The sequence below is a fragment of the Paenibacillus sp. 32352 genome (genome assembly GCF_002042965.1).
Lineage (GTDB): Bacteria > Bacillota > Bacilli > Paenibacillales > NBRC-103111 > Paenibacillus_S > Paenibacillus_S vulneris.
The window spans coordinates 1-461,373 of the sequence record NZ_MZNT01000005.1 but is presented as its reverse complement, the minus strand read 5'-3'; the positions used below and the strand labels follow the sequence as shown (position 1 = coordinate 461,373).

Here is a 461,373-nt window from a genome sequence, read left to right as displayed (position 1 = left end):
GAATGTGAGGATTTGATACGTTCTGCTCTTCAGGAGGTGCGCCTAGCCGTCCGGATGGTTAGGGACGAGCCGGTCCAACCGATGTTTTTGCATGAAGGCCTGAACAAGCTATCGGAGGAATTCACGAAAATTGCGCAGGTTGCGACCCGCTTTGAGGTCGAAGGTAGCGCTGTGCTGCTGCCGGGTGAGCTTCAGCTTACCGCATACCGCATCGTACAGGAATCGCTCACGAATGCCAAGAAGCACGCCGATGCAGAGCATGCCCTTATCCGGATTATCTATTCGGAGGGAGGCTTCTCGCTTTGCATTAGCAATGACGGTGATGTGCCAGACGAAGTCAAGCCGGGCTTCGGATTATTGAATTTGCAAGAGAGAGTAAAGGAATGGAATGGCCGGGTATCCTTTGGGAGAGTTGACCCTATGCAGTTTGTGGTACAAGCGAACATTCCTTATCCTAAAACAGAAACGGGGGTGCCACTCCTTGAGACTCCTGGTAGTTGACGATCAGCGGCTCATGCGGGAGGGTCTGGCGACCATCCTCAATTTGGAGCCAGGTATGGAAGTGGTTGGAACAGCCATCGACGGACGGGATGCGTATGCCAAAGTAACAGAACTGCGGCCCGAAGTCGTTTTAATGGATATTCGTATGCCGGGCATGGACGGCGTAGAAGGTGCTGAGCTAATTCTCAGGCACTTCCCGAAAACGAAAGTATTGATTTTGACCACATTTGATGACGCAGAGCTGATTCTGCAGGCACTGGAGAAGGGTGTGCATGGCTATTTGCTGAAGGACATGCCCTCCGAGGCTATCGTCAGCGCCATTCAAACGGTATACAATGGAGGAACGGTCCTTCAGCCTGATATTACGGCCATGCTGCTGAAGGAATTAAAGAAAATGCAGGCTGTCCCGTCCGTGCAGCCCCCACTGCTGAATGCGAATGACGATGGACTGCTGGGAAGTCTGACTGATCGGGAGAAGGAAATTCTGGCTTTATTGGGTCAGGGCCTGAATAATAAAGAAATGGCCAACCAGCTGTTTATTTCGGAAGGGACGGTCAAGAACCACGTATCTAGCCTGATGGCCAAGCTCGGGCTGCGCGACCGAACGCAGGCGGCGGTATTTTCTGTTCGTCACTTTAAGTAACCGGATAGCATGACTTTTGGCAGGGGCATGAAAATCCTCCTGTCAGATCGCTAAGAAAACGATTTTGAATGCTTAAAATTCATGACAACCCGCACATTTGCTGCGGGTTTTTTCTTGTTAAAATTCAGATTAAGAAATGCGAGGGAAGACGACCCCTGATCCAAAACAGAGTAGAGCTGCACCAGAAACGATTCAAAGCGGTTCTTGTATCAAACCCCTAAACCATAAGGAGGTGGATGGAAATGAAGTTCAAAAAACCTCGATATTTCGTATTGCCCGTTGCTTTTACCGTCGTCATGGCCTATTCCTTCTACAATGCGCCTATCAAATCCACAACGATGATGGAGGGACATAAACCCGTGAATATTGCTCACGCTGGTTCCGCAGCGAAATATGAAACTGCTGTTTTCGCAGGAGGATGCTTCTGGCAATTCGAGCCGTACTTTGAGAATCTCAAAGGCGTCCTGAGCGTGTCGGCAGGTTATACCGGAGGTCATACCCAGAATCCGACCTATAACGAAGTATCCTCAGGAGGCACCGGGCATCTCGAATCTGTGGAAATCCATTATAATCCGAGCCAGATTTCGTATGACGAGCTGCTCCAGGTATTCTGGCGCAGCATTGACCCTACAAATGCAGACGGCCAGTTTGACAACCTCGGCCCACAGTATCACACGGCTGTGTTCTACAACAGCAAAGAGCAAGAAGCCGACGCTAAAGCTTCCAGAGATGCACTTGCTGCCTCCGGAAAATTCGACAAGCCGATTGTAACCGAGATTGCAGCTGCAACTAAATTCTACATGGCAGAGGAAGAGCATCAGGACTACTACAAAAAAAATCCGATCCGCTATAAGCTTACCCAGTTTGTTTCGGGGCGGGACGCCTTTTTGAACCGTACCTGGGGAACAGACCATACAGTAGCGGTTGCTGCTCAAGCGGGTGACAAGAAGAATTTCAACAAAGCGGAAAGGCTAGCAGCATTGACTCCGATTCAATACGCTGTGACTCAGAATGACGTAGATGAGCTGCCGTTCGAGAATGAATATTGGGATAACCGGCAGGAAGGCATATACGTGGATATTGTTTCGGGTGAGCCGCTATTCAGCTCTAAAGACAAATTCGATGCCGGAACAGGCTGGCCCAGCTTTACACAGCCGTTAGACAAGGAACATGTTGTGCTGAAAGAAAAAGGCGGCTTGTTCTCGACGGTTACCCAGGTCAGAAGCCGGGATGCCGATTCCTTCCTTGGCGATCTATTTAAGGATGGTCCTGAGCCAACAGGGCTTAGATATTGCATCAACTCGTCAGCCTTGATGTTCATTCCGAAGGATGAGCTTGCGGCCAAAGGCTACGGCATTTATACCGCACAATTCGAAGAGCAGTAATGCTTGGCAGATGTGGATGACCACATCTCAGGTTAACCATTATGAGGAGGTATGGAGCATGAGAATAGATTTTATTTTCGACATTTTGAAGAATCGTCACCATCAATTGGTAGAGCTGGCTGCCCAATGTCCGGAGGACAAACGTAATCATGTACCGGAAGGCTTCAAGAACAGCATTCATTGGCATATAGGTCATGTGCTTACTGTGACAGAGTTCCATGTATTCGGCCTTTCGGAATTCGCACTGAATAAGAAGCTTCCTGCAAATTACCAGGATTTTTTCGCCTACGGAACGAAGCCCGCAGACTGGCAGAGCGAACCGCCTGCATGGGATGTGCTGATTGACCAATTGAGGAAGCAGCCGGATGAAATTCGGGAGTTGCTGGAGAGCAAGCTGGACATGCCGGTAAAAGAAAACTTTTTGAAGGCCGAGACGTTTGGCGAACTGATTGTCTCCACGGTACTGCATGTAACCGATCATATCGGCTTTGTTTCAGCTATACTGAAGACGTTGAAATAATCTTCCGATTCGGCTCCATGACAGCAGTTCAAAGGGAACTTTGGACTGCTGTTTTTGATCATCCGATTTCATCTGGAACACGATATTCTGCATTTGGGGCAGGTTTTATAACGAGCTATACAGGGGGATAATCATGAAAACAAAAACAAAGATAAAACCAAATACAAGACAATGGCGGTTCACCATCCGGAATAAATTGCTGGTCATCTCATTCGCAATCCTGATCATTCCGGCATTGCTAATAGGAAGCATCAGCATCTGGGTTTCAGCCCGTGAAAGCGACCTACAGATGGAGACCAATCTTCGAAACACGGTTCATATGGCTGCAGAGCTTATCGTTTCGTTCGAGGATGCTACCAAGAAAGGCGCATTAAGCAAGGAAGAGGCGCAGGAGAAGATGAAGCAGCTGCTTCTCGGGCCAAAGCAGCCGGACGGTACACGAACAATCAATACAAATATAGATATTGGCGAGCATGGGTATTTTTTTGTTCTGAACGACCAGGGTGATCTGGTTGCCCACCCTACACAAGAAGGGGAGAGCTTTTGGGACAAGCAGACAAGTGACGGCTTTTATCATATCCGGGATATGCTCCAGAAGGGGCAGCAGTCGGGCGGCGGAGTTACCGTATACAGATGGCCGCTGCCAGACTCGGAAACAGACGCTATGAAAATTGCCTATTCGTTAAGAGAACCAAACTGGGGATGGACGATCGTTGCCGGCTCCTATATCAAGGATTACAACGCAGGGCAGCAACATATTGTGCAGGGCACAGTGTATTCGCTGCTGGGCTGTGTTGCTGTCGGCGGGTTTATCGTTGTCCTGCTTGCAATTCGTCTTACCAGGCCGCTTGTTCAGTTGACGCAGCAGGCTAAACTGGTCGCTGCAGGCGACTTATCACAAGAAGCGATTGCCATACATAGCCGGGATGAAATTGGTGACTTGTATGCCTCCTTTCAGACCATGCACAGCCGACTTAGGGAGATGACGCAGGGTCTGCTATCTCATGCTGATGCCCTCTCATCAACCTCCCGCAACTTGTCCGCCATTTTTGGGGAGACGGTATCGGCTACAGACCAAATCTCCATATCCGCACAAGAAGTGGCCTTGAGCAATGAAACGCAAAAAGGAAGCCTGCAGGAGAGCACCTACGCCATGGAGGAGCTATCAGCCAGCGCACAGCGAATCGCATCCACCTCATCGACAGCCTTTGAGGCTTCGCAGGTTACCTTGAATCATGCCGAACATGGAAACAGGCTGATCACACAGTCTGTGGAGCAAATGCTTGCCGTATCCACAACTGTTGGTGACCTCTCACTGATCGTCAAACAGCTGAGTAAGCGGTCGCATCAGATCGGTGAGATCATTAATGCAATGACGACCATTTCGTCGCAAACCAATCTGCTCGCGTTGAATGCAGCGATCGAGGCTGCACGGGCTGGAGAGGAGGGCAAAGGATTTACCGTTGTTGCGAATGAGATCAGAAAGCTGGCGGAGCGCTCCAGAACGTCCGCAATGGAGGTCACTGAGCTAATTCAAGCAATTCTCACAGATATTAATAAAGCCGCCACTGCAATGGACCAAGGCGAGCAGGAGGTGCAGGCTGGCGTTGATTCCATTCGGCTTTCGGGGGAGGCATTCCAAAGAATTCTGGTGGCAACACGCAGCGCCGTGTACCACGTACAGGAAACTTCTACTGCGGCCGAGCAAATATCCGCAAGCTCCCAGGAGTTCAATGCTTCCCTGCAGGAGATCGATCACATGGCCGTTCGGTCCAACGATCTGGCACAGACAATTTCTACCGCCACGGCCGGACAGCTCGCAGCCATGGAAGAAATCTATGCATCGGCGGACTCGATGAGCCGCATATCCGAAGAAATGCTTCTGCACGTAAAGCAGTTCAAGCTTTAGGAACGGCAACTGTGAGGAAACCGACAGAGATCTCTAGCGCCTCTTGCTCCATCCCATCGTCCGGTGGGAAATAAGCGGACGAACAAAGACAAGCCATACTCCCGTATTGATTACGGTGCATGGCTTGTATCTCATTCCCGATGGGGTAGGGAAAAACATTCCTTCATTACGAGTACATTTCCGTTATCATTGTGACTGCTTCTTTAGAGATTATGAATTGATCGCAATTCAGAACATTGTATACATTTATGGAATCAGCTACAGCGGTTTCTACACCAGGTATATTACTAGCGCTTTTAAAAACAAAGTTATCTAACGATGGTGTAACAATCAGCACCTTTCTAGCTGCCCCAAAAGCTTTAAGCATAGCTACTATACTCTTAGTCCTGTAATTTTCTAACTTGATCTCGTCGATGACAATGAATTCTTTGTTCTGTACTTTGCTAGACAATGCAGATTTTATAGCAAGCCGCTTAACCTTTTTATTGAGTTTGTAGCTGTAGTCACGAGGTTTAGGAGCAAACACAACTCCTCCGCCACGCCAATGTGGCATGCGAATCGAACCCGCTCTAGATTTATCAATTTTATTCTGCTTATATGGTTTTCTCCCGCCGCCTCTAACTTCCCCGCGTGTTAAAGCAGACTGTGTTCCACTGCGTTTATTTGCCAGATAGTTTATAACTGCATCATGCATAACCGATTCGTTGGGAATAATACCGAAAATGGATTCTTCAAGCTCCATTTCGCCAACAGCAATACCTTCCATATTAAAAATGGTGACATTCAACAATACTCTCTCCTCCAGATCCTAAACTTCCATGATATAGGTACCTACATCACAGTAAAACTTCATTTTATTAGAAGCTTGTTGGATTGGTGTTCTTAGTATATTTACAATAGCATCCATTACTGAAACCTCCGTTTGTCCTATGTTTTACAACCTTATAGAAGAACCCTTAGTTATAAAGGTAGCAGATAGGAATCACTTAAACTATATACAAAATGGTTCTGTGTTGTTTGGTATCACTTGTCAGATTAGAAGCATTTTCGTCCATTATCAGAGTCTAAGGGGGTGGATATTCGTTGATAAAGCAAAAAAAGCCACCGCAGCCCTATGGTATGGGCATGTCGATGGCAAGAGCCTGCATATACAATTAACAGAAAGGATGGCCTGCGTAAGGTTATTGGTTATAAATTATTTTTCTGATAGCATAAACAGAAAGGCAGTAAGATTCTGCAAGTTCTTGAATCGAAGTGCCTGATGCATATTCTAGTATTATTTCACTATTTCGCCTATCAATCTCATCTCGATAACCGGATAATTCTCCCCAATTTTTATGCTGATCTTTTATTGCTGGAATGTAGATGTACTCACCTTGTACAAAATTTTGCAACTGTTCAACTAATTCTTTCGGGAGAATAACATTAGCGTTGATATATTTCATGAAGACTCACTCCTTGATTAAATATAGTGTCTCAAGTAGCAAAGCCAGCATGATTGGTGATGATGTTATTCCATGCAAATATCACCAAATAACTGTCTTTGCATGGAATGGAACATGGGTTATTGTAAAGTTATTATGAGACATTATTCACTCTCCTATATACATATGTCTATCGATAGAAGGATATTGCTTCGGCATCCGCTTAGTTTGATCGTGAACCGAACCCACGGACAATGAACGGTTCACATGAATATTTACAACTTCAAACATCTATCTCAACCTCCTAAGCTAAAAAAGCATCGAGTTACATTACCGTTTCACGAAATGGATGGTGACATCTATAATCCTCCAAAAAACAAAGAGCCACAAGAAAGTTACCTTTCTTGTAGCTCAAATAAACAAATGCTAGAATCTAGCCCCTTAATGGAATAGATATCATTATTTGAGTTGAAGAGAATAAGTAATTAACTTTCTTGCTTAACAAAGAATAAAACAGCTATTGTTTTATCAATCGTAAAATCAGCAAGAAATATTACATTATTCTAGTCAGCTCCCCTCGTATATTAGGTATCATTCTAGCATACCAAATTTTACATTTCAACTTTGCATTAGAACAAGGTGCTGCAAGCGGGCGGCAGGCTGATTCGATCGGAGCGGGATCGTGGTTCTCTCGTGCTTGTGCTTACTGAGGAGCGGCGAGATTTATTGAAAGAATCGGGATATGGTATGCCCCGATTCGTTGAATAGACGGAGTAGAATAGCAATGATCAAAGTTGATTAGGGAAGTAAATTTTGTCAAATTAGTGACATTTATATAAAATTCAGTTCGTTTTTTTACAGAAGAGTGTAACAGGGGATTTTGGGTGCGGGATAGAACTATTAAACTATTATTACCATGTCAAAAAATACCGAAAATAAAGATATGGCTTCTCCTTTGCTGTCATCCGGAAAGGCAGATACGTTACGGCTAATAGCAAAAGAAGATCGAAATTGAGAGAGGGAACAAGGATATGAATCCGGCGAGTAGAGTATGGAAGTTATTTTTAGGTTTAGTCATCCTAGGGGGGATACCTTTGTTCCTGATCGACAAAGCGTTTGCCGCCCCTCTAACAGCCAACATTACAGTGATTAACAATGATCTGGGTATCGGTGATACCTCGCCGGTGACGATCACCTTCTCAGAAGCGGTGACCGGTTTTACTCTATCTGACATGATAGTGGAGAACGGCACGCTAACCAGCCTCGCGACTGCTAACAACATCGCCTATACCGCAACCTTGATACCTTTCGTAGACGTTGAAGACGACAGCAATATTATCACGCTCAACAATGCGCTAGTGACTAATAGCAGTGGCAACGCGGGGACCGGGTACACCCAATCAAACATTTATTCCGTCGACACGGTGAGGCCAACGGTAACTTCAGTCAGCGTACCATCGAACGGGACTTACAAAACGGGAGACAACCTCGACTTCACGGTGAACTTCGGCGAAAACGTGACGGTAGATACGGCAGGAGGCACACCGCAGCTGCCGCTGAGGATCGGATCAACGGATGTGAATGCCCATTACGTATCCGGTTCGGGGACGAGTGCGCTGCTGTTCCGCTACACAGTGCAAAGCGGGGATCAGGATTTTAATGGAATCGCCGTAGGCACCTCAATGAATGCAAACGGCGGCACACTACAGGACAGCACGGGCAACGATGCGGACCTGGCTCTGAACAATATAGGCATCACGACGGCGGTATTAGTCGAAGCCATTCCACCGGTTGTTACGAACGTAGGAGTGCCTGCGGGCGGAACGTACAAAGCAGGGGAGACACTGGGTTTCATAGTGAACTTCAGCGAAAACGTAATAGTAAATACGACGGGAGGTACGCCGTATTTGCCGCTGACGATCGGATCGACGGCAGTGAAAGCCCTGTACGTCTCCGGCTCAGGAACAAACGCATTGGCGTTCCATTACACGGTGCAGAGCGGTGACAACGATGCGAACGGGATCGCCGTAGGCACCGATCTGAATGCAAACGGCGGCGTGCTGCGGGACGGCGTGGGCAACGACGCTATCCTGACGTTGAACGGCATAGACAGCACGGCGGCAGTATTAGTGGACGCCGCGGCTCCAACGATCGGGAGCGTGAACGTACCGGCGAACGGGACGTACAAAGCGGGAGACAACCTCGACTTCACCGTGAACTTCGACGATAACGTGACGGTGGATACGGCAGGAGGCACGCCGCAGCTGCCGCTGACGATCGGATCGACGGGGGTAAACGCTCCTTACGTATCCGGTTCGGGGACGAGCGCGCTGGTGTTCCGCTACACAGTGCAGAACGGAGACAACGACGCAGATGGGATCTCCGTAGGTGCTGCCCTGAACGCAAACGGAAGTACGCTGCGGGACGGCGTGGGCAACAACGCGAGCCTGACTTTGAACGGCGTGGGCAGCACGGCGGCAGTGCTGGTGGATACGGCGGCCCCGGCAGTAACCTCGGTCAGCGTACCGGCGAACGGAGCATACAAAGCGGGGGACAACCTCGACTTCACCGTGAACTTCGGCGAAAACGTGACAGTAGACACAACAGGAGGCACGCCGCAGCTGCCGCTGACGGTCGGATCGGCGGGAGTAAATGCCTCATACGTGTCCGGTTCGGGGACGAGCGCGCTGGTGTTCCGCTATACGGTGCAGAACGGAGACAACGACGCAGATGGGATCTCTGTAGGCGCCGCGCTGAGTGTAAATGGCGGCACACTGCGGGATAGCGCAAGCAACAACGCGAGCCTGACTTTGAACGGCGTGGGCAGCACGACGGCAGTGCTGGTGGATACGGTGACTCCGGTAGTAACCTCGGTCAGCGTACCGGCGAACGGGACGTACAAAGCGGGAATGTACCTCACCTTTATTGTGAAGATGAGCGAGCCGGTTGTCGTGAATATGGCGTCGGGTACAGCTCCGACTATTGGGCTCAAGGTGGGCGACACGAACGTCAAAGCCGTTTACGAAAGTTCGCTTGATTCGAAGGAGCTGCTGTTCCGTTATCAAGTAAGGGTTCAGGATCAAGACAATGATGGTATACAGCTGGTATCTACAGCCATTGACGTATCCGGTGCGACCATTAACGATACGGCGGGCAATCCGGCGGATCTGACGCTGAACCATATCGGAGCTACGCAGGGGATCCTTATCAGCAACCATCTGACGGTGACGGTAAGCCATACAGGCTGGACGAATCAAAGCGTAACGGCAACGGTGTACAGCGACTCCGGCAGCCGGGTGCAGTACAAGATCGGAGAGTCCGGGGAATGGACGGATTACACCGCACCGGTCGTCGTCGAACAAGAAGGGATAACGACTGTGTATGCCAGAGCCGCAGGCTCGGACAGTGTCAGCGAACCGATTTCCGCCGAAATCAAGATCGATAAAACGGCGCCGGTTTTGACCTTGGTCGGGGATGAAACGATTACTTTGTACTTGGGCGATGATTATGTTGAAAAGGGAGTTCTGGCATCGGATTCGCTTTCCGGCATTTCTCCGTTAACCGTTACCGGTTCGGTGGATACCGGCAAAGCCGGAACGTATCCAATACACTACAGCGTAACCGATCTGGCCGGAAACCGGGCCCAAGAGAAAGTGCGGACGGTGACGGTAATTCCGAAGCCGACAGGACTGCGTTTTAATTCCGCGACCTATTCGTTAGTCGAAGGGAACGAGGCGGCATTCCAGCTTATTATCGGATATTCGGACCATCAAGAAATCGATGTTACGAAACAAGGGACCATTCAAATTGCAGATCCGGAAATTGTCGGATTATCGTCTACCGGTAAATGGAAGGCTCTGAAATACGGTCAAACGGTTGTGACGGCAGTCTATGACAATAACAAGGCCAACGCGACGGTAACGGTAGACCCTGCGCTCAAAGGCATTTCTTTTGCAGAACCGGCTTACTGGGTTGAAATCAACATGGATCAGCAAACGGCGGTGAACGCTGCCTTCTCTGACGGTTCGACTTCCGAGATTACCTTGCTCTCCGAATTCTCGCTTTCGAACGAAATCGCCACCATATCGGAAACCGGCAAAATGACAGGAAGAGCCGTCGGAACCGGTGTGTTGGAAGCAACCTATGGGGGATTGAAAGCCCAAACGCAAGTCACCGTTTACAGCAAGAGCAACAGATCAACCGGTACGGGGACTAAGGCCGACACCCGGCATGCGAAGGTTGAAGTGGGAACCTCACCAATCATTGAGCGGTTTGAAATAACAAGAATCTGGATCGGACAGCAAAAAGCCGACCAAGTGATTATGAACGACAAAGAGATGGAAGAAGTCGTAGCAAGCATGCAATCCGGACAAAATACGATGCGGGTCGTCATTGATGGCTTGCCGGAAGATCCGGCGGATACGGTGAATATTGTATTGCCGGCCCGTTCCATATCTATTTTGGCAGAACGGTCGTTAACTCTGGAAATGAAAACGGAAAATGCAACGGTCACCATTCCGAACGATGCGATCAAAGGCCTCCCCGGAAATCAGGACTACTACCTTCGTGTAGCCCCGATCAAAAGAGACGATGAACGCCAGGCTGTGAAAGAAAGAATCGCAAATGCGGATGAAATCCGCAGTGTGGCCAAAGAGCGAGACATTGAGGTGCTTGGTACGCCGGTGACCATTGAAACGAATTTGCCTAAAGCTCCGGTGAAGGTCGCTTTTCCGATTGACCGAGCTGCCATTCCGGCCGTTCCGGTTCAAAGAGAGCCATTCTTGCAAACCTTGAGCGTCTATGTCGAACACACGGACGGCAAGAAGGAGTTGCAGCGGGGAGAGATCGTTTTCGATAAGAACGGCGATCCCTCAGGCATACAAATTCAAATCAACCAATTCAGTACATTTACAATCGTTTCGATAAAAAAGGAGCCGCTGCAACACGATCCTTATATACTCGGCTATCCTGACGGCACATTCAGACCGAATGAACCGGTGACCAGAGCGGAAATGAGCGTTATGTTAACCCGCTTGCTGCAGAAGTCGGTAGAGAAGAAGCAGGCAGCGTCAGATTTTACCGATATCGATCCGAACTACTGGGCCGCTGATTCCATTCGATGGGGCCAGGTAGCGGGCTTATTGTCAGGTTATCCCGACCATACGTTCAGACCGAACGCCCCGATCACTCGCGCTGAAATGACATCGATTATAGGGAAATGGCTGAAATTGGACAATAACCCGTCGAAGCCTTCCTTTAAGGATACGGCGGGACACTGGGCCAGCGGGCAAATTGAGGCAGTGTATAAGAAAGGGATTATGTCCGGTTACGAAGACGGTTCATTTGCCCCAGATCGGTCTTTAAGCCGGGCGGAGGCCGTTGTGATCATCAACCGTATTTTGCATAGAATACCGCAGTCAAATGTTTCCGTTCCAACATGGTCGGACGTGCTCCCCGATTTTTGGGCCTTCCCTGATATCGAAGAAGCATCATAATCAGCCAAATTGTGAAGATCCGTTCTTTCGAGACAAAGAGCGGATCTCATTTTTTTTGACTGGTCTGGTCCTAACTCAGATTTCACTTGGAAAATAAAAAAGCTGCCGATGGCAGCCCTTATTCTACTTAAAAATATCGAACCTATTGTCTTTTAATCCAGTGGTCAGACCCAATTTACTATTAAAATTCCAAGTCATTGGATAGTATGTTACATCATTATAAACTAAAAATGGATATTCTTCATTCGCATTATCCACCCATTCATCGTTGACAAAAATATTGAATGTCGGAAGGTGTGCATACATGTTTGCAGGCCGAGCAGAGGATGGCTTACTACGTTGGAAACGTACGCCCTCCCCAATCTCTGTGTCCGTTTTTCTTAATGATAAACCCACTTCATTTGACCAAGTGCTTTCAATCGTAAGAGTTGAACACATATCATAATTCAACGGTGCGTAGATGATATCATTATACAAAAAAAATGGGTATTCTAAAGTAGCGTTTTGAGCGTCCGAGGCTCCCGTTTTATAGTTAATATAAACCTTAAATGTCGGAAGAGTAACTTTAACATGCCCATAAGGAATAGTTTCTTCAACATCAGATGTGGAGGGTGCAGGTTCATCCGGTGGGATATCTGCGCCTATGAAAAAGCCACCACCCTTATGATAGTGATACTCGCCATCCTTTAAGCCCCATTTTGCACAATTAGTCCAGCAAGTATGACCCCCTTTAGAATCAGTCCTTCCCGGATGAGCACTTGATATGGATGCAAAAGATAGGCTAAGTAGTGCAATAGTAAGAATTGTCTTTTTGAGAACCATGGTAACCTCCTAGTATGCTTCAAAATACCTAGTAGATATTACCATGGGAATTAAATTACAGCAATTATTTTTTCGACTTTATCATCATTTGATGACAAGTATGACTATATCGAACAACATTTACGGCGGCGAATCATTGTATTTGAGGATATAATACTAGGGCTTCATCCCACTTCTTAAAAAAGCGCACTTATTTGTTAAAAAACCGCATAGTTCCGAAGCCATGCTTCTGTTACATTGGGGAGAGACGTATTTGCGCCTCGGCCAGACGTCTCTTTTCTGCATGACAAGTTGTAAGGGGGGGATCATCATAGGAAGCGTTCGGGCTTTTGTGAAAAATAAAAGTATGCTGATCCGAATGATTTTATCTTATGTGCTGGTCGGTCTGCTCGTCATGGCCGGGCTTACCTTTATTATTTCCGCCAAGGTATCCTCCGATCTGTCACAGGAAATCAATCACTCTACGGACCGGGCTATCGAGCAGTCGTTCAACACGGCCAATATTTTGCTAAGCTCGACCTTCGAAAATTACGGAACCGCTTTCAACAATGCAGAGGTTCAGAGAGGATTTTATAACCAGGAGTTCGATACACCTACCTTGGGTCAAATAGGGAACAAGCTGTATGAGCTTAGCAGCACCAACCCGCTGATCCAATCCATTTATTTGTTGAATCATTCGCGTAAGCTGGCCTTCTCTTCCTTGACGACAATGAAGTCGTACGGCGAATTCTACGATCCCGATGCCCTCGGACTGCTGGATGAAGTTCAGCCCTTCAGGTCCGGTGTATTTTATCCCCGTCATATTCATTATTCCATTTATGGCAAGAGCTACGACCTTAACGTGATCTCCCTGATCTATGTAAGCTCGATTGGACATGTCAATAACGGCGCCATGATTATTAACCTGGATCAGAAGATGCTCCAAAGCATGGTGATGAATGGGGCGGGGAGCAGCTCATTTCAATCGATGATCATTAACAAACACGGCATCGTGATCTCTCATACGAATGACCAGATGATCAACGCCAACCTGTCACAGGAAAATTTCGTGCAAAAGATCAATGGGTCAGGCTCAACAAAAGGTACGCTTGAAATGGATTCGAATGGCCGGAAATATCACATTTCCTACATCAAGTCAGACAGCCTCGGGTGGACCTTCATCGGCTTGGTCGATTACGAACAGCTGCTGGGCAAGGTCAATGAAGTAAAAAGGTTCCTCTTGACCGTTACCGTTTGCATGCTGCTGCTTGTCCAGCTGCTTGGGGGTTTCTTCACCAGACTGATCTACGGACCGATTCACCGGCTAATCCAGAGCATCCGCAACTCACCGGTCGGTGCCCGGGAGCAGCAGCCTGCGTCCGAGCTCGACTTGCTGGGGGGAGCCTTCTCCTATCTGGAGCATCGGATTCAGGATTTGCAGCTCAGTATCGCCGATTACCAGTCCGCCAAGCGGGCGGAAGTACTGCGGCTGCTCACCACAGGCGGTTGGACCAACGATGCAGAGGTAAGAAGAAAGCTGGCTCATGTAGGCATCAGGTTCGACCATCCCGGCTTTCTCGTCTGCGCCATTCGGCTGGACGGCTACCGGGAGCTTAGAGCGAGATACCATCCGGCGGATATTGCTCTGTTCAAATATGCTGTGGCGAATATCGCTTTCGAGGTCGGAGGGGCGCATCACTTACATCTCGTATGCTTCGATAATGGAGACGACGGTGTGGCCATGATGATCAACGTGCCGGAGAATATGGCCGAGCTGGAGCAAGCCGTCATCCAGGCGCTGCGGGAAATTCAGCAGAACGTAAGTCTATTCCTGAAGCTGTCCATCAGTGCGGCGATCGGGCCTGAAATCCCCGGTATGACTGGAATCAAAACCTCCTGGGAAATCGCTTATAATGCCTCCCGGTACAAGCTAGTCCTCGGTAGAGGCGCTCTGATCGGAGCAGATGTGGAAGCTTCCAGGGAGCCGCTGCCGGACAGCCAGGTGGCGGTGCTGGAGAAGCAGATGACCGATAAGCTCAAGCTCGGGGATCGAGGGAAGATTGCCGCCGCGGCTCATGAATTTATGGCCTCCGTAAGCAAAGCCCCCTATGACGAGATGATGCTTGCGCTCACGCAGCTGCTCATTGCTACCGCCAGAACGGTGAAGACCATGGGAGGCTCGTCTCCGGACGATGCGCGGATGGACATCGGCGAGCTCAGCAGCCAGCTTGGGCACATGGAGACAATGGATGAAATCGAGCGATGGTACCTGAGTCTATGCGAGAGAGCGGTTCGCGTGCGCGACCGTGAAGCAGCACAGAAAAACAAGTGGATGGTGGACCGGGTCATTCAGCATATTCAGGAGCATTACGCCGATCCGAATCTGACGGTCGAGTCGCTGGCGGAGGTCGGAGGGCTGTCTATGAACTACATGCGCAAAGTATTTAAGGAAATGGTCGGCAAGTCGATTACCGTCTATTTAAGTGAGTACCGCTTCTCCAAAGCCATGGAGCTGCTGGTGGATACGGATTTGCCCGCCAATAAAATCGGGGAGATGGTCGGGTTCGAGAACACCAATTACTTCTACGTCTCCTTCAAAAAGCATTGCGGCAAGACGCCGGATCATTACCGTAAACAGCATAAGTTCGGTCATAAGGAAGAACCATCCTCTATCCCCGTTATTAATCAAACATAGTGTGAAAATGTATAGAGCCGCATCGGTATAAATCGTTGAAATCGGCAAATCCTCAAGTAACAAAGCCTGAGAACTTAAGCTACACTGGGTTCTCGGGCTCATTTTGTATTAGAGAGGAAGTTGGAGATGCGACAATTCATCAACGAGGTAACCCTGCTCGAGCAAGGAGCGGAACGGGTATGGGATCTGGGGCACCCCTCCGATTGGAGGGCTTTTGAAGCCGTTGGGCTGGAGATTTGGGTGCCGGAGGGATCGGTCATGGAGCTTACGCTCCGCGTCTATCCACAAAGGATCGGACGGCCTGAATATATTCCCGTCGCGGCGGCGACGGTGCATCTTACGGGGAACGGCTGGACGGAAGTAGAGACGGCCTTCAGCCAATTTGACTATAAGCAGGCGGCGCCAGCGTTCTGGCGCATGATCCGCAAGCTTGGAATCGAAGCTAGAACGGTGAACGGCAGCGGGCAAGCAGAAGCAGGCATCCGTATCCGATCGATTCGGCTTAAATCATTGGGCGTTATCGCCTTGTCAGCCGAACGGTTATCCCGTTCAGCCCAGCCGGGCGAAACGGTTCAATATGAACTAAACGTATGCAATGAGTCGAATACGCAGCAGGCGGTTACATTGGCTCTGGAGCTCTATGGCTACGAGTCCATGCGAACGCAGCTGGAGCCGGAGAGCCTTGTTCTTGAACCCGGGCAAACCGGCCGGGTCACGCTGCAAGTTACCCTTCACGACGGTATCGCTCCCGGGGGCTATGAGAGGTTGACGGTCGTCGCCATTCCTGGAGGAAAGGCGGTCTGGGCCAAGCGGCTGACCCTATACACCGTCAGAGCACTGGCACACCCCTACATTATGCACACGGAAGCCGGCTGGGAGCAGGTGCGGCGCAACGCAGCAGCCTTTCCATGGGCCCAGAAGGAGCTGGATGACTATATTCGGATCGCGGAGGATTGGGTCGTCCCCGAAGCCCAAGGGCCTGGGCAGCCGTTTGCCTTCGAGCTTGGGCAGCGATTCAAGCTGCACGCCGCAGGCATAGCTTGGAAGCTAACAGGGCGAACGGATTTTCTCGAGAAGGCCGTTCTTTTTCTGCGGCGGTTGGCGGATCCGATCACCGGATATCCGGCGACCGATGCGCCGATGCTGCACATCTATTCGACCCGGGAGGAGCTAGTACTTCCTTCGCCGAGGGGAGTAAAGGTCAGCACAGGGGGGCTCATTCATGAAGGCGAGCTGATGCTGGATATCGTGTCTGTATATGATCTTCTGTATAACGAATCCTGCTGGACCGGCGAGGACCGGAGCCGATTGGAGCATGTTTTCCGCTTGTTCATTGAGAAGGTGGATTGGATGATCACGGATGGCGATACCAACAATATTCCGTCAGGAGGCATGGCGGCAGCTCTTCTGTGCAGCCTGCTCCTTCAGGACATGCATTGGATCCGGCGCTTCATCCACGGTCCCGGCGGTTTTATCGATATGGTCGCAACGGGCGTCATGGACGACGGCTGGTACTTTGAGGGAGCCTCCAATTATGTCGTGCTGTTCGCCGATATGATGACTCGAGTTGTCCAGGCCTGCGAGCCGTGGGGGCTCGGGCTCAAGGATAGGAAGATACCGCCATCCTATCATTCCAATGCGATGCTGTCACCCTGGTCGATGCCGGGCGAGAAGCCGTTCCTCGGCATGTCCTTTGCCAAGTATGAGCCGGCCAATCGTAATTACAGAACCATAAAAGACGTGTGGGATGCCATGCTTCCTTTTATCGACGACCGCGGCGTCCTGTTCGGCGCCAACGATTCAACCGCAAAGCAAATGGGGAAATGGTACGATCTCGCTTATTACGTATGGAGGGACCCGAGGTATGCGTCTGTCATCCGATCAGCTAAGGGAAGAGATTTGGTGTACGGGGCAGGAGAACTCCCGGAAGGGGAGGACCGACACGACGAACGTTCCGTTATCGCTGATAACGTCGGGCTTGCCCTGCTGCGGTCTGGCGGACAAGGCTCGGCCTCTTCACGGATTCAGGCGGTGCTGAAATACGGCTCTCACGGCGGATACCACGGTCACTTCGACCGCACCGGACTTCTCGGGCTGATCCGGTATGGGAAGAACGCCTATAGTCCGCTTGCTTCCTGGTACGGCTATCATTCGTTCATGTTCAAAATGTGGGTGCAAGCCTCCATGTCGCACAACATGGTCGTCGTGGACCAGCGGATGCAGGAGCCTGCTCCTTCCAAGCGGCTGGTGTTTCATAGCGGAACCCTGCTGAACGTATGCGCGGTAGAGACAGTCGCGAGATGGTGCGACCCTCCTTACGGCGGCCAGACGCCATATCCTGAAGCGTTCCCGCAGGAACGCGGTCTGATCGAAGGCCGGGAGGTGCCAATCCCTCCTCAGCCGCGCCCGCAGGGAGATACCGGCACCTATTCGGAGCCGGTCGTTCAAAGACGGCTTGTTGCCGTCACAGAAGATTATGTCGTCATCGCGGATTACCTCAAGGGGGAAGAGTCCCATACCTTCGATTGCCTGCACCATTATCAAGGCTTTCAAGGAATCGATGGGGAACGGAAACGGCTTCTCCGCCACACGGCCCAGATGAGTGAGGATCCTTACGGCTCCGCACAGTTTATCACAGATTGCAGCTGGTACGAGTGCGATGCCCCCGCCCGGATCCGGTTCAGCCATAGCTACAACGCTGTCAGGGACGATAGTGAGGGGCGCCATAACATGCACAACGAAGAGGGGCTTATGAATTTACATCTTCATACGTTGTGGCCCCCCCAGCAGGAGCTCATGACAGGCTGGTACGCGGAGGCGGCGCCTGTGAACAAAGTGTTGAGCTACGAGATAGCGGGGGATGGGGTTCAGCTGGCAGAAGGACAGTTTGGAGCATGGATCCTCGGTAAGCGCAGCCTGGATATCCCGTTGCAGGGGATCCGGGAGCTGAAGCTGCAGGTTCGCGTAGATCGCTCGAGCCGTAAAACGGTCTTCTGGGGCAATCCTTGCGTGCTGCTTCAGGATGGACGAAGGCTGCCGCTGACTGACCTGCCGATCCGATACGAGAATGTAGACCCTGGACACGGGGTCGGTTCGGATTATTACGGCGGCCAAGTACATCTGGCCGGTGAGCTGTATAGGGAGGCGCTGCCCTTCGAGCCGCTCGACCCGAGCCTGCCGGCCGTTGCCGTGATAGACCTTAGCGGATTAGAGGCAATGGCCTTCCAGGGAACTCTGGGTGGAGACTACCCGCTTGGTGACGATCCGGCCCGCCGCAAGACGATCAGCATCCGTACAAGCGGCAGGGAAGCTTACTTCATAACCTTGCTTGAGTCGCATGAGGGGGACTCGGTTATCGCGGCTGCCAACGCAATCTCACCCGAGCTGATTAGAGTCCAGTTAACGGACGGGAGGACGCAGGTTATTGACGTTCATGGTCTTAAGGGAGACGGACGGCAGTTACATGTACGTCTTCGGGAGCTCGGAGAAGCGGGTCTTCTGCGTGAAGAATGCACCAATTAATGAAAGTGGTACAATTTCAAACACTCTAATCAGCGGAAAACATAGCGTTGTGGTAAAATCCAAACTTTTTCGCTAACGCCCTGAGGACATAAGATAAAGTCATTACATCTCGATTGGAAAGAAAGGAGTACCTATGAATCATTCCGCAATATCGGAGCAATCTCAGCTTGGCAGCGGCATCTCCAGGAAACAGCGGGGAGCTGTTGCCTCATTCTTCTTCGAATTAAGAACAAATAAATTCATGTATTTATTAGCGCTTCCCGGCATGATCTGGTTTTTCATCTTCGCCTATCTCCCGATGGGGGGCATCGTGATCGCCTTTCAGGATTTTAAAGCCGTGAAGGGCATTACAGGCAGCAAGTTCGTCGGCCTCAAAAACTTTGAATTCTTCTTCCACTCCAACGATTGGGTCAAGATCGTGACCAATACCATCTTCCTGAACGTGCTGTTCATTGTATTCGGAACACTTGCGGCGGTAGCCATAGCCATTATGGTGACGGAGCTTGGCGGTAAATGGTTTAAGAAAGCGGCGCAATCCGTCATGATCTTCCCGCATTTCCTGTCGTGGACGGTTGTCGCCATGTTCATCACAGCATTCGTGGCTACGGACGGAGGATTTATTAACAAGGCGCTGGCTTTATTCGGAGCGGAGCCGATCCAGTTCCTGTCGTCACCCTCCTATTGGCCCGCGATCTTCGTCCTGCTGAAGATTTGGCATGGGGCGGGCTTCAGCTCCATCGTGTATATGGCGACCATTGCCGGGATTAATCCGGAGGTGTACGAATCCGCTTCCATGGATGGCGCGAGCCGCTGGCAAAAAATTATGTACATTACGCTGCCTTTGTTAAAAACGACGGTTATCCTGCTTACCATCTTGGCAGTGGGCGGCATATTTAACGGTGACTTCGGCATGATCTTCGCCATCATCGGCCGGAATCCGCTGCTCTATCCGACGACTGACGTCATTGATACCTATGTCTTCCGGTCCTTGATGGACCTTGGAGATATGGGGATGTCTGCGGCGGTTGGCCTTCTGCAATCGGTGGTAGGGTTCCTTCTGGTCATTACCGTAAACTATATTGCCAAGAAGACGGCACCGGAATCGGCCATATTCTAAATGAAAGGAGAGGCGCATCATGATCAGAGAAAGCTTATCGGATAAGCTGCTGAAAGCATTATTCTACGTCATCATCACCTTGTTCTCCATCTACTGCCTGGTTCCTTTCCTGGCGGTCCTGGCCAGCTCGTTCACCAAGGAATCGGAGATTCTGAAGTACGGCTATACGCTGTGGCCTAAAGAGTTCAGTCTTGAGGCTTACAAGCTTATTTTTCAAGACGATACGATTTACCGGGCCTACGGGGTAACGACATTCGTGACGCTGGTCGGCACCTTGCTCTCGATGCTGTTTACCAGCGCACTCGCCTATGCCATCTCCGTCAAATCGGTGAAATACCGGAACGGAATCGCCTTCTTCGTATACTTTACAATGTTGTTCCACGGCGGGCTTGTCGCTTCCTATCTGCTGATCTCCAAGTACCTGCATTTGAAGGACACGATCTGGGTGCTCATCATCCCCAGCATGATAAGCGCCTGGAATATGTTCCTGCTGCGCAACTTCTTCGCTACCATTGACGACTCGCTTGCTGAATCGGCGAAAATTGACGGCGCTAACGATGCCCATATCCTGTTTCGCATCATCCTGCCGGTTTCCTTGCCTGCGCTGGCGACGATTGGCCTGTTCTATGCGCTGGGCTACTGGAACAGCTGGTTTAACGCCTTGCTCTATATCAACGACCCGCATAAATTTCCACTGCAATATTTGATTCAGCGCATCATGAACAATCTGGACTTTGTCAGCCAGCTGTCGGCCGACGTGAACATTCCGAATTTTATTCCACCGACACTGACCGTACGGCTTGCCACTACGATCGTGACGATCGGTCCGATTGTCTTGCTGTACCCGTTTCTTCAGAAATATTTTGTCAAAGGCTTGATGGTGGGTGCCGTGAAAGGCTAAGTCCGCAGCTCGTAGCGGTTTAGTATAGAGATTGTCCAACGAAAAGGGAGGAAACAAAACATGAATATCAAACGGATTTCGGCAGTCCTGCTGGCTGTTGCCATGGCGGGCGCGACGGCTGCCTGCAGCGATGGCAAGGATTCGGGGGCAGATAAGTCCCCGGCAGGAGGTGATTCGGCTACGCTTGCACCTATAACACTTAAAGGGATGCTGTTCGGCGATCAGCCGAAGGACATGCAGGTCGTTTTTGATGAATTCGAGAAGCGCACGAAGGATACGCTGAACACGAAGCTGAACATTCAGTGGAATCCGATGAACGATCATAAGCAGAAGGTCAAGCTGATGATGGCGGCCGGTGAAGATGTAGATTTTGTGTTCGATGCGGATTTTATGAACCTGAGAGATTTAGTCCCGCAGGGCGCTTATGCGCAGCTGGACAAATATTTTAACAACGATGCCTATCCGGGCCTGAAGAAAGCCTTCTCCAAGGAATATGTAGAAGCCAACAAACGGTTCGACGGCCATCTCTACACAATTCCGTTTACCCAGTACTTCTACGACCTTCCGATCATCTACATCCGCAAGGATCTGCGGGAGAAATACGGGATGCAGCCAATCAAGAACTATGACGAGCTGGAGAGCTTTTACAAGAAGGTACAGGAGTCGGACAAGGATCTGACGCCTCTAGCCGTCAAAGGCAACGGAGGCTTTCAGGAAATCTGGTCAGGTGAGGGGGGCACTGTAAAAATCCCTACCATCGGCTCCGTAGGCTTCTCGGGACTTTCCTTCTTCGTCCAGCTGACGGATGATCTCAAGCAGGTGAAGAATATTGTAGCCTTCGGCGATCCGGCTTCCGAATGGGCGAAGCTGCCTGCGCCGTATAATACGGAGAAGACGGCGTATCCTCAATATGATAAGTGGGCGGAATGGAGCAAATATTTGGAGAAGGACGTCATCAGCCAAAAGGATCAGAAGGCTTACTTCATGTCAGGCAAAGCCGCCTCTTACTATGGAACGATATCCAGCTATGCCGCGGACAAGAAGAAGCTGAAGGATACGCTTGCAGGCGCAGATCTGGAGTTCTTCGTGCTGAAGGAGGACATACGCAATATGAAGCCGCAAGCGATCAGCACGAACTACAAAGCGAACAATTCCATTGCTATCCCTGCAACCTCCAAGAACATTGACCGGACGATGAAGTTCTTCGACTGGCTGTACAGCAGCCAGGACAACCATGACCTGTTCGAGCTGGGGATTCCGGGTAAGCACTGGGAAGCGGCCGGGACGAACCAGTACAAGCTGCTCGACGATTCGAAGAACTATACCTTCCCGGGCTATGAATTAACCTGGAACCCGTCGATGATTCGACTCAGCTCCGATCTGGATGATACTGCAAAAAAATACTACGAGTATTCCGCGAAGGCCGATACCTATTACTCGGCGCCGCTCGCGATGTTCGCCTTCGATACGACAAATGTCAAGGCCGAGCTGGCCAATATCAGCTCCAAGACCGATCCGTTTGTTCAGCTGCTCAAGGCGGGACAGATGAAGGATTGGGAAGCTCAGGCCGCTAAATTGAATAATGAGCTGCGAGCGCTTGGATTGGAAAAGGTACGTGCCGAGCTGCAGAAGCAGCTTCAAGCTTATCTGGATAAGGGCGGCAAGTAAGCGCCAACCAATAATATTACATGACAAAGGAGGGCAAATGTATGCCTTCCCTTGTCATGTATATTATGCTCCATTATCAGCAGATACCGTATCACCAAAAGACCTGCATCGGCGTGCTCTAGATATGCATAAGGCCAGCGGGTGAGGCAATGATTTTCATAGCAAAGCCGAAGCAGCCTCAGCTGATCGACTTTGCTTTTTTTCTATTGAAGCGGGGATTGATAGTATTGGCCGCAAATTTCACCAATAGCCATCTGCAATGAAGGTGATAATGGGAAGGTCAGCGAACGCGACTCTAATGCAGTAGAAACCAGCCCATTCCTAAAAGCAGCAGTGCAAAAGCATCATACGAAATGTCGTATAAATATCGCCGTCACCAGCATATGAAAGCGTCCATAACTAACAATGACTAAACGGAATAAAACACTGTTGACACGACACTGTTTGGTGTCATATAATCAAAACGACACCGAATGGTGTCTTAATGGAAATCTGATACTGAATTGGATTCGTCTTTTGGAGAAAGACCAAGGAGACGCCGCTTTATGATTTAACGACGCAGGTTTATATAGGTCAAACAGCGGTTCCACCCAAGCGAGCCTGTTGCCGCAAAAAAATGAAATAAGAGGAGAAATGCAAAATGTCCAATATCGTTGATTTCAAAACTGTGTCCGCGGTTGGTTTAGAATCTTCACCTGTTGCAGAAGCGCTTTCCGGTTTACGTGCTAATGAAGCCCGTTACTATATGAACAAATATAAGCATGAATTTACGGTTGTACCAGCTAGCGAAAGTCAGGAGACCCTGGATTATGTGAACCGGATTTTGAAGGAAGAACGAGATATTGAGTTTTCAGCCAAGCCTTTAGAGACATCACGCTTTCAAGTGGAAAATATCAAAATGGCCTACGTTTTTTATGAGGATGGTCTTGCGGTCAATGTCATGTATACGGTCGATGACCCTAAGAAGCGGGCCGTTGGTTTTAAGCTTTCTGAGGGGATGGAGGTACCCAAGGAGCTGGAAGGGAAGTTTAAGTTTGCCAGGCAGAAGTCTAAGCTGGCTGGAACTATCCGGGGCTCATTTTTTATCATTAAAGGAGAATATTAAAAGTAAGCTAAAAACAGTCCCCTCGCCTTATGCGGGCAGGAGACTGTTTTATTTTTACGATGCTCTTTGAATCGAAGGTCCTTGGTAATGGATGAGTGTCATGACCATGCGCGCTTCATATACGACGTTCCCTTTGCTGTCGGTTTCGATATAGGAGACATTGACGATTTTTTTGAGATATTGCTGATAAAAATTCACGGTTTCTCGGGGATACAGATAATAGGAAGTGGTGATCCATACCGGAGGCTGATATCGGAATCCGTTGTAGCCTACCAATGTACTGATATTTTTGTCGTTCCACATATCGGGCATTGGGGCTCCGCTGTATTGATCGAAGCCCACTTCATTCCCTGCATACCATCCACTCGCATAAACATCATACTTATACGGAGTTGTGTTGGTGGTCGAGCCTATGATGTCTTTCAGCGCCTGACTACTCGTCGTATTAAATACAATGCGGGCAGAACCCGTGCTGTTCGGGGACATGTGATAGTTATCCGTCCAATACCAATCCGATAGACTGTTTGCCGATGCGGTTCCCGCACCGATTCCGAAGGGCAGCAGGCCAAACGACAGAACAAGCAGTAAAGCAAACCATTTCATCGTTTTCATAAAATCATACCTCCAGTATAAAGAGTCGATTGCCGGTTGCGGCCGAATGGATTTGATCTGAGGATCATTTGCTTATCTTACAGGCCCACGATGGCCTCCTCCCGTACTCCGCAGCTTCAACCTGACAGGTAAATCATACCACTCCCGATTTCCCACCGTCATGGGGAGCGTCATCCCAAGGACTGGGAAGTTTTCTCGAAGGATATTCCCAGTCATTTTCCCAGGCCAATTCCCTTGTTGACCAATTGTTTCTTGAATATGCGAAATAAATCGGTTGAAGGTGGCTCCCTTCGAACTCATGCATGTCATTTAGCGAGTTGATGATTTAGAGCAAGAGGCATTTCATAGTTACGGTGGATGACCTGCGGGTCTCGTTACGACTATGTCTTTTCCTATATATCTTTTCCTATAGGCAGAAAAACAGTAAAGATTGTACCTTCATCCGGCTTGCTCGCAACGCGGATGAATCCGTCGTGGGCCTTTACATAATGATGGGCGATAGCTAATCCGAGCCCCGTACCGCCTGTATACCGTGAGCGCGCTTCATCTACCCGGTAAAAGCGATCGAATAGGTGGGACAGTTCTTCTGCAGGGATTCCGATACCGGTATCGATCACCGAGACGCATGCAAAGTGCGTATTCTGATCAACGACCCGGTCTGCGATTTCAACTGTAATCTTCCCTCCCCGTGGAGTATAACGAATCGCATTGGTTAGCAAATTAAAGAAAACCTGCGTGATCCGTCTCGCATCGACCATCACAATTACAGGCCTCGAATTTGTAAGAAGGTGAATGTCCAAGCCGTTTTCTTCCGCTTCGTATTTCACATCATCTACGATTCGATTTAGATGTACCGTCAGGTCGAGCGGCTTGCGATCGAGCGACAACCTCCCCGCTTCGGCGAGCGACAATTCATGAAGATCGTCGACAAGCTGGCTGAGCCGGATGACCTCGTCGTGAAGCCGCAGCAGCTTTTCTGGCGGGACATGATGACCGGCCTGCTGGTAATTTTCCAGTTTAAGCTGCATTACAGACAGCGGTGTGCGAAGCTCGTGAGCAACATCGGCTACCAGTCGTCTGCGGGCTTCCTCTGCTTCACGCAGGCGAAACGTCATATCGTTGAACGTTTGGGCAACTTTCCCATACTCATCTTTTGTATCTAGAGGTACTTTAACGTTCAGATCGCCCTGTGCCACGCGTTCTATGGCTGCTATGAGCTTTTTGAGCGGGAGGGTCAGTACCCCCGATATCCAAAAACTGAAGAACAATCCAATCGTAATAAAAAAGAACAAACGTACACCGTGCGTGACTGTAATTAGTTCGTTCAGGCTCATATTGTCAAGGATATAAGATTTAAAGATTTCGATTTGCTCTTCGGGCGTGGCATTCAAATAATGAGCATCCAGTTGCTCTCTTTGGAATTGATCGATCAAGCTGCCTGTGTAAACCCGCGTTGTAAGGGAGAAAGTGATGCTTACAATGAACACCAACAGTCCCATGCAGGCAAATATTTTCATGCGGACCGTCATCTTCATGAACGTTCACCGAACCGGTATCCGAAACCATATACCGTTTGAATATAACGAGGATCGGAGGGGTCGTCTCCCAATTTACGGCGAAGATTCCGTATATGGGAATCCATCGTTCTTTCGTACCCCATGTACTCATCCTCCAAAGCAGTCTTTAACAGTTGCAACCGACTAAAGACGATGCCAGGACGACCCGCAAGTGTGAACAAAATTTTGAACTCGGTCGGTGTCAATTGGATTTCCTGACCGTCCTTGAATACCTGACATTTGGCCTCGGAAATGAGCAAATTGTCTCTTTCCAAAACCATCAACCTGTCATCATGTCCCCGCAAACGGCGAAGTAAAGCTCGAATGCGAGAAGCAAGCTCACGCAAGCTGAAAGGCTTCGTCAAATAATCATCTGCGCCGATTTCCAGACCGACGATTTTATCCGATTCTTCTGAGCGGGCCGTGACCATAATAATGCCGCAATGTGAAGTATTCCTTAGCTCGCGGCATACTTCGATACCGCTTTTCCCGGGAAGCATCCAATCAAGCACGACGAGATCTGGCCGTTCTGACCGGGCAATCATGAGCGCTTCGTTGCCGGTGCAGGCGGTCAATACTCGGAACCCTTCGCGCTGCAAATAGGTCTCCATCTCCTCCAGCATGCCCGGTTCGTCCTCCACAAGCAGCAATTTCGGTTCCATTCCCATCGCCTCTTTCCCATTTAGTCTGCTTCCATTGATTTAAGTTATTTCGTTTACCGAAATTATACCGTGATATTGCAGGTTCTTAAAGAACTCCACGCAAAGAGAGGAGGATCTGCATAAGTTCTCGACATTTGTAGTGTAAACTGGCTGTGAAAGGCGGGAAATACTCCCAAAGAACAGGAAGAACAATGAATCTGGAAGTAGAAGGAAAACTAAAAAAGGAGAAGTTAACAAATGAAAATGAAGCTCTGTTCCATTGTAATGCTTTGTTGTTTTCTACTTGTGCCAACTATTGCCTCTGCTGAAGCGACCAACGGTAATGTTGTTTACGGATTTACCACTGGGCGATTATGGGCCGCAATGGACGCGTTGGTGGGGCTGATCAGCGCCATCATCGGCGGGCTGTCCTTGGCTCGCTCTGCTGGTCGTATCGGCAATGGTTCCGGTCGACGCGGGGCCATAGTGGCCATCGTAATGGCGGTAGTCGTCATAGTCTACGCCGGGCTGCATCTAACTAACTTCACAGGTGATTTCGGCACTGGCAGCGGGAAGGCCGGGGCTATCGTGGCTATCGTGATGGGACTGACCGGTGTAGTCCTCGCGGGGCTAACACTGGCCCGCACCCGTCGCACCAGCTGACCCGACTTTGTACTCCTAGTTAATTCGAATAGCGATGCGTTACGTCCACCCCATAATCAAGAGAAGAAACGGCTATGTTGAGTAGTCGTTTTTTTTCGTGATACGGTTATTTTTGTTAAAAAATTGGTTGGATCGACAATAATAGTCACCGTTTGCATCACGTTTCTGAGACAATCGACATTCCAAATCTAGTATGATCATTAATAATGGAAGAAACATATAACTAGGGTAAAGGACGGAGCAATGAAATGCCGATAAAAGGGAGTATTTTAAAGCATAAGATTGATTTTGATAACGCCCGATATTTTCGATTTCATGTAGCTGTCTTGCAAAATGGCAGAATCATTGACTACGGAGGTGTTATTGAATCTCATTCAGACGAATCCGTTATCATAAACGGCGGTAAATACTTAAAAGCCAATTGTGAATTCAAGGTTCGGCGTTAAGATGAACAAAGCATTTCCCTAGTATCAAGACGACAAGAACCTAATTTCTAGTAGGACGGACGATCTTATCTACTCCATATGGAATGAGGAGCTGAATAAGTATGAATATCATCCAATTCCAACCAATGGATATTATGCAGCTTTAAGTGTAAACCATTTTAGCATCCAACAAAAAAATGGAATAGGTATGTATCAACCTTGCAGTGTAAGTCTAAACAACTTTCCTCAGAAGCTAAATGCCAAGTCAACTGCCACTGCACGATTCGATCCCAATATCGAGGGCGGCGGGAGTTGGGACGGGGAGGATCATCGGACTTATCCGTGCATTAGGACCGAAACTGCCCCGACCGGAGCCACGATCTGCATCCGTGAAGCCAAATCCTTTGCATCGTTGCAAGATCAAGAGTACGTGACCGCTTCACTTTTCCCAAAAAATGCATTGGGTGACAAGGTTACAGTCAGCTTCGTTCCGTCTATTACATTGGGTAAAATGCAATCCGTTTCATATACTTCGCAAGTGAATCTGCAGCTTTTGTCCAAGGAATAATAGTGCGCTCTCCCAAGCTGGGAGAGCTTTTTTAATAACTAGGCTATGTTAAATTATGTTGTTGATATTTGATATCTACGAACATTCGTTCTATAATTAGGGTAACGTCCTTGGTTCGGAGATGATTTATCCATGGATTTAAAGGATCTGAAAAGGCTCGCCGAAGAATTGGATGATAGCGGTAAGCGAGAGCTTATCTACTTTTTGCAGTCCCGAACCAAGGGAATGGTGTCTCCAATACGAGCAATAGATGAAATACAAGAGCAGAAGCATAAGGATGGGCTTGTTTGTCCGCATTGTAAAAATCACTCGGTCGTGCGGTTTGGAAAGTACGTTGTAAAAACACGTACTGGGGAGGTAAAACGTCAACGTTACCGTTGTAAGTTCTGTCGTCAAACGTTTAACGACCTTACGAACACGCCTCTCCAACGCACACGCAGACCTCATCTTTGGGTACGATTCATTGAATGCATGATTGAAGGCTTTTCCCTTTGTAAGTGTGCTGAAATACTGCACGAAGAAGTTACGCATGTGACCTTGTTCTACTGGCGGCATAAAATCCTCGCCGCTTTGAAGCAAATTCCAACCGAAGCTTTCCAGGGTATCGTCGAAATGGACGAGACTTATTTCTTGTTCTCTGAAAAAGGTAAACGGAACATTGCCGATCGCAAGCCACGTAAACGTGGCGGCGAAGCCAAATATCGTGGCATCAGTAACGACCAAGTGTGTGTACTGGTTGCCCGTGATCGTCAAAAATGACTTACTCTGGTGTTCTTGGACGTGGGCGTATTCGGACAAAGAAATTGGATGAGGCGATTGGTGGTCATTTATCTGACTCTAACGTGCTTTGCACCGATTCGTGGAGGGCATTCAGTTCATATGCGAATGCGAGAGGCTTAGCTCATTACCGTTTTAAGTCAGATGAAAAACAGCGAGTAAAAGGCGTGTACCATATCCAAAACGTCAACAGCTACCATAGCCGTTTGAAAAAATGGATAGATCGCTTCAATGGTGTTACAACGAAATATTTACAGCATTATCTGGCTTGGTTCCGTTATATAGATAGCAAAGAATATGAGAATACAGCGTCGAATAAGAAAAATATGTTGGTCGTCTCCTGCCTGTTTAATGTGAATGAAACAAACACCAAACTCCGAACGATAACAACTCCTCACTGAAATAACGAGAAGGAGCGAGTAAACAGGCGAAAACATAACTTTATTGTGGGAGTGTAAAATATGAAAAAAATATTATTGGTTTGTATTATGATAATGTTGATGCTAGCAACGGCTTGTGGAAATGTTGAAATGACATCAAATCCAAATACTTCTAGTGAGCCTAAACCTGCAACGGATGAGTCTATTATTCCAAAAAACACATCCGAATCTTGTCTTGTAAATCGTATAAATTTGGATAGTGAAACTGAAAAATATTTCTATGGAACTTGGAATGTTGAGAAGCTTTTAGGATTTGCAAATTCATATAATGATGCTTCTGAATATCCAACAGGGCAAAAATTTATTGGAGATGAAATTATAATCAAAAAAGACTTTTTTTCATCAAAAGGACTTAAAAACTATAGTGATTATCAATATGAACTAAAAAATCCATTATATGAGATCACAGCGACATGCTATAACTCTGACTCTTTTTATAGATTATATAAAATAGATATCCCAGACTTAAATATAAATGATGTAGTAAAAGCAATAGGTATAAGTGACCCTTCTACAAAACTTAGTATACCTGTAAGTGTAAGTTATTTTGTTGTTAATAACGATAGGCTTATCTTGTTATCAGAGGCAACTATTTTTGAGCTTAAAAAAATTACTGATTAAATTGCTTCTCAAAACACCTGACCAGCAGTCCGAGTCTGAAGATAGAGATCCTCAAACCGTTTGGGACGCCGAGAATGGAAAGATGTTATCTGCCCCCGCATCTACACGTGAAGAAGCCCTGGCATTATCCAATAAGTTAATGCGTGAATTTTTGAAACCATATGGGAATCAGTTACAATAACTTGTCCATTATATGATTGTGGACAGGTACGATAGTTAAATAAACCGCCTTTTTTACAAGGCGGTTTTCAATTGGTCATATATCAACATTAGAATTTAACATAGCCAATAACTAAAGAGCGCTGATGGTCGATGCTAACCGTCTAGTCCGTCACATCCATCCAGCTTTCAGCGTAGCAAGGTGCGGCACCGCCACACTCCACATGGAGATAGAAGCCGCCGGTTGTTGTATGGAACTCCCCTCCAAATCCCGATTCGCCGGACTGGATATCGTTAATGCAGTCATAATAGAGGATTAAGGTTGCAAAATGGGAATGCAAAGTCATGGTAGCATAGGAATATATGGTAAAATATAGGTGGTTCAAATTTTTTCCTGGCGGGATCTCCCTAATTCGATTTCATTATCTTGAACGGCATGCTTTACTCCGCCAGCAAGAATACAGGGGAGTTTTCTGCATAATCATTTTAATTGATTGTAGCTTGCATCCGATTATCAATGATAAGATGGCTCTAAAAGCAATTTATTAGATATCGACGTGTCAGGGCGTAATGGTTGCCCGCAGCAGCACACGGGTAATTAACCGGATTATTGAAAGGGGTTTCAATCAAGAGGAGTTCCGTGCTCTAAGAATCAAGGCCCCGATAGAGGCTTTCATCTGATGGAATGGGGGAGAAGGATGCTAAGAAAATGGCGGTCACCTTTTGCATTTACATCCGGACCGGTTCGCAGAAAAGTGCTCATTATCGCTTCTCTGCTTGCAACAATACCGGTATTGATTATGGGAGCCACGGCTTATTATATCGCCAGCGGAAAATTCATTGAAGAGCTCCGTGTTGCCAGTAAACAGACCATGCTGCAAATTCAGCAGCGAATCGACGAGAAGCTGATTACGTTGGAGAAAATTACGCTTCAGAATGCGGTCAATCCAACGCTGTCGCGATTTCTTTCGCTGTCCAATCCCGAAGAGGATATCGAGAATTTGGGAATGACCATGACGATTCTAAACTCCATGCAGGTATTGATTGAGGACGTGGATGCCGTATATTTGTACCGTCCCGACAAGCAGCTTGTCGTGTCTCCGAACCTGGGCAGGGTGGGGGAAGAGGTGCTGCCGGAATATGTAAGGGAAGCCATAAGCCACAATCCCCCTAAAATATGGCTTGACCATAAGCTCGAGTCCAGTCTGGTCCGCGACGGCTTCCATCAGGTCACCTTTGTCCGAAGAATCAATGCCACGGACCCTATGCAGCCTGGCTATTTGATCATCAATTTGAACGATACCACGTTCTTCCGCGTATTCAGCAATATGCGGCTCGGCTCCAGGGAGCTGATTATTGTCACGCCGAGCGGTAACATCTTTTCGGACGGAACGAAAAGCCATATCCAGAACCGGTTCGAGCATTATGGCTTTTTCCGAGAGATGATGGCATCGGATGCCAGCGAAATGCTCATGACCGAGCAAGTCGACGGACGCAGCATGTCGATCAATTATTTGAAATCGAACTACAACGGATGGAAATATGTTACCATTGTGCCTTACAGCGATCTGACGCGGCATCTGCAGAAGATCAAGCAAATGACCTTTATGATCTGTCTACTGCTTGTACTGGTCAGTACAGCTGCGACGGGGCTGCTATCCAAACGATGGTATCGCGCCCTGCAATCTTTGATTGATCTGATCAAGAATAAGGGAGGCCTTGCGGAGGCCCAGAAAAACCAGAATGAGTTTGCCCTCATCCGGAATTATTTTGAATCGTTAAATAAGAACAATGAGCTTCTGGGTAAACAGATTGAAGAGTCGATGCCTCTATTAAGAGTAAATTTTATTCAGAAAATGCTGACCGAGCCGTTCCATAGCAGCATGCGAGAACGCGCGGTATATTACAACATTCCTGTGATGCATGCCTTCTACACGGCGATCTGTATAGAGTTGGATAACATGAGAGGTCATACGGAGCAGGATGCTAATCTCTTTCATTATGCCGTCATCAACATTGCAAAGGAAATAGTCAGCCGTCATTCGGAGGGTTTGGTTGTCCAGATGCACAGCGGCCACATCGCCGTCTTGATCAATCATGACGCGGAGGAGCTGTCGCTCACGGATCTGAAAGCAAAGTCATTCTCTATTTCCGAGGAAATACGCAATGTATCCGAAAGCCTGCTTCATATAACCGTGACCATTGGAATCGGGCATAGCTATGAAGGTCTTGAGCATGCGAGAAGCTCCTATCGGGAAGCACTGGAGGCATTGGAATATCAGCTGGTTGAAGGAAGCGGCCGAGTCCTGTTTATCGGACAAATCAAACCGGGACCATCCTCCTTCTCCTATCCTTATGAGATCGAGCAGCAGATCGTGACGCATCTTAAGCTGGCTAATTTACCGGCCATTCACAACCTGCTGGATGATTTCGCTCAAGCGTTAAGAACAGAATTATTCAATCATGAGCATGTTCGGCAGTCCTTTACCCAGCTTATTGCGGCTTCCTTACGGGCATTATTTGAAATGGACCCCAACAGCACTCATCTTCATGCCTACAATCTCTACCAGCGTCTGAATGAGCTCAATACCTCGCACAAAATTGTGAAATGGCTCAAAACGGACGTTTATCCTCCTATGGTCGATCACATTAGTATCCGAACAGTTCAGCGCAAGCATATGACAATTCAAAAGGTACTGGATCACATTCATCAGCATTATGATACGGATTTGTCCTTGCCCCTGCTCGCGGGTCTAGTATCTATGCCGGTCTCCCAGTTCAGCCATATGTTCAAGACGGAGGCCGGAATGACCTTCTCCGAATATTTAATTGCCTTCCGAATGGAGAAGGCGAGACATCTGCTGGAGACGACGGACGCCAAAATATCCGATATTGCGGAAAAGCTTCGGTACAATAATTCGCAGAACTTTATTCGCGTGTTCAAAAAGATCAACGGAATCACTCCCGGAGAATATAGGCTGCGCAGCTCAACTGCTCAGCATGGGGTCCAACAGGGCCCCTTGATCCACGACTGATCACAAGCAAAGAGGCTTTCTTACGGTCACTAGAGCCGATAAGCAAGCCTCTTGTTCATTTACCTAAATAATCATAAGATGTGATTATTTTCTAGAGGAGGATTACATGCTAATCTGAGAACCAGCTGCGAATTATACTTTCAAAGTGGGAGGCTTAAACCGTGGAATTAAAGCATGAACTGGCTGGGAAGGGTGTTGCGGTCCCGAGAAGCAAAATTGCCTTCTTGAAAAGAGAACTTGTAAGGAACAAGTATGTGTATTTGATGCTTGTACCCGTTCTTGCCTACTATTTGATTTTCCATTACGGACCGATGTATGGTCTTTTGATGGCATTTCAGAAAAGCTATAGTCCGGTAAAAGGAATTTTTGCAGGGACATGGATCGGGTTAGACAACTTCATAACGTTCTTCAAAAGCTTCTATTTCTGGAGACTGCTTCGGAATACGGTGGTATTAAGTTTCTACAGCATTGTCTTCGGTTTTCCGGCGCCTATCGTGCTGGCCTTACTGCTGCATGAAGTGAGGAGCAAGGTGTTTAAACGGACGGTGCAAACCGTAAGCTACCTGCCGCACTTTATTTCTGTCGTTGTTGTGGTAGGAATGCTGAAGGCATTTTCCTCTTTGGATGGCGGGCTGTTTAACGTCATTCGCGCACTCTTCAGTTTGGGTCCGGTGATGTTCTTTACGGAATCGGATATGTTCCGGCCGATGTACATCCTGTCTAACATTTGGCAGGGGGCGGGATGGGCTTCCATCATCTTTTTGGCAGCGCTTTCGAATATTGACTCCCAATTGTACGAGGCAGCCAAGGTCGATGGGGCCGGAAGATGGAAGCAGCTGCTTCACATCACGATTCCCGGGATCATGCCTACGATGATCATTATGCTGATTTTGCGCCTGGGAGCTATCATGAATGCGGACTTCCAAAAAATTTTGCTGATGCAAACCGCATCCACATATGAAGTATCCGATGTTATTTCTACCTTCGTCTACCGGTCCGGCGTACTGGAAGCGAATTACACGTATTCGACCGCTATCGGCTTGTTTAACGGTGTGATCAACTTTTCGTTCCTCGTCATTGCGAACACCTTGAGCCGAAAAGCGAATTCAACGAGTCTATGGTAGCAGGGGTGAAACCATGAAACAATCGGTAGGCGAACGAATATTTGACGGATTTAACTATTTGCTGCTATCTCTTGTGATTGTACTGTCGGTATACCCGATGCTCTATATTTTCAATTCCTCCGTCAGCGATCCGGATGCGCTTCTGCGGAGCAGGTCGTTCATGCTATTACCCGCAGGGTTCCAGCTAGAGGCGTACAAGCAAGTGTTTCACAATCCCAAGATTTATACCGGGTATATGAACACATTGTTTTATGTAATCGTCGGAACGGCGGTCAATCTGCTGATGACGTCACTCGCGGCCTATGCGCTGTCCAGAACCGATCTGTACGGACGAAAGCTCATCATGAAGCTGATAACCTTTACGATGTTTTTCAGCGGCGGTATGATTCCGACCTTTTTGCTCGTGCAAAACCTCGGGCTGGTCAATAGCCGGCTGGCCATCATCATTCCTGCGGCCATAAGCACCTTCTACTTCATAATTATGAAGACCAATTTCGAGAGCATACCGAACGAAATGCTGGAATCCGCCAAATTGGACGGCGCTAATGACTTCACCATTTTGTTCCGGATTGTGCTGCCGGTCTCCAAAGCAATCCTTGCAGTAATGACATTGTATTACGCAGTAGATCATTGGAACGATTTCATGGCGCCTCTCCTGTATTTGCGCAAGCAGGAATTATACCCGATACAAATTGTGCTTAGGGACATTTTGCTCAGCAATAGCACGGAGGCCATGGGTGCAGGAGCGGATACCGGCTATGCAATCGGCGAGAACATCAAGTATGCGACGATTATTATTTCCACGCTGCCGATTATGATGGTTTATCCGTTTATCCAAAAGTATTTTGTCCAAGGTGCTTTAATCGGCGCCGTTAAACAATAAATAAACATAAATGGGGATGATTGTGTCAATGAAGAAAAAGCTATTGCCTGTTGCCTGCTGTACGCTTATGACGGCCAGCCTCTTCGCCGGATGCTCCGATAAAGGAGGGGAATCTGCCCCAGGTGCAAGCACGTCGCCCGGGACGAAGGAGGAAGCGTTGACCTCGATTCCGCTGCCTATCACGAAGGAGCCGATTACCATCAGCTATTGGCGCGCGAATGACCCCAAGCTGACCGCCTCACTGCAAAATTTCGGTGAAATGGCCGCTTACAAAAAGAAGGAGGAGCTGACCGGAATTAAGGTCAATTGGACCCATCCGCCGTTAGGGCAGCAGAAAGACCAGTTTAACCTGCTGGTTGCCACGAACGATATGCCGGATGTCATCTACTACAATTGGGCCGACGCTGTGGGCGGGCCGGAGAAGATGCTCGCGGACGGGCGGATCATCAAACTGAATGAATACATCGATAAATATGCGCCGAACCTGAAGAAGCTGATTGAGTCCGATCCGGAAATCAAAAAACAGATTTCGCTGGATGACGGCACGATCTACATGTTCCCCTACATTCGAAGCGATGCCAAGAAACTGAATGCTACCGCCGGGTTGATCATTCGAAAAGACTGGCTGGATAAGCTGAATTTAAAAATGCCGACGACCATTGACGAGTGGTATACCGTCCTGAAAGCTTTCCGGGAAAATGATCCTAACGGTAACGGGAAGAAGGATGAGCTTCCATTTACAGGAAACAACGGGGCGGGCAACATGACCCGGCTTCATGATTTCGCTCCCGCCTTCGGCGTGCTCGGCGGCATGCAGTTCAAGGACGGCAAAATCGTCTACGGCCCGCTCCAGCCGGAATACAAGAAATTTATCGAGACGATGGCGAAATGGTATGCGGAAGGGCTAATCGATCCGGAAATCATGACGAACGATTCCAAAGCCTTCGATTACAAAGTGACCAATAACCTGGCCGGGGCATACCAAGGCGGGGTATTCAGCGGCATGGGGAAATACTTTAACCTGATGAAGGAGTCAAATCCGCAGTTTGACCTGGCCGGCACGCCGTGGCCGACGGGGTCTGCCGGGAAGCCGTACTCCACCTTTACGCTTAACACGAAAGTACTAACCTATGGAGAAGCGATCACCTCCTCGGCGGATAAGAACAAGATCAAGTATATTGTGCAATGGATGGACTTTAACTACAGTCCTCAAGGCCATGATCTGTTTAATTTTGGCATAGAGGGTGACAGTTATACGAAAGAGGGCAGCACGATCAAATTTACGGATAAGATTTTGAAAAATCCGAAATTGACGTATGACCAAGCGCTTGCTTCCTATGCTCTCTCCATTATGGACGGTCCCATGAATCAGGACAGCCGATATCTCGATTCCTTGCTGACCTTCCAAGGGCAGAAGGAGGCGAACATCGTATGGATGAAAGCTGACGACTCGCTCCCGCTTCCAACCTTGCGTTTCACGGAGGATGAGTCGAGGCTGAATGCTTCCGTCATGAATCCTATCACGACGTACTTGAACGAGATGATGACCAAATTTATTACAGGCAAGACACCGCTCTCCGAATACGACAAGTTTACAAAAACGATTCAAACGATGGGAATCGATCAAATTGTTAAGATGTATGAGGAAGCTTCCAAGCGTTATCAAAAACGCTAATCAGGGATTGGAAAAGAATCGCCGGGCAAACCATATCGGGGTATCCGGCGATTCTGCAATATTTTTACAAATGCGAGCACTAATGGATCTCTTGCAGGATCATGAATCCGGAGAGGAGATGATCGCCATGTAACCTTGAGAAGCTTGCCGGGCAAACCATTCAGAAAGCGGGGACAGCAGAAATAGCACACGTTATCTTTTTTGATGAAAATGACAAAGAAAGCGGGGAATATCGTATATGAAGAGGATGGTAAGCAGATTCACAGCCTCTCTCTTATGTTGTCTTTTGATTTTCACAACTTTACTCTCGATCTTACCTTACAGTGAACCCATCGCCCATGCAGATGAGTTATTCGTGAAGAAATTCGACTTCGGCACGGTGAACAGTCCGGTCATGGAAGGCTATGCTCAAGTTCATGACCAGATGATCTATACGCCGGAGCGGGGATACGGACTTGTGTCAGCCCAGGCATCCAGGAACCGGTCGGGCGGCAATGCGATGACTAACGATTTTGTCCTGGGCTCGGCCTTCACGTTCCTGGCGGACATCCCGAACGGCAGCTATAACATAACGGTGTATTCGGGCGACCTGCTCGCAGGCACCTCTCAGACGAAGACCAAAGTGGCTCTGGAGGGGGTAACGAAAGGAACGATAACTACCAAGACGGCGATCGCACAGGCAACCTACAACACCAGGGTTACTGACGGGCAGCTGACCGTGGATATCTCTACAGGCGCCACCGGAGGCTACGGTTATTTGAACGGTCTTGTCATTGAACAAGTGCCCGAGACGCCACCGTCCGCACCCCAAGCTTTAACCGTAACCAACATCAATGCAACACCCGGAGCAGCTTCCGTATCCCTAAGCTGGAGCAGCGTAACCGATTCCGTCTACTACCACGTGTACCGGGCGGTGAACAGTGACACGAATTATGATTTTATCAAGCAAGTAGCGGTGAATTCGTACACGGATACGGCCGTTTCTATCGGAAATGCCTATTCGTATCAAGTTACGGCTCTGAATGCAGTCGGACTTGAGTCTGCGGCCAGCAGTCCGGTAACGGCGCAAGTAGGGCAAAAAGCTGCGATTCCTGCACCCCCGGCGAATGTAATTGTAAGCGGTGTCAATGCGAACAGCGTGGTTGTACAATGGTCGCCATCGGATGGTGCAGCCAGCTACACGGTATTCCGTTCGGAAGCGGCAGCTGGACCCTTCACCGAGCTAGGCAAGGTAACTGCGGCTGCATTTACAGATTCTGCTGTCGATACCTCCATAGTTCATTACTACCAGGTTAAGGCCTCGAATACAGCAGGAGTTTCCGAGGCTTCCGGAGTGGCTGCAAGCACCGTATACATTGCTCCCGCCGAGCTTCCACAAGGCTTTCCGCTGAAAATCGACTTCGGACCCGGCCCTGTAGCTGACGGCTATTTCGGTATCGCGGCTCCCGTGGCATATACGCCTCAGCTGAAATACGGCTTTGCCGATCCTGCTCTTGTCGGTTCCGGCAGCAGCAGCACGACAGATCCGTTGAAATCCGATTATTTGTCGCCTGCCGGCACGACCTTTAATGTCGATCTGCCGAACGGGGACTACGCCGTAACGGTCATCGCAGGGGATGCCAATGCCGCAACGGAAGTGGCTGTGTCCGTTGAAGGCATGACAGCGAATAAAATTGCCCTCACTCCGAAGGCTGCAGGCGAATATTTGGAGCAGACATTCGAAGTCGCGCTTGTTGACGGACAGCTGAATATCCTCTTTTCGGGATCTGCGCCCAAAATTAACGGTCTGGTCATTTCCAAACTAGCGGAGAGGGCAGCAGGCGAAACACCTACCGTGTATATCGCAGGGGATTCTACCGTACAAACCTACGATCCCTATTGGAAGCCTCAAGCGGGCTGGGGGCAGATGATCTCCCGTTACTTCACTCCCGACATTACCTTCAGCAACCAGTCCATTGGAGGCCGCAGCAGCAAAAGCTTCCTTCTGGAAGGGCGCCTGGATAACATTCTGCGGGCGTTGAAGCCCAACGATTACTTCCTGATCCAGTTCGGACATAATGATGCGACCGTGTCCATCCCGGAACGCTATGCTTCCCCCGAGGACTATAAAAATTACTTAAAAACATATATTACTGGCGCCAGGCAGCGCGGTGCCGTACCGATTCTGGTAACCCCTGTCGGACGGAGGGATTATAACTCGACAACGGGCAGCTTTAACGTCAGCTTTCCGGCGTACGTGAATGCGATGAAAGAGCTGGCTCAAGAAATGGACGTCCCGCTCGTCGATCTCAGCACATTAAGCCGGGCTTACTATGACACGATCGGTCCCATAGGCACGCTGGCCGTGTTCCTTCATGTTCCTGCCGGAGTCTATACAGCCTTCCCGAACGGAAGCTCGGACAATACGCACTTCCAGGAATACGGAGCCATCCAGATCGCACGTCTCCTATCAGGGGGAATAAAAGGTTTGAACATCCCGTTATCCGCCTACGTCACGGATGTTGAACCGCCTGCGGAGCTTCCGGTGAAGCCGACGGGAGTTATGGCAAGCAGTATCAGCAATGCAGGCGCTGTACTGACGTGGAATGCAGTAGAAGGTGCAGATATTTATAAAATTTATAGAAAGCTGGCCTCCGACAACGACTACGTCTTGGTAGGCTCATCAACCGTTCCGACTCTAACGCTTCAAGGGATGAGTGAAGGGCTAACCTATCACGTTGTCGTGACAGCTGTGAATGGCAGAGGCGAATCCGAGAAATCGGACGCTGTTGTTATCGTCACGAAGCACGCCACGCTCTTGTTCGATTTCGGTTTGGCCGCTTCACCCGTTCAAGACGGTTATACGGGGGTAAATCTTTCTACTGTATACACGGCCGAAAGAGGCTACGGGATTAAGGACCCGACAGGAATGATCGGCCGCGACCGCGCTACCGGCACCGACCTTCTCCGCGACTGGCTTGGGTATTTCAATGTCGGCTGGGAATTCATGGTCGACCTGCCGAACGGTCTTTATTCCGCGAAGCTGTATGTCGGCGACTATTTGGGAAGCGCCAGAACGAGCGTCGCCGTCGAAGGGAAAGATTACGGAACCGTGTCGGCAGGCAATAAATCCGTTACCGAAAAGATCATTTCCCAGATCTCCGTTAATGACGGCCAAATGAACTTCAAATTCGGGGGTGCAACGGCGATAGTTAACGGTCTGGAGATTACTCCGATTCTGATGGCGCCGACTAATCTGAAGATCGATGCGAAGAACACAGATCCAGAGCAGCCTTCCGCTTCATTATCGTGGACGGGGGTTGAGGATGCGGCCCAATATAACGTTTACCGCAGAATTGCCGGATCGCTCAAGTTTCAGCTGCTGGGCAGCGCTTCGACAATTGCTTATGTTGATAGCACGGTTGATGTAGGGCTGGAGTACGAATATCAAGTGACGACGGTAGATGCGGCTTCCACGGAAACCGGTCCATCCGCTTCGCTCATCGTATCCATGATTGATCCGAATGTTCCAATACCGGCCGTACCAGGAAACCTTCAGACGGTGAACGTCAATAAGAACGACCTGACCTTTAGCTGGGACGCCGCGGCAGGTGCCCAAACCTATAACATTTACCGCGCGAAGTCGAGCGACAGCACCTTCGAGCTGATTGGGAAAGCCCATCAGCCTAGCTACACCGATAAGACCGTGCTAACGACGATTCCCTACTATTACAAAGTAGCGGCTGTCAGTGCAGGCGGCATCTCCGGTCCATCCGAGGTGCTGGCAACACCGGCCGTTACCGTGCTGTACCGGCAAGCCGAATATCTCGATCGGGCGCTGGTAGCGGTTCAACAAGATCATGGAGTGTATGTAGGCTGGAAAATGCTCGGAACGGACCCCTCCGACATTGCTTTCAATCTGTACCGCGACGGGGTCAAGGTTAATGCAGAACCACTGACAGGAGCTACCAATCTGCTCGATGAAGCCGGCACGGATTCGTCTGTGTATCAGTTAAGGACGATGATCGGCGGTAAAGAGAAGGCTGCTTCCAAAGATGTGACCGTATGGCAGCACAATTATTTGTCCGTTCCTATCCAGAAGCCTGATGGAGGAGTGACGAAATCCGGAGAAGCCTATACTTATCGCGCAAACGACACCAGCGTCGGCGATCTGGATGGAGACGGGACCTATGAATTGATCGTAAAGTGGGATCCTACCAACTCCAAGGATAACTCGCAATCCGGATATACCGGCAATGTATATATGGATGCTTACAAGCTGGACGGCACGAGGCTATGGCGCATAGACCTCGGTCCTAACATCCGTGCGGGAGCTCACTATACCCAATTCCAGGTGTATGACCTGGATGGCGACGGCAAGGCGGAGGTCGCTTTCAAAACGGCCGACGGTACAATCGACGGCACAGGTGCCGTTATAGGGGATCCTGCAGCAGATCACCGGAACAGCAGCGGCTATGTGCTCCAAGGACCGGAGTACTTAACGGTATTTGACGGCATGACAGGCAAAGCTGTCACAACAACGAGCTACGACCCGCCTCGCGGAGTCGTCGGCGACTGGGGGGATACGTACGGCAACCGGGTGGACCGTTTCCTGGCTGCAGTCGCTTACCTGGACGGCGAGCATCCGAGCTTAGTTGTCAGCAGGGGCTATTATACCAGAACCGTGATCGTCGCCTATGATTTCAAGAACGGTACGTTGAAGAAAAGATGGCGCTTCGACACCAATGATGAAGGAATCGGTGAAGCTTATACCGGGCAGGGCGATCACAACCTGTCGATCGGGGACGTGGACGTCGACGGCAAGGATGAGATCACTTTCGGAGCTATGGCTATCGACGATGACGGAACGCCGCTTTATAACACGGGACTTGGTCACGGGGACGCCCAGCATCTGGGAGATCTGGACCCATCGAGACCGGGCCTGGAGTTCTTTAATGTGCATGAACACACCAATTCCCCTTACGGCATGGAATTAAGAGACGCTCGAACGGGTGAAATCCTATGGGGCGTATGGACGGGAATCGATACCGGACGCGGCATGTCGGCAGATATCGACCCGAATTATTTGGGGGAAGAAATGTGGTCGGCAACGATTACCGATGCCCAGCATATCCCGCTTACAGGTCTATATAGTGCAAAAGGAGAGCTGATCAGCACAACGATTCCAAGCTCCACGAACTTCGGGATCTGGTGGGACGGCGACTTGAGCCGTGAGCTCTTGGACGATAACCACATTGACAAATGGGACTATGTCAACCATAAGACGAACCGTTTGTTTACGGCCGAAGGCGCTTTATCCAATAACAGCACCAAGGCTACGCCCAACCTGCAGGCGGACCTGTTTGGCGATTGGCGGGAAGAGGTGATCTGGAGAAATACGGACAGCACGGAGCTCCGCATCTATACGACAACCTCGGTGACCGATACGCGGCTTCGTACGCTCATGCATGATCCGATCTATCGCCTGGGAGTCGCATGGCAAAATACAGGGTATAACCAGCCGCCCCATACAAGCTTCTACCTGGGAACCGACATGGAGGAGCCTCCTGCACCTCGTCTTGCCGTAGTGAATGAGCCAGTTTCTTCCGTTCCGCCGACAACCACTGACAATGCTCCCGCAGGCTGGATCAATCATGACGTTACCGTAACCTTAACGGCTCAAGACAACGGCTCCGGCGTGGGCGGTACCTATTACACGGTGAATGGCGGCGCAGAGCAAAAGGGTACATCCGTTACCTTATCTAATGAAGGAACGCATACGCTAACCTACTGGAGCGCAGACAACCAAGGCGGCGCTGAAGCACCTCATACCGTACTCGTTAGAATTGACAAAACGGCACCGACCTTAAACCTTGTTTTGGATAAAACCGAGTTATGGCCGGCCAATCACAAAATGATCCCTGTGAAAGCATCGGTCAGTGCCGACGATAGCCTTTCGGGCGTTTCGACGGTCGTTCTAACCTCTATCACCATCAGCGAGCCTGATAATGGATTAGGCGATGGGGATACGGCAGATGACATTCAAGGTGCGCAGCCCGGCACATTGGACACGGAGTTCATGCTTCGTGCCGAGCGATCCGGCAAAGGAAACGGGCGTGTATATACCATCACTTATACGGCTGCTGACGCCGCCGGGAATACAGCTGTACAATCAGCGACAGTCACGGTACCTCACAACAAATAAAGGCCATCGGCATACCGAAGACGCTATACTTAGTCTCGATTCGAACCCGATGGATAAACGTCGCCGGCATAGGCTTAAGAAACCAGTGAACCTTAAGGTTTGCTGGTTTTTTTATATAGAAGAATGCTTTTCGTGAAAAAAGCCATTATGCTCTTCCGGATGCCACTCGAGAACAAAATCACAACTTAAGCACTAGCCTTCAAGTGAAAAATGGTTCTGGATAGTTCCATATACATACAAAAAAGGGTCCTGCGTCATATTTCGACATTCATACTTCGTAAATTATCTTGATTATGAATGATTTTCCAACGTGTACCATATACATGTTCTGTGCTGCGGTAAAGGGCAAAAATGAAGGTAAATCAGGAATAGTGTGGAAATAAATCAGAGAACAATCCATTTACGCGAGGGAAATTATGGTGCAGTTAACGGAAGCTTACGTAGATAGTTTGGCGCTGAACAGCGCTGCCATTAAGAATGGGAAAGACTTAGTGAAAAAGAACAGCTTTCCATTATTGTGCAAATCAGAGGATCATAGCGTCCTATTCGGAGAATGCAAGGGAAGCGGGAAAGAGCCTTACCGCTGTTCTGTCGATTGGGCTAATGAGGGCAGTCCTGTATTCCGCTGCTCTTGTCCCAGCCGTCAATTTCCCTGCAAGCATAATCTGGGACTAATGTATGCTTACACAGCCGGCAAAGCGTTCGAGATCGCTCCGATCCCCGCAGACCTTGCCGAGAAGCGGGAAAAGGCCGAAAAGCGGGAGGAGAAGAAGAGGGAAGCCGCCGCTTCGGGGACTCCCCCCGCAAAGAAGAAGACGAATAAGGCGGCGCTTGTCAAAAAAATCGCGGCTCAATTGGAAGGCATTGCTATTGGGGAAAAGCTGGTGCTTCAGCTCGCACAGCAGGGGCTGGGCAGCTTGGACAAAAAAGCGCTCCAAACCGCGGATGAGCAGGCGAAGGAGCTGGGCAATTATTATATTCCGGGCATCCAGACCGCTATTCGCCAATTAACGGAGCAGCTCCGGTCGGCCAAAGAGAGTGAATCCGCCTATCCGCAAGCCATTGAACAGCTGACCATGCTGCATTCGCTGCTTCATAAAAGCAAGGCCTACCTAAATGGCAGACTCGAAAACCCGGATCTGCCGGCGGATTCCGGTACGATACTGGAGGAACGGATCGGCCACGCTTGGCAAATGGCTGAGCTCAGGGAGCAGGGGCGCGTCCGCGCCGATGTAGAGCTGCTACAGCTTGCGTTTCGTTCCTATTCGGAGCCTTCACGCGGTGAATATGTGGACGAGGGGTATTGGTTCGACCTGCATTCAGGCCAAATCCATATCACAAGAACGTATCGCCCTTTCCGGGCGACGAAGTATATCCGTGAAGAGGATTCGACTTTCCAAGTGGTAAGGGCCAAGGAATTGGCTGAGTACCCTGGGGAGCTTAACCAACGGGTCCGCTGGGAGGAAGCCGTTTTTCGCGAGGTCCAGCCACAAGATTATAGCCGTGTTGTGGAGTCCGCCGAGTCATCCTTCAAGGATTTGGCGAAGCGAATAAAAAATCAGATCAAAAATCCCTTGTCTGATAAAAACCCGGTGGCCCTCCTGCGTTTTAAGGAGCTGCTTAAGACAGATACATCTTATGTTCTTACCGATTCCCAGGGCTCGCAGCTTCCTTTGGCCGACATCCCATATGTGAATGAGCCGACGACTCCTATGCTGCCGATTATTAACAGATCTTATGTTCGTAATCAGACGATGCTGGTCATGTTCGGGCATAACATGGAGCGGAACAGGCTGGAGGCGCAGCCTCTTAGTATTGTCACAGCGGACAATATCATCCGCTTGCTGTATTGATGAAATCATTAGGAGACGAATTATGAGTCTACATGTATTGTTTGAGCTGCAGAACGAAGTGCGGCGTTTGTTTATAGCGGGCAGCACCGTAGCGGCAGGAGACATGCGATTGCAGAAGCTGGCTTCCCAGCTGCAGCTGCAGGCCGAATCGGTTCCGGTTTTTGGGCGCTTGGCTCAGTCGGTCGATCAGGTGGTTACAGCCGATTCCGGTGAGGCCGCCCGAAAGCTGCTTGAGCTGGGAACGCTTCTCAGTGCCATCCTGCATACGCTCGGCAGAACAGAGTCTAAAGAGCCTTTAGCTCCTGTCACTGGTACCGACGCCAGTCTGCCGACCGCACTGCCTTATCGAAAGCTCTCTCCATTGATTCAAGCCTTGACGTCCAAAGGACAGGGGCGGCTGGAGCTATTGAAACAGGGCTGGGAGGAAGGGCTGTTTCAAGACCTGCGTTCCATAGCGCCTGCAGTCAGCGCGCTTGACGACAGCTACAGCGAAATTCCGGACTTTATTCAGCGCGTTGTCATTCCCGCTTACGGGCAAGAAGCGCTGCCTGTGCTGCTCCAGCAGTTCAAGCTGGACGGAGGCCGTGGCGATGCCCGCCGCCTGGAGCTAATTCATGAGCTGCTGCCCGGCGAGGACTTGGCTTTCTTAAGGCAGGCGGCTCACGAAGGATCGACGGAAGTACGTGCGGCTGCTATCGGGCTGTTAGGGGATTATCCGGAACAAATCGACTACATTCTGGCGCAGGCCGATGATAAGAAGAAGGAAATCCGGAGCGCAGCATTGTTCGCTCTGGCGCGGCTGGGTTCGGAACCGGCGGCAGAACGGCTCTACCATGCGCTCGTATCGAAGGATCACGAGCTGGCGATCGAGCCGATCCGAAGGTGTCAATCCCATAGCTTGACACTTAAATTTATCGCTCACGCGGAGCATGCACTAGAGCGTATCATCCAGCAGAGCAACGTGGAGGAAGCGGCTCAACAGCTGCTTGCCGATATCCGGAGTCTGGAAGGAAAGCAAACGACGGAAGTCGTACTTCTGCTGCAAAAGCTGCTGTCTGCGCCGGAGTTCATAAAGACAGAAACCGAAGCGGCCCAGGAGGCGGCAGCGGAGCTGCTGCTGGATATCGATCTGCCGGAAGCCTATCAGTTTGCGGTGAGCTTGCATAAAGCATTCCACGGGAAATTCATCGCTTACAGCTTTAAGGCAGCCTTGCGCATCCTTTCACCGGAAGACGTATATGAACAATTTCACAACGATCTTCGTAACAAAAAGCAATCCGCAGCCAAGACGCTGCTGCGTGCTTTCCAGGAAGAAACGCGCTGGTACCCGGGACGATTGGAGTACGAACCTTTTCAAGCAGAGGAAAGTATCGTCTGGGATCCTCGCTGGGTTCAGCTGTTCGTTGAGCTGGACGAAGCCGATCTGGTTTGCCGGTTGGTTCAGGAGCCCGATACGAACGTCATCAAGTACCTGACAGCCAAATGCGAGAAGCAGCCGCAATTTAACCGGGGGCAGACGTCCAACATGCTGTTGGTGCTGTTCGGCATGCAGGAGCCGCGGGCGCCGCAGCTGCTTATGGATATTTTGGAAAAGGGCGGCAACAAACAGTACTACTATTTGGACCGCGTGCAGTTGACCCTGCTCTCCCTGCTGCCAAGAGAATATGCCGATCGCCTTAGACGGCACGCGGAGCAGCTGACTTATCCAAGCCTGAAGGAACAAATATTGGAAATAGCCGAGATCATAGCGGCAAAGCCGGATACAAACCAAATGCAGGATAACCAAGAGAAGGGACAGGGATTATGGGAATGGATCAGAAGCAAGATGTTGTAAGATTACCTTCCGAGCGATTGTATGCGGAGGAGTTGGAGGTATTAAAGGATTTCGATCAGGATGTGAGACCTGCAGGCTGGCAGCTTTCTCCGAAAGCGGTGCTCACCTTTCTGACGGGCGGCGAAGTGAAGGGTGTTCCTATCACGCCAAAATACATTGGGAATAAGCGTTTGGTCGAAATGGCCATCGCCACGCTGCTAACGGACCGTGCCCTGCTGCTGATAGGGGAACCGGGTACAGCGAAATCATGGTTATCGGAGAATTTGACTGCCGCGATCCATGGGGATTCCGGCAAAGTGATACAAGGAACGGCCGGCACCAGCGAGGAGCACATCCGCTATTCGTGGAATTACGCGATGCTGTTAGCCCAAGGCCCCTCCGAGCAGGCGATTATTAAAAGCCCCATTTTCCGGGCGATGGAGACAGGCGGCATTGCACGGTTCGAAGAGATATCCCGTTGTGCATCGGAGGTCCAGGACGCTCTGATCTCGATTCTATCCGAGAAGACGATCTCCATTCCCGAGCTGGGACGCGAGGTGTCGGCAGCAAGAGGCTTCTCCGTCATTGCGACTGCCAATACGCGGGACCGGGGCGTGAACGAGATGTCGGCGGCACTGAAACGCCGCTTCAATATTATTGTGCTGCCCGCTCCGTCAGACATCGAGACGGAAGTGGAGATTGTGCGCAAGCGGGTAGGTGAAATCTCCGCAAGCTACGAGCTGCGCGCCTCGCTTCCGGAAGAAGAAGCGGTACGCAAGGTTGTGACGATATTCCGCGAGCTGCGCAGCGGCATGACGCTGGACGGCAAGGAGAAAGTCAAGGGGCCGAGCGGCGTCATATCGACGGCGGAAGCCATCTCCCTGCTAACGGGCAGCATGGCTCTTGCCGGCAGCTTCGGGAACGGGCACATCAGCGAAGAGGATATTGCAGCAGGCTTGCAGGGCGCTATTGTTAAAGATGAAGAAAAAGATCGTCTGGTATGGAAAGAGTATTTGGAAAATGTGATGAAAAAGCGGGGAGCGACATGGCGAAATCTGTACTACGCGTGCTCGGAGATGAACAACTAAGCCGCGATCAAGGGTTTCATGTATTCGGCATCAGACATTTATCTCCGGCCGGCGCCTATCACTTGCTTGCCTTTCTTGACGAAATCCAACCGACGGCCGTATTGATAGAGGGACCGGGGGATGCGACGGAGTTCATTGCCGAAATCACTTCGCAGGGCGTCGTTCCTCCTGTAGCGATTCTCGCCTATACGGACCAGCTTCCGGTACGGACCTTGCTGTACCCCTATGCGGAATACTCTCCCGAATACCAGGCTTTTCAATGGGCTAATCGTAACGGTGCCTTGGCGTCGTTCATCGATCTGCCGACAGCACAAAGTCTGGCATTGCACGAGACGAAGCGAAACGGGGGACTCTCGGATCAAGAAGGCGCTGGTGACGAGGAGCATAACCAAAGAGACCGCTATCCGGAAGGCTCCGATGCCCTACAGACTTATTGGCAGCAGCAGCGAACGCTTTATCAGCGTGTCACCGAGTTATCCGGAGAACCGGATTACGAGGCTTATTGGGAGCGTCATTTTGAGCATAGCTTGACGAAGGGTGCCTATCGTTCGGGAATACATCGGTTTTCCGAACAAATGAGGGAGCTGACGGAACAGCAGGAATGGCAGCTGGCTCCACAGGAAGCAGCCTACAATGAGATCCGTGAATCGTACATGCGGAGGAACATTCAGAAGGCTATTCTGGCAGGTCACGATCCGGAGCGGATCGTCGTCGTAACCGGTGCTCACCATGCTTCGGCTATGGATTTGCGCCTGCCTCTGATGACCGATGCGGAGCTCAAGGCGCTGCCCAAAGCAAAGACAAAGCTTACCTTAATGCCCTATTCCTATTACAAGCTGTCCACACATTCCGGATACGGTGCGGGCAATCAAGCCCCGGCCTATTTCGAGCTGTTCTGGAGATGCCTGCAGGCGGAGGATCTAGGCCGGCTGCCGTCGCTGTATTTCTCCGAGGTTGCCGCTCACTTGCGGGCTCACGGCACCTATCGCTCCACAGCCTCTCTTATTGAGGCTGTGCGGCTGGCAGAGGCGCTTGCAGCGCTTCATGACGGCAATCATCCTACATGGAGGGATCTGCAGGATGCGGCCGTCGTCTGCTTGGGCTATGGGGAGCTGTCTACCATCTCGGAGGCTCTGGCAAGAACGAATGTAGGAACGGCCATCGGGCAGCTGCCGGAGGGCGTCAGCCAGACTCCGGTTCAGGATGATTTAAACCGAGAGCTGAAGCGGCTCAAGCTGGAGAAGTACAGGACAACGGTTGCCGCTACGCTGGAGCTGGATCTGCGGGAAAATCGCAGAGTAAAGTCGGAGGAGGCCGCCTTCCTGGATCTGAACCGTTCCGTGCTGCTGCATCGGCTGCAGCTCCTTGGCATAGATTTTGCCAAGAAGCAGCGTGTTCAGCAGAACTCTGCAACGTGGGCGGAGAATTGGACGCTGCAATGGACTCCGGAGGCGGAGATTCAAGCGGTCGAGTCCACATTAAAGGGAGAGACGATCGAGCTGGCTGCGGCTTATGTGCTCAAAGAGCGGCTTGACGCGTGTACGGACATCGCCGAAGCCTCCAGGATCATCCGGGCGGCGTGTGAATGCGCCCTTATGCCGCTGATGGAGCAGGCAAAAGCTGCGCTGCAAGGTTTGGCAGTAGAAGCGGGAAGCTTCGAGCAGATTGCAGCTTCCGCCTACGAGCTGTCTGTGCTGATCGGCTACGGTTCCATCCGCCGGATCGAGACGTCAGCCCTCGTACCGCTGCTTGGACAGCTGTTCCTGCGCGGAACGCTTCTTTTGCTGAGCGCTGCTTCCTGCAATGATGATGCTGCCCGAGGTGTGGCGGAAGCGATTCAGCTGATGCACGGCATAGCACAGGAGCATTACAACGATGTGGACGATGCGTTATGGCAGACCAAGCTTCAGGAGCTGGCTTCGCGTGATGACCGGAATGCGAAGCTGTCGGGATTTGCCTTTGCCATCCTGCTGGAGCAAAGCAAGCTTCAAGAGGAGCAAGTGGCCCAGGAAGTGTCGCGCCGTCTATCGCCGGGCATTCCTGTAGATCTCGGAGCCGGCTGGTTTGAGGGACTGTCCATGCGCAACCGATATGCGCTCCTTTCCCGGGCGGTCTTGTGGAAGCAGCTTGACTTATACATCAAGCAGCTGGACCAGCAAGCCTTCAAACGTTCCCTTGTGTTCCTCCGAAGGGCGTTCGGGGCCTTCGAGCCAAGGGAAAAAGCCGCCGTCGCAGAGATGATGGGCGATCTGTGGGGGTTGGATGCCAACGCAGTAGGCGCAACCTTGCAGAAGCCATTGAGCGAGGAAGAAAGGGAGATGCTGCATGAGCTTAATGATTATGATTTTGGAGATCTATAGCCTATGACAAACATGGAGACAATCGATCATGAGCAGCTAAAACGATGGCGTCTCATCCTGGGCGCCGAATCCGAAGAAAAGCTTCAGTCCTTCGGTTCGGGCAGCCGTCTGCTGGATGAGGAAACGGCGCTGATGGATGAAGCTCTCGCAGCCATATACGATGATACCTACAGCAATGAGAACGGAAACGGCGCAGGAAATCCGCGCAAGCAGGCAGGGCTTGGTCCCTCCGCCCCCAAGCTGGCCAAATGGCTGGGGGATATCCGCACCTTTTTCCCGCCGGATATCGTTTCGGTCATTCAGGCGGATGCGATTGAACGTAAAGGCTTGAAGCAGCTGCTGTTCGAGCCTGAACTGCTGGCGCAAGTAAAACCGGACATTCAGATGGTCGCGACATTAATGGCACTCAAAGGAAAAATACCGGAGAGAACCAAGGAAACGGCAAGGCAGCTGGTCAAAGCCGTCGTGGAGGAAATTGTCCGCCGGCTTTCCGAAGATTTGCGCAGAGCCGTTACCGGGGCACTGAACCGGAGGCGGCATTCCCCTCTGCCTTCCGCCACCGGTCTGGATTGGAATACGACGATCCGTAAAAATTTGCGGCATTACGATCAGGAGCGCAAGCTGCTTATTCCGGAGAAGGTCTATTTCTTTGATCGTGCGCGGCGCAGCAAGGAATGGACCGTTATTCTGGATATTGATCAGAGCGGCTCCATGGCCAGGTCGGTCATTTACGCCTCGATAATCGGCTCCATCTTTGCAAGCATGCCTGCATTGGACACCCGCGTGGTTGCTTTTGATACGGAGGTCGTCGATTTAAGCGAGCAATGTGCGAATGACCCGGTCGATATGCTGTTCGGTATCCAGCTCGGGGGAGGCACGGACATCAACAAGTCTATTGCCTATTGTGAAGCCTTCATCACAGAGCCGAAAAAAACGATGTTCATTCTCGTCTCCGATCTTTATGAAGGCGGCAACCGGTCCGAAATGATTCGCAGACTCGTCGATATGCACCAGGCTGGGGTTAAGACCCTATGCTTGCTGGCCTTGTCAGACGAAGGGGCTCCCTCTTATGACGATGCAGTGGCGAAGAAGCTGGCCCAATACGGTATTCCTTGCTTCGGCTGCTCGCCGGAGAAGCTGCCTGAGCTAATTGAAGGGGCTCTGAAAGGACTCGATCTTACAGCCATTGCGGATCGCGTTAAGCAAGGATAAGATTCATGATAAACACCTCGGGATGACCGGGGTGTTTTTGACATCTTCCATACCCGCAGGAACACTTATAAAACCTGAGCATAGGACCAAATTATATGAGTTTTAACTATATTTTCCCGTTTCCCTTTGTGATACATTGAGTCCGACGGAGGTGATGAAGCGAAACATATGAACCTGTTTTAGAATTGATATGAACAAAGGACGGTGAGTTTATGAAGCTTGCAAACAAAAGATGGGCTGCCATGTTCCTGATTATGGGTCTCCTTATAACTATGCTCCCTGTGACGGGGATGGCGGCGGACGCCAAATTCAACATCCCCGCTTCGGCAGTAAGCGCTAGCGCAGATGACGGCAATGTCCCGGGGAATACGGTTGACGGGGATTTGAACACACGCTGGTCGGCAAGCGGGGATGGCCAATGGATTCAATTTGACTTGGGCTCCAACAAAAAAGCAGCTTATATCAAAATTGCATTTTTGAATGGCAGCACGCGGACTTCCACGTTTGATATCCAAACGTCTACAAACAATTCAAGCTTTACAACAATTAAAGCCAATGTTACGAGTGCATTGGCCGACGGCTTGCAGACGTTTGATTTCCCCGATGTTGATCCGGTCCGTTATGTGCGCATCATCGGTCACGGGAACTCCGTGAATGCCTGGAACAGCTACACGGAGGTAGAGATTTACGGGGATTCCTCTTCCGCAGGCAGCGGGACTGTAGTGAATGTTACGAATGCAGCTGAACTGAACGCGGCCATTACCGCTGCAAAAGCAGGGACCACGATTGTACTGGCCAACGGAACTTACACGGGTCCTTTTTCAATCAGCAGTAAGAATGGGACTGCATCAAGCCCTATTGTAATCAAAGCAGCGAACCAAGGGCAGGCCGTTATCGCTGGCACTGGAGGCTTCAAGCTAAGCGGTTCGTCCTACATGACGATAGAAGGAATGAAATTTACCAATTCGGGAACCGCCATTTCGTTGTCCGCTTCCAGCAATGTCCGTATCACGCGCAATAAGCTGGCTCTTGCCGACAATACCTCGGCAACCAAGTGGATCGTGCTGAACGGTGCGGGCAGCAATAATAACCGTATCGATCATAATGAATTCGGTCCAAGACATGATCTCGGCCAAATGATTTCAATCGACGGAGTGAACGGTCAGGTAGCCCAATACAACACGATTGAGTACAATTACTTCCATGATGCGGACCCGCAGACGGAGAATGGCGGCGAAACGATCCGCGTAGGCTTATCCGGCTTGTCCATGTCGGACGGGTTCAATACGATTCAATACAATTTATTCGTCAGCCTGGACAGCGATCCGGAAGTCATCTCGGTGAAGAGCAAAAACAACACGGTACGCTACAATACATTCCGTAATAACAAAGCTCAGGTTACCGCAAGGCATGGGCATAATGACAGCTTCTACGGGAACTTTTTCTTCGGCGATGGGGCTAAGGCGGGAGTAGGCGGTTTTCGAATATATGGCAATGATCACAAGATCTACAACAACTATTTCGAGAAGCTGACTCAAGCAGCCATCAATATCGACGGCGGAGATTTCGATGCGGGACCGAACGGCGACAATTATACGAGCACGGATTTAACCAAGCACTGGAGAGCGTATCGCGTCCAAGTAACCAATAACACTGTCGTGGATAGCAAAGCCAGCAGCATTGCCGTCGGTTTAAGCTATACGTACGCCCCTGTGGACAGCCGAATTGCCAACAATATAGCTAAGGGTTCGGCAGGCCCGCTTTATAATGAAGCCAAAACCTCGAATACGGTATTCGAAGGCAATATCGGTTATGGCGCTTCGTTGGATAATGTGTCCAGAACGTCATCCGAAATCAAAAATATCGATCCTCTGTTCGCCGTATCAGGAGGTCTGCAAAAGCTGACATCCGCAAGTCCCGCCATCAATGCAGCCGTCGGCTCCTATCCTTACGTTACCGACGATATGGATGGGCAGACGCGGTCGGTCAACGATATCGGGGCGGACGAATATTCGACCTCGAGCGTTGTAAGAAAGCCATTAACCACGGCAGACGTAGGGCCTGCAGCACCTTAATAAGAATGAAGTAAATAGGTAAAGCTGTCTCATTGTTCATCAGTTGATGGATGAGGCAGCTTTATTATTTTTTTACGGCTTTGCCAATTCATTTGGTGACAAATAGACCTTTACCGCCCCCTTTTCACAAAATCGTCTTGACAACGAGGGCCTCTTGCATCATATATATTGTTATATACTGGGAATCGCTTCCTCCGATACATCAGGCATTTACACAAGGAACAGGGCTTGCAATGCGATAATGTAAAGATTAGCGTAATTTATCTGATAAGGGAGAATGCATGATGAGCTTAAGCCGTTTTATCGGGGTGATTACCCCTTATTTGGATGGAAGCTTATACGGAGGATTTTTATACGAACTAAATCGGATCGTCATCGAGCGCGGGTATAGACTTCTCGTAATGAAAACTCCAAAAACGAATAGTGATTACTCCATCCCGTTGGCTACTGTACATGCGGCCGCATGGATTGTTTTCGATTACAGCTTGAACGAAAACATTGTCAATGAGCTTAAACGGCTGAACCGGCCGATTGTAGGAATTAACCACCATTCCGTGCATTATCCCAGCATCCATTTTGCCAATGAGGAAGGGATGGAGCTTGCCATAGAGCATCTGTTTCAGCATGGGCATCGTCGGATCGCTTTTGTCGGCAATATGATGAACCTGTCCACAAAAAAACGATACTCCGGCTATGTAAACGCTTCCGAACGGCTTGGAATTCCGTTGGATCCCAACTTGCTGGTCGTCATTGGAAACGATGCTCAATCGGGAGGGTACCATGTGGCCGATATGATTGTGAATGGGGAGCTTGATTGTACGGCTGTCGTTTCCAATAATGATATAACGGCTATAGCTCTAATCGATAGGCTCAAAAAGGAAGGCTACCGAATTCCCGAGGATATTGCGGTAATGGGTTATGACTATAATCCCTTGGCAGAGCATACGGAGCCTGCCGTTTCTACCGTCAAGCCGCCGTTGGCGGATACGGCGAAACGTTCTATGGATCTGCTGGAAGAGGGGATGGCAACGGGATTGATGCAGACAGAGCATATCCGTATGCAGATGACCCTTCTCCCGAGAGGATCGTGCGGCTGCAGTCATGAGAATGCGAACGGGTCCGGAGATCAAGGAAAGCTGTTTCACTCCTATCAGCTATTGAACCAAAGCATGTCCGCCAACCGGACTATCCATTACTTATCTTATCGGGATGCTACGAAGCTGAACAACTTGTCATGGATGCACTCTTTACAATGTATATGGGGATGCTACGGCCAGTGGTTCAATGAGCCCTCAGAGCGCGGAAGAATGTATGTCAAGCACTATTATACGAAGGACGATATAGCTGTTCCGACAGATGAAATTGTGTGCTCTCCAATGGAATTTCCTCCGCTTCATTGCATACCTAAGGAATTGCTCGATGATCCCGGTAATATCATATCGATCCATCCGGTAATTCCTAATGAACGGGATTGGGGAGTTATGGCTATGCTCCATCCGATTGATGAAAGCTGGTCTTATTTCAAAAGCGATACGATCACCTATTCGATGCACCGACTGGCAACCGCATGGGAAAAAGAAGACCTTCTCGCTCAGCTTCGCAAAACGAACCATATGCTGGAGGCCGTCTCCAAGGCAGCCATGGACGCTATCTTCGAATGGTCCGTAGAGGAAAAGCGGTTCTTATGGTCCGAACGCGTAAATGAATTTTTTCAACGTCCGCCGGTGACCGATGCGGATTTACTGTCCCTCGTTCACCCGGAGGATAGAGCGGCTGTACAAGCCGCATTGTTCGACCAAGCTCAGATGGAACAGCCGATTCGGTTGGAGTACCGGATAAAGCAGCCCGACGGCAATTACTTATGGGTGGAGTGCAACGGGCAAATCATCCGGGAATTGGAGGAGCAGAGAGTTCGTCTGATAGGCTCCATAAGGGATATCAGCGAAAGAAAGGGCGCGGAGGAGCTGTTGAGGAGATCCGAGAAGCTGTCCGTGATCGGTCAGCTTGCAGCCGGCGTCGCTCATGAAATCAGAAATCCCCTGACTTGCTTGAAGGGCTTCACGCAGCTGTTGAAGACAAGGTATCAGGAGAAAAACATTCCTTATATTGACATTATGGAAAGTGAATTGGACCGGATTAACTTTATCGTTACCGAGTTTATGTCGCTTGCCAAACCACACCTAAGCCATTTCAGTCTCAAAGATATTGCGCACATTATCACCAGCGTTGTATCTATTCTGGAGACTCAGGCGATTCTTACAGGAGTGCAGATCATAACCCGATTCGAGTCGGAACTTCCTCCCATCTTATGCGAGGAAAATCAGTTAAAGCAGCTTTTTGTAAATCTGCTGAAAAATGCGATTGAGGCTATGCCTAAGGGCGGTAATGTGTACGTAGACGTTGCCTTGGGCAATGCAAATGCACTGCGTGTGCAGGTCAAGGATGAAGGTCACGGTATCTCGTCCGAGATTATACAAAAGGTAGGCGAGCCGTTTTTTACGACCAAGGAAAAGGGTACGGGACTGGGACTAATGATCTCCCACCGAATCGTAGAAGCCCACGGGGGTACGATGAATATAGGAAGCAGCAGTGAGGGGACGGTTGTAGAAATCATGCTGCCGCTCTATATGTCTTCGCCAAATGCTGAAGCTTCATCTTCGGGGTTCGTATATCAATAGCATGGGATCTTTCGAGACAGCGGAAAAACTTTTAAGGTTCATGTAAGCATTAGATTAACATGGTGAAAGGTTGGGCGGATATACTACTCAGGAGATTGAAATAAGGGAGTAGTTACCTGTGAACACTGTGAATCCATCCGTCACTGAACAAGAAAGAATCGCCGCCTTAGATATGATCCGAGGTCTGGCTTTGTTTGGCATTTTGTTTATCAACGCCGGGGCATATAATGTTATAGTTGAAGGGACCCCAATGCCTGATTATACCGGTCTTAATGGTATAATTAGTTCCCTGATTGATATTTTTGTAGAAAAAAAGTTTTTTTCCATGTTTTCTTTTTTATTCGGCGCAGGCTTTTATATTTTCGCTTCCCGTGCCGAAAGCCGCGGGGATAAGCCTCGTTTGCGTTTTGCCAGACGTCTGCTGGCACTATTTCTTCTTGGCATCATCCACTTTTTGTTTTTTTGGGGCTCTATCCTTGCTGTTTATGCCGTTATCGGCTTTCTTCTGATCCCGTTTTATCGGGTCAAAGCTTCAACTACAGCCAAATCGCTTGGTGCGTTAATCTTTATTCATATCATTTCCCTCTTGCTAGACATTTTTTCGCCCGAAATAAGGGGATTCTCGCAAGTGACTGCATTTGCCGGGAATGATGCCGCAGCCATTTTCATAATGTTTCTATCAGGCTTTCTGGCAGCAAAAGCAGGGTGGATCAGCCGTCCGAATGATTTCTCAAAGCAAATGCGAACCGTCCGGCTGGTCTCACTGCCATGCTTTATCGGAATCTCCATCTGGACATGGTACGCGTCACAAGGGCATGATCCGCATATGGACAATATCATAGCTTTAGGCGCCATACCGGCAGCGTACTTTTACTTAGCGAGCTTATTTCAGCTGTTACAGCATGATAGGATCGCGAAATATTTTCGGCCTATTGCCCGTGTGGGTCAAATGGCATTGACGAATTATTGGGCTCAAAGCTTTATAGGATTAGCGATCATCTCTCTCATGAATCTAGAGACGGTATCTCCCGTTCATATTGTTATCATTTCGGTACTAACGTTTACGATTCAAATCTTGTATAGCGTGGTTTGGTTTCAATTTTTTCCGATGGGACCGTTAGAGAAAGTATGGCGGTTTATGACCTATGGCAGGAAGCCGCTTCATAGAGGACATCATAACGAAGCGGTATCATAGCAGAAGAACCCCTTTATAAGGTATCCTTCATCAATTTTTATATATTTACTGGCTTGACGATGAAAGGACATATCCTCTCCGGTAAAAAGACGGCAGCATATCATTCCTGCTGCATCTTAGGCCGTACTCGAGCTGTAATACCGCGTCAACCTAAATGGGCTTCGCCATAACACGGCGAAGCCCGTTTTACTTCCTGACTATGCAGTTCAATAAAATAAATCCGCATTTTGCTGCCGGTATTTCAGCGGCGTCGTTTTCGTGAGCAGCTTGAATTTGCGAATAAAATTGTTGACGTTATTAAACCCGACCTGCTCGGATATTTCATGAACAGGGTCATCCGTCTGCACAAGCAGCATGCGTGCCTTAGCAATCCTCAATTTCAGCAAATATTCATACGGAGTGAGTCCCGTCTGGCGCTTGAAGGTCCGGATGAAGGCGTAGGTGGTCAAATGATTCCTTGCGGCCATGTCATGAACCGATACATCCTCGTTATAATGAAGGTCCATATACGTTATCGTTTCGGCGATCGCTTTGGCCGAAGTGCTGGACAGCTTCAGGGTATCGTGAGTATATTTCTCCTCGCTCAGAGCGGTCAGCGCTCCGCACAGCGCTTCGGCCATCTTAAGGTCAGCCGTAGGCGCATTGCGGTTGACCTGCTTCAGCACCGTATCCATATGGGCCTCAACGGAACCGGGCTTTTGTAATGCAATCGTCTGAAACTTGCCCTCATTGATGAGCGCTTCGTAGTGAATTCCTGCCGATTCCTCAAACCGGACCCATTTGATCTCCCAGCTATCCCCGACACATTCATAAATATGAGGCTCATTGCAATCGAGCAAAAAAGCATGACCTTCCGTCACCTGGAACTTTTGTCCGCGGAACGTCACTGTACCTCGGCCTGCCAGCGTTAAAATCAGAATCCGGTAGTTGAGCCCCTGCCTTTGGACCCTGTACCCCGGCAGGCAATGATAATGCCCGCAAGCGACGATGCGAAAAGGAAGCCGCTGGCTCTGAGGATCCGGCAGATGAAGGAGATGGACAGAGCTCGGGCTGATAATGTCATTGATAATATTGTTCGTGGAGCTCATAAAAAAGACCTCAATTTTTATATATTTTCAGTTAATTATTGGCGATGTAATCCCATCGTACCACCCATATAATAAAAATAAAAGCACCACTATGAATCTCTGCGGAGGATCTTGCAAATGAGCATAGCGAAGAACGACCTGGAATTATTCAAATTGATGAAACGGGAGCTGTATACACCGGTTATCGGAGATATTTTGGATGATTTAGGCAAATATCATCAAATTCTTGCTCCGGCGATTCAGCCGATGAAAGAGCATATGGTGTTGGCGGGACGCGCCATGCCGGCCGTCATGATTGACGTGTACGGCAGGCAGGAGAAGCCCTTCGGGTTATTGACCGAAGCGCTGGATCAGCTGGAGCCGGGAGATGTGTACATTGCAAGCGGCGGGGACATGCGCTGCGCGTATTGGGGAGAGATACTGACCGCGACGGCCAAGACCCGCGGTGCGGCGGGAGCCATCGTGAACGGCTATCACCGGGACACGCCGAAGGTGCTGGAACAGAACTGGCCCGTATTCTCGCGGGGACGATTCGCTCAGGATTCCTCGGTACGCACCAAGGTTGTCGATTACCGCTGCCCTATCGAAATCAGCGGGGTCTGGATCCAGCCCGGTGATCTGATCTTTGCCGATCTCGATGGCGTCGTCGTCATTCCGGCGGAGCTGGAGGCCGAGGTAATCGAACGGTCTCTTGAGAAGGCGAGAGGAGAGAAGCTGGTGCGCAAGGAAATCGAAGCGGGATTGTCTAGTACAGCAGCATTTGCCAAATACGGGATTTTATAATCCGGGAAGCGAGGGATAGCAGGATGAGCGACAAGTTCCGTCAAGCCAGCTTTCATATCCATCCGGACGATAACGTAAGCGTCGCTTTATCCGATCTGGAGCCGGGGGAGATAGCCGTTTACGGACCCGGGGGAACCGCCATCGGATTCGCCGGGGAGCCGGTCAAGCAAGGACATAAGCTGGCGCAGCGCCATATTGGCGAAGGCGAAGCGGTCATAAAATATGGGGTTGCCATTGGGCTCGCCACTCGCGATATTCAGGCCGGAGAATGGGTGCATCTGCATAATTGCAAAAGCTTCCACGATACGCGCTCCTCTACTCTTGATATCGAGTCAGGAGCACCTACGGATATGGAGTATCGCTAGGCAATTCTTATCCCGTGTGTTAAATGTTATGGAATGAGGTGGTCACGGTGGCAGAAGATTCGTTTCCTTCCTGGAAGGGCTATCTTCGCAAAAACGGCTCCAAAGGGATTCGAAATAAAGTGCTGGTGATGTACACGGTGGAATGCTCTTCCTTCGTCGCCAAGGAGATCGGCAGCCACTTCAAACATTCCGACATCGACGTCGATGTCGTAGGCTTCGCCGGCTGTACGGACAACGAGTACGCGCTAAGGATGATGATTGCGCTGATTCGGCATCCGAACGTAGGCGCAGTGTTGACCGTCGGACTTGGCTGCGAATATTTGCAGGCTAAGAGCTTGGCCGAGATCGCGCTGAAGGAAGGCAAGCCGGCTGCATGGATGCTGATCCAGGAGCACGGCGGCACGATGAAGACGATCGAGGACGGCAAGAACGCGGTTAAACAGCTGCATACGCAGCTGGAGCGGGAAACGGTAATCGTCGAGATGAACCTGAGCGATCTGGTCATTGGCGCAGAATGCGGCGGCTCGGACTATACGTCCGGTCTTGCAGGCAATGTGGTTGTAGGCCGCTTGTTCGACCTGCTCGTCACTTCAGGAGGGACTGCCATCTTCGAGGAAATCGTTGAAGCGATTGGATTGAAGTCTATTTTGCTCGCCCGGGCAGCGAACGAGGAGGTTAGAAGCGCACTGGAGGCGACTTACGACAAGATGCTCGATTACTGCAAAAGCGTTCGGCAGTATTCGGTGTCGCCGGGCAATTTTGCCGGAGGGCTGACGACCATTGAAGAGAAAAGCATGGGCGCCTTCGTCAAAAGCGGCTCCAAGCCGATCGAAGGCGTGCTCCGCGTATCGCAAACTCCGCCGCATCCCGGACTATGGCTGCTGGATAGTACGCCGGACCCGCATTTCATGGGCTTCGGCTACACGAATCCGAATGATAATGAAGGGCTGATGGACCTCATCTGCAGCGGCTCCCACCTCGTCTTTCTCGTCACAGGCAGAGGCACCGTCGTCGGCAGCGCCGTCGCTCCGGTACTTAAAATTACGGGCAATGAGAAGACCTACCGCAAAATGTCCGATGATCTGGATTTCTGCTCCGGTGCGGCATTAACCGGCGAGAAGACGATGGACACGCTTGCTTCAGAGCTGCTCGAGCTTGTCGTTCAGACCTGCGCAGGGCGATTGACCCAAGCGGAGAAGCTTCATCATAAGGAATATTACATCCCGTACAAATATCAAGGCACAGGGACGAATTGTGAGGGATAACGATATGAAAACCGTGAATGAAATATTTAGTCTTGCGGGCGAACGCGCGCTTATTACCGGGGGAGCAACCGGACTCGGCCTGGCCATGAGCCAATGCTTTCAAGCCGCCGGGGCGGAGGTCATCATGGTCGGCTCAGGCTGCGGGGAGGAACGGACAAAGCTCGCTGAAGCCATGGGCGAAGGGGTGTATTACCGCTCGTTCGATGTAGCGGATACGAAGCGGACCGAACTGTTCATACAAGAAGTTGAGGAGACTATCGGGCCTGTTTCGATCCTGGTCAACAATGCAGGCAACCATTGCAAGAAGCCGATCGAGGAGACGACGGACGAGGACTTTCAGGCTGTGATGGACGTCCACCTGCTCGGAGCCTTCTCTCTCTGTCGCGCCTTAGTTCCCCGCATGAGGCAGAGAAACAAAGGAAATATTATCTTCCAGGCCTCCATGACCTCGTTCATAGGACAACCCCATGTGATAGCCTATGCGAGTGCCAAATCCGCTTATCTCGGTATGGTGCGGACACTGGCCTCCGAGACGTCCGCATACGGCATCCGGGTGAACGGCATCGCCCCCGGCTGGATCGAATCGGCGATGCTTCGCAAGGCTTTAGACGGAGACGAGCCGCGAACGCAAAGAATACTCGGCCGCACGCCTATGAAAACATTCGGCGAGCCTCATGATATTGGCTGGGCCGCCGTCTATTTGGCCTCGCCGGCAGCCTCATTCGTCAATGGCGCCGTGCTGCCAGTGGACGGAGGCGCCCTCATAGGATTTTAGACTCGAGCAACGGATGTCGCAGCTATAGCAAACCGTCCAGGCCAAGGCCCGGACGGTATTTTTTTATCGTAGCTCACTTCTTCACTTCTGAAGAACCAGCCTCCCGGGCGATTTTGGGACGATAGTGCAGCGGAGAAACGCCGGTCCAGCGCTTGAACTGCCGGCTGAAGTGGCTTTGTGAGGCAAACCCGAGCTGCTCCGAGATCATCTGGATTTTCAAATCGGTGTGAATCAATAAATATTTCGCCTGCTGCAATTTTTTGTTCGTCATATATTGCCTGGGAGAAACCTTGTACACTTTTGTAAACAGCTTGTGACACTGCACCCGGCTTAAGCAAAGCTGTCTGGCAATCTTGGCAATAGAAATATCGGGTAAATGAAAATGCTCCGATATATATTTCTCGATCCGATGAGCGGTTTCTACTTCATAGATGGAGTTTTCTTGTTGTGCCGTCCGCGACGGCCCGGATTCAAGAAGCTGCAGCTCAATAATTTCACATAGGATCATCAGGATAACGGCCTGCATGCGAAGCCTTTCTTTCACGAGAACGGTGCTCTCCAATTCCTTCGAGCAGCCGGCATCCGACGACTCGGCCAGAAGGTTATTCATAATCAATTCATCTATATTATCGAGCTGCCGGGCCAGCCCTGACCGCGGAATTTGACGGTTATTCCATTTTTGGATAGGCTGAGCATGAAACCATTGCCGAAGATCCAGATCATCTATGTCAAAATGAAAGGAAAGATAGATATAGTTATCCGGGCCGTTATTCACCACATGATGCCGCATTCCGGGCGGAATGATGAGCCAGTCGCCGCTGCCGAACGGGATGGCGTTCCCTTCGACATATTGAACGGCGCTGCCGTCATAGCAGTACAAGATCTCAAACATTTTATGATAATGATCACGATAGCTCCAGCCGGGTTCCGCCACTCGAAAATGGAAGCCTACTAGCTGCAATGTGCTGGAAACGTTGGGAAAACTGACCTTGTATGCCAAAGAAATATCCTCCCTCAAGTAAGTAATTGCAACTATACCATATTTGTATTATAGCAAGAGAGTCTACCCAATTCATAAATGAGTTACAATTGGTCAAAAAAAGGAATGAAAACGTCATATCAAATCATCGAAAGAGACCGCATAATAGAAGAAGCAGTAGAACGACAACAAAAGAAAGCTTTGTGTATAGTTTGTTCATTTATTAAACAAAGGTAATTAGCTTGAAGTGAGAATTATCAATAGAATAAAGGGGAGATTCTTATGAAAAAAGCTCTGAAAAGCGGAATTAGCGTAGCGGTCTGTGCTTTTGTTGCAGCCGGCTGCAGCGGTGGGGTTAAGGATAGCGGCAAAGAGAACGTAACGGCGGATACGGTCGATCTGAATGCGCCGATTGAAATTACAATGACTTCAAGTGCAGGAACCGCCTCAGACAGCTTTAATGCAAGTGTGACCAGCTACCTTCAGAAAAAATTTCCGAACTGGAAATTCAATTATATTCAAAAAGGGCCCGGTTCCTCGATCCAGGAGCTTGTAACTGCCGGAACCGCGGTAGACCTCATTTTCGAGGCGCAGACAGGCGTGATTGACGGATTAATAGCCCCGGGGCTGCAGACTGATATTACCGATTTGGTCAAAAAAAATAATATTGATTTGAGCCGGTTCGAGCCTGTTTCCATCGATGCCATGAAATCGCTTGCGAACGGGGGGTTATACGGGCTTCCGATCAGCATGATGGGGATTGTCACCTTCTATAATAAGGACATATTCGATAAATTCGGCATCCCTTATCCGAAGGACGGCTTGACCTGGGATGAAACTATCGACCTCGGCAGGAAGCTGACGCGGATGGAGGATGGCGTATCCTATATTGGCCTGGCGGCTTCTACTGGCCATGTCTTAAAGCTGAACCCGTTCTCGATTCCCTACGTGGATGCCGACTCCAGCAAATCGACCTACGGTAATGACAAATGGAAAATCGTGATGGATACGATATTTAAAGGCGAGTCGACGGACCCTCTGTTCATCGATTATATGAAGGGCAATAACAACAAGGTTCCTGCAAAGGACGAATTTTTGAAAAAGAAAAATTTGGCCATGTACGTTTATTTTTCCGACCTGGTTGCGGACGGCCTGGCTCCATCCGTTAACTTCGACATGGTATCCGCACCGACCTTCAAGGAGCTTCCGGGAGTAGGCTTCCAGCCGTACCCGACTTACGTGAACTTGTCGTCCGCTTCGAAGAACAAAGAGGCGGCAATGGAAGTCATCAAATATTTGGTGTCTGACGAATATCAGGCGGCACGTGCCAAATTGGGCTACATTACACCGCTTAAGGATGATGCTATCCGCAAATCAATGGGCAGCGAATACCCGAAAAAGCTGAACTGGAATGCGGTATTTTACAATAAATATCCCGAAGTTCCGAAGAAAGGCAAGTTCGATTCCATTGGCGAGAAACCGCTGACCGACAATATTCCGGGTTATATCATGGGGGGCTTGGATACAAATACAGTGCTTCGCCAGGCGGAAGAAACAGCGAACAAGGCGATCGAGGCGGAGCAAAAGAAATAATAGACATGCCGGTGAGCTACACCGTTGAAATGACGAAAATGCAAAGGGGCAGCAGCCTGTGACAACCAAGACAGAACCATTAGCGAAGAAGTTTTATTTCGGAAAGTCGAATAAAGCCGGATACATTAGAGTTAACTGTAACGAAAACAACGGCGTACCTCTGTACAGTAAGGAAACGTCCTTCGGCTTTCTTCATCAAACCTGTGCCTTTCCCCCGAGGGAGGTGCATACAAGCTCTATCATTTCTACGGAAGAGGGCTTTATCCTGACGGAAACGGACTTCTACTATGAGCCGGGCCATGAGAACGACAACTTCAACCATTACGGCATGGCCTTCCGAATCGATGTTCCAGCCGGGGCCTACGAGATTTATGTTAAGACCGCGTCCGAGCTTGCGGATACGATGGTCTCTGTTTCCGGGCTGCAAGCCAGCCGTATCCTGGATAGCGGTTATTGGGACGCAGCCAGACTTATACCGGTCAATACCTATGCCCGGACCGGTCCAAGGGAGTGGAGCTTCCGATTCGTAACCGGCCTGCCCTACCTCGATATTGAAATTGAACCGAAATACTCCGGTATTCCCGTTGGCGTTGAGGAGATTATCATCAGCCCGATTGCTCCTCAGCCGAGAGAGGAAGGCAGCCTTCCTGCCCTTTTCCTGTTAGGGGATTCCACCGTTAAGTCCTATACATTCGAAGAAGCTCCGATGTGCGGCTGGGGGCAAGTGATAGGCAGGCTGTTTGACCGGGACCAAGTTAGCGTAATCAACTATTCCATGGGCGGACGGTCGTTCAAAAATGCCTATGCCGAAGGCCGGCTCAACGATCTCTTGATGACAGGGCATCAGGGAGACCATGTGCTGATACAGTTCGGCCATAACGATGAGAGGAAGGACGAATATCGCCGCTATGGCAGAGGCTCCACAGAGTCTACGTACAGGACCTACATCGAGCATGTGTATGTCCCGGCTATTCGTGCCAGAGGGATGATCCCCGTATTGGTTACGCCTCCTTCCAGAGTTCTTGGCACCGCAGCGGCAGGGCACAGGTACACGAACTCCTTTCGAGCGCGAAAATTTCCTGAGCTGATGAAGGCATTGGGTCAAGAGCTGGGAATCACCGTTATCGACCTGAACTCCGAAAGTATTCAGTATTACAACCAGATCGGAGTCGAAGCACCGACAGCCCTATTTATGTCCATAGAGGCAGGGGAAACACCCGGTAAGACCAATGACGGCAGCTATGCCAATGGACATCCGGCCAATAAGATAGACGGAACGCATTATAAGGAAGCGTTGGCCAAGCCGTTCGCGCAAATCATTGCCACTCAAATGGTAAAATTGGGTGAAGCGGGGGATCCAACGGCTTTGGAGCTTGCCTCCTATTTGAGGAAGGACGTTGCCGCCGCTGCCGCTTCCGAGGATTGGGAGACCATTTTTCCTGAAACGGCAAAGGACATCAGGGTTGGAGAAGCAGCCTATTACCGAAATCAGATTGAGAAAATGCTGCAGCTCGGCGTCATGAATAAAGATCATAACGGTCATTTCCATCCTCATAGGATGATGTCTACAGAGGAATTTATTACGGCCCTTTCGCGAATCATGAATATCCAGCCAGCAGCAGTGCAGGGATATCCTTGCGGGGATTTGACCCGTGAAGTGATGGCCGCTATATTATTTGATGCGTACCATGCGAAGTTCACCGAGAAGCCGAAATATATGACGGATTACAACGGCAAACCCTCCGGACCTGCAGACCGTCATCATGACCCTAATCTCGATTCGGGTAATATTGACGTCACGTACGATCCCATGATCAGCTATGAACAGCTGACGGATACCGGTGGCATTGCTCCGAATATTGCGGACAAAGTGAAGAAGGCTTATGAGCTGGGTCTCATCCGATCGGAGAAGGGAATAACCCGAGGAAAGGTCAGCTGCGGCACGGAGCTCGAACCGAAGCAAAGCGTTACCCGCGAAAAAGCAGCCAAGGTCTTGTATTTTATGTGGGTTCTCGTGAATCCTGTGCATCGTGAAAATCATCAAATCTAACGAAGCCGCGTGTATAGCGCGGCTTTTTTGATCCCTACAAAGCACCTGAATCCGCTTCTAAGCCGTAGCCCCGCTTTGCGGGGTCAGGCTGTTGAAAAACCTAGTTTTACGTGAACTAGCTAAATACGGAGGTGGGGTATGCCTCGGAGGAGTTTACGTCCGCCTTTGAAACCCACGAAAGTACCGCTAAATATAATCCAATTCGCGGGTTTCAATAGCGGCTGGAGGGGTATACCCCACCGTAGTATATCAGCAATAGTTCTAGCTTCACAGGTTTTTCCACAGTCTCGCCCCGCTTTGCGGGGTTATTTTGCATGAAGCGGATCATTTTGACCCGATTCACCTGCAGGTTTTATGGTAAAATTAGGCTTGGGCAAGAGATTCATAGGTCACACCCAATCTATTGAAAAGCAGGTGAACCGTAATGAAAATCAGAACGCTGGAATTGTTCAAGGTTCCGCCACGTTGGCTTTTTCTGAAAATAACAACCGATGACGGATTGGTCGGTTGGGGAGAGCCGGTCGTCGAAGGACGAGCGGATACCGTAAAAACGGCCGTGGAAGAGTTGAGCACGTATCTCATAGGGCAAAATCCGCTGCGGATCGAGGATCTTTGGCAGGTGATGTACCGGGGAGGATTTTACCGCGGAGGTCCGATTCTTACAAGTGCCCTGTCAGGCATAGAGCAGGCCTTATGGGATATTAAGGGAAAATATTATAACGCCCCGGTATATGAGCTGTTGGGAGGAGCATGCCGCGACCGGATTCGCGTCTATAATTGGATCGGCGGCGACCGCCCTAGCGATGTGAAGGAAGCTGCCCTCAAGCAGATCGAAGCCGGGTTTACGGCGGTAAAAATGAATGCTACGGAGGAGCTGCACTTCATTGATTCATTTGATAAAGTGCAGGAGGTGCTGGACCGGTTCGCTGCGGTTCGAGAGGCCGGAGGCGCTCGGTTCGGCATCGGCATTGATTTTCACGGACGGGTACATAAAGCAATGGCCAAGATTTTGGCCAAGGAGCTTGAGCCCTACCGGCCCATGTTTATAGAAGAGCCTGTCCTCCCTGAGAATAATGAGGCGCTTAAGGAAATCGCCAAATATACGTCGGCGCCTATTGCTACAGGAGAGCGCATGTATACGCGCTGGGGCTTCAAGGATTTGCTGCAGCAGGGTATCGTCGATATCATCCAGCCGGATGTGTCCCATGCCGGGGGAATTCTGGAGACGCGTAAAATCGCGGCCATGGCTGAAGCTTACGATATTGCGCTGGCGCCGCACTGCCCGCTCGGGCCGATTGCATTGGCGGCTTGCCTGCAGGTAGATGCCTGCTCTCCTAACGCTTTCATTCAGGAACAAAGTCTCGGCATTCATTACAATCAGGGCAGCGATTTGCTGGATTATCTCCTAGACCCCAAAACCTTCGATTACAAGGACGGCTTCGTATCGATTCCTCAAGGCCCGGGACTCGGGGTGGAGGTGAACGAAGAGAAGGTCCGCGAAATGGCCCGAATCGGTCACGATTGGAAAAATCCGGTCTGGCGACATGAGGATGGTACGGTTGCTGAATGGTAGACTGGTAAGCGATTACAGATAATGTCATCGATTCAACTTCATCCATAAGGAGTGAGCTTGGAGTGAAAACGTACGAGATTGCTGTGATTCCCGGTGACGGTATTGGGAAAGAGGTTGTGCCCGCTGCAACGGAAGTGCTGGACGCCGTGGCAGAAGTACATGGAGGGATCTCATTCAAGTACTCCCACTTTCCATGGAGCTGTGATTATTACGAGCAGCATGGCCAAATGATGCCGGATGACGGACTGGACATCCTGCAAAATTATGAAGCGATATTTCTTGGCGCCGTAGGAGATCCCGGACGCGTACCGGATCATGTATCGTTATGGGGGCTGTTGATCAAAATTCGGCGGGAGTTCGAGCAGGTGATTAACATTCGGCCGGCGAAATATTTTCGCGGTCTCGCTTCACCGCTTCTTAATCCGAACGATTTTGACCTCTTGGTCGTCAGAGAAAATAGCGAGGGCGAGTACAGCGAGATCGGTGGACGTATCCACAAGGGAGATGACGAAATCGCGATTCAGAACGCGGTGTTCACGCGAAAAGGAACCGAACGCGCCATCCGGTATGCGTTCGAATTGGCGCAGAAACGAAGGGGCCACGTAACCAGCGCCACCAAGTCCAACGGAATTGTATACTCCATGCCGTTTTGGGACCAGGTGTTTCAAGAGGTCAGCCAATCGTATCCGCATGTACAGACAGCATCCGTTCATATTGATGCGCTGTCCGCCTTCTTCGTTACGAAGCCGCATACATTTGATGTCATTGCAGCCAGCAATCTGTTCGGAGACATTCTTACGGATATCGGGGCCGCGATTATGGGCAGTATCGGTATTGCTCCCGCCGCCAATATCAATCTGAACGGCAAGTATCCGTCCATGTTCGAGCCGGTTCATGGCTCGGCTCCGGACATCGCGGGGCAAGGCATCGCCAACCCGATCGGCCAAATCTGGACGGCGAAGATGATGCTGGATCACCTGGGGCATCAAGAAATGGGCCAGCATCTATTGAAGGTCGTGGAGGATGTGACACAGTCCGGAGTGAAGACCAAGGATATTGGCGGCAGCTCCACAACGAAGCAAGTCACACACGAAATCATTAACAGATTGAAGCGTTGAGTTGGGTGCGGGTGTCCGCATGAACCCGAACGACGCTAAAGCAGGAGGAAGCTGATGTCGGAACACTTCATGTATGTATTTCCCTGCGATCCGCTCTTGCCGAAGCCGGATTTGCAGGAGCTGCAGCGGGAGCTGCTGCGTTACGGCTTCTGGAAGGAGCCGAAGGGCAATTGCATTGCCGAGACGACGCTTTGGGAGCTCTGGCAAAGCATCGTGGTGCAGGAGCATGGGCTGACTTCCTATGCTGCAGGCATTCCTTTTCCGGATCCGCTGGATCTGCGTACCTTCATCGACGGCCTCAAGCAGGCAGGGATTGTGCCGCATTCCTACTATTTCGCTCATGACCGCAGAAGGGGGCGTACTCCGGCGGGCTATTACGATGGCGATGCGCTCAGCGTACCGGTTCTGATCCAGGAGCTGCGTGACAATGGATGGGTTTCGGAGCGTTTTACGTTTGATTCCCCAACCCGCTTCGTCCCCGGTCCTCTATATTATTCCTTTTGCTTCGGCGAGCAGCTTGAGCCCGTCGGCTTTTATGACGAGCATCATACATTGATCCGGTACGGGGAATGCAAGGGGCTTTGGTTTGAAGATTACGGGGATACCCTTACCGTCCATGCAGGGGAAAACTTCTGCGAGCCTGTCACCAGGGACGGCGGGAAAGAGGTGGCCGATTGGTCCTCATTTATTGAAGCGTGGGTGGATAATCCTTCGGCAACCTGGCAGGACCCCGATACAGGCAAGTCCTACGGGTTGTGGGATCTGGACTTTCAACATACGCTCGGAGCGGGCGATTGCGCGCTTGTCATCGACCAGCCGGGCCTGCTGAGCGGGGAGAGAACGGCTGAGCTGCTGAGCCGCTTGAGCGGACAGCGCTTCGGTTACTCTCTATGTCATTTATAGCTGTACTAGATGACAAGCTTTTCCGTCGAACCGGAAGAGCTTGTTCTGTTATAATGCTAGCGTAACCCAGTAGAATGAGCTAGAAAAAATAGCAGACAAGCCTCGCGCGATTCTGGTAAATTCCATTGTTTATTTGCGCTGGAAATTATAAAATAGCTGTAGCCAAAATGATCGGGGGAGGAGAGATTCCGTGAGCGTGAAAATACAAGAAATTCCTCGATTCATATTTGATGAACTGCTAGTTCTTATTGGGGAGAAAACAAGGGAACGGCTTCTTAAGCTGATCCACAAGGACGAAGAAGATAGTGATGCCGCTCTATCGATTGAAAACTACATCCGCAACATTATGAATAATATTTTCTTTAATGACGATGATGTAGTCGATTTGCTGGAGATCAAGTCTACCTATCACAGACGGCGCCAGCTGACGAAAAAAAACTGGTATAAGCAGCTGAAAAAAGAGGTAGAGAGCAAAAACAATACCAGTATTCACGAGGAACGGGAAGTGCTGCTGCAATTCCTCGACAGCAAAAGCGCCGATGCGGGCTTTAAAGAAATGCTCAAAAATATTAAAGATGAATCCAGCTTCGTACAAAACCGGCTGGCAGAGATCGAAGCCTGGGCCAATGATACCGAGACCCGCCTTACGGATTACCCTTATCTGGAATCCAAGCAGCAATACCAGATTGAGAAAGCATTTGAGAACGATCTTGTGTATATCATCGCTGATTTTTTGAAGAATGCGCCCCGCAACTGGATTACCCACCGCTTTAAGGATTTAATTGATAATCCGATTTTTGCCGACGGGAAAGCCAAATTAAAAGGAAACGTGCTGTTCGATTCCGAGCAAAAGGCAACCATCATTTATGATGACTATAAAATGAGCGACAACCGGGTGCTCCGCTCCTTCATCTCCATCGAAGAGAACGAGGAAGTGCAGCTGGATAAAATGTTCTTGCTCGACGAAACGGATTCAGAGATCCTGGAGCATATCATCGAGCACCGGTCGGAACGGTTTTACACGGACAAAACCATCGCATTCGATATCCGTCCGCTGCTGACGCGAATCTACGGGAATACCAGTCAGAAGGCCTACGATTTAATTACAAAGCGATTGCAAAAAATCGGCCGCTTCAGTCTGGAAGGAAGAACGACAGGACCTAATAAAGAGACCAAAACGACCTTCCTGTACAACTTATTTGAATATGTCATCGTTTCGAAGGAAGATGCGACAGGCCGGCGGTATGCCGAGATCAAGTTCTCGGACACGCTCCACCAGCAGTTCATTACGAAGCAAACGGTACAAATCTACAGTCACTTTATTCACCGTCTGGAGAACCGGCTGTCCAAGATTTTAATCTATGCTTTTCAGAAGGAGCGTCTCGATGCTTATCTGCAAGGACGCAAAATGAAGCAAAATTTTGAGTACAGCTTCTTCTCCGACCGGATTCGCTTCCGTTCCAAACGCATTGACAGCAACCTGAAGCAAATTGATGCTTCCCTCCAGGAATTTAAAGAAGCCAACATCTTAATAAATGATTATAAGAGGGTAGGGAACGGGTTTGAAATCATCCTGACCCCTGTAACGGAATCGGAAAAAGCCGACTTTTTTACAGCGGGGTCTACTCCGTCACTCATTCAATAGCATTTTACTTTTTACAATATTGACGTACTTTATCAATGTAAAAAGTGAGGGGATGCCCCAGGGCATGCCCTCTTTTTTTATCTTTTTACGATTTTTGCGTCCAGTTTTTAAGAAAGTAGCGTACCTAGCTTTTGCTTTTTACCAAAATCACGTACCGAAAATATGCTTTTTACCATATTAGCGTACCGTTTCATGAGCTTTTTACTAAATAAGCGTACCCTTTAAAACGCTTTCCTCCCGCTGTTTAGGCACCGAATAGAGAAAACGGGGCCCCAAAAGCTATATTTTTTACGAAAATCGCGTACCTTATTATCATTTTTACCGAAAACACGTACTTCAACTTTGGTTTTTACAAGAATCACGTACCATACTTCGCTATATTTTTTTATCAAATGGCTATAAAGAAATAGATTCCGCGCTATATAAGGTGCGATTCGGTTTTTACCAAATACGCGTACTCGGCTTCCGCCTTGAAATCATACGTTTTTTACAATATACGCGTACTCTATGAACCCTTACATGATATTACCAAGGTTGCTATAATGGATCTTGTCGAATACTGTGTTATCCACATGTGGATAAATATTATTTTTATGATACCAACATAAAAATACCAGCATAAAAGAAAAAAAGCCTCCACATACCATGGAAGCTTTACAAAATGGAATGCTACCAACATTCCATTTCACACCGAGCACTACCAATGCTCAGGTTTCAAAGAAAGACAAGCCGGAATCGATCCCTGCCGCTACCAACGATAAAGATCGAATCCACATGCATTCAGCTTCTATAGCTTTCTGAAAAAATCAGAAGGTATAGAGGCCTATTTAACTATTGCCTTTTCTACTATTCTACCAAAACTCTTCATAAAAATCTATGAGGCAGGGAAGGCAATTTGTGAACGACGGACAAAGGAGGTTTTCCCTGCTTGAAACAGCTTGCATTCTTAAATAATCCAAAGGGCAGGGTCCACCTCCAGCCAACCCATCCTGTAGCAGTCAGTTACCGGTTCTTCCATGCCTTCAAACGAATTGAGGAACAGTACGACTATAACCGGGATCAATTTCAAATCCGAAGAGACGGCCGTGGCAGGCTGCTTCATCATATAACCAAATCCGATATTCAGCTCTTTATTACCGTCCAGACGGTTTTCAATACGAAGGGGAAGCTGGACTTTTGCAACCGCAACCGGATTTATCAAAAGCAGGCGGAATTATTTGAAGAGCCGGTTACGAACGATCAGTTCTATGTTTCTTTTCAAAAATTCGTAGAGCACGGCTTGCTTCAGCTTGTGAAGGATGAAATCACGGGGACCTATCATTACACGCTAAACGAATATCTTCAAGACGATACGGAAACGATCGGCTATTATTTCCTGCTGCCTCCTGCGGTGTTTACCCAAGCTTTTTACAAGCTTCCTTTGGCTGCCCAAAAATGGTATTTGGAAGGTGCCGCGCAGCAAAACGACAACCCCTCCAAGGTGCTGGAAAAAAATTTGCGCGCCGACGGAAAAGACGGAGGGCTTTACAGCTATTTGCATAAAACGAATCTCAATCAGATCCAGCAATTGTTGGATGTATTAACCCGTACGCCGGTATGGGACGGGCAGCCTTTGTTCGCGCCGAACTCCATAATCAAGCCCAATTCTACCGGCTATTACAAAGCCTCTTATGCCATCAATCCCTATTTTATTATCCCGAAGCAAAAGGGTACTCTCTATCATGAAGTGATTAAGCCGAAGAAGACTTACCGACGGGTGGCCTCGTTCATTAAAGCTCAGCTAAGCAGGCTGGGGATCGGCGAGCTCGAGGAGCATAATGAGGGTCAAACGATCATCCAGCTCGTCAATATTTTGAAGAAAAAGAGCCATTCCTTCATACGCTATGTACTGCTCAAAATAAAAGAGCTGCACAGCAAGCATCTGGTTTTTCCTGTGGACTTTATCCGCTTTATAAAGGAAGAGGTTCACAATAAAGGCATGGCCATTTATTTGGATATCGCCAAGAAAACAGGGATTTATTCGTTCATTGCTCCAAAAAGCCTGGACGACTGGAATCGGCGCTCCACCGAGTTTACGGCGGCGATGAGCCGGTTCGATCTCAACACCTTCCGCAAGCTCTGCCAGGCGGCCAAGCCTATTCTTGTCCGGCAATACAGCCGTATGCCCGTACTGAGTCCGGTCGGTTATAAACGGGGGAATGAACAGCTGGAGCGATGGATGGGAAGAGCAGCGGCGGAAGACATTCATACCTATGCTTATCAGCTGCAGGTAGACCTCCGGGAGTACCGAATGTTAGAAGAGAGAGCTCTCCAGAAGCTGCATCGAGAAGCTCCTCATGAAGTAAAGCAATGGATGCTGGACGAAATCCGGCAATTGCCGAAATGGGAGCCTATCCCCGATGTTCCTCACGGCTTCAAAGTGGAGGAGCTCTTAGCACAACTTTATAGTCCGAGTCACTAGCTCTCTTTTTTTCAAAATCATGAAGAAAGAGGGCTGTTCGTGCTTCACTTGCTGTCTGGACAACTTAGGGTCCGGACTTTTTTTATTTCCAGGCCCATCTAATATTTATTCACTTCGGCTTACTTAAGCATTCGAACCGTAGGAAAAGAGGGCATCATCAATCCCTTTGAATATAAAAACAGATAAACGGATGAGGATATCCTGCGTCATAGGAGTATCTAAAATAACCAGAGCTCCATGGATGAGGGACCTGCAATATAAAAACAGAATATCTTCTTGGGAGAAGTTGTACACAGGGGATAACCATCGGAAATCATAGGTAATCCATCGCGATTCGGTGGATAAATTGTCTATTCGTTTTGTTGTATAATAATTCATCTGTTTTCTTCTCGCCATTAGATAAAAGGTTCTGTTTTCGTCTAGTTATCCACGATTTCTTCTGTATTTGCCTGCAAAAATCGCTTCCATCGCTTGGTGTAAAGGGGTTTCTGGACTCCATAAGAGATTTTATTATTTAAGAGATGGTTATTAGTAAGAGTATAAGAAGACCGGATTCATACGAATTTGGATTTCTTACAGGTTGAAATGATCCGGAGTGCTGTGATACAATGCATGTAAATTAATGACAGGAGTTGAAACGGATGATTAAGTAATTTTCTTGCTGCTAAGTATACTAATGCCACCGTACGAGCGATGGTTTATTAGTTATTGGCGAGAAAGTTACTTATCCTTTCAACTCAATCGATATCTCCTTATCTAGCCCTGCGATCGGGTTGGATTTGTTGTATGCATTTGAGCTGCGGGAAGGGTAACTTTCTTGCAGCTTTTTATTTTGGGCATACAGGAGGATGATCCATTTATGTCATTAATCCAAATTAGTCATCTGACGTTTGCGTATGAGGGTACCTACGATAACATATTTGAGAATGTAAGCTTACAAATAGACACGAACTGGAAATTGGGGTTTACAGGAAGAAACGGCAGGGGCAAGACGACGTTTTTAAACCTGTTACTGGGCAAATACGAATACACCGGACGTATCTCGGCTAATGTAAGCTTTGACTATTTCCCGTTTCATGTGGGGGATAAGGAGCAGAACACCCTCGATATCGTCAGTGACATCTATCCCGACTATCAGCATTGGGAGCTGGTACGTGAGCTTTCCCTGTTGAAGGTTTCGGAGGATGTGTTATATCGTTCCTTTGCCTCCTTGTCGAACGGCGAGCAGACGAAGGTTTTGCTGGCGGCCTTGTTTCTTAAGGAGAATAGCTTCCTGCTCATTGACGAACCGACTAACCATCTGGATATGCACGCCAGAAAGCTTGTCAGCGATTATCTTCAAACCAAAAGCGGGTTTATTCTCGTATCGCATGACAGATCGTTTCTGGATAACTGCGTCGATCATATTCTTTCCATCAACAAAACCAGCATAGAGATTCAAAAAGGGAATTTCACCGATTGGTGGGAAAACAAGCAGAGGCAGGACCAATACGAGCTTGCGGAGAACGAGAAGTTAAGAAAAGACATCAAACGGTTGTCCGACGCGGCAAGACGCACCAGCCACTGGTCGGATGAGGTGGAGAAGACGAAAAACGGCACCCGTAATTCCGGCTCCAAGGTAGATAAAGGCTATGTCGGCCACAAAGCTGCCAAAATGATGAAACGCTCCAAGTCCATCGAGCAGAGACAGCAAGCGGCCATAGAGGAAAGATCCCAGCTGCTGAAAAATATCGAAAGCTCCGACAGCTTAAAGCTCTCTCAGCTTGCCTATCACAAAAACCAGCTCGTCGAACTGGAGCATGTATCGATTTATTACGGGGAGAGCGTGGCTTGCCAGGATATCAGCTTCACGATCGAGCAAGGAGAACGAATTGCTCTTTCCGGTCCGAACGGCTCCGGTAAATCAAGCATTATCAAGCTGATCTGCGGCGAACCTATGGATTATTCCGGCACCTTCCGTAAGGGAAGCCAGCTTGCCATATCTTATGTTTCTCAGGATACTTCCCACTTAAAGGGCAATTTGTCGGACTACGCCAGAACCCACGGGATTGACGAGAGTCTGTTTAAATCGATCTTGAGGAAGCTGGATTTCTCCAGAATCCAATTCGAAAAGGATATGTCGGCCTTTAGCGGGGGCCAGAAGAAGAAGGTGCTGATAGCCAAAAGTCTGTGTGAGAAGGTTCATTTGCACATCTGGGACGAACCGCTTAATTTCATTGATGTCATCTCACGCATGCAAATCGAAGAGCTGCTGCTGGAGCACGCGCCTACCATTCTATTCGTAGAGCATGACAGGGAATTTTGCAGCCATATCGCCACCAAGACTATAGAGCTCTAAATGGAAGGAGTCCGTCAGGAATGACGGGCTCCTTTGCAGTAAGGCTTCCTCATGCCTGGAAGACGTGAGTCCAAGCTTTTAACAGCAAAGTTGTTAGTAATGTACAAAAACATCTTTAGATAGGACATTCCCATCTAATGGGATTGTACTACAATAGGAATGGTGGAAAGCGCATACAATAGCGGCTATCATTTTGTACAGGAGGAGTGTGTTCTAAAATGACAAGGAAGGTCGACGCAGCAGCTATACCTTATCGCGAGCTTGTCTGCCGTGCAGACTTGCATTATGAGCATACCGTAAAGCGAAGTGAAGGCGGACTGCCATTAGGCAACGGCAGAATGGGAAGCCTTCTGTGGACATCACCGTCTGCATTGAAATTCCAGGTCAACCGGGCGGATGTATACGCTAATGATTGTCATACGAGCAGCTTTAATCAAAGGCACATGGATTATGCCTATGGATGCGCCTTTGTGGATATTGATTTTGTCGATTATGGGGATGACGTATTTAAGGATGGGAGTATTAGGCAGCATCTGAGCGTATATGAGGGTACCGCAACGATTCAGGGAAAGGGGGTCAAGGCAGAAGCATTTGCCTCTGCTCACCAGGATGCCTTCGGTATCCGAGTGGTTGACGAGAGGGTGGACCCCCAGGGGATCAACATTAAGCTGAAAATGCTGCGTCCTGCGGAGGTCGTCACCAAGAATCATTCGGCTGTATCGACCCTGAGCATGGCGGGTGACCTGATCGTACTCAAGCAGGTGTTTCGGGAAGGAGGCTATCACTGCAGCTCTGCCGTTGTGATCGGGATTCATGGGCGGGAAGCCAGAGCGCGGATGAACGACGAATTGGGAGGACGGGAGCCGGTCCAGCAATACCGGAAGAGTCAGGTTATCGGCCAGCCTAATGAGACTGAGATGCGCCTATGTGTGAAGCCCGGTCGGGGAGCATTCGAAATATTCATCGGCAGCGCTGCCAGCTTTGACGAAGCGGAGGATGTCATTGCTGCGGCTGCAGGACAAGTACAGCAGGCAATGCAAACAGGATACGACCGTTTGCTGCAGGAGCATAAAGTCTGGTGGAACCGGTTTTGGGAAACCTCCTATATCCGCTTAAGCAGCGAAGACGGTGCAGCAGAACGGATAGAACTTCACTACACCTATTATTTGTACTTGATGGCGTCCAACTCCAGGGGATCGAAGTACCCGCCGAATTTTGGAGGGATGCTGCTCAGTCCCCGCGGAGATCTTAGGCATTGGGGTGCCATGCACTGGTGGAACAATATGAATCTGTATTATAACGCCGTGCTTCCGTCTGGGCACTATGAACTGTTTCAGCCATATTTCCATATGTATTCGGGGATGTATGATTCATGTGCCAAAGCGGCGGAGCAGCAGTGGGGAAGCCAGGGCATCTATATTCCTGAAGTGGTCACCTTTAACGGAATGGAGGAGCTGCCCGAGGATATCGCGGAGGAGATGAGGGAGCTTTACCTGCTCCGGAAGCCATGGGATCAAATGTCCGACCGATTCCGGGCATTCGCCGACACCAAGCGGCCTCACGAAAGCCGCTGGAACTGGAGATATCTCGAGAAGTATGTGAACGGCCAATTTGAGTATGTAGAGCGCGGCTTCGGCCCTTACGGCTTTACGACCCATATGTTCGGCACCCAAGCCGGGATTGCCTATCATTACTGGCTGTACTACGAATATACCCAAGATGAAGCCTGGCTGCGGGAGCGGGCTTATCCTATCATCAAAGGGACCGCCGAGTTTTTCCGCCATTTTCCTCATTTGCAGAAGGATGAGGACGGAACCTATCACATGTATCATACGACTAGTGATGAAAAATATTATGACGGTACCGATACGATGGATTCCATGGCGGCGATGCATACGATCTTTCCGATTTTGCTGAAGGCCGCGGAGCTATTGAACGTGGATGAGGAACTGAGACCGGTTTGGCAGGAGCTGTATGACAACCTTGCTCCTCTGCCGCGAAGCGACCATCCCGATGCCGTGTTAAGAACCGGGGAGGGTGAGCCGGCTGTTTGGGTCGGAGCCATCGGGCCGGTGCTGGATAACAAGAGCCATATCGATTTGAAGCCGGGACGTTTTGGCGATCTATCCTCGCTTGAGACCGCGCATGAAGATCCGGACATGTTTGAAACCACTATGGCTACGATCAAGTACTACGAGAATACTATCGGCCAGGATTGGAGCCGGGCGGCACATGAAATGTCAGGGACTGGACGGGTGCTTGCACACTTGGGTCTGGCGGAGCCCTTTAAGCAGGTGACATTGGCACAATTGGACTGCGTCAACGCGGAGCGGGATTATTGCTATTTTGCAGATACAGGCAGGGTGAAGCACTTTGAGAATCGGCTAACCGTTCGTGAGGGAGTTAATTGCATTAGCATCCAACGGTTAGGGAATGCCGCGGCGGCCTTACAAGCGGCGCTTTGCCAAAGTCTGCCGGCCGGACCGGGCAAGGACCCTGTGATTCGTCTCTTCCCCGCATGCCCCGCGGATTGGGAAGCGGATTTCTCCTTATGGTGCCGCGGAGGCTTTAATGTAACCTCCTCCATACGCCGCGGAAACGTAGCGTTTGTGCATCTTCGATCGACGCTCGGAGGAACCTGCCGTATTAGAAATCCTTGGGGTGAAGCTGCGGTCACCTTAGCTTATAAGGGGGGGCAGACGGTGACGCTGGAAGGCTCGCTCTTGATTTTCGAAACCAGGCAGGGCGATGAAGTCGAATTGCTTCCGACATAAGTTTAGCTGCCAAGAAGCGCGCGCGATTTTATCATATCAACATAAAATTTATAAGATTATAACACTAGGCTGCCTGTAGAATCGGGCGGCTTTTTTTCTGTCCTCCGACAAGTTTGGTTTGGAGCATAATGGGAGCTAATCATGGAAAAATAACTGCATTGGGTTCGACTCAGGATTTCTCATCAGTTTTTCATATTAGTGATCTATACTGGATGGACAGAGGAAGGAGGAACGCACAATGAGGGAGTTCCTGTTGGCATTCATTCAGCATTATGGCTATGCAGCCGTTCTGCTGTCCATGGCTTTAGGTATTATAGGCTTGCCGATCCCTATTGAATTTCTGCTCTTGTTCGCCGGGTCGATAACAGCCCAGACTCATCTGTCGATGGAGGGCATTATCGCCTTTGCCTGGATAGGTACTGTATTGGGTATGCTCACGAATTATACGCTAGGACGCTATGTTGGCCTCCTTAGAATAAGCCGGGTCACACGATGGATTCATCTTACAGAGGACAAATGGAACCGATGGTCGGCGAAATACGAAACGCTGGGGCCGATTTTCATCGTCAGCGGCTTTTTTGTAGTTGGTTTGCGTCATCTTGCTCCTTTTATTGCCGGAGCGGGACGAATGCGGCTTGCTTCGTTCCTTGGTGCGACCCTTCTCGGCAGCCTTGGCTTCGTCGGCATGTTTACTTTTGCAGGCCAGAGACTGGGGCAGTATTGGCATTCTTTGCTCAAGCTCGCCCATCATCCCCTTCCGGTAGCACTGTTCCTGCTGCTTCTTGGCGCTGCCGTAATCTGTTACAAAACCTCCGTCTTTAAGGTAAAGCCGGTCAAGAATAAAAGAGCTTAAGGCATTTGGATGCCGATGGCCACATCGAATGAAGATGCAAAGGAAGAGCTGAAGGATGAAGAAAGTGCTGCTTATTGAAGATGAGAAAAATCTGGCGATGTTTATCGAGCTGGAGCTTCAGCACGAAGCTTTTTCCGTTACGGTTGCTAACGACGGGCGGGAGGGAGTAGAGCTGGCGCTGGGTCAGGAATGGGACATGATCCTCCTTGATATTATGCTGCCTGGCTTGGATGGTCTGGAAGTATGCCGCCGGGTCCGCTCCGTCAAAAATACGCCGATTATTATGTTAACCGCTAGAGATAGCGTTGTTGACCGGGTATCGGGGCTGGATAGCGGTGCCGATGATTATATTCCGAAGCCTTTTGCGATCGAGGAATTGCTGGCCCGGATGCGTTCATTGCTTCGCAGAGTAGATATGGCGGATGAGCCTGAAGCCCGGCAGCTGATTTCCTTCGACGATATCGTGGTCGATTTGGAAGCGCGGCGAGTAATGAGAGGAGACGAACCGATCGAGCTGACGAAGCGGGAGTTCGATCTGCTCGCTATTTTCGTTCAAAACCCGAACATTGTGATGAGCCGCGACGTGCTGTTAGAGAAGGTATGGGGGTTTGATTCTGAAGTGGAGACGAACGTGGTGGATGTATATGTCCGTTATTTGAGAAATAAGCTGGACCCGAACGGGAGGAACCGTTTTATCGAAACTGTACGGGGAATCGGATATGTGATGAGATGATGAGAACGATTCGGCAATGGATTTCCGGGCTGACTATCAGGTGGAAAATGGTGCTATGGTCTTCGTTTATGCTTATCGTCTTATTCACGGCGTACAATTTTGCCCAGTATGCGGCCGTTCATCAATGGATGGTCAAGCAGGAGAAAGCCTCCATTCAAAAAACGATGGCCCAGCTGGTGGACTATTTTCAGGAAAAAGGTCCGCTCAATGAAAATAAAATCAGCAACAGCATCTACTTTTTGGAAAAGCTGAATGAGAAGAATCAATTGATCCGAATTCTCAATCGGCAAGGAGATCCCATCGTAACCGTGACTGACCAGCTGCCCGAATCCTATGTGACTCCTGAAACGACGGATCGGGACATCCTTCTTAGCGCCTGGCATTTTGAGGATCACCTTCTGGTTATGCGAAGTCCGCTGATTTCCGGTGATTTTCGCGGTACGATTGAAATCGTAAACAATTTGGAGACGTTTGATCAATTTTCGGCCATGATTTTTTGGGTGATGATCTTGGCGGGCTGCAGCTCCGTTCTGTTAAGTGCGCTTGGCGGCTATCTATTGGTTAACCAATTTCTCAAACCGGTGCAGTCATTGGCTGACGCCATACGAAATGTGAAACAAAAAGGACTTCACGAGCGGGTTGAGCAGCATCAAGCAAAGGACGAGCTGAGCCGGCTTGCCGCATTATTCAATGATCTGATGAGTGAATTGGAAACCTCCTTCAAGCAGCAAAAACAGTTCGTCGAGGATGCTTCCCACGAGCTGCGCACTCCGATCGCTATTATGAAGGGTCATCTCTCTCTGCTCGACCGCTGGGGAAAAAACGACCCCGAGATTCTCGACAAATCGTTAATGGCTTCGCTGCAAGAACTGCATAGGCTGGAAGGGATCGTACAAGAGCTGCTTACCCTTACCCGTTCGGAAAACGAGCTTCCTTCGGAGGAGATAGCATGGCTGAAGCCGGTACGCTTGCTGGAGCGGACAGTCAAGCGATTTGCGGTACTCCATCCCGAAAAGCAGTTTGTAATCGAGCTTGGTTCGATAAGCGATGAGATCATGATCAAGGTAGTGCCGCAGCATTTGGAGCAAGTGCTGCTTATTCTGCTAGACAATGCTGTGAAATATTCCGCCTATGGCACGACGATCACCTTACATGGCAGGATACAAGACGACAGCATGCTCGTGGAAGTCCGCGATCAGGGAATGGGGATTCCTTCGGAGGAATTGCCTCACGTGTTCGACCGGTTTTATCGGGTGGACAAGGCAAGAAGCCGGGAGCAGGGCGGGACAGGCTTAGGCCTGGCGATTGCCAAGCGCCTGGTGGAGCGTAACGGCGGTGGGATTACGATAGACAGCCGGGAGAAGGAAGGAACCGCGGTCACCCTGTCGTTTCCGTTAGTTGTTCCTATAAGTGAAGGATAACGGGGGGAATGAAGATTGCTGATCGGGAAACCATAAAGGCAATGATTGCCTGAATGAGGTGAACCTGTCTATGAAACAGCAGCCGTCAACCCGTACGCGGCTTATTAGTGTGATTAGTATCGTGCTTATCCTTGCAGTTATCGCCTTTTATTTATATTTGCTGCATATTGGGGCAGCGCAGCGCATGCTTAGATCGATCCGCCAAATGGGGGTGCCAGGAATTCTCATTGGCGTCGTTATTCAAACGATAGTCAATATTTTGCCGGTCCCCGGAGAGTTCACCTCGATCGTCCTGATGGAAATTTACGGCCCGGTATGGGGCGGTGTCTATTCCTGGGTCGGCGGGCTTTTGGGGGCTATTGGCGCTATGTATTTGGCGAAGTGGATCACCAGACCCTTCTTTGGGCAGCTGGCGCGTCCCTTCCTGGATAAAGTGAAGGAGCTGTTACATAAGCAGGAAACCTTCGGACTGCTGCTCCTCAGGTTTGTTCCGCTGGTACCGTATCATCTGGTGAATTATACTGCGGGGCTATTACAGGTGAAGCTATGGGTTTTTATATGGACAACGGCCGTAGGCATCCTACCCTATACCATTGCCGTGAGCAGCCTTTACGCCGGCGTCAGGCAGGGCTCGTTAAAATGGGGGATTATCGGAGGCGTTGTATTTGTTGCACTCTATGCCATCGGTCTCTATGTCAAAAAAAGAAAGGAAACCGTATGATTCCTTCCATTATCGAATCGGCCCCCTCCAAGCTATGGCACACATTACCATCCTGCGGGTCCCAAGTTTCTCATTAAAATCTCATTTTACTAAACTATACTTAACGAGCGGAAGGAGGGAGATACATAAGAGAGGTTATCTGCCGGTACTGACTCGGTACAATATCATGCGGCAGTTGGGAAGACGCGATCGCAGGATGATGGAAGAGAATGTACATTCTCCGCTCTGCTCTACTGAAAACCATGATATCTAGTGAGGAGATGAATGAATGAAGAAAATCATGTCGCTTATGGTGGCCGCCGCTTTGATGTTTAGTTCTCTGGGAACGGTTTCAGCAACAGCAGCAACAGCTACCTCGCAGCAATCCGTAACTGCACAGCAGAAGAAGCTCATTGAAGTAGGGAAAACGCAGCTGGGAGTCCCTTGGAAATATGGAACGATGAAGCCGGGCGTTGGTTTCGATTGCTCGAATTTTACCGCTTGGGTATACAACAAAGCGCTTGGCATTAAGTTCAGCAGCTCATCCAGACAGCAGCGTTACACGACCTCGTTAGGTACTCCGGTTCCCATCGATAAACATAATAAATTCAAAAATCTGAAGGTCGGCGACCTGCTGTTCTTCGCTAATTCGGAGGATGCAGGCGGCGGCGCTCATGTAGGTCTGTACGCGGGAGAAATTAACGGCAAGCACTATGTCCTTCAGGAAGGCGGAGGACGAGGCAAAGTCACCTTTGAGCCGATGGAAGGAACATGGTTTGCCAACAAGCTGGTGTACGCCAAAAGAATTCTTCATAGCTAAAAATTGCCGACAATCTCATTTGCAAGAAGTTAACAATCAAATAGGATCAATGAAGACGAGGTTGCCGGTCAGGATCGGCAGCCTTGTCGGCGTTTCTGTGAATAATAAGAGAGCGAACAGGTACTGGTACGTACCTCATGTTCGCTCTTCTTTTTGCGATTGGCTTGCCGGCTACATGCCGGCAAGTGCGTAGCGAATGACAAGCCACAGCCCTATGCCGACCAGCACCAAACGAAACACATCCTCCGCGCGGGACCCTGTGTCAATAGCCAGAAACTTGGGCAGCAGCCGGATTTTTTTGCGGATGGGCCATAGCAGCGCGACTCCTTGCTCGTTAAATAAATCGATGAATGGATGGGAGGCATAAGCTAATAAGAATGTCCAATAATACAACGGGTTCGTAGGCTCTGCCGCAAGCGCTAGCAATGCCATGAACAGAATGGAATGTGTCAAGGTACGGTGATGAATATGCAAGGCTTTTAACAAGGCGGATAGCGGAAAAAATAATTTGGCCATAACCGATCCCGGCTTGTCGATATCGGCAAGGGGACCTGCAAAGCAGCCCAGAAGGACGGCTCCGGCCGTCTCCCATGACCATAGCGGAATATGGAAGTACTGCAGCACGCATTCCGCGGCTACGACTCCCGCTACTCCATGTGTTCGTTGAAGCATGATGATTAACCCTCCGATTCAGTTCTAAGATGTCAGACTGGCGTACATACGTTCGTATAACCAACCCAGAATATCATAAAACAGCGGAGGGCGCATCGTTCTCTAGACTTAGTTTTTCTAAAGATAACTTGATCTGAGGATTATCCGTTGATTTGGCTGACCGATAGATACTTGCTCCATTCCGTCCCGTTCATCTGGTACAGCTGATTCAATAGTTCCGTTTGGAACGTCCCGGGCTTGTCAGCTGCGGAGGCTTGAACCGCGGCATCTGCTGCCGCGCTGTAGAAGGATAATGCGGAGACCGCAGCGAGCATATAATCAGGTTCCACAGCTGCGAATGCACCGATGATGGAAGTCAGCAGGCAGCCTGTTCCCGTAACCCGAGTCAGCAGCGGTGTCCCCCCGCTGATCTTATAGGTGGCACTGCCGTTGCTGACATAATCATCTGCGCCCGTAACGACAACGATACAACCGAAAGCTTGCGCAGCACGCATCGCGAGCGAGCCGATATCCTCGGTCGTTTCTCCCGCAGCGTCAACGCCCTTGATATTCCACGCTTCGCCGATGACGTTGGCGATCTCTGCGGCATTCCCGCGCAGGATGGATACCTTGAGCTCCTTCATGATCCGGCGGGATGTTTCCGTCCGGTAAGGAGTGGCTCCGGCGCCAACGGGGTCAAAAATAACCGGAACCTGATGCTCGTTCGCGGAACGTCCCGCTATGAGCATAGCTTCCACCACCGTCTCGTCCAAGGTTCCGATGTTCAGCACCAATGCCCCGGCTATGCGGGCCATATCTGCGACTTCTTCTTTGGCGTAAGCCATAACAGGGGAAGCCCCCAAGGCCAGCAGGCCGTTTGCCGTAAACTGGGTTACGACCACATTCGTAATATTGTGTACCAAAGGACTGGAGGCTCTCACCTTGTCCAAGGTATGGATTATGTTCTGCTTGTCCATTGATTTGATCTCCTTATCTTTCCCAATCCCGATGAGGTACATCGGATCGCGGGATTTTGCATGGGGGTGTTGGAACTCTTTATCTATTTTAACATTAACGAATACCGATGTGCGAAGAACTTGAAAGGGGCCGAGCGGAGCGGCATTAAGGGTTTTATAGTTGGATAGAGCCTGATTTCTATGCTCTCAACATTTGCTTGACCAGCACGGCCAACCGATAGATGCCTGTCTCCAAATCATGCAAGGATGCATAGGCGTAAGAAATACGCAGATGCCCGCTAGGGTCCCCTTCATATAAATGGCCGGGATTAAGTAAAATTCCTTCTTTCAAAGCTGCCGCAAACAAGGATTTTAAAGGCACCGGTGGGGTAAGGTGAAGCCAAATGTAAAACCCTCCGGCGGGGACTTCCCACTGCGCCAAGTCCCCGAAATGCTTCTCGAGCGCAGAGACGGCAATGCTCCTGCGGTATTGCAGCTGCTGTCTTAACGCATGGATATGCTCTTGGTACAAACCGCTTGCCAGCCACTGGGCGGCGGCAGCTTGGGAGAGAGAGCTTGCTCCGTAATCCGTTTGCATTTTAATGTCTGCCAACCGATCGATAACGGGCTCAGGTCCAATGATCCAGCCGATTCGGAGTCCCGGGCTTACAGATTTTGAAAAGCTGCCCAGATACAAAACATGACCGCCGGCATCCGCGGCCTTCAAGGGCATAGGGGGCGGGGCATCCATCCATAGCTCCCGGTATACATCGTCCTCGATCAGCGGAAGCCCCTCCTTAATGCAAGCCTGCAGAAGCTTTTCTCTCCGATCGCGGGACATAACAGTCCCTGTAGGGTTATGAAAGGTGGGTATGGTGTACAACATGGCACCGTTATGCTGTTTTTTGATCATCGGAATCAGGTCTGCCCGTATCCCCTCACGATCCATCGGAACGCCGGCCAGCTTCATTCCCGCTGATTGGAAAATAGGGACGGAGTACAGATACGACGGCCTTTCAAGCAGGACCGTCGATCCCCTGTGCAGTAGACTGATAGATAGGAGATGCAGCGCCTGCAGGGCGCCGGAAACGATCAATATCGAAGAAGGGGAGGCATCAATGCCGTACTCTTCTACATGCTGCGAGATCAGCTGTCTAAGTCCCGCATTTCCTTTAGGCTCCTCGTAGCCGAGCGGCATTGATTCCTTGGTTAATGCTTGCAGTACGGCTCTCATTTCCTTATAAGGCAGCAAGTCGGGAGCCAGCTCTCCCGTTCCGAGGCGTATCACGTCTTTACGGAACTCGGCTTGATTGATTTCCTGGATGATCGGGATATTAGAGGATTGAATTCCCGAGCTTACATAAGAGAGCCAATCCGGAGGGGGTGTGGAATCCGGTTCCTCTTCACGGGAATGCGCCACGACGGTTCCGCCTCCGCGATTCCCCCTTAAGAAGCCGTCTGCTGCCAGCTCGTCAAGCGCCATGACTATGGTGCTCCGATTCACGCCGTATTCGGCGGCAAGCCGTCTCTGCGACGGAATTTTCGTTCCGACAGGCCATTCTCCGCGTATGATTTTGTTTTTGATATGCATAAGGATCTGATAATGCAGGGGCAGGTCGGATTTGCGGTCCGGTTGCCATTCGACTTGCAGGGTCACAACGATTCCTCCGGTCACTTGGGGCTTTAGCTTATTATACGACTTGGTTGGTCTCTTATCCATCCAAATGGATGGAGCCAAGAGCCGCCTCTTGTCCTACAATAGACCGGGTAACACAGCTGCATCATGTTGAACTGGAGGAATACCATGCTAGAAGCGATGATCCATGGGTTGATCCTGGCGGGCGGATTGATTCTGCCGCTCGGGGTACAAAATTTGTATATTTTCAATCAAGGAGCCAATCAACCGCGTCTGATTCGGGCTATGCCGTCCGTACTAACGGCCGCTATATGCGACAATCTGCTCGTTATTATCGCCGTACTGGGAGTCTCGGCCGCCGTTTTGGCATTCGAATGGCTTGAAATCATTATGCTAAGCGCAGGCATCCTATTCCTTCTCTATATGGGATGGCAGACATGGAAAAGCGACCAAACCCGGACCCAGGCACCGGATATAAGCTATGATGGAGTACGGAAGCAGGTGCTGTTCGCAGCCTCCGTATCGTTATTGAACCCGCATGCCATAATGGATACGATTGTCGTAATCGGAATGAATTCGCTGCAGTATGCAGGAGCAGAGAGAGCCATATTTACTTTAGCCGTGCTTTTGGTGTCCTGGCTGTGGTTCATCGGATTATGCACAGCAGGAAGCTTGATGAGAAGAGCGGACAAGTCCGGCGGCAGGATGAGACTATTGAATAAGGCTTCCGCGGTGATGATCTGGGGGACCGCCATCTATATGATGCTGCGACTTATTCCATGAGCGCCGATGACGTAAAGACATGGACAAGCAGCCAAAGGAACAACAGGACAGCCGAACGGTTCCATCGGCTGTCCTTCCTTTTACAGCAGGGCTTGTCCAACCTCAATGTAGGGCAAAAAAAGTTTACTGCGCATACCGTTGACAGGGGGATTGCTATCCTATACCATTTTAATATTAACGTTAATACTATTTCCGAGAGGAGCATGGACATGAGCAGCCTTCAGCATAATCCAAAAGCGTCTTCACCGGTTTACGAGCAAATCCCGACCAGCCGTTATTTGGCGGACCTTCCGAAGGGGGTGTATTACCAAGGCGACTATAAGCTTGGGCTTAATTTCTACAGCTTCAGCCATAATCTGAACTCCTGGATCAACGGGACTACGGATGGAGCGCCTCCTATCGATACGATGCAGGTGATCCGGTTTGCGAAAGAAGCGGGCTTTGACGCAGTCGATGTTACTGCTTACTACATTCCCGGTTATGACAATTCGACGATGCCTACCCGACCGGACGAAGAAATTTTCGGCTATGCAGCTCGGATCAAACTGCTGTGTGCCGAGCTTGGAATCGCTATCAGCGGGACAGGAGTAAAGAATGATTTTGCCGACCCGAATGAAGAAAGACGGCTGCTCGATATTCAAAGGACGAAATATTGGATCGATGTGGCTGCAGAGATGGGGGCCCCTGTTATGCGGGTATTCAACGGCGCGGTCCCGAAGGATATACACCAATTCGGCTGGGAAGCGATAGCCAGGGAAAGAATCGTTCCGGCCCTGAAGGAATGTGCCGAGTATGGGGCGGGTAAAGGGGTCGTTGTCGGGATGCAGAATCATGGGGACATGGTATGCACGGCAGATCAAGTCATTCGCATTCTTCAGTGGGCGGATCATCCGAATCTAGGCTTAATCAATGATACCGGCTTCTTCAGAAGCTTTATGCAGCCTACCGGGTTGAATTACGATTGGTATGACGACATCGAAGCCGTACTGCCTTATACGGTGAACTTCCAGGTGAAGCGCAAGCCGGCCGGATCGAATACGGACCCATTCATTGACCTGGAGGAGCTGTTTCGGCGTATACGCAGAAGTAATTATCGGGGATACATCCCAATCGAAACCTTATGGGTCAACGGAGACGAGAACCATCCGCAGCGGCTGCCGGAGCCTCCGTATGAGCAGGTGAAGCAATTCCTTGCCCAGCTGCGTGAAGCTTCGGAAAAAACGAAATCATATTCATGATCCCTGCGCAGGAAGGAAACGGGGGGCTCTATGCAGAATGATATAACCTACGGAAAATAATGTTGAACTAAGCAGCGGAAACATTCAGAGGTGAAAGAAAATGACCAGGCGAGCGCGCCAGGAGGATATCGCCAGAGAGCTTGGATTATCCATCAACACCGTATCTTTGGCACTCAAAAACAGCAAACGGATCAATGAAGAAACAAGGCAAAAGGTGCATCAGGTGGCCAAAGCCTTGAACTATATCCCGAATACCATAGCGCGATCTCTCGTTGAGAAAAAGACCAACATCATCGGATTTATCGTACCGAATATTATGAATCCCGTTCAAATCGAAACCGCACAGACGATTGAGCGGAAATTGATTAAAAAAGGCTACAATATGATGCTGATGACGACGGACAGCGACAAAAATTATGAGTCCTACGCGCTGGACATTCTGGTGTCCCGTCAAGTGGACGGCATCTTCCTGTTTCCGACCAACAAACAAAACCAGGACAAAATCAAGACGGTTCGGGATGTGAATATTCCGATCGTGCTGTTGTCCGGCGGAAGCTATGAACCAGCAAGCGATTCCGTCTATATGAACCAGTTTAAGGGCGCATATATTGCAGCGTCCCACCTGGCGCAATTAGGTCACCGCCGCATCGGTTTCATTCATGGCGGATCAGGCAATATGGAGAAGTTTATGGGATACCAGCAGGCGTTAAAGGATCACGGACTGGAATTTGACCCTGAGCTGGTGGTTACTGTCGACAGCTATACCTACGAGCAGGGGTATTTGTCGGCGGCTGCTCTATTGCCTGCCCATAAAGTGACGGCACTGCTGGCCTCAAGCGATTATTTGGCGCTCGGAGCGCTTCGCTGGTGCCGCGAGCGCGGAATGCTCGTGCCCGAAGACATGGCGATTGTCGGGTTTGACAACCTGGAGGCGGCCCGATATGCCGAAATACCGCTCACTAGCGTTGCCTTCAAAGTCGAGCAGCTAACGACATCTGCTATGGATCTCATGTTCGAGCTGCTTGCCGAACAGGATAAGCTATCTTCGAGGAAGCCGGAACGTATCGTAATCGAACCGTCTCTGGAAATTAGGAACACCTGCGGAGCCCGCTGATGTATTATTCTATTTATTGAGCTGGAGCAGGGGGATGACGATCGTCAAGAGAGGGCTCCCCTTGTTCCGTTCCAAACAAAGGCACCCAGTCCCCCATGTTGTTGTGCTAACAGCCCAGCATCCCCCGAAGTAATCCCTCTTTAGCGTACCACCTGGATTCCGCTATGCTCACATAACACAGCAGCTTGTCTGCAAGAAACTTGAAGCTAGCTCGGGCTCTGTTCATAAAGTCTGCTGCATGGTGTGTGCATCGGCTAAGCTGGGCTCCAAGCTCCTTCCGTTCCGCTCATGCTGAAGCAGCCTTTCCTTCATGGCGATGCCTCCGCGATAACCGGTTAAGGCGCCATTCTTGCCTATGACCCGGTGACAAGGTATGGCGATCAACAAAGGGTTAGCGCCAATGGCTGCACCGACCGCGCGAACAGCCGCGGGCTTTTGAATCTGATCTGCAATATCCGAGTAAGTACGGGTATGGCCATAGGGGATACGGAGAAGAGCGTCCCACACGGCGAGCTGAAACGGGGTTCCATCATAATCGAAGGGAAGCGAAAACTGGGTCAGCTTTCCTTGCAAATAAAGGATCAGCTCCTCTCGATAAAGCTCCAATCCCGAGTCGTTCCGAACCCACTCCGCTCCCGGAACACGGTTTTTTGCCCACGTCTCCATTTCCGTGAGCGGCTGATTTTGTGAGCCGATAAAGCACAAGCCTTTCGATGTTGCCGCGATGTGTATCTTCCAATCGCCGTATGCCAATAAAGTCCAGTACAGGACATTTTCGTTTGAGTTCATGAAAATCCTCACCTCCACGAACAGTATAACCCCTAGGACATGCCGTTGTACGTTTTTTTGAATGGAAAAGCAAGATATCGAAAGCCGGTCTATCAGCTGGAAGAACGATTCCTTTTTCTGGTACAAAGTTCCTATATTGCCTAGTTCCCAAGTTGCCGATATAGTAAAAATAGACTTGCCTAAATGAATCATCAACCAACCTTATACTAAAGAGAAAGTAGTTGAATAGCATCGTGATCAATCTTGGAGCAGAACGGAGAAAACAAATCCAGTATATCGGTATTACCGAAGAGGACCTGAAGCTGTTGAAAAGCAAGGAGAACGAATTCAGCACTATCGTGGATGACCTGGTCGACGAGTTGTATCAACAAATCACAAGGGAGCCCGAAATTCTTCGGCTCATCCAACAACACAGCACGTTAGAGCGGTTGAAAGAAACCCAGCGTCAATACTTTTTATCCATGACCTCCGGAGTGCTGGATGAAGCATTTATCACCGGCAGGCTGTACATCGGAAAAGTACATTCACGGATCGGATTAACCACCAATTGGTACTTGGGCACCTATGTGCTCTATTTGGATATTGCGGTAGCAAAATTGGAAAAGGTGATCCCGAACGAGTGGAGGCAGGTCATTCATGCCTTGAGTAAGATGTTTAATCTGGATTCCCAATTGGTGCTGGAAGCATACGAAACGGATGAAAAGGCCAAGATCGAACGCTTGGTAGAGCAGCAAAACCAGCTGCTGACCGGAGTAAGCGCTGCCGTTCAGGAATTGGCAAGCTTGATGGTACAGCTGAGTGAAAGCAGCGATTCGGTTGCGGCCTCCGCAAGCAAAACCGCAGAGTTCCAGGATCAGACGCATCAGAATCTGTCCTATTTGGCCAAAGAGGTGGAATCCGTCCACCAAGTCGGAACGATTATCAGAGAAGTTGCGGATCAGACGCATCTGTTAGGATTGAACGCCGCCATCGAAGCAGCGAGGGCAGGAGAGCAGGGCAGAGGCTTTGAGGTAGTAGCCAATGAAGTGCGCAAGCTAGCTTACAGCACTAAAGAATCGCTGGGAACGATAGAAGATAAATTGCAAAATATCCATAAAACGCTGGCTCGCGTCCAGCAGGACTCCGGTCAAACCTCCGTCTATTCCAAGCATCAGGTCGACAATTCGAAGGAGCTTGCTTCCTTCGTTAAGCTGATCGAGAAGGTGACCGTGGAGCTGGAACGGCTGGAAGGCGCCAGTGAAGTGAATTAATGATACACAACATAACCCCACAAAGAAGCTGATTTAGTTCCTTTAAAGGGGGCCCTGAGATTTACAGCCCTATGATGTTGAAAAAGACCGTTCGGTGATGTCGCCGTTCGGTCTTTTTGCGTTAGGTCTGTGGTATCGTGCTTGACCCGCTAGGGGATCTTTCCATCAGCCTGCAGGAAAAGAGATTTTGTATATTTTTTTCGGGCGGCCGCGCAGCTTCTCCTGCTTCTTGTATGCAATATGTGCGATGCCCTTCTCCTCCAGCTGATTCAGTATCCGGTTGGCGCTGCGAATAGTGATGCCCAGATGATAAGCGATTTCCTCCGACGTCAGCTCATTGCTCTCCGTCTTCGTAATAACCCCCATAATCTTTTGAATCTGCAGCGTCGAAATATCGAGCATCTCGCTTAGCCGCTGAATTTGCGGACTCACCTCGTTCAAGTAGGTCAGATTCGTCTCTTCACCCAACGGACCGATGACCTGCCCGTTCATTTGAATGACGAATGTGCCGCGCACCGGGCTCGACGCCGACTGCTGGTTGGCAAGCTGTGCGTTCATGCGGGCCTTGTACATCGTATCGCCTGTGCCCCAGCCCAAATTTACCTCGAAGGGAACATGCTGGCTCAAGAACGCCGTCAGCTTGCAGCGGGTATAGCTGTCGGTGATGACCTTCAAATCCTTGGCCGAGCTGATCATCTCGAAGCTGACATTCGTTTTTTGAATGATCAAGGGGATTTTCTCCACCATCGTAAACTCAAGCAAGCTTTTGTGCAGGAGCATGGTTTTGAGCTCCAGATCGTTCGTCGCGGAAGGCAGCTCATTCAGCTTATGAATGGACAAGCAGCCGATGGCAATCTGATTATCCGCAAGCTTGATCATCTCGATCTCCGTAATAATATGCTCGAACTGCTGAACGATCGATTTGTGGGACGGAACCAAATAAATATGCGGCACGCCGTGCTGCTCGAGCTTGGGCACAATATTGCCGACGCGGGTAATCGAGAAATCGATTTTGTTATCCTTCCAGAGCCCGATATGATAGTCCGACAGCTCCTGATAGATTTGATCCGTGATAACGGTATAAGGAAACGTTTGCGGAAAATGATCGTGGTCCAATATCGGCTTCAGCCCCATGTAATCGTTATGACTCATTATAAAATCAATACAGACGCGGGAGAAATCAATATCCTTGCGCTCCACGCTAAGCTGAAACAGACATTTATAGAAATCTTCCTCGCTAATTCTGTATATATAGGTCGGCACGGCAAAGGAGCCATGAAATCGTTCTTCCAAGTAAAGATATCCCAATTCGGTGATAATAATGCCGTCCACATGAGCGTAATGCCGTTTGTAATGCTCGCAGGTGTCACTCAATTGCGAATAAGTCAATATCGTCAATTCACATCGTTCTTGTAACGATTGTTGCACTGCTTGCATTCGCGGCAAAAACTGGTGTGCAATGATGACCGCTAATCGAATCAAATGGGCGAGCCCCCCTTACTTTATGAAATAGTATGATCGTTGCGGCAGATTCGCAGCTTTATCGAATGTTCGACACCGTTATATTACTTTACTCCTCATTATAGCGAAAAACCTCCCATATGGAAAACGCTGCACTCTATCCAAAATGTTGTGTAATAAAAGGTTACATCCTTATTGCATTATTGAAAAATGTAGTTTATTATTTATTTTAAGAAATGTCCAAAATATGACCAAAAATAAAAAATCGGCCATGAAAGGCTTGAGGGAGGATGATTTGCGTAACTGCTTCACACTTCAAAGAAAACGCTATCAAGGAGGCGCGCTATGGAAAACCATTCGGCTGTCGGCAACCATAAGTATGTAATTCTCGGACTTTTATGCTTTACGTGGATCATCAATTATTTTGACAAAATAGCCATTAATGTGGCTGCGATTCCTATTTCCAAGCAGTTTGGGCTGAATGAAGCCCAGGTCGGCCTGATCCTCAGCAGCTTTTTTCTAAGCTATGCGATGATTCAGCCTATCGGAGGATGGTTGTCCGATAAGTTCGGGTCGAGGAAGGTCATTCTTGCCTCAGCACTGTTGTGGTCGCTGTTCACTATTATGACAGGCTGGGCCTGGTCGTTCACGGCGCTGCTCGTCATCCGGTTTTTATTCGGTATAGGGGAAGGGAGCTATCCCTCGGCGAGTACGGTTGCGGTAGCAGAGTCTTTCCCGTATAAACAGCGGGCGAGAGCCAAATCGGTATTGACCTCCGCAACGACGATCGGCGGTATGCTCGGCTCGCTTGTATCCGCTTTTCTGATCACGAAGCTGGGCTGGGAGAATATGTTTCTGGTGCTCGGGGTTGTAGGACTCCTGACATGCGTGATCTTGTTCTTCTTCTTGAAGCCGCCGGTTCAGGAAAAACCATTGTCCGCATCGACGGCTAAAGTGAAGGTGCCTTTCAACAAGCTGTTGGCTAAGCCTTTGATCTGGCAATTGATGCTGATGTATTTCGGCTCCAGTATCGTCACTTGGGGAATGAATTCATGGATGCCTACTTACCTTGTGAAGGTTCGCAATCTCAGCATGGTTTCCATGGGCGCTCTGTCGTCGATCCCTGCCATTGTGGCATTTGTAGGTGTATTGCTGCTCGGATGGCTGCTGGATAAGAAGTTTTTGGCCGGCCGTGAAAAGTATGTGATTATGCTGGGCGCTGTGATCTCCTGTCTATGCATTTACTTGATGTTCCAAGCGCCGTCGGTCGCATTCGTCGTGTTCTATCAAAGCTTGGCCGCATTCGGTACTCTGTGCGTCATTACCCCGACCTTAACGATGCCGTTGAAGTATTTATCCAAAGAAATCGTAGGCTCCGCTACCGGTATCGTATATTTTGGCGGTCAGGTTGCCGGTATTATTGCGCCTTCTCTCATGGGGTACATGATCCAGGTCAATCACGGCTCCTTCACAGCGGCGTTCTGGGTGATGATTGTCGCCATGGTCGTTCCTCTAATCGTAGGGCTGACGCTGAAGACATCGGGCCTGCCTACGGATTCGAATGACCGCAAGGACGCGATCGCCAAAGAAGAAGGAGCGCCGGAGCTCGTAGGATAATTCTCGGCCTGTAAAGGTCAGATCCAAGGAAGCAGAAAGAAACAGCCTAGACAAACGGCAGGAGGGATAAGAATGAGAGGAAATGAAAGACTAGCTGAAATAATTGAAAAGAAACGTGACTTTTTCATTCAAATCAGCGATAAAATATGGGAGTTTGCGGAGACGCGCTTCGAAGAAAGGCAATCCGCGGAGCTCTTGTGCCAGGCATTGGAGAAGGAGGGCTTCACCGTAGAACGGGGAGCCGCTGGCATTGAAACGGCCTTTATAGGCAGCTTCGGAAGCGGGAAGCCGGTGGTTGCGATTTTGGGCGAGTTTGACGCCTTATCCGGCTTGAGCCAGAACAGAGGTGTCGCTTCACATGATCCTATTCAGGAAGGCGGCAACGGTCACGGATGCGGACATAATTTGCTGGGAACAGGCTCGCTGGCTGCCGCTGTAAGCCTGAAGCAGTATATGGAGGAGAATCAGCTTCCAGGCACCGTGCGCTATTATGGCTGTCCGGGGGAAGAGGGCGGTTCTGGCAAAACGTTCATGGCAAGAGAAGGCGTCTTCGATGACGCCGACTTTGCGCTCTGCTGGCACCCGGCTCCTCTTAACGGCATCATGCCGGGCCAATCGCTTGCGAATTATCAGGTCTATTACAAGTTCAAAGGCCGCAGCTCCCATGCCGCAGCAAGCCCGCATCTGGGCCGAAGCGCCCTGGATGCCGTTGAGCTGATGAACGTCGGGGTCAATTACTTAAGAGAGCATATTATTCAGGAAGCCCGAATTCACTATGCGATTACGAATACGGGCGGGACGTCGCCTAATGTGGTTCAGTCTCAGGCGGAAGTGCTGTATCTCATTCGTGCGCCTAAGACACCTCAAGTGGAGGAAATCTACCAGCGGGTTTGCAATATTGCCCGCGGAGCGGCCTTGATGACCGGGACAGAGGTCGAAATCGTCTTTGACAAAGCCTGCTCGAACCTGATCGGCAACTCGGTGCTGGAGGAAGCCATGCATAAGCAATTCTCGGAGCTCGGCGTACCTGTGTTCGATGAAACCGAGAAGGAGCTTGCTAGGGCGATCCGAACCACATTGACAGAGGAAGATACCAAGATGTTCAAGCGGATTAAGGGGCTGGACAATAAGGAGCTGTCGGATTTTCTGTTGCCTTACACCAAGACGGGTTTATCCTTTGGTACCGGCTCCACCGACGTCGGCGATGTCAGCTGGATTGTGCCGACGGCACAATGCGTGACCACTTGTATGGCGATCGGAACACCGTTCCACACTTGGCAGCTGGTGGCTCAGGGAGGCACCTCCATAGGGCATAAAGGGATGCTTCATGCCGGGAAAGTGATGGCAGCTACCGCGCTCGAAGTGATGCAGAATCCGGAGCTGCTTGAGGCGGCCAAGGCGGAGCTGAACCGGCACCTTGAAGATGAGCCTTATGTATGCCCGATTCCGGCTGATGTGAAGCCGTCGGCTATCAAATAAATTAAGCACTTATACTGTTATAGATTGTCCAGGTAACGAACACCATGCGAAGGAAGAGGCTGACGCATGGTGTTTCTTTTTATCCCGATTCCGACTCTACGCCGATCGTACGATATGATATGATGGTACCAACAGGGCATGTAATAAGCAGGAGGTGCAGAGATGCAAGCGGGACTGAACCAAACTCAGGAGCAGACGATGAGATTGCTAATCACGCCGGATATGAAGCAATCCCTCCATATGCTGCAATGCTCATCAGGAGAATTGGCGGAGCACATGAGCCGTGAGATCCTCTCTAATCCTTTTTTAGTACCAGCCGATACCGGCTGGCTTCCGTCAACAGGACCATCAGGCTCCAGATTCCGTACTTCTGCTTACGATCCGATGGACCGGATTCCTGATTCTTCACAGCAAACCTTGGAGAGCTTCCTGCTGGAGCAGCTTGCTTTTCTTCCTCATATACCACGACCAACTCTCCATGCAGCCAAATTTATTATCGGCAATCTCGATTCCAAAGGCTACTTGGATATGAGAACAGAACATATCGCGCAGATCCTTCATATGGATTCAGGTCAGATCGAACACGCCTTGGAGCTGGTTCAATCCTTGGATCCACCCGGAATTGCGGCGAGAAGCCTGCAGGAATGCCTGATGCTCCAGCTGGAGCGGCAAGGTCATAAGGATTCGCTGGCGTATCAAATTGTAAACGGTTACTTGACCCATCTGGCTGAAAAACAATTCGATAAGCTGGCACAGCTTCTAAAGGCCGAACCCGATCAGATTCAGCAGGCAGCAGCCGCGATCCGGGCGTTGAATCCAAGACCAGGGGCAGCTTTCACCCCTATACAGCGGGAAGTGATTTATCCCGATGTCATCGTCAGAAGGGAACATAATGAATATATCGTTGAAGTTAATGAATCGCTCTATCCGAAGCTGTCGATACATCCCGGCTGCCGTGCTATCAGACGTAAGGACCGGGAGGCGGACAATGATATGCAAAAACAGCTGCACGAAGCCAGAAGGTTTATCGGATTCATAGAGCAAAGAAACGTTACGCTCTATCGCGTTATGCAGGCCATCGTTCAGAAGCAGAGGCCGTTCTTTGATTATGGACCTGCCAGTCTTAAGCCTATGACGCTTAAAGACATCGCTTATGCTCTGGGAGTCCATGAATCGACGGTAAGCCGCGCAGCAGCGAACAAATATGTTCAAACTCCGCGGGGGATGTACGAGATGAAGTCCTTTTTCACCTCGTCGGTGGGAGGGACAGACGGTGAGGCTGTTTCATCGGAGGCTGCGAAGCAGAGGATCAAGCAGGTGATTCAAAGCGAGGACAAGCGGAAGCCGCTATCCGATCTCCGCATTGCGGAGCTAATGGAGCAGGAGGGGGTACGTGTATCCCGGCGTACAGTGACCAAGTACAGAGAGTCCTTAGGGATACCGGCTTCCCATCTGCGGAAGCGATTATAGCGTGGAAGCTCATCAGGAATCTTAGAAGCGGCCGCGACCGTCAGGAAATCCTGCTGTCGGCAGCCGCTTTTACATAGGTTAAAGCCAAGGCTTCCCTTTACTTCTTCTCGACAAATTTCTGATTGATTTTCTCGTCCGCCTGCCGCAAAGCGGTATTGACGTCGATATTGTTCAGGAGCATGTCCGTGAAGGCATCATTCACAATGTTAATGGCATCCTGACGAATGGCATTATTCAGACCGGAAGCTCTGGCCGGTTCTATGGGGGCGTACGTGTTATAGTAAGCCGCCTCCAGATTTTTTCCCTTGAGCTCCGGTGCATCCGTACCGAATGCTTTGCGGATTTCCGGCTTGTTGACAGGGGTGAGCAAGCCTTTCTTGGAATTGTCCATCATTCGCTCATCGTTCATCAAATACATAATCACTTCGAACGCGTCTTCTTTATGCTTGCTGGTCGGCGTGATCCCCCAGAAGGTAGGGCTGCTCTGCTGGCCGACCTTCGGCTTGTCTTTGAAGGTGGGCATCGAGACGACATTCCAATTCAAGTTCGGAGGGAAGTTCACCTGCCGTCCATAGCCGCTAATGAGCATTGCGACATTCAATTGCTTTTCGAATTGCTCAACCTCCGGTGTAATGGATCGGGTGTTCGTCGGCCTGTTGTTGCCGGGAATTTTATAAATTTTGTCCAGAGTGAGCAGCAGCTGCTTCCATTGATCATTATTCACGTTAGCCTTATCCTCGGTCGGGCTCAATGGGGAAATGGACAGCTGATTTTCTCGAAGGATCGTGCTATAGAAGGTGCTCATTCCGCGGTAGGCCGTTCCGTCCACCGTTCTGGTCATCGTGCGGGCTAATTCATAAGCTTCGTCCCAGGTCATTCCATCCTTCGGATAGGGGACCCCGAATTTATCGAAAATGTCCTTATTGTAGTACAAGACGGATTGGCTGATTTCTTTGGGGATGCCATAAATGCCTTTTCCGCCGGTGTAGTACTTCAACGTTTCCAAGGCCTGCGGATAGTAGCGGTTCATATCGTAGTTGTATTTTTTGATAAGATCGGTCAAATCATAGTCGAGCCCAAGCTGCTGGATCGTGTTGACGAAGGAGGAGTGTACAAACCACGTAATATCGGGAGCTGTACCGGCGGAGACCAGATCGTTCAGGTTGGTTCCGTTCCCTCTCTCAATATATTTGGGGGTGATATACGGAAACTTCTGACGTATTGGATCGCCGATTTCCTTGTTGAACGTTTCCTGACTCATTCCCAGATGAGTGGCAAAAACAAGCTCTATAGGCTCTTTCTTCGTATCTCCCGGCGACTTGGGAGAAGTCTCGGTGGTGGTGCAAGCGGTTAGTGCTATGATGGCAGCCAAAGAAACAAGTGGAGCAATGCGGGCTTTGCGCATAACTTAACCTCACTTTCGTATGATGGGGATGGAATGAATGAACAAATGACAGCGTTTTCAGAAAAAGGCCCTTCGTTTACCGTGTATTCTTTCAAGACTTAGATATGATTTATTTTATGTTTCCGGAAACTTTCCAATCCAGATTATACCACTTGGCAGCCTTTTGTAAATCATTTTTTGCAAAATTTCCTGTTGTTGACAACAAAACCCCCATTCGCTACGATGGGGTAAATATCAGAAACGTCGCAGATCGTTTCCTAAGGGGATTTTACAAGCATGGCTAACTTACAAGACATTGCAACCAAAGCAGGGGTGTCCAAGGTTACGGTTTCGAAGGTCATTAACAATTACGAGTCCGTAGCGCCGGCGACACGGGAGAAAGTGCACAAAGCGCTGAGGGAGATGAACCTGCAAGCCAGTGATTTGAAGCGTTCCAAGGACAGCTCCATGATGATCGGGATGCTGATGCCGCTAGGCGATATGACCGGGAACCGGTTCAGCATGGGAATCTTGGCAGGAGCGGAAGAGAAGGCGCTGGAGAAGGACTATTTTATAGTCATAGGCAATACGGTCAGCATGGAGAGGGAGGCGAAGGTTGTTGCCAAAATGCTTCAGCGGGATGTGGACGGCCTTATCCTGTTAAGCGTCAATGCAGAGCTCGACGGCAAGCATCTGGATGATCTGATACAGAATAAGGTACCTGTGGTGCTGGTGGATCAGAGGTTAAAGGATTTTCCGGCGCATGTCGTTCGTGGGGATAATTTTGCCGCTGCGATCAAGCTTATCGACCATCTGGTGGAGCTCGGCCATCAGCGGATTGCCTGCATCACTTTGAATCCGGCCCGATCCACTCATGCGGACAGGGTGAAAGGATACCGAACAGGGCTGATGAATGCCGGGCTGAAGGAGTCCAAGGAGTATTATAAAATTGTCGGCAACGGCGTTACTTCCTACGAGGCAACAAGGAGCCTGCTGGTGCAGGAGAATCGTCCGACCGCCTTGTTTGTAGCCCAGCCGTCTATGCTGATGAATGTGCTTAGAGCCGTTCAGGAGTATGGGCTGCGCGTTCCCGAGGATATCAGTATCGTCGGATTTGACGACCAATACGCGGTTTTGCCTGAGGAATACCGGAGCTTCTTCACCTCCATTAATCAATCCGCAAGGCTGATCGGGAGCATCGCTATAGAGATATTGTGTCAGCAGATGAACGATGCTTCGTTGGAATATCAGGAAATTATTTTGCCTGGGGCGCTGACAGTCCGTAAATCGACGGCACCGGCTCCTGCGATCTAAACCAATGAAACCGCGCTAGCGCGGTTTTTTGTTTTGCAGAAAGGGGGCAGAAACTTTCCGGAAATGATTCATTGCGAGGAAATTTATGGTATAGTAGAAATGGAAAGGAGGGGCGTTGATAAGAATCTATTTTTACTGTTTTGGTACCGCTTACATTAAGGCCTGAACATGACAACAAGAAGCGCAGCAGCACTCGCTTTTATCGGCGATCAGGAAAGAAGGAGAGCTCCTTCCTTCCATTAGTCGAGGAGAACCCCATTAGTCTATTCAGGAAAGGTGATGATTTCGTGTCTGTCCGTAAGCCGTTTCTTATCGGTCTTATTATCGTGCTAGTCTTTACGCTCCTTCTTCCAACCCACGGGCTTGTTTCGCGAGCGGCGGCTAGTGAAGTGAATTACGCATTAAATAAGCCTGTGCCAAGCAAAAGCTCGGATACGTCTGCGGGCAGGGCAACCGCTGCCGTTGACGGGAATGCAAGCACCTATTGGCAGCCGCTATCCAGCGACCGCGGGGACGATCTTAATGTATGGATGACGGTGGATCTGACCGTACCGCAAACGGTTCAGAGAACGGTGTTGGATTTTACAGGGACGCAAGGAATTGTAAGCGGTTACTCCATCTTGTACTCCAATAACAACAGCAGCTGGACGCAGGCTTATGCCCGGGACAGGTCAACAGGGGCGATTCAAGCCAAAGAAACGGCGATTTTTGCCCCGGTATCCGCCCGATATGTCAAAGTATCGGTCAATTTGACACAGAATTCATTGTTTAAGCTTGCCGAATTTGAAGTGTATGGGGAAGGCGGCACCGGCTCACAGCCCGCATTGAACAGAATCTATATTTCCGATGCGGCAGGCCGGGAGTATGCGGAAGATACGACTTTGAAGCTTAATGTCAATGAAACGACTTCATTACAGCTTCACGGGGTTCTCGTTACTGGAGAAGAGGCGGATTTGTCCGAACCGGACATCCTTGCTTCCCTGCAGGCTTCCAAACCGGATGTTGCTGTGTTGGATTCGTCCGGCAAGGTAACGGCATTGAAGTCCGGGGTAAGCAAGGTAACGGGAACCATTGTACAAGGACCTATCACGTTGACCACCACTATCTGGATTGATGTTGCGGACCCGGTCCAGCTCATCGCCGATCTGCAGATAACCCACCCGAGCATGACGATTCAGACAGGGCAGCCTGCGCTCGTGAAGCCCGGCGATCCGTACCCGTCCATTCAGGTTACGCCATTCGTAGAGGGCATCCTGAATGGTGAGCTGATAGACAGCTCACAAAATAAGCTGTATCAGCTGCCGGAAACCCGGCTCGTTCCAGGCGAGGCGTTGGAGCTTCCGGTTCCGGGAGCGGTCGCTTCTACCGGAGAGCATCAGCTGCGGCTGTCGGTAACTCCAACGGGCAAGACGACAGTGTATGATACGTTCTATTTCTTCTCGGCGGATGCGAGCACCATACCGGCGGGCCAAAGTCAGCTGGCCTTTATCGGGAAAGACGGCAAATTAGTCTACGTGCCGGATTACAAAGGGAACAAGCTGCTCGATTACTCCAATGCGGGTTATATGGGCGGCGGAGTCCAGCTGCCTGACGTGCCTGTAAGAGTGACTCTAACCCCGCAAGCGGAAGGGGATGATACGGCACGGATTCAAGCGGCCATTGACGAAGTATCCCTGTTGGCTCCTTCACCGGAAGGCTTCCGCGGAGCGGTGCTTCTCTCCAAGGGTACATATCGGGTAGGCAGCAAGCTGTATATCCGTGCGGGAGGCGTAGTTCTGCGCGGCGAGGGCCAGGGTACGGATGGAACGATCCTCTATGCTACGGGCACGGAACAGCGCGATATCCTGGAAATTGGCGGCACAAGTGGTCCAGTCGTCAGCTCGACGATAAAGACGGGCATCACCGATTTATATGTTCCGGTAGGAGCACGAAGCTTCCGGGTCGCTGATCCCGGTCTGTTCAAGGCCGGAGACACGGTGATGGTGCGCAGGAAAGGAAATGACCGGTGGATTCATGAGCTCTTGATGGATCAAATAACAGACCGGCCCGGGACTACCGGAAGTACGCAGCAATGGGGTCCCTTTGATCTTAACTTCGACAGAGTCATTACCCAAGTGGACGGCAATGTCATAACGGTAGATGCGCCGCTCGCCAATTCCATCGAGCTTAGGTGGGGAGGCGGGGAGCTATTGGCCTATAACGATTCGGCCCGGATACAGCAGGTCGGCGTCGAAAATATGCGTGTCGATGTCAACTTCGATCCGTCCGTCATCAAGTCGAATGGAGGCGTCAATTATTATGCGGATGATAACCATCCGGAAACGTTCATTGCGTTCAAGAGCGTCAAAAATGCATGGGTTCGCGACATCACGGCGCTGCATCTGGGATATGCCATGGTCTACACCGGGCGAGATACCAAGTGGACGACGACCCAGGACAGCACGGTTCTGGAAATGGCAAGCACATTGGATGGAGGGCGCCGTTATCCGCTGCTGTATGAAGGCCAACTGGGGCTCACTCAAAGGGTTAACGTCGATACCGCACGCCACTCCTATATCGTAGGCAGCCGCGTACCCGGTCCTAACGTGTTCCTGGACGGCGTTGCAACAACGCAATTCGCAACGAGCGAGCCGCACCATCGCTGGTCGGTAGGGGGCTTGTTCGATAACATCGATGCGAATATCGCTATTCAAGACCGCGGCTGGCTCGGAAGCGGACACGGATGGGCAGGAGCGAATTGGGTCGCATGGAATACCAAAGGGGGACTTGCGCTCCAAAATCCGCCTACCGCGCAAAACTACGCCATCGGTTTTACCGGCAAAGTAAATAAGCCTTACCTGCCGAATAAGGACGACCTTCGACCTCGGGAAGGCGGATACTGGGAAAGTCTCGGTACCAATGTCTATCCGCGCAGCTTGTATTTGCAGCAGCTGGAGGACCGCAGCGGCAGCGAAGCCGTCCGCAATATTCAAACAAGCAGCTACGGACAGCCGAAACTGGCCGGTCTGAGCCTGAGCGATGGGGTTCTAAGCCCGTCGTTTGCCCCCGACCAGGCTCATTACGATGCCAGTGTGACCTACAACGTCTACAAGCTTACGGTCACTTCGGAAGGCGTCGATACGGGAGCGCAGATTAGGGTAAATGGAACCGATGTCGCGAGCGGCCAGCCGAGCCCCGATATCCAGCTGGGCTATGGCGCCAATACGGTTCAGATTGCCGTATATTCTCCGAGTCTTAATACTTCCAGAATGTACACGGTCAATGTGACCCGCGAGCAGCCGCAGCTTCAGTCCGTTGCCTTAAAGCCCAAGTATATGTTCATTCGCTCAGGTGAATCCGAATCTCTGGAGCTGCAAGGGACTTATGAGGACGGAAGCACCAAACCGCTGACAGAAGGAATCGCGTTCCAATCATCCAAGCCTTCTGTAGCGCAGGTAAGTTCCAGCGGTGTTGTATCGGCAGTCAGCCCGGGGGTAGCGACGGTAACCGCTCAATATGCAGGGCAAAGCGCCGATGCCAAGGTGATCGTATATGGCAAGCCTGTGCAGCTGATTGGGATTGACCTGGATTCGGAGCGGTACAGCCTAAAGGCTGGAGACACGCACCAGACCGTCGTGCAGGCGGTATACTCGGACCGGAGCCAGCGGCAGGTAACCGACGGGGTTGCTTACCGCTCCTCTAATCCTGATATAGCCCAAGTGGATAAGAACGGCCTGGTTAAGGCGATCAAGGCGGGAAAAGCGGATATCGTCGTAACTTACGGGGGCGAGCAGGAGAAAGCTAAAGTGACCGTGCTCGGCAAGGATGACGGGAAGCCGGTGAAGGTGACCCGCCTCGAGCTCGATGACCAGGCTTATTCCTTGAAAGTCGGTCAAACGCACGCTACCGTCGTTTATGCTTATTATACGGATCACAGCAAAAAGAAGGTGACGGATGCCGTGACGTATCGTTCGTCGAACCCGGCTGTCGTACAGGTGGATGCGAATGGAGGGGTAAAGGCAATAAAGTCGGGTAAAGCCGATATCATTGTCGAGCATGACGGAAAACAAGTCAAAGCCAAAATTACGGTAACCGCCGGAGGGCATTGACTAGGTAAATTAGGTCTTGATGGTTGTTAGAGAGTCGATAGGCTGGTTATCTCCTTGCTTACGAAGATGGTTTCCATTGGGAAATGCATAACCTTTCGGAAGCTAATAAAGGGGGTATCCCGCTGTGCCACCGAAGCAGCTTACGCTCCTCAACAAAAGAAGAATGGCGAGTCCGCCATTCTTCTTTTGTTTATTTGGCGTTAGCCAGGGATCTATTAACAAAAAATGTTCAAATTCTCACCCTTTCCTTGTGATTTTTATCACATGTAGGCTGCCTGCTTCGATCTATACTAGCATCGTACAGAAGGGAGGAATTGATTTTGGATACGTTGGATTTAAGTAGATGGCAGTTCGGAATTACGACGGTGTATCACTTCTTGCTCGTGCCGTTATCAATCGGGCTTGCTTACCTGATTGCGGTGATGCAGACGATGTACGTGGTGAAGAAGGATGATTCGTACAAAATCATGGCCAAATTTTGGGGGAAATTGTTTCTGTTGAATTTTGCCGTAGGGGTCGTTACGGGGATTATGCAGGAATTCCAGTTTGGTATGAACTGGTCGGATTATTCGAGATTTGTCGGGGCTGTTTTTGGAGGGCCGCTAGCGATTGAAGCGCTGGTATCCTTTTTCCTGGAATCGACGTTTCTCGGCATATGGATTTTCGGTTGGGACCGCCTGCCAAAGAAGGTGCATCTGGCCTCGATTTGGCTGGTAGCCGTCGGAACGACGTTGTCGGCCCTATGGATATTAAGTGCGAACTCGTTTATGCAGGAGCCGGTCGGTTACGCGATTCAGAATGGACGCGCCGAGATGACCAGTATTTTTGCCATACTGGGGAACAAGCAGCTATGGGTAGAGTTCCCGCATGTCATTTACGGAGCGCTATCGACAGGTGCATTGTTCGTAGCGGGGATCAGCGCCTATAAAATCCTGCGCAAGCAGCAGCCGGAGCTGTTCAAAGCATCGTTTACGATCGGGATTACGATCGCGCTGGCAGCAAGCTTCATGACGGCGGTAGCCGGTCACGAGCAGGCGCAGCATTTGATGAAGTCGCAGCCGATGAAAATGGCGGCGTCCGAGGCGCTGTGGAACACGACGGGCGATAGCGCCCCTTGGACGGTATTTGCCTTGATTGACGTGGAAAAGCAGCAAAACCGCGCGCAATTGGAAATCCCTTATGCGCTAAGCATTCTTTCCTATAACAAGCTGCACGGAAGCGTGCCCGGCATGAATGAGCTTCAATCTGAGTACGAGGCGAAATATGGCCCCGGCAACTATATTCCTCCGGTCAAAACGACGTTCTGGAGCTTCCGCATCATGGTGCTGGCCGGAGTCCTCATGATCTTGCTCAGCCTGTTTGGCACCTACGCCGTATGGCGTAATAAGCTGGAACAATTTCCGCGGTATTTGAAATGGATGGTGCCGGCCATCAGCTTGCCCTATATTGCCAATTCGGCGGGGTGGATTATGACGGAGGTCGGCCGGCAGCCTTGGCTTGTGTTCGGATTGCAAAAAACGGAGGCGGGCGTTTCCCCTACGGTCACTCCTGCTATGGTGGTGACTTCGCTCATCGGCTTTACTGTGATCTACGGGCTTGTGGCTGTGGCGTTAGTTTATCTGATCGTCGTGTTCGTGAAAAAAGGGGCCGTTGATGAGGAACACGAGGCTCATGAAGCGGAAACGAAGCATCCGGGCACAGTAACTCCTCTGTGAGAAGATCAGGCTATGAAATAGAAAGCGAGGCGAGGGAATATGCTGGAAACCTTATGGTTTATTCTTATCACGGTGCTGTTCGTCGGATTCTTCTTTCTTGAAGGTTTCGACTTCGGTGTAGGCATGCTGACTCCGTTCCTTGGCAGGACGGATACGGAGCGCCGTGTGATCATCAATACGATAGGGCCGGTCTGGGACGGTAACGAGGTATGGCTTATTACGGCGGGGGGAGCGATGTTCGCGGCATTTCCGGAATGGTATGCCACGCTGTTCAGCGGCTTTTACATGGCGTTGTTCCTTATGCTGCTGGCGCTCATTGGCCGCGGCGTGTCGTTCGAATTTCGCAGCAAGCTGCCGAATCCGAAATGGCGCAAGCTGTGGGACGGCGTGATCTTTGGGGGCAGCCTGCTGCCGCCGCTCTTGTGGGGTGTAGCGCTGGCCAACCTGATGAAGGGCGTACCGATTGACGCAAATAAAAACTATGTCGGATCGTTCTGGGATTTAATCTCCTTGTACTCGGTAACGGCGGGAATCAGTATTGTCCTATTATTTTTGCTTCATGGGGCGCTGTATCTCTCGCTGAAAACCGAAGGGGAGCTTAGGGAGCGGGCCAGAAAAGCGGCAAACCGCTTCGGTGCATGGGCAAGCGCCATGCTGTTGTTTTTCGTCTTCCTCAGTTATTTTCAAACGGATATGTTTACCCGTGACGGGATCATTCCGGGAATGGTTCCTCTGACGGCCGGCTTTACGCTGTTGTCCGTGCATTTCTTTCTTAAAGCGGGACGTGACGGCTGGGCGTTCATTATGACCGGCTTAACGATTGTGCTGTCGACGATAACGGTCTTCATGTCCTTGTTCCCGCGGGTGATGATCTCCTCGCTGAACCCGGATTGGTCGCTGACCATCTTTAATTCGGCTTCGAACGAATATACGCTGAAGGTAATGACCGTGATTGCTCTCACGACCGTACCCATTGTCATCGCTTATCAGGCGTGGACTTACTGGGTATTCCGCAAACGGGTGAGCATCAAGGATCATCTGGACTACTGATATGATGAAACGACTGCTTGGCCGCGTCCCTGGAACGTACCGTCTGCTGCTAGCCGGGATAGGATTCAGCGTTGTCGGCGGTATGCTGATGATTCTGGAATCCGCCAGCCTGGCTCGGCTTGTGCATGATGCTTTTCTGGAAGGGCTCGGTATCTCAACTCTTCTTCCTGTATTTGGCATGCTGCTTGGCTGGATCGCTCTTAGAGCGGTTGTCCAGATGATGAGCGAATATGCTTCATCGCAAATGGCGATGCGCATCAAGAGCGACCTCCGCCAGCAATTGTTAAGCAAGCTGGTCCAGCTTGGACCCGGCTATGCCAAAGGAGAACGGAGCGGGGAGCTGCTTGGAACGATCTACGAGGGCGTAGAACAATTGGAGGCTTATTTGGCCCGGTACTTGCCCCAAATGGCCTTGTCCATGCTCATTCCCGCCGCCATCTTCTGCATCGCCGCCAACCTGGACTGGATCTCGGCCATGGTGCTGGCAATAACGCTGCCCCTGCTCATCCTGTTTATGATTCTGGTAGGTCTGGCCGCCAAGTCCAAGGCGCAGCGGCAGTTCGAGCGTCTCGGTCAGCTGGGGAGCCATTTCATGGACGTTCTGCGCGGGCTTCCGACCTTGCAGATATTTGGGCGAAGCCGTGCACAGCTGGAGATCATCTCCCAAATCAGCGTGGAATATCGAAAGACAACGATGGGAACCCTCAGGCTCGCTTTCTTGTCCTCGTTCGTGATGGAGCTGTTCGCGACGTTAAGCACCGCCATCGTAGCGGTATTCCTGGGGCTGCGGCTTATTAACGGGGAGATCGGCTTCGAGCATGCATTCCTCATTCTGCTGCTTACACCCGAGTTCTACGCTCCGGTAAGAGCACTGGGTACGCAGTTTCATGCGAGCACGAACGGGATGGCTGCGGCTGCCCGGATCATCAGCCTCCTGGAGGCGCAGGCGTCCGGAGCAGCTGAGACGGAGGAGGGCGTGGAGCTTGAGGCTCGGCCAAGCGGTTACCGCATCGAATTTCGGGATGTCAGCCTGACTTATCCCGGTCATTCATCCCCGGCGTTGGACGGCGTTTCATTTACGCTGGAGCCGGGGGAGCGCATCGCGGTCATTGGCCCGACGGGCTCGGGAAAGAGTTCGCTGCTTGATGTGCTGCAGGGATTCGCTGCTCCTACAAGCGGCAGCGTGTGGATTGACGGCATCAACCTGGAAGAGATAACAAAGGAATCATGGCGGAAGCAGTTGTCGAGTGTCAATCAAAACCCTAAGCTATACTACGGTACGCTGCGGGACAATTTGACCCTCGGCTGCGAGGGGCCGGTGGAAGATAGCTGCATTGAGGCTGCATTAACGGCCGCAGGAGTGGATTTCTTGGACCAGCTCCCCGACGGTCTGGATACGATATTGGGTGAAGCCGTTCCATTGTCCGGGGGACAAATTCAACGGATCGCCATTGCCAGGGCGCTGTTGAAGGATGCGCCGCTGCTGCTGCTGGATGAACCGACGTCGGGATTGGACTTGTTTCATGAGTCTATGGTTCGGCAAGGCTTGGCCTGGCAGCTTCCAGGCCGGATGTCAGTGACGGTTGCCCACCGGCTGGAGACCGTGCAGCAAGCGGACCGCATCATCGTGATGAATCACGGCCGCATTGCCGAGATGGGAACGCCTGCCGAGCTGCTGGCGGCAAGGGGAATGTACGCCCGAATGATGCTGGCGCTTGAGCGGGAGAGTGACGCCCGGAAACTGTCCGAGTCGTTACCGGAATCGTGGAGTGAGGCCCCTGGCGCTGGGTTGGATCGGGGGAGCGGCGATGCTTTGGGTACGCCTGATACAGCATCTATCCGTCTTCTGGCCCAGCAGGGCTTCCTGCGGCGTGTTCTCACTTTCTTGCGGCCGTACCGGGGTAGAATGCTGATAGCGGTGCTGCTCGGATGCTTGACCATTGCCGCGAGCATCGGCTTGATGGGCACCTCGGGCTATTTGATCGCAAGCGCAGCTTTACGCCCGGAATCGGTGCTGCTGCTGTGGGTTCCGATTGTAGGCGTCCGGTTCTTCGGCTTATCCCGCGGTGTGTTCCGTTATTTGGAGCGGCTGGTGTCACATGACCTGACCTTCCGAATTCTGCACCGCGTACGTGTTTGGCTGTACGAAAGCCTGGAGCCGATGGGCGTCAGGCTGCTGGAGCGGCGGCGCAGCGGCGAGCTGCTGCAATCGCTCATCAGCGATGTAGAGCAGCTGCAGCATATGTACCTGCGCGTTCTGGCGCCTCCGCTCATCGCCTTGGTGACCGGAGCGCTGGGCTGCTTCTTGCTGGCCGCTCATGCGTGGCAGCTGGGAGGCATATTGCTGGCTATGTTAGCGCTGTCCGGCATCGGCCTTCCACTGCTCAGCGCTAAGCTGTGCCAAAAGCCCGGCCGGGAAATCGCCGGCTGGCAGAAGCAAATGTATGCCCAAACGAGCGACTTGCTCCTGGGCATGAAGGATCTTCTCGTATTTGGCCGCGATCAGGAGCGTCTGCACTCGATTATGATGCAGCAATCCGAGGTGAATGCGAACCAGACCCGTATCAACCGGGCAGGGGCGGCAGTGAGTGGCGCGATGCTAGGTGCAGCGCATCTGAGCATGTGGCTGGTGCTGCTGGCCTCCGTCTATTTCGTACAGACTGGCCGTTTGGAGCCGGTACTGCTTCCGGCTCTTATTCTGATGACGCTGGCATGTTACGAAGCCGTTACGCCGCTTCCTGCGGCTTTCCAGCAGTTAGGCCATACGGTCTCCTCCGCTTCGCGGCTGTTTCAGCTGGTCGATGAGAATAATGCTCTGAAGGTGGTTGAAGCGAAGCAGCGGCCGATGATATCGGCTCCGCCGGTTCAAGCTTCACTGCAATGGAAAGTGGAGGTTCGCAATGTATCCTATCGCTATGAAAGCGGAACGGATTACGCGGTTCGCCGCTTGAATCTAACCTTGGAACCGGGACGGCGCATTGCCGTCGTAGGAGAAAGCGGAGCGGGCAAAAGCACGCTGATCCAGCTGCTGCTCGGACTCCGGGACTGTACGGAAGGCTCCATTCGTCTGAACGGACAGGAGCTGCGGGAGCTTCCTGCGGCTTTCATCCGTTCCCAGTATGCAGTCGTGTCCCAGGAGGTGCAGCTGTTCAATGCAACGGTTGCCGCTAATCTCAGGCTGGGGAGACCGGAGGCAACGGACGACGAGCTTCGTGAAGCAGCGCGGCTGGCGCTGATCGACGAGACGATCATGAGCCTGCCTCAGGGCTACGATACGGTGATCGGGGAGCGGGGAGGCAAGCTGTCCGGAGGCGAGCGGCAGCGCCTGGCACTTGCCCGGGCATTGCTGCGCCACACCCCCGCGCTCTTGCTGGATGAGCCTGTCACCGGATTGGATATCTTGACCGAGCAGGCGTTCATGAATAACCTTGAGCTTTTCTGGAAGGAAAAGGCCGTCGTCTGGATTACGCACAAGCTGTCCGGACTCGATCAGATGGATGAAATTGTCGTCATGCATCACGGTGCTGCCGTAGAGCGCGGGACGCATGAGGAGCTGCTTCGCCAAAAAGGCTACTATTACCGCCTATGGCAGCTGGAAAAGGAGAAGGAGTGTCTGCTGGCTGGCCTCCATGAGGATGCGGGGCCGTATGACGAGGCACCGCTTCATGGCTAGCATGATGAGTGAATGGTACACGCACGTCAACGCGAATATAGAGGGTTGCCTGACCGGAGGAATGACAACGGTCAGGCTTTTTTGTCGCTATATGATTCCGGGAGTCTCGCGCAAAGTGCCTGAATAAGCTTCCAAGCCACGCCTCACTTTAAGGGGTTCTTTCAAGCCATCTTACGGGGATAAGGTCTTCCTATCATTGCTGGCCCATATATTGAATGACATACTGCTTCGGTGTCGTTCCAAACATTTTCTTGAACACCTTGATGAAATAGCTGGTCTCCATTCCGACTTGTCCGGCTACCTCGTCAACGGCTATCCCGGGATGCTGCTGGAATAGCTGCAAGGCTTTGCGCAGGCGGACCATTTGGAGGTACCGGTTCGGCGTCAAGCCATAGACGCTCAGGAAGAGCCTGTGAAAATGCTGCGCGGAATAACCGACCGCACGGGCCACGTTCGACAAATGAAGGTGCTCGTTATAATGCTCCTCCAGAAAATGAACCGCGTTCTTTAAAGCCTGGTTCGACTGCTCCCGGGAGCGCGGCTCCTCCTGCCAGCCTTCCCCCTGTCTATGCTTTTGCAGGCTAAGCAAGAATCCGTATAAACGGTGCGAGGCTTCCCAGACCGTATCCGGCTTGCCGTCATTGATCCTGTGCCACAGCCGGATCAGCTCCGACCATATGAACTCAAACTCTTCACTGGGCAGCCTTTGCCAGTGGCCTGACCCCGCAGCCTCGGCGGCTATGCGGGAGGCTTCTCCCTGAAAGCCGATAAACCCGAGCTCCCAGCCCTCGTCCTTATTCTCGGGGAAATATTCATGAGGGACGCCTTCGCCTAACAAGAACACGGTCCCTTCCGTTAAGCGGAGGTCTTGCTGTCCATGAATTCGAAAGATGCCGCTTCCTTTGCGGGTAATAAACAGCTGATACACGGGAAAACCCGTGGGCCGGAAGGTCGGCTTCTGCTCATGATAGCCTATGCAGTAAATATACAGCGGAGGGAGCTGCTGTTGAGGATGGGCATTGGCCAGAATAAAGGGCAGCATGATGATCCCCTTTCATGTTAAGAATGAACGATTTCATCGCATGTATGGTGCAGGGTACAGCGGATGTACTGCTTATCTTTAAGTATACGGCAATGGCTAGAAGGTGTATAGGATCAAGCGGTTGCACCTTAGGGCAGCAGAGAAGGGAGGGAGCGGGGGTTTTGGGAAGAGAACAAACATGTTAGGATTCAACGATTTTATCCTATTTTTGTACTACAGGATCACAGCCTGAATTCCATATAATGGGTTTACTTATGTAAGCGCTGTCTTTCTGGACTTCGATGGCGATACTTGAAAAAAGATATTGTGGGAGGAAAGGTAAGGATGAGAAGAGAGACAATACTGCGGTGGCTGGTTCCACCCCTCTTGGTGGTCACTGTCACGGCGTGCAGCGGCGGGAACCAATCTGCTGCCCCCAGTCCAACTGCTCCGGCAGCGTTCAAAATGGGCACCGAGCCCGTAGAGCTCTTTGTTGTATCGGCAAGCGGTGATTCAGTTGAAAGCTTCAACGAACGGTTCCAGGATTTGATTGCCGCTAAATACCCGAACGTCAAGCTGACCTATCTGCCTTGGAAGAAGGAAGGCCCGTCCATTCAAGAAATGATAACTGCAGGCCAGCAGATCGATCTCTACTTTGATTCCATCGGGATCTTCAGCACCGTACAAAATTACCAGCTGCAAATGGATATGACCGACTTGATCAAAAAGCATAACCTGGATTTGGGAAGCCTGGAGCCGGTAACCGTCGATGCCGCCAAAATGGCTTCGGGCGGGAAGGGAATGTGGGGTGTCCCCGTATTCAACAATAACCTGATCCTGTATTATAACAAGGATTTGTTCGATAAATTCGGCGTCAGCTACCCCAAAGAGCAGATGACCTGGGATGAGTTGAATGAACTGGCCAAAAAGCTGGGCAGATCCGATGACAGCAATGTGTATGTGGGCTATACGACCTCTGCTAACCATGCGCTTCGCATGAATCAATTGTCACAGCCCTACCTGAAGCAGGATGCATTGAAATCAGCCATATCGGGCGAGCAGTGGAAAAAGTACTATGAAACGGCTTTTCTCAACTCCTATAAAGCCGCAGGGCTTGATGCGTTTACCGCCAAAAATAACCGTATGCCGAACTTTCTGACGCAGGAGGCGGCTATGTTCATGTATTTGTCCTCAGCCATGTTCATCAATAAGGAGTATGATACGCTGAACTGGGATATGGTGCCGATCCCTACGTTCAAGGATATGCCGGGTGTGGGCTCCCAGCCGTACCCTACCTTTTTTAGCGTAACCTCGACGAGCAAGCACAAGGATGAAGCCATGGAAATCATCAAATATCTGGTATCGGAAGAAGTGCAGATGAAGCTGTCCAAAAAAGGCATTATGCCGGTGTTAAACAACGAGGCTGTGAAAAACGCGTTTGGTCAGGACAGCAAGTTCAAATCCAAAAACCTGAAGGCGGTATTTACCAATAAATTTGCCCCTGTGCCTTACAAAACCAAGTATGATTCCTTAGTGGAAAAAACCTACAACGAAGCCGTCGGCGTTGCTTTGAATCAAGATATCAATACGGCGCTGCGGTCAGCTGAAGAAAAAGCCAATCAAATCCTGGCTTCGGAAGCGAACAAATAGACAGAACTCTATCAAGACATGAGATTGATGCCAATGAACAATAAAGACGCTCCTGTGACTCGTGAGAGCCGCAGGAGCGTTTTGAAATTTAATAGATTAGCTTCTTCCTATCCTGGCATGAGGGAGGGCTTCGAATGCCTCAATGGCGGCGTTGGCCACGATAACATCGTTCGCGCTCGTGCTTCCGCTGACACCGATGCCTCCTATGAATTTCCCGTTCCAGGTAATCGGCACGCCGCCGCCCAGAATAACGACCCTGCCGTGGTTTGTCGTGTTAATGCCGAACGATTCTCCGTCGGGACGCGCGGCTTTGGCCAAATTGGCCGTAGGCACTCTCAATGCCAACGCGGTCCAGGCTTTGTCCTGGGCAATACTGATGCTTCCCAGCTTGGCATCATCCATTCGCTGGAATGCTAACAGATCGCCTCCTTCGTCGACGATGGCGATGACTTCGGCAATGCCGAGCTCCTTCGCTTTTTGCTCGGCTACCCTCATTAAATACTTGGCGATTTCCAATGACAAAACAGACATTTGCCTCGCTCCTTCAGTTACGGTCACTTGCCTATGGCATAGCGTATGCAGGGGCCGGGAGGAGGGTTCGGGTCTATTTTTCGGTCATAGATAGCCGGGTCTGCCTGCATTACCATTAGATGCAGCTGGATAAATAGATGGAATTGTGCCATGATTGGATTATAATAGAGTAGATAACAATAGAGTAGAATCTAATCATAGAAGGATACAACGATGAGAAAATTCAAAAAGTTTTATGTTGAAATAACGAGTGTGTGCAATTTGGCGTGCTCCTTCTGCCCTCCTACCAAGCGGGAAGCGACTTTTATCAAGCTGGATGCGTTCACCCATATTCTTGATGAGGTAAGGCCCTTTACCGATTATATTTATTTTCATGTCAAAGGGGAGCCGCTGCTTCATCCGAAGATTGACCAGCTGCTGGATTTAAGCCATGAGCGCGGCTTCAAAGTGAATTTGACGACGAACGGAACGTTAATCCCCAAGGTGAAGCACAAGATACTAATGAAACCGGCTTTGCGTCAGGTAAATATCTCGCTCCACAGCTTCGACGGGCATGAAGGCTCAACAGATAAGGAAGGCTATATTGCCAATGTGCTCTCCTTTGCCAGGGAAGCATCCGAGAAGAACAACGTCACCATTTCGTTAAGGTTATGGAACCTTACTGAGGATAATGCAACGAATGCAGAGCGCCAACGGAATCGGGAAATTCTCGATATGATAGAGAAGGAATTCCAGCTGGATTATAACATCGAAGAGAAGGTGGTTCGCGGCAGCGGAACGAAAATTGCGGACCGCATTTATATTAACCAGGATCACGAATTCCAATGGCCTGATCTGAAAGAGGATGAGGACGACGGCAGGGGCTTCTGCCACGGTCTTCGCAACCAGGCCGCTATATTGTCCAATGGCACGGTGGTCCCTTGCTGTCTGGATGGGGAAGGAGTGATCAATTTGGGGAATGTCCATGAGAAGCCGTTCGCCGAAATTATTCAAGGCGAGAGAGCGACAAGGCTCTACGACGGCTTTTCGCGGAGAGAGATTGTGGAGGAGCTTTGCAGAAAGTGCGGGTACCGCAGAAGGTTTAATGCATAATGATGCCTATACAGCATGTCCATTTGTGGGCGTGCTGTATTTTTTTACCATAAAATTCATAAGACTCCGAGGTCATCGGATGTGAACATTCTATTTGGCGATAAAACCTGCCTCTAAACGCGGTTGAAGGGCCTCGATAGAGGTTTTCTCATATTTCGGGGCTCCCGCCAAAGCGCCTGAATCAGCTATGAAGCCAAGGCACCCCATGGTTGGGTCATGTTCTGTTCCAAATATGATAATGGAGCAAAAAGAGATGAAGACTGGACATTTTCTCATCTGCCTGTTCGGTATATGCTTCTGTATGAATGCCGGAATCTTTTAGAAAACAATATGGAGGTACATCATGCAGAATGATGTGACAGTATGGCAGGAAGAAGCTTCGGTGGAGCTGATACATGAAAGCATGGACATTCGAATAGGTTATCCGTCGATATTGGCACCGGGAGACCGTTACCCTGAGGTGGCGATTACGGCGGCTGAGCAAGGCAATGTTAGGGTCACCATAACACATCTGCAGTCCGGCGAGCTTGTGTTATCCGCCGAGGTGCGGGATGTCACGGCAAAGGTCCGAACGATGGTTGGTTTTCAGGAAGTCTGCGGACGGCAGGGAGGCTACAAAATCGATGTGGAGCTATCCCTGGCAGGAGGGGCGAGCCGCACCGATGCTTTTTATTTTACCGTCGTTGAGAAGCTTCCCGCACGCAGCAGCAGGGCCGCTTATATCGATGAGGCAGGGGCTATGATCTATTTGCCCGATTATCGCGGCAACCGGCTTCCGGATTTCTCGGGAGTCGGATACCGCGGCAGCGGGAAGGCCATACCCGAAGTGCCTGTACAGGTGACGTTATCTCCGGTACCGGGAGATAATACGAGCCATATTCAGGAGGCGATAGACCGGGTATCCCGATTGCCATTGGATGCTAATGGGCATCGCGGTGCAATCCTGCTGACAAAAGGGATCTATGAGATCGCCTCCTCCCTCGAAATCAGAGCTAGCGGCGTTGTGCTGAGAGGAGAAGGGCAGGGAGATTTCCGCAAGCTGTGGCACGATCCGGACCAATGCTCGAGTCTTGAGCAGCTAAAGGAACGTTTGGAAGGGCAAGACGCCACGATCCTTATCGCAATCGGGAGCGAGCGGCGCAGAATCATTAAAATTTATGGTTCGGAAGAGGCATTTCGGGAACGAATAGGCGACAGCAGTGAGATCACGGACAGCTATGTGCCAGTGGGAGCCAATACCTTTAGGGTGGAGGATGCCAACGGCTTTAGTGTTGGGGACGCTGTTATCGTGCAACGAAGCGGCAATTCGGCCTGGATACATGAAATCGGCATGGATCGTATTCCGCCGCGCTCCGACGGCTCCAAGATCACACAATGGTCGCCGTTCGAGCTGGAATTCGAGCATGTGATTACGGCGATTCAAGGCAATCAGATCACGGTGGATTCCTCCTTGATGAATGCGATTGAAGACCGCTGGGGGGGAGGCCGGATTTATAAATTCAATGATCAGGCCCGGATTAGTGAGGTCGGCGTAGAGAACTTAAGAGGGATAGCATTCTGGCTTCCGAACGCCGACGGGGTGGACGATACGCGGCATGCCAACGAATTCATCGATCTGGATTTTTGCAGGAACGGCTGGGTCCGCAATGTAACGGCAGAGCATTTTAACAGTACGAATGGCGCCTTCCGAACAGGTCGAGGGTCCAAGTGGATTACGATTCAGGACAGCTCGTCCCTGATTGCAGACAAAAAATTTTATAGCGGCAAAGGCTACGATCCTACCGGCCGCACCTTCTATGAGACGAATATTTATGTCGGCCGTTACGGCTTCTATTTGATCGGACAATCCGGACTGGTGCTGCGCTGCTTTGCGTTGAACAACCGCCACGGGTTTACGCTTGGCTCCAGAGTAACCGGTCCCAATGTGTTTCTGGACTGCGAAGGCGAGCAGCCGTTGACCTGGAGTGAACCGCATCATCGGTGGTCGGTCGGAGGCTTGTACGACAACGTGCATGATATGATCTCCTTGATGAACCGTCTGAATATGGGCTCGGGTCACGGCTGGGCGGGAGCCAATTATGTGGCGTGGAATACGGAAGGGACGCTGGTTACGCATCAGCCGCCTACGGCACAGAACTGGGCTATCGGTCATATCGGGAAAAAAGATCCGGGCGGCAACAGAGGTCCCGACGGCTTCTGGGATTCCCATGGAGAGCATGTGGAGCCGCGGAGCTTATATTTGCAGCAGTTGAAGGATCGGATGGGTGCATCTGCGCTGCAGCATATCGGGTATCGTACGCAAGATTGAGAGGGTAAGGCTTTGCTGTCGGCAAAGCCTTATTTTGCATTCCAGAAGCTTTTCATTTGTGCTCCTTGAAGGATCGTTAGAATACTAGGTTTAAACGTAGCCGCTTCGGGTATCAAAAAGGCTCGGGTCCAACGCGGAGCGGGGAGGAAAGGTTGTCGTCAAAGAGTATCGTTGACCGGATTCCGCTGATTGATAAGCCCCGAACAGGATCTCATGAACATGCAGCTGCTGCCTGCACGATTGGGCCGGCTGCTTGCCGCTTCTAAGACAGTGAACGAAATGAGCGATCACGCTTTCCTTTTTTTGCTTGTGGATGCTCTCCAAGGGGGTGTAGCAAGACTCCAGCCCGCGCCAAGTTACTTGCTCTGCTCCGGGAACAGGTTCTCCTGTCGTATGGATCACCAACGGGAATCCGCTGTCATTCAGGGCCAAGGTTCCTTTGCGGCCATAGATGATGGTGTTGTTCTGCTTGTACGATAGTCCCCACAAGGAACGGATAACGGCATGCTGTCCACCCGCAAATTGGACGATGAGTGTCACATTGTCGTCCACATTGCTGCGCACTTTTTTGCCATCCCCGACAATCCGGTAAGGAATCAGCGTATTGACTTCGGCCATGACGCTGACCGCCGGTCCCAACAGCCCGACAAGACGGCTGACCGGATATACCAGGCAATCCAGAACGGCGCCTCCATGGGCAATCGATTTATTGTAATACCAATTGTCGCGCCAAGGCCCCGGAAGGGAAAGCTGCGCTTCAGCCCCTGTAATCTTCCCGATATACCGCTCGTCAATATATTCACAGGCCGCCAGAAAAACGGGGTTCCAATCGAACGGCAGGCTCATGAAGATAGCATTCTTCTCTTCGGCTAGGGCCGTCATCCGTTGACAGTCCTCAAAGGAGGTGGCCATAGGCTTCTCATTAAGTACGTTCAATCCCCTTTCGAGCGCGGCAAGCACCGGCTCTGCATGCATGGAATGGGGAGTCGTGACGACTACGCCATCAAGCTCTTCCGTATCCATCATCACCCGGTAATCGTCATACCAGCTTGGGATGCCGTAAGAAGCAGCCTTTTTTGCCGCGTTGTCCTTATGCTTGGCACAGGTTGCAACAAAACGAACCCCTTCCATCTGGGCAGCCTGCTCGAAGTAACGGTTGCTTACATGGCCGCTGCCAATCATGCCTAGCTTTATCGTTTTCATTGGATTCTCCTTTTTTCGGGATAGCAGATATAGATAGAACAAAAAATATAACATTTTGAACAAAAAAATGAAATGTTTTCCTGCCTAACTTCCATACAATAAGAATGTAAAAAGTAAGCGCTGTCATAACGAAAAGAATGCTCCTTGGTAACATGCCCTTACTGTTTTACCAGAATAGGAGGTTATCGCATGCCGAATAAGAAACGATTGCCTATGTTGGGAGCATTCCTTGCCTTAGCCGTTATGGCTGCCTGTTCGAGTCAACCCAAGGATGACCCTTCGACGACCCCGCCGAGTTCACCGGCTGTTTCCAAGGAGCCTGCAGCAGACAAGAGCACGGAGAAGGCCGAGCTTGTGATATACGGTGCGGCAGGCAACACGGAGGAGGAGTTCAATAACCGCTGGGGGAATGCATTAAGAGCCAAATTTCCTAACTACACGCTCCATTATATTGTAAATCAAAAAGGAAGCACACTGCCAGAGCTCATCACTGCCGGTCAACCTATAGACATCATTTTCGATTCGATCGGCGGCGCTGCCGGCAGCCTGATTCAGAATGGGTTTCAATACGATATTTCGGAGCTTGCCAAAAAGCATAATGTAGATTTAAGCCGATTCGAACCTACCTTTCTTGATGCGACGAAACAGCTGGGAGGTTTATACGGGCTTCCCGTTAACGGAGGCGGGCTCGTTTTATACTACAACAAAGATATCTTCGACAAGTTCGGTGTACCTTATCCGGTAGACGGCATGACCTGGGACGATCTGCTGGCTTTATCCAAGAAAGTGACGAAGAATGAGGGAGGGAAGCAGTATGCCGGTTTTGCCACCTCCGTTACCCACCCGATGAGGATGAATCCGATGTCGCTGGATATGGTAGATAAAACGACGCTCAAGGCTGCAATCGATAATGACAAATGGAAGCAGTTTCTCCAAACTGTGATTGTAAGCCCTGTCGTTCAGGATGCAGGGTACAAGGCTTTTATCCAGGAAAAGAAAGGCTTGCTGTTCACGAACGATTTTGCCAAGGAGCAGAATTTGGCCATGTTTGTGATGAATTTCGGCCTGCAGTATGCGGTTAAGGAATTTGAAACGATGAATTGGGATATGGTCTCGCTTCCTACTGTGAAAGAGGCGCCGGGGATCGGCACCCAGCCGTACCCTAACTTTTTCTTCGTTACCGCGTCGAGCAAATATAAAGATGCCGCGATGGAGGTGCTGAAATACGTGACCTCTGATGAGCATGAAATGATCGAGTCCAAGAAGGGAAATATACCGGTGCTCAAAAACGAAGAGATCAAGAAGGTATTCGGTCAGGAGACCGCGTTTAAAAATAAAAATATGAAAAATGCGGTGTTTTACAACCGTTTCGCCTCCCCGCATGCCAGAACGATTTACGATGATAAAGTCATTGGCGCGATGGATTCGAACCTAAAAAAGGTCATTTACGGTGAAGCGGACCTGAACACGGCCTTCCGAATGGCGGAGGAGGAAGCCAACAAGGCGATTGAGGAAATGAAGCTGAAGAAGTAATTCGATCCGAGATCCCCCGGCAGGAAATGCCGGTTTTCCTATCATAACAGAAACTTCGGGGCTCGCCGCAAAGCATCTCCATCTGTTTGGCTGCGAAGCCCCCGCTTTGGCGGGTTTTAGTAAGACAAGATGACTGAAAATTTTCGCAATTTAGGGTTGACAAATGGGCGGAAAGGTCGTTAAATTAAATACAACTAAACACATAGGAATTATATAGTATCGACCGGTTCAACTGGAGATACATCCTCTTCCCCCGGGAAGCTGGATGTGTCTCTTTTTGTTTCTATGGACTTGCAGATAAAAGGAAATAGGGGGAAGCACTATGGAGGCTGCGTATGAACATTGAGAATATCGAGGCATTTGTGTATGTCATTCATTTTAACAGCTTTAACAAGGCGGCGGATGCGTTGTTCCTGTCTCAGCCCTCCATCTCGGCGCGAATACAGACATTGGAGCGGGAGCTGGACGTGAAGCTGTTCGAACGGGAGGGAAGGCATTTTACATTAACCGAGAAGGGAAAGCAGTTTCTCCCCTATGCCCAGCAGATTCTGCAATCGATGAAAAAAGGCAAGCAGCAGCTGCAGCAAATGAAAGCTACGCCCCATGAGGTGACCATCGGATGTACTGTATCGGTATCGAACTACATTCTCCCCGAGCTCGTGCCGGTTATGAAGACAAGGTTCCCGGAGCTTCAGGTAAAGCTTCTCACAGCTTCAAGCGAGGCCATAATGGAGAAAGTCATGAGCAAGGAAATTGATCTGGGCTTGGTACGCAATATGACGCATCCACATATAGACTCCGTGAAGTTTTACGAGGACCCTATCAGGTTATTTGTGCATGAAGGGCATCCCTTCTTAAGAATGAACCATGTAGCTCTTGAGGACGTAGGCCGTCAGCCGTTAATCTTCTTCGAGTGCGGTTCGCTGGATTGGATGAAGCTGCATCATTGGTTCGAAACGTTGGATCATCCCCCAAACATAGCTTTTCATATGGATAATTTGGAAACGGCGAAAAAGCTGATCATCAAGCAGATGGGAATCGGCTTCCTGCCTTCGTTATCCGTAACGGAGGAGATTAAGACACACAGGCTGTTTCCCGTCGATGTACCGTCGCTCGCGAGTCTATCCTTAAGAACGAACCTGATCGTACGCAAAGGGGAATATGCGGAGTTCTATAAGCCGTTTTTGGAAATGAGCCGGGAGGTATTGCAGCAGACGATGCTTGCATAGAATGTTTCGATTTTATAATAGAAAAAGCCTATTAGCTGGCCCGTTGACGCTCCATTAGGGCGGTGATAAGCTTTATCCATGCAAATAAAACCGACAAAACCAATAGGAAATATGGTTAATGTGATCGAGAGGAGGAGAGGAACGTGGGGCTTAAATTAAGCATTTTAGACCAGAGTCCAATAGATGAAGGAGAGACAGCCGAAGAAGCGTTCCGTCATACGGTAGAGCTTGCCCGAAAAGCGGAGGAGCTCGGCTATTACCGTTTTTGGGTATCTGAGCATCATGACTCGGAAAAATTGATGGGGTCCTCCCCTGAAGTATTAATTTCCTACTTGCTCGCCCATACGAAGCGAATCCGGATCGGTTCAGGCGGGGTCATGCTGCAGCATTACAGCCCCTACAAGGTAGCGGAAAATTTCAACGTGCTTGCTTCACTAGCCCCAGGCCGGATAGATCTCGGAATAGGCAGAGCCCCGGGAGGGCTCCCAAGGTCGACGAAGGCGCTGCAGCAGGAGAGCTATAGAGGGGCGAAGCCGCTGGAGGAAAAGCTCGTAGAGCTGGAGCAGTATCTCAACGGCACGCTGCCCGAGAGCCATCCGCTGTACGGAGTTAAGGCAGTGCCGGCTCCACAAACGCCGCCGGAGCTATTCTTGCTTGGCACCAGCGCATCCAGCGCAGCATTAGCCGCACAAACCGGAATTCCTTATGTTTTTGCAAAGTTTATTAACGGCGACGAGGCTGTAATAGAGCAGGCCCTTCACACGTACCGGTCCAAGTTTGTGTCTACACTAGGGTCGAAGCCGCAAGCGATATTAGGAGTGTCCGTAATCGTCACGGATACCGATGAAGAGGCCAAAGCATTGGCTGTAGATTCCAAGCATGTGAAGATCCAGCTGGAAAGCGGAAAAACGATCAACGTGAAAAGCCTGGAGGCGGCGGAGGAATATGGCCGGCAGTCCGATGAGAAATTTACGGTCGAGGTCAAGGATGCCCCTATCCTTCACGGGTCGAAGCATACGGTGCGCGAGCAGCTGCTCGAGCTTCAACGGCGCTATGATGTGGAGGAGCTGATCCTTATTGTCGCGATGAAAAGCTTTTCCGAGAGGCTTCATGCTTATGAGCTGCTGCAGGAGGCCTTCTCGGAATTGACCGTGTAGCTGTCAAAGCAAGACCACTTATCGAAGAAAATGACGAAACCAAACCAATCCAGGGAGGAATTCCAATGAGTAAAGATAGAAAAATCAAATTCGGTGCGATCATTCATGGGGTAGGAGGCAATATGGCGGCATGGAGGCATCCGAAAGCCATTGCCGATGCAAGCGTCAATTTCGATTTTTACAAGCAGCAGGCGCAAAAAGCCGAGGAAGGCAAATTCGATCTGGTGTTCATTGCGGACGGTCTGTACATTAATGAGAAGTCGATACCGCATTTTCTCAACCGGTTTGAGCCGATCACCATTTTGTCGGCGCTGGCCGCAGTGACCTCCCGTATCGGGCTGGTAGGGACGCTGTCTACGTCCTACAGCGAACCGTTCACCGTAGCGAGACAATTCGCTTCGCTGGATCACATCAGTCACGGGCGTGCCGGCTGGAACGTCGTCACCTCTCCGTTAGAAGGCTCCGCCCTCAATTTCAGCAAGACGATTGAAGAGCATCCCGACCATCCGAAGAGATACCGGATTGCGACCGAATACCTTCAAGTGACGAAAGGATTATGGGATTCCTGGGAGGACGACGCATTTGTCCGTGACAAAGAAACCGGCGTCTTCTTCGATCTGAAGAAGCTGCACCGATTGGATCATAAAGGGGAATTTTTTTCGGTTCAAGGACCGCTCAATATTGGCCGATCCAAGCAGGGACAGCCGGTTATCTTCCAGGCAGGCTCCTCGGATGACGGCAAAAACCTGGCCGCCAAGGAAGCCGATGCCATATTCACCGGACACCCGACCCTAGCCGATGCGCAGCAATTTTATCAGGATGTGAAGAGAAGAGCCGTATCGTTCGGACGTTCTCCAGAAGATATCGTGATCTTACCGGGCATCGGCCCGATTATCGGGCAGACTCACGAGGAAGCGGAGCGCAAATATCAGGAAATCGTAGACTTGATGAGCATCGACAAGGCGTTGGATTACCTCGGAAGATTTTACGATCATCATGATTTTACGCAATATCCGCTCGATGAACCGTTCCCGGATTTGGGCGACCTCGGCAAGAACAGCTTCCGCAGCACCACGGACCGCATTAAGAAGGAAGCGCAGGAGGAGGGCTTAACGCTGCGCCAAGTAGCTCTCAGAGCAGCTACCCCCAAAACGCAGTTCATCGGGACGCCGGAGCATGTGGCTGATCTTATACAGGAATGGTTCGAGCAAAAAGGAGCCGATGGATTCATCATTTCATCTGCGGTGCCGAACGGACTGAATGATTTTGTCGATCATGTCGTGCCGATCCTTCAGGAACGGGGAGTTTACCGGGAAGAATACGAGGCGGATACGCTGCGCGGTAATCTCGGCTTAAAATTCCCTGTAAACCGATATGCAAAACAGGAAATACGCAGTTAGTCTAGAGTGGAGTGGTTAACATGAGGAAGAAATCGATACATTGGATGAAATATATCGCGTTGGCCTCCGTCCTGCTGCTTGTTCTTTCGGGCTGCGCCAAGGATGCCGGGAATGCAGCGACGACGGGCTCAACGTCTAATGCCAACGGACAGCCGGGGGCACCGGGAGAGGATCTGACCTTCGCGCTGGCGACCTCGCCGGATACGCTCGACCCGCATCGGAGCGGTCTTGCCGTAGCCGTCCGGGTCATACGGACCATCTATGACAGCCTGGTCGTCCAGTTGCCCGACAACTCAATCAAGCCTTGGCTTGCAACCGAATGGTCCATATCGCCGGACGGCAAGAGCTACACCTTCAAGCTACGCAAGGATGTCGTGTTTCAGGACGGGACTCCTTTCAATGCCGAAGCGGTGAAATTCAACTATGACCGGATCATTAACCCGGAGACGAAGGCTGGGAATGCATTGGCGCTGCTGCGGCCTTATAAGTCATCGGAAGTTCTCGATGAATACACAATCAGGCTGAATCTGGAGACGCCGTCGACGGCATTTCTCGGCAACTTGAGCCAGGCGCTGCTCGGTATCGTGTCCCCAACGGCGGCCAAGAAGTACGGAGACGACTTCGGCAAGCATCCTGTAGGAACCGGACCGTTTACGTTCGTCAAGTGGAACGAAAATGCGGACATTCAGGTCGCGAAAAGCTCCAATTATCGTTGGGCGCCTGAGCTTGTGGACAATAAGGGGCAAGCGTATCTGGACACCATAACGTTCAAAATTGCTCCGGAGGAAGCGACGCGGATAGGCAGCGTTCAGAGCGGTCAAGTGCTGGCAGCGGAGACCGTACCGCCGCAAAATGTGCTGTCTCTCAAAAATGACCCGAAAACCCAGCTTCTTCAGGTGAATACGGTCGGCCTGCCGTACACGCTATTCTTCAATCAGCGCAGAGCTCCCTGGAATGAGGTGAAGGCAAGACAGGCGGTGCAGTACGGGCTGGATGTGGATGCCATCGTCAAGACGTTATATTTGGGTACTTACCCTAGAGCTTGGTCTGCTCTGACTCCGGGCATATTCGGATACGACGCCTCCTTGGAAAACGGCATCAAGCAGGATATCCCCAAAGCCAATAAGCTGCTTGATGAGCTGGGATGGGTGAAGGGAGCCGACGGTATTCGCGAGAAAGACGGCAAAAAGCTCACGCTGCATTATGTGGACGGCTCTCCGAACCGTGAGAAGCGCAACGATATCGCTGTGATGGTTCAGCAGCAGCTGAAGCAGATCGGCGTGGCGGTAGAGGTGGAGATAACGAAGGATACCGCTACGGTCGTCTACAAGAACGGGGCTCATGATCTATACGGGAACAGTCAGGTCAACTCCGATCCTGACGCGCTGCGAAACTTCTATCATACGCAGGACCCGAATGCAACGAAGCTGACTATAGCGGGGGCAGCCGACCCCGAGCTGGATAAGCTGCTGGAGCAGGGAACGGTAGAGCAGGACCCGGTCAAACGCGCGGATATTTATAAAAAGGTCCAGCGCAATCTAAGCGATAATGCCGTCATCATCCCGATCTATGTATTTCCGTACACGATAGCGGCCTCCAAAACGGTTAAAGGTCTGAAGTTCGATTCGTTGGGTTATCCGTTATTCAATGATGTCACCATTCAAAAATAAAGGAGTTCATGGATATGATCAAGACACTGATTGAACGTCTGCTGTCCTCCATTCTAGTCATCCTGGGATCGCTGGTGCTCGTATTTGCCATCATCTATGTACTGCCCGGCGATCCGGTTCTCTCGATGCTTGATCCTTCCACGGCAACTCCGGAAATGATAGCCAACCTGCGTCATCAGCTGGGACTCGATCAGCCGTTCCACGTGCAATTCGGACGTTATTTCGCCGGGATATTGCGGGGGGACTTCGGCAAGTCGATGATCAACAGCGAGCCCGTGCTGCCGAAGATCATGAATCATTTTCCGGCAACGTTAACGCTGACCTTGGCAAGCACGCTGCTCTCCGTTGTGTTCGGGGTCCTGCTCGGCGTATTGTCTGCGGTGTACCGCAACCGGTGGATTGACGTAGTGGCACGGCTGGTTGGATTATTCGGGATCTCCATGCCGACCTTCTGGTCGGGGATCCTGCTCATTCTCCTGTTCTCGGTCCAGCTGGGCTGGTTTCCGGCTATGGGCTCTGACGGGTTGGCCACTCTAGTCCTGCCGGCGGCAGCCTTGGGGATAGTAGGAGCCGGTTTTATCGTCCGCATGGTGCGCAACAGTATGGTGGAAGTGTTGAACGAGCCGTTCATCGTAACGCTTCGAGCCAAGGGATTGGCGGAGAAAAAGGTCATGTACCTTCATGCGCTGCGCAATGCACTGATCCCTGCTATTACCGTCATAGGAATTCACATAGGCGATCTGATGGCGGGAACGGTCGTGGTCGAGACGGTATTCTCGAGACAAGGAATCGGGAGAATCATCGCTGATGCCATTATGGCGAGGGATTTGCCGGTCGTTCAGGGGGTTGTGTTTTTCTCGGCTATTGTCTATGTGGGCGTCAATTTTCTCGTGGACCTTTCTTACAACTACATTGACCCTCGGGTCCGCAGGTCCAATGCAAGCTAAATCAACAGGCTATGGATTTGGCCATCATTCAGTACAGCTTGGGAGGGAAACGGTTATGAAGGAAGTGATATCATCCGCAAAAACCGTCTGGAAGGAAAGGAGTGAGAGCGCGCCTCGAAGGAAACAGGGTAGATCGCTAACGGCAGCTGAGCTGTTTGTCTGCGCTGCGTCTCTTATTGTGCTGTTCATCATCGTCTGCGCCGTCATTCCAGGGGCTGTCGCCCCGTATGCACCGACTCAGATGTTTACGGATCATATATTGCAGCCGCCCGGCACGGCACATTGGCTTGGAACCGACTATTTCGGAAGGGATATATTCAGTCTTGTCGTCTATGGAGCCCGCGATTCCCTGTTTATCGGCGTTGCCTCAGTGCTCGCTGGCGGGATTCTAGGAGGGACGATCGGAGCGCTATCCGGTTATGTCGGAGGCGTGCTCGATCAGGTTCTGATGCGATTCATCGATGTGCTGATGACCATTCCCGGCATTTTGCTCGCCCTGGCTATTGCGGCCGCCTTAGGCCCTCATTTATTCAATATTGTATTCGCTGTAGCCGTGTCCGCAGTACCCGGCTACGCAAGAGTGATGCGGGGACAAATTATGAGCATCAAGAACCGGTCCTTCGTAACAGCTTCCCGTTCCATAGGGGCTTCGGCCTTACGGAGATTCTGGTGGCATGTGCTGCCGAATGCTTGGTCCCCGCTATTGGTTATGGCCACTATCGGGCTCGGTTCGTCCATATTGATTGGCTCGGGCTTAAGCTTTCTTGGGCTGGGCGTCATTAAGGAAATTCCGGATTGGGGCACCTTGCTGTCCCAAGGCCGAGGCTACTTGACGGTAGCCTGGTGGATTGCGACGTTCCCCGGCTTGGCGATTACGTTATTCGTCCTATCGGTCAATTTGATCGGGGACTATATCCGTGACCAGCTCGATCCGAAGAAAAGCAGGACATAGGACAGGGAGGCGGCATCAATGAAACCATTGCTTGATATTCAGCATTTGTCCATCGACTTTGCCACTAAGGAAGGGCCTCTTAGAGCGATTGCGGATGTAAGCCTGCACATTCAGCCCGGTGAAACCGTCTGCCTGGTCGGCGAGTCGGGAAGCGGCAAAACGATAACCTCCAAATCTATCATGAGGTTATTGGATTATGAGAACGGCCGGATCGCCGAAGGGACCATTACGTTTAACGGGGTAGATGTAACGGTGCTGCCCGAGAAAGAGCTTCGTTCCTTGCGGGGAAAAAAGATAGCGATGATCTTCCAGGAGCCCATGTCGGCATTTGATCCTGTATTTACGATAGGAAGCCAAATAACGGAGGTCATTCTGACCCATAAGCAGGGCAGTAAGGAGCAGGCGTGGGAGCGTGCCGTTCATTTGCTGCAAAGGGTCGGCATTCCCGAGCCGGAGCTGCGAATGAAGCAGTATCCGAATGAGCTGTCAGGAGGCATGCTGCAGCGTGCGATGATTGCGATGGCGCTGGCCTGCGGTCCGGAGCTGTTGATCGCCGACGAACCGACTACCGCGTTGGATGTGACCATTCAAGCGCAAATTCTTCATTTGCTGCAGGAGCTGAAGACGGAGTTTCGGATGTCCATTCTGCTAATCACCCATGATATGGGGATCGCCGCCGAAATGGCGGATCGAATCCTTGTCATGTATGCGGGCAAGGTGGTGGAGCAGGCCACCGTGCAGCAGCTGTTCGAGCTGCCCCATCATCCTTATACCAGAGGGTTGCTGCAATCCATTACAACGCTGGACAGCGAGCATGGAGCGAAGCTGTTCTCCATAGAGGGCTCGATCCCGAGCCTGGCGGAGCTTCCTCCGGGCTGCCGGTTTCATCCCAGATGCCCATACGCTGCTGAACGCTGCGTGAAGGATAGCCCTCCTCTGTTTCATGTGAACGGCAGGCAATCCGCCTGCTGGTATGCAGAGGAGCTCGTTCAAGAGGAGGATTGGATGGCTTCTGTGCCTGCCGCCTCCATCTCAGCGAATCCAGAAGTAACGGTCCATTCTGCTCTATCGGACACCGAAGTCCCAGAGCCCTCAACGGCTCCGGTCCATTTGATCGAGGTGGAACGGCTCAGCAAATATTATCCGATTAAAAAAAGCGGGCTGCGACGCCCTTCGTCCTTTATTCATGCGGTCGATGAGGTGAGCTTTACGATTCGGAAAGGGGAAACGTTCGGCCTGGTCGGAGAGTCTGGGAGCGGCAAATCGACGCTCGGGCGATTAATCCTTCAGCTGGAAAAGGCAACATCAGGCAAGGTTCGCTTTCTGGGCGAGGAGATCACAAATTCCCAATCGCTTGACATGCTGAGAGCCCGGCGCAACATGCAGATGATTTTTCAGGATCCGTACGGCTCCGTCAATCCCCGGTGGAAGATCGGTGAGATTATCGCCGAACCGTTAAAGGTGCATCGGACGGTCAGTGCCGGCGAAAAGCGCAGCCGGGTAGAGGAGCTGCTGCAGGCCGTCGGATTGAATCCGGCTTGGTATGACCGATACCCGCATGAATTCTCGGGCGGACAAAGGCAGCGTATCGGGATCGCCCGGGCCCTCGCGTTGAACCCGCAGTTTATTCTCGCCGACGAGGCGGTCTCCGCATTGGACGTATCCGTTCAAGCGCAAATCATCAATTTGCTCCAGGAGCTCCAGCGGGAGCGCGGATTGACGTATTTGTTTATCGCTCACGGCTTGAATATCGTCCGCCATATATCAGACCGGATCGGGGTTATGTACCTCGGCAAGCTGGTGGAGGTGGCTCCCGGCAAAGAGCTTTTCAAGCATCCGGTTCACCCCTATACCAAAGGGCTTATTGCGTCCATTCCGACAGCCGATCCGACCCGCAGAAAACCGTTCGTATCGATTCAAGGGGAAATTCCTTCCCCCTCCAATCCTCCGGCGGGCTGCCGTTTCCATACGAGATGCCCGGCTGCAACGGCCCTATGTCGGAGTGTAGAGCCGGAATTAACGCAGGTCGCAGAAGGACGCTGGGCTGCATGTCATTATCCGTTATAGCGAACCATTAGGCTATCCCCCCGTTATGACGATGAAACCAAAGGAGATGATCTATTTTGATGAAGAAAACCATCGCAGCATCCGTACTCGCACTTGTCCTGCTTGCATCGGGATGCGGTACAGCGCCGGCATCCAAGGATGCCGCTTCCGATAAAACGGCCGCCGCAGGCGCCGTGAAGCCCAAGAAAATCATCGTCGGTACGGGGACACAGTTCGCAAACATTTGCTTTATCGACGACAAGGGCAATTTGACAGGCTACGATGTGGAGCTCGTCAAGGAAATTGATAAGAGGCTGCTTGAATACGAATTCGAGTTCAAAACGATGGACTTCGCTAACCTGCTGCTCAGCCTTGAAACGAAGAAAATCGATTTTATCGCCCATCAGATGGAAGTAAACAAGGAACGCCAGGAGAAATTTTTGTTCAATGATGAAGCCTATAACATTTTCCCTAATAAGGTTGTCGTCCATAAGGACCGGAACGATATTAACTCTATAGACGATTTGAAGGGGAAAAAAGTCATCGTGGGCGCGACAAGCAACGCATCGGTTCTGCTGCAGGATTACAACAAAACTCATAACGATGCCATTAATATCGTCTATTCGGGAAGCGGCGGAACGAACGATGTCATTGCCCAGCTGAAGGCCGGGCGTGTCGATGCGACGATCAGCACGCAGTTCGCTGTAGACCAGCGCAATGAGAGTGCCGATGCCCAGCAGAAAACCGTCGGACCTGCTATCTCCAACTCCAAGGTGTACTTTATTCTCCGTAAAGATGAGGAAGAGCTGAAGGCCAAAATCGACGAAGCGATTAAATCCATCAAGAAAGACGGAACGTTATCCAAGCTGAGCACCAAATGGCTCGGGGCTGACTATACCGTCTCGGAATAACAAGGACGCTGCGGTCAGAAAGGAACACGATGTACGATGGGCAAATCGTTTGATATTCAGCTGGTAGCGGTGTTTCTGCCTAAATTATTGTCTTACCTGCACATTACGCTGTTCATCCTGGCTGCCTCTCTGCTGCTCGGGATACTGATCGGATTTATGATTGTCCTGCCGAGATTGTACCAGGTTCCCGTGCTGAATCGGCTGGTCATCATCTATGTTTCGTTCATCCGGGGCACGCCTATCATTATTCAGCTGTTCCTGGTCTACTACGGGCTGCCGGAAGTGCTGCATCTGCTCCATATCGATGTAACGAGCGTGGAAGCCATCATATTCGTTATCATCACGTATGGGCTGCACATAGGGGCTTACGTGTGCGAAATCGTCCGCTCGGCGGTGAACAGTGTGGAGCGGGGGCAGCTGGAAGCAGCCTATTCGACCGGGATGACAGGGAAAGACGCCTTCTTGCGTATCGTGCTGCCTCAAGCCATGGCTATTGCGCTTCCGAACTTCGGCAATCTGGTCATTTCCAGCATGAAGGATACGTCGTTAGCCTTTTCCATCGGGGTCATGGATATGGTAGGGCGAGCGGAGACACTGCTGACGACAAACCATTTTTTGGAAATTTATATTGCGCTGGCCATCATCTACTATGCTCTTTGCATTGTGCTGGAACGATTGTTTGCCGTATCGGAGAGAAGGCTTTTGCGGCATGAACGTAAGCTGGGAGCCGGTCAGACAGGAGGGCTGCATTATGGCGCTTGATATTGCTTTTATCGGCAAAGCGTTTGTCGAGATCATTAAGGCACTTCCTCTGACGCTGGCGGTTTCCCTGGTTCCTCTGCTGTTCGGCTTCGTTCTCGGCACCGGCATAGCGCTCGTTCGAATTTACCGAATCCGGTTCATTCACTGGCTAGCCGGCTTCTATGTCTCTTTCGTCCGCGGAACGCCGCTGCTGCTGCATATTATGCTCATTTACTTCGGTCTGCCGATGCTATTCGATTATTTGTCCGACCTGTACGGTTGGGGAATCCGGTCCAAATCCGTACCGCTGGTGACCTTTATCCTTATCGCCTTTTCGCTGAACTCCGCTGCGTATATGTCGGAGGCGATCCGCTCGGGTATTTTATCCGTATCGCACGGTCAGATGGAGGCTGCCTATTCAGTGGGGATGACTACGGCCCAAGGCTTGAGGCGGGTCGTTATCCCGCAGGCGCTTATGGCCAGCTTGCCCAATTTGCTGCATAAGTTCATAGGGCTGCTGCACGGCTCGTCGCTCGCTTTTACCATTTCCCTGGTTGAGCTGAACGGCAAAGCGCATATCGTCGCCACATCCAATCTGAAGTTTCTCGAGGCTTTTATTGCCGCAGCGCTGATTTATTGGGGATTGACCCTCATTTCGGAAAAGATTACGTCCATGCTGGAGCATCGTTTAAATCGGTACAACCGGGGGGGAGTGGCATGATTCAACTCAGCAATATTCAGAAATCGTTCGGTAAGCATCAGGTGCTGCGCGGCATCGATCTTACGGTAAGCAAAGGGGATGTCGTCGTCATCCTGGGACCGAGCGGTTCGGGCAAAACAACGCTTCTGCGCTGCATCAACTTTTTGGAGAGACCGAACGACGGCGAGGTGCGGATCGGGGATTACCGGGTGCAATGCAAGCATCCGAGCAAAACGGATATTTTGACGCTGCGCCGTAAGACGGCGATGGTGTTTCAGCACTACAACTTGTTCAAGCACAAAACGGTTATCGAAAATGTGATGGAGGGACTTGTCGTCGTTCAAAAGCTGTCGAAGGAGGAGGCGCGCAGAAAAAGCCTGCTTATGCTGGAGAAGGTCGGCTTGTCGCATAAGATAGACGCTTATCCGGTTGAGCTGTCGGGCGGTCAGCAGCAGCGGGTGGGGATTGCCCGGGCGCTTGCGCTCAATCCGGAGGTGATTCTGTTCGATGAACCGACGTCCGCCCTTGATCCCGAGCTTGTAGGCGAGGTGCTGTCCGTGATCCGCCGTATCGCCCGGGAAGGGGTCACGATGATTGTGGTAACGCATGAGATGAGCTTCGCGCGCGACGTCTCCAATCATGTGGTGTTCATGGATGAAGGGAGAATCGTGGAGGAGGGCAATCCCGAGGATATTTTTGCAAGGCCGAAGGAAGAACGTACGAAGCAGTTTTTGAAGCGGATAACTCCGGAATGGAGCTACGTGATCTAGATCGGCTGCAGGTCTATACGTAAATCCATCACGCATAAACTGGGAGGTGCTGTCTATGAGCTATTCATACCGGTTGGCTGCTGAGGACGATGCAGAACAGGTTCTGCGTGTGATCCAGGGCGCTTACGAATCTATACGGCAGCTTGGGATTGAGTTCAGAGCCGTGAATGCGGACCTGGAGATGGTTGCAGACAATATCAGGGACAATGCCTGCTATGTCTTGCTTGATGAGGATTCCATTGTGGCCACCTTGTCCCTCAAATCGCTGAAGGAAGTGACGCCCCACCCGTTCCTGTATTGGTTCGCCGTAGATCCGCTACGGAGCGGTCAAGGCTTGGGAGATCTTCTCCTTACGTATGTGGAGGAACGGATCGTGCGGTACCAATTGCATGCCGAGGCGGTTACATTGGCTACCTCCAGGAAGCATCCTTGGCTGCTCCCGATGTACGAAAGAAGGGGCTATGAGCGATTTTTCGAGAGAGATCTGGGAACCGACGATAAGCTTGTTTATTTAACGAAAAGACTGACCGCTGCGGAAGCAGCCACTATGACATTGGGAGGAACTTATCATGAGTCAAACCGTTATTGATCTTGCGCCTTATACAAGAACCTTGGATCAATTGAAGCAAGCGATCGAAGGTCTGACGGAGGAGCAATTGAAGCAGCAGGAAGCTCCGGGGAAATGGAGCATAACCGAAGTGCTGTCTCACCTGGCGGATCACAGCATCGTGTTTTCGTTTCGCATCCGCAAGCTGATATCCGAGACGGATGTGCAGCTGGCCGCCTTTCAGCAGGACCCTTGGGTCAGCCATTCCAAAGCGAACGAGGGCTCGGCCGCCGATATCCTGGCTGTATTCGGGGCGCTGCTAGCCTATAACAACTTGCTGTTCAAGCGGCTGAGCGCAGAGGATTGGCAAAAATCCGGCATCAACGCCAAAGGAGAAACGGTTACGCTGGAAAGCTCTTACCGGGCGTTTATCCAGCATGTGCAGACGCATCTGGCGCAAATTGAACGTATCAAGCGAGGCTTGTGATGAGTACGGCGAGGGAGCTGAAGCTGGCGCCGGAGCAGTGGCTGGAGGAAGCGAGAGCCTTGTATCCGGTATTGGCGGACTTCCGCAGGGATTTGCATCGTCATCCGGAGCTATCCATGCAGGAAGTGGAGACGACGCGGAAAATCAAACAATTTCTGTTGAACGAAGGCATAACGGTGCTTCCGCTGGAATTGCCTGTCGGTGTGCTGGCTGAAATCGTGGGCGATGAGGATGGGCCCATCGTTGCTTTAAGAGCCGATATCGATGCGCTTCCGGTTCAGGAGGAAACCGGACTGCCCTATGCATCGGAGATAGCTGGAAAAATGCACGCCTGCGGACATGATTTTCATACCGCGGCGATTCTGGGGGCAGCCGTGTTATTGAAGCGGCATGCTTCCAAGCTTCGCGGCAAGGTGCGGCTGCTGTTCCAGCCTGCCGAAGAGAAGGGGACCGGGGCGCGGGCGATGATCGAAGCCGGCGCACTGGAAGGCGTCGAAGCGATCTTCGGCATGCATAACAAGCCGGAGCTGCCGGTAGGCACTATCGGCTTAAGCGCCGGGCCGCTGATGGCGAGCGTCGACGGCTTCAAGATTAAAGTGCACGGCAAGGGCGGCCATGCGGCCGTTCCTGATGCGGCGATCGATCCTATCGTGGCGGCAAGCGCCATCGTGGGCGGAATTCAGACCGCGGTCAGCCGCAACACGAGTCCTTTCGACCGCGCGGTCGTCAGCATTTGCAGCTTTCATGCGGGCACCACATGGAACGTCATCCCGGATCTGGCCGTGTTAGACGGCACGGTACGGACCTTCCGCCAGGAGGTCAGGCATGATATGCCGGACCGGCTTCACCGCATCGCCATGGGCATAGCCGCAGGCTACGGGGCGGAAGCCGAGCTAAGTTGGTTCTCCGGCATTCCGACGGTGAACAATGATGCTGCAGCTGTTGAAACCGTTCGTTTTGCCGCTGAGGCATTAAAGCTGCAGGTCGCCGAAGCCATTCCCTCGGCCGGAGGCGAGGATTTCGCCCATTATCAGGAGAAGGTGCCGGGCTGCTTCATCTGGATGGGCACGAGTGGAACGGAGGAATGGCATCATCCGAAGTTCACTTTGAATGACGAGGCGCTGGTCCCCAGTGCGGCGTTATTCGCTTTAACCGCTGTTCATGCTTTGGAAAAGGACAGGTGATGAAGGATGGGGAGCTTGAGCACCCTAACGATCCGGGATGCTGCTGCATCCGACAGAGAAGCGATTCAACATCTGATGCTTGCCGCTTATGTGCAGTACGAAGCCGTGATGGCGCCTCCCCGTTGGGAGGCTTATCGGGAAGGGATCCTGGCTGCGGTAGATAACGAGAAAGCAATAGCGACCCTCGTGGCTGAACAAGACGGCGAGATCGTCGGCAGTGTACAGATGTTTGTCTCCTCAGAAGCCGCCTATGGAAGACCGGAGCTGGAAATCCACACTCCGATCATCCGTTTGCTATCCGTCCTGCCCTCCGCCCGCGGACAGGGTGTGGCGACGGAGCTGATTATAGAAAGCGTCAAACGGACGATCGCTTTGGGCGCTCCGGTTCTGCATCTGCACACTTCGGATCTGATGCAGTCAGCCGTCCGGCTGTATGAACGGCTCGGCTTTGAGCGTGCCTATGACAAAGACTTTTCCAATGGGGAAAACTTGGTCAAAAGCTATCGTCTTCCGCTGCACGCGAAGGCTCTGGAACAGCTGGTATCGAGAGCAAGCACCCGCGAAGCAGAGAAAAGGAGCTCGTAAACCTGCCTGCCAAATTTAATGAAAGCTCACAGATTTCAACGGTCAGGAGTTTGCAGAGCAAAGCCTGCTTGTTAAGCTATGTCGGAGGCATATACCCCAATGGGTATATTGTTGTTGCAGGCTTTATAGGTTTCAACAGCCTTAGGGAGTTCATAGCGGTTGAACTCCTTTTTTTCTTTACTTGACTGGCACTATAAAGGGGTTCATAACAACGCACGCGGCTGCTAAGATTGAATTATCGCAACGGGATGAAAAAGGAAGGTGACTCCTATAAGTACTTCATACGATGTTATCGTCGTTGGCGCCGGTTCGATGGGGATGAGCGCAGGCTACTATTTAGCGAGGCAAGGTGTGAAGACACTGCTGCTCGATGCGTTCGATCCGCCTCATACGTCGGGGAGCCATCATGGCGAAACAAGACTCATGCGTCACGCCTATGCCGGAAATCCGACCTATACGGCCATGGCGCTTCGTTCCGATGAGCTGTGGTCGGAATTGGAATCCGTCACGGGAGATACTTTGTTTGTCCGTTCCGGCGTGTTGAACCTGGGTTCCGCCGAGGCTTCCGGCTTAAAGAGCAAATGGGAGCGAACGAAGGAGCACGGGCTGTCCGTTGATTATCTGACGGCGGAAGAGATTCGCTTCCGTTGGAAAGGCATTCGCCTGCCCGATTCGTATATCGGGCTGTATGAGCGGCAGGCTGGCTTTCTCTTAAGCGAGGCTTGTGTCGGGGCCTTCCGGAAGCAGGCTGCTGCTCACGGCGCGGTAATCTTACCCCACAGCCCGGTGGTGCGTATTGAAGCTGCTCCAAGCCATGTGGCCGTGCATACGCCTACCGCGAAATTCACGGCTGAACGGATCATCGTCAGCCTGGGGGCTTGGTTCGGCTTCCTCGACGGCTTCAGCCAGCTGCCTATACGGCCTGTCAGAAAAGCGGTGGGGTGGTTCGAAGCGGATGAGACGCTTTTCGATCATGCCGAATTCCCCGGATTCACGTTTGGATGGGAAGGGAGAGGGTACTATGGCTTTCCCGGATTGAAGGGCTCCGGCGTCAAGATTGGCCGGCATGATGCCGGGCAGCCGTGGCAGCCGGGCAAAGCTTTTGAGCCGTTCGGCACGTATCCCGAGGACGAACAGGATTTGCGCCAGGCGCTGGAGCAGTTCATGCCTCGCGCTTCCGGCCGTTTGCTTCGTGGGGCTGTATGCAAGTATGAAATGACGGCAGATGAAGATTTCATTATCGACAAGCATCCGGAGCATGATCGGATCTGGATGGCCGGGGGATTCTCCGGTCATGGCTTCAAATTCTCCAGCGTTGTCGGTGAAATACTATCCGATCTTATCGTTAAGGGCTCAACGTCCCAGGATATCAGCCCTTTCTCCCTCTCCAGATTTACCCTTTAATCTACCTGCCCTTTGGACGCCTCCGGGCGTCTTTGGTATGTCGGGAAACCGGTTTACGAGAAACATGTTATATACAGAAGTGGGGTATGCCTCGGAGGAGTTTACGTCAGCCTTTGAAATCCGTGAAAATACCGCTATATTGAATCAGATTCACGGGTTTCAACAGCTTGGGGCTTTGCACAGCAAAGCCTGCTTCGGAAGCCTGGCTGGAAGGGAAATCCCGCTGAAGGATAATAGCATATTTCGAGTCCTTCTATAGGTTTCCCGAGAACAACAGTGGCCGGAGGGGGATACCCCACCGGTGGATCGAAGCCATTTTTCATATCCGCAGGTTTCCCGACATCCCCACCACGCCTAAGGCGTCCTAACCTTCAACCGATATTGATGCGGAGTAATCCCCATCGTTTCCCTGAATAGCTTGCAGAAATAGGAGGGGTTGGGAATGCCGACCCTTACGGCGATCTCCGGAATAGTAAGCGAGGTTTTGGTTAACCAAATGCAAGCATGCCGGATTCTTGTCGCTTGAACATAGGCAAGGATCGTGGTCCCTGTCGCTTCCTTGAACAGATGGGCGATATGATAGCGGGAGACATGCAAATCCTTGGCCATCGTCTCCAATCGGAAGGGCTCCTGATAATGCCGCTCGACCCACTGCATGACTTCCTCTGCGCGGTGGGAAAATTTCGACTCCACATTCGAAGCGGTTTCCGGCTGCCGCTCAAGCTGCTGCAGCTGCTTGATGAAGCTTAACAGGAAAAACATATACTCTTCTTGGTATTCTTGTGGTTTAAGCCTGCACTTGCTTTCATGAAACTGCTTCATGACCGTTACGAGGGCACCCGATTCGTTCAGGTGATGCCAAGGTCTGCCTCCTGCTTGCTGCTGCTTAAGAGAATGAAAAAAATGCTTGAGCAGCGGGAAGCTGTCCCAATAGGGCTGGAGCAGCAGCGGATCGAACTGGATCAGGCTTCTTACAAAAGGACGCTCCGGTGCGACATGGATCTGTACGCGATGCAGCTGAAAGGGTTGAAAGACCATCAGGGTGCCGGGCTCCACCGGGTAGCTTTTGCCATCCACAATCAGGCTGCCCTCCCCTTCATGTACATAGGTAAATTCCATTTCAGGATGGGCATGAAACACTTCCTTGAATACAACCTCCGAAGTTCTTCGATAGTCAAATTCGAACGGTCTGGCTCCCATGAGTATCGTTCACCCTCCATGCATCCATCGAATTCATTTCTTCCATTATAGCAAGATCCCAACATATAACCACAACATTGCTTCATAAATGAGTGGGCCTTTCTTTTATGATTAAGAAGGAACAACCATTGCAAAGGAGTGGAAAAATATGATTCGAGTCGCGGTTATTGGGACGGGCTCTATATCCAGGGCGCATATGGATGCCTATTTATCATTTTCGGACCGATGCCAGATTGTTGCGGTCGCCGATGTGTTCAAGGATAAGGCGGAGGAGGCCATACGCAAATACGGATTGAATGCGGTCGCGGTGCAGGATTATAAGGAGCTGCTCGGGCAAGGCATTGATCTTGTCTCCGTGTGTACGCCGCCCTATACCCATGCTTTCATTACGCAAGACTTTTTGCGTGCGGGCTCCCATGTGATTGTGGAGAAGCCTATGGCCTCATCCCTGCAAGAATGCGACGACATGAACCGGGCTGCCGAGGAATCCGGCAGGATCTTATCGGTTATTGCGCAAAATCGTTTTACGAACCCGATGATGAAGCTGAAGCAAACCCTGGAGCAAGGGTTGGCAGGCAACATTGTTCATGCTCAAGTCGACTCCTACTGGTGGCGGGGACATTGCTATTATGATCTTTGGTGGCGCGGCACATGGGAGAAGGAAGGCGGCGGCTGCACGATCAACCATGCCGTTCATCATATCGATGCACTGCAGTGGATGATGGGAATGCCGGAAGAGGTACAGGCCATCATGAGCAATACTTCCCATGATAATGCAGAGGTCGAGGACCTGTCCGTCGCGATTTTGCGCTATTCGGGCGGTGCTCTTGCGCAGGTCACCAGCTCGGTAGTTCACCATGGAGAGGAACAGCAGCTCATTTTCCAAGGGACGGCCGCACGTATTTCTACGCCATGGAAGGTTAAAGCTTCCATCTCCAAAGAAAACGGCTTCCCTGAACCGAACGTTCCGCTGGAGACGCAAATACAAGCGCAATATGATGCGCTGCCCGATCTGCCGCACTTGGGACATAGGGGGCAAATCGATAACGTGCTGCAAGCGATTGAGAACGGTTCCAGCATCTTGATCGATGGAGTCAGCGGCCGCAATACATTGGAGCTGATTACGGCTATTTATAAATCGGCCAGCACGGGAGAGCGGGTGAAGCTGCCGCTGACCAAGGACGATCCTTTTTATACGAGGGAAGGAATCCAGGCGAATGCAACGCATTTCTATGAGAAGACACGCTCCGTTACCGGCTTCGGGAATAATGAAATAAAAGTATCAGGAGAGTAAAAAAACTAGCAGGTGGCGATAAGAAAAACGCGGTTACAACTTTGGGGCGGAACGATATCACTGTGAGCGGCGAAGGCCGATAGGAGGGAAGAATATGAACAATCTGGAAAAGAATCGATGGATCAGCCTGACCATCCGCGAGGATGCGCCGATGCCTGCTGTGGTCCGAGCGGAGCCGGACGAAGCGGTATTTGTCACGCTGAGCGATTGGGCCGGCGATGATCATCTCTTTGCCGTCGACGAGGCGAGCGGAGCCGAGTATCCCTGCCAGCTAAGCCGGGCGGGCATGGCGTCGACACCAACAGGCGCCGTGCCGGAGCCGGCGCTGTATATACTGCTGCGGGAACGGCCCGCAGGCGGCGAATCCTCGCTGCTTCTCGTCAAGCGTGCGCGGACGGAGGCAGTGCCGGTCGACCGCCGGCAAAACCCGTGGGCCGACATACCAGGGGTCTTCCTGGACCTTCAGGAAGAGAATGCCCGCGTCATAATCAGCATCGAAGGGCATCTTGTTACCCGATACATGTACTCCCGCGATGTCGCCAAGCCTTACTTGTATCCGCTGGTCGGACCTCACGGCAAATCGCTGATTCAGGACGGTCCGGACGATCACCTGCACCATCATGGCATATGGTGGGGCCATGACGATGTGAACGGCCACAAGCTCTACCACGAGTTCCGCGGGGAGGGACGGCAGGTTCACCGCAAATTTTTGACGCTGGAGAGCGGTCCGGTGTTCGGTCATCTGACCGCACTGATCGACTGGCAGGATGAGAACGGAAATCTCCTTCTTCAAGAAACCCGATCCATCCGGGTCTACAACCTGCCTCGGGAATCGCGGTATTTGGATCTTGCTACTCAACTTCATGCGATTAATGGGGACGTGACCTTTGGCAGCACCAAGGAAGGCGGCTTTCCGTTTATTCGCGTCAACGAGCAGATCAACGCCCATCACACGGGACGGTTGACGGCGGCGAACGGGGCTGTAGGCGAAGCGAATATTTTTGGAACCGTTACCGAATGGGTAGATTACAGCGGCAAGCTGTTTCTCCGCATGAACCCGGCGGATGGCAAAGATGCCAAGGAGTTCGCGGAGGCGGGCATTGCCGTCTTCTCAGCGCCGGATAACGAAACGTTCGCCAAGCAATGGTTCGTACGTGATTACGGCCCGTTCACGCCTGCGAACTTCCACTTTAACGGCGGGTATGACCTGCGGAGCGGGGGGACAGTCGGGATGCGCCATCGGCTGTATGTACATGCAGGTGACGTCGAGAGCGGAGCTGTCGGGGAACGCTATGCCGAATACATTTCCCCTGCGGTGGCTGTAGTGAGGGATGCTCCAAATCCATCATTCCCGGTCTGACGTGGTTCTGCTTCAGAAGCTTGGCCGGAGAATATACCCCGCCTGGTATCAAAGCAACTTTTCAGGTTTCTCGATAAACTCAGGACGCTCAACAGCGTCCTTAGGCTGTCAAGAAACCTAAAAGAGCTTGAACTATTGCCAATATACTACGGTGGGGTATGCCCCTCCAGCCGCTGTTGAAACCCGTGAAAGGGATCAGATTTAGTGGTATTTTTCACGGGTTTCAAAGGCGGACGTAAACTCTTCCGAGGAATACCCTACCTCCATATTTAGCAAAGTTCTCGCAAAACTAGGTTTCTCGACAGACAGGACGCTCAACAGCGTCCTCTTCTTTTTTTTCGAACAGGCTAGGTCGTCCTTTTATAGGAGCCCGGGTTCACGCCATAATGCTTGCGGAACTGCTTGGTGAAGTGATTGTAATTCTGGTAACCGACGTCATAAGCGATTTCGGTCAAGCTCCGGTCGGTATGCTCGATCATAAGGGCAGCCTGCCTGATTCGCATCCGGTTCAAGGTATCGATGATGGAAAGTCCTGTACTCTCCTTGAACAAATGGGACAGCCGGGAGGGGGACAGACCGATGCTGCGGGACAGCTCATCAATGCGAAGCGGCTTACGCATGTGCAGGGATAAATAGTTCAACGTCTCCTCGATCCGCGCGTCGAGCCGCTGAATGCTTTTTTGGGCTAACAGAAGCAGGATTTCACGCAAACCGTTCAGGCACAGCTCATGCCAATATTCGCCGCGTTCCCTGAAATCATTAATAATTTTTTTGAAGGTACGGTAGATTCGTTTGCGGGAGGAGGAATTGTCAACGGACTGAACCACCAGATCGGCCTCCGGCAGCAGGCGTGATTCCATGAAACGATCGGAGAAGTGAGCCCAGACAAAATGCCAGCTTTGCCCGCTTACGGTTCCATATTGATGCGGAGTTCCCGCTCTAAGCAGCGTTACATCCCCCGCTTTGCAGACGGTTTCCTGCCCCGGAGTCCTAAAATAGCCTTCGCCGCTCAACGTGTAGGTGATAAGCCAATCGCTCATGCCCTCGGGCCGTTTGGTCACATACGTAACCGGCTTGTCAAAATGGCCTGCAATGACAATGCCATACGCTTTCCCATCGTAATGAAAGGTTCGGTTATCGGGGTCTGTTCTCATATCCCTGTGTCAGCCTCCTTGCTAGTGCGGATTATGCTGATACCAGCATATACGATCAGCTCCCCATTTTCCATAGCAATAGCAGGATCGTAGGATTAGTTAGCATCATTGTTACTTCATCCTGACAGCCTTTTGCCTTATGCTAGGAGCATAAATGATCACTCATCAAGATCCAGTAAAAAGGAGATGTCGAAGATGAAAGTCAGTTTGCAGACCTTATCGCAGGAGCAGAAGGATTTTTTTGAAACGGAGGGCTATTTAATTGTCAAAGGGCTGTTCAGTCCGGACGATATTGCCGAAATTGAGCGTACGTTCGAGGAAATCAGCCATCACACGATTCCGGGTCATTTTGAGCCTGACATGGATGCGGAGCTTAACGATCCTTTGAAGCGCTATCCGAGAGTGATGCACCCCCACCGCTTCAACGAAACGGCCAAACAGTACATGCTCCACAAGCCGGTCATGGAGGTGCTGGCGGATTTATTCGAAGAACCGGCGCTGGCGGCGCAAAGCATGTTTTATTACAAGCCTCCGGGCTCGCGGGGACAGGCGCTGCATCAGGATAATTTCTATCTGAAGGTAGAGCCGGGCAACTGTATCGCGGCTTGGACGGCCATCGACCCGGCGGATGAGGAGAACGGGGGGCTCTTAGTCGTACCCAAAACGAATCATTATGAAATCATTTGCCCGGAGAAGGCCGATGCCGACGAATCGTTCACGACCCATTATGTCAAGCCTCCCAAGGATCAAAAGGCGATTCCGGCTATTATGGAAAAAGGCGATGTCCTGTTTTTTAACGGCAATTTGATTCACGGCTCTTATCGAAACAAAACGAAGGACCGGTTCCGCAGAGCTTTTATTTGCCATTATGCCAATGAGTCCGCGGCTAGGATCAGCCATCATTATCGCCCGTTATTCCGCGCTGACGGCACACCGGTTGATCTGGAGATGAATCCGGATGGGGGGCCTTGTGGAGTTGAGCATGATAACGTCTACCCGCACTAATGACAGAAGCCCTAAGCTTGATGTTCAGATGTCCTGGTGGGGGATGAACGGCATTCGACCTGCCGAACCGGATCATGCCTGGGATTTGGAGGCGAAGCTGCGCTTCATTGCCGAGGCGGGGTTTGACGGAGTGAATGCCTTCATTCCTGAGCCTGAACAAGCTGCAGATTGGAGACGCCTGCTCGATCAATATCGTTTGACCCTGAGTGTCAACGCATACCCCAAGACAGCGGAGGACATGGTTGATTTCATCGAGAAGCTGACTGCTTATGAAGGCACTGTCCAGTACGTAAATGCACAAGTGCTGACGCCTTTTGTCATAGACGCCAAAGCAGAGCAGCTGCTTTATGATATCGATCGGCTGGCACGAGACGCCGGGATTCAAGTCTTTATCGAAACCCACCGGGGGACCATCACGCAGGATTTGCTCCGGACCATTCAATATGTAAACCGTCTGCCTTCCTTACGGCTTACGATTGATTTCTCCCATTATGTCGTCGCCGGCGAAATGAGGACGGTCAGCGAGGAAGCGGAAGCCTTGCTGCAAACGCTGCTGACCCGGACCTCAAGCATTCATGCAAGAGTATCCAACGGCGAACAGGTGCAGGTGAACGTCGGAGAGAATGGCGAGCATCCGATGCTGGAGCATTATGAGCGCTGGTGGGAGAGCGGGATGAGGCATTGGCTCGCTCAAGCGAGCGGTGATGATCGATTTCCCTTCGTCTGCGAGCTGGGGCCTCCGCCCTATGCCATTACTGTGGATGATTATGGAGCTAGAACGGAAGAGATCAGCGACAGATGGGCCCAGTCGTTGCTGTTCGCGGCTAAAGCCCGCAGCCTATGGAATCGTATCGGCAAGTAGCGGAAAGGCACCGGTCTGGTTGAGAGCCAGATGCGGTGCTTTTCGCTGTGCAGCGAGGCTTCTTTCAGAGCCTCCTGCGGCGAATGAGGAGCTTCCACGGCAATCGTGATCGTCCGGCCTTATTACTTGATCATGCCTCTGCGCTGAATTTGGGTATGGACCTGAACCTTCACCTTCTGCTCCGGAAATAGCTCGCTCTGCCATTGCTCCTTATCCAACGCTCCCCCGTTCGCCAGACGGTAAGCTTCACCGAAGCCGGCCGGGTCGCTCCGCAGCTTTTGCAGCCTGGCTATGAACGATCGCATCTCTTCCTCGATTTGATGGCTCAGCTTCTCCTGGGTCTCTTTCAGATCGGGCAATGTTTCCATATTCAGATGCGGAGCTTGATCCAAATCGAGCTTCAAATCAAGACGGACTTCAAAATGATCGTCTTTCCAGCCGATTCGGCTTTTATAATTGAGCATGGAAAAAGAGACCTTCTCATCCTTCATCGATAGAGTAGTGGAAGCGAGCTTTCTATTATTCAGCATGGACAAGTATTTCACGTCGGATGCAGGAATCGTTCCTGCCAGCTTATCATTCCTGAAGACAGCGGCTTCCGTTATTTGCAGGGAGGTGGAATCGTCCGACGTATCAATAACCATCGCATAGGGCGAGAAGCCGGGCTCGCGGATGTATGTATAGAACTGATACAAGTAGATAGGCAGCACCTCAAATGTATCCGACCCCGCAGTGGAAAACATGTCAACCATCCAATCACTGACAGATTCGGGCACCGCTACTCTGGTTCTCAAGATCTGCTCCGGGCTTTTATTCGTAACGGCGACCCAGGCAATATTTTGGATTTCGCTGCGGCGCATCAAGAAATCCAGCTGGTCCTCCAGCCCTTTTTTGGCTAGTTCGCTGGAGAAGAGCACGATTTTGGTATGACCGAACTGGATGTCCCTCGCTGATTTGCGTTTAAGCTTATAGAGAGCATCGGAGATGTTGGCGCCTTCAGCCGTCAAAATGAAATCGGGTGCCTCTTTACCGGTTAGCGATCCGCCGGAAGGGGCAAGGGCAGCGTATTTGCCCGGTATGGCGGACAACGCGTGGATAAGTACTCCCTTGGGAGAGGGCTCGATGCCGATGCAGGTTACGAATGTGATCCGGTTAATTTGCTTCACGTCGCCGCATCCGGTAAGGAGCAGGGACAGCAAGATCGAGCATGCCCATAGCTTGCTGTATTTTCTCATGCAGCCTTCCCCCTTACTTTCATCCATAGGTACAACAGAACCGGAAGAACGATCAGGATAAACATGCTGTAGCACCCAAGCCAATAGGAGTAATTAATAAAGAAAAACGGAATATGAGCCTTGCTCAATAAGACGGCAAGGATGACGGTTATCAGGATGATGAGATAGGGAGACAGCCGGATACGAAGCATCTGGGCAAAGCAGAAGGACGCGCTTCGGACAAAAAACGCTGACCCGACAATAATCAGAAATTCCCAGAGCAAAACGGCGAAAAACATGATTCGCTCCAGCACGAAATTTTCCAGCCGGATTGCTCCGTAGGTGCCGTTAGCGACAAAGGATAGCCTGCTGGCAGTGGCGACTCCGTAAGTCGTTATCCCCATGGCTAACATAAAGCTGCCAAATAAGGAAGCAAAGAGCATGAGGATCGTGAGCAAGGCGTAGCTCTTCTTGATTTGAGGGTCCTTGAGCGGACTCATCAGCATCGTACAGGCAGCTGCCGGTATAAACATCAGCATAATCCCGGCGATGGACCGCAGGGGGTCCTCCCAGCCGTTGTTATCCACAAGGGGAAGAAGGAAGGACCAGTGCGCATTTTTTATGGGCAGCAAGGAGATCAACAGAAAGGGAGGGACGATGAACAGCAGCAATAAATGAGCATATCGGCCGATCGTCTCCATGGTGAACATAGCCATGAGCCCCGCCAGCACGGGACCGAGGGTCATCAACAGCTTTTGATCTCCATACAGCAGCGTTCGCGAGAAAAAATCCCCGACCAGCATTAATGCGTAGCCGGCTCCTCCCAGGAAAAGAGCCCCATATAATAAATAAAGGAATGGCGATAAGATCGAGGGACCGACCTCACCTCCGGCCATCATGATGGAGCTGCTCTGAAGACGGGATACTATGCTCAGGCTGACCCAGGCTCCTGCCAAAACCACCAGCGCGCAGGGGAAGAACAGCCAAACCCCGTTGCGTCCGGCCGATTGGATCACCGTATTCTCAATTCCCCGCGTAATCGATAATCCGACAGCAACCACGAATAGCAAAATCGGATATTGCACTTCTCTTTCCTTCAGTTTCCATTTCACAGCAGATCTTCTCCTTCCTTGCGGCTTATTCGGCGCGATTTGGCCGGGTTCGTATGGTATGTCCTAGGTCTAAAAGCGGACATGCCGATAGGTGCCCTTGTCATGGCATCTCGAAGCAGGTCTTTATAAAAAAACGTATTAAATGGCGCCAAATACGGGACCTCGAACGATTTTAAATGGCACAATGCCATAAAAATTAACACAGTCCCAACTGTCATGCCGTATAACCCTAACGGTATCGATAAGGCAATCAGCAAATAGCTGCACATGCGGAGCGCTACGCCAACCATATAATTCGGTGTAGTAAAGCTGCCTATCGCCGTGGCCGCCGTAATAACGATCATAATATTGCTGATCAGGTGCGCTTGGGCTGCGGCTGTACCTATAATCAGACCGCCGACAATGGTGGCCGTTCCCCCGATGACCCTGGGCAGCCGCACGCTGGCTTCGTTAATAAGCTCCAGCAGAAAGACCATAATGCAGACCTCAATATAGGCCGGATAGGGAACGCCTTCGCGGCTTGCCGCAATGGCCAGCATGAACTGAATCCGTAAGATATCCTGGTTCACCGTTGTGATCGAAATATAGAGAGCGGGCAGGAAAAGCGTCATAAACATTCCGACCAGACGGATAAACCTGAGGAATGTTCCGGATAAGAAAGGGAAGTAGTAGTCATCGGCAGTTTGGTACAGCGCGGTTAACGTGACCGGCAAAATGATGGCCGTCGGGGATGTATTCATCAATATGGCTATACGTCCCTCAAGCAGCGCGGATACGGTTTTGTCGGGCCGCTCCGTAGATTGCATGAGAGGAAAAGGGGACCACCATTTCCGTTTCTCCACTATGAGATGAGACAGCTGAGTCGTATCCAGCAAACTGTCGATGTGGATGCTTCTTAACCGGCTCTCTAAACTATTGACGATTTCCGGATCGGCGATGCCTTTCAGATAAAACATCGTGACATTATTAGAGGCAGCATGTCCTATAGTGAAGGACCGGACGATGAGATTGGGGTGGCGAATCCGCGCGCGAATCAGAGCAATATTAACGCTCAGATTCTCTATGAAGGCGTCCCGCGGTCCGATCAGGGAGCTTTCCGTCTCCGGAGGCGTGATAGACCGGTGCTGCCAATCCGCTACGTCAATGGCTAAAGCCTCTTTCGTTCCTTCCAGCAGCAAAATGCAGTGACCAGCAAATAGCTTGGCTCCGATGCTTTGGACATCCGAGGGTATCCATTGCCCCATTGAGGAGTACTGCCTGAAGGAAGGATGCTCTACCAGCTCCTTGGGATGCAGATTCTCCTTATTTACGAGGCTTTGCAGCGGGATAAAAAGCAGGCGCTCCATCTCGATTCGGTTTGTAATCGTCGACAAAAACAGCAGGGTGCCAGCGGGCTCAATGCCGTCAGGCTGGTAGAGATGCTGTAATTCCAGATCAGAGGGATTTCCCAACGATTCAATCAAGCGTTCGATGGCGATCATGTGAAACGCCTCCCTTCCAAAATATACATACCTTGTAGTATGAAGCTTTTGGAAAACGGTTATTCGCCTCTTAGGCAGGACGGCGGTGGTGGATTATGGAATGTTTTTACATTTGCATCCAACTACGGGGATAATGAATCGCACTGCCTTGTATCTCCAGGGTCTTCTTGTTATAGTAGGAATACTAGGAATAGCGGAGGAAATCCATGGAACTTCATTTACAATCGGCAAGAGACAATAAGGGACTCATTCGGGATTACGTTCACAGCACGCTGAAGAAGAACATTATGGAATTACGGTTGGAGCCCGGCCGGTTTATTTCGGAAAAGGACGTCATCGAGATGCTGCAGGTTAGCCGCACTCCCATTCGCGAAGCCTTCGTCAAGCTGGCCCAGGAGGAATTGATCGAGACGGTTCCGCAAAAAGGCTCTTTTATCTCACTGATCGACTGGCAGCATGTTGAAGAGTCCCGCTTTATTCGGGAAACGCTGGAATCGGCGGTTGTCAGAGAGGCTTGTACCGTACTGAGCTCCGAGCAGGTGCTGCATTTGCAAAACCTGATCAATCTTCAGCAGCTTTGCGCAGCGGAGAAAAATTATGAACGGCTGTTTGAGCTGGACGAAGAATTTCATAAAGCGATTATTACCGGCTGCGGCAAAATCCGAACCTGGAATATGATCCAGCAAATGAGTACGCATTACAACCGCATTCGTTTTTTGCGGCTTGCTTCCAATACGGATTGGGAGAGTATTCTGGAGCAGCATCAAGGACTAGTACAGGCCATCCGTGACAAACAGGAAGATGCAGCCGGAAAGATTATGAAAGAGCACCTTAGCATGGGAGATATCGATAAGGATCAGCTGAAAGAAAAGTACCCGTCGTATTTCAAGTAAGGCTGGGAGAATTGCCTTGACCCAAGGCATTCCTCAAATACCAGGCTTGTAAGCGTTTTCTTTTTTTGTTCAATAAAAAGGATGAGAGGGTGGCGGTTACTATGACGGATGTGTTGAACGAGATCATGGGGCAAAATGAGGAAGGCCTGTTTGCTATTGAGACCCATTCGGCGGGCCCTGCGGGCACACTGCCTTTGACCAAGGACATGCTGCTTCACGCGCCAAGCGGCGAGCTGTTCGGACTGACGCAAAATGCGGGAATGGGATGGGCGCCGGGCGGATTGGGCGGCAGACAGTATTTGCTGTTAAGCACGCAGGGCGGCATCCGGAATGAAGACGGAAGCCCGGCTGCGCTAGGCTACCACACCGGTCATTGGGAGGTCGGTCTTCTTATGAAGGCGGCTGCGGAGGAAATAAGCGCGAGTGGAGGGATTCCGTTTGCCGGATACGTCAGCGATCCGTGTGATGGACGGTCCCAGGGAACGGAGGGCATGTTCGATTCCTTGCCTTATCGGAATGATGCCGCGATGGTCTTCAGGCGGCTGATCCGTTCGCTGCCGACGCGCAAGGGCGTGATTGGAGTCGCCACATGCGACAAAGGGCTGCCGGCGATGATGATGGCGCTCGCTGCCATGCACGAGCTCCCCTGCATCCTTGTGCCGGGGGGAGTGACGCTGCCGCCGACCCGTGGCGAGGACGCGGGCAAGATTCAGACGATCGGCGCGCGTTATGCCAAAGGCGAGATCACGCTGGAGGATGCCGCCGAGCTTGGGTGCCGGGCCTGTGCGACGCCTGGCGGGGGCTGCCAGTTTCTTGGGACGGCGGCTACCTCCCAAGTGGTCGCCGAAGCGTTGGGAATGACAGTGCCCCATGCGGCCCTGGCTCCGTCGGGACAGCCTGTGTGGAAGGAGATGTCTCGCCAATCCGCACGCGCATTGATGTTCATGGATCGGAAGGGAATCGTCATGAAGCAAGTGTTAACCGAAGCGGCCGTTCATAATGCGATGGCCGTGCATGCGGCATTTGGCGGGTCGACCAATCTGCTGCTGCATATTCCTGCCGTTGCCCATGCCGCGCGTCTTCCGATACCGACAGTACAAGACTGGATTCGAATCAATCGGAACGTGCCGCGGCTGGTCAGTGTCCTCCCTAATGGTCCGGTTGATCATCCGACCGTTCGAGTGTTTCTGGCAGGAGGCGTACCGGAGGTGATGCTTCATCTCCGGCGGGAGGGCGTATTGGAAGAGCATGCGATGACCGTCTCCGGGGAAACGATAGGGACGGTATTGGATTGGTGGGAGCAGAGCGAGAGGCGTCATCGTATGAGACGCCTGCTTATGGAGAAGGACGGCATCGATCCCGACGAGGTGATCATGAATCCGGCGAAGGCCCGGCAGCGCGGCTTAACCTCGACCGTAACGTTCCCCGTCGGCAATTTGGCACCGGAAGGCTCGGTCATTAAGTCGACCGCCATAGATCCGTCGGTTGTACAGGAGGACGGAGTGTACCATCACCGGGGCAAAGCCAAAGTATTTACCTCGGAGAAAGAGGCGATAGCCGCTATCAAGCAAGGCGGGATTGAGGCGGGAGATATTATGGTCCTGATTGGGCGCGGACCATCGGGCTCAGGGATGGAAGAGACTTATCAAGTCACGTCAGCATTGAAGCATCTCCCCTTCGGCAAACGAGTATCGCTGATTACGGATGCCAGATTTTCCGGGGTATCGACGGGAGCCTGTATCGGGCACGTCGGTCCGGAAGCTCTCGTCGGCGGTCCGATAGGAAAGCTTCGTGATGGAGACACCATAGAGATTAGAATCGACCGAAACCTGCTGGAAGGCAGCGTACATTTCATAGGGCATGGAGACGACCTGCTAACCCCGGAGGAAGGAGCTCAGGTGCTGGCAGCCCGAACCCCTCATCCCGGCCTAAGGGCCGACCCGAAGCTTCCCGACGATACCCGCTTATGGGCCGCGTTGCAATCGGTCAGCGGCGGAACTTGGGCGGGAAGCGTGTATGATGTGGACCGCATCCTGGCTGTTTTGGAAGCGGGGAAGCGAGCTATGGAAAGGTCGGAGTAAAGCAAAAGGATCCGCATTAGCGGATCCTGAGTTTGTCGAGAAACCCTGTTTTGCGTGAACTATGCTACATATGGAGGTGGGGTATGCCTCGGAGGAGTTTAAGTCCGCCTTTGAAACCCGTGAAAATACCACTAAATATAATCTAATTCACGGGTTTCAACAGCGGCTGGAGGGGGATACCCCATCGGAGTATATTGGCAATAGTTCAAGCTCTATTAGGTTTCTCGACAGGCTAAGGATCCGCATCAGCGGATCCTTTTCCTGCATACCCCGGCACTTATCGAAGCGGAGCGAACCCGGCGACTTTTTGCAGAATGCGGTCGATTTCATCGAGCGTATCCTGCTGAAGCGCGATATCCACCGCTTTTACATTTTCCTCGATTTGCTGCGGATGGCTGGCCCCGATCAAGGCTGAGCTGACACCCGGCTGTCTTAGCACCCAGGCCAACGCGAGCTGGGACAGCTGAATACCGAGCCGTTCAGCAACTTGTCCGAGTTCCTCCACACAAAGCAGCACATCTTCCTGAAGATAGCTGTTGATGACATGGTTGACCGCCCGGTTGGCAGCCCTGCTGTCCGAAGGCAGCTGCTGGTTCGGCTTGTATTTTCCCGTCAATATCCCTTGGGCGAGAGGCGAGAACACAATCTGGCCCAAGCCTGCAGCCATGGATACAGGCATCACTTCGCGTTCGATATACCGTTCAAACATATTATAAATCGGCTGATTCGAGATCAAGGGCCGCAATCTCAACGATGCTCCGATGCCGACGGCGTCGGCTATTTGAGCTGCGCTCCATTCGCTGACGGCGGCGTACAAGATTTTGCCTTCGGCTTGAAGATCATCCAGAGCGCGGAGCGTCTCCTCCACAGGAGTCTGGTCGTCGTACCGGTGACAGAAATAGATGTCGATGTAGTCCACGCCTAATCTTTTCAGACTGGCTTCGCACTGCTCTTTAATATGCTTGCGGGATAATCCGCGGTCATTGGGACCTTGTCCCATAGGAAAATAAACTTTGGTAGACAGCACATAGCTCGATCTTTCATAGGGCTTGAGGGCCGCCCCCATTGCCTTTTCTCCTTCTCCCCGATTGTAGGCGTTCGCCGTATCGAAGAAATTGATTCCGCATTCGAACGCGGTTTGAATGCATGCGTCCGCAGCCTTTTGCTCGGCGGCAGTGCCATAGGTTAACCAGCTGCCGAGACCGATCTCGCTTACCTTCAACCCGCTTGCGCCAACGCGTCTATATTTCATGGAAGCTCACTCCTTCTAGGTTTCTGGAGCTATTATACCTTCAATGCCGGGAAGGGAGAAGTACGCAACTTTACCTCATTTAGTTACCTTAAGTTAAGTAACTCAGCTGATCTGCAAGCTAAATGAAATCCTCGCAAGCCATGCAGCAGACCTCCTTCCCGCATTCTTCCTTCTACTGTTGCAGCGATCTCGGCGATACACAGCGGTCTCCACGGCAAAAACCGGACATCCAAGGGAGTCCGGCACAATACCTAGCCTGATCATATTCCATTAACGATATGGACGGGCTTGCCTTCCAGAAAAGCAGCGACATTATAAGCGGCTGTGTCCATAAGTCTGGCGCGAGCCTCCTGGGTAGCCCATGCGATATGCGGGGTAATAATACAATTTCTCGCTGTCAGCAGCGGGTTATCGGCTGGAGGAGGCTCGACGGACAGCACATCCAGCGCCGCGCCGGCAATGGCTTGCCCATTCAGCGCATCCGCCAGGTCCTGTTCGTGAATGAGGCCGCCTCTCGCCGTGTTGATCAAGAAGGCGGTGGGCTTCATCCAAGCAAGCCGCTCGCGGTTGATAAGCTGCTCTGTATCCGGGGTCAGCGGGCAGTGAAGGCTCACGATATCCGAGGCTCGAAGCAGCGTTTCCATATCCGTCCATTCGACTCCTTCGACGGGTTGAGGACGGCTGCGACCGCTGCCTACGGCCAAGACCCGCATATTCATCGCCTGGGCGATGCGGGCGGTCTGAGTGCCGATTTTGCCCAGGCCGATCAAGCCGATGGTTTTGCCGGACAGCTCGATAAGCGGCGATTTCGTAAAGCAGAAGTCGATGCTGCTTGTCCATTCTCCAGCTTTAACGGCCTCATCATGGCGGCCTATACGGTGGCACAGCTCCAATATCATAGCGAAGACGAATTGGGCAACTGAATGCGTTCCGTAGGTAGGGATATTGGTCACGGGGATGCCCTTCTCCCGGGCGGCATGGATATCTACAATATTGTAGCCCGTTGCCAGAACGCCGATATAACGAAGCTTGGGAAGCTTCTCGAGCGTTGCTGCCGACAGAGGCGTTTTGTTCGTCAATATGATTTCGGCATCCGCCGCCCGTTCTACAATGAGCTCGGCGGGAGTCCGGTCATAGATGGTGGTAAGTCCAAGCCGGGAGATTTTATCCCAGCTCAAGTCTCCGGGGTTCAAGGTATATCCGTCCAGCACAACAATGTTCATAAGGCCAGGTCCTCCTTTGATATGGGCTGCTATGAATCTCATTATACTACAAACAAATTGTGCGAAAAATGAAGTGACAATTTGGTTTGAAAGGAGTATGTTTTATATAGGGAAGCTAAATAAATTAAGAGAGGAAGAACAGGGCCTTGTCGTTCTTTAAAAAATACGTTCGTAAGTATTGGAAGCTGTTTACGATTGCGGTCTTATTTTTAACCTGTGAAGCCTTGGCGGATTTGACTCTGCCCACGGTGATGTCACATATCGTGGATGTGGGCGTAGCCGGCAATGACATGAATTATGTTCTGAGCATGGGCGGATTTATGCTGCTGATCACATTCCTCGGCGCGTTGGCGGCAACAGGGCGCAACATTTTGGCCAGCCGCGTATCGCAGAAGTTCGGGGCGGAGCTTAGAAAAGATTTATTTGCCAAAATACAAACGCTTTCATTTGAGAACATCGACCAATTTGAGAGAGCCTCCTTAATCACTCGCTTAACGAACGATGTGACTCAAGTGCAGAATTTTACAAACGGTCTGATGCGGATTTTCGTAAAAGCCCCCTTGTTGTGTATAGGCAGTTTGATTATGGCTACACGTCTGAATCCTCAGCTGTCGATCGTGTTGGCTGTAGTGGTTCCCATAGTCGGAATTCTCATAGCCTTGAACATGAAGATCGGATTCCCCCGGTTTATCCGGGTGCAGAAGGCACTGGATTCCGTCAACGGCGTGATGAGGGAGTATTTGTCCGGAGTGCGCGTCGTCAAAGCCTTCAACCGGTTCGACTATGAGGTCGACAAGTTTCATCATGTGAACGAGACGTACCAGGCGCGCTCCATTGAAGCGATGCGGGCCATGTCCATCTTCAACCCGGCCATCATGCTGACGGTCAATATCGGGATTATTGCGGTGCTGTGGTTCGGGGGATTGGGGGTCTCGAACGGAAGTATACAGGTCGGACATATTATTGCGTTTATTAACTATATGACGCAAATTTTGTTTTCCTTAATGACGATTTCCATGGTGTTCAATATGTTCATCCGGGCCAAAGCCTCAGCCCAGCGGATCGGGGAAGTATTTGATCAGCAGTCCAGGATGACCTGGAAGCCGGATACGCAGTTAAACCCGCAGCTAAGCGGCAGAGTGGATTTTGAAAATGTCAGCTTTTCCTATGAAGGGGCTTCCGGCGACCCGGTGGTCAAAGGGGTAACGATGACCTGCATGCCGGGCGAAACCGTGGGCATCATCGGCTCCACCGGATCGGGCAAAAGCAGCCTCGTCGGGCTGATCCCGAGATTCTATGACGCCACCTCGGGTACCGTAAAGGTAAACGGAGTGGATGTGACCCGGATCGATCCGGCCAAGCTAAGGGAGAAAATCGCGATCGTTCCCCAGAAAACCGTGCTGTTCACAGGGACGGTGACGGAAAACATTCGGTGGGGCAAAGAAGACGCGACGATGGAGGAAATTATCCAAGCGGCGGAAATTGCGGAGGCCCACCCGTTCATTACCTCGTTTCCGGAAGGATATGAGACCCGGCTCGGCCAGCGCGGAGTCAACTTCTCCGGAGGTCAGAAGCAGCGGGTTTCCATTGCAAGAGCTCTGGTCAGAAAGCCGGAAATTCTTATTCTGGACGACTGTACAAGCGCTGTAGATACGGCGACGGAAGCGAGAATCAAGGAGGGGCTCAAGAAGTACACGCAGGGCCTTACCTGCATTCTTATCGCGCAGAGAATTTCATCGGTTATGGATGCCGATAAAATCGTCGTGCTCGATCAAGGCGAGGTTGTCGGCATAGGCAAGCACGATGAGCTGATGAGAAGCTGCCAGGTATATCAAGAAATCTATTTATCGCAAATGGGGAAGGAGGCGCATAGGAATGTCGAAGCCTAATGACACTTCCAGAGACAATCAACCGCCGCAGGAAGTTCCTATGCTGCAGGCAGGACGACCCGGCGGCTTTGGTCCGCGCCCCGGCGGGCGGGGAGGTCCGGTCGTCAAGCCGAAAAATTTCAAGGCGACTCTGCGCAGAATATGGAAATTCGTCGGTACCCAGCGGAGGATGCTGGCCGTCGTATTCCTCTTTATTCTGGTGGACGCCTTGGTTACTTTGACCGGCCCGTACATTATCGGGAAGGCGGTCGATTCCATGACCGCCTCCAACGGCTCGGTTCACTTTCAAATGCTTGAGATGATGATCCTGGCTCTGGTTGCGGCGTACTTGACGGACGGCGTGCTGACATTCCTGCAGAGCTGGTTTATGGCCGGGGTATCACAGCGGATCGTAGGTAACCTGCGAACGACACTGTTCGCCAAGCTGCAGAAGCTGCCCTTGTCCTTCTTCGATTCCAGACCGCATGGGGAAGTCATGAGCAGACTGTCCAACGATATCGATAACGTGAGCAATACGATCTCGCAATCCACCACCCAATTGATGTCGGGGACGATTGCGATTGTCGGATCCTTGACGATGATGATCATTTTAAGTCCGCTGCTGACTTTGGCTACACTCATCACCGTGCCGCTGGTTTACATTCTAGGCAAGACGATAACGAAGAGAACCAGCGTACTGTTCAAGGAGCAGCAGGCCCAGCTGGGCAAGCTGAACGGCCATATCGAGGAGACGATTTCCGGCATTCATGTCGTTAAGGCATTCAACCATGAGGAGAAGGCGATTCACGAATTCAATTCCGTGAATGATAAGCTGTATGAGGTGGGGCTAAAGGCGCAAATTTTTTCCGGCTTCCTGATGCCTCTGCTTGCCGTTATCAATAACATCGGCTTCGCGGCTGTTGCGATCGTCGGAGGCGTACTGGCTGTCAAAGGACACATTACGGTCGGGGTTATCGCCAGCTTCCTCAGCTACTCGCGTCAATTCGTACGGCCGCTTAATGAAATGGCGAATACGTACAATATTCTCCAGTCCGGGGTTGCAGGCGCTGAGCGCGTGTTTGAAGTCCTGGACGAGAAGGAGGAGCCGGCCGATTCGCCTGACGCTATCGAGCTGAAGGATACGAAAGGGCATGTAGTCTTCGATAATGTGACCTTCGGCTACAGAGCGGATGTTCCCATCTTAAAGAATATCAGCTTTGAATCCCCGCAGGGAAGCAGTACGGCACTGGTCGGTCCGACCGGTGCGGGGAAGACGACGATCGTGAACCTGATTACCCGGTTTTATGACATTCCGTCCGGCACCATCTATATTGATGGCCGTGACATTAAGGAATATACCCGGGACAGTCTGCGAAGATGCTTCGGGATCGTGCTTCAGGATACCTATTTATTTTCGGGGACGATTAAGGAAAATATCAAATACGGCAAATCGGATGCTACGGACGAAGAAGTGGAGATGGCGGCCAAGATGGCCAATGCCGATGCCTTTATTAAGAGACTGCCCAAGCAGTATGATACGGAGCTGTCCGAGAATGGAGGCAATTTAAGCCAAGGGCAGCGTCAGCTGCTCGCTATCGCCCGGGTCATCTTGGTAAAGCCGTCCATTCTGATCTTGGATGAAGCGACGAGCAGCATTGATACACGGACCGAGCTGCATATACAGGATGCCCTGCTGAAGATTATGGAGGGCAGAACCAGCTTCATTATCGCACACAGATTGAATACGATAAGGGATGCCGATTCGATCATGGTCATCGATCATGGCGAGATTGTGGAGCAGGGAAGCCACGACAAGCTTATCGAGCGTCAAGGCACCTACTATCAAATGTTCTATAATCAGTTTCGTAATATGGAAGGCTCTCACTAGAGCCTCAAATCAAGACCTGGCTCCGCTGATGCGGGGACGGGTCTTTTTTTGCATTGGAAGCTACGAGGCCACCGTGAAGTAACAGGTTCTGCTTCAGCCATGGATTGCGTGGTTATTATTGTTTTCTATACTACAGATGCCCATGGGCCATGACAAAAATAATAAATAATACAAGGATAACGACAAAAATTTGTAATTTTATTTAATCTAATCGTTCTGATTTTGTACATGAACATAAATTTTATGGTCAAAAATAGCAAACTTTCAGCCGAATAACAAAAATGAGCCTAGAGTTGCCGGAATGAATTTGATTACAATGTGAAGCATAGTTTTTCAATTCCATAAATTAGGAGGGTGTGATTCTGATAAAGATCTAATCATAGAAAAGCACCTTGTTCTAAAAATCAATATGAAGCGCTTACATACCACCAACACTGAAAGGGGTTTTATCGATGAACAAAATAATCTCTTTACCATGCTCCGTCGGCTTGACGGCATCCATGCTCATGACCTTGCTGGCAGGCTGCAGTTCAACAGGCGCCCCGGCGGGGGATGTGGTCGGCTTGCCTAGGACAGAGGAGGCAGCGGATAAACCTGTCAAACTAAGTGTCACTTCAAGAGCAGGGTTGACGACAGAGCAGTTTGATCAACTGTACGGAAAATATTTGAAGGAGAAGTTCCCGAACTACACGTTCAATTTTATGCAGCAGAGGGGCAGTAAAATTAACACGCAGGATATGGTGACGGCAGGCACTCCGATCGATTTGATGTTCGAATCGCTGTCAAGCTTGATTGACGGGGTCATAAACCCCGGGCTGGGGTTTGATATCAGTCCGCTGATCAAGAAGGAAAGTGTCGACCTGAACCGGTTCGAACCCGTGGCGCTTGATGCCATGAAGGCGATGGCCGGAGGGCAGCTGTACGGTCTACCCAGCTCCATGCAGGCGATGTCCCTGATGTATAACAAGGATATTTTCGATAAATTCGGGGTTCCCTATCCGAGGGACGGGATGACTTGGGATGAAGTATTCGGCGTTGCCAAGCAGCTGAGCAGAAAAGAAGACGGAATTCAATATTTGGGTCTGGTTACCTCCACCGGACATGTGCTGAAGCTGAGTCCCTTCTCCCTTCCTTATGTTGATGTTCAGACGAACAAATCCACATTGGGTGACGGCAGGTGGAAGACGATTTTGACGACGATTTTTAATGGGCAGCTGGAGGAGCCGGGGTTTAGCGATTATGTGAGGAATAATAAGAATAAGCTGCCTGGCATGGACCAATTCATTAAGGACCGCAATATTGCTATGTGGGTATTTTTCACGGATACGGCCTTCTTCCCGGGGATGGATGAAATGAATTGGGATATGGTGTCCGTCCCGACCTATAAGGAGGTTCCTGGTATGGCGGCTCAGGTGTACCCGAATTATATCTGTATCTCCAACACAAGCAAAGAGAAGGACGCAGCTATGAAGGTACTGAACTATTTAACGTCCGATGAATTTCAGCTTACGCTGTCCAAGGCTGGAACGATCAGCGCATTAACCACGCCGGAGGTGAAGAAGGCGCTTGGTGCGGACTATGCGAAAAAAGTGAATTGGGGCGCTGTGTATTACCATAAGTTTGCGGCAACTCCGGCTAAAGGGCCTTATGAAAATACGGGCGAGAAGCAGCTGACCGATCTGATCCCCTCTCTATACACAGGAGAGCTGGATGTTAACAGCCTTCTAAGAAAGGCGCAGGAGGAAGCGGATAAAGCGATAGCTTCAGCCTTGAAGAAATAGGCACTTTGAGTGAAGAAATAGTGCAAATTAAGGACGAAGCGGGCAGCCCGTTCCGTCTGTTCAGGTTCCAGAATTCACGGATTTAATCATTTTCTTGTAGGCGGAAGGCGACATCCGGGCGACTTGCTTGAACTTGCGGTTAAAATGAGTCGTGTTAATATAGCCGACCTGTTCGGCAATGTCGGTCATCTTGAGCCCGGTCTCCTTAATCAGCCTCTGCGCTTCACGAATTCGAAAGGCATGGATATATTCCGTAAAATGAAAGCCCGTATGCTGCTTGAACAACCGGCTTAAATACGAGTCGCTGACATGAAACCGCTCTGCGACGGAATGCAAGCTTATCGGCTCGTGATAATGCAATCCGCAATAATCAAGCACCGTCAAAATCGTGCGATGAAGCCGGCTATGAGGCACTTCCGAGCTCTCGGAAAGCTTGCGGATCGAGAACAGCAGCAGCTGTACGACGAGCGTTTTGAAATACAGCTCCCGTCCGTGCAGGCCCGTATTGCCATATTCGCGAATCAATTCGAGCATTATATGCTCGATGCGGCTCTGCTCCTGAAGGTTCAGCTCCAGCAGACAGCTTTCTTGAAAGGGCAGCAGCAGGTCGGGCTGCTCTTGCAGGAATGGCTTGATGAAAGCGTCGCTGAAATAGAGGACGATCCGCTCATGCTCGGGATGCGAGCCCTCCATCGTTTTGTGGAGCTGATTTTTGTTGATGAATACGAGGGAGCCCTTTTTGACCAGGAACGTTCTATCCTCAATGTAATATCTGCGTTCCCCGGCTAACAGATAATAGATCTCGTAGAAATTATGGTAGTGATATTTGATAAAATTGTATGTCTCTGCCCGTTTAGCGACAGATATGGAGAAATTGCTGTGCAATGAGAGCCGCCTCCCCAGGGAATCGTAAGCAAGCGCTGTCACCGGGCCTGCTATGTACAAGAATAACAAATGAACCGGGGATGTCAACGCAGTGGATTCAGACATCTTGCGGCAGCTTGGAAGGGTGCGATATGATGAAGCTTGGTCGGACAGCCCGAATTACGGTGCTGTTACTGCTATTATGGATAACAGGATGTGGAGATGGAATGACTTCGAAAGAGCAAGGCAATGCAGTACATAACATGGGAGAGGAATCCGCTTCCCGACAGATGACGGTTTACTTGGCAGGCGACTCCACCGTATCGAATTACACGGCGGACCGGGCTCCTCGCGCGGGATGGGGACAAATGATCGGAGGCCTGCTGGACAAGCAGGTGAACGTGCATAATGCGGCTTCCTCCGGAAGAAGCTCCAAGAGCTTTATTGACGAAGGCAGACTGGACCCGATCTTGGAGCAAATCGGCAAGGGGGATTACCTGCTCATTCAGTTCGGACATAACGATGAGAAGAAAGAGGACCCTTCAAGGTATACGGAGCCGAATACGACGTATAAGAGCTTTTTGAAGCAATACATCGACGGGGCCAGGAACAAGGGGGCTGAACCGGTTCTGATCACTCCGGTGGAGCGCAACGGCTTCGATGCCAACGGGAGGCTTAAAGATTCCCATCGTTTCTTCACGGAAGCTATGAAATCGCTGGGGAAGGAACTGAAGGTTCCTGTCATCGACTTGACGGCCAAAAGCAAGGCGCTGTTCGAGAAGCTGGGACCCGAAGCAACCAAAGAGTTGTTCTTGCATCTTGAGCCAGGGCAAAGCCCGAATTATCCGGAAGGCGTTCAGGATAATACGCATTTTTCCGAACGGGGTGCGCTGGAAATGGCGAAGCTCGTCGTGGAAGGCATCGTGGAGCTGCAGCTTCCTCTGAGCCGGCATGTGATTAAATAGCAGGTGCATCCTGAGAACTGTAACGACCGGGGGAGGGCATCCCAACGGGTTGTGATACTAATTCCCAGTTTCTGCAAGTTTGTCGACAAACTCACATTCAATGGATCCCGGATAACAGGGGTCCATTTTTGCGTCCGAAAGTAAGCGATTGCATGAAAACCGCATTTTTTTATAGGCTATTTCTGCCTTCTTTGTAAAATGAACAAAAATATGAAATTTATGGGCAAAAATTATGAAGATTGTTCAATTTCTTTATGATATTGTTAAAGTGACTAAAAAATGAAGCGCTTTCTTAAAGAGGAAAACAGGGGGGATTTGAACATGATAAAGAAAAGTTTAATCGTATCGACGGCCATGCTCGTCGCCTTAACGACGGCCTGCAGCAGCAAGCAGGGAGCGGAGGGGACTTCGAGCGATGGAAATCAGAAGCAGGGAGTAAGCAATGAGCCGGTGGAGCTGGTGCTCTACTCGACTTCAGCAACCTCCGAGGAAGAAATAAAGCAAAAGTTTAGCGACCCGATCAAGGCGAAATTCCCTAATATTACCATTAAGTATATTAAGAAGGGGACCGGCACCACGATTGATGAAATGGTAGCCTCCGGTCAAACGATCGATCTTTTTTACGAAAGCACCAACTATTTCTATACGGTAGATAAATACGGTCTTGCTTATGACATGTCGGATCTGATCAAGAAAAATAACATTGATTTAAGCGCTTTCGAGCCGACCATGATTGATTTTGCCAAAAATATGTCCAAGAACGGGATTTATGGACTTCCTGTAAGCTCCATGAACGTAATCCTGTTCTACAATAAGGATATTTTCGATAAATTCGGCGTTCCTTATCCGAAGAACGATATGACCTGGGAAGAGCTGGCGCAGGTAGCCAACACATTAACACGGGCAGACGGAGATAAGCAGTATTTGGGCTTCGCCGCATCCCCTGCACATACGATTAAAGCGAATCAGCTGGGATTAAACTTCCTTGATGCGAAGACGGATAAACCGACGATCAACACGGATGAAAAGTGGAAGCAGCTGTATCAAACGTATTATATCAATACAGCCAACAACCCTGGTTACAAGAAGGCTATGGTTGGCTTGAAAAACAAACTTCCCTATAAAGATCCGTTCCTGAAGGACAGAAACCTCGCCATGATCGCTTATTTATCCGATTTGGATTGGGCGGCTGCCGGCTCGGAAGGAATGAACTGGGATATTGCCGCATTGCCTACTTTCAAGGAGCTGCCGAAGATCGGTTCACAGGCTTATCCGTTCTATTGGGGCGTAACTCAGCAAAGCAAGCATAAAGAAGAAGCGATGCAGGTTATTCAATATTTGACTAGCGTTGAGTACCAAACGAAGCAGGTTCGCAACGGAACGATGACCGTTCTGAAGGACGATGCGATCAAGAAGCAATTTGCGCAGGACAGCAAGTACAAGGATAAAAATACGAGCGCCTTGTTCTATAACCAATACGCTCCTATGCCTGTGCGTTCGGCCTATGAAGGAGAGGCGCAAAAGGCTTACGAGGATGCTATTCATGAGGCGGCTCTCGGAGACACGGACATCAACTCCCTGTTCCGTAAAATTGAAGAAACGGCGAACAAAGCCGTGGATGCAGCTAAAGCAAAAACCAAATAAGAAGCAGGACCTTTCAAAGCACGGGATTTCGAGCGATCGGAACCCGTGTTTTTGCATTATAGAATGTATCAATGTTCGGTGAGGGAGCAGGACTACCGCTCGTTTTCATGATTTTATATGCCATGGAATGGCTTGGGATGGTTTTTTATGCTATGTTGCTTATAATAAATATACCAATGATAATGAACTTAATCCCTATATCTGTGCGGGGAATACTATGGTTACAAGCACCAACGCGGGAGGACAGGCCATGAACAAGGAAGAACAGGTCGTTATGGCATTCAGGGACTTATTCAATAAGATGGTTTACCTTAATAAGTCTAAGATGGAAGACAGCCTTAAAGGTTATAAGCCTTCTGAAGTACATTGTATCGAATACATTGGAAAAAACGCAGATTCTAATGTGACAAAGCTTGCGGAGGCCTTTTATATGACTCGCGGTGCCATAAGTAAATTAACGAAGAAGCTCATAAACAAAGGCCTTATCGAAAGCTACCAGAAGCCTGATAACAAGAAAGAAATCTATTTTAGGATTACGGAGCAGGGGAAAGTCATTTATAAAATCCACGAGGAGCTGCATAAAGAGTTTCAAGAGCGGGATCATGCCGTATTTGAGCAGGTAACCGAGGAACAATTTGATAGTATGCTCAGCTTCTTAGAAACGTATAGTAGGCATTTGGATGCGCAAATAAAGAAGCAGGGTATGGATATGAAGTCGGAACAAGATGAATCATGAAAAGCCGCTCACAGGCAGCCGGACTCTATGGAGAACGGGCTGTCTTTTTTATTGCTGATATTTTGGTGACAAGGAAACAAAATTGTGATACGATGATTTTGTTTCCGAGGAATCAAAATTGCAGTGAGGAGAGAAAGTAAGTGTCCAAATTTCGATCACATAATGAACAGAACACAGCACAAGCCGTAGATAAAAAAACTTTACTCTTCGGTCTTATGTCCGTGTTTCTTTGCGGAATAGGCTTCAGTATCATAACCCCTGTCGTCCCATTCCTAGTACAGCCTTATACAAGTAATCCGGGAGATCAAGCTGTCGTTGTTACGCTGCTGACCTCTGTTTATGCAGTCTGCGTGTTTTTTGCGGCCCCCGGACTTGGAGCTTTGAGCGATAGATATGGCCGTCGTCCATTACTCTTGATAAGCCTCTTGGGTTCTGCAATCGGGTACTTCGTTTTCGGTATGGGAGGAGCGCTATGGGTACTATTTGCCGGGCGCATAATAGAAGGTATAGCAGGCGGGAGCATAAGCACTCTCTTCGCCTATTTTGCTGACATCACTCCCAGAGAACAGCGCACCATATATTTTGGCTGGGTGAGTGCGGTTGCAGGTGTAGGCTCCGCCATTGGCCCAGCTCTAGGAGGGTTGATTGCCAAGTTTGGTTATTCTGCACCTATGTATTTTGGCGCCATAATAACTTTACTAAATGTTGTTTATGGATACTTTTTTATGTCGGAGAGCCTTGGCAAGAACAACAGACTGGAAAAGATCACCATTGTAAGACTAAATCCATTCACACAGCTTGTAAGCGTGCTTTCCATGAAAAACTTAAAAAGGCTGCTTGTCTCGGCGTTCTTACTTTGGATTCCCAACGGATCTTTACAGGCCGTTTTTTCACAATTTACGATAGATACTTTCCATTGGGCACCTGTACTCATCGGACTTATATTTTCCATTATGGGCGTTCAAGACATCATTTCCCAGAGCTTCATTATGCCAAAGCTTTTGGTAAAACTCCGTGATGCACAGATAGCCATTCTTGGAATGGTTTCGGAGATTATAGGCTACAGTCTTATTGCGCTATCGGCTTTGTTCTCATTCTACCCTCTTCTTATCGCGGGGATGTTTCTATTCGGTTTTGGCGATTCGATCTTCGGGCCTTCATTCAATGGAATGCTTTCCAAGTCTGTCGATGCTAGTGAACAAGGCAGGATTCAAGGAGGCAGCCAATCTATTCAGGCTTTAGCAAGAATAATTGGGCCAGTCGTTGGAGGCCAAATCTATGTATCCCTTGGCCATGTCGCTCCCGCTTTTATGGGCGTGATCCTTATAGCAGCGGCAATACCCGTTTTGTATAAGGGTACGTTGTGTAAATAAGTAAAGACTTAGTTCTTTATTGAAGGACTAGGCTGTGTTTTTTGGTTCCGCTGTTATATGTAGAGCTTGGGTCCAGTGGTATAATATAGGAAAGGAGCTGATAGTATGTCCAAAATGGTCTGTGTTCATTCCTTAACTGCAGAGCAGGAACAGCGTATTCGTCAAGCGGCGCCGGGGTGGGAGCTGATCCACAGCAAGGAGAAGGAGATATGGCTGCCGCATCTGAAGGAAGCGGAAATCGTCATCGATTGGAGAGCTTCCTGCGAATCGGAATGCTTGCGGCCCGATGCCAAGCTGCGTTGGGTACAGAATTGGGGAGCGGGAGTAGACAAGCTTCCTTTACAGGAATTGGCGTCAAGAGGCATTATCCTTACGAATGCCAGCGGTGTTCATGCGTTCCCGATCTCGGAAACCATATTCGGGATGATGCTCGGCTTTACGAGAAAGCTGCATCTTTCCATACGAAATCAGCTGGAGCGGAAATGGAAGGGTGCAGGAACGCTCGGAGAAATTCATGGGAAAACGATAGGAATTATTGGCGTTGGAGCCATTGGAGAAGAGACCGCACGAATAGCCAAGGCATTCGGGATGAAGGTGCTTGGCGTCCGCAGATCGGGCGGATCCAGTGTGTACGTAGATCAGATGTACGATAATAGCGGCTTGGAGACGGTTCTTCGCGAAAGTGATTACGTGGTCGTAACCCTCCCGCTAACGGACGAAACCAAGCATCGCTTCGGCAGAGCCGAGTTCGAGCAGATGAAGCGAACCGCGATGTTCATTAATATCGGGAGGGGCGGTACGACGGATACGGAAGCCTTGGTGGAAGCATTGCAGAACGGGATTATCGCCGGGGCAGGTCTGGACGTGTTCGAGCAGGAGCCGCTGCCGGAGTCAAGTCCGCTCTGGAGCCTGGATAATGTGATTATGACACCGCACAATTCGGGATCGACCGATCAATATAACGAACGGGCTTTTGAAATCTTCATGCACAATTTGCAGCAATACATTCAAGGGAACGAACCGGCTATCAATCGGGTCGATTATGACCTGCAGTATTAACGGTTACTCGCGAGCCTCATCAGGGTCCCGGCTGTTGGAAGAACGAGGCCAGCTGCGGAATTCGGATGGGGCTACGCCTATTCTTTTTTTGAACGCTTTGGAAAAATGAAAGATGTCATGGAACCCCGTAGCCATCGCAATTTCCCCGATAGACATGTCGGAGGTCATCAGAAGCTGCTTCGCTTTCTCCAATCTTCTTTCATAGATATAGGCCATCGGCGTCATACCCAGATGATTTTTGAAAAAGCGGATGAAATAATTCGGATGATGGTGCACCAGATCGGACAGCTCGGTAATGGTCAACTCCTTGGTCAGATTGGCGTCGATATATTGAAGCGCCGTGCTCAGCTTATTGCTGGCTAATGTTGCGGGAGCTTGGGGTGCGGCTTGCACCGCTTGTTCAATATAGCAGGAGATGACCGCCAAAAGTGCGGATTGGAGTCGAATCGATTTGGCCGGCCCCGAGCCGTTTTTGTACTCGAACACTAATTTTTCAAAAGCCGATATAACGGCATCATGATCTGTCGATGTAATGCAGAACGGAAGGTGAAACAAAGTGAACAAGTTCATTAAGCTGATATTGGACGTAAAATGACACCAGAACATTTTGTATGTATGGCTCGTATTGGTAACAGAGAAATATTGGGAAAGACCGGCTGGTGCGAAGACAAGCTGCCCCGGCTTGGGGAACAGCTCCTGACCGCCTACCATCATTTTACCTTCGCCGTCCAGAATGTAATAGATCTTGCTATACGTCGGCATAAAAGGCCCCTGTACCCAGTTAGGCTTGCACTTGCTCAGCAGTGAAATCATAAGCTCGACCTTAACTTCAGACAAAAAGTGACTGATTGCCGTTTCATTTTGAGTGACCATAGGTTTTAACCACCTTGAGGAGAGTCATTCCAACTCGATAAAAGTTAGTTTGGTACAAATATGAGTTAGCCGCATCCATATGGATTATAGCATACCAGGCGTACAATAGAGGAGCAGTCAGAAAATAGTGGAGGTTCCTATGATTAAAAAAGATATGTATATGGACAATGCGGAGGCGGAAGCTGTCGAGCAAGGAATAGCATCCACGGAATATACGGAAGAGGTGCAGGACCGGAGACTTGCCTGGTGGAGAGAAGCACGGTTCGGCATGTTTATTCACTGGGGCTTGTATTCCCTATTGGGCGGAGTATGGAAGGGCAAGGAAGTGCCGGGCGCCTATGGCGAGCATATTATGCTGAGAGGACAAATACCGGTTAAGGAATATGAAGCTTTGGCGGAGGAATTTAATCCGGTGAGCTTTGACGCCGAAGCTTGGGTGAAAGCGGCCAAAGCAGCCGGTATGAAATATTTGGTCATTACCGCCAAGCATCATGACGGCTTTGCGCTATACGATTCTGCTGTATCTGATTTCAACATTGTGAAGCGTTCTCCGTACGGGCACGATCCGATGAAGGTCTTGGCGGAGGCATGCCGCAGGCATGATGTGAAGCTGTGCTTCTATTATTCCCATTCGATGGATTGGCATCACCCGGATTCACAGGGTAACACCCACGACTATCCTAACAATATCGGCGCGTGGGACCCGCTGGAATCCTGGATCGACGACGAGGATAAACGAACGCGCTATGAGCGGTACTTGAATGAAAAAGCGTTCCCGCAGCTGAAGGAGCTGCTGACCCAATACGGCGACGTAGCGATTATCTGGTTCGACTGCGGGCATAAAATAACGGATGAGCAGGGGCAGCGTTTTGTTGATTTTGTACGCAGCCTGCAGCCGAATTGCCTGGTCAACCGCAGGGTGAGAAGAGACGGCTTCGGCGATTACGGCAATTCCGGGGACAATCAGCTGCATATTCGAATCAACCGCAAGGATTGGGAATCGATACACACCATGAACAACTCCTGGGGCTACAAAAAGACGGACCATAACTGGAAATCGGTCAAGAGCATTTTGCATAATATGATCGATGTGTTCAGTCTGAACGGCAACTATTTGCTCAATGTCGGCCCGACTCCGAAAGGGGAATTCGATGACAAATCGAAAGAGATTCTGCGGGATATCGGTCAATGGATGAAAATCAACGGGGAAAGCGTGTATGGCACGACCGGCAGCCCGATCGGGAAGCCGCAATGGGGGCGCTGCACAGCCAAAGGGCAAACCCTGTATCTGCATGTGTTCGATTGGCCTGCCAGCGGCGAGCTGATTGTGCCGGGGCTGCGCAATCCCGTCGTCAAGGCGTATTTGCTGGCGGATGAACGCAAAGCACCGCTTGCACACCGTCGTCTGAACGAAGAGGATATTGCAATATCCGTTCCGGGTGCGCCGCTTGACGCCAATGCAACTGTGGTTGTGCTCGAGATCGAGGGAACCGTCGATGCGAATCCGGTTAAACGGCTTCATCGCAAGGATCATCTGAATGTGTTCGGAGCCTTTGACGGGGATATTGAAGGCAGTGAGCTCAGATACGATACCGGGAAAGCGGGCCGTGACGTCGTAACGAACTGGACGAACGCAGCAGACCGTATTACATGGACCTATCGGGCGGCAGAGGCAGGTGCCTATGAAGTCAAGGTGGTCTATGGCGCAGAGGAAGGCACGGCGGGCGGCACCTTTGTCGTGGAAACCGCAGGACAGAAGCTGTCCGGTCAGGTGACTCCCCAAGGCAATGGCTACTCCTTTATAGACGAGACGCTAGGAGTGATCCGCTTGGATCAACCGGGTGAGTACAGACTAACCGTCAGCGCGGATTCCATATCAGGGGAAGCTCTGATGAATTTGAAGGAAGTTCAGCTTAAGCCTGTTGGTGAAACGATATAGGGTGTTTTCAAGTATAATGCAAAAAAACCGGAAAGTCGCTGAGATTGCGCACTTCCGGTTTTTTGTTTGACGATCTAATAGGTAATCTGCTGGCCGGAGGCTTTATCCAGGAAAACCGCCGTATTATAAGTGACGCTCAAGCTCATGCCTGCATCGTCGATGACGACTTTGGAAACGGTATTCTTGCTTGTATCCGTATAAACGGGCGTCACAGCAAACGCTTCATAAAGGGTTCCTGACGATGCTGTTTGCGGCATGAATTTGGCGACCGCACAGATCACATCTCCGGCATCAAAGCTCACCCCGCTGGATGAGTCGATCACATTGACGCGAATATCATCGGTGGACTGGATGTTGCTCTTGCCGGACTTCACGTCCCACCAAATGTTGGAGCCGATCAGCTTCTCCAGCGTTTGATTATAATTAGTGCTGGACATCCATTCCACGCCGCTGCCGACATTATTATCCGCTTTCAACTGCGGCCATCCCTGGATAAAGACATTATCCCGATAATTGCTTGCATTCCCGATTTTAAGAACGCTGCTGGTCAAAGTGGAAGCAGCAGCCGAGCTTAAATCGAGCACGCTGGATATGTTATTGCCGTCATAAATGTTCACAATACGCGTGGTATTGGAGAAGTTAGGCAGCCCGATCATGACGTTGGATGATTTCAGAGTGACCGGGGAATTGAACTTGATCATCGTAATGTGATAGAGAGAAGTTCCGTCGGTCAGGTAGCGCGTCTTGATACTGGCGTTGGAATTGGTGTCTGTTCCTGTCACGGTGCGCAGTGTATAGTTGTCCGTGCTGTTGTAATAATTGTTGGGAGTAACGACCGCGGCATTCCATACACCGTTCGAGTCTTTGTAATAAAAGCCTTCCGCCTTCTTGCTGTTATAGATAATATTCTCGGTAAAAGACGTTCCGTTCACGGAAATTTCTTGAGGCTGGTTCAGGCTCCTGTCAAAATAAATGGATACATTGCCTCTGCGCAGCCCTACGTTATTATTTACGATCGGTTGTGCTGTAGACCACGGGGAAAAATATTGATGCAGCATGATAGTCCCCATGGCGCGATGTCCGTAAATTTGAGAGTTGGAGCCTGCCGTAGAGATGGCGCCGCTGTTCAGTCTGACCCGCCCCATATCCGCTCCCAGAGCAGCGCTGTAGTAGTTGTAGCCCAGGACGACGGCGGCATCCGTAATACTTCCGGATATTTCATTGTGGCGGGTCCCCCCGTGCATCGTGCCGCTTGCTGATAATCGATAGTTCATGTATTGAGCTTGTGACAGGGCATCCGCCTGCACGTTTGCATCCGGGGATGAGCCCATTAAGCTGAGCAGAGCTGCCATGAAGCTTAATTGAAAACCGCTGTAGTGCGTTTCGAATCCGCCCTGTTCGAAGAAGACTTTGTAGCCCTGGAGCGTTCCGATCTCACATTCCCTATATCCGTGTCCAGGAACATAAGCGGGGTTAGCGCATTTGGATGCTTGGGCATTGTCAAGATTAGACCCGGGGAAGCCGGTGTTATAATAAGCTTTGGCTTCGTTCATAAGATTCGTATCGTTGTACAAGGAACCGAGCAAGTACCCTCCATATATCATTCCCATCACCTGATTGGGTGTTCCTTACGGGTTGTATTTTACAACTCGAGACAGCCAGCGCCAATGGGAGTAAACCTGCTCTTTCAAGATATCCTTCTGGGCCTGGGTGAACAGATGGTCCCCGGTGATTCCGTCCGCTTGCAGGATCATCGCTTTAAAGACCAATGCCCAAGCAGTAGTAGGGAAGGAGGCCGAGCCGCCTGCAGGATTCCCGTTCGTAAGGGAATAAGCCGCCCAATGCTCACCCTTGCCTAGCTGGCGCAACGCACTTGTATCTGCAGGATCTGTCGTCCAGTCCCTGTTGGCAATAGCAAAGCTCAAACCCCTGTTGGCTGCCGGAGCAACCCTGGCATCCGTTTGCCCGCTATGGTGATACCAATAGGTGAGCAGCGCGACAGCCCCCCAATCCGCATTTCCAATCTCCGTATTGTCGCTTCCGGTTTCAAAGTTTCCGTTCGGTACCCCGCCAGGGGATTGTTCTCCGCTCAGAATCGCTTCCTTCTCCTTGGTCAGCGCATCCATAACAGAAGCCTGATCGGGAAACATAGCAGTCAGTGCAGCCTTCGTATAGGTGAAATCGGCAGCGCCCCAGACTGGTGTACAGACTGCTGATGCGAGCAAGATGACGGCCGTAAAACCGATGATCCAACCTTTTTTTATCATGAAAATCCCTCCGGGTTACAATGTGGGTAGAACCATTTGAAGAAAGCGCTATCAAGGCTTCGTTTGGTTATCGCCTCCTGTATGCTTTAGAATGATATAAGCGATATTCATTATAAAATAAGGAGGTTTCTTCTTACTCCCGGTTTATTGTGAGAAAATATGAATATATTGCGGATTAGTGAGTCTTATGGAAAGACATTAGAAGGGGGTTATCAAGATGAATTCTGCAGCACAAATCTATTGGGACGAGTTCAGGAAGGGGAAGGATATACCTGCGAAAGCAGATGCATGGCAGTTTGGCGCTAATCCGGACCAATTGGCTCAACTAGTCATTGAAGGAGTGAAAACAGCCACTTGTTCTGCTTATTTGTTCTACGAATTAGAGAATCAGCAGATACCTTCTGTCGGTGATTATAACATTATTTTGAACAGTAAAGACGAGCCGGTAGCTATCATCCAAACCGTAGAAGTTAGACTCCTTCCAATGAACGAAGTTCCAGAGGATTTTGCTATTGCGGAGGGAGAAGGCGATCGAACCTATAGATACTGGAGAGAGGAGCATGAAACTTTTTTTAAGAACGAGCTTCTCAGGCTGGGGAGAGAGTTTACAGACGATATTTTGTTAGTGTGCGAGCGGTTTAAGTTGATTGATGTCCGTAGGAAGACCGGTTTTTAGGAATCCATCAGACGGATATCAGCCGCGCGTAATTGTAATAAATGGAAAATTGAGCGATGCTGTTCATGGTACTGAATACCAACAAACTATACCAGATAAAGGGGTCTTACCATGAACACTAAAAAAATCATGCTTATTTTCGGCACACGTCCGGAAGCGACCAAAATGTGTCCTGTCGTACAAGAGCTGAAGCACTACCCGGAATGGTTTGAAACGAAGGTTGTCGTGACGGGGCAGCATCGCGAACAGCTGCAGCAGCCGCTGTCGCATTTTGGAATCGTACCGGACGTTGATTTGGGCTTAATGAGGGACAATCAGTCATTGGCCTATTTTACATCGGCGGCCATATCCGGGCTCGACAGTGTCATTGCGGAAGATAAGCCCGATATGATTCTGGTCCATGGAGATACTCAGACGGCCCTGTGTGGAGGCTTGGCCGCATTCTTCCATCAGATTCCGGTAGCGCATGTGGAGGCCGGGTTGCGTTCGCATCATAAATGGTCCCCCTGGCCTGAAGAGATCAACAGGCGAATGGTTGACGTAGTGACGGACGTATTATTCGCACCGACATCCGTAGGGCAAAGCAACTTGATAAGGGAAGGGTATGCTCCGGATTCCATCTTTGTAACGGGACAGACTGCGGTAGACGCGGCGATCTCAACCAACAAGCCGGATTACCGGTTTCACAACGATAGGCTCAATCAATTGATTCAGCATCCCGGAAGAATCATAACCATGACGGCTCATCGGCGGGAAAATATCGGGGAGCCTATGAAGCAAATGTTCAGAGCCGTTCGCCGAGTCGCAGACGAGCATCCAGATGCGATCGTCATCTATCCCGTACACCTCAGTCCTGCTGTTCGAGAGCTGGCCTCCTCCATCCTGTCCGACCATGAGAGAATTCATCTGCTGGAGCCCATAGACTATCCGGATATGATCAATCTGCTTTCCCGCTCCTACCTGATTCTGAGTGATTCGGGCGGATTACAGGAAGAAACGCCAGTTTTTCACAAGCCGCTGATCCTGATGCGCGATACGACGGAACGGCCGGAGGCGGTTGAAGCGAATGCAGTGTTTCTTGCCGGTACCGAGGAGGAGGCGATTTATAGGATTGCGGCTGATCTTTTGAATGACAGGCACATATACGATCAGATGGCTCATGCACCCAATCCTTTCGGCGACGGCCATGCCTCACGCCGTATTGTTCAATATTTGGCGTATCATTTCGGATGGTTGCCCGAGCCTCCGGAACCGTTTCGGAGGTAAATGAACCACCTGCCGCAGCAACCAGCTAATGGCACAGACCTTTCCGTACCACTGAAGGAAGAGAGCGCTCCGCTAGCCATGCGATGCTTTCCTCAACATCGGATTGTAAGCCAGGACAGCCTGTATGTTATTATGGAGAGGAAAGCAAGGAACTATCGTATCATGGGAGGTAAGCATGAACCATACCATTAAATTCGCCATTATCGGCGGAGGATGGCGCACTCATTTTTATTTACATATTGCTAAGGCCAGTCCGGAACGCTTCGAGGTCGTTGGAGCGGTCGTACGGGATGAAGAGAAGCGTCGTGATCTTGAGAAAAGCTATGGTGTAAAGGGATATGCAACACTTGAGGAGCTGCTGCGATCGGAGACGCCATCGTTCGTCGTCGTGTCCGTGTCATGGGCGTCATGTCCTGATATTCTCAAGCAGCTTGCCGAGCTCGGAATTCCCGCATTGTCTGAAACGCCTCCGGCGCCGGACCTCGACGCCCTTATTGATCTGAATTCCACTCTCCATAGATTGGACGCGCGTGTCCAAGTGGCGGAGCAATATCCGTTCCAGCCGCTGCACGCCGCACGGCAGGCATGTATCGATTCCGGCCGTATCGGCCGAGTATCGCAGGTGCAGGTATCGGTAGCCCACGGCTACCATGGCATTGCCTTGATGCGCAGGTGGCTCGGCGTCGGTTATGAACCGGCTGTCATTCGGGCGTTTACCTTCGAGTCGTCGCTTATTGCCGGGCCATCCCGTGCGGGAGCGCCTGCTTCCGAGCAGCTGACGGTGTCGAAGCAGACCTTCGCATCTTTGCAATTCGCCGGCGGTCAGCTGGGCATGTTCGACTTTACGGGTGACCAATATTTCTCCTGGATTCGGTCGCCTAGGGTGCTAATACGAGGGGAAAGAGGAGAAATCGTCAACGAGACCATGACGTATTTGCTCGATTACCTGACACCTATCGAGACGCCTCTGATTCGCAAGGATGCCGGGGAGAACGGGAATCTGGAAGGATATTACCATAAGGGAATACTGGCCGGCGATCAATGGGTATACCGGAATCCGCTGGCTCCCGCAAGACTGACGGATGATGAGATTGCCGTAGCGACCTGCCTGTTGAAGATGGATGAGTATGTTCGTACCGGGAAGTCCTTCTACAGCGTGGCTGAGGCGTCCCAGGATCATTATTTCCACCTTCTTATCCAGCAGGCGGCTTCCAGCGGCGAGACCGTGACCTCCGTCAAGCAGCCATGGGCGGAGAAAGCATAAACGGCAGCATGACATATAAGATAGCTTCGGCTGTCGCGCAAAAATAGGCTCAAAGAGCCCCTTCCAATGCGAGTTTGCATAGGGAAGGGGCTCTGTATGTTATCAGGTTGGACAATATGCCATCAAGCAAGCGGCGATAGGCTGCGTTCGAGCTTCAATGAAAAGGACAGCCATTCATTGCTTCATGAGATCTCTCAGGGGCAGGGGCCGGATCTGGTTTCGTATCGGCTGAAGCGTAAGGTGCCCGCTGATAAGAATAGCTTGGTTTGACATCGAATTCCGTGAAATAATGGTCCCAAATCGGCGTTGCCGTCGGTGACATCGGGGGAATGAGCCACGACCATTTGCCGTTCACCTTGCGTCCGGCTTCATGCTCCTGCTTCTCAAATCTCATAAACTGCTCGGCGGCAGTATGATGGTCCACGATGCTGACGCCCTTGCTCTTGTAAGAATGCAGCACCGCCGCATTCAGCTCCACTAGGGCGCGGTCCTTCCACATGGTGGAGTTCGAGGACCGGTCCAGTCCCATCAGATCGGCTATCAGGGGAAGCTGGTTGTAGCGGGACGTATCGGACAGGTTGCGCGCCCCGATCTCTGTTCCCATATACCAGCCATTAAACGGTGCCGCAGTATAGCTAAGCCCTCCCATATCCAACCGCATGTCCGATATGCAGGGGACGGCGTACCACTTGAGGCCCAGTTCGGCAAAACGATCGATAGTCGGATGGACTATCGGAACCTCCAATATGAGTTCAGGAGGAATGGGGTACCATCTCGGCTCCCGTCCATTGATTTGTATAACGAGCGGCAGTACATCGAACGGGGTCCGTTCCCCCTGCCATCCGAGCTGCTGGCACTGCTTCGTAAAAGCGACGGAGGCGGGATCTCCGATGATACCGCGATCCGTTTCATAGCCTGCGTAACGAATCAATTGATGATTCCAGATTCGGATTGTCCGTTCTTCGGTTTCAGGCGCGAACAAGGTAATGGCCGGCCGAATGCGGCCGCCATTCGTAGCATATTCAATGTGCTGCCATAGCGCCTCTGCAATGGCATCCTCTGTTGCCAGCTCCCTTTTGTCAAAAACCTCCAGGGACGACCAGAACAGCCTGCCGATACACCGGCTGTTGTTCCGCCAGGCCCATTTGGCGCCGAAGCGCAATTCATCTATCGTATGGGAATAAGTTCCGGTTTGGTTGATGCTCTCCGTTATTTCTTGTATCCGCCGCTCCGCTTCCTCAGGGGGCTTTCCGGCCTCGGCATAGCCCAGACGAATGAAGGAGACGGCCTCCGTTAGCTGCTTATGATTCATACGCTGATCCTACTTTCGTACGTTCATTTTTGTACCCCTTTACTATACTGTATAGGATACGGCGGCAGCATACTCAGGTTTGACAAGATTGTGGACCGGATATATGATGTTGTCAAACTGTCACTTTTTAAGGAGTGAATCAAGATTGCCGCGTAATGTGGTACGGGATCAGGAAGCCCGTAAAGAACGAAGCGAACAAATATTAAGCGTAGCTGTAGAGCTGTTTGCCAAGAAAGGCCTGGACGCTACCAAAATATCCGACATTGCGGCGAAGGTAGGAATCAGCCATGGCTTGGTATATAACTATTTCCGATCCAAGGAAGAAATCTATGCTTCCTTAATTAATAAAAACTTAGACAGGATGAGAGAACAACTGGAGGAGGTCGTTCAAATGACGGCTTCTCCGGTGGAGAAGCTGACTTTTCTGGTCGAGCACATGGTCAGGGATAAGTGGGAGGAGGCGTTGTTCCATCAGTTGTTCGTGGATCAATTGCTGGCCTCCGACAGCATCGCGGATGAAATCAAAGAGTCTTTTCGCAAACGTATAGCCGAGAATCTGGATACGATAGCCGGAATATTCGCTGAAGGCCAGAGGAACGGAGAGATTTTAGCAGGGAATCCGAAGGAGCATGCTTTGTTTTTGATGTCGTGCATCCGGGCTTCGAGCTTATGCCAGAGGCAGGAGCTCTATATCCGATCGGATGCCCGCAGCATCCTGCAATATTTTATTTCTCGATAACATATCATTCATAAGGCCGGCCCGGATTTTAATGGTCATGCGGGGCCGGTTTTTTTATGTTGAAACCGCACATATGCAAAGAAAGCAGGAAAGTTTTCTCTTCATAAATTCACAACTTGACTATAAGTCAATTTATAAGGTAAGGTGTTAAAGCACCCCTCATAACTATAGAGAAACGGATAGAATTTTATCATAAGGGAGAGAACCAAAGAGATGAATACAGCTCAAAACCGAACATCCCCTCTCGTCCTGCTGATGGCTAATATGTTTATTGCCATGCTGGGGATTGGTCTCATTATTCCCGTGCTTCCTGAATATTTGAAGGAGTTCGGGGCTGGCGGGAAAACAGCAGGTTATCTTGTTGCCGCATTTGGTCTGACACAGTTTCTATGCTCGCCGATCGCCGGAGAGTGGTCGGATAAGTACGGCCGTAAAATCATGATCGTTTCCGGTCTTGCTTTATTTACTTTGTCTAACTTTTTGTTCGCCGCGGCGTCCGACATCTGGATGCTTTACTTATCCCGATTGCTGGGGGGCATCAGCGCGGCTTCCATGATTCCTTCCATTATGGCTTACATAGCCGACGTAACCACGGAAGAGAAGAGGGGCAAGGGGCTAGGCATGCTGGGTGCGGCCATGTCACTTGGATTTGTTATCGGTCCCGGGATCGGCGGCTTCCTGGCGGAGCTCGGCCTGCGTACTCCTTTCTACGTATCCGCCGGAGTAGGGGCTCTCGCCATGCTGTCTTCCCTGCTGCTGCTTCCTGAATCGTTAACCAAGGAAGTGCGGCTGGCCAACCGGCAAAAGGTCGTGGAAAAGGTCAGCATGATGACGCAATTTGCCAAATCGTTCAAAGCGCCTTATTTCATTTATTTGCTGCTTATTTTTACTTTGACCTTCGGGTTATCGAATTTTGAAGCGATTTTTCCGCTGTTCGTAGACAAGAAATACAGCTTTACCGCACGTGACATCTCCGTTCTCATTACGGTCGGAGCGTTGATCGGGGCCATTATTCAGGCCGTTCTGATCGACAAGCTGATCCGCAGATTCGGAGAGCGCACATTAATCAACAGCACGTTCCTGTTGTCGGCGGCTTCGCTGATCCTTATGCTGCTGTCCGGGAATTTCTGGTATATATTGCTTGTTACCTTGTTTTTCTTCACGTTTACTTCCATCATGAGACCTGCTATTAACACGTTATTGTCCAAGATGGCCGGAGAGGAGCAGGGCTTCGTTGCCGGAATGAATAATGCTTATATGAGTCTCGGGAATATTTTCGGACCGGCACTGGCGGGTATCTTATTCGATCTGCATCTGGATTTCCCTTATATTTTCGGTGCAGTCATCCTGTTCCTCAGCTTCGGCTTGTCTGTAATGAAAGGCAGATCAAGAGCGGTGGGAAGCCGGTTGAAGACAGATACGCAGTAATGGACGCTTGCGGGGCTTGAAAGACCTCATCAACCGAGAAAAAAAGAGTGTATAATTGGGTAGATAAAGCTAAGATCTTAAAAAAAAGTACTTGGTCCTGAGGCCAGGTACTTTTTTTGTGGACTTATATTCGCTTTATCGAACAGGTTTCTAAAGCGTTCTTTTTCCTATCCAAGATAACAGCAATCCGTGCCGGGCGATAAGATATCAATTGACAGCTGCCGCAGGCGCGGACTCCCAAGCAGGCGGCATACGGGATGGCGTGACCGCATACGCTATAATGTGGCAGCTGTGAATCGATGAACCCCCAAAAAACTTGATTTAACGACGATGATAACGCTTGCAAAATGAATGGATCCGGATTACAATCAAGACAATAGCAAAAAAGAATAGCTTCTCAGGCAACGATGCCTTGGGTTCCAGGAGATGCGGTGGCAGCCGGTCTCCTGCGAGCCCGGGCATCTTTTTGTTTTTTCGGCGGCTGACAGCCGTCAATTGATAACGAAGAGGTGAGGGAGTGAAACAACAACCGATCCGTGCCGTCCCGCTTGCTGTCAGATTGATCGCCAACGTCGATAAGGGGCTGGCCTCCAAGCTGGAGTTAAAGCCGCACATCCGCAGCATCGGGCTGTTTACGTCAACCATTGACGACGTAGGATATACGGCCGTCGACGAGGCGACGAAGAAGGCGGCTGTAGAGGTCGTCTATGCCCGCTCGTTTTATGCGGGGTCGGGTCATGCATCTGGTCCTCTCTCCGGTGAATTTATCGGCATGCTTGGCGGGGAGACGCCGGCGGAAGTGAAGAGCGGTCTGGATGCGGCCATTGCTCTAATGGAGGGCGCAGCCTGCTTCTATTCCCTCAACGAGGAGGGAACGCATGCATACTACGCCCACGTTGTATCCAGAACCGGCTCTTATTTATCCAAGGTAGCGGGTATCAACGAAGGGGAGCCGCTCGCTTATTTGATTGCGCCTCCGTTGGAGGCTGTATATGGCCTGGATGCGGCGCTGAAGGCGGCGGACGTGACGATATGCCAATTCTACGGACCTCCTACCGAAACGAACTTTGCCGGCGGCTTGCTGACAGGCTCGCAATCGGCATGCAAGGCGGCGGCCGACGCCTTTGCAGATGCGGTGCAGCAGGTTGCCGGCCTGCCGGTCAAATTTGGTTGAGGAGCAGGTGATCAAGCGTGAGCACTCAGTCGAAGCCTAATCGATTCGCCTTGGGCATGATCGAGACCTTAGGTGTTCCTGCATTAATAGCGGCGGCGGATGCAGCGGCCAAAACTGCGGACGTTCAGGTTGCGGCCTATGAGAAGGCGGATGCCGGGATTGTCACGGTATACCTATGGGGGGATGTGGCCTCGGTGAAGGCTGCCGTAGAGGCAGGTGAAGCGGAAGCGAGAAGAGTAGGGCAGCTTCTATCCGCTCATGTCATTCCGAGACCGGATGGATCGGTTTCCCTCATGCTGGAGAAGCTTCTTTCGGACAGGAAGACGGAAGGAAGCGAGAGTGAGCCCTTGTCGCTGAAGGAAAAGGAGTTAAGCAAGCTTTCCGTTCAGGAGCTTCGGGAGTTGGCCCGCCATACACCGGGCTTTCCGCTGGCAGGCAGGGAGATCAGCTCGGCCAATAAAGCCGATTTAATCCGTCTACTCTCAGAGCCTAAAGAATGATGGGAGGAGAACGCGGGATGAAGCTTGACCCAGATTTGCAGTCGATTCAGGAGGTACGGACCTTGCTCCACGAGGCAAAAGCTGCCCAACGGCTGCTCGAGTCCATGTCTCAAACGCAAATTGATGCTATCGTAGCCGCAATGGCTAAGGCAGCCGATCGGGAGGCGGAACGGCTTGGAGCTCTGGCTGTCGAAGAGACGGGCTTCGGCAACCGGGCTGATAAGGCGGCGAAGAACCGGTTTGTAGCAGCCGATGTTTATGGAGCCATCAAGGATATGCGGACGGTTGGGATCATTCGAAAAGACGAGCAACATAGAGTCTGGGAGATTGCCCAGCCGGTCGGTGTAGTAGCTGCGATCATTCCCTCGACTAATCCGACCTCGACCGTGCTTTTCAAATGTATGATTTCCGTCAAATCGCGCAACGCGATTGTCATCAGCCCCCACCCGTCTGCGCTTCGCTGCTCGCTGGAAGCGGCAAAGCTTATGCAGCAGGCCGCTCTGGAAGCAGGCGCTCCGGACGGAATTATACGCTGTCTCACCCAACCGACGCTGGAAGCAAGCACAGAGCTGATGAGGCATAAGCTGACTGATGTCATTCTCGCCACGGGCGGTACGGGCATGGTCAAGGCAGCTTACAGCTCAGGCAAGCCGGCCTACGGAGTCGGTCCGGGCAATGTTCCCGTATACATTCACTCGAGTGCCGATATACCGAAAGCGGTAAGGCAAATCCTGCAGAGCAAAACCTTTGACTACGGCACCATCTGTGCTTCGGAGCAGGCGCTGGTAGTGGATATGGCGGTTAAGCCTTCCTTGATTCAGGAGTTAAAGCGCCAGGGGGCTTATTTTCTGAATGAACAGGAGAAGCAGAACATCGAGTCGGTTCTGATGGTCGGCAAAGGCTTGAATCCGAAAATTGTCGGCAGATCACCGCAGATCATTGCCGGTATGGTGGGAATTTCCGTTCCGTCGGACGCTCGAGTGCTCATCGCTGAGGAAACGGCTGTAGGGCATGAGCATCCTTTTTCGATGGAGAAGCTAAGCCCGCTGCTGGCGCTGTACACAGTGAACGATTGGCGCGAAGGCTGCCGAAGATGTATCGAGCTGCTGGAGCTGGGAGGGCTTGGCCATACGCTCGGCATTCATTGCGAGGAGGAGGCGGTCATTGAGGCTTTCGGGCTTGAAAAGCCGGCGTCCCGCATTGTCGTCAATACCGGAACGACCTTCGGAGGCATCGGGGCTACGACGGGAATTCTGCCATCCTTGACGCTCGGCTGCGGTTCGTTCGGGAATAACATTACTTCGGACAATATCGGTCCGCAGCATTTGCTGAATATCAAGCGGCTCGCATTCGGCCTGCGTGAGATGGAGCCCTCCGTTCCAGCGGAGATAGACGCGCCCGATCCAATAGAGCATGCGGTGGAGGCAGTTCAAGCCCGGGGCAAGCCGGGGATCACGCGCGAGGAGGTCATGCAGCTGGTCAAGAGCGTGCTGGCCGAAATGCAGCTTCATTGAATCAGTATCATTTGCGCGTTCTAACAGTGATTTTGAAACTCTCTTATACAATCATCCCAAAAATTAAAGGAGGACATTCCCAATGGCAGGAGAATTGGCGGCACTCGGAATGGTGGAAACCAAAGGATTGGTAGGCTCGATTGAAGCGGCTGACGCTATGGTGAAGGCAGCGAATGTGAAGCTGATCGGCAAGGTGCATGTCGGCGGGGGACTTGTAACCGTCATGGTACGCGGGGACGTAGGAGCAGTGAAGGCGGCGACGGATGCGGGCGCTGCTGCTGCGGAGAAGGTCGGAGAGCTCGTCTCAGTGCATGTCATCCCGCGCCCGCATTCCGATATTGAATTTATTCTGCCGAAGCTTGAAGGATAAGGCCTATGTCGCTCATAACGGAATCCCGTCTGCGCGCCCTGCTCGCTAAAGGAATCCCGAATCCGTTCCGTGTGAATCCGGAGGATAAGCTGACTCCCGCTGCGGCGGATTTTTTGAAAAGCAGGGGGATCCCGCTGGAAAGGGTCTCATCCGCACAAAGCTTCAGCACGTCTGATGATCTGAAAGCGGACCTCCGTATCCCCGTCGGGGTATCCAATCGTCACGTCCATTTGTCAGAGGAGCATGTCGAGCTGCTATTCGGCAGCGGGTATCGGTTAAACCCTCTAAGAGAGCTGTCTCAGTCAGGCCAATTTGCCGCACGGGAAACCGTAACCCTGGCCGGACCTAAAGGGGTGATTCCGCAGGTTCGCGTACTAGGACCTTCACGCGGTGCATCGCAGGTGGAAATCTCGCGGACCGATGGTTATTTGCTCGGTATTCAACCGCCAGTTCGTCTGTCAGGACACCTGGGGAACACTCCGGGGATCGCTTTGATCGGTCCGAAGCAGATGGTGATGCTGCCGGAAGGATTGATTGTAGCCAAAAACCATGTCCATATGTCGATGGAAGACGCCAACCGGTTTCAGGTGGTGCAGGGAGACCGGCTGATGGTTGCAACGGCAGGGGAACGTCCGCTTCTGTTTACCGATGTGGTCGTTCGAATCCACGAACGGTTCTCGCTGGAGCTGCATCTGGATACGGATGAAGCGAATGCTGCGGAGCTGGAAACCGGGCAGTACGTCAGATACGTAGGCCGCAACGGGGAAATAACGCACGCCATTAGGAGGTGACTAAAATGCGGGCGGAGCTGAAGCAAACGGTCGAGTCGATCATCCGGGACATTTTGCAATCGATGCGGGAGGAGGCCGTTGAGCGGAGAAAGGTGCTGTACGTCTTTTGCGACAGCACGGCGCACGAGGCGTTTACGGATCATTTTATTATGCTGGCCCGGCATGGGATCTGCCATGATATTTTATTTTTGGACGGGGAGACTTCATCCTGGCTTGGCCTGCATAAAATTGAGTGTGGGGGAGCCGGCAAAATTATTGCTGCGGACGAATTCGCTCCCGCCCCCTTGGAGGTACCGCTGGAATATGACGGCATCGTCATCCCGGAAATTGATCTTGATAATGCAGGAAGAGCCGCAGCGGGGCTGAAAGGTACGGTGAAATCCGAGCTGATCTTATCCGCTCTCCTACTGAACAAATTCGTCCTCATCGGGGATGATGCGCCCGGCATTAAGAGGGCGGACCGGCGCACCCTGCAAACCATAACGCTGCCTAAGCCCTATCAGGCATTGTTCGAGAAATATAAGTCCGAGCTCCAGGTGCTGGGGGCGGAGTTTGCCCCGCAAAAGCAGCTTGCCGAGCAGGTCGTAAGCCGATGTACGAAGCTGTCCGGGAACAAGGGCATGGCGGCGTCATCTGCCGATTCGCATCAGACGGCCGTTTCGGCCAAAAAAGTGGACGGTCGAGAGGGGGCCGGCAATGAAGCCGCATCTGACGGTTCCGTCGTTTTTGAAGGGCGGTTGATAACTGCGGATTGGGTTCAGCAGCTTGCTAGGGATGGCTCGGCGTCCCGGATTGTGATCAGCAGGAGAACCCTGATATCCCCGCTGGCGGGTGATGTGCTGAAGGCAGCAGGGGTGTTGCTGCAGTATGCGGATCAAGGATAGGGGGGAGCCGGGTGTTTCTTGGCAGGGTGATCGGCAGCGTATGGGCTACGCAGAAGGAAGAAGGAATGGACAATTTGAAGCTGATGGTCGTTCAGCCGATCGACTTTAAGGAAATGGAGTCCGGACAGACGGTTATTGCCGCTGACCGGATTGGAGCCGGCGTCGGCGAGAAGGTCATTGTGTCTAGAGGCAGTCCTGCCAGAGTGTTGTTCAGCGGCAAAATGGTGCCGATAGACGCCATGATTGTGGGGATTGTGGACAGCTTCGAGGTGACGGAAGACGCCGAGTAAGGAGGACGGACATGGAGCAGCCGAAGCAGCGGGTTATACAGGAATACGTACCGGGCAAGCAGCTTACGTTGGCTCATGTCATTGCCAACCCCGACCCGGTATTATATACGAAGCTTGGGATTGAAAAGGCGAATGCCTTAGGGATATTGACCCTGACACCGACGGAAACGGCCATTATCGCCGCCGATATTGCGACGAAGGCCGCCAATGTGGATATCGGGTATCTGGACCGTTTTACAGGCTCGCTAGTGATTGTCGGGGATGTAGCGGCGGTAGAAATGGCCGTGGTGGCGGTCAACGGCTTTTTGCAGGAAAAGCTGCAATTTTCCATCGCTCCGCTGACGAGGTCGTAAAGCGATGAAAAAAGTGATGATCATCGGTGCTGTCGGAGCCGGAAAATCGACCCTGGTCAAAGCGCTGTTCGGCGAGAGCGGGCCGGCTGTCAAGACGCAAAGCCTGGTTTATCGGGAATGGATCATCGATACGCCCGGAGAATACAGCGAGAACCCGATGTATTACCGATCGTTAATGGCTACCTCCCATCAGGCCGCGGCGATCCTGCTGATTCAGGATGCGACGCGAACGCGCAGCTACTTGCCTCCCGGATTTGCCGGGGGCTTCCCGATACCGGCGCTAGGAGCCGTCACGAAGACGGATCATCCGCAAGCGGATTCGGCTAAGGCGGTAGCCCTCCTTCGGCAATCCTTGCCTGAAGGGGATATTTTCTTGACCTCATCTGCTACCGGCGAGGGAATCGAAGCGTTGAGGAACAGGCTGATGCCGTTCGTGAATCCGTCAGGGGAAATATAGCCGGAAAACGAAGAAGGCTTTTCCAAGGGGATGTCTTCCTAAAATGTTCCATTATGTGACAATGGAGTCATTGGATCACAAATCATGAAAGCGATGTGGGATTCCCGATGATATCAATCACAGCAATGTGTAAGGAGCGCACCTTGTTAAGCCTGGAAGAAACGGCGGTTATCGAGGATATGGCCCGCCACTTGCAGCTCATCGCCGATGTTTCGCAATCCGATGTATTCATCGATTGCCCGCTGCCTGATGCAGGGACGGCGCTCGTTGTCGCGCAGGCGCATCCTGCCACCGCTCCTTCCTTGTACAAGACGTCGGTGATCGGCCAGCTGGCCTATGCGCATAACGAGCCTGCCGTCATGTACTGCCTGCTTTCCGGCCAGCCGGTCATCGGCTCGCGGGGCATCTCGCAGGAGCATATTGCGATGCAGCAGCATGTGGTCCCTATTCGGGCCCAAGCCGAAGGAAGAGTGATAGGTGCCTTGATTATGGAGCAGGACATCTCCGAGAGACTGGAGCAGGAAAAGCACGTGGAGCATCTGATGGAGACGACGGAGCAGCTGAGCGAGACGCTCCTTAAGATGGCCATGTCCGAAGGCAGCATGCCGATGCTGATGCATGAAGGCATCATTTTGTTTGATGAGATGGAGCGGGTTACCTATACGAATCCGAGGGCCGTCCTCATGCTGAGGGAGATCGGTCACGCAGGCTTGCTGCAGGGAAAGACGCTGGCAGAGCTTTTTTACGACCGTTTGGGAAGCCGATCAGTGGTTGGACATAGGGGGATTTTTCATGAAGACATTCAGCTTGGACCGACGGCTTTCGAGCTAAAGGCGGTATCCATCTATAAGGGACAACGAGTGGTCGGAGGTCTGATGCTGATTCGGGACGTCTCGGATTTGAGAGAGAAGGATAAGCAGCTTATGATGAAATCCGCCGTCATTAAGGAAATCCACCATAGGGTGAAGAATAATCTGCAGACGGTCTCGAGCCTTCTCCGCCTGCAAATGCGCAGAACGAAGCTGGACGAAGTGAAGACCGTGTATCGCGACAGCATAAACCGGATCAACAGCATCGCTATTATTCATGAAATGCTTGCCTTTGACGGACTGGATACGATTCGCTTCATCGATGTGGTGGACCGGATCGCCAAAAATATCGTCTCCTCAACGGCGAAGCCGGATCAAAGCATCCGCGTCCACCTATGTGGTGATGAACTGACGCTGCCCTCGGATATGGCGACAACTCTTGCTCTGGTCGTCAATGAGCTCATACAAAACTGCGTGGTGCATGCCTTCGCCGACAGAGAGAGCGGGGAGATCGATATCGCTCTTCGGCGCAGCGGTCAGATTGTGACCGTAAGGGTGGCTGACAACGGAGTCGGCATCCGTTCGGAGAAGCAGACCGACCCGAAGGGACATTTGGGTCTCAAAATAACGGAGACGCTCGTCAACGAAAATCTCGGCGGCATGATGAGCATAACGTCAGACGGGAGCGGTACGGAGGTTCAGCTTACATTTTCGCTTGCGAAAGCATAGTTGGGAGGGCTGCAGCTATGAAGCATACCATTGTCGTTGTTGACGACGATCCGATTATTCGCATGGATATCCGCGAAATGCTCGAGGAGGAAGGCTACGCGGTGGCCGGGGAAGCGAAGAATGGCGAGGAGGCTGTCGCGCTCGTAGCCAGGCTGAAGCCCGATCTTGTCATCATGGATGTCAAGATGCCGGTCATGAACGGGATCAAGGCCTCCCGGATCATCCGCAAAATGCAGGACACCTCCGTGCTGCTGCTGACGGCTTACAGTCAGAGAGAGCTCGTGCAGGACGCCAAAAGCGCGGGAGTGGCCGCATATCTCGTCAAGCCGGTCTCGGAGGAGGATTTGATCCCGGCGGTAGAGATTGCCTTGAGCCAGAAGGAACGCATTGACGGCTTGAAAAAAGATTTGGAGGAGCTTAGGCAATCTCTTGAGGACCGCAAACGTATAGAGAAGGTCAAAGGCATGCTGATGAAAGCTTACGCCCTGGAAGAGGAGGAAGCTTACCGTAGACTGCGCGATGCCAGTATGGCAGCAAGAATTTCCTTGGGCAAGCTCGCTGAGCAGCTGCTTGCGGAAGGCCCGGAGATTGGGTTTCTGACGGCGAGAAACGGGTGAGAGTATGGATAACCGTAGCGGAGAGCACTGGATCACCAGTGTAGGAATCGATATCGGAACAAGCACGACCAAGATGATTATCAGCCGTCTGAGACTGGCCCGAACCTCCGGCGCGTTGAGCCTGCCGAGGTATGATATCGTCGAAAGAGAGCTGCTGTATGCAAGTCCCATCTACGGCACTCCTTTGATAAGCGCCGATGAGATCGATGCGGAACGGATCGGGGAGCTGCTGGCTGAGGACTATGCGCGGGCAGGAGTACGCGCAAGTGAGCTGAAATCGGGAGCGGTCATCATTACTGGAGAGACCGCTACTAAAGCCAATGCAAGACAAATCGTCCATCTGCTCGCGGAGCGTGCAGGCGATTTTGTCGTAGCTGCAGCAGGCCCTGATCTGGAGGGGCTGCTGGCGGGGAAGGGAGCGGGTGCCGAGCAGCGCTCCAGGCATACCCGCGGAGCCGTCGTGAATATCGATATCGGCGGCGGGACGGCTAATGCGGCAATCTTTCAAAGAGGCCGCCTGGCAGGGACGATGACCTTTCACGTCGGGGGCCGTTTAATCGAGCTGGATCGCAGAGGAACCGTTACGGCTGTATCCGGGTCCTTGAAGCCATGGCTGGACGCTAACGGGTTCCAGCTGGAACCCGGTCAAACCGTTAGCTACGGGCTGCTGAAGCAAATATGCACTGGCATGTGCCAGACTCTCCTGGAAGGCTTGCTGTGCCCGATGACGCAAGAGCCGATGAAGGAGGATACGCTCAAGCTGGTACTCGGACGCCCGCTTCCTGTCCTTCCGCCGGTGGAGGAATGGATGATCTCCGGCGGTGTGGGCAGACTTATGGCTCTGCGGAAGCCCCTCACTTTGGAGCAGACTGCGGTTCACGGAGATATAGGCCCGCTGCTGGCTCATGCAATGAAGGAATGCTTGGAAGCCTCCGGGCTTCGGTTGATCCAGGCCGAGGAAACGGTGAGGGCTACCGTGATTGGAGCTGGTATGCAGAGCACGGAGATTAGCGGGGCAACCGTTCATGTGGATGATAAGCTGCTGCCGATACGCAACGTGCCGGTGGTGAAGCTGGAACTTGCGGCTGAAGCTTTGGATCGGCCCGGACTGCTGGAGCAGCCTATCGATCATGCGATGGCTGCCGCTTCAAGCCTGTATGAGCGTAATGACGCCGCATCAGCCTCCATCGCGGTAGCTCTTCCCGCTCAGAAGCACTGGAGCTACGCAGTCCTTCAGCGATTGTCCGCACTTCTTGTGGAGGGCTATAAGCGGTATTTTCCCGAGAGCAAGGTCATGGCGGTTATTTGTGCGAACGATATCGCCAAGGCGCTGGGCCAATCTCTGGCCAGGCATAGCGGCGGAAGGCCCGATATCATCTGCATCGATCAAATAACGGTGGAGCACGGCGATTATATCGATCTGGGAGAGCCGATCGGAGGCATGATGATCCCGGTAGTGGTCAAAACCTTAGCCTTCCACGGCGGGAACAGGAGGTAGACGAGTGAAGCTGAAGGTTGCTTTGCACGGCACAACGTTTCAATTCAAGGACTTGAAGGAAGTGCTGGCCAAGGCCAATGAAGAGAAATCCGGTGATCAATTGGCCGGCATTGCGGCCCGGGACGCGAAGGAGAGAATGGCTGCGAAGCTGGTGCTGGCGGATCTGACGCTGGGAGACATTCGCAATCATCCGCTGCTGCCCCCGGAAACCGATGAGGTCTCCAAAGTGATCGAAGAGGCCGTAAATGAGAAGATCTATGCCGAAATTCGAGGCTGGACCGTAGCCGAGCTGCGGGAATATGTTCTTAGGCAGGAAACGGGCGGCAGCGAGCTTCGCCGAATCAGCAGAGGGCTGACGAGTGAAATGGTGGCAGCCGCAGCCAAGCTGATGAGCAATCTCGATCTGATTCAGGCTGCATCCAAGATGGAAGTGACGAGTCATTGCAACATTACGATAGGGCAAAAGGGCGTCCTGGCGGGCAGGGCGCAGCCGAACCATCCGACAGATAATATCCAGGGAATTAAGGCGTCCTTGTTTGAGGCATTGAGCTATGGAATCGGTGATGCGGTACTGGGCATTAATCCCGTTATCGATACGGCGGAGAGCGTGAAAGAGATCCTGCTCACAACCAAAGAGGTGATGAGCAAGTGGCAGATCCCTACTCAAAACTGCGTATTGGCTCATGTGAAAACGCAGATGAGGGCGATCCGTCAGGGAGCTCCGGCGGATATGATTTTTCAAAGCCTTGCCGGGACCGAGGACGGCAACAAAGCTTTCGGCATTCATGTCGGGCTGCTGGATGAGGCCGATGACCTGATCCGAAAGGAAGGCACGGGAACCGGACCGAACCTGTGGTACTTCGAGACCGGGCAGGGATCCGAATTGTCTGCAGAGGCGCATCACGGGATCGATCAGGTAACGCTGGAATCCCGCTGTTACGGCCTGGCCCGAAAATATAAGCCCTTCATCGTGAATACCGTAGTCGGCTTCATCGGACCTGAATATTTGTACGACGCCAAGCAGGTCATTCGCGCCGGTCTGGAGGATCATTTTATGGGGAAGCTGCAGCAGCTGCCGATGGGCGTTGACGTATGCTATACCAATCATATGAAAGCAGATCAGAATGATATGGATAATTTGGCCGTACTGCTGGCGGCCGCGGGTGTCAATTACTTAATCGGCGTGCCGATGGCGGACGACTGCATGCTGAATTACCAATCGACGAGCTATCACGATATAGCGACACTGCGTGAAATGATGGGTCTCCGTCCTGCTCCTGAATTTGAGCAATGGCTGGTACGAATGGGCATTATGGAGAATGGCAGATTGACCCCGAGTGCCGGCGACCCCACGATCTTCATGTAGTGAATAAACCAAATCCGAGAGGAAAGGAGCAGGAGGATGAATCGAACGATTCCGTTGGAGCTATTGGTCGATCAGGTCATGGCACAGCTGGAGAAGAGGCAGCTGTTGGAGGATAAGCCGATTGTCAGCGATGCTGCTGCTCCATCATCGGCGGCAGGCTTCTATAATAACCTCGGTATCAGCGATGCTGCGGATCGGGAGTCCGGCTTTGCCTCAGGTGAAGGGGAGAAAGCGATGGAGGCGGCCTCCCACGTACCTCATCCGAAATGGAAAGAAGGGATGACCGAGCTGTTATCCAGCACTCCAGCCAGAATCGGTGTATGGCGCACAGGGACACGGGCCTTGACCAAAGAAATGCTGAAGTTCCGCTGCGACCATGCTGCGGCCGTCGATTCGATCTATGGGGAAGTCAGCTCGTCGCTGCTGGATGCTTTCGGCTTGTTTCAGGTCGAAACGTATTATGAGAATACGGATAATTACTTGAAACGGCCGGATCGGGGACGGATGATTACTCCGCAAGGCGTCGAGCTGATTCGGAGCCGGTGCGTCATGAAGCCGCAGGTTCAAATTGTGGTTTCGGATGGCCTAAGCGCTAACGCTATCGACGCCAACCTGCCGGATGTTTACCCCTCCCTGCTCGATTCTCTTGCTTCTTACGGCTTGAAGGCGGGGACTCCCTTCTTCGTTCGCGGCGGACGGGTTGCGGTGATGGATCATATTGGAGAGCTCCTGCAGCCGGAAGTGCTTGTACTGTTGATCGGGGAAAGACCGGGGCTTGTTTCGTCCCAGTCGATGAGCGCCTATATGTGCTTTCGTCCGCGCAAAGGGACCGTGGAAAGCGAGCGCACCGTTATCTCTAACATTCATCGTGGAGGGACTCCTCCGGTCGAGGCGGGGGCACATATCGGAACGTTGCTTAAAACGATGATTGAGCAGCAGGCCAGCGGCGTGAACATGGAGCTGTAAGCGGTCAGACTGGTCCAGCTGATTAGTTACCCATCTTCCAGTAAGGAGGTGACCTTCCATGTCCACAGTCATTGGAGTCATTATTATTCTCATTGCCTGCCTGTTTGCTCTAGGTATTGTCCGAATAGCCAACAACAATATCCGTAATTACAAAGAAAGCGAGCACGAAAGCTTCTTGGGCAAGTAAAATCTCACGTCAACCGGCAACGACAATCAGACGTTATCCTTAGGAGGAGGTTGAATCCATGAGTGTACAATCTCATCACCACGATAAGGACAAACAAGATTTAAACAAGTTCGGTTACGCACAGGAGCTTCTTCGCAGCATGGGCGGCTTTTCCAACTTCGCCATTTCCTTCTCGATCATTTCCATTCTTACCGGTGCCGTTTCCCTATACGGGCATGGGCTGACTTACGGCGGTCCGGGAATGATGGGCTTCGGCTGGCCGATCGTCGCACTGTTCGTCATGTTCGTGGGGGCTGCGATGGCAGAGCTGGCGTCCGCTATTCCTACGGCAGGCGCGCTGTACCATTGGGCGGCGATTCTGAAAAACAAGCGGTGGGGCTGGTACACAGCCTGGATCAATCTGATCGGACAAATCGGCATTGTCGCAGGGATCGATTATTCGGTGGCGCTGTTTGCCGACCCGCTTCTCGGCAGTGTGTTCGGCTATACCTCGGACAATACAACCGTATTGATTGCATTTACGGTCATCCTGCTGACCCACGGCATTCTAAACCATATCGGGATACGTATCGTAGCGAAGCTGAATGATTTTTCGGCTTGGTACCATATTATCATCGTGGCGGTGCTGGTCGTTTCACTAGCCTTTTTCACCAAGGGAGGCTTGAACAGCTTCGACTATTTGTTCAAGGTTGGCGAGACGTTCTCCGACAAGCCGTATATGTTCGCCTTCCTGATCGGGCTTTTGCAGGCGCAGTGGACGTTTACCGGATATGACGCCTCGGCGCATACCATTGAAGAGACGATTAATCCTCGCGTACGCGCCCCTTGGGGGATTTTTACCTCCGTCGCTTATTCGTTCGTCATCGGGTTCCTCATGCTGGCCTTCGTTACCTTGTCGATCAAGGATGCAGGGGCGGCCGCAGGGTCCGATAATGCGTTCATCTATGTCATCAGTCAGGCGCTTGGCGGTACGTTCGGTTCCATTGTGTTATGGCTCGTTACAGCGGCCATGTGGTTCTGCGGGCTGTCCTCCATCACTTCGTTCTCACGGATGATGTACGCATTTTCCCGGGACAAAGGGATGCCATTCAGCCGTCAATGGGCGCAAATCTCCAAGAAATTCCGCACTCCGGCCAAAGCCATCTGGCTGGCTATTGTACTCTCGTTCCTGCTCGCCTTTGTCGATTACCTCATTAAGCTTGCTAACCCAGACGCAAAGTATACAACGATCGCTTTCTTGACCGCAGTGAGCGTCGTCGGCTTATATGTAGCCTATGGTATTCCTATTTGGCTGAAGCTTAGAGCGAAGGCTAGCGGAAGATTCCAGGAAAAGCATCTGGGTCCGTGGAATCTGGGCAAGTACAGCGATGCCATATCGATCGTTTCTCTCATCTGGATCGTATTTATTTGCATTATGATGGTCATTCCGCCGAACGAGACGGCTGGCTATGCGTTGGCGGCTATGCTGATCGTTCTGGTCATTATGGATCTGGCATATTATAAGAACCATTTCCCGGGTCCCCAGGCGGCTTTGAACACATCCATGGAGGAAATTCTTCGGCGTGAAAGAGAGCTTGACAGCGGCTCTTCCTCAGGTCCGGGTATGAGCCATAAGGCTTGAACCTTTTTGTCTCTATTAAACAGCCCGGATGGCTGTCGGGTTGTTGAAAAACCCTGTTTTGCGAGAACTATGCTACATATGGAAGTGGAGTATGCCTTGGAGGAGTTTACGTCCACCTTTGAAACCCGTGAAAATACCGCAAAATCTAATCCTATTTCACGGGTTTCAACAGTGGCTGAAGGGGCATACCCCACCGGTGTATTACTGTTAATGTTCAAGCTTTATAAGTTTTTCAACAGACCCAACAGCCTGAACGGCTGTTTTTTCTTTTCCCAACGCCAAGCTTGGCGTCTTCTTTAACCGGAATCGATCCGGTGGTACAATGGTAGCGGCATATCTTCATCAGCAGTTTGCACAACGAGCATTAGAATGACTTGGAGGTTATTATGACGAAGCTATTAGTCGTAGGAAGCGTAAATATGGATATTGTGACCCATGTCACGAAGCTGCCTGTCCCGGGGGAGACGGTCAAAGGGTTAAGCACGGATTATTTTCCCGGAGGCAAGGGAGCGAATCAGGCGGTAGCGGCGTCAATGGCCGGTGCAGAAGTGACGTTCGCCGGAGCGGTCGGAGAGGATGCTTACGGTCCCCGGCTTATCGAATCGCTGCAGAGCAAGGGGGTTCGTACGGAGAATATACTAAGGAAGCCTACGGGCTCCGGTATTGCTTATATTAACGTCGACAATAGCGGCGAGAATCATATCATTTTGTCCGAAGGAGCAAACGGCCAGTTCTCCGCGGACGACCTGCTTCGTGGTTCTCGTTGCTTTGAGGGCGTGCAGGGACTCCTGTTGCAAAATGAAATTCCATGGGAAACAACCGTTCAAGCCTTGAAGCTGGCCCGCAGCCATGGTGTGTTCACCTGCTACAATCCGGCTCCGGTAGCGCCTGTTCCTTCAGAAGTATGGCCGCTGATTGATCTTGTCGTCGTGAATGAAAGCGAAGCGGAGCAGCTGACGGGTATCCATGTGGAGCAGCCGGATTCTTATAAGCAAGCTGTGGAAGCGCTGCTCGCACAAGGCGCTCAATCGGTGCTGTTGACATTGGGGGAGAAGGGCTGTATCTTTGCAGACCGGCAGGGGAAGGAGGTCAAGCAATCGGCATTCCGGGTAAAGGCTGTCGATACAACAGCAGCCGGAGATACCTTCATTGGAAGCTTCATGGCTGCCTATTTGTCCGGTCAAGCCTTGGAGGACAGCCTTCAATTCGCTTCAGCCGCCTCTGCCATTGCTGTGTCCAGAGCAGGGGCTCAAGCATCAATCCCTTCACGCGAGGAGATCGAAGCCTTTTTACAGGCTCAGCATCTGTAAGCCTATACGGACGGAGCTGCTTCGGCAGCTCTTTTTTTGTTTTGACAAAATTTATTAATTTTGAGGTAAACAAGGCAACAAGGAGTAAAGATTCGCATGGATGCTTGTGCTATTATGTAAACGCTATCATAAACCGTTGTACAAGACACATGGTTTACCGATACAGAAGCGAAGGAGGAAAGAGACCGCTTTCTTAGAAACCGGGTAGACAAGCCGATAATTGATCAACACAACGAAAGTAGCTTGTACAAAATCTTGAGGAGGAGATCCATTGTACGCAATCAAAAAAAGCTTGTCCGTTTTCATGGCTGTTACGCTGGCCGTATCCCTGTTTGCAGGAATCGGCAATTTCGGGATAGGACTTGCAAGTGCCGCTTCCCAAACAGGAGCCTCGGGCTCCAAATTTGACTTCGGATCCGATACTAGCCCGGTAACCCCGGGGTATACGCAGGTTTCCAATACGATGATTTATAGTGCAGCAAGAGGGTACGGCTTGGATAAGACGGTAAATAACCGGGACCGGGGGACGTCCGACCCTTTGCTTCGTGATTTTATTCTTGCCTCGGACTTCACCTTCAAGGTGGATTTGCCCAACGGGGATTACTCCGTACGAATCATTGCGGGGGATGCAATTGCATCGAACAAAACCGACGTCAAAATTGAAGGCGTTTCCATGGGCACGCTCTCTTCAGGTACAGGGAGCTATGCGGAAATGACCAAGAACGTGCAGCTTACCGACGGTCAAATGACCTTTCAATTCAGCAAGGACGGACGCGTGAACGCCATTGAAATTACTCCAAAGCAAGCGCCGGCGGGGCTGACCGTTTCCTCGGTAACGTATGACCTGCATCCGACGGTCAGTCTGGTATGGGAGGCGGTCTATGGAGCGACAGGATATAATCTGTACCGCTCATCGGACGGAGGCGGCGAATTTGCCCAAATAGCGGGTACTACAAGCCCCTCCTATACGGACAGCACCGTACAGCTTGGCGGCACCTATCAATATCAGGTGACCCAGCTGCTGCCGAAAAACATCGAGTCGGCACCGAGCCAACCGATAACAGTCGCCGTACTGGACAGGTCGGTTCCCGCTCCATCTGCGCCTACGGGCTTAGCGGTAGCATCGGCCGGTAAGGAACAGCTTGCTATCCGATGGAACGCGGTCGATCGGGCGCTGCAGTATCAAGTATACCGCTCCAAGACGGAAAAGGGGCCTTTCCAGCTGGTAGGAACCACAGCGGATACAACCTATGTGGATAACGGCGTCTTCACAACGATGCCATATTACTATCAAGTGGCGGCGGTCAACTCCGGCGGCTTGTCGAACCGTTCCGAGATTCTAGCTGTGCCGGTGATGACCATTTTGAAGCGGCAGATGGAGAGCCTGGACCGTGCTCCGGTCGCGGTGAAAGTAGAGGGCGGGGTCTATACCGGCTGGCGTCTGTTCGGGACGGATGATCCTTCGACGACCTTTAATTTGTACCGGGACGGGCAGAGGGTGAACGACACACCTATTGCAGACAGCACCAACTATCTGGATCCGGCAGGGACGCTCCAATCCGAATATGAAATCCGGGCTGTCGTCCGCGGGAATGAAGAATCGCAGGGTGAAACCTTCCGCGTATGGAACCAAAACTACCTCGATGTTCCTTTGAAAAAGCCTGCCGACGGCGTGACGCCTGCCGGAGAAGCTTATTCATACAGTGCCAATGATGCGAGTATCGGGGATTTGGATGGGGATGGAAAATATGAACTTATCGTCAAATGGGATCCGTCCAACTCTAAAGACAACTCTCAATCCGGTTATACGGGAAATGTGTATGTAGATGCGTATAAGCTCGATGGTACGATGCTGTGGCGCATCGATTTGGGACGAAACATCCGTGCCGGCGCACATTATACCCAGTTTATGGTATATGATCTTGACGGTGACGGCAAAGCGGAGGTTGCATTCAAGACAGCCGACGGAACCATAGACGGAACCGGTCAGGTTATCGGGAATGCCAAAGCGGACTACCGCAATTCCAGCGGATATATTTTAAGCGGGCCTGAATTCCTGACTATTTTTGATGGTCTGACCGGGAAAGCATTGGTGACGACCGACTATGATCCTTCTCGCGGCAATGTATCCAGCTGGGGAGACAGCTACGGCAACAGGGTAGACCGCTTTTTGGCAGCGATCGCTTATTTGGACGGAGAGCGGCCAAGCCTGATCATGGCGCGCGGATACTACACCCGAACCGTGCTGGTGGCCTATAATTGGCGGGATGGCAAGCTGACCAAGCTGTGGAAATTCGATACGAATGATGCCGAGAACGCCAGTTATACGGGTCAAGGCAACCATAATCTTTCTATCGCCGACGTCGATCATGATGGAAAAGATGAAATTACGTATGGAGCAATGGCCATAGACGATAATGGGAAACTATTGTATTCCACCGGTCTTGGGCACGGGGATGCGATGCATCTGGGTGACCTGGATCCGAACCGTCCGGGGATGGAATATTTCGGAGTACACGAGGAATACCCGAATCCTGCCGGTCTGGAATTCCGCGATGCGGAGACAGGTGAGCTCATCTGGGGCATTCCGACAAATTACGATGTAGGGAGAGGGATGTCGGCCGACATCGATCCGCGTTATCCCGGAGAGGAAATGTGGGCCACGGGGGATGCAGGAGGCGTCTACAACACCAAGGGAGAGAAGATCAGCTCCTCCCGGCCATCGGTGAACTTCGGCATCTGGTGGGATGGAGACTTGCTTCGCGAGCTGCTTGACCACAAGTATACCGATCCGGTGGGAGTAGGTAAAATTGACAAATGGGATTATATGAACAGCAAGTCAGTTAACCTGTTGACGGCTGCGGGTACCTATTCCAACAATACGACCAAGGGTACTCCTTCGTTACAAACCGATTTATTCGGCGATTGGCGTGAAGAAGCCATTTGGCGTACGGAGGACAGCAGCGCGCTTCGCATTTATACGACGACGGATCTGACTTCTCATCGCCTGTACACACTGCTTGACGATCCGGAATACCGGCTGTCCATAGCATGGCAAAACGTCGGTTACAATCAACCGCCGCATCCGAGCTTTTACCTGGGAGACGGGATGGCAGCTCCGCCTGTACCTCATTTGAACCGCATCCCGATGAAAGCAGCCGGTATTTCGATCACTTCCTCCGCTGCACAGGTAGACGCAGGACAAAGCCTGAAGCTAAGCGCGCGCGTACAGCCGGATGCGGCAACGGACAAATCTATCGTATGGAGCGTTCAATCGCCTGAAGGCACCGCCACCTCGCTAGCTTCCATTGATGCCAATGGCGTTCTTACAGCCCTGGCACCGGGAGAGGTTGTCGTGAAGGCTCAAGCCGCGGACGGCTCGGGAGTCACCGCACGATATGCGGTGAACATAACGATTCCCGACGGACCGGCAGCCAGCGCACCCGGCAAAGGAGTGTTATCCAGCGATAACGGCCATGATACCGGCCTTCAGGACGGCGATTACAGGATCACGATGAACCTATGGTGGGGAAGCAACGGAACCGTCTACAAGCTGTATGAAAACGGTCAGCTGATAGATGTGAAGACGCTCACCGACCAAACGCCGAACGCCCAGACAGTGTCGACGGTGATAAGCGGAAAGCCTAACGGCACTTATCAATACACTTGCGAGTTGATTAACCGCCATGGAACAACGGCTTGTGAACCGGTGAAGGTGCAGGTCAACCAGGCAGTGCCGTCTAAGCCGGCATTGTCCCATAATAACTGGGATGGTGACGGGGATTATGAGGTACAAATGAATCTGTGGTGGGGAACCAACGGCAAAACCTATAAGCTGTACGAGAACGGAGTCCTGATAGATACCCAGAATCTTGTGCAGGCAACTCCTAAAGCCCAATCGGCAATTACGGCGATAAAAGGAAGGAAGCCGGGCAAATATCAGTATGTTGGGGAGCTGATTAACGACGCGGGAACAGTAACAAGCGATAAGATCACGGTTGAAGTAAAGAAATCATAGTACGGAGCAGAAGCTTAGTACGGCAGTCGTTGACTGCCTGCTAAGCTTTTTGCTTTTTTATGGTCGAAGAAAACCGTGCGAATGAAACTCCATTCTTTTTCCGACGTATTGTTGCATACAAGGGCGCTTAAGTGTAACCTTAATGCATCTTAGCTATAATAGATGTGACGATGGTACTTGGCGCAGAAGGGGATGGCATGATGTTTAGCAGAACAGAGAGCTTAAAGCAATACATTCGGCTGTATCCGGTGAATACGGCCATTTTGGTCATCCAGCTGCTGGTTATGGCTGGAATGACGATATACGGATCATCGAAGGATAATTCGACCCTGATCCGGTTTGGAGCGATGTTCGATCTTCCGCGAATGGAGCCGGAGCTGTGGAGATATGTAACGTCCATCTTCGTTCATATCGGCTTCGAGCATTTGCTGTTCAACAGCTTTGCTATTTATGTATTTGCAGCACCGCTGGAGCGAATGCTGGGTTCTTTTCGCTATGCGGTGTTTTATCTTTTGTGCGGCATTGCCGGGAATATAGCCAGCGCTTGGCTGCACAAGGACTATTATATTGGTGCGGGGGCGTCGGGAGCCATCTACGGTGTATACGCCGCCTACTTGTATTTATCCGTGTTCCGCAAGGATTTGATTGATTACCAGACCAAACAGACGATACGCATCATTGTCGTCATCGGATTTATTTACTCTATCGTGGTGCCGAATGTTGACTTGTACGCACACTTAGGAGGATTCGTAGGCGGCCTGCTGGTTACTGCACTGCTGACCTTATTTATTAAGCGCAGAACTAGCATGCAGGAGCAAGTTCTTCATCAAGATGAGCACTATCAATAACAGAAGAGGGCGTATTAATGACATAGCGGCAGCCGGGACAGGATTATCTACAGCGTCCCGGCTGCTGCTATTTTTTATCTGGAAAAAAGGACATTGCATGACCGGGAAGAATTACTACTAAATTGGAAAGCGCAATCAGAAAAGGAGGCACACAAATGGCTTGGCTTCATATGCATTATCATTCCGAAACGCTCCGCATGCCGGTACCCATGGAGGTTCTTCTTCCCCAGCATGTATCCGGAGGATCACGCAGGACAAAGGATCCGGGGCCTTACCAAACCTTGTATTTACTGCATGGAATGAGCGACGATCATACCGCCTGGATGAGAAGAACCAGTATAGAGCGGTACGTAGAGCGGCTGCCGCTCGCCGTTGTCATGCCTGCCGGGCATTTAGGCTGGTATACGGATATGGTGAACGGCCGTGACTATTTTCAGTTTATCACAGAGGAGCTTCCTGCTATTTGCGAAAGGCAGTTCCGCCTGTCCAGCTTGAAGGAGGACAGGTTCATCGCAGGGTTGTCTATGGGCGGTTATGGGGCCATGAAAGCAGGGCTTCTTGCCGCTGACAAGTACCGCGCTGCAGCTTCCTTCTCAGGAGCCGTGGATGTTTGTGATATGTACGACCGTCTCTCGCCGAATCTTGCAGAGGATCTATTCGGAAGCAAGGAATCGGTCCGCGGAAGCGTGAACGATCTGTTCACTGCAGCCCGCAGCCTCTCCCAATCAGGGAAGGCTAGTCCGGATTTATATATGTGGTGCGGTACGGAAGATTTTCTGTATGACGGCAATGTAAGGTTTAGAGATCACGTCAAAGCCTTGGGACTGCCTCTTACTTACGAGGAGGGTCCGGGGGGCCATGAATGGAAATGTTGGGATACATGCATAGAACGGGTGCTGCAGTGGCTGCCGCTGCGCAAATCTAGCGAAGGTTGATGGAGGAGGGACAACGATGGCTTTAATCGAAACGCATTTTTTCTCTGAGGTTCTGGGGATGGAAATGACGGTGAATGTGGTGCTGCCTCAAGAGAAATCACCCTATTCCGGTGACGGCAAGCTGAAGGTGCTGTGGCTTTTGCACGGGGGCTCCGGTGATGAATCGGCTTGGCTGCGCATGGGCAACGCGGAACGGTATGCCATGGAATACGGCTTGGCGCTTATTGTACCGGGAGGGCTGAATTCTTGTTTTACGGATATGGCTCACGGGGGGCGCTTTTTAACTTACTTGACTGTTGAATTGCCGCGCATTCTGCGCCATATGTTTCCGCGGCTATCGGAAGCCCGTGAGGATAATCTGATCTCCGGCTTCTCTAACGGTGGCTACGGATGCCTGAAGGCAGGGCTTGCGCGGCCGGATGTTTTCGGGGCGATAGGAGCGTTCTCGGCCGGCGACAAGACGGACGTCGCTTTTATTAACGATGGCTCGCGCAAGGCTAAGGATCGGATTCATCTGTTCGGCGACGGCAATATGAGGGGGACGGAGAACGATCTGCAGTATTTGGGCAGGGAAGCGCTCAAGAAGGATATCCCATTGCCGAAGGTGTATCACGCCTGCGGCAGTCTCGACCCTTGGCTGGATTTGAATGAGATCGTAAGAGACTTCTTCCAGGGACTTGAGGGCAATCCCTATCAATATGAGTACCATCAAGCGGAAGGCTACGGCCATACTTGGGAATTCTGGGAGATGGAGCTGGGCCGGTTCCTCGGCTGGCTGGGTCTGGAGAAGAGCGGTTCGCGGTACATAGGGATTTAGCGGATGAGTACCCACATTAGAGCCTTTCAGGAACAGGATCTGGACGCTATACATCGAATCTGGAATCAAGTCATTCAGGAAGGAGAGAGCTTCCATTGGACGGAACCGTTCTCCAGACAGCGGATCGATGAGATTATTAAGCGGCAGCTTGCGGTATATTGCGCTGTTCATGATACTGGAGTAGTGGCGGGTTTCTATATTCTTCATGATAATGCCTCAGGCAGAGGCAGCCATGTGGCTAACGCCTTGTACGCTGTTCACAGGGATTACAGACGGCAGGGCATCGGGAGAATGCTAGCCAAGCATTCTATCGAAAGCTCCAAGCAGCATGGCTATCGGGCGATGCAGTTCAACTCGGTTGTATCTACTAATATTGGATCGGTGCAGCTATGGGAAAGCCTGGGCTTTCAACGCGCTGGAACCCTGGAGGGTGCATTCAGGAATCCTAGGGACGAGTTCGTGGATGTGTATGTCTACATGTTGAAGCTATAACGAGGCGGAGGGATATCCCTGTGATAAGAAAAGCGACCCTAGAAGATATTCCGGTACTGGTAAGACTGAAGTACCAAATGTACAAGGAATCCGGCATGGCTTTGAGACTTCATCCCGATTTTGACCGATTGGTGGAAGCGGATTATAAGGAGCTGTACCGGGCCGGAACTGCTCAGCATTTCGTGATCGAGCAGGATGGAGCGATGGCTGGATGCGCAGGAGGCTTTATCCGCAACGATGCGCCGTACCGCTATCTCAAGCTGCAGCAATATGGCTTTATAGCTGATGTCTACGTGGAGCCTGCGTATCGAAGGAAAGGGTATGCCCGTGCTCTGACGATGGAGGTTCTTGCGTGGTTCGCAGAACAAAACATCCGTCTCTACAGGCTTGGGGCTACGGATGCGGCAAGGCCTCTATATGAATCTTTGGGTTTCACGGCAACCAATGAGATGGGAATGTATCGTTAGGCCGCTTGAGCAGCATATAGCAAAACCTGGTCGATCATGGTATAGTGAAGCGTACTGATTGGAGAAAAGGGGACTTCATAATGATCGATCACATTGTATTGGTGAAATTCGGCGAGAGCACGACACAGGAACAGCTTCAAGAGGTTGTGGACCGGTTTAAAGCGCTCAGAAGCGAGCTTACCGGCATCGTCGACCTGCAGGCAGGCATTAATTTTTCCGAGAAAAATCAAGGGTATCAGGTGGTGCTTTCCGTTCGCTTCGAGAACAGGGCAGCGCTTGAAGCCTACGGGCCGCATCCGAAGCATCAGGCTGTCGCTGCTTTTATACGAGAAGTGGGCCGGGTAGACAGCATCGTCTCTGACATCGAGATTTAGTGCTGCCTCCTTCCTGCACAACGCATGGATCTTTGGCTTAGTTTGGGAGCTCCCGCTCCGGCTAGGCCTTTTTTTGATCCTATAGCATTATTAATTTGGTGCACCCCCGTAAGTGCCCGAATCAGCTTCGAAGGCGAGGCCACTGCTTTGTGGGGGGTAATTTGATTTGTTTCAGCAAATGGGCGGCCGATAATTTGAAAAAAAGGCCGATTTATGCTATAATTGAGTTAATTTCGAGGGAAAAGGAGGTGAATGTGTATGTTATCTCGCGTTATCTCGTCCAATCGTTGGTTATCTTTGATTTTGATTGTAGTGTTCATGCTGTTTGCTACACCTACACCCAGCCTGGAGTCCAATGTAAGCGAATCGGCACGCACGTCGGTCCAACAAGGAGTCGAATATTTTTCGAGCAAAGCTACCGTACGCAAGCTCAATTCATCCTCAGAAGCGATGCGATGGAGCATGCTCTTCTCCGTGCTTTCCTTTCTTTTGGCAGGTTTGGTTAGAGTTATACGCCGCATTTGTTCAGAAACCCACCTTACGTTTCAACCCCTGATTGCCCGCCGACTCCTTCGGCAGAAGTTAACCCCAATCAAATTCACTTCCCTCTTCGTTTAATTTCCAGAGTTATCTCACACTGTTTTTTCTCATAGATACCGTTGCTAAAGCCATTTTTTTAAGCATCATCCCAATGGTTTCTTTGTGATGTTCAAATTTGTCCTTCACTATATCTTAGAATCCTATATCAGGCTTAGTACCCGAGCTCTATAGCTTCTTTTTGCGAAAAAAAGGGAGCTATGAGGGTCTGTTTGCTGCTGCCTGAAAAACCAAATATAAGGAGGATGGTGGAAGTATGACCATTCGTGAAACGGATCTCCCCGGAATCGGCAAAAAATTTCAGGTGACGACGCGAGGCGGAGAGAAGCTTGTCATTGTCGTCCATGACGAAGGGAGACGCGAATGCTTTCATTATGATCATCCCTTGGCGGATGAATATGTGTCCATGATTTCCCTTGATGACGATGAGGCGCGTTTTGTGGCCGGCATTATCGGGGGGATGACCTACAAGCCCAAGGCGTTGGAAACGATAGAAATGGCGCTGGATGATTTAATCATTGAGTGGTATCGGGTGGAAGCGGATTTTGCTTCCGTCGGAAAAACAATCGGGGAGCTTGATATACGCCAGGCATGCGGAGTTACGATTATTGCTGTCGTAGAGAAGCTTTCGGGAGTCAAGCAGATCAACCCGGGACCCGATATCGTGCTTGCTGCGGATTCTATCCTGATCGTAGCTGGAGAGAGGAGGCAGCATAAGCAGTTTAAAACAATTTTGACGAATGGATGTGATGGAACGAATGAACTACATCGTATTTGAAATTGGCATAGCGATTGCGCTCATCGCCCTGTCCGGATTGCTGTCGGCGAAGCTTCGTTTTTCCGTCATTCCGTTTTATATTCTGGTGGGTATGGCCGTAGGGCCGCATTCCTTTGAAATATGGCATATTGATCTCAGATTCATCTCCAGTGCGCCGTTAATTGAATTTTTGGGAAGAATCGGAGTCCTGTTCCTCTTGTTTTATTTGGGACTGGAGTTCTCGGTGGGGAGGCTGATTCGTTCCGGGAAGTCCATTGTTGTCGGAGGCACCATCTATATACTGATCAACTTTACTCTTGGACTGTTATTCGGCTTCATGGCCGGGCTTCCTCTGCTGGAGCTGCTTGTTGTAGCGGGCATAACGACGATATCGTCGAGCGCAATAGCGGCCAAGGTGCTGGTCGACTTAAAAAGGACGGCTAATCCCGAGACCGAGATGATTCTTGGCATCATTATGTTCGAGGATGTATTCCTGGCCATCTACATTTCCATCATCTCCGGTCTGATCCTAAGCGGCTCGTCTTCACTTGGCGGGATTCTTCTATCTGCAAGCATTGCCCTCGGCTTTATGCTGTTTGTATTGATCGTGGGCCGCAAGGCGGTTCCGTTGTTGAACCGGATGCTCAATATTCGATCTAATGAGCTGTTCCTGCTTGTGATTTTCGCGGTGCTGTTTGTCGTCGCCGGCTTCTCCGAAACGATTCATGTAGCAGAGGCGATAGGCGCGCTTCTCGTCGGCCTCGTGTTTGCCGAAACGGAGCATCGCAAACGAATCGAGCATCTGATCCTACCGTTTCGCGACTTTTTTGGCGCCGTCTTTTTCTTCAGCTTCGGTTTGACGATTGATCCCACTACCCTTGGGGGTGCGGTATGGCTGTCCCTCGTAGCGGTGCTGCTGACGCTGGCAGGTAATTTTGCCGCAGGGTTATGGGCGGGTCACAGTGCAGGGCTATCCTCGAAGGCAAGCATCAATATCGGCTTCACCATCGTCGCCAGAGGGGAATTCTCGATCATTATGGCGAACCTGGCAAAGGCAGGGGGCCTGCTGCCGGTCATTCAGCCCTTCGCAGCCTTGTACGTGCTGATTCTTGCCGTCATTGGACCGCTGCTGACGAAAGAGACGAAGCATATTTACCGTATTCTGGACCGGGTATTCCGTCTGTCCGCGAGGGAGGGGCAGAAGGAACGAAGAGAACAGGCGGTTACTCCCGATAGATGAACCTTTGCTGATCGTCCGCAAGAAGCGATTTCTAACTCATGATAGTGAGGGGGAATTCCATTGAGACATATGAAGGACGTCCTATGGGGTCTTGTCCATGATTCCACATGGAATCGGTTGGTAACCATTCAAACGGGCTGCGCGGAAGAAATTATGGAAGCTATCCGGCGAACATTCGGGCGGGAGGCGGAGATTACAGCTGCCAGGAATAACGGGTACGGGGTGACTATCAACACGTTGAGGCTAGTGATATCCCGGCTGGAAGAAACGGAACTGACCGATCTGATTATGCAAATCGACGTTGAAGCGGTTGTTGATGCTGTTCCGGCTTACGGAAGGGAAATGAGAAGGGGGAGATGGAAGCGGCATACCAAGAGCGACTTGCCTGACGTATCCAAATATGGAAATGAGCTGTCGGATTAAATAACGAAGAACCTTAGCCGGACTTAAGCGGCTAAGGTTTTTTTAACAGTATAGCATTTATAAATTTTGGGGCTCATGGTAAAGTACCTCAATCGTCCTCGAGGCCGCGGCCCCTTCAGAATGTCAGCCTTATTTTAAATCCCGGTAGACGATTTTCAGACCGATGACTTCGCCTGTCTTTGCATTGACGTCGGCGTAGCCTTTATAAAAATAGCTGCAAGCACCCCATACGAAGCAATACTTCGCAGATATGTCCTTGCCGTCGATGAAGTAAGGCTGTTTGACCACAAACCGGTAGCTAACTGTATCTATCTCATCAGGAGCGGGATGGTCCGCTAATATGGCCTCGGACTGATAGTGGGGAAGAGAAGGGAAAAAATGTCCCTCTGATCTTGTTTCGTCTGCATCTTGTCCCGGCAAATCGACGGGCTTGGCCCATCCCGCATGGCCCGCCGAGATTTCTTTGATAGACAGAACGACCCCGGGAAGCTCCCGGCTTAACGTGCTCTGTAGAGCAAAATGGATCCGTTGATCCAGACTATGTCTAACGATGAAAATAAGCAGAAGTCCAATAAGCGGAGTGCACACTATAGTCTTCCAGTTGAATTTATAGCGTAGAAGCAGCAGCAGGAAGCAAGCCAGACTCAGAAGCATGACCATGCCTGCGGTAGAATAGAACAGCAGAGGATGATTCGTATTATGAAGCAAATAATAGAAGAGTATGACGAATGCCAGCAGCAAAACCCACGTAACGAATAAGCCGCTTCGTTTGCCCATATAAGTACTCCAATCAACTAAGAATCGAATGATCAAAAGAAAGCTATCCCAATTCCTGAACCCCACCATCATAACACGTCCCCATTTCAAACGGCAATCAGGAAATGCCATTGGCTGTTTGCCCCGAGATATTGTACGATAGGTAGAAAACGGAGCCGAGAAGGAGGGAACGGTCCGATGAAGCGCTTTGCAATTCCTTTTTTCCAGAATGCGGTCAATTGGAAGATTAAGCATAAAGTATTTTCACTCATTTCTTTAATCATGGCGGTCTGTTTCCTCATCACCTATTTTTCCCTGCAATATGCTTATTCGATCTACGACGAGCAGCTTTATTCCAAGTCGTCACAGCTCCTCAACTTATCCTCCAGCGGAATTGAGAACGAGCTGAAGAAGATGGACCGGCTGTCGTTCAGTATTGCGACGGATTCGCAAATTCAAAGCCTGCTGCTCTCCATCACCCCGGATACCCCGGAGTTTGAGAAGCTGCGGCTGCGCTCGTATATATCCGACAAGCTGGTTCAATACGCAGGCTATGAGAAATATATTTACTCCATCGAGGTTACCGATTTGCTGGGCGAGCAGGCATTGGCGGGCCAATCGTCCACGGTATCGAAGGAAAAGAAGCAAATCATATTGGATGAATCGGCCAAAGGGTCCGGGGAAATCCGCTGGATTCTTCCCGACTCGGAGGATACTAATCTGATAGCCGCGCGGGAAATCCGGTCCTATCAGAACCAAAACTTCAGTCTCGATAGGATCGGTACAGTGGTGCTGCGCATCCGGTTCGAGAAAATCGTAGATGACGTCATAGCGGGCACGGAGCTGAAGAACGGAGAGATGCGTATCGCTTCCGGAGACCATATCATCTACCCGACCAAGCCGGATGATGACCTGAGCTCCTTCGTCCCGGTTACTGACCAATGGCATCATAACTATGAGATCAAGCAGTTCAACGGCCGTTCGTACTTCTGGACGCAGATTCAGTCAGGCTATTTGGGCTGGGCCTACCACAGTCTGGTTCCCTATGATACGATTTTTCAAAAAATCATCCTGATGAAACGGTTCCTCCTTTTCGGGTTTATCGTCAGTCTGCTTGCGGTGATGGCTGTCGCCATTAATTTTGCAAGAAGTCTGACCCGGCCCATTGAAGACTTGATAGGCCGCATGAAGCAGGTGCAAAAAGGGGACTTCAGCCTGACCGAATCGGACTCGGCGGACACGATCGCGCTGCAAATGGACGAGGTGGGTCAGCTGCACAGAACGTTCCGTATCATGATGCAGCAGATCAATGAACTGATAACCGAAAATTATGCCAAGCAGCTGACCATTAAAGAGACTCAATTTAAAGCGCTTCAGGCGCAGATTAATCCGCATTTTTTGTATAACACGCTGGAATCGATCAACTGGCTGGCCAAGACGAACGATCAGCCGCAAATTTCCAAGATGGTCGAGGCACTAGGCTTTTTGCTCAGGAGCTCGATCAGCATGAGGGAAACCCTGATCACGGTGGAAGAGGAATTGGAGATCGTGATGTGTTATATTACGATTCAGAAATATCGCTTCGAGGAACGGCTGATGTTCGAGATGGACATTCCGGAAGAAGCCAAGCAGCTGAAGCTGCCCAAGCTGACGCTGCAGCCCCTGCTGGAGAACTCGATCCATTATGCGCTCGAGCAGATGCTGGAGCCGTGCCGCATTCGCATTTATACAAGAAAAGAGCCCGGCAAGATGATCATGGTCGTAGAGGATAACGGACCGGGCATGAGCGCGGCCCTGCTGGAGCAGGTGAGAAGGGGCGAGGCACGGACACGTGGGAGCGGCATCGGTCTGAAGAACATCGAGGAGCGAATCAAATTGGCTTATGGTGAAGATTACGGCATCCGGCTGGATAGTCAGCAGGACCATGGGACAAGCGTCTCCATCATCATTCCGGATGAAACGAGGGATTAACATGTATAAAGTATTGCTGGTCGATGATGAGCGAATCATTTTGGACGGCATATCGAAGATTGTCAAATGGGAGCAAGCCGGTACGGTGCTTGCAGGAACGGCACGCAACGGAATAGAGGCATATGAGAAGATTGAGGAGGACCCGCCGCACATCATCATCAGCGATATCAAAATGCCGGGAATGGACGGGCTTCAGCTTGCGGCGAAGGTATCCTCTCAATATCCGCATATCAAAATCATCCTGCTCTCCGGCTTTGGAGAGTTTGAATATGCCCAATCCGCGATTGAATACGGAGTGAAGCATTATTTGCTGAAGCCGTGCAATGAGAACAAGATCATGGAGGTTCTCGAGGAGCTGGTCTCGGAGCTGAATCAGGAACGGCAGAGCGAGCAGTTCATAAGCACCATGAAGGAAGGCTTGGCTAAAGTGCTGCCTCACGTGAAGGAGCAGTTTCTCAAGGAATTCGTGACGAATAAAACGTACGGAAACCGGGACTGGGAATATTTCAGTCACTTATTCCAGCTGGATTTGGGCGACCGCAAGGTGAGATTGATTTTGTTCCATCTCGATGGCCCGTTCGAATTCGAGCATCTGTTTGCGGTGAAAAATATAGCCGAGGAGCTGTTGGAGAACAATGTGCTGAGCTCGACGGTCGGCGATCATGTGCTTATCGTCGTGGAGGATACGATTACGGTAAGTGCTTTACAGGAACGAATCGGTCAAATTCGGGAGACCTTTCTGAAGTACTATAAGATCGATTTGACTATAGCATTAAGCGAGGCAGGGGAAATTATACAGGCCCGCAGTTTATACAAGCAAACGCTGGAATGCTTGAACTACCGCTTTTATCTCGGTGAAGGCAGCTTGATTACGAAGTCGGATGTTGTCGGGCTGGGCCTAACAGAAAGCGACGAGCTCGGGTTTAACGAGGACAATTTGATCATGCAGATTAAGACGGGGAACCGTCAGGAAGCGGCTCATGAGATCGAGCTGTTCTTCCAGCGGCTGTCGGAGCTTCGATCGGATATTACAACGGCCAAATCCTATGTGATTCAGCTCTTTATGGAGATGATACGGCTCGGAGACTCTGAGAATATGCACCGATATATGGATAAAGTCGTGAAGCTGATGCAGCTGGATACCCTGCAGGCGATTCAGACGTTGTTCAAAGAAACGGCGGAAGAGATCGCTTCGAGTCATTATGAGCAGACGAAGAGCAAGCACAGCGCTATCGTGAGCAAGGTCGTGGATATTATTAACGAGCATTTGGCCGATCCCGAGCTGTCACTGAACTGGGTGGCTCACCAGATGCTGTATATGAATCCGGATTATTTGGGGAAACTATTCAAAAAAGAGACCGGAGAAAAGTTTTCCAACTATGTGATGAGGGTGCGGATATCCAAAGCTATCGATCTATTGCATCAAAAATCAGACATCAAAATCTTTGAGCTTGCCGAACAGCTCGGCTTCGGGGACAACCCTCAATACTTCAGTCAGGTATTTAAAAAATATGCAGGATGCTCTCCATCGGAATATTTGAAAACGACGTAACGTTTTTTCTGCAATATCTCTGTTTTTTAAACAAGGTTGACGGTTTTTTGAATTCTTTTTCCTGGTCCAAAACGAGATAATAGCAGTGTGAAGACGAAGAACAGGGGAGGAAATAGAGATGAAGAAAGCGTTGCCAATGGTGCTGTCGTTGTCGATGATTTTAACCGCTGCAGGTTGCGGAGGAGCGGCTTCCAACGGGGATGCCGGCAAGAAGACGGATGCGGTGAGCTCGGGCTCCGGTACGGACAGTAAGGATCCGGTAACCTTGCGTATTGCATGGTGGGGCGGTCAGGCAAGACACGATTATACCCTGAAAGTAATAGAGCTTTACCAACAAAAGCATCCTAACGTAAAAATCGAAGCGGAATACGCGTCATTCGACGATTACTGGAAAAAGCTCGCTCCACAAGCGGCTGCTAACGGATTGCCGGATATCATTCAAATGGATATGTCGTACTTGAGCCAATTCGGCGGCAGAGGCCAGCTGGAGGATCTTCGTCCTTATACGACCATCGGCAAGCTCGATATGAGCTCAGTGAACCCGAACACGCTGAAAAGCGGCGAGTACGACGGCAAGCTGTACCAGATTCCTCTGGGCGTGAACGCTCTCGGAGCGACGGTTGACCCTGATATGCTGGCTAAAGCAGGTGCAAGCATGCCTGCCAAAGACTGGACTTGGGATGACCTCGATGCCTTGGGCGCCAAGCTGAAAGGCAATGGCAAAATCCTGATGGACTATTTGCGATACGATGTCTTCTTCCCGTATTACCTTCGTACAGTAGATCAAAAAATGTATAGTGCAGACGGTACCAGCCTAGGCTATACAGATGATAAACCGTTCATTGATTACTTCAAGCGTTACCAAAAAATGTATGATGCCGGTTACTTGCTAAGCCTGGATAAGCTGGCTCAAAAGAAATCCACTCCTGAGGACGACGAAATGGTTCTCGGCAATGCATTCGGCAGCTTCGCATGGTCCAACCAATACGTAGCATGGTCGGCTGCGGCCAAGCGGAATACGGATCTGATTCCGATTCCAGGTCCAAACGGCAAGAAAGGCTTGTTCTTGAAGCCTAGTATGGGCTTCTCCATCACGAAAAACTCGAAGCAAAAAGACGAAGCAGCCAAATTTATCGACTTCTTCATTAACGATATTGATGCTAACAAAATCATTAAAGGCGAGCGCGGCGTACCAATCTCCTCCAAGGTGAAGGAAGCGCTGAAGCCTAGCTTGACTCCGGCTGAAGCCAAAGTATTCGATTACGTAGCTTGGGCTGAAAATAACAGCAGTCCTATGGATCCTCCGAACCCAGTCGGTTCTGTTGAAGTAGAGAAGCTGTTGAAGGACTTGAGCGAGCAAATTTTGTATAAGAAAATTTCTGTAGAAGATGCTGCGGCGAAGTTCCGTAAAGACGCCAACGCGATTCTGGCCAAAAACAAAAAATAATCCAAGAAGCGGATCAAGACAGTCTCCTGCGAGAAGTCTGGTCCGCTTTTTTTCATCTCACCAACGGATTTTTGAACAAAGCCGGAGTCTGTTTTTTAAACAAAATGAACGGTTTTTTGCATTCTTCTAGGAGACGCCAGTCTTTATAATGAAACTATAGAGTTAAGAGAAGAACAGCAAACTACATGCATAGGGGTTGAATTCCATGAAGCTGCGGGACAACAACAATGTCGTCGGATACGTGTTTACCGCTCCGTTTATCATCGGCTTTCTCATCTTCACGTTGTATCCTATTCTATCATCATTGTACTACTCGTTTACCGAGTATAACTTGATGGAAGCTCCCCGATGGATCGGGTTTGATAACTATATCAAAATTTTTACGGATGACGACAAAATATGGAAGTCATTTCAGGTTACATTTACTTACGTGTTCGCCAGCGTCCCTCTCCGCTTAGGCTTCGCGCTTCTGGTAGCGATGCTGTTGAATAAAGCGGCGCGCGGGATCGGCGTGTATCGTTCGGCCTACTATCTTCCGTCCCTGATCGGCGGCAGCGTCGCTGTCTCTATCATGTGGACGCAAATATTCGGCGACAAAGGGCTCCTGAACTCCTTCCTTGGAATGATAGGGATCCACACGGAAACGTCCTGGATCGGAAGCCCGGGCACGGCATTATGGACGTTGATCGCCTTATCGGTATGGCAATTCGGTTCTTCCATGCTGATCTTCCTTGCAGGCTTGAAGAACATCCCGGCATCCCTGTACGAAGCAGCCAGTGTCGATGGAGCGAACGGCATCTACAAGTTTTTCAAAATTACGCTTCCGCTGCTTAGCCCGATCATTTTGTTCAACCTGATCATGCAGACGATTTCCGCTTTCATGACCTTTACACCGGCCTATATCATATCGCGAGGCGAAGGCGGACCGCTCGATAACACGTTATTGTATTCCTTGTACTTGTACCGCAGAGCGTTCGTATTCTTCGAAATGGGCTACGCTTCGGCTCTTGCTTGGATCATGCTCATCATCATCGGGGTCATAACACTCGTCATCTTCAAATCATCCAAGTACTGGGTGCATTACGAGGCGAAAGGAGACAAATAAGATGGCTGGAAGCAAACAAATTTCAAACGTCTTCTATCACTTGATCGTAGGCTTACTGGCATTGCTCATGCTGTATCCGATCATTTGGCTGGCGGTAAGCTCGCTGAAGCCCAACGATGAAATCTTCTCCCAGGCTTACAGCTTGATCCCCAGTCGTCTTGAATTCGTTAACTACGTAACGGGCTGGAAGGGATTTGCAGGCAACAGCTTCGGCACGTTCTTTAAAAACTCGTTCATCATCGTTATTATTTCGACGATCGGCGCTGTCGTTTCTTCTGCGCTCGTTGCTTACGGCTTGGCACGAATCCCGTTTAAGGGAAGCGGTTTCTGGTTCGGCTGCGTGATGATGACGATGATGCTGCCGCACGACGTTACCGTGATTCCGCAATACGTTATGTTCGCCAAGCTGGAATGGCTGTCTTCGTTCAAGCCGATTATCGTACCGAACTTTTTCGGAGTTCCGTTCTTTATCTTCCTGATTATGCAGTTTATCCGTACCATTCCGCCAGAAATGGATGAAGCGGCCAAAATGGACGGCTGCAACAAATATTCAATCTTTTTCCGGATTATCGTTCCGATGATTATTCCTTCGCTGGTTACGGCAACGATCTTCCAATTTTATTGGAAATGGGACGATTTCATCAATCCTCTGCTGTATTTGAACAAGCCTTCGCTGTATCCGGTTTCCTTGGCTTTGAAGCTGTTCCTGGACGGAGAATCGATTAACAACTGGGGTGGAATGTTCGCGATGTCCACGCTGTCGCTGCTTCCTATCGTTATTGTGTTCTTTATCTTCCAAAAATATATCGTCGAGGGTATCAGCACCAGTGGTTTGAAAGGGTAAAAATGAGTCTAAAAAACTTGAGTCTGTTCGGAGCATCCGGCAGACTCTTCTACTTAGAGGAGGAGTTATGGATATGCCAGCACTTATTTATGACGAACAAGAAATCAGAACGATGATCGATCGTGTCGTTCGCCGCACATTCCAAATGGATTTTAACTGGGATTGGCCGGGCGGAGTCGCTTTCTACGGTGTGGCGGAAGCTTATGAAGCGACAGGGAACCAGGAATATATCAAGCTGCTGCAGGCTTGGGTGGACGAGCAGCTGGAGGACGGTTTGCCGAAGCTGACCGTAAACGGAGTTTCCATTGGTCATTCGCTTCTAAGCTTGTATAAGGCGACAGGGGAGCAAAAGTACCTGGATTTTGCCATCCAAATGGCGGATTTCCTGAAAAATGACGCAGAGCGGTTTGCAGACGGTATTTTTCAGCACACGGTGAATTCCGAGGACTATAACTTCCCGGAGCAAGCCTGGGTAGACACGATGTTTATGGCGGGGTACTTCCTGGTCCGAATCGGAACCCTATTAAACCGCAGCGATTATTTGGAGGACGGCATCAAGCAGTATCATGGCCATGAAGACTTTTTGCAGGACCCTTCGACCAATCTGTATTATCATGGCTGGGATAATCTCGCCCAGAGCCATATGTCCGGTATTTATTGGGCCCGCGGCAATTCCTGGGCGGCGATCACGATGGCTAGAGCCTTGAAGTTAATTCATGTGACCCATCCATCCTTTATGGTCATTGAAGGCTCCTTACGGGATCAGCTAGCTGCTCTGGTGCGGCTGCAGTCGGATTCGGGGCTATGGCATACGGTGCTGAACGATCCGGCCTCCTACACGGAAACATCCGGCTCGGCCGGGATTGCCGCCGCATTGATCTCGAGCGGAAAGATGTACAACAAGTATGTCAATAAATCCATTACAGGCATATTGGGGCGCATTGACGAGGACGGATCGGTGAGAGGCGTTTCTGCCGGAACGGCTGTCATGCGCGACGCAGAAGGATACAAAGGGGTTCCGTACAAACGGGTACAGGGATGGGGCCAAGGCTTGGCGCTGGTCTTCCTGTCATCGCTGTTGACGCGGCAAGAGTGGTAATGAACAGGGGAACAATGCCGGCTGAAAGCTGGTAGATTGTAGAGAAACCTGTAGAGCTTGAACTATTGCCAATACATTCCGATGGGGTATGCCCCTCCAGCCGCTGTTGAAACCCGTGAAATAAGATTTATTTAATGGTATTTTCACGGGTTTCAAAGGCGGACGTAAACTCCTCCGAGGCATACCCCACCTCCATATGCAGCAAAGTTCTCGCAAAAAAGAGTTTCTCAACAATCTGATGCCGGCTGAAAAGCCGGCATTTTTGTGTTCGAGGGTAGGGGCCCATCCTATTTTTTTGGAGCCGCTATGCGGACGCCCTATCCATCTGATAAGGGTGACGTATGATATATCAAATTCCGAGGAGGTGGTTTCCTGTGCCGATCAAGAACGGAAAGCAGTATGTCGATCGTTTGAATAAATCCAATGCGCATGTTTGGGTCCGTGGAGAGCAGGTGAGGGGTCCTATAACGAGCCATCCTGCTTTTCGCGGACTTGTCGCTACCCAGGCCTTATTGTACGACATGCAGGGACAGGACGAATATAGGTCACGGATGACTTATACGTCTCCGACATCCGGCGATCCGGTAGGGCTATCTTTTCTTAGACCCGAATCGAAGGCTGATCTGGAGAGGCGAAGAGTCATGATGTCGCTTTGGTGCGATCGCCATCACGGATTGTTGGGCCGCGCACCCGATTATATGAATACCGCCATCATGGCGTTCGGCGCAGCAGCGGATCTGCTGAAGGAGAACCATCCGCAATATGCCGAGAACATGAAAAAGTACTATGAGTATTGCCGGGAGAACGATATTACGCTGTCCCATGCGTTTATCCTCCCGCCAACGGCAAGAATGTCAAGCTTCTTGCGGACCTTGGAGGAGCCGGATGCCCCGAGGGTTATCGAGAAGACGAAGGAGGGGCTTGTAGTTAGCGGAGCCTTTTTGCTGGCAACCCAAGGGGCTACAGCGGATGAAATCCTGATCTTCCCGCCGGCGCTTCCTTCGTTTGCCGAAGAGAATCCGCATGCTTTCGCCTTTGCGATACCCAATAACCTGCCGGGCCTCAAATTGATTTGCAGAGAGAGTCTGGTCGCAGGCGATTCGGAAGCGGATTATCCACTTAGCTCCAGGTTTGAGGAGATGGATGCGTTAGTGGTGCTGGATCATGTCGTCGTTCCCCTTGATCGTGTGTTTGTATACGGGGATGAGGTGGTGCTTAACCAATTTATCGAACAAAGCCATTTCCATACCCATGCTACGCATCAAGTGCTTTGCAGGTGCATCGCCAAGACGGAATTAATGCTTGGAGTTGTCGAATCCATTATCCAGGCACTCGGGCTCCGTGCCTATACGCAGGTTATCGAGAAAGCAGCGGAAGTGATGACGATACTGGAAAGCTTAAAGGCATTGCTGATTGCTTCAGAGGCTCTCGCACAACCGGATCAATGGGGGACTATGCTTCCGAATCCAAGCTCTCTCTATGCGGCAAACTGTCTGTATCCTAAAGTGATTCCGCGCTTAATGGATATTGTTCAGCTGCTTGGAGCCAGCGGCCTGGTGATGATTCCTAACGATCAGGATTTCAAGTCGGAAATCGGACCGGATTTAGCAAGATATTTAAAAGGGATCGAAACGGATGCGCAGCTCAAGGTACGCCTGTTCCGGCTGGCATGGGAGCTAAGCACCAGCTCCTTTGCAGGAAGGCAGAGCTTGTACGAGAGGTTCTTCTTTGGGGATTCCGTAAAGGTGTCCTCGCGGCTGTACAATAACTACACGGATAAGGATGTTCTTGCGGAGAAAGTGAAGAGTATGCTGAACTAATGCTGCCCAGATAGATGAGCTATCAAACCTCCCCAGGAAGTCAAGTCATGCGAAGGGGAAGAATAGGCTAGCAAGCTAGTTTTGGATTGGATAAAGGTCGGATTGCCTGGGAGCCGGTCATTCCCGGTATTATGGTGCCTGTCAGCTTCTTTCCCAGAAGAATGTGGCAAGGGGACTTTCGGATTCCGGCTGTATGGCCGGAACTGCGACCGCTCCGGCAATCGGACGTTCGACAATTGTGGTGGTTCCGCGCTCAGCGCCATCTGCCATATTGATATTTGAAGTAGCTTACGAAAAGCAGAATGGCCGTTAGGATATGACAAATCATGCCTACAATTGGAATCCATGCGATGCAGGAGGTAATGATACCTGCGATACTGCCGTGGATATCCTTGTATTCCTTTAAAGCCAGCACGAGGGTAATAATATGAAGCACAAACATAACAAACAAAGGCGTGTAGCTGAATCCGATGACAATGGACCCACCCAAAAGCGGGATTCCCAAGATCCCTTCCAGTAAAGCTGTTACAAGCATAGCAATTCTTGCATTACTCATGGTTTGCACCCTTTCCTTACATTTTGGCCCAACGCTTCTGATGATTCGGTCTTCCTGTTTCAAATTCCTCTATCTGCGAATAAAATCTTATTAAATTCCCAAGAAGCGCCAGTTGAACACGTTAACATGATATAATAGAGCGATTACATTACGGGAGGATTCATTACCTATGGGGACTATATTTCTTAAGGATGGGGCTGTGCCTCGCTCCCTCAGGATCGCCTTTTTGGGGGACAGCATAACCGATAACGGACGATATATTGCGTTTTTACACGCTTATTTTGCCCAGTATATGCCGGAGCAACACCTGACATTCATCAATCTTGGCGTCAGCAGTGAAACCGCTTCAGGACTTAGCGAGCCGGAGCATCCGTTTCCTCGGCCTTGTATTCATGAGCGAATAGAAGCTGCGCTTAGAGAGAGCCGACCGGATTGGGTTGTCGCTTGCTACGGGATGAATGACGGCATCTACCATCCCTTATCGGAGGACCGCTTTGCAGCGTATCGGAGCGGGATGCTGTCGCTGGTACATAAGATCAAGCAGGCCGGTGCCAAGGCTATTGTGATGACGCCGCCTCCATTCGATGTCAAATCGATCAAACGGGAATTGGCGGAACAGCCTGTCGGGGAGGAAGCAGCCTCTTCCTATAGCTGGAAAAACCCTTATGTCAAGTATAATGATGTTTTGAAAGCGTATGCGGAATGGTGCCTGACTCTTCAGGACGAAGTGGATGCAGTCGTTAATATTTATGATCCGTTGGCCAAGGATTTTGAGCAGGCTCATGCGCAGAATCCGGATTATTCTTCCGGAGACGGCATTCATCCGAATGCAAGGGGACATTGGGTTATTGCCCGAACCTTGCTGGGCCGTTTATTCAATATTACATTGGAGCGGGTACCGGAGTATGTATCACAGCCGGAAAGCGAGCAACCTCAATGGTTCAGGCTGGTCCTTGAACGTCACCGCATGCTGAGTGCAAGCTGGAAGGAGCATGTTGGCCATACGAATCCCAACAAAACGCAGGCGCTTCCATTGGCTGAAGCTCTCGCTAGAGCAGCGGAGCTGGATTTGCAGATCCGAGGCGCCGTAACTGAGTACAACAGGGTTCACCTGAAGACCTTTTCCGAGTGGAAAGGATACCGGCGTACGGATACTGTCTTCGAAGGGCGGGAGGCCATCATCATTGAGCCGAAAGCCGCTGCCGCCGGACAGCCTTGGATATGGAGAACGGAATTTTTTGGCGCTTTTGCCTATGCCGACAGGGCGCTGCTCGAGCAGGGCTGGCATATTGCCTATTACAGAATCAGTCATATGTACGGATGTGCCGGAGCTGTGGAGCGGATGCGGCGGTTCCACACCTATGTTATGGGGCAGTTTAGCCTTGGAGACAAACCGGCATTGTTCGGCTTTAGCCGCGGCGGGCTGTATGCGGTGCAATATGCGGCCGCTTATCCGAGTGATGTCCTGGCGCTTTACCTGGACGCGCCTGTCCTTGACATTTCCAGCTGGCCTGGAGGGAGAGGAAAGGGCAAGCGGTCACTCCAAAACTGGGAGGACTGCCTGGCGGTATACGGCTTAACCGAATCCACCGTAGAAGCTTTTAAAGGCAATCCGCTGGACAAGGCAGAGATCTTGGCCAACGCGGGGATTCCAATGCTGATTGTTGCGGGGGACGCGGATGAAGTGGTTCCATTAGAGGAGAATACGGCGGTGTTCGAGAGAAAGCTGAGCCAGCTCGGCGGTCAGCCGCAGGTGATCCTGAAGCCCGGTGTCGGGCATCATCCTCACAGCCTGGAGCAGCCGGAGCCCATTGTTGAATTTGTTCAATCTGCTTATACGAGAGCACTTCATCTACAATAACAAACAAAGAACGCTCCGAAACTGGAGCGCAGGGTTGTTGAGAAGCCTTGTTTTGCGAGAAATATGCTACATATGGAGGTGGGGTATGCCTCGGAGGAGTTTACGTCCGCCTTTGTTCTCGGGAAACACCTGCAAGAAAATATATTCAAGTTTCCCGAGAACAACAGTGGCTGGAGGGGCATACCCCACCGGAGTATATTGGCAATAGTTCAAGCTCTTTAGGGTTCTCACCAAACAAAAAACGCTCCCGAAACCGGAGCGTTTTTTGTTCTACATCGAACCCATAGCCATCTTTCCTTGAGAATGACGGTACAATTGGTCGTAGTAGCCTTGCTTTTCAAGCAGCTGAGTATGATTTCCTTCCTCTACGATTTCTCCCTGCTTCATCACAATGATACGATCCGCCTGCATAATCGTTGACAGCCGATGGGCAATGACGAGCGTGGTTCTGCCGGCGGAAACGACATTCAGCGCCATTTGGACCAGCTGCTCCGTCTGGGAGTCGAGATTGGCGGTTGCTTCGTCGAGAATGAGTATTTTCGGCTGGAACACAACAATCCTTGCAAAAGAGATCAGCTGCCGTTCACCGGCAGACAGCCCGCTTCCTCTCTCCGAAAGCTGCGTATCGTAGCCGTCCTTTAACCGCTGAATTAGCGAATCCGCTCCTACGAAGGTACAGGCTTCAATGACTTGCTCGCGGCTGATCGATTCATCGAACAATCTTACATTGTCAATGATGCTTCCTGAATAGAGAAACGGTTCCTGCTGAACAAGGCCGATGATCCGGTGGAGCTGCTCCTGCGGAATGGTCCGAATGTCGGTGCCGTCAATGAGAATGCTTCCCTTAGTTACATCATAGAATCGGCATAGAAGGCTCATCAGCGAGCTTTTGCCTGCGCCGGTCGTTCCTACGATACCGATCATTTCCCCTGCACGGATATGCAGATCCAGATCGCGGATAACCGGAATGCCTTCCTGGTAACCGAATTGAACGTGATTATAATCGATTTGGCCCTTAACCTCCGCCATGTTGATTTGGGCAGGGGATTCAGCATCTTTAATATCCGGTTTCACCGAGAAAATCCGGTACAGCCGGTCCATGGAGACCGTCGTGGATTGCAGCGTGTTCCATTGCTGGGTAATGGAGTTGATAGGCTGGAAAAACTGCCGAATATACGTTATGAACGCATAAAGAACACCGAATTCTATAGAATGATGGAATACCGCCATGCCCCCGATCCATGTCAAGAAGGCGACGGATAAGTTGCCCAGAATGTCAAATGAACGGTTAAACAGCACATTGGTGCGAATTTCCCGAAGATTCGCCCGGTAGTACCGGGTGTTTTGTTCCGTAAACCGCTTATCCTGCTCCTTCTCCTGGTGGAATGCCTGAATCAAATTCATGCCGGCCAAATTTTCGGCTACGAAGGCGATCAAACGGGACAGCTGCGTGCGCGCGATCTGGTAGGTTTTGCGCATATAAGAGCGAAAGCCGATGGCTATAACCGCGATAATAGGCAGCAGAAGCATGCTGTATCCGGCCAGTACAGGATCAAGATGGAACATCAGGAGGATGATGAACACCAATGTCATCCCATCCCGGATCAAGCTTAGAAATACTTGAGTGAAGAACTGGTTCAGCGATTCTGTATCGCTCGATACGTGGGTAACGAGACTGCCGCTCTGGAACCGGTCGAAGAACGGCATCGACAGCTTGGATATATGCTCGAACAGCTCTTTACGTATCCGGCCGACAATGTTTTGTCCCGTATACTGCAGCAGATTGTTCTGAATATAGGTGAACACAAGGCTGATGACGGATAGCAGCAAATACACGCCGCAGATCCAGATTAGCATGCTGAAATCGTTCTTGCCGATCAGCAGGTTGTTATCGATCGCGATCTTCACCAAATAGGGCTGGAGCAAATCAGCCGCGATCACAAGCATAGTACAGCAAAAGATTAACAGGAACTTCCAGCGGTGAGGCTTCGCATAAGCCAAAGTGGAACGAAAGGCGGCCCGGCGGTCTTCCTTGCTGACATGGTAAGCGCTGCTGATTTCCTCCTGCGGTTTCATCTTACCGGTTTCCTTCGGCATAACGGGTTCCCTCCTCCTGAATGGAATACAGGGTTGCATAAATTCCGTCCTCCGCCATCAATTGATGGTGAGTCCCTCTTTGAACGATCCTTCCCTCATCCAATACGATAATTTCATCCGCGTGCTTGATAGCGCTGATTCGATGGGCGATAATAATCGTCGTTTTGTTTTTCCGGCCCAAGCGAAGATTTTCGATGATCTTCGTCTCCGTGACCGCATCGACTGCGCTGACGCTGTCATCCAGGATCAGGATGGGCGCATTTTTGATGAAGCCCCTGGCCAGACTCGTTCTTTGCCGTTGACCGCCGGATAAGGTAACCCCGCGTTCACCGAGCTTCGTCTCGAATTGGTCGGGGAATTCCATGATATTATCGTAAATTTGCGCCTGTTTGGCCGCTTTGGCGATGGCATCGAAAGCGGAATCCCTGTTGAAGAAAGCAATGTTGTCTCGAATGGTTGTACTGAACAGAAAGCCGTCCTGGGGAACATAGGCGATATCATTACGCAGACTGTTCAGCGTAAGGCTGCGGATGTCCTCGTTGCCGATCGTAATCGTCCCCGCCGGAGGATCATAGATGCGCAGCAGCAGCTTGACGAGGGTTGTTTTGCCGCTTCCTGTTTTTCCGATGATCCCGACGGTCTTGCCGGGCTGAATGGTCAGGTTAATATCCTGCAAAGCGGATTTAGAGGAATCCGGGTATGCAAACGTTAAACCTTTGATGCTTATCCCTGCAGAATGAAGCTGAAGCGGCTTGGCCTGCGGCTCTTCCTGAATATCCGGCTTCAAATCCAGAAGCTGATTGATTCGCTCCAGCGAAGCCCGGGATCGCTGCATCGTATTGATAACGTTGCCAATTTGTTGAAGCGGGTTCACCATCATGCGCAGGTACAAGGTTAGAGAGACGAAATTACCTAAAGTTATTTGATGCTGAATCGTCAGATAGCCGCCGTACAGAATAGAGACAATCAGAGACAGCGCTCCCAAAAAAGGAAGGATGGCCTGAAACAAAGAGGAGAGCCGGACTAACCGAAGCTGGTTCTCTGTAATGTTGTCGACGGTTTTGCCGAACCGGTTACGCATGATGCCCTCGACCGCGAACTTTTTGGTTACCCGTATGCCGCCGAATTGCTCCTCCGCCGATTCGGTCATTTTGGCCAAAGATTCCTGTACCTTCAGCGACCGTTTGCGAATAAGCGGCCCGAAGTATACGACGACAAAAGGAATGGCGAGAAGTGGAATAATACAGACGAGAATGAGATATAAAGGAATAGCGGATAAAGACATCATGACAATAACCGATACGATAAGGATGACCGCGTTCGTCGTTTGGTTGAAGCCGCTGGAGATGGACTCCCTTACGCTGGTCACATCGTTCATCACGTAGCTTAGCAGCCTGCCGACCCCGTTCTTGGAATAGTAGCTTTCGCTAAGCGTCAGAAAATGCTGGAACAGCCTGCGTCGGGTAACAAATTCAAACTTTCTTCCGAGCCGCATGACGGTGTATTGGCCGAGTCCGGCCAAAATTCCGTATATCAGACCGATTTCCAATAAAAGCACACTGTAATGAACAATGGTGCTCTGGGTGATCCCATCCGATTGCAGCTGATCTGTGAAGTTACCAAGCACCTTCGGATAATAAGATTGCGTGATATTTGCAACGCTGATGAGAACAATAGCCAGTAAATAAAACATCCAATGAGCTTTCAGGTAATCCGCGAGCAGTCGCCGTTGTTTCAATACAATCCACATCCTGTTTGTTTTATGGTCTCGATTTTTTATTATACTTCGGCACACTAAATATTTCACCCGCTCTTAGCATACTTCAGGTGGTATATTCCGAGCGGTACCCTGAGAATAGAAGTATAACAGCTGTAATTCTTCCATTTTCTCCTTTTTACGGCTGTTACAAGGTCCATATGAAAAAAGGACAAAACGGACGAACCAGACCATCCGACTTTGTCCTATATGTAGAAGACATAAAACCATTTACTTCATATCTTTAGAGTGATCATTGCTTGCGCGGTCCTCTCTCTTAAACTCCGGATCCAATGGAATGTGGGGGCTGTTAATAAACGAGCTTGCGGGCGTATCAAAGTAGGAGGAGCTTGCGATGCGTTCCGTGTCTCCAACGAGAACCACCGATGCGCCGCCGACGCCACTTATCTTCATATCACCGACACGAATACACTTATTATTTACGGTCATTTTCAAGATAGACCTCTCTCCTTCCAGAAATGGATGAATACATGGGAACACCCGTCATAAACTACATTAAGGACATTTTATTATAAAGGATGTCGTGTTATGCCGGCTTTAGTTGGAGTGATTAATGTGAATATGATTACCGGAGTATTCAATGTGGGCGACGCTGGAATTATATCTCCAAGTACGTTTAGTACAACATATGCGGGCGGGGGATCGTTCAATTCCGGCAATACGTTGAATATTCACAATGAGCCGACCGTGATCAACGTCTATGATTCGGCAGCATACGAGCAAAGAAGCCTTACCGCCGCACCGAGTATTACGAATATCCAGGAGGAGGGGCAGACATCATGAACTTGTTTATCCAGCAAAACATTGTGATTCATACTTTGAGAATCGAAGCGATATCGAACTCATCGGTCCTTCAAATCGGCAGCGCCGGGATCATCAAACCGATATCGCAGCTGTTTAATACAGGAGGCTTCACGGGGCCTGCTCCGGCTGCCGGAGGATCTGTAGTTCCTTTCATACCCTTATCATCACCCAGATTTTAAGAATCGAGTTGTGGCTTTCCGCAGCATAAACCCGGCAGGTATTGTGGGAGAGGTTGATCGATATGTACTACTTGAGCCCGGAAGTGATGCGCTACTTACAGCAGGTGAATGAGTGCTTACAATACCAGAATCAGCAAATTCAACAGCTGAACGAGTATATTCAATATCAGAATGAGCAAATAAAGCAGCTTAATGACAAAATGGATGGGCTGATGAAGGAAATCAGCGATATGAAGAAAAAGCCCTCCAGTGAACCCTCCATGGTCCGCAACGAATATAAGTTTGACTTGTTAAAGGTGGAGAAACTCGAAGGTACGTTGAACATTGGCATTAACCCGAATGCAAAGGATTCGGACTCTTCTATAGACGAGTATTCAGTCGGACAGTCGGTAAGTACGCCATCCTCGGATGACACAAGTTCTTCACCGGATTATGAAGGGGTTCAAAGTCAGGTTGATGATTATTTCAGCGGCGATGCTTACCGGGCTTTGGAGTATTACGAGCAGATGTATCAGAATCCGCTGGATGAACCGTACCGGAAATTTATTATAGAGGATGTTAAGAAACAAATAGACAAACGAATCCAGTATTATATGGCTAAGATGGGATCGGACCGGAATCATAACGCGATCTTTGAAGAGGTCAAACGCGATATTGAACGCACCTTCGAAGCATTTATCAAAAATTTACCGCGCAGAGACGGAGGGTTCTGATGGAATTTGAAGTGATTAACTGCGAGCTTCATGTCGGCTCTATTGACATTACCTACCTAAGTACCGCATCCGTGTTCCTTGTAGGGGATATCCGGACCATCACCCTGTACGGCGCTTTCGAAACACCTCCGGAAAAAGTGATTGTTGGAGTAACGGTTCTTCCTTTCGTTGAATAGGCGGCATTAAGGCGATGTGAGGAGGGGTAGCATGGACTATAGAGTAACAACTGTTGGTTATATGAAGCTCAACACACTTGGGACCTCGACCGTTCTGGAGGTAGGCGATTCCGAGAAGCTTACCCCGTTTAACTATACGATTGCAGTGCAGAGGGAGCAGGCAATCTTTATCCAGAATGAATTTCGATTCTCCGATTACAGCTTATTCTCCCGGCCGTTATTGGATCCTGTTATTCATGAAAGCTTGTCTATGAAGCGAACCAATGTATCGCCTAACATTCGCGTAGACAGGATCAACATGTTTTTGGTGAACTCTTCTTCTATTGCTCATATCGGTTCAAGCGATAATTTGATCGCCCAGTCACGGATCAAGCATATTCGGCATTTACTGAGAGAAAGACCTGCTGCGACTTAAACCTTTTTGGAAGGGGGAATTGCTTTGCCATCCATTGTACAGTCCGTCAATATTAATACGAACAGCGGGACGGTCAATTTTGGAGATACTTTGAGTATTGTACCTGTATCCAGTACAAAATCGGTTTCAGGTCAGGGCGGAAGCAATACGGGAAATATCGTCAATACGTTGAACGGTCCGAATGTCAATAATGTATTGAATGCGGCTTTAATCGACCAGCCTACTGTACCGTAAGTCATGAACTGTCAGCCAATGAGGGGGTAGGCAACTATGGATCCGAGGAATCATCCCTTTTCACAATTTGACTGGAATGAATTTGAGAAGTACTTTCAAGGCATCTTACCGCAAAATTCCGATATATCCAAGAAGACCAATTGGATTGAGGATTATGTACGTCAGGTATTGAAGGACAACGTGCCCGACATGCAATCCGCTTCCAATGCCAAGCGTTATGATACCGAAATTATGGAGACGGTTGAACATCTGCTGTTTAAAATAAAAATCCCCGATAGGACTGAAGCCCAGAAGCTGAAGGTTTTTACGGCGAACCATCAGATCAAGCTTGAAAGCAAGGATAACCGGGAAATCCAATGGTTTCGTCTCCCGCATCCTGTGGATCCGGCGAGCTGTAAAGCCGTTTACAAGGAAGGGGCTCTGCAGCTGCTGCTTCGCAAGCTGGGAAAGGAAGAGCCGTTCTATCAAGCAACCATTGAGTTTCCGTAACAGGAGAGTGAAAGAAAGGGCAGAGGACACCATTCCCCTGCCTCTTTTTGCCGCAACTTAGTAAAGAACTGGAACCCTACGCAAAAAGGGTCTGACCCACTCGGCTAAGTACGGGACAGGCCTTATATTTAAAGAGCCTGTACTTACTTTTGCTGCGGAATGCAGTATAAACGTCCCGTTTCCTCCCAAATCTCCCCAGGATTCAAGGAAATCAAGCCGATGTCTTCGGATGGGAGGGAAAACGAAGGAGCATTCACGAGATTGATCTGCGGCTCCGGACAGAAGAAGCCCTCCGTCGCGTTGTTATTCCAAATCATCCAGTGCTTGAACGACGTACCTACATCATATACAAGAGTAACTTGATTGCGGGTATCGGTCAGCTCCATCCGGTTGCGCCCGTTGCGGGGCTGGGACGTGTAATGGTTGTCCATCGCCTCAAAAAAAGGAGAGATCCCCGTTGTTCTCATAAGCTCTTCGTCGGCCGTCAACGGCTGATATTGACCGGTTGGCAGCATGCGATCATTCAGAGCCCAGCGGCGTCCGGTGGTCAGTGTAAAGCGATAATCCGATGCCTGACTGTTGGCGGCGAACGGCGCATTGATGGAGGTATGGAATGCTAACAGGCAAGGCATGGACTCGTGTCCGTCGTTACGAACGAGAATATGCTGGTGCAGGCCCAACTCGTTCACGGTATAGCTGAGCTTGATTGTAAATTCATGAGGGAAGTAGCGATAGACCGGATGGTTCGTATCAACCTTCTGTACCAGAGTGATTCGGCTAGCATAAGGATCTGCATGGAATTGCTCCACTTCCCAAGGGATATTGTGCAAAAATCCGTGAAGATGATTGCCTGTGCTCGGTTCATTGACAGGAAACTCATAGCGTTTTCCATTCCATGGAAATTTGCCGTCCTCATACCGGTTCGGAGGAAACAGGACGGGTATTCCGTGAATGATCGGTTTTTCCTTGAAAGCAGCCATTTCCTCCGGTGCAGGCTCATGCAAAAAACGGTATTGGTTTACGGTATCGCGAAAGGCAATGCAATTCCCGCCGATCTCGGGTAAAATAATAGCTTCATAGGGACCATACGCCAAGAATACTGCGCGTTCCCCCTGATATGTCGCCTCATAAGCTTTGGATTGTATTGGTTCCATAACTGCCTCCTGTTTTCTATGTAGAATCTCTTCCCAGAATACCATAAGGAGCAGAGAAGTAGAATGGATATAGTTAAAAAAGAATCAAACATTTGGTAAAAAGAGGAATAGGCGACGATTCTCACGAATTACCTTATCGAGGTGACGAATCCATGGTTGAAAAGTATCCATTGGCCAATGAGCCAGGCCGTACGATGGTTGTTTTCGTGAAAGACGGTAAGTTTTATGGGCATATTGTGAAGGATAAAACGGATAAAGCTCCAGCCAAGTTTGTTTTTGAGACACCAAGGTTTCTTACGTTAGAGGAATTAAAGGCGGAATATCCCTCAGCGGATACGAAATAGCAGACAGACAAACAAGCCGGTTACCCAGGAGGACCGGCTTGCGTGATTTATTTCGTACATGTAAGGGCCATTCTACTTCAACAGGCCCATTAATGTTGTGACGGTTTTCCTTTGATGCGGAAGCGGCGGGTTCAGCTTGTTACGGTCGATCAGCTCATTTAGCATATAAGGAATCCATTTGCCGCCGGCCGCATTCAGACGTATCATATAAGCGATCTGGGCTTCCAGATGCTTAGGCTGACTGGACATGGCTATATTAAGCAGCTGCTCATACAGCTTACTAACGACCGGAGTATAAGCGGAAGCCAGATCCGGGATCAGGGAGAGGACCGTTTGCCAGGTTTGAGGCTCATCGACCCAAACCAAGTTCAGCTTATATCCTTCGTCTTCGGTTTTAAGCAAATATTGCTTGGAGAGAAGAAAAGCATAATCCTCCTCATGGGCTTTCTTATCGGGAAGCTCTCCTTTCATAAAGGCGTGACATAGCTGTGCATCCTTGAATGTCAGACTTCTCCAGCCCGGACGGTCACTCCAATGCGTATCAAACTGCCAGAGGGATAAGCTCCCGCCCCCATTGCGTGTCATGGCACCATTAAAGGCGTATTTGCCGGGCTCGAAGCCGAGGTCCTCTAAGGGTTCTTGCTTCAACTGAGCGTATGCGATATATCGTCCGCCGTCTTTACGAACGGGAAGGATAAGTTTTCCCTCCGGCGCCATGGAGAGAATGGAAGAGCCTTGCCTTTCTATATCCTTGGGCAGCAAGGTCCAGAGAAGAAATTCGTAATCCCTATCGGGATAATACAATGAAGTCGCTTCGATATCCTTGCGAACATCCATCAACGCTTCATAGTGGAGATCGGCGAGCTGCGCTGCACTAGCATTATAGAGCTCGTGGATGGCTTGAAGTTGCTCCCGCGTGTAATCCCAAATAATAAAATCGGTCCTGTACTTGTTCGAACCGGCTTCCGTCACGAATCCGTACTCCTCCAAATAACGTACCTCATCCTCAATAAAATGGGCAGGCGTGCCGAGCTCTACGGCAAGCTCATGAACGCTCATGGGCTTGTGATACATAGCGTAAACGATATTTTGGGTCAAGCTTCTTTTCAAAAAGTCAAAGGTTTCTCCCAGCTTACCCGGTTGACCGCTGTGACCTGTACCTGTTAATTGAATGGGGTTGAAGCTCAACTGTCCGCTTGGGCGCATGCGATTCATTCCCTTCTTGATTTCCTTCTTGGCATCATGGAGATGCCACTTCACCGTTCCTAATGGAATGCCTAGGGAGACGGCAATTTCCTGCTGCTTGAGGCCTTCGTAGTAGTACTTGACTACAACTTGTCTCTGTATGCTGGACAGGTAGGCGAGCTCACGGCGCAGCATTTGATAGTGCTCATTGTTGATCAGCTGATCGACCGGCTGCGGCCCGGAACAGGACAACTCATCCAAGAATCCGTTCATTTCCAGGCTCACCGGCTGGCCGCTGCGTTTTTTCAGCCAATGAAACCAGGTATATTTCGCAACGGTCCAAATGTAGGAGTCAAGCTGATCAATCCTGATGCCAGATGAAATAGATTTGACAAGCTGGAGCAAAATGTCTTGAGCCAAATCCTCGGCTTCCTCCCGATTGTGCGTTCGATTCAGGGCGAATCCGAATATGGGTTTGGCGTACTGCCGGAGGATATCCGACGTCGTTTCGGTCGAATGAGCGCTCATTCTTAACCTCCTTTATGACCGGTCATTAAGATAGTGTCTCTATATCGGAAAAGGTTGGAATCCTCTTGAAAAAATGCAGTGGACTAATAGAAAAAGGGGAAATTGGCACTTTATTTCCTTGTCCCTCCTAGCTTAATATGAGGCTTATGCAAAAGTAAACGTCGAAAGCAGGGGATTCCTATGAATGTACAATCAGTAGAGCTTACTGGAGTTCGGGCCCAGTTACTTCCATTAAACAAAGACCACGCCGAGGAATTGTTTGCGGCCGCGGCGCATCCGGATATCTGGACCTATCTTCCAGAGAAAATTGATTCTATAGAGGACACACGCAAATGGATAGAAAAGGCTTTGGCCGAACAGGAAAAAGGGGGAGAGCTTCCCTTTGTCGTACGGGATCAAGAAACAGGAAGGCTCGTCGGCTCTACACGCTATATCCAAATCGCCCCGGCTCATCGCAGCCTGGAAATCGGTTGGACATGGTACCATCCGTCCGTATGGAGGACGCGCATCAACACGGAGTGCAAATATTTGCTGCTGAGGCACGCCTTCGAGGATTTGCACGCCGTACGTGTGCAATTTTGTGCAGATAAGCGAAACGCCCGGTCCAACCAAGCGATTCAAAGGCTGGGAGCAACCAAGGAGGGAGAGCTGCGGCGGAACCGGATATTGAACGATGGTTATATACGCGATACCTGCGTGTACAGCATATTGGAGGAAGAATGGCCTCAAATCAAGCTGAAGCTGGAGAGCTACTTGAGATGATAAGGAGAAAAGGAAGGTTTGCAGCGTCCAGCTGAATGGTATAATTTTGTAATCATTTTGTAATCTGTTTTTTACCTGGATTTAATGTTCAAGGTCTATAATGTACTCAAGACCCCCTTTTTAATATATATAACCTTAAGGCTCGCATCCCGTTGATGCGGGTCTCTTTTTTTGTAAAGGGATTGATGAAGGATTTAGGAGTTCCTTTAACGAATACTTCTTGAAATATGGAATTTATTGGGGAATGTTGATGAGGAGAACAGTAATTTCATTTATGGTCCTTGCAAAAAGAAGTCTCGCGGAAGGGGAATGGCTTTGAAGAATCCAACAGAGGCACTTGCAATAGAAGAATCCTTGGCCAGGGAGGATGTTTTCGCCCATTTGAGCCGTGAATGGAATATCGAGGTATGCGGCTATAGCGCTGTTTATAGGGGGCTGTCCAATTGGAAGTGGGTGGTCAACACTCCAGACAATGAGCTGTTCGTCAAATGCTACCACCCCAAACGATACCGGCTTGACGAGCCCAAGCATAAAATATCCATCGCCAGATCCCTGTCCTTCCAACGTTTGTTGCATGAAAGGGCAAATGTATGTCCTGATGTAATGATGCATAACGGGGAAATGATTATACAATCGGACTCGGGCTATTTTTATGTCGTGATGGAGCATTTTGATGGGACCCCTCCCCGTGCCGGCTGTTTGGACGCTAATATGATGTATCGGCTGGGACAGGCTTCAGGGCGAATGCATGCCGTCTTATCTCAATATCCGGAACAAGGGGCCCCGTGGAGACCTGTACTCACTACTATGCAGGAGAAATGGCAAATACAAATGGATCAATCCATGGAGCTGCCGTCTTTGCCGACGCGGCTGAAGCGGGCTCTTGAACGACAGGGGGAGTTATTGCACCAGCTGGATCTATCGATATTTGATACATTGGTACCGGGCTGGGCCCATTGGGATTTATGGGTCGATAATATGCTGATTGGAGCAGACGGTGACATTCGTTTGGTCGACTTCGATACGGTACAATGGGGGTATCCGGAGGTCGATGTTGCGAGAGTGATCCTATCCGGCGCGTTACGTGACGGTCAGCTTCAGATTGGGCCGACGGCGGCGTTCTTGAAGGGCTATCGAGAGGAAAGTCCGTTTGCTCCGGGACGGTTATCATTATCTATGCAATTATTATGGTGCCGGGAAGCGCATTGGTGGCTCAAAACAAACATGGATATGTTCAGCGTACCGCCCAAACGGTTCGCCGAGGAAATGCTCTGGCTGACCGAACATTGGGACCATCTGGATACCTGGTTGGGGCCTGAAGGAATCATGGTGAAATAAGGAAGAGGCATGCGAATGGGCATGCCTCTTATGTTTGTTTGGGAGAAGCCTCCGGTCTTATTCAGCTCTAATCTCCAGCAGCTCGTATTTGATGTCACCCACAGGAGCATTGACAATAATTGTATCTCCTACGGATTTGCCCATGAGCGCGGCGCCCATTGGACTTTCGTAGGATATTTTATTATCAGCAACGTCGGCTTCGGACGGGCCTACAATTTTGTATTCGATTTTCTCGGCGAACTCCACGTCCAGCAGGACGACAACGGAACCAACATTGACAGAGGACGTATCCACTTTATCTACAACACGCGCTCTTTTGAGCATCTTCTCTATGGTGAGAATTCTTGTTTCCATGTGCGACTGCTCTTCCTTGGCGGAATGGTACTCGCTGTTTTCCTTCAGGTCACCATAGCTGATCGCGGTTTTGATGCGGCTGGCAAGCTCTTTTCGTTTTACAGTTTTGAGCTCCTCGAGCTCTTGCTCTAATTTGGCCAGTCCGTCTGGTGTTAAAATAATTTCTTCATGTGCCATCCAAGCATCTCCTATTGTTCTAAATCATTCTCTTTATTGCATTGTACACTATTTCACTTCAGGATGCGAAAATGAAACCGGAATTTTTTCCGAAGGCGTCTCAACGGCTTTTTTTTCATGCAGAACGCGAATGATCCTTCCGGAATATGGAATAAATCGCCCATCCAATAACAGCCGCGATAAACCCAAGTCCGGATAACATCCACCAGAGCTGTCCTTTTAACGGATTTTCTGCAGGCTTTGCCGGCGTATCTGTTTCTGCCGCCTTAGCGACCGCAGCTGAATAACCAATATTCGTCAGCGCCTCCGCTCCAAGGCGTTCTTTCAGCTGCGCAAGGTACAAGCTCTCCGGATTGACCTTGGCTCCCCAGGAATCATACTGGCCCTCGGGCTCCTTGGAGGACATCTTTTTCCCGACACAGCCGATGCACCAGTTCATTGTTCCGGGAGCCTGGGACACGAGAATTTGCGGGGCCTCCACATTCCAGGCGACGGACCAGCCCATAGGCCAGCCGTGCCCGGAGCCTGCTGTCGTTCGATTCATAAATACAATGCCCTCGGCATCATTGCCAGGATTGGTAAAACGGCTGTTATCTACCAGAATGCCTGTCGTCCATCGCTGATGGGGGGCTATTCCGTTTTTCTCCGTGGACGTAAAATTCAAAATGACGATGGGGCCAGTCCCTTGATTTTGCGTGACGAACGCCCAGGAGCCTTTGCCTTTGTTCTGGAAATCATTAGCCTGGCTCTTGTTGAACAATATTTGCGTTCCCGTGCACGTAAAGCTTGCAGGCGCAGCCGAGTCGGTAGAGGAGACCGTATGATTCACTGCCACATTATCTACCGTAATCCGTTTGGAGGCCTTATCGACCGTAAAATTATCCGTACCGTCTTGGATGATGACATTCCTTACCCAGGAGTCGATAATTGCGTTCATATAGACGGCCCTGTATCTTTCCACGGCAGCCGGAGCCTGGATTTTAACATTTTCCAGTCCAACCTGCGATATTCTGCCGGGAAACGTATATTTGGCGACAGTCCCTACCGGGCTGCCCAAATATTTGGAGTCGAAAGAGTCGGTCAACGGGGCGTCGAATGTCAATTTATTGCCCGATATCGATTTGATAACCCGGTCTGTTGTCATTTTGCTGCCGGGAGCGATCCAGGTCTGTGCCTTCCCGTCTCTGACTAATGCATCCATTCCCATAAATTGAATCCAGTCCTTGGTGGCCGTACGGCTGATCAGCACATTATCCCCTTCTTTGAAGCCGGAGGCGCTGCTGACCGTTACGGTATCGGTTCCCGAAGGAACAAAGGAGTCCGCAATATTCGTGCTTACGCCAGATGTATGGGTGCCGGTTCCAGCTAGGTTGAACAGCAGAAAAGGGGTTCCGTTCATTTGAATGACGGTCCCGCCATCACCGGACCCGCTGCCGCGAACAACGACGCCGCTTGTCTTAATATTGATTTGCTTGGTTGTGATAAAAGTCCCCGGACCAAGCAAAAGCGCCCCGCGGAATCCGTCTTTAAGGGGCATGGCCGACACTTCGTTGATCGCATTTTGAATGGCGGTCGTATCGTCGCCGCCGGATGGCTGGATAGTTTTGACGACTGGGACTTCAGGGATTGCAACGCCGCCTCCCATATAACCAGCAGTGGAAAAGTCCATGATGCGGTTACCGGATTCATCTTTTTTATAAACCAGTTTTCCATCCGGTCCGTAGGTTACCCACGCTGACGCAGCTTCGTTACCGGCAGAAAGGCTTACCGGACTGTTCAGAACGGTGAGGGAGAGGATGAAAATGAGCAGGACGAGTACATGCCAACGTTTGCTTTTCAAAACAATCATAGAATCTACCTCCAGGACGCCGCTTTATCTTCTGGCTGCTAATAAAGTTCCGTTCCAGCGGTCATTATCTTTGAAATGAATCATGAAAAATTGCCAACAATTTCAATATACTTGATGTCCGGGCGAAGAGCAACTTGAATGAAAAACTAGAAAATTGTAAGAGATTTCATATATTGACATACGAACATATGTTCTGTACAATTTTAATTGTAATTATTATCCATGTAACGTGGTTCATGAAGTTTACCCGGGTAGAACTGCGTGAGTAGTAACAAAACTAAAAAGGGATGTGTTGTGTATAATGAAATGTTATTCAAAAAGTCTTATTGCAGTTTTCATCATGTTCTTATCGTTATTCCTATTTGCTTCCTTTGCCCAAGCACAAGCGGGTGACAATGATCGTCCTACATTTAATTCGCTCCAGCTATCTTCGAATCAGGCCTCTCCGGATCAACCAGTTACTATAGCAGCGGATGTTACGCCGCCTATTTTAAAATCGCTAAATATATCTAGCATCACTGCAAAAGCAGATGAGAGCGTGACTATTACAGCGGATGTATATGACGAGTCTGAACAAATTTATGTATAGGGTGGATATAAACCCATTAATAGCACCCGTTACTATAATAAGAACTTTAGCCTTTTTCGAAATGACCAGGGCCAGTTTTCAGGTACTATTCGCTTTGACTCTGCTGATAGTAAGGGAGTATATATATTAGATTACATTACTTTGCAAGACTATCATGGAAACCAATATACAATTAGACATTCAACTACAAATAAAGAGGAGACAGCAAACGTCCGCTATGAGGATTTAAGCCGTTATTTTATTTACTATGATGCAACTGTTCCTATGTGGCCGTCTGACAATGTACTTACCGTAACTAATTCAACTTATACGAGTGCAGATCTTCAATGGCAGCATGCGGTTAGTTTATATGAAATTAATCATTATAATATATATAAGGATGGTAACCGGATAGATACGGTTAGTGGTAATGTTTATAAATATCATGTTGATGGTCTTTCTCCAGGCGGATCATATCGGTTTATGGTTGAGGCAAATAATGAGTGGGGGAATAGTATCAACAACCCAACGACGACAGTAACGACAGGAGTATACTTTGATACGACTCCGCCTTACTGGAACCCAGGTGCAAAATTAACGGTTACAGAAGCTAGCTACAAGAGTATAAAGCTGTCTTGGGATCCGGCTCATGATAATGTCGGTGTAAAGCAATATTTGATTTACAGTGATGGTGCTCATTACGCAACTTTGGACAGTAGTATAACGTCGTATAATATATACAATCTAGTTCCAAATAGCATTATTCGGTTTGAGGTTAAGGCTATGGATTATGCTGGAAATATAACCAACCATGGTCTAGCAATTATTTATAAGGTACCTGATGTAATTTCCACTTCGCCAGAAGCTTATTTTGAGACTAACGGAGAATTTATTCAGGCAGGATCTACGTTTGATGTAAACATTGGTGTGAAAGATGCAGTAGATTTATATGGATTTTTATTGAAATTAGATTACGATCCAAACATGTTTGAAATAGAGCAAATTGAACTTCATTCCGAGTTTGGATCCGAAAATGTTGATGCAATAGTAGGAAGAAATGAACCAGGGGCAGCTCACTTCGACCTAACCGGAGTATTGTTAGGAAATGTACAGGGTAAATACGGAAATATTAAGCTGGTGACCGTTAAACTGAATGCTTTGCGCAACGGCAATGGATCCTTATCCCTGTCCACAGAATCACAAATCTCCGATTCGAAAGGTCAACTCACAATGTTGAATCCAGTAAGTTTCAGTATACATGTCGGGGATCTTGATTTTAATCGAGATGGACAAGTCAATCTTAGTGATCTTGTTATCATTTCGCATTATAATGATGTCCGTATGGGCAACCCTTTATATGATCCATTATTTGATTTAAACAACGACGGGGTTATTGATAAGAAAGATATACAGTATGTTGCTGATAAAATAGTTAAGAAGAATTAAAAGCTGTTAGAAGAAAAAGAAGATGGACCAATTGTCTCCATCTTCTTTTTATATTAGAGAATCTATTTCCTTAGGAAGTTACAGGCTCTGTAACAGATTTCACGCTGTCCTTTAAGCTTTTCCATTCGGCCAGCTGCTGTTCCAGCTGCTCAATCAGTTTTTCCATATCACGGGTTAAAATCTCTTTGTCCTCTTCCTGAAGGTTCTTAAGATCGGCAGACTGCGGGGCATGGGCCGGAAGAAAATCCAGCAGACGCTGAAGCTTGCCTTCAATAGGAGCTTTGGCGGGAGCAGCTGTTGCCGATGGAGCTAGAGATGCTACAATCGGTTCCTGCTCGGACATGACCGGTATTTCCTTTTTCACGGTTTCTTTCGGCTCTCTGGGCTCCGCCTTTTTGGCGCGTTCCGCTTTATTCGCCTCGAATGTTGACCAGGTTTCCAGCAGCTCATGGCCGGATTTGTATAAAAGCTTGTCCTTCGTATTTGCCGAGATCGTTTTATCCTTGAATAATCGGGCGATCTTCTTCACGTCGCTGACCGGCATCTCATCCCGGGCTACGATCAAAGCTAGGGAATCGCGATGCTCCAAAGGCAAATCCTTGAGGGGGAGCAGCTGATCCTCCGTCAGCCGGTCCTTTCTAATTTCGGTGCCTGCGACAATGATTTTTTTGACGGCATTGCTGAATTTAAGCAGTTCACATTTATTTTTTATGTAGGCCTCCGGTTTGCCGAGCCGGCTGGATAAAAATTTGGTTGAGCTGCTGAATTTAGGATCGTTAAGCAGCTTATGAAAGGCTTCCGCTTCTTCGATCGGAGAGAACCCTTCCCTGGTCAAGTTTTCCGCAATTTGCTCCAGATAGATCTCCGTTTCATCCGTAATGTCGGAGACGATGCACGGGATGGAGGGGCGGCCGAGCATTTTGCACGCCTTGTAGCGACGGTTGCCGTAAATGATCTTATATCGGCCATCCTTAATGCTTCTGACCTTAATGGGAGAAAGAAGTCCCAGCTCCTCAATGCTTTTCATTAATTCCTGCAGCGCATCTTCATCGAATTGGTATCTGGGTTGATCCGTATCTTCATCTATCAAATGAGTCGGAATTTCAATGATGTCCATCGAAGTCATCTTGTCCTTTCATATAATATAGAAAAACCACCAGAGCTCATGGCGGTTTATAATGGGCATGTACGTTAGCATTCGCAAGGGATTAGCAGTACAGTACATCTAACTTTATCAAGAGATAAACAAATAGTCTATACTTTTTCCGAAAAATACCATATGATTTTTGTGAAACTCTCAGGAAAACCGACAGGAGGACGCCTGGAATGCTGTATCATTTCAGTGAAGAACCGGACATCCGCAGCTTTGTGCCGAGAACATTAGAATACCGTCCGGAGGAGCCGGCCCAAGTATGGGCAATAGATGGGTTTCACGCGGCTCATTACTATTTTCCGAGAAACTGTCCCAGGGTATGTATTTGGGCGGATACGGGCACGTCTGATGAGGATAAGCATCGGTTCTTTGGACAGTCGTCGGTACCGCGGATGATGGCCATAGAGACAGAATGGCTAGAAGCTATGCGAGACACCAAGCTTTATCGATATTCTTTTCATGACCGTGATTTCAAGCTGTATGACGCCAATGCCGGGTATTATACATCATTGCAGGAGGTATCTCCCGTTTCTGTTGAGCCTGTAGGGGATTTACTAACCGAAATAGGTAGGGCTGGGATTGAATTAAGAATCACTCCATCACTACTATCGTTACGTGAAGCAGTTCTCCAATCGACGGTGAATTTTTCTATGATTCGCATGAAGTACGCCAAGGGGTAGAAAGGAGAGAAGCATGAAGCTTATATTAACTTCAGACGGAATCAGCAGCAGCGCCATTGAAAGGCAGATCCTGTCCATACTCGATGCCCCTCCATCTAAACTGAAATCCTGCATCGTCACGACGGCATCCTCCAAAAAGCATCAAAGTCAAACTGCTTTAAACGATCAGGCTCGCCTCCTGCAATTAGGCCTATCCAGCTGCGAGCTCGTAGATATTGAGTTTGACGATCCTCAGATCCTCCGGGAATATGACGTTATTCATCTTAACGGCGGAAACCCGTTCTACCTCCTGCTCCAAATGAAGCGTCGAAATGCGATGGGCCTAATAAGACAACTGGCGGACCAGGGCAACCTTATCGTAGGCGTCAGTGCCGGTGCTATGGTGCTTGCAGATACATTGGAGCATGTGAACGAGCTGAACCGTATCATCGGCTATGAGAATATGGATTTGGAGGAGCTAACGGATTACGATGCGGTCGGATTAACCCGTTGTGCGGTAGTCCCTCATTATAACCGGTTTATTGCGGATAATCCGGATTTTGAACAAAGCTTACAGCAGCTGGAGCTAAGCCGAGGCAGGACTTATGTCAGAATAGAGGATGGCGATGCGCTTGTGATTCAGGACGGCATGGCAAGCTATATTCGTTCTACGGAGGTGTCCTAATCATAGAACTATTTGGAAATAGAGTACCATAATACCCGCGTCGGCCATAGCATGGGAAAGAATGGAGCCGCACAAGCTGCGATATTTGGAGGACATCCAGCCCCAGATCATACCGGCAGCAAATACGGGAATACAGGAAAGCAGTGAAAAAGGAAGTTCGAATAGAGGCAGAAGTACAATGCCATGATACAGACTGTAAAATAAGGAGGAAATCCAAGTGGCACTCTTCTTGCCATGCAGCTTTTGCAATAGAAACCCCCGCCAATACCATTCCTCCAAAATAGGATTAACTAGGGTAAGAACGATGACCAGCCCCAAGGTATCGCCTATGTTCAAGCCTAATTGCCATTCCTGACGGCTTGTTCGCATACAAGCCCTCCCTATCGAATATATATAACTTTAAGTATAGAGATATGGAGAGGAAGGCGACATGGATAAACAAGACTCTTCTTTTGTACGGGGTACGTTCATTCTCACGGCGGCGGCATTCATTACGCGAATACTCGGTTTTTTGAACAGCATCATTTTAGCGCGTTATTTAGGACCGGAAGGTATCGGTTTATTGATGATGGCACATCCGCTTGTCCCAATGATGATCACATTGACCAGTCTTGGGCTGCCTGTCGCCATTTCCAAGCTGGTTGCTGAGGCGGAGGCTCGGGATGATGAGGCGAAGATCAAAAGAATTTTGCAAGTATCGTTAACCTTGACGGTAACGCTAAGTGTGGTACTGACGCTCGGCAGCGTCTTTGGCGCCAAGCCCATCGCTTCCTGGATACTGGCTGATCAACGGGCCTATTATGCGATGCTTGCGATTATTCCGATCACTCCTCTCGTGGCCATATCGTCCGTTCTGAAGGGATATTTTCGCGGCAAACAGAACATGAAGCCGATAGCGATCTCTGATGTAATCGAAAATATCGTCCATATTACCCTGCTGGTAGGGATTATCCAGATGCTGCTGCCTTATGGCATTGAATATGCCGCGGCCGGAGCTGTAATCTGTACCGTGCTTGGCGAGGGCGGGGGATTGATTTACTTAATCATTATGTACTCCCTGCATAAAAAGAAAATCCGCAGAAATCAGCCGGAATCCTCTCATGCCATGCCAAGTAAAAAGGAAACCGTCTATGAGCTCCTGCATATTGGTCTTCCGACGACAGGACAAGGCTTTATCCATTCGATCTACAGAGCGATCAAGCCTGCATTAGTTATCAAAAGCCTGGCCGTGGCAGGGGTGGGTACAGCGCTTGCGACCAAGCAGTACGGACTGCTGGCAGGGTATGCTTTTCCGCTGTTGATGTTTCCTACATTCATCATGCATTCCTTATCTGCAGCCCTAATGCCCTCCATTAGTGAAGCTTATGCAACCTATAACCGCAAGCTGATACACCAGCGGATTGACCAAGCGATTCGTCTTGCCTTCATGATTGGGGCACCCTGCACCCTGGTGCTGTATATGTGGGCAATTCCGTTAACGACGGTCATGTATCATGCCCCGGAAGCAGGGAATCTTCTGAAGCTGTTGGCTCCATTTTTTCTGCTGCATTATTTTGAGGAGCCGTTTCACGCTGTCCTGCTGGGTATCGGTAAAGTGAAGACCGTCATGTGGAACTTCATCATGAGCACCTTGCTTCAAGCGATAGCGATGTATATTTTCGGTTCGGAATGGGGGATTTACGGCGTTGCTACTGGCATCAATTTCGGCATATGCATTATAACCATGCTGAACTTTTTGTCGATATCTACGTTTATCGGCATTTCGCTGGACGTGCGCCATTACCTTAAAACGGCCCTTTGCTTAACGATTATGGCGATTGGGGGCCAAGCGGTTTATGTATTTATGAACCATGCCGGTTATCCGCTTGCGTGGGTCGTTACCGGGTCTATTCTCGCCTCGCTGCTGATGTACTTATTATCCCTTATGGCTACGAATACTTTAAAAATAACGGATCGAAGCGGTTCTGTGAAAGGCTTTTTTACGAAATTGTAGTTCAAATTATCCCCGATTCCTTAGCGGATCGGGGTTTCTTTTTTGCCGCAAAAACTCAACACGAATAAGCTTTGAAGCCTTGGTCCCACTTTGTGGGGATGTTATATTTTGGATATATTTACAAAATAATCGACGAATGATATTATCTAATTACGTAATACAATAATTACGTAAATAAATAATCTGGAGGCGATTCTTGTGACTCAAGATAACCGTAATCAGTACGATCCTCACACTCTGGTGTGGGCGCTGCTGGACAACAGCATCTTGGAGCATCAGGCTGGATATTGTACGGAAGTCGATATTTATCTGCATAGCGGGACTATGGTTACCCTGTCCGATAACGGGAGAGGGATACCTGTAAGCGATGAGCTTAATGTCCAAACGGTATTGACCGGAAATGCAGGTTCAGACTTAAGCTCGACCAGCTTGCCGAACGCTAATACAGAAATTAGCGCCGCCGCCGTCAATGCCTTGTCCCACAGATTATTTGTTGAAATTCGCAGAGAGGGAACCATCTACAGGCAGGATTATATGGATGGTATTCCGCAATCAGGTGTAATCCCTATTGGTTCGACGAAGGAAACGGGAACAAGTGTCACGCTGGAGGTGCAAGCTGAGCGGTTCAATCAACCTTTTGACAGGAACCGACTGGAAAATGGGGCTCTTGAATTGACGCAGGGGTATCCCGGTTTAAAGGTGCAAGTTCATTCTTCCAGGAGTTAGTAGATAGGAGGCTGCTTCGGCAGCTTTTTTCATTAATGGGCAGTTGTGATTGGAAATGGAAGGGAATTGGAGGGTGATAAGGAATATGTTATTAGGAGTTTTGATAGAAGGAGGGCGATTATGAAAAAGTCTAACTTTGATTTTATGAAAAGCAGGCCGCCCTATTATAATTTTTGAAAGAAACCCAAGGCATACGGGGCAAGCCTCGTCTAGTTGCTGTTTGGTCTTCCTTTCTGGAGATAACATCAAAGATCTTCGCGTTTCCCAATAACTGACAGCAGTCCGGCAGAGCAGCTTAATGTATGGACGAGTAAAAAAGTATACGTATTGAAATAGAAGCTGTTCGTATACTGATTAAACCAACCATAGCGGTAGATTCTCGATTTCGGATTGTCGGGCGTCCCTCCAAGTGCATGGATGAGCTCCACGACGTTATAGAGGATGCAGCCAAGCAATATGGCAATGACAGTGACAGTAATCGGCAGGATGAATTTGAGACGGAGAGGGGTGGTTTTCCCTATCCTTCTTGCTGATGCAAAGGTAAGAACCAAACTGACTACTAGAAAGGGAAATAGTATCATAATGACGAGCAGTCCAAGGTTTCCGTTGCCGGATATCCGCTCCGGCCGTATCGTAAATAAATGCTCTACCATATAAAATCCGGTAAACGTTATAAGCAAACTGGCGGCACAGAGACGATATATACCTGCCAAAGCTTTCACCCCCGTTTTGTTGTATACTATTCCAATAGTATAAACCTGCCTGCTTATCCAGTGTAACTGGCAGCATGAATTTTTTAAATCGTTTTGGAGGAGGAATAGACAGATGAAGCTTCGCTGTGCGATATTGGATGACTATCAGAACGCGGCTTTGGACCTGGCGGATTGGTCTTCCCTTCAGGATAAAGTGGAATTGACCGTCTTCACGGAGCATATGAGCCATGAGGATGAGGTAGCCGAGGCTATTCGGGACTATGATATTGTCGTGATCATGCGGGAACGTACGCCTTTCCCCAAATCGTTATTTGCCCGGCTCCCCCAGCTGAAGCTGCTCGTGACAACAGGAATGCGAAATGCCTCTATTGATCTGGCGGCCGCCGCTTCCCATGGCGTCGTCGTCTGCGGAACGGCAGGCAAGCCGGAGCCGACAACCGAGCTGACATGGGCCTTGATCTTAGGGCTGGCAAGACATATTCCCCAGGAATATAACGCCCTTCGGACCAATGGCCCGTGGCAGAGCACGATAGGGGCGGATCTGGGCGGCAAGAGACTGGGATTGCTCGGCCTTGGTAAAATCGGGAGCCGAGTGGCGCGCATCGGTCAAGCCTTCGGTATGGAAGTGGCTGCCTGGAGCCAGAATCTGACGCAGGAGCGGGCAGAGGAGTGCGGCGTCCGGCTTACCGGCTCAAAGGAAGAGCTGCTGGAAACGAGCGATTTTGTTTCTGTTCATCTTGTGCTGAGCGACCGTACCAGAGGTCTGATAGGGGCCGAGGAGCTGCGCCGGATGAAACCGACGTCGTATTTGATCAACACGTCCCGTGCGGTCATAGTCGATCAGCAGGCACTTATTGAAGCGCTGCAAAACCACTGGATTGCCGGGGCGGGAGTAGATGTTTACGATATTGAGCCGCTGCCGAAGGATCATATTTTCAGAACGCTTCCCCATATTTTGACTACACCTCACCTAGGGTACGTATCTGAGGGGAATTACCGGATTTTTTATCGCGATGCGGTGGAAGATATCCATGCATTTTTGAACGGCTCGCCTATCCGTACCTTACAATAAGGATAGGAGTCAAGCTTTAGTGGAAAATACTTTTATACGAAGCATAAATTTGATATCGACATGACGGGACAGTCCGATATAATGGCAATATATGCCGTCTAACTTCTTCTTTGACAGACAACATCGAGGTATATACCTATCTTGTGCATTAGATTTTGATGGCAGGATATGCAACCCATACTCTAAGGAAGGTGTAGTCCATCGTGCATTGGAAACGTCAAATGTTGGAGAAAGCCTATCGGATAGCGGAGCCTTTTTGCAGTCATACGGGAGTCGCGGGTGTTGCCTTGGGAGGAAGTATTGGAAGAGGGCAGATGTGGAAGCATTCTGATCTGGAGCTGTGCCTAGTTGTGGAGCGGCGTATCGAGGAGCTTCAGCATTTTAACTATATGGACTCCATGGGAGTAGAAATCATTCAAATTACCAAAAGCCGGATGAAGGAATTTACGGAGCAGTCCGGTGAACCGGATAGGTCCATACTGGGATTCCCGATTCAAATATACAAATGCAAAATCTTACACGATCCCGAACAGCTTCTGAATGCATTCAAAAAACGGTATGATTCCTATTTATTTCACGAGCATAGTACGAAATTTAAAGAGAAAGAAGCCTTGAAACAGGCCGATGCCAAGCTGGACAAGGCTCGGGAACAGGTTGCCCGGGGCAATTACAGAACCGCAGCGGCTCATTTGCGAGTCGGCTTGAATTTTCTGCTGCTAGCCGTTTATTGGCATCATCACATACTTCCGAGGAGCCAGAACCGAACGATATACTTTTTACATAAAAATTCGCAAGTCATAGGGAATACCAAGCTGTACGACGCTTTTATCCAGGTCTTTGGGCTGGAAAATCCAAGGAAAACGCATAAAGACGCTCTGCAGAATGCTCAGCGGGATATTTTCCAATTATCAGACACGTCCTGGGGCAGCAATACCTCCGCCTTTCTAAAAAACGCAGTGGATGGCAATCTGGAATGGGGGCATCATCAAAGTATTGTGTACGTCTATAAATATTGCGTCCACCGAATGCACGGACATGAGAGCTATCCCGAGGATTTTTACGATCGGCCGGATTTTGCACGACAGTTTCCCGAGCTGTACCATTTCCTGGACATGGATACCATGACTTTGGATGATGTGAAGCAGTGGATCCTGATGTTTGAGGAAGCCAGGGGAGACCTGCAGCCGCACGCTGTATAGAAGAGAAAAAGGCGATTGCTTTACTGACCTTGATTGGTTGAGAGCAAACGCCTTTTTGCTTGTACCGTCTATATCTGACAATGGGAGAGCTCACTGCTTCGGTGTCGTCCATCTAATTATTTTTGTAAAAATCTCCGGAATTGATCTCAACTTATGGGCGTTCTGAATAACATAAGGATAACAAGTTGCATAAAGGAGCATACCCAGTGATTACTTATGTGGTTCAGCAAGGAGATACGTTGTATTTGATTGCCCAGCGGTATGGAGTTACGGTAGATGCGTTGATGAAGGCGAACCGGTTAACATCACCCGCGCTTCAGATAGGGCAGCAGCTATCCATACCTGTTTCCGGCCCTGTTACTTATGTTGTGAAGGCCCACGATACGCTCCACCGTATTGCCAAAATGTTCAATACAACCGTTGAGGCCATTATGCGGTTAAACTCGCTCACATCCACAAGCCTGCATGTCGGTCAAACCTTACGAATTCCCATTTATACGGAAGTCATTGTGAGAACAAGTACGGCTGATATACGGGCCCATGCCAGCGCTCAAGCTCCCGTCCTGACACAAATGGTCAGAGGAGCCCGCCTTCCCGTCACCGGAATTATCGGGGAATGGGTGCAGGTTCGTATCTATAACGGACGACTGGGCTGGGTAAGCCGGCACCAGGTTACTATAGTCCCGCATGACGGACGGCGCCCGGTACAGGAGGTATTCGGTTTCTATACCGAAGAGGAGGGGCCGACGCTTCCAAGCTCGCACGAGGTGTTCACCGCCCAAACGGCCCATTTGTCCAATGTAGGTATGTTTCATTTCCGAATCAATAGGCAAAATCCTACGGAGATTGAAAAGTTCCCGGCTACCTTCACCGATGAATATATGAAGGGTGTCGTCAGCTTCGGGCACCGTCATAATGTCAAGATGATGCCGACGGTCCACAATTTGCTGTATGAACGCGGAAATCAGAATGTCAATAAAGATGTGATTCGCGGCATGCTGGCTACCCGGGAAAACCGTTCTGCGTTTATATCGAGCATTATCCAGCTGATTCAAACCTACAACTTTGACGGGGTCAATATCGATTTTGAAGATGTCCATTACGAGGACAGGGAGAAGCTGTCCGCCTTTTACCGGGAGCTGGGCGCCGCATTGAAGGAGAGAGGCTACTATTATTCCGTCGATGTGCCTTCAAGAACGTCGGATGAGCCTACCAATCCGTTCTCCGCGCCGTTTAATTATTCCGTCCTCGGTGAAGTGGTCGATGAGCTGGTGCTGATGCTTTATAACGAGCATGGCTGGCCGGGGAGCGGACCTGGCCCTGTCGTTTCCATCGGATGGATGAGAACCGTAGTCAACTATGCGTTAACCAAAATGCCTGCCAGTAAAATCACGGCGGCCGTATCCGTATTTGGCTTCGACTTCAACCTGACGACCAATCGCAATACGTATGCTACTTACCAGATGGCTATGGATTTAGCGAAGAAATACAACAAAGAGGTCATTTTTGACGAAAAGACCCAGACGCCTATGTTCGCTTACACCGACGAGTCGGGCAACCAGCATGAAGTATGGTTCGAGAATGCAGCCAGCATCCAGGCAAAGATGGATCTTGCGAACCAGCTGGGCATTCGCGGTATCGCTCTGTGGAGGCTGGGGATGGAAGACCCGGCTATCTGGACTATGATGAGGGATCACTTCGTGATCCGAAAGAGCGTCACATAATCGCGATCGACATCTTAACGCGAGAAGTGGGAGACCGTCGGAACAAAGAAGGCTGTACCTTCGAGCTTGTCATCTGTCCGAAGGAAGCCGCCTAACAAAAAAAGCTGTTCTCTTCATCCTGAAGATGAGAGGACAGCTTTTTTTGTTCTATGCGGCGGGGAGCTCCGTCTGCTCTGACTTCTTTTTACGAAACAGGAATAAAATAATCGCACAAGGGATCAAGCACAGGAGACCGCAGGCGATGAAAGCCCCATCCGCTCCGAACCGGTCGGCCATGTAGCCCGCGAATAGATTGCCTACCGGTGTAGACCCGGCAAAGACCAGGGAGTACACGCTCATGACACGGGCCCTGTATTCGTCCTTGGAATGAATCTGCAATGAAGAGTTGCAGTTGGTCGCGAACAAAATATTACACACGCCCGTACACGCCAGGAACAATCCGGTCAAATAAGGAGAGCTCGTCCATCCGGTAATGCACAGGAAAATTCCGATAAGGATGGAAGCGGCAGCGATCACCTTCATCTTGGGTCCGCTCTTGCTTCGCAGCGATACGGTTAAAGCCCCGATAAGCGAACCGACCCCGAGACAGGACATCAGCATTCCATAGGTTCGTTCCTCCATATGCAGTACGCCTTTTGTGAAGACAGGAATCAGGATGGCAAAATTATACGCGAACGTACCGATAACCGTTACGAGTAGGAGCGTTTGTGCCAGGCGTTTATCTCTCGCTATGTACACCATACCGTCTTTGATTTCCTTGAAAATGCTGACATCCTTTTTCTTCTGGCGAACATAAGGGGTTGTTTTAATACGCAGCAGCCCGTACAGGACGGCGATAAAGCTGAGTCCGTTCAATAAAAAGCACCAGGCAGGTCCAAGCAGGGCCATCATGGCAGCTCCGATAGACGGTCCAAGAATACGCGCCAGATTAAACGTAGTCGAGTTCAATGCGATGGCATTCATCAAATCTTCCTTGCCGACGATTTCAATGTTGAACGATTGTCGGGTCGGCATATCGAAGGTATTGGTCAGACCCAATATAAAAGCGATAATCAGCACATAGCCGTACTGAACCGTGTCGGTAAACACCAGAATAGCCAAGACGAAGGCCAAGATCATGGAGACCGTCTGCGTAACAAGAAGAATCTGCTTCTTAGGAAATTTGTCTATGAGGGCACCCGCAAATAAGGAAAAGCAGGTAATAGGCAAAAACTGAATGCTGCCGACCAGCCCCAACAATAACGGCGAGCCGGTTAACGTTAATACAAGCCACGATTGACCTATGTTTTGCATCCAGGTGCCAATTAATGAAATACATTGGCCGAACCAGAAATACCGGTAATTTTGATGCGTCAGGGCATGGAAATGGTTGTTAATGACCCGCTGGCCCATCGCTTTCATGTTCAATTTCGTTCACCTTCCTAGCGTCATAGGCGGACACACGCTCTTTGTTGATCTTTTGGTTCAATCCCCGGTCTCATTAATTCGCGCTGCGTTCGTGCCCATCTTCTCCAAGAGAACCAGCGCCATATGCTTCTCCTCCTCCGTTAAGCCTTGGGATATAAGATTACGCCAGTCGGTTAGGACGGACTTTACTTCGTCTTTGATAAGCATTGCCTTTTCCGTTAAAAAAACCTGATAGGAGCGCTTGTCATCCTCTCTTACTTTTCTCACGACGTAGCCTTGCTCCTCCAGCTTTTTTAAAGCCTTGGCGGTTGTGCCTTTGTCGATCTTAAGATGATTTGAGATTTCCTCCTGACTGAGCCCATCCTCCCGGTACAGCGTGTTCAGAAAAATATGCTGCCCCCGGCCGATATCCAGGTGCTTGAGACGATCACCGATATACATATGGCCATATCGATACAATAGAGAGACCCAGCGGGGAATTGTGCTTTTATGATCCATCTGCGGCAGACTCCTATTCCCGATTGATAGTTGCATGCGCCACTATTATAACGATTAATAGAATCGTTGTAAATGCAACTTTTTTGTATTCGGCGCTGGCGGCGCCTCCAGTTCGGTCATAAGCGGGAGGAGGATCACCCTGAAATTTGGGTTCAAGTGCTGCCATATTACAGAAAACAACCAGCCTCAGTGACCCGGAATAAGCGGACGGACCCTGCCTTCGCGGGCAGGGTTAGTGCCGATAAATGGACAAGCGGGAGTAAAAAATGGAAAATTGTTGTTGCGATTTTACACATTATCCCATAATATATAGCTATTGAGCGAATCAAAAACAGGAAAAGCGACTGTGACCTGATAAGGGAAGGGAGCTTTTTTTGCTGCTCAAAATAAGCTTTTAAGGGGAAATCACGTGGAACCAAATGTAAATCAGAATCAAAATCTCGGTTATCCTGCACCTGGATACCAACAACAAGCGGCGCCGGTTATTTCGGTAAAGGATTGGATGCTGACGATCTTGCTTTTGATCATCCCGGTAGTCAACTTAATTATGCTGTTCGTATGGGCCTTTGGAGGCGGCGCAAATCCTTCCAAGGCTAATTATGCGAAAGCAAGCCTGCTGTGGGCACTTATCGGTATTGCCATATATATTGTTTTCTTCGTTCTCATTTTTGGAGCTTTTTTTGCCAGTGTTAACGGCATGAAGTAACCCATTCCATAATCATAGGTGCAACAAAGCCCTTGCCGTTGCAGGCAGGGGCTTTGTCTTATTTGGCCTTGTTTTCAATTGCGTCCACATGGTGAGCGGCGTAGCTGCGCTCCCCCGTAATTTCTAGACAGTTTAACTGCATTCCATAAGCGCAGCCGCCGTCTATGCCTATTTTGTCTCCTCCGTACCAGATATGAGCCGAATCGTGAAATTGGACAGCTCTTGTATGCCCGAAGACGACTGTTTTTTCCGCATTAGTAGGCCTGCTGTAGAACGGATCCCGAATCCACAGGAAATCAAACAAAGGCTGTTTCTTCCAATCCGGATATTCCGGATTAATCCCCGCATGGGCATAAATATGATGCTCGTCCTCGTAATAATAAGGAAGCTGGCGCAAAAAATGGAGATGATGCCCATAGGTTTGTTGAATAAAGTTCCTCACCGGACCCAGTCGGGTCACGTCATAATCTCTGTTCCATAGGCCTGTATCAGAGCAGTAGCTGATCAGCGTTTGGTGACCCCCGTGCTCGAAAAATTTTTGGACAGCACGCTCTGAAGCTGTTCCATCCATGATCTCAAGAAATCGTTGATCGTGGTTCCCGCGAAGCGCTACGGCTTGCCCCGCATGGACCATGCCGATAACTTGTTCGACGACTTGTCTGCTGTTAGGACCGCGGTCGACGAAGTCCCCGAGAAGTATGAGCTGATCCTTCTGCGCATCGTACCCGGCGGTATGCAATAGTAGATTAAACGATTCGTAGCAGCCGTGAATATCGCTAATGACCAGGGTTCTGTTCAAAGAGACCCTCCTCTCCAATATGCGGTGGCTGACATACCACTGAAGTTAAAATTCCTCTATAAAAATTAACTATAAAGCCAGTTTCTTTAGTTCTCAACCTATTTTTTCTTCCTAGTTGATTACAAAAGGGAAGGTGCCTTACAATGAGAAAGAATTTTTCTATTACATAGTTCGGGGAGCAACCAGCCATATGCCTATGGAGAAAGACCCTTTTGACCGACATTTCGACAATTTTACCAGCTTGGCGGACTTGATTTGTGAAACGCTGCAATGTCCGATTACGATTGAGAACGCCAATCACCAGCTTATTGCCTACAGCTCGCATAGTCCGCAAACCGATCAGGCAAGGATCGCGACGATTGTCGGGAGACGGGTGCCTGAGCAGGTCATCAGCGCACTCTGGAGAAATGGCGTCATTCAGAAGCTGATGGAGTGTGAGGACCCGGTAAGGGTTGAGGCTGTGCATGACGTTGGACTTGGGGGTCGAATAGCGATTGCGATCCGCAAGCATAATGAGGTTCTAGGTTACATCTGGGTGATGGAAGAGAACGAACGGCTCGGCCCCCAGGAATTGGCTTTATTAAAACGTGCGGCGCAGGCCTCAAGACATTTGATGCAGCAGCTTCAGATTCAAAAGCGGAAGGAAGAGGAAGGCCAGCAAAATTTATTCTGGCAGCTGCTGACAGGCCATCTTAAATCGGCACCGGCCATTAAGGAGCAGGCCAAGCTGTTTCATATTTCGCTTCCGGCCTCATTTCAAGTGACGGTGTTTCAGTTTGAACAGGAAATTACAGAGTCCGTGCTTCAGCGGATTCAATACATGATCACCACCACCCAATCCGTCAGGATCGTGCTTCATGTTGTTGACGGTGTCCAGCTTGTTCTGCTCACATCCCGAAGGGACTTCCGTAGAGCATCTGATCCCGATAAGACGATGATAGGCTTTATCGATGAATTTATGAGGCAGATGAGGGAACGATTCGGCATTGCCCCCATCGACGGTGCCTGTGGCGGCGAGTATGAGGATTATACCATGGTGGAGAAAGCGTGGCAGGAAGCGGTACAGGTATTGGAGCTGAAGAGGCGTTTTCCGGACGCGCTCCGAGAAGTTCATCAGCATCGTGACCTCGGCTTTTACCGGTATATTCCAGTGATGACTCATCCCGACGGCACACCTTTATATACTAATAGCAGTCTTCTGAAGCTGCAGGAATATGACCGCGAGCATAACAGCTGCCTGCTTGAAACGCTGGAGGTATTTCTCCATCACGACAGCAGCCTGAAGGATACGGCCGATGCGCTTCATATCCATATCAACACGTTGAACTATAGATTAAAGCGCATAACGGAAATCGGCGGCATGGATATGAAGAACATGGATCACAAGGTATCCTTGTATCTGGATCTCCGGCTGATGAAGCTTTCGAAGTAACGATTTGTTGGATGAATACAAAAGGAAGGGCCAAAATTCTCATTTTTATACAAAGCCAAAGCTTGTTAAGCATTTTATAATCCTCATTAGAAACACATTTGGGGAGGACTTAACATGAAAATCGGCGTTCCAAAGGAAATCAAAAACAATGAGAATCGCGTTGCCATAACCCCTGCAGGTGCTGCGGAGCTGGTCGGCAGCGGCCATGAGGTTTGGATAGAGAGAGGGGCCGGAATTGGAAGCGGTATCTCCGACGAGGCTTATATGGCGGCTGGAGCCAGATTGTTGGATCAGGCGGAGGATGTGTGGGCTGCGGATATGGTATTGAAGGTCAAAGAGCCTCTGCCCGGTGAATACCGGTATTTCCGTCCGGACCTGACGTTGTTTACTTACCTGCATTTGGCTGCAGTGCCGGATCTGGCCCGAGAGCTCGTCGCTAAAGGGGTAACCGCGGTCGCTTATGAAACCGTTCAGGCAGGGAGAACGCTTCCTTTGCTGGTGCCGATGAGCGAAATCGCAGGCAGGATGTCGGCACAAATCGGAGCGCAATTTTTGGAAAAGCCTCATGGCGGCAAAGGGCTCCTGCTAAGCGGAGTGCCTGGGGTCAAGAAGGGCAAAGTCACGGTCGTCGGCGGGGGCGTGGCAGGCATTCATGCGGTACAAATCGCTGTCGGTTTAGGAGCGGACGTTACGGTTATCGACTTGAATGCGGAGCGTCTCCGGTATTTGGACGATATCTTCGGTCCGCGAATTCAGACCTTAATGTCTAACCCGGCCAATATTGCCGAAGCGGTGGAGCAATCCGATCTGGTTATCGGTGCGGTACTGATCCCGGGAGCCAAGGCGCCCAAGCTTATCACGGAACAGATGGTGAAATCGATGGGGCAGGGCTCGGTCATTGTCGATATAGCGATCGACCAAGGCGGAATCGTCGAAACGGCCGACCGGACGACGACGCATGACGATCCTGTATACATCAAGCACGGTGTGCTGCATTATGCCGTTGCCAATATGCCGGGCGCCGTACCGAGAACCTCCACGTTTGCCCTGACAAACGTAACGCTTCCTTATGTGCTGCAAATGGCCAATCACGGCGTCAAGCAGGCAATTCTCGATAATGCGGCGCTTGGGGGCGGAGTCAACGTGATGGGAGGCTGCGTCACGCATCGGACTGTCGCCAGAGACCTGCAATACGACTACGTTCCCGTAGAAAGCGCGGTTTAGTCAGAACGCGGGCTGCTGAACTAATGAGGGGGAACACGGCTGCATGTATAGCTACCGGGATACTAGGGCTGAAGTATCGCTCGATGCGATAGCCTTCAATACAGCTTGGTTTAAGCAAAAGATAGGTGATTCGTGCCGAATGATGGCCGTTGTCAAGGCAGATGCATACGGGCACGGTGCGGTAGAAACAGCCAAAGCGGCTGTTGCCGCCGGGGCCGATTATTTGGGGGTTGCCATCGTTGACGAAGCGCTGCAGCTTCGGAAGGCGGGAATCGAGTGCCCGATTCTCGTTCTGGGCTACACGGCGCCCCGTGCCGTGGAAGCGGCGATTCGCCACCGTATTGCGCTGACTGTCTTCACGAACGAGGTATTGGACTGTGTGATGGACTGTTCGTACCGGCTGCAGCAGCCGGCAGTCCTTCATATCAAGATAGATACGGGCATGTCCCGTCTTGGTATAACCGAAGAGGACGAGGTGCTGGCCTTTTTCAGGAAAGCAGGCCGAAGTCCTTATATCCGGGTGGAAGGGATATTCACCCATTTTGCCCAAGCGGATCATGACGATACGTCGTATACATGGAGGCAGTATGAAGCTTTTGCTGCCATCCTGAGGCGGTTAAAGCAGGAAGGGCTGTCCATCCCAATAGCGCATTGCTGCAACAGTGCGGCGGCACAGCGATTTCCTTCCATGCATATGGATATGGTTCGAATAGGGATCAGCTTGTATGGATTGATCCCATCACCGGGCATGAAGGGTGCGGCTGTCGGACTCCGGCAGGCATTTCAATTAAAATCCTCGGTCGCCTCCTTAAAACAAATCCCTGCCGGCCAGCCGATCAGCTACGGAGGCACCTTCCGTCCGGAGCGGGAGAGCATGATTGCCGTAATTCCGATCGGATATGCCGATGGATTATCCCGGGCTTTATCCAATCGGGGGTCCGTCTTGATCCACGGGCATAGGGCTCCTATCGTTGGCACGATCTGCATGGACCAAACCATGCTTGATGTAACGGACATGGAGGATGTTCGGGTCGGAGACGAGGTGATCCTCTACGGAGGGACAGAAGGGAGCTGCAGCTGCGGCATCTCGATGGATGAAGCGGCGGCACTGCAGCAAACCATTAACTACGAGATCGTATGTACCGTCGGCAGGAGAGTTCCCCGCTTGTATCTGCGTGACGGACAAGTTATCGGCTACTCCAGCACGTTATTAGATGCTGCATTCTGATGAGCAGGGAGGGAGAAGGGTGAGACAGCAGCTTTTGGAACGCAAGCTGACGGAGCATTTTGAAGCTTATGCTTTGGAGAGGCAGTTCAGCGGAACGATTTTGGCAGCAGAAGAGGGGCATATTTGCTTTCATAGATCCTATGGCCTTGCCAATTGCGAGCATCAGGTTCCGAATACCGGCGAGACCAAATTCCAGATCGCTTCGATTACGAAGCCAATCACGGCTATGGCTGCGCTTATGCTGGAAGAGCGGGGGGTTATCGATATTCGAGGGAGGATTGGCGATTACCTCCCGGTAGCAGACGGGCTCGATTCCTGCATTACGATCCATCAACTGCTTACGCACACATCGGGCATTCGCGATTTTGAGAAGCTGCCTGGGTTTGCAGGCGGGCTGGAAAGAACGCTATACGAAGGTCTGGATATCCTGCAATTGATTCAGCATGACCCGCAGCCATCAGTGCCGGGCACGAAGTGGGAATATTGCAATACGGGCTACAATTTGCTGGGCGTTCTGATTGAGACGGTAACCGGCATGAGCTATGCGGAATTTGTGACGCAGAACATCCTTGCTCCTCTTGGCATGGATTCTACCGGCTTCGGAAGCTCGGATAGCATTGTGCACGGACTGGCACAGGGCTATTCGTTGAACGAAAAAGGGGAGCAAGTCAAAGCCCGTTACTTTGAGCTAGGTAACTTCTTGGCTTCGGGCCATATGGTTTCGACTGCGGAGGACCTGCTGAAATGGGACCGGGCGCTCTATCCCGGACATCTGGTTTCGGAGGAGCTGCTCCGCAAGATGTTCGCTCCCCATGCCTACATAGACGAGATCCGCCACTACGGCTACGGATGGTCCATATACCATGGAAGCCGTGGACATGGAGGCTGGCTGCCCGGTTATTGGTGCAAATTCAGGCAGTTTCCGGAACGTAAGCAGGTCCTCATCATGCTGTCCAACCAGGATTACACGAAAGAAGACGGAATCATCGACCGAACGGAAGCTATTTTTAAGGAATGTCTTTGAAGTTATTGTAAAAAACCGTTGACAAATAAGGAAAGCGGTTTTATAATTCAATTCAATGCATTGATATACGGTAGGTTCGAGTAGATGGAGAAACCCTTATCCGTAATCATGCCCTTCTTGTTGGAGGGTGTGTTTACTGTTGATAGGGGTTTTTTGTTATTGTTTGAATGATTCGAATCGTATTTCCGCGCGGATACCGGACAAAGATTTATTTACCTTTTATAAAAGCGAGGAAGAGGATATGAGAGGTTACATATTTGATCTGGATGGTACCGTTTATTTAGGGGACAAAATGATTGAGGGCGCTGCTGAAACGATTCGAACGTTGAGAGAACGGGGGGATAAGGTCGTCTTTTTATCTAACAAACCGATCGCCACACGGCAGTCTTATTCAGAAAAGCTGACGAAAATGGGCATTCCGACCCGTGTCGAGGATGTCCTGAATTCCTCCCTGATAGTCGCTCGCTACTTGCAAAAAAAGCTGCAGCCTGGCGAGAAAGTGTATGTCATTGGTGAGCAGCCCATCCATGATGAGCTGCATGAGCATGGCATTCCAATCACCGGGGACAGCGTGAGACCTGATTATGTCGTGTTATCCTGGGACCGCCAGTTCACTTACGACAAGCTGAACCTTGTCTATCAAGCCGCAGTAAGCGGTTCCAAAATCATTGCATCGAACCCGGATGCGACCTGTCCGCTGGATAACGGCCAAATTCCCGATACGGGCACCTTTATCGCAGCGTTGGAGGCAGCGACGGGCCGATCGATCGACCTGGTGGTAGGAAAGCCTTCGCTCATTGCGGCAGAAGCGGCTGTGGAGCACCTGGGATTGAAGTATGAGGACTGCTTCATGATCGGGGATCGGTTGGAAACGGATATCAAGATGGGCAACGATGCAGGGATGGCATCGGTTCTGGTGTTAACCGGCGTTGCAACGGCGGAGATGGCTGCAGCCTCAGAGTTTAAGCCTAGACATGTCATCCCGAGCATCAAAGAAATCGTCCGCCTCTAGAGGAATCATGGTATAATGGTTCTACTTGCAGAAAGGGGGAGACGAATGTATCCGATCGTCGATTTGGTCGAGCATCAAACTATCGCGGCCGTGCAGAGAGAAGAAGACCTGGAGCTTGCCCTGCAAAGCGAAGCCAACATCATTTTTTTATTGACGGGCTCCATCTTCAACATCAAAGAATTGGTAGATAAAGTGAAAGCGTCGGGTAAGCACGTATTTCCTCACATGGAGTTTATTGACGGCATATCCCCTGATAAAAGCGGGGTTACTTATATGGCGCTGAATATCAAACCGACGGGCATCATTTCTACCAAAAGCAACTTGATTCGAGTGGCCAAAGACTTACACCTGATGGCCATCCAGCGTATTTTTCTTATAGACCGCAGCGCAGTGACAAGAGGCATTAAAGCCGTTGAGCAAAGTCAGCCGGATGCGATAGAGGTGATGCCGGGCATTATGCCCCGCATCATCCGAGAGATGACGAATATGACACCGCTGCCGATCATTGCCGGAGGGTTGGTCGGCAATCAAGAGGAGATTGATGAAGCGTTAAGAGCGGGCGCATTAGCGGTGTCAGCCGGTACATCGAGCTTGTGGTAACAACTAAATACACAATAGCAGATTCAAAGCGGGATGAGACTAAGGAGAAACCTCTTTGAAAAAGTGCGGCCGGGACTTGTCGGTTGTTCTTTTTCATGGAGGTTTTTTCTATTCCCGAATCTGAACTTTCTGGAGGTGAATACGATGAACCGTCACGGAGCTTTTTCATCAGCAAGCAGAACGGCCAGACTGCATTCGATGGCGGAAAGCGAGCTCGATTTACTTGTTATTGGCGGCGGGATTACAGGAGCAGGTATAGCCTTGGATGCCATCACCCGAGGGATCAAAGTAGGTGTACTCGAGAAGAATGATTTTGGTTCGGGTACGAGCAGCCGATCGACGAAGCTGATCCACGGGGGGCTGCGATATTTGAAGCAGGGAGATTTCAAGCTGGTACGGGAGGTGGGCCGCGAACGGGCGATCCTATACAGAAACGCGCCTCATCTTGTCATTCCGGCCCCTATGCTTCTGCCGGTGTATAAGGGAGGCACCTACGGCTATCTGGCTTCCTCCATAGGCCTATACCTTTATGATTGGCTTGCCGGCGTCGCCCGCAAGGAGCGCAGGAAGATGCTCGGCCGCAGAGAAGTGATGGAGATAGAACCCTTGCTGAAGAAGGAAGGGCTGAAGGGCGGGGGCTTATACTTTGAGTACCGTACGGATGATGCGCGTTTAACGCTGGATATCATGAAAACGGCTTCACAAAGAGGGGCTCTAGCCGTCAATTATGCCGAAGCAAAGAAGATAATTTACGAGAACGGGCGAGCAGCCGGTGTTGAGGTTCATGACAGCATCAGCGGAAGAAGGATGGTGATCCGTGCGAAGCACATCGTCAATGCAGCCGGACCATGGGCTGATCAAGTCAGGGATTTGGACGGCTCGCTCAAGGGCAAACGGTTGTTTTTGACAAAAGGGGTGCACCTGGTCGTCGATTACCATAGATTGCCGGTGCATCAATCCGCCTACTTCGATACGCCGGACGGCAGAATGGTCTTCGTCATTCCCCGAGGGGATATCACCTATATCGGCACGACGGATACGGCTTACTCCGATTCCATCGATCAGCCGAGAACGACGCAGGAGGACAGGGAGTACCTTCTCCGAGCCGTCAATGCGATGTTTCCAGCAGTTAAGCTCACCCGGCAGGATGTGAAATCTCACTGGGCGGGACTTCGGCCACTCATCTATGAAGAGGGTAAAGGTCCTTCCGAGCTGTCGAGAAAAGACGAAGTATTTATCTCCGAGAGCAGGCTGATAACGATTGCCGGAGGGAAGCTGACCGGGTTCCGTAAAATGGCGGAGAAGGTGGTCGACCTGGTAGCCGAATTTCTGGGCAAGGAAACCGGCAAAGTCTACCCGGGCTGCACAACCGATCAAATCGTGATTACCGGCGGCGAGACTAAGGAAGGCTTCACCTTTGCCGAATGGAAGCAAGAGATGCTGAAAACAGGCGTTGCCCTCGGGGTCAGCACGGCCGTCATGCAGGAGTGGATCGACACCTATGGCTCCAATGCATTGAACATTCTCAATTATTTGCCGGATGCCCGGAAGCATCATGTACCGGATAACCTGCAGTGGCTCTTTGCGCAGCTCCGCTACTCCGTAGAGGAGGAAATGACGGTCACCGCCTCCGACTTTCTAAGGCTTCGTTCAGGATGGTCCTACTTTCAGCTGGCCAAGGCGGAGAAATACCGAAATATCGTCGAGAAGATGCTAGGCGATCTATTAGGTCTTGATACACATCAAAAGGATATGCAGCTGGAGCAGCTGAATCAGCTGTTTCATCATATCCACGAGCTTCCGGCAAGCGATACCAGGCTGCAGAAAGCTTCATCGTAAAGGGGGAGTCGAAATATGAACAGTATATGGCACATTTCTCAATTCGACCTGACCCTGCGCATCTTGACTGCGGCTGCGATGGGAGGACTGATAGGCTTTGAACGGGAATGGAGCAACCATGCCGCAGGGCTTCGCACCCATATTCTCGTGTGTGTCGGAGCTGCCGCCATCATGCTGCTGTCCATCTACGGCTTCGGGGAATTTGCCGTAGAGCCCAACGTAAGAATGGACCCTGCTCGTTTGGCGGCTCAGGTTATCAGCGGGATCGGGTTTCTGGGTGCGGGGGCCATTATCAGAACGGGCTCGACCATATCCGGTTTGACCACAGCTGCTTCAATCTGGGTCGTGGCCGCAATCGGACTTTGCGTAGGGGCAGGCTTTTATTATTGCGCGGCTCTGGCAACCGTTCTAGTCTTCCTCAGCCTGTTCGCCTTGAACAAATGGGAACGGTATCTAATGCGCAACCGGAGGCATCAGGAGGTGGTCATCAAAGTGTATGACCGTCCGGGCGTGATGGGCAAGATCTCCACTGTCTTTGGCGAACAGGGGATCCAGATCGTTACGGTGAAAATGAAGTCGGAGGAGCCTCATCATAGCCCCGATGGAGATGTCCCTGTTATGGAGCTGAAGTTCAACGTAAAAACAACTCACTCCGAAAAGCTGATGCGGGCGATTCAGACCATAACGGCCTTAAGCGCTGAAGAGATCATTTCCCTGGAGGCTTCCCCGTGGAAGCTGCCGGGTAATTTGGAGCCGGGCAGAGCTCCTACCGTATAAATCAAGCTTGCGAGAATACTCTTGTATGTCTAGCGGAATAGTGGTATCATTAATAATTTATTAACATATCAAAGGATTGACAATCCGTTATACCCTATGGCATACTTTTCAACGTAAGAGGTATTACACAGTACAACACATCATACTAACTTGGATGCGGAGATCATGAGATAATCCAAGGGACAATCTTCTTGCCTGTGCTTATTGCGCGGCATGTGTCTCTAGACGTTCTCTTGGTCTTTTTTTGTCTGCCTGATCCTATTTGGAGGTGAGACCCGCATCGCTAGTCGGTCTTGAGACCGTTGTAAGCCTTTTCATATTCAAACACGAATGCAAACTGAGAGGGGTATTTAGAATGAAACATAAGAAATGGTTATCTTTGACTGTCATGGCTGCACTATTCGGCTCTGTCATCGGCTGCTCCAACTCCAGCACAGGTGCCGGCGAGAAAATTGAGGACGCAAAAACAGCAGCGGAGGATAATTCTCCGATCACGATACAATATTGGCATTCCCACTCGGAAGAGCAGATGGCCGGAGTGAACTACATGATCAGCGAGTTCAACAAGAAATATCCGAATATTACGGTCGAGCCTGTGTTCCAAGGCGGCTATACGGATTTACATAAAAAATTGCAAGCGGCGGTTGCAGCCAATGATGTTCCAGCCGTTACGAACGTTGAGGTATCGGCGCTGCCTAACTTTGCGGATGGCGGAGTGTTTGCAGACCTCGGTCCATATATTAAGCGGGACGGCGTGGACTTGAACGACTTTTCCAAAGGTATGCTGCAAGCCTATTCCTTTAAAGATAAGCAGTACGGATTTCCGCTCATTGTAAGCACGAGTGTCATGGTATACAACAAAACGATGTTCGATCAATTGGGCGTGAAGCCTCCGCAAACCTGGAGCGAGATTGAGGAGTTCAACAAGAAGGTGACCGTGAAGGAAAACGGTAAAACCACCCGCTACGCGTTCTCCGTTCCAGGCTGGGATACATGGTATTACGATCCTTGGATCTCCAACGGCGGCGGTACGATCCTGACCAAGGATAATAAATCGGGCTTCGATCAGCCGGACAGCCTGCGCTGGGCGCAAAACTTCCAAAAATGGATTAAAGACGGCTCCATGCAAATGGGTTACGGAAAAGGCGCATCCGATGTTATGAGACAAATGTTCCTTGAAGGCAAGGTCGGTATGGTGCAGCATTCCTCGGCCATCATCAAAACGTACGTGCAAAACGCGAAATTCGAGGTTGGCGTATCGTTCATTCCAGGGGATAAAGAGAGAAAATCCCACATCGGGGGAGCGGGAATCGTGCTGATGAACGGCGCAAACGCCAAGCAAAAAGAAGCGGGCTGGAAGTTCCTGAAATTCATGGTATCTGCAGAAAACAATATCAAATGGGCGGATTATACAGGCTACCTGCCTACGCATAAATCGGTTGTAAACACAGACGAAGGCAAGAAGTACTTTGAAAAATGGCCGCAATACAAGGCTGTATTCGAGAATTTCGATAACGTAGCTCCACGCATCCAGCACCCTGCTTATCCTGAGTTCAGCGAGAAGTACAAAGAGGTTGTCGGTAAAATGGTATTGAATAATGAAGATCCTGTACCTTTGCTGAAAGAAACGGTAAAGCCTATCAACGAAATTATTGCTGATTACAAGTAAGCACGGGAAGGAGCAATACAATGAAAGAAACGGGAAGCACTAATATCAATGCCCGGGTGAATTCCGCTGCCAAATCAGGCACGGGCAGACGCTCCGCGTACCGCCTGCTGGAGGGGTTGAAGGATTTTTCCTTCGCCCTGCCGGCTTTGGCGTTTCTGGTCATCTTCATTTATTATCCATTGGTAAATTCCTTCTACTTAAGCTTTACGAACTGGAATATGACGAAGCCCGTGAAGCAATTCGTCGGCTTCGACAATTATGAGAAGCTGCTTACCAGCGAGACCTTCTATAACGTATTAAGAATAACATTTACTTATACGGTCCTGGATGTAGTGCTAACCTTGGGCTTCGGATTATTGTTAGCGCTTTTGTTCAACGTATCGTCCCGATTCTTCAATTTCCTAAGAATGCTGTTATTTATGCCGCATTACATTTCCATGGTCATCGTATCCATGATCTTCCTGTGGATCTTCAACTCCCAGTACGGCTTAATGAACGAGCTGTTAGAGTTAGTGGGCATTGAGAAGGTACAGTGGCTGCAAAATCCGAAAACGGCGCTTTGGGTTCTTATCATCGTTTCGGTCTGGAAGGGCGTTGGATTTGCGATGATCATCTTTATCGCCGGCCTGCGCGGGATTCCAGTTGAATACTATGAAGCGTCCAGCATCGACGGGGCCAGCAAATGGACGCAGTTCTGGCATATTACGCTTCCGCTGCTGTCGCCAATTACTCTGTTCCTTGTCGTGACGAACTTTATTTCTTCCATGCAGGTGTTCCAATCCGTAGATATTATGACCAATGGAGGACCCTTGGAATCGACCAAAGCGATGGTGTACTGGATTTATACGATGGCTTTCTCCGAATTTAAAACAGGCCGGGCCTCTGCGCTGGTTATCATTTTCTTCTTCATCATCGTTCTTCTGACCATGCTGCAAATGTACGTCTCCAAGAAGAAAGTTCATTACGAAGGGTAGGTTATAGATCAATGACGAAATCACTAGGGGTAACCACCCGTTATATATCGGCCATTCTCATTACGCTGATTGTCTTTTTCCCAGTGTACTGGATGCTCGTAACCGCTTTAAAATCGCCGGAGGAGCTTCGCTTGGCCGTACCGACCTTTTGGCCGGAGAAATTAATGTGGCAGAACTTTTTCCAAGCCTTCAATACCATTCCGTTCTGGCGCTTTGCCTCCAATACATTGATCCAAACGGTGGGGATTATCTTCCTTCAAATCAATATCGGACTTATGGCTGCTTATGCTTTTGCCAAAGGAACATTCCCAGGTAGAGAAAAGCTGTTCATTCTGGTATTGGCTGCCTTGATCGTACCGGATCAGGTTACCTTCGTGCCGGTATATGTCATGATGTCTAAGCTGGGCTGGATCAATACGTTCTATGCGCTGATCATTCCGCATGCGGCTTCGGCCTACGGCATCTTCCTGCTGCGTCAAACGTTCAAATCCATTAATAACGACGTCATCGAGGCGGCGAAGGTGGACGGAGCGAATCGCGTGCAAATTTTGTACCGCATTTTGACGCCGATGGCGTTCCCGACGGTCATTACCCTGCTGGTTATCAGCTTTATTCACAGCTGGAATTCCTACTTCTGGCCTCTCGTTATGACGAACTCCAATCAAATGCGCGTACTGACTGTCGGTATCGCCATGATGAGAGATTCTATCGCTGGTAACGAAGCGTTAAACTTCCATCTGCTGATGGCTGCAAGTGTGGTTGTCATTTTGCCGATCGTATTGGTATTCGTTTTCGCTCAAAAATATATTGTGGCGGCCATGGCCAATTCGACCTTTAAGTAATGGGATCGTATCCCCACAAAGGGGAACAAGGAGGCTGTCATTTTGAAGCAAAAAGCTATGCTGATTGTACTATCTTGTATGCTCTGTGTGACAGCAGCGGGCTGTCAGCCTTCTTCGGCGGGTAATGCCATGAAAGCAGCGGAGCAGGCGGCTCCGGCAGCAGCGAAAAAGCCGGAGGACCAATCCGCAGCCAACGGCGGGAAAATAACGCAGGAAGAAGCGGGGATTAAGATCCGGATCGATTTTCCGGAAATCAAGACTTTCCTGCAGGCCGCCAAGCAGGGGCCGATCGTTCCTGCATTAATGCAGAAGGCGGTTCCTCAAGGGATCGGATTTATAGAAGAGAAGAACTGGATTCTCATCAGCCATTATCGAGAAGGCGGGCTCCCAAGTCTGCTGTCGGTTATAGACGCCGGCACCGGCTCGATGGTGAAGGTAATGGAGCTTTACAAGGACGCTGACAAGCCTTACACTGGTCATGCCGGGGGCGTTACGGTCAGTAAGAGCCACGTGTGGATATCATCCGATAACCACGTTTTCCAGCTTAACCTGGATGAAGTGATGAGTGCCCCAAATGAGAGCAAATTAATGTTCAGGGGCTCCATTCGCACGGATACCCGGGCGTCTTTTACGACGTATAGTGATGGCGTCTTGTGGGTAGGTGAATATGCCAATGGTAAGGACTATCCGACGGAAAAGTCGCATTATATGAACAATCGCGACGATAAGGAATATAAAGCGTGGACCGTAGGCTTCAAGCTCGATCCGCAGACCGATTTGCTTCCTGCCGGCAAGGCAGCGCAATCGAACACGCCCGTAGTACCGGACTATATTTTATCTATACCGGACAGCGTTCAAGGGATGGCAGTCTTGAAGAATAAGATTTTGCTAAGTCAATCATCCGGACGGAATGCGGCCAGTGCTTTAATCCAGCATACCAACGTCCTGGCGGAGCCGCCTCACACCAAGGCGGTCATCGGTTCCGAATCGGTTCCCGTATGGTTCCTGGATTCAAAGAACAAACCGGAATCGATGGCAATTCCGCCTATGTCGGAAGGAATCGTTTATTCCAAAGACACGCTGTACCTGTTGTTCGAATCCGGTGCGAGCATGTACAAGGCTTCCTCCAGCTATGCGCTGGACCGTATTCAACTGTTGACCATGACCGATTAAACAGGAGGATGAACAATGAGTATCGTCGGATTAGCACATCGTGGGTATCCCAAGAAATACCCGGAGAATACGCTTGTTTCATTTCAAGCTGCGTTGGATCTGTCCTACAGCCACCTGGAGCTGGATGTGAATTTGACCAAGGACGGCGTTCCGGTTGTCATTCACGATCCTACGGTGAACCGTACGACCAACGGAAAAGGTCCTGTTCTGGACTATACATGGGAGGAGCTGCAAAAGCTGCGGACAGACGGAGAGCAAGCCATTCCGACCCTCGAGCAGGTATTGCGATTGGCTAAAGGCAAGGCGAAGGTGGACATCGAGCTGAAGCAGAGCGGCAACTTGTATGCGGGAATGGAAGAGAAGGTGCTGGAGGTTGTACGCGCCTGTGACGTTCAGGACCAAGTGTTCGTGACTTCGTTCGACCATTATGCGATTCAGCGTATCCGCCAATTATCGAAGGATATAGAGGTCGGGCTCGTCATCTATGGCGCGACGCCGTCCATCTTTGGTTTCGCCGAAGAGCTGAACGCCAAATATATCTCGGTCAAATACATCTATCTAACGCAAGATTATGTGGGCTTGTGTGAAGAAAAGGGCATTCAGCTTATCGCATGGACCATTGATGATGAAACCCATATGCGCCAAATGCGCAAGCAGTATCCGGGTGTATGGGTATGCACTAATGAGCTGGAAAGATGGAAGAAGTGCGTTTTGGAGACGGAAACTCCGTAAGATATATTCATTATGAGTCAGGCTGTTTTGCAGGCAACGCGGGTTGCTTGCAAAGCAGCCTTTTTTTATTTTTGATCAATCGAAGCTTCCTAGTAAAGAAGAAAGAAGTTCATTATCGGAGGGTCACCATGGATAATATGTACTTACAACTTTGAATAATGATATAATGAACGTAAAAATTTGAACGATAAGCGTAGAAGCAGCGGTTCTATTCGAGGTGACCTATGACAGACGTCAAGCAGCAGCCCAAGTATATGCAATTAAAGCAGGAGATTTTAACGTGGCTTCAATCAGGCAAGCTCAAGCCGGACGACCAGATGCCGACGGAACATGAGATTGCCGAGCAGTTTCAGATGAGCAGACAAACGGTACGGCAGACGTTCGGTGTGCTGGAGCAGGAGGGATGGATTTACCGGGTGCAGGGGAAGGGCACCTTCGTCTCCAATCCGCAAACGGCCCGGAAGCAGCAGGACGTACAGACGATCGGGATTATTACGACCTACATTTCCGATTATATTTTCCCGCACATCGTACGCGGGGCCGAAGCGGCTTTGCGCAGCAAAGGATACCGCATGCTGTTGTCCAGTACGGATAACGACAAGGACAAGGAAAGAGAAAGCTTGCAGATGATGATGAGTCAGCCGTTAAGCGGGCTTATTATCGAGCCGACCAAGAGTGCGGAGGGCAACCCGAATCTAAGCTACTATTTGACACTGAATTACCATAACATTCCATTCTTGATGATCAACGAAACGTACCCGGAGATAAATTGTCCGTACATTAAGGTGGACGATGAGGCGGGGGGCTATTTAGCTGCTGAGCACCTGATCAAGCTGGGACACCGAAACATCGCCGGCTTCTTCAAGATGGACGATTTGCAGGGTGTCAATCGCCTCAAAGGATTTATTAAAGCGCATCAGGACTACCAGATTCCGCTGCCGCCTGAGGCTGTCATTCATTACACGACGGAGACTAAGGCGAAGAAGCCGTTCGAGGCGGGGTTAAGGATGCTGAACGACCAGCCGAACCGTCCTACCGCATTCGTATGCTATAACGACGAGCTGGCGGTAATGCTTCTGGAAGCCACAAGACAGGCGGGTTTAAGCGTGCCTGACGAGATCTCGATAGTCGGCTTCGACGATTCGCCGCTGGCGGTGGCCACGGAGGTGAAGCTGACGACCCTAACGCATCCCAAGGATGAGATGGGGACCCTGGCTGCGGAGATGTTAATGAGGATTGTTGAACAAGGACATGCAAACGCAGAGATGCATCAGATCATTACACCGCAGCTCATTATAAGAGAATCGACAGCAGCGATAAAATAATGGTAGAAAAATTGTACGTACAAATATATAATAACAGTATCGGACTTATTCTATTTTTCAGAAAGGTGTTGATACAAGTTGTTATTACAACTCAAACAGGCCGTATGGGAAGCGAATCTGGATTTGCCGAAATACGGCCTTGTTACGTTCACTTGGGGGAATGTAAGCGGTATCGATCGCGAGCAAGGGCTCGTCGTTATTAAACCTAGCGGCGTTCCCTACGAGGAGCTGAAGCCTGAGGACCTGGTTGTGGTCGATCTCGAAGGCAATATTGTGGAGGGAAAGCTGAGGCCTTCCTCGGATACGCCGACCCATCTTGTGCTGTACAAAGCGTTTCCGCAAATCGGAGGCATTGTACATACCCATTCGCCGTGGGCTACGAGCTGGGCGCAGGCGGGTAAGGGGATCCCGGCTTTAGGAACGACGCATGCGGATTACTTTTATGGCGAGGTCCCATGCACGAGAGCTATGACAGAGGCGGAAATTCAGGGCGCTTATGAGCTTGAAACCGGCAACGTTATTGTCGAGACCTTCCGGGGACGCGATCCGCTGCAAGTGCCGGGTGTACTGGTTCACTCCCATGCTCCTTTCAATTGGGGGAAGGACCCGCATCAAGCCGTACATAATGCTGTCGTGCTGGAGGAAGTGGCTAAGATCGGCTATCACACCATTGCATTAAATACCCATGTTCCTTCGATGGATCAGACGCTGCTGGACCGGCATTTTTTGCGCAAGCATGGCGCGAATGCTTATTACGGACAAAAGCAGTAAGGGATTTGGCATGGAAACAAGATTAGGATACAGGGAGGAGCAGTTTGTCGTATGGCTAAAAAATATGCTATAGGGATCGATTACGGTACTGAATCGGGCCGGGCTGTATTGGTGGATCTGGCGGATGGTACGGAGGTTGCCGATCATGTCACGCCGTATCCTCATAATGTAATTGATGAAGAGCTTCCGGGCTCGGGATTGAAGCTTGAACACGACTGGGCGCTTCAGCATCCTGGAGATTATATCGAGGTGCTCAAACGCTCCGTGCCCGCTATTATTCAGGCTTCCGGCGTAAATCCGGCGGATGTTATCGGTCTGGGGATAGACTTCACGGCTTGTACGATGCTGCCGGTAGACTCCAATTGCAATCCACTATGCTTCGATCCCGAACTGCGGGAAAGACCTCACAGCTGGGTCAAGCTATGGAAGCATCATGCGGCGCAGGATGAAGCGAATCGGATTAATGAGCTGGCTGCGGAGCGGGGAGAAGCCTTCCTGCCGCGCTATGGGGGCAAAATTTCTTCGGAATGGATGATTGCAAAAATATGGCAGATTCTTAATGAAGACCCTTACATATTCGACAAGACCGATCAGTTTCTCGAAGCGACGGATTGGGTCGTATCCCAGATGACGGGCAATCCGCAGCGGAACAGCTGCACGGCCGGCTACAAAGCCATCTGGCATAAGCGGGACGGATATCCGAGCGAAGCGTTCTTTAAAGCATTGGACCCTAGGCTGGAAAAGCTGACCAGCACGAAGCTTCGCGGCGAGGTCGTACCGTTAGGAACAAAGGCGGGAGAGCTTACGCCAGAAATGGCTGAGCTGATGGGACTTCTTCCCGGCACAGCGGTGGCCGTCGGCAATGTGGACGCTCATGCGGCTGTTCCAGGTGTCGGTGTGGTGACCCCCGGCAAGCTGGTTATGGCGATGGGGACTTCAATCTGCCATATGCTGCTTGGTGAGGAGGAGCATCACGTCGAAGGCATGTGCGGCGTAGTCGAGGATGGAATTATTCCCGGGTATTTGGGCTACGAAGCGGGGCAATCCGCGGTAGGGGATATTTTCGCCTGGTACGTGGAGCAAGGCGTCCCTGCGTATGTGCATGAAGCGGCACAAACGGAAGGCATTAGCGTCCATGAGTGGCTGGAGCAAAGAGCGGCGGCCTACAAGCCGGGAGAAACGGGCCTGTTGGCACTGGATTGGTGGAACGGAAACCGTTCCGTTCTGGTTGACACCCATCTCTCCGGCATGCTGATCGGCTATACTTTGCTCACAAAGCCTGAGGAAATTTACCGCACCTTGCTGGAAGCGACGGCATTCGGCACAAGAAAAATCGTGGATGCGTTTCACGAGAACGGAGTAACGGTAAACGAACTGTATGCATGCGGCGGGCTGCCGCAAAAAAACCGCCTGCTCATGCAAATTTATGCGGATGTAACGAACCGCGAGATCAAAGTAGCGGACTCCAAGCAAACGCCGGCATTGGGAGCGGCGATGTTCGGTGCGGTGGCTGCAGGAGCCGCCAACGGAGGGTACGATACGATCGTGGAGGCCGCCGGGAAGATGGCCCGGGTGCGGGAAGAAACGTTCAAGCCTATTCCCGAGAACGTAGCCGTATACGAAAAGCTGTACGAGGAATACAACAAGCTTCATGATTATTTCGGACGAGGCGCTAATGATGTGATGAAACGATTAAGAGCGATGAAGGAAGCAGTACGTTAATTGCTAGTGTACTCTTGATTCACCAAATACGAACTCATTCAGGAGGTTATGATACGATGATCCCCGTTAAGCCTTATACATTCTGGTTTGTTACAGGAAGTCAGTATTTGTACGGTCCGGAAACACTGAAGGAAGTGGACGCGCATTCACTGCAAATCACGGAAGGATTGGATCGAGATCCCGCCATTCCATTCCAGGTTATATTCAAGCCGGTATTAACGACACCGGAGGCCATTCGCCAATTATGTCTCGAGGCTAACGGCGATGAATCATGTGCAGGAATTATAACCTGGATGCACACCTTTTCTCCTGCAAAAATGTGGATCGCAGGGCTGACCGAGCTGCGCAAGCCGCTGCTTCATCTTCATACGCAGTTTAACCGTGACATCCCATGGGACAGCATCGACATGGATTTCATGAATTTGAATCAATCGGCCCACGGGGACCGGGAGTATGGCTTCATCGGCGCCAGAATGGGGATTGCGCGTAAAGTGGTCGTCGGCTATTGGGAAGATGCACAGGTGCGCAGCCGTATTGCGGGATGGATGAATACGGCGGTCGCTTATACGGAAGGACGTCAGCTAAAGGTTGCCAGATTCGGCGATAACATGCGTCAGGTTGCCGTCACCGAAGGAGATAAAGTGGAAGCACAAATCAAATTCGGCTGGTCTGTTAACGGCTATGGCATCGGAGATTTGGTTCAAAGAATGAACGATATTTCGGAGAACGAAGTGAATCGGCTGTTCGAGGAGTATAACGATCTTTATGATATCGCTCCGGAAGCACGCGAAGCAGGTCCGATCCGCGAAGCCATTCTGGAGCAGGCCCGAATCGAGCTGGGCATGAAAGCTTTTCTGGAGGAAGGCGGCTTTAGCGCGTTCACGACTACGTTCGAGGACCTCCACGGGATGAAGCAGCTCCCCGGGCTTGCCGTCCAGCGTTTGATGGCGGAGGGATACGGCTTCGGAGGAGAAGGGGATTGGAAAACAGCGGCATTGGTACGTACGATGAAGCTGATCGCAGGCAATGTAGGTACTTCCTTCATGGAGGATTATACCTATCATTTTGAGCCGGGGAATGAACTGGTCCTGGGGTCGCATATGCTCGAGGTTTGCCCGACGATTGCCGCAACTCGCCCTAAAATCGAAGTGCATGCCCTCTCGATCGGCGGCAAATCCGATCCTGCACGGCTTATCTTCGATGGCAGAGACGGTGCGGCGCTCAATGCATCGATCATTGACTTGGGCAACCGGTTCCGGCTTATTGTGAACGAAGTGGATGCGGTGAAGCCGGAGCAGGCTATGCCCAAGCTTCCTGTAGCTCGCGTTCTTTGGAAGCCGCAGCCGTCGTTAAATCTCGCGGCTGAGGCATGGATTCATGCCGGCGGTGCGCATCATACCGCATTCTCCTACATTGTAACAGCAGAGCAGCTGGCCGATTGGGCCGAAATGGCAGGAATTGAATCCGTCCTAATCAATCTCGGCAGCACGATTACGTCGCTGCGCAACGAATTGAGATGGAACGACCTTTATTGGCGCATGAAGTAAATAAGGTTATTATTTTGAGCCCTCTGCACTTTCTTGAATGCAGGGGGCTGCCGTTTGCGGAAGTTTTTCGGTTTTGTGAATTGACAGGTTTATCCTGCCGGAAAATGCAATCTTGTTTGGCTTGGCTGTATGATTTTGTGATATCATTGAATAAATGCTAACAAACAGAGAATAGCTAAGCGCATACTTGGAGGGAGCACTTATCAATAATATCGTCCTTAATGATGCAATGACCATGTTGAAAAAAACAAGCCGTACTTTTTATATTCCGATCAGCACCTTGGAAGCAGGTTTGAAGGAAGCGGTAACATCTGCGTATCTTTGCATGAGAGCCATCGATGAGATTGAAGATCACGAGCAGTTACCGGATACGTTAAAGGTCCAATTATTACTCGGGGTACGCGATGCATTCCAATCCGGCACCATCCCGGAAGAGGTACAGAAGGTTATGGCCCCGCATCGGGACAAGCTACCGGAGGTCACCGTCCAGCTGGATGAATGGGTACGGCTATGTCCTGCTACAGCTTTACCGGTTATTGTCCCCTATATCGGCAAAATGTCCCATCAAATGGCCGATTGGGTTCAAAACGGCTGGAGCATTCAAACGGAGGAGGACCTGGACCGGTATACCTATAGTGTGGCAGGTATGGTAGGGGAGATGCTGTCCGAGTTGTGGCTGTGGTATGACGGTACGCCGTCGGATCTTCATAAGGCCGTGGCTTTCGGCAGAGGATTGCAGGCCGTAAATATTCTTCGCAACAGGAAAGAAGATCTTGAACGCGGCGTCGACTTTTACCCGGACGGCTGGGATTTCAAGGAAATGCAGCAGTATACGCGGCGGAACCTGGAGATCGCCGACTCCTACGTAGCAGACCTGAAGGAAGGTCCGGCATTAAAGTTTTGCAAAATTCCGCTGGCGCTTGCCCATGCAACCATGAATCTGCTATCTGCTGGCGGAAATAAATTGACGAGAGATGCGGTGCTTAAGATTGTCAGCCGTGTGATGAACTAAAAAAACTTGCAGCTACCCTGACAGACTGTTGTCAGGGTAGCTGTTTTATTATTAGGATAAACGCAAATATATTAGGTATATAAAGGGAGACGATATTTTATGGAAAATCAAGCAAGAAAAATGTACGACTATCACGTATGGGCGAATCAAACGATGTTTAACCGCTTAAAGGAGCTTCCGGAGGATGTGTATACAAGGGAAATACAAAGCGTATTCAGCTCTGTGTCCAAAGTCATCTCCCATATTTATACCGTGGATCTCTGCTGGCTTCACATATTGAGCGGGAAAAGCATGCCGGACGCTCTAGCCCTGACCCTGCCCCTGCAGGAGCAAATGTACGGGAAGACGGTACTGGAAATGGAATCCTTGTACGCCGAGCTGGCATCGCGATTCGCATCTGTCCTGGACTCTCTGGATAATATGGAAGAAACAATCACGCTTGATAACCCGTATGCGGGTGTTCGGGATACGAGCTACTCGGAAATCGTCCTGCAGGTTGTCAATCACGGCACATACCACCGCGGCAATCTGACGGCCATGCTGCGTCAAATGGGTCATGCCTCGGTAATGACGGAATATGCCTTGTTCTGGTATTCCTGAGGACATATCTGTATAAAAAGTTCCGGTTCCAATATTGGCTTCGAAATCATAGCCCCGCTCCTGCGGGGTGAGTCTGTCGAGAAACCTAGTTTTGCGAGAACTTTGCTAAATATGGAGGTGGGGTATTCCTCGGAAGAGTTTACGTCCGCCTTTGAAACCCGTGAAAATACCACTAAATCTGATCCCTTTCACGGGTTTCAACAGCGGCTGGAGGGGCATACCCCACCGTAGTATATTAGCAATAGTTCAAGCCTTATAGGTTTCTCGACAATCTGGCCCCGCTCCTGCGGGGTTATTTTTATTGGAGGACTTTGTCGGAATCGGTTCCAATAGTTAGAATCCGGTTCTAAAAGTGATAAGACTAAAGTGTGATTTCCAACTAGTATGAACTATAGAAGGTTCCATGCAGCACATGGTGGATCCAAGATACCAAAACCATGAATGGAGAGGGGATTAAACAAATGACAGTGCACAATGTTGGCATCATTATGAACGGGGTTACAGGACGTATGGGGACGAATCAGCATTTGATCCGATCCATTCTCGCGATTCGTAAACAGGGAGGCGTGACTCTGCCTAACGGGGATGTCATCATGCCGGACCCTATCTTGGTGGGACGTCAGGAGCATAAATTGAAAGCGTTAGCAGAAGCCCACGGGTTGACGCGCTGGAGCACCGATCTGGCCGGATGCCTGGCGGACCCTGCCAATACAATTTATTTTGATTCCCAAACGACCGTACACCGCGCCGAAAGCATTCGTCAAGCAGTTGCGGCCGGTAAACATATTTATTGTGAGAAGCCGACGGCTACTAACTTGGAGGAGTCGCTAGAGCTGGCGAAGCTGGTCCGCTCGGCAGGACTTAAAAACGGGGTTGTTCAGGATAAGCTGTTCCTCCCAGGGCTGCTAAAGCTGAAAAGATTGGTGGATTCGGGCTTCTTCGGCAGAATCCTGTCGGTCCGCATGGAATTTGGCTATTGGGTGTTTGAAGGGGATTGGCAGCAAGCGCAAAGACCTTCCTGGAACTATCGCAAAGAAGACGGCGGCGGCATTATCGTCGATATGTTCGCTCACTGGAGATATGTGCTGGATAACTTATTCGGCGAAGTTCGTTCGGTATCTTGCCTGGGAGTGACTCATATTCCTGAGCGCGTCGATGAACAGGGTAATACCTATGAATGTACCGCTGACGATGCGGCGTATGCGACCTTCGAGCTTGAGGGCGGCATCGTGGTTCAGGCCAATTCCTCCTGGGCGGTTCGCGTGAACAGAGATGACCTGCTCACGATTCAGGTCGACGGTACGGAGGGCAGCGCTGTAGCCGGTCTGCGCGATTGCAAGGTTCAGCACCGCGTTAATACGCCTAAGCCGGTATGGAATCCGGATATTCCGAATCCGTTCAAATTCGAGGAGCAATGGCAGGAGGTACCTGACAATCAGCTGTTTGATAACGGATTTAAAGTGCAGTGGGAGCTGTTCTTGAAGCATGTCGTAGCCGATACGCCATTCCCTTGGGATCTGCTGGAGGGAGCCAAGGGAACGCAGCTGGCTGAATTAGGCTTGCGTTCTTGGGAAGAGCGCCGCTGGCTGGACGTACCTGAACTGAAGCTTGACACCGTCTCCCAGGATCAGCTGGCTTCGGCCAAACGATAAGGAGGAACCGAGATGAGCCGTCTATTGCAGCTCCCCCGTGCAGGGGGCTCGCTTTACTCTTATACGCCGGGACAATCGGCACCAATCGAATTGCCCAAAGGCCCGCTGAAAAGCCGCATCGCGTTCTCGGCCGCCCATGTAGTTTGTGATCCATTTGCCGATGCGGATCCCTTGAATCATGCTCAGATCGATTGGGAGGCCACTTTGGCTTATCGCCGTCATTTATGGTCCCTTGGACTTTCCGTCGCCGAGGCGATGGATACGGCACAAAGAGGCATGGGGCTTGATTGGTACCGAGCCAAGCAGCTTATCAGCCGTTCTATTGCCGAAGCTCAAGCCGTACAGGGCAGAATTGCATGCGGAGCGGGTACCGATCATCTGGCTCCGGGGCCGCAGGTAACGCTGGAGCAGGTGGAGCAAGCTTATGAGGAGCAGGTAGCCTTCGTGGAAGGGCTTGGAGGGCAGGTTATTCTTATGGCGAGCCGCGCTTTGGCTGCTTGCGCCAAGGGGCCGGAGGATTATGAACGGGTCTATGGACGAATATTGAGCCAGGTATCCAAGCCTGTCATTCTTCACTGGCTCGGGGATATGTTCGATCCCGCATTAGCCGGGTATTGGGGAGAGCGCGATTTGGACGCGGCCATGGAAGTGTGTCTGAAGGTGATTCGTTCCCATGCCGACAAGGTGGACGGGATTAAGATTTCCCTGCTGGATGACGAGAAGGAGATCCGGATGCGCCGGCTGCTTCCGCCTCATGTGAAAATGTACACAGGGGACGATTTTAATTACCCGACGCTTATTCGCGGGGACGAGCAAGGCTACAGCCACGCTCTGCTCGGAATCTTCGACGCCATCGCTCCTGCGGCGGCGGCAGCGATTCATGCGTTGGACTCCGGGGACGAAGCGCGTTATAATGCGCTGCTGGAGCCAACGGTAGCCTTGTCAAGGCATATCTTCCAGAAGCCGACCTATGCTTATAAAACCGGTATCGTATTTATGGCTTATTTGAACGGGCATCAAAACCATTTCCGGATGATCGGCGGAGCCGAGGGCGCAAGATCCGTCGTTCATCTGTCGGAGCTGTTCGTGCTGGCGGACAAAGCAGGCTTGCTGGTCAATCCGGATTTGGCTGCCGAACGGATGCGCAATGTTTTGACTCTCGCTGGAATCTAAAATCTCGTAAGCAAGGGCTACTCCGGTTATCCAGGATAAAGGGGGGGAAGCTCTTGCTTATCGAAATGCTTACGGAGTAAGAATAGGCTGTTGAAAAGAACTGTTTTGCCTGAACTATGCTACATAAGGAGGTGGGGTATGCCTCGGAGGAGTTTACGTCCGCCTTTGAAACCCGTGAAAATACCACAAAAAAATAATCACCTTTCGCGGGTTTCAATAGCGGCTGGAGGGGTATACCCCACTGGAGCATATTGGCAATAGTTCAGGCTTTATGTTTTTTTCAACAGACTCCGCTTACGAAGTTAGTTTTTACTTCGTAAAAACTCAGCTTATGCTTACGAAGTAAGTTTTTATTCCGTAAAAACTCTAAGGAGGTAACCCCATGGAACCAATGCAAACTATAGAGCGGTTAAGCTTTAATCAAATAACAGCCGACCGGCTAAGCCTGCCGGAGGTTGTAGACTGCTGCGCCCGGGCTGAAGTGCCCTGGATCGCATTATGGCGCCATAAAGTCGCCGAAACCGGGCTGGCGGAAAGCAAGCGGCTTGTTCAAAATGCGGGCTTGCGGGTGTCCAGTCTTTGCCGGGGAGGAATGTTCCCGGCAGCGACCGCGGCAGAACGTCAAGCGCGTATCGATGATAACCGTAGAGCCGTTGACGAAGCTGCCGAGCTTGGGGCGGAAGTGCTGGTGCTAGTCTGCGGGCCTGCACCCGATAAAGATATCGCGGCTGCCAGGCAGATGGTGGAGGACGGCATTGCCCAGCTGATGCCGTACGCACAATCCTGCGGAATCAAGCTGGGGATTGAGCCGCTTCATCCGATGTATGCGGCCGAACGCTCCGTCATCAATACGCTGGCCCAGGCGAATACGATTGCAGAGCAGTACAGCCCTGAGCAATGCGGTGTCGTCGTCGACGCCTTCCATGTATGGTGGGACCCGGATTTGTACGCACAAATCTCCAGAGCCAGCGGACGCATATTAGGCTTTCATGTCTCCGATTGGATTGTTCCGACACCGGATTTGTTGATGGGTCGCGGAATGATGGGGGACGGGGTTATTGATTTACGCCGGATGCGGAGCGCTGTCGAAGCCGCCGGGTATCATGGCCCCATTGAGGTTGAGATTTTCAACCGGACCATTTGGGATATGAGCGGGGATGATGTCTTCGCGTTAACGAAGGATCGATTTATCAAGCACGTGTAATATCCGGCCTTTTCTTGATTATAATGATCTCTCCACGCAACGGATGATGGATTTCGTATTCGCCAAAGTACAAGGTGCAAGGAACGATCTTTCTTTTGAAGGCGGTGTCCTAACCGATGGATGCGGATTTCGTATGTCAATATTTTTGGCCTGAGTCCGACGTTCCGGCTGATGAACAAGTGGGAACGAAGGTCCAGAGGCATAAGAAGCGGGAAAGAAAATGGTTATTCGGGTTATTCACCGGCAAGCGCAAGCATCCCCCATTGAGGAGAATCAAATAACGGAATTCAAGCAGTTATCCTTCAGCTCCTGTCAGCTGAGGGATGTTTGCGTTTCAGGCACTCGGCTTGTTGCCGTCAGGCAAACACGGTAAAATAGGGTAACAACGATGCGGAGGTGAATCTTCCATCGGTTGAATACGCTCACAAGGCGGGCTTTGACAATGATTGGTATTCATTTGTACGAAAGCAAGCATCAGGAAAGCTATGAAATCAAAATTCATCATCACGATAATGTGCAGATTTTATACGCCATCGAAGGCGAAGGCAGTATTTGGCTTGATGGGCAGCAATATGCTTTTGAACAAGATAATGCGGCATACATCTACCCTCGATCCAGACATGCCGTCTCTTCTGATTCCCATTTGACGCTGCTCGTTCTCGCTTTTGACGATCTGGAGCAGAATGGTCTGCATCAAGAGTGGAAGCCGTACAGGTTCACCCGGTCCGAGCTCCTAAAGCTGAATGCCTTTCACGCAAGTGAAATGCGGCTGATGCTTAGAAAGCTATTGTTCGAACAGAAGCAGGCGGATCCGCTTAGCAGCTGGGCTATGCATAACTTGATTCAGGATATTTATTTGCTGATGGTTCGTGCCAAGGAATCCAAGCAGGTGCAGGATGCCAACGGTTTAAGAGCGGAACGGATCCGGAATTACATTGACCTGCATTATTACGAGCCGGTGACTTCAGAAGAGCTCAGCGGCAAGCTCGGCATTAGCATTCGTCAGATGAACAAAATCTTTAAGAAGGAATATCAGATGACTCCTATGCAATATTTGGCGGAGGTAAGGATGGGACTTGCCAAGAAGCTGCTTGCCGAATCGGATAAAGATATTGCCTCCATATGCTTTGAAGTTGGTTACGAGTCGCTGCCCACGTTTTATAGGACCTTCAAAATGGCCATGAACATGTCGCCGAATAAATACAGACAGCAGCTGCTTTCTTCCGCGGCCGATCTGCAATAATGATGGAAATTCATGCTTTACCTGCCGCACCAGGAAAGAGTATAATCAAAGTGGAAGCGATTTCAATCCAGTCCTTGCAATGAATAAGGATACGAATCAAATTTTCAAATCCTTCTTGACGTTCCGTAATTTCAGGTGCTATAGTATAGACGACAAATGAACACTTTCATCACATAACGTGTTACCTTTCGAGGGCATTAGTTATGGGGAACTGTATAGATCCCCTGACTATGCCCTTTTTTGCTTGTCCGATGAGAGGTTCTTGGGTCCATTTCATGAAGTGAAAAGGGAGCGAGGCATGATGATGAAAAAAAAGAAGTGGTTACATTGGGCTTTGGCGGGAACGTTCGTACTGTCAGCAGCGGGCTGCGGGGCACCGGCCGCACAGCCTTCCGGGGGGAATACGAAGCCGGGTACGGACGCCAAACCGGCGGTGAGTGCCGCCCCTAGCGGCGGTGAAGCGTCTTCCGATAAAAAGCTGACAGGTGATTTTGAGATTCAATACTTTGTCGGCGGGTATGGCGACGCATGGTGGAAGGAAATGATAGCAGAATTTCAAAAGAAATACCCTGATCTGAAAATTAAAGAATCCGCCGGAGCCAAAATTAATGACCAAATGAAGCCTCGCTGGATCCAAGGCAACCCGCCCGATTTTGTCTACATTGATGGAGCAGGGGCTAATGCAAGGCAAATGGTGAAAGATGATCAATTACTGGACATAACGGATTGGCTTAAGGACTTGAAAAATGCCGACGGGGAGAAGCTGTCCGATCTTCTCATATCGAAGCCGGAGGAGTACGAGCCGGGTAAAAACCATACGGTTCCGCTCGTGTTCGGCTCGTGGGGGACCTTTTATGACAAGGCGTTATTTACGAAAAACGGATGGGAGGAGCCAAAGGATTTTGAAAGCTTCCTTGCCGTATCCGGCAAAATCAAAGCCTCTGGCATGATGCCGTATATTCATACAGGGGTGTACCCGTACTATATTGCGGGAGGTTTGCTCGATTCGGCCACCGTATCGGCTAATAAAGATGATGCATCGATTTTGAAAAAGGTCGCTTCTCTCGAGCCAGGCATTTTCAAGAGCGAGCCCGTCATGAAGGCTTTGGATAAGATAGTTCAGCTGCGCGACAAAGGCTTTATCGATCCGGGCTCCGTTTCCCTAAACCATACGGATTCCCAAGCATTATGGCTCCAGCATAAGGCGGCCTTTATTCCTAATGGATTATGGCTGGAAAACGAGATGAAGAAGGACATTCCGCAGGGCTTTGATTTTGGCTTCATTCCTTCCATCTCGCAAGAGAAGGGCGGCAAGTATATCGCCATTCCGTATACAAGCACGATTGCGGTAGCCAAAAAGGCAAAAAATCCGGAGGCTGCCAAAGCGTTCATCCAATTCCTGTTCACCAAGCAGCATGCGGTACGATGGGCGGAATTAACCGGTGCGCTTATGAATGTGAAGGCGGATCTGGAATCGTCCAAAGCAAGCAATGTCGTGAAATCCGCTATGAAATATTACAATTCGCCTAATACAGTTGTCGCTCCGGAGGTCGTGCTGCCTGCTGACGTGGAAAAAGCGAGAAACGATGCGATTGTGGCATTGACTACGAGCAAGATCACACCTGCGGAATGGGCGGACCGTTTGGAAAAGGCTGCAGAGAAGGCAAGGGCAAGTAAATAATCGTTTTTCAAAGGGGGGAAAGAGGGCTAATTAGGCTCCTTCCTTCCCGCCCGAACCATAATCAAGAAAAGGCTGGTAACGATCATGAGCGCCAAAGCCAAAAGAACGTTGTTTGTCGCATCGTTTATCCTTCCGACATTGCTGTTGTTCTGCGTATTTACGGTGTACCCGATTGTTAAGGGAATCTATATCAGCTTGTATGATTGGTCCGGCAGCTCGGAGCATATGGATTTCATCGGCCTGCAAAATTTTCGCGATCTGATTGCTGATCCTGTCATACGTACAGCCATTTACAACGATTATTTTCTGTTGTTTTGGAAAGTGATCGGCATCATGCTTTTGGCGACCCTGTTCGCAGTAGCATTAACCCGGTTTCCCATTCGAAGGGCTGCATTTTTTCGCGTCATCTTCTTTTTTCCGAATGTTATTTCGGTTGTCGTCATCGGTGTGCTATGGAGGTATGTGTATAACCCGAACCTTGGGTTTTTGAATTCATTCCTATCGCTATTTTCAAGCGAGCCGGTGAATATTCCTTGGCTCGGTGACGAGCGGTTCGCCATGTGGTCGCTGTTGCCCCCGACGATTTGGGCAGGGATCGGTTTTTATATGATTTTGCTGATCGCTGCGATCTTGAGCATATCTGACGCTTTGTATGAAGCGGCCCAAATCGACGGCGCATCCCAATGGGAGCAATTCTGGCACGTGACGCTGCCGCTTATTTGGGAGCAGCTGAAGGTGTCCATTTTATCGATTGTTATGACGACCTTGAACGGCTCCTTCATCATCGTAACGATCATGACCGAAGGCGGCCCCGATAACGCTACGCAGGTTATGGGCTCTTATTTATACCAGATGGGCTTCAAGCAGTTTCATATGGGATATGCCGCAGCGATTGGCGTTCTTATTCTCGTGCTTTCGCTGATTACGACCATAGCGCTGCAGCGATTAATGAGGCGCGATGTGATAGAGATCACCTAGAAGGAAAGGGGATACGCATGAGAACTGAGATCAGGAGCCCGCTGCTCGGATTTTGCATGAAGCTGATATTAGCAATATGGACCGTATGTGTTTTGTACCCCTTAGTATGGACGGTGCTTGGAGCATTAAAGGATAATGCGCAGTTTATGCAGGGAAAGCCGTGGGATTTGCCGAAGCTCCCGCTGGTGTGGTCGAACTATTCTTATGTATGGGAAAAATACCATATCGGAGGATATTTTCTGAATTCCTTGCTGGTGACGGTCTTAAGCACGATTTTGGCCGCATTGCTGGCCGCAACCACCGCTTATGTCTTGGCCAGATATACATTCAGAGGCAGCGGCTTGCTGTACACCGCTTATATGGCCACTATGATGATTCCAATGATCCTCGGGTTGATCCCGCTGTTCTTTTTATTGAATGATCTGCATTTGATTAACAGTTTATTTGGACTGAGTCTGGTTTATGGAATGGGAGCGCTGCCTTTTGGGGTATTCGTACTGGTCGGGTTCTTTAAGTCGCTTCCCAGAGAAATGGAGGAGGCGGCCTTCATTGACGGGGCAAGCCATTACCGCACCTTTTTCCAGATCATGCTACCTTTGGCTCGACCAGGGATCATATCGGTCAGTATTATGAACGTGCTCAATATTTGGAACGAATACATCATGGGGACCGTTTTTATTAACGACCCAGCCAAATATACATTGCCGGTCGGCATAGCCATTATGCAGGGGGAGATGCAGTACCGGACGGAATGGGGGCCGCTGTTCGCCGCTTTATTGATTTCGATGCTGCCCGTTCTGGTTTTCTATGTGCTGTTTCAAAGACAGATTGCCGGCGGAATTACGGCGGGTGCTATTAAATAGAAGAAAGCCATGCGATTTGGGGGAAGGGCGATAACACGGCGCTGTTCCATTTCGTATGGCCATACATATCCGCGGATGCGAAAGAGAACAATAACCGTGCATAATAGGCAAAGGATGGGTTCAATTGAAGCTTATTAAAACGCCGGTTCTCGTTATCATCTGCTTGTTTCTCAGCTTATTGGGGATAGGTCCCGGGAGCGCTTCGGCTGCTCCATCCGCCGTTCCTTTGGAAGCCCTCCAAGAGGAAGGGGTATACATTGAAATCAATAAGAAAAATAACACCTTGGTCGTCTACGTGAACGGGCGCCCCCATTACTACTTCTCCGTAGCAACCGGGAGGAGAAAGGACTTGACGCCGGTCGGCGAATTTCATATTGTCACCAAAATCGTTAAGCCCTATTACGTCCGCAAGAAAATTCCCGGTGGTCATCCCCAGAATCCTCTCGGCACCCGATGGCTTGGTTTAAGTGTTCCCGGGACCGGAGGTTACATGTACGGAATTCACGGAACCAACCGTCCTTATTCCATAGGGAGCCATGCCTCATCAGGCTGTGTCCGTATGCATAATCGGGATGTCGAGTGGCTGTACCGGCATATCCCGCTGGGAACCAAAGTTATTATTAAAGAAAAATAAAAGCGATGAATAGAACAATAACCATCGGGTGATAATATAGTTAGCGGTGAAAAGAGAGGTGTGGTTCCGTTGAACGTTTCAACGAAGCATTCCGGGAATATTGTGGTAGACTCCAGATAGAAGCGGAGGGATGTGCCAAAGACACGTTAGTGTAGTACGAGTACTGCAATAAGGTGAATGAGGTAATCACCGGCTTTTGGAAGGATCGAGGCAACATTCAAAAATCAATTCACCGCGAAAAGAACTCCGAAAGGGGTTCTTTTTATTTATCAACATTAGTTAAGGACATATGGGAACCTAATGCTATTGTAAAAGGTTCAAATGTGTCCTTTTTTTTACACTTTTTTCACATTTATATCATAGTTTCATCATGAATGTGCGCTAAGTTGATGATATCTGGTGCATCGAGCACCTTGTTTCGTTGGCCTTGGCAGCAAGGCCCCCCTCATAGCAGGAGCAGATCCTTGGAGGAAGACGGGCATGAATACATGGAGGTATGGGAATGATCAGGTGGATCCAGAATGTATCCAAAAAGTGGGTGGTTGCCGCGATCGCGGTAATTGCTATCATCGCGGTTGTAGGCGCTACCTTCACAAACTGGGGGAGTCCGAAGACAGGACAGTCAGGTGCCCCGACATCGCAGAGAGGCGGCGGTGGCAATGCAAGACAATTCCCTGTAGAAACGATTGTCGTCAAGAAATCCGATGTGGGCGGCGGACAAATTTTCACGGGCTCGATTACCCCACAGTACACAACCAATGTTTCTTCTCGTGTAGCCGGGCGTGTAACCGATATTATGGTCAAGCCGGGTGACCGGGTCAAGACAGGGGATCCGTTGGCCCAGATCGATACGACGCAGCTTCAGCAGCAGATCGCTCAGTCGGAGAGCGCACTGGCTGTCAGCGCAGCGCAGCTTCAGAGAACGACCAACGATCAAGCGAACAGCGTGGCAACCGCTGAGAAACAGCTGGCTGTTCAAAAAGCAAACCTCGAGAAGGCGATAGTCGACCAGCAGAATGCCGTAGCTGCAGCCAAGCAGCAGGTTGCCATTTCGCAGGCAAACTATAACAAGGCATTAAATGACCAGCAGAATGCTATTGCAACCTCCAAGCAGCAGGTAGCCATCTCTCAGCAAAGCTTGAATAATGCAATTACTACATATAATACGAATCTTACTAACGCACAAAATACGTTGAACGCCCAGCAGGACAGCATCCAGACTTCGCAAGTAAACTCCAATAATACTTTGGATTCCCTGCAGTTAAAGCTTCAACAAGCCATCATTAACTATAAGAATGTGAAAGAAGCGTCCGCCTCCAAAACAACGGATGTTGAGAATGCGCTTCAAAAGCTTCAGCAGGCTCAGCTGGATTTGGATCAGGCGCAGCAAACAACCCCAAGCGCTTTAACTTCAGCGACCTCTGCTTTGCTTAAGGCTCAAGGTGACTTGCAAGCGGCTCAAAACTCACAGACGGTTCAAATTGCACAGGAGCAGCTGAATCGGGACACGATCACCTTGGCGAATGCGCAGAACACGCTGTCGGTGATTCTGGAATCCAACCAGCAGTCGCTTCAGAAGGATCAGCTTTCGCTTGCGAACGCCCAATCGACTCAGGAGCTTAGCCTGAACGTTAGTAAAGCGCAGGTTGCCCAGTCGGAGCAGGCTCTACAATCGGCCAAGTCCACCGATGCCATAGCCGTTAGCTCTGCGCAATATGAGCAGGCCGCATCGAGCTTGAGAATATTGAATGAACAGCTGCAGGATGGTGTCTTGGTATCGCCGGTGGACGGAGTTGTAACCGCAATCAATACCCCGGTAGGTCAAAATGCGGGCAACAACGGCAATATCATTTCCATAGCTGCCCTGAACCCGACGCAGGCAACAGTAAACATTCCGGAATCCAGCATAGGCAAAATTAAAAAAGGGATGGAAATGAAGGTCAATGTTCCCACTTTGAATAAGACATTTGACGGCGTTGTAAGCGCGATTCGTCCGACCCTTGACTCCGTTACCAAAGCCTACGGGGTGGATATTAAAATAGACGATCCTAAGGGAGAACTGCTCCCCGGCATGTTTGCCACTTCCAGCCTGAAGAGTGAGGGGCGGCAATCCATCATGGTGCCGGCAGACGCCGTATTGAGCCAGCCTAACGGGACCGCTGCATTTATCGTGAAGGACGGTAAAGCGAAGAAGGTGACCGTGAAGATCGGAACGATGACAAGCTCCCAGTTTGAAGTTACAAGCGGATTAAGCGAGGGAGACGAGCTCGTAGTGAAGGGCCAGGAGCTGTTGTCTGATAAAGCGAGCGTTCAAGTGGTACAGCCAGGCCAGGAAGGCCAGACGAACGGACAGAAGCCGCAGGGTCAGCAGGGCCAACAAGGCCAGCAAGGGCAAAGGCCACAAGGCCAGCAGGGACAGCAGGGCCAACCCAATGGTCAAAAACAGCAAGGTCAACAGACCAATCAGCCAGGCCAGCAAAATAGCAAGCCTGCCCAGGGCGACAAACCGGCGCAAGGAGACAAGCCGGCCGAGGGCGATAAACCTGCGCAAACAGACAAAAAGCAGGAGAAGCAAGAGGAGAAAAAGCAGGGAGACAAGCCTCAAGGCGAAAAAGCGAAGGAGCGGGGGGAGACTTCGAAAGAGCAGGCTCCGACGAATCGTCCCGCTAATTCGAATGGCGGTACAGCCGGTCCAACGGGAGCAGGTGGCGGTCAGTGAATTTAGCGAATTTTTCAGTCAATCGTCCCGTCACGATACTGATGATTATGATTGCTTTAACGATATTGGGATCGATCGCGGCGCCGTTATTGCCCGTAGATTTGTATCCTAATATGGAGATTCCGACGGCCACGGTATCCGTGAGCTGGCCGGGGGCTTCGCCGGGACAAGTGGAGAATCAGGTTACCAAGCGTGTTGAAGCCTCCATGGCCACGATAGCCAACGTTTCATCGGTTACCTCGAACTCACGAACCGGAAGCAGTAACGTCACGGTGCAATTCAACTTCGGGACGGATATTAGCGAAGCGACCTTGGCGATGCGGGACCGCTTGGACCGGGTCAGGAGGCAGCTGCCGGCCGATGCGGACGCTCCTGTAGTATCCAAGGCGGATCCGAACAGCCAGCCGATATTGAGCTTATCGCTGTACGGCAAGGATGTCGACTTAATCACGCTGCGCGATTTGGCCGATAACGTTGTCAGCCCCGCCGTACAGCGTGTGGAAGGCGTTGCTTCGGTTGGCGTCAGCGGAGGACGGGTGCGGCAAATTCAATTGCTGGTTGACCAGAACAAGCTGACTCAGTACGGCATTACGTTCAACCAGGTTACCCAAGCTTTAAGCAATGACAACCAGTCTATGGATGCCGGGCTCGTCTATAAAGGGGATCAGCTCGTACCGTTAAGAATCAGCGGGGAATTCAAATCGACAGCTGAAATCGAGAAGGTACGTGTGCAGCTGTCGAGAGGCCAGTCCCTGGAGTTGGGCGAGCTAGGCAAGATTATTGATACGTACCAGGATATTACTTATGATTCCCGCCGCAACGGGGAACAGAGCGTCGGATTGTCGGTGTTGAAGCAATCGGACGGCAACACGGTGAAGGTAGCCGATAATATCCGGGCCGCTATGGGGGATATTCAGAGCAAGCTTCCCGACGGCGTGAAGCTCGCCGTTCTTAATGATTCATCCAAATTTATTAAGAGCTCCATCAATACGGTTATTGAGCATACGCTCTTGGGAGCTGTATTCTCCATCATTATTCTGATGCTGTTCCTGAACAGTATCCGCGCTACATTGATTATCGGCGTTGTCATTCCGATATCGGTTATCAGTACGTTCAGCATGATGTATTTCTCGCATCAGACGATCAATACGATAACCCTGGGCGGCCTGGCGCTAGGCTTGGGCTCCCTTGTGGATTTTGCCGTCGTCGTTCTCGAGAGCATCTACAGGAAGAAAGAGGAGGGACTTCCTCCTGCAGAAGCGGCCAAAAAGGGAACCGCCGAAGTAGGAACCGCCGTACTGGCGTCGGCTTTGGCACAGATTGCCGTATTTGCCCCAACCGTGTTCATTGACGGGATGATTAAAAATTTCTTCGTTCCGATGGCTTTAACCGTCAGCTTTTCCCATATTGCCGCATTGTTCGCGGCAATTACCCTGGTGCCGATGCTGGCAGCCAAAATTTTGACCAAGCATCATGACGAATCTCTGCCGGAAGGGCGTTCCTATAACCCGGCTGTCTGGTTCGGCCGCGGCATGAACCGGTTCACCAAAGGCTATATCGGCTTGCTGCGCTGGTCGCTCGGACACCGGTGGGTCATCATCCTCATCACTGTCGGAATGCTGGGAGGCAGCGTATACCTGGCTAAATTCGTCGGTACCGAGATGATGCCGAGATCGGATGAAGGCCAGCTGAACATTAATATCAGTTTGGCTCAAGGAACCAAGTTCGAGATCACGAACGCTCTGACCAGCAAAATCGAAGAGCAGATCAAGAGCATTGATGATATCGATACGATCTTTACCACAGTCGGCAGCGCCGGCGGCGGAGCTTTCCAAAGCTCGGCAACCAACTCGGCGAATATCAGCGTCACCTTGAAGCCGATAGACGAACGGAAGCTGAAGACAGAGCAGATCGTTGAGCAGATCCGCAATATGACTCAAGGGAATCCCGGAGCGCAGATTTCGGTTAACAGCCGTTCCTCTGTCCGGTTGCCTGGTCTTGGCGGAGGCGGCGGAGCCGACATTACAGTGAACCTGAACGGGCCGGATATGACCGTGTTAAGCAAGCTTGGCGATATGGTTGCAGAAGAAATGCGCAATATCCCAACCCTGCGCAGTGTCCAAAATACGATGGAGCGCAGCATACCGGCATATGATATGACCATTGACCGTGATGCGGCTGCCTATTACGGCATTTCCGTTCGTGAGGTCATGACAGCCATCAGAACGGCTTATCAAGGCTCAGTGGCTACCAACTTCAAAACAGGGGACGCCCAAATTTCCGTCCTTGTGAAATATCCGACGGAATTTACGAACAACCTGGAGAACCTGAATCAAGTGGTCCTGAACACCTCATCGGGAGCGCAAATTCCGGTTAGCGCCATTGCAAAAGTCACACCGGGATCTAGCCCTGCGCAAATTCGCCATATTAACCAGCAGCGGTTAACTACGGTTCAAGCCTCCGTATCCGGCGCGGCTATCGGCGATGTGGAGAAGGTGGTCCAAGAACGTTTGGACACAATCCAGCCTCCTGACGGGTACTCGATCAGTTTGACGTCCAAGAGCCAATCGAACGACACGTTTAAGAGCTTGTATTTAATGCTGGGGCTGTCGGTCGTACTGGTGTACATGGTCATGGCGAGCCAATTTGAATCGTTATATGGCCCTTTCATTATTATGTTTTCTTTGCCGCCGACGTTTATCGGTGCGATTCTCGGGTTGTACCTGACCAACCGAACCATTAACATGAACTCGGTCATGGGGATGATTATGCTGATGGGGATCGTGGTGAACAATGCCATTGTTCTTGTCGACTATACGAATCAGCTGAGAAAAAGAGGCTACACCCTGTTCGATGCCCTGATAGAAGCGGGGCGAATTCGGTTAAGACCTATTTTGATGACGACGGGCACAACGGTTCTCGCCATGCTGCCTCTTGTCATCGGTTTCGGGGAAGGCGCGGAAGCTCAAGCTTCCATGGCAACCGTAGTGGCCTTCGGCTTGACGCTATCCACGATGGTTACCTTGCTTCTTGTTCCTGTAGTTTATACATTGATGGACGGCATGATGGATTCGATACGTAGTAAATTCAAACGTAAAACCCCTCCAGCTCTGCCAGCCGATAATACGAACATTTCGTAGCAGCAGGGTACATACAAGATTGCCTATAATGGAGGAGAGTGTGAAAAATGGTTCGAAAATTTCGGAAAACAAAATGGAAGCATCAACTTGCCTATATCTTCGTTATCTCATTGCTGCTTCAAGCACTGTTTGGCGCTGGTTTGGTACGGGCAGAGGAATCCTCCGATACAGGGGGATCGACCTCAGCCGGAGCCACAGCGCCCGCAGCTTCACAGGACGTTAATCCGGCCTTGAAGCTGGTACAAATTACAGCCGGCCTAGGCCATACGGTGGCTCTCAAAAGCGACGGTACGGTATGGACTTGGGGAGATAGCCTTCACGGTAAGCTAGGAACGGGTCCGAACGTATTTCGCTATGCTCCGAATCAGGTGAAAGAGCTGTTCGAGATTAAGGCGATTGCGGCCGGGATGAATCATACCCTCGCATTGCGCAAGGATGGAACGGTGTGGGCGTGGGGTCAAAATAATAAAGGACAGCTCGGCGACGGAACGTTGGAGGACCGTCCTGTGCCATTTGAAATTCCGGATTTGCGGGATGTCGCAGCGATTGCCGCAGGCAATAATTCTTCCATCGCGCTCAAAAAGGATGGAACCATAGTCACTTGGGGTGACAATGAGAAGGGACAGCTGGGCGATTCCACGAATGAGAACAAGCTCAAACCGAATCAATTGGATTATCCTACGAATGTCATCGCGGTTGCGGCAGGCGGTAACCATATGCTTGCTCTGCTTACAGACAAAACGGTCGTCGCATGGGGGGACAACACCTATGGGCAGGCAGGGGACTCTGTCACGGAAAGCAAGACGAACCGGCCTACCAGGGTCAATTACACATATGATACCAAGGCGATTGCCGCCGGAAGCAACTTCTCCATGATATTGAAGGAAGACGGCAAAGTGTGGACATGGGGTTATAATGTCTCCGGTCAGCTGGGCAACGGCAATACGACGGACAGAAAGTTTGCCGCTGAAGTCACTGGAGTTACCGATGCGGTTGGCATTGCAGCGGGGAATTCTCATGCAGTGGTTCTTCACAAGGACGGAAAGGTCAGCACCTGGGGGCTGAATAACTACGGTCAGCTGGGTACGGGGGATTACAAGGACAGCGTTATTCAGCAATATGTCGATAATTTAAAGGATGTTGTGTTGATAGGCTCCGGGCACTTCCATTCTCTTGCCGTAAAATCGGATGGAACGGTGTGGGCATGGGGGAACAGCGCCTTGGGTCAGCTGGGAGACGGAGCCGCCGCAAACCGGATTTTACCTACGCTGGTGCCCAGATTTTCTTTACTGGTGAAGCCGCCGGATCCTTCAATGGAAGGACATTACAGCTACGTCAATAACCAGAACCCCAGAGCATTGGCTGCCGGGGACGCATTTACAATGGTATGGAAAAACAACAAGCTGTGGTCATGGGGCGAAAACTTATACGGTCAGTTGGGGCAAGGACAGAACGTCGGCACGAATAAGCCTGCGGAGGTTTCCGGACTTACTCAACTGACGACTTTAGCCGCAGGCTCCGGTCATGCGGTTGCGCTGAATAGTGACGGAACCGTATGGGGCTGGGGATTAAATCTAAGCAGCCAGTTAGCCGATACGGCTTCCCTCGGAAGAAATCTTCCTTCGGCAATGGCCGGGTGGAAGGATATTACCGACATCGCGGCAGGCAATGCGTTTACGATTGCTCTGCGCAAGGACGGGACCGTCTGGGCTGTCGGAGACAATACTTTCGGCCAGCAGGGCGATAACACCAGCACGACCCATTCGGAGCCGGTACAAATTCCAGGGCTGATGCGTATCAAGGCTATTGCCGCCGGCTTCAACCATGCACTGGCACTGGCCGATGACGGTACGGTGTGGGCATGGGGGGATAACAGCAACGGCCAGCTGGGGGATAATACGACGCTGTTAAAGCGTACGGTGCAGCAAATCGTTGGCTTGGAAGGCATACAAGCGATTGCGGCAGGAAAGAATCATTCCATTGCCCTCAAATCGGACGGCACGGTGTGGACATGGGGCTATAACGGGTTCGGTCAATTGGGCGACAGCACGACGACAAATCGGCTGATCCCGGTTCAGGTTACCGGAATGACCAAGGTCACTGCGATTGCAGGCGGAGCGTTCCATACGCTGGCCGTGCGATCGGACGGCACGGTGTGGACGTGGGGGCTGAATACCTTCGGCCAGCTCGGCGACGGTACGAAGACGAATCGCACGCGTCCCGTGCAGACCCAGGGCATCCAGGGGGCGGCATTCGTAGCCGCCGGGAGCTCCCATTCCGCTGCGATGTCAGCGGACGGCACGGTGTGGACATGGGGAGGCAACATGTCCGGACAATTGGGCGACGGCACGTACGTGAACCGTACCGTGCCCGAGGCGGTGACCGGCTTCGTTCGCTCCTTGAGCGATACGGCCGGTCACTGGGCGGAGGCGGCGATTGCCTCCGCTGTGGAAAAAGGCTATGCCGACGGGTACCCCGACGGCAGCTTCCGGCCCGACGGCACGGTAACCCGTGCCGAGTTCGCCAAAATGACCGCAGCCGCCCTGCGGCTTCCCGTAGCGTCGGCTGCGGCGGATGATTCATGGTACAAGCCTTACGCGGATGCGTTAAGGAAGGCAGGATACATCACGCAGGCCGATTTGGCTTGGAACGAGCCGATTCCACGGTCGGAGATTGCGGACATAGCGGTCCGTGCAGCGAGCAAAGAGCTGCAAAAGCCGAATACAGTCATTACACCTGCCTTTGCTATGCAGACGGCCGTGCAGAAAGGAATCCTGCAAGGCTTGGATAACGGCCGACTGGCTCCAGACGAATCGACGAACCGGGCACAGGCGGTGACGATAATAGAACGGATCCTTACGTTGATTAGCGGAGGCAAGCTGCCTGTAGATGAAGCTGCGTTGAGCAGCGCGATGAATCAGTAATAAAGGAATTGGTTACAAAAGGAAGCAAGGGCTTGTTATAAGCCTCTGCTTCTTTTTCTATTTTACCATAATTTGTAAATATAGAGACTCTCCCGTCAGCCGTCAAAATCGGCTTCGAAGCCAAGGTTCCCAGTTTCCGGGGGTGTTATGCCCCTAGTGCCCGGGCTCCTAGCTATCCAATGAAATATAAATTGACAGTACATGAAGTCCGCCATACAATGAGCAGGAATGCGTCATAGTCATTTCATTCCAATACATAAAGGGGAAGATCGATTTGAAGCAATCGCTTTCTTTTCGTCAAGACGGTACATTCACCATCGTTCAATTTACAGACGTTCATATGAAATCCGGAGGGGAGGCCGACGACCGGACGCTTTCCTTAATGAAAAAGGTGCTGGAGACGGAACGTCCCGATCTTGTCGTCTTCACGGGTGATGTGATCGAAGACAAGCATTGCGACGATCCCTTGCAAAGGTTTCATAGGGCTGTCTCGGTCGTGGATAGCGACAAAATCCCTTGGGCCGTCGTATTCGGTAATCATGATTCCGAAGCCAAAATCACCAGAGAAGCATTAATGGAAGCCGTTCAGCCCTATGAATTCGCATTAGCGGAAGCAGGACCGGAGGATATCGGGGGAATCGGCAATTATGCTCTATCCGTCAACGATGCCCGCGGCCATGCGGCAGCTTCGCTGTATTTTTTTGATTCCGGCAGTGTATCGCCGCTTTCCCATGTAAAGGGCTACGGATGGATTGGACGGGATCAGGTGTCGTGGTATGAAGGAATGTCGAGAGAAAGAACCAGGTCCAATAACGGCGTTCCGCTGCCATCCTTGGCCTTCTTCCATATACCATTGCCGGAGTATAATGAGGTATGGCAGCAGGAGGTTTGCTACGGCAGTAAGAATGAAAGGGTATGCTGTCCGCGCATTAATACGGGCCTTTTCTCCGCGATGGTTGAAATGGGAGATGTGATGGGCACCTTTGCCGGTCATGACCATCTTAACGATTACTGGGGAACGAAGCAGGGCATCCGGCTGTGCTACGGCCGGGCTACAGGGTTTAACACGTATGGGCGTGACGATTTTCAGCGAGGGGCAAGAATCATTCGGATGCACGAGGGCAGGAAAGAGTTTGATACGTGGCTTCTGCTTGAAGACGGTACCCGAGTAACGGAGCAGCCGGAGCATCAGCCTGAATACGTGCATTTGTATTAAGAAGCGAGAGCATATCAATGGAAAAAAGGCGTCCCCCGCAACATCGTAGGGACGCCTTGCTTAGATTGGCTTAACGGGAAAGCGCCGGGTCTGGCTTTCCAAGAAACTTCCAGAATGTTCCCCCGAGAAGATCCTCCACGTCACGGCGAATTTCTTCTTCCTCCAGTCTCCATCCGGATGCGAGCAAATCGCTGTATTTGTCGCAAAGCACTTTAGCAATAATTTCACGGGAGTGATCCCATTTATACAGCAGCTGATCAAGAATACGGCAGTCCGAATGCTGAGGAATTATGCTGCCGCCCAGAAGCTCAAGACGCATACGCGTGATTTCCTCAATCAAGCTTGGATTGTTCAGGAACCACCAGCAGCCGAAGACTAACAGATTGCGATTTTTACGTGCTGTAACGGCCAGCTCGTGCTGATTCTCACGGGAAAGCATGGTCACGAGGAATTTGACATCCTGATATTTACTTACGATACGTTCAACCGCACCGATATCGCTCTTGCCCAGGCTATCTCCCGCATCCTTAAGGGATGGATTGACCTTGCGTTTCACCCCGATCATCATGGCAAACGGAATGCCCGCCTCGCGTGCCACCGGCACGATACATTCATCAATAATTCGTCCTCGTACAGAAGGTTCCGGGTAAGCAAAGTCGTTAGGCAAAGAAACGGCCATGTACAATGGGTTCATTCTGGCGATCCAATCTTTAAGGAAACGGCGAATTTCCTCCATGGTGCTTCCGGACAAATCCTGTTTGACGTCGTAGCCTTGCTCAACCAGCTTCGACCAGCTTGTATCCCAAAGGTTAAGCAGCGGATCAATCCGTAATGCCGCAAGGAAACGAGGATCCTGCTCGACATTCTCCGCCCATTTGCTCCGCTCATAAGCATCGAAAGGATCGTTCGTCATCACAACGGTTTTTACTTTGGCCAGCTCCAGGATACGGTTGATATACTCGGCGGAGCTGACATTACGGAAATATTCGCGATAAGAGTTTAAATCACGGGATTTCAGATCAAATCCAAGCCGGTGAAGAACAGTAACTACACCGCGGCAAGCTTCGCTGTATGGCGAATGCTCGATAAAGAGCGTCTGCCAGATCAGATCTGCTTGCTCCTGCTTGCTCATCTTCCAGAAAGCATCATAGGAAAGGTCGGAACGGAAGCGGAATGTCTCAGCAATCAAGTAATGATAAGTAAGGAGCTCGTCCACACCCCATAATAGCAGATCCCCAAAGGATTCGGCGAATAAGTGGGTATGTATGTCGGTAACTTGGGTGTTTCGAACGGTCTCCTGCACGAAGGAAACAAGCTGTTCATGGGTTTGAATAGTCATAAATGAGAGCCTCCCGCAAAATAAGTTTATGTTAACGTGAACAATGAACTTATTATAACATTTTTTTCGGTATAGGCATATACACAACCCAACACAATTCGTCCCAGCATACCATAAACCATGCATCCCAGCGTGCATAGGATTCAAGAATGGAGCCGAAAACCGGATGGATAAGTCTAGTTCGTTGGTTATGATTCTCGTGCTCTTCATATTATTGCTAATTTTGTTTGTCGTCTTATTGTGAAGATGAAGGCAATCGGGCAAAAATAAAACAGCCTTTTCCCAAATGTAGCAGGGAAAGAAGGCTGTTTTATTATGGATTTGGCCCATTAGAAACCTTTATATTGAGGTTCTTCGTTTTCCAATTGCTGAATGCGGCCGTTGATTTGGTCCACTACGGATTGAGTGGTTTTAGCGGCTTGCTCGAACATCGTCTTTGCTTCTTGATTTTGAGTGCTCAGGGCGAAAGTTTCCAAGCTTGCTTGTGCACTTTTCAAGGATGCCAGGGTCGTTTTTACGTTAGATGCTACTGTCATTTGTTTCACCTCCTCTTCAAGTCCTCTACTAATTTGCGCAGGAAAAAAACATCTAATTACTGTAACAAAATGGGAAAACTATTGGAAAAAACTAAGGCCGCAAACCTTTTATAACGCTGCGCCTTTTGACAAATAATTGTTTAGTAAAGTAACTCGTTTGAAAAGGAGACTATGGAAATGGAATGGCTACATATCGCTTTAAGGTCGTTGGGCGCAATTGCCATGCTGTTCTTGATCACTCGTTTGCTTGGAAAAAAGCAAATATCGCAGCTCACCTTCTTTGAATATATAACCGGGATCACGTTAGGGGAGCTGGCAGGATTTATTTCTACCGATTTGGAAAACCATTATACGCATGGAATTACTGCATTACTCGTTTGGTTCCTGGTGCCGCTCACCATAGAGCTCGTTTCCTTGAAAAGCGTTACCCTTCGCAAATGGTTTGAAGGCAATGGGACGGTTATGATCAAGGACGGAAAGGTTATGGGGAAAAACCTCAGGAAAGAGCGTTACACAGCGGATGAGCTGTTGGAGCAGCTTCGGAAAAAGAGTGTGTTTAACATCGCGGATGTGGAGTTTGCCGTTTTGGAATCAAGCGGTGAGCTTAATGTGCTTCTCAAGAAGGAGAACCAGCCCCTAACTCCAAAACAGCTGGGCATTAAAGTCGGGCCGGAGAAGGAGCCGCAGACGGTCATTATTGACGGCAACATTATGGACGAGCCGTTGGCTACCGCTGGTTTCAGCCGTGCATGGCTGCAGGCGGAGCTGGAGAAAATAGGGGTTACCAAAGATAATGTATTTCTCGGCCAGGTAGATTCTTACGGATCGCTCTATGTGGATTTGTATGACGACATGCTTCAGGTACCGGCCAATAATGAGAAGCTTCTGTTACTGGCCAACTTGAAAAAATGCGAAGCCGACATCTCGCTGTACGGATTGGCGACCAACAGCAGCGAGGCCAAAATGATGTATGAGCAGTGCGCAAGACTGCTTCGTAAGGAAATTGTCAATCTCATTCCCGTATTGAAACGATAAAGTCGACTTCTTAAAGGCATTCCATCGCAAGGATGAGAAAGGATGTGGAACCATGGCTGTAAAAGCAAAGCAAAAAATGACGTGGACCCAAGAGGAATATCAGGAGCTGGCCAAGAGAAAAGAACCGCCCAGACCCGTGGTGAAAAACTGCCTTAGAGCTTTTTTGGTCGGAGGGATTATTTGCATTATCGGTCAGGCCTTGATGGAGCTTTTTATAAGAGTGTTCGGATTTACCGAGAAGACGGCAGGCAATCCTACGGTTGCCGTCCTGATTTTTATCTCCGTCGTACTAACCTGCTTCGGTGTATACGACAAGATCGCTCAATGGGCGGGAGCGGGCTCGGCCGTTCCGGTTACCGGCTTTGCCAACTCCATGTGTTCCGCAGCATTGGAGCATAAGAGTGAGGGGATTGTGCTTGGCGTAGGTGCCAATATGTTCAAGCTTGCAGGTTCGGTTATTGTATTCGGAACGGTCGCTGCTTTCGTGATCGGGATCATTCATTTACTCTTGGGAATGGGGAGGTAATCGGATGCTGCAGGGTCATCAAAGCTGGATATTCCGCAACAAGCCTGTCATTCAGGCTACGGCTACGGTTGTAGGCCCGGACGAGAGCCAGGGTCCGCTTGTGAATGATTTTGATATTGTTCACGGCGATCTTACCTTAGGGCAGGATAGCTGGGAGAAAGCTGAACGAAAGCTGATGGAGGAAGCAGGCAAGCTTGCCATTGAGAATGCCGGACTTACTAAAGAACAAATCCAGTTTTATGTCGGCGGCGACCTTATGAACCAGATTATAAGCAACACATTCGCCGCCCGGACGATGTCCATTCCTTATCTCGGCATATTCGGCGCTTGTTCCACCTCGATGGAAGGGCTGGCAATGGCTTCATTAATTGTTGACTCCGGCTCCGCCAAGTACGCTATGGCCGGAACCTGCAGCCATAACTGTACATCGGAAAAGCAGTTCCGGTATCCGACCGAATATGGCTCGCAAAAGCCTCCCACAGCACAATATACGGTAACTGGAGCGGGAGCCGCCGTAATTTCCCGGCATGGCAAGGGACCAGTAGTGACAGGCGCAACCATAGGACGGGTTGTGGATATGGGAATTAAGGATCCGTTCAATATGGGGGCCGCTATGGCACCCGCCGCTGTAGATACGATACAGGCTCATTTTCGGGATTTTGAGCGGGAGCCGGGCTATTACGATCTTATCGTAACAGGCGACCTGGCTTCCGTAGGCTATGAAATTGCATGCGAGCTGCTGGAGAAGCATAAGATTCCGATGAACCAAACTATTTATAAGGATTGCGGTCTCATGGTATTTGATGTGAATAAGCAGGCCGTAATGGCTGGAGGCAGCGGCTGCGGGTGCTCCGCCGTCGTTACGTATGGACATATTATGAAAAAGCTGCGCAAGGGTGAATTGAAGAGAGTGCTGGTTGTAGCGACCGGTGCCTTGTTATCTCCGCTATCGTTCCAACAAGGCGAAAGCATTCCATGTATCGCTCATGCGGTAGCCATAGAAAGCGGGGAGGAATAAACGTGGATACAGTCATGCATTTTGTATGGGCGTTCGTTATTGGAGGTGCAATCTGTGTTGTTGGGCAGCTGCTGATGGATGTAGGCAAGCTGACTCCGGCTCACACCATGAGCTCCTTGGTTGTGGCGGGAGCGGTATTGGATGGGGTTGGGCTGTACGAGCCGTTCATCAAGTTTGCCGGCGCAGGCGCTACAGTGCCAATTACGAGCTTCGGTAATTCCCTAGTTCATGGCGCTATGCAGGAGCTAAAGCTCCACGGTGCGATTGGGATTATTACCGGTATTTTCGAGGTGACTAGCGCAGGGATCTCCGCGGCGATCATCTTTTCCTTCCTGGCAGCCCTTGTCTGCAGACCGAAAGGATAACCAGGTTTAGTCCCCATAAAAAAACTTTGATTTTCGTACAACACGAATGTTGGCAAATTAGGCTCCGGGATGCTTCCCGGAGTATTTTTTTTGGTGCAGAGCTTACCTAAGCAGGTATAACGGCAAGCAACAGGAAGAAAATGTACCAAAATGTGTAATTTTACAAACAAATTTAGCATTTTTACATGTATACTGCCTTTTTTGAATCTTGTAGAATAGAATGAGGACCACTATAGGTAAAAACCTACACTTTTTGAATACCTCAAGGAGGATCAGGATCATGGAGCCTATCGTAAAAGAAGACATACAGACTATAAAGCGCATTCAAGCGAATTTGGAATCTTGCATCCTCGGCAAGACGGATGAGATTAAGCTTCTTTTGACAGCGATGCTGGCGGGAGGCCACGTGCTGCTCGAAGATGTACCGGGAACAGGGAAGACTGTATTGATCAAATCGCTGGCCAAATCGATCCGCGGCCAATTTAGGCGAATCCAATGCAATCCTGATTTACTCCCGACGGATATTACGGGGGTTTCTATATATCATCCGAAGGATGAAGTTTTTATTTTTCGTCCGGGTCCGATCATGACCCATATCTTGCTTGCGGATGAAATTAACAGGGCAACCACCAAGACGCAATCGGCTTTACTTGAGGCTATGGAAGAGCGGCACATTACGGTGGACGGGGTAACTCACGAGCTGCCGAATCCGTTTTTGCTGCTGGCAACGCAAAATCCGATTGATTTTGAAGGGACTTATATTTTGCCGGAAGCTCAGCTCGACCGCTTTATGATGAAATTCAGTCTCGGTTATCCGGATGAAGCCACCGAGACCAGAATGATCCAATCCCAGAGTGTCGTTCACCCGGTCGAACTGCTGCAGCCTGTCGCGGAAGTAGAGGAAATCCAGGGAATCCAGCAGCGCGTCAAGCAGGTTCATCTGGATGATGCGGTAGCAGCGTATCTTGTAGCCATTACCCGCCAGACCAGGGAGCACCCGGCTATCTTCCTCGGGGCAAGTCCTCGGGCTACGCTGGCTTTGGTTCAAGCATCCAAGGCATACGCGCTGTTGCAGGAACGGGATTATGTCATTCCCGACGATATCAAGTTCTTGGCGCCGTACGTGCTGGGCCACCGCATTTTGCTTCATGCGGAAGCGAGAATGGATGGAACGACGGTACCGTCTGTGCTGCAATCTGTATTCCAGCAGGTTAGAGTACCGATCCGTCTGGAGAAATAAGCATGATGAGGGGATCGGTCATGCAGAAGTTGACGGAGAGGCAGCGTTTGAGCAAGCAATTCTGGGCGGTGCTGGCCAGCTTTCTTATCAGCTTGGGCTTCCTTCTGTTTCAGGGCGGGAAATTGGCGCTAATGGTATTTGTCATCATAAGTCTTCTAAGCGTTTATTTGCTGCTGGGCCAATGGAGCGGGATTAAGCGAACCCAGGGAACAAGAATCCTGAGCAATATTGATCATGGGGGAACGTTGGAAGCAGGAAGCAGCTTGGGCGTAACGATTCAGCTGCAGATCCCCGGATTTTGGCCGATGCCGTATATATTTGTGAAGGATCGGCTGTTTCACAAGAATGGAACGGAGCTCGAATTCGAGGCCACGATCGTTCCCGATTGGCGCCGCCGGGGCGAATGGGAATACCGTACCCCTTCCTTGCGCAGGGGCATGTACAGCTTCGGAATGACGGAATGTGTAACGGAAGATATCTTCGGCTTGTTCGAGCACAGCGGGAATTTAAAGCTGCCGCACAGCATTGTCGTTCTTCCGCAGACCATAGCGATTCGGGAGTGGCAGCAATATCACCAGATGATGAAGGGTACCAACCATCATTCCACAACGACCCGGGCTGTCAGGGAAACGACGCAGATTAACGGCGTACGAGAATATATATATGGCGACCGCCTTTCCAGAATTCATTGGAATGCGACAGCGAAGACCGGGACGTGGAAGTCCAAGGAGTTTGAAAGGGAGTCTCTTCCGAAGACCTATCTTATTCTGGATAGGGAACGCAAGGGGTATAACGATCCGGATCAATTCGAGCTGGCGGTATCGGTTGCCGCCTCCTTATTTCAATACGGGACGACCCGCGGACTTGCCTTGGGACTCCTGTCTACCGGGGCGGACGATGTGTATTTCGAGCCAAAGCCGGGACAAAATCAACATAAAACGGTGCAGCAGCATTTTATCCAAGTGGAAGCAGACGGGAATTATTCCTTGAAGCAGGTCATAAGGGAAAAAGCGCAAAATCTGGTGCCAGGAAGCTTTATAGCACTGATTACGCCTGTCTACGGCGAGCCGATGCTGCAAATCATCAGCTTGATGAAACAGCTGCAGCTCAATCCATGCCACATGTGGCTCTGCACAGACCCGGCTAATAAAGAGAAGTGGCTGAAGCAGCTTCAGTCCATAGGCGTTGCCGGATACGCTATTCAGTCGTTAAGTGAGCTTCCGGTCTTGTTGGGAGGTCGGAGCGGATGAACGAACGAGTATCCTGGTGGCGGCGGCTGTTGTTCCATGAATGGCCCCACAGGTTAACTGTACTGCTGGTAGGCATATTCCTGCTGCAGTATGTGCTGTGGTTCATGAAGGAGGATCATCTCTGGCTGCCAGAGACGGTTGTCATTGTAGAGCTGACCTTGCTGGCAACGCTCATTCTGGAGCACTTCTCCAGAATCCACTGGCTGCTGCGGAGTCTGGTCCAGCTATTGCTCATTATTGTCATCAATAAGCAGGTGCTGTATTCCTATCAAGTCATAGAGAACATGACGGTACAGAGCTTTTTTTCATCGCGGTTATTTTTAAATTTGTACCAGCTTACCCCTTATCTCTGGTTCAGCTTGGCGGCCTGGGTGGCGTATCTTGCTTTCATATGGTGGGTAGAGGTCAAGTGGCGCGTCTACGTATTGATGCTGGCCACCGTCATTATCATGTGTATTCGAGATTCCTTCTCGAGCGTTTATTTGTGGCCGCAGGTCGCAATAACAATCGGATGCGGATTGTTCTTACTGATCTTGAGCCATTTCCAGCAGCTGCGTAAGAAAGACCCGACGGCCTGGAGCTATCTGGCGGATTACCCGGCCTCGATTGCCATTCCCATCGTCTCGCTGATCAGTCTAACTGTGGTGGTTGGAGCTATTATGCCTGAAGTGGGCCCAATGGTCACAGACCCCTACACAGCTTGGAGGACGATGCGCGGGGAGTCGGTTAATTTTACTACCGGTAAAGGGATCGAGGTTGCAGCCTCTTCCGGCGATACTTCTTCCGGTTATAGCCGGAGTGATGCTGCTCTGGGCAGCGGGTTTCAGTTCGACTACACCCCTGTTATGACCGTGGACACCACGCATCGCAGTTATTGGAGGGGGGAAACCCGAGCCAACTATACCGGAAAGGGCTGGGAATTAGGGGATAATGATAAACGGGCCGCAGCCACCGCGGTACGTCCTGATGCCATATTGGCTTCGGATCCCCGAAGTGCAGGCAGCAAGATGAAGACGATTGAGGTCAAACAGACCGTAAGTGTACTGTCCGAGGACGTGTACCCCGTATTATTCGGTGCGTACGATATTCAGAAGGTCACCGATCTCAATGGAGGAAAAACCGGCTTCGAGCCCCTGCTATGGGCGCCTTCACAATCGGAGCTCAGATTGAACGCTGCCCTCAACCAAGGCTATCCGAAAACGTATACGGTTGTTTCGCAAATGCCCATCATCGATGAAGAAGGGTTGAGGAAGGTCACCGATACGTCTGTGCGGAGCGATATGGGGGAATACTTGCAGCTTCCCGATCAATTGCCCGGCCGGGTACGGCAGCTCGCCGCAGAAATTACGAAGAATGCGCCGACTCCTTACGATAAAGCCAAAGCTATTGAAAAATATTTGCGAGAGAATTATCCCTATACGAATAAACCTGATTTAAGTAAAGGACGCAGCAAGGACTTTGTGGATCGCTTTTTGTTCGAAATAAAGGAAGGGTATTGCGATTACTACTCCTCTGCTATGGCTGTACTATCCCGTTCGGTAGGGCTTCCGACCCGTTGGGTTAAGGGCTACGCCTCAGGGCAATCGTCCAATATAGACGAAATGTTCGGCATGTTCGGCGAGGAATCACTTATGGACCCGGACGCCGCGGGAGTGTATACGGTGCGGAATGCGGATGCGCACTCATGGGTAGAAGTATATTTCAGTGGGTGGGGCTGGGTACCGTTCGAGCCTACCTCCGGATTTACGCTGCCTCGGGCAGTTCAAACCGAAGAAATTTCCTTTGAGCCTTCCGTCGTTCCTGAGGTTACGCCGTCAGAGCCTGAACCGACAGTACTTGAACGGCATGGACATGTTGCAGGTGTGGTCGTAGCTGCAGTGATTGCGGCAGCCGCTATTGTGCTTCTGATTCGAAAATTTCAGCTAGTGGAGCTGATACAAGAGAAGCTTGAACGCAGACGCGCATCCTTATTAAAGCAAAAGGTTATTATTGAATGCGAAAGACTGCTGCGCATATGCCGCCGCAACGGTTACGTGCGGTACGAGCATGAAACGCTGCGCGAAGCGATGCGCCGCTGGTCCCAGCAGAGCAAATGGATGAAATCCGACCTGGAGCAGGTGTTGGCTGTATTCGAAAAAGCGAAATACAGTAAAGCGGAGATCTCGGAAGAGGAATGGCAGCATACGGTTGCCGTTGTTGAAAAACTGCGTTCGCAATTTTGATGAGAGAAGGAGACGTGTGCTTCAACGCATGCGTCTTTTTTTGCCATCCTTCAGAGGGGTAAGCCCCTTTCATAGAACCTGCTGCCAGCCGCAGCTTCTATGAACATATGTACAATCTCTGCCCGCATACATTTTTTAAGGCGAACATTACGAGCGGGAGAAGGGATGCTTGTGAAAATCAATGCGGTTTTCGAAGGCGGCGGAGTCAAGGGGATAGCACTGGCAGGAGCGGTTCACGCGGCGGAGCGTAAGGGGCTTACCTTTCATCAGGTGGCTGGGACGTCATCAGGGGCCATCGTTGCATCATTAGTAGCGGCGGGATATTCCGCTGAAGAGCTGAAGAATATTATTATGGCAACCCCGTTCAGCTCCTTTATGCAGCGTGCACCCGTATTTAATGCAAAGATCATCGGCCCGCTTACCCGGCTATTTTTGAAAAAAGGATTATATTCGGGAGAGGCGCTCGAGCGTTGGATTCACCAGCTGCTTTTGGCCAAAGGGATACGCACGTTCAGCGATTTGAAAAAAAACCAGCTCCGCATTATCGCATCGGATATTTCGGACCGAAGGCTTCTTGTGCTGCCGGATGATATTGAACAGTACGGGATTGACCCCAAGCGATTGCTGATCTCCAAAGCCGTTCGTATGAGCACGAGCATCCCTTATTTTTTTGACCCCGTCATTATTCGTAAGGCTCCCAGCAAAAGAGCACCCAAGCAGTCGTTCGCGGACCAGTTCGCATATATTGTAGACGGAGGGCTTCTGAGCAATTTTCCTCTCTGGATTTTTGACCAGGACCACACCCCTAAGGCGGAGCAGCTTATTCCTACGATCGGCTTCCAGCTTGTAGGGAGAGGAACCGGGCAGCCTAATACGATTTTCGGTCCGGTGACGATGTTTAAAGCGTTATTCTCCACTATGATGGATGCCCATGATGAACGTTATATCGAAGAAGCGAACCGGTTTCGGACCATCAAAATCCCGACGTTAGGTGTAAGTGTGACCGATTTTGACATCTCCAATGAAAAAAGTCTGCAGCTGTACGAAGCCGGATGCCTGGCTGGAGAGGCCTTCCTTAATAAATGGAAGCTGATGGATTACAAAATGGGCTTCGAGCAGCATGTTCTTCGAAGAAAAATCAAATAAACACAAAATAGCCCCACAAAGAGAGGGGAGAGTCTCTGAGGCTAATTTCTGGGGCTGATTCTGATGCTCCGTGGGGAGCCCGGAATCTGTCAGTTCCTAAATGCAAAAAAAACGGCGACCCGGTCGCCGTTTTAATGATATTTGGGGGGCTCGTCAGAGCTCCCTTTATTGCCGTCGATAACGCGAAATGTTGCGTTGCGAGTGCGTCTTTCTTTGGTTCTTCCGCCGCTTTTGGCGGAGAAGGCGGGCTTGCGCCAACGATTTGGCGGATACTTATACAGCAGGAAGATAACGCCAAATACCAAAATGGGGATGATCAATTGCAAAGCTTTGGAGGCGATCCCGATCAAGGCTAACCCCAGAACAACATAGGTGGCTATGGAAAAACGCTTTTTCATCGCTGCCCCTCCTCTAATCCATATTATGCTCTTGCTTCTTTATCTAATTCTCTCATCCGGTTGAAAGAGGCGATGGATACTTCGACCATGGAATTATCCGGCTGCTTGGTCGTAAGCATCTGCAGCCACAGCCCGGGATAACCCAGATAACGAAGAACAGGAACTTCCCGCAGGCTGTTCGTAAAGCGCAGCACTTCGTATGAGACGCCAATGACTACAGGTAATAATACGATCCGTTGGACGATACGTTCCACAAAAGAATCATACGTAAAGAAGGAATAAATAATGACGCCGACCAGTACGGTGAATACGATAAAGCTGCTTCCGCACCGGTAATGCAGCGTGCTGAATTTTTGTACATTTTCGACCGTCAGCTCTACTCCGGCTTCATAGGCACTGATGACCTTGTGTTCGGCTCCGTGGTATTGAAACAGGCGTTTGATCATCGGTGTTAGGGAAATAAAGTAAATGTAGCCGATTAACAGCACGATCTTGATTAATCCCTCGATCAGGTTGTGCCCGATTTGATTCTGAAACAGGTTAGCAAATAACAGCTGCTCGATAATAGGAGGGATGAGCGTAAAGACGAATTTACCGAATATAAAGGAAATGATCCCCACAACCGCTACGCCCAGGATCATGGATATACGTCCGGTGACCGATTCCTTTTTCTCCTCCTTCGGTGTACCGTCCCCTTCCTCCTCGGCAAAGGCTTCCGCCGAAAAATTAAGATGCTGGGCGCCTTTAGCGCTAGCTTCAATAATGCCGACAATACCGCGGATAAACGGTATTTTCTTCAAGACTTTGACCCAACCGATTTCGGTCTTGGGAACCTCCAGGTACTCGATAGTATTATCTTTTCGGCGAATGGCCGTTACGTTAACAGTTTGGCCTCCAAACATGACCCCTTCAATCACGGCTTGGCCACCGTAAATGGCACATGGTTTTTCATTTTGCGACAAAGACTACACCTTCTTCTGATAGAAATAAAATGGCGACTCTACATTATTGTATCGGATTCAAAGAGAGAATGCCACCGTTTAGGGGACAAATATTTGTATATACTAACGGTATTCCGCTGCAAGAATGCGACATCATTTCCTTGCTTAAGATAAGAAGGAAGCGCAGGCGTTGCAAACGCGGGGCAGAACATGAACATAAGGTTTGGCCTAGGGCGCAGGCTGGTCCGGCAAAACCTGTGAGGAGGAACGACATGAACGAGCCAAGAGCCAAAGCACCTTCCAACCGTTGGCTGTTTTCATTAAATATCGGTTTTTTTGCGGGTTTGATATGGGGCGCAGTGAAAATGCTGGAGCATTATCTTCATTTTACCAGCTTGCCTCCGGGCTTTTTGGTGGAGCATTTTTATAAACGGTCATTTTTAAACAGCTTTGAAGGATATATGGTAGGATGGGTCACGTTTATTGTTTTCTCTATTTTTGCGTCCTTGCTGTATACAGCCTTCTTAGCCAAAGCGACCGGGCCATGGCCGGGAGTTGCCTACGGAGCCGTATGGTGGGGGCTTATCTTTTTGCTGATCGGGCCGATAACCGGGATGATGAATTGGATCGCTTATCTCGACTGGAACACGATCATTACAGAGGTCTGTCTGTTTATTGTGTGGGGATTATTCATAGGGTACAGCCTGGCTCTGGAATTCAATGACGAGCGGGAAAGAGAGCCTGTCGATACCGGACAACAGAATCCACAGCCGGAATAATTCAGGGACTGCTTGCCAAGCCGCAAAAAACAGTTCTCAAACAGAAGAAAGTTATGGTAAAATAATTGGGTGTGTATTTCTGTATGTTGAAGAAACGTATTGGAGGGACCGGCTTGAAAAAAATTTTGGTATTAAACGGTCCGAATTTGAACATGCTCGGCGTTCGCGAGCCAGGCGTGTATGGAACCACATCGCTTCAAACGATTGAAGAGCGGCTGACGAAGCTGGCGGCAGAGCTGTCCGTGGAATTGGAATGCTTTCAATCCAATCATGAAGGGGCCCTAATCGATAAGATCCACGAAGCTTTTTCGGTCAAAGACGGCATCGTGATGAACCCTGGAGCGTTCACGCATTACAGCTATGCGATTCGCGATGCAATCGAGGCAGTTCGAATTCCGACAATTGAAGTACATATATCGAATATTCACAAAAGAGAGGCGTTTCGCCATGTATCGGTGATCGCTCCCGTCGCGCTCGGCCAAATTGCCGGTCTGGGTGTGGACAGCTACGAACTGGGACTTCGCGCCATAGTAAGCCACCTCAATTCTTTGGAGGGATAACCTAATGCAGCAAGCACGTATAGAACGCCTTCGCACGGTTTTGCAAGAGCAAGGTTTAAAGGCGCTTTTAATTACTAACGAAACGAACCGCCTTTATATGACGGGCTTTACCGGTTCATCCGGCATGGTGTTAATTTCCGAGAATAAAGCGTACCTGTTGACAGATTTTCGCTATATGACTCAAGCCCCGGCTCAAGCCGTTCATTATGAGGTAGTCGAGCATGCTCCGAACCCGTTGGAAACGGTAAAGGATCTGCTTGTCAAGCTGGGTATAACCAAAGTAGGTTTCGAGCAAAACGATATGACGTTCGGAGCATACCAGAGTGCTGCCAAGGCATTAAGCGGCATTCAATTGGAGCCGACCGACGGGCTTGTCGAGAAGCTTCGGGTCATTAAGGACGATGCCGAAATAGCCGTCCTGCAGGAAGCAGCCGATTTGGCAGACCGCACCTTCACGCATATCCTGAATTTCCTGAAGCCCGGTGCCAAGGAAGCGGATATTGCGCTTGAAATAGAAATGTTCGTCCGCAAGAACGGAGCGGCTTCTACGTCTTTCGAGACGATCGTCGCATCCGGCGAACGATCTGCGCTTCCTCATGGCAAAGCGAGTGACCGCCTCCTTCAGGCGAATGAATTTGTCACGCTGGATTACGGCGCTTATTATAAAAGATACTGTTCCGACATTACGAGAACAGTGGTAGTAGGCAAGCCAACGGAAAAGCACAAAGAGATTTACCAGATTGTTCTTGAAGCGCAAATGACGGCTTTGGACAAGATCAGACCCGGGATGACTGGCCGCGAAGCGGATGCAATCGCAAGGGATATTATCCAGCGGCATGGTTACGGCGATTATTTCGGTCACGGAACGGGGCATGGCCTGGGAATGGAAGTTCATGAAGCGCCGCGGCTTTCCAAGAACGGAGATACGGTTTTAACGCCCGGAATGATCGTAACGGTTGAACCCGGCATTTATTTGCCAGGCTTCGGCGGAGTTCGCATCGAAGATGATATCGTCGTTACAGAATCCGGAATTAAAATATTGACGCATTCAAGCAAAGACTTGATTGCCTTGGATTAACATCTTGGCGGAAGCCTGAAGGCGAATGGCCGGCAGGAATTCTGCTCACATTTTTAGGGAGGTATTTTTCAGTGGTATCAGTAAACGATTTTAAGACAGGCTTAACAATTGAAGTTGACGGTGATTTGTTCACTGTAATTGATTTTCAACACGTAAAACCGGGTAAAGGAGCAGCTTTCGTTCGCTCCAAATTGAAAAACCTGCGTAACGGCAACACCGTGGAACGTACATTCCGTGCGGGTGAAAACGTAGGCCGTGCACATATCGAGAACCGTGAAATGCAGTACCTGTATGCAAGCGGTCAAGACCATACATTTATGGATACGGAAACTTACGACCAATTCAGCTTGCCTGCTAAGCAATTGGAGTGGGAATTGAACTTCTTGAAAGAAAACATGATGATCCATATCATGAGCTATCAAGGCGAAATCTTGGGAATCAACCTGCCGAACAGCATTGAGCTGAAAGTGGTTGAAACGGAGCCAGGCATCAAAGGCAACACGGCTACCGGCGCTACCAAAAACGCTAAGCTTGAGACCGGCCTGAATGTACAAGTACCTTTGTTCATTAACGAAGGCGATGTATTGCTGATCGATAGCCGTGAAGGAAAATACATCTCCCGCGCTTAGTCTCACCCGACTATAGAAACCTGCCATCCGGCAGGTTTTTTACTTACTTTAGGATTCCCGGCCAGATAAATGATTCAGCTGCGAAGCCAAGTCCCGGCTTGGAGGTTATTCTGCTGCTCATAGAATCCAAAGCATCGTTTACAAGATAAAGGCGGAATGCTATTATTGGGAAAATAAGTGAGTTCATTGCATCTCACAGGCTATTCCGAAGCGAAGGTGCTGATCCCATTGAGTCAGGTCCGGCAATGGAAGCTGCATGTCTGGGCGGCATGGCTTCTTTTTTTCTCGTATTCCTTGTTGATGATCTACTTGCTGTTCTTCGGATTCTCGCGATCCGCGCGAACGGAGAGGCTCTATAATCTGGTCCCTTTCAAAACGATAGGAAGCTATATCACGGACTTCCAATATTACCCGTTAGATCTCTGGATCATTAATATTTTTGGAAATGTGGGGGCCTTCGTGCCGTTTGGGTTCCTGATCCCGATGTTATTTCGTTCTTATAACAGCTGGTTTTCTATTGCGAAGCTAATGTTCTGGTCCTTGCTGATAGTTGAATCCATCCAGTTCCTATTTAAAGTAGGCAGCTTTGATGTGGATGATATTATTTTGAATGTGCTCGGAGGGCTGTGGGGTTATGCAATCTATACAGCGACAATAAGCCGCAGTCGCAGACGCAAGCTTCAGAAATCATGGTAACGGACCAAATAAGCCCTTGAGAAGGAAAAATGGCATATTATGCGGGAGAATTCGACATAATTCTACTTCAACCTTGGGCGTTCTTATGGTATAATGATACATTGTTATGCAAAAGTTTCGGTAGGGAGTGAACAGCTTTGTCTCTTATTGTAATGAAATTCGGCGGCAGTTCCGTTGGTGATGCGGAACGGATGAAACGTGTGGCCAACCGTGTAGTAGAGAGACAGCGGGAAGGCAACCAATGCGTTGTTGTCGTTTCTGCCATGGGTGATACAACAGACGATTTGATAGACTTGTCGAAGCAAATTTGTTCGGTAACGCCTCCTGCACGTGAAATGGATATGCTGTTGACTACGGGCGAGCAAGTATCGGTAGCATTACTGTCCATGGCAATCCAAAGCTTGGGCCAGCCGGCTCTATCCTTTACCGGATGGCAAGCGGGTATGTACACGGATGAGGTACACGGTAAAGCAAGAATTACGGATATTCAGCCTGAAAGAATTTTGAACGCTGTGAATCAAGGGAATGTTGTTATCGTAGCCGGATTCCAGGGCATGACGGCGGACGGAGAGATCACGACGCTGGGACGCGGCGGTTCCGATACGACGGCCGTTGCTTTGGCAGCCGCTATTCAAGCGGACGTCTGCGAAATATTCACGGACGTAGACGGCGTATATTCCACAGACCCACGTGTTGTTAAATGCGCGCGCAAGCTTCCTGAAATCACGTATGACGAGATGCTGGAGCTGGCGAATCTGGGTGCAGCCGTATTGCATCCGAGAGCAGTTGAGTATGCAAAGAACTATAATGTGCCGCTGGTGGTAAGATCCAGCTTTAATCATAATGCAGGTACGAATGTGAAGGAGGAAGCAGCGATGGAGCAAGGAATCGTTGTTCGCGGGATTGCAAGCGATAAAAATGTGGCTAGAATCAGTATCCTTGGTATTGAAGAAAAACCGGGGCAATTGGCAAAAGTGTTTACCGCTTTGGCTAAAGAGCAAATCGATGTAGATATTATCGTGCAAAGCGGTGTCATGAACGGGCAAGCGGACTTTTCCTTCACCGTCTCTCTAACCGATAAGGATAGAGCCTTGGAAGTTATTCAAAGCATCCGTTCCGAGGTGGGCTTCCGCGAAGTATCCTCCCAGGAGAACCTCGTTAAAGTATCCATCGTAGGGGCTGGAATGGTTAGTACTCCGGGAGTCGCTGCCAAAATGTTCGAGGTCATTTCCGATCTTGGTCTTAGCATCAATATGGTCAGCACATCGGAAATCAAAACATCCTGCGTCATCGAAAACAGCCGCCTAAACGAAGTAATCCAAGCGCTGCACACGGCATACGGCTTGGATACGGATCAAACAGCATTTGTAGGCGGACCTCAAGACCGCAGATAATTCATTACTTCAGCTTGTCAAACATAAAGGTAAACAGCTTTAATAAGAAAGCGGTAATTCCTGCGGCCATCAACGGACCGACAGGAATTCCTTTTAAGAACAGAATACCGAAGATTGAACCGATAACAAGGCCCACAACAAGTTGTGGGTCTATTTTTAACAGCTCCAGCCCTTTCCCGTTCATATAAGTCGCTATGGCTCCACCAAGAAGCGCCAGGATCCCCGGCCAGGTGGTAAACATGCTGGTGACATCTTTAAAAGTGATTCGCTGGCTTGCAAACGGCACAAGTACACCCATCGTCAGGAAAAGCAGGCCAAGCTCCAGTCCCCGACGCTCAATGGTCGGCAGGAAGCGCTCTAAGTGGATCAGTTTTACAATGAGCAGCACACAGGCAGCTGTTGTAATAATTGGCGACCGCCCCAATAGACCGATAATGATGAGAACTAACAGCAGTATGTCTCCGTTCATCGTAGGACCCCTTGTCTCATAGACTTCCTTCTAAGTGTATGAGATGGACGAGTTTTTAGAACAAGAGACTCTATTAAATATGGTGGGAGACCGAAGATGCAACCAGCTTCCCTTCACGTACGACCGGAACCAGAGAGAGCGCATCCCTTTGTGCACAGTAATGGATGTCTTCAATGAAGCCCAGCTTGCTTAACCTTTTGCCGTTGGCACATTGCAACAAAGCCTCCAATATGCCGGACTGCACATGGCGAAACGCGTGCAGCATGCTGAGTCCAAAATCATTCATGATAAAACCCGCACTGCCATTGCCTGCTAATTTGAGCATTTCATCTATGAGCTGGCCGGCACATAAGCCGTCCTCTAAGGCAAATACATCCTGAGTTCCCGAACAAAGAATGACGATGTCTTTTTTGAGGCTTAACGCCTCTTCGGCACAAGCCTTTCCGTTTAGTAAGGATGCGGCGATGATGGTGCATGCCTTATTCGCCTTTTGAATGGCTCTCGTCCCGTTCGTCGTTGTCATAATGAGGGTTTTGCCTGCAATAACGTCCTCTGTGTACTCTAATGGCGAATTGCCGAGATCAAAGCCCGGTATTTTTTTGCAGGCTCTCTCTCCTCCCAGTATAAACCCCGGCTGATATAGCTGTTTGGCTTGTAATACGGTTTCAACCGGATAGATCGCTTTGCATCCATGGGCTAGTGCAGTGAGAATCGTACTGGTAGCACGTAGGACATCAATGACGATGACCGTTTTGTTGATAAGCTCATCTGCGCGCGCCTCATTGACGCTGGGTAGTACCGTAATTTCCACGCTTGGTGCCTCCTAAGAGTTTTTGCGCCAGCAAAAACTGGCTACGAAAGCATATGCTTCGTTTTTGCGCCTCAGTCCGCTATATTTCCCAATTCCCGTTAAAATCAGATGGGGCTGTTTCCTGACCCAAATGAAGCGTATCGGATCTCAGCCCCCGGCGAAGAGCCTCCAGCGAGATCAGGTCGGCAGGCGCAATGTTGCCCAAATGAATATCCGTCCCCAATGTGTTCAATAAATGGACCTGTTGATCTTTATGCGGAGCTTCCCATAGGAGCAAATGCTTGCTTGGCACCTGACGAAGCACCAGCTCGATAGCTTCATCCTTGCAGCCTCCCTGCTCGTCATAGATGCCGACGCCTTTGCCGGACTCCCGTCCTTCAATGGTAATAAGGCTCGCCCCTAATTCTGAATCGATAACTACCGTTTCAATCAAGTCCTCGATCTCGATGGAAGAGCCCCAGCATTTTTTTCCGTATTCCGTAATGACCGTATAGCCCAGTTCTTTGGCGCGGCGAATTAATTCGCTTCGAACAGACCTATCCAATTCAATCGTGCCATCAGAGATTTCGAGTCCGTTGAATCCGAGAAAGGCGGCCATATCGAAAAACTCATCAACAGCGCCCTGGCTTATTGCGACCTCAAGAAACGTACCGCCGGGATAGATAATAATATCATGCTCTTTGACCATTTCAATTTTTCGTTTCAGCAGTGACGTGGAATAGAGCGGCGACGTGCCGAAGCCGATTTTTAACATATCCATATGATCTCCAGCTGTTTGCAATAAATCTTCAAGAGCATGAATGCCTAACCCTTTATCGATAACCATCGTCTTGCCAAGTTCTCTTGGCTTCATCGTACGTTTTCTCGTCGGATCGTTTAAAAGGGGATGCCACTTGACCTGTGACGTAACCTCCATGTCCTATCGCCTCGCTGTTTACATTTTTTGTATTGATTTATGTGTCATCATATGCAATTGCAATTAGGGGTGTGCCCATGATGCCTAAAATGAGACGAGCCTGCATAGATTAATAGAGAAGCTGATGATGACAGCTTGCTATTGATAAATAGAGGGAGGGAAAAGAGCAGTGATCAACAAAATCGTGCTCAGTATGGCATCGCTGCGACTGTTTTCAGGAACTATCGAAATTATGGCCGCACTAATCATGCTCAGGTTAAATCAGATTGACAAAGCGCTGATGGTGAATACCGGGTTAGCTATGGTAGGGCCGCTCGTTCTATTGACTACAACGACACTCGGATTGGTAGGACTTGCGGAAAAGCTATCATTCAGCAAAATGATTTGGGTTATAGCAGGAGTTAGCTGCATTTTTATAGGTATTTTGAAAAAGTAAATAGCATAATTACTTCGGCCAAGCATACACATGATTATGAAAGATGGACAGCTTGGGGGGATGAAAGAAATGCATTCGCTTCTCCGGCTTTTTTCTGTCCCTTTGCGCCAAAGACTAGCAACTCTACCAAACCGGATCATGGAGGAGATACAAGAGATTCGGGTACGGGAAGATAGGCCGCTGGAAGTGGTTTGGGGACAAAAGTACGGCTTCATCGCGGATTCCGGACTTTGTGAGGACCCGGAGCTTGCTTACAGGCCGACCAGGGACGATTGCTCGACCTTGCTGGAGATGCTGACACAGCATTCGCTTTATACCTTCGATGAAGAGCTAAGGCGCGGCTATATCACAGTGCAAGGCGGACACCGCATTGGAATAGCAGGCAGAACGGTACTGGAGCAAGGAAAGGTAAAGCTTCTGAAGGAAATTACAAGCTTTAATATCCGGATCGCAAGGGAGTTAAAAGGGGTTGGCAGTAGCGTGCTGCCTTACTTGGTGGATAGCTCGACCTCGGGGGTACACCATACGCTCATCGTTTCTCCGCCGCAGCAGGGCAAGACGACGTTAATTCGAGATCTGGCAAGACTGATCAGCTCGGGTTCAGCCGAGGATTCGATCCACTGGTTGTCGAGAGGATGGAAGGTAGGCATTGTCGATGAGCGCTCCGAGATCGCTGCTTGCGATAGAGGAATCCCACGGTTTGATCTCGGGCCGCGAACCGACGTGCTGGACGGTTGTCCTAAGGCGGAAGGAATGATGATGATGATCCGGTCCATGTCACCGGAAGTGCTTATTGTAGATGAGATCGGCCGACAAGAGGATGTAGCGGCTATTCATGAAGCCATTCATGCCGGGATTCGTGTCATTGCAACCGCACACGGTCTGAATCATGGCGATGTCAGCAAGAGACCGGTTCTGCAAGAGCTGCTGAGCGAAGAAGTGTTCGAACGGATTGTCATTCTGAATAAACGATCCGGGGCAGGGACGGTGGAAGGGATTTACGATGCCAAAGGAAAACGGTTGGAGCTGGCAAAGACAGCGGGAACCTTGACGCCCTATTCGGTATCGGGCCAAATGGATAAAAGGCCGGGACAGGATCGTCTTATTGATTGGACAGGGAATGCCGCTTTCCAGGTGAGCGGCCGCTCGTCGAAGGGGAGGAGGGAGTAACTTGCTGAAGCTTCTCGGAGCGATGATGATTTTGCTGTCGGCCACCTTATTCGGATTTTATCAGGCGCAGCAATATTCCCGGCGGCCCAAGCAAATTGGCGATGTTATCAGGGCTCTTCAAAGACTGGAAACCGAAATCGTATATGGCTTCACTCCATTGCGGGAAGCTCTGATGAAGGTAGCCAGTTCCTGCCCCCAGCCGGTCACTGCTATCTTCCGTCATACAGCGGAGGAGCTGGGGCAGGCAGGCGGCCGCCCCGCTCAGCAAATATGGCAGCAGTCGCTTCAAGAGCATTGGAAGCATACTTCCATGAAGGCGGGTGAGCAGGACATCGTTCGCCAGTTGGGCTTCACCTTGGGCTTATCGGATAGTGCAGATCAGGTGAAGCATCTGCGATTAGCGATCCAACAGCTGCAGGGCGAGCTGGATGGCGCAGAAGAGGAGCGCAAGAGATATGAAGGCATGTGGAGGAGCTTGGGCCTTCTTATGGGAGCTTTGGTCGTCATTCTGATGTATTAGTCTGCAACCGTTACTCAAGCGAAGCAGAGTCGGTTGTCAGAGAGACTGCAACCGTTACTCAAGCGAAGCAGAGTCGGTTGTCAGAGAGACTGCAACCGTTACTCGGGCAATAAGGTTAAAGATGTAGTTAGAGGCTAGGAGTGAGGTGCCACGAATGAACGTAGATGTGAACGCGATATTTCAGATCGCCGGAATCGGAATCATTATCGCGATGATTCATACCGTGCTTAAGCAGATGGGCAAAGAGGATATGGCGCACTGGGTTACCTTGATAGGATTCGTTGTCGTGCTGTTTATGGTTGTCAGCCTGCTTGATAACTTGTTCAAGGAAATCAAAACCATTTTTTTATTCCAGTAGATGCGGGTGAGACACAGTGGAGATCGTACAAATCGTAGGTCTGGGCTTAATCGCTACCATACTGGTACTGATCATCAAGGAACAGAAGCCTATATTCGCCTTCCTTCTGGCCGCGTTTACGGGCATCGTCATCTTCTTGTTTCTTATAGGCAAGATCGCATCCGTCATTCAAATTCTGGAGGATCTTGCCGTGAATGCGAATGTCAATATGATTTTCCTGAAAACGATCCTGAAAATTATCGGCATCGCGTATATCGCCGAATTCGGCGCCCAAATCGTCAGGGATGCAGGTCAGGAATCCATCGCTTCGAAGATTGAATTATCCGGCAAAATCCTGATTATGGTTATGGCCATACCGATTGTGTCCGTCATTATTGAAACGGTGGTCAAGCTGCTGCCCGCCTAAGTATATGATCCCGGGAGATGAAGCAAATGCTGCTCACAATGTCGTACATGGAGAAGTGGTTCCGGAGAAGGGCGGCCAAGCCTCTGCTGCTTCTGCTGTGCCTCATCGGCCTCTCGTTGGCCGGGGATCCCTTAGCTTACGGTCTCACGGACAATGCCAGCATCGTGCAGGCTACGCCCGTAGAGCAGATCATTAAAGAGCAGGCAGAAAGGCTGAATACCGATCAGGTGGAGCAATATTGGAATCAGCTGATGAAAACGTACGGCGGGTATTTTCCCGACAGTAAGACCCCAACGTTTATGGAGCTGCTTACAGGCTCAAAGGGTTTAGGGTTAAGCTCCATATTCACGGGAATTGTCCGATACCTGTTTCATGAGCTTTTGTACAACGGCAAGCTGCTTGCATCCATTGTCGTGCTATCGATGTTCAGCATGCTGCTCGAGACACTGCAAAGCGCGTTTGAGAAAAATACCGTCAGCAAAGTGGCCTACGCAATTACATTTGTCGTACTGATGATCATGGCTATCAACAGCTTCAGCGTAGCCATAGGTTATGCCAAAACGGCGATAACGGACATGATTCACTTTATGATTGCGGTCGTTCCGCTCCTGCTGACCTTGCTGGCTTCAATGGGGAACGTCGTATCGGTCTCCGTGCTTCATCCGCTCATCATCTTCATGATTCATGCCGTAGGAACCGCAATCTATTTGGTTGTTTTCCCTCTGCTGTTCTTCTCGGCCGTGCTTCATATAGTAAGCTCGCTGACAGATAAATACAAAGTCAATCAGCTAGCCAATTTGCTGAGGAACGTGAGCGTAGGCTGCCTGGGCGTGTTCGTGACGGTGTTTCTCGGCGTCATCTCCATCAGAGGGGCGGGGAGTGCGGTAGCAGATGGGGTTACGATCCGAACGGCCAAATATATTGCGGGGAACTTCGTTCCTGTGGTTGGGAGAATGTTTTCCGATGCTTCGGAAACCATCATCGGAGCTTCGCTACTGGTGAAGAATGCAGTGGGACTGGCCGGTGTCGTCATCCTTTTGATCCTTTGCGCTTTTCCGGCATTGAAAATAATGGCGCTTGCCTTGATATACAACGTGTCTGCAGCGGTGCTTCAGCCGCTCGGGGACAACCCGCTAATAACTTGTCTTGAAACGATAGGCAAAAGTTTGATCTATGTATTTGCCGCTTTGGCTGTTGTGGGGCTGATGTTCTTCCTTGCCATTACGATCTTAATAACGGCCGGCAATTTGTCCGTCATGATGCGCTAGGCATTAGGAAAGGAGCTTGGACATGGAATGGTTAGGCGGCTGGCTTAAATCCATCGTGCTGGTAATCCTGCTCGCAACTTTCGTCGATATTCTGCTGCCGAGTCAATCGATGCAACGATACGTCAAGACCGTCATCAGTTTATTCATTTTACTGATTCTGCTGCAGCCCTTGCTCTCTATTTTCCAAAAAAATGTTCCTCTTGATCAGATGCTGGCGGATGCATTTAACACCAAAGGCGGCGGACTATTCGCTTCCATGGGGTCTCAGGAAAATTCCGGCCAGATGATGTCTCTTGGAAGCATCCAGCAGCAAGCGGAGCAGCTAAAAGCCCGGCAGGAGCAGCAGTCCCAGCGAATCGCCCAGCAGCAAATAGAAGATTTGATGAAACGCGGCATTGAACAAAGCGCTGCCGTTGATGTTCAAAGCGTGAAGGTACAGACGGCCAAGGACAGCAGCGGACAGCTGCAGATCGTCAGAGTCGATGTCAGTGCCGCTCCAAGGGCGCCGACAGAGCCTGCGAAGCCTCAAGGAACCGATTCTATCAAAAACGTCACCATTGAGCCTGTGCAGCCGGTAGTCGTTCAGATTGTACCCGACAGCAAATCGGAAGGGAAGAATTCGAAGGATCTGCCGGCATCTGCAAACGGCTATGAACAAGAAAGTACGCAGATTCGGATGTCGATCAATAAAGAATGGCAGGTGCCGCTTAGTCAAATATATGTTGACGTAGCTCAAGATAAATGGAAATCGTAAGCCGAGTAAATGGATGCTGAGGAGGTGTGAGCGATGGGTGGTTTTATGAAATGGATGGAGACTTGGTTAGGCGGAGGGCCGAACGGCACGAAGCGGATAAAGACGTTTCGATGGCTGATTCTGCTTGGGCTTGTGGGAGCAGCGTTTATGATTCTCAATTCTTTCATCACGGTGAAGGATGTTGACCCCATCAATGAAGGGAGGGCTTCCCCGGATCCTCCTGCTCAGCCAGCCTTTACCTCCTCTGCCAGCAAAGAACGTTCCGCATTCCGGGACTATGAAGCTGCTTATGAGAATCAGCTTAAGGAAATTTTGACAAAAATTGTAGGGGTGGGAGAGGTGGAAGTGCTCGTTACGATCGATTCCACGGAAGAGGTTACGGTAGAAAGAAATACCAAGGAAACCCAGCAGGTAACAAATGAAAAAGACCAGCACGGCGCCACCCGCCACATTACGGATGTCACACGAAGCGGTGAGGTCGTTCTATATGAAGTATCCAACGGCAAGCAGCCGCTTGTTCAAAAATACATCAAGCCCAAAATAAGGGGGGTCTTGGTTGTAGCTAAAGGCGCCGAGAATTTAACGGTGAAAAAAATGATTACCGAGGCAGTCGAAAGAGGCTTGGACGTCCCGGCCAATAAGATTTCAATCTTACCCCGTAAGCAATAAAGATTAAAATATATACCCCACATTCCAAGGAGGAATAAAAAGATGAATACGAAAAGGCAAACAATTTGGTTGGTTTCGATGCTCAGCTTGATGGTCGTGCTCTCCGCATACTACTTGTTTACCGAGGATGTAAGCAAGCTGGAAATGAACTCTACGAGCACTGCACCTACCGCCAAAGAAATCGTCGTCAATACCAATGATTTGAATGGCAAGCAAACGCCGGCCGATCCAAAGGCAGACGTTAAAACAGATGACAAAACGGGCGCAGCCGCTCCGGAAGCCAAACAATCCGGATCAACCCAAACGACGCAGGATCCAAAAGCAAGCAGCACGAAAACAGATCCTACGTCCTCAACCAAGACAGACACAAAAGCTAAAACTGATGCAGCTCCCAACAGCCAATCCACTTCTAAAGCCAATGAACAAGTAAGCCCGGCTGACGCCAAGGTGCTGCAGCAAGTCCAAACCCAGGCGAAATCCGGTACAGACTATTTCATCAATCTGGGCTTGAAGCGCGATGAGGAAATTGCCAAGCAGTCCGAGAAATGGGTTACGATTCTCTCCGATTCCAAGCAAACGCAAGAAGCTGCAGCAAGTGCGGCGGCCGAGCTGCAAAAGCTTCAGGATAATGAAACAAAGATAACCAACCTTGAAGAAAGCTTGATGAAGGACTTCCCGCAAGCCGTAATCACGCAAGAATCCTCGAAATGGAGAGTAACTGTGCAAAGCGCCAAGCTTGAAAAAAGCCAGGCTGTCAGCATTGTTGAGAAAGTAATGCAGGAAATGAACGTTAGCCCGGACAAAGTTGTCGTTCAATATGTACCTTAAGGTCAATTAGAGCATAGAAGGAACAGGACGGTTTCCGAGGATCCCCAGGATCTTTGAAACCGTCCTGTTCTTTGTGGCTTGCTGCGAATCCATGCGTCCTGCTGACCGTGCTTCCGCATATAAAGGATGTAAGAATAAACTCTTTTCTTCAAGTAAGATTGTGTTATAATAACAACGTCGTTGTTTCACCATCGTTGAAGGAGTGAATCTTGTGTTTAAATTAAACGAAATAAAAGAATTGATACAGCTTATTGATCAAAGTTCCTTACATGAATTGGAAATTGAAAATGAAGGCTCCCGCCTTACACTTCGTAAACCAAATAAAACGGAATCTGTAGTTGTTACAGCATCACCTGTTCAACAAGCCTTCACCCCTGTGATCGGACAGCAGCCGCAGGCTGTACAAGCCCCTGCCGCTGAGAGTGCTCCGGCAGTGTCCAAGCAGGAAGCTGGCCTACATACTATCGTATCTCCGATGGTCGGTACATTCTATGAAGCACCGTCTCCGGGTGCAGCGTCCTTTGTGACCAAAGGCAGTGCGGTTAAGGAAAAAACAGTTGTATGCATCATCGAAGCTATGAAGCTTATGAACGAAATCGAAGCGGAAATCAAAGGTGAAATCGTAGACGTTCTAGTTGAGAACGGACAATTGGTTGAGTACGGACAGCCTTTGTTCCTGGTTCGCCCGCAGTAAGGCTGGGCCCATTGTTCGAAACCAAAGCCTAGCGTATGCCTAGTTTTGCTGCGAGCAAAACTCAGAGTTATAGCTTTCGAAGAAAGCTTTGCCTACGCAAAGCTCTCAGGAGGAGAAAATCAGTGAAGTTTCAAAAAATACTTATCGCCAACCGAGGAGAAATCGCAGTACGCATTATAAGAGCATGCCAAGAAATGGGCATTTCGACTGTTGCGGTTTACTCTGAAGCGGATCGCGAGGCGCTGCATGTTCGTCTTGCCGACGAAGCCTACTGCATCGGACCTACTCTGTCCAAAGACAGCTATCTTAATTTAACTAATATTTTAAGTGTAGCTACTTTGACGGAGACGGATGCGATCCATCCCGGCTATGGATTTTTAGCCGAAAATGCGGATTTCGCGGAAATTTGTGAAAGCTGCAATATTACATTTATTGGGCCGTCAGCTGATGCTATCAGCCGGATGGGGGATAAATCGGTCGCGAAGCAAACGATGAAGGACGCCAATGTTCCTGTTATTCCCGGTTCAGACGGACTTGTCGAGGATATGGAGGATGCTATCCGCATCGGACGCGAGATCGGTTATCCTGTCATTATTAAAGCGACTGCAGGCGGCGGAGGCAAGGGTATCCGTATTGCCGAGAACGAGGAAATGCTGATTCAGCAAATTACGACCGCGCAGCAGGAAGCCCAAAAAGCTTTCGGTAATGCCGGCGTATATCTGGAGAAATACTTGACGGGTATGAAGCACGTGGAAATCCAGATTTTGGCGGACAAGCATGGCAATGTGGTCCATCTTGGAGAGCGTGACTGCTCGGTCCAACGCAGACGCCAAAAGCTGGTTGAGGAAGCTCCTTGCTCTACCTTGACGCCGGAAATCCGCAAGCAGATGGGTGACGCGGCTGTTCGCGCGGCGCAGGCCGTTAATTATTCGGGAGCGGGTACGCTAGAGTTTTTGCTCGGTCCGGACGGAAAGTTCTACTTTATGGAGATGAATACGCGCATTCAGGTTGAGCATCCGGTAACGGAGCTGATTACAGGAATCGATATTATTAAAGAAATGATTCATGTAGCTCAAGGCGAGCCGCTATCCTTCTCTCAAGAGGATGTGCAAATTAACGGCTGGGCTATCGAATGCCGTATCAACGCGGAAGATTCGACGCGCAACTTCATGCCTTCAGCAGGTCAAATCCAGTTTTATTTGCCTCCGGGCGGTTTTGGAGTGCGTGTAGACAGCGCGGCTTATCCGGGATACACGATCCCTCCGCATTACGATTCGATGATTGCCAAGCTGATCGTATGGGGGAAAGACCGTAACGAAGCCATTCATAGAATGAAACGCGCTTTGTCGGAGTTTACGATTGAGGGGATTCATTCCACGATTCCTTTCCATATGAAGCTGCTTGAGCACAAGAAATTTATTGCCGGCGACTTCGACATCAAGTTCCTAGAAGAGCATGATGTGAATGATCCTAATTCGTAATCTGTCATTTGTCATATATTTAGGATAATGGTATAGTAATCGATAAGACAAGTTTTGTGAAATGACGCATATGCATTAAGTAAGCGCTGATTTGCTTACGGTCGCTAACAAGCAGCAGGTATAGACTTCAAGGTCTTTGCCTTTCAGCGTCTACTAAGTATGTTTTGCTGTCGCAAAACTTCCAAGGAGGATCCTTTTATGACAACCATTGCTGCCGATTATGAAAAAACTGACATGGGCACGATTCAAATTGCTCCTGAGGTTATCGAGATCATTGCCGGAATGGCGACCATCGAAGTGCCTGGCGTAGCCGGGATGAGCGGTGGATTCGCAGGCGGTATCGCCGAGCTTCTGGGCCGCAAAAATATGTCCAAGGGCGTTAAAGTGGATGTAGGCCAGCGCGAAGCAGCGATCGATGTATCGATAGTGATTGAATTCGGCACCAGAATTCCTGAAGTGGCTTCCGGTGTGCAGCAAAATGTTAAACACGCGATAGAGTCAATGACAGGTTTGAGCGTTGTACAAGTGAATGTACATATTCATGATGTCATCTTCAAAGGCGCAGACAAAGTGGAAGAGGTTGAAGTTACGCCTAACCGAGTCAAGTAGACACGTAAATATGCTCTTGGCAAACCCCCTTCAAGCCGTAAGGGGGTTTCCTCTAATTCGGAAGGAGTCCGGTTGTGTGATCAAAGTAATTGACAGATTGCTTTTATTCCTATTTAGTCTGGCTGTTTTGATCGGATGCGTGGTCATGTTATTTTGCGCATTCGGATGGATTTCTTTTGATAACGCCAAAAACTTCGCTTATGATGTCTATTATGTTATGGATACGGCGCTTATTTTTATTGCGGTAACCGTTATTCTTGCCTTGATCAGTATTCGTTTTTTGTATGTATCGGTACGCAGAGGCCGGTCCAATGTGCCATCGATTGACCAGCGAACGGACTTCGGCGACATTCGCATTTCCATGGAAACGGTAGAAAATTTGGCGCTTAAGGCTGCTCACCGCTCCCGCGGTGTAAAGGACCTGAAAGCGCGAGTGAAGGTAAGTCCGGCCGGGCTCGAAATTATCATTCGCGCGATTGTGGACGGGGAAAGCTCCATCCCGCAATTGACGGAGGAAATGCAATCCGGCATTAAAGAGCATATAGAAGAAATCACCGGTATCCCAGTTGCCCAAGTAACGGTGTTCGTAGCGAATATTCAACAGGCATCCCCCACTTTTAAGAGTAGAGTGGAATAGAGGTGAGCTCCCGGATGTGGATACAGCTATGGGAACAACTATGGGCTAATCACAGAGGCAAAACGATGTTGTCCATCATCGGAGTGCTGCTCGGAATCATCTATTTGATTTGCGGACTATGGGATATGTTAATTTTTGTCCTTATCGTATATACTTGTTATCATATAGGGAAAAGAGTCGATCGGGGCGAGCCGGCAGTTCCCATTGTACAAATGTGGCGCTGGCTAATGGACAAATGGAGATTGTTTAGATGAAATCCCTGGTTCTTTCCAAGGATTTTTTTGTTTGATTAGGCAAAACAATTTCATCGGAAGCCCGGTACTAGTGAAAAAGCATTCCTTTTAAGGGAAAGCTAGATAATGCTTACACAAGACAGCTTTCTCTTTGGGAAAGCTCAGTAACGCTTACGAAGATAGCTTTCCTTACAGGAAAGCTCAGCAACGCTTACGAAGATAGCTTTCCCTTCGGGAAAGCTCTTAGGAGGAAACTTATTTAATGAGAAGAAGATTGGCAAGGGAACTGGCGCTGCAAAGCCTGTACCAAATGGAAATGAACGAAGTGAGCGCAAGAGAAGCCATCGCTCATGTGGTGGAAGAGGCACAAACGGAAGATGAAGCCCAATTGACCAAGGAGCAGGACCAAATCGCTGCTCATGACGTGACCGAGCTGGTAGAAGGGACGATCTCGCGCAAGGAACGGATCGATGAGCTTCTGATGGATTATTTGAAGGGATACAAAATGGACAGGCTGTCCAAGGTCGACCGCGAAATCTTAAGACTGGCTACATATGAAATGGTTTACCGCGAAGACGTTCCACCGAAGGTTGTCGTCAATGAAGCGATTGAATTGGCTAAGCACTTTGGTTCGGAAGAGTCGGGCAAATTTGTTAATGGGGTATTAGGGAAGATGATCAAGGAGCTTGACAGCATTAAGGCCAAAAGCCTGTAAGGGTTGATCAAATTCATTACCAAACAGTTGAGAGGGGAATTCTTTCATGCCGGCGCAAGTCATTAACGGAAAAGAAATTGTAAGTGCTTATCGTGCACAAATCAAGGAAGAAGTAGAGCAGCTGAAGAAAGACGGATGCCATCCGGGTCTTGCTGTTGTTATTGTCGGCGATGATCCGGCTTCTCATGTTTATGTGCGGAATAAAGCCAAAGCCTGTGAAGAAGCGGGGATTTACTCCGAAGTCCACAGCCTGCCGGAGCATACTTCGGAAGCGGAAGTGCTGGCTTTGATCGAGCAGCTGAACGGAAACGACCAAATTCATGGCATTTTGGTCCAATCGCCTTTGCCTAAGCATATTTCCGAGGAGAAAATTGTTGAAGCAATCGCTGTTGAGAAGGATGCGGACTGCTTCCATCCGGTGAATGTTGGGAATCTGATGATTGGCAAGGAAGGACCTGCTCCTTGTACGCCGGCGGGGGTTATCGATATTTTAAAACGGGTAGGCGTTGAGATTGCAGGCAAGCATGCGGTCGTTATCGGCCGAAGCAATATTGTCGGCAAGCCTATGGCCATCCTGCTGCTCAGAGAAAATGCAACCGTAACGGTTGTGCATTCCAAAACCCCTAATATGGCGGAGATTACCCGTCAAGCGGATATTTTGGTAGCTGCCGTAGGGAAACCGAAAATGATCAAAAAAGAGCATGTCAAACCGGGTGCTGTCGTAGTCGATGTCGGTATTAACCGGTTGGATACGGGCAAATTGGCAGGCGATGTCGATTTTGACGATGTGCTTGATACCGCAAGCTATATTACACCGGTTCCTGGCTGTGTCGGTCCGATGACGATTACGGTCTTGCTTCGAAATACTTTGGAAGCGGCAAAGCGTACTGCTGTACAATCCAAAGTGAATGGATAAGCGATGAGCCAAAAATCGATATTCTCTATTAAAGAGCTTAATCGTTACATAAAAATGAAGCTGGAAAGCGATCATGTCATCCAGGATGTATGGGTGCGGGGGGAAATCTCGAATTTTACCCATCACTCCAGCGGTCATATGTACTTTACGTTAAAGGACTCGGACAGCCGGTTAAAAAGTATTATGTTCGCCTCGTATAATCAGCGGCTCGGATTTATTCCGCGAGAAGGCACCAAGGTGCTTGCTTGCGGCAATATTTCGGTGTATGAAAGGGACGGGCAATATCAATTTTATGTGACGCAAATGCAGCCTGCCGGCATCGGAAGCTTATATTTGGCTTTTGAGCAGCTGAAAAAAAAGCTGGAGAACGAAGGGCTGTTTGCCGTCTCCAAAAAGAAAGCCATCCCCCGCTATCCCAAGGCGATCGGAGTCATCACTTCGCCTACGGGCGCGGCGGTAAGAGATATCATCATCACACTGCAGCGGCGTTATCCGAACGTGCCCGTGTTATTGTATCCCGTTCTCGTACAGGGAACCCAAGCGGCACCTTCCATCGTCAAAGCGATTGAAGCAATGAACGAAATGAATGAGGTAGATGTCCTGATAGTCGGACGAGGCGGAGGATCGTTGGAAGAGCTATGGGCCTTCAATGAAGAGAAGGTGGCGCGGGCGATATTCGCATCGGCTATTCCGATCATTTCTGCCGTTGGCCATGAAACCGATTTTACGATTGCGGATTTCGTAGCGGATCTTCGGGCGGCGACGCCTACAGCGGCTGCGGAATTGGCCGTCCCTCACCATATGGAGCTTAAGCAGCAGCTGAGCTTTTTGAATCAGCAGTTATATGGCGGCTTGTCCAATCAATTGAAACGCAGCCGCGAGAGGCTGCAGCGGATTCGGCGTTCGCCGGTGCTTATCAATCCGAGACGGCAGCTGTTACTGCAACCGATGGAACGATTGGATCGTACTAAAGAGCAGCTGGGCTTTCAATTGCGTGGGAAAATCGCCAAGCTGCAGGAACGGCATATGAGACTGGATAAACGTCTATCCGCCTTTAACCCCAAGGAGCAAACGGTATATGCCAGAAAGCGCCTCGACGGCGCAGGCAAGCAGCTGCTCCAAGCTATGCAGCAGGCTAAGAAGCATAAGCAGCAGCAGCTCGTATCCGTAATGCGGCATTTGGATGCGCTAAGTCCTCTGAAGGTCATGCAGCGCGGATACAGTCTAGTCTATGATGAGAGCGAGAAGCAATTAATAAAATCCATACAACAAGTGCAACTTGGGGATGTACTTAAGCTGCGGCTGGTCGACGGGCAAGTGGATTGTCATGTGTGGTCAATGGAGGAGAAGCAAAATGACAAAACCGGAAACGACACCTAGCTTTGAAGAAGCTATGGACAAGCTTGAAGAGATCGTAGCCAGGCTGGAAAGCGGAGACGTTCCGCTGGAGCAGGCGATCGAGCTGTTTCAGGAAGGGATGAAGCTATCCCAGCTATGCGGACAAAAGCTCGAGCAGGTCGAAAGAAAAATAGAAATTTTGATGGATCAGGAAGGCGGACTGGTCAAAAAGCCGTTCAACCCTTCAGCTGACGAGAAAGGTGAACTTAAATGAGCACGGACTCTTCCATACAACACTATTTAGAGCAAAAGACAGCATTGATTGAAGCGGAATTGGCCGAATCATTGCCGGAAATATGGAATATTCCTGACAGCCTGCGCGAATCCATGATGTATTCCCTCATGGCAGGGGGAAAGCGGCTGCGTCCGATTCTGGTGCTGACAGCGGTGGAAGCGTTAAAGGGAAGCATCGAGGAAGCGATTCCGGTAGCTCTTGCCGTTGAGATGATTCACACGTATTCGCTTATTCATGACGATCTTCCTGCCATGGATAACGACGATTACCGCAGGGGCAAGCTGACCAATCATAAAGTGTACGGGGAGGCTATGGCTATTCTGGCCGGAGACGGGCTGCTGACCCACGCCTTTTATTCGATTGTGCAAGCTTACCGCGCTTATGGCGTACCTGCCGAGACGATCGTTGAGATCGTTGAAGATTTGTCCAGACTGGCGGGAGCGCCGGGGATGGTTGGCGGACAAGCGGCGGACATGCTGGGTGAGCAGGGAATTACCGGCTTGGAGCAGCTGGAATATATCCATCTGCACAAAACCAGCGATCTCATCGTCTTTTCCTTGAAGGCAGGAGGGCACCTGGGTGGTGCGACTCCAAAGCAGCTTCAGGCTCTTGAAAAGTTCGGACAGCATATCGGGCTCGCGTTCCAAATTCAAGATGATATCCTTGATGTGATCGGTGACGAAGAGAAACTGGGCAAGCCTGTCAAAAGCGATGAAAAACAGCAGAAGGTGACCTATCCGTACTTCGTCGGTATTGAAGCATCCAAAGAAAAGGTGGTTCAGTTAACCGAACAAGGCAAGCAGGCGTTGATCGATGCGGACTTCCCTTATGTGGACAGATTGCTTCAGCTTGCCGATTATTTGATCCAAAGAGATCATTAGAAGTACAGTGATGCGCTGGAATCAGTGTCCTTTCATGGAGGTTTCATTTGAGGGGAAATTGACCGTGTGTTATAATGGGTTCAACCATTTTCAAGATTTTCGTACCAGTTGACAGGTTCACTTTTCCCGGTTCGGCATATAGATTTTAAATTCAATCAAGGAAGCGAGGGAACAAGCGTGCTGCTCGAACAAATCAATCAGCCTGAAGACTTGAAGAAGCTGTCTATGGAGCAACTGGAGCAACTGGCTGCAGAAACCAGACAGTTTCTTGTTGAAAAGCTTTCAGTCACTGGTGGACACCTCTCGTCTAACCTTGGAGTCGTTGAGCTTACAATTGCGCTGCATTACTTGTTTAATAGTCCCTATGACAAATTTATTTTTGATGTGGGACATCAATCCTATGTTCATAAAATGTTTACCGGACGTATGGACAAGTTTGATACTTTGCGTAAATACAAAGGAATGTGCGGATTTGTAAAACGCTCCGAGAGCGAACACGATGTCTGGGAAGCCGGACACAGCAGTACTTCCTTATCGGCAGCTATGGGGATGGCCATGGCGCGGGATTTTAAAGGCGAGAGGAATAAGGTTATCGCCATTATCGGCGACGGTGCGCTGACAGGCGGAATGGCCTTTGAAGCCATGAACCATATCGGTCATGAGAAAAAGAATTTGATGGTCATTTTGAATGATAATGAAATGTCCATCGCTCCTAACGTAGGGGCTCTTCATAACTATTTGGGTAAAATCCGGTCGGACCGCAACTATGTGAAGGTGAAGGAAGAAGTCGAGTATTTGATCAAAAAAATACCGGCAATCGGAGGAACTCTGGCCAAAACGCTGGAGAAGCTTAAGGATTCGCTGAAATATATGGTTGTTAGCGGCGTATTGTTTGAAGAGCTGGGCTTTACTTATTTCGGACCTGTTGACGGGAACAACCTTCCGGTATTACTGGAAACCTTGAAGCAGGCTGAAAAGGTGGAAGGGCCGGTTATGGTTCATGTCCTGACTCTTAAAGGCAAGGGCTACACGCCTGCGGAAAAGGACTCCTATGCATGGCATGGAGCCAGTCCGTACAAGATCGAATCCGGCCAAATGCTGAAAGTCGTCGGACCGCCGATGTATACGGAGGTTTTCGGCAATACTTTGATTGAGCTTGCCAAGCAGGACGATCGAATCGTTGCCGTGACTCCAGCCATGCCGGGCGGTTCCGGTTTGAACGGCTTTGCGAAGCAGTTTCCCGGTCGTATGATCGATGTGGGTATTGCGGAACAGCATGCCGCCACTTTATGCGCGGGCCTCGCTAGCGAAGGAATCAAGCCTGTATTTGCGGTGTACTCTACCTTCCTGCAACGTGCATACGATCAGGTAGTGCATGATATTTGCCGTGCCGACCTGAATGTTATTTTCGCTATTGACCGCGCCGGCTTCGTCGGACCTGACGGAGAGACGCACCAGGGCGTGTACGATATCGCTTATTTACGCAGCATTCCTAATATGGTTTTGATGATGCCTAAGGACGAGAATGAGCTGCGGCATATGCTCAAAACTTCAGTCGAATATAATGACGGTCCTATCGCAGTCCGCTATCCGCGTATTGCCGGACTTGGCGTGCCTATGGATGAACCGCTTCATACGATTCCAATCGGCAGCTGGGAAGTCTTGAGACCAGGGGACAGCGCCGTGGTGCTGGCTGTCGGTCCGATGATTCCTATCGCCATGGAAGCGGCAGAACAGCTGAACAAAGAAGGAATCCAGCTCCGCGTAGTGAACGCAAGGTTCATTAAGCCAATGGATGAGGCGATGCTGCTCCAGCTTGCCAAAGAGCATCTTCCGATCATCACATTGGAGGAAGGCGCTCAGATGGGTGGCTTCGGCAGTGGCGTGCTTGAGTTTTATTCCAGCCAAAGCATTTATGGATTGCAGATTAAAATTATCGGAGTACCGGATTATTTTGTAGAGCACGGCTCTGTTGGGGAGCAGCGCAGAGAGGTCGGTCTTACCGTTGAGCGTCTCGTATCCGATGTGCAAGCGCTGATGCCTCGCAAACGCCAGCGTGCATAAGGCATGCACGAGAAAGTAGGAGCAGCAATAGATGGCAGCAGATAAAGAACGTTTGGATGTATTGCTCGTTGAGCAGGGTTTTTTTGAATCGAGGGAAAAAGCTAAGGCGTCAATCATGGCCGGCCTTGTATTGGTCGATGATGAGCCGTTGGATAAAGCGGGTACGAAAATTGCCCGCTCCTCCAAAATTGTTGTGAAAGGCGCCATCCACCCCTACGTAAGCCGCGGCGGGTTGAAGCTGGAAAAAGCGTTAAAGCAATTCCAGATCGACCTGAACGGAGTAACGATGCTGGATATCGGGGCTTCTACAGGCGGGTTTACCGACTGTGCACTGCAAAACGGCGCATCCTACGTATATGCTATTGATGTAGGGTACAATCAGCTGGATTGGTCTTTACGCAGCGATTCCCGTGTAAACGTCATGGAGCGAACCAATTTCCGGTTTATGCAGCCTGCGGATTTACAGGGTCCGAGCCCTTCGTTTGCTTCCATCGATGTATCGTTTATATCCTTGAAGCTGATTTTGCCCACACTCAAAACACTGCTTCTGGAGAATGGTGAAGTGGTTGCTTTGATTAAACCGCAATTTGAAGCAGGTCGGGAGAAGGTTCCTAAGACCGGGGTTGTTCGTGAGCCTGCGGTTCATACGGAAGTTCTGCAGACCGTATTAAGCTTCGCGGCGGATACAGGTTTTGTGCTGAAAGGATTGACGTTTTCGCCGATTAAGGGCGGGGAAGGCAATGTTGAATTTTTGGCCTATTTCCGCTGTAACACCGATGAAGCTGTGGTTTATCCCGAAGCTATTGAGGAACAAATTCAGCAAGTGGTCAGCGATGCGCAAAAGCTTCAAAACTCATCAAACTGATGAGTTTTTTTCCGTTTTTGGAGGATATTGCTCCTGTTTTCTCGAATACTAAGGCTTGAGGTGAAGGGATGCCATGCAGAACGGGGACGGTTTAGTCATCTTTCTCATTGTAGTGGTATTGGGAACCTGGCTTTTTATGTATGTTCGGGGGCGCATGAAGGAAACAGTGGAGCAAGGGCTGTATCCTGTTCCGGAGGCTCAGGAAGCGCCTGAGGACGAAGCAACGCGGCTGCTTGAAAGCGCAGGCTACACGGTGGTTAGCGGTAAACAGCGTATTCCCATGCAGATCACGGTCAACGACGATGAACAGCTGCAGAGCCGATTGTTTATTGATTATTTTGCCGAGCAAGACGGTCTTTATTACGCGGTTAAAGTAGCTAAGGATCGTAAGCCGATCGAAATGACGGGGAGCTCGGTTCGGGATCACTTGCTTGTCTATCAGCTTCTGTATCCGCAAACATCAGGAGTTCTTTACCTCGAGCTGCAACAGAATAGAGTAAAACGGATTGTTTTTCACATGAATATGGATTCGGATGAAGAAGAGACGGGATAACTGTATAATGGAATAATGTCCTGCAGGAAATCGCAATGCTTACGAAGTGAGTTTTTACTTCGTAAAAACTAAGCAATGCTTACGGAGTGAGTTTTTACTTCGTAAAAACTAAGCAACGCTTACGAAGTGAGTTTTACTTCGTAAAACTCTTGGGAGGTAAATAATGAAAGGCCAAAGGCATATCAAAATTCGGGAAATCATCACGAACAATGAAATCGAGACGCAGGACGAGCTGGTGGAACAGCTTAAGACAGCAGGTTTCCCCGTGACTCAAGCTACGATATCGCGAGATATCAAGGAGCTGCATCTCATCAAAGTGCCGCTCGATGACGGCCGTTATAAATATTCGGTTCCTGCCGATCAACGCTACAATCCCATGCACAGACTCAAGAGAGCGCTCAACGATCATTTCGTGCATATCGATTACACAGAAAATTTGGTCGTAATGAAAAGCTTGCCTGGAACAGCCAATGCCATTGGTGCCCTAATAGACAGTCTGGAATGGAACGAAATCATGGGAACGATTTGCGGGGACGACACCATTCTAATTATATGCCGAACCAAAGAGCAGAGCGGAATGGTTGTCAATCAGATTTTATCCATGCTGAGTTAACGGGAGAGAGAGAACGATGCTTCTTGAGATGTCGATACGGAATTTAGCGGTTATTGAAGCCGTCCATTTGCATTTTCGAAAAGGGTTTCACGTGCTTACAGGGGAGACTGGCGCCGGAAAATCGATCATTATCGATGCTTTAACCTTAATCGCCGGAGGAAGAAGCTCTGCTGATCTGGTTCGCTATGGCAGCGACAAGGCTACTATCGAGGCATTGTTTCAGATAGAAAGCGGGCATCCGGTGTGGGGCACCTTGTCTGAGCTTGGAATCGAAGCGGATTCGGAGAATCATTTGATCATACGGCGGGAAATTACTTCCCAGGGAAAAAGCACAAGCCGGATTAACGGTCAGCTTGTCAATTTATCCGGTTTGAAGGAAGTAGGAGAATGGCTTGTTAACATTCATGGTCAGCACGAGCATCAATCCTTGTTTCATGTGGAAGAGCATATCCGCTGGCTCGATATGTTCGGTGACAACGAAATTGGGCCGATTAAGCAGCAGTACCAGCAAGCCTTTGAGAAGTATTCTCATATACGAAAAAGCCTTAAGGAGTTAGAGGAAACCAGCAAGCAATCGCTGCAAATGCTTGATTTATATCGCTTTCAGGTTGAAGAAATCACATCGGCTCAATTAAAACGCGGCGAAGATGAATTATTATTCGAAGAAAAACGCAAACTAGCAAATGCGGAAAAATTATACCAGCACGCCGCTGATGCCTATGATCTTTTATATTCAGGGAATAAAGGCCTGGATGCCATTAATAAGGCCATTCAAAAGCTGGAGGATATAGCCGGACTGGATCCGGATAAGCTGAAGCCGCTGGTCGAGCAGGCTCAAAGCGCCTATTACCAGCTGGAGGATGCGGCATACCAAATCCGTGATTACAGGGATGATATCGAGTTCAATCCGGCCCGCCTGGAATACATTGAACAAAGACTCGATACGATTGCGACCTTAAGAAGAAAGTACGGAGAAAATGTAGACGAAATATTGAAGTACTTGGAGAAGGTCACCGCGGAGCTGGATTTGATCGAGAATAAGGACGAAAAACTGCAGGAGCTGCAAAAAGAAGAAATTGCGGCCTTATCCAAGGCTCAGGAGCTGGCAAGACAGCTGTCCGAGAAAAGGCAGCTCATCGCTGAGCGGCTGGCGCAAGAAATTGTAGCTGAACTGCGGGATTTACATATGGAAAGAACCCAATTTAAAGTTCAAATTCTTTACCGGGATGAGGCATTGACCATCGATGGTGCCGATGAGGTTGAGTTTCTGATCTCAGCGAACCCGGGAGAGCCGCTGCGAAGCTTGAGCAAGATTGCATCCGGCGGGGAAATATCCCGGGTTATGCTTGCCTTAAAATCGATTTTCGCTCGAATGGACCGTATTCCTGTGTTGGTGTTTGACGAAGTCGATACCGGGGTCAGCGGGCGTGCCGCACAAGCAATTGCCGAGAAAATGTCCAAGCTGTCGCGCGGCTGCCAAGTATTCTCCATCACCCATCTGCCTCAAGTGGCTTGTATGGCGGATGCCCATTACCGGATTCATAAAAACTCGGATAACGAACGCACGTTTACTCATGTAGATGACCTGAAGCAAGACGGCCGTATTCATGAATTGGCCCGTATGCTGGGCGGTGTCGAAGTAACGGGCAAGACGCTGGAGCATGCTCAAGAAATGTTGGATTTGGCTAACGAAAAGAAATCAAGGATGTAAAGGATCAAGCGTGGCATCATTTTCACTTATAAAAGGTTGGGCGTGAGGTTAACTTAATTGTACACAAGCGGCAATATACAGGGCCGCAGCGAAGGAAGCAAGGGAGCGTGACACCGTGAGTTCCAAACACCGAAAAAGAATGATTGGATTAATGCTCGTCTTCTTCGTTTGTCTAGGGAGTTTATCCACGCCTTTCCAAAGCTTTGCCTCATTCCCCGAGGAGCTAAGGCTCTTCACAGGCCAGCAGGCTCATCTTCAGTTAGCTATGCCGGTCAGTGCGCAAGTGACAGTGAACGATCCGGAAATTTTGAAGGTTAACGGTTCGGCCAAGCACTCATTCCAAGTGGATCTTCATCACCCTATTTCTTTGGAATCTTACAAGGCGGGTCAAGCGGAAATGAAGCTGAAGCTCTTCGGTAAAATTCCTTTAAAAACCGTCAAGGTTAGTGTAGTACCTGATTTAAAAGTGATACCCGGCGGCCAAACCATCGGAGTGAAGCTAAAATCAGCAGGCGTCCTTGTCGTTGGTCATCATCTCGTGGCTGTTGCCGAGGACAAAAAGATTTCACCGGGTGAGGATGCCAAGATACAGCTTGGGGATCTTATCGTCAAAATTAACGGAAAGCCTCTGAAGGAAATATCCAGGGTTGCCGAATTGACAGCCGAAGCAGGCAGCAGTAAGAAGCCTTTAACTTTAACTGTCAAACGTAACAATGAACTGATTGATATTCAAATTTATCCTTCCTATGATATTGTAGATAAGGCTTATCGATTGGGGCTGTACATTAGGGACTCAGCGGCAGGCGTAGGGACGTTGACCTTCTATGCACCGGATCAAGGGGTATATGGAGCTCTGGGGCATGTCATTACCGATATGGATACCCAGACCCCTATTGCTGTAGGCTCCGGGGAAATTGTGCACTCCAATGTTACCTCCATCTCCAAAAGCCAGAACGGCGAACCGGGAGAGAAGCGGGCTCAATTTTCCAAAGAGAGCAAGGTCTTGGGCAACATTGAGAAGAATACCCCTTTCGGCATATTCGGCAAAATGGGGGAGCTGCCTGATCATGGGCTCACCAAGGAAGCACTGCCTGTAGCTTTCGCTGAAGAGGTTAAGGAAGGCTCCGCCCAGATCTATACGGTCGTTAACGGTCAAAAGGTGGAGAAGTTCGATATCGAGGTTGTTCATGTCGCCAAGCAGGATTACCCGGCTACCAAAGGGATGGTCATCAAAATTACCGATCCGCGCCTGTTGGAAAAAACAGGAGGCATTGTTCAAGGGATGAGCGGAAGTCCCATCATACAAAACGGCAAAGTCATCGGAGCGGTAACCCATGTATTCGTCAATGATCCTACAAGCGGCTATGGCTGCTACATCGAATGGATGCTCCAGGACGCCGGGATCATGCTTAGAAATACCAAAGAAGAGCTAAAGGCAGGATAAAAGCCTTTAGTTTTTCTTTTTTGTTGACTTCTTTACAGTTTTGTCGAATAATGTACTTATTTGGTGTAAATTTTTTATTATAAATGAAAACTTAAAAAAAATCTAGAAAAATAATTTTCGACAGAAGGAATTTTATTGCTCTTGTCGAAAGTATACTTAGGTAAATATTGCTAATCTTATTTGTTGCCATTTGAAGGAGGATGTTACGTTGCAAATGATTGAAGTATTGTTAGCTGATGATAATCGCGAATTCACAAATTTACTTTCCGAATTTATCGATGAACAAGACGATATGCAAGTAACCGGAGTTGCGTACAATGGTAACGATGTTCTTCGTTTAATTGAGCAAAGTAATCGTTTGCCGGACGTATTGATATTGGATATCATTATGCCGCATTTGGACGGACTTGGCGTATTGGAAAAGCTGCGGGAAATGGATCTGCATCCTCAACCCAAAATCATTATGCTGACAGCTTTCGGACAAGAAAATATTACGCAAAAAGCGGTGCAGCTCGGAGCTTCCTATTACATATTGAAGCCTTTTGACATGGAAATCCTTACGAATCGGATCCGCCAGCTGGTCTCCAATAATCAATCCAGCTCGGTAACCAATCCAACGCCCGTTAAGGCAAATGTCGTGCAGCTGCCAAAAACCAAAAATCTTGACGCTAACATCACCACCATCATCCATGAAATTGGGGTGCCTGCTCATATCAAGGGTTATCAATATCTTCGTGAGGCTATTACCATGGTCTACAATAATATTGAAATTCTTGGAGCCATCACCAAGACGCTGTACCCGGCCATTGCCGAAAAATACAAAACGACGCCTAGCCGCGTCGAACGGGCGATCCGTCATGCAATCGAAGTCGCATGGACTCGCGGCAACATCGACAGTATCAGCCACTTGTTCGGATATACGATCAATATTTCGAAAGCAAAGCCTACGAACAGTGAGTTTATAGCAATGGTGGCGGATAAGCTGAGAATTGAGCATAAAGTTTCGTGAAAGGATGCCGGTTCTTCGTTTGAGGACGATGAGTGAGTCTGGTTCTGTTAATTTATCGGATAAAGTTAAGAAGCCTCGTGTTCACAGCATCATTTTGCGATAAAAATTGGAAAAGTCACCTCCGTCTCATGCGTAAGTTATCGGTTATATTAACGCGAGTAAAGGGAAACGGAGGGATCTATTACGCGTAATAACAAACGTCGAATCTTTCGGGATTCGGCGTTTTTATTTTTGATTTTACAATTGGCAGGGGGGATAAAAACAGACCCGCGAGAACATGTCTCGGGGTCTTGAGCATTCTATCGGCTTCTGCGATAATTTATCAGATAAATCGTTCCGCCAATCAGAATGAAGAGGATGAGAATACCTAATATATGACTGTATAAATAAGCGCTTGATTCCTGAAGCTTATTCCATAGCGGAGAGGCAAGCCATGGTTGGCTCAGCATCCCCCCGACCAGCGCCATACCGAAGCCTTCAAACAGGAAGCAAACGAAATTCAAAATCCCCATCCCGGCTCCTGCTTGTTCAGGCTCAAGTGAAGCGGCAGCCGTATTGGAAACGACGGTCTTGATAAAGGAGAGTCCGCCTAGCGTTGTAATCAGCATCGCAGTCGTTAACCAAGGAGACTGATCTAGCCAAATGGACAGAATAAGAAAGCTAAGCACCATCATGCACAGACCGGCGGATAGAGTAAAACGATTTCCCCGACGATCGACCAGCACGCCTCCCATCATACCGAACAAAATGACCCCTACGGTGCCCGGAAATATAATTCCACTGCCAATCGCTCCCGCCGCTAACTGATGAACGTCCTTCATCATATAAGGTACCATAGCAAGAAAACCGGCCGCTGATCCAAGCAAAATGCCTCCCGACAGCATACTGGCCATAAAGGTGCGTTTTCGCAGCAAAGCAGGCTCGATAAATGGTTGTTTGGTCCGGTTGATATGAGAGACGAACCCAACAAGGATCAGAATGCCGAGAACAAGAAAGCTCCAGTGAAAATGAGTCATCCAGAGGGAGAAGCCTGCTGTTCCCATGGCTAGCAGGGCTATTCCGAGCCTATCGATTTTATTTTTGGTTACGGGCGCATCAGAAGGCATCTTTTTATAAAGGAAAGGCAGTACAAGAATGGTCATCATCGGGATGGTGTACAGAAATGACCAGTGAACGTATTCTGTAACCAGACCGCCCAAAACCGGTCCGATGCTCTCGCCCAAAGCGACCAGGGAACCGATCATTCCGAATGCTTTGCCGCGATGATCGGAGTGGATATAACGTGTAATTATGACCATAATGAGAGCGGGGACGGCGGAAGCTCCAATACCTTGGATAAACCGCGCCGCTATCATAGCCGGAAAATACCGATAAGCGAGAAATCCGAACAACGATCCTCCACAATAGATCAAAAGTCCAATCGCCAGAAGCTTTTTGCTCCCGAAGGAGTCTGATATTTTTCCATATACAGCCGTGCCGATACTAAAGGAAAGCATGAAGGCCGTATTAACCCAATTGGCGGATGCCGCCTGAATACCAAAATACGATGCAATATCCGGCAAGGCAATATTAAATACCGATTCGTTCAATACGCTGAAAAAAGCGAGAAAGCTTAACCAACCAATAGCCAGCTTGGCATTAGGCAGCAATGGTTGAAAAGATTCCGAATTTTCAATACGATGAGCTTGCTTATTTTGGTCCACCTGAAATATTCCCCTAACTTAGAGAGGGACGCAGTTTATAGGGTCAGTGATGCGAACCCCCTTCGTATTGTACCCTGGCTCTATTCGTGCACTTCATAATAACGCCTCCTTAAAAGAATGAAGCCCATTATAGCATTATTAGACGAAATCGTCTTGGGAAATTATAATTATAGTCAACCGTAAGCACGCTAAAAAAGCACAACGCTGAGCGCTGTGCCGACGTGCCGCTATAAATCAGGGGCGTATATCGCATTTGTTCTTGATGAAATGAATTTGGTTCTCCAAACGATGAATTTGCTCTTGCTGTTCCTTGCTTCCGTCAGCGCTGCTTTGCAAGGAGCTTAATTGCTGTTGAAGCTCTTGAAGATCGGATCCTGCCTTAGCGCAATCGTAATTACTTTCGAGATTATCAATCATGATGGATGCCTCCTAGCGGATTAGTCCTACTTAGTATGGATTATCCGCGCAGGATTATGCTTTGAGCGCCTAGGGGATGCAAGTGGAATTGGGATCGCCGACGCGCACAGCGGCGGCAGGAGCTTCTGCAGGCGTTAAGGACGATTCTTCCTCATAGCTTTGCTGGTACCATTGGAACCATCCCTCCGGCAGCTTATCGCTGATAAACTCGCGAAGATGGGGGAAAGCTTGGGCCAAATCATGAATGACTTGTTCGTAGGTGTTGATAACGGATTCAAAATCCAGGCCTACATCATCCATCAGCAATTCCTTCATTGCAAGGTCATTGTCTTGAAAGCTGCGATATCGCAAGCCATCATAAATTTCCGTAATCAGACCATTCTGAACACGAACAATTTTTTGACATATTCTTTGCATGGATCCTACTCCTTGCGCTAAGATAAAGTTCATTATATCATTGAAATTTTGCACAAAATGTAGAATACTGTTGCTAAAATGGAGAAAGGGCACTTTTTTTGGAGGGATAAGATGGAATTTGATTACTGTAATGTGGAACTGGATGAGATAAAGGAACGGCTGTTTATGGAAATTGGATGCAAATTTCAGGATGAGCCGGAGGAGCTCTACGTAATTCAAATGACCGGCGAACCTAGCGGAGCCTTGAAGGAAGTGAGGCTTCTGTTTAATACGATGGATTGCAGATACAGCTTTAAGGAGGACGAGCTAGCGTCGCTGCTGGAGTATGTGCGAGAACAGCTGAGCTCCTCGGAATACGCAGAATGGTTTGAAGCGCTGCCCTATTACGGATAAAAGGTGATATCTGCCGTTGTTTTTCCACACATGAAAAAGCATATGCCGTTACCGCACACTGCATACCATCATTTTACATAGATCCAAGGAAATGGAGACGAGTGTGAAGTCCGGGACTTTTCGTCCCCGGGCTTTTTTTTGACCTAAAAGGAGTTAGCCCCCACCTGGTGGGGTTATTTAGGTTTTATCCGAAATCAATGTATGAGAATGGCTTTGCCAACGAAAAATAAACGAGAGTAGAAAATTAAGGCGTAACAGGCGCAATGGCCCGAGCATCAGGAAAGCGATGTGCGAAGCAATGGTACTAAGCAAAGCAGAACGTATCTTCGATAATCCCATAATGACAGGGATAGTCCGGGTGCATCGAAGCACCAAACAGCTGATTTCCACCCTAGAGCCCGATCGTATCGCTGTTATTTGCCACGATGATCTGGATGACTTGTCAGCGGAAGGCTTGATTGAGGCAGGAGCTCGGGCGGTCATTAATACCGGGCAGACGATGACAGGCACTATTCCTGTCACGGGTCCGCTGATGCTGCTGGAGCACGGGATTCCGATTTTTGAGATGGAGCCGGTGTGGTTTTCGGTGATCAAGGATCATGAGCAGATCGCTATATCGGGGGATAGCGCAATGTTTGGCGGGCAAAGGGTACCGTGCCGCTCGTTCACAAAAGACAATTGGCTGGAATGTTATCGTCATGCGCAGGAAAGCTATCATGAGCGTCTGGCGGATTTTATTAATAATACATTGGAGTATGCGACCAAAGAAAAAGAGCTTGTACTGAAGCCTGTATATTGTCCGGAGCTGCAGGTCAAGATGGAAGGACGTCATGCTCTTGTCGTCGTGCGCGGTCACGGGTTCAGACAGGACCTGGCTGCTCTAAAGGAATATATCCGGAGCTACAGACCGGTGTTAATAGGGGTGGACGGAGGGGCGGACGCTTTGCTGGAGCAGGGCTATAAGCCGGATCTCATTATTGGCGATATGGATAGCGCGACGGACAAAGCGTTACAATGTGGAGCAGAGCTGCTGGTTCATGCGTATTCCAACGGCTTCGCACCGGGTCTTGCCAGGCTGGAGAAGCTGGGACTGAACGCGATCCGGCTGCCTGCCGGCGGGACTAGTGAAGATATTGCATTGCTGCTTGCCTACGATCACCAGTGCGAGCGGATTGTGACCGTTGGCGCTCACAGCCATATGTTTGACTTTTTGGAAAAAGGCAGAAAAGGGATGGGCAGCACGGTGCTTGTCCGGATGAAAATAGGGAGCAAGCTGACCGACGCCAAAGGCATCGCGCTGCTGTACGGTCATAAGCGGAGTGCAATATCCCTTATAAAGCTCTGGAAGCATGCCGCTTATCGCGCAATAAGCCGACTATTATCATGGGTTAAATGAAAGGGGTTGCCCTTATGAAGCCTGCCATATCGGTTGTCGTTCCTGCGCTTAACGAGGAACAGTACATTCAGGAAACATTAAGCTCGATCCGAAAAGCATGCAAGCAAGTCATGCATCAGGGACATCGCGTAGAGCTTATAGTAATCGATGATGGAAGCCGCGACAGTACATTTGAGCTCGCGGCGCCTTGGGCGGATTTGATTGTACAGCATCCGCGGCCCTATGGGAAAGGGACGGCCCTTCAAACCGGCTGCAAGATGTCCAAGGGAGAGGTGCTGGTTTTTCTGGACGCGGATTTGGGATCATCGGCAGAATGGTTTCCGCTATTGATCGAGCCCTTGACCTCAGGCCAATCGGATATGGTCATCGCCCGCCTGCCTGCCGTTACTCAAAAAAGCGGCTTTGGGATTGTGAAGAGGCTCGCAAAACAAGGGGTATACCGGTTATCGGGGTTTCAGCCTTCCGCGCCTTTGTCCGGCCAACGAGCCATCCATCGTCAAGTTTTGGAGCGAATCGGCAGGCTGTCAGGAGGCTTTGGCGTTGAGGTAGGCCTAACGATTGACGCCGTCAAGCTGGGATATAGGGTGGAAGAGATGGCTGTTCCTTTTGCTCATCGGGTGTCCGGGAGAAATCTCGGAGGGTGGCTGCATCGGGGCAAGCAGTTGTATGCCGTCAGCGGTACACTGTGGCATCGTTGGAGACAGCCTATATGCTAATGGCGTGGGTCCTCTATTCGCTGCTGCTCTACTTTTTAGGACGAGCCCTTATGCCGGGCTGGATAACGTTTATGGAAAACCATCGGCTAACGGATTCTAACTATAACGGAGAACGGATCCCTACGGCCGGGGGCCTATTTATCGTTATGATGTTTCTCATTCATTCCCTGGTCGTTCAAGGGATTGCGTATGGCAAGCCAGCGGCCGGAAGCCAGGGTATGAACTTAGCCTTGTCTAACGTCTATACCTTAGGCGCGGTGACAGTCGCTTTTCTCGGTTTCCTTGATGATACCGTCGGGAATAAGACGCCCAAAGGGTTTACAGGGCATTGGAGGCTCTGGAAGGAACATAGGGTGGTCAGTACAGGTACAGTGAAGGCCGGAGGGGTAGCGATCGCCGCGATGCTCTTTGTGCTGCGGGGAGACACTGATTTAAGCGCGCCATGGGGGTGGGTCGCCTTGCAATGGTTATGCATAGTGCTCGCCGCGAACGGCATCAATCTGTTGGATACGAGGCCAGGTAGAGCCTTCAAAGGCTTCGGGGCTTTATACCTTCTCGCGATAGCGGTTATGATGCTCAATGATCAGGGGCATCGGCAGGACTTTCTGGTCATGTCTCTGCCTGTGCTTGTGTCTATGGCGCTTCTTCTCGGCGCTGACCTCAAGGGGCAGATCATGCTGGGCGATACGGGCGCTAATCTGCTTGGCTTTGTGCTTGGCTGCTGGATCGTGCAAGCAACCGGCTGGAAGCTCCAGCTTCTGCTGCTGGTGGGGTTTATCCTGCTGCATGCTATCACATGGCGGCATTCCTTATCGAGGTTGATCGATAACCATCGTTGGCTGTCCTGGCTGGACTCGCTTGGGCGAGAGTCTGGCCCCAAACAAAACTGAGGAGCCTCTCCCGTCTCCAAGGGATGGCTCCTATTGTTTTTTCCGCTTCTTCTTAAACCGCGGGGCGACATAATTGCGCTTGCGGTCTCTGAAAAAAATCCAGCCGCCGATATAGGCCACTCCTGCGAGAAATAAGATGAAACCTAATATAAATTTACCCCATTGAAAGTGGGGGTTCAGCTCGGCCGCTCCAAACTGGTTGAAGAAAGCATCCTTCATTGCCAAAAATCCGTAGGTTGCCATAATACCCGGAATGACCAGCAGCAGAACGGCAATAAACCGATAGAACGTCGCTTTCATGATGTGCTCCTTTTATGTATAGTCCAACCAACATCGCTAAGAAAATCCCAACTATTAAAGTACCATAGAATCGTTAACTTTTCATGCATCTTTCTTAAATTGTACTATATTTCTCACTCGGATTAGGGTTACAATAAAAGAATCATAGATTTCAGGAGGTACTACATATGACGCAAGCTTTTGACATCGTTGTTCTTGGAGGAGGTACGGGAGGGTATATTGCCGCCATTCGTGCCGCCCAGTTGGGAAAAACGGTAGCAATCGTAGAACGCGATAAGCTGGGAGGCACATGTCTTCATCGCGGCTGTATTCCTAGTAAAGCGCTGTTGCGCAGCGCCGAGGTATATGCAACGATGCGGGAGAGCGAGCGTTTTGGCATAGAGGCGGATTCTGTCCGGCTGAATTTCGCAAGGGTACAAGCCCGTAAGCAAAGCGTCGTCGAGCAGATGCATAAAGGCATTCAATTTCTGATGAAGAAGCATAACATACAAGTTTTCTATGGCAACGGGAGACTGTTGTCTCCGACCATTTTTTCACCCCGCTCCGGTTCCGTTTCGGTAGAACAGGCTGACGGCGATATTCTGACGCTGGTTCCCGAGAAGCTGATTATTGCGACCGGCTCGAGACCTCGTAGCCTGCCGGGTCTGGACATTGACGGACAATTCATTCTGAACAGCGATCAGGCGCTTCAATTGGAAGAGCTTCCTCAATCGATTGTTATCGTAGGAGGAGGCGTCATCGGTGTGGAATGGGCTTCCATGCTGATTGATTTCGGCGTGCAGGTGACTGTCGTAGAATATGCGGAGCGTTTGCTGCCAACCGAAGATAGCGATATCTCCCGCGAGCTTGAGCGTCTGCTTAAGAAAAGAGGAGTTCAAGTTGTGACGGGGGCCAAAGTGCTGGCCGAAACCGTCGAGAAGCAGTCCGGGTCCGTACAGCTTCAGATCGAACGCAAAGGACAGACAGAGCAGCTTCAAGCGGAAAAGGTAATGGTGTGTGTCGGGCGCCAGGCCAATGTCGAAGATATTGGGCTGCACAATACCGATGTGAAGATTACGAACGGCTTCATAGAGGTCAATGAGCATATGCAAACAGGAGAATCACATATTTATGCGATCGGTGATGTGATCGGCGGTCTTCAGCTCGCCCACGTAGCGGGTCACGAGGGGATTATTGCGGTAGAGCATAGTCTCGGACAACCTACTCACACGTTCGGAGTGCATCAAGTCCCCCGCTGCGTATATACAAGACCGGAAGTCGCATCGATCGGGTGGACAGAACAGCAAGCGGTTGAACGCGGGCATGAAGTGAAGATCGGCCGCTTCCCGTTCTCCGCCGTCGGCAAGGCAGTGCTGTATGGGGAATCCGACGGATTTGTAAAGGTCATTGCGGATCAAAAGACGAATGATATCTTGGGCGTTCATATGATCGGGGCTCATGTTACCGATTATATTTCGGAGGCGGCTTTGGCTCAGCTGCTCGATGCGACTCCATGGGAGGTCGGGCAGACGATTCATCCGCATCCGACTCTATCGGAAGCTTTGGGAGAAGCCATGCTTGCGGTGGACGGAGGGGCATTCGGGATCTGATGAAACAGAAATTGTATTCATAAGGGAAACCGATTATAATATACTTATAGGGGTTAGTATTAGTACCTAGTAATAAAAGTTGAATGAAGGGGGTACCACCCATGTCCATCGGCCAACTTATGAGACACCGTAAGCTTGGATTGTCTGACGAGCAGGCAGTTGAAATGTATAAATATATGCAGAGGGCCCGAAAGTTTGACGAGCGAGCCTATCTTTTGCAAAGAGCCGGAAAAATCAGCTTTCATGTATCCGGTATCGGGCAAGAGGTGACGCAGGTGGCGACTGCGTTTGCCTTAGAGAAAGGAAAGGACTACTTTTTACCTTATTACCGTGATTATGCATTTGTACTGTCCGTTGGAATGTCGATGACGGAATTGATGCTGTCTGTGTTTGCCAAGGCGGAAGATCCGAACAGCGGCGGCCGCCAGATGCCGGGACATTTTGGCCATAAAAAGCTGAATATTGTTACGGGCTCCAGCCCGGTGACAACCCAGGTTCCTCATGCGGTAGGGATTGCCCTTGCAGGCAAAATGAAAAAGCAGGATTTCGTCACTTATGTTACCTTCGGGGAAGGCTCCAGCAACCAGGGGGATTTCCATGAGGGCTGCAACTTTGCTGGAGTTCACAAGCTGCCGGTCATTTTCCTGTGTCAAAACAACCAGTACGCTATTTCCGTTCCTTTACATAAACAGGTTTCGGGCAGTATCGCCGAGCGGGCTATCGGATACGGATTTCCGGGAATCAAGGTGGATGGCAACGATGCTCTTGAGGTATACCGGGTCGTGAAAGAAGCACGCGAGCGCGGACTTCGCGGAGAAGGTCCAACGTTAATCGAATCGGTCATGTACCGATTGTCGCCTCATTCCACTTCGGACGATGACATGCTGTATCGGACAAAAGAAGAGGTAGAGGAAAACCGCGCCAAAGACGGCATCCCTAAATATAGACAATATTTAACGGATTGCGGCTTGTGGAGTGATGAGCAGGAAGAAGAGCTGCTTGCGGAGCTAAAGAAGGAAATCAACGAAGCGACACAATATGCCGAGCAAGCGCCATACCCGCTGCCTGAAGATACGCTGAAGCACGTGTATGCGGAAGAAGGGGAGGTATAGTTATGGCCGTTATCACTTATTTGGAAGCGATCCGCTCCGCAATGAAGGAAGAGATGGAGCGGGACGACAATGTGTTTGTTCTCGGCGAGGACGTCGGTAAGGGCGGCGTCTTGAACGCCACCAAGGGGCTCCGGGATCAATTCGGCGAGGACCGTGTACTCGATACCCCGCTGGCGGAATCCGTTATCGTCGGTTCGGCCATCGGTGCGGCGATGTACGGCATGAAGCCGATTGCGGAAATCCAGTTCGCCGATTTTATCTTTCCGGCAACGAATCAGATTATTAGCGAAGCGGCCAAAATCCGCTACCGTTCCAATAACGACTGGAACTGCCCGATCGTCATACGCGCGCCTTACGGAGCTACCAGCGGCGGCGCTTTGTACCATTCCCAATGTCCGGAATCCGTATTTTTCGGTACGCCGGGTCTGAAGATGGTGGCGCCTTCCAATCCTTATGATGCCAAGGGCTTAATGAAAGCGGCTATCCGGGATGAGGACCCTGTCTTGTATTTCGAGCACAAAAAATGCTATCTCGGCGTTACAGGCGAAGTACCGGACGGCGAATATATCGTTGAGATCGGCAAAGCGGATGTGAAGCGCCAGGGTACCGACGTAACGGTTATTTCCTATGGCATTACCGTCCAATATGCCCTTCAAGCGGCCGAGCAGCTGGCCAAGGAAGGAATCAGCACGCATATTCTCGATCTGCGCACGATTCAGCCTCTGGATAAAGAGGCTATTCTGGAAGCGGCTGCCAAAACCGGCAAAGTCCTCGTCATTCACGAGGATAACAAAACCGGCGGCGTCGGAGCGGAAGTGTCGGCGATTATTGCGGAGGAGCTGCTGTTCGAGCTGGATGCGCCTATTATGAGATTGTGCGCACCGGATGTTCCGGCTGTCGGGATGAACCCGAGCATGGAGAAGTTTTTCTTAATTAGCGTAGACAAGATTAAGGCAGCGATCTCTGAGCTGGCTGCATTTTAGTCAACGGCCGAGTCTTAATCAAGCTGAGTTTTGCATGGTGCAGGCTCAGCTTGTCTGTTAAGTTAACCATTGCTTTCGAAGTAACTTTTGCCTAGAGCAAAACGGAGAATGCTTACGAAGTAACTTTTGCCTTTGGCAAAAGTCTTAGGAGGGACCACTAATGACCTTGAACAGTAAGGAAACCGAAGTAACCGTTCCGCACCTTGCGGAGAGTCTGGTTTCGGCAACGATCGGAAAATGGCTGAAACAGCCGGGAGATTATATAGAGCAGTACGATGTTTTGTGCGAGCTTATTACAGATAAAGTCACAACGGAGATGCCGGCCCCTGTCGGCGGACGTCTGACCAAGCTGCTGGTGGCCGAAGGGCAAACCGCGGCTGTAGGGGAAGCCATCTGCATTATTGAAGAACCATCCGCGGTTCAAGGAAGCGGCTCGGCGCCGCAGCAGGATTCGTCCGCAGCAGGCACAGCAGGTCAACCGACTGCTTCAGCAGGGGGAGAGGAAGGAATGCGTAACCGGTATTCCCCAGCCGTACTGAGGCTTGCCGGCGAGCATGGCATTCGCTTGGAGGATGTGCAGGGCACAGGACTGGGCGGTCGTATCACCCGCAAGGATATCGAAGCTTACGTGGCTTCTGGTATGAAGCGCACGGACAATGCGAATCCGGCTTCGCAGCCGCAGGCCGCAGCCGCAAAGCCGGAACAGCGGTCGGAGGCCCGCACGGCCGAGGATGTGTTCCTCTCGAGTCCGCCTAAAGGCCCTCTGCGTTCTACTGGCATCCACTTGTCTGAGAATCCCCCGCTTCCTCGCATCGAAGTGGAAGGACAGCCTCTGGAAGGAAGAGGCGAGTATTTGGTCGACGTGACGCCGATTCGCAGCGCTATCGCGCGCAATATGCGTCAGAGTGTGACGGAAATTCCTCATGGCTGGATGATGATCGAGGTTGACGTCACGAATATGGTGCTTCTTCGCAACAAGCTGAAGGATGAATTCAAGCGTCAGGAAGGCGTGAATCTAACGTATCTTTCCTTTATGATGAAAGCCGTCGTCAGTGCGATCAAGGATTATCCGATCATGAACTCGGTATGGGCGGTCGACAAGATCATCGTGAAGCGGGACATCAATATATCGCTTGCGGTAGGTACTGAGGATTCGGTATTAACGCCTGTTATTAAGCGCGCCGATCAAAAAAATATCGCCGGGCTGGCGAGGGAAATCGAGGAGCTGTCCCGCAAAACAAGAGCCGGCAAGCTGTCGCTGGACGACATGCAGGGAGGCACCTTCACGGTGAACAATACGGGGTCGTTCGGTTCGATATTGACGCAGCCGATCATCAATTATCCGCAAGCGGCCATTATTACGTTCGAATCGATCGTAAAGAAGCCCGTCGTTATCCAGGATATGATTGCAGTACGCTCCATGGCCAACCTGTGCTTGTCCCTCGATCACCGTATTTTGGACGGCGTCATATGCGGACGATTCCTGCAACGTGTTAAGGAAAACATGGAGTCGTACAATCAGGAGACAAAGCTGTACTAAGCTTGCTGCCAGAAAAATCGAAGCGGCTTCGTTGATACTAAAGGAACATATTGACTGTAAATAGCACGGTTGATAAAACCATGCAAATCAGCATAACGTAAATAATAACTTTAAACATCATCTTGTTGCGCATCTTTTTATTCAACTCCTTCTCATGCAATCGAGATAATCATATTTTAACTTAAAGTGTACATAGGAGGAAAGAGATGATTCAGGAAAAGCGATTGGTTGACGAATTTATCGAGCTGGTTAAGGTGGACAGCGAGACCCTGTTCGAGCAGGAGATCAGTGAGGTGCTCAAAAAGAAATTCAGCGCATTGGGTTTGAAGGTAGAAGAGGATGACTCCTCTATCCGCAGCGGACACGGGGCGAACAATTTGTTTTTCACGCTTGCACCTACTTCCGATGCTCCCTTGCCGCGCCTATTCTTTACCTCCCATATGGACACGGTAACTCCGGGCAAAGGAATTAAGCCTCAAATTGGAGAGGACGGCATCATCCGCAGCGACGGCACTACCATTCTCGGCAGTGATGATAAGGCGGGATTAGCAGCTATGCTGGAAGCGATTAGAGTGCTGAAGGAGCAGAACATCAAGCACGGTCAAATCCAGTTCGTGATTACGGCAGGAGAGGAATCCGGGCTGAAGGGCTCCAGATGTATGGACCCTAAATGGCTTCAAGCTGATTACGGATATGCGCTTGACTCGAATGGAGAAGTCGGAGCTATTGCGGTAGCCGCGCCTACCCAAGCCAAGATTTATATTTCGTTCTCCGGTCGCTCGGCGCATGCCGGCGTGAATCCGGAGGCAGGCATCAGCGCCATTACCGTCGCAAGTAAGGCTGTAGCGAGAATGCCGCTCGGACGGATCGACAAGGAGACGACGGCGAACATCGGCCGATTTGCAGGCGGGGTTAACGGTGCAACCAATATTGTGGTAGACCGCGTTGATCTCGAAGGCGAAGCCCGCAGTATCGTTCAGGAGAAGCTGGACCGTCAGGTCGAAGCAATGCGTAAAGCCTGTGAGGACGTTGCTGCAGAGATGAATGCCAAGGTTGATTTTAAAAGCGATGTGATCTACCCGGCATTCATGTTCGATGAGGACGCTCCCGTAGTTAAGCTGGCCATGGAAGCTCTGAGGAAAATCGGCTGCACGCCGAGCACGTTCCATTCCGGTGGAGGCAGCGATGCCAACGTATTCAACGGCTTCGGTATACCGACTGTCAACCTTGCGGTCGGTTACCAAAACATCCATACAACCGAAGAGCATATTGCGATTCGTGACATGGTCAAAGTTACCGAGGCGGTAGTGCAAATTATTAAAGAAGCTGCCGAATCGAAATAAAGCGTATAGGAAAAGACGGTCAATCTCTGATTGGCGGTCTTTTTTTATACATTGGTAAATGTCGGCTGGAAAGGGATACCCTACCGGAGTATATTGGCGATAGTTTAAGCTCCATAGGTTTTTCAACACAATTGCCCCACTTTGTGGGATTACTTAAGAAATGTGCGGATAAAAGCTGAACATGAGAAAGGATGTGGTCACATACATTTACTACTACATGGAATTCTCAGGGGAGATGGATTTATTTGATCGAGTGGCAAACAGCGAGGGTAACGGATATACGTAATACGGAAGAATCAAGCGGCAAGCTTGGCGAAATTACGGTTCAATTCAGCAATGGAACCGAAGGTACGGCGGTTTATTACACAGATGAACTTGGCGAAAGGGTGAAGACGGGCGATCAAGTCCTGCTTAATACAACGGCGGTATCGTTAGGTCTTGGTACGGGAGGGGTGCATTTCGTTCATGCAATTTTAGATAGGCAGTACACTCAGGAGAATGGTTCCACGGTTGAAGAGGAGTCTTCGGAACGGGGTGGGAAATCCGATTGCAGCTCAATCCCAGATGACAGTTTGGTAAAAGGACATATCATGAAGCTGCGATATACTTCGCTGCAAAGGTCCGTTCTTGCCGTGGAGGAACCGTCAAGCCCGCATCACGACCTGTTTACCCGCAAGCTGTCTCTGGAAGGGATGCCGGTCCTTGTTGGAGAGCTTCATAGTATGCTTCCCGCCATAATGTGCAGACTGAAACAGAGGATGAACGAAGAGGGGCGAAGGGTGCGCATTGCTTACGTAATGTCCGATAGCGCTTCGCTGCCCATAGCGTTCAGCAAGCATGTCAGACAGCTGAGACAGCTTCAATGGCTGGCAGGCTGCATTACCTTCGGGCAAGCCTATGGCGGGGACCTGGAGGCTGTCAATAAGTATACAGCGCTGCTGGCTGCCAGGCATGTACTTCAGGCCGATCTGACTATCGCCGTTCCCGGTCCTGGGAGCGTAGGGACGAGCACATTGCTCGGGTTCAGCGGGACGGAGGCGGCGGAGCTGCTGAATGCAGCCGGCGCTCTTCATGGAATGCCCATAGCTGTACCGCGGATCAGCTTTGCTGACAAGCGTGAGCGCCACCGCGGCATCAGTCATCATACTCTGACCATTTTGGGAGAGCTTACTCAGATTCGTTCTTTCGTTCCGTTACCTATATTGGATGATGAATGTTCAGGGCACATTCGGCAGCAAGTAATGCTTTCGGAGCTGGCTTTGAAGCATGCCGTGAGCTGGCATATTCCAGTGCCTGAAAAGCAGTGGCAGAACGCCCTTGAAGCATACAGTTTGCCTATTGCCTCGATGGGAAGGGGATTATCCGAGGATCCTGCGTTTTGGTCTGCGGCAGGGGCAGCTGCCGATTTGGCGTGGCATTATTCGTCCCGTCCGTAGGTTGAGTTAATCCGCTATCCAACATAAGGCCGCTTTTCGCCTCATGTTTGTACCCTGTCTGTTCGGATAAAAAAGCAAGCAGGCTGACGTCTGTCGTCATTCTAGCCTGCGCTTGCTTTAAATAACGGCGAATCTCCCACACACGGCCTACCAAACGAATTTGCTGCTCGGATAAATAAGTTTTCATAGAGAAGTCCCTCTTTTCCGGGTAATGTTCCAACTGTTACACCCTATGCGCCGGGAGGACAAGTTATGCTAAACCGAAACTATGAATTTGCACGGTATGATATAATAGATATCGGTCCTGTAGCTAGGACGGCAAGAAATTGAATGGAATGTGGAGGGATTTGCGGATGAGCGAACCGTTTCAAGATAAAAAGTTTGAAGAAGTCACCGTGTCCACCGAGCCGATTTTCCAGGGGAAGGTAATATCCTTGCAGGTGGATACAGTAAGGCTTCCCAATGGGGAATTAGCCAAGAGGGAGATTGTCAAGCATCCGGGAGCGGTAGCCGTTCTGGCACTGAAGGATGATCGTATGCTCGTTGTGGAGCAATACCGCAAGCCGCTGGAGAAAAGTCAGGTAGAAATCCCTGCAGGCAAGCTGGATCCCGGAGAGGAGCCGCTTGAAGCCGCCCGGAGAGAGCTGGAGGAGGAGACCGGATATAAAGCGGGGACGATCCGCCATATTTGTTCCTTCTACACTTCACCCGGCTTCGCTGATGAAATCCTCCATCTCTATGTCGCCGAGAATTTGACCCGGGGAGAGGTTCACCTCGACGAGGATGAATTTCTGGAATGCGACAGCATTACCTTGGAGCAGGCGAAGCAATATATCCACGACCGGCGGATCAGCGATGCCAAGACGATCACGGCAGTCTATGCATGGCAATCGTTTAAGCTGACGGGGTCATTCTGATGCAAGTACGACCTTTTTACGCTGACCTGCATATACACATTGGACGGACAGAAGAGGGACAGGCCGTAAAAATCAGTGCTGCGAACAATTTGACCTTTTACAATATTGCCCACGAAGCTTCCGAACGTAAAGGAATCGATATTGTCGGCATTATTGACTGCCAGTCTCCCTCGGTTCAGAAGGATATGCTGAACTACCTGGATAAAGGAGAGATGGAGGAGCTGCCGGGCGGCGGAATCCGCTACCAGCAGACGACCATTATTCTTGGCAGTGAAATTGAGGTTCGCGATCCCGGACTCGGTACGGCCCACCTGCTGGCTTACATGCCTACGGTTGCCGTAATGAGAGAATTTACAAGCTGGCTTTCCAGGTATATGAAGAACGTAGGGCTAAGCTCTCAGCGGATCTATGTTACCGCCAGGGAATTACAGCAGGAAGTGCTGGGAAGGGGAGGCCTCTTGGTCCCCGCGCATATTTTCACGCCTCATAAGAGTGTCTACGGCAGCTGCTCAACTCGTATGGAGCACTTGCTTGATTTGGACGGTATTGCGGCTGTTGAGCTTGGTCTTAGCGCTGATTCCGAGATGGCGGGATACATTTCGGAGCTGGACCGCTATACGTTCCTGACGAATTCGGATGCCCATTCCCTGGCCAAGATAGGGCGGGAATATAATAAGCTTTTATTGGCGGAGCCGAGCTTTGAGGAGCTGCGGCAGGCGTTAGCGGGATTGGACGGCCGGGGTGTCGCTGCCAATTACGGATTGAATCCGCGGCTCGGCAAATATCACCGGACTTATTGCGCCAGCTGCGGGACTATTGCGGACGAAGGGGAGATAAGCGTAGAACGCTGCAGGTACTGCGGCAGCCCCAAAATCGTCCGTGGCGTGATGGACCGCATCCTGGAGCTTGCGGACCGGGAAGAAGGGAAGTCCTACGTACCGGACTCGAGGCCTCCGTATTTTTACCAAGTTCCGTTAGAATATATCCCCGGCTTGGGGCCCAAGAAGCTCAACGCCCTTCTAGCGGAGTTCGGTACGGAGATGAATCTTCTGCACCGTGTATCGCCGGAAGAGCTGGAGCGCGCCGCGGGCGAGGAGATCGCCCACTATATTGTCCAAGCCCGTCAGGATAAGCTGAAGCTGCAGGTAGGCGGGGGAGGAAAGTACGGCAAAGTAACCGGAAAGTAGCTTAATGCCGGCCGTACTTCTAAGCTCTACATGTCGTTGCCTGTACATCGATTCGTTGGTTTATGGTCATATCTGCCGTTCTCCGATCATATGCTTGTACTAATCGTGCAAGGGGGGATTATGCAGCATGAACCGGAATCGTTCGCTACAGCTCTATATGAAGGAACATTTGCCGCTGTATGTTTTTGTCTTAATTATATTTATCATAGGTGTAGTGTTCGGCGCGGTCATGGTCAATGCGCTTTCTCTGGAGCAAAAGCAAGAGATTATGCGGTATTTGAGCCACTTTTTCTCTACGGTGGACCAGGGAGAGTTTGGCGATGTCCAGCAGTCGTTCCAGCAGTCCTTCAGTCTGCATATCAAGTGGATTCTCATTATCTGGATCTTGGGGATGTCCGTTATCGGACTTCCGCTTATATGGGTGCTCGATTTTTTAAAAGGGGTACTGGTAGGCTTCACGGTTGGTTATCTGGTCGGTCAGCTGTCCTGGAAGGGATTGCTGTTTGCCCTTGTATCAGTCGCTCCGCAGAACTTGATCGTCATCCCGGCGATCATCATATGCAGCGTGACAGCCATGGCCTTTTCCATTCATATGGTCAAACACCGGTTTATGACGCGGAGAGGCGCATTCTATGAACCGTTCATGCGATATTCGGCAACGATCTTACTATCGGGCGTGCTGCTGGCCGGTGTAGCACTGTTTGAAGCATACGTATCACCTGTCATGATGAAGTGGGTTACGCCGATGCTTATGACGATGTCGTTTTAAATGTTTGACTTTCCGGGCACCCTCAACCTATAATGAAAGAATGAAGCCCAGCAGAAGCTGAAGCTCTTGCCGCACCATTCTGGGCGCAGACTTACGCAGCAGGTTTTGCTTTCGCAAAACCCGTAGGGGGAGTAGCATGGAATCTCGCATTGATAAAATTAAACAACAGCTGCAGTCACAGGGCTACAAACTAACTCCTCAACGGGAAGCTACAGTCCGTGTGCTGCTTGAAAACGAAGAAGACCATTTAAGCGCGGAAGATGTATTTATGCTTGTGAAGGACAAAGCTCCGGAAATCGGTCTGGCGACGGTTTATCGGACGCTGGAGCTGCTCACCGAGCTTCATGTCGTGGAGAAGATGAATTTCGGGGACGGCGTTGCCCGTTACGATCTGCGCAATGACAGCACTCATCATCATCATCATCATTTAATCTGCGTGCAATGCGGCGCCGTCGATGAGATTATGGAGGATTGGCTGGGTCCGCTGGAGGAACGGCTTGAGAAGGAATACCGTTTCCAGGTGTTGGACCACCGTCTTGATTTTCAGGGGATTTGCCACCGATGTATTGATAAGACGGACAAAACTAAAAATTAAAATGACGAAGCCTTCTGCTTGGGATTCCAAGCGGGAGGTTTTTTACGTTAATAAGACCTTTTCGGAAGCGGTCCGACTGGAATGATCTCCAAGGAGATCCATGTATTCATGGAATGAGAAAAGGGGCGTCCCTCCGTCATCTATCATGACTTTGAGACAACCCCGTGGGACGGTTATATCTTTTTGCCTAATACGTGATCCAATGGAATAAAGCCGATATTTCTGCTGTCCTTACTATTGTTCCGGTTGTCTCCCATGACAAAGATATGATCCGGCGGAACGGTCAGCTTCTCGCTGCTGGAGTAGTTCATCGTTTCATTGAGATAAGGCTCATTCAGAGGCTCCCCGTTTCGGTACACCTGATGGTTCTTGAATTCCAGAACATCTCCCGGCTTGCCGATGACTCGTTTTACATAAATAATCTGGTTATCTGCACCGTGGGAAAATAAGGAAATCAGCGGATGCTCTGCCAAATCGTCTGCAAAGGTTCTTTCGCGGTCCACTCGGCTGTCCAGAATGACAATGTCGCCATACTGGGGTTCAAGATGGAACGTATGCGATAGTTTCGAGATAAAGATGCGCTGCTGATCATGAAGCGTCGGATCCATGGAGTGTCCCATAACCTTGGTCGGCTGAATAATAAAGATACCGATCAATAGGGCGCAGCCAATAGCCGCTCCAATGGAACCTGCCCAGCTTCGAATCTCAGCTCCTAATTTTTTCATTCGGGTTCCCCTTCCCCAATATCATTTGCTGAATAAAGTATATCATGAGAATGCGATAAGTTCCAAAGCTGAAAAATGGGTCATTAGGATAGGTCAGCGTAGGTTTCTGACGCGACAGAGAAGGTGAAACGGTTAAGGCAGAGCAATAACGGGGAAATTAAGGGCATCCTGTCACAGCATATGGAAGGAGAGGTCGACGGTATGAGTCGTGCATGTACGATTGGGGTTCCTAAAGAAATCAAAAACAATGAGAACCGTGTCGCTTTAACTCCGGGAGGCGTGGGCTTGCTTAGCCAATTGGGCCATAAAATAGTGATAGAAAGCGGAGCGGGTGCAGGCAGCGGCTTTGCGGATCAGGATTACGCCAAGGAAGGGGCCATCCTGCTGGAGCAAGCGGCTGACGTATGGTCGCAGGCCGATATGATTATGAAGGTCAAGGAGCCGCTGCCGGAGGAATACGGATATTTCCGGGAAGGCTTGACTTTGTTCACCTACCTCCATCTGGCTGCCGCACCTGATTTGACTGAAGCGCTGCTCGACAAGAAAGTAACCGGTATCGCCTATGAGACCATCCAGCTATCTAATGGGAGCCTGCCCCTCCTTACTCCAATGAGCGAGGTTGCAGGGAGAATGTCCGTCCAGGTCGGCGCACAATTTTTGGAAAAGTTTTATGGCGGGAGGGGGATTCTGCTCGGTGGCGTTCCTGGAGTACCGCCTGCGGATGTGGTGATCCTGGGAGGAGGTATTGTCGGGACGAATGCAGCCAAAATGGCACTGGGTCTGGGAGCTAACGTAGTGATCATAGACCGGAACGCCGAGCGTCTCCGTTATCTGGACGATGTGTTTCACGGGAGAATACGAACCTTAATGTCCAATCCCCATCATATTGCCAGTGCGGTTCAAAAAGCAGACCTTCTGATCGGCGCTGTACTGATCCCGGGAGCCAAGGCACCGAAGCTTGTTACAGAGGAAATGGTCAAGCAAATGAAGCCCGGCTCCGTCATTGTCGATGTGGCGGTCGATCAAGGCGGCACCATAGCTACGGTTGATCGTGTAACGACCCATAGCGATCCGGTTTACGTGAAGCATGGCGTTATCCACTATGCGGTAGCGAATATGCCGGGAGCGGTTCCCCGTACCTCCACATTGGCTCTGACGAATGTGACCCTATCCTATGCGGCCGAGCTCGCCGGCAAGGAGCTTTCCCTAATCATCAAGGACCATCAAGAGCTTAAGCTCGGAGTGAATACGTATCAGGGACAAATTACGCATGCGGCCGTTGCCGCGGCGGTGGGAAAACCATATGTCGACCTGGATTCGCTGCTTCCGCGTTCTTGAGCAACCGAACATAAAAAGGCGAAAGGGATCATAGTCTATCCTAAGAGGGGAGGTACAGGCTATGATCTTTTCTTTACGCAAATGGGTAGGGCGTCTAAAATTTCTGCTTGTCTTCGTTGTGTTCTCTTATGCGATGTATCATATGCTGCTGGCGATTACCCAATGGATCGAGCCGACCCAGCGATATAAGGAGCCGACAGGGAGAGCGGTCAAAGTATTCCAGAATCATGTCATGATGACGGAGCAGGGGCCGATGAGCGAACGGTTGAAGCTCTTTTACTGGATCGGAGAATAACGATTTGAGCAAAAAGCAGGATTATCCTTTTTCATGTTGAATTTAGTAACGGATTGGACGACAAGCGTCCATCGCGGGGACTGACATAGAAAGGGAAATCAGCATGAAAAAGGAACTGGACTCGTTTATTCACTATTTGTCCGTCGAGCGGCAATTGGCGAAGAACACGCTGGACTCATATGAAAGAGATATTATCCAGTATCTTGATTTCTTGGAGAATCAGGATATTGCTGCATTAAAGGATACCAAAAAAATACATATATCGAGTTATATGCTGCACCTGAAGCGAATGGGACGAGCTGCCGCTACACAATCCCGGAGTCTGGTGTCTATTCGGGCCTTCTATCAATATCTGGTCAGGGAGCATCGAATGGACCATGATCCGACCATGCTTATGGAAATGCCTAAGCTGGAAAAGCGGGTTCCCAGTGTGTTGACCATCGAGGAAGTGGAGTCGCTGCTGGATGCCCCTCAAACGGAAGTGCCTAATGGATTGAGGGACAAAGCGATGCTGGAAATATTGTATGCTACGGGGATACGCGTATCGGAATTGATCTCGATTGACGTAGAGAACGTGAATCTGGAGATGGGATTTCTTCGTTGCATCGGAAAAGCGTCCAAGGAACGCATTATTCCTCTCGGGGCTATCGCTTCGGAATATGTCGGGCACTACATCACGGCGGCCCGGCCAAAAATGCTGAAGCAGTCCCAATCCGAGCAGGCTTTGTTCTTGAATCATCTCGGCACAAGAATGACGAGACAAGGGTTCTGGAAAATTATCAAGCGGTATGCAGCAGAGACGCAGATCATGAAGGAGATCACGCCGCATACACTGCGCCACTCCTTTGCCGCTCATTTGCTTGAGAACGGGGCGGATCTTCGGTCGGTACAGGAAATGCTCGGACATGCCGATATTTCGACGACGCAAATCTATACCCAGGTAGCCCGCGGCAAAATGAAGGACGTGTATGACAACGCTCATCCGAGGGCGAAAAAGGCGCTGGCAGACCGGCCATAATGCATGAAAGCTTGCTTAAGGTACAAGCAGGCTTTTTTTGCAAACGAATGAAGGATTTGCGATAATAACATCAGACTTGAGGATGAACAGGAGGTGTACCGCTTGAAATTTCAACGTATATGTTTGATTGTTCTTGATAGTGTAGGCATTGGCGAGCTGCCTGACGCGCCTTCCTTCGGCGATACCGGTTCCCATACGTTGGGACATATTGCGGAGAAGAACCCTTCGTTTGCCCTGCCGCATCTCGAGCAGTACGGGCTTGGCAACATTGCCCCGCTTAAAGGCATTGCGCCGGTGGAGAAGCCGCTTGCTTCCTACGGCAAGATGGCCGAGGTCTCTGTAGGCAAAGATACGATGACGGGCCACTGGGAAATTATGGGGCTCAAGGTGAGCATCCCGTTTAACGTGTTCCCGGACGGTTTTCCGAAGGAATTAATCGAACGGTTCGAGCAGGAGACTGGACGCAAGGTGCTGGGCAACAAGCCGGCTTCGGGTACGGAAATCTTGGACGAGCTTGGCGAAGAACAAATGAAGACGGGCTCATGGATTGTTTATACCTCTGCGGACAGCGTGTTTCAATTGGCTGCACATGAAGACATTATTCCGTTGGAGGAGCTGTACCGGGCATGCGAGATTGCCCGCAAGCTGACGCTTGAAGACCCGTATGCGGTAGGACGGGTGATCGCGAGACCTTATGTCGGACAACCCGGCGCATTCAAGCGAACGCCGAACCGTCACGATTACGCGGTGAAGCCTCCCGAGCTAACGGTTATGAACTATTTGAAGGACGCAGGACTAGATTGTATTGCCGTAGGGAAAATCAACGACATTTATTCCGGCGAAGGCGTTACCGAAGCGCGTTCTACCAAAAGCAATCTGGACGGCATTCAGGCGACCATTGAATACATGAAGAAGCCTTTCAACGGGCTCTTGTTTACGAACCTCGTTGATTTCGATTCCTTGTACGGTCACCGCCGCGACCCGCAGGGCTACGCCCGGGCATTGGAGGAATTCGATGCATGGCTCCCGAAGCTGCAGGAGTGCATCGGTCCGGACGACCTGCTTATCTTGACAGCAGATCACGGCAACGACCCGATTCATCACGGAACGGATCATACACGAGAATACGTGCCTTTGCTGGTCTATAGTCCGAGCTTGAACAACCAAGGCTCCTTAGGTGTGAGAACCACCTTCGCCGACGTCGGGGCCACGATTGCCGATAATTTCGGTATGAAATCGACAGGCAACGGGAACAGCTTTTTACAGCAATTATCCTAATAATCTCAGGAAGAGGGTCAAACGATGGAAGATCAATCGATACTTGTGAAAATTCAAGAGGCAGCAGCATACATACGAAGCCAATATGCGACAGCACCGAGCATCGGACTCATTCTCGGCTCCGGGCTTGGCGTGATTGCCGATCTGGTAGAGAACGCCACGGTGATATCTTACAGCGATATTCCGCATTTTCCAGTGTCCACTGTAGAAGGACATGCAGGCGAATTACTACTGGGCACGATTCAAGGCAAGCATGTGCTGCTGATGAAGGGCCGGTTCCATATGTACGAAGGATATGGAGTGGAGGTCGTATCCTTCCCGGTACGCGTCATGAAGGAGCTGGGTGTGAAAACCCTGGTTGTTACCAACGCGGCGGGCGGGATCAATACGTCCTATGAAGTCGGCGATTTGATGCTTATCAAGGACCACATCAATTTCACCTCCCGCAATCCGCTTATCGGACCTAACCATAACGAGTTGGGGGTAAGATTCCAGGATATGTCGGAAGCTTATAACCGTCAATTGCGCCAAATAGCCAAAGAGGTGGCCGCTGAGCAAGGCGTTAAGCTTCAGGAAGGCGTCTATATCGGCTTGCTGGGCCCATCCTATGAGACTCCCGCGGAAATCCGCATGATGCGCACACTGGGCGCCGATGCTGTAGGGATGTCTACCGTAGCGGAGGTCATCGTTGCCCGCCATGCTGGGATTGAAGTGCTGGGCTTCTCCTGCATAAGCAATATGGCGGCCGGAATTCTTGATCAACCGTTATCCCATGAAGAAGTGATGGAAACAACGGAACGCGTGAAGCCGAAGTTCTTGCAATTGATTCTGGGTATCGTAGGCAAGCTGGACTAGGCTCAACCAGCATTTCAGCTTGTACGCTGTGCCGGTGCCCGAAGGAATGCCTTCAACCTCATCGAGTATGAGATGAAGGCATGTCCTTGCAGCACCTGCAAGGCTGATGATAGCCGGACATCGCTTTTTCCTCTAAAAAACCTCGATAGAACCCTGAGTGTACCGAAGCTGTAACCCTTCCTTATTCGTCTCCCTTTGCACCAATTGCTGAAGATAGGAAAGCAGCTGCGGCCGCAGCTCCTTGCGCTGCAAGCCGATTTCCGCGATCGCTTTCATATAGCCCAATTTGTCGCCGATATCATAACGGTTCGCCGCCACATCCAAGGCTAGCAGCTGCTCTTGCTTGCAAGCCACGCGAAGCGCATCCGTCAGCTGATATTCATTTCCTGCGCCTCGTTCGATGCTTTCAAGATAGGAGAAGATGGACGGCTTTAATATATATCTCCCCATAATGGCAATATGGGAAGGGGCAGAGCCGGGATCCGGCTTTTCTACCAGATCGCCTACTTCATACACCTGCCGATGCTGCTTGGCAGGCGCGATAATGCCGTACTTATTGACCTCGGACCGATCCACCTGCTGCACGCCGACGACCTGTGCATCGAATGCCTCGTATACATGAATCATCTGCTGCAGGGCAGGTGTATCGGACACCATAATATCGTCCCCTAACAGTACAGCGAACGGTTCATCACCAATAAATTGATGCGCACAAAGAATGGCGTGTCCTAATCCCAGCGGCTCTTTTTGCCGGATATAGTGAATGCTCGCCATTTCCGAAATGCGCTGCACCTCGTTAAGCAAGTCCAGCTTCCCTTTTTGCTGCAGCGTTTGCTCCAATTCGAAGGATTTGTCGAAGTGGTCCTCGATCGATGTTTTATTGCGCCCCGTCACGATAATGATGCTTTCAATGCCGGATTGGACCGCTTCCTCCACGATATATTGAATCGCAGGCTTATCCACAATCGGAAGCATTTCTTTGGGCTGTGCTTTCGTTGCCGGGAGAAACCGGGTGCCAAGACCGGCGGCAGGAATAACGGCTTTTCTGATTTTCATAACATTTCCTCCTTGTTTTCTCTGGTAAATCGAAATACCCATAGACGGCTGCCGGCAAAATTGATGAATGCACCGGCAAAAGCGGAGATGAGCTTGCTTACCGGAAGCGACAGGCCTGCCTCCGTGTACAGAAGTGACAGCACCCAGGAAGTAAAGAGCAGGACGACGATATTAAGCAATAGAAATTTGGTGAATTCTCCTTTATCCGCCTTGCCTTTCCGCTGAAAGGTCCAGGAACGGTTGAAGGTGTAGCTGTTCAGCACACCGCATAGGAACGAGACGCACTGGGCGATCAAATAATGAGCGTCGAAGCAGCTGAGCACAGCAAAAATGGATAAATCAATGCCGGAATTCATCAAGCCGACGATACTGAATTTGACCAGGCGCTGAATCGGCTTACTCATAGCCGGCACCGGCTCGTTGGCTGCGATGGCGGTCCTTTTTGGCCAGGCCATAGCTTTCGCGAATAATATACAAGGGACGGCCTTTGGTTTCGTCGTAGATCCGGCCGATATATTCGCCGACGATTCCCAGCATGATGAGAATAAACCCGTTAAAGAAGAGCTGAATAATCGTAATGGATGTCCAGCCGGGGAGGGTCGCGTCGGTAAACAGCTTGGCATACAGCACGTACAGCATATAGATGAAGCCCGAGAAGGAGAAGAGAAATCCCAGATAACCGGCTAATTTCAAAGGCTTATGGGAAAATGACGTCATGCCGTCCAGACTTAGCTTGAGCATTTTTTTCAGCGGATAGTGGGATTCCCCGGCAAGCCGTTCATCGCGTTCATATTCTATGGCGGTCTGGCGGAAGCCGACCCAGCTGACCAGCCCCCGTACGAACCGGTTGCTCTCGGGGATTCGCTTCATCTCTTCACAAACTCGGCGGTCCATCAGCCGGAAGTCGCCGGTATCAATGGGGATGGAGATGTCCGTTGCTGCACTAAGCAGTCTGTAAAACAGGCGTGCCGTCTGTCTCTTAAACACCGTTTCACCTTTACGCCTCGTACGTTTGGCATAGACGACATCGTAGCCTTCCTTCCATTTGGAAATCATTTGCGGTATCAGCTCCGGAGGATCCTGCAAGTCCGCATCAATGATGACGACGGCATCCCCGGAGGCGTAGTCCATTCCTGCTGTAATGGCAATTTGATGTCCGAAATTTCTGGAAAAATCGATCAGCTTGACCGAAGGGTCGAACCGGCTGTAATCCAGCAGGATGGAGGCCGTCTGATCACGGCTTCCGTCATTGACGAACAGAAGCTCGTAGGTTTCTTTGGTCCGGTTCATGACCGTTTTGAGCCGCCGGTAGGTCTCGTGGATGACGGCTTCTTCGTTATATACAGGGATAATGATGGTATATCGAATGGGGCTATCCATACCATTCTTCCTCCTTATCATCCGTTTACGTTGATTTCATACAAGGTTAAGCTGCTGCTTCTGCTGAAGGATTGAGTATCTGTGTCAGATGAGGCGCCTGTTTGCCATTCGGATGAAGGTACCACCTGACTATTGTCCTTAATCCATTGGAGCACCTCCGAGCTGCCTCCTTGGCCGCCCGTGCCTCCTCCAAATCCGCCTCCAGACGGCAGTAAAAAGTATTTGATTTGCTTGTCGGCAACCATTTGCTTCAATCGGTCTACCGTCATGATGGGGTCAGAGCCGCTATAGCCGCCCATAGCCATGACTGCTTTACCGGATTCGATAATATAAGGCGCTGCTGTAGTTGCGTTAGTTGTGCCGAACAGGAAGGTCTCTCCGGTATTATGACGGGTCACGTAGGACAATAGACCAGCATTGATCTGATCGTCTCCTCCCATCGGCATTCCTCCACGGCCGCTTCCCGATGCTTGAGGCCCTGCTTCCGGAAGCTTGCTGTTTTGTCCGTATAGAATCGGTGTCGCCGTCCAGTACAAGGGTGCGGCAAGCAGGATGAGCAGACTGGCCAGCGCAGCGTAATAAGAGTAAGACTTGTGCTGCTGCTTTATCAGCACGAGGACCAGGGTAGCAGCCAAACCCGCTGTCCCGACGCCATATAACCACGCTGCGTGGATGGAGCGGATATTCTCGTACAATATAACGACCTCCAGGGCTGTAGCGGCCAGCACGGAAGCGGGAAGAAGCCATGAAGTCCAGCCCGATTTGGCTTTATACAGGTTCCATAAGGCAATCCACCCGGCTCCCGTTAGAGCCGCTATCGGAGGAGCCAGCATAATGAGATAATATTGATGGAAAAATCCGGCGATACTGAAAAAAATCATTCCTGGAATAAGCCACGCCAGCCAAAAGATTGTTTCTTTATGCCGAGGTGTCAAACCGCTTTTTCTTCGGATGCTTCCGAGCAGCCCTACGCAGCCTATGGCGGCTAAAGGAATAAGCCAGCTGATTTGTCCGGATAGTCCGGACTGGAATAGGCGAAGCGGACCCGGGCTGCCGGTTCCAAACATGCCTCCGCCGCCAGGTCCGCCGCCTCCCATAGGACCTCCATCCCCCATAGATCCTCCAGATCGGAGCCTGCCGCCGCCGTCACCCGAACTCGGCATCTGACCGCGATTCCCGTTTCCATCCCGCATCATGCCACCAGGTTGATTCTGGTTAGTAGCACTGTTGGAGTCGTCCATCCGATTCGGTGACTGTGATACATTGGAGCCGGCCTCCGGCTGGTTCGGTGTTATGGCAGCTGAACCTTCAGCTCTCGTTAGTCCTGGAACCGAAGGATTTCCAAACCGGCTGCCGGATTGCTGCTCAGACTGTTCAAGCAAGTTTCGATCTTGAGCGGCATTGCTGGGCCCGGTGCTGCCCCGATTTTTTCCGGTCAGCCTTTGAATCCCGTTATAGCCAAAAGCAAGCTCCAGTACGGAATTGGTTTGGCTGCTGCCGATGTAAGGTCGGTCTTCCTTAGGAATCGAGTCGACGATTACAGGCCATGACAAGGACACGAGAAGCAGGGCAGCCGCTGCTCCCGCCAATAGGGCTGCCTTCTTTTTCCAATTCACTTTGAAGGCAAGCAGATAAAACAGGCCGAAGGCTGGAACCACCATATAGGCTTGCATCATTTTCATGTTAAAGCCGATACCGATCACGGCAAATGCGGCCAAGACCCACCAGGCCTGCTGTCTTCTGACGGCACGGAACAGCATCCAGGCAGCGACCAGCAGTGTAAAGACGAGCAGGCTGTCGACGTTATTGGTTCTGGCGACCGCCGTTGCGACAGGGGTACAGGCCATAACCAGAGCGCTTATGCGTGCGGCACCCTTTCCGAAGCTGGGCTTTACCAGGCAGTACAGAAGGAGTACCGAGCCTACGCCTGCCAAAGCCTGAGGAAGAATAACGCTCCAGCCGTGCAGACCGAATAGAGCTGCGCTTAACGTCTGAATCCAGAACGTAACCGGAGGTTTATCTACCGTTACATAGCCCGCCGGGTCAAACGAGGCGTAAAAGAAATTGTGAAAGCTTTGCAGCATGCTCTGCACGGCTGAGGTGTAATAGGCGTTAACATACTTTTCTTTCCAAATATTGAAAATATTCAGGAAAGCGGATAATGCGGCTATGAGAAGAAGGACCGCATCGATATGTTGAAATCGAGTCCGAGGCTGCTTCATTTGTCCATGTTCACTCCGTTCCTATATGGCTGTTATCAAGTGATGAGCTTAGCTTGGGATCATTATGTACCTGCAACCTTAATTGAACGTGAGAGTCCGCTGAATATTTGCTGAGAGGTGCGGGCTCCAGGAAGCGCTTATAATGAAATCATTCTTGATTTTCAGCGGACGTTCAGCTTGCGTTCAGATCGTTTTCAGATCGAAGCCGGATAATAGGAGTGCACAAAGGATAAAATGGTGTACAATGGAATCCGGAGGGATCAGAGAATGAATCAGCTAAAAGGAATCAAAATATTGCTCGTTGATGACGAGCCTAATATACTTCAATTTTTGGAGCTGGGACTTACGAATGAAGGCTTCGAGGTTGAAACCGCTCAGGACGGCTTTGCGGCGATCACCGCAGCAAGGCAATTTCAACCGCATATCGCCATCCTCGATGTCATGATGCCCGGCATGGACGGCTTCGAGGTATGCCGGATGCTGAAGAAAACCGAGAATATTGCGGTGATCATGCTGACGGCGAAGGAGGAGGTAGAAGACCGGGTCAAGGGGCTCACGCTTGGAGCGGATGATTACATGTCGAAGCCCTTCAGCTTCGAGGAGCTGCTGGCGCGCATTCATGCGAGGATTCGCAATCATTTTCCGAATTTGCTCGGGGAGGTCGCGATCGGTCCGTTCCGCATCGACGACCGGCGCAAGGAGATCAGCTATGAGAATCGGGTACTGGAGCTATCTCCGACAGAGTATGAGCTTCTATCCTTTCTTGTTATTAATCACGGGCTGGTGCTCAGCAAAAGTAAAATATTGGACAAGGTGTGGGGCTATGATTTCGGCGGGGAAGAAAATATTGTGGAAGTGTATATCCGTTCCTTGAGAGACAAATTGAACGATAAGGAGCATCGATTGATTCGTACGCTGCGGGGTGCCGGATATCGGGTGGATCTGTCATGAAACGTAACGTTCTAAGACGGCTGGCCCGATTATTCGCGCCCCGTTCTTTGCGATATCAGCTTCTTTCCCGCTCCTTGTTGATATTGGCAGGGCTGCTGCTGCTTATCGGAATTTTCCAATATTTGTTTATGCAGCAATTCGTGTATAAAAATAAGGCGGAGAGCATTCAAAGCCAGATAATGACGATCCCGCGGGAAGCTTGGTCGAATATGAACAAAGAGATGCAGGGGCCAAGGAAGGATCCGCCGATGCGCCTGCTGTTCTTTTCTCCGGATTCCTCTGTTGCTTTTATCGATACGGAAGGCAATTATAAGCTGATCGTTGACCCTCCCGAAACGGGGGCGACGGTGAAGCTTTCCCAGCAGGAATATCAGGAAGCTATGGGTTCCAAGCATTGGATTAACTATAAGATCGTCAACGACGAGAACGGAGTCGAGCAGCTTGTCGTTCTGCAGCCGATTGTCAACCGGGGCAAGCTTATCGGTCTCGCTCAAGTCAATACGGGAACGGCTCCGCTGAAGGATGTGCTGTTGCTGCAACTGGTGACCTTTATGGGCCTATCCTTCCTGGCCCTCGTGTTCGGCTTGCTCACCTTCCTGCCGGTGCTCAAGCGGACATTGGTTCCGCTATCCAAAATGGTAGGTACAGTGGAAAAGATCGATGCAGGCAATCTGGACGAACGGCTTCCGAGCCGGCAAAACCAGCTGGAAATCGACCGGCTGTCCATTTCCTTTAACCGGATGCTTGAACGGCTGGAGGCATCGTTTGAGGCGGAGAAGGAGGCCAAGGAACGGATGCGGAGGTTTATTGCGGATGCGTCGCATGAGCTCCGTACGCCGTTAACGTCCATCCACGGATTTCTCGAAATCCTGCTTCGCGGGGCCATCCATCAGCCTGAGCAGCTGCATAAGGCGTTGAAGAGCATGTATTCCGAATCGGAGCGTATCAACAAGCTGGTGCAGGATCTGCTGCTGCTGGCGCGGCTGGATCGCACACCGACATCGGAGATGGAGGAGGGGCATCTGGACGAGGTGGTTCTGAGCATGGAGCCCCAGCTTCGTCTGCTGGCGGGGAATAGAGAGGTCACATTGCATGTAGAGCCTGAAACGTCATGCATGTTTGATCAGGACAAAATGAAGCAGATCATCTTGAACTTGTTTCATAATGCCGTTCAGCACACAAATGCCGATACGGGTCATATAACCATCAGCCTGGCCCGTGCGGGTCAAGGGGTGCGGCTCTCTATAGGAGATAACGGCTCAGGCATTCCGGAGGAACATCTTCCTCATTTGTTCGATCGCTTCTACCGCGTCGATACGTCCCGGGCACGCAAATATGGGGGAGCAGGGCTTGGATTATCCATCACCAAGACGATTGTTGATATGCATGGAGGGGCGATCCAGGTCGAGAGTGAAGAAGGACGGGGAAGCACATTCCATGTCTGGATACCCGAGCACCAGCCTGCTGTAGAATCTTCAGACCATCACGAATAAGACTGCCGGTCGACGGTTTGCTTGAACAAAGCGAAACGTCGGCGGCAGTCTTTTTTGACGTATTGTTGCTCAGTGTTAACGTTTGTTCGATTTTTTCGAGCCTTTATCGCTGGTTCGGGTCGTTGTATTTTGGTTTGCATGACCTTGCTGCTTATCGGACATCCTCGTCACCTCCCAAGCCTGTCTCCTGTAATGGACAAGCTTTTTTAGTATGACATGCCTCTCATGAGCATATACATGGTTGTATCACAGGGCCAAATTCGGTTTTCACGGATTTAGACCTATGAGAAATAGTTCTTTCGTGCTATAATCTAGGCACAAAGTACTTACATACAAGGTTAGGAAGTGGCGGCGATGAGTATTTTGGCGGTGGCCAATTGTCCGGGATGCGGGAGAGTGTTCCAAAGAAACCTGCGCAACATGTGTATGGACTGCATCAAGTCTATTGACGATGAGTTCGAAGCCTGTTACCGTTTTATGCTATATAACCGTAGAGCTACGACTGAACAATTAAGACAAGCTACAGGTGTCAGCCAGCAGCGTATCACGCAGTGGATGAAAGACCATCGGCTATCGGTTGCCGATTTTCCTAATCTGACCTATTCCTGCAACAGCTGCGGAGCTCCGATCCGCCAGCATCACTTATGCTTGCCATGCAGCAGCAGATTGACTCGCGACATCCGGGAGCTCCACGCCCAGGAGGCGAAGAAAATAGATCCAGGCATCGGCTTTTACAGCAGAGACAGGGTTCGGGCAAGAAGCAAATAAGATAGAGGAAAGCCTTGCTCCAACGGCATTTGGAGGGGCTTTTTGTTTTTGCATAAACTTGTGTTAGAATAATCTGGTGAAACGGAAATGTGATAAATTGTCACAAATTTTTCACCGGATTCCCTCGAAAAGGAATAGGTAAAGCACGTTTCATTATGTACAATAAGGCTATACGTCTGTTGGTAAAACTGTAAGGGGGATATTTCCAAATGCAAAAGTGGATCATGTTTACTTTATTTATTGTAGCCTGCCTTCTGGGTGCAGGAGTGCTGTTCCAAAACATTTCGGAGCGTCAAGCGGAAATGGCAGCGGAAGCGAAAGCCGGACCCCAGTTGAAATTCGTGGCTTCGAACTATCAGTTCGATAAGCCTGAATATACAGTCAAAGCTGGCGAAAAGGTGACCGTTTCTCTGATGAACAAAGAAGGTCTTCATGCGTTGGAAATCGTAGGATTGAACGTGAAGCTGGACAATAACACGAAATCCGCTGATGTTACGTTTGACAAACCAGGCACTTACGAAGTACACTGCGTGCTTCCTTGCGGTCCTGGACATGCTGACATGAAAACCAAGCTTATCGTACAATAAGGTAGAACAGCTTAAGGGAGTCGAGAGATCGGCTCTCTTTTCTATTCCAGGCCGGGATGAAATTCATCCCGGCTTTTTCTTTTTCCACGGATTGGAATATTTCAAGGTAAAGTAGTCAACACTGATAAGCAGTAATATAACATTTTTGGAGGGGTAGAAAGGTATGCTCAACAAGGTACTCAAACTGTTCGTTTCTATCTCGCTGCTGGCGTCATTTGCATGGCCTGCGGCGTTTGCGGAGGAGAAGAAGGCTCCGTCCCAAGCTGTTGATTTGGCACCGAATGCGATGTCGGCAATTACCGTCGATGCGGATACGGGAACGGTCATTTTCGAGAAAAACAAGGAAGCGAAATTGCCCCCGGCCAGTATTACGAAAATTATGACGATGCTGCTCATCATGGAAGCGATTGATCATGGAAAGCTCAAGATGGATGACAAGGTTCGCACCAGTGAATATGCGGCTTCTATGGGAGGCTCGCAAATATTTCTTGAACCGGGAGAAGAAATGACCGTTCAAGACATGCTGAAGGGGATTGCCATGGCCTCAGGTAACGATGCTTCCGTCGCTATGGCGGAGAGGATAGCAGGCTCCGAGCAGGCCTTCGTTCAAATGATGAACGAGCGGGCCCAGCAGTTGGGAATGAAAAACACTCATTTTGTTAACTGTAACGGCCTCCCGGCGGATAATCATTATTCCTCTGCCCAAGATATCGCCATCATGTCGCGAGAACTATTGAAGCATGAAGAGATTACACAGTTTACTGGAGCATATCAGGACTACTTGCGCAAGGATACGCCTAAGCCCTTCTGGCTGGTCAACACGAACAAACTGGTCCGGTTCTACAGCGGTGCCGACGGTCTGAAAACGGGTTTCACAGGCGAAGCGAAATTTTGCTTATCGGCTACGGCCAAAAGAGATAATTTGCGAGTCATCAGCGTTGTGATGGGCGAGCCGAATACGAAGACGCGAAATGCGGAAGTATCCAGCCTGTTCGATTATGCCTTCGCTCAATACACAAACCTGCCGATTGTCAACAAAGGAGACACCCTGGGACAAATTAAAGTAAGCAAAGGCGAGCAGCCGGTTATTCCGTTGACCGCAACGCAGCGCTACAGCCTGCTGCTTAAAAAAGGCGATGCTGCCGAAGGCATCCGCCACGAGGTGCAGCTGAATCAGGACTTGAAGGCACCAATCAGCATGGGCCAGCAGGTCGGTAAGCTTGTTGTGTATAAAGGCGATCAGGTGCTCTCGGAGTTCGAGCTTACTTCGCCGGTTGACGTTAAGAAAGCGGGCTTATGGGTGCTGACCAAGCGTACCGCCAAACGTTTGTTCTTTATTGATTAAGGAGCTGCCTGCAGAGGCAGATGTGCGGCTCAAGCGCAATATGTCACATTTCTTCTATTTCTAGCGCATTTCTTCTAGTTTTGTCGGAGGGCAGGAAAAGACAAAATCGATGTAGAAATGAGTGTGCATGAAAGGGAAGGAGTGAGCAGCTTGAGTCTGCATATTGAACTGGAGCATAATCGCAAAACGCTGATCGTCAGGCTTAAGGGAGAGTTGGACCATCATACCGCGGATTCCGTAAAAACGCGTATGGAGGAAGCTCTGCTGAAGGGCAATACGAGCCATATCGTACTGAGCTTGAAGGATTTATCCTTCATGGACAGCTCGGGGCTCGGGGTCATTCTTGGCCGCTACAAGCAAGTTACGGCAAAGGGCGGCAAAATGGTAGTTTGTGACGTCAATCCGTCCGTATACCGTTTGTTTGAAATGTCCGGTTTATTTAAAATTTTGTCTATTCAGGATAACGAAAGACAAGCTCTTACCAGTTTGGAGGTCGTATCATGAGTGAACGAAATTTTATGAAACTGCAGTTTGCTAGCCGCTCTGAGAATGAATCTTTCGCCCGCGTTACCGTCGCTTCCTTCGTTTCGCAGCTTGACCCGACATTGGATGAGCTGACGGATCTGAAGACCGTCGTTTCCGAAGCGGTAACGAATGCCATTATTCATGGCTACAACAATCGGCCGGACGGGATCGTCACGATTCATGCCGAGATGGAGGATGACACCGTCTACTTGACCATTGAGGATCAAGGGGCAGGAATCGAGGATTTGGAATTGGCCAAACAGCCGTTGTTTACCTCCAAACCTGAGCTGGAACGCTCGGGAATGGGCTTTACGATTATGGAAAATTTCATGGATGAGATCGAAGTGACTACCGAAGTCGGGATCGGAACAAAAATTAAAATGAAAAAGCGAATTTTATCAAAAAAAGCTTTGTTCAATTAGGGGTCTGATCTTATGGATGTCGATTTGAAACATGCCTCCCACAGCTATTTGGATGATGCCGAAGTCAAAAGGTTAATTGCTTTGAGTCAATCCGGAGATGCACTTGCCAGAGAAACGCTGGTAAACTGCAATATCCGTCTGGTTTGGTCCGTTGTGCAGCGCTTTTTGAACCGAGGATATGAAGCCGAGGATCTGTTTCAAATTGGCTGTATCGGATTGTTAAAATCGGTAGATAAGTTCGATTTATCCTATGATGTAAAGTTCTCAACCTATGCGGTTCCTATGATCATCGGCGAAATTCAGCGCTTTCTCCGTGATGACGGCACGCTGAAGGTTAGCCGGTCCTTGAAGGAGCTGGCGAATAAAATAAGAAAAACCAAGGATGAGCTGTCCAAACGAAATGGGCGCTTGCCTACCATTACCGAGGTAGCGAGTGAGCTGCAGATTTCTCCTGAGGATGTCGTCTTCGCGCAAGAAGCGAATAAACCGTTGTCTTCCATTCACGAGACCGTGTTCGAAAATGATGGAGATCCGATTACGTTAATGGATCAAATTGCGGATGATGGTCAAGACAAATGGTTTGAGAAGCTGGCATTGAACGAAGCGATAGGCAGTTTATCGGAGCGGGAACGGCTTATCGTCTACCTGCGGTATTTCAGGGATCAGACGCAGTCCGAGGTCGCAAGCCGGCTCGGAATTTCGCAGGTACAGGTTTCAAGGCTTGAGAAAAAAATATTGCAGTCCATTAAAGACCAAATTGCCCAATAGGCTGTTTGGTCTTTTTTACGTGCCGGGATCGAGATCCAACCAATAGAAAAAACCGGATCGCTCGTGTTACTTGAACACAGGTCTCCGGCTGCAACGGTGATTTATTTTAACATGCCCCGCAAAGTAGGCCGGGCTTCGAACAAAGGTACTTGGGGGAACCCCAAAATGAATGACCTTCTATGACGCTCTGGATTCATCCAGGAATAAATATTTCAAGCAATATAATCCGGATAAGCCTACCAGCGTATATACAATGCGGCTGATGCCGGAGGACGTTCGATGAATATCTCCCCCGAAGATAGCGGAAACCAGATCCCATTGGAACAGACCGACAAGCAGCCAGTTTAAGGCACCGATAATTACGAGCGTTAAAGCGATTTTACCCATTTCTACGCACCCTTTCTTGGGATTAAGAGTTATGTCATATTGTTACTTTTTCATAAATGACAAAAGTTTATGCAGAAGGGGAAGTGAATTATTGGCAAGCCGGCAAATGACTATGAGAGATGATTGTTATTCATACTATGGGATAAATGCACAAGGGAGTGAATGGAATGAGTGCTGCCTCCAATCCAACCTTATATATCCGATTGCGCAAACGGGTTTGCGTGCGCCGGGGTGAGGCGATCTACCTTGGCAGGATAGCACAATTGTTGGTCGATAGCGATTATGAAGAGCCTTTGAATCATCTGCTGATTCATCAGCCTAAGGAGAACGAGGGCAACAAAATATTAATCGATATGATGCTGATCGTGGAGAAGGTGAGGAAGCTGTATCCATTTTTTCAAATTGAGCATTTTGGAGAACCCCATTGCTTGATCGATATTCATGAATCCCGCAAGCCGCCGAACATAGTCCAGATTATTGTGGTCTGGCTTCTTTTATTTGTGGGGTCAGGGCTTGCCATCATGAACTTTCACGCCGATGTCAGCATGGCCGAGGTTCACCGGCGAATCTATCAGCTGCTGACGGGCAAATGGGAGCAGCATCCGCTGATATTGCAAATACCTTATTCCATCGGGATCGGAATCGGAATGATCGTCTTTTTTAATCACCTTTTTAAAAAGAAATTCAACGAGGAGCCGAGTCCTCTGGAAGTCGAAATGTTCCTGTATGAGGAAAATGTGAACACGTACGTCGTGGCGGAGGAATACGCCAAAATCCATGAAGCGAGGGAGCGGAAATGAACGGGTGGTGGACGACACCGCTTCAGATGTTCATCGGGTTGGCGGGCGGTATCGCGGTAGGCAGCGGGATGGTGGCTTTTCTCGTCGTGCTCGACGTGATTCCACGACTGGCGCAAATCACAAGGACTTATCATCTTATCCGATGGTATGAGGCCTCCGTGATTACGGGCTCCCTCTTTTTCACATTATCCGATTTCTTTAACTGGTCCTATTCCTTTCTTCCGATGGCTGCAGGGCTGTTCGGATTATTCGCCGGCGGCTTTGTAGGCATGCTGGCAGGCGCGCTTACGGAAGTGGTCAACGTGATTCCTATTTTGGCAAAGCGCATTGGAATGAGCTCGTATATGATATGGCTTCTTATGGCTATGATTTTCGGGAAAGTACTGGGTTCCTTGCTGGATTGGCTTAATTTTTTGGGATAAGAGAAAGGGAGCTGAAGGATATGAAAAAAATACCGATTAAGCCTAAACAATTATCCGGCCGCGAAGAAGCCGGTGAAGAGGCGAAGCTTGAAATTGACCATGAAGGCAACATTATTTCATCTCATGACTGGCTGCCGCCGGAGCTCCATCACGAGGCGATGGAAGACGAAGCGGAGAAGACGGAGACGGAGCATCGAGGTCCCTCAAAAGCAGGCGGCTCATCGAAGGAAGACCATATCCCAAGCGATTTTGGACGGCTGGAGAAGCTGCTGGAAAAAGAGGTCGGCCTGAATCAAAGCTTTGATATCGTCTTCCGGAAAATGGTATTCGGAGGACATAAAACCGGGATATTCTACTACAACGGATTTGCAAAGGATACGGTTCTGACCATGATATTGGACCGGATGTCGGCCGCGGAAATTCACAGCCGCACTTTGGAAGGCGACATTACGAAGTCCCCCGTCTCACATCAGGTCACCGGCGGTAAAGGGCAGGATGCGGTACAGCTGTTCATGGATGCCATCATTCCCCACATCCAGGTTAAGGAAACGGATAAGCTGAGCGAAGTGATCGATAACGTATCCATGGGAGCGAGCGGCTTTTTCTTCGAGGGGTCGAACACAGCGATTATTGTGGATGCGAAATCATTCCCTGTCCGGACTACGGAGGAGCCGGACCTGGAGAGGGTCGTGCGTGGAGCCAGAGACGGCTTTGTCGAGACGCTGCTGACGAACGTTACCCTGGTGCGCCGCCGCATCCGGGACCCCAAGCTGAAGCTGGAGATGCTGCGCGCAGGGAGAAGAACGCACACGGATATTTGCCTCGCTTATATTGATGACATCTGTGATCCCGCGCTGGTCGAATCCATCCGCGATAAAATTCAAAAGGTGGAGGTTGACGGACTTCCCCTTGCCGAAAAGCAGCTTGAGGAAGCGATTGTAGGTAAGAGCTGGAATCCTTATCCGATGGTCCGCTACTCCGAAAGACCTGATATTGTGTCTGTTCATCTGCTGGAGGGTCATGTCGCTGTGTTTGTAGACACGTCCCCGAGCGTCATTATTTTGCCAACCACCTTCTTCCACCATGTTCAGCATGCGGAAGAATACAGACAGACGCCGACCGTAGGGACCTATCTGCGTTGGGTCCGATTTATCGGGATCGCTGCATCGATCTTCCTGCTGCCGCTCTGGTTCCTGCTTGTTACTTCACCGGAGCTGAAGCCGGCAGGCCTGGAGTTTCTCGGTCCGCAAAAAACGGCCAGACTGCCGTTATTGGCCCAGTTTCTCATAGCCGAGCTAGGCATTGATCTGATGCGAATGGCGGCCGTACATACGCCGTCCCCGCTGGCTACGGCGATGGGGCTTGTTGCCGCCATACTGGTAGGCGATGTAGCGGTGAAAAGCGGGCTGTTCGTGAACGAGGTCATCTTGTACCTGGCCATAGCGGCGGTAGGAACCTTTGCGACGCCGAGCTATGAGTTAAGCCTTGCGAACCGTCTAAGCCGATTGGGGCTGCTCGTATTGGCAGCCGTATTTAAAGTGCCCGGTGTCGTCATCGGGTTTACGGCAATGCTGGTCTACCTGACGACGCGGAGATCCTACAACGCTCCGTACATGTGGCCGTTCATACCGTTCAATTTCAAAGCCCTGAACGAGATTATTGTCCGTCGTCCGTTCATGGCGCGGAAGAACCGGATGAGCTTAACCCAGACGACAGATAATACCCGGCAGCCGAAATCTTAACGGTGTTATCGACTTCGAACCGCACAAAAAGACAATTACAAGTTTCTCTTATTGTCAGCCTGCATTCGATTATGGTAAGTTAGAAGTAATGTTCAGGGGGAAGAGGGAAACCGATAATGTACTTACATGGAACCAGTAAAATTAATGATAAAGGTCACCTCCAGATCGGCGGTTGCGATACAACCGATCTCGTAGCAAAATTCGGAACGCCGCTGTATGTGATGGACGAAGCGCTGATTCGCCAAAGATGCCGCGAGTATGTCGAAGCATTCCGCGCGTCCGGCCTGAAATTTCAGGTGGCTTACGCGAGCAAGGCGTTCTGCGTGATGGCGATGTGCCGCATTGCGGAAGAGGAAGGAATGTCGCTGGACGTCGTATCCGACGGTGAGCTGTATACAGCGCTGCAGGCCGGTTTCCCGGCCGAACGCATTCATTTCCACGGCAACAATAAATCTCCGCATGAAATCGAAATGGCGATTGATGCCAAGATCGGCTGCTTTGTCGTTGACAATATGGTCGAACTACATTTGCTCAATGCCATTGCGGGTGAGAAGCGTCAAAAGGTAAACATCCTGTTCCGTCTTACTCCCGGTGTTGAAGCACATACTCACGAGTACATTTCGACGGGACAAATCGATTCCAAGTTCGGCCTGGATTTGGATAACGGCTCAGCGTACCGCGCGGTTCAAGAAGCGATTCAGCTTCCGAATATCGAGCTGTTAGGTGTTCATTCCCACATCGGCTCGCAAATCTTCGAGGTCGAAGGCTTCCAGCTGGCCGTGGACAAGGTGATCGCTTTTGCCGCCAAGGTAAGGGATGAGCTGGACGTTGTGTTCAGCGTTGTCAACTTGGGCGGAGGCTTCGGCATCCGTTATGTTGAAGGGGACACTCCTTTGCCGGTCAGCAAATACGTTGAAGCCATTACAAGCTCGATCAAAACCAACTTCAGCAAATACAATTATCCGACGCCGGAAATTTGGGTCGAGCCGGGCCGCAGCATTGTCGGCGAAGCGGGAACGACACTTTATACGGTGGGTACTTATAAAGATATCCCTGGAGTCCGCAAGTATGTTGCTGTGGACGGCGGCATGACGGATAATCCTCGCCAAGCGTTGTACGAATCGCGTTACGAGGCGATGCTGGCGAACCGGGCAACCGAGCCGGAGGATGAGCTGGTATCTATTGCCGGTAAATGCTGCGAAAGCGGCGATATGCTCATCTGGGATATTCAACTGCCTAAGGTGAACAGCGGAGATGTTCTGGCCGTATCCTGCACAGGGGCATACAATTATGCCATGGCCAGTAATTATAACCGTATTCGCAGACCTGCTGTCGTGTTTGTGAAAGACGGCCAAGCGGACGTCGTAGTTCAACGCGAATCCTACGACAACATCGTTGGCAACGATATGATTCCTGAGCGTATGAAGCAAGTGACCAAAATGGTATAGTTTTCAAGCCGGCTGGCTCTCGAAAGTTACGGAGAGCCGGTTTTTTTGGCATTCTTTCGGGGCCACACGCAAAGTTCCTGAATCTGCTCTGATGCCAGTCCCCCGCTTTGCGGGTTTCTTTGGCATTTGAACAAAAAGTGATTTGTGAACGAGGCTTGGTTATAGTACAATAGGACACATTGAAGAATAAAGGAGTGTACATAGAATGGCAAAACAAGCTCATATTACTATGGCAAACGGTAACCAAATCGTTATCGATTTGTTTGACAAAGATGCGCCTAATACGGTCGCTAACTTTGAAAAATTGGCGAACGAAGGATTTTACAACGGTCTGGTGTTCCACCGCGTTATTCCTGGCTTCGTAGCGCAAGGCGGATGCCCTCATGGCACCGGCACAGGCGGCCCTGGGTACAAAATCAACTGCGAAATCAACCCTAACAAGCATGAACGCGGTACGCTCGCTATGGCGCATGCCGGACGCAATACCGGCGGCAGCCAGTTCTATATTTGCTACCAGCCGCAGCCGCATCTGGACGGTCAGCATACCGTATTCGGAAAAGTGGTTTCCGGTATGGAGCATGTTGACGAATTCCAAGGAAGAGACCGCATGGAATCCGTAAAGGTAGTCGAAGTGTAATCTCTCGACAGGAAATGAAGGCCGGAAGCTCTCTTTTACAGGGCTTTCGGTCTTTTTTCGTGCATTTTCCGTGCTCTCCAGCCCAATTTCTTTTCATTCCCAGTTCATTTTCAGCTTTTTTTCATGGTATTGTTTAATAGACAACTCAGATTACTAGAATGAAAGTAGGTTATCACGTTGGATAGCAATCAAGGCTTATCCCTGCAACAAAACCGCACTTCGACAGGGAAGAATGCCCGCAAGAAGCGAAGGAACCGCAAAATCGCTTATACGCTGCTGGTGTTGATATTCGCAGCTCTTGCGGCGCTGATATGGTTCTACGGTACGGCTTCCGGCTCTACGCTCCGCTACATGATGGCCGATACGCTGATAACGACGCAGCATAGGCATTGGGCCAAGTATTTGATCGGCGAAGACGAGCTGAACCGTAGGGTTGCGGACTACGAGAAGAAATTCGACGAGATGGCACAGATCAAGGACCAGCACAATATTGATCTGGAGAATAAAGCGAACAAGAATGTGGAAGTAGAAGATATAGAGGGGAAAAATTATAAAGGGCATATTTTATATGTTCATGACCCCAAGATGATCCGCGTAGTCACGACAAGCATAGTAGGGCAAGGCGAGCAAATATTGAGCATGGTTCAGCGGACGAAGGCAATAGCCGGCGTGAACGGCGGGGCCTTTGACGACCCGAACTGGGACGGCAACGGCTTCAAGCCTGCGGGAATTGTTATGTCCGGAGGGAAGCTCCTGTACAGCGATGTAGGCATGGAGGACCCTGTCAATGTCGTAGGGATTGACAAGAACGGTCTCATGGTGGCAGGACGCTATAAGCCATCCGAGCTGCTCAGCATGGGGGTAAGGGATGCGGTGACCTTCCAGCCCAAATTTATCGTCAACGGAAAAGGGCTGATCAAGAATCAGGCCGACGGATGGGGGATCGCCCCAAGAACCTGTATGGCCCAGAAGCAGGACGGAACCATTATGTTCGTCGTTATTGACGGTCGCCAGCCGGGCTACTCCATCGGCGCAACGCTATATGACGTCCAGAACATTTTGCTCGACAGAGGAGCGGTAACGGCGGCTAACCTCGACGGAGGCTCATCCTCTGTGCTCGTTAAAGACAATCAGGTCGTCAATAAGCCTTCCAGCAGCTACGGAATGAGATATTTGCCAACGGCCTTCCTGGTATTCAGCAAACCGGATCAGGTTGCAGTCAAAAATATCTGGGAAAACATCGATATGGATCACTTTAACTCATCCTATAAGCCGTTTAATCCCTAATTCCGATGGGAATACCCATGCTCTCATCGAGTAATGTCTTGCAATTTTTGTTTCAGGGTGTTATGATTTCTGACAAACGTCGGTTATCATCGGCGCTTGAAGATTCATAAGAATTTCCTTCGGGGCGGGGTGCAATTCCCCACCGGCGGTGATGTATTGCAGCTGACTGCAATACTTAGTCCGTGACCCGCGCAGTGGCTTCATGCTGCCGCTCGGCTGACTCGGTGCAACTCCGAGACCGACAGTATAGTCTGGATGGGAGAAGGAAAAATGCAAACGGCGAACTATCGTCGCGGCAGTTAATGAAACAGGGGAAAGTCATTTTCACAACTTAGGAAATGCTTCTTTCCGCATGGCAGATTTAAGAAAAAATCTGTCGGTTCATTAACTTTATTTAGCTGTGCCGTAGATAGCTTTAGTTGTGCGTTTTTTACGTATGCCTATCAAAGTCAGGCCCCTTTTCTCATGGAGGAAAGAGGGCCTTTTCTGTATGTCCGCAAAGGAAATAGCATGCCAGAGACAAAGAAAGGAGATGCAGCGGTGGAGCTGATCAACGACGAGTTCTACATGAAGCTGGCTATCCAGCTTGCCGAAGGGGCTTCGGGCCAAACGGGAATCAATCCCGCAGTAGGCTGCGTACTGGTTAAGGACGGACGCATCATCGGAATGGGATCGCACCTAAAGCGCGGAACTCCCCATGCCGAAATTCATGCTCTGCAAATGGCCGGCTCTGAGGCGGAGGGGGCAACGGCTTATGTGACGCTTGAACCATGCAGCCATTACGGCAAGACGCCTCCCTGCAGCGATCGGCTCATTAAGGAGAGGGTGAAGCGTGTCGTCGTTGGATGCACCGATCCGAACCCGCTTGTCGCAGGAAGCGGCGTAGAACGGCTGAGACGGCACGGGATTGATGTTACGGTAGGCGTGCTGCAAGAACGCGCCCTGTCGTTAAACGAAGCGTTCAACAAGTATATCGTGACGAAGATGCCGTTCGTTACGTTGAAGACGGCAAGCACGTTGGACGGCAAGATTGCATCGCGGACAGGGGACAGCAAGTGGATAACGAACCCCGAATCGAGGTCGTTCGTCCATACGCTGAGACATCGCAATCAAGCCATCATGGTGGGTGTTGGAACGGTGTTGAACGATGATCCTTTGCTGACGACCCGACTGGATGTTCCTGCGCTGAACCCCACTCGTATAATCGTCGATTCGAAGCTCAAGATTTCCCTGGATGCCCATGTCGTCAAGGATCGGTCTGCCGAGACGCTGGTCTTGACAACGGGAGATGCCGATACAGCCAAGCGAAGGGCACTGGAAGCGGCCGGGGTGACGGTTCTTGAATGCGGCGAAGGCCCTAAGGTTGATTTGCCAAAAGCCATGGAGCTGTTGGGCGAGAGAGAAATTGCATCGATCCTGCTCGAAGGCGGGGGACAACTGAACGGCTCCATGCTGGAAAATCGCTTGATTGATAAGGTGCTGCTGTTCTATGCCCCCAAAATTATAGGCGGGGGCGCCGACGCGCCGTCCAATTTTGACTTTGCCGGCTTTGAGAAGATGAAGGACGCAGTTCAGCTGGAACGTATTCAGGTTCAACAGTTTGGCGAGGATGTATGTATATCCGGCTATCCGAAATACGGATGAGAGGTGAATGTGGCGGATGTTTACGGGCATCATTGAAGAAATAGGCTCCATGAGAAGAATAACCAGGCAAGGACAAGCAATGATTCTGACCATAGGTGCCAGGAAAATCCTAGAGGATGTGCATTTGGGCGATAGCATTGCTGTGAACGGCGTTTGTTTAACGGTTGTTCAGTATGACGAATCGTCGATTACGGTGGATGTCATGCCTGAGACCTTCCGGCGTACGTTGCTCCACAAGCTGCATGTCGGGGACCCGGTCAATCTGGAAAGGGCGATGCTTGCGGGAGGGCGCTTTGGCGGCCATATCGTTCAGGGCCATGTGGATTCAACGGGTCTCATAACGAACAGATACCAGGAAGAGAACGCCGTTGTGTTTCAAATCGAGCCTTCGGAGCCTTCCATATTGAAGTATATGATTCCGCACGGCTCCATTACGATTGATGGCATCAGCCTGACACTAGTGCAGGTAACGGAACAGAGCTTTACGGTGTCCATTATCCCTCACACGCTGGCTCAGACGATTCTTCAGCATAAGAAAGCCGGAGATGAAGTGAATCTTGAAGCGGATGTTCTGGGCAAATACATGGAAAAGCTGATGAATCACCGGATGCCGGGGAGCGTTGAAACGGCTCGCAAAAAGGGAACGCTAACGGAAGCGTTTCTGGCGGAGAACGGTTTTATCTAAACGATCAAGAAAGGCGGGAGTGAGCATGGATACATCGTTTCAATTCCATACGATTGAAGAAGCCATATCGGATTTGATGCTTGGAAAAATCATTATCGTTGTCGATGATGAAGATAGAGAGAACGAGGGAGATTTTATCGCTCTGGCCGAGAAAGCGACCCCGGAGATCATCAATTTCATGATCAAGGAAGGCCGCGGTCTCGTATGCGCCCCTATTACCGAGGAACGTGCCCGGGAGCTGGAGCTGCCCCCGATGGTAACGAGAAATACGGAATACCATGGCACGGCCTTTACGGTTTCGGTAGACCACGTCGATACGACGACAGGCATTTCCGCATCGGAGCGCTCTATGACGGTGAAGTCGCTGATCGATCCTGACACGAACCCTCAGAGCTTCCGTCGTCCGGGGCATATATTCCCTCTTATTGCCAAAAAGGGCGGAGTGCTTCGCCGGGCGGGACATACGGAGGCAGCCGTTGATCTGGCTCGTCTGTGCGGTTCCTACCCTGCCGCTGTCATTTGCGAAATCATTAAAGAGGATGGGGAAATGGCCCGCGTTCCCGAGCTGATGGAATTCAGCCGCAAGCATGATATGAAAATCATCACCATTCAGGATTTGATTCAATACCGCAACCACAAGGAGAAGCTGGTCAAACGGGAGGTGGCGGCCAAGCTTCCGACAGATTACGGCTTGTTCACGGCTATAGCGTACTCCAATGCTGTGGACCAAAAAGAGCATGTAGCCTTGGTCAAAGGCGAGATTGACAGCTCCGTGCCTACGCTGGTCCGCGTTCACTCGGAATGCTTGACCGGAGACGTATTCCATTCGCATCGGTGCGACTGCGGTCCACAGCTGGATGCGGCGCTGAAGCAAATTGACGAAGCGGGGTCGGGCGTGCTGCTGTATATGAGGCAGGAAGGCCGCGGCATCGGTCTGATCAATAAGCTTAAAGCTTACGTCCTTCAGGAACAGGGTCTGGACACGGTCGATGCGAATTTGCAGCTGGGCTTTCCGGCAGATCTGAGGGACTATGGTATCGGCGCTCAAATATTGAAGGATTTGGGTATCTCACAAATACGGCTGCTGACGAACAACCCACGCAAGATCAAAGGTCTTGAAGGATACGGCTTAACGGTTGTGGAACGCGTCCCGATCCAAATGAAAGAGAATGAGTCCAATACGAACTATTTGCACACGAAGCAGGAGAAGCTAGGTCACATGCTGCGGTTCTGACCTTTGTCGAAACCTACACATTTTTTTATAAAATAACGACTACAGCGGAAGGATGTTGTAAAAACATGGCGAAAATATACGAAGGACATTTAATTTCTAAAGGATTAAAATACGGTATTGTTGTTGGACGGTTTAATGAATTTATTACAAGCAAGCTGCTTGGCGGTGCGCTGGATGCCTTGAAGCGTCACGGTGCAGCGGATGAAGAAGTTGAAATTGCGTGGGTACCGGGGGCCTTCGAAATCGCGTTGATCGCTCAAAAAATGGCCGAAAGCGGCAAATATGACGCTGTAATCACCCTGGGAGCAGTAATCCGCGGCTCCACTCCTCACTTTGACTATGTGTGCAATGAAGTTGCCAAAGGAGTTGCGGCGATCAGCCTTAAAACGGGTGTTCCGACCATCTTTGGCGTATTGACTACGGATTCCATTGAGCAGGCTGTGGAGCGTGCGGGAACCAAAGCCGGCAATAAGGGATGGGAAGCGGCTACCACCGCTATTGAGATGGCGAATTTGACCAAACAGCTTTCCTGAACTACAATGATGTATTAGGGCGATTTGCAGACGATGTCATATTTGCGCGAAATTTATCGCCCGAGATACTAGCGAAGTCGATTTTTCTGACGAAAAATCTTAGCGTATGTTTACGAAGTTGATTTTTCTAAAGAAAAATCTTAGGGGGAAATTCTACTTGGAAAAGGTTACATACAAGCTGGATACGTTTGAAGGCCCCCTCGATTTATTATTGCATTTAATAGATAAATCAGAAATAGATATCTACAACATCCCGATCAAAGAGATTACGGATCAATACATGGAATACTTGGATGCTATGCAGGAGCTGGAGCTGGAAGTCACCAGCGAGTTTCTGGTGATGGCCGCGACGCTCTTGTCCATTAAGAGTCAGATGCTCCTGCCTAAGCCTCCCGTTATTGAGATGGAATATGATGACTATATGATGGACGAGGATTATGACCCGCGTGCCGAGCTCGTTGCCAAGCTGATTGAATATCGCAAATACAAGGCGATTGCCGATCATTTGAGGGACAAGGAGCTGGAGCGGAGCTTGATTTATACCAGGGAACCCGAGGACTTGACGCCTTATGTTCCCGCCATCGTTGAAAATCCGGTCAAAGGCCTGCACATAGCAGATTTGGTACGTGCGTTCCAAAGGGCGATGAACCGGATGTCCAGCCGCAATATGGTTGCCAAAATCCGCAAGGATGAGATTTCTGTTAAGGACCGGATGAGAGAAGTAGTGGAGTATCTGGAGAAGGCCGGGGGCAAGGTGTTGTTTTCCAGGTTGGTGGACAACAACATGATGACCAGGGAAGGGATCGTAACGACCTTTTTGGCGCTGCTGGAGCTGATGAAGGTGAAGGTTGTCATCTGCTATCAGCATAAATTATTTGAGGATATCGTGATTCAGGCAAGAGAGGAAGGAATAGCACATGGATTTTCAACAGATGAAATCAGTTATTGAAGGCTTGCTGTTTGTGGCGGGGGACGAGGGTCTGGATGCCAAGCAGCTGGCTGAAGTATTAGAGCAAAACGCTGATTTCATCAAAGAACTTGTGTTGGACCTTCAAGCGGACTTCAAGAGAAGCGGCCGCGGCTTGCAAATTGTTGAGTTGGCAGGGGCTTACCAGCTGACGACGCTTCCGGACCATGCTCCTTATTTAGAGCGTTTGGCGTATTCTCCGTCCCGTTCCTCCTTATCTCAAGCGGCTTTGGAGACCCTGGCCATCGTTGCTTATAAGCAGCCGATCACAAGAGTGGAGATTGAGGAAATCCGCGGCGTCAAGGCGGATCGTGCCCTCCAGACATTGGTGGCTAAGGATTTGATTCAAGAGGTTGACCGCGCAGATGCGCCGGGCCGTCCTATTTTATACGGTACAACCAAAGCGTTCCTGGATTACTTTGCTCTTAGTTCGATTGATGAGCTGCCGGAAACTTCATTATTTCAAAATGATGATAATTTGGAAGAAGAGACAAGATTGCTTTTCGACAAGCTGGATGAAAAGCAAATCACCTTCGAGGATGTATCCCAATCCGAATAATAAAGCCTGTATATAGCTGCGCATGTTTTACCATCACAGGGCTATACTAACTCCTGAATGAACAGAAGCTGTGCTTCTTGAGCATAAGGAGTTATTTGCGCTTTGCGAAAATACGCCTATCCTTGCTTGCGAAGGATTATGGATTTTGGCAGGGCGATGCATGCGGGAGGTAGAACATGATTTGGCCTTGGATTGTAGGAATAGTGTTTGTCCTTATCCTTCTTTTTGCTTGCAGCAGTATGCAGTGCAGATTCACGGTGGTGAGACAGCGGCAGGACGATGAAATCGTGCTGGATTTGCATACACTGTACGGTTTGGTGAAACGTAGATTCGCTATTCCTGTTATCAAATTTTTGAATGTTCAAGAGGGAGTCCATTTTAAGGCGGAACAAGTAAATAAAACCAATAATGAGCTGACGAACGATAACAAGAGCCATATCACCAAACGGACCATTCAAGAGGCGTTCGCGAATTATCAGGTGCTGCTGGCCCATTGTTTCCAATTTAACCGATGGTTCCGAGAGACGCTGCGGCATGTACGCTGTACCGAGTTATTTTGGAAAACGAACGTGGGCATTGGAGATGCGGCAGAAACGGCCATGACGGCAGGAATGGTCTGGGGACTCAAGGCTTCCCTTTTAGGTTACGTATTCCGGTATATTCAGCTGGAGACGAAACCGGTTATTCAAGTAGTCCCTCAGTACAATATAACTACTTTTTCCTCGGAAGTTCAGGTTTTGCTCAAAATCCGCGTATACGAAATCATGTACGCCAGTCTTCGATTGCTGCTGCGCATCATGAAGATTAAAGGCGGTTTACGGATGTGGCGTAAAGTGCTGTTCAAAGCGTCATAATGCGAATCGACTTCTTGAGGGCTTGTTAAATAAATTTACCATTACATAGGCACCTCTTCTTCTGGAGATGATAAAGATGCGACAGGATTCCCTTAAGTATTGTGTCACACGAAGAGGAGGAGACTAAATGACAACACATCCGATCGAAGGCTTAATGAAGGTTGCAATGGAAAACATTAAGGAAATGGTCGACGTGAATACCATTGTCGGCGATCCTGTAGAAACCCCTGACGGCAGCGTCATTATGCCGATTTCCAAGGTGGGCTTCGGTTTTGCGGCAGGGGGCAGTGAATTTTCATCCGCTGAAGAGAACAATGCGGGAGGCCATCGCAACGATGCAATGAACGCGCAAGTAGCCCTTCCTTTCGGCGGAGGCAGCGGCGGCGGTGTGTCGATTACCCCAATAGCGTTCCTGGTGGTTGGCAAGCATGGCGTAAAAATCGTTCCTTTAGATAACCAAACGCACTTGCTGGAGCGTCTCATTGATTCCGCACCGACGGTGGTGGACCGTATCCAAAGCATGATGAAAGGTAACAAAACCGGCATGCCGGAGAGCGGTAGCCACGTGACAAATAATATCGAGAACCAAAATTTTATTGTTTAGCGGCAATTTTATAAGTGATTAGTATGGTTCCAACTTTTGCCGGCTGCTCAAATTTGTTTGGGCAGCTTTGCTTTTTGTTTATGGTTGCTCTTTAAAAAGCTTTCTTTTATAGTTAGGTTATGAGTCAATAATGAAAGAGGTTTTTTTTGTGCGTTTACTTCCTACTCGATCCTGTATTCCTGGTATGAAGCTAGGGAAATGCATTTATAATGAGGAAGGTGTCATCCTGCTTAAAGAGCATGTTGAGCTTTCACAAACCGTTCTCAACCGGCTCGAGCAGCTTGGCATCGATTTTTTATACATTGAAGATGAAGCGACTAGCGATATCGTCATAGAAGATCCAATCTCCGATGAAACGAGGGTTAAAGCTCTTAGCGAAATACGAACACAATTTAGAAGCATGATCGAAGGCAACAGCAGACCGAAATTTTCAAAAAATCATTTTATGGGAAAAGCCTTCGGCAATGTGATGAAGATGATTATCGAAGATCTGGATTCCAGAGAAGATGCCCTTATTATGTTGATGAATATGAATGTCACGAATACATATTTATACCAGCATTCTCTTAATGTTTGCATTTATGCTACCATGCTGGGCATGGCTAACGGATACAGCCGGGATGAAATTTTGACACTTGGTCTGGGAGCACTATTACATGATATCGGAATAATTAAGATTAACCAGGACTTGCTGAAAAAACCGGGACCTCTGACTGATACCGAACGCGCAGAGGTTCAGACTCATGCTGAATTAGGCTTCAAATTATTGAAGGACGAGCCTAACATACCGCTGTTGGCCGCTCATTGCGCCTTCCAGCATCACGAGCGTCTGGATGGCAGCGGCTATCCGCGAGGAATTAAAGACAAGGAAATCCATGAATACGCCAAATGGATCGCCATTGTAGACAGCTATGACGCGATGACGATGCATCGCCCGTACAGGACAGCCATGCTGCCGCATCAAGCGATGGAGACACTGTTCGCAGGCGTAGGGACATTATATGAGCACAAGAAGGTAGCTTTATTCCGGGACAATGTCGCGATCTACCCGCTCGGACTATCCGTTGTACTAAGTACAGGCGAGAAGGGAGTCGTTGTCAATATTAACCCTGCGGTACCTCAGCGTCCTGTCATCCGTATCTTTGAGGATGCTGAAGGGCAGAAAACACAGCCGTACGAAGTGGATCTATCTGAAAAGCTGACTGTGTTCGTAAGCAGTGTGGATGCTGGGGGTGGCAGATAATGTGCGGGAGGTATACGATCACCGTTACACTGGAGGAGCTGATGCTCCATTTCTTATTAGGCGAGAACGTGGCAGCCCGATATGCTCCCCGGTATAATATAGCTCCGGGTCAATGGATTCCCGCTATCATAGGCGGAGAGAGCCAAGGAGATCGCCGGTTGGGCGAGCTTCGGTGGGGGCTTGTGCCGAGTTGGTCGAAGGATGAGAAGGCTGGTGTTACCCCTATCAATTTACGAGCGGAGACGGTGACGGAGAAGCCGTCCTTTCAACGTCTGTTAAGCCGTAAACGATGCATGATTCCGTCCGACGGATTCTATGAGTGGAAGAAGGCGGGGAAAAGCAAGCAGCCTATCCGGTTTACGATGAAAGACGGCGGTCTTTTCGGCATGGCGGGTTTATATGATACCTGGGTACAAGCTAATGGTGAGAAGCTGCATACCTGTACTATTCTTACTACGGAACCCAACGATCTTGTGGCCGCCGTACATGATCGGATGCCGGTTATCTTAACCAAAGAATCGGAATCGCTATGGCTGGACCGTACTGTAACGGAGGTCTCAAGACTCAAGCCGGTGCTGGCTTCTTATCCCGCCAGCCTTATGACTTCCTATGAAGTCGACCCCAAGGTGGGCAACGTACGCTATGATGAACCGGATTGCATCGCTCCGATGCGATCCTTGATATAACGCTAAAAATAGCTCTGCAGGAACGATACCTCGTTTCCGCAGGGCTATTTTATTTGCATGGCAACTCATAACCATGGTGGATAAGCATATACTTGTACAAGATGTTCCGTAAACGAATCGAGTCACGTTTCCTTAACAGGAATCAAGCCATCCGGAAATGGTATGCCGGAGGCTGCAATAAAATTAGGAGGATCGGACCACATGAAAAGACTGGGTTCATTGTTGATAATGGGGATCTACCTGATAATTTCGGCAGGCTGGCCGGCAGCTGTACAAGCCGCTCCCCCTGTATCCACGCATGCGGAGGCGGCAGCGCTGATAGATGTAACCTCGGGCCGTATTTTGTATAGTCAGCAGGGAGACAAGCAGATGCGGATTGCCAGCTTGACGAAGATCATGACGGCGATTGTTGCGATAGAGAACAGCAAGCTGTCAGATATGGTGAAAGTAAGCAGAAATGCCGCCGGCAAAGAAGGCTCCTCCATCTACTTGAAGGTCGGTGAGGAAATGAGCCTGAATCATTTGCTGTACGGGATGATGCTTCGTTCCGGCAATGATGCGGCTACCGCGATCGCGGAGCATGTAGGAGGAACTGTGGAAGGATTCGCCTACATGATGAATGAGGAAGCCAAGCTGCTCGGTATGACCCGCTCCAGCTTCAAGAATCCTAGCGGACTTGATGCGGAAGGACATTATTCAACAGCGAATGATATGGCCAAGCTTGCGGCCCACGCGCTTCAAAATCCGGTTTTCCAGGAAATCGTAAAAACAAAGGTGAAGAAGGTGCCAAATCCTAACGAAGCCTGGGATTATACTTGGCTTAACAAGAACAAGATGCTGAGCTTGTACGAAGGCGCGGACGGAGTCAAGACCGGCTATACCAAGACCGCGAAACGCTGCCTCGTCTCATCGGCCACCCGCAACGGACAACAGCTGGCTGTCGTCACACTGAATGACGGCAATGATTGGGCTGATCACGCCAAGCTTTTGGATTACGGGTTCAAGAATTACCCTCTGCAGCAGTTTATCGGCAAAGGCGATGCGGTGCAAGGCACCGACCTGGTTGCCGGCAAAAGCTTTGCTTATCCGGTGCTGGAAAGCGAAAAGGGCCAATTCTCAACCAAGATCCAATTAGTTGACCCTGCTTCAACGAATTATCGTCTGGGTGAAAGAGGGTCACTCACCTACAGCTTGAACGGCAAGCCTATTGGCAGCATTCCGCTGTACGACAAGGATAGTCCGAGGTTAAATCAGCAGGAGCAGTCTGCATTTTTCTTTCAGGCCTCCGATCAGGGAACGGCGACATACGCGGATAAATGGCTCTATATTGTACAGTTCCTGGTCCGTGTCTTATTCACTGGACAAGCGGCTTAACAATTAGGAAGGGAGACGCCTCTTCTATGGTGAATCTTATATGGTTGTTTTTCATTGTCGCCGGTTTTGTAGTGGCTGCCGTCAAGGGAAATATTGAAGTTGTCACGCAGGCGGCGTTTGAGGGTGCCAAGAGCGGAGTAACCGTTTGCTTCGGCTTGATCAGCGTGATGGTGTTCTGGCTCGGCATGATGCGAATTGCGGAGGATGCGGGACTGCTGCAGAAGCTGGCTGTCCTGCTCCGGCCTTTCGTGCGTTTCTTATTCCCAAGCATCCCCAAAAACCATCCCGCTATCGGATACATCATGTCCAATATGAGCGCCAACATTTTGGGGCTGGGCAACGCTGCCACCCCGATGGGGATCAAGGCCATGCAGGAGCTGCAATCGCTCAATCCGGACAAGGATAAGGCGAGCCCGGCCATGTGTACACTGTTAGCGCTTAATACGGCCAGTATTACTCTCATTCCTACGACACTGATTGCCATACGAATGAATTTTCAATCGGCGAACCCTACCGATATCGTCGGAACGACGCTGGTGGCAACCTTCATATCGACCTTGGCAGCAATTATAGTCGATAAGTGGTACCGGAGCCGAAGCGCACCCCTATTTCGGAAGCCTCCCGCCAATCCGCCAGCTACTCCTCCAGGGAAAGGATGATCGCGTTTGTACTCCTTCGTCAATATCATTTCGGCTTGGGCCATCCCGGTCATCATTGTCTTTATTCCGTTATTCGCCGCCTACCGTAAAGTGCCCGTCTATGAATCGTTCGTAGACGGGGCTAAGGAAGGCTTTGATACGGCGATCCGGATCATTCCGCATCTGGTCGGCATGATGGTTGCTATCAGCGTCTTCCGGGCATCCGGGGCTATGGAGCTGCTGATAGGATGGGTGAAGCCATTCTGTGCGATGATCGGCATCCCGAGCGAAGTGCTGCCACTTGCGATCCTTCGTCCGCTCACGGGCGCCGGCTCGCTTGCTTTTACGACAGATCTTGTTCAACAGTTTGGGCCTGATTCCATGATCGGCCGCATTGCCTCTACAATCCAAGGGAGCACTGACACGACGCTGTACGTTATTACGGTATACTTCGGTGCCATCGGTATCCGCAAGGCGAGCTACGCTCTTAAGGTCGGCTTAATATCCGATGCCGTAGGGTTCATAGCCTCTATCGCCATCTGTTATTTAGTCTTCGCCTAGAACCCCCAAAATTCTCCGCACATATACTGTACCAGCTAACAGATAAGAGGTGAGCTGAGTGCAGTATTACGGCATTATTATCCACCATTCGGTATGTCCCTCCATTAACGGTAAAGGCTATGATTTCTTCATCTCCCGGGATGGCACCATTATCCCGGCTTCCGAGCAAACCGACCCCCTGTATATTCACATTTGTGTGGAAGGCGATTTCTCTGAGCCCCGTTACAGCTATACGGTTAAGGAGAAAGAGCAGCTGTTTATTTTGAATAAACTGATCATCCGGCTTGCGGAAGCATGGCGTTTTCAACCGGATGACATATTTCCGCACAGTATTTCGTGTCCGGGAGCTTTTTTCCCATGGTCTCAACTTGTGATTTCACCTGATGATAGGTATCATTAGGTTGAGGTGAATACAGTCCAATGGAACGATTACAAAAAGTATTGGCAGAAGCGGGAGTGGCCTCCCGGAGAAAATGTGAGGAATTGATCACTGCAGGCCGCGTGCAGGTGAACGATAAGGTAATCACAACTTTAGGGGTAAAGGTTGATCCCCAAAAGGATGTGATTCACGTAGATGGACGGGCTATTCGTCAGCAAAAGAAGGTTTACGTCCTGTTCAACAAGCCGAAGGGCGTCATTACTAGCGCTTCCGACCCTGGCGGCCGCAAAATCGTTACGGATTTCATGAAAGAAATTAAGGAACGAATCTACCCCGTAGGCCGGCTGGACTACGACACCGAAGGCTTGCTTCTGTTGACGAACGACGGCGATTTCGCCAATCTGCTAACGCATCCGAAGCATCATGTTCCACGTACATATCATGCAACCGTCAAAGGGGTGCCGCACGGTTCACTTCTGGACAAGCTCCGCGAAGGGATTCAGCTTGAGGACGGAATGACAGCTCCTGCGGAGGTTGAATATTACGATGTCAATCCGGAAAAAAATGAAACTATAATCTCCATGACCATTTACGAAGGAAGAAATCGTCAGGTTCGGCGTATGTTTGATGCGATCCAGTTTCCGGTTATTAAGCTGAAGCGTGTTCAATTCGGTCCTATACCTTTGCTCGGGGTACCCAGAGGCAAATTCCGGCTTTTAAAACCGCAGGAAGTGAAAGAACTGATCGATAGCGCTCTCAAGACACATAAAATTCAAAAAGGCAAATAATCGCTGACGCCAAATTTCGATATAATGGGGATAGAATCGACCGAGATGGTTTGGGGTGTAAAATAATGGGAAAACATAAACGTTGGGTTCAGATGGTGATATTTGCCGCGGTGATTGTTATCGGTGCGCTTACGATGTTCAACAATTTGTATGCTACGGATAAAAAGCCGGTCGAAGGCTCCAAAGCACCCGACTTTACGCTTGTAGGCCTGGACGGCAAGCAGCATAAGCTGTCCGATTATAAGGGAAAGTCCGTTATGGTTAATTTCTGGGGTACGTTCTGCCCGCCTTGTAAGAACGAAATGCCGGCCATTCAGCATCATTACGATAAGATGAACAAGGATACGACGGCAATACTCGGATTAAATCTGGGGGAGAGCAAGGTTACGGTTCAAAGCTTTATTGATCAGTACAAAATTAATTTCCCCATTCTGCTGGACGACAACGAAGAGACTCGTAAGCGGTACGGCGTTATGCAGTACCCTACTACCTTTTTTATTTCTCCGGACGGCAAGATTGCGAAGATTAAAATCGGCGAAATGGACGAAGCTTATATTGAGCAGACTTTCGCTTCCATAGCAGCATCCGGTAAATAATCATCCAGCGGTGATGCTCATAGCAGTGATTTCATTACGTAAAGGCGTGCTATCCTTCCGATACTCCCTTTACGTAATGCTGTATGAGCGCAGTAACTTAGACGGATATCGATTCTCAATGAATCCAATTAGTCTGGCAAGGCGGATGTTCCAACGAATCATCGGCTTTGGCACAAGAAGCAAGCTTTCCATGAAGCTCTCAGGAGGAACATCATGATTCAGAATACAAAATGCGAATGCGGTCATCAAAATTTGGTCGGTACCGTGCTGTGCGAGTCTTGCGGCAAGCCGCTGTTTGACGATGATGGTACAGAACCGCTTGAAATGCGTTATGACGGTGTCGCAAGACGTTCGCAGAAGGCCAATCCGGGTTTGCTTGACAAGGTGTGGAATTTTTTCTCTTCCGTGAAAATCGCCATCTATATTATCATTATCACACTGTTGGGGGCCGCTCTTGGTACCATCTTTACGCAAGAAAGCAACTTCATTAATTTCGACCCGTCGACCTACTACAAGGAAACGTACGGAATTATTGGGGATATCTATTACAAGCTTGGCTTATCACGTACATACGAATCATGGTGGTTTATTACACTGCTTTTTATGCTAGGCACTTCGCTTGTGGTCTGCAGTCTGGACCGTGTCCTACCGCTGTACCGGGCGCTCAGCAAGCAGCAAATTCGCAAACATATCAACTTTATTTTGCGGCAAAAAGTATCTTACAGCGGTCCTATTACGCAAAGCACGGAGAAAGCCGATATAGAACAACAGTCAAGGGCGTGGATTGAACAAACGGCCCAGCTTCTCAAGAAGAAGCGCTACCGAGTTCATACGGACGGTACAGCGCTCCTTGCGGAGAAGAACCGATTCAGCCGGTGGGGACCATACATTAATCATATCGGGCTGATCATTTTTTTAATGGCCGTCCTTATGCGCAGTCTTCCAGGATGGAATATGGACCAGTACGTTGCTTTTCCGGAAGGAACTCCTGTAAAAATCCCTTCTACTTCCTACTATCTGAAAAACGAGAAATTTACCGTAGACTATTACTCGGAAGACGAGATGTCCGCCGATTTCCGGGCCAAGCAGCAAGCCGTCGCCAAAATCTACGAGACCAAGGCCGTTCTCTACAAATGTACGGCTAACTGTGATGACCCGCTCAAGGAACCAACCCTAGAGGAAGTTCATCGTCAGGATATCATCGTCAACAAGCCGCTTAATTATAAAGGCCTGCTAGCATACCAGTACGACTACAAGGAAGATCCGCTCTTAATTTCCGTGAAGCCTTCACTGAAAGATAAACAGACAGGAGAAGTATACGGCAGCATGGAATTATCGATGACCCGGCCGGAAGACGAATACAAAGTCGGTCCGTACCAGTTCAAGCTGAAGGGCTATTTCCCTGAATTCGGCCTGGACGACAAAGGGACTCCAATGACGAAGTCCAATGTAGCAAAGGCTCCCGCGTTTATCTTTTACATAACCGGGCCTGGACTATCTCCGGAGGGCCAGCCGTTTATCTATTTCCCGAGACAAGTGGATAAAGAAGCATTTGCACAAGATCAGATTAACGGGGAGATTGCCAAGAAGCTGGACCTCTCCGTCAATTCGATGTCAGATGTACAATTCTCTTCCTATACAAGCTACTTGAATATCCGCGTGGACCGAGCGCTTCCTTTCATATGGGTAGGCGCAGCCATATCCATGATCGGCCTGGTAATGGGCTTTTATTGGCACCACCGCCGTGTCTGGGTAAGAATTGACGACGGGCAGCTGTCGTTAGGTGCGCACACCAACAAAAACTGGTTCGGCATTCGAAAAGAAGTGGCGCACATTCTTCATAAAACCGGGATTCAGGTAGATCCCAAGACATTAGAGGCAGGGGTGTTGAAGTAGTGGACAGCAGTTCTTTGTTATTGCTTGCTTTCATTGTGTACAGCGCAGCATTTTTAGTATTTGTAATTGGCATTACGGGCAAGAAGCTAAACCGGCAGGATGCGGAGGCCAAAAGCGAGAAGTGGGGGAATGCAGGGATTATCTTATCCATTATTGGATTCCTCTGTCATCTGGGCTTCTTCTTCAAGCGCTGGGCGGAAGCAGGTCATATACCGACAAGCAACATGTTTGAATTTATGACCTTCCTTGCGATGATGATCATGCTGGCGTTTATTATCGTGTACTTCATTTATCGTTCGCAGGTGCTTGGGGTATTCGCATTGCCGGTAGGCATCATTATCATTGGGTATGCATCGGTATTTCCAAAAGAGGTGCAACCGCTGATCCCGGCCTTGCAGAGCTACTGGTTGAAAATTCACGTGACCACGGCAGCTGCCGGTGAGGCGTTCTTTGCAGTAGGCTTCGCCGCCGGATTGATGTACTTGCTTCGAACCATCAATTTCAACAGCAGCGATCAAGCCGGCAAGAAGGAGAGAGTTGGCGTCGAGATCACGATGTTCTTCCTGGTAACCATCGTAGCGTTCGTAGTTATGATCTTTAGCTTCAATGCCGCAGGCTACAGCGCCAAATTCGCGATGCCGGCAGCGGAAGGAGCCGTACAGCAAACGACGGAGTACGTACTGCCTCCGATTGTTATGCCTAAGGATTCTCAAGTGCTTGAGATGAAACCGTTTATCGGACTGACCGAGCCTTTATTTGAAGCCCCGGGATGGTTTAAGGGCAGCGGAGCGGCGAGAAAGCTGAATACCGTGATCTGGTCATTCATCGGCGGCCTCATTCTTTATGCGGTGCTCCGTTTGATCGCAAGAAAGCCTTTGTCGGCGGCAATCAGTCCGTTGATGAAGGAAATTGACCCTGAAGATATTGATGAAATCAGCTATCGCGCCATTGCGATCGGCTATCCTATCTTCACCTTAGGCGCACTTATTTTTGCCATGATATGGGCCGCGGAGGCCTGGGGGCGGTTCTGGGGCTGGGACCCCAAAGAGGTGTGGGCACTTATTACATGGCTCTACTATGCGGCATACCTGCATTTTCGTCTGTCCAGAGGCTGGCAGGGTAAAAGATCCGCTTGGCTGGCTGTTATCGGATTTATCGTCGTTATGTTTACGTTGATCGGTGTTAACCTGGTCATTGCGGGATTGCACTCTTACGCGGGTGTATAATGCAGGGATAATGGAACAGGAAAGGGATGAAGGTTCATGACAGAAAGAAAGATGAACATATTGGTTGTCGATGATGAAGAGCGCATTCGCCGGTTGCTGCGGATGTACTTGGAGAAGGAGAACTTTTCTATCGAGGAAGCGGAGGATGGAGAAACGGCCTTGAAGAAGGCGGTTGAGAACGACTATGATTTAATATTGCTCGATATTATGCTTCCAGGTATAGATGGCAACGAGGTATGCTCGAGATTGCGTCAGGTGAAATCCACTCCGGTCATCATGCTGACAGCCAAGGGTGAGGAGACCAATCGTGTGCAGGGCTTCGAAATGGGAGCGGACGATTATGTCGTGAAGCCATTCAGCCCTCGTGAAGTGATCTATCGGGTCAAAGCGATATTGCGCCGTTCCTCGGTTACAGCGTACTTGTCCAAAGATGTTAACACGAGCAACAACATCGTGTTCCCGAATCTGGTCATTGAGCATGATGCACACCGTGTTACGGCCGGAGGACAAGAGGTGGCGTTGACACCTAAGGAGTACGAGCTATTGCATTACCTGGCGGTCTCGCCGGACAAAGTATTTTCTAGAGAAGAGCTGTTGAAGGACGTATGGAACTACGAATTTTTCGGTGATCTTAGAACCGTGGACACCCATGTCAAAAGACTGCGGGAGAAGCTGAATAAAGTTTCGCCGGATGCTGCTGCCATGATCACGACGGTTTGGGGCGTCGGCTATAAGCTTGAGGTGCCTAAATAAGGTGTTTATTTTAAAAAGTATTGTCGGAAAGCTCTGGCTGACTATTATCGGGCTGGTTGCTGTCATCTTGATGGTATTAGGCCTGTTCCTGTTTCAATATATACAGACCTCATTCCCCAAGTCGCAGGATCAGATTGAAAGCCTGCATAAATTGGGCTCCAAGGTTGCAGAGGGCATTTCCCTTCATAGCGAGGACAATCACTATATTACGATGGTCAACGATTTGCTGAGCGCTCAGGAAGCGACCGTGTTTATTCTAGACAAACAGTTTAACCAATCCGGTTATTTCGAGCCTGGCAGTCTGGGGGATCTGCATTATGATGATTTCTTCAGCAAGCAGGACATGCAGAAGGTATTTGCAGGTCAGATCATCGATAATAAGGTTGTCGGAAAGGCGGGGGGCAAACAGCGAGCCAATAATTTGTATTCCGCTGTAGCCGTCCCCTTGAAGGATGCGTCCCAGCAAACCATTATCGGTGCGGCAGTGCTGTATCAATCGACCCAGTCGGTAGAGGAGACTCAAGCCTATGTCATGCGTTTATTTGCGTACGTATCGCTTGCTGGGTTCCTCATGACAACGTTCTTCGCCTTCTTCCTGTTGACCAAAATTACGCAGCCGCTGCAGCAGCTGAAAAAAGCCGCGGATTTAATCTCGCATGGAGAATACGGTACTCGGGTACCGATTTCCTCGGATGATGAGATCGGCGAGCTGTCCAAAACGTTCAACCGGATGGGAGAAGAGCTGTCGGATACGATCAAGGCGCTGAATCATGAGAAGGAGCATCTGTCCAGCGTGCTGCGAAGCATGGCGGACGCCGTCATTACTTTTGATGCAGACGGTCAAGTGATCCTTACGAATCCCCAAGGCTATAAAATCGTTCGTGATTGGGGGCAGCTTCAATGGACCGACTTCGGTCAGGAGAAGGATTCTGAAGGGGATCAAAGCTTGCATATCGATATGATTCCGCCGCCCGTTCGACCGTTATTCGAGGAAGTCATCAACGGAGCTGCCGAGATCACATCCAAGCTTCATGTTCGTAATGAAGTCTGGTCGGTTGTAATGGCTCCGTTATATTCGCGCGATGTCGTCCGCGGAGTCGTTGCCGTTATGAGGGACGTAACGGAAGAGTTCGGGCTGGATAAGCTGAGGAAGGATTTCGTAGCCAATGTTTCCCACGAGCTACGGACGCCGTTATCTATGCTTCAGGGCTACAGCGAAGCCCTTGTGGATGATATCGCTTCATCACCGGAGGAACGGAAAGAATTGGCCCAAGTCATTCATGACGAGTCCCTTCGCATGGGCAGGCTGGTACGCGATCTTCTGGATCTGGCCAAGATGGAAACCGGCAATATGGAGATGAATTTCCGTGAAGTGGATATCCTTCATTTCATGAGGCGGATGCACAGGAAATTCGCCGTACTGTCCAAGGAGCGGGGCATCACGATGACGGTGGATCTTCCCGAGGAGGAATTGCTGCTGGCCCATGCGGATGAAGATCGATTGGAGCAGGTCATGACCAATCTACTCGATAATGCGATACGCCATACTCCTCCGCAAGCACAAATCCAATTGCGTGCCGCAAAGCATACTTATGAGGGCAAGGATGCCATCTTGCTCGAGATTACGGACCAGGGACAAGGAATACCTGCTGGAGACTTGCCTTATATATTTGAGCGGTTTTATAAAGCGGATAAAGCCCGTACGCGGGGAACGAGCGGAGGCACCGGACTTGGCCTTTCCATTGTGAAGAGCATTGTGGAAGCCCATAAGGGTACCGTGCAAGTAAAGAGTACGGTAGGGCAAGGGACGACCTTTTCGGTTATTCTTCCATGCGATCCTAGGTAGGTAAGCAGGATATCGGACGATTCTACACGGATCTGCATCACATATCGACAAGAAGAAAGAGAGCTTCCGACAGAAATTATCGGAAGCTCTTTCTTTTTGTTGAATGCAGGAAGTAAATCTTGTTGTCCGTGAAACAAAGTGAAATTATTGCAGAGTAAGGTCAGCTACTTTCTCGATTTCCGGAAGCTGTGCAAGCTGTTCCAGTACGTCTGCAGGAGCTGCTTTGTCCGTAGTCAGAACCATGATCGCGGAGCCGCCGAATACTTTACGTCCCACTTGCATCGAGGCGATGTTCACGTCGTTGCTGCCAAGCAAGGTTCCCACTTTACCGATGATGCCCGGTTTATCATTATGGGAGATCAGCAGCAGATGACCGTGAGGGGCAATATCAACAGGATATTGATCGATTTGCACGATGCGTTCGCCGTAGCCTGCAAGCAGGGTTCCAGCCAATGTGCGCTCTTCATTTTTCGTTTTTAAAGTAACGGATACCAGGTTCGTGAACGTTTTGGATGCCGTCGATTTTTGAGTCACGATGTTGACGTCACGAGTTTTTGCCAAATGCATCGCATTTACGATATTTACGCCTTCCAGCTGATTAGCCAAAATGCCTTTGACGATGTAGCGGGTAAGCGGAGTAGGATCCACATCGCTCAAATCGCCGGAATAGTTCACTACGATTTCGTTGACGGCGCCTTCGGTCAATTGTCCTGCGAATTGTCCGAGCTGTTCGCCGAGGTTGAAGTAAGGCTGAAGCTTATTCAACACAGTCGGAGGAACAGGAGGCATGTTAACGGCATTTTTAAACGGCTGGTCGCGCAGAATATGAAGGACTTCCTCGGAAACGTCAATCGCTACGTTCTCTTGTGCTTCTACAGTGGAAGCTCCCAAGTGAGGAGTCACGATAATTTTAGGGTTGTTCAGGAATGGATGATCCGGTTTTGGCGGCTCTTGTTCGAATACGTCAAATGCAGCACCTGCTACAATACCTGATTCGATAGCTTCAACCAAAGCCATTTCATCAATAATGCCGCCGCGCGCGCAGTTAATGATGCGTACGCCTTTTTTCATCAGCTCGAACTGCGGGCGGGAGATCATATGGCGGGTTTCGTTAGTCAATGGCGTATGAACGGTAATGAAGTCGGCTTGTGCGGCGATCTCGTTAACCGTACCTAATTTGACACCGATTTTCTCAGCGCGTTCTTCTGTCAGGAACGGGTCATATCCGATAACATTCATGCCGAATACTTTAGCGCGCTTCGCAACCTCGCTGCCGATGCGTCCCATACCCAGGATACCCAAGGTTTTGTTGCGCAGCTCTACGCCGACGAAGGTTTTGCGGTCCCACTCGCCGCCGACCGTTTTTTTGTAAGCTTGAGGAATGGAACGCGCGACCGACATCATCATGGCGAAGGTCAGTTCGCAAGTGGCGATGGTATTTCCGTCCGGAGCATTGATAACCACGATACCGCGTTTGGTTGCGGCTTCCAAATCGATATTGTCAACGCCAACGCCTGCGCGGCCTACAACTTTTAATTTAGCAGCGGCATTCATGATTTTCTCGGTTACTTTCGTCTGGCTGCGTACCATCAAAGCGTCATAATCGGCGATAATGGCGATCAGCTCGTCTTCGGACAAACCGTTTTTCTTCTCAACGGCAACATCCTCTGCGTCATACAGCATTTGAATTCCCATGTCGCTAATGCCATCCATTACTAACACTTTAAACATTGTTCAGACCTCCAAATATAGTATAATGTCTAACAGCTCAAATGACGGACGATAGGGAGGGTGGGCTGCACCTCGAGCCATATCACCTTGTAAATGAGCATAAAAAAACTCCTCATCCCCATACGATTGCCCGTATATAAGGGACGAAGAGTTACTTTCGTGGTACCACCCTAATTCGCTGCGCGTTCACACGAGCAGCCTCGCGAGTCATAAGACTCAGAAAGGTAACGGTTCCTACCCGGCTGCACCTACTTTGCCCGTTCACACGAATCGGTAGCATTTCAATACAGCAACTCTGGAGTGCTCCGTATAAAGGATAATGTCCGACTCGCACCAACCATCGGCTCTCTGCGCATTACCGGATTATACTGTCTCCGTCAAAGTCGATTGTTAAAATGAATTTTCATTAGCGTACCATGACCCTGTAATTCGTGTCAATAGGTGTCGAATAGGTTGTCCGACCTAATTTGACAAGCCTTGCTAGGGGACGAGATCTACGTACGCTTTGTGCTTGAATGGCGATAATTGTTCGCCTTTCACTAGCTACAAACCATATTTTATGGCAATTTCGTACGGATTGCAATGGTTTTTACTTGATCAATTGTGAATTTTTCGTTATTGTTCTTTACGAGGCAATCAAGAGAAGGAGATGGGCTTAATGGAACCTTTTGAAATGATAGATCCGAAAGCATTCGTGGAGAAGTTGAACCAAAGGGAGATGGGAGATTCCATTATCATTGATGTAAGAGAGCCTATGGAATGGGAATATTACCATCTGGACGAGGCGAAGCTGATTCCTATGAACACTATACCTGCCCGTTTATCGGAGCTTCCCACGGATCGTAAGCTCTATATCGTGTGTGCTCACGGTGTGAGGAGCGCCAACGTGTGCTATTACTTGAAGCAGCAAGGGTATGACAATGTCGTGAATGTGGAAGGAGGCATGGCAGCCGTAGCCATGCTTCGAGGCTTCCAATACGATTAATGATTTGACAAAAAAAGCTGTTTCAGAATGCAAACCCACGGGTCTGCAATGAAACGGCTTTTTAATTTCTGGCTTCCCGTAAAGCACTTCAATGTGCTTTCGAAGCCGCGGCACCGCCTTGTAGGGTTATCTCAATTTTGTCCGGTAAAGAAGGGGATTTGCGGCAGGGTTTCGTTCGGATACCATCTGCTTTTGTTACGGATAAAATCTCCGGAGCGAACGGCGTCCGTTGCCAGAAGCACTTCAATAACCGGTTGAATCTGAGTCAGATTGTATTTCGCGGCTTGCCCCGTTGCGATCATCTCGTCGATTCGGATGGATAGATCCTGCGGTGTAAACGGCTTATACAGCTTGGTATTTACCAGAACACCGGATATGTAATCATTCTTGACATTAAGAGGGAGTGAGTTCCACTCCTGTATGGTTAACGGCTTTCCGGCATCGGCGGTTTGAATGGAAGCGGATGCAGATTGCTGCCATTTGACGATGGAATCGTAATAGTTCTTTTGCGCTGCCAAAGCAAAGTTTTTCGCTTCGATCAAGTATGCATTGCTGTCCATATCCTTCAGCAGCTCCGCAGCCGGCATGGAATTGGCTCTGGATTGAAGGCTGCTCAAAGCTTCGCTAAACAGCTTCAGGCTCTTGGCATAGTTTTGCTGTCCTTCCTGCAGAAGAGGCGAGGATTCCGGCATGGATTTGTCGATGATTTCATCGTACTTGTCTTTAGCCAGCTTGGACAAATCCTTGAGCAATAAGGAGGCATCCGCGCTCCGGTTGACTTCAAGCATGTCTAATTTATCAAACCAGCTCGTTTGAAATTCCCTGTACGGTTGATAAATGGTATGATAGAAAGACACCAGATACTGTTGATGATAAGCGGAATACGCTTTGGCAGCATCCTGCTGCCGGGAGATCTGACCTTCGTACTTTGCGGCGGAACGTTCCTGACCCAATTTGACTCCGAGGAAAAAAGTGCCGAGAGCGAGTACGAGCATAAAAATGAAGATGAGGACAAATAAGTAATCTGTACGGGTCAACCTTTTCTCCATGTTCAAGCTCCTTGATGTTTTTTATTGATAGTATAGGTGATCCTGTCGAAAAAAGGAATAATTTGCATGAAAAAATTTAATTTTAAACAATTTAAGTTCAGGCACGTCCAGGCCGATGAAATCGACGAACGGTTTCTCATCATGAATTTATACATGACGCAAGTGCTGGTGCTGCTGCTTGGAGCCATTATTATGTTTTTTCAGAAGCCTTCCTTGTCTCAGATGTTTTCTTGGAAGCATGGAATCTGGATTCCTGTCTGGGGAGTTGTCTTCGCCTTAGCCGTGCTGGTTGTCGATTTGGTTATTTCGAGATGGGTTCCTCCCGAAGTGACAGACGACGGCGGAATTAACGAGCTGCTGTTCAAAAACCGCCCTTTATGGCATATTACCCTTATGTCCCTTTTCGTTGCCCTATGTGAGGAGCTTTTATTCAGAGGCGCCATTCAAGCTTCATGGGGGCCTTATTGGACAAGTATATTATTCGCGGCCATTCATATCCGGTATTTGCAGCATTGGCTTATGACGGGTCTGGTATTCAGCATCAGCTATGGCCTGGGCTGGATTTATATTCAGACAGGTTCCTTATGGACGCCTATCATAGCCCATTTCGTCATCGATTTTATAATGGGTTGTATTATACGTTACAGGAGAGAGGATTAAATGCATTTGAGTCAACAAGATATGAGCGCACAAAACAAACAAGGCCCGGAAGAGGAATGGGAGGAGGAACACTTTCTTCCTCCGCGCAGCACCATACATCCAACGGAAAAGGAAAGATGGCTCCCTGTCTTTTACCGGACCTTGCTGTGGTTATTTATCTTGCTAGTCATCGGACTTCTGATCTGGGGCTGGGATTATCTGAAGAAACACAGCTAACAAATCATAGAAGATATCTTGAATCCGTCCTGGGGAACGGATCTTTTTTTTTGCCCGCGGATCTGAAGAGCGGGGTTAAGGTGTGATTTCTATCGTCGCCGGATCGATAAAGCCGTACTGCTTCTGCTCCAGCTCGGTGAGGAGCTTATCCAGCGCCTTATCGGTCCAAGGAAGCTCATGCATCAAGATGTTGCTTCCGGGCCGAAGCTGCTCCAGCACATTGGCGACCACTTGATCGGGATTGTTGTTTTTGGTGCTCATCTCCCAGTCCTTCGATCCGTTGGACCAGGTCATAAAGAGCATTTGCTCCTCCTTTACCTTGGCCTTGACGATATCACCGCCGGAACCGAATGGAGGACGGAAGAAGCGAGGCGCTTCCCCAATGGCTTCTTTTACGATAGCCTGAACGTCTCCGATTTGCTGATTGACCTTTTCTTCGTTTTCTTTTTTCAAGTCAATGTGATCCCAGGAGTGATTACCAATCGTTTGCCCCCTTTCATGAATCAGCTTGAGGAGCTCCGGCTTTTGCTTCACGCGGTAGCCGTTGACGAAAAAAATCGCCTTGGCATGATGCTTGTCCAATGTGTTCAGCATCGATTCGAGCATTTCTTTATCCTTGGGTCCGTCGTCGAACGTAAGCAGCACCATTTTTTTCTCGGTCACTGAGGGATCGATGGGCTGGATATCATAGCTTTTCGTATTTAACCGGTAGGTTGTCTTCGGCGCTGTGGACGGCGCGGCTGATGGCTTCGGCGATGGCGCAGTTTCGGCAGATTGCACCGTAGGCGGCTGCGAGGGAGCGGTATCCGTCGGCTTGGTTGTTTGAGCTGGGGTATTTTCGGAATGCTCCGTCGTCCCTACGGAAGGGCTGGGTTGCGCACCTGTGATGGTACCGGAAGGCTTTGCGTCATTTTGGCAGGCTGTTGCTGTCAAAATAAGAAGGGCTGCAAGCCCTGTAAGCAGCTTTTTGTTCATGTCTGACTTCTCCTGTTCTGTGTTGGTTTCCTAATTTTATCATGCATGCTTCGCTTCTTCATAGCGGACAATACGTATGTAATCAAACGGATGGAGGGATAGCCATGAAGTTCGGATCATTCTTGCTTGGGGGATTGGTTGGAGCTGCCGCTGTTGTTTATTTCAATAATAAAAGCAAATCCATGCTCTTTTCAGCAATTAGCAGCAAAAACCAATCGCTCGGCGGCTTTGCGGACAAAGCAGGCGCTTCAAATCACTCGGACGTTAAAAACCAGCCTGCCTCCGGATCGGAATCCATACATGCTAAGAAGGAAGCGGGTTCCACCCATGAAGGCCTCGCCAGAGTGGAAGCCCTTATTAATAAGGATGCCGAAATCAAAGCCGCAGTCGATGAAATTCTGACAGAGAATCAACAAAAGGAAGTATATCAGACTCAATGAAGTCTGTAGATGGACCGGAAGTACCAGACATGAGCAGAACCTGTGCTCGTGTCTTTTCTTTTTTTCAGGACATTCGTACATTTCTTGTTATGTTGTGATATAATAGTCATATAATTGAATACAAGCTATAAATGCTTACTCACCTTTTTAACCTTACTTCATAAGCTATAATATATGCGTCGGCAAGGAGGAATCCTGTATGAAAATGGAGCGTTTAAGTCAGGACAAGATACGGATTTTCCTCACATTCGACGACTTGACGGAGCGAGGCATTCAAAAGGATGACATGTGGAGAGAAATTCCTAAAGTGCACGAGTTGTTCAGCGATATGATGGATCAGGCTTATTCCGAGCTAGGCTTCGAGCCTTCCGGACCGCTTGCCGTTGAGGTGCTCCAGCTCCCGGCGCAAGGTATGGTCGTTATCGTTACGCGCGGGAAGGTCGATTTCCAACATTCCGTTGAGTCCTACGACGAGGAAGTCGAAGAAATGTATGAGCTTGAAGTCACGCTGGAGCAAACGGACCAAATCTCCTATATGTTTCATGATTTTGAAGACTTACTGCGCATGGCGAAAGTGCTGAATCCGTTGGTTACTGACGGTGGAATCCTGTTTTCGTATAAGAACAAGTGGTTTCTGCAATTAAATGCCGATGAACTGGATGAGAGCGGATACCAGGCTGTGATTGCTGTTCTGTCCGAGTTTGGGGATGTGGCTACCGTAACGCGTGCGGTTCTCGAGGAGTATGGCAAGACGGTTATAGCGTCTGACGCTGTGAAGGTGCTGTGTTCCCACTTTAAATAAGCTGTCACAGTCGGCTTGACCTAGATGATAAAAGCGTCCAACAAAAACTTGATGTTTTTGGGGGATGCTTTTTTTTGAATTTGTTACTCACGGGGGCTTCCCGTAGAGTCCTTTTGAATGAATACCGAAGCCAAGGCTCCATTCGGTGGGGTTATTTTGGCGTTTTCTTTCCCCTTTTTTGGGAGAAATGGGGAGTGCATGAGGGTGTTTCGATAGTGCAACAATAGGGGAATGAACCGTTCAGGACTAGACCAATCAACTTCAAAAGGATGATTCTAGATGACAGAGAATTTGAATGTGCTTCATTCCACCCAAATCATTATTGAGAAGGCTTTGACCAAGCTCGGCTATTCCCAAAGTATGGTGGAGCTGCTCCGGGAGCCTATGAGGGTATTAACTGTAAAAATTCCGATTCGTATGGATGATGACTCTATCCGGATCTTCACCGGCTACCGAGCCCAGCACAATGATGCTGTTGGCCCTACCAAGGGGGGCGTTCGCTTCCATCCCGATGTCAATGAGGACGAAGTCAAAGCGCTGTCTATCTGGATGAGCTTAAAATGCGGTATTGTCGATCTTCCTTATGGAGGCGGCAAGGGAGGCATTATTTGCGATCCAAGGAACATGTCGATGCGTGAGCTTGAAAAGCTAAGCCGCGGATATGTGCGGGCCATTAGCCAAATTGTCGGGCCGACCAAAGATATTCCTGCCCCCGATGTGATGACCAACTCTCAGATCATGGCGTGGATGATGGACGAATACAGCCGCATTCGCGAGTTTGATGCGCCGAATTTTATTACAGGCAAGCCGATTGTACTCGGCGGCTCTCAAGGCCGGGAAACGGCTACGGCCAAGGGTGTAACTATTATGATCGATCTCGCGTTGAAAAAGAAAGGAATCTTGCTGAAGGACGCCAAGGTTGTTATTCAAGGCTTCGGCAATGCGGGCAGCTTCCTGGCGAAATTTTTGCATGATGCGGGAGCCAAGGTTGTGGGAATCTCCGATGTATATGGGGGGCTATACAATAAAGACGGGCTTGACATCGATTATTTGCTCGATCGCCGAGATTCCTTCGGTACGGTAACGAAATTGTTCCAGAATACGCTGACGAACAAAGAGCTGCTCGAGCAAGAATGTGATATTCTTGTTCCGGCGGCGATCGAGAATCAGATTACAGCGGAGAATGCAGACCGCATCCGGGCGTCCATCGTCGTGGAGGCAGCGAATGGACCGACGACCCTGGAAGCGACCAAGATACTAACGGACAGAGGCATCCTGATCGTACCGGACGTGCTGGCAAGTGCGGGCGGGGTGGTCGTATCTTATTTCGAATGGGTGCAGAACAACCAAGGATATTACTGGACAGAGGCGGAAGTGCATGCCAGACTGCAAGAAGTGATGGAAAAAGGGTTTGAAAATGTCTATAATATTCATATTACAAGAAATGTTGATATGCGCTTGGCCGCCTATATGGTTGGCGTACGCAAGATGGCAGAGGCCGCCCGGTTCAGAGGGTGGATCTGATTCTGGATAGGAAATGGAGGGGGACACATGAGCGTCTTCTCAGTCTTAGCGGCGGCGATAGCGCCCGGTGTCGCTCTACTTGCATATTTTTATTTGAAGGATCGCTACGATACGGAGCCGATTCATCTGGTGATGAAAGTATTTTTGTTCGGGGTGCTCCTTGTATTCCCGGTCATGGTACTGCAGCGGGCATTTGTTCATGCGCTCGGTGAAAATCCGTTCGTATTCAGCTTTATCATTTCGGCTGGAATTGAAGAGTTTCTGAAATGGTTCCTTGTCTATTTCATTATTTATAAGCATACATCCTTTGATGAGCCCTATGATGGCATTGTCTACGCGGTTGCCGCATCGCTTGGGTTTGCAACGCTGGAGAACGTATTTTACGCGCTGCTGAATTCCTCGTCCATATCCAGCCTTCTGTTCCGAGCGCTGCTTCCAGTATCGGGGCATGCGATGTTCGGCGTCATTATGGGCTATCATTTGGGGAAAGCGAAGTTTGTACCCCATCGGTCTGCAAGGCATTTGGCGTTTTCTCTGGCGTTTCCGATTTTTTGGCACGGCGTGTTCGATTATGTGCTTGCGACGACCAAAACCTACTGGATCTGGTTTATGATCCCGCTGATGGTCTTTCTATGGATTCGAAGCTTGCGCAAAGTGGAGAGAGCTAACGCAACCTCTCCCCTCCGGGTCGTTCAAGCGGATGATAAGGTTAAAATTTAACCGGTTTGTCTATACTTGACGTATCGACTTTTATAAAACCGGAGGGCATGCATGTCTGTAAATGAACGAGTCAAGGTAACCATACGCTGCAAAAACTGCGGAGAAAGATTTATTCTGCGGGGTAAAAAGGATAAGGGCAAGATCGATACCGGGTTCAAACAGTGCATCTGCAACAACGCTAACGATTTTGATATTGAGACTCATGATTTTTGATGAAAGAAGCTTTGGAAGCTGTGTGTCGCAGCACTTTCCGAGCTTCTTTTTTTGTGCATAAGACTTCTTCCTTGAGCGAAAACTAAAGCCAAGTTTGGCTGAAGAAGGGAGATTCCACTTACATGTACAGCAGATTAAGTATTGTGATGTTTCCGATTCTACTTGTTGCCTTGATTGGCGCCGGCGTATGGGGGTACTTGGAGCATCAGGAAAAAAACTCGATCCTAATTAAAGCCGAGAACCAATACCAAAGAGCATTTCACGACTTATCCTTTCATGTCAACAAGCTGCATAGCGAGTTGGGGAATACATTAGCGGTGAATACGGCATCCCAGGACAGCTATAAGAAAGGATTAATCAATGTCTGGCGCATCACCAACCAGGCTCAAAGCGAGATCAATCAGCTTCCGCTGACCCTGCTGCCGTTCAATAAAACGGAGGAGTTTTTGGCCAATATGGCTAACTTCTCTTATAGGGCCGCTTTAAGGGACCTGAACAAGCAGCCGCTGACCCAGGAAGAGCTGGGCACCTTGAACGCTTTGTATCAGCATTCCTCTGAAATCTCCACGAACCTTCGGGATATGCAGTCCAAGGTATTGACCAACAACCTCCGCTGGATGGATGTCGAAACCGCCTTGGCGACGGAGAAGGAGCCGCTCGATAATGCGATCATTGACGGTTTCCAGACCATGGACAAAAAAGTCTCGGAATATTCTGACGTCAAATGGAGCCCGTCGGTAATGAATATTTACCAAAAGCGGGATATGAAGATGCTATCCGGCAATGATGCTACCGCTGAAGAGATCAGACGGAAGGCAGCCCAATTCCTGAATCTCCAGGATCCATCCGTGCTGCAGGTTGTCGAGAATGGCGCGGGGACGGAGTTCCATTCCTTTAGCGTAACGGCTCCACGCAATCAATCGTCGGATGGGGTCCATATGGACTATAGTACAAAAGGCGGACAGCTGCTGTGGTTTGCAGCGCCTCGTGACGTCACCGAGAAAAAACTGGACGTACGCAAGGCCCGCGACACGGCCGCCGAGTTTTTGGATTCGCACGATTACAAGAATATGACGGCTGTTTCTTATGACGAATACAATAACAACGCCAATATTACTTTTGCAAGCCGTAAAAACGATGTGATCAACTACCTGGACAAAGTATCGGTCAAAGTGGCTTTGGATAACGGGGAAATCCTGGGCTTGCAGGCAACCGATTACGTATTCGATCATAAAGACCGGGAGCATAAGGCGCCTAAGCTGACGGCGGAAGAAGCGCGCAAATCGCTGAACCCGAATTTGAAGGTCGATAATGAAGCGAAGGCCTTGATTCGCAACGATGCTCAGGAAGAAGTACTGTGCTACGAATATACAGGCCGAATTAACGGCGGCGTGTACCGGATCTATATCAATGGCGAGACCGGAACCGAAGAGAAAATTGACCGTCTTGGGAAGGACGAGCAGCAGGTAACACAATCTTAATCATAAGAGGAAGAAGCGCCGAGCTTCTTCTTTTTTTCATTCCGGAGTTTGCAAAACTTAGAGATCTCCGTAAAGTGAATGAATCGGCTCCGAAGCAAAGGTGCTACTTTGAGGGCCATTTTTTTGCTTCCCATATGTTGCCTTCATGATATAATGAATGGGTATAAGTAGTACTTTGGTACTGCTTTTTCGCTAACATCTAGGGGAGGTGCGCTTGTTTGCTGCCGAAAGTAAATGAGATTTTACATATACAAATCAATTCGATCGACGAAGAAGAGGCCAAACAGGAGTTTAAATCGAGAATTGCCGATATGACGGACAAGCAGATCAGCATGGAGATTCCGATGAATGAACGGACGGGCCGTTTAAAAAGACTTTATATCGGGGATGAGCTGTCGGTTTATTTTATTACCGATGGGGGAGTAAAAAATTATTTTACATCGACCGTCCTCGGTTTCTCGGATGACGTGATCAGAACCGTTCATATTAAAAAGCCGGATCTCGAATCGATTACCAAGGTGCAGCGGCGCAATTTCCTGAGAGTGCCGGCAGAGCTTGAGATCGCGGTAGCGTATTCGGAGCAGCTAAAATTTGTAGCGGTTACAGACGATGTCGGCGGAGGGGGGATCTCCTTTCTGTGCGACGGCTATATTCCGCTTGCCACGCAGCAAACGGTCCGGTGCTGGCTATTGCTGCAATTCAAGAACAATCAACTGGAACATATTCCTTTTAAGGGAGAGCTGGTGCGGGTCAAGCCTTTAGAAACTGGGAAACAGCAGGTTATGCTGAGGTATTCGGAAATTACCGATCACGACAGACAAAAAATTATTCGTTACTGCTTCGAAAGACAGCTTGAATTCCGCAAAAGGTAAGCATGAAATGAAAAGGATTGGGTACACTACCACGAAATGGATGATTATGGAGTGGTGATGGCGTTGGACCGCGTAAAGAAGGAACCCGAGTATGAGGAGCAGTTTGTATTATTCTCCGCTCTTGTAGAAAAATGGATGAAAAGGGCTCTGTATGTCCTGATTTCTCTGCTTGTTGCAGTGCAGCTGCTGCTGCAAATCCCCGGGCTTCGCTATTATTTGGTAAAAGTGGAACAGCTTGAAGGAATTCCCTATGATCATTCGAGGTAAGGTACCGTCGTTAAAAGGCGAAAGCTCTCGAAGAGTTTTGCAATCCCTCTTGTACCTATGGTATAATTTTCTTCGATCACAGGCTGGGCCTGTTTTATTATTCATTGCATCATTGTTCATTTTTATTGCTGGGAGGCCCGCGTTTTGGAAAAAATCAACATTGCTATAGATGGCCCGGCGGGAGCGGGGAAAAGTACGATCGCCCGATTAGTCGCTAATGAGCTCGGCTTCGTTTATGTCGATACCGGGGCCATGTATAGAGCCGTCACATGGAGCATTTTGCAAGCGAATCTTCGACCCGAGCAGGTAGAGGAAGTGATCTCCGTTGCGCAACGGCTTCATATTCGTCTCGTTCCAGGTGAAGAGGGGCAGCAAGTGTTTGTGGACGGGCAGGATGTAACCGCCGAGATTCGTTCGGCTGCTGTAACCGGCAACGTTTCCCGTACATCGCAGATTGCGGAAGTGCGGCGCATATTGACGGAGAAGCAGAAGCAGCTTGCAGCGGATAAAGGTGTCGTGATGGATGGTAGAGATATCGGAAGTCATGTATTGCCCGATGCGGAATTGAAAATATTTTTGACTGCCAGCGTTAGGGTTCGGGCGGAAAGACGGTACAAGGAAATTCAAGACAGCCGTCCGGAGGTCACATTGGAACAGCTGGAACAAGAGATAGCTTCCCGCGATAAGATGGACGAGCAGAGAGAGACCTCGCCTTTAGTCCAAGCAGCGGATGCCATATTGCTGGATACGACAGAAATGACGATTACTGAAGTGGTCGAACGTATTTTGGAGCTTTGCAGATCCAAAGTCGGCGGGGGGAAGTAACATGCTTTACTCTACGCTTCGTGCCATATTCCATTTTTTGTTCAGGACCTTGTTTCGCTTGAAGGTTGTAGGACTGCATCATATCCCAACCGATGGTCCTGTCATCTTGTGCGCGAATCATATCAGCAATTTTGACCCGCCGTTATTAGGAAGTCCTATAATTAAAAGGCGAGTGCACTATATGGCCAAGGCAGAACTGTTCGAAGTACCGGTGCTTGGCTGGGTACTACCCCGAATTTGTGCGTTTCCCGTTAAGCGCGGAGGCGTAAGCAAGGAGTCCATTCGACTCTCGCTACAGCTGCTTAAGGAGAATAACATTATTGGTATTTTCCCGGAGGGCTCGCGGCACAACGCCGGAGGCATGGGCAAAAAAGGGGCGGCCAGCTTGGCTTTGAAGTCAGGTGCAACAGTGGTACCGGCAGCGATAGTAGGCAATTATCAATTATTTAAAAGAATGACGCTGGTATACGGCCCGCCGGTTGATATTAGCGAGTTTGCGGAAGCGGGCTCCGAAGGATTGGAGCAGGCAACCGACAAAATTATGGCCACAATTCGATCGATGGTTAAACAATACGAATCGAAATGATAAAATGTGGAATACTTAAAAAAACAATTAACCGCGTATTCTATTTTGCGCCGGTAAATTATATTAGACAGCAGCAATTGTAACTACTATTCATTGAGTTAGGTTGCTAATCAAGGAGGGTATTGGACCATGTCAGAAGAGACAAAAGTGGAAAACGTACAAGAGGAACAAGCACAACAAGAAGTATCCCAAGAGGAATCCATGGGCAATGTATCTGTACTGAAAAAGGGAGATACCGTTAAAGGCAGCATTATTAAAGTAGACGACGATCAGGCTATCGTTGACGTAGGCTATAAATATGACGGCGTTATTCCTGTTCGCGAGCTTTCTTCCGTTACATTAGGAAGCGCAGCCGAAGGCGTTCAAGTAGGTCAAGAGGTAGAATTGAAAGTATTGACCATCGATGACAACAAGGAGAAGCTGGTGCTCTCCAAACGCGCAGTAGACAGCGAAAAAGCATGGGATCAGCTTCAAGCTGACATGGAAAACAAAACGATTCTTGAGGCAAAAGTAGCCGAAGTCGTTAAAGGCGGTCTTGTGGTTGACGTAGGCCTGAGAGGGTTCGTGCCTGCTTCGATGGTAGAGCGCAACTTCGTTGAAGATTTCAGCGATTACAAAGGTCGCACATTAAGATTGCGCGTGAAAGAAATGGACCGCGAGAAAAATAAAGTCATTCTTTCCCAAAAGGATGTTCTGGACGAAGAGTTCGAAGCGAAGAAGAAAGAATTGATCTCCAATCTTTCCGTTGGACAACAGCTTACTGGTACCGTTCAACGCTTGACTCCATTCGGTGCTTTCGTTGATATCGGCGGCATTGACGGTCTGGTTCACATTTCCGAAATGGCTTGGCATCATGTAGAGACTCCTTCCGAAGTGGTTAAGGAAGGCGATCAAGTTCAGGTGCAAATCCTGAAGCTCGATCCTGAGAACGAGCGCATCAGCCTAAGCATTAAAGCAACTCAACCGGGACCATGGCAAAAAGTCGCCGAAGAATTCCAGATCGGCGATATCGTGACGGGAACGGTAAAACGTCTTGCTCCTTTCGGCGCTTTCGTAGAAGTAGCTCCAGGTGTTGAAGGTTTGGTTCATATTTCCCAAATCGCACATCGCCATATTGCTACTCCTTTCGAAGTACTGAAGGAAGGCCAAGAAGTGAAAGCAAAGGTTCTGGATTTGAATGTGGATGAGAAGCGCATCAGCTTGAGCATCAAGGAAACAGAAGAAGCTCCTGAAGCTCCTGCACCTAAAGCAGACAGACCTGCTAGAAATCAAAAAGAAACCGTGATTGCGGAAGAATACCAAAACCAAGGTCTTAACTTGACTTTGGGAGAACGTTTCGGCGATAAATTAAGCAAATTCAAATAAGTCGATTTGAATAAGAGCCACATTGAGAGTGAACAAGCTTCATGCTTGTTCACTCTTGTGAGTTATAGGGGGGCAGGCCAAGTGCGGATACCAAGAAAGATGGAGCATGTGCATCATGCTCTGCAGCTTGGGCAAAGCGGTAATCAAGGATTTGCCGATATTAAGCTGATCCACAATTGTTTACCGGAAACATCCACTTCGCTTATCTCATTGCAAACAAGCATCGGCGAACTCAATTTGAGCTCGCCGATTATTATTAATGCGATGACTGGCGGAGCTCATGAGACAGAAGAAATTAATAGAGAGCTGGCGATCGCGGCCAGAGAAACCGGATTAGCGATGGCCGTAGGCTCGCAGATGTCCGCACTGAAGAACCCGGAGGTAGCCTCAAGCTACCGTATTGTGAGGGAGATGAATCCGGATGGCATCATATTCGGAAACTTAGGGAGTGAGGCAACGCTCGAGCAAGCTCTGTGGGCTGTCGAGATGGTTCGGGCCGACGCGCTGCAAATTCATTTGAATGTAATGCAGGAGCTGATTATGCCGGAGGGAGACCGGGATTTTCAGGGCATGCTGGAGCGCATTTCCGCTATTGTCGAGCAGGTTGGGGTTCCTGTCATCGTGAAAGAGGTAGGCTTCGGCATGGCGAGAGAAAGCGTCGATGCCTTGCTCGGCATTGGTATCTCGGTCATTGATGTAGGCGGATACGGCGGAACCAATTTTGCCGCCATTGAGAATATGCGCAGATCGCTGCCGATGGAGTGGCTGAACGAATGGGGCTGTACGACCGCGACCGCATTGCTGGAAGCGGACTATGCTTCTTCCCGGCATGCTAACGTGTTTCTTATCGGATCCGGGGGAATCAGAAACAGCCTGGAGGCTTGTAAGGCGCTGATTTTGGGAGCGTCAGCCGTAGGCGTGGCAGGCGCCTTCCTGAGGACGCTTCGTCAGGAAGGGACAGCGGCCCTGGTTGAGCATATCCGGGAGATGCATAACGAGATGAAGCTCGTCATGACTGCGCTGGGAGCCCCGACGGTTCAAGATTTGCACAAGGTTCCCGTGGTCATATCTGGCGAAACGGCTCATTGGTGCTATGCGAGAGGAATAGATATTCAATCGTTTGCAAACCGGAACGGTTTTATAAAAATTACATAACCAAGCCATACTAAGAACGGAATTGGAAGGCTGCTTTGTTAGAAACAGGCTTTTCGCGCTCTTGGACTGTGAGGAGCATAGACAACCGTCATCGCTTGCGCAGGCAGAGCTAACGAAGACAGCATCACTACGATACGTTCTAAGGTGGGTGCGATGAATCCAGGATACTTATCTTTGCTACTTATGGTCGTTTCGTTAATCCTGTTCGCGAGTGGCTGGAAAGACATTATTATGAGAGGTATAACTTCAAAGGTCATACTTCTTTTTTTTATTTCGTGGCTTATCAGTATGAACTTTTCCTTACCTATAGCGGGAGGGCGTGTATGCCTCTGCCTGGGAGTTCTTCTAATCTGTATCCTCTGTGTGCTGTGGCGAGTCCATGGGAACGTCTATCGGGTACACCTTCTTTCGGTCGGCGCTTTGTTAGGCTCCATCAGCTTCTTTATGCTGGAGACCATCCATTTGGTGCCGAGGCTGGTTCTGGGCAGCACAGAGATCTCTATGGCGCTTGCCATCGGTGTTCTGCTTAGTCTGTTGACCCGGCATCCGGCTGCACAAGTTGCGTCACTGTCCATAGGACTTATCCTGGCTGAATGGTATCATGGTTATCTCCATCGCAATTACTCGGGCTTTCAGCTCGGGTTTCAGTCCTTCCAGGATCGCTGGTGGCTGACGCTTTCTATAACGAGGACTATCTCGTTGACACTGATGGCGGTTGCTCTGACATGCAAAAAAAGCTTTTTTTGGATATCAGATGGTATAAGGCGCAGATACGGCGGCGATAGTGATTAGAGAGGGGGAAGCCAAATGCTTGCTTGGATTGCCGAACAGAAATATACGGTAGGCATTATCATAGGGGTGCTCTTCGGATTGGGAGCCCGCATTACCATGCTGCAGACAGATTATCGTCAATACCCGACCTATCCGCATGGGAAAATAATCCATATCGCATTGGGTGTTATTGCAGCGGGATTAGGAGCGGTTGCCGTCCCTTCCTTACTGGATAAAAACTATACTGCGATCACGTTCCTTACGGTTGCGGCCCAACAATTCAGGGATGTCCGGAATATGGAGCGGCAAACGTTATCCAAAATCGATAGTATGGAGCTCGTCCCCCGCGGGGCTGCTTATATCGAAGGAATTGCCATGGTCTTTGAGGGGCGCAACTATATGGTGATCTTCACCTCTTTTGTAGGAGCCATGTTCAGTATTATTTTCGCATGGTACTGGGGGATCGTTGCCGGAATCATAGCGATTCTTATCACAAACCATTTTAAAAGCGGGAAAAGCATTTCCCACATTGCCGAAGTTCAGAAGGCAGAAGTGCGGATGGACGGGCCGAATCTGTTCGTAAACGATATTTATATGATGAATATCGGCTTGGACGATACCCGGCATAAAATTTGCGAAAAAGGGATCGGGCTTATTCTCGTGCCCAAAAATCAAAACTGTCGTGTGACTTTGGCGAATCTTGGACAGCGGCAAGCGCTGCTGCATGACATTTCCACCATCATGGGCGTTTACCGGGATGACGGAGAGCCCTCTCTGCTGCCGCTCGCAAAGCTGGATATGAACGACGGCCGGCTGGGCATCTTCCTGCTTCCGCAGGTTCATAACATAGACCGGGCAAGAAAGGTCATTCTGCAGTCTCCGGTGCTGGAAAGCGCCATACGGATGCCGTCTGAGGCGGATGTAAGTTCAACCGGAAAGGGAGGCGCCTAAATGGCAAAAATCGTGGCGATAGTGACGTCGGATAGGGAGCAGGTGGCCGGAGGAGCGCCGATTTTTATAACCAAGGATGCGGACGAGCAGCAAAAGGTTGCTTTCAAGCTGGAAAAAATTTTGGATGCGATGGCTCATGATTTAGAGAACGGTACGATGATTCTGGTTGATCATAAAAGCTCTTCCGGATAATGGAAACGTACGGATTTCATTGCTTTGTAGGAAGGCAAATGCTATGATGTAGATTGTGAAATTTTTCATGTTGCCGTTTTGACGTGCAGCGAGGAAAGGAATGAAGTGGAGTGGCAAGACCCGTAGTGGCCATCGTAGGCCGTCCCAATGTCGGGAAATCGACTATATTTAACCGCATTATCGGGGACAGATTGGCAATTGTTGAAGATATGCCGGGGGTAACCCGGGATCGATTATATGGAGTCGGCGAATGGCTGGACCATCAGTTCAGTGTGATAGATACCGGCGGTATTGAAATCGACGGAGAAGATGAAATATTAAAATCAGTTCGCGCACAAGCGGAGCTTGCGGTTGAAGAGGCCGATGTAATCATTTTTATGGTGGATGCCAAGGCAGGTGTGACGCCCAACGATTCCGAGGTCGCGGAAATGCTGTTCCGTTCGAAAAAGCCTGTTGTTCTGGCCGTTAATAAGGTGGACAATATGAAGCGGCAGGACGATATCTATGAGTTCTATAGTCTCGGATTCGGCACGCCGTTCGGTATTTCGGGCTCTCATGGCACGGGAATCGGGGATTTGCTGGATGAAGTCGTGCAGCATTTTCCGGAGAGAACGGACGATGAATATGGCGAGGAAGTGATTCGTGTTGCGCTTATAGGCAGACCGAATGTCGGTAAGTCTTCGCTGACGAATACTATTTTGGGAGAAGAACGGGTCATTGTAAGTAACGTGGCCGGAACGACGAGAGACGCCATCGATACGCCGTTTGAAAGAGACGGACAAAAATACGTAATCATCGATACGGCGGGTATGAGAAAGCGCGGCAAGGTGTACGAGAATACGGAGAAGTACAGCGTCATGCGTGCTTTGAAAGCGATTGAACGCGCGGATGTCGTGCTGGTGCTTATCAATGGGGAAGAAGGCATTATTGAGCAGGATAAGCATGTGGCCGGTTATGCTCATGAAGCCGGTAAAGCGTGTATTTTTGTCGTCAACAAATGGGATGTCGTGGAAAAAGACGATAAAACGATGCAGCAGTTCACCCAAAAGATTCGCGATCATTTCCTGTTCATGACCTATGCGCCGATTATTTTCCTCTCCGCAAAGACGAAGCAGAGGGTTCACAAGCTGCTGCCGATTGTAAACCAAGTGGCGGAGCAGCATGCGATGCGCATACAAACCCATGTTCTTAATGACGTCATTTCCGACGCGGTGGCTATTAACCCTCCTCCGACAGATAAGGGCAGAAGATTGCGTATTAATTATGCGACCCAGGTTTCGGTTAAACCTCCGACCATCATCTTCTTTGTCAATGATCCGGAATTGATGCATTTCTCCTATGAGCGATATTTGGAAAATAAGATTCGTGCTGCTTTCGGATTTGAAGGAACGCCTCTCAGGTTGTTTACTCGTAAAAAATCGGATGAAGAATAGGGAGAGATAAGCAGTGCTATCCGTAATATCCATTATAATCGCATATTTGTTAGGGTCGATCAGCTTTAGTTTTCTGGCGGGGAAGATACTGAAAGGAATTGACATTCGAAATCACGGAAGCGGCAACGCCGGGGCTACCAATACGCTCAGGGTACTCGGCGTAGGGCCCGCTATAACGGTACTCATTCTGGATGCGTTAAAGGGGGTTGCCGCCGTTCTTGTAGGACGATGGCTGGGACAAGGAGACGTGCTGATTGAGGTGCTGTGCGGGCTGGCCGCCATTTCGGGGCATAATTGGCCGATCTACTTTGGCTTTCGCGGCGGGAAAGGGATCGCCACAACCATTGGCGTTATGATAACACTGGCTCCCCTGGCCGTTGTATATGCCGGAATCGTATGTATATTGGCGATTGCTTTAACCCGTTATGTTTCACTCGGTTCTCTGTTGTTTACCGCTCTCTTACCTTTATTTATCTGGTTTATGCGGGAACCGATTGAAATCTTCTGGTTAAGCTTATTCGTATTCGTGTTCGCTTGGGTGCGTCACCGTACCAATATTGTGAAATTGATCAAAGGACAGGAGAACAAACTCGGCTCCAAAAAATAAATCCGGAGGTGTGGGCTCATGGCCAAAAAAGTATCCGTACTGGTTGCAGGAAGCTGGGGGACAGCGATTGCTTCGGTTTTGGCGGAGAACGAAATGGATGTCATGCTGTGGACCCGCAACGAACAGCAGGTAACGGAAATTAATACGGAGCACCGGAATCGACGGTTTTTGAATGATGCCATGTTGTCACCCCGCATACATGCGACAGCTTCAATGGAACAAGCTGTAAGTGAAGCCGACGCTGTTATTGTGGTTGCTCCTTCGGCCGCGATGCGGGAGGTAGCGTCGCAGATGCGCCCGTTTTTAAAAAAAGAAACGACCTTGATTCATGCGACGAAAGGCTTTGAGGCATCAACGCTCAAACGAATGTCTACTGTGTTGGCCGATGAGCTGCCTCATTATGACGCGTCAAAGATCGTTGTTTTATCCGGTCCGAGCCATGCGGAAGAGGTTATCAAGCAAAGCCCGACCACGGTCGTGGTGGCGTCGGAGGATGCTCAAGCTGCGGAGGCCGCACAAGATTTGTTAATCAATAACAGCTTTCGCGTATATACCAATCCCGATGTAATCGGTGTTGAAGTAGCAGGGGCGCTTAAGAACATTATTGCATTGGGAGCGGGACTTACCGATGGGCTGGGTTATGGAGACAACGCCAAGGCTGCACTCCTTACGCGGGGACTGGCTGAAATATCGCGCCTAGGAACGGCTATGGGCGGCAATCCGCTAACTTTTGCCGGGCTGGCCGGCGTGGGCGACTTGGTCGTTACCTGCACCAGTAAGCACAGCCGCAATTGGCGTGCGGGCTATTTGCTTGCCCAAGGCAACCCGCTTGAAGATGTGCTTCGTCAAATGGGAATGGTGGTCGAAGGGGTCAAGACGACGCAGGCGGCATACAAGCTTTCACGTGATTACCAGGTGACGATGCCGATTGCGGATGAGCTGTATTCCGTTCTGTTTGAAGGGAAATCCCCCGAGGCCGCCGTTGAAGATCTTATGGGCAGAGGCAGAACACACGAGCTGGAGGAAGTAGCCAAGCCCGTGCAAACAAAATGGTTCGGCTAGATTCCCGCCTACACGGTTAGTGTCCCTCCTTCATACAATACCTTAGATCATGCTCCGATCCTTAGGGAGTTATGAGGTTAAGGAGGGACAGGAAGTGGCCGATAAAACAACGCCTAAAGATGTGTTGAACACTGTAAAGAAGAAAACCGGCAAAAATATAAGCGAAAAAGATATATATAAGCTGGCTAGCGGTGTAAAACCATCCACAATGCAAAGTGAAGCCCAATTAAGACAGCTGATCAAGCAGGTATCCAGTCTGGTGAATGTACCGGTTTCCGAATCTACGATTAACGAGATCATTCAATCGGTGCAAGGAAGCAAGAACGGCAATACGATAGAGCAGCTTATGAAATTAATATCGAAAAAATAACAGTTTCGTGGCATGAGCGGCCGTCCGGCGCGCTTGTGCTTTTTTTATGTTATAATAGCAAAGAATATTTTGCAGGTACATAATGGATAATGATTATTGATGGTTAGGGGTCGTTGTATTGTATGTCATCCATGGATAAAATGTGGGCATCCTTTATTGCCATTGGGCTGATGGTTCTTGCCTCCTTATTGATCACCTTCGCTAGAACGAAGACCAGAGGGATCCTGCGCGGAGTCCTTTCGGTTATTGCGTTCCTGATGTTTATTCCCATCTTGCTGTATGTTTTTGTCTCCATGATGTAGACTTTCTAGAACGAAAATCAAGCTGAATAACGGGGGTTTCGAACGATGATTACTTTGGTAGGCAGAAAAGTGCAAAAGCAGGTCGAGCATGATAGCGGCCTTACTATACTGGATTTGGCCATGAAGCATGAGGTGGACTGGTCCTTCTCCTGCACAAGAGGCACTTGTGCCCGATGCCGCTGCCTGGTTAAGGAAGGAAGAGAGTATCTGAACGAGCCGAACGATGCGGAGCTGGATCGTCTGGAGCCGGAAGAGATCGATGCGGGCTACCGGTTAGGCTGTCAGGCTATGGTCAAGCAGGACGGGCCTGTTACCGTCGTTTATAAGCCTTATTTCTAATCGGGCATAACCGCCAACGAGAAGGGGAATTTCCGTGGATTATATAGACAAGCTGGGGAATGCGCTCAGAACACTTCAGATGCAGCTTCATGACATAGAGCAGCCTTGGTTAGTCGGAGGAAGCTGCGGATTGCTTATGCAAGGAGTACCGATAGCTGAAGCGCCGAAGGATTTGGACGTATACGCCGATGTAGAAGGTGCTAGAAGCATTCACAGACTTTTATCGGAATATTCCATCGACGAGCAAGTAGAGGACCGTTCTTCCGTCTACTACTCCTTATTAAGCCATTACAGCATTCATGGGATCAAGGTCGAATTGGTCGGGGGCTTCGAAGTGACGATGCGGAACAGCTTCTACAAGGTGAATGCCGCCTGGCTCGACCGTTATGCCATGAAGTATACTTTAAATACCCATGAAGGGCTCGCCCCGGTCAAGCTGATGCCGCTGGAGCACGAGCTTATCTTTAACCTGCTGAGAAACCGGCCGGATCGGTTCGAACCGATCGCCAAGGTTATCTCTACGCGGATCGGAAGCTCTTCATCCATTGCCGAAGAGCTTCTTCAACAAAATCATATCGACGAAGAGATCGTCCATCAAATAAATCGGCTGCTTCAACGATAAGCTGACAAGAAAAAGAATAAAGGAGTACAAACGATGACAGCTCGTGTGACGTTTTTACCGGACGGCAAGTCGATCGACGTGCGAGCGGGAACGACGCTGCTGGATGCCTCACGCAGAGCCAGAGTTCACATACGTACTCGCTGCGGAGGGAAAGCCGCCTGTCTAATGTGTAAGGTCCTTGTTCAGGGCAGCGACACGGGGCTGGCTCCGTTAAATCAGAATGAGAGCTTGAAGCTGGGCGGCTTGCATGAGCAAGGCTATCGGTTAGCATGTCAAGCTAAGGTTACAGGGGATGTTACCGTTACACTCCCGGAAGACCCGCTGAAGGCAGCTATACGAAAACAGTTGGAGCGGCAGCAGGAGGAAGAATAAATCATGAATATTCGTTTACGAAAGTCAAGCATCATTCTGTGTGTAGTGATGCTTTGTACGGTTCTATCGGGCTGCATGTATCCGAAGGAGATGCGCAAGGAGAACCAGATAGCTTCGGGAGAATTCGTGGTGGTCGTACAGAATGCGGTGGATCAATTTCATACGAAAACCGGCGTGCTTCCTATCAAAAATAGCGATCAGATGACGCCGTTGTATGAGAAATATCCCGTTGATTTCAAGAAGCTGAAAGAAAGAGGCTTGATCAGCAATATTCCGGGAAATGCGTTTGAAAATGGCGGTACGGCAATCTATGTTCTAGTAGATGTCGAGACGAAGCCTACGGTGAAAATGATGGATTTAACCTCATTTCAGCAGACTGTAGAAGTCCAGAAGCTTGTCGACGACTATAAATCCAAAAACAACGGCCAGCTGCCGAAAGGGGAACCGGTTGCTCCTTCCTTCTACCGGATTGACTTTGACAAGATGAACAAAAAGCCCATGCAGGCAACCAGTATGTATACCCGTCAGGTGATGCTGCCTTTCATGATCGATGATGCAGGAAGGGTCAGCATTGACTACTCGGAGGAAATGATGCGCCTGATCGACAAGAAATCGCTGCAGAGCAGCTTGAACGTGAATCAGGATTTGCGTGAGCTGCTTGTGAAGGAATCGTATTACGTGCCGGCCCGAACCGGTCCATATCGTTGGATGGAGGGCAGACCGACGCCCGTTCTTGAATAATAGCTTCCCAACCTCTATTAACCTTCTTAAAGGGAAATAGAGTTTTTTTTGTTATGCCAAAGAATAACCGGAACCTCCGGTTCATATATTCTCATAGAGATTAAGCTGCGGTACGAATGCCGTTGGTCAGCAAGGAGTGATCAAAAATAAAATATGATTCTGATTCATCATATTTTGTTAGCTAGTACATATATTTTTAATAGTCCAAAAGCATGTGTACGAGTTTCGTCTTAAACAACCTGTAGGAGGGATTCTCATTGGAAAAAGTGGATATCTTTAAGGACATTGCAGAGCGTACTGGCGGGGATATTTACCTGGGGGTCGTTGGAGCGGTCCGTACGGGGAAATCAACGTTTATCAAGCGCTTTATGGAATCGATCGTTCTGCCTAACATTCAGAATGAAGCAGACCGTATTCGGGCGACGGATGAGCTTCCGCAAAGCGCTGCGGGCCGAACCATTATGACGACGGAGCCGAAATTCGTACCGAATAATGCGGTGCAGCTGCACGTTGCTGAAGGGCTGAATGTCAATGTTCGTCTTGTGGATTGTGTTGGTTATGTGGTAGAAGGCGCTAAAGGCTACGAGGATGAGAACGGGCCGAGAATGATCAATACGCCATGGTTCGATGAAGCGATTCCTTTCCAGGAAGCGGCAGAGATTGGCACACGCAAGGTCATTCAGGAGCATGCGACCTTGGGGGTCGTCATCACAACGGACGGCTCCATTGCCGAAATTCCCCGTGCATCGTATGTAGACGCGGAAGCGAGAATTATTTCTGAATTGAAGGAGGTCGGCAAACCGTTCATTGTTATCGTGAACTCCACGAAACCAAACGGCGATGCGGCCCAGCAATTAAGAAACGAGCTGCAAGCACAGCACGACATCCCGGTCGTTGCCATGAGTGTAGCCAATATGAGCGAAGACGATATGATTTCCGTTCTCCGCGAAGTGCTGTACGAATTCCCCGTACACGAAGTTAACGTCAATCTGCCTAGCTGGGTCATGGTGCTGGAGGAAAATCACTGGCTGCGCTCCCATTTTGAAAATTCCGTCAGGGAGACTGTTCAGGATATTCGCAGACTTCGTGATGTCGATAGGGTCGTCAGCCACTTCGAAGAGTATGAATTTATTGATAAAGCAGCCCTTGCCGGCATGAATATGGGTCAAGGTGTGGCCGAAATTGATTTGTATGCTCCAGATGAGCTGTATGACCGCATCTTGATGGAGGTTGTTGGCGTCGAGATCCGGGGGAAAGACCACCTGCTCCAGCTCATGCAGGATTTCAGCCATGCCAAGCGGGAATATGACCACTTTGCCGAAGCGTTGGAGATGGTGAAGACGACCGGCTACGGTATCGCTCCGCCTACCCTTGCCGATATGGCCCTGGAAGAGCCTGAGCTGATCCGTCAAGGCACGCGCTTCGGTGTGCGGCTCAAAGCAACAGCGCCATCGATTCATATGATTCGTGTCGATGTGGAATCGGAGTTCTCTCCGATCATCGGTACAGAGAAGCAGAGTGAGGAGCTGGTCCGCTACCTGATGCAGGACTTCGAGGACAACCCGCTCAAAATGTGGGAGTCCGATATATTCGGCAGGTCGCTGCATTCGATCGTTCGTGAAGGCATCCAAGGGAAGTTGTCCATGATGCCGGACAATGCCCGCTATAAGCTGCAGGAAACACTGGGCCGCATCATTAACGAGGGCTCCGGTGGACTTATTGCCATTATTTTGTGACATAGATTACAGAAATGTTGTTAAAATGCACTCCACAGGGTGCATTTTTTTGTTTTCACTTGAAAAAGTGTCATGGGTGTATTACTATAGTCTTGATTTACAAGGATTTCGCTTGTTTTATGTATAATTTCTGACTTTTCAGTTAACAAAGGAAGTAATAAGACAAACGGCTAATGGCGTAAATTCGAGAGTAACGGCCATAGCACCTAGCTGCCGTCTTTCACTTGCGGTATTAGTTCTTCTTGTGAAGTTCGTTTTGGATACTTATTTGGGGGGAGGTGAATGGCATGAATAAATCCGATTTGATTAATAAGGTTGCTGAAACCAGCGAGCTTTCCAAGAAAGATGCGACAAAAGCGGTTGAGGCTGTTTTTGAAGCTATTTCCGAGGCTCTTCAAAATGGGGATAAAGTACAGCTGGTAGGATTCGGAAACTTCGAAGTTCGTGAACGTTCCGCTCGTAAAGGACGTAACCCGCAAACTGGCGAAGAGATCGAAATTCCATCCAGCAAAATCCCGGCATTCAAACCTGGCAAAGCGTTGAAAGACGTTATTCAATAAGAATGGCTGTTTCTGTACATAATGCAGTGCCAATACAAAACATCTGAATCCAAAAGATTCAGATGTTTTTTTACATCAAACCTTTACAAGGAATGGTTTCCCATCATATAATATAACTGTTTCAACGATAATCGGGGTATGGCGCAGCCTGGTAGCGCGCACCCTTGGGGTGGGTGAGGTCGCACGTTCGAATCGTGTTACTCCGACCATGGAAGAGACATCGTCAAATCGGTGTCTTTTTCTTTTGTATGCCATGAGATGCTTCAGCGCAATATTGAAAGCGATGTTTAAAATTTCATGAAGCAAGACGATACCGAATTTGGTATACTGGGTGAAGTTGATTCAGCAGCGTTAATTTGCACGAGGGGGATTGCTGGAATTGAAAGAAAGAGCACAAAGTTGGCTTGCTGCCAATGACTGGACCATGTATGGAATCATCGTCTCCATTTTTTTGGTATGGCGCATCGGGGTTGAGGGTGGCTGGAGTACCGCATGCTGGGTCCTGTTGCTAATCTGCTTGCTTGGTGTCCGTAAAGACCAAATCGATGTCGATTGGAAACGTTTTTTTGTATTTGGCTTGCCGCTGCTAGGCATCTTTTATTATTTTTACGGATCCGGTAACGGTATCTGGTGGAAAATTGCGAACTGGATGTTCGAGAACAACCGCCATCCTTGGAACTGGGATCAAATGATGAACAGCATTCCGTTCAATGACGGGGCATGGGCAAGGGCGTTTCATCGAGTTAAGCTGGATCACCTGATGGTATGGGTGTATAACTACGGTTTTGTGCTCTCCTTATGGATTTGTATCGTGCGCAGCTTTTGGACAAAAAGCATTAAGAAGATGCTCTCTTATGCGCTGTCGGGGCATTTAATGCAGTTCCCTTTAATTTTGCCGTTCTATAACCTGATCTTGCTTCGTGAAGTATGGTGGGTAAAAGGACAGCCCGATTTGCTGGGCAGGACGTTTGCGACCGAGAACGATCTTCTCGTTAATGTAATGAACTGCTTCCCAAGCATGCATACGTCGATCTCCTTCGCGATGCTGCTGCTAGCCCTTCGGGAGAAGGACCGTATTTTCAAATATATGATGGTCGCTTATTGTGCATCGATTATTTTCTCCACGATGTATCTGCAGATTCATTGGGTGCTGGATGTTATCGCGGGTATGGCCTTTGCCTACGGCATTGTGAAGCTGGCTGATCTTGTGATTCGATTGGGAACCAAGTGGATGCCAGCCAGCATAAAGAGCTTCTATAGCGGCAAACAAGACAAATCGTATAACAAAGAGACTATGGCTGCCTGATTAGGCGGCTTTTTTTATATCATTTAAATTTTCGGGGCTTCCCGCAAAAGGACTGAATCCGTTTCGAAGCCAAGGCTGCGCTTTTATGGGGCTATTTTACCGGCTTCGGTACTTGCCAGTTGACATCGCTCACATTTTTTTGCATCATACTAGTAAGATAGTTAGGACAGGAAGGAAGATCGTGATGGAAGAGAATCCAAACCAAGCGGATTATTTTATTATAAAAGCGAAAGAAAACGGGGTTCAGGTCATCGGATTGACTCGGGGACAAGATACCAAGTTTCATCACACGGAAAAGCTGGACAAGGGTGAAGTGATGATTGCCCAGTTTACCGCGCATACCTCGGCGGTGAAGATCCGCGGGAAAGCGGTTGTCATGACGAAACACGGCGTGATGGACACGGAGGAATAATTTTTCAGTTTTCGCAGGCATAGCCTGCTTTTTTTCGTTGTACAATGAAGAAGAGGGATCTCGGCCAAGCAATCGCAAGAAGTGCGAAGGAGGATATTGTCCGATGAAATGGTTCACCCGTCTTCTGATCACCATTGTACTATCCATGGGCCTTGCAGCCGGCCTATCCGTTCTTCCACAGCTCGAGAGCAAGTGGAGTCTGCCTATGTTTCATACGGTGAAGGCCCAGCCCGTATCGGAATCGAATGTCGTCGATGTACTAAGCAAAGCGCAGCTGCATCTTCGTATCCGCAAGGTCGAGATGACCCATGCGATTATCTCGATAGATCTGTTCGCTTCTCCGGCAACAGATAAGAAGGAGATCGTTCAAGATCTGTATGAGCTGCCGCGGCATCTGTTTCGCAGCTCTACCAATCTGAATCAGGTATTGATCCGGGTATTGGACGGTTCTGCCGAGGGGAAGCAGAGTACCTCCCTGTTAATCGCTGAGGAAGCGAGAAGAGAGAAATGGCTGCCGAGCGAGCTGCCCATCAGCACGCAAAGTACGGAAGAAATGGAGCAGTATCTGCAATCCCATTTTCGAGTGACCTATACGGCGAAGTGGCAGGATCGTTTTCAAGTAAAAAGTTAAGACAGGGTATTGTGCGCGAATATGCGTATTGTGCTATAATAATTTAGATTGTTTTATTGCGATTCTTTGCAATGGTTCGGAGGCTAACTATGAATTCTTATCGGATCCCGGAAATGGCCCGAAAATATATGGAGTACGACATGATCCAGGCCCACACGGACTTGCCGCATTTTCCAGAATTTCGTACGCGGTTGTTGTATGCGTTTTTAAGCAGGCACAGTACTTTGTCGGGCTATAGCGAGCTTTTCAGCTTGGTCACGTCTCTGGTTCAGATCGGGATGGACACCCATGATTTAGTGAGTATTACGAATAATGACAAGGAGATGAAAGCGGCAAGGTCAAGGCAGCTGAAAGTGCTGGCCGGCGACTATTTCAGCGGCCGTTTTTATTATTTACTCTCCCATGCGGAGCAGGTTAACCTGGTCGGTGTTTTATCGAATGCGATTTGCGAAGTGAACCGCCTGAAGTTGAATTTGTATCAGTTGATGAAGCAGCTGAAAATGACGGCTGACGATTACATAAACCAGGTGGTGGAGGTCCGCACCCGGCTTTACATGGCATTTGCCGGTTTAATGGAGGATTCGCTTCATAGCGCATGGCCTGAAATCTTGAGTCTGTTCACGCAATGTGAAGTCATTTTGCAAGAGATATCCCGGTCGGAGACGGCACAGCAGTACCGGGACAGCTGGGGATATTGGCATATTCTTCAGCAGGCGACCAAGGAAGAATGCAAGCATATGCAAGCCGATGAGCCTGACTTCTCCAAGCTCAGGTCCATTTGGCTCAAATATAAAATTACTCCGCAGCTTTATCAAATGCTGAATGTATGCATGAAACAGCTGCAAGACAAGCTGCAGACGCTGGAATCGAAGGAGTTGGGCAAGGAGCTTCTCTCCATTGGCGAGCCGTTTATGCGTTACCTCTCGACACCTAAAGCGCTGGAAGAAATATGAGGTGAATATTGTGCAGTCCAAAGCAAAATCCAAAGAGGAATTTGTTCATTCCGTATTTGAAAGCATTGCTCATAAGTATGATTTGATGAACGACATTCTAAGCTTCCGAAGGCATAAGGCCTGGCGAAAGTTTACCATGAATAAAATGAACGTAAAGCCCGGGAGCACGGCGATTGATCTATGCTGCGGCACTTGCGACTGGACTATCAGCCTGGCGCAGGCGAGCGGAACGGGCAAAATGGTCGGTCTGGATTTCAGTCAGAACATGCTTGATTTTGGTGGGAAGAAGGTTCGCGAGGCCGGGTTGGATAAACAGATCACCTTGGTTCGAGGGAATGCAATGGAGCTGCCATTCGAGGATAATTCCTTCGACTACGCTACCATCGGCTTCGCCCTAAGGAACGTACCCGATCTGGTGAAGGTCATTGAGGAAATGCAAAGAGTGGTCAAGCCAGGGGGAATGGTTGTATCACTGGAGCTTTCCAAGCCGACATGGCAGCCATTTAAAGGTCTTTATTATTTTTATTTTCAAAATATTTTACCAATGCTCGGGAAGTTGATAGCTAAGCGATATGAGCAGTACAAATGGCTGCCGGAATCATTGATTCATTTTCCTGATCATAAACAGCTGGCTGATATTTTCAGAAAAACAGGGTTGACCCATGTACAAGCTTATCCGCTGACCGGAGGCATTGCAGCACTTCATATCGGCATCAAGAAGAACGAAGCGGAATAAGAAATGGGAGTGGTACAAACTATGTTGTGGAAAAAAACGAAAATTTTTATGGAAATGATCAAAATCGAGCATACCTTGTTTGCTCTCCCGTTTGCTTTTATGGGAGCGCTGGTCGGATCGGTTGTCATTTTTCAAAAGCTGCCCGGCTGGGGGCAAATCGGTTGGATTATCCTGGCAATGATTGGAGCGAGAAGCGCTGCAATGGGGCTTAATCGGGTTATCGACAAGGTGTTCGATGGTCGCAATCCTAGAACTGCTGCAAGAGCGATTCCGGCTGGACTCATTTCTTCCAAAGAAGCTATTGTCTTTATTGTGATTTCATTCACATTATTGTTTTGGGCTACGGCGAACTTGAGCTCGTTATCGATGAAGCTGCTGCCGATTGCGGTCTTTTTCCTGGTCTTTTACTCTTATACCAAACGGTTTACCTGGGCGTGTCATATCATTCTGGGCTTCACGATTGCATTAGCTCCTCTTGGCGGATGGGTGGCTGTAACGAACGGAGTTACGTTGTCCGCGTTAATCTTTTACGTCGCTATCGCCTTTTGGGTGGCAGGCTTTGACATTATTTATGCTTGCCAGGATGCTGAATTTGATAAAGAAGAAGGGCTTCATTCCATTCCAAGCCGGTTTGGAGTCGCCAATGCCTTGAAGATCGCTCGCTGGTTCCATGTCGTTACCGCTGTAGGCCTGCTGATCCTGTTCCTGATGACGGACCTTAGCTGGGTGTACTTGACCGGTCTTATCATCGCCAACGGGCTATTGTTCTATGAGCACAAGATCGTTACTCCTAAAAATTTGAGCCGGTTGAACACGGCGTTCTTCACCTTAAACAGTGTACTGAGCGTCTCCTTGTTCGTGTTTACCCTCATTGATTTGGTGGTGCTTCGCCGATGAGCAAGCCATGGGTCATTGGCATCACAGGGGCTAGCGGAGCCGCCTACGGGGTTAGGCTTTGCAAGTTTTTACTGGATCGGGGGTATGATTTGCACCTTCTGATTACCGATGCCGGCTGGCGAGTATTAAAGGAAGAGCTGGGGTGGGATGTTACGAAGCGTAAGGAAACGCTGGAGTCCCACTTCGGAGGATTGGCCGGCAAGTATACCTATAATCCGATCCAGGATATCGGGGCAAGCACGGCGAGCGGTTCTTTCAGAACAAGCGGCATGGTGATTATTCCCTGCTCGATGGGTACATTATCGGGAATCGCTCACGGGGCTTCCGATAATTTGCTGGAGCGTACCGCGGATGTCATGCTGAAGGAAGGCAGAACGCTCATCATCGTTCCGAGAGAAACCCCGCTTCATACGATTCATCTGGAAAATATGCTGAAGCTGTCCCGGATGGGAGTTCGAATCATTCCTGCCATGCCTGCGTTTTATCAGGGTCCCCAAACGCTTAATGATATGGTAGACTTTTTGGTGGGGAAAGTTCTTGACAATATGGATATTGATCATGAATTGTACAGAAGATGGGGGATGACGGATGAGCAGCGTGAACAAACCGATCCGCATCGGCCGGATTGACTTTACTAATGTATGGCCTTTGTTTTATTATTTCCCGTATGAGCAGCTTCAGCAGGAGGTTGAGCTCATAACGCAGGTACCGACACAATTAAATGCGGCCATGGCGGCGGGGGAGATCGATATCGGTCCCATTTCCTCGTTTGCCTACGGCGAGCATTTTGAAGAATATATGCTGCTGCCGGATATGTCGGTCAGTGCTTACGGGGATGTAAAATCAATTCTGCTGTTTCATCGAAAACCGCTGGGCGAGCTCGGCGGGAGTCCTGTCGCTTTACCTACGACTTCAGCTTCTTCCGTCAATTTGTTGAAAATCATTTTGCATCGTTTTTATCAAGTGGAGCCTAACTATCATTATGCGGCCCCTGTGCTTGGGGAAATGATGAAATCTGCGGATGCAGCATTATTGATTGGGGATCATGCAATTCGGGAAAGCTGGGAAGATCACGGCTATATGGTTACCGACCTGGCGCAGGAGTGGACGAAATGGACGGGACAATGGATGTCTTTCGCTGTCTGTGCCATTCGAAAGCAGGTCGTACAAGAGAAGCCGGAGCTGGTTAGCCGCATTTATCGGGCGTTTATGGAAAGCAAGAGAAAATCGTTGCATGATTTGACTGCATTGGTTCAGGAAGCGCGGCAGCTGATCGGCGGTACCGATTCCTACTGGCGCCAGTACTTTTCCACCTTAACGTATGAGTTCGGACCAGAGCAGCAGGCAGGGCTGCAATTGTACTATCGTTATGCTTGGGAGCTAGGCTTTCTGAATAAGCAAGTGCAAATCCAGTTGTGGAACGATAATTTATTGACACAGGTGACGGAATGAAGCTGATAGATTTATACACAAAAATGAAAAAGGATATTTCGTACATAGAAAAAGAGCTTGAACGAAGTATCGATACCGATCATGCCTTGCTCAGGGAAGCATCGGTACATCTATTAAAGGCTGGCGGTAAACGAATACGGCCTATTTTTGTTCTGCTCGGAGCCAAATTCGGAACCTACGATATGGAACGCATCAAGCATGTTGCCGTTCCGCTGGAATTAATACATATGGCGTCGCTAGTGCACGATGATGTGATTGACGATGCGTTGACCCGGAGGGGACAGCTGACGGTCCGGTCCAAATGGGACAATCGCGTCGCGATGTATACCGGGGATTACATATTTGCCAAGGCATTGGCCGTAGCTACGAAGCTGGAGAACCCCAAAATCCATCAAATTTTGTCCAAAGCAATAGTGGAAATGAGCATAGGGGAGATGGAGCAAATCCGCTTCTTCTTCAATCCGGATCAAACCGTACGCGAGTACTTGCTGCGAATCCGGAGGAAAACCGCCTTGCTCATAGCCATCAGCTGCCAGCTTGGAGCTATCGCGGCGGGGGCAGATGAGAAGCTGTCCAACCGCTTATACTCTTTCGGCTATAATGTGGGGATGACCTTTCAGATAAGAGATGATTTGCTTGATTTGATCGGGACGGAGAAGGAGCTGGGCAAGCCGCCGGGCAGCGACATTCGCCAGGGGAATATTACGCTTCCCGTTATTTTCGCCTTGCGGGAGCCGGAGCTGCGTGCGCCTCTGCTCAGCGAGCTGAAACGAATACAGGAGGCCGATGGTCAGACGGACATACAGTATTTTATCCACATGATCCGTAATAGCAGAGGAATTAAGCAAGCCGAACAGCTGGCCAATCGATATATTGATAAAGCGATAATGCAGCTGAAGGACCTGCCTGACATTCAGGCCAAGAAGGATTTGATCGGCGTTGCCCATTTTATAGGGAACCGCTCCTATTAAGAACATTTATCAGATGACGAAATATGTGATATATTGGGTGTAAAGGAGGAATTTGATCATGGAACGCACCTTTTTAATGGTAAAGCCAGACGGCATTCAACGCGGTCTCATTGGAGAAATTGTCAAACGATTTGAGCAAAAAGGGTTTCAACTGGTTGGAGCGAAGCTGATGCAGGTATCGGCTGAGCTGGCAGAGCTCCATTACGCAGAGCATAAGGGGAAAGATTTTTACGACAGACTAGTCACCTTTATAACCTCCGGACCTGTCTTTGCCATGGTTTGGGAAGGCGATCAAGTGGTTGCGCTCTCAAGAGCCATGATCGGCAAGACCAGCGCGCTGGATGCAGCCCCTGGAACAATCCGGAGCGATTTCGCAGTACATACGAATTATAATCTGATTCACGGGTCCGACTCGCCGGAAAACGCGGAAAGAGAAATTGCTAATTTCTTCGGGGAGCACGAATTGGTGAATTACACCAAAGTGATACAACAGTGGATCTAGGATGGGGATAGCCGCATGGAGGATCAAGATTTTCTTTTATTTATAAAAAAGGTCAAAGATTACACATCCATTGATTTGTCGCAGTATAAGGAAGCCCAGATGAAACGGCGCTTAACGACCCTAAGAATGAAGAAGGGGCACAACACCTTCGTTGCTTTCTTTGAGGCAATGACAAAGGATAAAGAGCTGTTCTATGAGTTCCTGGACCGGATGACGATCAATGTTTCCGAATTTTGGCGCAATCCGAACCGGTGGGAGGTATTGGAGAAGACGTTCCTGCCCGATATGCTTCGCAAAAGCCGGAAGCTCAAATGCTGGAGCGCCGCCTGTTCAACCGGTGAGGAGCCGTATACGCTGGCTATGATTCTGGCCGAGCTCAATGCGTTGAAGGATGCCCATCTGCTGGCTACCGATCTCGATGAGGGAGCGCTGGCCAAGGCGAAAAGCGCCATATACTCCGACCGTTCGGTTCGGGACGTTCCGAGCCATTATTTGAACAAGTATTATAAACAAGAGAACTTAACGTTCTCCATTACCGAGGAATTGAAGCGCGAGGTGCGCTTTCAAAAGCAAAACCTGCTGACCGATACGTTCGATACGCAGTTTGATCTGATTATTTGCCGCAATGTGATGATTTATTTTACTGAGGAAGCGAAGCACTTATTGTATCATAAATTCGCGAATGCCCTAAAGCCGGGCGGCATATTGTTCGTAGGCAGCACCGAGCAAATTTTTTCTCCGGGCCAATACGAGCTGGAATCCGCCGAAACGTTTTTTTACCGGAAAAAGGGATAAACCTAACTTCGGATGTATATCTTCTTCCATCCCTTCCAATACTGAAAAACATGGACAACTACTTGCAGGAGGGCCCGATGGATAAAAGAAAAGTGATCATGGCATACCGGAGAGGTTTTATTACGATACAGGAATGCGCTCAAATATTGGGAATCGATTCATTGCAGGTGATGGGAATGGTAGATGATCCTGAACTGAACGAAATGCCGAGACCATTGAAAAGGCAGCCTGTTAACGGTTAGGTTGTTACGCAATCCGATAAATATAGGGGAAGAGGCGCTAGCGCGGCTTGTAAGCTGTCGCAGCGCTTCTTTTTTTGATTTTATGCCCATTTGATCATTCGTCACAGTAAAGAACGATATATGGCGATTTGATGCCGTTTTCTTGTCAAACCGTGACACCTATACTATAATTAGCACATGATGGAGTACATAAAAGCGCTAAAGCGTGCCGAACGGTGCCGTGCTTTTTTGGGTTACAGGATGAAAGGGGAAAACGAGTGTGAGATATTTAACGGCAGGGGAAACCCACGGCCCGCAGCTGACTGCGATTATTGAAGGCTTTCCGAGCAACGTGACCATAGACTTCGAAGAGGTGAACTTTCAGCTGGCCCGGCGTCAAAAAGGCTACGGCCGCGGACGCCGCATGCAAATTGAACAGGACACCGCTAACATCGTCGGTGGCGTAAGACATGGCAAAACTACAGGTGCGCCTATCGCTTTAGTGGTTGAAAATAAGGACTGGAAGCACTGGACCTCGGTCATGAATATCGAGCCTATTGAAGGCAATGATGAAACGAAGCGCCGCGTAAACCGTCCTCGTCCCGGTCATGCGGATTTGAACGGCGGATTGAAATATAATCAGAAGGATCTGCGCAATATCCTGGAGCGGTCGAGCGCCAGAGAAACGACCATGCGCGTTGCCACCGGTGCCGTTGCACGTCAGCTTTTGTCCGCATTCGGCATTAAGGTAGCAAGCCAGGTCATCCGTATCGGTGAAATTGAAGTGAAGCGTCAGGAGCTACCGATCGATGAGCTGATTCGTATTACGGAAGAATCTCCTTTGCGCGTAGTGGACAAGGATGCGGAAGCGCAAATGATCGCTGCGATCGACGCGGCCAAAGAGGATGGCGATACGCTGGGCGGTATCGTGGAGTGTATCATTGAGGGGGTTCCCGTTGGCTTGGGAAGCCACGTACAGTGGGACCGCAAGCTGGATGGACGCATCGCGCAGGCGGTATTGTCGATTCAGGCCTTCAAGGGCTGCGAGATCGGTATCGGGTTTGAAGCGGCGAAGCTGAGAGGCTCCAAAGTACATGATGAGATTATGTATAATGAAGAGAGAGGATTTTATCGCGCATCCAACCGGGCAGGCGGCTTTGAGGGCGGCATGACAACCGGTGAGCCTATCGTGGTTCGCGGCGTGATGAAGCCGATTTCGACGTTATACAAAGCTCTGCAGAGTGTGGATATCGATACGAAAGAAGCGTTTACCGCACAGGTGGAGCGTTCCGATACTTGTGCAGTCGCAGCAGCCGGCGTCATTATGGAGAACATTATCGCATGGGAAGTTGCCAATGCGTTCCTGGATAAATTCGGCGGAGACTCGCTTGAAGAGATCCGTAATAACTACAATAGCTTCATGGAGCAAGTAAAAAGCTATTAGAAGCGGAGCGTGAAACCGGTGAGAGAGCTTACGGTAGATTTAGGGGAACGTTCGTATCCGATTTATATCGGGGAAGGTATATTGGATCAAGTCGGTGAGTTATTCATCAAGCATAAACTCAGTAATGCTTCCCCTCTGCTGCTCGTGACGGATTCGAATGTAGCCAAGTTTCATCTGGAGCCTGTCGTGAAGAAGATCCAGGAGGCGGGATATAAGGTTGCCACTCACGTTGTAGCTGCCGGAGAGAAGTCCAAGTCACTAAGCGTCCTGGAGGAGGTCGTAGCAACGGCCTTGGAGGCGGGACTGGACCGCAAGTCTTCCGTCATCGCCCTGGGAGGCGGCGTCGTTGGTGATTTGGCCGGCTTCGTAGCCGCAAGCTATATGCGCGGAGTTCGCTTTATTCAGATTCCGACAACCATTCTGGCACATGACAGCAGCGTCGGCGGCAAGGTGGCCGTTAATCATCCGTTGGCGAAGAACATAATCGGCGCGTTTCATCAGCCAGAGATGGTTATCTATGATACGGCCACCCTCAAGACCCTGCCGGATCGCGACGTCAGAGAAGGCTTGTCGGAAATGATCAAGCATGGCCTTATCTGGGATGCCGGGTTCACAGCATGGCTGGAAGAAAACGCTGAGAAGCTGGTTTCCTTGGACCAAGAGGCTTTGCAGTACGGCTTGTACGAGGGCTGTAAGGTGAAAGCCTATGTCGTGTCCCAGGATGAGACGGAGAACGGTCTTCGGGCTATTCTGAATCTCGGGCATACGATCGGCCATGCGTTAGAAGCCGTTGCGAGCTACAATGAGCTGCATCACGGGGAAGCCATTTCGATCGGAATGGTTGGAGCTGCCAAGCTGGCTGTTAAGCTCGGTAATCCGGAGCATATCTATACAGTGACCAAGCGTATTTTACAAAAGTTCGGTCTTCCGACCCGGTTACCGGCCCATTTGGACACGGATGAAATCATGCGCGCTATGATGCATGACAAAAAATTTCAAGAAGGAACGATGGTATTTATCATTCCTACGGAGATCGGCAAGGTTGAAATCAACAAATCGGTATCTGCGGCTGACGTAAGAGAAGTCGTGGAGCAATTGAAACAGGAGGCATAAATTCATGCTAGTTCGGGGAATTCGCGGTGCGACAACAGTTGAACATGACGAGAAGAATGAAGTATTGACGGCAACAAGAGAACTGCTGCAGCAAATTATTGCAGAAAACGGAATACTCCCTGAGGAAATCGCGTGTGTGTTTATCACGGTGACCAATGATCTCACCACAACATTCCCGGCTGTAGCCATTCGTCAGCTTCCGGGCTGGGAGCTTGTACCGTTGATGTGCTCGCTTGAGGTGCCGGTTGAAGGCAGTCTGCCAAAGTGCATCCGTTTGATGGTGATGGCCAATACGGAGAAAAGACAGGATGAGATTGTGCATGTCTACTTGAAAGAGGCTATGCGCCTTCGTCCTGATTTATCGAAATTGACAAAAGCATAAAAGCCATAGTATAGTTACAGTAGTGATTTAGAACAGTTAAGAGCAGAGTAGAGTTCAGTATAGTTTGAGCAGAGTTGAGTAAGAGCCGAGCGTATTGCAATAGTCCCGTGCGTTTGATATTGCACTTTATTTTATGTTGCCTTTTATTGGCACAGGACTACGGTTATGATCATCTGCGAAACCAACCTCTACTTTGACGTAGAGGTTTTTTTGTTTATATCTGACATGTTGTTGATTTGAGATGAGAAGAGGAGAGAGTAGGATGTATACACCAGAGCTTAAGGAAGTTATTCGACTATCCCGCCAGTATAATTTGATTCCGGTCGTACGGACGCTTATGGCGGACACCGAGACGCCGATTCGCGTATTCCAGCACTTTTATCAGGAGAAACGCGCATTTCTGCTGGAAAGCGTTGAGGGTGGAGTGAAATGGGCCCGATATTCCTTTATCGGCACGGATCCCTTCCTTATGATTACTGCCAAAAATGGTGTAACCCAGATCGAGAGCCAGAACGAAACGAAGCATTCACTGGAAAAGCCGATCGAAGTATTGAAAGGCTATCTGCGGGCTTATTCCAGCCCGTCGCTTCCTGATTTGCCCCGCTTTACCGGCGGAGCGGTTGGATTTTTCGGTTATGATTTGCTGCAATATTATGAAAAGCTGCCTGCGCACCGGGTAGATGATCTGCAAATGAACGATATCCAGTTCATGTTTTGCGATCAAGTTATCGTATTCGATCATTTCAAACAGCAGATCAAAGTCATCGCGAACGTTCATGTTCCCCAGCATGGTTCAGATGCGGAGATTGCGGCTGCTTATGAGACCACTTGTGCCAAAATTGATGAAACGATGGAGCGCTTGAAGCGTCCGCTGCCTGTATTCTCCATGGCTCAGCAGCAAATTCCCGAAGAAGTGGAGCTTGGCGAGCTGAAGTCGAACGTAACGAAAGAGCAGTTTATTGCAAACGTGGAGAAAGCCAAGGAGTACATTCGTGCGGGAGACATTTTTCAAGTGGTGCTGTCCCAGCGGTTTGAGATCGAGACCGATGTATCTCCGCTTCATGTGTACCGGATCTTGAGAACGATGAACCCGTCGCCTTATATGTACTGTCTGAAGATGGACGATGAAGTTATCGTAGGTACTTCCCCTGAGCTGCTGGTTCGCGTGGAGGACGAGAAGGTCGAGACACGGCCAATCGCTGGAACACGCCCGCGTGGAGCGACACCTGAGCAGGACCAAGCCTACGAAATCGAGCTGCTGGCCGATGAGAAGGAACGCGCCGAGCATTTGATGCTCGTGGACCTGGGACGCAACGACATCGGACGCGTATCCGAGTTCGGGAGCGTGCATTGCGATACCCTCATGCAGGTGGAACGCTATTCTCATGTGATGCACATTGTATCGAACGTATCCGGTAAAATCGCGAAGGATAAAGATTTCTTCGATGCCTTTATTTCCTGCTTACCGGCAGGAACCGTATCCGGAGCACCCAAGCTGAGAGCAATGGAGATCATTGCGGAAGTGGAAAATGAGGCGAGAGGCGCCTATGCCGGAGCTATTGGTTATTTGGGCTTTTCCGGCAATATGGACACATGCATAACGATCCGTACGATTATTTTCAAAAATGGAAAAGCCTACGTTCAAGCAGGAGCGGGTATCGTATGGGATTCCGTGGCGGAAAGCGAATATCAGGAGACTGTCAACAAAGCGAAGGGGATGCTGAAATCCATTCGCACGGCAGAGGTTGTTTTTTCGCAGAAATCGTATGCTCATGCAGTCATTAACCACGACTACTATTAATCTATTACTCTGCCAGCCGGAGGGCTTCGGGGTCATTGTCGGCTGCTAATGAAATTATGGGGAGGCAGTTCACATGGAAAAAAAGGTTACGGTTCAACAAGCGATACAACAAATCATTAATGCTCAGCATTTGACGCGTTCAGAGGCCAGAGACGTAATGTCCGATATTATGGATGGCCTGGCGACACCGGCTCAGATCGGAGGTTTTCTCACTTCGCTTAGAATGAAGGGGGAAACGATCGAGGAGATTACCGGGTTTGCCGAAGCGATGAGATTGAAGGCGAACCATGTACGGACGGAACGTACTCAATTACTGGATACTTGCGGTACTGGCGGAGATGGAGCCGATACGTTCAATATATCGACCACAGCGGCTATTGTTGCGGCTGCAGGCGGAATTCGGGTTGCCAAGCACGGCAACCGGGCGATGTCGAGCAAGAGCGGCAGCGCGGATGTGCTGGAGGCACTGGGCGTCAATATTGATCTGGACCAGGAGTATGCCGCGAAATGTCTGGAAGAAGTAGGGATCTGCTTCATGTTTGCGCAGAAGTACCATCAATCGATGAAGCATGCGGCGCTTCCGCGCAGGGAGCTGGGCTTCCGCACAGTATTCAACCTTCTCGGGCCGCTGACGAACCCTGCGGGCGCCGATCGTCAAGTGCTGGGTATATTCGACCGCGGCAAAACGGAAACGATGGCTCATGTCATGAGAGCCTTGGGTGTGAAGCGTTCGCTGGTCGTAGCCAGTCTCGACGGCTTGGACGAAATCAGCATTTCCGACGCAACGCAGGTGACGGAGCTGAAGGACGAGGATATATTTACTTACGAGGTAACGCCGGATTTGCTCGGACTTAAAAGCTACAGCATCAAAGAGGTGGTCGGCGGAGATGCGGCGACCAATGCAGAAATCATTCGCAGTGTGTTCCATGGCGCAACAGGCGCTTGCCGCGATATCGTGCTTGCCAATGCAGGGGCATGCTTCTACGTGACAGGCAAATGCTCTACGCTGCAAGAGGGCGTGAAGTATGCGGCTCATGTGATCGATTCGCGTCAGGCTTTGAATAAATTGCAGGAACTAGTCCAATTTACGGGAGAAATCAGACATGTTTCTTGATAAAATCGTAGCAACTAAAGTACAGGAAGTTGAAGCATTGAAGCAAACTGTAACGATAGCCCAAATGGAGCAGCGCATTGCCGCGCTGCCCCCTTGCCTGGGCTTTGAGCAAGCACTGGCTCAAGGCCGCAAACGTCCTATGGGGCTCATTGCTGAGGTGAAGAAGGCATCGCCATCCAAAGGGTTGATCCGCAGTGATTTTGAGCCCGTACAGCTGGCTCAGGCATATGAGAGAGCAGGGGCCGATTGCTTATCGGTATTAACCGATGTAGACTATTTTCAGGGCTCCAATGAGTATTTGAGCAGGGTAAGACAATCCGTGAAGCTTCCTTTGTTAAGAAAGGACTTTACCATTGACCTCCATCAAATCTACGAAGCCCGCTGCATCGGAGCCGATGCTATCCTGTTAATAGCGGCCATTTTAACAACTGAACAGCTTAAGCAGTTTTCAGAAACGGCCAAAGACCTCGGTTTGGATGTACTGGTCGAGGTTCATGATAAGGAAGAGCTGGACCGTGTGCTGACCTTGGACGCAACATTGATCGGAATTAATAACCGCAATTTGAAGACCTTCGTAACGGATCTGAAGACGACGGAGGAGCTGATCTCCTTTATTCCAAAGGATGTAACGATTGTAAGTGAGAGCGGCATCTCGCAACCGTCAGAAATTGAATATTTGCAATCGATCGGCGCGAAAGCGGTGCTGGTAGGAGAACATTTCATGCGTCAGCCAATCGTTGAGCAGGCTGTGCATGACTTGATGGGAAATGCTGCCGTAAAGGGGTAAAACAGTCATGACAAGCGTAAAAATATGCGGGTTGAAGGATGTGCAAACCGTTCAATCCATCCTGCATTTGCCGATAGATCACATCGGCTTTCTTTTTGCCAAGAGCAAGCGTCAGGTAACTCCACAGCAGGCAGGAGAATTGATTCGTGTCATAACGGATTGGAAGTCTTCCGGAAAAGCGGCTCCTCTGACTGTGGGTGTGCTAGTTAACCCGTCAAGGGAGGAGCTGGCTGACGTTCTGAAGGAGGCTCCGCTCGATATATTGCAGCTTCACGGACATGAAACCCCGGAGGAATGCCGTTGGATTAAGAATGTATTCCCTGGAATCCGCCTGTGGAAAGTTGTATCCGTAACGAATGTCCGGCAAGGGGATGAGCATGAGAGTCCTCAGAGCTCTAAGGATGTCATTGCGGCGCAGCTTGATCCGTTCAAGGATGTTGTGGATGCCATCTTGCTGGATACGTTTGATCCTGTGTATGGCGGCGGATCAGGCAAAACATTTGCTTGGGAGACCATCCCGCCCTACCAGGAATGGAGCCGATCGGCGGGAGTCCCCTTGCTTGTGGCCGGCGGGCTGCATGCAGATAACGTAGGAGAGCTGCTGGACGCTTATACGCCTGACGGAGTAGACGTATCCAGCGGTGTAGAGACGGAAGGCGTAAAGGATATTGCAAAAATAACCAGCTTTGTCGAAAGGGTGAAGCATCGTGTATAACGTACCAGATGAGCATGGGCGATTTGGGAAGTTTGGGGGACGCTACGTTCCCGAAACGTTAATGAACGCGTTGATTGAATTGGAAGAAGCATATAAGAAATATGTGAAGGAAGAGAAATTTCAGCAGGAATTGACCTATTTGCTGCACCGGTATTCGGGCCGGCCAACCTCCCTTTACTATGCCGAGCGCTTATCCGCTCACTTGGGCGGAGCCAAAGTATACCTGAAGCGCGAGGATTTGAATCATACCGGAGCCCATAAAATTAACAATTCATTGGGTCAAGGACTCTTGGCCAAATGGATGGGCAAGAAGAAGCTGATCGCCGAGACCGGAGCGGGTCAGCACGGCGTTGCTACAGCAACGGTTGCCGCTCTGCTGGGCTACGAGTGTAAGGTATTCATGGGTGAAGAGGATATGAAGCGTCAGCAGCTTAATGTGTTCCGGATGAACCTGCTGGGTACGGAAGTCGTACCGGTAACATCCGGTACCCGCACGCTGAAGGACGCATGCAACGAAACGCTTCGCTACTGGGTTAGCCATGTTGACGATACCTTCTATATCCTTGGGTCTGCAACGGGACCGCATCCGTATCCGATGATGGTTCGCGATTTCCAACGCATTATCGGAGATGAAGCCCGCAAGCAAATACTTGAGCTGGAAGGCAAGCTGCCTAATGCGGTCATTGCTGCAGTAGGAGGCGGAAGCAACGCCATCGGGATCTTCTATCCGTTCGTGCAGGATGAAGGCGTACGCTTGATTGGCGCCGAAGCGGCTGGCCGCGGAATCGACACGAAGGAGCATGCCGCAACCATGACCCTGGGCAGCCATGGGGTGTTCCAAGGCTCGATGAGCTACTTGCTGCAGGATGAATACGGACAAGTACAGGAGGCGCATTCCATCTCCGCCGGTCTGGACTATCCTGGTATCGGTCCTGAGCATGCTTATCTTAAAGATTCCAAACGTGCGGAGTACTATCCGATCACGGACAAGGAAGCGTTGGACGCTTTGCAGCTGTTGAGCCGTACGGAAGGCATTATTCCGGCCCTGGAAAGCGCTCATGCCATCGCTCAAGCGATGAAGGTGGCTCCAACGATGGGCAAAGACGAAGTCATCGTCGTCAGCTTGTCCGGCCGCGGAGATAAGGACGTAGAAGCGATTATGGGCTATTTGGGAGGTGCTGTTCATGAATCGCATTGATCGTACATTTGCGGAACTGAAAGAACGGAAGCAGCCGGCCTTTATTCCTTTTTTATCGATTGGCGATCCGGACCTGAAGACTTCGGTTGATATTATTAAGCAACTGGAGAAGTCCGGTGCCAGCATGGTGGAGCTGGGAGTTCCTTATTCGGATCCGCTGGCGGACGGTCCGGTCATTCAGCGTTCTTCGATGCGGGCTCTGAAGAAGCATCAGGTTTCCATTAAAGATGTTATTCAAGTGGCAAGACAGGCACGGAGCGAAGGCTGCGAGCTGCCGTTCATCTTGTTTACTTACTATAATCCCGTGTTGCAATTCGGCTTGAACAAAATTTTCACCCTATTGCAGGAGAGCGATATTAGCGGAATGATTATTCCCGACCTGCCGATGGAAGAGGACGCAGAGGTACGTAAGCTGGCGGACGAGCACGGTATTCATTTGATTCCACTCGTCGCACCTACATCCAACGACCGTATCAAGCGAATCGTCTCCCGTGCCTCCGGCTTTGTTTACTGTGTTTCTTCCTTAGGAGTTACCGGTACAAGAACCGAGTTTCACAGCGGAATTGACGATTTCCTGAAGACGGTGAAGGAGTCGACCTCGCTGCCTATCGCTATCGGTTTTGGCGTTTCGACGCATGAGCAGTTTGCAAGATTCGCCGGGATTTGTGACGGCATCGTTGTCGGTAGCGCGCTGGTCCGCCAGGTAGAGGAGGCACTTCCTTTATTTGAGCAGGAGGAGACGCGGCCGCAGGCACTTATGCAAATTCATAACTTCGTAACCCAGTTAATTGGATAAAGCAGGACCCTCGCGATCATTAGGATCGGCGGGGGTATTTTTTTGGTGATGCGACTTAATATAAAACTTTTCTTTTTTTCATAGTTGTGAGAAAATTGATAGGAAGCAACAAATAGCGAGCGTGTTCAATCGGAGCACGCACTTGCCATAATTGGATTATTACTTTGAATGAGGTGACCCTAAAGTGCAACCTAAGAAAAACATTGTCCATCTGCCGGTCTACAAACCGGGCAAGCCTATGGAAGAAGTAAAGCGTGAACTGGGCTTGACGGAAGTCATCAAGCTGGCTTCTAACGAAAATCCGTTCGGGTCTTCTCCTAAAGTAAAAGAGGCAATCCTCTCGCTGCTCGATCAAACGAGCATTTATCCGGACGGCGGAGCCGTTGATCTGACGAAGGCGGTAGCAGACCATTTCGGAGTAGAAACGAACCAGGTTATTTTCGGAGCGGGGTCTGACGAAATCATTTTGATGCTGGCCCGCGCCTTTTTCGTACCGGGTGATGAAACTATCATGGCTACGCCTACCTTCCCGCAATACAAGCACAATGCCGAGATTGAGGGAGCTGTTTGTATAGAAGTGCCTTGCATCGACGGGTTTCAGGACCTGAAGGGCATGTTGGCCAAGGTCAATGAACGTACCAAAATTATTTGGCTGTGCAACCCTAACAATCCTACAGGAACGATGCATTCCCATCAAGAGGTGGTTGACTTTATTAATGCCGTTCCGCCTCATGTGCTGATCGTGCTGGACGAAGCTTATGCGGAATACAACGTGAGCGGTGAATACCCTGACAGCATCGGTCTTATCAAGCAATACAAAAATGTCATCAGTCTTCGCACCTTCTCTAAAATTTACGGATTGGCTTCTCTTCGCATCGGTTACGGTATCGGTCATCCAGATGTGATTAAATCGATCAATCAAGTTCGCGAGCCGTTCAATACAACAAGCTTTGCGCAAAAAGCTGCTTTAGCCGCTCTTGCAGATGAGCAGTTTATAGAGGATTGCCGTCAAGCCAATGCGGCTGGCATTAAGTACTTATCGGCTCAATTTGATCAAATGAAGCTGAATTACTATCCTGCACACGGCAACTTTATTATGGTTGATGTAGAGCGTCCGGGAGGCCAAGTGTTCGAGGCCATGCTTCGCAAGGGTGTAATCGTGCGCCACGATCCGGGTTGGGGTATGCCGACCATGCTCCGCGTTACGGTGGGCAGCCAAGAGCAAAACGAGAAGTTTATCCGCGCACTGCAAGAGACGCTTGAAGAAGTGGCTGTTATCGCTTAATATCTTCACACTGCACTGCTTTAGTGTCTGTTAGCAAATTCAAAGAAGGAAGCTATTCATGACGAAAATCGCTATTTTTGGCGTGGGACTCATTGGAGGGTCCTTAGCGCTTTGTTTTAAAGGCAAGCCTGGAATTACGGTGGTGGGTCATTCTCCGAACCAAGCATCGGTGGAACGTTATTTAAAACGCCAAGTGGTTGACCATGCGACTACTTCCATGGAAGAGGCCGTAGAGGACGCCGATTTCATCTTTATCTGTGTGCCCGTCGGTAATTTGGAAGAATACTTGGCCAAGATCGCCAAGCTTCCTTTAAAACCGGGCTGCATTATTACGGATGCAGGAAGCACCAAGGCGTCCATCTCATCCTTCGCCTCTACGTTGAAGCTGAAGGATGCTTACTTCATTGGAGGACATCCGATGGCAGGGAAGGAGAAGTCTGGTGCGGAAGCGGCGACGTCGCATTTGTACGAGAATGCCTTCTATGTGCTGACTCCGGATGCAACCATTCCGGACGAAGTGTACAACCGTCTGGCGGAGCTGCTTCAATGGACTCGCGCGCACCTGGTCAAGCTGAATCCCAAGCTGCATGATGAAGTGGTCGGGGCTATCAGCCACTTGCCGCATATCATCGCGGTTGCGCTGGTGAATCAGATCGCTGGCTACAACGAGTCGAACGAGTACTATCAAAATTTGGCCGCTGGAGGTTTCAGGGACATTACCCGCATAGCGTCTAGTGACCCGATTGTCTGGCGCGACATCTTAAGCGACAACAGAGAAGTGATCCTGCGGCTGCTGGAGGACTGGAACTCGGAGATTGCACGGTTTATAGAGCAGCTGAAGCATAACGACCGTGAGGGGATAGAGGAACAGTTCCGCCGTGCCAATAAGTTTCGCTCCGCATTGCCGGAGAGACGCAAGGGCGTGCTGACCTCCGTGTATGAAGTTTATGTTGACGTACCGGATCATCCGGGTATCATCGGTCAAATTACTACACTGCTTGGGAATCACCGGATCAACCTCAGCAATATTCAAATCATTGAAAGCAGAGAGGACATCCCGGGAGTCCTTCGGTTGTCTTTCCGTGAGGAATACCACATGGATAAGGCTATCGAGTTATTGAAAGAAGAGAACTACGCGGTTCACGTGTAGTTCTCTTTTTTTCTAAAAATAAAATAAAACGTTTTCAAAAAAGTATTGACATTTTGAAAACGTATACATATAATAAAAGTACAGTATGGTTTCTCTCCACTCCTATCCGAATAATGGCACTATGTGCAGCCACCTCATGCAGGTGGTTCTTTTTTTTGTGTTTATAACCATTTTTTCTAGTATAAGTAATAGAATAGGTAATGGGTACATAAGCCTTTTTTTGGAAGTTATTCTGAAAGTTGTATGAAAGCTGTCGATTAAGCAGGATTTTTGACCAAGTTTACCGAATAAAATAATAAGGCTAAAAGTATTCCTAAAATTTTTTTAAAATACCGCAACTTTTTTACTCCCCCTACAGTAAAAACAAGTAGTATCACTGGGAGTAACCAGGAATCACAAGGAGGGTCGTACTAAATGACCGATTCCCAGTTGATCAGAGAGATCAAGGACGGCAACGTCCAATTATATGATGAGCTAATGCGTCGCTACGAACGGAAAATTCTTGCCTTTATCTATCACATGTTGAAGAGCGCCCAGATGGAATCGTTCGCGGAGGATTTATGCAATGAGACCTTCTATAAAGCGTACCGAAGCCTGCACTCCTTTCGTGAGGTGGAGGCGACCTTTTCTACGTGGCTGTATACGATAGCCAGGAATACGGTGCTGAGCGAGCTGCGTAAAAATAAAAGTATCAAGGTATCTTTGGAAGAAAGCGGACATGAGCCTCATGCCGGGTCGGATGTGATGCCGGAATTGACGGTTCTTCGGAATGAGAAAGTGACGATGGTACGCGAGGCTATCAACAATTTGCCTGAGAAGCAGCGGTCCGCGCTTATCCTGCGCGAATACGACCAATTGGATTACCAGGAGATTGCCAATATCCTCGGGCAGACGGTGAGTTCGGTCAAATCCTTGCTGTTCAGAGCCAGAGCCAGTGTAAAGCTCCAATTGGAGCCATACTTTCTCGATCCGATCTTTGAGGAGTACGAAGGGATGAAACGATGATGAAGTGTGAAGATATTCAAGAGCTGCTGGGTACCTATTGGGATTTGCCTGAGCATGACTTAAAAAGACAATGTGTGGATGAGCATATTAAAACGTGCAGCTACTGCGCGATGGAATTTGAGATATGGCGCGAGAGCACGGAGCTGATTAAATCCGCGGCAGGCGCTGAAGAGCTGGCTGAGATTTCTACGCCAATTTCCCGCAATGTCATGAACCGCATCTATGAGGATGAATCCTGGAGGGTGCCGGTTACGGATCGGATGTACGCCATCTCGTTTAAGCTGCGCAGGAATATTACGGCGGTCGTCGCGTTTTGCCTTGCCTTGTTTATTTTTTCATTCGTATACTCCATCACGCATCAAGCCGCACCGGAAATGACTGCTTCCACGTCAGGCTCTGCCGTATTCGGGCGAATCGGGGATCCCGTCGTCGTCGCAGGAAGTCAATCGGATTCGATGAACGTACATACGATGCCTTCCGCGGTGGCTAGCTTAAAAGGGTTTAGCGAACCGTTCATGTATCAGGTAGGCCCGATCCATACGTTCAAGGACTACTTAATTTTCGTTTCGCTGTTAGGTCTTACCTGCACGCTGCTTATCATGAATTGGTTTTCCAGAACGAAATCATAGGTTCGAATGAGCTTCGCCCCGATGCCGGGGCGTTTGTCATCTTCAGAGAAAAAACGGAAAGTGAGAGGATAATTTGATTACATTAGGATTTATTCGGCACGGGACTACGGAATGGAATTTGGCAGGGAGAATGCAAGGCCAAATGGATACGGCTCTGGCTGAGGTGGGGATTCATCAGGCAAAGCTTCTGGCGGAGAGACTTAGGGGAGAGACTTGGGACGGTATTGTAACGAGCGACTTGGTTCGGGCTCAGCAAACAGCGGAGACGATAGCGCGTACTACGGGTACCCCGATCCTAAGCAGTGATATTCGTCTGCGTGAGCGATCCTTTGGACAGGTTGAAGGGACAACTCTGGAGGAACGGATTTCACGTTGGGGTGAAGGATGGAGGCAGGCTGATCTGGGGATGGAACCGGATGAGGCGTTGTTGGCCCGGTGGAACTCTTTTATGGAAGAACTGCTGGCGAATCATGCTGGTAAACGAATTCTGATCGTCAGTCACGGAGGCTATATAGCCCCTGTTGTTGAGATGATGCTGGGCAAACCGATCGAAGAGCATTTGAACAACACCTCGCTTACGATTGTGGAAGGCCTTCCGAAGAATTGGACCTGCACATTATTGAACTGTACAAACCATTTGAATCCATGACGAAATTTTAGAACGAGGCTCTGATAACGCTCCTAACTAAGGGGGCGTTTTTTTGTTTTTCAATAGAGATGAATTTTTCTCAGAATATGCGTTTTAAAAACGGAACATCTTCCCATAATGGTACTAAGCCTATTTTGGAGGTGTGGTGCCATGAATTTAGCAGATATGTTGAGTTATGCGGATATTCACGAGTTGAGCCGGATCGCTAATACGTACAACTGCGATTGCAACGGCCACTCCAAAAACGAGCTGATCCAGTCCATCTTGTCGACGGTCAATCGAAGGGAGATATTTGAGCGTCAGGTTATTGATTTATCCATCGAGGACGTTCGATTCTTAAATTCTCTAATCTTCGACCAGCGGGGATCCTTTAGTCTGGAAGAGCTTATTGCGCGAGTGCAGCAAAGCCGGTTCTCGAAGGATGAAGATGAGATGTGGAACCCCAGGGACATGATCTCCCGATTTAAGCAGCGGGGATGGCTCTTCAACGGATATTCTCAAAACACCCGCTATTTGTTCCAGGTGCCGGCCGATCTGAAACGAAGATTTAGCGAAGCCTTGACCAAGCAGTTTCGTCAGCAGCTTGTGAAATCCAATGAACCTATCGTATACCGGGACGAGCAGAAGCTGCTGATCGACGACATCTATCATTTTCTCCATTACGTACAGCAGAATGAAGCGATTTTGACATCGGATACCACGCTGTACAAGAGACAGCTTATGCAAATTCTCGAACGGTTTTCAGTTAAGGAGGAGCCAGTTGGCAAAACAGCTTGGCGCTTCGGTTACGGACGGTTTTTCAAGGATTACCCGAATCGGTTCTCCCTCATCTATGATTACTGCTATTATGCTGAACTGATAACAGAGCACAACCAGGTACTGGCCTTAAGTGAAAAAGGGGCGAGTCGAGTAGCTCACGGGCAAAAGGAAGATATCCTGCAGGTATACAAGTTTTGGCTGCGGTTATACAAGAATGCGATTCCTAACCTGCAATCCCTTGTGTACTGGATCGAAAAGCTCGCGGCGGGCTGGGTAACTCTAGCTTCCGTAAAAATAGTCCTGCTGCCATTAGTTCGTCCTTTCTATTATGATACTCCCGATTCCATACTGGAACAGAGAATATTACAAATGATGATGCACCTGGGGCTGCTTCGTATCGGCGAGACAGAGGAAGACGGGACCGTGATTCAAATGACCAAGCTAGGCAGCAGCGTTGTTCAAGGGATTTATGTGAACGAAGAGGATAAAGTCGCCCTTCCGTTCGATAGTCGCGAGAGACTGAGCTAGTCATTAGACTAATTTCCGCCAACAGACTGCGGGTTCATTAGGATCAGAGGGTCAATCAGGGTCAGGCGCGTCAATTGTTCTCGGCAAACCCGGATAGGTAAAGACACATTCATCAGGATGGGGGCTATTGTACTTAACGGAGGCGGCGCTCATGAATATGCTTTAGTAGGGGCAGTTTCGTTAAGGCAGGAGAAGCAGCATTCTCCTCTTACCCTTTCATCAGGCTCACGGAAAATTGGTACTAGAGCTGCGGCTATGGTGTCTGCGGCGAATCAAGCGGCCGGTGGGCAGCTGTGTGAAGAAAAGCATCGAACAAAAGACAACATGTGAGGCCAAAAGCGTAAAAATAGTTGAAATGCGGACCGGTTTGGAGGTAGGTTCTATGGGCAAAATGAATGTTTCCAATGATATGATGCTGGGCTTGTTTGCGGAGATGGTTCTTGATGAAGCCATACGCAAATACAAGGAGCAGTATTTGTACAGAGAGATTGATATAGCTTTGGCAAAGGGAGACGAAGTTTCGTTTCTAGCCCTCACTACAGAACTGAAATCGCTCAATGCACATGGTCAATAAAACGAAGCACCTTGGCCTGAATTATGACATTTTTTTGAAAGGCATGTGAAGATGATTCATATGTCTTTTTTTTGTGTTATGGTGAGTTGGAACTAATTGAACGCGGAGGCGAATGGAATGAAGTTTAGCGATGTGGAAAGTGCATCTTGGGAAGAACTGCGCCCCTATGTGGATACGTGTCTGCTTCCAGTAACCGGCCTGACAGGCAGTGAGCAGCCTTGGGAGGCGACCCAGGCGCTGGAAAAGCTGAGGGATGCGCTGGATTGCTTTGAGATTCCGTACAAGGGGCGCGTGTTGACCTATCCCGCTTTTCATTATATAGAAGGAGAAGAAGGTAAACAGCTTCTTATAAACGTCTGTGAAAGGTTAAAACAAAGCTTTCCTTACTTGATTCTCGTATCGGCCTCGAACGAGATTCAACTGCCCGAGAGCGGGGAAGCATTCGATTTGGCATTTATACTTACTCCGGATCAATTGGGCGAATCTTCGGCGGAAGTGAAACAGAACATTGCCTCGCAGCTGCAAAGTTTATGGGCGCAGAAGTAAGGGCTGCACATAGTGTATGATTGGTTACATTTTTGCTAATTCTAAGTAACGGGACAAAGAAAAATTTCTTTGTGAACAGATGTGACAATTTCGTTAAATGTTACTACTGGGACAAGAATTGATGGCTCGAAATGGAAGTTGACATTCTTGACGCACCTAGAGTCGTAAGCTATTATTAGTAATGTCCTAGTATGTGGTGTAAAGTTATGTCGAACGACGTGATATATGTTGCAAAAGGGGGTAGAACGAGAATGAGTGAGCACAATAGCCATGATGCGCAGCATCAGGGAGAGAGACCAGTGAAACGTCGCGAGATGTCCCGCAGACAGTTCCTGTCCTATACCCTTGGTGGTGCTTCAGCTTTCATGGGCGCCGGAATGATTGTTCCTATGCTACGATTTGCTGTCGATCCGGTACTTCAACCGAAAACACAAGCTGCTTGGGTTAAAGTAGTTGAAGAATCAAAGATTGCAAGCGAACCTAAATCCTTCAAATTTAAAGTGCATCAGATTGACGGCTGGTATGAGAGCGACGTTGAGCTGGAAGCTTGGATTGCGAAGGATAAAGATGGCAATATCTTCGCATTGAATCCAACCTGTAAGCATCTTGGATGTACGGTTAACTGGAATGCAAATCCGGAGTTTAAGGACCAGTACTTTTGTCCATGCCACGGCGCACATTATACAGTAGACGGTAAAAACCTCGCTGTTGCGCCATTGCCTTTGGACCAATACGATCTGAAGGTTGAGAACGGCTTTGTTTATTTAGGACAACTTGGTCCTAACAAAAGGGTGAAATAAGGAGGCGTAACATCGGATGTTTAAAGCTATGTATAACTGGATTGATGAACGTCTTGATATCACGCCGATGTGGAGAGATGTTGCCGATCACGAGGTTCCTGAACACGTTAACCCGGCACACCATTTTTCCGCATTTGTTTATTGCTTCGGTGGATTGACGTTTTTTATTACGGTTATTCAAATTTTGTCCGGGATGTTCTTGACGATGTATTACGTACCGGATATTATCAACGCTTACGCGAGTGTTGACTATCTCCAGCATAAAGTAGCATTCGGCGTTATTGTACGCGGTATGCACCACTGGGGAGCGAGTTTGGTTATCGTAATGATGTTCTTACATACGCTTCGCGTGTTCTTCACAGGCTCCTATAAAGCCCCACGCGAAATGAACTGGGTTGTCGGTGTGCTTATCTTCTTCGTTATGCTGGGTCTTGGTTTCACAGGATACCTCCTGCCTTGGGATAACAAAGCATACTTCGCAACACAAGTAGGTATCAAAATTGCCGCTTCTGCACCTTATATCGGCGATTACATCAAAACCTTCCTGCAAGGTGGAGAGATTGTCGGAGCGCAGACCCTGACTAGATTCTTTGCATTGCACGTGTTCTTCTTGCCAGGCGTGCTGTTGGCATTGTTGGCGGGACACTTCTTTATGATTCGTAAGCAAGGGATTTCCGGTCCGCTTTAATGAGATATCGCAGTACATAAGATCGTCCGCTATGGTCGGTCGCTTGTGCTGTCACGGTGATTGTTCTTGCGTGCAGAGAGCTGTCTAACGCTCCGCCAGAGCCGACCCAGCTTTCTGACACAAAAAGAAGTAAGTAAGGAGGGGCGAAATTGGCACACGGCCATAAGTCTGACGAAAAAATCGTTTATGTAGGAGATTCGCGCGTTCGCGCTAAATCTTCCTCAATGAGTCAACCGGATTACTCGGCCTTCCCTGGGAAATCCGAGGTGTTCATCCCGAACTTCTTGTTAAAAGAATGGATGGTTGGGGTCGTTGTACTTGTTGGGATCTTGGTGTTAGTTGTGTCTGATCCGGCTCCGCTCGGATATCCTGCGGATCCGACCAATACGCAATTTATCCCGATGCCTGACTGGTACTTCCTGTTTATGTACCAACTGTTGAAATACCCGTATACTTCGGATCAATTCGTCGTATTCGGTACGTTAATCGTTCCAGCCATCATGTTCGGCGGTTTGATGGTTGCTCCTTTCCTGGATACAGGAAAAGAAAGACGCTTCTACAAACGTCCGATCGCTTCAACGTTGATGTTCTTAACTCTTATCGCTTGTACTTATTTGACGGTTGTTTCTTGGACGCACTATGAGCATGAAATGAAGGAAAAGAATATGGTTCCTGAGCACATTAAGCGTGAAGAAGAACTGCATGCCGGCAAAGGGGAAAGCGGCGGAGGCGGAGCTAAGAAGCCTGCAGCAGCGGCTGCTATCGTTGCTCCTGATGATCCTGGCGCTGAGCTGTACAAGAAAGCGACTTGCGTAGCTTGTCATGGCGGCGAATTGAAAGGGATGCCTTCTTCCGGAATCCCTGCATTGCGCGGTGTCGGAGATAAGCACAGCCAAGAAGAGATCATGAACATCATTAAAAAAGGGCAAGGCAACATGTCCGCACAATATGATGAAAATATCAAAAAAGGCTTGACTGACGCAGACATCAACAAGGTGGCTGAATGGTTGGCTAAGCAGAAGAAAGAATAGTTTAGAGACCTGACCGTTGCTTGCGGTCAGGTCTTTTTACGGCATAAGTAGGTTCAACTTCTCTAATTAAATGACCTCAATATTAAATAAAAGCAATGCATATGTGCGGGAGGTAACCCAATGCTTAGCATGTCGCTTCGAACCTATTTTTCCAAGGCTTTCCTGGGAAGCCGATTTATGCTTTGGTCGTTGTTCTGGATCAACTTTCTGGGTACGATTTACGGCTACGAATGGTACTGGAAGCAAATGGAATATACAATAGAGAATATGTCCGCAGCTTACCTTCCTTTTGTCCCGGATAGCCCGACTGCAAGCTTGTTCTTTACGGGAACTCTCGTCTATCTTCTTGTGGATTCCTATAAGGGAAGGATAGCTGAACCTAAGCAGAGTGCATTCCGAAGCTTTGTAGAAGCGTTTGCAGTCATTACTTCCTTTAAATATGGAATATGGGCTGTCACTATGATCTGGGCAGGGGTGTACCAGGGCAGTGAAGTCAGCTGGCAGGATTGGATGCTGACGATATCCCATCTTGGAATGGCTGCCGAGGCGTTGTTATACTTGAGATTGTATACATATCGTGTTTGGCCGATCCTGCTTGTGGGCATTTGGGCACTGAGTAATGACTATATGGACTATGTTGAAGGTGTATTTCCTTGGCTGCCTGAAACCTTGATGGACGATCTTCCTGCCGTTGCCTCATTTACAATTGAATTAAGCTTCGTTAGTATCATTGTTGCGTTCATTATCTATAAGATAAGACAAGTTTTAGCTAAACGAGAGGTCTAAATGTGGACATCCCTCCATAGGATGATGGTAGGAGGGATGTCCAATGTTGTTTAATCGTGCATGGAAAGGCATTGGCCTCATGCTGGTTATGCTCTTATGTATTCAGCTGCTGGCAGGATGTCTGCAAACGGACAAGCCGAAGCAGGAGTCTATCGAACCTAAGCCTTCCACAGAACAGCTGGAGAGGGTTGATCTGCTTAATCAAACAGCAGATGAAATGTACAAAAAGGTTATGCAGGGGGATATAACGGGAGGCCGTACGGTTATTCAGCAAGTTAGCGACTTGGTGACAACTATTCGCTATGAAGGTTTAACGACGCTAGAAGGGCTGAATGCCTTAACCGAAGCCGTCGCTCAAGGGAAACGATTATTGAACTCTACCCGCTATTCTTCTGATGAAGGGGTCGTCGCAGCTGCACAAATCCGGTTGGCTGCAGATGCTCTGTCACATCCTGAGCAGCCGATGTGGCTTCAGTATTACAAGCTGCTGAAGGAAGATCTGAATGGAATCGAGCAGGCAGCAAAAAGCGAGAAACTGGCCGACTTCAAGAAAGACGTCGGAAGCTTTGAACGGCATATTTCCATCATTCATCCAAGCCTTCTCATTAGCCGGGATCCAACTGATGTAGAGAAGCTGGATTCCCTGGTAACGTTTGTTGCAGGACAGATTAAGACGGAGCAATCCCCGTACCAACCGATAGTGAATTTGCTGCCGGCCATTCATCAAATCATAGACAAGCTGTTTTTGAAGAAGGATACGACCGCGTTCCTACCGGTAGTGGACGATAGAAACCCGATATTATGGACTTTTGTCATGGCTTCTGTCATTATGGCCGCCCTCGGCTTTGCAGGCTGGCGGTTGTCTAAAAAAGACAACGGTATGGTTCTTGTCAGAAGAAAGGAAGAAAGATAAACGTTACTCCGGCTTAAAGCCTTCACCGACTACGTCGTGTACCTCGTTAATGATGATAAAAGCGCGAGGATCGATGGAACGGGCGAGGTCTTTAAGCTTTTTCATTTCTTGACGGTACACCACGCAGTAAACCATATGCTTATGTGTTTTGGAGAAAGCTCCTACTGCCGGAATCAAGGTTGCCCCACGATCCATGGTTTCTGTTATTTTGGCGGCAATTTCCTCCGCTTGATCGGTTATGATAGTAAATGCTCTTGCCGCGTAAGCTCCCTCAATTATGATGTCGATAACTTTGGATGTAATAAAAACGACCACGAAGGTGTACAAGATTTTTTCTTTCGGAATGAAGAAGAAGGACGAGCCGATGACAAGACAATCAAAGGCAAGCACCACTTGGCCCATGCTCCAGCCCAAGTACCTTTTACCGATGGTCGCTATAATATCCGACCCTCCTGTTGTACCCCCGTTCCGAAACACCAAGCCTAATCCAACTCCCAAGGTTACCCCTGCGTAAGCTGTAGCCAGAAAGTAATCGTGCTCAGAGCGAAAAGGAACGAGCCACCCGCTGTGAATCAGCTGTTCCATAATCCATAGAAAAAAGGAAAGGGAGACCGTTCCGACGATCGTATTGATCATGGTCTGCTTGCCGAGCACCTTAAGTCCAACATAAAATAAGGGGATGTTAATGACCAGCGTCGTCACAGAAGGCGGGAAGTGAAAGATATAGTTTAGCAGCAGTGCAATGCCTGTGATTCCACCTTCCATCAATTCGTTGGAAATGACAAAATAATGCAAGCCGAACGCATAAATGGCTGTACCCAGCATGATAGGCAAGAAGCTCTTTGCCCTCTGAATCAGGTTTTCGGATACCATAAAAACATAGCCTCCCTGGCATAAAATGATCGATAAGTGCCTTCTTCTGCTGCAAGATTTTATCTAGTATACCTTATCTTTTGGCAAAAAAAAATTTGTCATCCCTAGATGTTTGCGATAACATGGTAATTGGAATCAATATGTAGTATGGTATGGATATAGTTATGGACAAGGCTGGTGAGGATGACAAAATGGCAGAACGTTCGTTGAAAGAGCTGCAGCAGGAAGTGGACCGCTACATATCGCAATTTAAAGAAGGATATTTCAGCCCTCTCTCCATGCTTGCACGTATGACGGAAGAAGTAGGCGAGCTGGCCCGTGAGGTGAATCACCAATTCGGTGAAAAGCCCAAAAAGGCGTCAGAAGAGGATAATTCTATTGAATTGGAGCTTGGAGATATTTTGTTTATAACCATCTGCTTCGCGAATTCTCTTGGCATTGATCTGACAGAGGCACATGATAAGATCATGCATAAATTTCAGACCCGAGATGCGAACCGATGGACGAAAATAAACACCGATAACGAGTAAGGGTCATATGCTGTACCATCACCTTTTTCATAAAGGAGGGTGGGGCGGTTGAACGGAAAAGAGCTGATCAAGAAAGCGTACGAAGCCATTCTAAACCATGACTTTGAACTGGCAATGGAATGGTTTGATCAGGCGATAGCATTGGAGCCTGACAACGCCTCTTATCATTATAGATTGTCTATTACTTATGCCAGAAGCAACAAGTTAAGTAAAGCGATCGAGCATGCCGAACAGGCAATCCGATTGGACCCTGAGGAGGAGCACTATCATTACCACCTTCAGCATTTAAAGGCCAAGGAGATCGTTCAGAAAGCGGAGCTATATATAGATGATTCCGAAGATAAAGCCTGGATAGCCATCGCTTTGTTAAAGCAGGCTGTGGCTTTGGATTCCTTGTCCTCGGAAGCGTATTTGATGCTGGGGATTGCCTATTCGCATGTGAAGGAGTACAGCTTGGCCATTCAGGCCATAAGAGAGCTATTGAAGCTGGATCCGCAGCATGAAATGGGAATTGAACTGCTGGAGCAGTACAGACAACAATTGAAGCAATATATGAAATCATAGCGGCAACTTATTATGGGTGAATGAAAGGAAAGAGAAAGATATGAGTCGAATTCGAGTGGCGGTAGCGGGTGCTAGCGGAAGAATGGGCCGCGAGGTAGTGAAGATGGTATTGCAGGATCCGGAGCTGGAATTGGTAGCGGCAGTCAGCCGTACCTCCGATCCCAAGCTGGATGCGGGTCGTCTTGTAGGCCTGGACCCTTGCGGCATTCTGATGAGCAATGACCTGGAGATGGCTTTAGTTGAGGGAAAGCCGGATGTGCTGGTTGATTTCACAACGCCGCAGTCGGCATTTCAGCATACAGCATTGGCTATCCGCCACAAGGTCCGTCCTGTCATGGGAACCACCGGTTTCACTCCGCAGGATATTGAAAACTTGGACGAGCAATGCAAGCAGCAGGGCATTGGTGGCATTATTGCTCCGAATTTCTCCATCGGCGCTATATTAATGATGAAATTTGCTGCTCAAGCTGCAAAATATATGCCTCACTTGGAAATAATTGAGTATCATGGCGACCAAAAGCTGGATGCTCCATCGGGCACGGCTGTCAAAACGGCAGAGCTTATTTCGCAAAATCGCCAAGAGCTGCGCCAAGGCAATCCGAATGAGGAAGAAACTATTGAAGGTTCGCGCGGCGGATTATACAATGGGTTCAGAATACATAGCGTGCGCCTGCCAGGTGTATTCGCTCAGCAGGAGGTTATATTCGGAGCCTTCGGACAAACATTGAAAATTCGTCATGATTCTTACGATCGTGCCGGTTACATGCCTGGCGTCAATGTAGCCGTTAAAAAGGTTATGGAATTTACAGGTATGGTGTACGGCTTTGAACATTTTATAGATTAAACTTTAACGGACAAAGGACTTTGGAATCCGCGATTAGGGGTTCTATGTCCTTGTTTTGTAAGTAATGCGAAGGAGCAGGTAGACAATGTCTTTAAAAATTGCGTTGATCGCACACGATAGAAAAAAAGAAGAGATGGTAAACTTCGTAACAGCGTACGAGACTGTATTCTCACATCATGAATTATTCGCTACTGGGACTACAGGTACACGTATTATGGAAAATACGCAATTGCAGGTGCATCGTTTCATGTCGGGTCCCCTTGGGGGAGACCAGCAGATTGGAGCCATGGTCGCAACCAATGAGATGGATCTGATCATTTTCTTGCGGGATCCGTTAATGGCACAGCCTCACGAGCCCGATATTATTGCATTGCTTCGTTTATGCGACGTACAAGGAATCCCGGTAGCAACCAATATTGCGACTGCGGAAATTTTGGTAAAGGCGCTTGATCGCGGCGATTTTGCCTGGAGAGAGCTGGTACATAAATATAAGCCGGGTATCGACGAATGACCGAGACACTGGATATTCTTATCTTTGGCGCGCATCCCGACGATGCGGAGATCGGAATGGGCGGAACGATTTATAAGCACACGGCGGCAGGCTATCGTGTAGGAATATGCGATTTGACTTATGCCGAGATGTCTTCGAATGGTACCGTAGAGATTCGGCAGCAGGAAGCGGCCAAGGCTTCCGAGATCTTGAAGCTATCTGTGCGGAGCAATCTGGGATTGCCAGACCGCGGGTTATGGATCGGACCTGAGCCGATAGCCGCGATTACGAGAGAAATTCGCAAGTACAAGCCCAAAATCGTATTTGCCCCGTATTGGGAGGATCGGCACCCGGACCATATAGCCTGCAGCAAGCTGGTACAAGAAGCGGTATTTAATGCCAAGCTTCGCAGGTATGAACCGGATACGCCGTCGCATACAGTAGACCAATTGTATTTTTATTTTATCAACGATGTCGCCGAGTCCGATCTTCTGGTCGATATTTCAGATTGCCATGAGAATAAGATGGAAGCGCTAAAGGCTTACCGGACTCAATTCGAAGCGGTGGGCGCGAACAATGATTTTGTGCAAACTCCGCTAAATCAGGGCTATCTGGAGAGAGTGGAAGCCAAGGACCGAATGTTAGGTCAAAAGAAAATGATCCCTTATGCAGAAGGCTTCATCACTAAGTTACCTTATATGGTTGACTTATTTTAATACGAAAAGGCAAGGGAGGAAGCCGTGTGAAGGAACGGTTAAAAATTGGCATCACCTGTTATCCTACGCTGGGCGGTTCAGGTGTTGTTGCGACTGAGCTCGGCAAGCTGCTTGCCGAAAAAGGTCATGAGGTTCATTTTATTACGCATAGCATGCCTTTCCGTCTAGGAAAGTTCGATAAAAATATATTTTATCATGAAGTGGAAGTTAATGATTATTATGTATTTAAATATCCTCCGTATGATCTGTCTCTGGCCAGCAAGCTGGCTCAGGTGATCCAGCATCAGGAATTGGATCTGCTTCATGTTCATTATGCGATTCCTCACGCGGTATGCGCTCTGCTCGCCAAGCAGATGGTCAATGACCGGATTAAGGTTGTGACGACGCTGCATGGAACGGATATTACCGTATTAGCCCAGGACGAATCATTAAGTGATCTGATCCGATATGCGATCAATCGAAGTGATGCGGTTACGGCCGTATCGCAGGATTTGATACAAGAAACCCGAAAGCTGTTATCGATTGAGAAGCCGATTGATCTGGCCTATAATTTTGTTGATAAAAGAGTATATTATCCTCGGGATGTTGCTGCTCTGCGCAAGGAATTTGCCCATCCTGATGAAAAAATATTAATTCATATTTCTAATTTCCGGCCTGTCAAGCGGGTTACCGATGTTGTGGACATTTTCGACCGCGTCAGCAAAGACGTACCGTCCAGGCTATTGTTTGTCGGCGAGGGACCGGAGCTATCCAAGGTGCTGTGCCAAGTCAAGGAACGCGGATTATTGGACCGGGTTTCGTTCTGTGGAAAGCAAGATGACGTAGCCCAATTGCTGTCTCTCAGTGATGTCATGCTGCTGCCTTCGGAGAAGGAAAGCTTCGGCCTCGTGGCTCTGGAAGCGATGGCATGCGGAGTTCCTACTGTTGCTTCCAATGCCGGAGGCATTCCGGAGCTGATCACTCATGGAGAAACCGGTTTCTTGGCGAATATCGGTGATGTCGAGCAAATGGCTCAATATACAAGGAGCCTGCTGACGGATCAAGCCATGTATGAGCGAATGAAGGAAGCTTGTCTGCACAGAGCGCGCTATACCTTCTGTAATGATATTATTACTCGGCAATATGAAGAAATCTATTATCGTGTCCTCGAGCGTCCGCTGCCGGATGAATTGAAGAAAAAGCCACTGAATTGTTAATACGGAGGATCGGCATGAAGGATTCGCTAGAGCAAGGAGCTTTTACGATTATTGAAACGCTTCTGGATAACGGATACGAGGCTTATCTGGTTGGGGGCTGCGTACGTGACAAGCAGTTGAACAGACGGGTTAAGGACTATGATATTGCGACATCAGCGTTACCCGAACGCGTGGAACGGCTGTTTGCAAGAACGATTCCGACCGGACTTCAGCACGGAACGGTTACGGTAGTTATCGACGGGCAGCCTTATGAAGTAACGACCTTCCGCAAAGAAGACGCCTATGAGAATTACAGGAGACCCACGGAGGTTCAGTACATAGATAGCCTGGTTGAGGACCTGCAGAGAAGAGATTTTACTATGAATGCAATGGCCATAGACCACGAGGGAAGACTGCTGGATCCCTTCCACGGAATGGAGGATCTTAGCAATGGTATACTTCGGTGCGTAGGCGAAGCGGGCGAACGGTTCCAGGAGGATGCTCTTCGGATGCTGCGCTGCGTTCGTTTTGCGGCGGAATATCAATTAAGCATAGAAGAGCGAACTTGGGCCGCCTTGCTGGACAATGCTCCTTTGCTAAAGCATATTGCAATGGAGCGCGTCAGAATGGAGCTGGAGCGCATGATGTCGGGCGCTTCGCCTAGCCTCGCATTGGAGCTTTTGGCTTCCAGTCAACTATTGCAGCACACGAAAATTCCGCTGCTGCTGGCCGGGATCCATAAGGTGACCAAGCTGAACAATGTCTCCCAGTTGAACACTCCAATAGAGTGCTGGGCATATCTTTACCTCCTATTGGAAGCTGAACAGCAATCAGCTGAAGAAGAACTTCGTCAGCTGACATTTTCCAAGCAGCAGGTTGATGCTGTCAAGCTGCCGTTAGCTGCCGCGGAGTTCATGGCGAGTGGGCTTGGCTCTGGCTCCATTGAGGAGCTGGAACGGCAGTGGAAGCTGGCGGTAATTCAATACGGCCAGGACGCGATGATAACCTTGGCGCACATTTTAACGGTTGATCCGGCGGCTTCGGAGAACAAAGGATTGAGAGGTTCTGCGGGCCGTATTCTGGGTCAGCAAGGACTGCATTGGCTGGAAGAAATCCCGGTAGACAAGCTGTCCGGCCTGCATATCAGCGGGGGAGAAGTTATCAGCCGCATGGCTGTACCGGCGGGACCATGGGTCGCTAACGTGCTTCAGCAGCTCTTGAGGGAAGCGGCGTTAGGTTCCCTGGCTAATGAAAAGGACGTTCTGCTGGATAGAGCGGAGCAGATTTATAAAGAACATTACTCTTCAGGAATGTGATAAAGATGTCAATCCATGAACAACTAATCCGAATATTTGAGGACCAGCCTCAGCAATTTCTCTCGGGTGAGGAGCTGAGCACGAAGCTCAACTGCAGCCGAACCGCCATATGGAAGCATATCGAGAGACTGCGACAGGAAGGATATGAGTTCGAGGCTGTCTCCCGAAAAGGGTATCGGCTTACCTCCAAGCCGGAAAAGCTGGATGTGCAAGCGATTCAGAACCGGTTGGAAACCAAAGTATTAGGAAGAACGATGTTTTACTATGACGAAGTAGATTCCACCCAGATTGTGGCCCGCGAGCGAATCGCCCAAGGGGCGGAGGAAGGTACTCTCGTCGTTGCCGAGCTGCAGACAGCGGGAAGGGGAAGGCTGGGCCGCAAATGGCATTCCCCCAAAGGGAAAGGTCTATGGATGAGCCTGGTTCTTAAACCGCGCATCCCGCTGCATTTTACCCCTCAGCTTACTCTTCTTATTGCTGTCGCTTTATGCCGTTCATTAAGACAGTCAACAGGACTGCCTATCGGGATCAAATGGCCAAATGACCTCTTAATTGAAGGGAAGAAGATAAGCGGTATTTTGCTGGAGTCTAGTGCCGAGGATGAGAATCTGCACTATGTGGTTGCCGGTATAGGGATCGGCGTGAATCTCGCACAAGAAGATTATCCGGATGACGAACTTCGGGCTAAAGCTACTTCTCTTGCGATAGAGTCAGGCAAGAAATGGGACCGGACCGAGATTTTGTGCCAATTTCTAAAGGAGCTGGAGCTGGTCTATGATCTGTATCATGAACAAGGCTTTGGCCCCATCAAGCTGCTATGGGAGGCGCTAAGCGTATCCTTGCATCGCACGATCACTTGTCATACGCCAAGAGGACAAGCCGTGGGCTATGCGGTTGGAATCGATGATTCCGGCGCTTTATCCGTTCGTCTGCCTGACGGCAGCATGACTCTGTGGTATTCCGGAGATATTGAATTATCGCCGGCGACCCACGACTCTTTGTGACAAATAAGTGTATTCGAAATATGAAATGTCTGGTATAATGTTCTCTACAAGGCGATATCCTTTGTGAATTGCACTTGTTATGAACGATGGCATCAAACAATTTCATAGCTGTATCCTGAAATATGTCGGATTCTGCTCTGAGCCTTACGGACCGAGACAGAAGGATCATATGATTTTTTTTGCCATGTGAACCTTTTAGCTCCCGTAGACTAAAAGGTTTTTTTGTTCATACTAAGGGAACACGACCAAAAAGCTGAGGGAAGGTGTGGATAACATGGAAAAGCGGAGACCGGTTACTACAGCAAAATTGAAAAAAATGAAAGAGGATCGCGTGCCGATTTCAATGATCACGGCTTACGATTATCCTTCTGCCAAATTAGCGGAGGAAGCCGGGGTTGATGTCATTCTGGTGGGGGATTCTCTAGGGAATGTCGTGCTCGGCTACGATTCGACGATTCCTGTAACTATTGAAGATATGATTTATCACTCCAGAGCGGTCGCGAGGGCGGCACAATCCGCCTTTGTCGTTACGGATTTACCTTTTATGACTTATCACGGAAGCATAGATACTACGATTCGCAATGCCGCCCGGATTATGCAGGAAGGGGCAGCAAAAGCGGTTAAGATGGAAGGCGGAGTCGAAATTGCCGAGGCAGTATCCGTTCTCACCCGGTCAGGGATTCCTGTCATGGGTCATATCGGACTGACGCCGCAATCCATTCATCAAATCGGAGGATATAAGATTCAAGGGAAAAATTCTGCCCAGGCTCAGAAGCTGCTGGAGGAGGCCAAAGCATTGGAGCAGGCAGGCGCTTTTGCTGTTGTCCTGGAGCTTGTCACCGAACAGCTGGCTGAGCATATAAGCAACGAAATATCCATTCCGACGATCGGCATCGGTGCAGGCCCGCATTGCGATGGACAGGTATTGGTATTTCATGATGCTCTGGGTTATGGATCCGATATCGTTCCTAAACGGTTTGTCAAAGAATTCGCGAATGTCGGCAGCATCATAAGGGATGGAATCAAGCAGTATGTAGATGAGGTTAAGCAGCGCCAATTCCCGCTTGCCGAGCATTCCTTCCAAATGGAAGATGAAGTTGCGGAATTTTTATATGGGGCCAAGAAATAAGACGGAGGTCTACTTATGCAAATCATTCATCATATCAAAGAGCTGAGGCAAGCGGTGCGTGATGCAAGAGCATCCCGTCGTGAACTCACTGTCGGATTCGTCCCAACCATGGGATACTTACATCAGGGTCATGCAAGCCTGCTGGAAGCCGCTCGTAAACAATGTGACCTGGTGGTACTGAGTATTTTTGTCAACCCGCTTCAATTTGGCCCGAATGAAGATTTGGCCCGATATCCGCGGGATGAAGAGCGGGATTTGGCGGTGGCCAAGGCGACCGGTACCGATATCGTATTTTTCCCTTCAGTTGAAGAGATGTACCCGCAGCCGACTAAAACAATCGTTTCTGTGAGCGGCGTGTCAGAACGTCTATGCGGAGCCTCGCGGCCGGGACATTTTGACGGTGTAGCAACCGTAGTTACCAAATTATTTAACATCGTTCAACCGGACTATGCCTTCTTCGGAATGAAGGATGCTCAGCAAATTGCGGTTATCCAGCAGATGGTTAATGATTTGAATATTCCGGTGGAGATCGTGCCATGCAAAATCGTCAGAGAGGAAGACGGTCTTGCTTTAAGCTCGAGAAATGTATATTTGCAGCCGGAAGAACGGGAGCAAGCTCTAGTGTTGTCTTCCGCTTTGAAGATGGCGGAGGAATTTGTGAAAGGGCATCAAGGTCCGCTTAAGGCAAGTGAGTTACAGGATGCCGTCAAACGGCATATTGCTCAGTCTCTTCTGGCAGAAATTGATTATGCCGACATATTAGCGTACCCGACGCTGGAGCCTGTTACCGATTTGCGTTCGGTTCCAGCATTTATTATAGCGCTTGCCGTAAAATTTGGTAAAACGCGTCTCATTGATAATACCATCATTCGCTGGTAATCTATGCTTACGAAGAAAGTTTTGCTAACGCAAAACTCAGCACATGCTTACGAAGAAAGTTTCGCCTGGGCGAAACTCAGCTCATGCTTACGAAGAAAGTTTTGCTAACGCAAAACTCTTAGGAGGTCACATCCATGTTCAGAACAATGCTCAAATCCAAAATCCACCGTGCGACGGTTACGGAAGCCAATCTCAATTATGTAGGAAGCATCACGATCGATGAAGATTTACTCGATATGCTCGACATGCTGCCGAACGAAAAGGTGCAAATTGTTAACAACAACAATGGAGCGCGTCTGGAAACTTACATTATTCCCGGTCCAAGAGGCTCCGGCGTGATCTGTTTGAATGGAGCGGCTGCAAGATTGGTTCAAGTGGGCGACACGGTCATTATTCTTTCTTATGTCATGCTTACAGATGAAGAAGCGCGCAATCATAAGCCCCAAGTAGCCATTATGGGTGAAAATAATAAGGTTATCAGCGTCATTAAAGAAGAAATTCATTCCACCGTACTGTAACGAATGAAAAGGGCTGTCGGGGCAAAAAATGAGGATATGCTCAGCTGAAGGTGGGATGCGTACATGTTCAAACATTTATTTGCCTCGATGAATGAAATGCTTGACGAAATTTCAGCACAGTTCGCAACCGCAACAGGTTCGAGAAAAAAAGAGCTCCAGGAAAAGCTTAGAGTGTTAAAGGCCATGAGCGACACCTTTATTGAAGAATGGCTTTTATTTGAAGAAAAGATGGCTTCGTTTCATCAGCAGCACCATCAAGAAAGCATACCGTCCAATGTATTGGATCCGGAATTGGGCGGCAAGCGGTCAGACGAATTTTTACGCGGCCAAGGATTTTATAAGCTGCTGATGTTCGACGAGGCTATAAGGGAATTTTCCGGAATCATTCGTAAATATCCTGATTTTACGCTGGCTCGTATTTATTTGGGGATGAGCTACCTGCGTAAAGGCGATACAGCTGAAAGCTATAATCATTTCCTCTTTACCTCCCAGTTGACCGATAACAACCAAATCCGCGCGATTTCTTATAATGCTATGGGGTGTATTCAAGCACAGAACCGAAATATGGACAAGGCGTTTGAATATTTTAATTTGGCCTTTCAGACGGATCCTTCCAGCGTCCAGCCTTTGGTAGATATGGGGCTGTGCAATGAAAGAAAAGGACAGCTTCAGTTCGTTCAGCACCCCAAACGATAGCTGAAGAATAAGTTTACTATTCCCTTTTCCCGATAGTATTGGTATTCTAATAAGAAGAGTGGGTATGAAGGGATTGACATTAAGGAAATGAAATTCGCGGTTTTGGATTTTGAAACGACCGGGAGTCAACCAACGGATCGCATTATCCAGGTGGGTCTCGTCATCATACAAGATGATCATATTTCGGATAGGTATACTTCACTCGTAAATCCCGGGATAAGTATACCTTCTTCTATAACAACGTTAACCGGTATTGATGATGAAATGGTTGCGGGTGCTCCCGAGCTTGATGTAGTCATCGGCCAGCTGGTGCCGCTATTGCAGGATGCCGTCCTTGTCGCTCACAACGTAGGATTTGATTTGGCATTTCTGCAAAGAGCGCTGGATGAGCACGGTTATTTTCCATTTGACGGAAGAGTGCTGGATACAATGGATTCCCTTCGGGTCTTGTTCCCGTCGCTGGCAAGCTTGCAGTTATCCATGGTAGCCCATGCATTTAACATAGAACATGAAAGGCCGCATCAAGCTGACAGTGACGCTGAAGTGACGGCCCTTATTTGGCTTCGCTGTATTGAGCGCTTTCAACAGCTTCCATTGATTGTTCTTCAGCGCTTGTCGATGATTTTTGACGAAGGGGCAACCGATTTCGGCTGGTTTATCCGTGAAATGAGAATGTATAAGGAAGCATTCCAGCCCGTCGATACGGATGAAGCCAAGTACTACCGCCAATTTGCCATTAATGTGGAGGATTGGGGCGATGAAGAGCCGCTTCGCGAGGAAGGGGACGTTTCCGTTATCCCGGACGATTTTGCGGAGTTCTATGAGCAGTTAAAGCAGCTGCTCCGCCAAAGGTTCGAGTCCTACGAGGACCGCGAGGCGCAGGTCAAAATGCTTGAGGAAGTGGAAGCTGCTTTCGAACAGAAGAAGCACCTGATGGTGGAGGCGGGAACCGGAACCGGCAAATCGTTGGGATATTTGATTCCTTCCCTGTACTATGGCTTGAAGCAGGATAAAAAGGTGCTGGTTAGTACCCATACGATCAACTTGCAGGAACAGATTCGGGAGCGTGACATTCCCTTGCTGCACAGCTTGTTTCCTGTGCCATTCCGCGCCGCCGTTTTGAAGGGACGAAGCCACTATTTGTGCTTGCGCAAGTTTGAGCATAAAATGAATCTTCTTGATTTCGAGAACGGAAAAGAAGATCGGATTAATGCAGGGCAAATGCTGGTTTGGCTTAGTGAAACGAAAAGCGGAGACGAGGAAGAGCTGCATTTTGCGAACAAGGGTATGCAGTTCTGGCATACGGTTGCAAGCGATTCGGATTCCTGCTTGAACCGCGCATGTCCTTGGTTTCGCAAATGCTTTTATCATCGTGCGAAGCATGAAGCCAACACCGCCGATGTTATTATAACAAACCACTCGATGCTATTTACAGATACGAAGGCGGAGAACCGCCTCTTACCTAGCTACAAGCACCTTGTCATCGATGAAGCGCATCACTTTGAAGAAGTAGCCAGCAAGCATCTTGGGATTGAGCTTTTTTACGGGTCGTTCCTGAATACTCTATGGTGGTTATATAAGGACGGGCGAAGCGGACAGTTATCGACGCTGCATGCACGTCTGCAAAGGGAGCCTTCGGAGAAAGCGCAGTCATGGTGCGAAACCATCGATGCCATCACCCCCAAGCTGGTGAAGATCAAGGAAGATTGGGATGAGCTCTCTGAGCTGCTGTACCAATTACTGGCGGTCCGCTCCGATCCTTCCCAGACGGAAGGAGGGCAGCTTGTCTACCGGATCAAAAAAGGGGAAACGCCGGCGGCATGGGACAAGCTACTTGTACATGAGGATAACATTTATCTCAATGCGACAGAGGTATTGAAAAAGCTGGATAAGCTCCTTTCCGAAATGAAGGAAATGCAAGAGGAGCTGGATTTGCAAGGCACAGTTACCGATATCTCCGGGGCTGTCAAGGAGCTGTATCGTCAACGCGATAATTTGCATTTCTTCATGACGATGCCTGATGATAATTATGTTTATTGGCTGGAAGCGGGACAATTCAATAAGAGCAAGTCGCTGCAGCTGGTATGCGTACCTATCGATGTCAGCCCGATGCTGCAGCAGCAATTTTTCGATGTAAAGGATAGCGTCATTATGACGTCAGCCACTTTGTCTGTGGGCAAGTCCTTCGATTATACCGCCGAGCAGCTGGGACTGGATATCAAAGATACTGACGGCAAGCTGAAGACGGTACAGCTCCCGTCTCCGTTCAATTACCGCCAGCAGGCGCTGGTAGCGATACCGAGAGATTTCCCTAGTATTCGGGGAAATTCAGGGGAGAAGCAATTTGTCGATCATTTGACCCAGTCTCTGGCTGAAGTAGCTCTCGAGACCAAGGGGAGGATGCTCGTATTATTTACGTCCAATAGAATGCTGAAGCTTGCTCACGCGGCTTTAAAGGACGTTCTGAGCCCGTTCGGGATTCAAGTATTGGGACAGGGTGTCGACAGCAGTAATCGCAGCAAATTGACCCGATTATTCCAGAATAATCCCGCAAGCGTCTTGTTGGGAACGAGCAGCTTCTGGGAAGGAGTAGATATACCTGGAGATGCTCTTACGTGTCTGGCTATCGTCAGACTGCCATTCCAGCCGCCTAACCATCCCTTGGTGGAAGCCAAAACGGAAAATTTGAAAAAGCTGAATCAGAATGCTTTCATGAAGCTGTCGGTTCCGCAAGCGGTGATCCGTTTCAAGCAAGGCTTCGGAAGATTGGTGCGGACGGCCAAGGACAAAGGCATTGTTATCATTTATGACACTCGCGTCATTGATACGACTTATGGGAAGTACTTTTTGTACTCGCTGCCCGGCCCCAAAATCGAACACATGCCAACCAAACAATTGGTATCAAGAATTAAGCAGTGGATGGGGGAAAACGGTGCATGAAAACATTGAAAATATCCGAAGCAGTGGTTCGAAGACTGCCTATTTATTTACGGTTTCTTAATGAACTGAGCAAGAAGAGCGTCCATACGGTATCCTCGCAGGATTTGGGTCAGAAGCTTGACTTGAATCCTGCGCAAATCCGCAAGGATTTAGCTTATTTCGGCGAGTTCGGCAAAAAAGGAATCGGTTACGATGTCGCTTATTTGATCGAAAAAATACGTCAAATTTTAAAGCTGGATAAGGTGATTCCGGTTGCTTTGGTCGGTGCGGGGAACTTGGGCCGGGCGTTGTGCAATTACAATGCTTACTTAAAGGACAATATGAAAATTGTTGCTGTGTTCGACGCTTCCGAGACTAAAGTAGGCGAATCCATCAACAATCTGAAGGTCAAGCCGATGAACGAGCTGAAGGAAACGATCCAATCGCTTCATGTTCGTATCGGGATCATTACCGTACCTGCGGCGGAAGCGCAAAATGTGGCTAATCAGTTCGTTGAGGCCGGGGTAGAAGCGATACTGAATTTTGCGCCAATGATTATCAAGGTACCCAATGAAATTCGGGTTCATCATGCGGATTTTACAACCGAGCTGCAAAGCTTAGCCTATTATTTGGATTGAATAAACGCGACGCTGCCGAAATATAAAAAAGCCTACAAATCTGTAGGCTTTTTTGCTATGTACGCCCAGCATGGGCGTCATCTCTACGGTGAAAGTCCGGAATGGGGGCTGGCAAGCTCCTACCATTAGCCAAGAGCAAGGGTGTCCGCCGTGAGGCGGAATCTGAAGGAAGCTGGAGGCAAACGCACGGCTTGAGGTACACGAATCCAATTTGAGGCGGTTGCAGTCGGATGAGTCACCATACCATGACAAAATCCAAAGCTGCCAAAGGCTACAGCCGTAAACTTGGGCGAGCGCGGGCGGAAAGATGACGTTCTTATCTGGGGAGACCTGCGGAACACGCGAAGTTACTTCGTAACCGCGGCTGTAAGGCCGCGCTGAATCCGCAGGAGTCAGCAGAGGCCATAGTACGGAAGTACGGGACGCCGGAAACCGGAAGGGCCGAACCGAAAGGAGAGAGGAAACCGATGCGTTCGCATGAAGAGCAACGACAGCAGAATATCTCGCAAGAGAGCTTGCGGCAAAGAGAAGCGGTGAAGCCGTCAGGGTATGCCGGAGCGCCGAGTTCTTCGTCGGCACAAATCGTCCCTTCCTCTCGCGAAGTCCGTAACGACTTGTTGGAGCGGATGCTCGAAAGGGAAAACCTTTTGCTCGCCTACAAGCGAGTGGTCCAAAATGGAGGAGCACCCGGGGTGGACGGAGTAACGGTAACGGAGCTACAAGCTTACCTGAAGACGCACTGGGAGACGGTGAAAGCCGAACTTCTCGCGGGAACCTACAAACCTATGCCTGTCAAACGGGTGGAAATCCCCAAACCCGGAGGCGGAGTACGGCTACTTGGTATCCCGACCGTAATGGATAGACTCCTTCAACAAGCACTTCTGCAGGTCATGAACTCGATCTTTGACGCTCACTTTTCATGGTACAGCTACGGCTTTAGACCGGGAAAGAGAGCGCATGACGCGGTAAAGCAAGCCCAGCAATACATACAAAACGGTCTTCGGTGGATCGTGGATATGGATTTGGAGAAATTCTTTGACCGGGTAAATCATGACATTCTCATGGCAAGAGTGGCAAGGAAAGTGGCGGATAAGCGAATCCTGAGACTAATCCGTGCCTACCTGAACGCCGGAGTAATGGAAGGTGGAGTTTGCCAGAAAACGGAGGAGGGAACACCGCAGGGCGGCCCTTTAAGTCCATTATTAGCAAACATCCTGCTGGATGACCTAGATAAAGAACTAACCAAACGGGGGCACAAGTTTGTCCGCTATGCGGACGATTGTAACATCTTCGTCGCCAGCAGACGGGCCGGAGAACGTGTCATGGAATCGGTTATTGGATTTGTGGAAGGAAAGCTGAAATTGAAAGTGAATCGTGACAAGAGTGCAGTGGATCGGCCATGGAATCGGAAGTTCCTCGGCTTTAGCTTCTTATCAAACAGACAGGTGACGATCCGGCTTGCTCCCAAAACGATCTCCCGATTCAAGGAGAAGATAAGGGAACTAACGGATCGAACACGCTCGATGTCGATGGATGACCGCATCACCCGGCTCAACCGATACCTCATGGGATGGATGGGATACTTCCGACTCGCTTCGGCGAAGAACCATTGCAAGAGA

424 protein-coding genes, 1 tRNA gene, 1 pseudogene, 1 riboswitch and 1 other annotated feature (1 of these 428 only partly in view) are annotated in these 461,373 nt (G+C 49.9%); of the genes and pseudogenes, 358 read left to right on the top strand and 68 right to left on the bottom strand.

The window, feature by feature from the left end:
* The 5 genes from B1728_RS15080 to B1728_RS15060 form a co-directional block, all read left to right on the top strand.
* Positions 1-501, top strand: partial view of a sensor histidine kinase gene (locus B1728_RS15080; protein WP_256865354.1) — the 3' end only. The gene continues 597 nt to the left of window position 1, outside the view; only the last 501 of its 1,098 coding nucleotides appear in the window; its start codon lies beyond the left edge, outside the window; the stop codon is at positions 499-501.
* A gap of 13 nt (positions 502-514) precedes the next feature.
* Complete coding sequence (locus B1728_RS15075) at positions 515-1,144, top strand: response regulator transcription factor (protein ID WP_256865365.1); 630 nt, start codon at positions 515-517, stop codon at positions 1,142-1,144.
* 341 nt (positions 1,145-1,485) lie between these two features.
* On the top strand, positions 1,486-2,529 hold the full coding sequence (msrA, locus tag B1728_RS15070) for a peptide-methionine (S)-S-oxide reductase MsrA (RefSeq protein ID WP_144027884.1): 1,044 nt from the start codon (positions 1,486-1,488) through the stop codon (positions 2,527-2,529).
* Positions 2,530-2,587: 58 nt separating this feature from the next.
* Positions 2,588-3,049, top strand: coding sequence for a DinB family protein (locus B1728_RS15065; protein WP_179136023.1), 462 nt, complete (start codon positions 2,588-2,590; stop codon positions 3,047-3,049).
* A 133-nt stretch (positions 3,050-3,182) separates the two neighbouring features.
* Positions 3,183-4,958, top strand: a complete 1,776-nt coding sequence (locus B1728_RS15060; RefSeq protein WP_079911034.1) for a methyl-accepting chemotaxis protein — start codon at positions 3,183-3,185, stop codon at positions 4,956-4,958.
* A 166-nt stretch (positions 4,959-5,124) separates the two neighbouring features.
* Here B1728_RS15060 and rplD read toward each other — a convergent pair whose 3' ends face one another.
* From rplD to B1728_RS36810, 3 genes are all read right to left on the bottom strand, one after another.
* Entirely contained in the window at positions 5,125-5,748 is a 624-nt protein-coding gene (gene rplD, locus B1728_RS15055) for a 50S ribosomal protein L4 (RefSeq protein WP_079911033.1), read from the bottom strand.
* Positions 5,749-6,139: 391 nt separating this feature from the next.
* The gene (locus tag B1728_RS15050; RefSeq protein WP_079911032.1) at positions 6,140-6,403 is read right to left on the bottom strand and encodes a CD3324 family protein; all 264 of its coding nucleotides are present in this window, start codon (positions 6,401-6,403) and stop codon (positions 6,140-6,142) included.
* Between the two features lie 147 nt (positions 6,404-6,550).
* The gene (locus B1728_RS36810; RefSeq protein WP_256865353.1) at positions 6,551-6,673 is read right to left on the bottom strand and encodes a hypothetical protein; all 123 of its coding nucleotides are present in this window, start codon (positions 6,671-6,673) and stop codon (positions 6,551-6,553) included.
* 803 nt (positions 6,674-7,476) lie between these two features.
* Between B1728_RS36810 and B1728_RS15045 the strand changes: the two genes are divergently transcribed.
* Entirely contained in the window at positions 7,477-11,877 is a 4,401-nt protein-coding gene (locus B1728_RS15045; protein WP_179136022.1) for an S-layer homology domain-containing protein, read from the top strand.
* A gap of 123 nt (positions 11,878-12,000) precedes the next feature.
* On the opposite strand, the gene B1728_RS15040 is transcribed toward B1728_RS15045, so the two are convergent.
* Positions 12,001-12,699 carry a YHYH domain-containing protein gene (locus B1728_RS15040; protein ID WP_079911030.1) on the bottom strand — a complete coding sequence of 233 codons (699 nt, stop codon included), beginning with the start codon at positions 12,697-12,699 and terminating at the stop codon, positions 12,001-12,003.
* A 331-nt stretch (positions 12,700-13,030) separates the two neighbouring features.
* Here B1728_RS15040 and B1728_RS15035 point away from each other — a divergent pair, with 331 nt between their 5' ends.
* From B1728_RS15035 to B1728_RS15010, 6 genes are all read left to right on the top strand, one after another.
* Complete coding sequence (locus B1728_RS15035; RefSeq protein WP_256865352.1) at positions 13,031-15,373, top strand: helix-turn-helix domain-containing protein; 2,343 nt, start codon at positions 13,031-13,033, stop codon at positions 15,371-15,373.
* Between the two features lie 126 nt (positions 15,374-15,499).
* Complete coding sequence (locus B1728_RS15030; protein ID WP_079911029.1) at positions 15,500-18,895, top strand: COG1470 family protein; 3,396 nt, start codon at positions 15,500-15,502, stop codon at positions 18,893-18,895.
* Between the two features lie 133 nt (positions 18,896-19,028).
* Positions 19,029-20,012, top strand: a complete 984-nt coding sequence (locus B1728_RS15025) for an ABC transporter permease (RefSeq protein ID WP_079911028.1) — start codon at positions 19,029-19,031, stop codon at positions 20,010-20,012.
* A gap of 19 nt (positions 20,013-20,031) precedes the next feature.
* A complete protein-coding gene (locus tag B1728_RS15020; RefSeq protein WP_079911027.1) occupies positions 20,032-20,913 on the top strand; it encodes a carbohydrate ABC transporter permease in 882 nt (293 codons plus the stop codon).
* 60 nt (positions 20,914-20,973) lie between these two features.
* Positions 20,974-22,581 carry an extracellular solute-binding protein gene (locus B1728_RS15015; protein ID WP_079911026.1) on the top strand — a complete coding sequence of 536 codons (1,608 nt, stop codon included), beginning with the start codon at positions 20,974-20,976 and terminating at the stop codon, positions 22,579-22,581.
* A 640-nt stretch (positions 22,582-23,221) separates the two neighbouring features.
* Complete coding sequence (locus tag B1728_RS15010) at positions 23,222-23,686, top strand: phage tail protein (RefSeq protein ID WP_079911025.1); 465 nt, start codon at positions 23,222-23,224, stop codon at positions 23,684-23,686.
* Between the two features lie 54 nt (positions 23,687-23,740).
* On the opposite strand, the gene B1728_RS15005 is transcribed toward B1728_RS15010, so the two are convergent.
* The 3 genes from B1728_RS15005 to B1728_RS14995 all read right to left on the bottom strand — a co-directional run bounded on the left by B1728_RS15005 (position 23,741) and on the right by B1728_RS14995 (position 26,516).
* On the bottom strand, positions 23,741-24,298 hold the full coding sequence (locus B1728_RS15005) for a hypothetical protein (protein WP_079911024.1): 558 nt from the start codon (positions 24,296-24,298) through the stop codon (positions 23,741-23,743).
* Positions 24,299-24,690: 392 nt separating this feature from the next.
* Positions 24,691-25,833 (bottom strand): sensor histidine kinase, encoded by a 1,143-nt coding sequence (locus B1728_RS15000; protein ID WP_079911023.1) that lies wholly within the window; start codon positions 25,831-25,833, stop codon positions 24,691-24,693.
* Positions 25,830-26,516 carry a response regulator transcription factor gene (locus B1728_RS14995; RefSeq protein WP_079911022.1) on the bottom strand — a complete coding sequence of 229 codons (687 nt, stop codon included), beginning with the start codon at positions 26,514-26,516 and terminating at the stop codon, positions 25,830-25,832. Before B1728_RS14995 ends, B1728_RS15000 begins: the two co-directional genes overlap by 4 nt.
* Positions 26,517-26,753: 237 nt before the next feature.
* Between B1728_RS14995 and B1728_RS14990 the strand changes: the two genes are divergently transcribed.
* From B1728_RS14990 to B1728_RS14900, 16 genes and pseudogenes are all read left to right on the top strand, one after another.
* Complete coding sequence (locus B1728_RS14990) at positions 26,754-27,158, top strand: DUF6223 family protein (protein ID WP_079911021.1); 405 nt, start codon at positions 26,754-26,756, stop codon at positions 27,156-27,158.
* A gap of 1,125 nt (positions 27,159-28,283) precedes the next feature.
* Positions 28,284-29,329 (top strand): annotated as a pseudogene (locus B1728_RS14975) (IS1595 family transposase).
* Between the two features lie 60 nt (positions 29,330-29,389).
* Entirely contained in the window at positions 29,390-29,989 is a 600-nt protein-coding gene (locus B1728_RS14970; RefSeq protein ID WP_079911018.1) for a hypothetical protein, read from the top strand.
* 857 nt (positions 29,990-30,846) lie between these two features.
* Positions 30,847-33,183: a helix-turn-helix domain-containing protein gene (locus tag B1728_RS14960; RefSeq protein ID WP_079911016.1), complete on the top strand. Its 2,337-nt coding sequence runs from the start codon at positions 30,847-30,849 to the stop codon at positions 33,181-33,183.
* Positions 33,184-33,344: 161 nt separating this feature from the next.
* The gene (locus B1728_RS14955; protein WP_079911015.1) at positions 33,345-34,307 is read left to right on the top strand and encodes an ABC transporter permease; all 963 of its coding nucleotides are present in this window, start codon (positions 33,345-33,347) and stop codon (positions 34,305-34,307) included.
* 13 nt (positions 34,308-34,320) lie between these two features.
* Positions 34,321-35,190: a carbohydrate ABC transporter permease gene (locus tag B1728_RS14950; protein ID WP_079911014.1), complete on the top strand. Its 870-nt coding sequence runs from the start codon at positions 34,321-34,323 to the stop codon at positions 35,188-35,190.
* A 28-nt stretch (positions 35,191-35,218) separates the two neighbouring features.
* Complete coding sequence (locus B1728_RS14945; protein WP_079911013.1) at positions 35,219-36,865, top strand: type 2 periplasmic-binding domain-containing protein; 1,647 nt, start codon at positions 35,219-35,221, stop codon at positions 36,863-36,865.
* A gap of 238 nt (positions 36,866-37,103) precedes the next feature.
* The gene (locus B1728_RS37230) at positions 37,104-43,049 is read left to right on the top strand and encodes a rhamnogalacturonan lyase family protein (protein ID WP_306293528.1); all 5,946 of its coding nucleotides are present in this window, start codon (positions 37,104-37,106) and stop codon (positions 43,047-43,049) included.
* A gap of 416 nt (positions 43,050-43,465) precedes the next feature.
* Entirely contained in the window at positions 43,466-44,902 is a 1,437-nt protein-coding gene (locus B1728_RS14935) for a hypothetical protein (RefSeq protein ID WP_079911012.1), read from the top strand.
* A gap of 22 nt (positions 44,903-44,924) precedes the next feature.
* Positions 44,925-46,736, top strand: coding sequence for a HEAT repeat domain-containing protein (locus B1728_RS14930; protein ID WP_079911011.1), 1,812 nt, complete (start codon positions 44,925-44,927; stop codon positions 46,734-46,736).
* Positions 46,712-47,803, top strand: coding sequence for an ATP-binding protein (locus B1728_RS14925; protein ID WP_079911070.1), 1,092 nt, complete (start codon positions 46,712-46,714; stop codon positions 47,801-47,803). The genes B1728_RS14930 and B1728_RS14925 overlap by 25 nt, the downstream gene beginning before the upstream one ends.
* Positions 47,761-50,163: a DUF5682 family protein gene (locus B1728_RS14920; RefSeq protein ID WP_079911010.1), complete on the top strand. Its 2,403-nt coding sequence runs from the start codon at positions 47,761-47,763 to the stop codon at positions 50,161-50,163. The genes B1728_RS14925 and B1728_RS14920 overlap by 43 nt, the downstream gene beginning before the upstream one ends.
* Positions 50,164-50,166: 3 nt before the next feature.
* A complete protein-coding gene (locus B1728_RS14915) occupies positions 50,167-51,375 on the top strand; it encodes a VWA domain-containing protein (protein WP_179136021.1) in 1,209 nt (402 codons plus the stop codon).
* A gap of 212 nt (positions 51,376-51,587) precedes the next feature.
* Complete coding sequence (locus B1728_RS14910; RefSeq protein WP_079911009.1) at positions 51,588-53,450, top strand: chondroitinase-B domain-containing protein; 1,863 nt, start codon at positions 51,588-51,590, stop codon at positions 53,448-53,450.
* A gap of 284 nt (positions 53,451-53,734) precedes the next feature.
* Complete coding sequence (locus B1728_RS14905) at positions 53,735-56,128, top strand: substrate-binding domain-containing protein (protein WP_179136020.1); 2,394 nt, start codon at positions 53,735-53,737, stop codon at positions 56,126-56,128.
* 118 nt (positions 56,129-56,246) lie between these two features.
* Positions 56,247-57,323, top strand: coding sequence for a DUF418 domain-containing protein (locus B1728_RS14900; protein ID WP_256865351.1), 1,077 nt, complete (start codon positions 56,247-56,249; stop codon positions 57,321-57,323).
* Between the two features lie 206 nt (positions 57,324-57,529).
* On the opposite strand, the gene B1728_RS14895 is transcribed toward B1728_RS14900, so the two are convergent.
* The gene (locus tag B1728_RS14895; protein ID WP_079911007.1) at positions 57,530-58,411 is read right to left on the bottom strand and encodes a helix-turn-helix domain-containing protein; all 882 of its coding nucleotides are present in this window, start codon (positions 58,409-58,411) and stop codon (positions 57,530-57,532) included.
* A gap of 117 nt (positions 58,412-58,528) precedes the next feature.
* On the opposite strand from B1728_RS14895, the gene B1728_RS14890 reads away from it, so the two are divergent.
* The 4 genes from B1728_RS14890 to B1728_RS14875 are packed head-to-tail and all read left to right on the top strand — an operon-like array spanning position 58,529 to position 61,599.
* Complete coding sequence (locus tag B1728_RS14890) at positions 58,529-59,194, top strand: RraA family protein (protein WP_079911006.1); 666 nt, start codon at positions 58,529-58,531, stop codon at positions 59,192-59,194.
* A gap of 23 nt (positions 59,195-59,217) precedes the next feature.
* Complete coding sequence (locus B1728_RS14885) at positions 59,218-59,559, top strand: UxaA family hydrolase (protein ID WP_079911005.1); 342 nt, start codon at positions 59,218-59,220, stop codon at positions 59,557-59,559.
* Positions 59,560-59,606: 47 nt separating this feature from the next.
* Positions 59,607-60,824, top strand: coding sequence for a UxaA family hydrolase (locus tag B1728_RS14880; RefSeq protein WP_218672297.1), 1,218 nt, complete (start codon positions 59,607-59,609; stop codon positions 60,822-60,824).
* Positions 60,825-60,828: 4 nt separating this feature from the next.
* Positions 60,829-61,599, top strand: a complete 771-nt coding sequence (locus B1728_RS14875; RefSeq protein WP_079911003.1) for an SDR family NAD(P)-dependent oxidoreductase — start codon at positions 60,829-60,831, stop codon at positions 61,597-61,599.
* Positions 61,600-61,672: 73 nt separating this feature from the next.
* Here the strand turns inward: B1728_RS14875 and B1728_RS14870 are convergent, their stop codons facing one another.
* Positions 61,673-62,599 (bottom strand): AraC family transcriptional regulator, encoded by a 927-nt coding sequence (locus tag B1728_RS14870; RefSeq protein WP_079911002.1) that lies wholly within the window; start codon positions 62,597-62,599, stop codon positions 61,673-61,675.
* A 261-nt stretch (positions 62,600-62,860) separates the two neighbouring features.
* On the opposite strand from B1728_RS14870, the gene B1728_RS14865 reads away from it, so the two are divergent.
* The 14 genes from B1728_RS14865 (at position 62,861) to B1728_RS14795 (ending at position 83,560) form a co-directional block, all read left to right on the top strand.
* Positions 62,861-64,171 carry an ABC transporter substrate-binding protein gene (locus tag B1728_RS14865; RefSeq protein WP_079911001.1) on the top strand — a complete coding sequence of 437 codons (1,311 nt, stop codon included), beginning with the start codon at positions 62,861-62,863 and terminating at the stop codon, positions 64,169-64,171.
* A 58-nt stretch (positions 64,172-64,229) separates the two neighbouring features.
* Complete coding sequence (locus tag B1728_RS14860) at positions 64,230-66,221, top strand: GDSL-type esterase/lipase family protein (protein ID WP_079911000.1); 1,992 nt, start codon at positions 64,230-64,232, stop codon at positions 66,219-66,221.
* A 424-nt stretch (positions 66,222-66,645) separates the two neighbouring features.
* On the top strand, positions 66,646-67,794 hold the full coding sequence (gene dgoD, locus B1728_RS14855) for a galactonate dehydratase (RefSeq protein WP_079910999.1): 1,149 nt from the start codon (positions 66,646-66,648) through the stop codon (positions 67,792-67,794).
* Positions 67,795-67,856: 62 nt separating this feature from the next.
* Entirely contained in the window at positions 67,857-68,912 is a 1,056-nt protein-coding gene (locus B1728_RS14850) for a tartrate dehydrogenase (protein ID WP_079910998.1), read from the top strand.
* A 54-nt stretch (positions 68,913-68,966) separates the two neighbouring features.
* A complete protein-coding gene (locus B1728_RS14845) occupies positions 68,967-69,815 on the top strand; it encodes a hypothetical protein (protein WP_079910997.1) in 849 nt (282 codons plus the stop codon).
* 190 nt (positions 69,816-70,005) lie between these two features.
* On the top strand, positions 70,006-71,460 hold the full coding sequence (locus B1728_RS14840) for a hypothetical protein (RefSeq protein WP_079910996.1): 1,455 nt from the start codon (positions 70,006-70,008) through the stop codon (positions 71,458-71,460).
* Between the two features lie 928 nt (positions 71,461-72,388).
* Positions 72,389-73,921, top strand: a complete 1,533-nt coding sequence (locus B1728_RS14835) for a hypothetical protein (RefSeq protein ID WP_079910995.1) — start codon at positions 72,389-72,391, stop codon at positions 73,919-73,921.
* 859 nt (positions 73,922-74,780) lie between these two features.
* Entirely contained in the window at positions 74,781-76,259 is a 1,479-nt protein-coding gene (locus B1728_RS14825) for an Lsa family ABC-F type ribosomal protection protein (RefSeq protein WP_079910993.1), read from the top strand.
* Positions 76,260-76,477: 218 nt separating this feature from the next.
* Entirely contained in the window at positions 76,478-79,033 is a 2,556-nt protein-coding gene (locus tag B1728_RS14820; RefSeq protein WP_079910992.1) for a glycosyl hydrolase family 95 catalytic domain-containing protein, read from the top strand.
* A 238-nt stretch (positions 79,034-79,271) separates the two neighbouring features.
* Positions 79,272-79,886 (top strand): DedA family protein, encoded by a 615-nt coding sequence (locus B1728_RS14815; protein ID WP_079910991.1) that lies wholly within the window; start codon positions 79,272-79,274, stop codon positions 79,884-79,886.
* A gap of 55 nt (positions 79,887-79,941) precedes the next feature.
* Complete coding sequence (locus B1728_RS14810; protein WP_079910990.1) at positions 79,942-80,619, top strand: response regulator transcription factor; 678 nt, start codon at positions 79,942-79,944, stop codon at positions 80,617-80,619.
* Positions 80,616-82,040, top strand: a complete 1,425-nt coding sequence (locus B1728_RS14805) for a HAMP domain-containing sensor histidine kinase (protein WP_306293527.1) — start codon at positions 80,616-80,618, stop codon at positions 82,038-82,040. Before B1728_RS14810 ends, B1728_RS14805 begins: the two co-directional genes overlap by 4 nt.
* A gap of 70 nt (positions 82,041-82,110) precedes the next feature.
* Positions 82,111-82,761 carry a TVP38/TMEM64 family protein gene (locus B1728_RS14800; protein ID WP_079910989.1) on the top strand — a complete coding sequence of 217 codons (651 nt, stop codon included), beginning with the start codon at positions 82,111-82,113 and terminating at the stop codon, positions 82,759-82,761.
* A gap of 268 nt (positions 82,762-83,029) precedes the next feature.
* Complete coding sequence (locus B1728_RS14795) at positions 83,030-83,560, top strand: C40 family peptidase (protein ID WP_079910988.1); 531 nt, start codon at positions 83,030-83,032, stop codon at positions 83,558-83,560.
* A gap of 171 nt (positions 83,561-83,731) precedes the next feature.
* On the opposite strand, the gene B1728_RS14790 is transcribed toward B1728_RS14795, so the two are convergent.
* From B1728_RS14790 to B1728_RS14780, 3 genes are all read right to left on the bottom strand, one after another.
* Positions 83,732-84,232 carry a metal-dependent hydrolase gene (locus B1728_RS14790; RefSeq protein ID WP_079910987.1) on the bottom strand — a complete coding sequence of 167 codons (501 nt, stop codon included), beginning with the start codon at positions 84,230-84,232 and terminating at the stop codon, positions 83,732-83,734.
* A gap of 140 nt (positions 84,233-84,372) precedes the next feature.
* Entirely contained in the window at positions 84,373-85,188 is an 816-nt protein-coding gene (gene thiM / locus B1728_RS14785; protein ID WP_079910986.1) for a hydroxyethylthiazole kinase, read from the bottom strand.
* A 178-nt stretch (positions 85,189-85,366) separates the two neighbouring features.
* Positions 85,367-86,905, bottom strand: coding sequence for an aminotransferase-like domain-containing protein (locus tag B1728_RS14780; protein WP_306293526.1), 1,539 nt, complete (start codon positions 86,903-86,905; stop codon positions 85,367-85,369).
* A gap of 66 nt (positions 86,906-86,971) precedes the next feature.
* Between B1728_RS14780 and B1728_RS14775 the strand changes: the two genes are divergently transcribed.
* The 3 genes from B1728_RS14775 to B1728_RS14765 all read left to right on the top strand — a co-directional run bounded on the left by B1728_RS14775 (position 86,972) and on the right by B1728_RS14765 (position 89,938).
* A complete protein-coding gene (locus B1728_RS14775) occupies positions 86,972-87,586 on the top strand; it encodes a LysE/ArgO family amino acid transporter (RefSeq protein WP_079910985.1) in 615 nt (204 codons plus the stop codon).
* 209 nt (positions 87,587-87,795) lie between these two features.
* Positions 87,796-88,824: a sugar phosphate isomerase/epimerase family protein gene (locus tag B1728_RS14770; RefSeq protein WP_079911066.1), complete on the top strand. Its 1,029-nt coding sequence runs from the start codon at positions 87,796-87,798 to the stop codon at positions 88,822-88,824.
* A gap of 100 nt (positions 88,825-88,924) precedes the next feature.
* Complete coding sequence (locus B1728_RS14765; RefSeq protein WP_079910984.1) at positions 88,925-89,938, top strand: LacI family DNA-binding transcriptional regulator; 1,014 nt, start codon at positions 88,925-88,927, stop codon at positions 89,936-89,938.
* A 222-nt stretch (positions 89,939-90,160) separates the two neighbouring features.
* On the opposite strand, the gene B1728_RS14760 is transcribed toward B1728_RS14765, so the two are convergent.
* Entirely contained in the window at positions 90,161-90,727 is a 567-nt protein-coding gene (locus B1728_RS14760; protein ID WP_079910983.1) for a methylated-DNA--[protein]-cysteine S-methyltransferase, read from the bottom strand.
* A 221-nt stretch (positions 90,728-90,948) separates the two neighbouring features.
* Between B1728_RS14760 and B1728_RS37225 the strand changes: the two genes are divergently transcribed.
* Positions 90,949-91,977: a globin-coupled sensor protein gene (locus tag B1728_RS37225; protein ID WP_306293525.1), complete on the top strand. Its 1,029-nt coding sequence runs from the start codon at positions 90,949-90,951 to the stop codon at positions 91,975-91,977.
* 165 nt (positions 91,978-92,142) lie between these two features.
* On the opposite strand, the gene B1728_RS14750 is transcribed toward B1728_RS37225, so the two are convergent.
* Positions 92,143-93,459 carry a transcriptional regulator gene (locus B1728_RS14750; RefSeq protein ID WP_079910982.1) on the bottom strand — a complete coding sequence of 439 codons (1,317 nt, stop codon included), beginning with the start codon at positions 93,457-93,459 and terminating at the stop codon, positions 92,143-92,145.
* A 324-nt stretch (positions 93,460-93,783) separates the two neighbouring features.
* Between B1728_RS14750 and B1728_RS14745 the strand changes: the two genes are divergently transcribed.
* The 3 genes from B1728_RS14745 to rpoN all read left to right on the top strand — a co-directional run bounded on the left by B1728_RS14745 (position 93,784) and on the right by rpoN (position 98,004).
* Positions 93,784-95,055 carry an MFS transporter gene (locus tag B1728_RS14745; protein WP_079910981.1) on the top strand — a complete coding sequence of 424 codons (1,272 nt, stop codon included), beginning with the start codon at positions 93,784-93,786 and terminating at the stop codon, positions 95,053-95,055.
* Between the two features lie 72 nt (positions 95,056-95,127).
* The gene (locus B1728_RS14740; protein WP_079910980.1) at positions 95,128-96,534 is read left to right on the top strand and encodes a M20 family metallopeptidase; all 1,407 of its coding nucleotides are present in this window, start codon (positions 95,128-95,130) and stop codon (positions 96,532-96,534) included.
* 162 nt (positions 96,535-96,696) lie between these two features.
* Positions 96,697-98,004, top strand: a complete 1,308-nt coding sequence (gene rpoN / locus B1728_RS14735; protein ID WP_079910979.1) for an RNA polymerase factor sigma-54 — start codon at positions 96,697-96,699, stop codon at positions 98,002-98,004.
* A 97-nt stretch (positions 98,005-98,101) separates the two neighbouring features.
* On the opposite strand, the gene B1728_RS14730 is transcribed toward rpoN, so the two are convergent.
* Positions 98,102-99,409 (bottom strand): ABC transporter substrate-binding protein, encoded by a 1,308-nt coding sequence (locus B1728_RS14730; protein ID WP_079910978.1) that lies wholly within the window; start codon positions 99,407-99,409, stop codon positions 98,102-98,104.
* Positions 99,410-99,685: 276 nt separating this feature from the next.
* Between B1728_RS14730 and B1728_RS14725 the strand changes: the two genes are divergently transcribed.
* From B1728_RS14725 to cydD, 5 genes are all read left to right on the top strand, one after another.
* The gene (locus tag B1728_RS14725) at positions 99,686-100,702 is read left to right on the top strand and encodes a LacI family DNA-binding transcriptional regulator (RefSeq protein ID WP_079910977.1); all 1,017 of its coding nucleotides are present in this window, start codon (positions 99,686-99,688) and stop codon (positions 100,700-100,702) included.
* Between the two features lie 287 nt (positions 100,703-100,989).
* Positions 100,990-104,790, top strand: coding sequence for an Ig-like domain-containing protein (locus B1728_RS14720; protein ID WP_144027868.1), 3,801 nt, complete (start codon positions 100,990-100,992; stop codon positions 104,788-104,790).
* 320 nt (positions 104,791-105,110) lie between these two features.
* Positions 105,111-106,505 (top strand): cytochrome ubiquinol oxidase subunit I, encoded by a 1,395-nt coding sequence (locus B1728_RS14715; protein WP_079910975.1) that lies wholly within the window; start codon positions 105,111-105,113, stop codon positions 106,503-106,505.
* 39 nt (positions 106,506-106,544) lie between these two features.
* Positions 106,545-107,555 (top strand): cytochrome d ubiquinol oxidase subunit II, encoded by a 1,011-nt coding sequence (gene cydB / locus B1728_RS14710; protein WP_079910974.1) that lies wholly within the window; start codon positions 106,545-106,547, stop codon positions 107,553-107,555.
* Position 107,556: 1 nt separating this feature from the next.
* The gene (gene cydD / locus B1728_RS14705) at positions 107,557-111,228 is read left to right on the top strand and encodes a thiol reductant ABC exporter subunit CydD (protein ID WP_079910973.1); all 3,672 of its coding nucleotides are present in this window, start codon (positions 107,557-107,559) and stop codon (positions 111,226-111,228) included.
* 193 nt (positions 111,229-111,421) lie between these two features.
* On the opposite strand, the gene B1728_RS14700 is transcribed toward cydD, so the two are convergent.
* Entirely contained in the window at positions 111,422-112,270 is an 849-nt protein-coding gene (locus B1728_RS14700) for a helix-turn-helix transcriptional regulator (protein ID WP_079910972.1), read from the bottom strand.
* Between the two features lie 324 nt (positions 112,271-112,594).
* Here B1728_RS14700 and B1728_RS14695 point away from each other — a divergent pair, with 324 nt between their 5' ends.
* A complete protein-coding gene (locus tag B1728_RS14695) occupies positions 112,595-113,899 on the top strand; it encodes an ABC transporter substrate-binding protein (RefSeq protein ID WP_079910971.1) in 1,305 nt (434 codons plus the stop codon).
* A gap of 96 nt (positions 113,900-113,995) precedes the next feature.
* On the opposite strand, the gene B1728_RS14690 is transcribed toward B1728_RS14695, so the two are convergent.
* Positions 113,996-114,430: a GlcG/HbpS family heme-binding protein gene (locus B1728_RS14690; RefSeq protein WP_079910970.1), complete on the bottom strand. Its 435-nt coding sequence runs from the start codon at positions 114,428-114,430 to the stop codon at positions 113,996-113,998.
* A 213-nt stretch (positions 114,431-114,643) separates the two neighbouring features.
* Here B1728_RS14690 and B1728_RS14685 point away from each other — a divergent pair, with 213 nt between their 5' ends.
* Positions 114,644-115,522, top strand: a complete 879-nt coding sequence (locus B1728_RS14685; protein ID WP_079910969.1) for a radical SAM/SPASM domain-containing protein — start codon at positions 114,644-114,646, stop codon at positions 115,520-115,522.
* A gap of 343 nt (positions 115,523-115,865) precedes the next feature.
* A complete protein-coding gene (locus B1728_RS14680) occupies positions 115,866-117,830 on the top strand; it encodes a hypothetical protein (protein ID WP_079910968.1) in 1,965 nt (654 codons plus the stop codon).
* Between the two features lie 90 nt (positions 117,831-117,920).
* Here the strand turns inward: B1728_RS14680 and B1728_RS14675 are convergent, their stop codons facing one another.
* On the bottom strand, positions 117,921-119,033 hold the full coding sequence (locus B1728_RS14675; protein ID WP_179136019.1) for a Gfo/Idh/MocA family protein: 1,113 nt from the start codon (positions 119,031-119,033) through the stop codon (positions 117,921-117,923).
* 189 nt (positions 119,034-119,222) lie between these two features.
* Here B1728_RS14675 and B1728_RS14670 point away from each other — a divergent pair, with 189 nt between their 5' ends.
* The 17 genes from B1728_RS14670 to solA all read left to right on the top strand — a co-directional run bounded on the left by B1728_RS14670 (position 119,223) and on the right by solA (position 137,296).
* A complete protein-coding gene (locus B1728_RS14670) occupies positions 119,223-120,566 on the top strand; it encodes an ABC transporter substrate-binding protein (protein WP_079910966.1) in 1,344 nt (447 codons plus the stop codon).
* 335 nt (positions 120,567-120,901) lie between these two features.
* On the top strand, positions 120,902-121,795 hold the full coding sequence (locus B1728_RS14665) for a LysR family transcriptional regulator (protein WP_079910965.1): 894 nt from the start codon (positions 120,902-120,904) through the stop codon (positions 121,793-121,795).
* Between the two features lie 143 nt (positions 121,796-121,938).
* On the top strand, positions 121,939-122,952 hold the full coding sequence (locus B1728_RS14660) for an LLM class flavin-dependent oxidoreductase (RefSeq protein WP_079910964.1): 1,014 nt from the start codon (positions 121,939-121,941) through the stop codon (positions 122,950-122,952).
* Positions 122,953-123,017: 65 nt separating this feature from the next.
* Positions 123,018-124,352: an LLM class flavin-dependent oxidoreductase gene (locus tag B1728_RS14655; protein WP_079910963.1), complete on the top strand. Its 1,335-nt coding sequence runs from the start codon at positions 123,018-123,020 to the stop codon at positions 124,350-124,352.
* A 20-nt stretch (positions 124,353-124,372) separates the two neighbouring features.
* A complete protein-coding gene (locus B1728_RS14650; protein WP_079910962.1) occupies positions 124,373-126,022 on the top strand; it encodes an ABC transporter substrate-binding protein in 1,650 nt (549 codons plus the stop codon).
* 14 nt (positions 126,023-126,036) lie between these two features.
* Positions 126,037-126,969 carry an ABC transporter permease gene (locus B1728_RS14645; RefSeq protein WP_079910961.1) on the top strand — a complete coding sequence of 311 codons (933 nt, stop codon included), beginning with the start codon at positions 126,037-126,039 and terminating at the stop codon, positions 126,967-126,969.
* A gap of 55 nt (positions 126,970-127,024) precedes the next feature.
* Positions 127,025-127,921: an ABC transporter permease gene (locus B1728_RS14640; RefSeq protein WP_079910960.1), complete on the top strand. Its 897-nt coding sequence runs from the start codon at positions 127,025-127,027 to the stop codon at positions 127,919-127,921.
* Between the two features lie 18 nt (positions 127,922-127,939).
* Positions 127,940-129,988: an ABC transporter ATP-binding protein gene (locus B1728_RS37220; RefSeq protein WP_079910959.1), complete on the top strand. Its 2,049-nt coding sequence runs from the start codon at positions 127,940-127,942 to the stop codon at positions 129,986-129,988.
* Positions 129,989-130,047: 59 nt separating this feature from the next.
* Positions 130,048-130,878 (top strand): transporter substrate-binding domain-containing protein, encoded by an 831-nt coding sequence (locus B1728_RS14630; protein ID WP_144027881.1) that lies wholly within the window; start codon positions 130,048-130,050, stop codon positions 130,876-130,878.
* A gap of 36 nt (positions 130,879-130,914) precedes the next feature.
* Positions 130,915-131,640: an amino acid ABC transporter permease gene (locus B1728_RS14625; RefSeq protein ID WP_079910957.1), complete on the top strand. Its 726-nt coding sequence runs from the start codon at positions 130,915-130,917 to the stop codon at positions 131,638-131,640.
* Positions 131,588-132,340, top strand: coding sequence for an amino acid ABC transporter permease (locus B1728_RS14620; RefSeq protein ID WP_306293524.1), 753 nt, complete (start codon positions 131,588-131,590; stop codon positions 132,338-132,340). The genes B1728_RS14625 and B1728_RS14620 overlap by 53 nt, the downstream gene beginning before the upstream one ends.
* Positions 132,337-133,089, top strand: a complete 753-nt coding sequence (locus tag B1728_RS14615; protein WP_079910955.1) for an amino acid ABC transporter ATP-binding protein — start codon at positions 132,337-132,339, stop codon at positions 133,087-133,089. Before B1728_RS14620 ends, B1728_RS14615 begins: the two co-directional genes overlap by 4 nt.
* A gap of 55 nt (positions 133,090-133,144) precedes the next feature.
* Positions 133,145-133,678, top strand: a complete 534-nt coding sequence (locus B1728_RS14610) for a GNAT family N-acetyltransferase (protein WP_079910954.1) — start codon at positions 133,145-133,147, stop codon at positions 133,676-133,678.
* Positions 133,659-134,123, top strand: coding sequence for a DinB family protein (locus B1728_RS14605; RefSeq protein ID WP_079910953.1), 465 nt, complete (start codon positions 133,659-133,661; stop codon positions 134,121-134,123). Before B1728_RS14610 ends, B1728_RS14605 begins: the two co-directional genes overlap by 20 nt.
* Complete coding sequence (locus tag B1728_RS14600; RefSeq protein WP_079910952.1) at positions 134,123-135,307, top strand: amidohydrolase; 1,185 nt, start codon at positions 134,123-134,125, stop codon at positions 135,305-135,307. Before B1728_RS14605 ends, B1728_RS14600 begins: the two co-directional genes overlap by 1 nt.
* 6 nt (positions 135,308-135,313) lie before the next feature.
* On the top strand, positions 135,314-135,892 hold the full coding sequence (locus B1728_RS14595; RefSeq protein WP_079910951.1) for a GNAT family N-acetyltransferase: 579 nt from the start codon (positions 135,314-135,316) through the stop codon (positions 135,890-135,892).
* Positions 135,893-136,162: 270 nt separating this feature from the next.
* On the top strand, positions 136,163-137,296 hold the full coding sequence (solA, locus tag B1728_RS14590) for an N-methyl-L-tryptophan oxidase (RefSeq protein ID WP_079911064.1): 1,134 nt from the start codon (positions 136,163-136,165) through the stop codon (positions 137,294-137,296).
* Positions 137,297-137,650: 354 nt separating this feature from the next.
* On the opposite strand, the gene B1728_RS14580 is transcribed toward solA, so the two are convergent.
* Complete coding sequence (locus B1728_RS14580; RefSeq protein WP_079910949.1) at positions 137,651-138,496, bottom strand: helix-turn-helix domain-containing protein; 846 nt, start codon at positions 138,494-138,496, stop codon at positions 137,651-137,653.
* A gap of 148 nt (positions 138,497-138,644) precedes the next feature.
* Here B1728_RS14580 and B1728_RS14575 point away from each other — a divergent pair, with 148 nt between their 5' ends.
* Complete coding sequence (locus tag B1728_RS14575) at positions 138,645-139,790, top strand: Gfo/Idh/MocA family protein (RefSeq protein WP_079910948.1); 1,146 nt, start codon at positions 138,645-138,647, stop codon at positions 139,788-139,790.
* 94 nt (positions 139,791-139,884) lie between these two features.
* Positions 139,885-141,150, top strand: coding sequence for a DUF6807 domain-containing protein (locus B1728_RS14570; protein ID WP_079910947.1), 1,266 nt, complete (start codon positions 139,885-139,887; stop codon positions 141,148-141,150).
* A 347-nt stretch (positions 141,151-141,497) separates the two neighbouring features.
* Here B1728_RS14570 and B1728_RS14565 read toward each other — a convergent pair whose 3' ends face one another.
* Positions 141,498-142,304, bottom strand: a complete 807-nt coding sequence (locus B1728_RS14565; RefSeq protein WP_079910946.1) for a helix-turn-helix domain-containing protein — start codon at positions 142,302-142,304, stop codon at positions 141,498-141,500.
* A gap of 195 nt (positions 142,305-142,499) precedes the next feature.
* Here B1728_RS14565 and B1728_RS14560 point away from each other — a divergent pair, with 195 nt between their 5' ends.
* On the top strand, positions 142,500-143,309 hold the full coding sequence (locus tag B1728_RS14560; protein WP_079910945.1) for a phytanoyl-CoA dioxygenase family protein: 810 nt from the start codon (positions 142,500-142,502) through the stop codon (positions 143,307-143,309).
* Positions 143,287-144,171 (top strand): sugar phosphate isomerase/epimerase family protein, encoded by an 885-nt coding sequence (locus B1728_RS14555; protein WP_256865361.1) that lies wholly within the window; start codon positions 143,287-143,289, stop codon positions 144,169-144,171. The genes B1728_RS14560 and B1728_RS14555 overlap by 23 nt, the downstream gene beginning before the upstream one ends.
* A 122-nt stretch (positions 144,172-144,293) precedes the next feature.
* Here the strand turns inward: B1728_RS14555 and B1728_RS14550 are convergent, their stop codons facing one another.
* Genes B1728_RS14550 through B1728_RS14540 form a run of 3 tightly spaced genes read right to left on the bottom strand, consistent with a single transcriptional unit; the run spans position 144,294 to position 147,978 of the window.
* Positions 144,294-145,406: a Ger(x)C family spore germination protein gene (locus B1728_RS14550; RefSeq protein ID WP_179136018.1), complete on the bottom strand. Its 1,113-nt coding sequence runs from the start codon at positions 145,404-145,406 to the stop codon at positions 144,294-144,296.
* Complete coding sequence (locus B1728_RS14545; protein ID WP_179136017.1) at positions 145,403-146,497, bottom strand: GerAB/ArcD/ProY family transporter; 1,095 nt, start codon at positions 146,495-146,497, stop codon at positions 145,403-145,405. The genes B1728_RS14550 and B1728_RS14545 overlap by 4 nt, the downstream gene beginning before the upstream one ends.
* On the bottom strand, positions 146,494-147,978 hold the full coding sequence (locus tag B1728_RS14540) for a spore germination protein (RefSeq protein ID WP_079910942.1): 1,485 nt from the start codon (positions 147,976-147,978) through the stop codon (positions 146,494-146,496). The genes B1728_RS14545 and B1728_RS14540 overlap by 4 nt, the downstream gene beginning before the upstream one ends.
* A gap of 206 nt (positions 147,979-148,184) precedes the next feature.
* Between B1728_RS14540 and B1728_RS14535 the strand changes: the two genes are divergently transcribed.
* Together B1728_RS14535 and B1728_RS14530 are read left to right on the top strand one after the other, a co-directional pair.
* Complete coding sequence (locus B1728_RS14535; RefSeq protein WP_079910941.1) at positions 148,185-148,871, top strand: GntR family transcriptional regulator; 687 nt, start codon at positions 148,185-148,187, stop codon at positions 148,869-148,871.
* Positions 148,872-148,972: 101 nt separating this feature from the next.
* Complete coding sequence (locus B1728_RS14530) at positions 148,973-150,952, top strand: YjhG/YagF family D-xylonate dehydratase (protein ID WP_079910940.1); 1,980 nt, start codon at positions 148,973-148,975, stop codon at positions 150,950-150,952.
* Between the two features lie 277 nt (positions 150,953-151,229).
* On the opposite strand, the gene B1728_RS14525 is transcribed toward B1728_RS14530, so the two are convergent.
* Entirely contained in the window at positions 151,230-152,204 is a 975-nt protein-coding gene (locus B1728_RS14525; protein WP_079910939.1) for an aldo/keto reductase family protein, read from the bottom strand.
* A 260-nt stretch (positions 152,205-152,464) separates the two neighbouring features.
* Positions 152,465-153,427: a D-2-hydroxyacid dehydrogenase gene (locus B1728_RS14520; RefSeq protein WP_079910938.1), complete on the bottom strand. Its 963-nt coding sequence runs from the start codon at positions 153,425-153,427 to the stop codon at positions 152,465-152,467.
* 146 nt (positions 153,428-153,573) lie between these two features.
* Here B1728_RS14520 and B1728_RS14515 point away from each other — a divergent pair, with 146 nt between their 5' ends.
* The 3 genes from B1728_RS14515 to B1728_RS14505 all read left to right on the top strand — a co-directional run bounded on the left by B1728_RS14515 (position 153,574) and on the right by B1728_RS14505 (position 158,964).
* Positions 153,574-155,316, top strand: coding sequence for an ABC transporter ATP-binding protein (locus B1728_RS14515; protein ID WP_079910937.1), 1,743 nt, complete (start codon positions 153,574-153,576; stop codon positions 155,314-155,316).
* 40 nt (positions 155,317-155,356) lie between these two features.
* Positions 155,357-157,183: an ABC transporter ATP-binding protein gene (locus tag B1728_RS14510; RefSeq protein ID WP_256865360.1), complete on the top strand. Its 1,827-nt coding sequence runs from the start codon at positions 155,357-155,359 to the stop codon at positions 157,181-157,183.
* Positions 157,184-157,635: 452 nt separating this feature from the next.
* Positions 157,636-158,964, top strand: coding sequence for an ABC transporter substrate-binding protein (locus B1728_RS14505; RefSeq protein WP_079910935.1), 1,329 nt, complete (start codon positions 157,636-157,638; stop codon positions 158,962-158,964).
* Positions 158,965-159,024: 60 nt separating this feature from the next.
* Here the strand turns inward: B1728_RS14505 and B1728_RS14500 are convergent, their stop codons facing one another.
* On the bottom strand, positions 159,025-159,849 hold the full coding sequence (locus tag B1728_RS14500) for a helix-turn-helix domain-containing protein (RefSeq protein ID WP_179136016.1): 825 nt from the start codon (positions 159,847-159,849) through the stop codon (positions 159,025-159,027).
* A 206-nt stretch (positions 159,850-160,055) separates the two neighbouring features.
* Between B1728_RS14500 and B1728_RS14495 the strand changes: the two genes are divergently transcribed.
* The 5 genes from B1728_RS14495 (at position 160,056) to B1728_RS14470 (ending at position 165,605) form a co-directional block, all read left to right on the top strand.
* Positions 160,056-160,793 (top strand): rhamnogalacturonan acetylesterase, encoded by a 738-nt coding sequence (locus B1728_RS14495; protein WP_179136015.1) that lies wholly within the window; start codon positions 160,056-160,058, stop codon positions 160,791-160,793.
* Positions 160,794-161,114: 321 nt separating this feature from the next.
* A complete protein-coding gene (locus tag B1728_RS14490) occupies positions 161,115-162,437 on the top strand; it encodes an ABC transporter substrate-binding protein (RefSeq protein WP_179136014.1) in 1,323 nt (440 codons plus the stop codon).
* A 250-nt stretch (positions 162,438-162,687) separates the two neighbouring features.
* A complete protein-coding gene (locus B1728_RS14480) occupies positions 162,688-163,173 on the top strand; it encodes a MarR family winged helix-turn-helix transcriptional regulator (protein ID WP_079910931.1) in 486 nt (161 codons plus the stop codon).
* Between the two features lie 140 nt (positions 163,174-163,313).
* Complete coding sequence (locus B1728_RS14475; protein WP_079910930.1) at positions 163,314-164,546, top strand: MFS transporter; 1,233 nt, start codon at positions 163,314-163,316, stop codon at positions 164,544-164,546.
* A 105-nt stretch (positions 164,547-164,651) separates the two neighbouring features.
* Positions 164,652-165,605 (top strand): D-2-hydroxyacid dehydrogenase, encoded by a 954-nt coding sequence (locus B1728_RS14470; protein WP_079910929.1) that lies wholly within the window; start codon positions 164,652-164,654, stop codon positions 165,603-165,605.
* Positions 165,606-165,608: 3 nt separating this feature from the next.
* On the opposite strand, the gene B1728_RS14465 is transcribed toward B1728_RS14470, so the two are convergent.
* Positions 165,609-166,478 (bottom strand): helix-turn-helix transcriptional regulator, encoded by an 870-nt coding sequence (locus B1728_RS14465; RefSeq protein WP_079910928.1) that lies wholly within the window; start codon positions 166,476-166,478, stop codon positions 165,609-165,611.
* Positions 166,479-166,617: 139 nt separating this feature from the next.
* Here B1728_RS14465 and B1728_RS14460 point away from each other — a divergent pair, with 139 nt between their 5' ends.
* Positions 166,618-168,417: an alpha-L-fucosidase gene (locus tag B1728_RS14460; RefSeq protein WP_079910927.1), complete on the top strand. Its 1,800-nt coding sequence runs from the start codon at positions 166,618-166,620 to the stop codon at positions 168,415-168,417.
* A gap of 74 nt (positions 168,418-168,491) precedes the next feature.
* On the opposite strand, the gene B1728_RS14455 is transcribed toward B1728_RS14460, so the two are convergent.
* Together B1728_RS14455 and B1728_RS14450 are read right to left on the bottom strand one after the other, a co-directional pair.
* Positions 168,492-170,030: a hypothetical protein gene (locus tag B1728_RS14455; RefSeq protein ID WP_144027867.1), complete on the bottom strand. Its 1,539-nt coding sequence runs from the start codon at positions 170,028-170,030 to the stop codon at positions 168,492-168,494.
* Between the two features lie 15 nt (positions 170,031-170,045).
* Positions 170,046-170,684, bottom strand: coding sequence for a hypothetical protein (locus B1728_RS14450; protein WP_079910925.1), 639 nt, complete (start codon positions 170,682-170,684; stop codon positions 170,046-170,048).
* A 217-nt stretch (positions 170,685-170,901) separates the two neighbouring features.
* On the opposite strand from B1728_RS14450, the gene B1728_RS14445 reads away from it, so the two are divergent.
* From B1728_RS14445 to B1728_RS14430, 3 genes are all read left to right on the top strand, one after another.
* Positions 170,902-171,360: an ASCH domain-containing protein gene (locus tag B1728_RS14445; protein ID WP_079910924.1), complete on the top strand. Its 459-nt coding sequence runs from the start codon at positions 170,902-170,904 to the stop codon at positions 171,358-171,360.
* A gap of 111 nt (positions 171,361-171,471) precedes the next feature.
* Positions 171,472-172,626 (top strand): non-hydrolyzing UDP-N-acetylglucosamine 2-epimerase, encoded by a 1,155-nt coding sequence (gene wecB, locus B1728_RS14440; protein WP_079910923.1) that lies wholly within the window; start codon positions 171,472-171,474, stop codon positions 172,624-172,626.
* A 175-nt stretch (positions 172,627-172,801) separates the two neighbouring features.
* A complete protein-coding gene (locus tag B1728_RS14430) occupies positions 172,802-173,890 on the top strand; it encodes a Gfo/Idh/MocA family protein (RefSeq protein ID WP_079910921.1) in 1,089 nt (362 codons plus the stop codon).
* Positions 173,891-174,044: 154 nt separating this feature from the next.
* On the opposite strand, the gene B1728_RS14425 is transcribed toward B1728_RS14430, so the two are convergent.
* Complete coding sequence (locus B1728_RS14425) at positions 174,045-175,202, bottom strand: nitric oxide synthase oxygenase (RefSeq protein ID WP_079910920.1); 1,158 nt, start codon at positions 175,200-175,202, stop codon at positions 174,045-174,047.
* A 145-nt stretch (positions 175,203-175,347) separates the two neighbouring features.
* Here B1728_RS14425 and B1728_RS14420 point away from each other — a divergent pair, with 145 nt between their 5' ends.
* From B1728_RS14420 to B1728_RS14280, 31 genes are all read left to right on the top strand, one after another.
* A complete protein-coding gene (locus B1728_RS14420) occupies positions 175,348-175,941 on the top strand; it encodes a TetR/AcrR family transcriptional regulator (protein WP_079910919.1) in 594 nt (197 codons plus the stop codon).
* Positions 175,942-176,154: 213 nt separating this feature from the next.
* The gene (locus B1728_RS14415; RefSeq protein ID WP_079910918.1) at positions 176,155-177,369 is read left to right on the top strand and encodes an MFS transporter; all 1,215 of its coding nucleotides are present in this window, start codon (positions 176,155-176,157) and stop codon (positions 177,367-177,369) included.
* Positions 177,370-177,886: 517 nt separating this feature from the next.
* A complete protein-coding gene (gene eutL / locus B1728_RS14410) occupies positions 177,887-178,543 on the top strand; it encodes an ethanolamine utilization microcompartment protein EutL (protein ID WP_079910917.1) in 657 nt (218 codons plus the stop codon).
* 56 nt (positions 178,544-178,599) lie between these two features.
* Positions 178,600-179,043, top strand: coding sequence for a BMC domain-containing protein (locus B1728_RS37215; RefSeq protein WP_079911061.1), 444 nt, complete (start codon positions 178,600-178,602; stop codon positions 179,041-179,043).
* Between the two features lie 17 nt (positions 179,044-179,060).
* Positions 179,061-180,557 (top strand): acetaldehyde dehydrogenase (acetylating), encoded by a 1,497-nt coding sequence (locus B1728_RS14400; protein WP_079910916.1) that lies wholly within the window; start codon positions 179,061-179,063, stop codon positions 180,555-180,557.
* A gap of 82 nt (positions 180,558-180,639) precedes the next feature.
* Positions 180,640-180,927 carry an ethanolamine utilization microcompartment protein EutM gene (eutM, locus tag B1728_RS14395; protein ID WP_079910915.1) on the top strand — a complete coding sequence of 96 codons (288 nt, stop codon included), beginning with the start codon at positions 180,640-180,642 and terminating at the stop codon, positions 180,925-180,927.
* 5 nt (positions 180,928-180,932) lie between these two features.
* Positions 180,933-181,718 (top strand): phosphate propanoyltransferase, encoded by a 786-nt coding sequence (locus tag B1728_RS14390; protein ID WP_079910914.1) that lies wholly within the window; start codon positions 180,933-180,935, stop codon positions 181,716-181,718.
* Between the two features lie 5 nt (positions 181,719-181,723).
* Positions 181,724-182,602 carry a hypothetical protein gene (locus B1728_RS14385; protein WP_079910913.1) on the top strand — a complete coding sequence of 293 codons (879 nt, stop codon included), beginning with the start codon at positions 181,724-181,726 and terminating at the stop codon, positions 182,600-182,602.
* A gap of 11 nt (positions 182,603-182,613) precedes the next feature.
* Positions 182,614-182,892: a EutN/CcmL family microcompartment protein gene (locus B1728_RS14380; protein WP_079910912.1), complete on the top strand. Its 279-nt coding sequence runs from the start codon at positions 182,614-182,616 to the stop codon at positions 182,890-182,892.
* An 11-nt stretch (positions 182,893-182,903) separates the two neighbouring features.
* Complete coding sequence (locus tag B1728_RS14375; RefSeq protein ID WP_079910911.1) at positions 182,904-183,245, top strand: BMC domain-containing protein; 342 nt, start codon at positions 182,904-182,906, stop codon at positions 183,243-183,245.
* A 4-nt stretch (positions 183,246-183,249) separates the two neighbouring features.
* Positions 183,250-183,702, top strand: coding sequence for a EutP/PduV family microcompartment system protein (locus B1728_RS14370; RefSeq protein ID WP_079910910.1), 453 nt, complete (start codon positions 183,250-183,252; stop codon positions 183,700-183,702).
* A 107-nt stretch (positions 183,703-183,809) separates the two neighbouring features.
* Entirely contained in the window at positions 183,810-185,240 is a 1,431-nt protein-coding gene (locus B1728_RS14365) for a sensor histidine kinase (protein ID WP_079910909.1), read from the top strand.
* Positions 185,241-185,257: 17 nt separating this feature from the next.
* A complete protein-coding gene (locus tag B1728_RS14360) occupies positions 185,258-185,857 on the top strand; it encodes an ANTAR domain-containing response regulator (RefSeq protein ID WP_079910908.1) in 600 nt (199 codons plus the stop codon).
* 4 nt (positions 185,858-185,861) lie between these two features.
* Positions 185,862-187,355 (top strand): ethanolamine ammonia-lyase reactivating factor EutA, encoded by a 1,494-nt coding sequence (locus B1728_RS14355; RefSeq protein ID WP_079910907.1) that lies wholly within the window; start codon positions 185,862-185,864, stop codon positions 187,353-187,355.
* Positions 187,356-187,359: 4 nt separating this feature from the next.
* Entirely contained in the window at positions 187,360-188,721 is a 1,362-nt protein-coding gene (locus B1728_RS14350; RefSeq protein ID WP_079910906.1) for an ethanolamine ammonia-lyase subunit EutB, read from the top strand.
* A 36-nt stretch (positions 188,722-188,757) separates the two neighbouring features.
* Complete coding sequence (eutC, locus tag B1728_RS14345; protein ID WP_079910905.1) at positions 188,758-189,687, top strand: ethanolamine ammonia-lyase subunit EutC; 930 nt, start codon at positions 188,758-188,760, stop codon at positions 189,685-189,687.
* Positions 189,688-189,745: 58 nt separating this feature from the next.
* Entirely contained in the window at positions 189,746-189,874 is a 129-nt protein-coding gene (locus B1728_RS36770; protein ID WP_256865350.1) for a hypothetical protein, read from the top strand.
* A gap of 58 nt (positions 189,875-189,932) precedes the next feature.
* Positions 189,933-191,495, top strand: coding sequence for an amino acid permease (locus tag B1728_RS14340; protein WP_079910904.1), 1,563 nt, complete (start codon positions 189,933-189,935; stop codon positions 191,493-191,495).
* 78 nt (positions 191,496-191,573) lie between these two features.
* Positions 191,574-191,795, top strand: a complete 222-nt coding sequence (locus B1728_RS35780; RefSeq protein WP_144027866.1) for a hypothetical protein — start codon at positions 191,574-191,576, stop codon at positions 191,793-191,795.
* A gap of 86 nt (positions 191,796-191,881) precedes the next feature.
* Positions 191,882-192,805, top strand: coding sequence for a ribokinase (gene rbsK, locus B1728_RS14335; protein WP_079910903.1), 924 nt, complete (start codon positions 191,882-191,884; stop codon positions 192,803-192,805).
* Between the two features lie 304 nt (positions 192,806-193,109).
* On the top strand, positions 193,110-196,823 hold the full coding sequence (locus B1728_RS37210; RefSeq protein ID WP_079911060.1) for a rhamnogalacturonan lyase family protein: 3,714 nt from the start codon (positions 193,110-193,112) through the stop codon (positions 196,821-196,823).
* 197 nt (positions 196,824-197,020) lie between these two features.
* A complete protein-coding gene (locus tag B1728_RS14325; protein ID WP_225948447.1) occupies positions 197,021-197,671 on the top strand; it encodes a rhomboid family intramembrane serine protease in 651 nt (216 codons plus the stop codon).
* A 155-nt stretch (positions 197,672-197,826) separates the two neighbouring features.
* Positions 197,827-198,606 carry an alpha/beta hydrolase gene (locus B1728_RS14320; RefSeq protein ID WP_079910901.1) on the top strand — a complete coding sequence of 260 codons (780 nt, stop codon included), beginning with the start codon at positions 197,827-197,829 and terminating at the stop codon, positions 198,604-198,606.
* Positions 198,607-198,622: 16 nt separating this feature from the next.
* Positions 198,623-199,423, top strand: coding sequence for an alpha/beta hydrolase (locus B1728_RS14315; protein WP_079910900.1), 801 nt, complete (start codon positions 198,623-198,625; stop codon positions 199,421-199,423).
* Positions 199,424-199,426: 3 nt separating this feature from the next.
* Positions 199,427-199,915 carry a GNAT family N-acetyltransferase gene (locus B1728_RS14310; RefSeq protein ID WP_079910899.1) on the top strand — a complete coding sequence of 163 codons (489 nt, stop codon included), beginning with the start codon at positions 199,427-199,429 and terminating at the stop codon, positions 199,913-199,915.
* A 20-nt stretch (positions 199,916-199,935) separates the two neighbouring features.
* Complete coding sequence (locus tag B1728_RS14305; RefSeq protein WP_179136013.1) at positions 199,936-200,382, top strand: GNAT family N-acetyltransferase; 447 nt, start codon at positions 199,936-199,938, stop codon at positions 200,380-200,382.
* 80 nt (positions 200,383-200,462) lie between these two features.
* On the top strand, positions 200,463-200,756 hold the full coding sequence (locus B1728_RS14300) for a Dabb family protein (protein ID WP_079910897.1): 294 nt from the start codon (positions 200,463-200,465) through the stop codon (positions 200,754-200,756).
* Positions 200,757-201,014: 258 nt separating this feature from the next.
* Positions 201,015-201,374, top strand: coding sequence for a hypothetical protein (locus B1728_RS35775; RefSeq protein ID WP_144027865.1), 360 nt, complete (start codon positions 201,015-201,017; stop codon positions 201,372-201,374).
* Between the two features lie 235 nt (positions 201,375-201,609).
* Positions 201,610-202,131, top strand: coding sequence for a cation:proton antiporter regulatory subunit (locus tag B1728_RS14290; protein ID WP_079910895.1), 522 nt, complete (start codon positions 201,610-201,612; stop codon positions 202,129-202,131).
* A complete protein-coding gene (locus B1728_RS14285) occupies positions 202,112-203,350 on the top strand; it encodes a cation:proton antiporter (protein ID WP_079911059.1) in 1,239 nt (412 codons plus the stop codon). Before B1728_RS14290 ends, B1728_RS14285 begins: the two co-directional genes overlap by 20 nt.
* Positions 203,351-203,410: 60 nt before the next feature.
* Positions 203,411-203,773: a YitT family protein gene (locus tag B1728_RS14280; RefSeq protein ID WP_079910894.1), complete on the top strand. Its 363-nt coding sequence runs from the start codon at positions 203,411-203,413 to the stop codon at positions 203,771-203,773.
* A gap of 129 nt (positions 203,774-203,902) precedes the next feature.
* On the opposite strand, the gene B1728_RS14275 is transcribed toward B1728_RS14280, so the two are convergent.
* A complete protein-coding gene (locus B1728_RS14275; protein ID WP_079910893.1) occupies positions 203,903-204,550 on the bottom strand; it encodes a hypothetical protein in 648 nt (215 codons plus the stop codon).
* A gap of 177 nt (positions 204,551-204,727) precedes the next feature.
* Between B1728_RS14275 and B1728_RS14270 the strand changes: the two genes are divergently transcribed.
* The 7 genes from B1728_RS14270 to hpaB all read left to right on the top strand — a co-directional run bounded on the left by B1728_RS14270 (position 204,728) and on the right by hpaB (position 214,367).
* Positions 204,728-206,500, top strand: a complete 1,773-nt coding sequence (locus B1728_RS14270; RefSeq protein WP_079910892.1) for a sensor histidine kinase — start codon at positions 204,728-204,730, stop codon at positions 206,498-206,500.
* Between the two features lies 1 nt (position 206,501).
* Complete coding sequence (locus B1728_RS14265; protein WP_079910891.1) at positions 206,502-208,052, top strand: response regulator transcription factor; 1,551 nt, start codon at positions 206,502-206,504, stop codon at positions 208,050-208,052.
* A gap of 118 nt (positions 208,053-208,170) precedes the next feature.
* Positions 208,171-209,499 (top strand): ABC transporter substrate-binding protein, encoded by a 1,329-nt coding sequence (locus tag B1728_RS14260; protein ID WP_079910890.1) that lies wholly within the window; start codon positions 208,171-208,173, stop codon positions 209,497-209,499.
* A 205-nt stretch (positions 209,500-209,704) separates the two neighbouring features.
* The gene (locus B1728_RS14255) at positions 209,705-210,604 is read left to right on the top strand and encodes a carbohydrate ABC transporter permease (protein WP_079910889.1); all 900 of its coding nucleotides are present in this window, start codon (positions 209,705-209,707) and stop codon (positions 210,602-210,604) included.
* A 1-nt stretch (position 210,605) separates the two neighbouring features.
* On the top strand, positions 210,606-211,448 hold the full coding sequence (locus B1728_RS14250; protein ID WP_079910888.1) for a carbohydrate ABC transporter permease: 843 nt from the start codon (positions 210,606-210,608) through the stop codon (positions 211,446-211,448).
* 73 nt (positions 211,449-211,521) lie between these two features.
* Entirely contained in the window at positions 211,522-212,547 is a 1,026-nt protein-coding gene (locus B1728_RS14245; protein ID WP_079910887.1) for a glycoside hydrolase family 88/105 protein, read from the top strand.
* A gap of 374 nt (positions 212,548-212,921) precedes the next feature.
* On the top strand, positions 212,922-214,367 hold the full coding sequence (gene hpaB / locus B1728_RS14240; RefSeq protein ID WP_079910886.1) for a 4-hydroxyphenylacetate 3-monooxygenase, oxygenase component: 1,446 nt from the start codon (positions 212,922-212,924) through the stop codon (positions 214,365-214,367).
* 253 nt (positions 214,368-214,620) lie between these two features.
* On the opposite strand, the gene B1728_RS14235 is transcribed toward hpaB, so the two are convergent.
* A complete protein-coding gene (locus B1728_RS14235; RefSeq protein WP_079910885.1) occupies positions 214,621-214,923 on the bottom strand; it encodes a hypothetical protein in 303 nt (100 codons plus the stop codon).
* 169 nt (positions 214,924-215,092) lie between these two features.
* On the opposite strand from B1728_RS14235, the gene B1728_RS14230 reads away from it, so the two are divergent.
* On the top strand, positions 215,093-216,784 hold the full coding sequence (locus tag B1728_RS14230; protein ID WP_079910884.1) for a GDSL-type esterase/lipase family protein: 1,692 nt from the start codon (positions 215,093-215,095) through the stop codon (positions 216,782-216,784).
* Positions 216,785-217,054: 270 nt separating this feature from the next.
* Here B1728_RS14230 and B1728_RS14225 read toward each other — a convergent pair whose 3' ends face one another.
* The 3 genes from B1728_RS14225 to B1728_RS14215 form a co-directional block, all read right to left on the bottom strand.
* Entirely contained in the window at positions 217,055-218,860 is a 1,806-nt protein-coding gene (locus B1728_RS14225) for an ABC transporter ATP-binding protein (RefSeq protein ID WP_144027879.1), read from the bottom strand.
* A 1-nt stretch (position 218,861) separates the two neighbouring features.
* Entirely contained in the window at positions 218,862-220,619 is a 1,758-nt protein-coding gene (locus B1728_RS14220) for an ABC transporter ATP-binding protein (protein ID WP_144027863.1), read from the bottom strand.
* Positions 220,620-220,868: 249 nt separating this feature from the next.
* Positions 220,869-221,093: a spore gernimation protein GerPD gene (locus tag B1728_RS14215; protein ID WP_144027862.1), complete on the bottom strand. Its 225-nt coding sequence runs from the start codon at positions 221,091-221,093 to the stop codon at positions 220,869-220,871.
* Positions 221,094-221,186: 93 nt separating this feature from the next.
* On the opposite strand from B1728_RS14215, the gene B1728_RS14210 reads away from it, so the two are divergent.
* The 7 genes from B1728_RS14210 (at position 221,187) to B1728_RS14180 (ending at position 223,668) form a co-directional block, all read left to right on the top strand.
* Entirely contained in the window at positions 221,187-221,441 is a 255-nt protein-coding gene (locus B1728_RS14210; RefSeq protein WP_079910881.1) for a spore germination protein, read from the top strand.
* Positions 221,438-221,641, top strand: coding sequence for a spore germination protein GerPB (locus tag B1728_RS14205; RefSeq protein ID WP_079910880.1), 204 nt, complete (start codon positions 221,438-221,440; stop codon positions 221,639-221,641). The genes B1728_RS14210 and B1728_RS14205 overlap by 4 nt, the downstream gene beginning before the upstream one ends.
* Positions 221,642-221,703: 62 nt before the next feature.
* Positions 221,704-222,354 (top strand): spore germination protein GerPC, encoded by a 651-nt coding sequence (gene gerPC, locus B1728_RS14200; RefSeq protein WP_079910879.1) that lies wholly within the window; start codon positions 221,704-221,706, stop codon positions 222,352-222,354.
* Complete coding sequence (locus B1728_RS14195) at positions 222,354-222,530, top strand: spore gernimation protein GerPD (protein ID WP_079910878.1); 177 nt, start codon at positions 222,354-222,356, stop codon at positions 222,528-222,530. The genes gerPC and B1728_RS14195 overlap by 1 nt, the downstream gene beginning before the upstream one ends.
* 31 nt (positions 222,531-222,561) lie before the next feature.
* Positions 222,562-222,945, top strand: a complete 384-nt coding sequence (locus B1728_RS14190) for a spore germination protein GerPE (RefSeq protein WP_079910877.1) — start codon at positions 222,562-222,564, stop codon at positions 222,943-222,945.
* A gap of 24 nt (positions 222,946-222,969) precedes the next feature.
* Positions 222,970-223,179, top strand: coding sequence for a spore germination protein (locus B1728_RS14185; protein ID WP_079910876.1), 210 nt, complete (start codon positions 222,970-222,972; stop codon positions 223,177-223,179).
* A 36-nt stretch (positions 223,180-223,215) separates the two neighbouring features.
* Positions 223,216-223,668 carry an Hsp20/alpha crystallin family protein gene (locus B1728_RS14180; protein ID WP_079910875.1) on the top strand — a complete coding sequence of 151 codons (453 nt, stop codon included), beginning with the start codon at positions 223,216-223,218 and terminating at the stop codon, positions 223,666-223,668.
* 143 nt (positions 223,669-223,811) lie between these two features.
* Here B1728_RS14180 and B1728_RS14175 read toward each other — a convergent pair whose 3' ends face one another.
* On the bottom strand, positions 223,812-224,822 hold the full coding sequence (locus tag B1728_RS14175; RefSeq protein WP_079910874.1) for an aldose 1-epimerase: 1,011 nt from the start codon (positions 224,820-224,822) through the stop codon (positions 223,812-223,814).
* 152 nt (positions 224,823-224,974) lie between these two features.
* Between B1728_RS14175 and B1728_RS14170 the strand changes: the two genes are divergently transcribed.
* Positions 224,975-225,166 (top strand): hypothetical protein, encoded by a 192-nt coding sequence (locus B1728_RS14170; RefSeq protein WP_079910873.1) that lies wholly within the window; start codon positions 224,975-224,977, stop codon positions 225,164-225,166.
* A 72-nt stretch (positions 225,167-225,238) separates the two neighbouring features.
* Here the strand turns inward: B1728_RS14170 and B1728_RS14165 are convergent, their stop codons facing one another.
* Positions 225,239-226,879, bottom strand: a complete 1,641-nt coding sequence (locus B1728_RS14165) for an RNA polymerase sigma factor (RefSeq protein ID WP_079910872.1) — start codon at positions 226,877-226,879, stop codon at positions 225,239-225,241.
* A gap of 180 nt (positions 226,880-227,059) precedes the next feature.
* Here B1728_RS14165 and B1728_RS14160 point away from each other — a divergent pair, with 180 nt between their 5' ends.
* The gene (locus tag B1728_RS14160; protein WP_079910871.1) at positions 227,060-227,641 is read left to right on the top strand and encodes a GNAT family N-acetyltransferase; all 582 of its coding nucleotides are present in this window, start codon (positions 227,060-227,062) and stop codon (positions 227,639-227,641) included.
* Between the two features lie 315 nt (positions 227,642-227,956).
* Entirely contained in the window at positions 227,957-228,979 is a 1,023-nt protein-coding gene (locus B1728_RS14155; protein ID WP_179136012.1) for a phosphotransferase enzyme family protein, read from the top strand.
* Between the two features lie 57 nt (positions 228,980-229,036).
* On the opposite strand, the gene greA is transcribed toward B1728_RS14155, so the two are convergent.
* Together greA and B1728_RS14145 are read right to left on the bottom strand one after the other, a co-directional pair.
* Positions 229,037-229,510: a transcription elongation factor GreA gene (gene greA / locus B1728_RS14150; protein ID WP_079910869.1), complete on the bottom strand. Its 474-nt coding sequence runs from the start codon at positions 229,508-229,510 to the stop codon at positions 229,037-229,039.
* Positions 229,511-229,625: 115 nt separating this feature from the next.
* Positions 229,626-231,359, bottom strand: coding sequence for a hypothetical protein (locus B1728_RS14145; protein ID WP_079910868.1), 1,734 nt, complete (start codon positions 231,357-231,359; stop codon positions 229,626-229,628).
* A 301-nt stretch (positions 231,360-231,660) separates the two neighbouring features.
* Between B1728_RS14145 and B1728_RS14140 the strand changes: the two genes are divergently transcribed.
* Both B1728_RS14140 and B1728_RS14135 read left to right on the top strand, forming a co-directional pair.
* Complete coding sequence (locus B1728_RS14140) at positions 231,661-231,948, top strand: hypothetical protein (RefSeq protein ID WP_079910867.1); 288 nt, start codon at positions 231,661-231,663, stop codon at positions 231,946-231,948.
* Positions 231,949-232,089: 141 nt separating this feature from the next.
* Complete coding sequence (locus B1728_RS14135; RefSeq protein WP_144027861.1) at positions 232,090-233,373, top strand: fibronectin type III domain-containing protein; 1,284 nt, start codon at positions 232,090-232,092, stop codon at positions 233,371-233,373.
* 70 nt (positions 233,374-233,443) lie between these two features.
* On the opposite strand, the gene B1728_RS14130 is transcribed toward B1728_RS14135, so the two are convergent.
* Positions 233,444-234,490 (bottom strand): ParB/RepB/Spo0J family partition protein, encoded by a 1,047-nt coding sequence (locus tag B1728_RS14130; protein ID WP_079910865.1) that lies wholly within the window; start codon positions 234,488-234,490, stop codon positions 233,444-233,446.
* 209 nt (positions 234,491-234,699) lie between these two features.
* Here B1728_RS14130 and B1728_RS14125 point away from each other — a divergent pair, with 209 nt between their 5' ends.
* Positions 234,700-235,206 carry a DUF6886 family protein gene (locus B1728_RS14125; RefSeq protein ID WP_079910864.1) on the top strand — a complete coding sequence of 169 codons (507 nt, stop codon included), beginning with the start codon at positions 234,700-234,702 and terminating at the stop codon, positions 235,204-235,206.
* A 13-nt stretch (positions 235,207-235,219) separates the two neighbouring features.
* Positions 235,220-235,870, top strand: a complete 651-nt coding sequence (locus tag B1728_RS14120; protein ID WP_079910863.1) for a Type 1 glutamine amidotransferase-like domain-containing protein — start codon at positions 235,220-235,222, stop codon at positions 235,868-235,870.
* On the opposite strand, the gene B1728_RS14115 is transcribed toward B1728_RS14120, so the two are convergent.
* The gene (locus tag B1728_RS14115; RefSeq protein WP_079910862.1) at positions 235,871-236,239 is read right to left on the bottom strand and encodes a CPBP family intramembrane glutamic endopeptidase; all 369 of its coding nucleotides are present in this window, start codon (positions 236,237-236,239) and stop codon (positions 235,871-235,873) included.
* A gap of 61 nt (positions 236,240-236,300) precedes the next feature.
* On the opposite strand from B1728_RS14115, the gene spoVB reads away from it, so the two are divergent.
* Complete coding sequence (gene spoVB, locus B1728_RS14110; RefSeq protein ID WP_079910861.1) at positions 236,301-237,863, top strand: stage V sporulation protein B; 1,563 nt, start codon at positions 236,301-236,303, stop codon at positions 237,861-237,863.
* A 198-nt stretch (positions 237,864-238,061) separates the two neighbouring features.
* A complete protein-coding gene (locus B1728_RS14105; protein ID WP_256865349.1) occupies positions 238,062-238,589 on the top strand; it encodes an ATP-binding protein in 528 nt (175 codons plus the stop codon).
* A gap of 245 nt (positions 238,590-238,834) precedes the next feature.
* Here B1728_RS14105 and B1728_RS14100 read toward each other — a convergent pair whose 3' ends face one another.
* Positions 238,835-239,302 carry a hypothetical protein gene (locus B1728_RS14100; RefSeq protein ID WP_256865348.1) on the bottom strand — a complete coding sequence of 156 codons (468 nt, stop codon included), beginning with the start codon at positions 239,300-239,302 and terminating at the stop codon, positions 238,835-238,837.
* A gap of 112 nt (positions 239,303-239,414) precedes the next feature.
* Here B1728_RS14100 and B1728_RS14095 point away from each other — a divergent pair, with 112 nt between their 5' ends.
* From B1728_RS14095 to B1728_RS14085, 3 genes are all read left to right on the top strand, one after another.
* On the top strand, positions 239,415-240,374 hold the full coding sequence (locus B1728_RS14095; RefSeq protein ID WP_079910859.1) for a D-2-hydroxyacid dehydrogenase family protein: 960 nt from the start codon (positions 239,415-239,417) through the stop codon (positions 240,372-240,374).
* A 203-nt stretch (positions 240,375-240,577) separates the two neighbouring features.
* Positions 240,578-241,573, top strand: a complete 996-nt coding sequence (locus B1728_RS14090; RefSeq protein ID WP_144027860.1) for a nucleotidyltransferase family protein — start codon at positions 240,578-240,580, stop codon at positions 241,571-241,573.
* Between the two features lie 206 nt (positions 241,574-241,779).
* Positions 241,780-243,297 carry a LysM peptidoglycan-binding domain-containing protein gene (locus tag B1728_RS14085; RefSeq protein ID WP_144027859.1) on the top strand — a complete coding sequence of 506 codons (1,518 nt, stop codon included), beginning with the start codon at positions 241,780-241,782 and terminating at the stop codon, positions 243,295-243,297.
* Positions 243,298-243,444: 147 nt separating this feature from the next.
* Here the strand turns inward: B1728_RS14085 and B1728_RS14080 are convergent, their stop codons facing one another.
* Positions 243,445-244,698 (bottom strand): MFS transporter, encoded by a 1,254-nt coding sequence (locus B1728_RS14080; protein ID WP_079911055.1) that lies wholly within the window; start codon positions 244,696-244,698, stop codon positions 243,445-243,447.
* A gap of 63 nt (positions 244,699-244,761) precedes the next feature.
* Positions 244,762-245,202 (bottom strand): MarR family winged helix-turn-helix transcriptional regulator, encoded by a 441-nt coding sequence (locus B1728_RS14075; protein ID WP_079910857.1) that lies wholly within the window; start codon positions 245,200-245,202, stop codon positions 244,762-244,764.
* 409 nt (positions 245,203-245,611) lie between these two features.
* Between B1728_RS14075 and B1728_RS14070 the strand changes: the two genes are divergently transcribed.
* Entirely contained in the window at positions 245,612-245,908 is a 297-nt protein-coding gene (locus tag B1728_RS14070; RefSeq protein WP_079910856.1) for a hypothetical protein, read from the top strand.
* A gap of 58 nt (positions 245,909-245,966) precedes the next feature.
* Here the strand turns inward: B1728_RS14070 and B1728_RS14065 are convergent, their stop codons facing one another.
* Positions 245,967-246,707: a metallophosphoesterase family protein gene (locus B1728_RS14065; RefSeq protein ID WP_079910855.1), complete on the bottom strand. Its 741-nt coding sequence runs from the start codon at positions 246,705-246,707 to the stop codon at positions 245,967-245,969.
* Between the two features lie 190 nt (positions 246,708-246,897).
* On the opposite strand from B1728_RS14065, the gene B1728_RS14060 reads away from it, so the two are divergent.
* From B1728_RS14060 to B1728_RS13910, 31 genes are all read left to right on the top strand, one after another.
* Positions 246,898-248,139: a PucR family transcriptional regulator gene (locus tag B1728_RS14060; protein ID WP_079910854.1), complete on the top strand. Its 1,242-nt coding sequence runs from the start codon at positions 246,898-246,900 to the stop codon at positions 248,137-248,139.
* 114 nt (positions 248,140-248,253) lie between these two features.
* Positions 248,254-249,363, top strand: a complete 1,110-nt coding sequence (gene ald, locus B1728_RS14055; protein ID WP_079910853.1) for an alanine dehydrogenase — start codon at positions 248,254-248,256, stop codon at positions 249,361-249,363.
* A 43-nt stretch (positions 249,364-249,406) separates the two neighbouring features.
* Complete coding sequence (gene alr, locus B1728_RS14050) at positions 249,407-250,591, top strand: alanine racemase (protein ID WP_079910852.1); 1,185 nt, start codon at positions 249,407-249,409, stop codon at positions 250,589-250,591.
* 19 nt (positions 250,592-250,610) lie between these two features.
* Entirely contained in the window at positions 250,611-251,615 is a 1,005-nt protein-coding gene (locus B1728_RS14045) for a serine hydrolase domain-containing protein (RefSeq protein ID WP_179136011.1), read from the top strand.
* 241 nt (positions 251,616-251,856) lie between these two features.
* Positions 251,857-252,627, top strand: a complete 771-nt coding sequence (locus B1728_RS14040) for an HAD-IIA family hydrolase (RefSeq protein WP_079911054.1) — start codon at positions 251,857-251,859, stop codon at positions 252,625-252,627.
* A gap of 45 nt (positions 252,628-252,672) precedes the next feature.
* The gene (locus B1728_RS14035) at positions 252,673-253,227 is read left to right on the top strand and encodes a glycerol-3-phosphate responsive antiterminator (protein WP_079910850.1); all 555 of its coding nucleotides are present in this window, start codon (positions 252,673-252,675) and stop codon (positions 253,225-253,227) included.
* A gap of 144 nt (positions 253,228-253,371) precedes the next feature.
* Positions 253,372-255,066 carry a glycerol-3-phosphate dehydrogenase/oxidase gene (locus B1728_RS14030; protein ID WP_079910849.1) on the top strand — a complete coding sequence of 565 codons (1,695 nt, stop codon included), beginning with the start codon at positions 253,372-253,374 and terminating at the stop codon, positions 255,064-255,066.
* A 15-nt stretch (positions 255,067-255,081) separates the two neighbouring features.
* Entirely contained in the window at positions 255,082-255,843 is a 762-nt protein-coding gene (locus B1728_RS14025) for an MgtC/SapB family protein (protein WP_079910848.1), read from the top strand.
* Between the two features lie 355 nt (positions 255,844-256,198).
* The gene (locus B1728_RS14020) at positions 256,199-257,512 is read left to right on the top strand and encodes an ABC transporter substrate-binding protein (protein ID WP_079910847.1); all 1,314 of its coding nucleotides are present in this window, start codon (positions 256,199-256,201) and stop codon (positions 257,510-257,512) included.
* Between the two features lie 20 nt (positions 257,513-257,532).
* Entirely contained in the window at positions 257,533-258,486 is a 954-nt protein-coding gene (locus tag B1728_RS14015) for a carbohydrate ABC transporter permease (protein WP_079910846.1), read from the top strand.
* A gap of 11 nt (positions 258,487-258,497) precedes the next feature.
* On the top strand, positions 258,498-259,328 hold the full coding sequence (locus B1728_RS14010) for a carbohydrate ABC transporter permease (RefSeq protein ID WP_079910845.1): 831 nt from the start codon (positions 258,498-258,500) through the stop codon (positions 259,326-259,328).
* Between the two features lie 42 nt (positions 259,329-259,370).
* Entirely contained in the window at positions 259,371-260,501 is a 1,131-nt protein-coding gene (locus B1728_RS14005) for a hypothetical protein (protein WP_079910844.1), read from the top strand.
* A gap of 15 nt (positions 260,502-260,516) precedes the next feature.
* Positions 260,517-261,233, top strand: a complete 717-nt coding sequence (locus B1728_RS14000; RefSeq protein ID WP_079910843.1) for a glycerophosphodiester phosphodiesterase — start codon at positions 260,517-260,519, stop codon at positions 261,231-261,233.
* Between the two features lie 224 nt (positions 261,234-261,457).
* Positions 261,458-262,558: a GntR family transcriptional regulator gene (locus B1728_RS13995; RefSeq protein WP_079910842.1), complete on the top strand. Its 1,101-nt coding sequence runs from the start codon at positions 261,458-261,460 to the stop codon at positions 262,556-262,558.
* A gap of 78 nt (positions 262,559-262,636) precedes the next feature.
* On the top strand, positions 262,637-263,329 hold the full coding sequence (araD, locus tag B1728_RS13990) for an L-ribulose-5-phosphate 4-epimerase (RefSeq protein WP_079910841.1): 693 nt from the start codon (positions 262,637-262,639) through the stop codon (positions 263,327-263,329).
* A 51-nt stretch (positions 263,330-263,380) separates the two neighbouring features.
* Entirely contained in the window at positions 263,381-265,051 is a 1,671-nt protein-coding gene (locus B1728_RS13985; protein ID WP_079910840.1) for a ribulokinase, read from the top strand.
* 56 nt (positions 265,052-265,107) lie between these two features.
* A complete protein-coding gene (gene araA, locus B1728_RS13980; RefSeq protein WP_079910839.1) occupies positions 265,108-266,598 on the top strand; it encodes an L-arabinose isomerase in 1,491 nt (496 codons plus the stop codon).
* A 229-nt stretch (positions 266,599-266,827) separates the two neighbouring features.
* The gene (locus tag B1728_RS13975; protein WP_079910838.1) at positions 266,828-267,610 is read left to right on the top strand and encodes a squalene/phytoene synthase family protein; all 783 of its coding nucleotides are present in this window, start codon (positions 266,828-266,830) and stop codon (positions 267,608-267,610) included.
* A gap of 99 nt (positions 267,611-267,709) precedes the next feature.
* A complete protein-coding gene (locus B1728_RS13970; protein ID WP_079910837.1) occupies positions 267,710-268,210 on the top strand; it encodes a DinB family protein in 501 nt (166 codons plus the stop codon).
* Between the two features lie 461 nt (positions 268,211-268,671).
* Positions 268,672-269,862, top strand: coding sequence for a Gfo/Idh/MocA family protein (locus B1728_RS13965; protein ID WP_079910836.1), 1,191 nt, complete (start codon positions 268,672-268,674; stop codon positions 269,860-269,862).
* Between the two features lie 12 nt (positions 269,863-269,874).
* Positions 269,875-271,035 carry a dihydrodipicolinate synthase family protein gene (locus B1728_RS13960; RefSeq protein ID WP_079910835.1) on the top strand — a complete coding sequence of 387 codons (1,161 nt, stop codon included), beginning with the start codon at positions 269,875-269,877 and terminating at the stop codon, positions 271,033-271,035.
* Between the two features lie 382 nt (positions 271,036-271,417).
* Positions 271,418-272,239, top strand: coding sequence for a sugar phosphate isomerase/epimerase family protein (locus B1728_RS13955; protein WP_079910834.1), 822 nt, complete (start codon positions 271,418-271,420; stop codon positions 272,237-272,239).
* A gap of 442 nt (positions 272,240-272,681) precedes the next feature.
* Positions 272,682-273,482 (top strand): helix-turn-helix transcriptional regulator, encoded by an 801-nt coding sequence (locus B1728_RS13950; RefSeq protein WP_079910833.1) that lies wholly within the window; start codon positions 272,682-272,684, stop codon positions 273,480-273,482.
* A gap of 304 nt (positions 273,483-273,786) precedes the next feature.
* Entirely contained in the window at positions 273,787-275,163 is a 1,377-nt protein-coding gene (locus B1728_RS13945; RefSeq protein ID WP_079911053.1) for an extracellular solute-binding protein, read from the top strand.
* 84 nt (positions 275,164-275,247) lie between these two features.
* Positions 275,248-276,141: a carbohydrate ABC transporter permease gene (locus tag B1728_RS13940; protein WP_079910832.1), complete on the top strand. Its 894-nt coding sequence runs from the start codon at positions 275,248-275,250 to the stop codon at positions 276,139-276,141.
* Between the two features lie 17 nt (positions 276,142-276,158).
* Positions 276,159-277,004, top strand: coding sequence for a carbohydrate ABC transporter permease (locus B1728_RS13935; RefSeq protein WP_079910831.1), 846 nt, complete (start codon positions 276,159-276,161; stop codon positions 277,002-277,004).
* Positions 277,005-277,128: 124 nt separating this feature from the next.
* Positions 277,129-277,638 (top strand): L,D-transpeptidase, encoded by a 510-nt coding sequence (locus B1728_RS13930; protein ID WP_079910830.1) that lies wholly within the window; start codon positions 277,129-277,131, stop codon positions 277,636-277,638.
* Between the two features lie 502 nt (positions 277,639-278,140).
* Positions 278,141-280,357 carry an efflux RND transporter periplasmic adaptor subunit gene (locus B1728_RS13925; protein ID WP_179136010.1) on the top strand — a complete coding sequence of 739 codons (2,217 nt, stop codon included), beginning with the start codon at positions 278,141-278,143 and terminating at the stop codon, positions 280,355-280,357.
* Positions 280,354-283,497, top strand: coding sequence for an efflux RND transporter permease subunit (locus tag B1728_RS13920; protein WP_079910828.1), 3,144 nt, complete (start codon positions 280,354-280,356; stop codon positions 283,495-283,497). The genes B1728_RS13925 and B1728_RS13920 overlap by 4 nt, the downstream gene beginning before the upstream one ends.
* Positions 283,498-283,544: 47 nt before the next feature.
* Complete coding sequence (locus B1728_RS13915; RefSeq protein ID WP_079910827.1) at positions 283,545-286,421, top strand: RCC1 domain-containing protein; 2,877 nt, start codon at positions 283,545-283,547, stop codon at positions 286,419-286,421.
* 274 nt (positions 286,422-286,695) lie between these two features.
* Positions 286,696-287,637 (top strand): metallophosphoesterase family protein, encoded by a 942-nt coding sequence (locus tag B1728_RS13910; RefSeq protein WP_079910826.1) that lies wholly within the window; start codon positions 286,696-286,698, stop codon positions 287,635-287,637.
* 70 nt (positions 287,638-287,707) lie between these two features.
* On the opposite strand, the gene B1728_RS13905 is transcribed toward B1728_RS13910, so the two are convergent.
* Positions 287,708-288,976 carry a glucuronate isomerase gene (locus B1728_RS13905; RefSeq protein WP_079910825.1) on the bottom strand — a complete coding sequence of 423 codons (1,269 nt, stop codon included), beginning with the start codon at positions 288,974-288,976 and terminating at the stop codon, positions 287,708-287,710.
* Between the two features lie 329 nt (positions 288,977-289,305).
* Positions 289,306-289,512 (bottom strand): DUF1657 domain-containing protein, encoded by a 207-nt coding sequence (locus B1728_RS13900; protein WP_079910824.1) that lies wholly within the window; start codon positions 289,510-289,512, stop codon positions 289,306-289,308.
* A gap of 177 nt (positions 289,513-289,689) precedes the next feature.
* On the opposite strand from B1728_RS13900, the gene B1728_RS13895 reads away from it, so the two are divergent.
* The 8 genes from B1728_RS13895 to B1728_RS13860 all read left to right on the top strand — a co-directional run bounded on the left by B1728_RS13895 (position 289,690) and on the right by B1728_RS13860 (position 298,314).
* The gene (locus B1728_RS13895) at positions 289,690-290,547 is read left to right on the top strand and encodes a DUF421 domain-containing protein (RefSeq protein WP_483310979.1); all 858 of its coding nucleotides are present in this window, start codon (positions 289,690-289,692) and stop codon (positions 290,545-290,547) included.
* Between the two features lie 52 nt (positions 290,548-290,599).
* The gene (spoVAC, locus tag B1728_RS13890) at positions 290,600-291,073 is read left to right on the top strand and encodes a stage V sporulation protein AC (RefSeq protein WP_079910822.1); all 474 of its coding nucleotides are present in this window, start codon (positions 290,600-290,602) and stop codon (positions 291,071-291,073) included.
* 4 nt (positions 291,074-291,077) lie between these two features.
* Positions 291,078-292,091, top strand: a complete 1,014-nt coding sequence (gene spoVAD, locus B1728_RS13885) for a stage V sporulation protein AD (RefSeq protein ID WP_079910821.1) — start codon at positions 291,078-291,080, stop codon at positions 292,089-292,091.
* Positions 292,092-292,105: 14 nt separating this feature from the next.
* Entirely contained in the window at positions 292,106-292,456 is a 351-nt protein-coding gene (gene spoVAE, locus B1728_RS13880; RefSeq protein ID WP_079911052.1) for a stage V sporulation protein AE, read from the top strand.
* A 280-nt stretch (positions 292,457-292,736) separates the two neighbouring features.
* Positions 292,737-293,696, top strand: a complete 960-nt coding sequence (locus B1728_RS13875) for an AAA family ATPase (RefSeq protein WP_079910820.1) — start codon at positions 292,737-292,739, stop codon at positions 293,694-293,696.
* A 20-nt stretch (positions 293,697-293,716) separates the two neighbouring features.
* Positions 293,717-294,946, top strand: a complete 1,230-nt coding sequence (locus B1728_RS13870; protein WP_256865347.1) for a DUF58 domain-containing protein — start codon at positions 293,717-293,719, stop codon at positions 294,944-294,946.
* On the top strand, positions 294,943-297,168 hold the full coding sequence (locus B1728_RS13865; protein ID WP_079910819.1) for a transglutaminase TgpA family protein: 2,226 nt from the start codon (positions 294,943-294,945) through the stop codon (positions 297,166-297,168). The genes B1728_RS13870 and B1728_RS13865 overlap by 4 nt, the downstream gene beginning before the upstream one ends.
* A gap of 171 nt (positions 297,169-297,339) precedes the next feature.
* A complete protein-coding gene (locus tag B1728_RS13860; protein WP_079911050.1) occupies positions 297,340-298,314 on the top strand; it encodes a patatin-like phospholipase family protein in 975 nt (324 codons plus the stop codon).
* 131 nt (positions 298,315-298,445) lie between these two features.
* Here the strand turns inward: B1728_RS13860 and B1728_RS13855 are convergent, their stop codons facing one another.
* Positions 298,446-298,712 carry a hypothetical protein gene (locus B1728_RS13855; protein WP_079910818.1) on the bottom strand — a complete coding sequence of 89 codons (267 nt, stop codon included), beginning with the start codon at positions 298,710-298,712 and terminating at the stop codon, positions 298,446-298,448.
* A 23-nt stretch (positions 298,713-298,735) separates the two neighbouring features.
* Entirely contained in the window at positions 298,736-299,614 is an 879-nt protein-coding gene (locus B1728_RS13850) for a DUF1385 domain-containing protein (protein ID WP_377740075.1), read from the bottom strand.
* Between the two features lie 311 nt (positions 299,615-299,925).
* Here B1728_RS13850 and B1728_RS13845 point away from each other — a divergent pair, with 311 nt between their 5' ends.
* The 6 genes from B1728_RS13845 (at position 299,926) to B1728_RS13820 (ending at position 304,789) form a co-directional block, all read left to right on the top strand.
* Positions 299,926-300,432 (top strand): YqhR family membrane protein, encoded by a 507-nt coding sequence (locus B1728_RS13845; protein WP_079910816.1) that lies wholly within the window; start codon positions 299,926-299,928, stop codon positions 300,430-300,432.
* Positions 300,433-300,545: 113 nt separating this feature from the next.
* Positions 300,546-300,992: a type II 3-dehydroquinate dehydratase gene (gene aroQ / locus B1728_RS13840; RefSeq protein ID WP_079910815.1), complete on the top strand. Its 447-nt coding sequence runs from the start codon at positions 300,546-300,548 to the stop codon at positions 300,990-300,992.
* Between the two features lie 4 nt (positions 300,993-300,996).
* Positions 300,997-302,070 carry a M24 family metallopeptidase gene (locus B1728_RS13835; protein ID WP_079910814.1) on the top strand — a complete coding sequence of 358 codons (1,074 nt, stop codon included), beginning with the start codon at positions 300,997-300,999 and terminating at the stop codon, positions 302,068-302,070.
* Between the two features lie 71 nt (positions 302,071-302,141).
* Positions 302,142-302,699, top strand: coding sequence for an elongation factor P (gene efp, locus B1728_RS13830; RefSeq protein ID WP_079910813.1), 558 nt, complete (start codon positions 302,142-302,144; stop codon positions 302,697-302,699).
* 177 nt (positions 302,700-302,876) lie between these two features.
* Positions 302,877-303,395, top strand: coding sequence for a VanZ family protein (locus B1728_RS13825; RefSeq protein ID WP_218672296.1), 519 nt, complete (start codon positions 302,877-302,879; stop codon positions 303,393-303,395).
* A gap of 137 nt (positions 303,396-303,532) precedes the next feature.
* Positions 303,533-304,789, top strand: coding sequence for an aspartate kinase (locus B1728_RS13820; protein ID WP_079910811.1), 1,257 nt, complete (start codon positions 303,533-303,535; stop codon positions 304,787-304,789).
* Between the two features lie 4 nt (positions 304,790-304,793).
* Here the strand turns inward: B1728_RS13820 and B1728_RS13815 are convergent, their stop codons facing one another.
* The 3 genes from B1728_RS13815 to comA all read right to left on the bottom strand — a co-directional run bounded on the left by B1728_RS13815 (position 304,794) and on the right by comA (position 306,985).
* Positions 304,794-305,258, bottom strand: coding sequence for a DUF441 domain-containing protein (locus B1728_RS13815; RefSeq protein WP_079910810.1), 465 nt, complete (start codon positions 305,256-305,258; stop codon positions 304,794-304,796).
* Positions 305,259-305,331: 73 nt separating this feature from the next.
* Complete coding sequence (locus B1728_RS13810) at positions 305,332-306,069, bottom strand: 2-phosphosulfolactate phosphatase (RefSeq protein ID WP_079910809.1); 738 nt, start codon at positions 306,067-306,069, stop codon at positions 305,332-305,334.
* Positions 306,070-306,148: 79 nt separating this feature from the next.
* The gene (comA, locus tag B1728_RS13805) at positions 306,149-306,985 is read right to left on the bottom strand and encodes a phosphosulfolactate synthase (protein ID WP_079910808.1); all 837 of its coding nucleotides are present in this window, start codon (positions 306,983-306,985) and stop codon (positions 306,149-306,151) included.
* A gap of 169 nt (positions 306,986-307,154) precedes the next feature.
* Between comA and B1728_RS13800 the strand changes: the two genes are divergently transcribed.
* The 26 genes from B1728_RS13800 (at position 307,155) to spo0A (ending at position 329,452) form a co-directional block, all read left to right on the top strand.
* On the top strand, positions 307,155-307,421 hold the full coding sequence (locus tag B1728_RS13800) for a YqhV family protein (RefSeq protein ID WP_079910807.1): 267 nt from the start codon (positions 307,155-307,157) through the stop codon (positions 307,419-307,421).
* Positions 307,422-307,490: 69 nt separating this feature from the next.
* Positions 307,491-308,591 (top strand): stage III sporulation protein AA, encoded by a 1,101-nt coding sequence (gene spoIIIAA, locus B1728_RS13795; protein ID WP_079910806.1) that lies wholly within the window; start codon positions 307,491-307,493, stop codon positions 308,589-308,591.
* 1 nt (position 308,592) lies between these two features.
* Positions 308,593-309,111, top strand: a complete 519-nt coding sequence (gene spoIIIAB / locus B1728_RS13790) for a stage III sporulation protein SpoIIIAB (protein WP_079910805.1) — start codon at positions 308,593-308,595, stop codon at positions 309,109-309,111.
* Between the two features lie 154 nt (positions 309,112-309,265).
* Positions 309,266-309,469 carry a stage III sporulation protein AC gene (spoIIIAC, locus tag B1728_RS13785; RefSeq protein WP_079910804.1) on the top strand — a complete coding sequence of 68 codons (204 nt, stop codon included), beginning with the start codon at positions 309,266-309,268 and terminating at the stop codon, positions 309,467-309,469.
* Positions 309,470-309,485: 16 nt separating this feature from the next.
* Positions 309,486-309,875 (top strand): stage III sporulation protein AD, encoded by a 390-nt coding sequence (gene spoIIIAD / locus B1728_RS13780; protein ID WP_079910803.1) that lies wholly within the window; start codon positions 309,486-309,488, stop codon positions 309,873-309,875.
* Positions 309,876-309,901: 26 nt separating this feature from the next.
* Positions 309,902-311,143 (top strand): stage III sporulation protein AE, encoded by a 1,242-nt coding sequence (gene spoIIIAE / locus B1728_RS13775; RefSeq protein ID WP_256865346.1) that lies wholly within the window; start codon positions 309,902-309,904, stop codon positions 311,141-311,143.
* A gap of 22 nt (positions 311,144-311,165) precedes the next feature.
* Positions 311,166-311,897, top strand: coding sequence for a stage III sporulation protein AF (gene spoIIIAF / locus B1728_RS13770; RefSeq protein ID WP_079910801.1), 732 nt, complete (start codon positions 311,166-311,168; stop codon positions 311,895-311,897).
* Between the two features lie 33 nt (positions 311,898-311,930).
* Complete coding sequence (gene spoIIIAG / locus B1728_RS13765) at positions 311,931-312,566, top strand: stage III sporulation protein AG (protein ID WP_079910800.1); 636 nt, start codon at positions 311,931-311,933, stop codon at positions 312,564-312,566.
* Positions 312,567-312,608: 42 nt separating this feature from the next.
* The gene (locus tag B1728_RS13760; protein WP_079910799.1) at positions 312,609-313,394 is read left to right on the top strand and encodes a SpoIIIAH-like family protein; all 786 of its coding nucleotides are present in this window, start codon (positions 312,609-312,611) and stop codon (positions 313,392-313,394) included.
* Positions 313,395-313,605: 211 nt separating this feature from the next.
* Positions 313,606-314,088 (top strand): acetyl-CoA carboxylase biotin carboxyl carrier protein, encoded by a 483-nt coding sequence (gene accB / locus B1728_RS13755; RefSeq protein WP_079910798.1) that lies wholly within the window; start codon positions 313,606-313,608, stop codon positions 314,086-314,088.
* Between the two features lie 122 nt (positions 314,089-314,210).
* Entirely contained in the window at positions 314,211-315,569 is a 1,359-nt protein-coding gene (accC, locus tag B1728_RS13750) for an acetyl-CoA carboxylase biotin carboxylase subunit (RefSeq protein WP_079910797.1), read from the top strand.
* 198 nt (positions 315,570-315,767) lie between these two features.
* Positions 315,768-316,178, top strand: a complete 411-nt coding sequence (locus tag B1728_RS13745) for an Asp23/Gls24 family envelope stress response protein (protein ID WP_079910796.1) — start codon at positions 315,768-315,770, stop codon at positions 316,176-316,178.
* 76 nt (positions 316,179-316,254) lie between these two features.
* Positions 316,255-316,815, top strand: coding sequence for an alkaline shock response membrane anchor protein AmaP (amaP, locus tag B1728_RS13740; protein WP_079910795.1), 561 nt, complete (start codon positions 316,255-316,257; stop codon positions 316,813-316,815).
* Positions 316,816-316,829: 14 nt separating this feature from the next.
* Positions 316,830-317,069: a DUF2273 domain-containing protein gene (locus B1728_RS13735; protein ID WP_079910794.1), complete on the top strand. Its 240-nt coding sequence runs from the start codon at positions 316,830-316,832 to the stop codon at positions 317,067-317,069.
* 241 nt (positions 317,070-317,310) lie between these two features.
* A complete protein-coding gene (gene nusB, locus B1728_RS13730; RefSeq protein WP_079910793.1) occupies positions 317,311-317,763 on the top strand; it encodes a transcription antitermination factor NusB in 453 nt (150 codons plus the stop codon).
* A 46-nt stretch (positions 317,764-317,809) separates the two neighbouring features.
* Positions 317,810-318,679 (top strand): bifunctional methylenetetrahydrofolate dehydrogenase/methenyltetrahydrofolate cyclohydrolase FolD, encoded by an 870-nt coding sequence (gene folD, locus B1728_RS13725; RefSeq protein WP_079910792.1) that lies wholly within the window; start codon positions 317,810-317,812, stop codon positions 318,677-318,679.
* Between the two features lie 3 nt (positions 318,680-318,682).
* Positions 318,683-320,059: an exodeoxyribonuclease VII large subunit gene (gene xseA, locus B1728_RS13720; protein ID WP_079910791.1), complete on the top strand. Its 1,377-nt coding sequence runs from the start codon at positions 318,683-318,685 to the stop codon at positions 320,057-320,059.
* Entirely contained in the window at positions 320,034-320,291 is a 258-nt protein-coding gene (gene xseB, locus B1728_RS13715; protein ID WP_079910790.1) for an exodeoxyribonuclease VII small subunit, read from the top strand. The genes xseA and xseB overlap by 26 nt, the downstream gene beginning before the upstream one ends.
* Complete coding sequence (locus B1728_RS13710; protein ID WP_079910789.1) at positions 320,288-321,193, top strand: polyprenyl synthetase family protein; 906 nt, start codon at positions 320,288-320,290, stop codon at positions 321,191-321,193. The genes xseB and B1728_RS13710 overlap by 4 nt, the downstream gene beginning before the upstream one ends.
* Before the next feature lie 177 nt (positions 321,194-321,370).
* Positions 321,371-323,257, top strand: coding sequence for a 1-deoxy-D-xylulose-5-phosphate synthase (gene dxs, locus B1728_RS13705; RefSeq protein ID WP_079910788.1), 1,887 nt, complete (start codon positions 321,371-321,373; stop codon positions 323,255-323,257).
* Positions 323,258-323,288: 31 nt separating this feature from the next.
* Positions 323,289-324,122, top strand: coding sequence for a TlyA family RNA methyltransferase (locus B1728_RS13700; protein WP_079910787.1), 834 nt, complete (start codon positions 323,289-323,291; stop codon positions 324,120-324,122).
* 73 nt (positions 324,123-324,195) lie between these two features.
* A complete protein-coding gene (locus tag B1728_RS13695; protein ID WP_079910786.1) occupies positions 324,196-324,675 on the top strand; it encodes a hypothetical protein in 480 nt (159 codons plus the stop codon).
* 163 nt (positions 324,676-324,838) lie between these two features.
* Positions 324,839-325,288: a transcriptional regulator AhrC/ArgR gene (gene ahrC, locus B1728_RS13690; RefSeq protein ID WP_079910785.1), complete on the top strand. Its 450-nt coding sequence runs from the start codon at positions 324,839-324,841 to the stop codon at positions 325,286-325,288.
* 16 nt (positions 325,289-325,304) lie between these two features.
* Complete coding sequence (gene recN, locus B1728_RS13685; RefSeq protein ID WP_079910784.1) at positions 325,305-326,999, top strand: DNA repair protein RecN; 1,695 nt, start codon at positions 325,305-325,307, stop codon at positions 326,997-326,999.
* Between the two features lie 115 nt (positions 327,000-327,114).
* Complete coding sequence (spoIVB, locus tag B1728_RS13680) at positions 327,115-328,443, top strand: SpoIVB peptidase (protein WP_256865345.1); 1,329 nt, start codon at positions 327,115-327,117, stop codon at positions 328,441-328,443.
* Between the two features lie 208 nt (positions 328,444-328,651).
* Positions 328,652-329,452, top strand: a complete 801-nt coding sequence (spo0A, locus tag B1728_RS13675) for a sporulation transcription factor Spo0A (RefSeq protein WP_079910782.1) — start codon at positions 328,652-328,654, stop codon at positions 329,450-329,452.
* 299 nt (positions 329,453-329,751) lie between these two features.
* Here spo0A and B1728_RS13670 read toward each other — a convergent pair whose 3' ends face one another.
* The 3 genes from B1728_RS13670 to B1728_RS36280 form a co-directional block, all read right to left on the bottom strand.
* On the bottom strand, positions 329,752-331,101 hold the full coding sequence (locus B1728_RS13670; protein WP_483310980.1) for an MFS transporter: 1,350 nt from the start codon (positions 331,099-331,101) through the stop codon (positions 329,752-329,754).
* 288 nt (positions 331,102-331,389) lie between these two features.
* On the bottom strand, positions 331,390-331,572 hold the full coding sequence (locus B1728_RS13665; RefSeq protein ID WP_079910780.1) for a DUF2524 family protein: 183 nt from the start codon (positions 331,570-331,572) through the stop codon (positions 331,390-331,392).
* Between the two features lie 69 nt (positions 331,573-331,641).
* Positions 331,642-331,989 (bottom strand): hypothetical protein, encoded by a 348-nt coding sequence (locus tag B1728_RS36280; RefSeq protein ID WP_079910779.1) that lies wholly within the window; start codon positions 331,987-331,989, stop codon positions 331,642-331,644.
* A gap of 111 nt (positions 331,990-332,100) precedes the next feature.
* Between B1728_RS36280 and B1728_RS13655 the strand changes: the two genes are divergently transcribed.
* From B1728_RS13655 to B1728_RS13640, 4 genes are all read left to right on the top strand, one after another.
* A complete protein-coding gene (locus tag B1728_RS13655; protein ID WP_079910778.1) occupies positions 332,101-332,382 on the top strand; it encodes a hypothetical protein in 282 nt (93 codons plus the stop codon).
* 298 nt (positions 332,383-332,680) lie between these two features.
* Complete coding sequence (gene steA / locus B1728_RS13650; protein WP_179136009.1) at positions 332,681-333,778, top strand: putative cytokinetic ring protein SteA; 1,098 nt, start codon at positions 332,681-332,683, stop codon at positions 333,776-333,778.
* A gap of 14 nt (positions 333,779-333,792) precedes the next feature.
* On the top strand, positions 333,793-334,494 hold the full coding sequence (locus tag B1728_RS13645) for a glycosyltransferase family 2 protein (protein WP_079910777.1): 702 nt from the start codon (positions 333,793-333,795) through the stop codon (positions 334,492-334,494).
* The gene (locus B1728_RS13640; protein WP_079910776.1) at positions 334,488-335,384 is read left to right on the top strand and encodes a hypothetical protein; all 897 of its coding nucleotides are present in this window, start codon (positions 334,488-334,490) and stop codon (positions 335,382-335,384) included. The genes B1728_RS13645 and B1728_RS13640 overlap by 7 nt, the downstream gene beginning before the upstream one ends.
* 30 nt (positions 335,385-335,414) lie before the next feature.
* Here the strand turns inward: B1728_RS13640 and B1728_RS13635 are convergent, their stop codons facing one another.
* The gene (locus B1728_RS13635) at positions 335,415-335,684 is read right to left on the bottom strand and encodes a DUF2627 domain-containing protein (RefSeq protein WP_079910775.1); all 270 of its coding nucleotides are present in this window, start codon (positions 335,682-335,684) and stop codon (positions 335,415-335,417) included.
* A 167-nt stretch (positions 335,685-335,851) separates the two neighbouring features.
* Here B1728_RS13635 and lpdA point away from each other — a divergent pair, with 167 nt between their 5' ends.
* The 4 genes from lpdA (at position 335,852) to B1728_RS13615 (ending at position 340,908) form a co-directional block, all read left to right on the top strand.
* Complete coding sequence (gene lpdA, locus B1728_RS13630) at positions 335,852-337,273, top strand: dihydrolipoyl dehydrogenase (RefSeq protein WP_079910774.1); 1,422 nt, start codon at positions 335,852-335,854, stop codon at positions 337,271-337,273.
* A 101-nt stretch (positions 337,274-337,374) separates the two neighbouring features.
* The gene (locus B1728_RS13625; RefSeq protein ID WP_079910773.1) at positions 337,375-338,385 is read left to right on the top strand and encodes a thiamine pyrophosphate-dependent dehydrogenase E1 component subunit alpha; all 1,011 of its coding nucleotides are present in this window, start codon (positions 337,375-337,377) and stop codon (positions 338,383-338,385) included.
* A gap of 2 nt (positions 338,386-338,387) precedes the next feature.
* Positions 338,388-339,368, top strand: a complete 981-nt coding sequence (locus B1728_RS13620; protein WP_079910772.1) for an alpha-ketoacid dehydrogenase subunit beta — start codon at positions 338,388-338,390, stop codon at positions 339,366-339,368.
* Positions 339,369-339,528: 160 nt separating this feature from the next.
* Positions 339,529-340,908 carry a dihydrolipoamide acetyltransferase family protein gene (locus tag B1728_RS13615; RefSeq protein WP_079910771.1) on the top strand — a complete coding sequence of 460 codons (1,380 nt, stop codon included), beginning with the start codon at positions 339,529-339,531 and terminating at the stop codon, positions 340,906-340,908.
* A gap of 37 nt (positions 340,909-340,945) precedes the next feature.
* On the opposite strand, the gene prli42 is transcribed toward B1728_RS13615, so the two are convergent.
* Complete coding sequence (gene prli42 / locus B1728_RS36275; protein ID WP_256865358.1) at positions 340,946-341,029, bottom strand: stressosome-associated protein Prli42; 84 nt, start codon at positions 341,027-341,029, stop codon at positions 340,946-340,948.
* A gap of 85 nt (positions 341,030-341,114) precedes the next feature.
* On the opposite strand from prli42, the gene B1728_RS13610 reads away from it, so the two are divergent.
* The gene (locus B1728_RS13610) at positions 341,115-342,251 is read left to right on the top strand and encodes a M20/M25/M40 family metallo-hydrolase (RefSeq protein WP_079910770.1); all 1,137 of its coding nucleotides are present in this window, start codon (positions 341,115-341,117) and stop codon (positions 342,249-342,251) included.
* 245 nt (positions 342,252-342,496) lie between these two features.
* Positions 342,497-343,687: a DUF3866 family protein gene (locus B1728_RS13605; protein ID WP_179136007.1), complete on the top strand. Its 1,191-nt coding sequence runs from the start codon at positions 342,497-342,499 to the stop codon at positions 343,685-343,687.
* Here B1728_RS13605 and mciZ read toward each other — a convergent pair.
* Positions 343,587-343,874 carry a Z-ring formation inhibitor MciZ gene (mciZ, locus tag B1728_RS37330; RefSeq protein ID WP_079910768.1) on the bottom strand — a complete coding sequence of 96 codons (288 nt, stop codon included), beginning with the start codon at positions 343,872-343,874 and terminating at the stop codon, positions 343,587-343,589. The two genes, B1728_RS13605 and mciZ, sit on opposite strands and share 101 nt — an antisense overlap.
* Before the next feature lie 166 nt (positions 343,875-344,040).
* Between mciZ and B1728_RS13595 the strand changes: the two genes are divergently transcribed.
* The 4 genes from B1728_RS13595 to fur all read left to right on the top strand — a co-directional run bounded on the left by B1728_RS13595 (position 344,041) and on the right by fur (position 347,155).
* Positions 344,041-344,604, top strand: coding sequence for an NUDIX domain-containing protein (locus B1728_RS13595; RefSeq protein ID WP_079910767.1), 564 nt, complete (start codon positions 344,041-344,043; stop codon positions 344,602-344,604).
* Positions 344,604-345,791, top strand: coding sequence for an endonuclease Q family protein (locus B1728_RS13590; RefSeq protein WP_079910766.1), 1,188 nt, complete (start codon positions 344,604-344,606; stop codon positions 345,789-345,791). The genes B1728_RS13595 and B1728_RS13590 overlap by 1 nt, the downstream gene beginning before the upstream one ends.
* 127 nt (positions 345,792-345,918) lie before the next feature.
* On the top strand, positions 345,919-346,560 hold the full coding sequence (gene spoIIM, locus B1728_RS13585; RefSeq protein ID WP_079910765.1) for a stage II sporulation protein M: 642 nt from the start codon (positions 345,919-345,921) through the stop codon (positions 346,558-346,560).
* Between the two features lie 136 nt (positions 346,561-346,696).
* On the top strand, positions 346,697-347,155 hold the full coding sequence (gene fur / locus B1728_RS13580) for a ferric iron uptake transcriptional regulator (protein WP_079910764.1): 459 nt from the start codon (positions 346,697-346,699) through the stop codon (positions 347,153-347,155).
* 173 nt (positions 347,156-347,328) lie between these two features.
* On the opposite strand, the gene lepB is transcribed toward fur, so the two are convergent.
* Positions 347,329-347,880 (bottom strand): signal peptidase I, encoded by a 552-nt coding sequence (gene lepB, locus B1728_RS13575; RefSeq protein ID WP_079910763.1) that lies wholly within the window; start codon positions 347,878-347,880, stop codon positions 347,329-347,331.
* 201 nt (positions 347,881-348,081) lie between these two features.
* Here lepB and ald (B1728_RS13570) point away from each other — a divergent pair, with 201 nt between their 5' ends.
* The 5 genes from ald (B1728_RS13570) to B1728_RS13550 all read left to right on the top strand — a co-directional run bounded on the left by ald (B1728_RS13570) (position 348,082) and on the right by B1728_RS13550 (position 352,664).
* Positions 348,082-349,218, top strand: coding sequence for an alanine dehydrogenase (gene ald, locus B1728_RS13570; RefSeq protein WP_079910762.1), 1,137 nt, complete (start codon positions 348,082-348,084; stop codon positions 349,216-349,218).
* 61 nt (positions 349,219-349,279) lie between these two features.
* A complete protein-coding gene (locus tag B1728_RS13565) occupies positions 349,280-349,513 on the top strand; it encodes a DUF4227 family protein (protein ID WP_079910761.1) in 234 nt (77 codons plus the stop codon).
* Positions 349,514-349,616: 103 nt separating this feature from the next.
* The gene (gene xerD, locus B1728_RS13560; RefSeq protein ID WP_079910760.1) at positions 349,617-350,531 is read left to right on the top strand and encodes a site-specific tyrosine recombinase XerD; all 915 of its coding nucleotides are present in this window, start codon (positions 349,617-349,619) and stop codon (positions 350,529-350,531) included.
* A 102-nt stretch (positions 350,532-350,633) separates the two neighbouring features.
* Complete coding sequence (gene deoB / locus B1728_RS13555) at positions 350,634-351,809, top strand: phosphopentomutase (RefSeq protein WP_079910759.1); 1,176 nt, start codon at positions 350,634-350,636, stop codon at positions 351,807-351,809.
* A 24-nt stretch (positions 351,810-351,833) separates the two neighbouring features.
* Positions 351,834-352,664 carry a purine-nucleoside phosphorylase gene (locus B1728_RS13550; RefSeq protein ID WP_079910758.1) on the top strand — a complete coding sequence of 277 codons (831 nt, stop codon included), beginning with the start codon at positions 351,834-351,836 and terminating at the stop codon, positions 352,662-352,664.
* Between the two features lie 132 nt (positions 352,665-352,796).
* On the opposite strand, the gene galU is transcribed toward B1728_RS13550, so the two are convergent.
* From galU to B1728_RS13530, 4 genes are read right to left on the bottom strand one after another with little or no spacing between them, the layout of a single operon-like run.
* A complete protein-coding gene (gene galU, locus B1728_RS13545; protein WP_079910757.1) occupies positions 352,797-353,720 on the bottom strand; it encodes a UTP--glucose-1-phosphate uridylyltransferase GalU in 924 nt (307 codons plus the stop codon).
* Entirely contained in the window at positions 353,717-354,124 is a 408-nt protein-coding gene (locus tag B1728_RS13540; RefSeq protein WP_179136006.1) for a GtrA family protein, read from the bottom strand. Before B1728_RS13540 ends, galU begins: the two co-directional genes overlap by 4 nt.
* Complete coding sequence (locus tag B1728_RS13535; RefSeq protein ID WP_079910755.1) at positions 354,117-355,100, bottom strand: glycosyltransferase family 2 protein; 984 nt, start codon at positions 355,098-355,100, stop codon at positions 354,117-354,119. Before B1728_RS13535 ends, B1728_RS13540 begins: the two co-directional genes overlap by 8 nt.
* Before the next feature lie 17 nt (positions 355,101-355,117).
* Positions 355,118-357,322 (bottom strand): ArnT family glycosyltransferase, encoded by a 2,205-nt coding sequence (locus B1728_RS13530; RefSeq protein ID WP_079910754.1) that lies wholly within the window; start codon positions 357,320-357,322, stop codon positions 355,118-355,120.
* Positions 357,323-357,589: 267 nt separating this feature from the next.
* On the opposite strand from B1728_RS13530, the gene B1728_RS13525 reads away from it, so the two are divergent.
* The 8 genes from B1728_RS13525 to sigF all read left to right on the top strand — a co-directional run bounded on the left by B1728_RS13525 (position 357,590) and on the right by sigF (position 364,181).
* Positions 357,590-358,273, top strand: coding sequence for a response regulator transcription factor (locus B1728_RS13525; protein ID WP_079910753.1), 684 nt, complete (start codon positions 357,590-357,592; stop codon positions 358,271-358,273).
* On the top strand, positions 358,270-359,766 hold the full coding sequence (locus tag B1728_RS13520; RefSeq protein ID WP_079910752.1) for a sensor histidine kinase: 1,497 nt from the start codon (positions 358,270-358,272) through the stop codon (positions 359,764-359,766). Before B1728_RS13525 ends, B1728_RS13520 begins: the two co-directional genes overlap by 4 nt.
* 354 nt (positions 359,767-360,120) lie before the next feature.
* Positions 360,121-360,534, top strand: coding sequence for a flagellar protein (locus B1728_RS13515; protein WP_079910751.1), 414 nt, complete (start codon positions 360,121-360,123; stop codon positions 360,532-360,534).
* A 209-nt stretch (positions 360,535-360,743) separates the two neighbouring features.
* Positions 360,744-361,121, top strand: coding sequence for a cupredoxin domain-containing protein (locus B1728_RS13510; RefSeq protein WP_079910750.1), 378 nt, complete (start codon positions 360,744-360,746; stop codon positions 361,119-361,121).
* 163 nt (positions 361,122-361,284) lie between these two features.
* Positions 361,285-362,466 carry a D-alanyl-D-alanine carboxypeptidase family protein gene (locus B1728_RS13505; RefSeq protein ID WP_079910749.1) on the top strand — a complete coding sequence of 394 codons (1,182 nt, stop codon included), beginning with the start codon at positions 361,285-361,287 and terminating at the stop codon, positions 362,464-362,466.
* A gap of 150 nt (positions 362,467-362,616) precedes the next feature.
* The gene (gene spoIIAA, locus B1728_RS13500) at positions 362,617-362,970 is read left to right on the top strand and encodes an anti-sigma F factor antagonist (protein WP_079911049.1); all 354 of its coding nucleotides are present in this window, start codon (positions 362,617-362,619) and stop codon (positions 362,968-362,970) included.
* Positions 362,967-363,413 carry an anti-sigma F factor gene (spoIIAB, locus tag B1728_RS13495; RefSeq protein ID WP_079910748.1) on the top strand — a complete coding sequence of 149 codons (447 nt, stop codon included), beginning with the start codon at positions 362,967-362,969 and terminating at the stop codon, positions 363,411-363,413. Before spoIIAA ends, spoIIAB begins: the two co-directional genes overlap by 4 nt.
* A 12-nt stretch (positions 363,414-363,425) precedes the next feature.
* On the top strand, positions 363,426-364,181 hold the full coding sequence (gene sigF / locus B1728_RS13490) for an RNA polymerase sporulation sigma factor SigF (RefSeq protein WP_079910747.1): 756 nt from the start codon (positions 363,426-363,428) through the stop codon (positions 364,179-364,181).
* A 177-nt stretch (positions 364,182-364,358) separates the two neighbouring features.
* Here the strand turns inward: sigF and B1728_RS13485 are convergent, their stop codons facing one another.
* The gene (locus B1728_RS13485; protein ID WP_079910746.1) at positions 364,359-364,568 is read right to left on the bottom strand and encodes a DUF378 domain-containing protein; all 210 of its coding nucleotides are present in this window, start codon (positions 364,566-364,568) and stop codon (positions 364,359-364,361) included.
* 167 nt (positions 364,569-364,735) lie between these two features.
* On the opposite strand from B1728_RS13485, the gene B1728_RS13480 reads away from it, so the two are divergent.
* The 26 genes from B1728_RS13480 to B1728_RS13355 all read left to right on the top strand — a co-directional run bounded on the left by B1728_RS13480 (position 364,736) and on the right by B1728_RS13355 (position 389,970).
* Entirely contained in the window at positions 364,736-365,368 is a 633-nt protein-coding gene (locus B1728_RS13480) for a stage V sporulation protein AA (RefSeq protein WP_079910745.1), read from the top strand.
* On the top strand, positions 365,365-365,790 hold the full coding sequence (locus tag B1728_RS13475; RefSeq protein WP_079910744.1) for a stage V sporulation protein AB: 426 nt from the start codon (positions 365,365-365,367) through the stop codon (positions 365,788-365,790). Before B1728_RS13480 ends, B1728_RS13475 begins: the two co-directional genes overlap by 4 nt.
* 20 nt (positions 365,791-365,810) lie before the next feature.
* Complete coding sequence (locus B1728_RS13470) at positions 365,811-367,532, top strand: spore germination protein (protein ID WP_079910743.1); 1,722 nt, start codon at positions 365,811-365,813, stop codon at positions 367,530-367,532.
* 116 nt (positions 367,533-367,648) lie between these two features.
* Positions 367,649-368,980: a diaminopimelate decarboxylase gene (lysA, locus tag B1728_RS13465; RefSeq protein WP_079910742.1), complete on the top strand. Its 1,332-nt coding sequence runs from the start codon at positions 367,649-367,651 to the stop codon at positions 368,978-368,980.
* Positions 368,981-369,185: 205 nt separating this feature from the next.
* Positions 369,186-369,617 carry a peptidylprolyl isomerase gene (locus B1728_RS13460; RefSeq protein ID WP_079910741.1) on the top strand — a complete coding sequence of 144 codons (432 nt, stop codon included), beginning with the start codon at positions 369,186-369,188 and terminating at the stop codon, positions 369,615-369,617.
* A gap of 177 nt (positions 369,618-369,794) precedes the next feature.
* Positions 369,795-370,904 (top strand): phosphodiester glycosidase family protein, encoded by a 1,110-nt coding sequence (locus B1728_RS13455; protein WP_483310978.1) that lies wholly within the window; start codon positions 369,795-369,797, stop codon positions 370,902-370,904.
* Positions 370,905-371,015: 111 nt separating this feature from the next.
* A riboswitch (FMN riboswitch) is annotated at positions 371,016-371,175 on the top strand.
* 239 nt (positions 371,176-371,414) lie between these two features.
* A complete protein-coding gene (ribD, locus tag B1728_RS13450; RefSeq protein ID WP_079910739.1) occupies positions 371,415-372,548 on the top strand; it encodes a bifunctional diaminohydroxyphosphoribosylaminopyrimidine deaminase/5-amino-6-(5-phosphoribosylamino)uracil reductase RibD in 1,134 nt (377 codons plus the stop codon).
* Between the two features lie 16 nt (positions 372,549-372,564).
* Positions 372,565-373,233: a riboflavin synthase gene (gene ribE, locus B1728_RS13445; RefSeq protein ID WP_079910738.1), complete on the top strand. Its 669-nt coding sequence runs from the start codon at positions 372,565-372,567 to the stop codon at positions 373,231-373,233.
* 25 nt (positions 373,234-373,258) lie between these two features.
* Positions 373,259-374,467, top strand: a complete 1,209-nt coding sequence (locus tag B1728_RS13440) for a bifunctional 3,4-dihydroxy-2-butanone-4-phosphate synthase/GTP cyclohydrolase II (RefSeq protein WP_079910737.1) — start codon at positions 373,259-373,261, stop codon at positions 374,465-374,467.
* 65 nt (positions 374,468-374,532) lie between these two features.
* Positions 374,533-375,000, top strand: coding sequence for a 6,7-dimethyl-8-ribityllumazine synthase (gene ribH, locus B1728_RS13435; protein ID WP_079910736.1), 468 nt, complete (start codon positions 374,533-374,535; stop codon positions 374,998-375,000).
* 157 nt (positions 375,001-375,157) lie between these two features.
* Positions 375,158-375,949, top strand: coding sequence for a segregation and condensation protein A (locus B1728_RS13430; RefSeq protein ID WP_225948520.1), 792 nt, complete (start codon positions 375,158-375,160; stop codon positions 375,947-375,949).
* Complete coding sequence (gene scpB / locus B1728_RS13425) at positions 375,918-376,526, top strand: SMC-Scp complex subunit ScpB (protein WP_079910734.1); 609 nt, start codon at positions 375,918-375,920, stop codon at positions 376,524-376,526. The genes B1728_RS13430 and scpB overlap by 32 nt, the downstream gene beginning before the upstream one ends.
* Before the next feature lie 176 nt (positions 376,527-376,702).
* A complete protein-coding gene (locus B1728_RS13420) occupies positions 376,703-377,380 on the top strand; it encodes a DUF2953 domain-containing protein (RefSeq protein ID WP_079910733.1) in 678 nt (225 codons plus the stop codon).
* A gap of 127 nt (positions 377,381-377,507) precedes the next feature.
* Positions 377,508-377,984: a GerW family sporulation protein gene (gene ytfJ / locus B1728_RS13415; protein ID WP_079910732.1), complete on the top strand. Its 477-nt coding sequence runs from the start codon at positions 377,508-377,510 to the stop codon at positions 377,982-377,984.
* Positions 377,985-378,132: 148 nt separating this feature from the next.
* Entirely contained in the window at positions 378,133-379,227 is a 1,095-nt protein-coding gene (locus B1728_RS13410) for an HD-GYP domain-containing protein (protein WP_079910731.1), read from the top strand.
* On the top strand, positions 379,227-379,913 hold the full coding sequence (locus B1728_RS13405; RefSeq protein WP_079910730.1) for an SOS response-associated peptidase: 687 nt from the start codon (positions 379,227-379,229) through the stop codon (positions 379,911-379,913). Before B1728_RS13410 ends, B1728_RS13405 begins: the two co-directional genes overlap by 1 nt.
* A 201-nt stretch (positions 379,914-380,114) precedes the next feature.
* Positions 380,115-381,287, top strand: a complete 1,173-nt coding sequence (locus B1728_RS13400; protein WP_079910729.1) for a D-alanyl-D-alanine carboxypeptidase family protein — start codon at positions 380,115-380,117, stop codon at positions 381,285-381,287.
* 26 nt (positions 381,288-381,313) lie between these two features.
* Positions 381,314-381,946, top strand: a complete 633-nt coding sequence (locus B1728_RS13395; protein WP_079910728.1) for a nucleoside recognition domain-containing protein — start codon at positions 381,314-381,316, stop codon at positions 381,944-381,946.
* 6 nt (positions 381,947-381,952) lie between these two features.
* Positions 381,953-382,486, top strand: a complete 534-nt coding sequence (locus B1728_RS13390) for a spore maturation protein (RefSeq protein ID WP_079910727.1) — start codon at positions 381,953-381,955, stop codon at positions 382,484-382,486.
* Positions 382,487-382,544: 58 nt separating this feature from the next.
* Positions 382,545-382,886 (top strand): peptidoglycan recognition protein family protein, encoded by a 342-nt coding sequence (locus B1728_RS13385; protein WP_079910726.1) that lies wholly within the window; start codon positions 382,545-382,547, stop codon positions 382,884-382,886.
* A 20-nt stretch (positions 382,887-382,906) separates the two neighbouring features.
* On the top strand, positions 382,907-383,653 hold the full coding sequence (locus tag B1728_RS13380) for a pseudouridine synthase (protein WP_079910725.1): 747 nt from the start codon (positions 382,907-382,909) through the stop codon (positions 383,651-383,653).
* Positions 383,654-383,718: 65 nt separating this feature from the next.
* Positions 383,719-384,249 carry a thiol-disulfide oxidoreductase ResA gene (gene resA / locus B1728_RS13375; protein WP_079910724.1) on the top strand — a complete coding sequence of 177 codons (531 nt, stop codon included), beginning with the start codon at positions 383,719-383,721 and terminating at the stop codon, positions 384,247-384,249.
* Between the two features lie 213 nt (positions 384,250-384,462).
* Positions 384,463-386,145, top strand: coding sequence for a cytochrome c biogenesis protein ResB (gene resB / locus B1728_RS13370; protein ID WP_079910723.1), 1,683 nt, complete (start codon positions 384,463-384,465; stop codon positions 386,143-386,145).
* Positions 386,145-387,371: a c-type cytochrome biogenesis protein CcsB gene (ccsB, locus tag B1728_RS13365; RefSeq protein WP_079910722.1), complete on the top strand. Its 1,227-nt coding sequence runs from the start codon at positions 386,145-386,147 to the stop codon at positions 387,369-387,371. Before resB ends, ccsB begins: the two co-directional genes overlap by 1 nt.
* 36 nt (positions 387,372-387,407) lie before the next feature.
* Positions 387,408-388,124 (top strand): response regulator transcription factor, encoded by a 717-nt coding sequence (locus B1728_RS13360; RefSeq protein ID WP_079910721.1) that lies wholly within the window; start codon positions 387,408-387,410, stop codon positions 388,122-388,124.
* A 1-nt stretch (position 388,125) separates the two neighbouring features.
* Entirely contained in the window at positions 388,126-389,970 is a 1,845-nt protein-coding gene (locus B1728_RS13355; protein ID WP_079910720.1) for a HAMP domain-containing sensor histidine kinase, read from the top strand.
* A gap of 144 nt (positions 389,971-390,114) precedes the next feature.
* Here B1728_RS13355 and serA read toward each other — a convergent pair whose 3' ends face one another.
* Positions 390,115-391,701: a phosphoglycerate dehydrogenase gene (gene serA / locus B1728_RS13350; RefSeq protein WP_079910719.1), complete on the bottom strand. Its 1,587-nt coding sequence runs from the start codon at positions 391,699-391,701 to the stop codon at positions 390,115-390,117.
* 136 nt (positions 391,702-391,837) lie between these two features.
* Positions 391,838-392,091: a binding site (T-box leader), on the bottom strand.
* Between the two features lie 268 nt (positions 392,092-392,359).
* Between serA and B1728_RS13345 the strand changes: the two genes are divergently transcribed.
* Positions 392,360-392,686, top strand: a complete 327-nt coding sequence (locus B1728_RS13345; RefSeq protein WP_079910718.1) for a rhodanese-like domain-containing protein — start codon at positions 392,360-392,362, stop codon at positions 392,684-392,686.
* A gap of 131 nt (positions 392,687-392,817) precedes the next feature.
* Here the strand turns inward: B1728_RS13345 and B1728_RS13340 are convergent, their stop codons facing one another.
* Positions 392,818-393,735, bottom strand: coding sequence for a hypothetical protein (locus B1728_RS13340; RefSeq protein ID WP_079910717.1), 918 nt, complete (start codon positions 393,733-393,735; stop codon positions 392,818-392,820).
* 66 nt (positions 393,736-393,801) lie between these two features.
* On the opposite strand from B1728_RS13340, the gene B1728_RS13335 reads away from it, so the two are divergent.
* Complete coding sequence (locus B1728_RS13335) at positions 393,802-394,395, top strand: CPBP family intramembrane glutamic endopeptidase (protein ID WP_079910716.1); 594 nt, start codon at positions 393,802-393,804, stop codon at positions 394,393-394,395.
* Positions 394,396-394,611, top strand: coding sequence for a hypothetical protein (locus B1728_RS13330; protein WP_144027856.1), 216 nt, complete (start codon positions 394,396-394,398; stop codon positions 394,609-394,611).
* A gap of 75 nt (positions 394,612-394,686) precedes the next feature.
* Here the strand turns inward: B1728_RS13330 and B1728_RS13325 are convergent, their stop codons facing one another.
* A complete protein-coding gene (locus tag B1728_RS13325; RefSeq protein ID WP_079910715.1) occupies positions 394,687-395,586 on the bottom strand; it encodes a polysaccharide deacetylase family protein in 900 nt (299 codons plus the stop codon).
* 104 nt (positions 395,587-395,690) lie between these two features.
* Between B1728_RS13325 and B1728_RS13320 the strand changes: the two genes are divergently transcribed.
* The 61 genes from B1728_RS13320 to B1728_RS13030 all read left to right on the top strand — a co-directional run bounded on the left by B1728_RS13320 (position 395,691) and on the right by B1728_RS13030 (position 445,463).
* On the top strand, positions 395,691-396,026 hold the full coding sequence (locus B1728_RS13320) for a hypothetical protein (protein WP_079910714.1): 336 nt from the start codon (positions 395,691-395,693) through the stop codon (positions 396,024-396,026).
* A 199-nt stretch (positions 396,027-396,225) separates the two neighbouring features.
* Positions 396,226-396,828, top strand: a complete 603-nt coding sequence (locus B1728_RS13315) for a genetic competence negative regulator (RefSeq protein WP_079910713.1) — start codon at positions 396,226-396,228, stop codon at positions 396,826-396,828.
* Between the two features lie 279 nt (positions 396,829-397,107).
* Positions 397,108-398,352 carry a Glu/Leu/Phe/Val family dehydrogenase gene (locus tag B1728_RS13310; protein ID WP_079910712.1) on the top strand — a complete coding sequence of 415 codons (1,245 nt, stop codon included), beginning with the start codon at positions 397,108-397,110 and terminating at the stop codon, positions 398,350-398,352.
* Positions 398,353-398,379: 27 nt separating this feature from the next.
* On the top strand, positions 398,380-399,072 hold the full coding sequence (gene prsW / locus B1728_RS13305) for a glutamic-type intramembrane protease PrsW (RefSeq protein ID WP_079910711.1): 693 nt from the start codon (positions 398,380-398,382) through the stop codon (positions 399,070-399,072).
* A gap of 51 nt (positions 399,073-399,123) precedes the next feature.
* Complete coding sequence (locus B1728_RS36270; RefSeq protein ID WP_179136005.1) at positions 399,124-399,285, top strand: hypothetical protein; 162 nt, start codon at positions 399,124-399,126, stop codon at positions 399,283-399,285.
* A 122-nt stretch (positions 399,286-399,407) separates the two neighbouring features.
* A complete protein-coding gene (gene ypeB / locus B1728_RS13300; RefSeq protein WP_079910710.1) occupies positions 399,408-400,766 on the top strand; it encodes a germination protein YpeB in 1,359 nt (452 codons plus the stop codon).
* A 218-nt stretch (positions 400,767-400,984) separates the two neighbouring features.
* Positions 400,985-401,638 (top strand): flagellar brake protein, encoded by a 654-nt coding sequence (locus B1728_RS13295; protein ID WP_079910709.1) that lies wholly within the window; start codon positions 400,985-400,987, stop codon positions 401,636-401,638.
* Between the two features lie 57 nt (positions 401,639-401,695).
* Complete coding sequence (locus B1728_RS13290) at positions 401,696-401,905, top strand: hypothetical protein (protein ID WP_079910708.1); 210 nt, start codon at positions 401,696-401,698, stop codon at positions 401,903-401,905.
* A 144-nt stretch (positions 401,906-402,049) separates the two neighbouring features.
* Entirely contained in the window at positions 402,050-402,730 is a 681-nt protein-coding gene (gene cmk / locus B1728_RS13285) for a (d)CMP kinase (protein WP_079910707.1), read from the top strand.
* 1 nt (position 402,731) lies between these two features.
* The gene (locus B1728_RS13280) at positions 402,732-403,316 is read left to right on the top strand and encodes a lysophospholipid acyltransferase family protein (protein WP_079910706.1); all 585 of its coding nucleotides are present in this window, start codon (positions 402,732-402,734) and stop codon (positions 403,314-403,316) included.
* Between the two features lie 129 nt (positions 403,317-403,445).
* Complete coding sequence (gene rpsA / locus B1728_RS13275) at positions 403,446-404,681, top strand: 30S ribosomal protein S1 (protein ID WP_079910705.1); 1,236 nt, start codon at positions 403,446-403,448, stop codon at positions 404,679-404,681.
* 99 nt (positions 404,682-404,780) lie between these two features.
* The gene (gene fni / locus B1728_RS13270; protein ID WP_179136026.1) at positions 404,781-405,836 is read left to right on the top strand and encodes a type 2 isopentenyl-diphosphate Delta-isomerase; all 1,056 of its coding nucleotides are present in this window, start codon (positions 404,781-404,783) and stop codon (positions 405,834-405,836) included.
* A 288-nt stretch (positions 405,837-406,124) separates the two neighbouring features.
* Positions 406,125-406,628 carry a hypothetical protein gene (locus B1728_RS13265; RefSeq protein ID WP_144027855.1) on the top strand — a complete coding sequence of 168 codons (504 nt, stop codon included), beginning with the start codon at positions 406,125-406,127 and terminating at the stop codon, positions 406,626-406,628.
* 15 nt (positions 406,629-406,643) lie between these two features.
* Positions 406,644-407,558 carry a YIEGIA family protein gene (locus B1728_RS13260; protein WP_079910702.1) on the top strand — a complete coding sequence of 305 codons (915 nt, stop codon included), beginning with the start codon at positions 406,644-406,646 and terminating at the stop codon, positions 407,556-407,558.
* Positions 407,559-407,750, top strand: coding sequence for a capping complex subunit for YIEGIA (locus B1728_RS13255; protein ID WP_079910701.1), 192 nt, complete (start codon positions 407,559-407,561; stop codon positions 407,748-407,750).
* A gap of 110 nt (positions 407,751-407,860) precedes the next feature.
* Positions 407,861-409,183, top strand: a complete 1,323-nt coding sequence (gene der / locus B1728_RS13250; RefSeq protein ID WP_079910700.1) for a ribosome biogenesis GTPase Der — start codon at positions 407,861-407,863, stop codon at positions 409,181-409,183.
* 13 nt (positions 409,184-409,196) lie between these two features.
* On the top strand, positions 409,197-409,790 hold the full coding sequence (gene plsY / locus B1728_RS13245; RefSeq protein WP_179136004.1) for a glycerol-3-phosphate 1-O-acyltransferase PlsY: 594 nt from the start codon (positions 409,197-409,199) through the stop codon (positions 409,788-409,790).
* 18 nt (positions 409,791-409,808) lie between these two features.
* A complete protein-coding gene (locus B1728_RS13240) occupies positions 409,809-410,852 on the top strand; it encodes an NAD(P)H-dependent glycerol-3-phosphate dehydrogenase (protein WP_079910699.1) in 1,044 nt (347 codons plus the stop codon).
* 94 nt (positions 410,853-410,946) lie between these two features.
* Positions 410,947-411,222 (top strand): stage VI sporulation protein F, encoded by a 276-nt coding sequence (locus B1728_RS13235; protein ID WP_256865343.1) that lies wholly within the window; start codon positions 410,947-410,949, stop codon positions 411,220-411,222.
* 122 nt (positions 411,223-411,344) lie between these two features.
* A complete protein-coding gene (locus B1728_RS13230; protein ID WP_079910697.1) occupies positions 411,345-411,524 on the top strand; it encodes a DUF2768 family protein in 180 nt (59 codons plus the stop codon).
* A gap of 45 nt (positions 411,525-411,569) precedes the next feature.
* Positions 411,570-411,863: a 2Fe-2S iron-sulfur cluster-binding protein gene (locus B1728_RS13225; protein ID WP_079910696.1), complete on the top strand. Its 294-nt coding sequence runs from the start codon at positions 411,570-411,572 to the stop codon at positions 411,861-411,863.
* Between the two features lie 34 nt (positions 411,864-411,897).
* The gene (locus B1728_RS13220; protein WP_079910695.1) at positions 411,898-412,485 is read left to right on the top strand and encodes a nucleotidyltransferase domain-containing protein; all 588 of its coding nucleotides are present in this window, start codon (positions 411,898-411,900) and stop codon (positions 412,483-412,485) included.
* Positions 412,486-412,518: 33 nt separating this feature from the next.
* A complete protein-coding gene (locus B1728_RS13215; protein WP_079910694.1) occupies positions 412,519-412,857 on the top strand; it encodes a 2Fe-2S iron-sulfur cluster-binding protein in 339 nt (112 codons plus the stop codon).
* A gap of 3 nt (positions 412,858-412,860) precedes the next feature.
* Positions 412,861-413,598, top strand: coding sequence for a hypothetical protein (locus tag B1728_RS13210; protein WP_079910693.1), 738 nt, complete (start codon positions 412,861-412,863; stop codon positions 413,596-413,598).
* A gap of 257 nt (positions 413,599-413,855) precedes the next feature.
* Positions 413,856-415,334, top strand: a complete 1,479-nt coding sequence (spoIVA, locus tag B1728_RS13205) for a stage IV sporulation protein A (RefSeq protein ID WP_079910692.1) — start codon at positions 413,856-413,858, stop codon at positions 415,332-415,334.
* Positions 415,335-415,621: 287 nt separating this feature from the next.
* Positions 415,622-415,894, top strand: coding sequence for an HU family DNA-binding protein (locus tag B1728_RS13200; RefSeq protein WP_079910691.1), 273 nt, complete (start codon positions 415,622-415,624; stop codon positions 415,892-415,894).
* Positions 415,895-416,026: 132 nt separating this feature from the next.
* Positions 416,027-416,103 (top strand) — tRNA-Pro (locus tag B1728_RS13195).
* Between the two features lie 170 nt (positions 416,104-416,273).
* Positions 416,274-417,200 carry a phosphatase PAP2 family protein gene (locus B1728_RS13190; RefSeq protein ID WP_225948519.1) on the top strand — a complete coding sequence of 309 codons (927 nt, stop codon included), beginning with the start codon at positions 416,274-416,276 and terminating at the stop codon, positions 417,198-417,200.
* Positions 417,201-417,384: 184 nt separating this feature from the next.
* Positions 417,385-417,612, top strand: a complete 228-nt coding sequence (mtrB, locus tag B1728_RS13185; protein WP_079910690.1) for a trp RNA-binding attenuation protein MtrB — start codon at positions 417,385-417,387, stop codon at positions 417,610-417,612.
* 103 nt (positions 417,613-417,715) lie between these two features.
* On the top strand, positions 417,716-418,243 hold the full coding sequence (locus B1728_RS13180) for a hypothetical protein (RefSeq protein WP_079910689.1): 528 nt from the start codon (positions 417,716-417,718) through the stop codon (positions 418,241-418,243).
* A gap of 89 nt (positions 418,244-418,332) precedes the next feature.
* On the top strand, positions 418,333-419,196 hold the full coding sequence (locus tag B1728_RS13175; RefSeq protein WP_079910688.1) for a heptaprenyl diphosphate synthase component 1: 864 nt from the start codon (positions 418,333-418,335) through the stop codon (positions 419,194-419,196).
* Between the two features lie 10 nt (positions 419,197-419,206).
* Positions 419,207-419,932 (top strand): demethylmenaquinone methyltransferase, encoded by a 726-nt coding sequence (locus tag B1728_RS13170; RefSeq protein WP_483310977.1) that lies wholly within the window; start codon positions 419,207-419,209, stop codon positions 419,930-419,932.
* 24 nt (positions 419,933-419,956) lie between these two features.
* Complete coding sequence (locus tag B1728_RS13165) at positions 419,957-420,829, top strand: UbiA-like polyprenyltransferase (RefSeq protein WP_079911045.1); 873 nt, start codon at positions 419,957-419,959, stop codon at positions 420,827-420,829.
* The gene (locus B1728_RS13160) at positions 420,826-421,458 is read left to right on the top strand and encodes a UbiX family flavin prenyltransferase (RefSeq protein WP_079910686.1); all 633 of its coding nucleotides are present in this window, start codon (positions 420,826-420,828) and stop codon (positions 421,456-421,458) included. The genes B1728_RS13165 and B1728_RS13160 overlap by 4 nt, the downstream gene beginning before the upstream one ends.
* Positions 421,418-422,281 (top strand): menaquinone biosynthesis protein, encoded by an 864-nt coding sequence (locus tag B1728_RS13155; RefSeq protein ID WP_079910685.1) that lies wholly within the window; start codon positions 421,418-421,420, stop codon positions 422,279-422,281. The genes B1728_RS13160 and B1728_RS13155 overlap by 41 nt, the downstream gene beginning before the upstream one ends.
* Positions 422,278-423,252, top strand: a complete 975-nt coding sequence (hepT, locus tag B1728_RS13150) for a heptaprenyl diphosphate synthase component II (protein WP_079910684.1) — start codon at positions 422,278-422,280, stop codon at positions 423,250-423,252. The genes B1728_RS13155 and hepT overlap by 4 nt, the downstream gene beginning before the upstream one ends.
* Positions 423,253-423,310: 58 nt before the next feature.
* Positions 423,311-423,754, top strand: coding sequence for a nucleoside-diphosphate kinase (gene ndk, locus B1728_RS13145; RefSeq protein WP_079910683.1), 444 nt, complete (start codon positions 423,311-423,313; stop codon positions 423,752-423,754).
* Positions 423,755-423,769: 15 nt separating this feature from the next.
* Positions 423,770-424,549, top strand: a complete 780-nt coding sequence (locus tag B1728_RS13140; protein ID WP_079910682.1) for a CheR family methyltransferase — start codon at positions 423,770-423,772, stop codon at positions 424,547-424,549.
* 77 nt (positions 424,550-424,626) lie between these two features.
* Positions 424,627-424,791 carry a hypothetical protein gene (locus B1728_RS36265; RefSeq protein WP_179136003.1) on the top strand — a complete coding sequence of 55 codons (165 nt, stop codon included), beginning with the start codon at positions 424,627-424,629 and terminating at the stop codon, positions 424,789-424,791.
* 259 nt (positions 424,792-425,050) lie between these two features.
* The gene (gene aroC, locus B1728_RS13135; protein WP_079910681.1) at positions 425,051-426,214 is read left to right on the top strand and encodes a chorismate synthase; all 1,164 of its coding nucleotides are present in this window, start codon (positions 425,051-425,053) and stop codon (positions 426,212-426,214) included.
* Positions 426,215-426,232: 18 nt separating this feature from the next.
* A complete protein-coding gene (aroB, locus tag B1728_RS13130; protein ID WP_079910680.1) occupies positions 426,233-427,327 on the top strand; it encodes a 3-dehydroquinate synthase in 1,095 nt (364 codons plus the stop codon).
* Positions 427,328-427,331: 4 nt separating this feature from the next.
* Positions 427,332-427,709: a chorismate mutase gene (gene aroH / locus B1728_RS13125; protein WP_079910679.1), complete on the top strand. Its 378-nt coding sequence runs from the start codon at positions 427,332-427,334 to the stop codon at positions 427,707-427,709.
* A gap of 262 nt (positions 427,710-427,971) precedes the next feature.
* A complete protein-coding gene (trpE, locus tag B1728_RS13120) occupies positions 427,972-429,510 on the top strand; it encodes an anthranilate synthase component I (protein WP_079910678.1) in 1,539 nt (512 codons plus the stop codon).
* Positions 429,511-429,583: 73 nt separating this feature from the next.
* Entirely contained in the window at positions 429,584-430,624 is a 1,041-nt protein-coding gene (gene trpD / locus B1728_RS13115) for an anthranilate phosphoribosyltransferase (protein ID WP_079910677.1), read from the top strand.
* A complete protein-coding gene (trpC, locus tag B1728_RS13110) occupies positions 430,614-431,411 on the top strand; it encodes an indole-3-glycerol phosphate synthase TrpC (RefSeq protein WP_079910676.1) in 798 nt (265 codons plus the stop codon). The genes trpD and trpC overlap by 11 nt, the downstream gene beginning before the upstream one ends.
* Positions 431,412-431,418: 7 nt before the next feature.
* A complete protein-coding gene (locus B1728_RS13105; protein WP_079910675.1) occupies positions 431,419-432,126 on the top strand; it encodes a phosphoribosylanthranilate isomerase in 708 nt (235 codons plus the stop codon).
* Positions 432,119-433,324, top strand: a complete 1,206-nt coding sequence (gene trpB / locus B1728_RS13100) for a tryptophan synthase subunit beta (RefSeq protein WP_079910674.1) — start codon at positions 432,119-432,121, stop codon at positions 433,322-433,324. The genes B1728_RS13105 and trpB overlap by 8 nt, the downstream gene beginning before the upstream one ends.
* Positions 433,311-434,120, top strand: a complete 810-nt coding sequence (gene trpA, locus B1728_RS13095; RefSeq protein ID WP_079910673.1) for a tryptophan synthase subunit alpha — start codon at positions 433,311-433,313, stop codon at positions 434,118-434,120. The genes trpB and trpA overlap by 14 nt, the downstream gene beginning before the upstream one ends.
* A 184-nt stretch (positions 434,121-434,304) precedes the next feature.
* Positions 434,305-435,405 (top strand): histidinol-phosphate transaminase, encoded by a 1,101-nt coding sequence (hisC, locus tag B1728_RS13090; protein ID WP_079910672.1) that lies wholly within the window; start codon positions 434,305-434,307, stop codon positions 435,403-435,405.
* A gap of 58 nt (positions 435,406-435,463) precedes the next feature.
* Positions 435,464-436,555: a prephenate dehydrogenase gene (locus tag B1728_RS13085; protein WP_079910671.1), complete on the top strand. Its 1,092-nt coding sequence runs from the start codon at positions 435,464-435,466 to the stop codon at positions 436,553-436,555.
* Positions 436,556-436,969: 414 nt separating this feature from the next.
* Positions 436,970-437,560 (top strand): RNA polymerase sigma factor, encoded by a 591-nt coding sequence (locus B1728_RS13080; RefSeq protein WP_079910670.1) that lies wholly within the window; start codon positions 436,970-436,972, stop codon positions 437,558-437,560.
* Positions 437,557-438,189 (top strand): anti-sigma factor family protein, encoded by a 633-nt coding sequence (locus B1728_RS13075; RefSeq protein WP_256865342.1) that lies wholly within the window; start codon positions 437,557-437,559, stop codon positions 438,187-438,189. Before B1728_RS13080 ends, B1728_RS13075 begins: the two co-directional genes overlap by 4 nt.
* A 73-nt stretch (positions 438,190-438,262) precedes the next feature.
* Positions 438,263-438,838: a histidine phosphatase family protein gene (locus B1728_RS13070; RefSeq protein ID WP_079910669.1), complete on the top strand. Its 576-nt coding sequence runs from the start codon at positions 438,263-438,265 to the stop codon at positions 438,836-438,838.
* Between the two features lie 150 nt (positions 438,839-438,988).
* Complete coding sequence (locus B1728_RS13065) at positions 438,989-440,125, top strand: hypothetical protein (protein WP_079910668.1); 1,137 nt, start codon at positions 438,989-438,991, stop codon at positions 440,123-440,125.
* 382 nt (positions 440,126-440,507) lie between these two features.
* Positions 440,508-440,699 (top strand): IDEAL domain-containing protein, encoded by a 192-nt coding sequence (locus tag B1728_RS13060; protein WP_079911043.1) that lies wholly within the window; start codon positions 440,508-440,510, stop codon positions 440,697-440,699.
* A 117-nt stretch (positions 440,700-440,816) separates the two neighbouring features.
* Positions 440,817-441,245: a DUF2487 family protein gene (locus B1728_RS13055; protein ID WP_079910667.1), complete on the top strand. Its 429-nt coding sequence runs from the start codon at positions 440,817-440,819 to the stop codon at positions 441,243-441,245.
* 251 nt (positions 441,246-441,496) lie between these two features.
* Positions 441,497-442,045 (top strand): Rieske (2Fe-2S) protein, encoded by a 549-nt coding sequence (locus B1728_RS13050; RefSeq protein ID WP_079910666.1) that lies wholly within the window; start codon positions 441,497-441,499, stop codon positions 442,043-442,045.
* A 16-nt stretch (positions 442,046-442,061) separates the two neighbouring features.
* The gene (gene qcrB / locus B1728_RS13045; RefSeq protein ID WP_079910665.1) at positions 442,062-442,733 is read left to right on the top strand and encodes a menaquinol-cytochrome c reductase cytochrome b subunit; all 672 of its coding nucleotides are present in this window, start codon (positions 442,062-442,064) and stop codon (positions 442,731-442,733) included.
* A gap of 149 nt (positions 442,734-442,882) precedes the next feature.
* On the top strand, positions 442,883-443,764 hold the full coding sequence (locus tag B1728_RS13040) for a menaquinol-cytochrome c reductase cytochrome b/c subunit (protein WP_079910664.1): 882 nt from the start codon (positions 442,883-442,885) through the stop codon (positions 443,762-443,764).
* A gap of 120 nt (positions 443,765-443,884) precedes the next feature.
* Complete coding sequence (locus tag B1728_RS13035) at positions 443,885-444,550, top strand: DUF1405 domain-containing protein (protein WP_306293522.1); 666 nt, start codon at positions 443,885-443,887, stop codon at positions 444,548-444,550.
* Positions 444,551-444,593: 43 nt separating this feature from the next.
* A complete protein-coding gene (locus tag B1728_RS13030; RefSeq protein WP_079910663.1) occupies positions 444,594-445,463 on the top strand; it encodes a sporulation protein YpjB in 870 nt (289 codons plus the stop codon).
* A gap of 3 nt (positions 445,464-445,466) precedes the next feature.
* Here B1728_RS13030 and B1728_RS13025 read toward each other — a convergent pair whose 3' ends face one another.
* On the bottom strand, positions 445,467-446,336 hold the full coding sequence (locus tag B1728_RS13025) for a YitT family protein (RefSeq protein ID WP_079910662.1): 870 nt from the start codon (positions 446,334-446,336) through the stop codon (positions 445,467-445,469).
* Positions 446,337-446,527: 191 nt separating this feature from the next.
* Between B1728_RS13025 and B1728_RS13020 the strand changes: the two genes are divergently transcribed.
* The 15 genes from B1728_RS13020 to ltrA form a co-directional block, all read left to right on the top strand.
* On the top strand, positions 446,528-446,866 hold the full coding sequence (locus B1728_RS13020) for a nucleotide pyrophosphohydrolase (protein ID WP_079910661.1): 339 nt from the start codon (positions 446,528-446,530) through the stop codon (positions 446,864-446,866).
* A gap of 39 nt (positions 446,867-446,905) precedes the next feature.
* The gene (locus B1728_RS13015; RefSeq protein WP_256865341.1) at positions 446,906-447,430 is read left to right on the top strand and encodes a tetratricopeptide repeat protein; all 525 of its coding nucleotides are present in this window, start codon (positions 446,906-446,908) and stop codon (positions 447,428-447,430) included.
* Positions 447,431-447,470: 40 nt separating this feature from the next.
* Entirely contained in the window at positions 447,471-448,274 is an 804-nt protein-coding gene (gene dapB / locus B1728_RS13010; RefSeq protein ID WP_079910659.1) for a 4-hydroxy-tetrahydrodipicolinate reductase, read from the top strand.
* 85 nt (positions 448,275-448,359) lie between these two features.
* The gene (mgsA, locus tag B1728_RS13005; RefSeq protein WP_079910658.1) at positions 448,360-448,785 is read left to right on the top strand and encodes a methylglyoxal synthase; all 426 of its coding nucleotides are present in this window, start codon (positions 448,360-448,362) and stop codon (positions 448,783-448,785) included.
* Complete coding sequence (bshB1, locus tag B1728_RS13000; protein WP_079910657.1) at positions 448,782-449,480, top strand: bacillithiol biosynthesis deacetylase BshB1; 699 nt, start codon at positions 448,782-448,784, stop codon at positions 449,478-449,480. The genes mgsA and bshB1 overlap by 4 nt, the downstream gene beginning before the upstream one ends.
* 26 nt (positions 449,481-449,506) lie before the next feature.
* Positions 449,507-450,676 carry an N-acetyl-alpha-D-glucosaminyl L-malate synthase BshA gene (gene bshA / locus B1728_RS12995; RefSeq protein WP_079910656.1) on the top strand — a complete coding sequence of 390 codons (1,170 nt, stop codon included), beginning with the start codon at positions 449,507-449,509 and terminating at the stop codon, positions 450,674-450,676.
* A gap of 14 nt (positions 450,677-450,690) precedes the next feature.
* Positions 450,691-451,971, top strand: a complete 1,281-nt coding sequence (locus tag B1728_RS12990; protein WP_079910655.1) for a CCA tRNA nucleotidyltransferase — start codon at positions 450,691-450,693, stop codon at positions 451,969-451,971.
* Between the two features lie 5 nt (positions 451,972-451,976).
* Positions 451,977-452,975 carry a biotin--[acetyl-CoA-carboxylase] ligase gene (locus B1728_RS12985; protein ID WP_179136002.1) on the top strand — a complete coding sequence of 333 codons (999 nt, stop codon included), beginning with the start codon at positions 451,977-451,979 and terminating at the stop codon, positions 452,973-452,975.
* Positions 452,976-453,249: 274 nt separating this feature from the next.
* The gene (panB, locus tag B1728_RS12980) at positions 453,250-454,104 is read left to right on the top strand and encodes a 3-methyl-2-oxobutanoate hydroxymethyltransferase (protein WP_079910654.1); all 855 of its coding nucleotides are present in this window, start codon (positions 453,250-453,252) and stop codon (positions 454,102-454,104) included.
* Between the two features lie 15 nt (positions 454,105-454,119).
* A complete protein-coding gene (gene panC, locus B1728_RS12975) occupies positions 454,120-454,983 on the top strand; it encodes a pantoate--beta-alanine ligase (protein ID WP_079910653.1) in 864 nt (287 codons plus the stop codon).
* Positions 454,984-455,117: 134 nt separating this feature from the next.
* Complete coding sequence (gene panD, locus B1728_RS12970) at positions 455,118-455,501, top strand: aspartate 1-decarboxylase (protein WP_079910652.1); 384 nt, start codon at positions 455,118-455,120, stop codon at positions 455,499-455,501.
* A gap of 63 nt (positions 455,502-455,564) precedes the next feature.
* Complete coding sequence (locus B1728_RS12965; RefSeq protein ID WP_079910651.1) at positions 455,565-456,197, top strand: tetratricopeptide repeat protein; 633 nt, start codon at positions 455,565-455,567, stop codon at positions 456,195-456,197.
* Between the two features lie 87 nt (positions 456,198-456,284).
* Positions 456,285-459,137: an ATP-dependent DNA helicase DinG gene (dinG, locus tag B1728_RS12960; RefSeq protein WP_079910650.1), complete on the top strand. Its 2,853-nt coding sequence runs from the start codon at positions 456,285-456,287 to the stop codon at positions 459,135-459,137.
* Positions 459,134-459,754 carry a redox-sensing transcriptional repressor Rex gene (locus B1728_RS12955; RefSeq protein ID WP_079910649.1) on the top strand — a complete coding sequence of 207 codons (621 nt, stop codon included), beginning with the start codon at positions 459,134-459,136 and terminating at the stop codon, positions 459,752-459,754. The genes dinG and B1728_RS12955 overlap by 4 nt, the downstream gene beginning before the upstream one ends.
* 467 nt (positions 459,755-460,221) lie before the next feature.
* Positions 460,222-461,373 (top strand): group II intron reverse transcriptase/maturase (gene ltrA / locus B1728_RS12950; RefSeq protein ID WP_079910648.1); only part of this gene is annotated, 1,152 nt, incomplete at its 3' end.

Excerpts from the sequence above, each read along its gene's own strand:
- resB (WP_079910723.1), top strand. The coding sequence starts at position 384,463 with ATGATTCAGAATACAAAATGCGAATGCGGTCATCAAAATTTGGTCGGT.
- recN (WP_079910784.1), top strand. The coding sequence starts at position 325,305 with ATGCTTCTTGAGATGTCGATACGGAATTTAGCGGTTATTGAAGCCGTC.
- B1728_RS13665 (WP_079910780.1), bottom strand. The coding sequence starts at position 331,572 with ATGATTGATAATCTCGAAAGTAATTACGATTGCGCTAAGGCAGGATCC.
- ndk (WP_079910683.1), top strand. The coding sequence starts at position 423,311 with ATGGAACGCACCTTTTTAATGGTAAAGCCAGACGGCATTCAACGCGGT.
- B1728_RS13400 (WP_079910729.1), top strand. The coding sequence starts at position 380,115 with ATGAAAAGACTGGGTTCATTGTTGATAATGGGGATCTACCTGATAATT.
- B1728_RS14495 (WP_179136015.1), top strand. The coding sequence starts at position 160,056 with ATGACTTCGAAAGAGCAAGGCAATGCAGTACATAACATGGGAGAGGAA.
- spoVB (WP_079910861.1), top strand. The coding sequence starts at position 236,301 with ATGGATAAACAAGACTCTTCTTTTGTACGGGGTACGTTCATTCTCACG.
- B1728_RS14165 (WP_079910872.1), bottom strand. The coding sequence starts at position 226,879 with ATGAGCGCTCATTCGACCGAAACGACGTCGGATATCCTCCGGCAGTAC.
- B1728_RS13895 (WP_483310979.1), top strand. The coding sequence starts at position 289,690 with ATGGAATGGCTACATATCGCTTTAAGGTCGTTGGGCGCAATTGCCATG.
- B1728_RS14675 (WP_179136019.1), bottom strand. The coding sequence starts at position 119,033 with ATGAAAACGATAAAGCTAGGCATGATTGGCAGCGGCCATGTAAGCAAC.
- B1728_RS14125 (WP_079910864.1), top strand. The coding sequence starts at position 234,700 with ATGCTGTATCATTTCAGTGAAGAACCGGACATCCGCAGCTTTGTGCCG.
- B1728_RS13510 (WP_079910750.1), top strand. The coding sequence starts at position 360,744 with ATGCAAAAGTGGATCATGTTTACTTTATTTATTGTAGCCTGCCTTCTG.
- B1728_RS14115 (WP_079910862.1), bottom strand. The coding sequence starts at position 236,239 with ATGCGAACAAGCCGTCAGGAATGGCAATTAGGCTTGAACATAGGCGAT.
- B1728_RS14795 (WP_079910988.1), top strand. The coding sequence starts at position 83,030 with ATGAAGAAAATCATGTCGCTTATGGTGGCCGCCGCTTTGATGTTTAGT.
- mtrB (WP_079910690.1), top strand. The coding sequence starts at position 417,385 with ATGGAAGAGAATCCAAACCAAGCGGATTATTTTATTATAAAAGCGAAA.
- B1728_RS15000 (WP_079911023.1), bottom strand. The coding sequence starts at position 25,833 with ATGAAGATGACGGTCCGCATGAAAATATTTGCCTGCATGGGACTGTTG.
- B1728_RS36270 (WP_179136005.1), top strand. The coding sequence starts at position 399,124 with ATGTCTGTAAATGAACGAGTCAAGGTAACCATACGCTGCAAAAACTGC.
- B1728_RS14565 (WP_079910946.1), bottom strand. The coding sequence starts at position 142,304 with ATGAGAACAGACCCCGATAACCGAACCTTTCATTACGATGGGAAAGCG.
- B1728_RS14570 (WP_079910947.1), top strand. The coding sequence starts at position 139,885 with ATGAACAATCTGGAAAAGAATCGATGGATCAGCCTGACCATCCGCGAG.
- gerPC (WP_079910879.1), top strand. The coding sequence starts at position 221,704 with ATGTACTACTTGAGCCCGGAAGTGATGCGCTACTTACAGCAGGTGAAT.
- B1728_RS36810 (WP_256865353.1), bottom strand. The coding sequence starts at position 6,673 with ATGTTTGAAGTTGTAAATATTCATGTGAACCGTTCATTGTCCGTGGGT.
- nusB (WP_079910793.1), top strand. The coding sequence starts at position 317,311 with ATGAGAAGAAGATTGGCAAGGGAACTGGCGCTGCAAAGCCTGTACCAA.
- B1728_RS14130 (WP_079910865.1), bottom strand. The coding sequence starts at position 234,490 with ATGGACATCATTGAAATTCCGACTCATTTGATAGATGAAGATACGGAT.
- B1728_RS14800 (WP_079910989.1), top strand. The coding sequence starts at position 82,111 with ATGAAACAGCAGCCGTCAACCCGTACGCGGCTTATTAGTGTGATTAGT.
- B1728_RS14535 (WP_079910941.1), top strand. The coding sequence starts at position 148,185 with ATGGAACTTCATTTACAATCGGCAAGAGACAATAAGGGACTCATTCGG.
- lepB (WP_079910763.1), bottom strand. The coding sequence starts at position 347,880 with ATGAAAAAATTAGGAGCTGAGATTCGAAGCTGGGCAGGTTCCATTGGA.
- trpD (WP_079910677.1), top strand. The coding sequence starts at position 429,584 with ATGGAAAAAAAGGTTACGGTTCAACAAGCGATACAACAAATCATTAAT.
- B1728_RS14670 (WP_079910966.1), top strand. The coding sequence starts at position 119,223 with ATGCCGAATAAGAAACGATTGCCTATGTTGGGAGCATTCCTTGCCTTA.
- B1728_RS14075 (WP_079910857.1), bottom strand. The coding sequence starts at position 245,202 with ATGGATCATAAAAGCACAATTCCCCGCTGGGTCTCTCTATTGTATCGA.
- B1728_RS35780 (WP_144027866.1), top strand. The coding sequence starts at position 191,574 with ATGGAAGTGGAGTATGCCTTGGAGGAGTTTACGTCCACCTTTGAAACC.
- B1728_RS14935 (WP_079911012.1), top strand. The coding sequence starts at position 43,466 with ATGGTGCAGTTAACGGAAGCTTACGTAGATAGTTTGGCGCTGAACAGC.
- B1728_RS13340 (WP_079910717.1), bottom strand. The coding sequence starts at position 393,735 with ATGGAGAAAAGGTTGACCCGTACAGATTACTTATTTGTCCTCATCTTC.
- B1728_RS14315 (WP_079910900.1), top strand. The coding sequence starts at position 198,623 with ATGGCTTTAATCGAAACGCATTTTTTCTCTGAGGTTCTGGGGATGGAA.
- B1728_RS14260 (WP_079910890.1), top strand. The coding sequence starts at position 208,171 with ATGAAGAAAGCGTTGCCAATGGTGCTGTCGTTGTCGATGATTTTAACC.
- B1728_RS14520 (WP_079910938.1), bottom strand. The coding sequence starts at position 153,427 with ATGAACATTGTTGTGCTGGACGGATATACCTTGAACCCCGGAGACTTG.
- B1728_RS13335 (WP_079910716.1), top strand. The coding sequence starts at position 393,802 with ATGAAAAAATTTAATTTTAAACAATTTAAGTTCAGGCACGTCCAGGCC.
- B1728_RS13230 (WP_079910697.1), top strand. The coding sequence starts at position 411,345 with ATGTCATCCATGGATAAAATGTGGGCATCCTTTATTGCCATTGGGCTG.
- B1728_RS14270 (WP_079910892.1), top strand. The coding sequence starts at position 204,728 with ATGAAGCGCTTTGCAATTCCTTTTTTCCAGAATGCGGTCAATTGGAAG.
- B1728_RS13020 (WP_079910661.1), top strand. The coding sequence starts at position 446,528 with ATGGCAGAACGTTCGTTGAAAGAGCTGCAGCAGGAAGTGGACCGCTAC.
- B1728_RS13260 (WP_079910702.1), top strand. The coding sequence starts at position 406,644 with ATGCTTGCTTGGATTGCCGAACAGAAATATACGGTAGGCATTATCATA.
- alr (WP_079910852.1), top strand. The coding sequence starts at position 249,407 with ATGTATAGCTACCGGGATACTAGGGCTGAAGTATCGCTCGATGCGATA.
- ribD (WP_079910739.1), top strand. The coding sequence starts at position 371,415 with ATGCCAGAGACAAAGAAAGGAGATGCAGCGGTGGAGCTGATCAACGAC.
- B1728_RS13870 (WP_256865347.1), top strand. The coding sequence starts at position 293,717 with ATGCAGAAGTTGACGGAGAGGCAGCGTTTGAGCAAGCAATTCTGGGCG.
- B1728_RS13175 (WP_079910688.1), top strand. The coding sequence starts at position 418,333 with ATGAATTCTTATCGGATCCCGGAAATGGCCCGAAAATATATGGAGTAC.
- panB (WP_079910654.1), top strand. The coding sequence starts at position 453,250 with ATGGAAAAGCGGAGACCGGTTACTACAGCAAAATTGAAAAAAATGAAA.
- B1728_RS14625 (WP_079910957.1), top strand. The coding sequence starts at position 130,915 with ATGGGCAAATCGTTTGATATTCAGCTGGTAGCGGTGTTTCTGCCTAAA.
- msrA (WP_144027884.1), top strand. The coding sequence starts at position 1,486 with ATGGAGGGACATAAACCCGTGAATATTGCTCACGCTGGTTCCGCAGCG.
- fni (WP_179136026.1), top strand. The coding sequence starts at position 404,781 with ATGGAGCATGTGCATCATGCTCTGCAGCTTGGGCAAAGCGGTAATCAA.
- B1728_RS13950 (WP_079910833.1), top strand. The coding sequence starts at position 272,682 with ATGATTGGTATTCATTTGTACGAAAGCAAGCATCAGGAAAGCTATGAA.
- B1728_RS14865 (WP_079911001.1), top strand. The coding sequence starts at position 62,861 with ATGAAAAAAGCTCTGAAAAGCGGAATTAGCGTAGCGGTCTGTGCTTTT.
- B1728_RS14540 (WP_079910942.1), bottom strand. The coding sequence starts at position 147,978 with ATGATCGCCATCGAACGCTTGATTGAATCGTTGGGAAATCCCTCTGAT.
- B1728_RS14385 (WP_079910913.1), top strand. The coding sequence starts at position 181,724 with ATGCGGGCGGAGCTGAAGCAAACGGTCGAGTCGATCATCCGGGACATT.
- B1728_RS13905 (WP_079910825.1), bottom strand. The coding sequence starts at position 288,976 with ATGACTATTCAAACCCATGAACAGCTTGTTTCCTTCGTGCAGGAGACC.
- spoIIM (WP_079910765.1), top strand. The coding sequence starts at position 345,919 with ATGAACCGGAATCGTTCGCTACAGCTCTATATGAAGGAACATTTGCCG.
- B1728_RS13945 (WP_079911053.1), top strand. The coding sequence starts at position 273,787 with ATGAAAAAAAAGAAGTGGTTACATTGGGCTTTGGCGGGAACGTTCGTA.
- panC (WP_079910653.1), top strand. The coding sequence starts at position 454,120 with ATGCAAATCATTCATCATATCAAAGAGCTGAGGCAAGCGGTGCGTGAT.
- B1728_RS14375 (WP_079910911.1), top strand. The coding sequence starts at position 182,904 with ATGGAGCAGCCGAAGCAGCGGGTTATACAGGAATACGTACCGGGCAAG.
- B1728_RS14885 (WP_079911005.1), top strand. The coding sequence starts at position 59,218 with ATGAGCGACAAGTTCCGTCAAGCCAGCTTTCATATCCATCCGGACGAT.
- B1728_RS14575 (WP_079910948.1), top strand. The coding sequence starts at position 138,645 with ATGATTCGAGTCGCGGTTATTGGGACGGGCTCTATATCCAGGGCGCAT.
- B1728_RS13700 (WP_079910787.1), top strand. The coding sequence starts at position 323,289 with ATGGCAGCAGATAAAGAACGTTTGGATGTATTGCTCGTTGAGCAGGGT.
- trpA (WP_079910673.1), top strand. The coding sequence starts at position 433,311 with ATGAATCGCATTGATCGTACATTTGCGGAACTGAAAGAACGGAAGCAG.
- B1728_RS13590 (WP_079910766.1), top strand. The coding sequence starts at position 344,604 with ATGCAAGTACGACCTTTTTACGCTGACCTGCATATACACATTGGACGG.
- B1728_RS14180 (WP_079910875.1), top strand. The coding sequence starts at position 223,216 with ATGGATCCGAGGAATCATCCCTTTTCACAATTTGACTGGAATGAATTT.
- B1728_RS13105 (WP_079910675.1), top strand. The coding sequence starts at position 431,419 with ATGACAAGCGTAAAAATATGCGGGTTGAAGGATGTGCAAACCGTTCAA.
- mciZ (WP_079910768.1), bottom strand. The coding sequence starts at position 343,874 with ATGAAAACTTATTTATCCGAGCAGCAAATTCGTTTGGTAGGCCGTGTG.
- B1728_RS14765 (WP_079910984.1), top strand. The coding sequence starts at position 88,925 with ATGACCAGGCGAGCGCGCCAGGAGGATATCGCCAGAGAGCTTGGATTA.
- B1728_RS14990 (WP_079911021.1), top strand. The coding sequence starts at position 26,754 with ATGAAAATGAAGCTCTGTTCCATTGTAATGCTTTGTTGTTTTCTACTT.
- B1728_RS14905 (WP_179136020.1), top strand. The coding sequence starts at position 53,735 with ATGAGCTTAAGCCGTTTTATCGGGGTGATTACCCCTTATTTGGATGGA.
- B1728_RS13655 (WP_079910778.1), top strand. The coding sequence starts at position 332,101 with ATGGAATTTGATTACTGTAATGTGGAACTGGATGAGATAAAGGAACGG.
- B1728_RS14290 (WP_079910895.1), top strand. The coding sequence starts at position 201,610 with ATGACCATTCGTGAAACGGATCTCCCCGGAATCGGCAAAAAATTTCAG.
- B1728_RS14325 (WP_225948447.1), top strand. The coding sequence starts at position 197,021 with ATGATGTTTAGCAGAACAGAGAGCTTAAAGCAATACATTCGGCTGTAT.
- B1728_RS13850 (WP_377740075.1), bottom strand. The coding sequence starts at position 299,614 with ATGTTTGGAGGCCAAACTGTTAACGTAACGGCCATTCGCCGAAAAGAT.
- B1728_RS14035 (WP_079910850.1), top strand. The coding sequence starts at position 252,673 with ATGTATCCGATCGTCGATTTGGTCGAGCATCAAACTATCGCGGCCGTG.
- B1728_RS14815 (WP_079910991.1), top strand. The coding sequence starts at position 79,272 with ATGAGGGAGTTCCTGTTGGCATTCATTCAGCATTATGGCTATGCAGCC.
- B1728_RS14195 (WP_079910878.1), top strand. The coding sequence starts at position 222,354 with ATGGAATTTGAAGTGATTAACTGCGAGCTTCATGTCGGCTCTATTGAC.
- B1728_RS13065 (WP_079910668.1), top strand. The coding sequence starts at position 438,989 with ATGAATTTAGCAGATATGTTGAGTTATGCGGATATTCACGAGTTGAGC.
- B1728_RS14930 (WP_079911011.1), top strand. The coding sequence starts at position 44,925 with ATGAGTCTACATGTATTGTTTGAGCTGCAGAACGAAGTGCGGCGTTTG.
- B1728_RS13330 (WP_144027856.1), top strand. The coding sequence starts at position 394,396 with ATGCATTTGAGTCAACAAGATATGAGCGCACAAAACAAACAAGGCCCG.
- B1728_RS13645 (WP_079910777.1), top strand. The coding sequence starts at position 333,793 with ATGAAGCCTGCCATATCGGTTGTCGTTCCTGCGCTTAACGAGGAACAG.
- B1728_RS13155 (WP_079910685.1), top strand. The coding sequence starts at position 421,418 with ATGAGCAGCGTGAACAAACCGATCCGCATCGGCCGGATTGACTTTACT.
- B1728_RS13620 (WP_079910772.1), top strand. The coding sequence starts at position 338,388 with ATGGCCGTTATCACTTATTTGGAAGCGATCCGCTCCGCAATGAAGGAA.
- trpC (WP_079910676.1), top strand. The coding sequence starts at position 430,614 with ATGTTTCTTGATAAAATCGTAGCAACTAAAGTACAGGAAGTTGAAGCA.
- B1728_RS14320 (WP_079910901.1), top strand. The coding sequence starts at position 197,827 with ATGGCTTGGCTTCATATGCATTATCATTCCGAAACGCTCCGCATGCCG.
- B1728_RS13055 (WP_079910667.1), top strand. The coding sequence starts at position 440,817 with ATGAAGTTTAGCGATGTGGAAAGTGCATCTTGGGAAGAACTGCGCCCC.
- B1728_RS13080 (WP_079910670.1), top strand. The coding sequence starts at position 436,970 with ATGACCGATTCCCAGTTGATCAGAGAGATCAAGGACGGCAACGTCCAA.
- B1728_RS13035 (WP_306293522.1), top strand. The coding sequence starts at position 443,885 with ATGCTTAGCATGTCGCTTCGAACCTATTTTTCCAAGGCTTTCCTGGGA.
- B1728_RS14010 (WP_079910845.1), top strand. The coding sequence starts at position 258,498 with ATGACGAAATCACTAGGGGTAACCACCCGTTATATATCGGCCATTCTC.
- B1728_RS13380 (WP_079910725.1), top strand. The coding sequence starts at position 382,907 with ATGGAACGATTACAAAAAGTATTGGCAGAAGCGGGAGTGGCCTCCCGG.
- B1728_RS37220 (WP_079910959.1), top strand. The coding sequence starts at position 127,940 with ATGAAACCATTGCTTGATATTCAGCATTTGTCCATCGACTTTGCCACT.
- B1728_RS37230 (WP_306293528.1), top strand. The coding sequence starts at position 37,104 with ATGAAGAGGATGGTAAGCAGATTCACAGCCTCTCTCTTATGTTGTCTT.
- thiM (WP_079910986.1), bottom strand. The coding sequence starts at position 85,188 with ATGGACAAGCAGAACATAATCCATACCTTGGACAAGGTGAGAGCCTCC.
- B1728_RS13735 (WP_079910794.1), top strand. The coding sequence starts at position 316,830 with ATGTGGATACAGCTATGGGAACAACTATGGGCTAATCACAGAGGCAAA.
- B1728_RS14680 (WP_079910968.1), top strand. The coding sequence starts at position 115,866 with ATGCAGAATGATGTGACAGTATGGCAGGAAGAAGCTTCGGTGGAGCTG.
- B1728_RS14770 (WP_079911066.1), top strand. The coding sequence starts at position 87,796 with ATGAGCAGCCTTCAGCATAATCCAAAAGCGTCTTCACCGGTTTACGAG.
- B1728_RS13915 (WP_079910827.1), top strand. The coding sequence starts at position 283,545 with ATGGTTCGAAAATTTCGGAAAACAAAATGGAAGCATCAACTTGCCTAT.
- B1728_RS14950 (WP_079911014.1), top strand. The coding sequence starts at position 34,321 with ATGAAACAATCGGTAGGCGAACGAATATTTGACGGATTTAACTATTTG.
- B1728_RS37210 (WP_079911060.1), top strand. The coding sequence starts at position 193,110 with ATGGCTGTTACGCTGGCCGTATCCCTGTTTGCAGGAATCGGCAATTTC.
- B1728_RS13535 (WP_079910755.1), bottom strand. The coding sequence starts at position 355,100 with ATGGATAGCCCCATTCGATATACCATCATTATCCCTGTATATAACGAA.
- B1728_RS13525 (WP_079910753.1), top strand. The coding sequence starts at position 357,590 with ATGAATCAGCTAAAAGGAATCAAAATATTGCTCGTTGATGACGAGCCT.
- B1728_RS14650 (WP_079910962.1), top strand. The coding sequence starts at position 124,373 with ATGAGGAAGAAATCGATACATTGGATGAAATATATCGCGTTGGCCTCC.
- galU (WP_079910757.1), bottom strand. The coding sequence starts at position 353,720 with ATGAAAATCAGAAAAGCCGTTATTCCTGCCGCCGGTCTTGGCACCCGG.
- B1728_RS14275 (WP_079910893.1), bottom strand. The coding sequence starts at position 204,550 with ATGGGCAAACGAAGCGGCTTATTCGTTACGTGGGTTTTGCTGCTGGCA.
- B1728_RS13540 (WP_179136006.1), bottom strand. The coding sequence starts at position 354,124 with ATGAGTAAGCCGATTCAGCGCCTGGTCAAATTCAGTATCGTCGGCTTG.
- B1728_RS13215 (WP_079910694.1), top strand. The coding sequence starts at position 412,519 with ATGACAGCTCGTGTGACGTTTTTACCGGACGGCAAGTCGATCGACGTG.
- B1728_RS14890 (WP_079911006.1), top strand. The coding sequence starts at position 58,529 with ATGAGCATAGCGAAGAACGACCTGGAATTATTCAAATTGATGAAACGG.
- B1728_RS13640 (WP_079910776.1), top strand. The coding sequence starts at position 334,488 with ATGCTAATGGCGTGGGTCCTCTATTCGCTGCTGCTCTACTTTTTAGGA.
- xseB (WP_079910790.1), top strand. The coding sequence starts at position 320,034 with ATGACAAAACCGGAAACGACACCTAGCTTTGAAGAAGCTATGGACAAG.
- B1728_RS13995 (WP_079910842.1), top strand. The coding sequence starts at position 261,458 with ATGACAGACGTCAAGCAGCAGCCCAAGTATATGCAATTAAAGCAGGAG.
- spoIIIAC (WP_079910804.1), top strand. The coding sequence starts at position 309,266 with ATGAACGTAGATGTGAACGCGATATTTCAGATCGCCGGAATCGGAATC.
- B1728_RS13760 (WP_079910799.1), top strand. The coding sequence starts at position 312,609 with ATGAATACGAAAAGGCAAACAATTTGGTTGGTTTCGATGCTCAGCTTG.
- B1728_RS13475 (WP_079910744.1), top strand. The coding sequence starts at position 365,365 with ATGAACGGGTGGTGGACGACACCGCTTCAGATGTTCATCGGGTTGGCG.
- B1728_RS14920 (WP_079911010.1), top strand. The coding sequence starts at position 47,761 with ATGGCGAAATCTGTACTACGCGTGCTCGGAGATGAACAACTAAGCCGC.
- B1728_RS13460 (WP_079910741.1), top strand. The coding sequence starts at position 369,186 with ATGGCAAAACAAGCTCATATTACTATGGCAAACGGTAACCAAATCGTT.
- B1728_RS14845 (WP_079910997.1), top strand. The coding sequence starts at position 68,967 with ATGTCGGAACACTTCATGTATGTATTTCCCTGCGATCCGCTCTTGCCG.
- B1728_RS14365 (WP_079910909.1), top strand. The coding sequence starts at position 183,810 with ATGATATCAATCACAGCAATGTGTAAGGAGCGCACCTTGTTAAGCCTG.
- B1728_RS14760 (WP_079910983.1), bottom strand. The coding sequence starts at position 90,727 with ATGAACTCAAACGAAAATGTCCTGTACTGGACTTTATTGGCATACGGC.
- B1728_RS12985 (WP_179136002.1), top strand. The coding sequence starts at position 451,977 with ATGTCAATCCATGAACAACTAATCCGAATATTTGAGGACCAGCCTCAG.
- B1728_RS13520 (WP_079910752.1), top strand. The coding sequence starts at position 358,270 with ATGAAACGTAACGTTCTAAGACGGCTGGCCCGATTATTCGCGCCCCGT.
- B1728_RS13595 (WP_079910767.1), top strand. The coding sequence starts at position 344,041 with ATGAGCGAACCGTTTCAAGATAAAAAGTTTGAAGAAGTCACCGTGTCC.
- B1728_RS14620 (WP_306293524.1), top strand. The coding sequence starts at position 131,588 with ATGAACGTAAGCTGGGAGCCGGTCAGACAGGAGGGCTGCATTATGGCG.
- ytfJ (WP_079910732.1), top strand. The coding sequence starts at position 377,508 with ATGACAACACATCCGATCGAAGGCTTAATGAAGGTTGCAATGGAAAAC.
- B1728_RS13310 (WP_079910712.1), top strand. The coding sequence starts at position 397,108 with ATGACAGAGAATTTGAATGTGCTTCATTCCACCCAAATCATTATTGAG.
- eutC (WP_079910905.1), top strand. The coding sequence starts at position 188,758 with ATGAATCGAACGATTCCGTTGGAGCTATTGGTCGATCAGGTCATGGCA.
- B1728_RS14645 (WP_079910961.1), top strand. The coding sequence starts at position 126,037 with ATGATCAAGACACTGATTGAACGTCTGCTGTCCTCCATTCTAGTCATC.
- B1728_RS15025 (WP_079911028.1), top strand. The coding sequence starts at position 19,029 with ATGAATCATTCCGCAATATCGGAGCAATCTCAGCTTGGCAGCGGCATC.
- B1728_RS14450 (WP_079910925.1), bottom strand. The coding sequence starts at position 170,684 with ATGATAAAAAAAGGTTGGATCATCGGTTTTACGGCCGTCATCTTGCTC.
- comA (WP_079910808.1), bottom strand. The coding sequence starts at position 306,985 with ATGGAGGTTACGTCACAGGTCAAGTGGCATCCCCTTTTAAACGATCCG.
- B1728_RS35775 (WP_144027865.1), top strand. The coding sequence starts at position 201,015 with ATGTTATCTCGCGTTATCTCGTCCAATCGTTGGTTATCTTTGATTTTG.
- B1728_RS14310 (WP_079910899.1), top strand. The coding sequence starts at position 199,427 with ATGAGTACCCACATTAGAGCCTTTCAGGAACAGGATCTGGACGCTATA.
- B1728_RS13290 (WP_079910708.1), top strand. The coding sequence starts at position 401,696 with ATGGCGTTGGACCGCGTAAAGAAGGAACCCGAGTATGAGGAGCAGTTT.
- B1728_RS13975 (WP_079910838.1), top strand. The coding sequence starts at position 266,828 with ATGACCATGTTGAAAAAAACAAGCCGTACTTTTTATATTCCGATCAGC.
- B1728_RS13970 (WP_079910837.1), top strand. The coding sequence starts at position 267,710 with ATGGAAAATCAAGCAAGAAAAATGTACGACTATCACGTATGGGCGAAT.
- B1728_RS14730 (WP_079910978.1), bottom strand. The coding sequence starts at position 99,409 with ATGCGCAAAGCCCGCATTGCTCCACTTGTTTCTTTGGCTGCCATCATA.
- B1728_RS13710 (WP_079910789.1), top strand. The coding sequence starts at position 320,288 with ATGAGCACGGACTCTTCCATACAACACTATTTAGAGCAAAAGACAGCA.
- dgoD (WP_079910999.1), top strand. The coding sequence starts at position 66,646 with ATGAAAATCAGAACGCTGGAATTGTTCAAGGTTCCGCCACGTTGGCTT.
- B1728_RS14805 (WP_306293527.1), top strand. The coding sequence starts at position 80,616 with ATGATGAGAACGATTCGGCAATGGATTTCCGGGCTGACTATCAGGTGG.
- B1728_RS12990 (WP_079910655.1), top strand. The coding sequence starts at position 450,691 with ATGAAGGATTCGCTAGAGCAAGGAGCTTTTACGATTATTGAAACGCTT.
- B1728_RS15020 (WP_079911027.1), top strand. The coding sequence starts at position 20,032 with ATGATCAGAGAAAGCTTATCGGATAAGCTGCTGAAAGCATTATTCTAC.
- B1728_RS14205 (WP_079910880.1), top strand. The coding sequence starts at position 221,438 with ATGAACTTGTTTATCCAGCAAAACATTGTGATTCATACTTTGAGAATC.
- B1728_RS13140 (WP_079910682.1), top strand. The coding sequence starts at position 423,770 with ATGGAGGATCAAGATTTTCTTTTATTTATAAAAAAGGTCAAAGATTAC.
- B1728_RS13935 (WP_079910831.1), top strand. The coding sequence starts at position 276,159 with ATGAGAACTGAGATCAGGAGCCCGCTGCTCGGATTTTGCATGAAGCTG.
- B1728_RS13025 (WP_079910662.1), bottom strand. The coding sequence starts at position 446,336 with ATGGTATCCGAAAACCTGATTCAGAGGGCAAAGAGCTTCTTGCCTATC.
- serA (WP_079910719.1), bottom strand. The coding sequence starts at position 391,701 with ATGTTTAAAGTGTTAGTAATGGATGGCATTAGCGACATGGGAATTCAA.
- B1728_RS14470 (WP_079910929.1), top strand. The coding sequence starts at position 164,652 with ATGTCCAAAATGGTCTGTGTTCATTCCTTAACTGCAGAGCAGGAACAG.
- spoIIIAA (WP_079910806.1), top strand. The coding sequence starts at position 307,491 with ATGCATTCGCTTCTCCGGCTTTTTTCTGTCCCTTTGCGCCAAAGACTA.
- B1728_RS13360 (WP_079910721.1), top strand. The coding sequence starts at position 387,408 with ATGACAGAAAGAAAGATGAACATATTGGTTGTCGATGATGAAGAGCGC.
- B1728_RS14790 (WP_079910987.1), bottom strand. The coding sequence starts at position 84,232 with ATGCTTCAACGAACACATGGAGTAGCGGGAGTCGTAGCCGCGGAATGC.
- B1728_RS37215 (WP_079911061.1), top strand. The coding sequence starts at position 178,600 with ATGATCGAGACCTTAGGTGTTCCTGCATTAATAGCGGCGGCGGATGCA.
- B1728_RS14145 (WP_079910868.1), bottom strand. The coding sequence starts at position 231,359 with ATGATTGTTTTGAAAAGCAAACGTTGGCATGTACTCGTCCTGCTCATT.
- B1728_RS13240 (WP_079910699.1), top strand. The coding sequence starts at position 409,809 with ATGGCCAAAAAAGTATCCGTACTGGTTGCAGGAAGCTGGGGGACAGCG.
- B1728_RS13225 (WP_079910696.1), top strand. The coding sequence starts at position 411,570 with ATGATTACTTTGGTAGGCAGAAAAGTGCAAAAGCAGGTCGAGCATGAT.
- B1728_RS14445 (WP_079910924.1), top strand. The coding sequence starts at position 170,902 with ATGAATTCTGCAGCACAAATCTATTGGGACGAGTTCAGGAAGGGGAAG.
- B1728_RS14230 (WP_079910884.1), top strand. The coding sequence starts at position 215,093 with ATGGGGACTATATTTCTTAAGGATGGGGCTGTGCCTCGCTCCCTCAGG.
- B1728_RS14080 (WP_079911055.1), bottom strand. The coding sequence starts at position 244,698 with ATGAAAGCGATGGGCCAGCGGGTCATTAACAACCATTTCCATGCCCTG.
- B1728_RS14340 (WP_079910904.1), top strand. The coding sequence starts at position 189,933 with ATGAGTGTACAATCTCATCACCACGATAAGGACAAACAAGATTTAAAC.
- ribH (WP_079910736.1), top strand. The coding sequence starts at position 374,533 with ATGGCGAAAATATACGAAGGACATTTAATTTCTAAAGGATTAAAATAC.
- araA (WP_079910839.1), top strand. The coding sequence starts at position 265,108 with ATGATCCCCGTTAAGCCTTATACATTCTGGTTTGTTACAGGAAGTCAG.
- spoIIIAF (WP_079910801.1), top strand. The coding sequence starts at position 311,166 with ATGGAATGGTTAGGCGGCTGGCTTAAATCCATCGTGCTGGTAATCCTG.
- trpE (WP_079910678.1), top strand. The coding sequence starts at position 427,972 with ATGTATACACCAGAGCTTAAGGAAGTTATTCGACTATCCCGCCAGTAT.
- lysA (WP_079910742.1), top strand. The coding sequence starts at position 367,649 with ATGTACTTACATGGAACCAGTAAAATTAATGATAAAGGTCACCTCCAG.
- B1728_RS14505 (WP_079910935.1), top strand. The coding sequence starts at position 157,636 with ATGAACAAAATAATCTCTTTACCATGCTCCGTCGGCTTGACGGCATCC.
- B1728_RS36265 (WP_179136003.1), top strand. The coding sequence starts at position 424,627 with ATGGATAAAAGAAAAGTGATCATGGCATACCGGAGAGGTTTTATTACG.
- B1728_RS13480 (WP_079910745.1), top strand. The coding sequence starts at position 364,736 with ATGAGTGCTGCCTCCAATCCAACCTTATATATCCGATTGCGCAAACGG.
- B1728_RS13955 (WP_079910834.1), top strand. The coding sequence starts at position 271,418 with ATGGAACCAATGCAAACTATAGAGCGGTTAAGCTTTAATCAAATAACA.
- B1728_RS13565 (WP_079910761.1), top strand. The coding sequence starts at position 349,280 with ATGATCTTTTCTTTACGCAAATGGGTAGGGCGTCTAAAATTTCTGCTT.
- qcrB (WP_079910665.1), top strand. The coding sequence starts at position 442,062 with ATGTTTAAAGCTATGTATAACTGGATTGATGAACGTCTTGATATCACG.
- wecB (WP_079910923.1), top strand. The coding sequence starts at position 171,472 with ATGAACACTAAAAAAATCATGCTTATTTTCGGCACACGTCCGGAAGCG.
- lpdA (WP_079910774.1), top strand. The coding sequence starts at position 335,852 with ATGACGCAAGCTTTTGACATCGTTGTTCTTGGAGGAGGTACGGGAGGG.
- B1728_RS14490 (WP_179136014.1), top strand. The coding sequence starts at position 161,115 with ATGATAAAGAAAAGTTTAATCGTATCGACGGCCATGCTCGTCGCCTTA.
- B1728_RS13485 (WP_079910746.1), bottom strand. The coding sequence starts at position 364,568 with ATGGGTAAAATCGCTTTAACGCTCGTAATTATCGGTGCCTTAAACTGG.
- B1728_RS14390 (WP_079910914.1), top strand. The coding sequence starts at position 180,933 with ATGTCGCTCATAACGGAATCCCGTCTGCGCGCCCTGCTCGCTAAAGGA.
- B1728_RS13965 (WP_079910836.1), top strand. The coding sequence starts at position 268,672 with ATGACAGTGCACAATGTTGGCATCATTATGAACGGGGTTACAGGACGT.
- B1728_RS14415 (WP_079910918.1), top strand. The coding sequence starts at position 176,155 with ATGAATACAGCTCAAAACCGAACATCCCCTCTCGTCCTGCTGATGGCT.
- B1728_RS14995 (WP_079911022.1), bottom strand. The coding sequence starts at position 26,516 with ATGGAACCGAAATTGCTGCTTGTGGAGGACGAACCGGGCATGCTGGAG.
- dapB (WP_079910659.1), top strand. The coding sequence starts at position 447,471 with ATGAGTCGAATTCGAGTGGCGGTAGCGGGTGCTAGCGGAAGAATGGGC.
- B1728_RS13745 (WP_079910796.1), top strand. The coding sequence starts at position 315,768 with ATGACAACCATTGCTGCCGATTATGAAAAAACTGACATGGGCACGATT.
- B1728_RS14610 (WP_079910954.1), top strand. The coding sequence starts at position 133,145 with ATGAGCTATTCATACCGGTTGGCTGCTGAGGACGATGCAGAACAGGTT.
- B1728_RS13530 (WP_079910754.1), bottom strand. The coding sequence starts at position 357,322 with ATGAAGCAGCCTCGGACTCGATTTCAACATATCGATGCGGTCCTTCTT.
- hepT (WP_079910684.1), top strand. The coding sequence starts at position 422,278 with ATGAAGCTGATAGATTTATACACAAAAATGAAAAAGGATATTTCGTAC.
- B1728_RS13925 (WP_179136010.1), top strand. The coding sequence starts at position 278,141 with ATGATCAGGTGGATCCAGAATGTATCCAAAAAGTGGGTGGTTGCCGCG.
- B1728_RS14225 (WP_144027879.1), bottom strand. The coding sequence starts at position 218,860 with ATGAAACCGCAGGAGGAAATCAGCAGCGCTTACCATGTCAGCAAGGAA.
- B1728_RS13395 (WP_079910728.1), top strand. The coding sequence starts at position 381,314 with ATGGTGAATCTTATATGGTTGTTTTTCATTGTCGCCGGTTTTGTAGTG.
- spoVAE (WP_079911052.1), top strand. The coding sequence starts at position 292,106 with ATGCATTTTGTATGGGCGTTCGTTATTGGAGGTGCAATCTGTGTTGTT.
- rpsA (WP_079910705.1), top strand. The coding sequence starts at position 403,446 with ATGTCAGAAGAGACAAAAGTGGAAAACGTACAAGAGGAACAAGCACAA.
- B1728_RS13505 (WP_079910749.1), top strand. The coding sequence starts at position 361,285 with ATGCTCAACAAGGTACTCAAACTGTTCGTTTCTATCTCGCTGCTGGCG.
- B1728_RS14190 (WP_079910877.1), top strand. The coding sequence starts at position 222,562 with ATGGACTATAGAGTAACAACTGTTGGTTATATGAAGCTCAACACACTT.
- B1728_RS14400 (WP_079910916.1), top strand. The coding sequence starts at position 179,061 with ATGAAGCTTGACCCAGATTTGCAGTCGATTCAGGAGGTACGGACCTTG.
- fur (WP_079910764.1), top strand. The coding sequence starts at position 346,697 with ATGGAATCTCGCATTGATAAAATTAAACAACAGCTGCAGTCACAGGGC.
- B1728_RS13325 (WP_079910715.1), bottom strand. The coding sequence starts at position 395,586 with ATGAACAAAAAGCTGCTTACAGGGCTTGCAGCCCTTCTTATTTTGACA.
- eutM (WP_079910915.1), top strand. The coding sequence starts at position 180,640 with ATGGCAGGAGAATTGGCGGCACTCGGAATGGTGGAAACCAAAGGATTG.
- B1728_RS13320 (WP_079910714.1), top strand. The coding sequence starts at position 395,691 with ATGAAGTTCGGATCATTCTTGCTTGGGGGATTGGTTGGAGCTGCCGCT.
- B1728_RS13875 (WP_079910820.1), top strand. The coding sequence starts at position 292,737 with ATGGAGCCTATCGTAAAAGAAGACATACAGACTATAAAGCGCATTCAA.
- ahrC (WP_079910785.1), top strand. The coding sequence starts at position 324,839 with ATGAAAGGCCAAAGGCATATCAAAATTCGGGAAATCATCACGAACAAT.
- B1728_RS13900 (WP_079910824.1), bottom strand. The coding sequence starts at position 289,512 with ATGACAGTAGCATCTAACGTAAAAACGACCCTGGCATCCTTGAAAAGT.
- B1728_RS14095 (WP_079910859.1), top strand. The coding sequence starts at position 239,415 with ATGAAGCTTCGCTGTGCGATATTGGATGACTATCAGAACGCGGCTTTG.
- B1728_RS14910 (WP_079911009.1), top strand. The coding sequence starts at position 51,588 with ATGAAGCTTGCAAACAAAAGATGGGCTGCCATGTTCCTGATTATGGGT.
- B1728_RS14595 (WP_079910951.1), top strand. The coding sequence starts at position 135,314 with ATGGGGAGCTTGAGCACCCTAACGATCCGGGATGCTGCTGCATCCGAC.
- dinG (WP_079910650.1), top strand. The coding sequence starts at position 456,285 with ATGAAATTCGCGGTTTTGGATTTTGAAACGACCGGGAGTCAACCAACG.
- spoVAD (WP_079910821.1), top strand. The coding sequence starts at position 291,078 with ATGCTGCAGGGTCATCAAAGCTGGATATTCCGCAACAAGCCTGTCATT.
- B1728_RS15040 (WP_079911030.1), bottom strand. The coding sequence starts at position 12,699 with ATGGTTCTCAAAAAGACAATTCTTACTATTGCACTACTTAGCCTATCT.
- B1728_RS14560 (WP_079910945.1), top strand. The coding sequence starts at position 142,500 with ATGAAAGTCAGTTTGCAGACCTTATCGCAGGAGCAGAAGGATTTTTTT.
- B1728_RS14655 (WP_079910963.1), top strand. The coding sequence starts at position 123,018 with ATGAGTAAAGATAGAAAAATCAAATTCGGTGCGATCATTCATGGGGTA.
- B1728_RS13210 (WP_079910693.1), top strand. The coding sequence starts at position 412,861 with ATGAATATTCGTTTACGAAAGTCAAGCATCATTCTGTGTGTAGTGATG.
- B1728_RS15075 (WP_256865365.1), top strand. The coding sequence starts at position 515 with ATGCGGGAGGGTCTGGCGACCATCCTCAATTTGGAGCCAGGTATGGAA.
- scpB (WP_079910734.1), top strand. The coding sequence starts at position 375,918 with ATGGATTTTCAACAGATGAAATCAGTTATTGAAGGCTTGCTGTTTGTG.
- B1728_RS13470 (WP_079910743.1), top strand. The coding sequence starts at position 365,811 with ATGAAAAAAATACCGATTAAGCCTAAACAATTATCCGGCCGCGAAGAA.
- B1728_RS14615 (WP_079910955.1), top strand. The coding sequence starts at position 132,337 with ATGATTCAACTCAGCAATATTCAGAAATCGTTCGGTAAGCATCAGGTG.
- B1728_RS14810 (WP_079910990.1), top strand. The coding sequence starts at position 79,942 with ATGAAGAAAGTGCTGCTTATTGAAGATGAGAAAAATCTGGCGATGTTT.
- B1728_RS14820 (WP_079910992.1), top strand. The coding sequence starts at position 76,478 with ATGACAAGGAAGGTCGACGCAGCAGCTATACCTTATCGCGAGCTTGTC.
- B1728_RS36280 (WP_079910779.1), bottom strand. The coding sequence starts at position 331,989 with ATGCAAAGAATATGTCAAAAAATTGTTCGTGTTCAGAATGGTCTGATT.
- B1728_RS14945 (WP_079911013.1), top strand. The coding sequence starts at position 35,219 with ATGAAGAAAAAGCTATTGCCTGTTGCCTGCTGTACGCTTATGACGGCC.
- B1728_RS14525 (WP_079910939.1), bottom strand. The coding sequence starts at position 152,204 with ATGAAATATAGACGCGTTGGCGCAAGCGGGTTGAAGGTAAGCGAGATC.
- aroH (WP_079910679.1), top strand. The coding sequence starts at position 427,332 with ATGCTAGTTCGGGGAATTCGCGGTGCGACAACAGTTGAACATGACGAG.
- B1728_RS13280 (WP_079910706.1), top strand. The coding sequence starts at position 402,732 with ATGCTTTACTCTACGCTTCGTGCCATATTCCATTTTTTGTTCAGGACC.
- spoIIAB (WP_079910748.1), top strand. The coding sequence starts at position 362,967 with ATGAGTGAACGAAATTTTATGAAACTGCAGTTTGCTAGCCGCTCTGAG.
- cydD (WP_079910973.1), top strand. The coding sequence starts at position 107,557 with ATGATGAAACGACTGCTTGGCCGCGTCCCTGGAACGTACCGTCTGCTG.
- B1728_RS13265 (WP_144027855.1), top strand. The coding sequence starts at position 406,125 with ATGAACTTTTCCTTACCTATAGCGGGAGGGCGTGTATGCCTCTGCCTG.
- B1728_RS14160 (WP_079910871.1), top strand. The coding sequence starts at position 227,060 with ATGAATGTACAATCAGTAGAGCTTACTGGAGTTCGGGCCCAGTTACTT.
- panD (WP_079910652.1), top strand. The coding sequence starts at position 455,118 with ATGTTCAGAACAATGCTCAAATCCAAAATCCACCGTGCGACGGTTACG.
- B1728_RS15005 (WP_079911024.1), bottom strand. The coding sequence starts at position 24,298 with ATGAAAACGATGAAATGGTTTGCTTTACTGCTTGTTCTGTCGTTTGGC.
- B1728_RS13440 (WP_079910737.1), top strand. The coding sequence starts at position 373,259 with ATGGATACATCGTTTCAATTCCATACGATTGAAGAAGCCATATCGGAT.
- B1728_RS13550 (WP_079910758.1), top strand. The coding sequence starts at position 351,834 with ATGGAAGATCAATCGATACTTGTGAAAATTCAAGAGGCAGCAGCATAC.
- ypeB (WP_079910710.1), top strand. The coding sequence starts at position 399,408 with ATGTACAGCAGATTAAGTATTGTGATGTTTCCGATTCTACTTGTTGCC.
- B1728_RS13855 (WP_079910818.1), bottom strand. The coding sequence starts at position 298,712 with ATGAAAAAGCGTTTTTCCATAGCCACCTATGTTGTTCTGGGGTTAGCC.
- B1728_RS13030 (WP_079910663.1), top strand. The coding sequence starts at position 444,594 with ATGTTGTTTAATCGTGCATGGAAAGGCATTGGCCTCATGCTGGTTATG.
- B1728_RS14640 (WP_079910960.1), top strand. The coding sequence starts at position 127,025 with ATGAAGGAAGTGATATCATCCGCAAAAACCGTCTGGAAGGAAAGGAGT.
- folD (WP_079910792.1), top strand. The coding sequence starts at position 317,810 with ATGCCGGCGCAAGTCATTAACGGAAAAGAAATTGTAAGTGCTTATCGT.
- mgsA (WP_079910658.1), top strand. The coding sequence starts at position 448,360 with ATGTCTTTAAAAATTGCGTTGATCGCACACGATAGAAAAAAAGAAGAG.
- B1728_RS14250 (WP_079910888.1), top strand. The coding sequence starts at position 210,606 with ATGGCTGGAAGCAAACAAATTTCAAACGTCTTCTATCACTTGATCGTA.
- ribE (WP_079910738.1), top strand. The coding sequence starts at position 372,565 with ATGTTTACGGGCATCATTGAAGAAATAGGCTCCATGAGAAGAATAACC.
- prsW (WP_079910711.1), top strand. The coding sequence starts at position 398,380 with ATGAGCGTCTTCTCAGTCTTAGCGGCGGCGATAGCGCCCGGTGTCGCT.
- B1728_RS13985 (WP_079910840.1), top strand. The coding sequence starts at position 263,381 with ATGGCTAAAAAATATGCTATAGGGATCGATTACGGTACTGAATCGGGC.
- B1728_RS14915 (WP_179136021.1), top strand. The coding sequence starts at position 50,167 with ATGACAAACATGGAGACAATCGATCATGAGCAGCTAAAACGATGGCGT.
- B1728_RS14695 (WP_079910971.1), top strand. The coding sequence starts at position 112,595 with ATGAGAAGAGAGACAATACTGCGGTGGCTGGTTCCACCCCTCTTGGTG.
- B1728_RS14725 (WP_079910977.1), top strand. The coding sequence starts at position 99,686 with ATGGCTAACTTACAAGACATTGCAACCAAAGCAGGGGTGTCCAAGGTT.
- B1728_RS14690 (WP_079910970.1), bottom strand. The coding sequence starts at position 114,430 with ATGTCTGTTTTGTCATTGGAAATCGCCAAGTATTTAATGAGGGTAGCC.
- rpoN (WP_079910979.1), top strand. The coding sequence starts at position 96,697 with ATGCAAGCGGGACTGAACCAAACTCAGGAGCAGACGATGAGATTGCTA.
- prli42 (WP_256865358.1), bottom strand. The coding sequence starts at position 341,029 with ATGATGTTTAAAGTTATTATTTACGTTATGCTGATTTGCATGGTTTTA.
- B1728_RS15030 (WP_079911029.1), top strand. The coding sequence starts at position 15,500 with ATGCGACAATTCATCAACGAGGTAACCCTGCTCGAGCAAGGAGCGGAA.
- cydB (WP_079910974.1), top strand. The coding sequence starts at position 106,545 with ATGCTGGAAACCTTATGGTTTATTCTTATCACGGTGCTGTTCGTCGGA.
- B1728_RS14510 (WP_256865360.1), top strand. The coding sequence starts at position 155,357 with ATGCTGCAGGCAGGACGACCCGGCGGCTTTGGTCCGCGCCCCGGCGGG.
- ald (WP_079910853.1), top strand. The coding sequence starts at position 248,254 with ATGAAAATCGGCGTTCCAAAGGAAATCAAAAACAATGAGAATCGCGTT.
- B1728_RS14170 (WP_079910873.1), top strand. The coding sequence starts at position 224,975 with ATGGTTGAAAAGTATCCATTGGCCAATGAGCCAGGCCGTACGATGGTT.
- sigF (WP_079910747.1), top strand. The coding sequence starts at position 363,426 with ATGGATGTCGATTTGAAACATGCCTCCCACAGCTATTTGGATGATGCC.
- B1728_RS14960 (WP_079911016.1), top strand. The coding sequence starts at position 30,847 with ATGCTAAGAAAATGGCGGTCACCTTTTGCATTTACATCCGGACCGGTT.
- B1728_RS14370 (WP_079910910.1), top strand. The coding sequence starts at position 183,250 with ATGAAAAAAGTGATGATCATCGGTGCTGTCGGAGCCGGAAAATCGACC.
- B1728_RS14555 (WP_256865361.1), top strand. The coding sequence starts at position 143,287 with ATGATAACGTCTACCCGCACTAATGACAGAAGCCCTAAGCTTGATGTT.
- xerD (WP_079910760.1), top strand. The coding sequence starts at position 349,617 with ATGAAAAAGGAACTGGACTCGTTTATTCACTATTTGTCCGTCGAGCGG.
- B1728_RS14265 (WP_079910891.1), top strand. The coding sequence starts at position 206,502 with ATGTATAAAGTATTGCTGGTCGATGATGAGCGAATCATTTTGGACGGC.
- B1728_RS12965 (WP_079910651.1), top strand. The coding sequence starts at position 455,565 with ATGTTCAAACATTTATTTGCCTCGATGAATGAAATGCTTGACGAAATT.
- B1728_RS15015 (WP_079911026.1), top strand. The coding sequence starts at position 20,974 with ATGAATATCAAACGGATTTCGGCAGTCCTGCTGGCTGTTGCCATGGCG.
- B1728_RS14460 (WP_079910927.1), top strand. The coding sequence starts at position 166,618 with ATGATTAAAAAAGATATGTATATGGACAATGCGGAGGCGGAAGCTGTC.
- spoIIIAE (WP_256865346.1), top strand. The coding sequence starts at position 309,902 with ATGCTGCTCACAATGTCGTACATGGAGAAGTGGTTCCGGAGAAGGGCG.
- B1728_RS14210 (WP_079910881.1), top strand. The coding sequence starts at position 221,187 with ATGCCGGCTTTAGTTGGAGTGATTAATGTGAATATGATTACCGGAGTA.
- B1728_RS13085 (WP_079910671.1), top strand. The coding sequence starts at position 435,464 with ATGACGAAAATCGCTATTTTTGGCGTGGGACTCATTGGAGGGTCCTTA.
- B1728_RS15060 (WP_079911034.1), top strand. The coding sequence starts at position 3,183 with ATGAAAACAAAAACAAAGATAAAACCAAATACAAGACAATGGCGGTTC.
- B1728_RS13610 (WP_079910770.1), top strand. The coding sequence starts at position 341,115 with ATGATTCAGGAAAAGCGATTGGTTGACGAATTTATCGAGCTGGTTAAG.
- B1728_RS14060 (WP_079910854.1), top strand. The coding sequence starts at position 246,898 with ATGCCTATGGAGAAAGACCCTTTTGACCGACATTTCGACAATTTTACC.
- B1728_RS15065 (WP_179136023.1), top strand. The coding sequence starts at position 2,588 with ATGAGAATAGATTTTATTTTCGACATTTTGAAGAATCGTCACCATCAA.
- bshB1 (WP_079910657.1), top strand. The coding sequence starts at position 448,782 with ATGACCGAGACACTGGATATTCTTATCTTTGGCGCGCATCCCGACGAT.
- B1728_RS14530 (WP_079910940.1), top strand. The coding sequence starts at position 148,973 with ATGACGGATGTGTTGAACGAGATCATGGGGCAAAATGAGGAAGGCCTG.
- B1728_RS14745 (WP_079910981.1), top strand. The coding sequence starts at position 93,784 with ATGGAAAACCATTCGGCTGTCGGCAACCATAAGTATGTAATTCTCGGA.
- B1728_RS14425 (WP_079910920.1), bottom strand. The coding sequence starts at position 175,202 with ATGAATCATAAGCAGCTAACGGAGGCCGTCTCCTTCATTCGTCTGGGC.
- B1728_RS14140 (WP_079910867.1), top strand. The coding sequence starts at position 231,661 with ATGAAATGTTATTCAAAAAGTCTTATTGCAGTTTTCATCATGTTCTTA.
- rbsK (WP_079910903.1), top strand. The coding sequence starts at position 191,882 with ATGACGAAGCTATTAGTCGTAGGAAGCGTAAATATGGATATTGTGACC.
- B1728_RS13615 (WP_079910771.1), top strand. The coding sequence starts at position 339,529 with ATGACCTTGAACAGTAAGGAAACCGAAGTAACCGTTCCGCACCTTGCG.
- B1728_RS14015 (WP_079910846.1), top strand. The coding sequence starts at position 257,533 with ATGAAAGAAACGGGAAGCACTAATATCAATGCCCGGGTGAATTCCGCT.
- B1728_RS14895 (WP_079911007.1), bottom strand. The coding sequence starts at position 58,411 with ATGAGCTCCACGAACAATATTATCAATGACATTATCAGCCCGAGCTCT.
- B1728_RS13635 (WP_079910775.1), bottom strand. The coding sequence starts at position 335,684 with ATGAAAGCGACGTTCTATCGGTTTATTGCCGTTCTGCTGCTGGTCATT.
- B1728_RS13865 (WP_079910819.1), top strand. The coding sequence starts at position 294,943 with ATGAACGAACGAGTATCCTGGTGGCGGCGGCTGTTGTTCCATGAATGG.
- B1728_RS14175 (WP_079910874.1), bottom strand. The coding sequence starts at position 224,822 with ATGGAACCAATACAATCCAAAGCTTATGAGGCGACATATCAGGGGGAA.
- B1728_RS13160 (WP_079910686.1), top strand. The coding sequence starts at position 420,826 with ATGAGCAAGCCATGGGTCATTGGCATCACAGGGGCTAGCGGAGCCGCC.
- B1728_RS13625 (WP_079910773.1), top strand. The coding sequence starts at position 337,375 with ATGTCCATCGGCCAACTTATGAGACACCGTAAGCTTGGATTGTCTGAC.
- B1728_RS14285 (WP_079911059.1), top strand. The coding sequence starts at position 202,112 with ATGAACTACATCGTATTTGAAATTGGCATAGCGATTGCGCTCATCGCC.
- B1728_RS13960 (WP_079910835.1), top strand. The coding sequence starts at position 269,875 with ATGAGCCGTCTATTGCAGCTCCCCCGTGCAGGGGGCTCGCTTTACTCT.
- B1728_RS14300 (WP_079910897.1), top strand. The coding sequence starts at position 200,463 with ATGATCGATCACATTGTATTGGTGAAATTCGGCGAGAGCACGACACAG.
- B1728_RS13315 (WP_079910713.1), top strand. The coding sequence starts at position 396,226 with ATGAAAATGGAGCGTTTAAGTCAGGACAAGATACGGATTTTCCTCACA.
- B1728_RS14120 (WP_079910863.1), top strand. The coding sequence starts at position 235,220 with ATGAAGCTTATATTAACTTCAGACGGAATCAGCAGCAGCGCCATTGAA.
- B1728_RS14430 (WP_079910921.1), top strand. The coding sequence starts at position 172,802 with ATGAACCATACCATTAAATTCGCCATTATCGGCGGAGGATGGCGCACT.
- B1728_RS14740 (WP_079910980.1), top strand. The coding sequence starts at position 95,128 with ATGAGAGGAAATGAAAGACTAGCTGAAATAATTGAAAAGAAACGTGAC.
- B1728_RS12955 (WP_079910649.1), top strand. The coding sequence starts at position 459,134 with ATGAAAACATTGAAAATATCCGAAGCAGTGGTTCGAAGACTGCCTATT.
- B1728_RS14020 (WP_079910847.1), top strand. The coding sequence starts at position 256,199 with ATGAAACATAAGAAATGGTTATCTTTGACTGTCATGGCTGCACTATTC.
- B1728_RS14030 (WP_079910849.1), top strand. The coding sequence starts at position 253,372 with ATGAACCGTCACGGAGCTTTTTCATCAGCAAGCAGAACGGCCAGACTG.
- B1728_RS13845 (WP_079910816.1), top strand. The coding sequence starts at position 299,926 with ATGAACGAGCCAAGAGCCAAAGCACCTTCCAACCGTTGGCTGTTTTCA.
- B1728_RS14580 (WP_079910949.1), bottom strand. The coding sequence starts at position 138,496 with ATGGGAGCCAGACCGTTCGAATTTGACTATCGAAGAACTTCGGAGGTT.
- B1728_RS13815 (WP_079910810.1), bottom strand. The coding sequence starts at position 305,258 with ATGAACGGAGACATACTGCTGTTAGTTCTCATCATTATCGGTCTATTG.
- resA (WP_079910724.1), top strand. The coding sequence starts at position 383,719 with ATGGGAAAACATAAACGTTGGGTTCAGATGGTGATATTTGCCGCGGTG.
- B1728_RS13515 (WP_079910751.1), top strand. The coding sequence starts at position 360,121 with ATGAGTATTTTGGCGGTGGCCAATTGTCCGGGATGCGGGAGAGTGTTC.
- B1728_RS14665 (WP_079910965.1), top strand. The coding sequence starts at position 120,902 with ATGAACATTGAGAATATCGAGGCATTTGTGTATGTCATTCATTTTAAC.
- B1728_RS36770 (WP_256865350.1), top strand. The coding sequence starts at position 189,746 with ATGTCCACAGTCATTGGAGTCATTATTATTCTCATTGCCTGCCTGTTT.
- B1728_RS13940 (WP_079910832.1), top strand. The coding sequence starts at position 275,248 with ATGAGCGCCAAAGCCAAAAGAACGTTGTTTGTCGCATCGTTTATCCTT.
- steA (WP_179136009.1), top strand. The coding sequence starts at position 332,681 with ATGGTACTAAGCAAAGCAGAACGTATCTTCGATAATCCCATAATGACA.
- B1728_RS14600 (WP_079910952.1), top strand. The coding sequence starts at position 134,123 with ATGAGTACGGCGAGGGAGCTGAAGCTGGCGCCGGAGCAGTGGCTGGAG.
- B1728_RS14025 (WP_079910848.1), top strand. The coding sequence starts at position 255,082 with ATGAACAGTATATGGCACATTTCTCAATTCGACCTGACCCTGCGCATC.
- B1728_RS13835 (WP_079910814.1), top strand. The coding sequence starts at position 300,997 with ATGCAGCAAGCACGTATAGAACGCCTTCGCACGGTTTTGCAAGAGCAA.
- B1728_RS14235 (WP_079910885.1), bottom strand. The coding sequence starts at position 214,923 with ATGAGTAATGCAAGAATTGCTATGCTTGTAACAGCTTTACTGGAAGGG.
- B1728_RS15010 (WP_079911025.1), top strand. The coding sequence starts at position 23,222 with ATGTCCAATATCGTTGATTTCAAAACTGTGTCCGCGGTTGGTTTAGAA.
- B1728_RS14775 (WP_079910985.1), top strand. The coding sequence starts at position 86,972 with ATGCTAGAAGCGATGATCCATGGGTTGATCCTGGCGGGCGGATTGATT.
- B1728_RS14550 (WP_179136018.1), bottom strand. The coding sequence starts at position 145,406 with ATGAGAAAATACAGCAAGCTATGGGCATGCTCGATCTTGCTGTCCCTG.
- B1728_RS14355 (WP_079910907.1), top strand. The coding sequence starts at position 185,862 with ATGGATAACCGTAGCGGAGAGCACTGGATCACCAGTGTAGGAATCGAT.
- B1728_RS14970 (WP_079911018.1), top strand. The coding sequence starts at position 29,390 with ATGAAAAAAATATTATTGGTTTGTATTATGATAATGTTGATGCTAGCA.
- B1728_RS14360 (WP_079910908.1), top strand. The coding sequence starts at position 185,258 with ATGAAGCATACCATTGTCGTTGTTGACGACGATCCGATTATTCGCATG.
- B1728_RS15050 (WP_079911032.1), bottom strand. The coding sequence starts at position 6,403 with ATGAAATATATCAACGCTAATGTTATTCTCCCGAAAGAATTAGTTGAA.
- B1728_RS13695 (WP_079910786.1), top strand. The coding sequence starts at position 324,196 with ATGCAGAACGGGGACGGTTTAGTCATCTTTCTCATTGTAGTGGTATTG.
- spoVAC (WP_079910822.1), top strand. The coding sequence starts at position 290,600 with ATGGCTGTAAAAGCAAAGCAAAAAATGACGTGGACCCAAGAGGAATAT.
- B1728_RS14040 (WP_079911054.1), top strand. The coding sequence starts at position 251,857 with ATGAGAGGTTACATATTTGATCTGGATGGTACCGTTTATTTAGGGGAC.
- B1728_RS13075 (WP_256865342.1), top strand. The coding sequence starts at position 437,557 with ATGATGAAGTGTGAAGATATTCAAGAGCTGCTGGGTACCTATTGGGAT.
- B1728_RS13345 (WP_079910718.1), top strand. The coding sequence starts at position 392,360 with ATGGAACCTTTTGAAATGATAGATCCGAAAGCATTCGTGGAGAAGTTG.
- B1728_RS14480 (WP_079910931.1), top strand. The coding sequence starts at position 162,688 with ATGAACAAGGAAGAACAGGTCGTTATGGCATTCAGGGACTTATTCAAT.
- B1728_RS14700 (WP_079910972.1), bottom strand. The coding sequence starts at position 112,270 with ATGCTGCCCTTTATTCTGGCCAATGCCCATCCTCAACAGCAGCTCCCT.
- B1728_RS14685 (WP_079910969.1), top strand. The coding sequence starts at position 114,644 with ATGAGAAAATTCAAAAAGTTTTATGTTGAAATAACGAGTGTGTGCAAT.
- B1728_RS14925 (WP_079911070.1), top strand. The coding sequence starts at position 46,712 with ATGGATCAGAAGCAAGATGTTGTAAGATTACCTTCCGAGCGATTGTAT.
- B1728_RS14630 (WP_144027881.1), top strand. The coding sequence starts at position 130,048 with ATGAAGAAAACCATCGCAGCATCCGTACTCGCACTTGTCCTGCTTGCA.
- B1728_RS14465 (WP_079910928.1), bottom strand. The coding sequence starts at position 166,478 with ATGGTCACTCAAAATGAAACGGCAATCAGTCACTTTTTGTCTGAAGTT.
- spoIIIAG (WP_079910800.1), top strand. The coding sequence starts at position 311,931 with ATGGGTGGTTTTATGAAATGGATGGAGACTTGGTTAGGCGGAGGGCCG.
- B1728_RS14875 (WP_079911003.1), top strand. The coding sequence starts at position 60,829 with ATGAAAACCGTGAATGAAATATTTAGTCTTGCGGGCGAACGCGCGCTT.
- greA (WP_079910869.1), bottom strand. The coding sequence starts at position 229,510 with ATGGCACATGAAGAAATTATTTTAACACCAGACGGACTGGCCAAATTA.
- B1728_RS13180 (WP_079910689.1), top strand. The coding sequence starts at position 417,716 with ATGAAATGGTTCACCCGTCTTCTGATCACCATTGTACTATCCATGGGC.
- ald (WP_079910762.1), top strand. The coding sequence starts at position 348,082 with ATGAGTCGTGCATGTACGATTGGGGTTCCTAAAGAAATCAAAAACAAT.
- B1728_RS13255 (WP_079910701.1), top strand. The coding sequence starts at position 407,559 with ATGGCAAAAATCGTGGCGATAGTGACGTCGGATAGGGAGCAGGTGGCC.
- B1728_RS13050 (WP_079910666.1), top strand. The coding sequence starts at position 441,497 with ATGAGTGAGCACAATAGCCATGATGCGCAGCATCAGGGAGAGAGACCA.
- B1728_RS13060 (WP_079911043.1), top strand. The coding sequence starts at position 440,508 with ATGGGCAAAATGAATGTTTCCAATGATATGATGCTGGGCTTGTTTGCG.
- B1728_RS13405 (WP_079910730.1), top strand. The coding sequence starts at position 379,227 with ATGTGCGGGAGGTATACGATCACCGTTACACTGGAGGAGCTGATGCTC.
- B1728_RS14605 (WP_079910953.1), top strand. The coding sequence starts at position 133,659 with ATGAGTCAAACCGTTATTGATCTTGCGCCTTATACAAGAACCTTGGAT.
- xseA (WP_079910791.1), top strand. The coding sequence starts at position 318,683 with ATGAGCCAAAAATCGATATTCTCTATTAAAGAGCTTAATCGTTACATA.
- B1728_RS14825 (WP_079910993.1), top strand. The coding sequence starts at position 74,781 with ATGTCATTAATCCAAATTAGTCATCTGACGTTTGCGTATGAGGGTACC.
- B1728_RS14000 (WP_079910843.1), top strand. The coding sequence starts at position 260,517 with ATGAGTATCGTCGGATTAGCACATCGTGGGTATCCCAAGAAATACCCG.
- B1728_RS14255 (WP_079910889.1), top strand. The coding sequence starts at position 209,705 with ATGAAGCTGCGGGACAACAACAATGTCGTCGGATACGTGTTTACCGCT.
- B1728_RS13200 (WP_079910691.1), top strand. The coding sequence starts at position 415,622 with ATGAATAAATCCGATTTGATTAATAAGGTTGCTGAAACCAGCGAGCTT.
- B1728_RS14245 (WP_079910887.1), top strand. The coding sequence starts at position 211,522 with ATGCCAGCACTTATTTATGACGAACAAGAAATCAGAACGATGATCGAT.
- B1728_RS13420 (WP_079910733.1), top strand. The coding sequence starts at position 376,703 with ATGATTTGGCCTTGGATTGTAGGAATAGTGTTTGTCCTTATCCTTCTT.